The sequence below is a fragment of the Variovorax sp. GW821-FHT09B01 genome, assembly GCF_059418345.1.
Genome location: NZ_JBWKPQ010000003.1, coordinates 110,629 through 558,753, shown reverse-complemented (window position 1 = coordinate 558,753; position 448,125 = coordinate 110,629). Strand labels below are relative to the sequence as shown.

At 69.2% G+C, this 448,125-nt stretch carries 411 protein-coding genes, 2 tRNA genes, 1 other RNA gene and 5 pseudogenes (2 of these 419 cut by a window edge); 223 read left to right on the top strand and 196 right to left on the bottom strand.

Annotated elements, in window-relative coordinates; genetic code table 11:
* Positions 1 to 227, bottom strand: the 5' portion of a protein-coding gene (locus tag AC07RV_RS14040) for an enoyl-CoA hydratase/isomerase family protein (RefSeq protein WP_296778001.1). Its footprint begins 568 nt before the window's first position; the window shows 227 of its 795 coding nt (coding positions 1–227); its start codon is at positions 225 to 227; its stop codon lies off the left edge, out of view.
* 27 nt (positions 228 to 254) lie between these two features.
* Positions 255 to 974, bottom strand: coding sequence for a TetR/AcrR family transcriptional regulator (locus tag AC07RV_RS14035; protein WP_444814484.1), 720 nt, complete (start codon positions 972 to 974; stop codon positions 255 to 257).
* A 209-nt stretch (positions 975 to 1,183) separates the two neighbouring features.
* Between AC07RV_RS14035 and AC07RV_RS14030 the strand changes: the two genes are divergently transcribed.
* The 6 genes from AC07RV_RS14030 (at position 1,184) to AC07RV_RS14005 (ending at position 8,151) form a co-directional block, all read left to right on the top strand.
* Positions 1,184 to 2,077 carry an ABC transporter ATP-binding protein gene (locus tag AC07RV_RS14030; RefSeq protein ID WP_093342947.1) on the top strand — a complete coding sequence of 298 codons (894 nt, stop codon included), beginning with the start codon at positions 1,184 to 1,186 and terminating at the stop codon, positions 2,075 to 2,077.
* Positions 2,077 to 2,955, top strand: a complete 879-nt coding sequence (locus tag AC07RV_RS14025) for a branched-chain amino acid ABC transporter permease (RefSeq protein WP_057595845.1) — start codon at positions 2,077 to 2,079, stop codon at positions 2,953 to 2,955. Before AC07RV_RS14030 ends, AC07RV_RS14025 begins: the two co-directional genes overlap by 1 nt.
* Positions 2,956 to 3,265: 310 nt before the next feature.
* The gene (locus AC07RV_RS14020; RefSeq protein WP_296778005.1) at positions 3,266 to 4,303 is read left to right on the top strand and encodes a branched-chain amino acid ABC transporter permease; all 1,038 of its coding nucleotides are present in this window, start codon (positions 3,266 to 3,268) and stop codon (positions 4,301 to 4,303) included.
* 14 nt (positions 4,304 to 4,317) lie between these two features.
* Positions 4,318 to 5,508: an ABC transporter substrate-binding protein gene (locus AC07RV_RS14015; RefSeq protein WP_208511168.1), complete on the top strand. Its 1,191-nt coding sequence runs from the start codon at positions 4,318 to 4,320 to the stop codon at positions 5,506 to 5,508.
* Positions 5,509 to 5,521: 13 nt separating this feature from the next.
* The gene (locus AC07RV_RS14010; RefSeq protein ID WP_057595848.1) at positions 5,522 to 6,340 is read left to right on the top strand and encodes an ABC transporter ATP-binding protein; all 819 of its coding nucleotides are present in this window, start codon (positions 5,522 to 5,524) and stop codon (positions 6,338 to 6,340) included.
* The gene (locus tag AC07RV_RS14005; protein WP_296778011.1) at positions 6,337 to 8,151 is read left to right on the top strand and encodes an AMP-dependent synthetase/ligase; all 1,815 of its coding nucleotides are present in this window, start codon (positions 6,337 to 6,339) and stop codon (positions 8,149 to 8,151) included. Before AC07RV_RS14010 ends, AC07RV_RS14005 begins: the two co-directional genes overlap by 4 nt.
* Before the next feature lie 78 nt (positions 8,152 to 8,229).
* Here the strand turns inward: AC07RV_RS14005 and AC07RV_RS14000 are convergent, their stop codons facing one another.
* On the bottom strand, positions 8,230 to 8,559 hold the full coding sequence (locus AC07RV_RS14000) for a hypothetical protein (RefSeq protein WP_256222512.1): 330 nt from the start codon (positions 8,557 to 8,559) through the stop codon (positions 8,230 to 8,232).
* A 9-nt stretch (positions 8,560 to 8,568) separates the two neighbouring features.
* Positions 8,569 to 11,208: an ATP-dependent chaperone ClpB gene (gene clpB / locus AC07RV_RS13995; protein ID WP_296778017.1), complete on the bottom strand. Its 2,640-nt coding sequence runs from the start codon at positions 11,206 to 11,208 to the stop codon at positions 8,569 to 8,571.
* Between the two features lie 142 nt (positions 11,209 to 11,350).
* On the opposite strand from clpB, the gene AC07RV_RS13990 reads away from it, so the two are divergent.
* Complete coding sequence (locus AC07RV_RS13990; protein ID WP_093343468.1) at positions 11,351 to 12,346, top strand: Bug family tripartite tricarboxylate transporter substrate binding protein; 996 nt, start codon at positions 11,351 to 11,353, stop codon at positions 12,344 to 12,346.
* Positions 12,347 to 12,352: 6 nt separating this feature from the next.
* Here AC07RV_RS13990 and AC07RV_RS13985 read toward each other — a convergent pair whose 3' ends face one another.
* Positions 12,353 to 12,832 (bottom strand): molybdenum cofactor biosynthesis protein MoaE, encoded by a 480-nt coding sequence (locus AC07RV_RS13985; protein ID WP_296778021.1) that lies wholly within the window; start codon positions 12,830 to 12,832, stop codon positions 12,353 to 12,355.
* A 263-nt stretch (positions 12,833 to 13,095) separates the two neighbouring features.
* On the opposite strand from AC07RV_RS13985, the gene AC07RV_RS13980 reads away from it, so the two are divergent.
* Positions 13,096 to 13,998 carry a 4-hydroxy-tetrahydrodipicolinate synthase family protein gene (locus AC07RV_RS13980; RefSeq protein ID WP_296778024.1) on the top strand — a complete coding sequence of 301 codons (903 nt, stop codon included), beginning with the start codon at positions 13,096 to 13,098 and terminating at the stop codon, positions 13,996 to 13,998.
* On the opposite strand, the gene AC07RV_RS13975 is transcribed toward AC07RV_RS13980, so the two are convergent.
* The 7 genes from AC07RV_RS13975 to AC07RV_RS13945 all read right to left on the bottom strand — a co-directional run bounded on the left by AC07RV_RS13975 (position 13,985) and on the right by AC07RV_RS13945 (position 21,170).
* Positions 13,985 to 14,236: a MoaD/ThiS family protein gene (locus AC07RV_RS13975; protein WP_057595854.1), complete on the bottom strand. Its 252-nt coding sequence runs from the start codon at positions 14,234 to 14,236 to the stop codon at positions 13,985 to 13,987. The two genes, AC07RV_RS13980 and AC07RV_RS13975, sit on opposite strands and share 14 nt — an antisense overlap.
* A gap of 5 nt (positions 14,237 to 14,241) precedes the next feature.
* Positions 14,242 to 15,540 (bottom strand): molybdopterin molybdotransferase MoeA, encoded by a 1,299-nt coding sequence (locus tag AC07RV_RS13970; protein WP_296778027.1) that lies wholly within the window; start codon positions 15,538 to 15,540, stop codon positions 14,242 to 14,244.
* Entirely contained in the window at positions 15,533 to 16,072 is a 540-nt protein-coding gene (mobB, locus tag AC07RV_RS13965) for a molybdopterin-guanine dinucleotide biosynthesis protein B (RefSeq protein WP_296778030.1), read from the bottom strand. Before mobB ends, AC07RV_RS13970 begins: the two co-directional genes overlap by 8 nt.
* 82 nt (positions 16,073 to 16,154) lie before the next feature.
* The gene (gene thrC / locus AC07RV_RS13960; protein WP_296778032.1) at positions 16,155 to 17,570 is read right to left on the bottom strand and encodes a threonine synthase; all 1,416 of its coding nucleotides are present in this window, start codon (positions 17,568 to 17,570) and stop codon (positions 16,155 to 16,157) included.
* Complete coding sequence (locus AC07RV_RS13955) at positions 17,567 to 18,889, bottom strand: homoserine dehydrogenase (RefSeq protein ID WP_057595858.1); 1,323 nt, start codon at positions 18,887 to 18,889, stop codon at positions 17,567 to 17,569. The genes thrC and AC07RV_RS13955 overlap by 4 nt, the downstream gene beginning before the upstream one ends.
* Before the next feature lie 14 nt (positions 18,890 to 18,903).
* Positions 18,904 to 19,941, bottom strand: coding sequence for a DUF1176 domain-containing protein (locus tag AC07RV_RS13950; protein ID WP_296778035.1), 1,038 nt, complete (start codon positions 19,939 to 19,941; stop codon positions 18,904 to 18,906).
* The gene (locus tag AC07RV_RS13945; RefSeq protein WP_296778704.1) at positions 19,938 to 21,170 is read right to left on the bottom strand and encodes a pyridoxal phosphate-dependent aminotransferase; all 1,233 of its coding nucleotides are present in this window, start codon (positions 21,168 to 21,170) and stop codon (positions 19,938 to 19,940) included. Before AC07RV_RS13945 ends, AC07RV_RS13950 begins: the two co-directional genes overlap by 4 nt.
* A 133-nt stretch (positions 21,171 to 21,303) precedes the next feature.
* On the opposite strand from AC07RV_RS13945, the gene AC07RV_RS13940 reads away from it, so the two are divergent.
* The 8 genes from AC07RV_RS13940 (at position 21,304) to AC07RV_RS13905 (ending at position 27,098) form a co-directional block, all read left to right on the top strand.
* A complete protein-coding gene (locus AC07RV_RS13940; RefSeq protein WP_093342966.1) occupies positions 21,304 to 21,687 on the top strand; it encodes an Mth938-like domain-containing protein in 384 nt (127 codons plus the stop codon).
* 199 nt (positions 21,688 to 21,886) lie between these two features.
* Entirely contained in the window at positions 21,887 to 22,363 is a 477-nt protein-coding gene (locus tag AC07RV_RS13935; RefSeq protein ID WP_057595862.1) for a peroxiredoxin, read from the top strand.
* Between the two features lie 236 nt (positions 22,364 to 22,599).
* Complete coding sequence (locus AC07RV_RS13930; RefSeq protein ID WP_093342968.1) at positions 22,600 to 24,378, top strand: PhoH family protein; 1,779 nt, start codon at positions 22,600 to 22,602, stop codon at positions 24,376 to 24,378.
* Between the two features lie 150 nt (positions 24,379 to 24,528).
* Positions 24,529 to 24,900, top strand: coding sequence for a VOC family protein (locus AC07RV_RS13925; protein WP_208511180.1), 372 nt, complete (start codon positions 24,529 to 24,531; stop codon positions 24,898 to 24,900).
* A gap of 6 nt (positions 24,901 to 24,906) precedes the next feature.
* On the top strand, positions 24,907 to 25,311 hold the full coding sequence (locus tag AC07RV_RS13920; RefSeq protein WP_296778042.1) for an EVE domain-containing protein: 405 nt from the start codon (positions 24,907 to 24,909) through the stop codon (positions 25,309 to 25,311).
* Between the two features lie 82 nt (positions 25,312 to 25,393).
* Complete coding sequence (locus AC07RV_RS13915; protein ID WP_296778045.1) at positions 25,394 to 25,843, top strand: GyrI-like domain-containing protein; 450 nt, start codon at positions 25,394 to 25,396, stop codon at positions 25,841 to 25,843.
* Complete coding sequence (locus tag AC07RV_RS13910) at positions 25,840 to 26,322, top strand: MGMT family protein (RefSeq protein WP_296778047.1); 483 nt, start codon at positions 25,840 to 25,842, stop codon at positions 26,320 to 26,322. The genes AC07RV_RS13915 and AC07RV_RS13910 overlap by 4 nt, the downstream gene beginning before the upstream one ends.
* Positions 26,322 to 27,098 (top strand): helix-turn-helix transcriptional regulator, encoded by a 777-nt coding sequence (locus tag AC07RV_RS13905; protein WP_296778050.1) that lies wholly within the window; start codon positions 26,322 to 26,324, stop codon positions 27,096 to 27,098. The genes AC07RV_RS13910 and AC07RV_RS13905 overlap by 1 nt, the downstream gene beginning before the upstream one ends.
* Positions 27,099 to 27,108: 10 nt before the next feature.
* Here AC07RV_RS13905 and dnaB read toward each other — a convergent pair whose 3' ends face one another.
* The 7 genes from dnaB to ppsA form a co-directional block, all read right to left on the bottom strand.
* Positions 27,109 to 28,506: a replicative DNA helicase gene (gene dnaB, locus AC07RV_RS13900; RefSeq protein WP_093342979.1), complete on the bottom strand. Its 1,398-nt coding sequence runs from the start codon at positions 28,504 to 28,506 to the stop codon at positions 27,109 to 27,111.
* A 178-nt stretch (positions 28,507 to 28,684) separates the two neighbouring features.
* Positions 28,685 to 29,137 carry a 50S ribosomal protein L9 gene (rplI, locus tag AC07RV_RS13895; RefSeq protein WP_093342980.1) on the bottom strand — a complete coding sequence of 151 codons (453 nt, stop codon included), beginning with the start codon at positions 29,135 to 29,137 and terminating at the stop codon, positions 28,685 to 28,687.
* Positions 29,138 to 29,151: 14 nt separating this feature from the next.
* The gene (gene rpsR / locus AC07RV_RS13890) at positions 29,152 to 29,433 is read right to left on the bottom strand and encodes a 30S ribosomal protein S18 (RefSeq protein WP_007830781.1); all 282 of its coding nucleotides are present in this window, start codon (positions 29,431 to 29,433) and stop codon (positions 29,152 to 29,154) included.
* Between the two features lie 21 nt (positions 29,434 to 29,454).
* Complete coding sequence (gene priB, locus AC07RV_RS13885) at positions 29,455 to 29,769, bottom strand: primosomal replication protein N (protein WP_093342982.1); 315 nt, start codon at positions 29,767 to 29,769, stop codon at positions 29,455 to 29,457.
* 7 nt (positions 29,770 to 29,776) lie between these two features.
* A complete protein-coding gene (gene rpsF / locus AC07RV_RS13880) occupies positions 29,777 to 30,157 on the bottom strand; it encodes a 30S ribosomal protein S6 (protein WP_057595983.1) in 381 nt (126 codons plus the stop codon).
* Between the two features lie 160 nt (positions 30,158 to 30,317).
* On the bottom strand, positions 30,318 to 30,776 hold the full coding sequence (locus AC07RV_RS13875; protein WP_296778055.1) for a hypothetical protein: 459 nt from the start codon (positions 30,774 to 30,776) through the stop codon (positions 30,318 to 30,320).
* Between the two features lie 192 nt (positions 30,777 to 30,968).
* Positions 30,969 to 33,362, bottom strand: coding sequence for a phosphoenolpyruvate synthase (ppsA, locus tag AC07RV_RS13870; RefSeq protein ID WP_296778058.1), 2,394 nt, complete (start codon positions 33,360 to 33,362; stop codon positions 30,969 to 30,971).
* Positions 33,363 to 33,556: 194 nt separating this feature from the next.
* Here ppsA and ppsR point away from each other — a divergent pair, with 194 nt between their 5' ends.
* On the top strand, positions 33,557 to 34,378 hold the full coding sequence (ppsR, locus tag AC07RV_RS13865; protein ID WP_057595986.1) for a posphoenolpyruvate synthetase regulatory kinase/phosphorylase PpsR: 822 nt from the start codon (positions 33,557 to 33,559) through the stop codon (positions 34,376 to 34,378).
* A 24-nt stretch (positions 34,379 to 34,402) separates the two neighbouring features.
* Here the strand turns inward: ppsR and AC07RV_RS13860 are convergent, their stop codons facing one another.
* The 7 genes from AC07RV_RS13860 to ahpC all read right to left on the bottom strand — a co-directional run bounded on the left by AC07RV_RS13860 (position 34,403) and on the right by ahpC (position 43,004).
* Positions 34,403 to 35,212, bottom strand: a complete 810-nt coding sequence (locus AC07RV_RS13860) for a heme ABC transporter ATP-binding protein (RefSeq protein WP_296778062.1) — start codon at positions 35,210 to 35,212, stop codon at positions 34,403 to 34,405.
* Positions 35,209 to 36,249, bottom strand: coding sequence for a FecCD family ABC transporter permease (locus tag AC07RV_RS13855; RefSeq protein ID WP_296778065.1), 1,041 nt, complete (start codon positions 36,247 to 36,249; stop codon positions 35,209 to 35,211). The genes AC07RV_RS13860 and AC07RV_RS13855 overlap by 4 nt, the downstream gene beginning before the upstream one ends.
* Positions 36,246 to 37,148, bottom strand: coding sequence for a heme/hemin ABC transporter substrate-binding protein (locus tag AC07RV_RS13850; RefSeq protein ID WP_296778068.1), 903 nt, complete (start codon positions 37,146 to 37,148; stop codon positions 36,246 to 36,248). Before AC07RV_RS13850 ends, AC07RV_RS13855 begins: the two co-directional genes overlap by 4 nt.
* Positions 37,149 to 37,188: 40 nt before the next feature.
* Positions 37,189 to 38,286, bottom strand: a complete 1,098-nt coding sequence (locus AC07RV_RS13845; RefSeq protein WP_296778070.1) for a hemin-degrading factor — start codon at positions 38,284 to 38,286, stop codon at positions 37,189 to 37,191.
* Positions 38,287 to 38,320: 34 nt separating this feature from the next.
* On the bottom strand, positions 38,321 to 40,597 hold the full coding sequence (locus tag AC07RV_RS13840; protein WP_296778073.1) for a TonB-dependent hemoglobin/transferrin/lactoferrin family receptor: 2,277 nt from the start codon (positions 40,595 to 40,597) through the stop codon (positions 38,321 to 38,323).
* A 195-nt stretch (positions 40,598 to 40,792) separates the two neighbouring features.
* Positions 40,793 to 42,349: an alkyl hydroperoxide reductase subunit F gene (ahpF, locus tag AC07RV_RS13835; protein ID WP_296778075.1), complete on the bottom strand. Its 1,557-nt coding sequence runs from the start codon at positions 42,347 to 42,349 to the stop codon at positions 40,793 to 40,795.
* A 91-nt stretch (positions 42,350 to 42,440) separates the two neighbouring features.
* Positions 42,441 to 43,004 (bottom strand): alkyl hydroperoxide reductase subunit C, encoded by a 564-nt coding sequence (ahpC, locus tag AC07RV_RS13830; RefSeq protein WP_057595992.1) that lies wholly within the window; start codon positions 43,002 to 43,004, stop codon positions 42,441 to 42,443.
* 273 nt (positions 43,005 to 43,277) lie between these two features.
* On the opposite strand from ahpC, the gene bfr reads away from it, so the two are divergent.
* From bfr to AC07RV_RS13800, 6 genes are all read left to right on the top strand, one after another.
* On the top strand, positions 43,278 to 43,754 hold the full coding sequence (gene bfr / locus AC07RV_RS13825) for a bacterioferritin (RefSeq protein WP_056583098.1): 477 nt from the start codon (positions 43,278 to 43,280) through the stop codon (positions 43,752 to 43,754).
* Between the two features lie 228 nt (positions 43,755 to 43,982).
* Entirely contained in the window at positions 43,983 to 44,636 is a 654-nt protein-coding gene (locus AC07RV_RS13820; RefSeq protein ID WP_296778082.1) for a PepSY-associated TM helix domain-containing protein, read from the top strand.
* 70 nt (positions 44,637 to 44,706) lie between these two features.
* Positions 44,707 to 45,207, top strand: coding sequence for a DUF2271 domain-containing protein (locus AC07RV_RS13815; protein WP_177239332.1), 501 nt, complete (start codon positions 44,707 to 44,709; stop codon positions 45,205 to 45,207).
* 47 nt (positions 45,208 to 45,254) lie between these two features.
* Positions 45,255 to 46,064 (top strand): DUF4198 domain-containing protein, encoded by an 810-nt coding sequence (locus tag AC07RV_RS13810; protein WP_296778085.1) that lies wholly within the window; start codon positions 45,255 to 45,257, stop codon positions 46,062 to 46,064.
* Positions 46,065 to 46,090: 26 nt separating this feature from the next.
* A complete protein-coding gene (locus AC07RV_RS13805; RefSeq protein WP_296778088.1) occupies positions 46,091 to 47,119 on the top strand; it encodes an FAD:protein FMN transferase in 1,029 nt (342 codons plus the stop codon).
* Positions 47,116 to 48,477, top strand: coding sequence for a sulfite reductase subunit alpha (locus AC07RV_RS13800; protein ID WP_296778091.1), 1,362 nt, complete (start codon positions 47,116 to 47,118; stop codon positions 48,475 to 48,477). Before AC07RV_RS13805 ends, AC07RV_RS13800 begins: the two co-directional genes overlap by 4 nt.
* A 141-nt stretch (positions 48,478 to 48,618) precedes the next feature.
* Here AC07RV_RS13800 and AC07RV_RS13795 read toward each other — a convergent pair whose 3' ends face one another.
* Positions 48,619 to 48,780 (bottom strand): hypothetical protein, encoded by a 162-nt coding sequence (locus AC07RV_RS13795; RefSeq protein WP_296778093.1) that lies wholly within the window; start codon positions 48,778 to 48,780, stop codon positions 48,619 to 48,621.
* Between AC07RV_RS13795 and AC07RV_RS13790 the strand changes: the two genes are divergently transcribed.
* The 7 genes from AC07RV_RS13790 (at position 48,779) to hemP (ending at position 54,555) form a co-directional block, all read left to right on the top strand.
* Positions 48,779 to 51,097: a catecholate siderophore receptor Fiu gene (locus tag AC07RV_RS13790; protein WP_296778096.1), complete on the top strand. Its 2,319-nt coding sequence runs from the start codon at positions 48,779 to 48,781 to the stop codon at positions 51,095 to 51,097. The genes AC07RV_RS13795 and AC07RV_RS13790 overlap by 2 nt on opposite strands.
* Positions 51,098 to 51,203: 106 nt before the next feature.
* On the top strand, positions 51,204 to 51,884 hold the full coding sequence (locus AC07RV_RS13785) for a Fe2+-dependent dioxygenase (protein ID WP_296778098.1): 681 nt from the start codon (positions 51,204 to 51,206) through the stop codon (positions 51,882 to 51,884).
* Between the two features lie 130 nt (positions 51,885 to 52,014).
* On the top strand, positions 52,015 to 52,287 hold the full coding sequence (locus tag AC07RV_RS13780) for a (2Fe-2S)-binding protein (RefSeq protein ID WP_082322199.1): 273 nt from the start codon (positions 52,015 to 52,017) through the stop codon (positions 52,285 to 52,287).
* 108 nt (positions 52,288 to 52,395) lie between these two features.
* Positions 52,396 to 53,103 (top strand): TonB family protein, encoded by a 708-nt coding sequence (locus AC07RV_RS13775; protein WP_472922543.1) that lies wholly within the window; start codon positions 52,396 to 52,398, stop codon positions 53,101 to 53,103.
* 11 nt (positions 53,104 to 53,114) lie between these two features.
* On the top strand, positions 53,115 to 53,828 hold the full coding sequence (locus AC07RV_RS13770) for a MotA/TolQ/ExbB proton channel family protein (RefSeq protein ID WP_057590302.1): 714 nt from the start codon (positions 53,115 to 53,117) through the stop codon (positions 53,826 to 53,828).
* A gap of 5 nt (positions 53,829 to 53,833) precedes the next feature.
* The gene (locus AC07RV_RS13765) at positions 53,834 to 54,247 is read left to right on the top strand and encodes an ExbD/TolR family protein (protein WP_093343007.1); all 414 of its coding nucleotides are present in this window, start codon (positions 53,834 to 53,836) and stop codon (positions 54,245 to 54,247) included.
* Between the two features lie 95 nt (positions 54,248 to 54,342).
* Positions 54,343 to 54,555, top strand: a complete 213-nt coding sequence (gene hemP / locus AC07RV_RS13760) for a hemin uptake protein HemP (RefSeq protein WP_093343008.1) — start codon at positions 54,343 to 54,345, stop codon at positions 54,553 to 54,555.
* A gap of 200 nt (positions 54,556 to 54,755) precedes the next feature.
* On the opposite strand, the gene AC07RV_RS13755 is transcribed toward hemP, so the two are convergent.
* Positions 54,756 to 55,163, bottom strand: coding sequence for a GlcG/HbpS family heme-binding protein (locus AC07RV_RS13755; RefSeq protein ID WP_093343471.1), 408 nt, complete (start codon positions 55,161 to 55,163; stop codon positions 54,756 to 54,758).
* Between the two features lie 180 nt (positions 55,164 to 55,343).
* On the opposite strand from AC07RV_RS13755, the gene AC07RV_RS13750 reads away from it, so the two are divergent.
* Complete coding sequence (locus tag AC07RV_RS13750; RefSeq protein ID WP_093343010.1) at positions 55,344 to 56,045, top strand: Bax inhibitor-1/YccA family protein; 702 nt, start codon at positions 55,344 to 55,346, stop codon at positions 56,043 to 56,045.
* Between the two features lie 92 nt (positions 56,046 to 56,137).
* On the opposite strand, the gene rlmD is transcribed toward AC07RV_RS13750, so the two are convergent.
* From rlmD to surE, 5 genes are read right to left on the bottom strand one after another with little or no spacing between them, the layout of a single operon-like run.
* Positions 56,138 to 57,586: a 23S rRNA (uracil(1939)-C(5))-methyltransferase RlmD gene (rlmD, locus tag AC07RV_RS13745; protein ID WP_296778109.1), complete on the bottom strand. Its 1,449-nt coding sequence runs from the start codon at positions 57,584 to 57,586 to the stop codon at positions 56,138 to 56,140.
* 51 nt (positions 57,587 to 57,637) lie between these two features.
* The gene (locus tag AC07RV_RS13740; protein WP_296778112.1) at positions 57,638 to 58,651 is read right to left on the bottom strand and encodes a sigma-70 family RNA polymerase sigma factor; all 1,014 of its coding nucleotides are present in this window, start codon (positions 58,649 to 58,651) and stop codon (positions 57,638 to 57,640) included.
* A gap of 4 nt (positions 58,652 to 58,655) precedes the next feature.
* Positions 58,656 to 59,570 (bottom strand): peptidoglycan DD-metalloendopeptidase family protein, encoded by a 915-nt coding sequence (locus AC07RV_RS13735; RefSeq protein WP_093343014.1) that lies wholly within the window; start codon positions 59,568 to 59,570, stop codon positions 58,656 to 58,658.
* A gap of 11 nt (positions 59,571 to 59,581) precedes the next feature.
* A complete protein-coding gene (locus AC07RV_RS13730; protein WP_208512137.1) occupies positions 59,582 to 60,373 on the bottom strand; it encodes a protein-L-isoaspartate(D-aspartate) O-methyltransferase in 792 nt (263 codons plus the stop codon).
* 1 nt (position 60,374) lies between these two features.
* Positions 60,375 to 61,133 carry a 5'/3'-nucleotidase SurE gene (gene surE, locus AC07RV_RS13725; RefSeq protein WP_093343018.1) on the bottom strand — a complete coding sequence of 253 codons (759 nt, stop codon included), beginning with the start codon at positions 61,131 to 61,133 and terminating at the stop codon, positions 60,375 to 60,377.
* A gap of 130 nt (positions 61,134 to 61,263) precedes the next feature.
* Between surE and AC07RV_RS13720 the strand changes: the two genes are divergently transcribed.
* Positions 61,264 to 62,250, top strand: a complete 987-nt coding sequence (locus AC07RV_RS13720; protein ID WP_057590318.1) for an NADPH:quinone oxidoreductase family protein — start codon at positions 61,264 to 61,266, stop codon at positions 62,248 to 62,250.
* Positions 62,251 to 62,361: 111 nt separating this feature from the next.
* On the opposite strand, the gene AC07RV_RS13715 is transcribed toward AC07RV_RS13720, so the two are convergent.
* The 3 genes from AC07RV_RS13715 to AC07RV_RS13705 form a co-directional block, all read right to left on the bottom strand.
* Entirely contained in the window at positions 62,362 to 62,709 is a 348-nt protein-coding gene (locus tag AC07RV_RS13715) for an H-NS histone family protein (RefSeq protein ID WP_093343020.1), read from the bottom strand.
* A gap of 356 nt (positions 62,710 to 63,065) precedes the next feature.
* Positions 63,066 to 63,141 (bottom strand) — tRNA-His (locus AC07RV_RS13710).
* 77 nt (positions 63,142 to 63,218) lie between these two features.
* The gene (locus AC07RV_RS13705) at positions 63,219 to 63,872 is read right to left on the bottom strand and encodes a YbhB/YbcL family Raf kinase inhibitor-like protein (RefSeq protein WP_296778117.1); all 654 of its coding nucleotides are present in this window, start codon (positions 63,870 to 63,872) and stop codon (positions 63,219 to 63,221) included.
* Positions 63,873 to 64,076: 204 nt separating this feature from the next.
* Between AC07RV_RS13705 and AC07RV_RS13700 the strand changes: the two genes are divergently transcribed.
* Both AC07RV_RS13700 and AC07RV_RS13695 read left to right on the top strand, forming a co-directional pair.
* Positions 64,077 to 64,325 carry a GlsB/YeaQ/YmgE family stress response membrane protein gene (locus tag AC07RV_RS13700; protein ID WP_093343024.1) on the top strand — a complete coding sequence of 83 codons (249 nt, stop codon included), beginning with the start codon at positions 64,077 to 64,079 and terminating at the stop codon, positions 64,323 to 64,325.
* Positions 64,326 to 64,350: 25 nt separating this feature from the next.
* Positions 64,351 to 64,683 (top strand): hypothetical protein, encoded by a 333-nt coding sequence (locus AC07RV_RS13695; RefSeq protein ID WP_093343026.1) that lies wholly within the window; start codon positions 64,351 to 64,353, stop codon positions 64,681 to 64,683.
* Positions 64,684 to 64,698: 15 nt separating this feature from the next.
* Here AC07RV_RS13695 and AC07RV_RS13690 read toward each other — a convergent pair whose 3' ends face one another.
* The 6 genes from AC07RV_RS13690 to AC07RV_RS13665 form a co-directional block, all read right to left on the bottom strand.
* Positions 64,699 to 65,373 carry a histidine phosphatase family protein gene (locus AC07RV_RS13690; protein ID WP_093343028.1) on the bottom strand — a complete coding sequence of 225 codons (675 nt, stop codon included), beginning with the start codon at positions 65,371 to 65,373 and terminating at the stop codon, positions 64,699 to 64,701.
* Positions 65,374 to 65,489: 116 nt separating this feature from the next.
* A complete protein-coding gene (locus AC07RV_RS13685) occupies positions 65,490 to 67,409 on the bottom strand; it encodes a SurA N-terminal domain-containing protein (RefSeq protein WP_093343030.1) in 1,920 nt (639 codons plus the stop codon).
* A 76-nt stretch (positions 67,410 to 67,485) separates the two neighbouring features.
* Positions 67,486 to 67,561: transfer RNA gene (locus AC07RV_RS13680), tRNA-Val, on the bottom strand.
* A 38-nt stretch (positions 67,562 to 67,599) separates the two neighbouring features.
* On the bottom strand, positions 67,600 to 67,872 hold the full coding sequence (locus AC07RV_RS13675; protein WP_007830705.1) for an HU family DNA-binding protein: 273 nt from the start codon (positions 67,870 to 67,872) through the stop codon (positions 67,600 to 67,602).
* Positions 67,873 to 68,104: 232 nt separating this feature from the next.
* A complete protein-coding gene (locus AC07RV_RS13670; RefSeq protein ID WP_093343032.1) occupies positions 68,105 to 69,190 on the bottom strand; it encodes a tartrate dehydrogenase in 1,086 nt (361 codons plus the stop codon).
* Positions 69,187 to 70,101: an alpha/beta fold hydrolase gene (locus AC07RV_RS13665; RefSeq protein WP_093343034.1), complete on the bottom strand. Its 915-nt coding sequence runs from the start codon at positions 70,099 to 70,101 to the stop codon at positions 69,187 to 69,189. The genes AC07RV_RS13670 and AC07RV_RS13665 overlap by 4 nt, the downstream gene beginning before the upstream one ends.
* Positions 70,102 to 70,171: 70 nt before the next feature.
* Between AC07RV_RS13665 and AC07RV_RS13660 the strand changes: the two genes are divergently transcribed.
* Positions 70,172 to 71,119, top strand: coding sequence for a LysR family transcriptional regulator (locus AC07RV_RS13660; protein ID WP_208512132.1), 948 nt, complete (start codon positions 70,172 to 70,174; stop codon positions 71,117 to 71,119).
* Positions 71,120 to 71,136: 17 nt separating this feature from the next.
* On the opposite strand, the gene AC07RV_RS13655 is transcribed toward AC07RV_RS13660, so the two are convergent.
* The 3 genes from AC07RV_RS13655 to uvrC all read right to left on the bottom strand — a co-directional run bounded on the left by AC07RV_RS13655 (position 71,137) and on the right by uvrC (position 74,653).
* A complete protein-coding gene (locus AC07RV_RS13655; protein ID WP_093343038.1) occupies positions 71,137 to 72,021 on the bottom strand; it encodes a DMT family transporter in 885 nt (294 codons plus the stop codon).
* A complete protein-coding gene (gene pgsA, locus AC07RV_RS13650) occupies positions 72,018 to 72,584 on the bottom strand; it encodes a CDP-diacylglycerol--glycerol-3-phosphate 3-phosphatidyltransferase (RefSeq protein WP_057590401.1) in 567 nt (188 codons plus the stop codon). The genes AC07RV_RS13655 and pgsA overlap by 4 nt, the downstream gene beginning before the upstream one ends.
* Positions 72,585 to 72,667: 83 nt before the next feature.
* Entirely contained in the window at positions 72,668 to 74,653 is a 1,986-nt protein-coding gene (gene uvrC, locus AC07RV_RS13645; RefSeq protein ID WP_296778130.1) for an excinuclease ABC subunit UvrC, read from the bottom strand.
* Between the two features lie 146 nt (positions 74,654 to 74,799).
* On the opposite strand from uvrC, the gene ggt (AC07RV_RS13640) reads away from it, so the two are divergent.
* Positions 74,800 to 76,845: a gamma-glutamyltransferase gene (gene ggt, locus AC07RV_RS13640; protein ID WP_296778132.1), complete on the top strand. Its 2,046-nt coding sequence runs from the start codon at positions 74,800 to 74,802 to the stop codon at positions 76,843 to 76,845.
* 24 nt (positions 76,846 to 76,869) lie between these two features.
* Here the strand turns inward: ggt (AC07RV_RS13640) and AC07RV_RS13635 are convergent.
* A pseudogene (locus AC07RV_RS13635) lies at positions 76,870 to 77,517 on the bottom strand (M20/M25/M40 family metallo-hydrolase); the annotation flags it as partial.
* 40 nt (positions 77,518 to 77,557) lie between these two features.
* Between AC07RV_RS13635 and earP the strand changes: the two are divergent.
* The 3 genes from earP to AC07RV_RS13620 all read left to right on the top strand — a co-directional run bounded on the left by earP (position 77,558) and on the right by AC07RV_RS13620 (position 80,364).
* A complete protein-coding gene (gene earP, locus AC07RV_RS13630; protein ID WP_093343044.1) occupies positions 77,558 to 78,661 on the top strand; it encodes an elongation factor P maturation arginine rhamnosyltransferase EarP in 1,104 nt (367 codons plus the stop codon).
* A gap of 172 nt (positions 78,662 to 78,833) precedes the next feature.
* A complete protein-coding gene (efp, locus tag AC07RV_RS13625) occupies positions 78,834 to 79,388 on the top strand; it encodes an elongation factor P (RefSeq protein WP_007830687.1) in 555 nt (184 codons plus the stop codon).
* A gap of 109 nt (positions 79,389 to 79,497) precedes the next feature.
* Positions 79,498 to 80,364 (top strand): LOG family protein, encoded by an 867-nt coding sequence (locus tag AC07RV_RS13620; RefSeq protein ID WP_296778140.1) that lies wholly within the window; start codon positions 79,498 to 79,500, stop codon positions 80,362 to 80,364.
* Positions 80,365 to 80,391: 27 nt separating this feature from the next.
* Here AC07RV_RS13620 and AC07RV_RS13615 read toward each other — a convergent pair whose 3' ends face one another.
* From AC07RV_RS13615 to pncB, 8 genes are all read right to left on the bottom strand, one after another.
* A complete protein-coding gene (locus tag AC07RV_RS13615; protein WP_208512127.1) occupies positions 80,392 to 81,093 on the bottom strand; it encodes a TetR/AcrR family transcriptional regulator in 702 nt (233 codons plus the stop codon).
* 9 nt (positions 81,094 to 81,102) lie between these two features.
* Positions 81,103 to 81,558 carry a hypothetical protein gene (locus AC07RV_RS13610; RefSeq protein ID WP_296778143.1) on the bottom strand — a complete coding sequence of 152 codons (456 nt, stop codon included), beginning with the start codon at positions 81,556 to 81,558 and terminating at the stop codon, positions 81,103 to 81,105.
* 97 nt (positions 81,559 to 81,655) lie between these two features.
* A complete protein-coding gene (locus tag AC07RV_RS13605; RefSeq protein ID WP_296778147.1) occupies positions 81,656 to 83,194 on the bottom strand; it encodes a DHA2 family efflux MFS transporter permease subunit in 1,539 nt (512 codons plus the stop codon).
* 128 nt (positions 83,195 to 83,322) lie between these two features.
* Positions 83,323 to 84,501: an MFS transporter gene (locus AC07RV_RS13600; RefSeq protein ID WP_296778148.1), complete on the bottom strand. Its 1,179-nt coding sequence runs from the start codon at positions 84,499 to 84,501 to the stop codon at positions 83,323 to 83,325.
* Entirely contained in the window at positions 84,498 to 85,856 is a 1,359-nt protein-coding gene (locus tag AC07RV_RS13595) for a DNA recombination protein RmuC (protein ID WP_296778150.1), read from the bottom strand. Before AC07RV_RS13595 ends, AC07RV_RS13600 begins: the two co-directional genes overlap by 4 nt.
* A gap of 62 nt (positions 85,857 to 85,918) precedes the next feature.
* Positions 85,919 to 86,899 carry a 2-hydroxyacid dehydrogenase gene (locus tag AC07RV_RS13590; protein ID WP_296778153.1) on the bottom strand — a complete coding sequence of 327 codons (981 nt, stop codon included), beginning with the start codon at positions 86,897 to 86,899 and terminating at the stop codon, positions 85,919 to 85,921.
* 13 nt (positions 86,900 to 86,912) lie between these two features.
* Entirely contained in the window at positions 86,913 to 88,322 is a 1,410-nt protein-coding gene (locus tag AC07RV_RS13585) for a sodium:proton antiporter (RefSeq protein ID WP_296778155.1), read from the bottom strand.
* A 52-nt stretch (positions 88,323 to 88,374) separates the two neighbouring features.
* Positions 88,375 to 89,595: a nicotinate phosphoribosyltransferase gene (pncB, locus tag AC07RV_RS13580; RefSeq protein WP_093343057.1), complete on the bottom strand. Its 1,221-nt coding sequence runs from the start codon at positions 89,593 to 89,595 to the stop codon at positions 88,375 to 88,377.
* Between the two features lie 193 nt (positions 89,596 to 89,788).
* Here pncB and AC07RV_RS13575 point away from each other — a divergent pair, with 193 nt between their 5' ends.
* Positions 89,789 to 90,022 carry a CsbD family protein gene (locus AC07RV_RS13575; RefSeq protein WP_057590415.1) on the top strand — a complete coding sequence of 78 codons (234 nt, stop codon included), beginning with the start codon at positions 89,789 to 89,791 and terminating at the stop codon, positions 90,020 to 90,022.
* A 49-nt stretch (positions 90,023 to 90,071) separates the two neighbouring features.
* Positions 90,072 to 90,479 (top strand): hypothetical protein, encoded by a 408-nt coding sequence (locus AC07RV_RS13570; RefSeq protein WP_057590416.1) that lies wholly within the window; start codon positions 90,072 to 90,074, stop codon positions 90,477 to 90,479.
* Between the two features lie 61 nt (positions 90,480 to 90,540).
* On the opposite strand, the gene AC07RV_RS13565 is transcribed toward AC07RV_RS13570, so the two are convergent.
* Positions 90,541 to 90,996, bottom strand: a complete 456-nt coding sequence (locus tag AC07RV_RS13565; RefSeq protein ID WP_093343058.1) for an acyl-CoA thioesterase — start codon at positions 90,994 to 90,996, stop codon at positions 90,541 to 90,543.
* A gap of 246 nt (positions 90,997 to 91,242) precedes the next feature.
* On the opposite strand from AC07RV_RS13565, the gene AC07RV_RS13560 reads away from it, so the two are divergent.
* Together AC07RV_RS13560 and AC07RV_RS13555 are read left to right on the top strand one after the other, a co-directional pair.
* Positions 91,243 to 91,797 carry a phasin family protein gene (locus tag AC07RV_RS13560; RefSeq protein WP_057590418.1) on the top strand — a complete coding sequence of 185 codons (555 nt, stop codon included), beginning with the start codon at positions 91,243 to 91,245 and terminating at the stop codon, positions 91,795 to 91,797.
* A gap of 155 nt (positions 91,798 to 91,952) precedes the next feature.
* Complete coding sequence (locus AC07RV_RS13555; protein WP_057590419.1) at positions 91,953 to 92,711, top strand: 3-hydroxyacyl-CoA dehydrogenase; 759 nt, start codon at positions 91,953 to 91,955, stop codon at positions 92,709 to 92,711.
* Here AC07RV_RS13555 and AC07RV_RS13550 read toward each other — a convergent pair.
* Positions 92,659 to 93,606, bottom strand: coding sequence for a YihY/virulence factor BrkB family protein (locus AC07RV_RS13550; protein ID WP_093343060.1), 948 nt, complete (start codon positions 93,604 to 93,606; stop codon positions 92,659 to 92,661). The two genes, AC07RV_RS13555 and AC07RV_RS13550, sit on opposite strands and share 53 nt — an antisense overlap.
* A gap of 86 nt (positions 93,607 to 93,692) precedes the next feature.
* On the opposite strand from AC07RV_RS13550, the gene dnaG reads away from it, so the two are divergent.
* The 4 genes from dnaG to AC07RV_RS13530 all read left to right on the top strand — a co-directional run bounded on the left by dnaG (position 93,693) and on the right by AC07RV_RS13530 (position 100,896).
* Positions 93,693 to 95,678 carry a DNA primase gene (gene dnaG / locus AC07RV_RS13545; protein WP_093343061.1) on the top strand — a complete coding sequence of 662 codons (1,986 nt, stop codon included), beginning with the start codon at positions 93,693 to 93,695 and terminating at the stop codon, positions 95,676 to 95,678.
* Between the two features lie 309 nt (positions 95,679 to 95,987).
* Positions 95,988 to 98,363 carry an RNA polymerase sigma factor RpoD gene (rpoD, locus tag AC07RV_RS13540; protein WP_296778161.1) on the top strand — a complete coding sequence of 792 codons (2,376 nt, stop codon included), beginning with the start codon at positions 95,988 to 95,990 and terminating at the stop codon, positions 98,361 to 98,363.
* Between the two features lie 108 nt (positions 98,364 to 98,471).
* Entirely contained in the window at positions 98,472 to 99,707 is a 1,236-nt protein-coding gene (locus tag AC07RV_RS13535; protein WP_296778164.1) for a multidrug effflux MFS transporter, read from the top strand.
* A 52-nt stretch (positions 99,708 to 99,759) separates the two neighbouring features.
* On the top strand, positions 99,760 to 100,896 hold the full coding sequence (locus tag AC07RV_RS13530; RefSeq protein WP_296778167.1) for an HPP family protein: 1,137 nt from the start codon (positions 99,760 to 99,762) through the stop codon (positions 100,894 to 100,896).
* A 37-nt stretch (positions 100,897 to 100,933) separates the two neighbouring features.
* On the opposite strand, the gene AC07RV_RS13525 is transcribed toward AC07RV_RS13530, so the two are convergent.
* From AC07RV_RS13525 to AC07RV_RS13515, 3 genes are read right to left on the bottom strand one after another with little or no spacing between them, the layout of a single operon-like run.
* Positions 100,934 to 101,920: a tripartite tricarboxylate transporter substrate binding protein gene (locus tag AC07RV_RS13525; protein WP_093343067.1), complete on the bottom strand. Its 987-nt coding sequence runs from the start codon at positions 101,918 to 101,920 to the stop codon at positions 100,934 to 100,936.
* A 40-nt stretch (positions 101,921 to 101,960) separates the two neighbouring features.
* Entirely contained in the window at positions 101,961 to 103,163 is a 1,203-nt protein-coding gene (locus tag AC07RV_RS13520; RefSeq protein ID WP_296778171.1) for a CaiB/BaiF CoA transferase family protein, read from the bottom strand.
* Positions 103,160 to 104,128: a hydroxymethylglutaryl-CoA lyase gene (locus AC07RV_RS13515; RefSeq protein ID WP_296778174.1), complete on the bottom strand. Its 969-nt coding sequence runs from the start codon at positions 104,126 to 104,128 to the stop codon at positions 103,160 to 103,162. The genes AC07RV_RS13520 and AC07RV_RS13515 overlap by 4 nt, the downstream gene beginning before the upstream one ends.
* A gap of 131 nt (positions 104,129 to 104,259) precedes the next feature.
* Between AC07RV_RS13515 and AC07RV_RS13510 the strand changes: the two genes are divergently transcribed.
* The 5 genes and pseudogenes from AC07RV_RS13510 to AC07RV_RS13490 all read left to right on the top strand — a co-directional run bounded on the left by AC07RV_RS13510 (position 104,260) and on the right by AC07RV_RS13490 (position 110,882).
* Complete coding sequence (locus AC07RV_RS13510) at positions 104,260 to 105,165, top strand: LysR family transcriptional regulator (protein ID WP_057590428.1); 906 nt, start codon at positions 104,260 to 104,262, stop codon at positions 105,163 to 105,165.
* 121 nt (positions 105,166 to 105,286) lie between these two features.
* Positions 105,287 to 106,174, top strand: a pseudogene (locus tag AC07RV_RS13505) (MBL fold metallo-hydrolase); the annotation flags it as partial.
* Positions 106,168 to 106,905, top strand: coding sequence for a DsbA family protein (locus AC07RV_RS13500; RefSeq protein WP_296778180.1), 738 nt, complete (start codon positions 106,168 to 106,170; stop codon positions 106,903 to 106,905). The pseudogene AC07RV_RS13505 and the gene AC07RV_RS13500, both read left to right, overlap by 7 nt.
* Positions 106,906 to 107,037: 132 nt before the next feature.
* Complete coding sequence (locus AC07RV_RS13495) at positions 107,038 to 108,348, top strand: sigma-70 family RNA polymerase sigma factor (protein WP_296778183.1); 1,311 nt, start codon at positions 107,038 to 107,040, stop codon at positions 108,346 to 108,348.
* Between the two features lie 143 nt (positions 108,349 to 108,491).
* Positions 108,492 to 110,882 carry a TonB-dependent siderophore receptor gene (locus AC07RV_RS13490; protein ID WP_296778185.1) on the top strand — a complete coding sequence of 797 codons (2,391 nt, stop codon included), beginning with the start codon at positions 108,492 to 108,494 and terminating at the stop codon, positions 110,880 to 110,882.
* A 27-nt stretch (positions 110,883 to 110,909) separates the two neighbouring features.
* On the opposite strand, the gene AC07RV_RS13485 is transcribed toward AC07RV_RS13490, so the two are convergent.
* The 8 genes from AC07RV_RS13485 to AC07RV_RS13450 form a co-directional block, all read right to left on the bottom strand.
* Positions 110,910 to 111,614 carry an ABC transporter ATP-binding protein gene (locus AC07RV_RS13485; protein ID WP_296778188.1) on the bottom strand — a complete coding sequence of 235 codons (705 nt, stop codon included), beginning with the start codon at positions 111,612 to 111,614 and terminating at the stop codon, positions 110,910 to 110,912.
* Complete coding sequence (locus tag AC07RV_RS13480; RefSeq protein ID WP_296778192.1) at positions 111,607 to 112,377, bottom strand: ABC transporter ATP-binding protein; 771 nt, start codon at positions 112,375 to 112,377, stop codon at positions 111,607 to 111,609. The genes AC07RV_RS13485 and AC07RV_RS13480 overlap by 8 nt, the downstream gene beginning before the upstream one ends.
* Positions 112,374 to 113,369 carry a branched-chain amino acid ABC transporter permease gene (locus AC07RV_RS13475; protein ID WP_296778194.1) on the bottom strand — a complete coding sequence of 332 codons (996 nt, stop codon included), beginning with the start codon at positions 113,367 to 113,369 and terminating at the stop codon, positions 112,374 to 112,376. Before AC07RV_RS13475 ends, AC07RV_RS13480 begins: the two co-directional genes overlap by 4 nt.
* Positions 113,369 to 114,241 (bottom strand): branched-chain amino acid ABC transporter permease, encoded by an 873-nt coding sequence (locus tag AC07RV_RS13470; protein ID WP_057595671.1) that lies wholly within the window; start codon positions 114,239 to 114,241, stop codon positions 113,369 to 113,371. Before AC07RV_RS13470 ends, AC07RV_RS13475 begins: the two co-directional genes overlap by 1 nt.
* Positions 114,242 to 114,382: 141 nt before the next feature.
* Positions 114,383 to 115,567 (bottom strand): ABC transporter substrate-binding protein, encoded by a 1,185-nt coding sequence (locus tag AC07RV_RS13465; RefSeq protein ID WP_203205252.1) that lies wholly within the window; start codon positions 115,565 to 115,567, stop codon positions 114,383 to 114,385.
* Positions 115,568 to 115,730: 163 nt separating this feature from the next.
* The gene (locus AC07RV_RS13460; protein WP_296778202.1) at positions 115,731 to 116,720 is read right to left on the bottom strand and encodes a PDR/VanB family oxidoreductase; all 990 of its coding nucleotides are present in this window, start codon (positions 116,718 to 116,720) and stop codon (positions 115,731 to 115,733) included.
* 36 nt (positions 116,721 to 116,756) lie between these two features.
* The gene (locus AC07RV_RS13455; RefSeq protein WP_261213694.1) at positions 116,757 to 117,533 is read right to left on the bottom strand and encodes a GntR family transcriptional regulator; all 777 of its coding nucleotides are present in this window, start codon (positions 117,531 to 117,533) and stop codon (positions 116,757 to 116,759) included.
* The gene (locus AC07RV_RS13450; protein WP_296778205.1) at positions 117,530 to 118,636 is read right to left on the bottom strand and encodes an aromatic ring-hydroxylating dioxygenase subunit alpha; all 1,107 of its coding nucleotides are present in this window, start codon (positions 118,634 to 118,636) and stop codon (positions 117,530 to 117,532) included. The genes AC07RV_RS13455 and AC07RV_RS13450 overlap by 4 nt, the downstream gene beginning before the upstream one ends.
* 156 nt (positions 118,637 to 118,792) lie before the next feature.
* Between AC07RV_RS13450 and AC07RV_RS13445 the strand changes: the two genes are divergently transcribed.
* From AC07RV_RS13445 to AC07RV_RS13435, 3 genes are read left to right on the top strand one after another with little or no spacing between them, the layout of a single operon-like run.
* Positions 118,793 to 119,914 carry a 5-methyltetrahydropteroyltriglutamate--homocysteine S-methyltransferase gene (locus AC07RV_RS13445; RefSeq protein ID WP_296778208.1) on the top strand — a complete coding sequence of 374 codons (1,122 nt, stop codon included), beginning with the start codon at positions 118,793 to 118,795 and terminating at the stop codon, positions 119,912 to 119,914.
* A gap of 27 nt (positions 119,915 to 119,941) precedes the next feature.
* Entirely contained in the window at positions 119,942 to 120,607 is a 666-nt protein-coding gene (locus AC07RV_RS13440) for a glutathione S-transferase family protein (RefSeq protein ID WP_296778211.1), read from the top strand.
* A gap of 46 nt (positions 120,608 to 120,653) precedes the next feature.
* A complete protein-coding gene (locus AC07RV_RS13435; protein WP_296778213.1) occupies positions 120,654 to 122,033 on the top strand; it encodes a phospholipase D-like domain-containing protein in 1,380 nt (459 codons plus the stop codon).
* Here the strand turns inward: AC07RV_RS13435 and AC07RV_RS13430 are convergent.
* The gene (locus AC07RV_RS13430; RefSeq protein ID WP_296778216.1) at positions 122,011 to 122,757 is read right to left on the bottom strand and encodes a TetR/AcrR family transcriptional regulator; all 747 of its coding nucleotides are present in this window, start codon (positions 122,755 to 122,757) and stop codon (positions 122,011 to 122,013) included. The two genes, AC07RV_RS13435 and AC07RV_RS13430, sit on opposite strands and share 23 nt — an antisense overlap.
* A gap of 94 nt (positions 122,758 to 122,851) precedes the next feature.
* On the opposite strand from AC07RV_RS13430, the gene AC07RV_RS13425 reads away from it, so the two are divergent.
* From AC07RV_RS13425 to AC07RV_RS13400, 6 genes are all read left to right on the top strand, one after another.
* Entirely contained in the window at positions 122,852 to 123,868 is a 1,017-nt protein-coding gene (locus AC07RV_RS13425; RefSeq protein WP_296778220.1) for an HlyD family secretion protein, read from the top strand.
* Positions 123,865 to 125,643: an ATP-binding cassette domain-containing protein gene (locus AC07RV_RS13420; protein ID WP_444814017.1), complete on the top strand. Its 1,779-nt coding sequence runs from the start codon at positions 123,865 to 123,867 to the stop codon at positions 125,641 to 125,643. The genes AC07RV_RS13425 and AC07RV_RS13420 overlap by 4 nt, the downstream gene beginning before the upstream one ends.
* A complete protein-coding gene (locus AC07RV_RS13415) occupies positions 125,640 to 126,770 on the top strand; it encodes an ABC transporter permease (protein WP_296778223.1) in 1,131 nt (376 codons plus the stop codon). Before AC07RV_RS13420 ends, AC07RV_RS13415 begins: the two co-directional genes overlap by 4 nt.
* A 13-nt stretch (positions 126,771 to 126,783) precedes the next feature.
* The gene (locus tag AC07RV_RS13410; RefSeq protein WP_296778226.1) at positions 126,784 to 127,902 is read left to right on the top strand and encodes an ABC transporter permease; all 1,119 of its coding nucleotides are present in this window, start codon (positions 126,784 to 126,786) and stop codon (positions 127,900 to 127,902) included.
* A 32-nt stretch (positions 127,903 to 127,934) separates the two neighbouring features.
* A complete protein-coding gene (locus AC07RV_RS13405) occupies positions 127,935 to 129,464 on the top strand; it encodes an efflux transporter outer membrane subunit (RefSeq protein ID WP_493196312.1) in 1,530 nt (509 codons plus the stop codon).
* Positions 129,465 to 129,691: 227 nt separating this feature from the next.
* Complete coding sequence (locus tag AC07RV_RS13400) at positions 129,692 to 131,443, top strand: Ig-like domain-containing protein (protein WP_296778231.1); 1,752 nt, start codon at positions 129,692 to 129,694, stop codon at positions 131,441 to 131,443.
* Positions 131,444 to 131,477: 34 nt separating this feature from the next.
* On the opposite strand, the gene AC07RV_RS13395 is transcribed toward AC07RV_RS13400, so the two are convergent.
* A complete protein-coding gene (locus tag AC07RV_RS13395) occupies positions 131,478 to 132,377 on the bottom strand; it encodes a LysR family transcriptional regulator (protein WP_057595686.1) in 900 nt (299 codons plus the stop codon).
* Positions 132,378 to 132,471: 94 nt separating this feature from the next.
* On the opposite strand from AC07RV_RS13395, the gene AC07RV_RS13390 reads away from it, so the two are divergent.
* From AC07RV_RS13390 to AC07RV_RS13380, 3 genes are all read left to right on the top strand, one after another.
* The gene (locus AC07RV_RS13390; RefSeq protein ID WP_296778234.1) at positions 132,472 to 133,596 is read left to right on the top strand and encodes a TauD/TfdA family dioxygenase; all 1,125 of its coding nucleotides are present in this window, start codon (positions 132,472 to 132,474) and stop codon (positions 133,594 to 133,596) included.
* 56 nt (positions 133,597 to 133,652) lie between these two features.
* Positions 133,653 to 134,606, top strand: coding sequence for a tripartite tricarboxylate transporter substrate binding protein (locus tag AC07RV_RS13385; RefSeq protein WP_296778236.1), 954 nt, complete (start codon positions 133,653 to 133,655; stop codon positions 134,604 to 134,606).
* A gap of 128 nt (positions 134,607 to 134,734) precedes the next feature.
* The gene (locus tag AC07RV_RS13380; protein ID WP_208509188.1) at positions 134,735 to 136,126 is read left to right on the top strand and encodes an MFS transporter; all 1,392 of its coding nucleotides are present in this window, start codon (positions 134,735 to 134,737) and stop codon (positions 136,124 to 136,126) included.
* Here the strand turns inward: AC07RV_RS13380 and AC07RV_RS13375 are convergent, their stop codons facing one another.
* On the bottom strand, positions 136,127 to 137,245 hold the full coding sequence (locus AC07RV_RS13375) for an ROK family protein (protein WP_296778242.1): 1,119 nt from the start codon (positions 137,243 to 137,245) through the stop codon (positions 136,127 to 136,129). It lies immediately after the preceding gene.
* Positions 137,246 to 137,332: 87 nt separating this feature from the next.
* Entirely contained in the window at positions 137,333 to 138,220 is an 888-nt protein-coding gene (locus AC07RV_RS13370) for a LysR substrate-binding domain-containing protein (protein ID WP_296778244.1), read from the bottom strand.
* 103 nt (positions 138,221 to 138,323) lie between these two features.
* Here AC07RV_RS13370 and AC07RV_RS13365 point away from each other — a divergent pair, with 103 nt between their 5' ends.
* Both AC07RV_RS13365 and AC07RV_RS13360 read left to right on the top strand, forming a co-directional pair.
* Positions 138,324 to 138,623, top strand: a complete 300-nt coding sequence (locus tag AC07RV_RS13365; protein ID WP_296778246.1) for a DUF6506 family protein — start codon at positions 138,324 to 138,326, stop codon at positions 138,621 to 138,623.
* A 46-nt stretch (positions 138,624 to 138,669) separates the two neighbouring features.
* Positions 138,670 to 140,223 carry an ABC transporter permease/substrate-binding protein gene (locus tag AC07RV_RS13360; RefSeq protein ID WP_296778249.1) on the top strand — a complete coding sequence of 518 codons (1,554 nt, stop codon included), beginning with the start codon at positions 138,670 to 138,672 and terminating at the stop codon, positions 140,221 to 140,223.
* A 52-nt stretch (positions 140,224 to 140,275) separates the two neighbouring features.
* On the opposite strand, the pseudogene AC07RV_RS13355 reads toward AC07RV_RS13360, so the two are convergent.
* Positions 140,276 to 141,085: pseudogene (locus AC07RV_RS13355) on the bottom strand (LysR family transcriptional regulator); the annotation flags it as partial.
* 131 nt (positions 141,086 to 141,216) lie between these two features.
* Between AC07RV_RS13355 and AC07RV_RS13350 the strand changes: the two are divergent.
* The gene (locus AC07RV_RS13350) at positions 141,217 to 142,413 is read left to right on the top strand and encodes an MFS transporter (protein WP_296778252.1); all 1,197 of its coding nucleotides are present in this window, start codon (positions 141,217 to 141,219) and stop codon (positions 142,411 to 142,413) included.
* A 22-nt stretch (positions 142,414 to 142,435) separates the two neighbouring features.
* Here AC07RV_RS13350 and AC07RV_RS13345 read toward each other — a convergent pair whose 3' ends face one another.
* The 7 genes from AC07RV_RS13345 to AC07RV_RS13315 form a co-directional block, all read right to left on the bottom strand.
* On the bottom strand, positions 142,436 to 143,872 hold the full coding sequence (locus tag AC07RV_RS13345; RefSeq protein WP_209542307.1) for an aldehyde dehydrogenase family protein: 1,437 nt from the start codon (positions 143,870 to 143,872) through the stop codon (positions 142,436 to 142,438).
* Between the two features lie 55 nt (positions 143,873 to 143,927).
* Positions 143,928 to 145,274: a glucarate dehydratase gene (gudD, locus tag AC07RV_RS13340; protein ID WP_296778258.1), complete on the bottom strand. Its 1,347-nt coding sequence runs from the start codon at positions 145,272 to 145,274 to the stop codon at positions 143,928 to 143,930.
* A 58-nt stretch (positions 145,275 to 145,332) separates the two neighbouring features.
* Positions 145,333 to 146,319: a Bug family tripartite tricarboxylate transporter substrate binding protein gene (locus AC07RV_RS13335; RefSeq protein WP_296778261.1), complete on the bottom strand. Its 987-nt coding sequence runs from the start codon at positions 146,317 to 146,319 to the stop codon at positions 145,333 to 145,335.
* A 16-nt stretch (positions 146,320 to 146,335) separates the two neighbouring features.
* Complete coding sequence (locus tag AC07RV_RS13330; protein ID WP_296778264.1) at positions 146,336 to 146,791, bottom strand: nuclear transport factor 2 family protein; 456 nt, start codon at positions 146,789 to 146,791, stop codon at positions 146,336 to 146,338.
* 49 nt (positions 146,792 to 146,840) lie between these two features.
* Entirely contained in the window at positions 146,841 to 147,752 is a 912-nt protein-coding gene (kdgD, locus tag AC07RV_RS13325) for a 5-dehydro-4-deoxyglucarate dehydratase (RefSeq protein WP_296778267.1), read from the bottom strand.
* 55 nt (positions 147,753 to 147,807) lie between these two features.
* The gene (locus AC07RV_RS13320) at positions 147,808 to 148,797 is read right to left on the bottom strand and encodes a Bug family tripartite tricarboxylate transporter substrate binding protein (protein WP_057594498.1); all 990 of its coding nucleotides are present in this window, start codon (positions 148,795 to 148,797) and stop codon (positions 147,808 to 147,810) included.
* Between the two features lie 121 nt (positions 148,798 to 148,918).
* Positions 148,919 to 149,749 carry a FadR/GntR family transcriptional regulator gene (locus tag AC07RV_RS13315; RefSeq protein WP_093343120.1) on the bottom strand — a complete coding sequence of 277 codons (831 nt, stop codon included), beginning with the start codon at positions 149,747 to 149,749 and terminating at the stop codon, positions 148,919 to 148,921.
* A 114-nt stretch (positions 149,750 to 149,863) separates the two neighbouring features.
* Here AC07RV_RS13315 and AC07RV_RS13310 point away from each other — a divergent pair, with 114 nt between their 5' ends.
* From AC07RV_RS13310 to AC07RV_RS13190, 25 genes and pseudogenes are all read left to right on the top strand, one after another.
* Positions 149,864 to 150,610 (top strand): amino acid ABC transporter permease, encoded by a 747-nt coding sequence (locus AC07RV_RS13310; protein WP_296778272.1) that lies wholly within the window; start codon positions 149,864 to 149,866, stop codon positions 150,608 to 150,610.
* Positions 150,611 to 150,639: 29 nt separating this feature from the next.
* Positions 150,640 to 151,263, top strand: coding sequence for an amino acid ABC transporter permease (locus AC07RV_RS13305; protein ID WP_057594532.1), 624 nt, complete (start codon positions 150,640 to 150,642; stop codon positions 151,261 to 151,263).
* A gap of 19 nt (positions 151,264 to 151,282) precedes the next feature.
* Positions 151,283 to 152,062 carry an amino acid ABC transporter ATP-binding protein gene (locus tag AC07RV_RS13300; RefSeq protein WP_296778714.1) on the top strand — a complete coding sequence of 260 codons (780 nt, stop codon included), beginning with the start codon at positions 151,283 to 151,285 and terminating at the stop codon, positions 152,060 to 152,062.
* 57 nt (positions 152,063 to 152,119) lie between these two features.
* The gene (locus AC07RV_RS13295) at positions 152,120 to 152,914 is read left to right on the top strand and encodes a transporter substrate-binding domain-containing protein (protein WP_296778275.1); all 795 of its coding nucleotides are present in this window, start codon (positions 152,120 to 152,122) and stop codon (positions 152,912 to 152,914) included.
* Between the two features lie 13 nt (positions 152,915 to 152,927).
* Positions 152,928 to 153,740, top strand: a complete 813-nt coding sequence (locus AC07RV_RS13290; protein WP_296778278.1) for an NAD-dependent epimerase/dehydratase family protein — start codon at positions 152,928 to 152,930, stop codon at positions 153,738 to 153,740.
* A gap of 14 nt (positions 153,741 to 153,754) precedes the next feature.
* Entirely contained in the window at positions 153,755 to 154,645 is an 891-nt protein-coding gene (locus AC07RV_RS13285; protein ID WP_296778283.1) for an SMP-30/gluconolactonase/LRE family protein, read from the top strand.
* 64 nt (positions 154,646 to 154,709) lie between these two features.
* Positions 154,710 to 155,687, top strand: a complete 978-nt coding sequence (locus AC07RV_RS13280) for a TRAP transporter substrate-binding protein (protein WP_093343129.1) — start codon at positions 154,710 to 154,712, stop codon at positions 155,685 to 155,687.
* A 156-nt stretch (positions 155,688 to 155,843) separates the two neighbouring features.
* The gene (locus tag AC07RV_RS13275; RefSeq protein WP_093343131.1) at positions 155,844 to 156,332 is read left to right on the top strand and encodes a TRAP transporter small permease; all 489 of its coding nucleotides are present in this window, start codon (positions 155,844 to 155,846) and stop codon (positions 156,330 to 156,332) included.
* 9 nt (positions 156,333 to 156,341) lie between these two features.
* Entirely contained in the window at positions 156,342 to 157,637 is a 1,296-nt protein-coding gene (locus AC07RV_RS13270; RefSeq protein WP_296778287.1) for a TRAP transporter large permease, read from the top strand.
* Positions 157,637 to 159,196: a galactarate dehydratase gene (gene garD / locus AC07RV_RS13265; RefSeq protein ID WP_296778290.1), complete on the top strand. Its 1,560-nt coding sequence runs from the start codon at positions 157,637 to 157,639 to the stop codon at positions 159,194 to 159,196. Before AC07RV_RS13270 ends, garD begins: the two co-directional genes overlap by 1 nt.
* Positions 159,197 to 159,281: 85 nt before the next feature.
* Positions 159,282 to 161,300 (top strand): lipocalin/fatty-acid binding family protein, encoded by a 2,019-nt coding sequence (locus AC07RV_RS13260; protein ID WP_296778294.1) that lies wholly within the window; start codon positions 159,282 to 159,284, stop codon positions 161,298 to 161,300.
* Between the two features lie 59 nt (positions 161,301 to 161,359).
* Positions 161,360 to 162,121: an SDR family NAD(P)-dependent oxidoreductase gene (locus AC07RV_RS13255; RefSeq protein WP_296778296.1), complete on the top strand. Its 762-nt coding sequence runs from the start codon at positions 161,360 to 161,362 to the stop codon at positions 162,119 to 162,121.
* A 68-nt stretch (positions 162,122 to 162,189) separates the two neighbouring features.
* Entirely contained in the window at positions 162,190 to 163,170 is a 981-nt protein-coding gene (locus AC07RV_RS13250; protein WP_296778298.1) for a Bug family tripartite tricarboxylate transporter substrate binding protein, read from the top strand.
* Positions 163,167 to 164,252, top strand: coding sequence for a lactonase family protein (locus AC07RV_RS13245; protein WP_296778302.1), 1,086 nt, complete (start codon positions 163,167 to 163,169; stop codon positions 164,250 to 164,252). The genes AC07RV_RS13250 and AC07RV_RS13245 overlap by 4 nt, the downstream gene beginning before the upstream one ends.
* A gap of 41 nt (positions 164,253 to 164,293) precedes the next feature.
* Complete coding sequence (locus tag AC07RV_RS13240; protein ID WP_296778304.1) at positions 164,294 to 165,283, top strand: Bug family tripartite tricarboxylate transporter substrate binding protein; 990 nt, start codon at positions 164,294 to 164,296, stop codon at positions 165,281 to 165,283.
* A gap of 140 nt (positions 165,284 to 165,423) precedes the next feature.
* Positions 165,424 to 166,275 (top strand): archaetidylserine decarboxylase, encoded by an 852-nt coding sequence (gene asd, locus AC07RV_RS13235; protein ID WP_296778307.1) that lies wholly within the window; start codon positions 165,424 to 165,426, stop codon positions 166,273 to 166,275.
* A 195-nt stretch (positions 166,276 to 166,470) separates the two neighbouring features.
* Positions 166,471 to 166,773 (top strand): annotated as a pseudogene (locus AC07RV_RS13230) (winged helix-turn-helix transcriptional regulator); the annotation flags it as partial.
* A gap of 280 nt (positions 166,774 to 167,053) precedes the next feature.
* Positions 167,054 to 167,404, top strand: a complete 351-nt coding sequence (locus AC07RV_RS13225) for an FKBP-type peptidyl-prolyl cis-trans isomerase (protein ID WP_057594512.1) — start codon at positions 167,054 to 167,056, stop codon at positions 167,402 to 167,404.
* Positions 167,405 to 167,641: 237 nt separating this feature from the next.
* Positions 167,642 to 168,205, top strand: coding sequence for a nucleotide exchange factor GrpE (grpE, locus tag AC07RV_RS13220; protein ID WP_093343144.1), 564 nt, complete (start codon positions 167,642 to 167,644; stop codon positions 168,203 to 168,205).
* 124 nt (positions 168,206 to 168,329) lie between these two features.
* Positions 168,330 to 170,273, top strand: a complete 1,944-nt coding sequence (dnaK, locus tag AC07RV_RS13215; RefSeq protein ID WP_057594514.1) for a molecular chaperone DnaK — start codon at positions 168,330 to 168,332, stop codon at positions 170,271 to 170,273.
* A gap of 120 nt (positions 170,274 to 170,393) precedes the next feature.
* Positions 170,394 to 171,533 carry a molecular chaperone DnaJ gene (dnaJ, locus tag AC07RV_RS13210; RefSeq protein ID WP_057594515.1) on the top strand — a complete coding sequence of 380 codons (1,140 nt, stop codon included), beginning with the start codon at positions 170,394 to 170,396 and terminating at the stop codon, positions 171,531 to 171,533.
* 39 nt (positions 171,534 to 171,572) lie between these two features.
* Positions 171,573 to 172,595 (top strand): hypothetical protein, encoded by a 1,023-nt coding sequence (locus AC07RV_RS13205; RefSeq protein WP_296778316.1) that lies wholly within the window; start codon positions 171,573 to 171,575, stop codon positions 172,593 to 172,595.
* Between the two features lie 611 nt (positions 172,596 to 173,206).
* Positions 173,207 to 175,129 (top strand): PrkA family serine protein kinase, encoded by a 1,923-nt coding sequence (locus tag AC07RV_RS13200; protein ID WP_093343147.1) that lies wholly within the window; start codon positions 173,207 to 173,209, stop codon positions 175,127 to 175,129.
* 60 nt (positions 175,130 to 175,189) lie between these two features.
* Complete coding sequence (locus AC07RV_RS13195; RefSeq protein ID WP_093343149.1) at positions 175,190 to 176,482, top strand: YeaH/YhbH family protein; 1,293 nt, start codon at positions 175,190 to 175,192, stop codon at positions 176,480 to 176,482.
* Positions 176,479 to 178,053, top strand: a complete 1,575-nt coding sequence (locus AC07RV_RS13190; protein ID WP_057594518.1) for a SpoVR family protein — start codon at positions 176,479 to 176,481, stop codon at positions 178,051 to 178,053. The genes AC07RV_RS13195 and AC07RV_RS13190 overlap by 4 nt, the downstream gene beginning before the upstream one ends.
* A gap of 7 nt (positions 178,054 to 178,060) precedes the next feature.
* Here the strand turns inward: AC07RV_RS13190 and aroQ are convergent, their stop codons facing one another.
* Both aroQ and AC07RV_RS13180 read right to left on the bottom strand, forming a co-directional pair.
* A complete protein-coding gene (gene aroQ / locus AC07RV_RS13185; RefSeq protein ID WP_057594519.1) occupies positions 178,061 to 178,501 on the bottom strand; it encodes a type II 3-dehydroquinate dehydratase in 441 nt (146 codons plus the stop codon).
* 39 nt (positions 178,502 to 178,540) lie between these two features.
* Positions 178,541 to 179,512: a LysR family transcriptional regulator gene (locus AC07RV_RS13180; protein WP_296778324.1), complete on the bottom strand. Its 972-nt coding sequence runs from the start codon at positions 179,510 to 179,512 to the stop codon at positions 178,541 to 178,543.
* 185 nt (positions 179,513 to 179,697) lie between these two features.
* On the opposite strand from AC07RV_RS13180, the gene AC07RV_RS13175 reads away from it, so the two are divergent.
* From AC07RV_RS13175 to AC07RV_RS13120, 12 genes are all read left to right on the top strand, one after another.
* The gene (locus AC07RV_RS13175) at positions 179,698 to 180,777 is read left to right on the top strand and encodes a BMP family ABC transporter substrate-binding protein (RefSeq protein ID WP_296778327.1); all 1,080 of its coding nucleotides are present in this window, start codon (positions 179,698 to 179,700) and stop codon (positions 180,775 to 180,777) included.
* 17 nt (positions 180,778 to 180,794) lie between these two features.
* Positions 180,795 to 181,478: a Rieske 2Fe-2S domain-containing protein gene (locus AC07RV_RS13170; RefSeq protein WP_296778330.1), complete on the top strand. Its 684-nt coding sequence runs from the start codon at positions 180,795 to 180,797 to the stop codon at positions 181,476 to 181,478.
* A 14-nt stretch (positions 181,479 to 181,492) separates the two neighbouring features.
* Complete coding sequence (locus tag AC07RV_RS13165) at positions 181,493 to 182,356, top strand: aromatic ring-hydroxylating oxygenase subunit alpha (RefSeq protein ID WP_093343154.1); 864 nt, start codon at positions 181,493 to 181,495, stop codon at positions 182,354 to 182,356.
* Positions 182,353 to 183,003 (top strand): glutathione S-transferase family protein, encoded by a 651-nt coding sequence (locus tag AC07RV_RS13160; protein ID WP_296778335.1) that lies wholly within the window; start codon positions 182,353 to 182,355, stop codon positions 183,001 to 183,003. The genes AC07RV_RS13165 and AC07RV_RS13160 overlap by 4 nt, the downstream gene beginning before the upstream one ends.
* A 73-nt stretch (positions 183,004 to 183,076) precedes the next feature.
* Entirely contained in the window at positions 183,077 to 184,183 is a 1,107-nt protein-coding gene (locus AC07RV_RS13155) for an S-(hydroxymethyl)glutathione dehydrogenase/class III alcohol dehydrogenase (protein ID WP_057594524.1), read from the top strand.
* Between the two features lie 17 nt (positions 184,184 to 184,200).
* Complete coding sequence (locus AC07RV_RS13150) at positions 184,201 to 185,109, top strand: alpha/beta fold hydrolase (RefSeq protein ID WP_296778338.1); 909 nt, start codon at positions 184,201 to 184,203, stop codon at positions 185,107 to 185,109.
* Entirely contained in the window at positions 185,106 to 185,981 is an 876-nt protein-coding gene (gene fghA / locus AC07RV_RS13145) for an S-formylglutathione hydrolase (protein WP_296778340.1), read from the top strand. Before AC07RV_RS13150 ends, fghA begins: the two co-directional genes overlap by 4 nt.
* A 10-nt stretch (positions 185,982 to 185,991) precedes the next feature.
* The gene (locus tag AC07RV_RS13140) at positions 185,992 to 186,486 is read left to right on the top strand and encodes a GNAT family N-acetyltransferase (protein ID WP_093343159.1); all 495 of its coding nucleotides are present in this window, start codon (positions 185,992 to 185,994) and stop codon (positions 186,484 to 186,486) included.
* A 23-nt stretch (positions 186,487 to 186,509) separates the two neighbouring features.
* Entirely contained in the window at positions 186,510 to 186,899 is a 390-nt protein-coding gene (locus tag AC07RV_RS13135; protein ID WP_296778344.1) for a VOC family protein, read from the top strand.
* Positions 186,900 to 186,915: 16 nt separating this feature from the next.
* Positions 186,916 to 187,233: a YciI-like protein gene (locus AC07RV_RS13130; protein WP_296778347.1), complete on the top strand. Its 318-nt coding sequence runs from the start codon at positions 186,916 to 186,918 to the stop codon at positions 187,231 to 187,233.
* Complete coding sequence (locus AC07RV_RS13125; RefSeq protein ID WP_296778349.1) at positions 187,230 to 187,727, top strand: TfoX/Sxy family protein; 498 nt, start codon at positions 187,230 to 187,232, stop codon at positions 187,725 to 187,727. The genes AC07RV_RS13130 and AC07RV_RS13125 overlap by 4 nt, the downstream gene beginning before the upstream one ends.
* A complete protein-coding gene (locus tag AC07RV_RS13120; RefSeq protein WP_093343165.1) occupies positions 187,724 to 188,335 on the top strand; it encodes a 3'-5' exonuclease in 612 nt (203 codons plus the stop codon). The genes AC07RV_RS13125 and AC07RV_RS13120 overlap by 4 nt, the downstream gene beginning before the upstream one ends.
* On the opposite strand, the gene AC07RV_RS13115 is transcribed toward AC07RV_RS13120, so the two are convergent.
* Positions 188,336 to 189,073 (bottom strand): alpha/beta fold hydrolase, encoded by a 738-nt coding sequence (locus tag AC07RV_RS13115; protein WP_057594530.1) that lies wholly within the window; start codon positions 189,071 to 189,073, stop codon positions 188,336 to 188,338.
* Between the two features lie 83 nt (positions 189,074 to 189,156).
* Positions 189,157 to 190,191: an AraC-like ligand-binding domain-containing protein gene (locus tag AC07RV_RS13110; RefSeq protein WP_296778354.1), complete on the bottom strand. Its 1,035-nt coding sequence runs from the start codon at positions 190,189 to 190,191 to the stop codon at positions 189,157 to 189,159.
* A 201-nt stretch (positions 190,192 to 190,392) separates the two neighbouring features.
* Here AC07RV_RS13110 and gnd point away from each other — a divergent pair, with 201 nt between their 5' ends.
* On the top strand, positions 190,393 to 191,820 hold the full coding sequence (gnd, locus tag AC07RV_RS13105) for a decarboxylating NADP(+)-dependent phosphogluconate dehydrogenase (protein ID WP_203205196.1): 1,428 nt from the start codon (positions 190,393 to 190,395) through the stop codon (positions 191,818 to 191,820).
* A gap of 66 nt (positions 191,821 to 191,886) precedes the next feature.
* Here the strand turns inward: gnd and AC07RV_RS13100 are convergent, their stop codons facing one another.
* The 3 genes and pseudogenes from AC07RV_RS13100 to AC07RV_RS13090 form a co-directional block, all read right to left on the bottom strand.
* On the bottom strand, positions 191,887 to 193,836 hold the full coding sequence (locus tag AC07RV_RS13100; RefSeq protein WP_296778358.1) for a prealbumin-like fold domain-containing protein: 1,950 nt from the start codon (positions 193,834 to 193,836) through the stop codon (positions 191,887 to 191,889).
* Between the two features lie 94 nt (positions 193,837 to 193,930).
* Entirely contained in the window at positions 193,931 to 195,808 is a 1,878-nt protein-coding gene (locus AC07RV_RS13095) for a prealbumin-like fold domain-containing protein (RefSeq protein ID WP_492713623.1), read from the bottom strand.
* Between the two features lie 78 nt (positions 195,809 to 195,886).
* A pseudogene (locus AC07RV_RS13090) lies at positions 195,887 to 196,111 on the bottom strand (hypothetical protein); the annotation flags it as partial.
* Between AC07RV_RS13090 and AC07RV_RS13085 the strand changes: the two are divergent.
* Both AC07RV_RS13085 and AC07RV_RS13080 read left to right on the top strand, forming a co-directional pair.
* Positions 196,050 to 196,253: a hypothetical protein gene (locus AC07RV_RS13085; protein WP_492713624.1), complete on the top strand. Its 204-nt coding sequence runs from the start codon at positions 196,050 to 196,052 to the stop codon at positions 196,251 to 196,253. The pseudogene AC07RV_RS13090 and the gene AC07RV_RS13085 sit on opposite strands and share 62 nt — an antisense overlap.
* Positions 196,254 to 196,319: 66 nt before the next feature.
* Entirely contained in the window at positions 196,320 to 196,568 is a 249-nt protein-coding gene (locus tag AC07RV_RS13080; RefSeq protein WP_492713625.1) for a hypothetical protein, read from the top strand.
* Positions 196,569 to 196,586: 18 nt separating this feature from the next.
* Here the strand turns inward: AC07RV_RS13080 and AC07RV_RS13075 are convergent, their stop codons facing one another.
* From AC07RV_RS13075 to AC07RV_RS13065, 3 genes are all read right to left on the bottom strand, one after another.
* Positions 196,587 to 203,855 carry a hypothetical protein gene (locus AC07RV_RS13075; protein WP_296778364.1) on the bottom strand — a complete coding sequence of 2,423 codons (7,269 nt, stop codon included), beginning with the start codon at positions 203,853 to 203,855 and terminating at the stop codon, positions 196,587 to 196,589.
* 181 nt (positions 203,856 to 204,036) lie between these two features.
* Positions 204,037 to 206,991, bottom strand: a complete 2,955-nt coding sequence (locus AC07RV_RS13070; RefSeq protein WP_296778367.1) for a hypothetical protein — start codon at positions 206,989 to 206,991, stop codon at positions 204,037 to 204,039.
* A 155-nt stretch (positions 206,992 to 207,146) separates the two neighbouring features.
* A complete protein-coding gene (locus AC07RV_RS13065; RefSeq protein ID WP_296778371.1) occupies positions 207,147 to 207,746 on the bottom strand; it encodes a hypothetical protein in 600 nt (199 codons plus the stop codon).
* Between the two features lie 392 nt (positions 207,747 to 208,138).
* Between AC07RV_RS13065 and AC07RV_RS13060 the strand changes: the two genes are divergently transcribed.
* The gene (locus tag AC07RV_RS13060) at positions 208,139 to 208,702 is read left to right on the top strand and encodes a GNAT family N-acetyltransferase (protein ID WP_296778374.1); all 564 of its coding nucleotides are present in this window, start codon (positions 208,139 to 208,141) and stop codon (positions 208,700 to 208,702) included.
* A gap of 7 nt (positions 208,703 to 208,709) precedes the next feature.
* Here the strand turns inward: AC07RV_RS13060 and AC07RV_RS13055 are convergent, their stop codons facing one another.
* Positions 208,710 to 209,150, bottom strand: coding sequence for a DUF2000 domain-containing protein (locus AC07RV_RS13055; protein WP_296778376.1), 441 nt, complete (start codon positions 209,148 to 209,150; stop codon positions 208,710 to 208,712).
* Positions 209,151 to 209,424: 274 nt separating this feature from the next.
* Here AC07RV_RS13055 and AC07RV_RS13050 point away from each other — a divergent pair, with 274 nt between their 5' ends.
* The 3 genes from AC07RV_RS13050 to AC07RV_RS13040 all read left to right on the top strand — a co-directional run bounded on the left by AC07RV_RS13050 (position 209,425) and on the right by AC07RV_RS13040 (position 215,530).
* Entirely contained in the window at positions 209,425 to 212,631 is a 3,207-nt protein-coding gene (locus tag AC07RV_RS13050) for an efflux RND transporter permease subunit (RefSeq protein WP_296778380.1), read from the top strand.
* A gap of 119 nt (positions 212,632 to 212,750) precedes the next feature.
* Entirely contained in the window at positions 212,751 to 214,034 is a 1,284-nt protein-coding gene (locus tag AC07RV_RS13045; RefSeq protein ID WP_296778383.1) for an efflux RND transporter periplasmic adaptor subunit, read from the top strand.
* A gap of 2 nt (positions 214,035 to 214,036) precedes the next feature.
* A complete protein-coding gene (locus AC07RV_RS13040; protein WP_296778386.1) occupies positions 214,037 to 215,530 on the top strand; it encodes an efflux transporter outer membrane subunit in 1,494 nt (497 codons plus the stop codon).
* Here the strand turns inward: AC07RV_RS13040 and AC07RV_RS13035 are convergent.
* Complete coding sequence (locus AC07RV_RS13035) at positions 215,481 to 216,578, bottom strand: PA0069 family radical SAM protein (RefSeq protein ID WP_093343187.1); 1,098 nt, start codon at positions 216,576 to 216,578, stop codon at positions 215,481 to 215,483. The genes AC07RV_RS13040 and AC07RV_RS13035 overlap by 50 nt on opposite strands.
* A gap of 123 nt (positions 216,579 to 216,701) precedes the next feature.
* Here AC07RV_RS13035 and AC07RV_RS13030 point away from each other — a divergent pair, with 123 nt between their 5' ends.
* The 6 genes from AC07RV_RS13030 to AC07RV_RS13005 all read left to right on the top strand — a co-directional run bounded on the left by AC07RV_RS13030 (position 216,702) and on the right by AC07RV_RS13005 (position 220,868).
* Entirely contained in the window at positions 216,702 to 217,289 is a 588-nt protein-coding gene (locus AC07RV_RS13030) for a GbsR/MarR family transcriptional regulator (protein WP_296778390.1), read from the top strand.
* Between the two features lie 63 nt (positions 217,290 to 217,352).
* A complete protein-coding gene (locus AC07RV_RS13025) occupies positions 217,353 to 217,784 on the top strand; it encodes a thiol-disulfide oxidoreductase DCC family protein (protein WP_296778393.1) in 432 nt (143 codons plus the stop codon).
* Positions 217,785 to 217,819: 35 nt separating this feature from the next.
* Positions 217,820 to 218,752: an SAM-dependent methyltransferase gene (locus tag AC07RV_RS13020; protein ID WP_296778395.1), complete on the top strand. Its 933-nt coding sequence runs from the start codon at positions 217,820 to 217,822 to the stop codon at positions 218,750 to 218,752.
* Between the two features lie 37 nt (positions 218,753 to 218,789).
* A complete protein-coding gene (locus tag AC07RV_RS13015; protein ID WP_296778398.1) occupies positions 218,790 to 219,857 on the top strand; it encodes an SRPBCC family protein in 1,068 nt (355 codons plus the stop codon).
* Positions 219,854 to 220,492 (top strand): DUF4166 domain-containing protein, encoded by a 639-nt coding sequence (locus AC07RV_RS13010; RefSeq protein WP_296778400.1) that lies wholly within the window; start codon positions 219,854 to 219,856, stop codon positions 220,490 to 220,492. Before AC07RV_RS13015 ends, AC07RV_RS13010 begins: the two co-directional genes overlap by 4 nt.
* A 28-nt stretch (positions 220,493 to 220,520) precedes the next feature.
* Complete coding sequence (locus tag AC07RV_RS13005) at positions 220,521 to 220,868, top strand: DOPA 4,5-dioxygenase family protein (protein WP_093343195.1); 348 nt, start codon at positions 220,521 to 220,523, stop codon at positions 220,866 to 220,868.
* Here AC07RV_RS13005 and AC07RV_RS13000 read toward each other — a convergent pair.
* The gene (locus AC07RV_RS13000) at positions 220,848 to 222,200 is read right to left on the bottom strand and encodes a Rieske 2Fe-2S domain-containing protein (protein ID WP_296778405.1); all 1,353 of its coding nucleotides are present in this window, start codon (positions 222,198 to 222,200) and stop codon (positions 220,848 to 220,850) included. The genes AC07RV_RS13005 and AC07RV_RS13000 overlap by 21 nt on opposite strands.
* A gap of 20 nt (positions 222,201 to 222,220) precedes the next feature.
* Complete coding sequence (locus AC07RV_RS12995) at positions 222,221 to 223,207, bottom strand: tripartite tricarboxylate transporter substrate-binding protein (RefSeq protein WP_296778717.1); 987 nt, start codon at positions 223,205 to 223,207, stop codon at positions 222,221 to 222,223.
* Between the two features lie 122 nt (positions 223,208 to 223,329).
* On the opposite strand from AC07RV_RS12995, the gene AC07RV_RS12990 reads away from it, so the two are divergent.
* Positions 223,330 to 224,157, top strand: a complete 828-nt coding sequence (locus AC07RV_RS12990) for a helix-turn-helix domain-containing protein (protein ID WP_296778407.1) — start codon at positions 223,330 to 223,332, stop codon at positions 224,155 to 224,157.
* Position 224,158: 1 nt separating this feature from the next.
* Here AC07RV_RS12990 and AC07RV_RS12985 read toward each other — a convergent pair whose 3' ends face one another.
* Positions 224,159 to 224,815 (bottom strand): glutathione S-transferase, encoded by a 657-nt coding sequence (locus tag AC07RV_RS12985; protein ID WP_057592442.1) that lies wholly within the window; start codon positions 224,813 to 224,815, stop codon positions 224,159 to 224,161.
* Between the two features lie 131 nt (positions 224,816 to 224,946).
* On the opposite strand from AC07RV_RS12985, the gene AC07RV_RS12980 reads away from it, so the two are divergent.
* Positions 224,947 to 226,167, top strand: a complete 1,221-nt coding sequence (locus AC07RV_RS12980; protein WP_296778410.1) for a polyhydroxyalkanoate depolymerase — start codon at positions 224,947 to 224,949, stop codon at positions 226,165 to 226,167.
* Position 226,168: 1 nt separating this feature from the next.
* Here the strand turns inward: AC07RV_RS12980 and AC07RV_RS12975 are convergent, their stop codons facing one another.
* The 9 genes from AC07RV_RS12975 to AC07RV_RS12935 all read right to left on the bottom strand — a co-directional run bounded on the left by AC07RV_RS12975 (position 226,169) and on the right by AC07RV_RS12935 (position 235,776).
* Positions 226,169 to 227,875, bottom strand: coding sequence for a Mur ligase (locus AC07RV_RS12975; protein ID WP_296778412.1), 1,707 nt, complete (start codon positions 227,873 to 227,875; stop codon positions 226,169 to 226,171).
* Between the two features lie 70 nt (positions 227,876 to 227,945).
* Positions 227,946 to 228,662, bottom strand: a complete 717-nt coding sequence (locus tag AC07RV_RS12970) for a glycosyltransferase family 2 protein (RefSeq protein ID WP_296778415.1) — start codon at positions 228,660 to 228,662, stop codon at positions 227,946 to 227,948.
* A 3-nt stretch (positions 228,663 to 228,665) separates the two neighbouring features.
* Entirely contained in the window at positions 228,666 to 230,231 is a 1,566-nt protein-coding gene (locus AC07RV_RS12965) for a phosphotransferase (RefSeq protein WP_296778418.1), read from the bottom strand.
* Positions 230,228 to 230,599 carry an HAD family hydrolase gene (locus AC07RV_RS12960; protein WP_093343206.1) on the bottom strand — a complete coding sequence of 124 codons (372 nt, stop codon included), beginning with the start codon at positions 230,597 to 230,599 and terminating at the stop codon, positions 230,228 to 230,230. The genes AC07RV_RS12965 and AC07RV_RS12960 overlap by 4 nt, the downstream gene beginning before the upstream one ends.
* Positions 230,600 to 230,610: 11 nt before the next feature.
* Entirely contained in the window at positions 230,611 to 231,771 is a 1,161-nt protein-coding gene (locus tag AC07RV_RS12955) for a hypothetical protein (protein ID WP_495338098.1), read from the bottom strand.
* Complete coding sequence (locus tag AC07RV_RS12950; protein ID WP_296778426.1) at positions 231,738 to 233,531, bottom strand: hypothetical protein; 1,794 nt, start codon at positions 233,529 to 233,531, stop codon at positions 231,738 to 231,740. The genes AC07RV_RS12955 and AC07RV_RS12950 overlap by 34 nt, the downstream gene beginning before the upstream one ends.
* A gap of 3 nt (positions 233,532 to 233,534) precedes the next feature.
* On the bottom strand, positions 233,535 to 234,179 hold the full coding sequence (locus AC07RV_RS12945) for an aspartyl/asparaginyl beta-hydroxylase domain-containing protein (RefSeq protein WP_296778429.1): 645 nt from the start codon (positions 234,177 to 234,179) through the stop codon (positions 233,535 to 233,537).
* Positions 234,180 to 234,316: 137 nt separating this feature from the next.
* Positions 234,317 to 234,676: a hypothetical protein gene (locus AC07RV_RS12940; protein ID WP_296778432.1), complete on the bottom strand. Its 360-nt coding sequence runs from the start codon at positions 234,674 to 234,676 to the stop codon at positions 234,317 to 234,319.
* Positions 234,677 to 234,756: 80 nt separating this feature from the next.
* Entirely contained in the window at positions 234,757 to 235,776 is a 1,020-nt protein-coding gene (locus AC07RV_RS12935; RefSeq protein ID WP_296778434.1) for a LysR family transcriptional regulator, read from the bottom strand.
* A 76-nt stretch (positions 235,777 to 235,852) separates the two neighbouring features.
* On the opposite strand from AC07RV_RS12935, the gene AC07RV_RS12930 reads away from it, so the two are divergent.
* The 13 genes from AC07RV_RS12930 to AC07RV_RS12870 all read left to right on the top strand — a co-directional run bounded on the left by AC07RV_RS12930 (position 235,853) and on the right by AC07RV_RS12870 (position 252,280).
* A complete protein-coding gene (locus AC07RV_RS12930) occupies positions 235,853 to 236,968 on the top strand; it encodes an adenosine deaminase family protein (RefSeq protein ID WP_296778437.1) in 1,116 nt (371 codons plus the stop codon).
* An 8-nt stretch (positions 236,969 to 236,976) separates the two neighbouring features.
* Positions 236,977 to 237,972 carry a Bug family tripartite tricarboxylate transporter substrate binding protein gene (locus tag AC07RV_RS12925; RefSeq protein ID WP_296778439.1) on the top strand — a complete coding sequence of 332 codons (996 nt, stop codon included), beginning with the start codon at positions 236,977 to 236,979 and terminating at the stop codon, positions 237,970 to 237,972.
* 67 nt (positions 237,973 to 238,039) lie between these two features.
* Positions 238,040 to 239,665, top strand: coding sequence for a phospholipase D family protein (locus AC07RV_RS12920; protein WP_296778442.1), 1,626 nt, complete (start codon positions 238,040 to 238,042; stop codon positions 239,663 to 239,665).
* Between the two features lie 44 nt (positions 239,666 to 239,709).
* Complete coding sequence (locus AC07RV_RS12915; RefSeq protein WP_296778445.1) at positions 239,710 to 240,432, top strand: helix-turn-helix transcriptional regulator; 723 nt, start codon at positions 239,710 to 239,712, stop codon at positions 240,430 to 240,432.
* Positions 240,433 to 240,468: 36 nt separating this feature from the next.
* The gene (locus tag AC07RV_RS12910) at positions 240,469 to 240,840 is read left to right on the top strand and encodes a VOC family protein (protein WP_296778448.1); all 372 of its coding nucleotides are present in this window, start codon (positions 240,469 to 240,471) and stop codon (positions 240,838 to 240,840) included.
* Between the two features lie 111 nt (positions 240,841 to 240,951).
* On the top strand, positions 240,952 to 241,770 hold the full coding sequence (blaOXA, locus tag AC07RV_RS12905; RefSeq protein WP_296778452.1) for a class D beta-lactamase: 819 nt from the start codon (positions 240,952 to 240,954) through the stop codon (positions 241,768 to 241,770).
* Entirely contained in the window at positions 241,767 to 242,915 is a 1,149-nt protein-coding gene (locus tag AC07RV_RS12900; protein ID WP_296778454.1) for an acyltransferase family protein, read from the top strand. Before blaOXA ends, AC07RV_RS12900 begins: the two co-directional genes overlap by 4 nt.
* Positions 242,916 to 243,089: 174 nt before the next feature.
* Positions 243,090 to 245,369: an AMP-binding protein gene (locus tag AC07RV_RS12895; RefSeq protein ID WP_296778457.1), complete on the top strand. Its 2,280-nt coding sequence runs from the start codon at positions 243,090 to 243,092 to the stop codon at positions 245,367 to 245,369.
* A gap of 17 nt (positions 245,370 to 245,386) precedes the next feature.
* Complete coding sequence (locus AC07RV_RS12890) at positions 245,387 to 246,364, top strand: ABC transporter permease (RefSeq protein WP_093343231.1); 978 nt, start codon at positions 245,387 to 245,389, stop codon at positions 246,362 to 246,364.
* A gap of 94 nt (positions 246,365 to 246,458) precedes the next feature.
* Entirely contained in the window at positions 246,459 to 247,481 is a 1,023-nt protein-coding gene (locus AC07RV_RS12885) for a sugar ABC transporter substrate-binding protein (RefSeq protein ID WP_296778460.1), read from the top strand.
* A 22-nt stretch (positions 247,482 to 247,503) separates the two neighbouring features.
* A complete protein-coding gene (locus AC07RV_RS12880) occupies positions 247,504 to 249,618 on the top strand; it encodes an ABC transporter permease (RefSeq protein WP_296778462.1) in 2,115 nt (704 codons plus the stop codon).
* Entirely contained in the window at positions 249,618 to 250,721 is a 1,104-nt protein-coding gene (locus AC07RV_RS12875; protein WP_296778464.1) for an SMP-30/gluconolactonase/LRE family protein, read from the top strand. The genes AC07RV_RS12880 and AC07RV_RS12875 overlap by 1 nt, the downstream gene beginning before the upstream one ends.
* The gene (locus tag AC07RV_RS12870; protein WP_296778467.1) at positions 250,718 to 252,280 is read left to right on the top strand and encodes a sugar ABC transporter ATP-binding protein; all 1,563 of its coding nucleotides are present in this window, start codon (positions 250,718 to 250,720) and stop codon (positions 252,278 to 252,280) included. Before AC07RV_RS12875 ends, AC07RV_RS12870 begins: the two co-directional genes overlap by 4 nt.
* A 27-nt stretch (positions 252,281 to 252,307) precedes the next feature.
* Here AC07RV_RS12870 and AC07RV_RS12865 read toward each other — a convergent pair whose 3' ends face one another.
* Positions 252,308 to 252,757 (bottom strand): CBS domain-containing protein, encoded by a 450-nt coding sequence (locus AC07RV_RS12865; RefSeq protein ID WP_093343237.1) that lies wholly within the window; start codon positions 252,755 to 252,757, stop codon positions 252,308 to 252,310.
* A 145-nt stretch (positions 252,758 to 252,902) separates the two neighbouring features.
* Between AC07RV_RS12865 and AC07RV_RS12860 the strand changes: the two genes are divergently transcribed.
* Positions 252,903 to 254,213, top strand: coding sequence for an O-acetylhomoserine aminocarboxypropyltransferase (locus AC07RV_RS12860; RefSeq protein ID WP_296778469.1), 1,311 nt, complete (start codon positions 252,903 to 252,905; stop codon positions 254,211 to 254,213).
* A 4-nt stretch (positions 254,214 to 254,217) separates the two neighbouring features.
* Positions 254,218 to 255,024, top strand: coding sequence for an alpha/beta fold hydrolase (locus tag AC07RV_RS12855; RefSeq protein WP_296778471.1), 807 nt, complete (start codon positions 254,218 to 254,220; stop codon positions 255,022 to 255,024).
* Between the two features lie 12 nt (positions 255,025 to 255,036).
* On the opposite strand, the gene AC07RV_RS12850 is transcribed toward AC07RV_RS12855, so the two are convergent.
* Both AC07RV_RS12850 and AC07RV_RS12845 read right to left on the bottom strand, forming a co-directional pair.
* Entirely contained in the window at positions 255,037 to 255,708 is a 672-nt protein-coding gene (locus AC07RV_RS12850) for an NAD-dependent epimerase/dehydratase family protein (RefSeq protein WP_296778473.1), read from the bottom strand.
* A 46-nt stretch (positions 255,709 to 255,754) separates the two neighbouring features.
* A complete protein-coding gene (locus tag AC07RV_RS12845) occupies positions 255,755 to 256,150 on the bottom strand; it encodes a thioredoxin family protein (RefSeq protein ID WP_093343242.1) in 396 nt (131 codons plus the stop codon).
* Positions 256,151 to 256,251: 101 nt separating this feature from the next.
* Here AC07RV_RS12845 and AC07RV_RS12840 point away from each other — a divergent pair, with 101 nt between their 5' ends.
* Positions 256,252 to 256,608, top strand: coding sequence for an Mpo1-like protein (locus AC07RV_RS12840; RefSeq protein ID WP_203205157.1), 357 nt, complete (start codon positions 256,252 to 256,254; stop codon positions 256,606 to 256,608).
* A 9-nt stretch (positions 256,609 to 256,617) separates the two neighbouring features.
* On the opposite strand, the gene AC07RV_RS12835 is transcribed toward AC07RV_RS12840, so the two are convergent.
* Complete coding sequence (locus AC07RV_RS12835; RefSeq protein ID WP_296778478.1) at positions 256,618 to 257,829, bottom strand: YihY family inner membrane protein; 1,212 nt, start codon at positions 257,827 to 257,829, stop codon at positions 256,618 to 256,620.
* 76 nt (positions 257,830 to 257,905) lie between these two features.
* Here AC07RV_RS12835 and AC07RV_RS12830 point away from each other — a divergent pair, with 76 nt between their 5' ends.
* Together AC07RV_RS12830 and AC07RV_RS12825 are read left to right on the top strand one after the other, a co-directional pair.
* Entirely contained in the window at positions 257,906 to 258,313 is a 408-nt protein-coding gene (locus tag AC07RV_RS12830; protein ID WP_093343246.1) for a DUF2069 domain-containing protein, read from the top strand.
* Positions 258,310 to 259,746, top strand: a complete 1,437-nt coding sequence (locus AC07RV_RS12825) for an FAD-binding oxidoreductase (protein WP_208507648.1) — start codon at positions 258,310 to 258,312, stop codon at positions 259,744 to 259,746. Before AC07RV_RS12830 ends, AC07RV_RS12825 begins: the two co-directional genes overlap by 4 nt.
* A gap of 87 nt (positions 259,747 to 259,833) precedes the next feature.
* Here the strand turns inward: AC07RV_RS12825 and AC07RV_RS12820 are convergent, their stop codons facing one another.
* From AC07RV_RS12820 to AC07RV_RS12805, 4 genes are all read right to left on the bottom strand, one after another.
* A complete protein-coding gene (locus AC07RV_RS12820) occupies positions 259,834 to 260,205 on the bottom strand; it encodes a nitrile hydratase accessory protein (protein ID WP_296778481.1) in 372 nt (123 codons plus the stop codon).
* Complete coding sequence (locus tag AC07RV_RS12815; RefSeq protein WP_366928990.1) at positions 260,202 to 260,576, bottom strand: SH3-like domain-containing protein; 375 nt, start codon at positions 260,574 to 260,576, stop codon at positions 260,202 to 260,204. Before AC07RV_RS12815 ends, AC07RV_RS12820 begins: the two co-directional genes overlap by 4 nt.
* A gap of 542 nt (positions 260,577 to 261,118) precedes the next feature.
* A complete protein-coding gene (locus tag AC07RV_RS12810; protein ID WP_296778488.1) occupies positions 261,119 to 262,135 on the bottom strand; it encodes a FecR domain-containing protein in 1,017 nt (338 codons plus the stop codon).
* Positions 262,132 to 262,671, bottom strand: coding sequence for a sigma-70 family RNA polymerase sigma factor (locus tag AC07RV_RS12805; protein ID WP_296778490.1), 540 nt, complete (start codon positions 262,669 to 262,671; stop codon positions 262,132 to 262,134). The genes AC07RV_RS12810 and AC07RV_RS12805 overlap by 4 nt, the downstream gene beginning before the upstream one ends.
* Positions 262,672 to 262,814: 143 nt before the next feature.
* Between AC07RV_RS12805 and AC07RV_RS12800 the strand changes: the two genes are divergently transcribed.
* The 5 genes from AC07RV_RS12800 to AC07RV_RS12780 all read left to right on the top strand — a co-directional run bounded on the left by AC07RV_RS12800 (position 262,815) and on the right by AC07RV_RS12780 (position 266,426).
* A complete protein-coding gene (locus AC07RV_RS12800; protein WP_296778492.1) occupies positions 262,815 to 263,648 on the top strand; it encodes a thymidylate synthase in 834 nt (277 codons plus the stop codon).
* Between the two features lie 67 nt (positions 263,649 to 263,715).
* Positions 263,716 to 264,225: a dihydrofolate reductase gene (locus AC07RV_RS12795; RefSeq protein WP_296778495.1), complete on the top strand. Its 510-nt coding sequence runs from the start codon at positions 263,716 to 263,718 to the stop codon at positions 264,223 to 264,225.
* Positions 264,222 to 265,325: a phosphatidate phosphatase App1 family protein gene (locus AC07RV_RS12790; RefSeq protein ID WP_296778497.1), complete on the top strand. Its 1,104-nt coding sequence runs from the start codon at positions 264,222 to 264,224 to the stop codon at positions 265,323 to 265,325. Before AC07RV_RS12795 ends, AC07RV_RS12790 begins: the two co-directional genes overlap by 4 nt.
* Positions 265,326 to 265,540: 215 nt before the next feature.
* On the top strand, positions 265,541 to 265,999 hold the full coding sequence (locus tag AC07RV_RS12785; protein WP_057589684.1) for a nuclear transport factor 2 family protein: 459 nt from the start codon (positions 265,541 to 265,543) through the stop codon (positions 265,997 to 265,999).
* Positions 266,000 to 266,186: 187 nt separating this feature from the next.
* Positions 266,187 to 266,426: a hypothetical protein gene (locus tag AC07RV_RS12780; RefSeq protein WP_093343260.1), complete on the top strand. Its 240-nt coding sequence runs from the start codon at positions 266,187 to 266,189 to the stop codon at positions 266,424 to 266,426.
* Here AC07RV_RS12780 and AC07RV_RS12775 read toward each other — a convergent pair.
* Entirely contained in the window at positions 266,413 to 267,405 is a 993-nt protein-coding gene (locus tag AC07RV_RS12775; RefSeq protein WP_296778501.1) for an AraC family transcriptional regulator, read from the bottom strand. The two genes, AC07RV_RS12780 and AC07RV_RS12775, sit on opposite strands and share 14 nt — an antisense overlap.
* Before the next feature lie 156 nt (positions 267,406 to 267,561).
* Between AC07RV_RS12775 and AC07RV_RS12770 the strand changes: the two genes are divergently transcribed.
* The 5 genes from AC07RV_RS12770 to AC07RV_RS12750 are packed head-to-tail and all read left to right on the top strand — an operon-like array spanning position 267,562 to position 272,757.
* Positions 267,562 to 268,410, top strand: a complete 849-nt coding sequence (locus tag AC07RV_RS12770) for a TauD/TfdA dioxygenase family protein (protein ID WP_296778504.1) — start codon at positions 267,562 to 267,564, stop codon at positions 268,408 to 268,410.
* A gap of 53 nt (positions 268,411 to 268,463) precedes the next feature.
* Entirely contained in the window at positions 268,464 to 269,522 is a 1,059-nt protein-coding gene (locus AC07RV_RS12765) for a beta-keto acid cleavage family enzyme (RefSeq protein ID WP_296778507.1), read from the top strand.
* A 22-nt stretch (positions 269,523 to 269,544) separates the two neighbouring features.
* A complete protein-coding gene (locus AC07RV_RS12760; protein ID WP_296778510.1) occupies positions 269,545 to 270,516 on the top strand; it encodes a Bug family tripartite tricarboxylate transporter substrate binding protein in 972 nt (323 codons plus the stop codon).
* A gap of 31 nt (positions 270,517 to 270,547) precedes the next feature.
* Complete coding sequence (locus AC07RV_RS12755) at positions 270,548 to 271,519, top strand: quinone oxidoreductase family protein (protein WP_296778513.1); 972 nt, start codon at positions 270,548 to 270,550, stop codon at positions 271,517 to 271,519.
* Positions 271,520 to 271,530: 11 nt separating this feature from the next.
* On the top strand, positions 271,531 to 272,757 hold the full coding sequence (locus AC07RV_RS12750) for a porin (protein WP_296778516.1): 1,227 nt from the start codon (positions 271,531 to 271,533) through the stop codon (positions 272,755 to 272,757).
* A gap of 18 nt (positions 272,758 to 272,775) precedes the next feature.
* On the opposite strand, the gene ligD is transcribed toward AC07RV_RS12750, so the two are convergent.
* The 5 genes from ligD to AC07RV_RS12725 form a co-directional block, all read right to left on the bottom strand.
* A complete protein-coding gene (gene ligD, locus AC07RV_RS12745) occupies positions 272,776 to 275,328 on the bottom strand; it encodes a DNA ligase D (RefSeq protein ID WP_296778519.1) in 2,553 nt (850 codons plus the stop codon).
* A gap of 13 nt (positions 275,329 to 275,341) precedes the next feature.
* A complete protein-coding gene (locus AC07RV_RS12740) occupies positions 275,342 to 275,944 on the bottom strand; it encodes a DUF4142 domain-containing protein (protein ID WP_296778521.1) in 603 nt (200 codons plus the stop codon).
* Positions 275,945 to 276,099: 155 nt separating this feature from the next.
* Positions 276,100 to 277,107 carry a lysylphosphatidylglycerol synthase domain-containing protein gene (locus tag AC07RV_RS12735; RefSeq protein WP_296778523.1) on the bottom strand — a complete coding sequence of 336 codons (1,008 nt, stop codon included), beginning with the start codon at positions 277,105 to 277,107 and terminating at the stop codon, positions 276,100 to 276,102.
* An 84-nt stretch (positions 277,108 to 277,191) separates the two neighbouring features.
* The gene (locus AC07RV_RS12730) at positions 277,192 to 277,419 is read right to left on the bottom strand and encodes a hypothetical protein (RefSeq protein WP_296778525.1); all 228 of its coding nucleotides are present in this window, start codon (positions 277,417 to 277,419) and stop codon (positions 277,192 to 277,194) included.
* 123 nt (positions 277,420 to 277,542) lie between these two features.
* Positions 277,543 to 277,812, bottom strand: coding sequence for a hypothetical protein (locus tag AC07RV_RS12725; RefSeq protein ID WP_093343278.1), 270 nt, complete (start codon positions 277,810 to 277,812; stop codon positions 277,543 to 277,545).
* 223 nt (positions 277,813 to 278,035) lie between these two features.
* Between AC07RV_RS12725 and AC07RV_RS12720 the strand changes: the two genes are divergently transcribed.
* The 3 genes from AC07RV_RS12720 (at position 278,036) to AC07RV_RS12710 (ending at position 280,490) form a co-directional block, all read left to right on the top strand.
* Complete coding sequence (locus AC07RV_RS12720) at positions 278,036 to 278,302, top strand: hypothetical protein (protein WP_296778526.1); 267 nt, start codon at positions 278,036 to 278,038, stop codon at positions 278,300 to 278,302.
* 104 nt (positions 278,303 to 278,406) lie between these two features.
* A complete protein-coding gene (locus AC07RV_RS12715) occupies positions 278,407 to 279,186 on the top strand; it encodes an APH(3')-II family aminoglycoside O-phosphotransferase (protein ID WP_296778528.1) in 780 nt (259 codons plus the stop codon).
* Positions 279,187 to 279,221: 35 nt separating this feature from the next.
* Positions 279,222 to 280,490 (top strand): acyl-CoA thioesterase/bile acid-CoA:amino acid N-acyltransferase family protein, encoded by a 1,269-nt coding sequence (locus AC07RV_RS12710; protein WP_296778534.1) that lies wholly within the window; start codon positions 279,222 to 279,224, stop codon positions 280,488 to 280,490.
* Between the two features lie 194 nt (positions 280,491 to 280,684).
* On the opposite strand, the gene AC07RV_RS12705 is transcribed toward AC07RV_RS12710, so the two are convergent.
* Entirely contained in the window at positions 280,685 to 282,325 is a 1,641-nt protein-coding gene (locus AC07RV_RS12705) for a long-chain-fatty-acid--CoA ligase (protein ID WP_296778538.1), read from the bottom strand.
* 136 nt (positions 282,326 to 282,461) lie between these two features.
* On the opposite strand from AC07RV_RS12705, the gene AC07RV_RS12700 reads away from it, so the two are divergent.
* Both AC07RV_RS12700 and AC07RV_RS12695 read left to right on the top strand, forming a co-directional pair.
* Positions 282,462 to 283,262, top strand: coding sequence for a phosphodiesterase (locus tag AC07RV_RS12700; RefSeq protein ID WP_296778541.1), 801 nt, complete (start codon positions 282,462 to 282,464; stop codon positions 283,260 to 283,262).
* Position 283,263: 1 nt separating this feature from the next.
* Positions 283,264 to 283,644, top strand: a complete 381-nt coding sequence (locus tag AC07RV_RS12695; RefSeq protein WP_296778545.1) for a hypothetical protein — start codon at positions 283,264 to 283,266, stop codon at positions 283,642 to 283,644.
* Positions 283,645 to 283,656: 12 nt separating this feature from the next.
* Here AC07RV_RS12695 and AC07RV_RS12690 read toward each other — a convergent pair whose 3' ends face one another.
* From AC07RV_RS12690 to AC07RV_RS12680, 3 genes are all read right to left on the bottom strand, one after another.
* Positions 283,657 to 284,835: an acetyl-CoA C-acetyltransferase gene (locus tag AC07RV_RS12690; protein ID WP_296778551.1), complete on the bottom strand. Its 1,179-nt coding sequence runs from the start codon at positions 284,833 to 284,835 to the stop codon at positions 283,657 to 283,659.
* A 130-nt stretch (positions 284,836 to 284,965) separates the two neighbouring features.
* Entirely contained in the window at positions 284,966 to 285,862 is an 897-nt protein-coding gene (locus AC07RV_RS12685) for a DMT family transporter (protein WP_296778556.1), read from the bottom strand.
* Positions 285,863 to 286,077: 215 nt separating this feature from the next.
* A complete protein-coding gene (locus AC07RV_RS12680) occupies positions 286,078 to 286,860 on the bottom strand; it encodes an SDR family NAD(P)-dependent oxidoreductase (protein ID WP_093343296.1) in 783 nt (260 codons plus the stop codon).
* Between the two features lie 134 nt (positions 286,861 to 286,994).
* On the opposite strand from AC07RV_RS12680, the gene AC07RV_RS12675 reads away from it, so the two are divergent.
* Positions 286,995 to 289,715 (top strand): winged helix-turn-helix domain-containing protein, encoded by a 2,721-nt coding sequence (locus AC07RV_RS12675; RefSeq protein ID WP_296778562.1) that lies wholly within the window; start codon positions 286,995 to 286,997, stop codon positions 289,713 to 289,715.
* A gap of 53 nt (positions 289,716 to 289,768) precedes the next feature.
* Entirely contained in the window at positions 289,769 to 290,431 is a 663-nt protein-coding gene (locus AC07RV_RS12670; RefSeq protein WP_296778567.1) for a hypothetical protein, read from the top strand.
* A gap of 20 nt (positions 290,432 to 290,451) precedes the next feature.
* On the opposite strand, the gene AC07RV_RS12665 is transcribed toward AC07RV_RS12670, so the two are convergent.
* The 15 genes from AC07RV_RS12665 to AC07RV_RS12595 all read right to left on the bottom strand — a co-directional run bounded on the left by AC07RV_RS12665 (position 290,452) and on the right by AC07RV_RS12595 (position 306,424).
* On the bottom strand, positions 290,452 to 291,519 hold the full coding sequence (locus AC07RV_RS12665; RefSeq protein WP_296778572.1) for a branched-chain amino acid ABC transporter substrate-binding protein: 1,068 nt from the start codon (positions 291,517 to 291,519) through the stop codon (positions 290,452 to 290,454).
* 189 nt (positions 291,520 to 291,708) lie between these two features.
* The gene (locus tag AC07RV_RS12660) at positions 291,709 to 292,857 is read right to left on the bottom strand and encodes an acyl-CoA dehydrogenase family protein (protein ID WP_296778580.1); all 1,149 of its coding nucleotides are present in this window, start codon (positions 292,855 to 292,857) and stop codon (positions 291,709 to 291,711) included.
* Between the two features lie 48 nt (positions 292,858 to 292,905).
* Complete coding sequence (locus tag AC07RV_RS12655; RefSeq protein WP_296778583.1) at positions 292,906 to 294,465, bottom strand: long-chain-fatty-acid--CoA ligase; 1,560 nt, start codon at positions 294,463 to 294,465, stop codon at positions 292,906 to 292,908.
* A gap of 50 nt (positions 294,466 to 294,515) precedes the next feature.
* Positions 294,516 to 295,628, bottom strand: a complete 1,113-nt coding sequence (locus AC07RV_RS12650; RefSeq protein ID WP_296778586.1) for a CaiB/BaiF CoA transferase family protein — start codon at positions 295,626 to 295,628, stop codon at positions 294,516 to 294,518.
* A gap of 130 nt (positions 295,629 to 295,758) precedes the next feature.
* Positions 295,759 to 296,337, bottom strand: coding sequence for a DNA-3-methyladenine glycosylase I (locus AC07RV_RS12645; RefSeq protein ID WP_296778588.1), 579 nt, complete (start codon positions 296,335 to 296,337; stop codon positions 295,759 to 295,761).
* 25 nt (positions 296,338 to 296,362) lie between these two features.
* Complete coding sequence (locus AC07RV_RS12640; protein ID WP_444814378.1) at positions 296,363 to 297,799, bottom strand: amidase; 1,437 nt, start codon at positions 297,797 to 297,799, stop codon at positions 296,363 to 296,365.
* Between the two features lie 16 nt (positions 297,800 to 297,815).
* Positions 297,816 to 298,805, bottom strand: a complete 990-nt coding sequence (locus AC07RV_RS12635; protein WP_296778594.1) for a Bug family tripartite tricarboxylate transporter substrate binding protein — start codon at positions 298,803 to 298,805, stop codon at positions 297,816 to 297,818.
* 32 nt (positions 298,806 to 298,837) lie between these two features.
* The gene (locus AC07RV_RS12630; RefSeq protein WP_296778597.1) at positions 298,838 to 300,214 is read right to left on the bottom strand and encodes an amidase; all 1,377 of its coding nucleotides are present in this window, start codon (positions 300,212 to 300,214) and stop codon (positions 298,838 to 298,840) included.
* A 22-nt stretch (positions 300,215 to 300,236) separates the two neighbouring features.
* Complete coding sequence (locus AC07RV_RS12625; protein ID WP_296778600.1) at positions 300,237 to 300,998, bottom strand: SDR family NAD(P)-dependent oxidoreductase; 762 nt, start codon at positions 300,996 to 300,998, stop codon at positions 300,237 to 300,239.
* 10 nt (positions 300,999 to 301,008) lie between these two features.
* Complete coding sequence (locus AC07RV_RS12620; RefSeq protein ID WP_296778603.1) at positions 301,009 to 301,779, bottom strand: SDR family NAD(P)-dependent oxidoreductase; 771 nt, start codon at positions 301,777 to 301,779, stop codon at positions 301,009 to 301,011.
* The gene (locus AC07RV_RS12615; RefSeq protein WP_296778606.1) at positions 301,776 to 302,600 is read right to left on the bottom strand and encodes a polysaccharide deacetylase family protein; all 825 of its coding nucleotides are present in this window, start codon (positions 302,598 to 302,600) and stop codon (positions 301,776 to 301,778) included. The genes AC07RV_RS12620 and AC07RV_RS12615 overlap by 4 nt, the downstream gene beginning before the upstream one ends.
* A gap of 33 nt (positions 302,601 to 302,633) precedes the next feature.
* Positions 302,634 to 303,434: an ABC transporter permease gene (locus AC07RV_RS12610; RefSeq protein ID WP_296778607.1), complete on the bottom strand. Its 801-nt coding sequence runs from the start codon at positions 303,432 to 303,434 to the stop codon at positions 302,634 to 302,636.
* Positions 303,431 to 304,282, bottom strand: a complete 852-nt coding sequence (locus AC07RV_RS12605) for an ABC transporter permease (protein ID WP_057589639.1) — start codon at positions 304,280 to 304,282, stop codon at positions 303,431 to 303,433. Before AC07RV_RS12605 ends, AC07RV_RS12610 begins: the two co-directional genes overlap by 4 nt.
* A complete protein-coding gene (locus AC07RV_RS12600) occupies positions 304,279 to 305,364 on the bottom strand; it encodes an ABC transporter ATP-binding protein (protein ID WP_296778613.1) in 1,086 nt (361 codons plus the stop codon). The genes AC07RV_RS12605 and AC07RV_RS12600 overlap by 4 nt, the downstream gene beginning before the upstream one ends.
* A gap of 34 nt (positions 305,365 to 305,398) precedes the next feature.
* Entirely contained in the window at positions 305,399 to 306,424 is a 1,026-nt protein-coding gene (locus tag AC07RV_RS12595) for an ABC transporter substrate-binding protein (RefSeq protein ID WP_093343319.1), read from the bottom strand.
* A gap of 170 nt (positions 306,425 to 306,594) precedes the next feature.
* Between AC07RV_RS12595 and AC07RV_RS12590 the strand changes: the two genes are divergently transcribed.
* Positions 306,595 to 307,209, top strand: coding sequence for a MarR family winged helix-turn-helix transcriptional regulator (locus tag AC07RV_RS12590; RefSeq protein ID WP_093343321.1), 615 nt, complete (start codon positions 306,595 to 306,597; stop codon positions 307,207 to 307,209).
* 4 nt (positions 307,210 to 307,213) lie between these two features.
* Here AC07RV_RS12590 and AC07RV_RS12585 read toward each other — a convergent pair whose 3' ends face one another.
* The 8 genes from AC07RV_RS12585 to AC07RV_RS12550 form a co-directional block, all read right to left on the bottom strand.
* A complete protein-coding gene (locus tag AC07RV_RS12585; RefSeq protein WP_296778618.1) occupies positions 307,214 to 308,665 on the bottom strand; it encodes an HD domain-containing phosphohydrolase in 1,452 nt (483 codons plus the stop codon).
* 81 nt (positions 308,666 to 308,746) lie between these two features.
* Positions 308,747 to 309,541 (bottom strand): alpha/beta fold hydrolase, encoded by a 795-nt coding sequence (locus tag AC07RV_RS12580; RefSeq protein WP_296778620.1) that lies wholly within the window; start codon positions 309,539 to 309,541, stop codon positions 308,747 to 308,749.
* Positions 309,542 to 309,648: 107 nt separating this feature from the next.
* Positions 309,649 to 312,123 carry a ferric-rhodotorulic acid/ferric-coprogen receptor FhuE gene (gene fhuE, locus AC07RV_RS12575; protein WP_296778622.1) on the bottom strand — a complete coding sequence of 825 codons (2,475 nt, stop codon included), beginning with the start codon at positions 312,121 to 312,123 and terminating at the stop codon, positions 309,649 to 309,651.
* A gap of 68 nt (positions 312,124 to 312,191) precedes the next feature.
* A complete protein-coding gene (locus AC07RV_RS12570) occupies positions 312,192 to 313,181 on the bottom strand; it encodes a FecR domain-containing protein (RefSeq protein WP_296778720.1) in 990 nt (329 codons plus the stop codon).
* 17 nt (positions 313,182 to 313,198) lie between these two features.
* Complete coding sequence (locus AC07RV_RS12565; RefSeq protein WP_296778624.1) at positions 313,199 to 313,711, bottom strand: sigma-70 family RNA polymerase sigma factor; 513 nt, start codon at positions 313,709 to 313,711, stop codon at positions 313,199 to 313,201.
* A 92-nt stretch (positions 313,712 to 313,803) separates the two neighbouring features.
* A complete protein-coding gene (locus AC07RV_RS12560; protein WP_296778627.1) occupies positions 313,804 to 316,275 on the bottom strand; it encodes a TonB-dependent siderophore receptor in 2,472 nt (823 codons plus the stop codon).
* Positions 316,276 to 316,398: 123 nt separating this feature from the next.
* Positions 316,399 to 317,394, bottom strand: coding sequence for a FecR domain-containing protein (locus AC07RV_RS12555; RefSeq protein WP_296778630.1), 996 nt, complete (start codon positions 317,392 to 317,394; stop codon positions 316,399 to 316,401).
* Positions 317,391 to 317,927, bottom strand: coding sequence for a sigma-70 family RNA polymerase sigma factor (locus tag AC07RV_RS12550; RefSeq protein WP_296778633.1), 537 nt, complete (start codon positions 317,925 to 317,927; stop codon positions 317,391 to 317,393). The genes AC07RV_RS12555 and AC07RV_RS12550 overlap by 4 nt, the downstream gene beginning before the upstream one ends.
* Before the next feature lie 165 nt (positions 317,928 to 318,092).
* Between AC07RV_RS12550 and xth the strand changes: the two genes are divergently transcribed.
* Positions 318,093 to 318,878: an exodeoxyribonuclease III gene (gene xth, locus AC07RV_RS12545; RefSeq protein ID WP_296778636.1), complete on the top strand. Its 786-nt coding sequence runs from the start codon at positions 318,093 to 318,095 to the stop codon at positions 318,876 to 318,878.
* Positions 318,871 to 319,422, top strand: a complete 552-nt coding sequence (locus tag AC07RV_RS12540) for a hypothetical protein (RefSeq protein WP_296778639.1) — start codon at positions 318,871 to 318,873, stop codon at positions 319,420 to 319,422. Before xth ends, AC07RV_RS12540 begins: the two co-directional genes overlap by 8 nt.
* 55 nt (positions 319,423 to 319,477) lie before the next feature.
* Here AC07RV_RS12540 and ntrC read toward each other — a convergent pair whose 3' ends face one another.
* The 12 genes from ntrC to AC07RV_RS12480 form a co-directional block, all read right to left on the bottom strand.
* The gene (gene ntrC / locus AC07RV_RS12535) at positions 319,478 to 321,028 is read right to left on the bottom strand and encodes a nitrogen regulation protein NR(I) (RefSeq protein WP_296778642.1); all 1,551 of its coding nucleotides are present in this window, start codon (positions 321,026 to 321,028) and stop codon (positions 319,478 to 319,480) included.
* Positions 321,029 to 321,052: 24 nt separating this feature from the next.
* The gene (gene glnL / locus AC07RV_RS12530; protein WP_093343381.1) at positions 321,053 to 322,132 is read right to left on the bottom strand and encodes a nitrogen regulation protein NR(II); all 1,080 of its coding nucleotides are present in this window, start codon (positions 322,130 to 322,132) and stop codon (positions 321,053 to 321,055) included.
* A 40-nt stretch (positions 322,133 to 322,172) separates the two neighbouring features.
* Positions 322,173 to 322,676: a hypothetical protein gene (locus AC07RV_RS12525; protein ID WP_093343383.1), complete on the bottom strand. Its 504-nt coding sequence runs from the start codon at positions 322,674 to 322,676 to the stop codon at positions 322,173 to 322,175.
* Between the two features lie 147 nt (positions 322,677 to 322,823).
* Positions 322,824 to 324,239 carry a type I glutamate--ammonia ligase gene (glnA, locus tag AC07RV_RS12520; protein ID WP_093343384.1) on the bottom strand — a complete coding sequence of 472 codons (1,416 nt, stop codon included), beginning with the start codon at positions 324,237 to 324,239 and terminating at the stop codon, positions 322,824 to 322,826.
* A gap of 147 nt (positions 324,240 to 324,386) precedes the next feature.
* Positions 324,387 to 325,187, bottom strand: a complete 801-nt coding sequence (locus tag AC07RV_RS12515) for a competence/damage-inducible protein A (protein ID WP_093343386.1) — start codon at positions 325,185 to 325,187, stop codon at positions 324,387 to 324,389.
* Positions 325,184 to 326,065, bottom strand: a complete 882-nt coding sequence (locus AC07RV_RS12510; protein ID WP_296778651.1) for an EI24 domain-containing protein — start codon at positions 326,063 to 326,065, stop codon at positions 325,184 to 325,186. The genes AC07RV_RS12515 and AC07RV_RS12510 overlap by 4 nt, the downstream gene beginning before the upstream one ends.
* Before the next feature lie 122 nt (positions 326,066 to 326,187).
* Positions 326,188 to 327,162, bottom strand: a complete 975-nt coding sequence (locus AC07RV_RS12505; RefSeq protein WP_296778655.1) for a sterol desaturase family protein — start codon at positions 327,160 to 327,162, stop codon at positions 326,188 to 326,190.
* 10 nt (positions 327,163 to 327,172) lie between these two features.
* Positions 327,173 to 327,994, bottom strand: a complete 822-nt coding sequence (locus AC07RV_RS12500) for a polysaccharide deacetylase family protein (RefSeq protein ID WP_296778658.1) — start codon at positions 327,992 to 327,994, stop codon at positions 327,173 to 327,175.
* Positions 327,978 to 328,997 carry a YncE family protein gene (locus AC07RV_RS12495; RefSeq protein WP_296778661.1) on the bottom strand — a complete coding sequence of 340 codons (1,020 nt, stop codon included), beginning with the start codon at positions 328,995 to 328,997 and terminating at the stop codon, positions 327,978 to 327,980. Before AC07RV_RS12495 ends, AC07RV_RS12500 begins: the two co-directional genes overlap by 17 nt.
* A gap of 89 nt (positions 328,998 to 329,086) precedes the next feature.
* Positions 329,087 to 329,818, bottom strand: a complete 732-nt coding sequence (locus AC07RV_RS12490; RefSeq protein WP_296778664.1) for a pseudouridine synthase — start codon at positions 329,816 to 329,818, stop codon at positions 329,087 to 329,089.
* 90 nt (positions 329,819 to 329,908) lie between these two features.
* The gene (ggt, locus tag AC07RV_RS12485) at positions 329,909 to 331,528 is read right to left on the bottom strand and encodes a gamma-glutamyltransferase (RefSeq protein WP_281077905.1); all 1,620 of its coding nucleotides are present in this window, start codon (positions 331,526 to 331,528) and stop codon (positions 329,909 to 329,911) included.
* Between the two features lie 171 nt (positions 331,529 to 331,699).
* Entirely contained in the window at positions 331,700 to 333,295 is a 1,596-nt protein-coding gene (locus AC07RV_RS12480; RefSeq protein WP_296778666.1) for a methyltransferase regulatory domain-containing protein, read from the bottom strand.
* Positions 333,296 to 333,516: 221 nt separating this feature from the next.
* On the opposite strand from AC07RV_RS12480, the gene AC07RV_RS12475 reads away from it, so the two are divergent.
* Positions 333,517 to 333,675 carry a hypothetical protein gene (locus tag AC07RV_RS12475; protein WP_203205080.1) on the top strand — a complete coding sequence of 53 codons (159 nt, stop codon included), beginning with the start codon at positions 333,517 to 333,519 and terminating at the stop codon, positions 333,673 to 333,675.
* A gap of 212 nt (positions 333,676 to 333,887) precedes the next feature.
* On the opposite strand, the gene ssrA is transcribed toward AC07RV_RS12475, so the two are convergent.
* From ssrA to ompA, 4 genes are all read right to left on the bottom strand, one after another.
* Positions 333,888 to 334,272, bottom strand: a transfer-messenger RNA (tmRNA) gene (gene ssrA, locus AC07RV_RS12470).
* A 13-nt stretch (positions 334,273 to 334,285) separates the two neighbouring features.
* The gene (locus tag AC07RV_RS12465) at positions 334,286 to 334,951 is read right to left on the bottom strand and encodes an HAD-IA family hydrolase (protein WP_296778669.1); all 666 of its coding nucleotides are present in this window, start codon (positions 334,949 to 334,951) and stop codon (positions 334,286 to 334,288) included.
* Positions 334,948 to 335,670, bottom strand: coding sequence for a bifunctional 2-polyprenyl-6-hydroxyphenol methylase/3-demethylubiquinol 3-O-methyltransferase UbiG (gene ubiG / locus AC07RV_RS12460; RefSeq protein ID WP_209541137.1), 723 nt, complete (start codon positions 335,668 to 335,670; stop codon positions 334,948 to 334,950). The genes AC07RV_RS12465 and ubiG overlap by 4 nt, the downstream gene beginning before the upstream one ends.
* Before the next feature lie 131 nt (positions 335,671 to 335,801).
* Positions 335,802 to 336,461, bottom strand: coding sequence for an outer membrane protein OmpA (gene ompA / locus AC07RV_RS12455; protein ID WP_208510333.1), 660 nt, complete (start codon positions 336,459 to 336,461; stop codon positions 335,802 to 335,804).
* A 225-nt stretch (positions 336,462 to 336,686) separates the two neighbouring features.
* Here ompA and gyrA point away from each other — a divergent pair, with 225 nt between their 5' ends.
* The 21 genes from gyrA to mnhG all read left to right on the top strand — a co-directional run bounded on the left by gyrA (position 336,687) and on the right by mnhG (position 359,162).
* The gene (gene gyrA, locus AC07RV_RS12450; protein ID WP_093343403.1) at positions 336,687 to 339,332 is read left to right on the top strand and encodes a DNA gyrase subunit A; all 2,646 of its coding nucleotides are present in this window, start codon (positions 336,687 to 336,689) and stop codon (positions 339,330 to 339,332) included.
* On the top strand, positions 339,329 to 339,913 hold the full coding sequence (locus AC07RV_RS12445; protein WP_256222547.1) for a DUF2059 domain-containing protein: 585 nt from the start codon (positions 339,329 to 339,331) through the stop codon (positions 339,911 to 339,913). The genes gyrA and AC07RV_RS12445 overlap by 4 nt, the downstream gene beginning before the upstream one ends.
* 1 nt (position 339,914) lies before the next feature.
* Positions 339,915 to 341,045, top strand: a complete 1,131-nt coding sequence (gene serC, locus AC07RV_RS12440; RefSeq protein ID WP_296778678.1) for a 3-phosphoserine/phosphohydroxythreonine transaminase — start codon at positions 339,915 to 339,917, stop codon at positions 341,043 to 341,045.
* A 19-nt stretch (positions 341,046 to 341,064) separates the two neighbouring features.
* Positions 341,065 to 342,186 carry a prephenate dehydratase gene (pheA, locus tag AC07RV_RS12435; RefSeq protein WP_093343406.1) on the top strand — a complete coding sequence of 374 codons (1,122 nt, stop codon included), beginning with the start codon at positions 341,065 to 341,067 and terminating at the stop codon, positions 342,184 to 342,186.
* A 19-nt stretch (positions 342,187 to 342,205) separates the two neighbouring features.
* Positions 342,206 to 343,099: a prephenate dehydrogenase gene (locus tag AC07RV_RS12430; RefSeq protein ID WP_296778681.1), complete on the top strand. Its 894-nt coding sequence runs from the start codon at positions 342,206 to 342,208 to the stop codon at positions 343,097 to 343,099.
* Between the two features lies 1 nt (position 343,100).
* Entirely contained in the window at positions 343,101 to 345,113 is a 2,013-nt protein-coding gene (locus AC07RV_RS12425; RefSeq protein WP_296778683.1) for a bifunctional 3-phosphoshikimate 1-carboxyvinyltransferase/cytidylate kinase, read from the top strand.
* 198 nt (positions 345,114 to 345,311) lie between these two features.
* A complete protein-coding gene (gene rpsA / locus AC07RV_RS12420; RefSeq protein ID WP_093343410.1) occupies positions 345,312 to 347,000 on the top strand; it encodes a 30S ribosomal protein S1 in 1,689 nt (562 codons plus the stop codon).
* A gap of 75 nt (positions 347,001 to 347,075) precedes the next feature.
* Positions 347,076 to 347,393, top strand: coding sequence for an integration host factor subunit beta (locus AC07RV_RS12415; RefSeq protein ID WP_057589604.1), 318 nt, complete (start codon positions 347,076 to 347,078; stop codon positions 347,391 to 347,393).
* 85 nt (positions 347,394 to 347,478) lie between these two features.
* Complete coding sequence (locus tag AC07RV_RS12410; RefSeq protein ID WP_209541139.1) at positions 347,479 to 347,820, top strand: LapA family protein; 342 nt, start codon at positions 347,479 to 347,481, stop codon at positions 347,818 to 347,820.
* Positions 347,810 to 348,988, top strand: coding sequence for a lipopolysaccharide assembly protein LapB (gene lapB, locus AC07RV_RS12405; protein WP_296778690.1), 1,179 nt, complete (start codon positions 347,810 to 347,812; stop codon positions 348,986 to 348,988). The genes AC07RV_RS12410 and lapB overlap by 11 nt, the downstream gene beginning before the upstream one ends.
* 146 nt (positions 348,989 to 349,134) lie before the next feature.
* On the top strand, positions 349,135 to 349,461 hold the full coding sequence (locus AC07RV_RS12400; protein WP_296778694.1) for a ComEA family DNA-binding protein: 327 nt from the start codon (positions 349,135 to 349,137) through the stop codon (positions 349,459 to 349,461).
* A 235-nt stretch (positions 349,462 to 349,696) separates the two neighbouring features.
* Entirely contained in the window at positions 349,697 to 350,665 is a 969-nt protein-coding gene (locus AC07RV_RS12395) for a TRAP transporter substrate-binding protein (protein ID WP_093343415.1), read from the top strand.
* Positions 350,666 to 350,687: 22 nt separating this feature from the next.
* Positions 350,688 to 351,197, top strand: a complete 510-nt coding sequence (locus AC07RV_RS12390; protein ID WP_093343416.1) for a TRAP transporter small permease — start codon at positions 350,688 to 350,690, stop codon at positions 351,195 to 351,197.
* Positions 351,190 to 352,491, top strand: coding sequence for a TRAP transporter large permease (locus AC07RV_RS12385; protein ID WP_492713622.1), 1,302 nt, complete (start codon positions 351,190 to 351,192; stop codon positions 352,489 to 352,491). The genes AC07RV_RS12390 and AC07RV_RS12385 overlap by 8 nt, the downstream gene beginning before the upstream one ends.
* A 30-nt stretch (positions 352,492 to 352,521) precedes the next feature.
* Positions 352,522 to 352,899, top strand: a complete 378-nt coding sequence (gene crcB / locus AC07RV_RS12380) for a fluoride efflux transporter CrcB (protein ID WP_093349245.1) — start codon at positions 352,522 to 352,524, stop codon at positions 352,897 to 352,899.
* Between the two features lie 79 nt (positions 352,900 to 352,978).
* A complete protein-coding gene (locus AC07RV_RS12375) occupies positions 352,979 to 355,939 on the top strand; it encodes a monovalent cation/H+ antiporter subunit A (RefSeq protein ID WP_296781682.1) in 2,961 nt (986 codons plus the stop codon).
* Positions 355,939 to 356,301: a Na+/H+ antiporter subunit C gene (locus AC07RV_RS12370; protein ID WP_057589595.1), complete on the top strand. Its 363-nt coding sequence runs from the start codon at positions 355,939 to 355,941 to the stop codon at positions 356,299 to 356,301. Before AC07RV_RS12375 ends, AC07RV_RS12370 begins: the two co-directional genes overlap by 1 nt.
* On the top strand, positions 356,298 to 358,019 hold the full coding sequence (locus tag AC07RV_RS12365; RefSeq protein WP_296781681.1) for a monovalent cation/H+ antiporter subunit D: 1,722 nt from the start codon (positions 356,298 to 356,300) through the stop codon (positions 358,017 to 358,019). The genes AC07RV_RS12370 and AC07RV_RS12365 overlap by 4 nt, the downstream gene beginning before the upstream one ends.
* Positions 358,016 to 358,507 carry a Na+/H+ antiporter subunit E gene (locus tag AC07RV_RS12360; protein WP_093349237.1) on the top strand — a complete coding sequence of 164 codons (492 nt, stop codon included), beginning with the start codon at positions 358,016 to 358,018 and terminating at the stop codon, positions 358,505 to 358,507. The genes AC07RV_RS12365 and AC07RV_RS12360 overlap by 4 nt, the downstream gene beginning before the upstream one ends.
* On the top strand, positions 358,504 to 358,782 hold the full coding sequence (locus AC07RV_RS12355) for a K+/H+ antiporter subunit F (RefSeq protein ID WP_057589592.1): 279 nt from the start codon (positions 358,504 to 358,506) through the stop codon (positions 358,780 to 358,782). Before AC07RV_RS12360 ends, AC07RV_RS12355 begins: the two co-directional genes overlap by 4 nt.
* Positions 358,779 to 359,162: a monovalent cation/H(+) antiporter subunit G gene (gene mnhG / locus AC07RV_RS12350; RefSeq protein WP_093349234.1), complete on the top strand. Its 384-nt coding sequence runs from the start codon at positions 358,779 to 358,781 to the stop codon at positions 359,160 to 359,162. The genes AC07RV_RS12355 and mnhG overlap by 4 nt, the downstream gene beginning before the upstream one ends.
* 22 nt (positions 359,163 to 359,184) lie before the next feature.
* On the opposite strand, the gene AC07RV_RS12345 is transcribed toward mnhG, so the two are convergent.
* Positions 359,185 to 360,177 carry an ABC transporter substrate-binding protein gene (locus AC07RV_RS12345; protein WP_256222777.1) on the bottom strand — a complete coding sequence of 331 codons (993 nt, stop codon included), beginning with the start codon at positions 360,175 to 360,177 and terminating at the stop codon, positions 359,185 to 359,187.
* A 106-nt stretch (positions 360,178 to 360,283) separates the two neighbouring features.
* On the opposite strand from AC07RV_RS12345, the gene AC07RV_RS12340 reads away from it, so the two are divergent.
* The 6 genes from AC07RV_RS12340 to AC07RV_RS12315 all read left to right on the top strand — a co-directional run bounded on the left by AC07RV_RS12340 (position 360,284) and on the right by AC07RV_RS12315 (position 365,699).
* Positions 360,284 to 360,976, top strand: coding sequence for a TetR family transcriptional regulator (locus AC07RV_RS12340; protein ID WP_296781680.1), 693 nt, complete (start codon positions 360,284 to 360,286; stop codon positions 360,974 to 360,976).
* A 101-nt stretch (positions 360,977 to 361,077) separates the two neighbouring features.
* Entirely contained in the window at positions 361,078 to 361,893 is an 816-nt protein-coding gene (locus AC07RV_RS12335; protein WP_209541145.1) for an ABC transporter permease, read from the top strand.
* On the top strand, positions 361,890 to 362,942 hold the full coding sequence (locus tag AC07RV_RS12330) for an NAD-dependent epimerase/dehydratase family protein (protein ID WP_296781679.1): 1,053 nt from the start codon (positions 361,890 to 361,892) through the stop codon (positions 362,940 to 362,942). The genes AC07RV_RS12335 and AC07RV_RS12330 overlap by 4 nt, the downstream gene beginning before the upstream one ends.
* An 11-nt stretch (positions 362,943 to 362,953) precedes the next feature.
* Positions 362,954 to 363,823, top strand: a complete 870-nt coding sequence (locus AC07RV_RS12325; protein ID WP_296781678.1) for a GNAT family N-acetyltransferase — start codon at positions 362,954 to 362,956, stop codon at positions 363,821 to 363,823.
* Between the two features lie 11 nt (positions 363,824 to 363,834).
* Entirely contained in the window at positions 363,835 to 364,902 is a 1,068-nt protein-coding gene (locus AC07RV_RS12320; protein ID WP_296781677.1) for a dihydrodipicolinate synthase family protein, read from the top strand.
* The gene (locus AC07RV_RS12315; RefSeq protein WP_296781676.1) at positions 364,899 to 365,699 is read left to right on the top strand and encodes an ABC transporter ATP-binding protein; all 801 of its coding nucleotides are present in this window, start codon (positions 364,899 to 364,901) and stop codon (positions 365,697 to 365,699) included. The genes AC07RV_RS12320 and AC07RV_RS12315 overlap by 4 nt, the downstream gene beginning before the upstream one ends.
* A 10-nt stretch (positions 365,700 to 365,709) precedes the next feature.
* On the opposite strand, the gene AC07RV_RS12310 is transcribed toward AC07RV_RS12315, so the two are convergent.
* The 7 genes from AC07RV_RS12310 to AC07RV_RS12280 form a co-directional block, all read right to left on the bottom strand.
* On the bottom strand, positions 365,710 to 366,726 hold the full coding sequence (locus AC07RV_RS12310) for an XdhC family protein (RefSeq protein ID WP_203205057.1): 1,017 nt from the start codon (positions 366,724 to 366,726) through the stop codon (positions 365,710 to 365,712).
* A 39-nt stretch (positions 366,727 to 366,765) separates the two neighbouring features.
* On the bottom strand, positions 366,766 to 367,461 hold the full coding sequence (locus AC07RV_RS12305) for an SRPBCC family protein (protein ID WP_296781675.1): 696 nt from the start codon (positions 367,459 to 367,461) through the stop codon (positions 366,766 to 366,768).
* A 48-nt stretch (positions 367,462 to 367,509) separates the two neighbouring features.
* On the bottom strand, positions 367,510 to 368,712 hold the full coding sequence (locus AC07RV_RS12300) for a vWA domain-containing protein (RefSeq protein WP_296781674.1): 1,203 nt from the start codon (positions 368,710 to 368,712) through the stop codon (positions 367,510 to 367,512).
* A gap of 12 nt (positions 368,713 to 368,724) precedes the next feature.
* Positions 368,725 to 369,630 (bottom strand): AAA family ATPase, encoded by a 906-nt coding sequence (locus AC07RV_RS12295; RefSeq protein WP_203205054.1) that lies wholly within the window; start codon positions 369,628 to 369,630, stop codon positions 368,725 to 368,727.
* 185 nt (positions 369,631 to 369,815) lie between these two features.
* Positions 369,816 to 370,607 carry an FAD binding domain-containing protein gene (locus tag AC07RV_RS12290; RefSeq protein WP_296781673.1) on the bottom strand — a complete coding sequence of 264 codons (792 nt, stop codon included), beginning with the start codon at positions 370,605 to 370,607 and terminating at the stop codon, positions 369,816 to 369,818.
* A gap of 38 nt (positions 370,608 to 370,645) precedes the next feature.
* A complete protein-coding gene (locus tag AC07RV_RS12285) occupies positions 370,646 to 373,096 on the bottom strand; it encodes a xanthine dehydrogenase family protein molybdopterin-binding subunit (protein WP_296781672.1) in 2,451 nt (816 codons plus the stop codon).
* Between the two features lie 10 nt (positions 373,097 to 373,106).
* Positions 373,107 to 373,610: a (2Fe-2S)-binding protein gene (locus tag AC07RV_RS12280; RefSeq protein WP_296781671.1), complete on the bottom strand. Its 504-nt coding sequence runs from the start codon at positions 373,608 to 373,610 to the stop codon at positions 373,107 to 373,109.
* A gap of 208 nt (positions 373,611 to 373,818) precedes the next feature.
* Here AC07RV_RS12280 and AC07RV_RS12275 point away from each other — a divergent pair, with 208 nt between their 5' ends.
* Entirely contained in the window at positions 373,819 to 374,964 is a 1,146-nt protein-coding gene (locus tag AC07RV_RS12275; RefSeq protein ID WP_296781670.1) for a helix-turn-helix domain-containing protein, read from the top strand.
* Position 374,965: 1 nt separating this feature from the next.
* Here the strand turns inward: AC07RV_RS12275 and AC07RV_RS12270 are convergent, their stop codons facing one another.
* From AC07RV_RS12270 to AC07RV_RS12235, 8 genes are all read right to left on the bottom strand, one after another.
* Positions 374,966 to 375,343 carry a nuclear transport factor 2 family protein gene (locus AC07RV_RS12270; protein ID WP_296781669.1) on the bottom strand — a complete coding sequence of 126 codons (378 nt, stop codon included), beginning with the start codon at positions 375,341 to 375,343 and terminating at the stop codon, positions 374,966 to 374,968.
* Positions 375,344 to 375,443: 100 nt separating this feature from the next.
* A complete protein-coding gene (locus tag AC07RV_RS12265) occupies positions 375,444 to 376,919 on the bottom strand; it encodes a M81 family metallopeptidase (protein ID WP_296781668.1) in 1,476 nt (491 codons plus the stop codon).
* Positions 376,916 to 378,205: a Zn-dependent hydrolase gene (locus AC07RV_RS12260; protein ID WP_296781667.1), complete on the bottom strand. Its 1,290-nt coding sequence runs from the start codon at positions 378,203 to 378,205 to the stop codon at positions 376,916 to 376,918. The genes AC07RV_RS12265 and AC07RV_RS12260 overlap by 4 nt, the downstream gene beginning before the upstream one ends.
* Positions 378,206 to 378,239: 34 nt before the next feature.
* Positions 378,240 to 378,953, bottom strand: coding sequence for an ABC transporter ATP-binding protein (locus AC07RV_RS12255; RefSeq protein WP_296781666.1), 714 nt, complete (start codon positions 378,951 to 378,953; stop codon positions 378,240 to 378,242).
* Entirely contained in the window at positions 378,950 to 379,717 is a 768-nt protein-coding gene (locus AC07RV_RS12250) for an ABC transporter ATP-binding protein (protein WP_296781665.1), read from the bottom strand. The genes AC07RV_RS12255 and AC07RV_RS12250 overlap by 4 nt, the downstream gene beginning before the upstream one ends.
* Positions 379,714 to 380,673, bottom strand: coding sequence for a branched-chain amino acid ABC transporter permease (locus AC07RV_RS12245; RefSeq protein WP_296781664.1), 960 nt, complete (start codon positions 380,671 to 380,673; stop codon positions 379,714 to 379,716). The genes AC07RV_RS12250 and AC07RV_RS12245 overlap by 4 nt, the downstream gene beginning before the upstream one ends.
* Positions 380,674 to 380,678: 5 nt before the next feature.
* Positions 380,679 to 381,539 carry a branched-chain amino acid ABC transporter permease gene (locus tag AC07RV_RS12240; RefSeq protein ID WP_057589571.1) on the bottom strand — a complete coding sequence of 287 codons (861 nt, stop codon included), beginning with the start codon at positions 381,537 to 381,539 and terminating at the stop codon, positions 380,679 to 380,681.
* 84 nt (positions 381,540 to 381,623) lie between these two features.
* Complete coding sequence (locus AC07RV_RS12235) at positions 381,624 to 382,829, bottom strand: ABC transporter substrate-binding protein (RefSeq protein ID WP_296781663.1); 1,206 nt, start codon at positions 382,827 to 382,829, stop codon at positions 381,624 to 381,626.
* A gap of 243 nt (positions 382,830 to 383,072) precedes the next feature.
* Between AC07RV_RS12235 and AC07RV_RS12230 the strand changes: the two genes are divergently transcribed.
* Positions 383,073 to 383,837, top strand: coding sequence for a FadR/GntR family transcriptional regulator (locus AC07RV_RS12230; protein ID WP_296781662.1), 765 nt, complete (start codon positions 383,073 to 383,075; stop codon positions 383,835 to 383,837).
* A gap of 132 nt (positions 383,838 to 383,969) precedes the next feature.
* Here AC07RV_RS12230 and AC07RV_RS12225 read toward each other — a convergent pair whose 3' ends face one another.
* Positions 383,970 to 384,920: a LysR family transcriptional regulator gene (locus tag AC07RV_RS12225; protein WP_296781661.1), complete on the bottom strand. Its 951-nt coding sequence runs from the start codon at positions 384,918 to 384,920 to the stop codon at positions 383,970 to 383,972.
* A 97-nt stretch (positions 384,921 to 385,017) separates the two neighbouring features.
* Between AC07RV_RS12225 and aptA the strand changes: the two genes are divergently transcribed.
* A complete protein-coding gene (gene aptA / locus AC07RV_RS12220) occupies positions 385,018 to 386,370 on the top strand; it encodes an omega-aminotransferase AptA (protein ID WP_296781660.1) in 1,353 nt (450 codons plus the stop codon).
* Here aptA and AC07RV_RS12215 read toward each other — a convergent pair whose 3' ends face one another.
* The 7 genes from AC07RV_RS12215 to AC07RV_RS12185 all read right to left on the bottom strand — a co-directional run bounded on the left by AC07RV_RS12215 (position 386,371) and on the right by AC07RV_RS12185 (position 393,184).
* Positions 386,371 to 387,240, bottom strand: a complete 870-nt coding sequence (locus AC07RV_RS12215; protein ID WP_296781659.1) for a hypothetical protein — start codon at positions 387,238 to 387,240, stop codon at positions 386,371 to 386,373.
* 104 nt (positions 387,241 to 387,344) lie between these two features.
* Positions 387,345 to 388,733, bottom strand: coding sequence for an FAD-dependent oxidoreductase (locus AC07RV_RS12210; RefSeq protein WP_296781658.1), 1,389 nt, complete (start codon positions 388,731 to 388,733; stop codon positions 387,345 to 387,347).
* 18 nt (positions 388,734 to 388,751) lie between these two features.
* A complete protein-coding gene (locus tag AC07RV_RS12205) occupies positions 388,752 to 389,201 on the bottom strand; it encodes a GNAT family N-acetyltransferase (protein WP_296781657.1) in 450 nt (149 codons plus the stop codon).
* A complete protein-coding gene (locus AC07RV_RS12200) occupies positions 389,198 to 389,761 on the bottom strand; it encodes a phosphonate degradation HD-domain oxygenase (protein WP_093349162.1) in 564 nt (187 codons plus the stop codon). The genes AC07RV_RS12205 and AC07RV_RS12200 overlap by 4 nt, the downstream gene beginning before the upstream one ends.
* 2 nt (positions 389,762 to 389,763) lie before the next feature.
* A complete protein-coding gene (phnY, locus tag AC07RV_RS12195) occupies positions 389,764 to 391,212 on the bottom strand; it encodes a phosphonoacetaldehyde dehydrogenase (protein ID WP_296781656.1) in 1,449 nt (482 codons plus the stop codon).
* Positions 391,213 to 391,230: 18 nt separating this feature from the next.
* The gene (gene phnA / locus AC07RV_RS12190) at positions 391,231 to 392,457 is read right to left on the bottom strand and encodes a phosphonoacetate hydrolase (protein WP_296781655.1); all 1,227 of its coding nucleotides are present in this window, start codon (positions 392,455 to 392,457) and stop codon (positions 391,231 to 391,233) included.
* A gap of 1 nt (position 392,458) precedes the next feature.
* Positions 392,459 to 393,184 (bottom strand): phosphonate utilization associated transcriptional regulator, encoded by a 726-nt coding sequence (locus tag AC07RV_RS12185; protein ID WP_093349156.1) that lies wholly within the window; start codon positions 393,182 to 393,184, stop codon positions 392,459 to 392,461.
* Between the two features lie 158 nt (positions 393,185 to 393,342).
* On the opposite strand from AC07RV_RS12185, the gene AC07RV_RS12180 reads away from it, so the two are divergent.
* The 6 genes from AC07RV_RS12180 (at position 393,343) to AC07RV_RS12155 (ending at position 402,725) form a co-directional block, all read left to right on the top strand.
* Positions 393,343 to 394,383, top strand: coding sequence for a putative 2-aminoethylphosphonate ABC transporter substrate-binding protein (locus tag AC07RV_RS12180; protein WP_093349154.1), 1,041 nt, complete (start codon positions 393,343 to 393,345; stop codon positions 394,381 to 394,383).
* A 184-nt stretch (positions 394,384 to 394,567) separates the two neighbouring features.
* Positions 394,568 to 395,707 (top strand): putative 2-aminoethylphosphonate ABC transporter ATP-binding protein, encoded by a 1,140-nt coding sequence (locus AC07RV_RS12175; RefSeq protein WP_444813850.1) that lies wholly within the window; start codon positions 394,568 to 394,570, stop codon positions 395,705 to 395,707.
* Positions 395,704 to 397,437, top strand: a complete 1,734-nt coding sequence (locus AC07RV_RS12170; RefSeq protein WP_296781654.1) for a putative 2-aminoethylphosphonate ABC transporter permease subunit — start codon at positions 395,704 to 395,706, stop codon at positions 397,435 to 397,437. Before AC07RV_RS12175 ends, AC07RV_RS12170 begins: the two co-directional genes overlap by 4 nt.
* Before the next feature lie 39 nt (positions 397,438 to 397,476).
* Positions 397,477 to 398,607, top strand: a complete 1,131-nt coding sequence (locus AC07RV_RS12165; protein ID WP_296781653.1) for a 2-aminoethylphosphonate--pyruvate transaminase — start codon at positions 397,477 to 397,479, stop codon at positions 398,605 to 398,607.
* A 79-nt stretch (positions 398,608 to 398,686) separates the two neighbouring features.
* The gene (locus AC07RV_RS12160) at positions 398,687 to 400,126 is read left to right on the top strand and encodes an MFS transporter (protein WP_296781652.1); all 1,440 of its coding nucleotides are present in this window, start codon (positions 398,687 to 398,689) and stop codon (positions 400,124 to 400,126) included.
* A 241-nt stretch (positions 400,127 to 400,367) separates the two neighbouring features.
* Entirely contained in the window at positions 400,368 to 402,725 is a 2,358-nt protein-coding gene (locus AC07RV_RS12155; protein WP_296781651.1) for an alpha/beta hydrolase, read from the top strand.
* A 12-nt stretch (positions 402,726 to 402,737) separates the two neighbouring features.
* Here the strand turns inward: AC07RV_RS12155 and AC07RV_RS12150 are convergent, their stop codons facing one another.
* On the bottom strand, positions 402,738 to 404,039 hold the full coding sequence (locus tag AC07RV_RS12150) for an SUMF1/EgtB/PvdO family nonheme iron enzyme (RefSeq protein WP_296781650.1): 1,302 nt from the start codon (positions 404,037 to 404,039) through the stop codon (positions 402,738 to 402,740).
* Positions 404,040 to 404,202: 163 nt separating this feature from the next.
* Here AC07RV_RS12150 and AC07RV_RS12145 point away from each other — a divergent pair, with 163 nt between their 5' ends.
* Positions 404,203 to 404,826 carry a TRAP transporter small permease subunit gene (locus AC07RV_RS12145; RefSeq protein WP_093349136.1) on the top strand — a complete coding sequence of 208 codons (624 nt, stop codon included), beginning with the start codon at positions 404,203 to 404,205 and terminating at the stop codon, positions 404,824 to 404,826.
* Between the two features lie 18 nt (positions 404,827 to 404,844).
* Positions 404,845 to 406,686, top strand: coding sequence for a TRAP transporter large permease (locus tag AC07RV_RS12140; RefSeq protein WP_093349134.1), 1,842 nt, complete (start codon positions 404,845 to 404,847; stop codon positions 406,684 to 406,686).
* A 118-nt stretch (positions 406,687 to 406,804) separates the two neighbouring features.
* Here the strand turns inward: AC07RV_RS12140 and AC07RV_RS12135 are convergent, their stop codons facing one another.
* The 4 genes from AC07RV_RS12135 to xseB all read right to left on the bottom strand — a co-directional run bounded on the left by AC07RV_RS12135 (position 406,805) and on the right by xseB (position 411,089).
* Positions 406,805 to 407,887 (bottom strand): TRAP transporter substrate-binding protein, encoded by a 1,083-nt coding sequence (locus AC07RV_RS12135; RefSeq protein WP_093349131.1) that lies wholly within the window; start codon positions 407,885 to 407,887, stop codon positions 406,805 to 406,807.
* A 136-nt stretch (positions 407,888 to 408,023) separates the two neighbouring features.
* A complete protein-coding gene (gene dxs, locus AC07RV_RS12130; RefSeq protein ID WP_296781649.1) occupies positions 408,024 to 409,883 on the bottom strand; it encodes a 1-deoxy-D-xylulose-5-phosphate synthase in 1,860 nt (619 codons plus the stop codon).
* A 22-nt stretch (positions 409,884 to 409,905) separates the two neighbouring features.
* Entirely contained in the window at positions 409,906 to 410,826 is a 921-nt protein-coding gene (locus tag AC07RV_RS12125; RefSeq protein ID WP_296781648.1) for a polyprenyl synthetase family protein, read from the bottom strand.
* The gene (gene xseB / locus AC07RV_RS12120; RefSeq protein WP_296781647.1) at positions 410,823 to 411,089 is read right to left on the bottom strand and encodes an exodeoxyribonuclease VII small subunit; all 267 of its coding nucleotides are present in this window, start codon (positions 411,087 to 411,089) and stop codon (positions 410,823 to 410,825) included. The genes AC07RV_RS12125 and xseB overlap by 4 nt, the downstream gene beginning before the upstream one ends.
* A 280-nt stretch (positions 411,090 to 411,369) precedes the next feature.
* Between xseB and AC07RV_RS12115 the strand changes: the two genes are divergently transcribed.
* The 9 genes from AC07RV_RS12115 to AC07RV_RS12075 all read left to right on the top strand — a co-directional run bounded on the left by AC07RV_RS12115 (position 411,370) and on the right by AC07RV_RS12075 (position 420,654).
* Positions 411,370 to 412,500: an aromatic ring-hydroxylating oxygenase subunit alpha gene (locus AC07RV_RS12115; protein WP_057589543.1), complete on the top strand. Its 1,131-nt coding sequence runs from the start codon at positions 411,370 to 411,372 to the stop codon at positions 412,498 to 412,500.
* A gap of 107 nt (positions 412,501 to 412,607) precedes the next feature.
* Positions 412,608 to 413,531, top strand: a complete 924-nt coding sequence (locus AC07RV_RS12110; RefSeq protein WP_177239455.1) for a DMT family transporter — start codon at positions 412,608 to 412,610, stop codon at positions 413,529 to 413,531.
* Between the two features lie 70 nt (positions 413,532 to 413,601).
* On the top strand, positions 413,602 to 414,513 hold the full coding sequence (locus AC07RV_RS12105) for a sulfurtransferase (RefSeq protein WP_296781646.1): 912 nt from the start codon (positions 413,602 to 413,604) through the stop codon (positions 414,511 to 414,513).
* The gene (locus tag AC07RV_RS12100; RefSeq protein ID WP_296781645.1) at positions 414,510 to 415,106 is read left to right on the top strand and encodes a DUF2796 domain-containing protein; all 597 of its coding nucleotides are present in this window, start codon (positions 414,510 to 414,512) and stop codon (positions 415,104 to 415,106) included. The genes AC07RV_RS12105 and AC07RV_RS12100 overlap by 4 nt, the downstream gene beginning before the upstream one ends.
* Positions 415,107 to 415,110: 4 nt before the next feature.
* Positions 415,111 to 415,857 (top strand): ABC transporter ATP-binding protein, encoded by a 747-nt coding sequence (locus AC07RV_RS12095; RefSeq protein WP_208508806.1) that lies wholly within the window; start codon positions 415,111 to 415,113, stop codon positions 415,855 to 415,857.
* Positions 415,854 to 417,116, top strand: a complete 1,263-nt coding sequence (locus tag AC07RV_RS12090) for an ABC transporter permease (protein ID WP_057589537.1) — start codon at positions 415,854 to 415,856, stop codon at positions 417,114 to 417,116. The genes AC07RV_RS12095 and AC07RV_RS12090 overlap by 4 nt, the downstream gene beginning before the upstream one ends.
* Positions 417,117 to 417,120: 4 nt before the next feature.
* Complete coding sequence (locus AC07RV_RS12085) at positions 417,121 to 417,762, top strand: DUF3299 domain-containing protein (protein ID WP_093349113.1); 642 nt, start codon at positions 417,121 to 417,123, stop codon at positions 417,760 to 417,762.
* 220 nt (positions 417,763 to 417,982) lie between these two features.
* Positions 417,983 to 420,175 (top strand): DUF3300 domain-containing protein, encoded by a 2,193-nt coding sequence (locus AC07RV_RS12080; protein WP_296781644.1) that lies wholly within the window; start codon positions 417,983 to 417,985, stop codon positions 420,173 to 420,175.
* Between the two features lie 113 nt (positions 420,176 to 420,288).
* A complete protein-coding gene (locus tag AC07RV_RS12075) occupies positions 420,289 to 420,654 on the top strand; it encodes a hypothetical protein (RefSeq protein ID WP_296781643.1) in 366 nt (121 codons plus the stop codon).
* Between the two features lie 161 nt (positions 420,655 to 420,815).
* On the opposite strand, the gene AC07RV_RS12070 is transcribed toward AC07RV_RS12075, so the two are convergent.
* Entirely contained in the window at positions 420,816 to 422,090 is a 1,275-nt protein-coding gene (locus AC07RV_RS12070; RefSeq protein ID WP_296781642.1) for a M20/M25/M40 family metallo-hydrolase, read from the bottom strand.
* Between the two features lie 226 nt (positions 422,091 to 422,316).
* Between AC07RV_RS12070 and AC07RV_RS12065 the strand changes: the two genes are divergently transcribed.
* From AC07RV_RS12065 to AC07RV_RS12050, 4 genes are all read left to right on the top strand, one after another.
* On the top strand, positions 422,317 to 422,658 hold the full coding sequence (locus AC07RV_RS12065; protein WP_296781641.1) for a hypothetical protein: 342 nt from the start codon (positions 422,317 to 422,319) through the stop codon (positions 422,656 to 422,658).
* A gap of 74 nt (positions 422,659 to 422,732) precedes the next feature.
* Positions 422,733 to 423,491, top strand: coding sequence for a hypothetical protein (locus AC07RV_RS12060; RefSeq protein ID WP_296781640.1), 759 nt, complete (start codon positions 422,733 to 422,735; stop codon positions 423,489 to 423,491).
* Between the two features lie 48 nt (positions 423,492 to 423,539).
* The gene (locus tag AC07RV_RS12055; RefSeq protein ID WP_296781639.1) at positions 423,540 to 423,707 is read left to right on the top strand and encodes a hypothetical protein; all 168 of its coding nucleotides are present in this window, start codon (positions 423,540 to 423,542) and stop codon (positions 423,705 to 423,707) included.
* A complete protein-coding gene (locus AC07RV_RS12050) occupies positions 423,704 to 424,186 on the top strand; it encodes a GNAT family N-acetyltransferase (protein ID WP_296781638.1) in 483 nt (160 codons plus the stop codon). The genes AC07RV_RS12055 and AC07RV_RS12050 overlap by 4 nt, the downstream gene beginning before the upstream one ends.
* A gap of 169 nt (positions 424,187 to 424,355) precedes the next feature.
* On the opposite strand, the gene AC07RV_RS12045 is transcribed toward AC07RV_RS12050, so the two are convergent.
* The 4 genes from AC07RV_RS12045 to AC07RV_RS12030 all read right to left on the bottom strand — a co-directional run bounded on the left by AC07RV_RS12045 (position 424,356) and on the right by AC07RV_RS12030 (position 429,293).
* Positions 424,356 to 426,650, bottom strand: a complete 2,295-nt coding sequence (locus AC07RV_RS12045; protein WP_296781637.1) for a xanthine dehydrogenase family protein molybdopterin-binding subunit — start codon at positions 426,648 to 426,650, stop codon at positions 424,356 to 424,358.
* Positions 426,647 to 427,132: a (2Fe-2S)-binding protein gene (locus AC07RV_RS12040; protein WP_208508813.1), complete on the bottom strand. Its 486-nt coding sequence runs from the start codon at positions 427,130 to 427,132 to the stop codon at positions 426,647 to 426,649. Before AC07RV_RS12040 ends, AC07RV_RS12045 begins: the two co-directional genes overlap by 4 nt.
* On the bottom strand, positions 427,129 to 428,448 hold the full coding sequence (locus AC07RV_RS12035) for a cytochrome c (RefSeq protein WP_296781636.1): 1,320 nt from the start codon (positions 428,446 to 428,448) through the stop codon (positions 427,129 to 427,131). The genes AC07RV_RS12040 and AC07RV_RS12035 overlap by 4 nt, the downstream gene beginning before the upstream one ends.
* A gap of 134 nt (positions 428,449 to 428,582) precedes the next feature.
* Complete coding sequence (locus tag AC07RV_RS12030; protein ID WP_296781635.1) at positions 428,583 to 429,293, bottom strand: helix-turn-helix domain-containing protein; 711 nt, start codon at positions 429,291 to 429,293, stop codon at positions 428,583 to 428,585.
* 247 nt (positions 429,294 to 429,540) lie between these two features.
* Here AC07RV_RS12030 and AC07RV_RS12025 point away from each other — a divergent pair, with 247 nt between their 5' ends.
* From AC07RV_RS12025 to AC07RV_RS11960, 14 genes are all read left to right on the top strand, one after another.
* On the top strand, positions 429,541 to 430,707 hold the full coding sequence (locus AC07RV_RS12025; RefSeq protein WP_296781634.1) for an NAD(P)/FAD-dependent oxidoreductase: 1,167 nt from the start codon (positions 429,541 to 429,543) through the stop codon (positions 430,705 to 430,707).
* A 59-nt stretch (positions 430,708 to 430,766) separates the two neighbouring features.
* The gene (locus tag AC07RV_RS12020) at positions 430,767 to 432,218 is read left to right on the top strand and encodes a M81 family metallopeptidase (RefSeq protein WP_296781633.1); all 1,452 of its coding nucleotides are present in this window, start codon (positions 430,767 to 430,769) and stop codon (positions 432,216 to 432,218) included.
* 61 nt (positions 432,219 to 432,279) lie between these two features.
* Positions 432,280 to 433,866 (top strand): ABC transporter substrate-binding protein, encoded by a 1,587-nt coding sequence (locus AC07RV_RS12015; RefSeq protein ID WP_093349074.1) that lies wholly within the window; start codon positions 432,280 to 432,282, stop codon positions 433,864 to 433,866.
* Positions 433,867 to 433,899: 33 nt separating this feature from the next.
* Positions 433,900 to 434,835 carry an ABC transporter permease gene (locus AC07RV_RS12010; RefSeq protein ID WP_296781632.1) on the top strand — a complete coding sequence of 312 codons (936 nt, stop codon included), beginning with the start codon at positions 433,900 to 433,902 and terminating at the stop codon, positions 434,833 to 434,835.
* A gap of 26 nt (positions 434,836 to 434,861) precedes the next feature.
* On the top strand, positions 434,862 to 435,755 hold the full coding sequence (locus tag AC07RV_RS12005) for an ABC transporter permease (RefSeq protein WP_296781684.1): 894 nt from the start codon (positions 434,862 to 434,864) through the stop codon (positions 435,753 to 435,755).
* A gap of 13 nt (positions 435,756 to 435,768) precedes the next feature.
* Positions 435,769 to 436,827: an ABC transporter ATP-binding protein gene (locus AC07RV_RS12000; RefSeq protein ID WP_296781631.1), complete on the top strand. Its 1,059-nt coding sequence runs from the start codon at positions 435,769 to 435,771 to the stop codon at positions 436,825 to 436,827.
* Complete coding sequence (locus tag AC07RV_RS11995) at positions 436,824 to 437,831, top strand: ABC transporter ATP-binding protein (RefSeq protein ID WP_296781630.1); 1,008 nt, start codon at positions 436,824 to 436,826, stop codon at positions 437,829 to 437,831. Before AC07RV_RS12000 ends, AC07RV_RS11995 begins: the two co-directional genes overlap by 4 nt.
* A gap of 34 nt (positions 437,832 to 437,865) precedes the next feature.
* Positions 437,866 to 439,320 (top strand): N-acyl-D-amino-acid deacylase family protein, encoded by a 1,455-nt coding sequence (locus AC07RV_RS11990; RefSeq protein ID WP_296781629.1) that lies wholly within the window; start codon positions 437,866 to 437,868, stop codon positions 439,318 to 439,320.
* Between the two features lie 222 nt (positions 439,321 to 439,542).
* Positions 439,543 to 440,082, top strand: coding sequence for a MarR family winged helix-turn-helix transcriptional regulator (locus AC07RV_RS11985; protein WP_296781628.1), 540 nt, complete (start codon positions 439,543 to 439,545; stop codon positions 440,080 to 440,082).
* 6 nt (positions 440,083 to 440,088) lie between these two features.
* Entirely contained in the window at positions 440,089 to 441,684 is a 1,596-nt protein-coding gene (locus AC07RV_RS11980) for an ABC transporter substrate-binding protein (RefSeq protein WP_296781627.1), read from the top strand.
* Between the two features lie 112 nt (positions 441,685 to 441,796).
* Positions 441,797 to 442,738 carry an ABC transporter permease gene (locus AC07RV_RS11975; RefSeq protein ID WP_093349056.1) on the top strand — a complete coding sequence of 314 codons (942 nt, stop codon included), beginning with the start codon at positions 441,797 to 441,799 and terminating at the stop codon, positions 442,736 to 442,738.
* Positions 442,739 to 442,770: 32 nt separating this feature from the next.
* The gene (locus AC07RV_RS11970; protein WP_093349054.1) at positions 442,771 to 443,718 is read left to right on the top strand and encodes an ABC transporter permease; all 948 of its coding nucleotides are present in this window, start codon (positions 442,771 to 442,773) and stop codon (positions 443,716 to 443,718) included.
* A complete protein-coding gene (locus tag AC07RV_RS11965; protein ID WP_296781626.1) occupies positions 443,715 to 445,349 on the top strand; it encodes a dipeptide ABC transporter ATP-binding protein in 1,635 nt (544 codons plus the stop codon). The genes AC07RV_RS11970 and AC07RV_RS11965 overlap by 4 nt, the downstream gene beginning before the upstream one ends.
* 57 nt (positions 445,350 to 445,406) lie before the next feature.
* Positions 445,407 to 446,792: an amidase gene (locus AC07RV_RS11960; RefSeq protein WP_296781625.1), complete on the top strand. Its 1,386-nt coding sequence runs from the start codon at positions 445,407 to 445,409 to the stop codon at positions 446,790 to 446,792.
* Between the two features lie 12 nt (positions 446,793 to 446,804).
* Here the strand turns inward: AC07RV_RS11960 and AC07RV_RS11955 are convergent, their stop codons facing one another.
* Both AC07RV_RS11955 and AC07RV_RS11950 read right to left on the bottom strand, forming a co-directional pair.
* Positions 446,805 to 447,038, bottom strand: coding sequence for a hypothetical protein (locus tag AC07RV_RS11955; RefSeq protein WP_296781624.1), 234 nt, complete (start codon positions 447,036 to 447,038; stop codon positions 446,805 to 446,807).
* Positions 447,039 to 447,156: 118 nt separating this feature from the next.
* Positions 447,157 to 448,125 carry the 3' portion of a ZIP family metal transporter gene (locus AC07RV_RS11950; RefSeq protein ID WP_296781623.1) on the bottom strand. 3 nt of this gene lie beyond the right edge of the window, so 969 of the gene's 972 nt are visible here — the last part of the coding sequence; its start codon lies beyond the right edge, outside the window — the gene reads right to left on this strand; the stop codon is at positions 447,157 to 447,159.

Genomic DNA, 448,125 nt, shown 5'->3' with positions numbered 1-448,125 from the left:
CTCAGCAGCGCGAGGTCACCGCCGGCCATGAAGCCCTTGCCGGCGCCGCTCATGAGCACCGCGCGCACCGAACGGTCGGCCGCGATGGCGCGCACCGCCGCGAGGAAGGCCTGCGCCATCGGCACGTCGATGGCGTTGAGCGCTGCGGGGCGGTTGAAGCGCAGCGTGGCGATCGCGCCTTCGCGGCCGATCTCGAGCGGGGTGTCGGGGGTGGTGGTGTCGTTCATCGTTGTCTGCTCCATGGCATGGGAAGTTCAGGCGGCGGTCGCGCGCGGCTTGCGCCGCGCCGGTGCCGCGGGCACCTGCCGCAGCACCCCGTTGAGCAGCAGCGCGATCGCCTGGTCGGCGATCTGCTCGGGCGTGAGGTCGCCGTCGCGCCGGTACCAGCGGCCGATCCAGCTCAGCGCGCCGGCCAGCATGAAGGCGGCCATCTTCGGGTCGCAGGGCGCGATCGAGCCCTCGGCGATGCCCTCGTCGATCAGGCGACGGAACTCGTGGTCGATGCCGGCCTTGAGGCGGCGCAGCTCCTTCTTGAGCGGCTCGGGCAGCGGGTCCTCGCCGATGCGGATCACGCACTTGCCGAACTCCTCGCAGACGATGGCCGAGTAGCTGCGCATGCAGGCCATGAGCTGGTCGAGCGCGCGGCCCCCGTTGCGGCGCACCTCGTCGATGCCCTCCTGCATCATGCCCAGCGCCGCGCGCACGCACTCGAGCAGGATGTCGTCCTTGCTCTTCACGTAGTAGTAGAGCGTGGGCTTGGTCACGTGCAGCCGCTCGGCGATGTCGTCGAGCGAGGTGGCATGGAAGCCGCGCTCGTTGAACAGCTGCGCCGCCGTCTGCAGCACGGCCTGGCGCTTGAGTTCGCGCTGCATCGCGCGCTGGGCCGAGGGCACCCAGGGCGATTCGTCGGCGGCCTCGGCGGTCTCGGTGGAAGGGGCCTTGGCGGCGGAGGCACGGCGCTTGGTGAGGGTCATGGGGCGATCCGGGTTTGCGCGCAGGGGTAAGTCCTGATGCCGCGGCGAAGTCGCGTCTGGAAGATCGCGGACGTTACCGAGGAGTAGAAATTCTACGGGCAAGTAGCCCGCGATGCGGATGCCGGAGGAACCCTGAGGCGGCGGCGCATCGCTCACTTGCTTTTTCCCTCCTCGTCCAGAAGCCCGGACACAGGACACGACTCGACGCCATGCACGCCGACACCGAGCGCCCGCGCGCCACCTCGCCCGCCGACGGAAGCGCCGCCGCGCCCGTGCTGCGCGTGGAGGCGCTCACCCTGGCCTTCGGCGGCGTGAAGGCGCTCAGCGGCGTGGGCTTCGACGTGCAGCCCGGCTCGATCACCGCGGTGATCGGTCCCAACGGCGCGGGCAAGACCTCGCTGTTCAACACGGTCTCGGGCTTCTACCGGCCGACCGCCGGCCGCGTGGTCTTCGAGGGCGCGGACATCACGCGGCTGCCGGCGCCCAGGCGCGCCGCGCTCGGGCTGGCGCGCAGCTTCCAGAACATCGCGCTGTTCCGCGGCATGACGGTGCTCGACAACATCAAGCTCGGCCGTCACGTGCACCTGAAGGCCAACGTGTTCGACGCGCTGTTCTACCTGGGCCGCGCGCGCCGCGAGGAGGCCGAGCTGCGCCGCGATATCGAGGAGCGGATCATCGACTTCCTCGAGATCGACCACATCCGCCATGCCAGCGTGGCCGCCCTGCCCTACGGCCTGCAGAAGCGCGTGGAGATGGCGCGCGCGCTCGCGATGCGCCCCAAGGTGCTGATGCTCGACGAGCCGGTGGCCGGCATGAACCGCGAGGAGACCGAGGACATGGCGCGCTTCATCCTCGACGTGCGGCGCGAATGGGGCATCACGGTGCTGATGGTGGAGCACGACATGGGGATGGTGATGGACCTGTCGGACCACGTGGTGGTGCTCAACTTCGGCCAGGTGATCGCGCAGGGCACGCCGGCGCAGGTGCAGGCCGATCCCGAGGTGGTGCGCGCCTACCTGGGCGCGGGCGACGTGGGCGAGCTGCGGCGCAGGCTGCGCGGCCAGGCGGCGGCCACCGCGACAACGGCAACGGCGGTGGCGTGATGGATTGGGCCTACCTGTTCGAGATCGCGCTGACCGGGCTGGCCGGCGGCGGACTCTATGCGCTCGCGGCGCTGGCCTTCGTGCTGGTCTACAAGGCCACGCGGGTGGTCAACATCGCGATCGGCGAGATGCTGATGATCGGCGCCTACCTGTTCTTCGCCTTCGCCGCGACCTTCTCGCTGCCGATCTGGCTCGCGGTGCTGGGCTCGGTGCTGGGCACGGGGCTGCTGGGCGCGGTGATCGAGCGCACGATGATCCGCCCGCTGCTGGGCGAGCCGCCGATCTCGGCCTTCATGGTGACGGTGGGCCTGGCCTCGGTGCTGGTGGGCCTGGTGGAGATCGTCTGGACCGCCGACCAGCGCCGGCTGCCGGAGTTCATGCCGAGCGCGCCGGTGATGGTGGGCGAAGCCTTCCTGGCGCCCAAGGTGGCCTACGGCGCGCTCGCGGCGCTGGTGCTGATCGTGCTGGTGCTGCTGCTGTTCCGCTTCTGGCGCGGCGGCGTGGCCTTGCGTGCCACGGCGTCGGACCAGGGCGCGGCCTACATGATGGGCATCAACGTGCCGCGCGTGTTCTCGCTGGCCTGGGTGGCCTCGGCCATGATCGCGGCGGTCGCGGGCATCGTGGTCGGCGCGATCGGCGGCATCTCCTCGTCGATGGGGATCTTCGGCCTCTCGGTGCTGGTTGTTGTGATCGTGGGTGGTCTGGACAGCGTGCTCGGCGCGCTGGTGGGCGGTCTCTTCATCGGGCTGGTGGAGGCGCTGGCCGGGTCCTACCTCGGCGGCGAATACAAGCTGCTCGCGACCTTCGTGGTGCTGGTGATCGTGCTAATGATCCGGCCTTACGGGTTGTTCGGTACGCATGAAATCGAGAGGCTCTGATGATGGTCTTCTCTTTCTCGTTACGTACGGGGCGGGCTCGCGCCGGCGGGGTACTCCCCTCCGCGAATGTCCCCCGCCCTTCGGGCTCCTCCTTGATTTCGCTGCGGGGAGTACCCCACCGGCGCGCGCCTGACGCGCAGCAGTTGATCGGCCGGCACCACCGCTGCGCCTCCGTGCACAGGGCAGTGGGTGCTTCCTGCAGCGAAATAAAGGAGGAGCCGAAGGCGGGGGACATTCGCGGAGGGAAGTACCCGCTGTCCTGTGCACGCGCCCCGGCGCATCCTCGCACCTCTTCAAAGCAGGCACGCAGATGCGCATAGGCACCCTCAAACAAAGCTACATCGCCGACGCCGCGCTGTTCGATTCCCGCACCCAGAAGACCTGGTTGTGGATCGGCGCCGCCCTGCTCATGCTGTTCCCCTTCATGGCCAGCGACTACTGGCTCTACCTCGCCTGCCTCGTCGCCATCAACGTTGCGAGCGCCACCGGCCTCAACATCCTCACCGGCTACACCGGCCTCGTGAGCATGGGCCAGGCCGCGTTCATGGGCCTCGGTGCCTACACCGTCGCCATACTGCAGATCCGCTTCGGCACGCCCTTCCTGTTCAACCTCTTCGCGGGCGGCGTCGTGGCCATGGTGGGCGGGCTCGTCGTCGGCATTCCCTCGCTGCGGGTCAAGGGTTTGTACCTCGCCATCGCCACCATCGCGGCCTCGTTCATCACCCACTTCCTGTTCGCCAACCTCAAGCTCACCGGGGGTACCACCGGCCTGTCGCTGCCGCCCGCGCAGCTCTTCGGCATCGCACTCGACACCTCGTTCCGCTTGTACTGGCTGATCCTGCCGATCACCTTGCTGATGCTGCTGGGCGCCGCCAACCTGTTTCGCACCCGCGTGGGCCGCGCCTTCATCGCCATCCGCGATCGCGACATCTCGGCCGAAGTGTTGGGCATTCCGCTGCTGCGCTACAAGCTGCTCTCGTTCGGCCTCTCGTCGTTCTATGCCGGCGTGGCCGGCGGCCTCTGGGCCTACTTCTTCCGTGTCGTCACGCCCGAGAGCTTTCCGCTGCTGATGTCGATCTTCTTCCTCGCCGCCATCATCGTCGGCGGCATGGGCTCGATCCTCGGCGGCATCCTCGGCGCGGTGTTCATGACCATGGTGCCCGAGCTGCTCAAGCTGGTGTTCGACCTGCTGCCGGGCGGCCACGAGATGACCGTCTTCCTGTCGCCGGTGCGCACGGTCGTCTTCGGCCTGCTGATCGTCGGCTTCCTGGTGTTCGAGCCGCACGGGCTCGCCGAAGTGTGGCGGCGCATCCGCCGTTTCTTTCATCTGTGGCCTTTCAAGAACTGACAAGGAGACGAAGCATGGCATCCGACAAGAAGACCCCCGTCCTGCGCCGCCGCGAACTCATCGTGGCCGCCGGCGCCGCGCTCGCAGCGCCGCTCAGCGTGTATGCCCAGTCGGGCGAGGACATCGTCATCGGCGGCTCGATCCCGATGACCGGCGTGTTCGCCTTCGCGGGCATCGGCATCAACGCCGGTATCGCCGACTACGTGAAGATCGTCAACGACGGCGGCGGCATCAAGGGCCGCAAGCTGCGCTACGTGCCCGAGGACACCGGCTACAAGGTCGACGTCTCGGTCGCCACCTACAAGAAGATCACCAGCCAGAACAAGGTCAATCTCTACTACGGCGATTCGACCGGCTTCTCGAAGACCATCAACCCCGAGCTCGACCGCAGCGGCCAGATCCTCATGGCCGGCGCCTCGTTCGCCACCGAGCTCAACGACCCGGCCAAGTACCCGAACCAGTTCCTGGTCGGCCCCGACTACACCGAGATGATCGGCATCCTGCTGCGCCACATCGCCAAGGAGAAGCCCGGCGCGAAGGTGGCCTTCGTCTATTCCGATTCCGAGTTCGGCCGCGACCCCATCGAGTCGAGCGAGGCGGCCGCCAAGAAGCTGGGCCTCACGGTGCCCGTCAAGATCATGACGCCCGCCGGCAGCGTCGACGTCTCGACCGAGGTCATCAAGCTGCGCCGCGCCGCGCCCGACTACACCATCTTCCACGGCTACGTGCTCGCGCCCATTCCCGAGTTCGTGCAGCAGGGCAAGCAGATGGGCATGACCACCAAGTGGATGGGCACCTTCTGGACCATGGACAGCTCCACCGTCATGAAGATGGGCGAGGCCGGCGACGGCTTCATGGGCGTCATGCCCTACCGCTACTATTACGACACCTCGGCCAAGGCACCGATGCTCGAGAAGATCCGCGCGCTGCGCCCCGAGTACCAGAGCACCGCCTACACCCAGGGCTTCCTCACCGCCATGCTGTTCACCGAGGCCGCCAAGCGCACCCTCGATGCCGGCAAGCCGCTGGACGGCAAGAACCTCAAGGCCGCGCTCAACAGCATCAAGGACTTCGACACCGGCGGCCTGATCGGCGTGCCGATCACCATCAAGGGCAACTCCATTCCGGTGGGCCGCGTCTACCGCGCCGACATGAAGGCGCAGAAGATGGTGGCGGCATCCGACTGGATCTCGCTCGACAAGTGAGCGGACGGCGGCGATGAACACCGGCGGCGGCAGCCCCATCCTCGAGGTCAACAACATCGAGGTGGTCTACAACAAGGTCGTGCAGGTGCTGCGCGGCCTGTCGCTGGCCGTGCCGCGCGGACAGATCGTGGCGCTCCTGGGCAGCAACGGCGCCGGCAAGTCGACCACGCTGAAGGCCATCTCGGGCCTGCTGCCGCTCGAGGACGGCGAGCTCGAGGCCGGACGCATCGCCTTCGACGGCCAGCCCACCGAGCGGCTCGCGCCGCAGCAGCTGGTGCGTCGCGGCCTCGCGCACGTGATGGAGGGACGGCGCGTGTTCGAGGACCTGACGGTCGAGGAGAACCTCGTGGCCGCCACCTACGCGCGCGCCGGACGCGGCGCGCAGGCACGCGACTTCGACGCCGTCTATGCCTACTTCCCGCGGCTGCACGAGCGGCGCCGCGGCCTCGCGGGCTACCTCTCGGGCGGCGAGCAGCAGATGCTCGCGATCGGCCGCGCGCTGGTGGCCGAGCCCCAGCTGATCCTGCTCGACGAGCCCTCGCTCGGCCTCTCGCCCAAGCTGGTGGAGGAGATCTTCGGGATCATCGCGCGCATCAACGCCGAGCGCGGCGTGTCGATGCTGCTGGTGGAGCAGAACGCCAGCCTCGCGCTGGCCGTGGCCGACAGCGGCTACATCATGGAGAACGGAAAGATCGTGATCGACGGCAGCGCCGAGCGGCTCGCGGCCGACCCCGACGTGCGCGAGTTCTACCTGGGCGTCGGCGGTGCCGGCGAATCGAGGAGCTTTCGCGAGTTGAAGCACTACAAGCGGCGCAAGCGCTGGTTGTCATGACCCATCCCCTCCCCGAACGAAGCCTGCCGCAGATGCTGCGCGAGCAGGCGCGCGCGCAGGGGGCGCGCATCGCGATCCGCCAGAAGGACTTCGGCATCTGGCATCCGCTGAGCTGGGCCGACTATCACCGGCGCGCGGTCCACGTCGGCCTGGGTTTCGCGGCGCTGGGCCTGGCGCGCGGCGGCCATGTGGGCGTGATCTCGGAGAACCGCGTCGAATGGGTGCTGGCGCAGATGGGCGCGGGCCTGATCGGCGCCGTGACCGTGGGCGTCTATCCCACCAGCCCGACCAACGAGGTGGCCTACGTGGTCGGCCATGCCGACATCGAGATCGTGGTCTGCGAGGACCAGGAACAGGCCGACAAGGTGCTCGAGGCCATCGACGCGCTGCCGCGGCTGCGCCGCATCGTCGTGATCGAGACCAAGGGCCTCGCGAGCTACGGTGCCGAGGCGCGCGAGCGCATCCTGAGCTTCGCCGAGCTCGAAGCCGCCGGCGCCGCGCTGCAGGCGCGCGAGGGCGATGCGCGCGTCGACGCCGCGCTGGCTACGCAATCGCTCGACGACATCGGGCTCATGATCTACACCTCGGGCTCCACCGGCGCGCCCAAGGGCGCCATGATCTCGTGGCGCAACATCCGCGGCGTGGTGCCGGGCATCGTCGAGCGGCTGCGGCTCGACGCGCGCACCACCCACCTGTCGTACCTGCCGCTGTGCCACGTGGCCGAGCAGATGCTGACCAGCTTCGTGCCGCTGTACCTGGGTTCGCAGGTCAACTTCGGCGAATCGATACGCACCGTGCAGGAGGACCTGCGCGAGGTCGCGCCCACCATGTTCCTCGGCGTGCCGCGCATCTGGGAGAAGCTGCACGCCTCCATCAGCATCAAGATGCAGGACACGGGCCGGCTGCGCCAGTCGCTCTACCGCCGCGCGCTCGCCACCTGCGCGCCGCTGGCCGAGAAGCCGCGCGCCCAGTGGACCCCGGGCGAACGGCTGCGCTTCGGCCTGGCCTACTGGAGCGTGCTGCGCGCGCTGCAGAACTTCATCGGCCTGCGCAGCGCGCGCGTGGCGCTGACCGGCGCCGCGCCGATCCCGCCCGACGTGGTGCGCTTCTTCCGCACGCTGGGCGTGCCGCTGGTCGAGGTCTACGGCCTCACCGAATCGACCGGCATGGTCAGCGGCCACCGGCTCGACCAGGTGAAGGTGGGCACCGTGGGACCGGCGACCGAGGGCGTGGAGCACCGCGTGGGCGACCAGGGCGAGCTGCAGATCCGCGGCGAGATGGTGTTCCGTGGCTACTACAAGAACCCCGAGGCCACGGCCGCGTCGATCCGCGACGGCTGGCTGCATACCGGCGACGTGGTGGCCGAGGAAGGGGGGCAACTGCGCATCGTCGACCGGCTCAAGGACATCATGATCACCGCGGGCGGCAAGAACCTCACGCCTTCGGAGATCGAGAACACGATGAAGGCCAGCCCCTACGTCAAGGAATGCATCGTGATCGCCGAGGGGCGCAAGTTCGTCTCGGCACTGGTGCAGATCGACTACGAGACGGTGGGCAAATGGGCCGAGGCGCAGCGCCTGGCCTTCACCCACTTCCGTTCGCTGGTCGAGCTGCCGCGCGTGCGCGAGCTGATCGATGCCGAGCTGCAGCGCGGCAATGCGCGCCTCGCGCAGGTGGCGCAGGTGCGGCGCTTCCACCTGCTGACCAAGGAACTCGACCACGACGATGGCGAGGTCACCGCGACCATGAAGGTGCGGCGCTCGAGCATCTACAAGACCTATGCGGGCGAGATCGAGGCGCTGTACGCCTGAGGGTCGTCAGAAAAGAAAAGGCCGGCGCGAAGCCGGCCTTTCGTGATCTGAAAAAAACTGCAGCCGTGTTGCAGCTGCTTACTCGCCGCGCGTCGCGGGACGGGCCTGCACGTCCGTCACGTTGCCGCCGCGCTCGCGCAGCAGCGGGCTGCGCACCGACTCGCCACGCGCGCGCGCATTGGCCACGTCGGCAGCCGAGGGCTCGGCCGGCTGGGCGGCGCTGCGGAAGCGTTCGAAGCCCGAACGCGGGTTGAAGCGCATCACCCACGGCGTCACGGGCTTGCCCGTGAGACGGCCCCAGGCGTAGCGCACGCCCCACACCGCGGCCAGCAGCACCACGGCAACCGCCAGGCTGGCCGCGAAGACCAGGCCCAGCATCACGAGGATCACGCGAAGAATGAAGTTCATCATTCCATCTTAGGCCGAGGCTTCAGCCGCAGGTTCCCCGGTTTTTCCGGGATTTCCTGCTTTTGCGAAGCCGAACTGGCCCGGCGAGCGGATCGGGTCGGTCGTGACCTCGATCGTGTCCTTCGGCCCGAAGCTGCCGTCGAGCAGCAGCCGCGAGAGCGGATTCTCGATGCGCTGCTGGATCGCGCGCTTCAGCGGACGGGCGCCGAACACCGGGTCGAAGCCGACCTTGGCGATCTCGGCCAGCGCCGCCGGCGACACCTCGAGGCCCAGGTCCATCTTCGCGAGCCGTGCCTGCAGCACCTTGAGCTGGATCGCGGCGATCGACTCGATGTTCTTCGCGTCGAGCGCATGGAACACCACCGTCTCGTCGATGCGGTTGAGGAACTCGGGGCGGAAGTAGTTCTTCAGCTCGTCCCACACCGCTTCCTTGATCTCCTCGCCCGGCTTGCCCACCATGGCCTGGATGATCGGCGAGCCGATGTTGCTGGTCATCACGATCACCGTGTTCTTGAAGTCCACGGTGCGGCCCTGGCCATCGGTCAGGCGGCCATCGTCGAGCACCTGCAGCAGCACGTTGAACACGTCCGGATGCGCCTTCTCGACCTCGTCGAGCAGCACCACGCTGTAGGGCTTGCGGCGCACGGCTTCCGTCAGGTAGCCGCCCTCCTCGTAGCCCACGTAGCCGGGCGGCGCGCCGATCAGGCGGGCCACCGAGTGCTTCTCCATGAACTCGCTCATGTCGATGCGGATCAGGTGGTCCTCGCTGTCGAACAGGAAGCCCGCGAGCGCCTTGCAGAGTTCGGTCTTGCCCACGCCCGTGGGGCCGAGGAACAGGAACGAGCCCGTGGGCCGGTTCGGATCGGACAGGCCCGAGCGCGAGCGACGGATCGCATTGGCGACCGCGCCGATGGCCTCGTCCTGGCCCACCACGCGCTCATGCAGCTTGTCTTCCATCACGAGCAGCTTGTCGCGCTCGCCCTGCATCAGCTTGGCGACCGGGATGCCGGTGGCGCGCGCCACGACCTCGGCGATCTCTTCCGCGCCGACCTGGGTGCGCAGCAGCGTGTGCGCGCTCGACTTGCCCTTGTTCGCTTCACTGGCCTCGGCTTCCTTCAGGCGCTTCTCGAGCGCCGGCAGCTGGCCGTACTGCAGCTCGGCGACCTTGTTGAAGTCGCCCTTGCGCTTCCATTCCTCGATCTGGAACTTGATCTTGTCGATGTCCTCGCGCACGTGCGCGCTGCCCTGGGCCTGGGCCTTCTCGGCCTGCCAGATCTCGTCGTAGTCGGCGATCTCCTTTTGCAGCTTGGCGATCTCGTCCTCGATCAGGCCGAAGCGCTTCTGCGAGGCCTCGTCCTTCTCGCGGCGCACGGCCTCGCGTTCGATCTGCAGCTGGATCAGGCGGCGGTCGAGGCGGTCCATCACCTCGGGCTTGGAGTCCATCTCGATCTTGATCTTGGCCGCGGCCTCGTCGATCAGGTCGATGGCCTTGTCGGGCAGGAAGCGGTCGGTGACATAGCGGTCGGAGAGCTCGGCCGCGGCCACGATGGCCGGGTCGGTGATCTGCACGCCGTGGTGCACTTCGTATTTCTCCTGCAGGCCGCGCAGGATCGCGATGGTGGCCTCGACGCTGGGCTCGCCCACGATGATCTTCTGGAAGCGGCGCTCGAGCGCGGCGTCCTTCTCGATGTACTTGCGGTATTCGTCGAGCGTGGTGGCGCCCACGCAGTGCAGCTCGCCGCGCGCGAGCGCGGGCTTGAGCATGTTGCCCGCGTCCATCGCGCCCTCGGCCTTGCCGGCGCCGACCATGGTGTGGAGCTCGTCGATGAAGACGATGGTCTGGCCCTCGTCCTTCGCGAGTTCGTTGAGCACGGTCTTCAGCCGTTCCTCGAACTCGCCGCGGAACTTGGCGCCCGCGAGCAGCGAGGCCATGTCGAGCGACAGCACGCGCTTGCCCTTGAGCGAATCGGGCACCTCGCCCGCGACGATGCGCTGCGCGAGGCCTTCGACGATGGCGGTCTTGCCCACGCCGGGTTCGCCGATCAGCACGGGGTTGTTCTTGGTGCGGCGCTGCAGCACCTGGATCGCGCGGCGGATCTCCTCGTCGCGGCCGATCACCGGGTCGAGCTTGCCCAGGCGCGCGCGCTCGGTGAGGTCGAGCGTGTATTTCTTCAGTGCTTCGCGCTGGCCTTCGGCATCGGCGCTGTTCACGCCCTGGCCGCCGCGCACCGCGTCGATCGCGGACTCGAGCGACTTGCGCGAGAGGCCGTTCTCCTTGGCGATCCGGCCGACGTCGCTCTTGCTGTCGGCCACGGCCAGCAGGAAGAGTTCGCCCGCGATGAACTGGTCGTTGCGCTTGAGGGCTTCCTTCTCGGTCGCCTGCAGCAGCTTGCCGAGCTCGGGGCCGACCTGCACGATGTCGTGGCCCTGCACCTGGGGCAGCTTCTTGATGGCCGCCTCGGCGGCCTGGGCGAGGCCGGGCACGTTGACCCCGGCGCGCTCGAGCAGCGCGCGCGGGCCGTCGTCCTGGCGCAGCATCGCGGCCAGCAGGTGGGCCGGCTCGATGTAGGCGTTGTCGTTGCCGAGCGCGAGCGACTGCGCGTCGCCCAGCGCTTCCTGGAACTTGGTGGTGAGTTTGTCTTGTCGCATGGTGGTATTCCTGCATCCAAAATAGGGCTGTTCGGGCACGATTCAAGGTTGCGGGCCGGGCCCGCGTGGCGGGCACGGCTATTGCACGATGCCCGCACCCTTCCGCCCGTAGGCATTTCTCTCTTCTCGAATGGAGTCGATCATGGTTTTTTCAATGCAGCGCGTCCAACCGGTGCGCCGCGCGCTCGGCGTGGGCCTCCTCGCGGCTGCCCTGGGCATGGCCGGGCTGGCACAGGCCCAGAGCGGCACGCCGATCCGCATCCTGGTCGGCTTCCCGGCCGGCGCCGGCACCGACGCGATCGCGCGCACGCTGGGCGAGAAGCTCAAGGACGAGCTCGGCGCGCCGGTGGTGGTCGAGAACCGCGCGGGCGCGGGCGGCCAGATCGCCGCGCAGGTGCTGAAGTCCTCGCCGGCCGACGGCCACACGCTGTTCCTCACGCACGACCACACGATCTCGATCCTGCCGCAGGTGGTCAAGAACCCGGGCTTCAATCCCGCCACCGACTTCGTGCCCGTGGCCGGCTTCGCGACCTTCGCCAACGTGCTCGCGGTGTCGGGCGGCACGCCGGCCAAGAGCATCGACGAGTACGTCAAGTGGGTGCGCACGCAGAAGGGCGGCAAGGAGACCATCGGCATCCCGGCGCCGGCCTCGATCCCCGAGTTCCTCGTGAAGATGATCTCGGACAAGTACAAGATCGACGTGCAGCCCGCGCCCTACCGCGGCAGCGCGCCGATGACGGCCGACATGCTGGGCAACCAGATCACGGCCGGCATCGCCTCGGTGCCCGACTTCATCGAGAACCACAAGGCCGGCAAGCTGCGCATCGTGGCCTCGATCGGCGCCAAGCGCCAGGCGCTGCTGCCCAACGTGCCGACCTTCACCGAACTGGGCTTCGCGAACCTCGAGGACCTGCCCTACTACGGCATCTTCGCGCCCGTGGGTACGCCCCAGCCGATCATCGACAAGTACGGCGAGGCGCTGCAGAAGGTGCTGGCCATGCCCGACGTGAAGCAGAAGCTCACCACGCTGGGCCTGACGGTCGGCTACGAGCCGCAGGGCCAGTTCGCGGGCCGCGTGCGCAGCTACACGCAGACCTGGGAGCGGATCATCCAGTCGAGCGGCTTCAAGCCGCTGTGAGCGCGTTCAGGCGTTCGACGCGCTGATGCCCCAGCGCGCAAGCGCCGCGTCGTCCGCGACGCGCGCATCGACCCAGCGGGCGCCCTCGGGCGTCTGCTCCTTCTTCCAGAACGGCGCCTGGGTCTTGAGGTAGTCCATCAGGAACTCGCAGGCCTGGAAGCTCTCGCCGCGGTGCGCCGAGGCCACCGCCACCATCATGATCTGCGCGAGCGGCTGCAGCAGGCCCACGCGGTGGATCACGCGCACGCCGAGGATGTCGAAGCGTTCGTGTGCTTCGTCGATCATGGCCTCGATCGATTTCTCGGTCATGCCGGGGTAGTGCTCGAGCTCCATCGACGCGACATCGGTGCCGTCGTTGCGATCGCGCACGGTGCCGATGAAGCTGCAGACGGCGCCGATGCGCGCGTCGCTCGCGCGCAGGGCGGCGACTTCGGCGCCGAGATCGAAATCGGCCGTCTGGATGGTGACGCGTTGCGGAAATGCCATGTGCAAATTGTGGCACCGCGGCGCTCGCGGCTAAACTCCAGCCCCATGTTCGCCCTGACCGCACGTTCGCCCGCACCTTCGACCGAAGGCACGAACGGCGCGCGCCTGGGCGGCAAAGCCAAAAAACCAAAGCTCGTCTGACCGGAGCTTCGGTTCCGTCGTCGGATGAGCGACGGAACCGGCACAGGCACTGGCCCCGCATGGGTTGCGCGCGCATCGGACGATGGTTCCTTCCATCGGTCGATCGTCGAAAGGACGCCCGCGTGCCCGCCAACCATTCCTCCTCCGCCACCGCCGCTCCCGATTTCTCGGGCCTGTGGATTCCCCTCGTGACCCCGTTTCGCGACGGCGCGCTCGACCATGCGGCGCTGGCCGCACTCACGCGCCGCCTGGCCGCCGATGGCGTGGCCGGCTTCGTGGTCTGCGGCTCGACCGGCGAGGCGGCGGCGCTCGACGAGGCCGAGCAGCTCGCCGCGCTCGACACGGTGGCCGAGGCCGCGGGCGGCCTGCCGCTGATCATGGGCCTCTCGGGCTACCACCTGGGCAAGACCACGGCCTGGGTGCGCCGGCTCGCGCAGCGCCCGCTCGCGGGCCTGCTGGTGCCGGCGCCGCACTACATCCGGCCCTCGCAGGCCGGCCTGCTCGAATGGTTCGGCGCCATCGCCGAGGCCAGCGCCGCGCCGCTGCTGATCTACGACATCCCCTACCGCACCGGCGCCACGATCGCGCGCGACACGCTGCTGGCGCTGGCCGCCAACCCGCGCATCCGCGGCATCAAGGACTGCGGCGGCGACGCGGGCAAGACCCGCGCCGTGATCGCCGATGGCCGGCTGCAGGTGCTCGCGGGCGAGGACGGCCAGATCTTCGGCACCGTGGCCGAGGGCGGCGTGGGCGCGATCGCGGCCAGCGGCCATGTGCAGACGGCGCGCTTCGTGCGGCTGATCGCGCTGCTGCGCGAAGGTCGGCTGGCCGAGGCGCGCGCGCTGTGGCAGCCGCTGCAGCCGCTGGTCGAGGGCCTGTTCACGGAAGCCAATCCGGGCCCGCTGAAGGCCCTGCTGGCGCACCAGGGCGCGCTGCGCGACGAGCTGCGCTCGCCGATGACGCGTGCCTCGGACGCGCTGCGCGAGCGCTTGGTGGCGCTGGACGCGGCCCTCAGCCGCCCGTGACGGGCGGGAAGAACGCGACCTCGCAGCCTTCGTGCGGGGCCGCGGCCTCGTCGCTCATGGTGTGGTCGAGCGCCATGCGCAGCGCGCGGCCGCGCGCGAGCACCGTGGCGTAGGCGCCGCCGCGCGCGATCAGCTCGTCGCGCAGCGCGGCCAGCGTGGGCGCCGCGGTGTCGATGGTTTCGTCGCTCTTGCCGAGCGCTTCGCGCACCGAGGCGAAATAACGGAGATGGACCTTCATGCGCGTCAGGACAGCAAGGATGCGAGGGGAATGAATTCGACCGGATCGCCGGCCCGGATGGTCTGGCCCGAGGGGTTGTCGACCAGCCCGTCGCCCCGGACCATCGAGGTCAGCACGCCCGAGCTCTGGTTGCCGAACAGTTCGAGCCCGCCCTGGGCATTGCGACGCGCGCGCAGGAACTCGCGGCGCTTGTCGGCGCGCGGCCAGTCGAAGTCGGCGCGCATGCGCACCGGCTCGGGCGTGACGCGGCTGGCGCCCTGCAGCGTCAGCAGGAAGGGCCGCACCAGCATCAGGAAGGTCAGGAAGCTCGACACCGGATTGCCGGGCAGCCCGGTGACGTGGCAGTGGCCCTGCGCGTCGCCCCGGCCCGAGCGCGGGATCGAGCCGTAGGCGAAGGGCTTGCCGGGCTTCATCGAGAGCGACCACAGCTCGATCTCGCCGAGCGCCTGCAGCGCGGCACGGATGTGGTCCTCCTCGCCGACCGACACGCCGCCAGTGGTGATGATCAGGTCGTTGTGGTCGGCCGCCTCGCGCAGCGCCTCGATGGTCGCCTCGCGCCGGTCCGGCACGATGCCGAGGTCGTGGACCTCGCAGCCCAGCCGGTGCAGCAGCGCGCGCATGAAGAAGCGATTGGAGTTGTAGATCGCGCCGGGCTTCATCGCCTCGGGCGCGACCTCGCCGGGCATCACGAGCTCGTCGCCGGTGGACAGCAGCGCCACGCGCGGCTTGCGCGCCACCGGCAGCCGGTCGAAGCCGATGCTGGCCGCCAGCCCCAGCGCGGCGGGCGTGAGGCGCTCGCCCTTGCGCAGCACCACGTCGCCGGCCGCCACGTCCTCACCGGCGCGGCGGATCCACTGGCCGGCCGCGGGCACGATCTCGATGCGCACGCTGCCCAGGCCGCCCTCCTCCGCGATGGCGGCGGTGTCTTCCTGCATCACGACCGCATCGGCGCCCTCGGGAATCTGCGCGCCGGTGAAGATCCGCGCCGCGGTGCCGGGCAAGAGCGGCGTGCCGACGGTGCCCGCGGGAATGCGCTGCGCCACCTTCAGCAGCGCGCCGGGGGTGGCGCAATCGGCCACGCGCAGCGCGTAGCCGTCCATCGCGCTGTTGTCGCGCGGCGGCACGGTGAGGCCGGCCACGAGGTCCGCGGCCAGCACGCGGCCGTCGGCATCGAAGGTGCTGACCAGCTCGGACGGCAGCGCCGGCCGGGCCTTGGCGAGCAGTTGGGCGATCGCGTCGTCGAGCGGCAGCAGCGGCGGCCGGCGCGAGGAGGCGGCGAAGGGAACAGCGGGAGAGTCAGCCATGGTGCTCGGGGTTGTAGTCGAAGCGCTCGCCGCTGTCGATCAGCCAGCGCGCGATGGCCTCGGCGTCGTCGAGGTCGAACACGGGCCGCTCGGTCGAAACCGGCAGGCTGGCGTTGGCGGCGATCGCGACGACGAAGGGATCTTCGGGATAGAGCGAGGGCCGCGGATCCTCGCCCTCGCCGGACGGGCGCCAGACCTCGATCTTGAGCAGGTCGCTGTGGCGGAAGCCCTCGACCAGCACCCAGTCGGCGCCGCTGTAGAGCTCGGCGATCAGCTGGTGCACGTCGAGATCGACCGGCGTCTCGAACTCGCGCATCAGCGCCAGCCGACGGTCGGAGGCGACCACCACCTCGAAGGCACCGGCCTCGCGGTGGCGCCAGGTGTCCTTGCCCGGATGGTCGATGTCGAACTTGTGGTGCGCGTGCTTGACCACCGACACGCGCAGTCCGGCGCGCTTGAGCACGGGAATCAGCCGCTCGACCAGCGTGGTCTTGCCGGCGCCCGAGTAACCGGCGAAGCCGACCACTTTCATCCGATGTCTCCGATGCTATTCAGGGGATAGCTTTGAATGCCAATCGGGGGCGGCCGCCCGGCCACCCCTTCTTTTCGCTTGCTCAGTCGCAGTGTTCCGCGATGTAGGCTTTCACCGCTTCGGCATCAGCCGGCAGCTTGACCACGCGCTTGGGCAGCGCCTCGATGCCCTCGAACTTCGCGGGCCGCGCGGGCTCCTCGCCCAGGGCCTCGACCAGCGTGGCCGCAAACTTGATCGGCAGCGCGGTCTCGAGCACCACCATCGGCACGCCCGTCGCCAGGTGCGCGCGCGCGGCCTTGAGGCCGTCGGCGGTGTGCGGGTCGACCAGGGTGGCGAAGCGCCTCTCGGTGTCGCGGATGGTCGCGAGGCGGTCGGCGTGCGTGCTGCGGCCACTGCGGAAACCGAAGCGCGACGCGGCCTGCGCGAAGGCGGGATCGGCGCTCAGGTCGAAGAAGCCCTGGCGGTTCAGGTCGTCGACGAACAGGCTGCGCAGCTTGCCGCTGTCGCGGCCGACCAGGTCGAACACGAAGCGCTCGAAGTTGCTGGCCTTGCTGATGTCCATCGACGGGCTCGAGGTCTCGTGCGTGTCGGCGGCGCCGCGCACGCGGTAGACACCGGTGCGGAAGAACTCGTCGAGCACGTCGTTCTCGTTGGTGGCGGCCACCAGCGTGTGGATCGGCAGGCCCATCATGCGCGCCACGTGGCCGGCGCAGATGTTGCCGAAGTTGCCCGAGGGCACGGTGAAGCTCACCGGCTGCTCGTCATTCGCCGTGGCCTGGAAATAGCCGGCGAAGTAGTAGACCACCTGCGCCAGCAGCCGCGCCCAGTTGATCGAGTTGACGGTGCCGATGCGGTACTTGCGCTTGAAGGCCAGGTCGTTCGAAACCGCCTTCACGATGTCCTGGCAATCGTCGAACACGCCCGTGATGGCGATGTTGTGGATGTTCTCGTCCTGCAGGCTGAACATCTGCGCCTGCTGGAACGGGCTCATGCGGCCGTCGGGCGAGGTCATGAAGACGCGCACGCCCTTCTTGCCGCGCATCGCGTACTCGGCCGCGCTGCCGGTGTCGCCGCTGGTGGCGCCCAGGATGTTGAGCTCGGCGCCGCGGCGGGCCAGTTCGTACTCGAACAGGTTGCCCAGTAGCTGCATCGCCATGTCCTTGAAGGCCAGCGTGGGGCCGTTGGACAGGGCTTCGAGGTAGACGCCGTCCTCGAGCTCGCGCAGCGGCACGATCTCTTCGGAGCCGAAGACCTCGGCGGTGTAGGTCTTCGCGCAGAGCGCCTTCAGGTCGGCCGGCGGAATGTCGTCGATGTAGAGCGACAGGATCTCGAAGGCCAGCTCGGCATAGGACAGCGAACGCCACTTCGCGAGCGTGGCGGCATCGACCCGCGGATAGCTTTCCGGCAGGTAGAGGCCGCCGTCGGGCGCGAGGCCCTCGAGCAGGATTTCGCAGAAGCGCTTGCGGTCGGGATGGCCGCGGGTGCTCAGGTAGTTCACTTCAACTCTTCCTTGCGGATGCGCACGATGGGCTCGAGCACCGTCGGCAACGCCTGCAGCTCGGCCATGACTTCGTCGACCGTGCCTTCGCGCGCGTCGTGCGTGAGGATGATCAGGTCGGTCTGGGTCGAGCCCTCGCCGCCGACCTCGTCGGCTTCACGCTGCAGCACGGCGTCGATGCTGATGCCGGCGGTCGCGAGCAGGCCCGTGACCTTGGCCAGCACACCGGCCTGGTCGGCCACGCGCAGGCGCAGGTAGTAGCTGGTGACCACCTCGGCCATCGGCAGCACCTGCAGGTCGCTCAGCGCATCGGGATGGAAGGCCAGGTGCGGCACGCGGTGCGCGGCATCGGCCGTATGCAGGCGCGTGATGTCGACCAGGTCGGCGATCACCGCGCTGGCGGTGGGCTCGCTGCCCGCGCCCTTGCCGTAGTAGAGCGTGGTGCCGACGGCATCGCCATGCACCACCACGGCGTTCATCGCGCCCTCGACGTTGGCCAGCAGGCGCTTGCTCGGCACCAGCGAGGGATGCACGCGCAGCTCGATGCCCTTGGCGGTGCGCTTGGTGACGCCCAGCAGCTTGATGCGGTAGCCGAGCTGCTCGGCGTACTTGATGTCCTGCGCGGCCAGCTTGGTGATGCCCTCGATGTGGGCCTTGTCGAACTGCACCGGGATGCCGAAGGCCAGCGCGCTCATCAGCGTGACCTTGTGGCCGGCGTCGACGCCCTCGATGTCGAAGGTGGGATCGGCTTCGGCATAGCCCAGGCGCTGCGCTTCCTTGAGCACGGTCGCGAAGTCCAGGCCCTTGTCGCGCATCTCCGAGAGAATGAAGTTGGTGGTGCCGTTGATGATGCCGGCCAGCCACTGGATGCTGTTGGCCGTCAGGCCTTCGCGCAGTGCCTTGATGATCGGGATGCCGCCGGCCACCGCGGCCTCGAAGGCCACCATCACGCCCTTGGCATGCGCGGCCGCGAAGATCTCGGTGCCGTGCACCGCGAGCAGCGCCTTGTTGGCCGTGACCACGTGCTTGCCGGCCGCGATGGCCTCGAGCACGAGCTGCTTGGCGATGCCGTAGCCGCCGATCAGCTCGATCACGATGTCGATGTCGGGATTGGCGATGACCTCGCGCGCGTCGCCGACCACCTTGACGCCGTCGCCGGCTACTTCGCGGGCGCGCGCGGTGTCGAGGTCGGCCACCATGGTGATCTCGATGCCGCGGCCGGCGCGGCGCTTGATTTCCTCCTGGTTGCGCTGGAGCACCTTGAAGGTGCCGCTGCCGACCGTGCCTGCACCGAGCAGGCCTACTTGGATGGGTTTCATGGGGAGAGTCGCGTTCATGGTTTGGATGGGGTGGTGGACGGCGCGGCGCTCACGACGCGGCTGACGTAGCGCGGCAGCGACCAGGCGCCACCGGCGAAGCCGCGGCACATATGGTCGCTCTCGGCGGCCGTGCGCACGAAGCCCTGGCCGTCGAAATGCCAGGTCTCGCTGGACCAGCAGTCGCCGATGCCGCGGCCCTTGAAGCTGGAGGTGATGCTGGCGTCCTTGTCGTCGTACTCGCCGTTGGCCTCGAGCGCGACCGGCGCATAGGGCGGCTTGTCGTTGGCGAGCCATTGCAGGCTGGAGTAGTTGTAGGCGCCCATGCCGCAGCCCAGCGACAGCAGCACCCTGGTGCCGGTGAGGCGATGCACCTCGAGCGACTTCGGGTCGACCTTCTCGCTGTTGTTGCAGTACTCGATGGCCTTCTTGAGGTCGAGCGAGGGGAAGATGCGCGCGGCCAGGGCGTCGTCGCCCGGCTTCGGCTTCGCGGGCTGGACCGCGCGCACGACGGGCGCGGGCACGGCCGCCGGCACCGTCGATTCGGCCTTTCCGCCGGGGCGCACCAGCGCGCCGGGGGTGTCGATGCGGCCCTGGGCCTCGTCCATCTTGAGCAGCACGGCGTTCAGGCCCGAGAGCGAGAGCTGCCATTCGCGGCCGCCGCCGGCCGTGAGTTTGGCGCTGTCGGCCTTGAGCAGCTCGGGCAGCACGGCGCGGATCTGGGCGGCATCGAGGCTCAGGGCATCGTTCTTCAGGCCCGGCACCACGGCCTTGCCGACCGTCAGGCGCAACGGGCCCTTGACGTCCTCGGTGCCGATCTGCAGGTCGATCTCAAGCGCGGTGCCCGGCCCGGCGAGGCGCGTGATGCGCATCGAGACCGGCTCGTTGGCGCCGGTTTCGGACTGGTAGCCGGCCGCGCGGCAGGTGCGCGTGTTGTCGCAGGCCAGTTCCCAGTCGTTGTGCGTGAAGGACACCGGCGCCTTGGCGGCAGGCCCGGCGGCCGAGGCGGACAACGCGGCGAGCGACAGGGCCGCGGCGGCGCAGGCGGCTTTCATGACTCCGTCTTGCGGCGCAGGCGGTACTGCTCCAGGAACTTCGCGATGCGGTTGATGGCCTCGCGCAGGTCGTCCTCGTGGGGCAGGAACACGATCCGGAAGTGGTCGGGCGTGGCCCAGTTGAAGCCGGTGCCCTGCACCAGCATCACGCGGGTTTCCTTCAGCAGTTCGAGGAAGAACTGGCGGTCGTCCTCGATCGGGTAGACCTTCGGGTCGAGCTTCGGGAACATGTAGAGCGCGGCGCTGGGCTTGACGCAGCTCACGCCGGGGATCGCGGTGATCAGTTCGTAGGCCAGGTCGCGCTGGCGGCGCAGCCGGCCGCCCTCGCCCACCAGCTCGTTGATGCTCTGGTAGCCGCCGAGCGCGGTCTGGATCGCCCACTGGCCGGGCACGTTGGCGCACAGCCGCATGTTCGAGAGCATGTTCAGGCCCTCGATGTAGTCGCGCGCGGCGCGCTTGTCGCCCGACACCACGAGCCAGCCGGCGCGGTAGCCGCAGGAGCGGTAGCTCTTGGACAGCGAATTGAAGGTCAGCGTGAGCACGTCGCTCGACAGGCTCGCGATCGCCGTGTGCTTCACGTCGTCGTAAAGCACCTTGTCGTAGACCTCGTCGGCGAAGATCACGAGGCCGTGTTCGCGCGCGATCTCGACGATGCTCTTGAGCAGCGCGTCGGAATACAGCGCGCCGGTCGGGTTGTTCGGGTTGATGACCACGATGCCCTTGGTGCGCGGCGTGATCTTGGCGCGGATGTCCGCCAGGTTGGGCATCCAGCCGTTCTCCTCGTCGCACAGGTAGTGCACCGGCGTGCCGCCCGACAGGCTCGTGGAGGCGGTCCACAGCGGATAGTCGGGGGCCGGCAGCAGCAGCTCGTCGCCATCGTTGAGCAGCGCATTGGTGGACATGGCGATCAGCTCGCTGGCGCCGTTGCCCAGGTAGATGTCGTCGAGGGTCACGCCAGCGATGCCCTGCTTCTGCGTCTCGTGCATCACCGCTTTGCGCGCGGCGAAGACGCCCTTGCTGTCCGAGTAACCGGCCGAGGTGGGCAGGTTGCGGATCATGTCCTGCTGGATTTCCTCGGGCGCATCGAAGCCGAACACGGCGAGGTTGCCGATGTTGAGCTTGATGATCTTCTGGCCGTCCTCCTCCATCTGCTTCGCCGCGTCCATGATCGGACCGCGAATGTCATAGAGCACGTTGGCCAGCTTGGCCGATTTCTTGAGCTGCTTCAAAGGGCCCTCCCGGGCGCGGTTCATGCAAGAAAGTGTGAAGACTGCGTGGATCGCCGCGCGGCCCGCAAAGGCCCTGGCGAGCCTCGTGTCACTAGGGAAAACCTATAATTTGACCACAGTTCCCAGTGCCCCGATGAAGCTCCAGCCCGACAAATCCGACACCCAGACCCTCACCGCGCACGGCCCGGGCTGGGTCGCCATCAACAACGAAAAGGTCGAGGGCAGCGTGGTCGTCGGCTCGCGCGGCGAGCGCTTCGAATGGAACTGCAGCCGCTTCGAGGACCTGGGCCCCGAGCACTTCGCCCAGTTGGCCGCGCTGGGCGCGGAACTGGTCATTTTCGGCAGCGGCGCGCGCATCCGCTTCCCGCAGCCCGCGTGGCTCAAACCCCTGATGGCCCAGCGCACCGGCGTCGAGACCATGGACACCCCCGCGGCCTGCCGCACCTACAACATCCTGGCCGGCGAAGGCCGGCACGTGGTCGCGGCCCTGCTGGTCGAGCGGCCCCAGGGTGGCTGAGAGAGGGGTTTTCGGGGTAAAATCTCGGGTTGCGAACCGCCTGGCGCGCTCCTTTTGGGGGCCACCGGGCACCCAGAGTTAGCAACGACCAATCTTCCATCAACCGAGGACCCGAGATTTTGGCGAGCGGCACCGAAAGGCGCTTCAGCTCGACACAGGCAGGCTCGGGCAGTGGAAACAAACGGAGAAAACAAGTTTCATGGCGATCGTTGTCAACAAACCCATTCCCGAATTCGACGCCAACGCCACCGGTGGCCTCAAGGTTTCGAATACTTCGCACCTCGGCCATGTCCTGGTCCTGTATTTTTACCCGAAAGATAACACTCCGGGGTGCACGACCGAAGCCATGCAATTCCGCGATCGCTACAAGGACTTCGAAAAAGCCGGCGCCACGGTGTTCGGCGTCTCGCGCGACAACATGAAGTCGCACGACGAATTCAAGGCCAAGCTCGAGTTGCCGTTCGAACTGATCGCCGACACGGAAGAGAAGATGTGCCACATGTTCGGCGTGGTCAAGAACAAGATCATGTACGGCAAGAAGGTCAAGGGCATCGAGCGCAGCACCTTCCTGATCGGCGCCGACGGCATCCTGAAGGCCGAATGGCGCGGCCTCAAGGTGCCGGGCCACGTCGACGAAGTCCTCAAGGCCGTCAAGACCCTGAAGAAGCCGGCCTGAAGCCACCGAGTCCGCCCGGTCGAAGGTTTCACCCACGTGTCAGGCGTGCGCAATTGCGCTTTCGCGTGGGGAATGTCCAACGAACGGCGTAAAGTGGTCCTGACGCCCCAGAGGCGGTGTGCATAATGGCCGCATGCTGTTGAGCTCCACGACCGCATCCTCCGAACAAAGCCGCCTGGGTCTTCAGGCGGCTTTTTCGTTTTCTGGTTCCCACCTTTTTGCGAGCGACCTGACACATGCCATTGCCCCCCGCCCCCACGAAACGTGCCGCACTGCTTTCTCCGGACGCGATTGACGCGCCCGCCCGTTCTTCGCACAGGGGGTCCCGCCGGTCCGGCGATGCACGCGCCGACACCGAGGCGCCGAGCGGACCGCAAGCGCTGGAACTGTTCGACCGGCATTCGGCCGAAGTCCCCGGCGGCGGCCTCGAAGCCCCGCCGGCACCGGCCGCCCGCCCCCGCCGCAAGCCCCGCTCGACACCCGCGCCCACCCCGGCGCCACAGCAGCAGCAGGCCCTGACCCGTTCGGCGCCGGCCGAAGCCCCGCGTGCCGAGGCGCCCGCGCCGCAGCCGGCACCGAAGCCCAAGCGCAGCCGCTCGAGCGGCCCCGCCAAGCTCTTCGTGCTCGACACCAACGTGCTGCTGCACGATCCGATGTGCCTGTTCCGCTTCGAGGAACACGACATCTACCTGCCGATGATCGTGCTCGAGGAGCTCGACGGCCACAAGAAGGGCACGACCGAGGTCGCGCGCAACGGCCGCCAGACCAGCCGCACGCTCGACGCCCTGGCCGCCGCGCAGGACGCCGACATCGCCAAGGGCCTGAAGCTCGACACCACCGGCCATCGCGAGGCCGGCGGCAAGCTGTTCTTCCAGACCGAGCCGCTCGACTACGCGCTGCCGCTGAGCCTGCCGCAGGGCAAGGCCGACAACCAGATCCTCGGCGTGGTGCACGCGCTGCGCGACCTCTACGCCAAGGAGGCGCCCGACCGCGCCAGGCGCGAGGTGGTGCTGGTGTCGAAGGACATCAACATGCGCGTCAAGGCGCGCGCGTTGGGCCTGGATGCCGAGGACTACCAGAACGACAAGACGCTGGAAGACGGCGACCTGCTCTATTCGGGCTCGCTCGCCCTGCCCCCCGACTTCTGGACCCGCCAGAGCAAGACGGTGGAGAGCTGGCAGAGCGGCAGCAGCACCTTCTACCGCATCAGCGGCCCGATCGTGCCCAACCTCTACATCAACCAGTTCGTGTTCTTCGAGGCGCCCGGCGAGCCGAGCATGTATGCGCGCGTCACCGAGATCCGCGAGAAGACCGCGGTGCTCAAGACGCTCAAGGACTACAGCTCGGGCAAGAACGCGGTGTGGGGCGTGAACACGCGCAACCGCGAGCAGAACTTCGCGATGAACCTGCTGATGGACCCCGAGATCGACTTCGTCACGCTGACCGGCACGGCCGGCACCGGCAAGACGCTGATGGCGCTGGCCTCGGGCCTCACGCAGGTGCTCGACGATCGCCGCTACACCGAGATCATCATGACCCGCGCCACCGTGAGCGTCGGTGAAGACATCGGCTTCCTGCCCGGCACCGAGGAAGAGAAGATGGGCCCCTGGATGGGCGCGCTCGACGACAACCTCGAGTTCCTCGCCAAGGGCGACGGCGGCGGTGCCGGCGAATGGGGGCGCGCCGCCACCAACGAGCTGATCCGCAGCCGCATCAAGGTCAAGAGCATGAACTTCATGCGCGGGCGCACCTTCCTCAACAAGTACGTGATCATCGACGAGGCGCAGAACCTCACGCCCAAGCAGATGAAGACGCTGATCACGCGCGCGGGTCCGGGCACCAAGATCATCTGCATGGGCAACCTCGCGCAGATCGACACGCCCTACCTCACCGAAGGCTCCTCGGGCCTGACCTTCGCGGTCGACAAGTTCAAGGGCTGGCCGCACGGCGGGCACATCACGCTGGCGCGCGGCGAACGCTCGCGACTGGCCGATTTCGCGAGCGACGTGCTCTAAGACACCGCCTCGCCGGCCCCGAGCCCGCGCCCGCTCCCCGGAGCAGCGCGGGCTTTTCTTCGTCCCGCGATGACAGGCTCCTGACAAGACGTTGTCAGGAGCCGGTCCGCACCATCGAGGCTCTTCATCACCAACGAAAGAGAGCCCTTCATGTCCAAGACCATCAGCTGGTTCGAGATCCCCGTCGCCGACCTGGACCGTGCCCAGGCCTTCTACGAAACCGTGCTCGGCCGCAAGCTGCGCCGCGAGACCCTCGGCGGCGACCCGCTGGCGGTGTTCCCCTACGACGATCCCGCGACCGGCGGCGCCCTGCAAGCCGGCGCGAAAGGCGCGGCGAAGGCGGGCACCGGCATCCGCATCTACCTCGACTGCGCACCCAGCATCGACGCCGTGCTGTCGCGCATCGAGGCGGCCGGCGGGCAGATCGTGGCGCCCAAGTCGGCGCTGCCGCCCGGCATGGGCTTCATCGCCCATCTGCGCGACACCGAAGGCAACGAAGTCGGCCTGCACGCCCTCGCCTGAAGCGCCATGCCGCAGCGCAACTGGATTGCAGTCGCGAGCGCCGAGCATGCCCGGCGCGGGCGCGACCACCGACCGCAGGGCTTCATGCAGACCTGCCACGGCAAACCGGGCCCGCTCCGGCGGGTCGCCGCGGGCGACCGCGTGGCCTACTATTCGCCGGCCACGGTGTTCGGCGGCACCGACAGGCTGCAGAGCTTCGTGTCGATCGGCATCGTGCAGCCTGGCGAGGCCTACGAATTCGACATGGGTGGCGGCTTCGTGCCCTGGCGTCGCGACGTGCGCTATGCCGTCGCGCACGAGACACCGATCGCACCGATGATCGAGCGCCTCGCCTTCATCGAGAACCCGAAGCAATGGGCTACAAGTTCCGCTTCGGCCTGTTCGACATCGGCGATGCCGACATGGCCTTGATCGCCCGCTGCATGAAGGCCGACCTGAAGACACTGGCCCTTTGAACCAGACAACCCGAACACCTCCTCAGGAGAAGACCCCCATGGAACCCGTGCGACTACATCACGACGCCTTCGCGATCGCAGGCCTCACGGTCCGCACCACCAACCGCGAAGAGAACGACCCCGCGACCGCCCGCATCGGCGCGCTGTGGGGGCGCTTCTTCGGCGAGCAGACCTACGAAGCGACGCCGCATCGCACGGGCGACACGCGCATCTTCGGCGTCTATTCCGCCTATGAGTCCGATGCCCACGGCCCCTTCGACCTGACCGTGGGCGTGGCCGTCTCGGGCGGTGCGGACAGCGTGGCCATCGAGGCCGGCGACTACCTGGTCTTCGACGGCCAGGGCGAGATGCCGCAAATGGTGATCGCCACCTGGCAGCGCATCTGGCAGTATTTCGAGGCGCACCCGGACATCGCGCGCCGCTACCGCAGCGATTTCGAAGCCTACGACGGGCCGGACAAGGTGGCGATCCACATCGGAGTTTCATGAGTCCACCGAAGCGCTGGCGCGACCGACTGGCCGGCTACCCTCACCTGCCGAGCGTCAAGCCGATCCCCGAGGCGCTGCGCGCGCGGCGCGGCGAGGGCACCATCGCCACGCCCTCCCCGGCCGAGGTCGAGGCGGCGATGCGCGATGTGCCCGAAGGGCGGCTCGCCACGGTCTTCGGCATTGGCGAGGACATCGCGGCGCGGCACCAGGCCAGCATCGGCTGCACCGTGACCACGGCGATCTTCGCGCGCATGGTGGCACATGCGGTGGAGGAATCGGCCGGCAGCAAGGGGACGGCGCGCGATGCCGCCGTGCCCTGGTGGCGCACGCTCAAGAACGGCGGCGAACTCAATGCGAACTACCCCGGCGGCATCGAGGCGCAGATGTCCCGGCTCGAGGCCGAGGGCCACACCGTGGTGCAGCGCGGCAAGCGCTACTTCGTCGAAGACTTCGCGAAGAAGCTGGCGGGAACGCGCTGATGCGCCGTGCCGATCGCCTGTTCCAGATCGTCCAGCTGATCCGCGGCCGGCGCCTGACCACGGCCGCCTTCCTGGCCGAGCGGCTCGAGGTCTCGGAGCGCACGGTCTACCGCGACATCGCCGACCTGCAGCACCAGGGCGTACCGATCGAGGGCGAGGCCGGCGTGGGCTACCGGCTCGGCGCGGGTTTCGAACTGCCGCCGCTGATGTTCACCCAGGACGAGGCCTCGGCGCTGGTGGCCGCGGCCCGGCTCGCGCAGAGCTGGGTCGACCCGGCGATGGCGCGCGACATCGAGACCGGGCTGGGCAAGATCCTCTCGGTGCTGCCGCCTTCGGCGCGCGTGTCGGCCGAGGCGCTCGCGCTCTACGCACCCGCGCTGGGGCTCAGCGACCTGCTGCGCGAACGCCTGCAGACGCTGCGCGAAGCAGTGCAGTCGCACCACAAGCTGCACCTGGTCTACCGCGACGTGGCGGGCGAGCCCAGCGAGCGCACGGTGCGGCCGCTGGGCTGCTTCTACTGGGGCAAGGTCTGGACGCTGTCGACCTGGTGCGAGCTGCGCGAGGACTTCCGCGGCTTTCGCATCGACCGCATCGACGCGGTCGAGGTGCTGGCCGAGCGCTTTCGCGACGAGCCCGGCAAAACGATGGCGGACATGCTGCGGCAGGTGAAGACCGAGGCCGCCGAGGCGAAGCGGCTGCAGAAGAGCTGGCCCGAGGGCGTTCCGACCGCGCCCGATGCGGGCGTGGCGCTCGCGCGCTCCACCGAGCCGCGCTGAAGGCGCTAACTCAAAAGTCGTCGCTGCCCATCGCCATGTTCTCGAACTTGGTGAGGGGCTTCAGGAAGGCCAGCTTGACGGTGCCCGTCGGGCCGTTCCGATGCTTGCTGATGATCACCTCGGCCACGCCCGGCTCCTTCGACTCCTTGTTGTAGTAGTCGTCACGGTAGATGAACATGATGATGTCCGCGTCCTGCTCGATGGCGCCCGATTCGCGCAGGTCGCTCATCATGGGGCGCTTGTCGGTGCGGCTCTCGACGCCGCGGCTGAGCTGCGACAGCGCGATCACCGGGCACTTGAGCTCCTTGGCCAGCATCTTCAGGCCGCGCGAGATTTCGCCCACGGCCGTGGCCCGGTTCTCGTCGCCCGACATGCTGGTCGACATCAGCTGCAGGTAGTCGACCACGATCAGGCCGAGGCGGCCGTACTGGCGCGCGAGCCGGCGCGCGTTGGCGCGCAGCTCGCTGGTCGACAGGCCCGGGGTCTCGTCGATGTGCAGCGACACGGTGCGCAGCTTCTCGATGGCCTCGGTCAGGCGCGGCCATTCCTCGTCGGTGAGCTTGCCGGTGCGCAGGTGGCCCTGGTCGATGCGGCCGATCGAGCCGACGATACGCACCGCGAGCTGGGAGGCACCCATTTCCATCGAGAACACCGCCACCGGCAGCCCCTCGTTGAGCGCCACGTGCTCGGCGATGTTGATCGCCAGCGAGGTCTTCCCCATCGACGGACGCGCGGCCAGCACGATCATGTCGCCAGGCTGCAGGCCCGAGGTCATCTTGTCGAACTCGTAGAAGCCGGTGCGAACGCCCGTGATGTCGTTCGGGTTGTCGGCCATCTCGGTCACGCGGTCCAGCAGCTCGACCACCAGGGCATCCATGCTCTGGAAGCCCTGCTTCATCCGCGTGCCTTCCTCGCCGATGTTGAAGATCTTCTGCTCGGCCTCGTCGAGGATCTTGTCGACCGTCTTGCCCTGCGGGTTGAAGGCGTTGGTCGCGATCTCGTCGCTGGCCGAGACCAGCTTGCGCAGGATCGAGCGCTCGCGAACGATCTCGGCGTAGCGGCGGATGTTGCTCGCGCTCGGCACGTACTGCGCGAGCGAGTTCAGGTAGACCAGCCCGCCGCTCTCGTCGGCCTTGCCGAGCGTCTGCAGCTGCTCGTAGACCGTGATCACGTCGGCGGGCTTGCTGCCGTTGATCAGGCCGCCGATGGCGGCAAAGATCAGCTTGTGCTCATGGCGGTAGAAATCGCCGTCGACCAGCAGGTCGCCCATGCGGTCCCAGGCCGTGTTGTCGAGCAGCAAGCCGCCCAGCACGCTCGATTCGGCCTCGATCGAGTGCGGCGGAATACGCAGCTGCGCGACCTGGCGGTCGGAGGGATCGTTGTCGGCGTAGGAAAAGACGGCGGCCATGGGCTTCCTTGCAACCCTCCATGCTAGCCCGCGCACCCCGCGGCGTCACGTGGACAAGGTTGTGAATAACAGGTGAACTTCCGGTGCAGCGGGCGGGACAACTTCCGCCGGCGGGCACAAAAAACAAAAGCCGCCCGAAGGCGGCTTCTGGCAGCGCATCTAGGACGCGCCGGAACGATCAGGCGGTTTCGCCGTAGACCGTCACGTTGATGTCGACCACCACGTCGGTGTGCAGCGAAACGCTGACGGTGGTGTCGCCGACGGTCTTGATCGGGCCGTTCGGCAGGCGAACCTGCGACTTCGCGACCTTGTAGCCTTGCTTGCCCAGCTCTTCAGCGATGTCGCTGTTGGTGACCGAGCCGAACAGGCGGCCGTCGACGCCAGCCTTCTGCGTCAGCTTGACGGTCGTGCCGCCGAGCTTTTCGCCCTGGGCTTGCGACTCGGCCAGCTTGGCAGCGGCTGCCTTTTCGAGTTCGGCGCGCTTGGCTTCGAACTCGGCCTTGTTGGCGGCGGTGGCGCGGCGGGCGCGGCCCGACGGGATCAGGAAGTTGCGGGCGTAACCGTCCTTGACCTTGACGATTTCACCGAGGGTGCCGAGGTTGACGACCTTGTCCAGAAGAATGACTTGCATGCTGTGTCTCCTTCTTAGACGCGGTGCTGGTCGCTGTACGGGACCATGGCGAGGAAGCGGGCACGCTTGATCGCGGTGTTGAGCTGACGCTGGTAGATCGCGCGGGTGCCGGTCAGGCGGGCCGGGATGATCTTGCCGTTTTCGCTGATGAAGTCACGCAGCGTGTCGATGTCCTTGTAGTCGATTTCCTCGACGCCAGCGACGGTGAAGCGGCAGAAACGCTTGCGCTTGAACAGCAGCGACTGGGTGTTGCGCTTCGGGCGCTTGTCTTTGTTGAATTTCTTGAACGTGGCCATTGTGGGACCTCTTGTCGAAAATTAATCTTGCTGAAAATCCTGGATGTGCAGGACCGGAAGCTTGCCGTTGGCCGGTGTCGAGAGGAACCCCTGGAATCGCCAGAGACTTCCCATCGACTGCTTTGCGAGCCGCTCGGCGATGGCGCCGAACGCAACGGCCTTGAGGGCCGTCTTCACCTGCCTGGACTGTCCCGCCACCTGAAGGGTCGACTCGTGTTCGAGCTTCAGGTCGATGGCGGGCAAACCGGCCGGGGTGAATCGCAAGGCACCGAGTTCGGCAACATGGGCGGACAGCAGAAGCTGGTTGACCCCGGTTGCCGCAGCGGCAGCACTCACGCCGACATCAGTTGTTGTTGTTGGCGGCGGCGTATTCGGCCTGTTGAGCCTTGCGGGCTTCTTCGCGCTCGACCGTCTTCATCATCGACGAAGGACCGGTGTCGGCCTTCTTCTTCTGAACGGTCAGGTGGCGCAGCACGGCGTCGTTGAACTTGAAGGCGTGTTCCAGTTCGCTCATCACGGCCTGTTCGGCTTCGATGTTGACGCACAGGTAGTGCGCCTTGTTGAGCTTGTTGATCTGGTAAGCCAGTTGACGACGGCCCCAGTCCTCGACGCGGTGGATCTTGCCGCCGCCGGTCGTGATCAGGCCCTTGTAACGCTCCAGCATGGCCGGAACTTGCTCGCTTTGATCCGGGTGGATCAGCAGAATGATTTCGTAGTGACGCATGGCACTCCTTGTGGGTTTCTTCTTCCGCTTTTTGCCCGGAAGAAGGGGTTGAAGCCACCCGCAGCGTCGGCGCAGTGTGGCAAGGCAAAGCCGGCTATTGTAGCCATAACTTTGGCGAAACGCCAAATCGGCCGCTCGAGCGGCCCGGATGAGCCCAGATTCAGTCGTAGAGCGCCCGGTCCAGCGGCTCGGCCTTCTCGGGCCCGACCGCCGCGCGGATCTTCGGCGCCAGCGCCACGAGGTCCTCGTAGCCCCCGGCCCCCTCCACCTGCAGGTTGAGCCGCACGCCCTTGAGCCCGAGGCTGGCCGTGAGCCGCGTGGCGATGGGATAGGCGTCCGTGTAGCGCTGCTGGCTGCTGCGGCCGGAACCGGCCTTGGGCGCGCCCTCGGCGGCGCTCGCGGGCGTTTCCGCGACGGCAGCACCGCCCAGCGGGCTCAGCAGGCCCAGTGCGACCATCTGGTCGATGTCCTCGCGCGCGATGCCCGCGCCGGCCGCGATCACGTCGTCGACCGAACGCTTGCCGTCGAACAGGATGAAAGCGGTGCGCTGCCGCGGCGACAGCGGGACCGAGCGGTCCTTGAGGACCTGCTGGCCGGTCTCCGTCTTGACAAGAATCATGCGTGTCTCCCGGCGGTGCTGTGACCGACGCCCGCTGCGAGCGGGATCGCCGCGCGCCACGGAAGGAAGGCCGGTGCGCGCCGCTTCGTGATGAATTTCACGAGTCTGACACCGGAAACGCCATTCCCGAAGATGGGCACCCGCCTGACACGGGAATCCCCCGATGGGGATTCCCGCAGGTCGGTCGCCGGCTCAGCGCTTGGCGAGCTGCTGCCAGGTGTCGATCACGCTGTCGGGATTGAGCGAGATCGACTCGATGCCCTGCTCCGCCAGCCACAGCGCGAAGTCGGGATGGTCCGACGGACCCTGGCCGCAGATGCCGACGTACTTGCCCTTGTCCTTGCAGGCCTTGATGGCGCGGCTCAGCATGGCTTTGACGGCCGGGTCGCGCTCGTCGAAGTCGGCCGCCAGCAGCTCGAGGCCCGAGTCGCGGTCCAGGCCCAGCGTGAGCTGGGTCAGGTCGTTCGAGCCGATCGAGAAGCCGTCGAAGTACTCGAGGAACTCGTCGGCCAGGATGGCATTGCTCGGCACCTCGCACATCATGATCAGCTTGAGATCGTTGTCGCCGCGCTTCAGGCCGTACTTGGCCAGCAGGCCGGTCACGCGCTCGGCCTGGCCCAGCGTGCGCACGAAGGGCACCATGATCTGCACGTTGGTCAGGCCCATGTCGTTGCGCACGCGCTTGAGCGCCTCGCATTCCATGGCGAAGGCCTGGCCGAAGTCCTCGCTGAGGTAGCGCGCCGCGCCGCGGAAGCCCAGCATCGGGTTCTCTTCCTCGGGCTCGTAGCGGCTGCCGCCGATCAGCTTGCGGTACTCGTTCGACTTGAAGTCCGACAGGCGCACGATCACCTTCTTGGGCCAGAAGGCCGCGGCGATGGTGGCGATGCCCTCGGCCACCTTGTCGACGTAGAAGGCGCGCGGCGAGGCATGGCCACGGGCCACCGACTCGACGGCCTTCTTGAGGTCGTTGTCGACGTTCGGGTAGTCGAGGATCGCCTTCGGGTGCACGCCGATGTTGTTGTTGATGATGAACTCGAGCCGCGCGAGGCCCACGCCGTGGTTGGGCAGTTGCGCGAAGTCGAAGGCCAGCTGCGGGTTGCCGACGTTCATCATCAGCTGGATGTCGATCTCGGGCATCACGCCGCGCTGGACCTCGGTGACCTCGGTCTCGAGCAGGCCGTCGTAGATGTAGCCGGTGTCGCCCTCGGCGCAGCTCACGGTGACCAGGGTGCCGTCCTTCAGCAGGTCGGTGGCGTCGCCGCAGCCGACCACGGCCGGGATGCCCAGTTCGCGCGCGATGATGGCCGCGTGGCAGGTGCGCCCGCCGCGGTTGGTGACGATGGCCGCGGCGCGCTTCATCACCGGCTCCCAGTTCGGGTCGGTCATGTCGGTGACCAGCACGTCGCCGGCCTGCACCTTGTCCATCTCGCTGATGCTGTGGACCAGCCGAACCGGGCCGGTGCCGATCTTCTGGCCGATCGCGCGGCCCTCGGCCAGCACGGCGCCGCGGCCCAGCAGCTTGAAGCGCTGCTCGGCCTTGCCCTGCTGCTGGCTCTTCACGGTCTCGGGACGCGCCTGGAGGATGTAGATCTGGCCGTCGGTGCCGTCCTTGCCCCACTCGATGTCCATCGGACGGCCGTAGTGCTGCTCGATCACCAGCGCGTACCTGGCGAGCTGCTCGACCTCGTCGTCGGTCAGCGAATAGCGGTTGCGCTGCTCGGCCTTCACGTCGGTGGTCTTGACCAGCTTGCCGGAGGCCTTCTTCTCCTCGGGCGTGGCGAACTCCATCTGGATCAGCTTGGAGCCCAGGTTGCGGCGGATCACCGCGCGCTTGCCGGCGTTGAGCGTGGGCTTGTGGACGTAGAACTCGTCGGGATTCACGGCGCCCTGCACCACGGTTTCGCCCAGGCCGTAGCTCGAGGTGATGAACACCACGTCCTCGAAGCCCGACTCGGTGTCGATGGTGAACATCACGCCGGCCGCGCCGAGGTCGGAGCGCACCATGCGCTGCACGCCGGCCGACAGCGCCACCACGTCGTGGGCGAAGCCCTTGTGCACGCGGTAGCTGATGGCGCGGTCGTTGTAGAGGGAGGCGAACACCTCCTTCATCTTGTGCAGCACGTCCTCGATGCCGACGACGTTCAGGAAGGTCTCCTGCTGGCCGGCGAAGGAGGCGTCGGGCAGGTCTTCGGCGGTGGCCGAGGAACGCACGGCGAACGAGGCCTGCGGATTGCCGGCGCTCAGGGCGGCGAAGGCGTCGCGGATGGCCTTCTCGAGGTCGGCCGGGAACGGCTGGGCCTCGACCATGGCGCGGATCTCGGCGCCGGCGGTGGCCAGCGCGCGCACGTCCTCGGTGTCGAGCGCGGCCAGGCGCTTGCTGATCTTGTCGGCCAGGCCGTCGTGGGCCAGGAACTGGCGGAAGCCATGGGCGGTGGTCGCGAAGCCCGTGGGCACGCGCACGCCCTGGGGCAGCTGCGAGATCATCTCGCCGAGGCTGGCGTTCTTGCCGCCAACCGCCTCGACGTCGGTCATTCTCAGGTTTTCAAACGGTACGACCAGGGCGGTCGCGTCGAAAAGTGCAGACATGGGAAAGCTCCAGAAGTTGAAACCTGCTGCATTCCATGCGGACGGCGCGGCACGATCGTTGTCGTTGCTTTGGGTGCGGACGCGGTGGGCATGGAAGGAAAGATACGGTGGGTGCCGAGGGGCGGAATCCCGATAATGGGGCGGATTGTAGGCGCGCCGGGGCCGCGCGCGTCGCAGGACAACACCGCCAGACCATGCACACACGAACTGTCTTCTTCGTTTCCGACGGCACGGGCATCACGGCCGAGACTTTCGGCAACGCCGTGCTCGCCCAGTTCGAGATGAAACCGCGCCACGTGCGGCTGCCCTTCACCGACACGGTCGACAAGGCCCACCAGGCGGTGCGGCAGATCAATCACACGGCCGAACTCGAGGGCGTGCGCCCGATCGTTTTCACCACGCTGGCCAACATGGACGTGCTGGAAGTGATCGAAACCGGCTGCAAGGGCATGCTGCTGGACATGTTCGGCACCTTCGTGCGCCCGCTCGAGATCGAACTGGCGATGAAGTCCAACCACCGCATCGGCCGCTTCAGCGACGTCAGCAAGAGCAAGGAATACAACGACCGCATCGCCGCGATCGACTTCAGCCTGCAGCACGACGACGGCCAGAGCAACCGCGACCTGCAGGGCGCCGACGTCATCCTGGTGGGCGTGAGCCGCAGCGGCAAGACGCCCACCTCGCTCTACCTGGCGATGCAGCATGGCCTGAAGGCGGCCAACTACCCGCTGATTCCGGAAGACTTCGACCGCCGCCAGCTGCCGCCGGCGCTGATGCCGCACCGCAAGAAGATCTTCGGCCTGACCATCCAGCCCGAGCGGCTCAGCGAGATCCGCAACGAGCGCCGGCCGAATTCACGCTACGCCAGCATCGAGAACTGCCGCCACGAAGTCAGCGAGGCCGAGGCCATGATGCGGCGCGCCGGCATCCGCTGGCTCTCGACCACCACCAAGTCGATCGAGGAGATCGCGACCACGATCCTGCAGGAGCTGCGGCCGGAGCGGCTGACCTACTGACCGGCTGACCGCCCGTCCGCGGTCCTAGCCGAACAGGTACTGCACCGTCCCGTCCGCGCCGACCACGCTCTGGCACGGCATGCGCCAGACCGCCTCGATCAGCGGCGGCGCCAGCACTTCGGCGGTCGGGCCCTGGCACAACCCGCCGGGCACGTCAGGCACGCCCAGCACCACCACCTCGTCGGCATAGCGCCGCGCCAGGTTCAGGTCGTGCAGCACCACCACCACGCCGACGCCCTGCCCGGCCCAGCCGCGCAAGAGCCGCATCGCGGCATGCTGGTGGGCCAGGTCGAGCGCGGCCGTCGGCTCGTCGAGCAGCAGCCAGCGCGCGGCTCCGTCGGCGCGCGGATGCCACAGCTGCGCCAGCACCCGCGCCATGTGCACGCGCGCCTTCTCGCCGCCCGACAGCGTGTTGAGGACGCGCGGCGCGAGCGCCGACACGTCGGTCAGCGCCATCGCCGCGGCGACGATCGCGTCCTCGTCGGGCGCGGGCGCCAGCCGGTGCGGATAGCGGCCCAGCGCGACCACGTCGCGCGCGCTGAAGTCGAAGGCCACCGCGCTTTCCTGCGGCATCAGCGCGCGCCGCAGCGCGAGCGCCGGCATGCCGTGGGCGCGCAACGGCCGGCCGTCGAGCAGCACCCGGCCCGCCGTGGGCTCGCGCTGCCCCGACAGCACCGACAGCAGGGTCGACTTACCCGCGCCATTGGGGCCGAGGATCGCCGTCACCCGCCCCGGCGCCAACTGCACCGTGGCCCGCGAGAGCAGCGCCTTGGCGCCGATGCTTACCTCGGCATCCTCGCAGCGCAGCCCGAGCTTCAGGTCCGGCGCCTTCATATGCGCCCCCGGAAGTGCCGCAGCATCAGCAGGAACATCGGCACGCCGATGAAGGCCGTGAGCACGCCCAGCGGCAGCTCGGCGGGCGCCATCGCGGTACGCGCCACCGTGTCGGCCACCAGCACCAGCGCCGCGCCCAGCAGCGCCGAGGCCGGCAGCACCACCCGGTGATCGGGCCCGGCCACCATGCGCACCCAGTGCGGTGCGATCAGGCCGATGAAGCCGATGATCCCGGTGGTGGCCGTCACGGCGCCCACCGCCACCGCCGTGACGACGATGGCGCGCCGCTTGATGCGCTCCACGTCCACGCCCAGCAGCGCCGCCTGCGATTCGCCCAGCGCGATCGCGTTCAGCGGCGCGGCCAGCGAGGCCGCCGCCACGCAGGACAGCAGCACCGCCACGCCGACCAGGATCACCGCGCTCCAGCGCGCGCCGCCCAGGCTGCCGAGCAGCCAGAACTGCAGGCTGCGCAGTTGCTCGTCGGTGGCCATCACGCTGAGGAAGCCGAGGCCCGCGCCGGCCAGCGCATTGACCGCGATGCCCGCGAGCAGCATCAGCGCCATGCGCGTGCCGCCCTCGCTGCGCGACAGCGCGTAGATCAGCAAGGTGACCGAGAGGCCGCCGCCGAAGGCCATCACCACCAGCGTCCAGCTGCCGAGCGTGCGCGGCAGCACCGGCATGAACCAGGCGCCCAGCACGATGGTCACGCCGGCCGCCAGCGCGGCGCCGCTGCTGATGCCCACCAGGCCGGGGTCGGCCAGCGGGTTGCGAAACAGGCCCTGCATCAGCGTGCCCGCCATGCCAAGGCCCGCGCCGGCCGCCACGCCGAGCACCAGCCGCGGCAGGCGGATGTTGACGAACACCAGGTATTCGGGCGACTTCTCGGCCCCGGCGCCCTGCCCCAGCGAGGCAAGCACGTTCCACAGTTGCGGCAGGCTGATCGCGTAGGCGCCCGATACCGCGCCGAGCGCCAGCGCGAAGGCGAGGAGCAGCGCACAGCCGGCCAGCACGGCCCGCGGCGGGAAGCGCTGGCTCATGCCACCGCGGCCATGAACTTCGGATGCAGCTCGGCGATGGCCGCCGGCATGCGCGGGCCGAAGCCCAGCAGCAGCAAGGCGTCGAGCGTGACCAGCGAGCGCTTCTTGAACGCGGGCGTGAGCGCCAGTTCGGGCCGCTGCCAGAAGCGCTCGATGCCGCCATGGGCCTCGATGCTCTGGTCGCTGGTCATGACGATGTCGGGCGCGGCCGTGGCCATGGCCTCGGCAGTCATCGGCCGGTAGCCCTCGAAGCCGCCGAGCGCATTGACGCCGCCCGCATAGCCGATCACCGCGTGCGCCGCGGTCTTCTCGCCCGACACCTGCGGGCTCGCGCTGTGCGAGAGCACGAACAGCACGCGCGGCTTGCGGCCCTGCGCGGCGGCCACGCGCTGCTGCACCTGCGCCCATTCGGCATCGAGCCTGGCCTGCAGCGCGCGCGCCTGCGCCTCGCGGGCCGCGGCGCGGCCCACCACCTGGATCTTGCGCTGCACCTCGCCCCAGCTGTGGTCGGCCTGCACGATCTCGACCTTGACGCCGGCCGAGCGCACCTGGTCGAGCACCACCGGCGGGCCCGATTCGTTGGTGGCGATCACGGCATCGGGCTTGAGCGACAGCAGCCCCTCGGCCGAGAGCTGCCGCATGTAGCCGACCTTGGGCGTGCCGCGCGCCGCGGCCGGATAGAGGCTGGTGGTGTCGGTGCCGACGAGCTGGCCCTCGGCGCCGAGCAGGTACACCACCTCGGTGATCGCGCCGCTCACGGTGATGAGCCGCGGCAGTTTCTTCGCCTCGGGCGACTGGGCGAACAGGGGCAGCGCGGCGGCACCAAACGAGGCCGCGGCGGCGAGGCGCAGTGCGTCGCGGCGGCGGACGAGGGAGCGGGAGATGCGTTCTTCGGTCATGGAGAAAAAACGTGGGGCAAGGAGAAAAACGTCCGCGCGATCAGGCCGCCGGTGCCGTCGCGGGCAGCCGCGCGAGCCCGCGCACCAGCTTGCGCCAGTCCTCGCGCTCGGGCACGCCGGGCTTGCGCGCGCCGAAGAACATCGCCATCAGCTCGCCCTCGCCGTCGAAGGCCTCGACCGAGGTCACATGGCCGTCGCTGGTGGGCTTCTCGACGATCCACACGCTCGCGATGCGGTCCTCGCGCAGGTGCAGGTTGAAGCCGGGATCGAGCACGTTGAGCCAGCGCATCGGCGCGGCGTCGCCACGTGCCGGCATCTCCATCGGCTCGACGCGCACCACCGGCCCGGTGTGGATCTGGATGCAGCCGGGGCTGCCCACGAAGACCATGATCGGCGTGCCGCTGAAGGCCGCTTCCTGCAGCAGGTCGCCCACCGCATGCAGCGCGGCGCGCTGCGTGAACTCGCCCTCGGTGAGCCGGAAGCTCTGCTGGCGCTCGGCATCGAACTTCTTGAGCAGGCCGAAGAACTCGTGCGTGTCCTGCATGCCGCGCCAGGCCTCGGCCAGCGCGGCGGCGTCGATGGCGGTGTCGGCGCGCGGCGCGGACCTGGGCTCGGCCGGCTTGAACGCCACCTGAAGCTCCGGTGCCGCATGCGCATCGATCACCGCCTGCAGCGCACCACGGTCGGTGGCCTCGCGCACGAAGATCTTGTGCACCGCCAGGCCGTGCGCGTCGAAGAACTGCAGGCTCAGCGAGGACGGCACGCCGGGATTGGCGGCCGCCTCGTCCACCGCGAAGCCCGCGTGCCAGCGGCTGAAGAACAGTCGCAGGTCGATCGCCTCGCCGAGCGCGAGCCCCATGGCCTCGCCGCCCGAGAGCTTCTCGTAGATGCCGGTCTTCTCGTGCACCGTGGTCTCGTTGCGCGTGAGCGCCAGCAGCGGCCCGCAGGCCTCGAGCGACTGCAGCAGCGCGAGCCACGGCCCGCGCAGCGGCGTGGCGCGCAGGGCCTGGTCGTGCGCGCCCGCATGGGCCGCGATCGCGGCGCCCTCGGCCAGCCCCATGGCCGCCGCGGCGTCCTTGTGGCGCATGCCCTTGGCGCGCAGCTCGGCGAAACGGTGGCGGATATCGTCGGCATTCATCGTTGGTGGTCCTTCCTGGGTTGAATTCGGTGGCTCAGAAATCGGCCACGAGCGAGACGTTGAAGCTGCGTCCCGGCTGCGTGTAGGCATCGCGGATCAGCGCGGTGGAGGTCAGGCCGCGCACGTCGTTCCACATCCAGTAGCGCTTGTTCGTGAGGTTCGTGATCGAGGCGTTCAGGCGCAGGTCGCGGTTGATGCGCCATTGGGCGCTCAGGTCCAGCGTGGTCGCCGAGGGCGTGAGGAACTGCACGCCGCCGGTGGTGATCTCCGCCGCATCCACGTCGGAGCGCTTCTTGGCCGCATGGTGCACCGCGTCGAGCCGCACCGACCAGGCCGGCGCCTTGTAGGCCAGGCCGAGGTTGATCTTGCGCGGATCGATGGAGTTCAGCGGCCGGTTGTTGCTGCGGTCGCGCCCGCGCGTCTGGCCCCAGGCGAAGGGCACCGAGAAGCCCATGCCGTTGTCGGTGAAATCGAGCTCGCCCTTGACCTCGAAGCCGCTGATGCGCGCGCGGCCGATGTTGACCGACTGGAAGGTGGCCGGGTTCACGCGCGAGCCGAACACGCCGCCGACCTGGCGGTCGTTCTCGATCAGGTCCTTGTAGTTGCCGCTGAAGGCGGCGACGTCGAAGTTCAGCAGGCCGGTGCGCCCGCGCACGCCGAGCTCGACGTTCTGGCTCTTCTCGGGCTTGAGGTTGGGGTTCGGGATCGTGCGGTAGCCCGAGATCGTGTTCTCGAAGAAGTTGTTGACCTGGAACGCGTTGGGCGCCTTGAAGCCCGAGGCGTAGTTGCCGTAGACGCTCCATTGCGGCGTGGCGCGGAACAGCACCCCGAGCTTGGGTGAGACCGCCGAGCCCGAGAGCGAGACCGCCTGTGCGCTGAAGCCGGCCTGGTCGGCATCGAGCGAGAAGCGGTCGAAGCGGATGCCGGGCGTGATGCTCCAGCGGTCGTGGATGAACTCGTCCTGCACATAGAAGGCCGAGGAGGTCTCGCGCGTGTCGGGGAAGCGCTTGAGCGGGTAGCTCTCGCCCGCGGGCGGCACCAGGCCGGTCTGCAGGTTCTCGACGTTGGTGCGCGCGTAGTCGAAGCCGTAGGTGATCTTCTGGGCCCAGTCCCCCGTGCGCACCAGCTTGTCGGCCTGCAGGCCGAACTGCCAGGTGCTCTCGTCGTAGGTGACGTCGCGCGAGCGGTCGGCGGCGCTGAAGCGGTCCTCGAAGATGTACTCGCGCGACTTCGACTTCTGGTAGCTCACCGTGGCCTGCAGGCTGTCGGCCATCACCGCGTTAAGCCGCAGCCGGCCGTCGTAGGTGAAGCGGTCGCGCTGCAGGTCGGTGCGGGCGTTGAGGCCGACCACCGAGGTCGAGGCATAGGGCGGCTTCGCGAGGCCCGACAGCAGGTCGTAGCGGCTGGTCTTCTCGATGTGCTCGAAGGTGAAGCCGTGGCGCTGGTCGGCATTCGGCGTGAGGATGACCTTGGCCAGCAGCGCGCCGCTGCGGTCGCGCTGCGGGTTGGGCGTGGTGCGGTCGGCGTTGGGCGCGTTGTAGCTGCCGAGGTTCTCGAGCTCGTGCGAGCGGCCGAGGTTGGCCGAGAGCAGCCACTGCAAGGTCTCGCTGGGCTTGCCCGCGAGCGTGACGCCGGCGCGCCGGCCGTTGTCGTCGCCGCTGTAGCCCAGGCTGGCGCTGCCGCCGAAGCTCTTGCCGTCGCGCAGGAACGAGGACGGATCGCGCGTGATGAAGTTGACCAGGCCCGCGAGGCCGTCGGAGCCGTAGAGCGCGGAGGCCGGGCCCTTGAGGATCTCGATGCGCTCGATCAGGCCGATGTCGAAGTAGTCGCGGCCGAAGGCGTTGGCGCTGAAGACATAGCTGCGCGGCGTGCGGATGCCGTCGGTCAGCAGCAGCACGCGGTTGCCGTCGAGGCCGCGGATGTTGAAGCCGGCGTTGTTGTCGCGGCCGGTGTTGCCCTGCGCGAGCCCGAAGCGTGCCGGCGAGCGCTTGACCGAGACGTTCGGCAGGTCGCGCACCGCGTCGCGGATGTCGTTGATCTGCTTGGACTCGAGGGTCTCGCGGTTGAGCACTTCCACGCTGACCGGCAGCGCGTCCTTCTCCTGTTCGGAACGCGAGCCGCTGACCACGATCTCGCCGAGCGCGGCGACCTGCTGCGGGGGCGGCTGCTGGGCCCAGGCGGGCGCCGCGGCGCCGAAGCCGCTGGCGATCAGCCAGGGCAGCAGCGCGAGGCGCGCGCGCACGGGTCGGGAAGAGGAAGAAGAGGAGAACGGGCGCTCGAAGCGCGAGGAACGTGTAGAGGTGGCGGCCACGAAGAAAGGTCCGGCAAGCGTTGGAATGGACAACGGCTTGCTGGACCTCGGCGCAGTGGAAGCTGCGCGGCTGACCTGGCTGGCGGCGGGAGGCTCGGTTCCCTTTTCTTGGTGTTCTCGCCGCGATGCGCGGCGCGCGAGCCTCTGAAAACTATTTTATGAGAATAATTCTCATCTGACCGCCGATGTACCCACTCAAGCTGGGGCTGAAGTGCGGATCAGGTGATCGAATGCACCGAGTGCCGCCTTCGCGCCGTCGCCGGCCGCGATGATGATCTGCTTGAACGGCACCGTGGTCGCGTCGCCCGCGGCAAACACGCCGGGCACCGAGGTCTGGCCCTTCGCATCCACCACGATCTCGCCGTGCTTCGACAGTTCGATCGTGCCCTTGAGCCAATCGGTGTTGGGCACCAGGCCGATCTGGATGAACACGCCCTCGAGGTCGACGCGCTTGGCTTCGCCGGTCGCGCGGTCCTTGTAGACCAGGCCGTTGACCTTCTGGTCGCCGGTGATCTCGGTGGTCTGCGCGTTGGTGAACACGTCGACGTTCTTCAGGCTGTGCAGCTTGCGCTGCAGCACGGCGTCGGCGCGCAGCTGCGTGTCGAACTCGATCAGCGTGACGTGACCCACGATGCCGGCCAGGTCGATCGCCGCCTCGACGCCCGAGTTGCCGCCGCCGATCACGGCCACGCGCTTGCCCTTGAACAGCGGGCCGTCGCAGTGCGGGCAGTAGGCCACGCCCTTGTTCTTGAACTCGTGCTCGCCGGGCACGTTGATGTTGCGCCAGCGCGCGCCGGTCGAGATGATCACCGACTTGCTCTTGAGCGACGCGCCGCTCTCGAGCTGCACCTCGATCAGGCCCTCGCCCGGAATCAGCGCCTTGGCGCGCTGCAGGTTCATGATGTCGACCTCGTAGTCGCGCACGTGCTCCTCGAGCGCATGGGCGAACTTCGGTCCCTCGGTCTCCTTGATCGAGATGAAGTTCTCGATGCCCATGGTGTCGAGCACCTGGCCGCCGAAACGCTCGGAAGCCACGCCGGTGCGGATGCCCTTGCGCGCGGCATACACGGCCGCCGCGGCGCCCGCGGGGCCGCCGCCGACGATCAGCACGTCGAACGGGTCCTTGGCGGCAATCTTCTTCGCTTCGCGCTCGACGCCGCTGTTGTCGATCTTCGCGAGGATCTCTTCCAGGCTCATGCGGCCCTGGCCGAACTCGGTGCCGTTGAGGAACACGGTGGGCACGGCCATCACCTGGCGTTCCTTCACTTCTTCCTGGAAGGTGCCGCCCTCGATCATCGTGGTGCGGATGCGCGGGTTCTGCACCGCCATCAGGTTCAGCGCCTGGACCACGTCGGGGCAGTTGTGGCAGGTCAGCGAGACGTAGATCTCGAACTCGAAATCGCCGTCGAGCGCCTTGATCTGGTCGAGTACGGCCTGCTCCACCTTCGGCGGGTAGCCGCCGATCTGCAGCAGCGCGAGGATCAGCGAGGTGAATTCATGGCCCATCGGCAGGCCGGCGAAGCGCGGGCCGTGGTTTTCGCTCGGGCGGTTGACCGAGAACGAGGGCTTGCGGTGGTTGTCGTCGCGGCTTTCGCTCAGGCGGACCAGCGGCGAGGCTTCGGCCACGTCCTTCAGCAGCGACAGCACTTCGTCCGAGGCCTTGCTGTCGTCGAGCGAGGCGACGATCTCGATCGGCAGCGTGGCGCGGTCGAGGTAACTCTTCAATTGGGCTTTGGTGCTGGCGTCGAGCATGAGGAACTCTCTTTCGATAACTGGAAACTATCAACAGGGGACAAGAAAGCCCGGGGGCCTCGTGAGCGCCCGGGCTTTCGCGCGGAGCGCCTTAGATCTTGCCGACGAGGTCGAACGACGGGGCGATGGTCTTGTCGCCTTCATTCCACTTGGCCGGGCAGACTTCGTTCGGGTGAGCGGCGGTGTAGACCGCTGCCTTGAGCTTGCGCAGGGTTTCCTTGACGTCGCGGGCGATCTCGTTGGAGTGCACTTCGGCGGTCTTGATGATGCCTTCGGGGTTGATCACGAAGGTGCCGCGCAGTGCCAGGCCTTCTTCGGGGATGTGCACGCCGAAATTGTTGGTCAGCGTGTGGGTCGGGTCGCCCACCAGCGGGAACTTGGCCTTGCCGACGGCCGGCGACGTGTCGTGCCAGACCTTGTGCGAGAAGTGCGTGTCGGTGGTCACGATGTAGACCTCGGCACCCAGCTTCTGGAATTCGGGGTAGTTGTCGGCCGCGTCTTCGACTTCGGTCGGGCAGTTGAAGGTGAAAGCCGCCGGCATGAAGATCAGCACGGACCACTTGCCCTTGAGCGTCTCGTCGGACACATCGATGAACTTGCCGTTGAGGTAGGCCTGGGTCTTGAAGGGCAGGACTTGGGTGTTGATCAGGGACATTGCTGGTTTCCTTGGTGGTGATGAAAGAAGCGAACCATGAGTATAGCTACCAAATGGCATCTTTCAATAGTTCATAGCTATTGATTGCATTGCAGCCCCCTATGTCTTGCGATGGGCGGACCGCATGCCTGGCGGCATGAGTCTCCCTCTGGATACGAACGTGTATCAGCATCAAACGCATGCAGAGCGCGAATGCATGGCTTTGCTTGCGCCACCCTCCTTCGCGCTCCGACAATCGCGGCCTTTACTGCTTTCATAACAAGGAAAAACACCATGAAGGGCGATCCCAAGGTCATCGAGCATCTGCAGGCGCAGCTCAAGAACGAGCTGACTGCGATCAACCAGTATTTCCTTCACTACCGCATGCTCAAGCATTGGGGCCTCGACAAGCTGGCCAAGAAGGAATACGAAGAATCGATCGGCGAGATGAAGCATGCCGACAAGCTGATGGACCGCATCTTCATGCTCGACGGCCTGCCGAACCTGCAGGACCTCGGCAAGCTGAACATCGGCGAAGACGTGCCCGAACTGCTGCGCTGCGACCTCGGCGCCGAGACCGGCGCGCAGGCCACGATCAAGGACGGCATCGCGCATTGCGAATCGGTTCGCGACTACGTCTCGCGCGACCTGCTGCAGGAGATCCTCGACGACACCGAGGAGCACATCGACTTCCTCGAAACGCAGATCGACCTGATCGACCGCGTCGGCCTGCAGAACTACCTGCAGTCGCAGATGGGCGAACTCGAGTAAGCCTCGCCCTCGCAAGCCGCACGGCACGCCACGAACAACTGCGGGACTTCGGTCCCGCTTTTTTTGGCCCGGCGTCTTCGCTTTACCAAACTTCACATGCTATTGAATCGATAGCATAAGACAAAGGATTTACCTTCGATTCCGCCGGATCGACCCTCTCGGCAAGGATCGGGCCCGATTGCCAAACGAAATCAATTCTCATTTGCGAGCCTAAAATGCCGGCCGCCAATGAATGCCGCCCCGACCGACAACCGCCGCCGTGCCTACTGGCTCAAGACCCTGCACGAATGGCACTGGGTCAGCTCCGCCATCTGCCTGATCGGCATGGTGCTGTTCAGCGTCACCGGCTTCACGCTCAACCACGCGGGCCAGATCGAAGGCAAGCCGCAGGTCACGCGGCTGCACGCGACGATCGACGAGGCGCTGCGCACCCGCCTCGAATCGGCCATGGCCGAGGTCAAGTCGAACCCCGCGATCAAGGGCAAGGCCGCGCTGCCCGCCGAACTCCAGGCCTGGGCGCGCCAGCGCTGGGACATCGACACCGCCGGCCGCGAGGCCGAATGGTCGGACGACGAGATCTACCTGTCGCTGCCCCGCCCCGGCGGCGACGCCTGGCTGCGCCTGAGCCTGGCCGACGGCGAGGCCGAGTACGAGCGCACCGACCGCGGCTGGCTCTCCTACTTCAACGACCTGCACAAGGGCCGCAACACCGGCACCGCCTGGAGCTGGTTCATCGACATCTTCGCGGGTGCCGCGCTGGTCTTCTCGATCACCGGCCTGTTCATCCTCAAGATGCATGCGGGCAACCGCCCCTTCACCTGGCCGATGGTGGGCATGGGGCTGGTGGTGCCGGTGCTGCTCGCGCTGCTTTTCATCCACTGACTTTGGTTTCGTCCGTTTCGTGAAAGAGGTTCCTCTCGTGCACATCCGCTACTCGCTTGCACCGCTCGCCATGTCGGCGCTCTTCGCCGCCCCGGCCTTCTCGGCCAGTCTCGGCGTCAACATCGAGGTGCCGCGCCTCAACGTGTCGGAGTACCACCGCCCGTATATCGCGACCTGGATCGAGCGCGCCGACAACACCGTGGCCGGCACGCTGGCGGTCTGGTACGACGTGCGCACCAAGACCAACAACCCCGAGGGCGAAGGCACCAAGTGGCTCAAGGACATGCGCCAGTGGTGGCGCCGCGGCGGCCGCGACCTGTCGGTGCCGATCGACGGCGTGACCGGCGCGACCAAGCCCGCGGGCAAGCATCAGCTGAACTTCAGCGACGGCAGCGCGCCGATGCCGCAACTGGCGCCGGGCAGCTACAAGCTGGTGGTGGAAGCCGCGCGCGAAGTCGGCGGCCGCGAGGTCGTGAGCATCCCGTTCCAGTGGCCGCCGACCAGCGCCTCGCAGCCGAGCGCTTCGGGCAAGGAAGAACTGGGCGAGATCAAGCTCGAGCTCAAGCCCTGACCGCCGCACCGCCCCGCACCTTCGCAGCCCCATCTCAAGGAATCGCCATGAACACCCTCCGCCTGCGCGCCGCCGCCATTGCCGCCGCCTTCGTCGCCATCGCCCCGCTGTCCCACGCGCACAACGCCTGGCTGCTGCCCTCGGGCACCGTGTTCTCGAAGGCCGACACGGTCAGTGTCGATGCCGCGGTGTCGAACGACCTGTTCGTCGCCAACCATGCGCCGCTGCGCCTCGAGGGCCTGCAGATCACCGCGCCCGACGGCAGCGCCGTCAAGCCCGAGAGCGAAGCCAAGCTCAAGCAGCGCAACGTGTTCGACGTGCCGGTCGCGCAGCCAGGCACCTACCGCATCGCCGTGATCAACGGCGGCGCCTTCGCGAGCTGGAAGGACAAGGCCACGGGCCAGAACAAGCGCGCGCGCGGCACGCCCGAGACCATCGCCAAGGAAATCCCGGCCGACGCGCAGGACGTGACCATCACCCAGTCGGCGGGCCGCATCGAGACCTTCGTCACCGTCGGCAAGCCCTCGGCGCTCAAGCCGATCGGCCAGGGCCTGGAGCTGATCGCCCGCGGCAGCCCGACCGACCTCGTGAAGGGCGAGAAGGCCAACTTCACGCTGCAGCTCGACGGCCAGCCCGCCAAGGACCTCGAAGTGACGGTGACGGCGGGCAACACGCAGTACCGCGACAAGCTCGAGGAGCTCAAGGTCAAGACCGACGACAAGGGACAGTTCAGCGTCACCTGGCCGAGCGCCGGCATGTACTGGCTCGACGTGTCCACGCGCGACAACAAGACCACCGTGCCGAACGCCAAGGAGCGCCGCCTGAGCTATGCGGCCACGCTCGAAGTGATGCCCTGATCCCGAGCGACGTTTCGCGCATCGCCTTGGGCATTTCGTTCGCCTCCCGCAGTTCCTGGCACGGCGGCTACGCCGACACGGTCGTGCCGCGCCTCGCCGATCCGGCTCGCCTGCACCAGTTGGCCGGCCGGACCATGGGCACGACCTGGTCGCTGCGCTTCGACAACCCCGGCATGCGGCCGCTGACCGAAGTGCGCGAGGCGGTCGAATCGGCCCTCGCGCGCGTGATCGCGCAGATGAGCCACTGGGAGGCCGACGCCGAGATCTCGCGCTTCAACCGCGCGCCGGCAGGCACGCGGCACGCACTGTCGGCCGAGTTCGCGCGCGTGATGGCCTGCGCGCTGCAATGGGCCGAGGACAGCGGCGGCGCGATCGATCCGACGGTCGGTGCGCTGGTCGCCAGCTGGGGTTTCGGCCCCGATGCGAACGATGGCCCCATCGACACGGACGCCCTTGTAGCGGCACGCGAGCGCACGGGCTGGCGAAAGCTCGCCTTCGACATAGCCGATGACGCAACGGCCACGCTGACCCAGCCCGGCGGCTTCGCGCTCGATCTGTCGGGCATCGCCAAGGGCTTCGCGGTCGATCACGGCGTCGAGGCGCTGCAGGCGCTCGGCCTCGAGGATTTCCTGTTCGAGATCGGCGGCGAACTGCGCGGCGTGGGCCGCCGCCCCGGCGGACAGCCATGGCGCGTGCAGGTCGACGGCGAACTGCCCGCGCCGGTGCACGTGGCGCTCGACGGCCTCGCGATCGCCACCTCGGGCGACCGCTGGCACCAGCGCGAGCACGCAGGCCGCCGCTGGTCGCACACCATCGATCCGCGCAGCGGCGAGCCCGTGCCCGTCGGGCTCGCGAGCGTTACGGTGCTGCATGCGCAGTGCATGCACGCCGACGCGCTGGCCACGGTGCTGACGGTGCTCGGGTCCGAGGAAGGCTTCGCCTTCGCCGAGGCGCGCGGCATCGCGGCGCTGTTCGTCGCGCATGCGGCGGACGGCGACGGACCGCCGAGCCTGCGCGCGACCCCGGCCTGGACCGAACGGACCGCCTCCGCATGAACGACACGCTGCTGCGCGCGCTGGCCGCGGGCTCCACCGTGGCCGCCTACGGCGCGATGTGCCTGGCGATCTACACGCGCGAACGCCGCGCCGTCGCGGCCACCGCGCGCGCCGCGCAGGCACTGGCGGGCGACGGCACGATGCCTTCGGCGCTGGTGCTGTTCGCCAGCCAGACCGGCCAGGCCGAGGCCATCGCCTGGCAGACCGCGCGCCGCCTGCGTGCGGCCGGCACGCCGGTGCGCGTGATGGAGCTCAATGCGCTCGACGCCACCACCCTGCGCGATGCGCGGCAGGCCCTGTTCGTGGCCAGCACCTATGGCGAAGGCGATGCGCCCGATGGCGCCAGTCTGTTCGCCGAAAAGGCGATGACCGAGCAGCCCGATCTGTCCGCGCTGCGCTATGCGGTGCTGGCCCTGGGCGACCGCCAGTACGCGAACTTCTGCGGCTTCGGGCGCCAGCTCGACGGCTGGCTGCAAGGCCGGGGCGCGACGCCCTCCTTCGCGCGCGTCGAGGTCGACAACGGCGATCCCGAAGCGCTGGCCACATGGCACGCCCAGTGGGGAGATGCCGAGATCGCGCACGCCGAGGAAGAACGCAGCGCCTTCGCTCCGTGGCGTCTCGTGCATCGCAGCCTGCTCAATCCCGGCAGCGCGGGCGCACCGGTCTTCCTGCTCGGCCTGGTACCGCAGGCCGGCACGATGCCGGCCTGGGACTCGGGCGACCTGGTGCAGATGGCGGTCGCGAACGATCCCACGCGACCGCGCGACTACTCGATCGCCTCGCTGTCCGCCGACGGCGAACTGCAGCTGCTGGTGCGGCAGGAGCAGCATCCCGACGGCACGCTGGGCATGGCCTCGGGCCATCTGACCTCGACGCTGGCCATCGGCGATACGGTGGCGCTGCGCCTGCGCGCGCACCGCGGCTTCCGCCTCGAGGACAATGCTTCGCGCCCGCTGATCCTGATCGGCAACGGCACCGGACTGGCCGGCCTGCGCGCCCATCTGCGCGCGCGCGCCGCGGCGGGCCGGCACGAGAACTGGCTGGTGTTCGGCGAGCGCCACGCGGCGCACGACTTCCTCTGCCGCGACGAGATCGAGGCCTGGCAGCGCGAAGGCGCGCTGACGGAACTCGACATGGTGTTCTCGCGCGACCAGGCCGAACGGCACTACGTGCAGCACCGGCTGCTGCAGCGCGCCGATGCGCTGCGCGAATGGCTCGCGCGTGGCGCGGCGGTGTACGTGTGCGGCAGCCTGCAAGGGATGGCCGCGGGCGTGGATGCGGCGCTGCGGCAGGTGGCCGGCGAAACGCTGTGGGCCGAGCTGGTCGGCTCGGGCCGCTACAGGCGCGACGTGTACTGAGCCACGCGAGGCCCACCGGCCTCCGTGGAGGCCTGACAGCACGCCTACCAGCGACTCCGTGCTGTCAACAATTCCCCCAGAATTAGAGTTGCTTCAGTGCAACAAAGTATCTACTTTACAAAGCGCCTGCCGGCAAAAGTACTAAACCCCGTATTGATAAACATTATCATTTGACACGGTTTTTACCTTCGCCCTCCCGCAGGTCAACTCACCCAGCCAGCCCCCGGTGCCTTCTCGGCACGCGCGCAGGGCATCGCCAGTCGAGTTCTCAGGGCCGTTTTTTCCTTCTTCGAGAACCTTCATGGCCAACTCCTATATCAAGAGCCGGAAGCACGCTGTCGCGCGCGCCGTTCCCCAGGTCTCGGGCGCCGCAGCCGCCACGCTGATCGCCCTCTCCGCCCCCGCCATCGCCCAGCAGCAGCCCTCGCGCGTGCTGCCCGAGATCCGCGTCGAGGGCTCGGTCGCCGCCGACTTCAAGGCCGACACCTCGGCCAATCCCAAGTTCACGGCACCGCTGGTGAACACGCCGCAGACCGTGCAGGTGATCAAGGAACAGGTGCTGCGCGACCAGGGCGCCACCACGCTGACCGAAGCGCTTCGCAACACCCCCGGCGTGGGCACCTTCTTCCTCGGGGAGAACGGCAACACCAACACGGGCGACGCGGTGTTCATGCGCGGCTTCGACAGCTCGAGCGCGATCTTCGTCGACGGCATCCGCGACGTCGGCTCGATCTCGCGCGACACCTTCAACATCGACCAGGTCGAAGTCGTGAAGGGCCCCTCGGGCACCGACGTGGGCCGCACCTCGCCCACCGGCTACATCAACCTCGTGACCAAGAAGCCCAAGCTCGACGACAGCTTCACGGGCTCGCTGGGCTTCGGCAGCGCCGACTTCAAGCGCGGCAGCATCGACTGGAACAAATCGCTCAGCGGCGAGAACGGCATCGGTGCGGCCTTCCGCCTGAACGCCGTGGCCGAGGACGCCGGCGTGGCCGGCCGCGATTTCGTGAAGAACAAGCGCTGGGCGATCGCACCCTCGCTGGCCCTGGGCCTGAACAGCCCGACGCGCTTCTACTTCGATCTGGTGCACGTCAAGCAGAACAACATCCCCGACGGCGGCGTGCCCACCATCGGCCTGCCGGGCTACTCGACGCCCGACCCGAAGCGCGGCTACCTGAGCTACGCCGCGCCGGTGCGCTCGAAGAACTTCTACGGCACCAGCGCGGACTTCGACAACGTCACGACCGACATGTTCACCGCGCGCGTCGAGCACGACCTGACGCCGGACATCACGATCCGCAACACGACGCGCTATGCCAAGACGCAGCAGGACTACCTGCTGACCTCGTTCATGGGCAGCACGGCCAACCTGCTGACGCCGAATCAGTTCCTCCCCCTCGGCTGGACCGTGGCGCGCAGCTCGCCCACCAACAAGGACCAGGAAAACACGATCTTCACGAACCAGACGAACGTGAGCGCGAAGTTCAACACCGGCAGCGTGGGCCACACGCTCAATGCCGGCGTCGAGCTGATCCGCGAGAAGCAGGACTCGAACGGCTACTACGGCCAGAACGTCAAGGTCTTCAACGTGCCCGGCTTCACCAACAGCGGCGCCTGGCCGGCGGCCAACGTCTACGCACCGAATCCCTACGTGTTCGGCGGCTACAACCGCATCCAGAACGGCACCACCACCTCGGGCGAAACCACCACCGTCGGCGCCTACGTGTTCGACACGGTCAAGTTCAACGAGCAGTGGATGCTGACCGGCGGCCTGCGCTACGACCACTACTCGACCAAGTTCGACTCGACGGCACTGAACGCCACCACCGGCGCGCTGACGCCGACCAACCTCAAGCTGTCGGACAGCCTGTGGTCGGGCAAGATCGGCCTGGTCTACAAGCCGACCGAGAACGGCAGCGTCTATGCGGCCTACGGCACGGCGGCACAGCCCCCGGGCGGCGCCAACTTCCAGCTCGCAGCAGGCGGCACCGGCAACAGCGCCGCGCGCACCGACTTCCTGCCGCAGAAGGCCAAGACCTACGAACTCGGCACCAAGTGGGACGTGCTCAACAAGCACGTGGCGCTGACGGCCGCGCTCTACCGCACCGACGTCAGCAATGAAGTGGTGCAGGACGCGATCTCGCAGCAGTACTACCAGACCGGCAAGAAGCGCGTGCAGGGCATCGAACTCGGCGTGTCGGGTGCGATCACCGACAACTGGGGCGTGACCACCGGCTTCACGACGATGAACACCCGCGTGCTCAGCGGCCCCTCGGTGCTGGCCGATGGCTCGACCTCGCTGGCCTACACCCCGAAGCGCGCCTTCACGCTGTGGACCACCTACCAGCTGCCGTTCGGCCTGACGATCGGCGGCGGCGCGCGCTACAACGGCAAGCTGTACCGAGGCACGGACGGCGCGGTCGGCACGCCGGCCTACGTCGAGTCGTACTGGGTGGTCGACGCCATGGCGTCCTACCGGATCAACAAGAACGTCGATCTGCAGCTGAACGTCTACAACCTGTTCGACAAGGACTACGTGGCGGCCATCAACAAGTCGGGCTACCGCTACACGCCGGGCACGCCGCGCTCGTTCAAGGTCACAGCGAACTTCGCGTTCTGATCGTTCGCCACGGCGCGCCACCGGCCAGGGCCGGGGCGCAGCGCCGCGGTGCGACACTCGAGCCCCGGCCCGCGCCGGGGCTTTTTTCCTTCCGGAGTTCCCGAAGATGATGCTGCATGTGCCCGAAGTGCTGAGCCCGGACCAGGTGCGCAGGATGCGCGCCACGCTCGATGCCACCCAGTGGGTCGACGGGCGCGAGACCGTCGGCGACCAGGGCGCGCAGGTCAAGCGCAACCGGCAGCTGTCCGAGCATTCGCCGGTCGGGCACGAGCTCGCCAAGACCGTGCTGGCCGCGCTGGCGCGCAATCCCCTGTTCTTTTCGGCCGCCCTGCCCGCGCGCTTCGTGCCGCCGCTGTTCAACCGCTACGAGGGCGGCGAACACTACGGCCTGCACGTCGATGGCGCGGTGCGCGCCGTGCCCGGCAGCGAGCAGCCGCTGCGCACCGACCTGTCGTGCACCCTGTTTCTCTGCGACCCCGACGACTACGATGGCGGCGAGCTCGAGGTGGTCGACACCTACGGCTCGCACGAGGTCAAGCTGCCGGCCGGCGATCTGATCCTGTATCCGTCGAGCAGCCTGCACCGGGTGCATCCGGTGACCCGGGGCGCGCGCGTGTGCGCCTTCTTCTGGGCCCAGAGCATGGTGCGCAACGACCAGCAGCGCGCGATGCTGTTCGAACTCGACCAGAACATCCAGAAACTGCGCGCCCGGCTGGGCGAATCCGAGGAAACCGTGGCCCTGACCGGCCACTATCACAACCTGCTTCGGCTCTGGTCGGAGATATAGCCGGACCACCCCTCATAGCGAATAGCTGTCGCGCCGGGCGCTGACGAATACGATAGTTATTGCAAATGCGAGGGATTCTTATTTATAATCGCTGCATCCAACAGCCAGCCAAACTGCCGCTTTCACAGCCATGATCGTTTGCATTTGCCGCCGAGTCTCCGACCGCGAAATCGCACGCCATGTGCGCGCGGGGATGACCTTCGACGAAGTGCAGTTCGAACTCGGCGTGGCCACCCAGTGTGGCCAATGTGAAGGATGTGCGCGCGATATCGTCGCGCAGTGCAGCGCTTCGCACCCGGTCGCGGCCCTGCACTGCGAATCGGAACCGAAGTCGATCCAGCTTGCCAACTCCATCAAGGAAAGCAAAGCATGGAACTCGTCTCTGCACTCGGCGGCAGCCTGATCCTGGTGGCGGGCTCCGTCTGGTGGATCCTTCGTAAATAGAAGTAGACGTCGTCGTAGCGGTTTTGCTGCAATCGGGGCACGTACCCACGTGCTCGCACTCGAATGGTTGATCGTGTCTGACCGCTTTGCCCCCCCTCCCTCCGTTTTCGGCCTCTCGCGCAACGCTGCCATCGCTGGCGGCGTGATCGTCTTCCACGCCGCCGCGCTCTGGGCGCTGCAGAGCGGCCTGCTCCGCCGGGCCGCCGAAGTGGTGATCCCGGTCGAGATCATGAGCCAGTTCGTCGAGCCGCCGAAGCCCACGCCTCCGCCGCCGCCTCCCCCACCGCCGCCGCCCCAGCCGCGCGTGAAGGCGCCGCCGCCACCCCGGCCGCAAGCCATCCGCGAGCCCAAGCCCACGCCGGCGCCGCAAGCCCCCGTGGGCGATCCGGAACCGCCGCCGCCTGCACCGACACCGCCCTCGCCGCCGCCCGCGCCTCCCGCGCCGCCGGCCCCTCCGCCGGCGCCGCCCGCACCGCCCAAGGTGGTCGAAGTGACGGCCGCGCAGGCGCAGTGGCTGCGTCCTCCGGCCCCGGTCTATCCGCAGTTGAGTTCGCGGCTCGGCGAGGCCGGCACGGTGACCATTGCCGTGTACTTCAACCGCAGCGGCCTCGTGCGCCGTGCCGAAATCCTCAAGTCCAGCGGCTACGACCGCCTCGACCGCGCGGCCCGCGATGCGGTGCTGAAGTCGTCCGTGACCGTGAGCAACTATCCGAACGCGAGCGACGAGACCCTCTTCATGCTGCCCGCGCCCATCGTTTTCAACCAACCTAAGTAACTGAGACCCCTATGGATTCCCAATTTGGCTTGATGAATGTCTGGCACCAAGGCGACTTCGTCACCAAGGCCGTCGCGGTGCTGTTGATCGCCATGTCGCTCGCGTCGTGGATCGTGATCATCGTCAAGGCGCTCGACGTCATCCGCTACAAGCGTCTCGCCAAGCAGTCGCAGGACTTCTGGCACAGCGAGGATTTCGCCACCGCGCTCAACAAGCTCGGCAAGGACGACAGCAACCCCTTCCGCGCCCTGGCGCTCGAGGGCCGCGAAGCCGCCGCGCATCACCGCAACACCAAGGCGCACCTGCATGACGCGCTCGACGTCAGCGACTGGATCACGCGTTCGCTGCGCAACGGCATCGACGCCTTCACCGCGCGCCTGCAGACCGGCCTGGCCGTGCTGGCGTCGGTCGGTTCGACCGCGCCCTTCATCGGCCTGTTCGGTACCGTCTGGGGCATCTACCATGCGCTGATGAGCATCGGCTCGGCCGGCCAGGCCACGATCGACAAGGTCGCGGGCCCGATCGGCGAAGCGCTGATCATGACGGCCCTGGGCCTCGCGGTCGCCATCCCCGCCGTGCTCGGCTACAACGCCCTGGTGCGCGGCAACAAGTTCGTGCTGACCAAGCTCAACGCCTTCGCGCACGACCTGCACGCCTACTTCGTGACCGGTGCCCGCGTCCAGAGCGGCGCCGAATCGATCGTGGTTCCGCTCAAGAAGGGCTGAGCATCATGGCTTTCGGAACCCAAGACGAACCCGATGAGGTGATGAACGAGATCAACATGACGCCGCTGGTCGACGTCATGCTGGTGCTCCTGATCATCTTCATCATCACCGTGCCGGTGATGAAGCACGCGGTGAACATCGACCTGCCGCGCGCCACCAGCGAACCCGAGCAGCCGAAGCCCGAGAACATCCTGTTCAGCGTGACGGCCGAGGGCGACTACTACTGGAACGATCAGAAGATCTCCGACAGCGAACTGCCCACCCGCCTCGCCGCCGAGGCCGCCAAGGAGCCGCAGCCCGAGCTGCACATCCGCGGCGACAAGGCGGTGCGCTACGAACGCGTGGCCAAGGCGATGTCGGAGGCGCGCGAAGCCGGCGTGCGCAAGATCGGTTTCATCACCGAACCCGACGCGAAATAACTGCCCCGCGGGTCACAAAATTTTTCATCGCAGCGATTGACTTCTTGTTGAGAATTATTATCATTCAACCATCGCTTCGATAAGAGGAATTCGAGATGCCAGCCACCACCAACGCCTTTGCTGTTCTGAGCCACCCTTCGCTCGATCAATCGGGCGGCGGTCACGCCACCATCCAGGCTCAACGACCGGTTCCGATGGTCGAGAGCACCGAACTGCTCAAGGGCAGCAAGACCGTCGGCATCATGCACAACGGCTCGCTGTACCGCCTGCAGGCCACCAAACTGGGCAAGCTGATCCTGACCAAGTAGGTCCCGGTCAGCCCGCCCCTCGCGCAAGTTTCATCGTGGGGCGACTCCAGGAGATTCATTTCTCCGAAGGGTCGTTTTTTGCTAGCCAACGGTTCGCCGACTAGCCAAGCTTTTTTTCACGCTGAACGTCCAATGCAAAACGCCGACTCTCGAGTCGGCGTTTTCGTTCGTGCAGGGCGCCGAGGCGCCCGTGCGGCAGCTCAGAGACCGAGAGCCGCGATGCCGGCCTTGGCGACCTGCGCATCCTCGTTCGACTTCACGCCGCTCACGCCCACGGCACCGATCACGTGGCCGTCCTTCACGATCGGCACGCCGCCTTCGAGCAGGCCGTGCACCAGCGGTGCCGTCAGGAAAGCGGTGCGGCCGCCGTTGATGATGTCCTCGTAGACCTTGCTCTCGCGGCGGCCCAGGGCGGCCGTGTGGGCCTTGGCCGGTGCGATGTGCGAGGACAGCGCGGCCGCGCCGTCGAGGCGCTGCAGCCACAGCAGGTTGCCCGCGTCGTCTGCGATGGCGATCGTCACGGCCCAGTTGTTCTTGAGCGCCTCGGCTTCGGCGGCGGCGGCGATCAGCTTGACATCGGCGAGTTCAAGGAATGATTTGGTTTGCATGATGGTGATCAAAGTCTTGTTGCGTCGAACCCCAGAGCATACCGGCCCGCCACGCGGCCTCCCCCTGTCGGACGGCGCGCCGTCTAAGGAACACCCCCCATACGGTCTTTGCGGGCCGCGCTCTTGCAGACTTCTAGAATGCGCCCAACTGCTACGGCAGCAACCACAGGAGCTTCGGCCATGAACGACCGCGTTACAACCCTCGACACTTCCACCGGCTACGGCCAGGTGCTGCCGCAGGCTGACCGCCAACGCGTGCTGCGCAACACCTACTGGCTGCTGGCGCTGAGCCTTCTTCCCACCGTGCTGGGCGCCTGGCTGGGCGTGCAGACCGGCATCACCCGTTCGCTGACCGGCGGCCTCGGACTCATCGTCTTCCTCGGCGGTGCCTTCGGCTTCATGTTCGCGATCGAGAAGACCAAGAACTCGGCCGCCGGCGTGCCGGTGCTGCTGGCCTTCACCTTCTTCATGGGCCTGATGCTCTCGCGCCTGATCTCGATGGTGCTGGGCTTCAAGAACGGTCCCGAACTGATCATGACGGCCTTTGGTGGCACCGCCGGCGTGTTCTTCGTGATGGCCTCGCTGGCCACCGTGATCAAGCGCGACCTGTCGGGCATGGGCAAGTGGCTGTTCGTCGGCGCGATGGTGCTGATGGTCGGCGCGGTCATCAACGTGTTCGTCGGCTCGACCGCCGGCATGTTCGCGATCTCGGTCGCCGCCATCGGCATCTTCTCGGCCTACATGCTCTATGACCTGAAGCAGATCATCGACGGCGGCGAAACCAACTACATCAGCGCGACCCTTGCCCTGTACCTCGACCTGTTCAACGTGTTCCAGAGCCTGCTCGCGCTGCTGGGCCTCGCGGGCGGCGAACGCGACTGACGCTTCCTCTTTCGATGGCCCCACGGCCATCGATCGATGAAAAAAAGAAAGGGCCCTTCGGGGCCCTTTCTCATTGCGGCGTCAGGCCCGCCTCATTCGCGCTCGAACACCGCGATCGACTCCACGTGCGCCGTGTGCGGGAACATGTTGACCACGCCCGCGTGCGTGCAGCGATAGCCGGCCTGGTGCACCAGCAAGCCGGCATCGCGCGCCAGCGTCGACGGATTGCAGCTCACGTAGACGATGCGCTTGGGCGGCGTCCAGCCGCCGGTGCGCAGCTCGGGCTGCTGGTGCAGGTCGGCCATGGCCTTGGCCAGCGCGAAGGCACCCTCGCGCGGCGGGTCGACCAGCCATTTGTCGGCCTGCCCGTCGGCGACCAGCATCTCGGGCGTCATCTCGAACAGGTTGCGCGCCACGAACGACGCCGGCGACAGCGCGCGCCGCGCGGATGTCGCGGGCTGGTTCTTGTGGAAGTTCTCGGTGGCCCGCGTCACCAGCGTGTCGCTGCCCTCGATGCCCAGCACCTCGCGCGCACGGCTCGCCAACGGCAGCGTGAAGTTGCCGAGGCCGCAGAACCAGTCGATCACGCGCTCGTCGGACTGCACGTCGAGCAGGCGCAGCGCCTTGCCCACGAGTGCCCGGTTGATGTGGGGATTGACCTGCGTGAAGTCGGTGGGCCGGAACGGCATCGTCACGCCGAACTCGGGCAGCCCGTAGGCTAGCGGCGTGCCGCCCTCCTCCAGCAGCCGCACCGTGTCGGGCCCCTTGGGCTGCAGCCACCATTGCACCTGCTCGTTCTTCGCGGCGAAGGCCTTGAGGCGCTCGATGTCCGCAGCCGACAGCGGCTCGAGGTGCCGCAGCACCAGCGCGATGGTGCCGAGTGCCTGGGTGCCCGGCGCATCGCCGCAGGCCAGTTCGATCTGCGGGCAGGTGTCGCGCGCGTCGAGCGAGGCGATCAGCGCGCGCATCGGCATCAGCATCTGGCTGACTTGCTTGGGCAGCACGGGACAGACCTGCATGTCGGCCAGGTAGCGGCTCTTGCGCTCGTGAAAGCCGATCAGCACCGTGCCCTTCTTGACCACGTGGCGCACCGACAGCCGCGCGCGGTAGCGGTAGTGCCAGGCCGGGCCCTCGAGAGGACGCAGCAGGTTCTCGGGGCGGACCTTGCCGAGGTGCCAGAGGTTGTCCTCGAGCGCGCGCTGCTTCACCGCCACCTGCGCCGCGGCGTCGAGGTGCTGCATCTTGCAGCCGCCGCAGGCGCCCGTGTGCAGCCCGAAGTGCGGGCAGCCGGGCCGCACGCGCTGCGAGGACTCGCGCCGGATCTGCGTGACCGTGCCCTGCTCCCAGTTGTTCTTGCGGCGATGCACGTTGAGCTGCACCTCTTCGAAGGGCAGCGCACCCTCGATGAACACGACCATGCCGTCGGCCTTGTGCGCCACGCCCTGCGCATCGAGGTCCAGCGATTCCACGTGCAGCCATTCGCCGCCGGCGTTCGTGGGGGTGTCCGTGGGGGATTTATCTTTCTTGATGGATTCCGTCATGCCCCGATTGTCTCAGCGTGGGAAGAGGCCCTCGCGCGGAACCCGGCAGGGCTAGAACAAGGCGTCCCGCCCCACGCCCGAACGCGCGAGCTGGCGCCGCATCTTCGCGAGCGCCTCGTTCTGGATCTGGCGCACGCGCTCGCGCGTCAGGCCCAGCCGCACGCTGAGCACCTCGAGCGTCTCGGGCTCGCGGTCGTGCAGGCCGTAGCGGCCTTCGAGCACCTCGCGCTCGCGCGCATCGAGCGCGGCCACCCAGCTGTCGAGCAGGCGCTCGACCTCGTGCGCCTGCGTCGCGCCCGTGGGATCGCTCTCCTCGCTGTCGGCCGCGACCGAGTCGGACAGCGCGTAGCTCTCTTCGCCATGCGACTCGCCCGCGTCGAGCGAGCGCGGCGCCTCGGCCAGCGCCAGCAGGTCGGCCACCGACTGCACGTCCGAGCCCAGCAGTGCCGCCACGTCTTCCACGCGCACCCCGTCGGGCCGGCGCGCGAGGAACTCGGGATCGCCCTCGAGCGTGCGGCGCGCGCGCAGCACCTGCTGCAACTCGCGCACGATGTGCACCGGCAGGCGGATCGTGCGGGACTGGGTCATCAACGCGCGCTCGACCGACTGGCGTATCCACCAGGTCGCATAGGTCGAGAAGCGGAAGCCGCGCTCGGGCTCGAACTTGGTGATCGCGTGCATCAGGCCGAGGTTGCCCTCCTCGATGAGGTCGGAGAACGGCACGCCGCGGTTGAGGTAGGCCTTGGCGATGTTGACCACGAGCCGCAGGTTGTGCTCGATCATGGACTGGCGCGCCGCGAAGTCGCCAGCCCGCGCGGCGCAGGCGGCCGCGTATTCCTGCTCGGGGGTGAAAAGCTCGGTGCGCCGGATGCGGCGCAGGTAGACGGTGAGCGCGTCGGCCGTGTCGTCGCCGATGCGCGCGAGCGCTTCGGCGTTCGGTTCGGGCGCGATCAGGCCATCGGGGGAAGAGACAGGCGGTGAGGCATCACCGCCGGGTACCGCTTCGGCCGTGCTGCCCGCCGACCGGCGCACGGGCAGCGTGCGACGGGGGCGGGAACCGGCCATGGCATCACCGGTTCGGGAGGTAGCGCGCCGGATCGACCGGCTTGCCCTGGCGACGGATCTCGAAGTGCAGCTTCACGCGATCGGCATCGCTGCTGCCCATCTCCGCGATCTTCTGGCCCTTCTGGACCGACTGGTCTTCCTTCACGAGCAGCGTCTGGTTGTGCGCATAGGCCGTGAGGTAGGTGTTGTTGTGCTTCAGGATGATCAGGTTGCCGTAGCCGCGCAGGCCCGCACCCGCGTACACCACGCGGCCATCGGCCGCGGCCAGAACCGGGTCGCCGGCCTTGCCGCTGATGTCGAAGCCCTTGTTCTTGGCATCGTCGAAGCCCGCGATCAGCGAGCCATGGGCGGGCCAGATCCAGCCGATGTCTTCGTCGCCACCCGATGCAGCCGGGCTCGAGGGCGAAGCCGTGACCGGCGGCTTGGTGCCCGCAGCGGCGGCACCGCTCGCGGCCGCGCCAGGCACGACCGCGGGCTGCGGCGTCACCGGCTTGGTGACGACGCCGTTCTCGTTCGGCGCCGACGGCGCGGCGGCTACGGTGGAACCCGGGCCCGAGGGCGGGATCACGCGCAGCACCTGCCCCACCTCGATCAGGTCGGGGTTGTCGAGGTTGTTCCAGCGAACGAGGTTCTGCCAGGTCTGGCCGGTGTCGTTGGCGATGCGGCGGATGGTGTCGCCGGGACGCACGGCGTAGTAGCCCGGCTTGCCGAAGTTCTCGATGCCGGCCAGCGGTTTGCCCGAAGCATCGGTGGTGATGGTCGGACCGCCGGGAACGGGCGCGGCCGCGCCGGGGGCGCGGGTCATCGTGCCGCGGTCTTCGACCGGTGCCGGGCCGCGCGGCGTGGAACACCCCGCGATCACGAGCACGACGGCCAACGTGACGCCAGCGTACCAACTCCGATTGCCAAAACCCTGCATTTGTTATTCCTTCAAGCAACGCCCGATTTTAGGGGGACAAAGTGAACCGCCTCAAGAATGAGGCGCTCGAGACCGCGGGCCGTCTTGTCGATCACGACGAGGGCCTGGCCGCCCTTCGCCGAGTGCGTCGGCGCGACGATCCGCCCCCCCACCGCGAGCTGTTCGATCCAGGCTTCGGGCACCGCCTCGCCACCGGCGGCGGCGATGATGCCCGCATAAGGCGCGCCCTTGGCATAGCCGACCATGCCGTCGCCGAACATCAGGTGAACCGTGGCGAGCCGGAAGTGCCGCAGATTGGTCCGTGCCCGCTCGTGCAGGCCGCGCAACCGTTCGATGCTGTAGACCTCCGTGGCCACGTGGTTCAACACCGCGGCCTGGTAGCCGCAGCCGGTGCCGATCTCGAGCACGCGCCCCAGACGGTCCTGCGGCTTGCCACTCAGAGCCGGGGCCGCGAGCAAAAGTTCGATCATGCGCGCAACGACACTGGGCTTGGAGATGGTCTGGCCCAGTCCGATCGGCAGGCTGGTGTCTTCATAGGCCTGGTTGACCAGCGCGCTGTCGACGAAGCGATGCCGCTCGACCGCGCCCATGGCGCGCAGCACGCGCGCATCCGAGATCCCCTGCGCGGCCAGCTTCTGCACCATGCGCGCGCGCACCGCGTCGGAGGCCATCGATGGCGTCGACGGAACCGGCGGCTTAGGCGGCACGGCGGGCTGCCGTCCGCGCAGCGCGGACGAAGCCGGCGTCGAGGCCGAGACGGTGGGCGCGAGGCGAGCCGGAAATCCAGGCCGTTGGGTCGCCATGTCAGTCGGCGAGCCGGACCACCGCGTCGCGCCACTGGCCCAGGTTGGCGTGGTCGGTCAGGTCGATCTGCAACGGCGTCAGCGCCACGTGGCCCTCGGCCGTGGCATGGAAGTCGGTGCCCTCGCCGCTGTCCTTGGCGCTGCCCGCGCCGGCGATCCAGTACATCGTGTCGCCACGCGGGCTTTCCTGCGTGATGACCTTCTCGGCCGCGTGGCGGCGGCCCAGGCGGCACACCTTCACCGGCTTGAGCTCGTCGAACGGCCGGTTCGGCACGTTGACGTTCAAAAGAAAGGCGCCGCCCTCGAGCATGCGCTCGCGCTCGATGCGCTGCACCAGGCGGCGCGCCACCTGGGCCGCCGCGTCGACATGGGCCCAGCCCTTCTCGATCTGCGAGAACGCGATCGCGGGAATGCCGAACAGGTAGGCCTCCATGGCCGCGCCGACGGTGCCCGAATAGATGGTGTCGTCGCCCATGTTGGCGCCGTTGTTGATGCCCGAGACCACGAGGTCGGGCCGGTAGCCGAGCAGGCCCTTGAGCGCGATATGCACGCAGTCGGCCGGGGTGCCGGTCACGTAGCGGAAGCCGTTGTGCGCGGTGTGGACGTAGAGCGGTGCGGCCAGCGTCAACGCGTTCGACTTGGCGCTGTTGTTGTGCTCGGGCGCCACCACCTCGACGTCGGCCAGATCCTTGAGCGCGTCGTGCAGTGCGACGATGCCTGGCGCCTGGAAGCCATCGTCGTTGGAAATGAGTATCTTCATGATGCGGTGCGGTGCAACGGATTGTAGGCGTCGGGTGCGTCGCAGCAGGGACAAGGACACGCGAGGGCGACGCCTATCATCGCGCGCTTCATTGCCTCAACATTACTACCCGTTTCGAAGGAGACCGAGCATGCACGCATGGCTTTGCGAGAACCCCGTCGGCGTCGACGCGCTCACCTGGAAAGAGCTGCCCACGCCGACACCCGGCCCGGGCCAGGTGCTGATCGAGATCCGGGCCGCGAGCCTGAATTTCCCCGACCTGCTGATCGTGCAGAACAAGTACCAGATGAAGCCCCCGCTGCCCTTCGTGCCGGGCTCGGAGTACGCGGGGATCGTCCAGGCCGTGGGCGAAGGCGTCACGCACCTCAAGGTCGGCCAGAACGTCGCCTGCCTCTCGGGCACCGGCGGCTTCGCCACCCACACGCTGGCACCCGCGGCACTGTGCATGCCGCTGCCCGAAGGCTTCGGCCATGTCGACGCGGCCGCCTTCATCATGATCTACGCGACCTCGTGGCACGCCCTGATGGACCGCGCGCAGCTCAAGGCCGGCGAAACCGTGCTGGTGCTCGGCGCGGCGGGCGGCGTGGGCACGGCGGCCATCCAGATCGCCAAGGCGGCCGGCGCCAAGGTGATCGCGGCGGCTTCCACCGACGAGAAATGCGAGCTGTGCCGCTCGATCGGTGCCGATGCGACGATCAACTACACCACGCATGCGCTGCCGAACGGTTTCAGGGATGCCATCAAGGCCGCGACCGACGGCAAAGGCCCGGACGTCATATACGACCCGGTCGGCGGCGATTTCGCGGAACCCGCATTTCGCTCGATCGGATGGCGCGGCCGCTATTTGGTCGTGGGTTTTGCGTCGGGTCCGATTCCCTCGCTGCCATTGAACCTCACGCTGTTGAAAGGCGCGTCGCTGGTCGGCGTGTTCTGGGGCGATTTCGCCAAGCGCGAGCCGAAGGCCAACGCGCAGATGATGGCCGAATTGGCGCAATGGTATGGCCAGGGAAAGATCAAGCCGGTGATCGACAGCACGATGCCGATGGCCGAATTGAAAGCCGCCTACGCGCACATGGGCTCGCGTGGCGTCAAGGGAAAGCTCGTGATGGTGAACTGATCGCCACGGAGCTGGGCATCACGAGACGGGTGTCCATGCACGCAATAAAAAAGCCCGCGCATGCGGGCTTTTTTATTGCGGAGTCGGCCAGCGCGTGTTCGCGCACCACGCTCACTTGATCTCGAAATCCGTCAGCGACTTGCCGGCGGCCAGCGCCTCGGTCACCCAGCGCGGCTTGCGGCCACGACCACCGGACCAGGTTTCGCCGGTCGGGCTGCGGTACTTGGCGGCGGCCTTGGGCGCCGGCGTGCTGGCGGCGCGCTTGACGGAAACGGCACGGCCGGCCGAGAGCTTCAAATCCGACGCGGTCAGACCATAGTCGGCGATCTTCTTGCGAATCTCCTCGATCACCCCGGCACGTTCATGGTTGCGCAGTTCTTCGGCCTGCTTGCGCAATTGCGCGATCTGTTCGTCGTGCTTCTGGATCTGGGAATTGATATCTGCGAGCGTCGAGGCCATTGGCGAACTCCTGTAAATGAAAACGCCCGCAGTTTAATTCAGTTTGCAATTGATTTTGAGCAAACCCGAGCAGAAAAATCCGGGCCGCTTGGCGTTTTACAACAGCCGAGGGGGTAAAACGCCCCGTTCCTGGGCAAGATCGAAGGCCGGGCCAGGGTTTTGAACGCTCGGCTGCAATGGCGGAGCGAAAAAATTGAATGCCGCGGTACCGCCACGGCCCGTTTCGGCTCGCTCGCGCCTATTCGGAAGCAGGAAAGAAATGCCCGACCCAGCATTGCATGCAAAAGGCGCTATAGCCGCGCCCCAAAAGAAAAACGGCCCTGGATCGCTCCAGGGCCGTTTCTTCGGAATTCATATGGGGTGGCTGATGGGACTCGAACCCACGACGACCAGAATCACAATCTGGGACTCTACCAGCTGAGCTACAGCCACCGTAATAGAGTCCACGATTATAGCCATAAAAGCCGCGCGCCCGACCCCGGTTTGAAAGAATGATGCGCGCGACCCACTCAACCCGCCGCCAGCGGGCCGGAAGGCGCCACTGGCGCTTCCTCGTGCGCGGCGTCCTTCTGCCGGATCGAACCGTCCGATCGCTCGAAGGTGCCGATCAGCAGGCCGCTGGCGATCGCATGTGCCTTCAGTTCGTCGACCACCTCGTCCCGCCCGGGCGCCACCGAGAACTCGTGTGCCCGGTCGAGCGCGAACAGCTGGAAGGCATAGCGATGCACGCCGTGCCCGGGCGGCGGATCGGGCGGCAGCCAGGCTGCCTGCAGCCCGGAATTGCGCCCGGCATGCACCGTGTCCTGCCCTTCGTTGCCCTGGCTCGGCAGCGCCGCCTCGACCAGCCGGGTGTCGCCGGGCGGCAGGCTGACGACGATGGCATGCACCAGCGGATTCGGCGTGGGCGAATCCGCGTCCTCCACCACCAGCAGCAGCGAGGCGGTGCCTTGCGGCACGCCCTCCCACTGCAGGGGCGGCGACAGCCCTTCGCCATCGGCCGTGTAGCGCGGCGGAATCGGCGCGTGATCGGCAAAGGCCACGCTGGTCAGCGAAATAGTGGCCATGCCTTCGCGCAGGCCGAGCGTGTTGAAAACGATCTTGTCCAGGCCGGCACGCACGCCGTGCAGGGCTTGGCCGATGACTTCGGGCAACTTTTCGAGCATGCCAAGGGTATAGCGCCCCGTTCGCCGCAGCCCTGTAGGACGCCACAGCGGGCCGGCCGCAGCCAGCGGCGCCAAATTGCGCAGCCTTGCATCCCGATTCGCCGGTACGCGCTTTCGCAGCGCCCGCGCGGCGCATCCGGCCGCTATCATGGCCGCGCCCTGCCATGCGGGCGCCGCTTCATTCACGAACCAAAGGGATCACTCATGAGCATCGTCTGGACCATCCTGATCGGCTTCGTCGTAGGTCTGGTGGCACGCGCCGTCAAGCCGGGCGACGACTCCGCGGGCTTCATCGTCACCACGCTGATCGGCATCGCGGGCTCGCTGATCGTCACCTACGTAGGCCAGTCGCTCGGCTGGTACACCGCCGGCCAGGGCGCCGGCTTCATCGCGTCGGTGCTCGGCGCGATCGTGCTGCTGATCCTCTACGGTCTCATCAAGCGCAAGAGCTGAGCCGCCAGGCCATCCGGCGGGGCCGATGCCACGCAAACCCCGCGCGCACCACCATGTCTACGTGGTCGAGCTCGACGACCGCGTCTGGAACATCGGCCGCTTCCGGCGCGCCAATCCCGATTACCAGCTCGGCAAGCCCTTCGTCTACGTGGGCATGACCGGGCTCGATCCCGACATCCGCTTCGACAAGCACAAGGCCGGCATCCAGGCCAACAGCTTCGTGCAGGACTACGGTCTGCACCTGCTGCCCGCGCTCTACGAGCGCTACAACCCAATGAACTACGAAGACGCGCGCTCGATGGAGGTCGAGCTCGGCATCGCCCTGCGCAAGGCGGGCTACGGTGTCTGGCAGGCCTGAGCGCGAAGGCGCGCTTCAGGAGTAGGTAACCCAGTCCTCGTACGCCGGCCCGTCGAGATGCGGCAGCGTGTTGTAAGTCACCAGCATGTGGCGCTTGGGCGTGAAGGCGAACTCGGTCACCGACGAGTTGCGGATGCGCAGGTTGAGCTCGATCGTGGTCTCGGCGCTGGTGCCCAGCACATGGCCCACCGCCGTGCTGATCGGCCCGCCGCTCGACACCACGAGCACCTTGGCCCCATGGTGCTTGTCGCGCACGTGATCGAGCGCGGTGGTCACGCCCGCGAGAAAGTCCACGTAGCTGGGCATGCCGACCGGCTTCGTGCGCCCCTGCATCCACGCGCCCAGCCCTTCGCGCAGCAGGCGGAAGTGATGCCGGTACATCTCGGGCGAATCGGGCTTCTCGAGCTTGCCCTCGTGGATGGTCGCGATCACCGCCTCGCTGTCGTACTCGTTGAGGCCGGGCCATGGCAGCACGTCGTTGCGCGTCAGACCGAGGCCCTGCGCGATGCCTTCCCAGGTCTGCCGATGCCGGCGCAAGGTGCCGGTGATCACGGCGTCGAAACGCATGCCGCGCTCGCGCCAGTACTCGCCGAGCCGCACGGACTGCCTGTGGCCCAGTTCGCTCAGGTGGTCGTAGTCGGCCGCGCCGAAGCTGGCCTGGCCATGGCGCACGAGGTAGAGAGTTCCCATGCGCGGATTCTGGCAAGAAGCGACCGCGGCGCTTGTCCCACGCGAGACGGAAAAAGCAACGGGCCGCACAAGGCGGCCCGCGAAGGGAAGAGGAAGCGCCTCGCGGCGCGACCCGGTCAGCGTGCGCCGGCGAACGGCAGTCCGTCGGTCGCGGGACGCGGCACCAGGATCTCGGCCTTGTAGCGGTCCTTCAGCAGGTTGTAGTAGGCGGCGTCTTCGGCGGCGGCGATCGACTGGCCGACCTGCGCGTTCTCCTGCTTGGCGACTTCCGCCGTCGGCGCGGTGCGCGGCACGGCCTTGGTCACACGCACCACGGCATAGCCCTGCGTGCCGAGGTCGACGCCGACCAGGGTCGGCAGCTTGCCGGCGTCGGCGCGCAGCGCGGCCTCGACCACCACGCCCGGCTGCGCCTTCGCATCGATGCGCGACACGGTGACGGGCGCCGCGAAGTTGGCGCCGTCGGCCTTCGTGGTCCAGGCCGCGAGCTTGGCCTCGCCCTCGGTCTTCGCAAGGGCTGCCGCGCGCTCGGTGACGAGCTGTGCGCGGATCTTGTCCTTCACGTCGGCCAGCGGAATCGGATGCGCGGCCGAGTACTGGGTCACGCGGCCCGAGGCGAGCTGGTTGGTGCCGACCTCGATCGCTTCGGTGTTCTGCTTGCGGCTCAGCGAATCGGGCGAGAACAGCGCGCTCAGGAAGTTGCGGCTCGCGAGCGGTCCGGTCGCACCGGGCGCGGCCGTGCGGCCGATGTTGGTCGCGGTCTGGATCGTGAGCTTGAGCTTCTCGGCCGCCGGCTTCAGGCTGTCGGGCTGCTGGTACACCGCATCGGTGAAGGTCTCGGCAGCCTTGGCGAACTCCTGCGTGGCCTGCTGGGCGCGGTAGTCGTTCTCGAGGGTGGCGCGCACCTGCTCGAACGGAGGCACCACGGCCGGCTTGATGTCGTCCAGGCGGATGATGTGATAGCCGAACTCGGTCTCGACGACGTTGCTGATCTCGCCCTTCTTCAACGCGAACATCGCGTCTTCGAAAGGCTTGACCATCGCGCCGCGCGTGACGAAGTCGAGGTCGCCGCCCTTCTCGGCCGAGCCCGGGTCCTGCGAGTTCTTGCGCGCGACATCGGCGAAGGTGTTGGGCGCCTTGCGCACGTCGGCCAGCAGTTGCTCGGCCTTGGCCTTCGCCTTGGCGCGATCGGCCGCCGGCGCGCTGGCGGCCGCGGTGATCAGGATGTGGCTCGCACGACGCTCTTCCTTGGTGCCGAAGCGCGAGGTGTTCTGGTCGTAGTAGCTCTTGAGCTCGGCCTCGTTGACCGTCACGTTCTTCTTGGCCGCTTCGAGGTCGAGCAGCAGGTACTCGATGCTCGCCTGTTCGGGCGCCTGGAACTGCGACGTGTGGTCCTTGTAGTAGGTCTCGATGTCGGCATCGCTGACCGTGACCTTCGACGCGAAGCCCTCGGGCGCGAAGCGCGACACCTGGATCTCGCGCTGCTCGTAGAACGCATTGATGGTGGCGGCGGCCAGCGCGGGCGGCGTGAAGGTGGTGCCCGACACGCCCAGCAGCAGTTGCTGCGTGGCGAGCTCGGCGCGCATCGACGCTTCGTACTGCTCGGGGGTGCGGCCGGTCACGCGCTGGAAGGCGTCGCGGTCGAACTTGCCCTCGGGCGTGCGGAAGGTCGCGAGGCCCGGATCCTGCGCGAAGATGCGCGAGAGGCGTTCCTCGGAGACCGTCATGTTGGCCTTGTTGGCCGCAACCGTCAGCACGCGGTCGCGAACCATCTTCTCGAGCGTGGCGTAGCGCAGCGCATCGGAGTCGAGCACCAGCGGGTCGACGTTGGGCGACTGCTGGCGGATGCGGTCGGTTTCCACGCGATGCTGCGCATCCCATTCGGGTCGCGTGATGCTGGCGCCATCGACATGCGCGACGGCCTCGTCCTTGGAAAAGCCCTGGTAGCGCTCGACGCCGAACAGCACGAACGACGGGATGATCAGCAAGAACAAGACAATCATCATGATCTTGTTGTACTTGCGGAAGAAATCAAACATGCTTGAACACTCTCATGCGGTGGCTGTCGGACGGCAATAAAAAAGGCGAACCGTTGTTCGCCTTTGCATCGGGTGGTGGTGGGTGCTGAGGGGCTCGAACCCCCGACCTACGCCTTGTAAGGGCGCCGCTCTACCAGCTGAGCTAAGCACCCCACCGGGAATACTTTTCTTCCGAGTTCTCGTCGTCGACTTAGTTCAACGCGTCCTTGAGGGCCTTGCCGGGACGGAACTTCGGAATCTTGGCGGCCTTGATTTTAATCGCGTCGCCGGTGCGAGGATTGCGACCCGTACGGGCCGCACGTTTACCGACTGCAAAAGTACCGAAACCGACGAGCGACACGGAGCCGCCCTTCTTGAGCGTTGTACGAATGGCGCCGATGGTGGATTCGAGCGCGCGCGTGGCGGCTGCTTTGGAAATATCGGCGTTCTTTGCGATGTGCTCAATCAGTTCGGTCTTGTTCACAAGGGCCCCTTGTAGAAAAAAGTTGGTCGGCTTTCGTCGGCTGGCGAGTCGGTCGCGACGTGGTGCGACGCAGAAGCTTGGCAGGCCTGACGCCCCGGCAGCGCGCTGCCATCGGGGATTACAACCACTGGCCTGCGGGGTGTCAATACGACATCAGCCCGTGCGGCGCAGCGGAGCGCGCGATTCTAGGGGCGTTTCGCGAAGACCTTTTTCCGCCGGGGCCGCAGCTGTCTCACAAGGCCTCGGCGATCGCTTTTCCGAGGTCGCTGGTGCTCGCCTTGCCACCGATATCGGGTGTGCGCGGCGCACCGCTTCCGGGCGCGAGCACCTTCTCGATGGTCGACAGGATCGCGTCGTGCGCGTCCTTGTGGCCGAGGAACTCCAGCATCATCGCGCCGCACCAGATCTGGCCGATCGGGTTGGCGATCCCCTTGCCCGCGATGTCGGGCGCCGAGCCATGCACCGGTTCGAACAGCGAGGGCGTGGTGCGCTCGGGGTTGAGGTTGGCGCTCGGCGCGATGCCGATGGTGCCGGTGCAGGCCGGTCCCAGGTCGGACAGGATGTCGCCGAACAGGTTGCTCGCCACCACCACGTCGAAGAAGTCGGGCCGCTGCACGAAGTGCGCGGTGAGGATGTCGATGTGGAACTTGTCGAGCGTCACGCCCGGGTAGGCCTTCGCCATCTCGGCCACGCGCTCGTCCCAGTAGGGCATGGTGATCGAGATGCCGTTCGACTTGGTGGCGCTGGTCAGGTGCTTCTTCGGCCGCGACTGCGCGAGCTCGAACGCGAACTTGAGCACGCGGTCCACGCCCACGCGCGACATCACGGTTTCCTGCACCACGATCTCGCGCGGCGTGCCTTCGTACATGCGCCCGCCGATGCTCGAGTACTCGCCCTCGGTGTTCTCGCGCACGATGTACATGTCGATCTCGCCGGGCTGGCGCGGCGAGCCGTCGCGGCGCACCACCGGCGCGACGATGCCGGGCATCAGGCGCGCGGGACGCAGGTTGATGTATTGGTCGAACTCGCGGCGGAACAGCAGCAGCGAGCCCCACAGCGAGATGTGGTCGGCGATCTTCTCGGGCCAGCCGACCGCGCCGAAGAAGATGGCGTCGTGGCCGCCGATCTGGTCCTTCCAGTCGTCGGGCAGCATCTTGCCGTGCTTCTCGCAGTAGTCCCAGCTCGAGAAGTCGAAGTGGTCGAACTTCAGGTCGATGCCGAACTTGCGCGCCGCCGCATCGAGCACGCGCACGCCTTCGGGCGTGGTTTCCTTGCCGATGCCGTCGCCGGCGATGACTGCGATTCTGTGGGTGGTCATGGTCTGGGTCCTTCCGATGGGATGAGCGGTGCAAAGAAGTCGAGTGCCTCGGCGAGCAGTTCGCCCGGCGCCTCCTCGGGAACGTAGTGGCCGCAGGGCAGCGCATGCCCCTCGACCCGGTCGGCGCGCTCGCGCCACAGCGCCAGCACGTCGAAGGCGCGTCCGACCACGCCGTGCGCGCCCCACAGCACGCGCAGCGGCATCGCGAGCCGCGCGCCCGCGGCGATGTCGGCGCGGTCGTGATCGAGGTCGATGCCGGCCGAGGCGCGGTAGTCCTCGCAGATGGATTCGGCGCTGCCCGGGATGGCCGCGCAGCGCTCGTACTCCGCGAGCACCTCGGGCGCGAAGGGCGCGAGCCCCGCGTGGCGCCCGCCCATCACGCTGCGCACGTAGCGCACCGGATCGGAGGCGATCAGCGCCTCGGGCAGCGGCGGCGGCTGGATCAGGAAGAACCAGTGCCAGTAGGCACGCGCGAAGGCTTCCGAGGTGTGCTCGTACATGGCGAGCGTGGGCGCGATGTCGAGCAGCAGCATGCGCTCGACCGCCGCCGGATGGTCGGCCGCGAGCCGGTGCGCCACGCGCGCGCCGCGGTCGTGCGCGAGCACGCCGAAGCGCTCGAAACCGTGGTGGCGCATCGCCGCGAGCGCATCGAGCGCCATCGCGCGCTTGCTGTGGTTCTCGTGCGCGGCATCGGCGGCAGGCCGGCCCGAATCGCCGTAGCCGCGCAGGTCGATCGCCACCACGGTGAAGCGCTCGGCCAGCGCGGGCGCGACCCGGTGCCAGATGGCGTGCGTCTGCGGGTGTCCGTGCAGCAACAGCAGGGGTGCCCCACTGCCGCCGATGCGGCCATGCACGCGCACGCCATCGCGTTCGATGTCGAAGACGGGAAAGTCGAGGAAGGAGGCGGTCACGCGGCGATTGTGCGTTGCGCACCCGGGTCCATCAAGCAACAATCGGCCAATTCATACTTTCCGTTCTGGCATGAATTCACTGGCACTGGAGCGCGGCGACCTGGCACTGGCGCTCGCCATCCGCGAACACGGCAGCCTCGCGGGCGCGGCCGGCGCGCTCGACGTCGTGCCCTCGGTGGTCACCAAGCGGCTCGGCGCGCTCGAGGCGCGGCTCGGCCAGCGGCTGTTCGACCGCACCACGCGGCGGCTCAGCGTCACGGCCGAGGGCGAGGCCGTGTGCCGACATGCGAAGCAGCTGCTCGAAGGCTTCGCGGCGCTCGAGGGCGAACTCGGCGAGCGCCAGAACGAGCTCACGGGCGCGGTGCGGCTGGCCGCCACCTTCGGCTTCGGCCGGCGCTGGCTCGGTCCGGCCCTGGCGGAGTTCCAGGCTGGCCACCCGGCCCTGCGCATCGAGCTGCAACTGACCGAGCGCCTGCCCGACCTCGGCGCCGAAGGCTACGACGGTGCGCTGTGGCTGTGGGCGGTGCAGCAGCGCCACGCCTCGGACTGGGTCTCGCGCCGCATCGCGCGCAACCAGCGCGTTCTGGCGGCCGCGCCCTCCTACCTCGCGCGCCGCGGCACGCCGGCCAGCGTCGAGGCCCTGGCCACGCACGACTGCCTGGTCGCGCGCGAGAACGGCGAGATCCACCGGCAGGAATACGCGCTGTGGTCGCTGCGGCACGGCCGCGACGGCAGCACGGCGCGCGTGCGGGTGCAGGGGCCGCTGTCGAGCAACTCGGGCGAGATGGTGCGCGACTGGTGCCTGGCGGGCCACGGGATCATGCTGCGCAGCCTCTGGGACATCGCGCCGCAATTGGCCTCGGGCGCGCTGGTGCGGGTGTTGCCGCAGTACGCGATGCCCGATGCCGACATCCACTGGATCGCGCCCTGGCGGCCGAAGACGCCGCGGCGGGTGCGGCTGCTGGTCGACCACCTGGCCGAACGCTTTCGCGGCGAGCCCTGGAAGCCAGCGCGCTAGGCGAACGCCCTCGCGCCTCAGCGGGCCGCGCGCACCACCAGGCTCACGCCCACCGCCGTGAGCGCCGTGCCCAGCAGCGTGGCCAGCGTGATCTGCTCGCGAAACAGCAGCCAGGCCATGAGGGCCGTGCAAGGCGGCACCAGGTAGAGCAGGCTCGTGACCGCGGTCGCGGTGCCGCGCTGGATCAGTATGTAAAGCAGCGAGCTCCCACCCAGCGAGAGCGCGAGCACCGACCAGGCCATCGCGCCGATCGAATGCGCGTTCCACGCGATGGCCTCGGGCTCGAGCAGTGCGAACGGCAAGGTCACGACCACGGCCGCCGCCATCTGCACCGCGCTGGCGCTGCGCACGTCGCAGGGCGCGACGAAGCGCTTCTGATAGAGAGTGCCTGCGGTGATCGCCCCCAGCGCCATGAGTGCCAGGCTCATGGTCTCGGCATTGACCTCCGAGCCGTCGCCCAGCTTGCGCCACACCACCAGCACCAGCCCGGCGAAACCCAGGGCCAAGCCCAGCCACTGCCGCGGCGACACGCGCCCGCCGTTGAAGGACATCCAGATCGCGGTCAGCACCGGCTGGATACCGACCAGCAGCGCGACCAGCCCCGAGCCCATGCCCGCGCGCACCGCGGCCCAGACGCCGCCGAGGTAGCCGGCCTGCATCAGGATGCCGGTGACCGCGAGGTGCCCCCACTGCGCCCGGGTCGACGGCCAGGCCACGCGCGCCAGCGCGACCCACAGGCCGAAGCAGAGGAACGAGAGCACGAAGCGCACGGCCAGGAACTTGAAGGGCGGCGCATGCGGCATGCCGTAGCGCGCGACGATGAAGCCCGTGCTCCAGATCAGCACGAAGACCGCGGGCATGGCCCGCAACCAGCCCGCCTCGCGGGCTGAGGCGGCGCTCATTTGGCCCGGGCCCGGATCTCGGGAATGGCCTTTTGCAGGTAATAGACCATCGACCACACGGTGAGCACGGCCGAGACCCAGATCAGCCACTGGCCCCACAGGCCGGTGTCGATGAAGCCGAACAGCTGCCCGTCGTAGAGCAGGAACGGGATCGCGACCATCTGCACCGTCGTCTTGACCTTGCCGATCATGTGCACCGCCACGCTCTTGCTGGCGCCGATCTGGGCCATCCATTCGCGCAGCGCCGAGATCGCGATCTCGCGGCCGATGATGATCAGCGCCACGAACACGTCGGCCCGGTTCAGGTGCACCAGCACCAGCAGCGAGGCGCAGACCAGGAACTTGTCGGCCACCGGGTCGAGGAAGGCGCCGAAGGCCGAGGTCTGGTTGAGCTTGCGCGCCAGGAAGCCGTCGAGCCAGTCGGTGGCCGCGAACACGATGAACATGACCGTGGCGATCACATTGCGCATCGGGTCGGCGATGGGCAGGTAGAACACGCCGACGATCAGGGGGATCGCGACGATGCGCGTCCAGGTCATGATGGTCGGCAGGGTCCAGAACATGCGCTCGATTGTGTCACGCGAAAACGATGGATTCGAGAACGGGGGCAAAGCCGTGCCGGCGGCCTGCTCCCGCGCCGTCAAGTTCAGTGCAGCGCACGGTAGATTTCCTCGGCCAGGTCGAAGGCGATGCCCTCGACCGAGGCGATGTCTTCCACGCTCGCCGCCGCCACGCCGCGGATGCCGCCGAAGCGCTGCAGCAGACGGGCCCGGCGCTTCGGGCCGATGCCCGGGATGTCCTCGAGCTGGCTGCCGCCCACGCGCACCTTGGCGCGCTTGGCGCGCATGCCGGTGATGGCGAAGCGGTGCGCCTCGTCGCGGATCTGGGCCACCAGCATCAGCGCCGCCGAATCCTTGCCGAGGTAGACCTTCTCGCGGCCGTCGGCGAACACCAGCTCCTCGAGGCCCACCTTGCGGCCCTCGCCCTTCTCGACCCCGACGATCAGCGACAGCGGCAGGCCGAGCTCGCTGAACACCTCGCGCGCCATCGACACCTGGCCCTTGCCGCCATCGACCAGCACCAGCTCCGGCATGCGCGCGCCCCGGGCCCGCGCCGGCGCCGCTGCACCCTCGACACCCTCGACGCCTTCGCTCTCGGCATCGCCAGGCGGCAGCGCCTCGGTCTCGGCGGCCATCGCCTCGGCCAGCTTGCCGTAGCGGCGATGGAGCACCTGGCGCATCGCCGCATAGTCGTCGCCGGGCGTGATGCCGTCGATGTTGTAGCGACGGTATTCCTTGTTCTGCATCGCGTGGTGCTCGAACACCACGCACGAGGCCTGCGTGGCCTCGCCCGCGGTGTGCGAGATGTCGAAGCACTCGACACGGAAGTTGTCGAGGTCCTCGCTCGCCAGCTCCAGCGCATCGGCCAGAGCGCGGGTGCGGGCCTGCTGCGAGCCCTCCTCGGCCAGCAGCCGTGCCAGTTGCAGGCTGGCGTTCTTCTCGGCCATCTCGAGCCAGTGGCGGCGCTGCTCGCGCGGCTGGAACACGGCCGTCACGCGCGTGCCCGACTGCAGCGACACCGCCTCGATCAGTTCGCGCCCCACGGTTTCGCTGAGCACCAGCGTGGCCGGCACCGGCACGTCGATGTAGTGTTGCGCGATGAAGGCTTCGAGCACCTGCACCTCGACCGAATCGGTGACGGCGGGTGCGGCGCCCTCGTCCTCGTCGTTGTCGAGCTCGCCGTGCTGCATCAGCGAGGCATCCTCGACGTGCACCGGGAAATAGGGCCGGTCGCCCAGGTGGCGGCCGCCGCGCACCATGGCCAGGTTCACGCAGGCCTTGCCGCCCTGCACCTTGACCGCGAGGATGTCGACGTCCTTGTCGGAGGCGATCTCGATCGACTGCTGGTGCAGCACGCGCGAGATGGCCGACATCTGGTTGCGCAGCTCGGCCGCCTGCTCGAACTCCAGCTTCTCGGCATGCGAGGTCATGCGCTGCTCGAGCGTGGTGAGCACCAGTTGCGTGTCGCCGCGCAGGAAGGCCTCGGCGCTCGCCACGTCCTGCGCGTAGGCCTCGGTCGAGATATGGCCCACGCAGGGGCCGGTGCAGCGCTTGATCTGGTAGAGCAGGCAGGGCCGGGTGCGGTTGGCGTAGACCGTGTCCTCGCAGGTGCGCAGCTTGAACACCTTCTGCAGCAGCTGGATCGACTCCTTGACGGCCCAGGCGCTCGGGTAGGGCCCGAAGTAGCGGTGCTTCTTGTCGACCGCGCCGCGGTAGTAGGCCAGCCGCGGAAACTGGTGCGAGGCGATCTTCAGGTAGGGGTAGCTCTTGTCGTCGCGAAACAGGATGTTGTAGCGCGGCTTGAGCGTCTTGATGAGGTTGTTCTCGAGCAGCAGCGCCTCGGCCTCGGAACGCACCACGGTGGTTTCCATGCGCGCGATCTTCGAGATCATGTGGCCGATGCGCGTGCCGCCGTGGCTCTTCTGGAAGTAGTTGGCGACCCGCTTCTTGAGGTTGCGCGCCTTGCCCACGTAGAGCACGGCGCCACCGGCGTCGAAGTAGCGGTAGACGCCCGGCAGCTGCGGCAGGGCCGCCACTTCGCTGAGCAGTTGATCGGAATGCACGTCTGACATGGCGGCTATTGTGGCGCGCGGCGCGCGGCCCCATGGCGCGCCTGCGCGCAAACCCCGTGGTGGGTGGAATGAAATGTGCTGATGATGGATGCGGGCGCGAGGAGCGCCCGTCTCGTTTCAACACAACTACTCGGGAAACTCTCTCCATGACGAAGAAGATCCAGTCGCGCGCCTGGTGGGCGCTCTCGCCCCTGGCGGTGGCATTGACGGTGGCCGGTTGCGGCGGCGGCGGTGGCGGCCAGGACAACGCCGCGCTGATCGCGACGATCGCCGCCATCAACGCAGCCAACACCCCGCCGCCACCGCCCACAGCCGACAAGGGCTGCCTGATCGGCGACAGCGGCACGCAGGTGGTGGTGGGCTCGGGCGACCCCGGCGATCCGGCCGCGCCCGAACCGGCCTCGGGCTACGTGGTCGGCCACAAACTGGTCTATGCCAAGAATTACATGGTGGTGGCCAACCACCCGTTGGCCACGCGCGCGGGTTGCGACGTCCTCAAGGCCGGCGGCAGCGCGGTCGACGCAGCCGTCGCGGTGCAGGCGGTGCTGGGGCTGGTCGAACCGCAGTCCAGCGGCCTGGGCGGCGGCGCCTTCATGCTGCACTACGACGCGAAGACCAAGAAGGTGCAGGCCTATGACGGGCGCGAGATGGCGCCCGCCGCGGCCACCGAGAACTACCTGCGCTACGCGGTGCAGACCGATCCCGCCAGCGGACTGCCCAAGCCCAACGCGCGCGCCAGTGGCCGCGCGGTCGGCACGCCGGGCGCCGTGCGCATGCTCGACGTCGCTTACAAGGACCATGGCAAGCTGCCATGGAAGGACCTTTTCAGCTACGGCATCACGCTGGCCTCCGATGGTTTCCCGATCGGTGGCCGCATGGCCGCAGCGATCTCCTCGTCGGCCTCCAACCTCAAGCGCGACGCCGACGCGACGGCTTATTTCTTCAACGACGACGGCACGCCGAAGGCCCTGGGCACCAAGCTCAAGAACCCGGCCTACGCCAAGACGCTGACCACGCTCGCCAACGAGGGCGCCAACGCGTTCTATACCGGCCCCATCGCGCAGGCGATCGTCGACAAGATCGGCATCACCACCGCGGCCAACGACGGCTCGGCCATCACGCCCGGCGTGACGACCATGGCCGACATGGCCAACTACGTGGCCAAGCGTCGCGACCCGGTCTGCGGCACCTACCGCGACTACTACGTCTGCAGCATGTCGCCGCCCTCGTCCGGCGGCATCGCGGTGGTGCAGGCGCTCGGCATCCTCGAGACCTTCAACCTGAGCCTGTACAAGCCCAGCGCGATCGACATCGAAGGCGGCAAGCCCAGCGTGATGGGCGTGCACCTGGTGAGCGAGGCCGAACGCCTGGCCTACGCCGACCGCGACAAGTACGTGGCCGACACCGACTTCATCCCGCTGCCCGGCGGCTCGGCCGACACGATGCTCAACAAGCCGTACCTGCAGAAGCGGGCCAGCCTGATCAGCCTGTCCAAGAGCATGGGCGTGGCCGCGGCCGGCGACCTCGGCAGCGTGCCGCTGGGCATCGACAAGACCGAGGAGCATGGCACAACCCACTTCACCGTGGTCGACAAGCAGGGCAACGTGGTGACGATGACGACCACGGTCGAGAGCACGCTGGGCTCGTTCCACATGACGCAGGGCTTCATGCTGAACAACCAGTTGACCGACTTCTCGGCCAACCCGAACGACACCACCGACCCGAGCATCAAGGTCGCCAACCGGGTCGCCCCGGGCAAGCGTCCGCGCAGCACGATGGCGCCGACCCTGGTGTTCAAGAAGAACACCGACGGCAGCATGGGCGAGTTCGTGATGGGCACCGGCTCGCCGGGCGGCGGCACGATCATCCAGTACGTGGTGAAGACCGTGGTCGGCGCGCTCGACTGGGGCCTCGATGCGCAACAGGCGACCTCGCTGGTCGACTTCGGCGCCACCAACAGCGTGACCACCAACGTGGGCGGCGAACACCCCGCCATCGACACCTCGAACTCGGGCAACAACGATCCGCTGATCGCCGGCCTGCGCGCGCTCGGCCACACGGTGAACTTCGGCGCCCAGTCCAGCGGCATCAGCACCATCATCCGCACCAACGTCGGTGGCCAGCCGGTGCTCACGGGCGGTGCCGATCCGCGGCGCGAAGGCATCGTGCTCGGCGATACCTTCACGCCCTGAGCCGGGATAGGAACCCGGCGGCGCCTACTTCGCGAGTTCGCTCACCAACCGGTAGAGGAACTCGCGCCCGTCGTAGAGCCGCTGGATCTCGATGCGCTCGTCCAGCCCGTGGGCGCGCGCATCCGAGGGCTCGAGGAACATGCCGGTCACGCCGTACATCGGAATGCCGGCATTGCGCAGGAAGCGGCTGTCGGTGGCGCCCGTGCTCATCGCGGGAATCACCGGCACGCCCGGCCACATCTGCTCGGTCAGTCGCTCCACCGTCTTCACCAGGTCGCCCTGCAGCGGCGACGCCGGGCTGCGCAGCGGCTTGCCGAGGTTGCGCACCACGATCTTGTCGTTGCCCACGGCCTGGGTCAGCAGGCGCTCGACCTCGTCCGGATCGTCGTGCGGCAGGATGCGGCAGTTGACCGTGGCCTTGGCCGACTGCGGCAGCGCGTTCTCGGCGTGGCCGGCCTGCACCATGGTCGCCACGCAGGTGGTGCGCAGCTGGGCGTTGTAGGCCGGGTTGGCCGTCATGCGCTCGAGCACGCCGGCGTCGGGATTGCCGGTGCCGATGGCGCGCATGTCCTCGGCCAGCTGGCCGGTGGCGAAGGGCGCGCTGCGCGCGAAATAGGTCTTCGTGACGTCGGCGAGCTTGATCGGGAAGGCATAGCGACGGCCCCGCGCGAGGGCCATTCAGAAGAAAGGCGCAAGGTGCACACTCGCGGCCATGCAACGCGACTGGGACATCTTCTGCAAGGTCATCGACAACCATGGCGACCTCGGCGTCTGCTGGCGGCTCGCACGCCAGCTCGCCGGCCTCGGCGAACAGGTGCGGCTCTGGGTCGACGACGCCAGCGCACTGGCCTGGATGGCGCCCGAAGGCTGTGCGGGCGTGCGCGTGATCGACTGGAGCGATCCGGCCGCGGTGAGCGCGGCCGCGGCCGAGCCGGCGCCCCAGGTGCTGATCGAGGCCTTCGGCTGCGACCCGGCGCCCGCGCTGATCGCGCGCTTCGCCGCAGCCTCGGCCGCCGACGGCGCCCCGCGCGCCTGGATCAACCTCGAATACCTCTCGGCCGAACCCTATGTGGAGCGGCTGCATGGCCTGCCCTCGCCGGTCTTCAGGGAACCGGGCGCCGGGCTCACCAAGCGCTTCTTCTATCCAGGCTTCACCCAGGCCACCGGCGGCCTGCTGCGCGAACCGGACCTGGCCCGGCGGCGCGCGACCTTCGATCGCGCTGCCTGGCTCGCGCAACGGCAATTGCCCTGGCGCGAAGGCGAACGCCTGGTGTCGCTGTTCTGCTACGAGCCGCCGGCCCTGGCGGCGCTGCTGGCGCAACTGGCCGATGACGGCACGCCGACCCGGCTGCTGGTGACGCCGGGCCGGGCGACCGAGGCCGTCAAGGCCTGCCTTTCGAGTACGGAATGGCTCGAACGCTCGCCCAGCCATGCGAGTGCGCTATCGATTTCATACCTGCCGCCCCTCGACCAGCCCGATTTCGACCACCTGCTCTGGGCCTGCGACCTGAATTTCGTGCGCGGCGAGGATTCGCTGGTGCGCGCCCTCTGGGCCGGCGCGCCGCTGGTCTGGCAGATCTATGCGCAGGACGACGACGCGCACCACGTGAAGCTGAACGCCTGGCTCGACTGGCTGGAAGCGCCGGCCTCGATGCGGCGCTTCCACCACGCCTGGAACGGCTTCGGCAACGCGACCCTGTCGCTCGCCGACATCGGCGAAGAATGGCGTCTTGCCGTGACCCGAGGGCGCGAGCGCCTGCTCGCGCAGGACGATCTCGTGACCCAACTGCAGCATTTCGTCGCCGGAAAAAGCTAAAATAGCGGGCTTTGCGGATTTCGGCCCGGATCCTGGGAAATTCCTGGGGGTTCGAGATGCACTCCGCTGAACCTGCCGCGGGACATGTACCGCGGGGCTTTTTCCAACCGGCACTCCTGCCCGGATTCTGGAAACCCCGCGCACCGAGCGGCTTACATCCAGAGACCCTGATATGAAAATCGCTCAAGAAATCCGCGCCGGCAACGTCATCATGCACGGCAAGGATCCGATGGTCGTGCTCAAGACCGAATACAGCCGCGGCGGCCGCAACAGCGCCACCGTGCGCATGAAGATGAAGAGCCTGATCGCCAACTTCAACACCGAAGTGGTCTTCAAGGCCGACGACAAGATCGACCAGATCGTGCTCGAGAAGAAGGACTGCACCTACTCCTACTTCGCCGACCCGATGTATGTCTGCATGGACGCCGACTACAACCAGTACGAAGTCGAAGCCGAGAACATGGGCGACGCCCTGAACTACCTCGAGGACGGCATGGCCGTCGAAGTGGTGTTCTACGACGGCAAGGCCATCTCGGTCGAACTGCCGACCAGCGTCGAGCGCGAAATCACCTGGACCGAGCCGGCCGTCAAGGGCGACACTTCGGGCAAGGTCCTGAAGCCTGCCAAGATCGCCACCGGCTTCGAAGTGCCCGTGCCGCTGTTCGTGTCGCAAGGCGACAAGATCGAAATCGACACGCGCACCGGCGAATACCGCAAGCGCGTCTGAGCGCCGCCTTCCCCGGCTGACCACCACCCGCAAGAGGCTCCGCAAGGAGCCTTTTGTCTTTGCGGACCGTCCGCACACAACGAATCCCGCGCTGCACAATCCCATCCTTATGACCAACAGCACGCACGACCTTCACGACAAGCGCCTCGCCGATGCCTGGGCCACGCTCCAGTCCCATGCCGACAAGGGGCTGCCGCTCGATCCCGATCCCTCGCGCATCGCCTTCGCCGATCCCGAGTTCCTGCTGCGCCGCGAAACCCGCGGCGTGCGCATGCAGCTCGAGCTGATGAAGCCCGACATCGAGCAGCGCGCCCACGGCATCGAGAACACCATCGTGGTCTTCGGCAGCGCGCGCTTCCGCAGCGAGGAAGAAGCCGACGCGCTGATCGTCGAGGCCGACAAGGCCGGCGACACCGCCGCGGCCGAGCGCTGGCGCCGGCTGGCGCGCAGTTCGCACTACTACGAGAAGGCGCGCACCTTCGGCAAGCTGGTCGCGCGCCACAGCGAGAACAAGGAGCCGCAGGACAAGCTCTTCATCTGCACCGGCGGCGGCCCCGGCATCATGCAGGCGGCCAACCGCGGCGCGCACGAGGCCGGCGGCCTGTCGGTCGGCCTGGCCATCGCGCTGCCGATGGAGGAAGCGGCCAATCCCTACGTCACGCCCGCGCTGAGCTTCAAGTTCCACTACTTCGCGATCCGCAAGATGCATTTCATGATGCGTGCGAAGGCGCTGGTGGCGTTCCCGGGCGGCTTCGGCACGCTCGACGAACTGTTCGAGGTGATCACGCTGGTGCAGACGCGCAAGTCCAAGCCGGTGCCGATCGTGCTGTTCGGTTCGGACTACTGGAAGCGCCTGATCGACTTCGACTTCCTGGTCGACGAAGGCGTGATCTCGCCCGGCGACGTCAAGCTCTTCGAGTACGTGGACGCGCCCGAAGACGCGTGGGAAGCGATCAAGCGCTTCTACAAGCTCTGATCCGAGCGGGCGCGGACCGCGCCTCGACTAGGCGGCCTCGTCGTCGCCATCGTCGTCATCGGGCCGCAGCGCGTGCTCGAAGAAGCGCGTGAGCGCCTTGGCGCGCCGGCGCCGCTCGGGCCCCGGCCCGGTCGCGAGGCCCATGGCCACGGCATCGTCGGCCACGCCGTGCAGCGCATTGAACAGGATCACGGCCGTGAGCGTCGGGTCCTCGACCTCCCACACGCCGGCCGCGTCGCCATGCTTGAGCAGGCCGACCAGCTGCGTGATGACCGCGTTGTCGTTGCGCATGCGCCGGTCCTCGGGCCGGTACTCGTGGAACACCACGTCGTGCAGCGCGACGTTGTCGAGGTAGGTCTCGAGCCCCGTCTCGACCCAGGCCTTGATGCGGCCATGGTGGTCCTCGGGACGGTGGCGGTCCATCGCCTCCTGCAGCCGCGCGCAGAAGCTGTCGACGAAGCGCTGCTGCAGCGCGCCGAGCAGCGCCTCCTTCGACGGGAAGTACAGATAGAAGGTGCCCTTGGCCACCTGCGCGCCGGCCGCGATGTCGTCGATGCTGGTGGTGGCGATGCCCTTCTCGATGAACAGCCGCTCGGCCGCGTCCATCAGCGCCGCGGCGCGGGTTTCGGGCGCCTTGACGCGGCGGCGCGGTTCGGACGCCTCCGAAGGCGGTGACGGGTCCGCCGCATCGGGCGTGGAAGAAGTGATGGTGCGGCGCCCCGTCGTCATTCGGTTCCCTCAGGTTGTGGCTGCGGCGGCACGTGCCGCCGCGATGGCCGCGTTCACCGCGGCCACGTCGAGCGCCAGGCCGCGCGGCGCCAGCACGCGCTCGCCGAGCCAGGCGATGGCCTCGTCGGTGCGCGCGAAGGTGTCGGCCGGCACGCCGAAGAGCTTCTCGACATTCATCTTGCGGATTTTCTCGTATTGATCGGGCGGCACCACGCTGGCCATGCCCATCATATGGCGCCGGATGTCGGCGCCGCGCGCCTGCAGCCACTGCTTCGCGCTCTGCGCGCTGCCCTCGGGATGCACCAGCGCGTCGGCGTCGGCGAACACGCGCAGCGAAGCAAAAGGCTCGCCACGGTCGAGCCAGCGGTTCCAGTCCTCGGTGAAGACCTGCATGTCCTCGAGGGTCTGCAACCCCGAAGACACGCTGATGACCAGCGGCCACTGGCCGAGTTCGTGATGGATCATGGACAACTCCTTGATGACGGTCCGGGAACGAAGAACGGGAAGGCGACGCGCGGACAGGCGCAGCGGCACGCGCGCGGCGGGCATGGAAAGAAGCTCCTCAGGCGCGGGCCGGCAGCGCGGCGGTGCGCGGCCTGACGCCGAGCAGCAGCCCGGCCGCCAGCAGACCGGCCAGCCCGGCACAGGCCACGGCCGCATGGAAGCCGCCGGCCAGCGCACCCGACACCAGGCCATGGGCCAGCGAAGGATCGAGCGCGCCCAGCGCGGCGGTGTCGTGCCGCGCCACGGCGGCCACCGCCATCTCCTGCGCGCGCGCCGCCGGCAGGCCGCTGCGCTCGAGTGCCGCTGCCAGCAGCGCGGTGGCGCGGCCGCTCATCAGCGTGCCGAGCAGCGCGATGCCGATCAGCATGCCGGCCTGGCGCAGCGCATTCATCGTGGCCGAGGCCATGCCCGAGCGCTGCGCCGGCACCGAGGCGATCACCGCGGTACTGGTGGCCGGTACCGCCAGCCCCGTGCCGGCGCCCAGCACCACGAACAGCAGCGCGAGCACCACGTAGGGCGTGTCCGCCGCGAGCAGCGTCATCGCGAGCATCGCGGCGCCGATCAGGCCGTAGCCCGCCACCATCAGCGCGTGGACGCCATGGCGCCTCGACAGCCGGCCGAACTGCGAGGACACGATGCCGGTCGCGACGAACTGCGGCACCATGCGCCAGCCGGTGTCGGTGGCCGACCAGCCCTGCACCTGCTGCAGGAACAGCGAGAAGAAGAACAGGCTCGCGTAGGCCGAGAAGCCCAGCACGAAGGACGCGAAGTTGGTGACCGAGAAGCGCGCGTCGCGAAACAGGCCCAACGGCAGCAGCGGCCGCTGCACGCGCGCCTCCACCGCCAGGAACAGCACGAGCCCGAGCGCGGCCAGCGTCAGCGACACCGTGGTGCGTCCCGACAGCCAGCCGTGCTCGCCGGCCGCGATCAGCCCGAAGGTCAGCGCGCCGAGCCACAGCACGCTGAGCACCTGCCCCGCCGGATCGAGCGCCGCATGCTCGGGGTGCGAGGTCTCGTGGATGCCCCAGAGCCCCAGGCCCACGGTCAGCAGGCCGATCGGCAGGTTGATCAGGAAGATGCTCTGCCAGCCCGTGTGGTCCACCAGCAGGCCGCCGAGCATCGGCCCGAGGATCAGCGAGATGGCGGTGAACGAGGACCAGCCGCCGATCACGCGCGCGCGGCTCGCCGGCTCGGGAAAGGCATGGGCCAGGAGCGACAGCGCGCCCGGGATCAGCAGCGCACCCGCGATGCCCTGCACCGCGCGGCCGGCCAGCAGCGTGCTCAGGCTGCCGGCCATGGCGCACATCGCCGAACCGATGGTGAACACCACCACGCCGGCCAGCCAGGCGCGCTTGCGGCCGTAGCGGTCGCCGAGCGGCCCGGCCGACAGCATGAAGGCCGACAGGCACAGGGCGTAGATGTCGATCACCCACTGCAGGCCCGCGAGGTCGGTGGCGAGCGCGCGCTGCAGGGTGGGCAGCGCGACGTTGACGATGCTCACGTCGAGCGTGGCGATGAAGCTGCCGAGATAGACCGCGGCGACGAGCGCGAGCCGGCGGCGCGGATCGTCGATCGCCGCCCGGGATGGGGAGTCCATGGGACCGCCTTCGGGATTCGTTGAAGAGGCGGCGATACTGACTTCAAGTCACTATCTTGTCAATCAGATGAGAATTGATCTTATTTGGATCAGGGTTTCCTGGAAGCCGGCAGTGGCTTCGGCGCCGTTCAGTGCCCCTCCTCCCGCACCTTTAAGCCCCAGGTCGCGCGCGCACCGAGCGCCACCACCCCGCCCACGACCCAGAACACGCCGCCGATGCCGATCAGCGCACCCAGCGAGCCGAACAGCATCGGCATCGCCACGCTCGAGGCATTGATGGTCATCAGCCGCAGCCCCAGCGCCTCGCCGTGGCGGCTGTGCGGCGTGATCTGGTGCAGCATGCTCATCACCATCGGCTGCACCGCGCCGAGCGCGAAGCCCAGCACCACCGAACACACGCCCATGCTCAGGGCCGTCGGCAGCAGCGGATAGACCAGGAAGACGCCGACCGTGACCAGGGTCGAGACGAAGATCACGCTGCGCTCGGAGGCGCGCGAGGCGATCGCCGGCAGCACGATGCGGATCACGGCCGCCGCGATCGCGAAGGCGCCGAGGATCGAGCCGATCACCGAGGCGCTGATGCCGCGCTCGTGCCCCAGCACCGGCAGCACGAAGGCATGCACGTCCCAGCTCGAGGACTGCAGCCAGTTCACGAACAGCAGGCGGCGGAACATCGGTTCGCGCAGCAGGTCCCAGGCGCGCGTGGGCACGGCCCCGGGCAGCGGCGGCGTGGGCGGCGGCTCGTGCGCGCCGCGCGCCATCAGCCAGCACAGGATCGGCAGCAGCGCCATGGCGGCGAAGCAGACGCGGAAGGCCAGCATGTCGGCCGCCGCGCGGCCCGCGTGATCGATCAGCAGCCCGGCCAGGAACGGGCCGACGAAGTTCGCCACCGCGGGCGCGATCGCGAGCCAGCTGAACACCCGCTTGAGCTCGGTCGGCGTGGTGGCCGAGCGGCCCACGTGGCGCTGCAGCGCGATCACGGTCGCGCCGGTGGCGCCACCGGTCAGCAGCGCCGCCACGCACATGGCCGGAAAGACCGGGAACGCCCAGACCAGCCCCGCGCCGAGCGAGGCCGCGATCACCGACAGCAGCAGCGGCCGCTTGAAGCCGTGGCGGTCGGCGAAGCGCCCGGCGGGCAGCGCGAGGAAGACCTGGGTCAGCGCGAACAGCGCGATCAGCACGCCGACGGCCGCCGCGCTGTAGCCCTGCTGCAGCGCCAGCAGCGGCGTGGCCAGCCGCATGCCGGCCATGGTGGCGTGGAGGCAGACCTGCGCGCCGATGACGCGCAGCAGTTCGCTGCCCTTCACGGCTTGCCGCCGCTGTCGGGATCGGCGTCGATGCCTTCGGCGCCCGCGGCCAGCGGCGGCAGCAGCGCCTGCGCCTGGCCCTCGGGCAGCGCCTCGACCTTGCGCAGCGCCAGGCGCATCTGCCTGGCGCGCGTATCGGCCTTGTCAAGCGTGTCGGAGGCTTTCGCCACCTGTTCCTTCACGCGCTCGACCCACTCGCCATAGCGTTCGAATTCGGTCTTGACCGCGCCCAGCACCTTCCAGACCTCGGAGGCCTGGCGCTCGAGCGCCAGCGTGCGAAAGCCCATGTGCAGGCTGTTGAGCATCGCGAGCAAGGTGGTCGGCCCGGCCAGGGTCACGCGGTGCTGGCGCTGGATCGCGTCCATCAGGCCCGGACGCCTCAGCACCTCGGCATAGAGGCTCTCGACCGGCAGGAAGAGGATCGCGAAATCGGTGGTGTGCGGCGCCGCGAGGTAGCTCTCGGCGATGGACTTGGCCTCGGCGCGGATGCGCGCCTCGAGCGCCTTGGCGGCGAGCTCGGCGGCGACCGCGTCGGCCTGCTCGTGGGCCTCGATCAGGCGCTCGTAGTCGTCGCGCGGAAACTTGGCATCGATCGGCAGCCAGACCGGCGCGCCCTCGTCGCCACGGCCCGGGAAGCGGATCGCGAAGTCCACCCGCTGCCCGCTGCGCGGCTTGGTCTCGACCTGGCGCGCGTACTGCTCGGGCGTGAGCACCTGCTCGAGCAGCGCCTCGAGCTGCACCTCGCCGAAGATGCCGCGCGTCTTCACGTTGGTCAGCACGCGCTGCAGGCTGCCGACACCGACCGCCAGCGTCTGCATCTCGCCCAGCCCCTTGTGCACCTGCTCGAGCCGCTCGGCCACCTGCCGGAAGCTCTCGCCGAGGCGCGCCTCGAGCGTGCTCTGCAGCTTCTCGTCGACGGTCTTGCGCATCTCGTCGAGCTTGGCGGCGTTGCCCTGCTGCAGTTGCGTGAGCTGGCTTTCCATCGTGGCGCGCACCTCGGCGAGGCGGCGCGCATTCGATTCGGACAGGCCCTGCAGCTGCGAAGCCAGCGTGTCGGCCAGCGTCTTCTGCAGCGCGGCGAGCTGCAGCGCGAAGGCATCGAGCTGGGCGTTCTGCGTACGCGTGGCCTCGGCGCCCTGCATCACCAGCGACTGCTGGAAGGTGGCGAAGGCCTGCGCGGTTTCCTGCCGTCCGCCGCGCGAACTCTCCGCGATCTCGCGGCGCAGCTCGCGCTCGGTGCGCTCGTTGGCGACGAGCAGCTCGCCATGATCGGGCGGCGGCGGCCGGCGGGCCAGCAGCCAGACGAGGAGCACGAGCTGGATGACGGCCACGACCGCCAGGGCCAGAAGAATCAAGTCGGTGAGTTCCAAGGGGATCGCGGGGCGCTTTCTATTCTTTTTTGTTCGGCGGAGATGGCTTACTTGGCGGCCACCGGCGTGACCGGCGTCAGCGGGCCCTTGCCCGTGAAGAAGGCGATCAGGTTGTCGGCCGCGAGCCCGGCCATGGCCTTGCGCGTGGGCACCGTGGCGCTCGCGATGTGCGGCGTGAGCACGACGTTGGGCACGGTCAGCAGGTCGGGATGGACCTTGGGCTCGCCCTCGAACACGTCGAGCCCCGCGGCGGCGATACGCTGCTCGCGCAGCGCCACGGCCAGCGCCGCGTCGTCGACGATGCCGCCGCGCGCGATGTTCACCAGGGTGGCGGTGGGCTTCATCAGCGCGAGTTCGGCCGCGCCGATGGTGTGGTGCGAGGCGGCCGAGTACGGCACCACCAGCACCACGTGGTCGGCGGTCTTCAGCAGCTCTTCCTTGCTCGCGTAGGTGGCCTTGCATTCGGCCTCGAGCGAGGCGTCGAGCCGCGAACGGTTGTGATAGATCACCTTCATGCCGAAGCCGTGCGCGCCGCGCTTGGCGATGCCCTGCCCGATGCGGCCCATGCCGATGATGCCCAGCGTGGCGCCGTGGATGTCGGAGCCCGCGAACATGTCGAAGCTCCACTTCTGCCACTTGCCGGCGCGCAGGAAATGCTCGCTCTCGGCGATGCGGCGCGCGGTGGCCATCAGCAGCGCGAAGCCGAAGTCGGCGGTGGTCTCGGTCAGCACGTCGGGCGCGTTGGTGCCGACCACGCCGCGCGCGGCCATCGCGTCGACGTCGAAGTTGTTGTAGCCCACGGCCATGTTGGCGCAGATCTTCAGGTCGGGGCAGGCGTCGAGCAGCGCCGCATCGATGCGCTCGCTGCCGGTGGTGAAGGCGCCCTGCTTGCCCTGCAGCTTCGCGGCGAGCTGCTCCCTGGTCCAGCTCTCGTCGGACTGGTTCGACTCGATCTCGAAATGCTGCGCCAGGCGCTCGAGGGTCTCGGGGAAGATCGCGCGGGCGACCAGGATCTTGGGCTTGCTCATGGGCTTTGTCTCGCTAGCGGAAGAAAAGGAAGGTGGAGAGGACGAACAGCGGCAGCAGGATGGCCATCGACCAGGCCATGTAGCCGAAGAAGCTCGGCATGCGCACGCCGCGACTCTCGGCGATGGCCTTGACCATCAGGTTGGGCGCATTGCCGATGTAGGTGTTGGCGCCCATGAAGACCGCGCCGGCCGAGATGGCCGCGAGCGTGGTCGCGTAGGTGGTCATCAGCGCCGCGGGATCGCCGCCCGCGGTGTTGAAGAACACCAGGTAGGTCGGCGCGTTGTCGAGGAAGGAACTGAGCGCGCCCGTGGCCCAGAAGTACATCGCGGGATCGGGCTGGCCGTCGGGCCGCGTGACCCCCGAGACGACCGCGCCGAACGGTCCCTGCGTGCCGGCCTTGAGCATCGCGATCACCGGGATGATGGTCAGGAAGATGCCCGCGAACAGCTTGGCAACCTCGGCCATCGGACCCCATTCGAACTGGTTGGCCTGGTGCACCGACTTCGCCGTGATCTTCAGCGAGACCAGCGTGATGGCGATCAGTCCGGCATCGCGCAGCAGCCCCGGCAGGCCGACCTCGGTGCCGGCCACGTCGAAGTGCACGCCGGACTTCCAGAAGCCGCTCATGAGCACCAGCGCCACCACGCCCGCGAGCAGCCAGAAGTTGGCGGCGCCGTCGAAGCCGATGCCGCGCGTGTCGGGCGTGGGGTCGACCGGCAGGATGCCTTCCTTGCGGTAGTAGTGGCGGTCGATCAGGTAGAACAGGACCAGCAGCACGCCGAGCACGAACATCGTGTCGGGCAGGATGTTGCGCGCGGTCCAGAAGAAGTCCACGCCCTTGAGGAAGCCGAGGAACAGCGGCGGATCGCCCAGCGGCGTGAGCGAGCCGCCCACGTTCGAGACGATGAAGATGAAGAACACGACCACGTGCACCCGGTGCACGCGGTTGTCGTTGGCGCGGATCAGCGGGCGGATCAGCAGCATCGAGGCGCCCGTGGTGCCCATGAAGCTGGCGAGCACCGCGCCGATCGCGAGAATGGCGGTGTTGAGGCCCGGCGCCCCGTGCAGGTTGCCGCGGATGTGGATGCCGCCGGCCACCGTGAACAGCGTGGTCAGCAGCACGATGAACGGGATGTACTCGGCCACCAGCGCATGCATGAGCTGCGTGCCCGCGAGCGCCGGGCCGTGCAGCGCCGCGAAGGGCAGCAGGAAGGCCAGCGCCCAGGCCGCCGAGACTTTGCCGTAGTGGTGGTGCCAGAAGGACGGCGCCAGCAGCGGCATCAGCGCGATCGAGAGCAGGATGCCCGCGAACGGCACGCCCCACAGCGGCGACAGCGAGCCGCCGTCGAAATCCGCGGCCAAGGCCGGCCCGGCAACGAGCAGCGGCACCATGGCCGCCACGAGACGCATCGATTTTTTCATGGGGCCGTACCGTAACAGAGCCAGGCCCCGCGGCGGCCCGCGTGAACCCGCATCAGGCGGCAGGCTGCTCGATCTCGAACACCTGGCGCAGGTAGGCCAGGTACTTCTCGTCCTCGCACATGTTCTTCGACGGGGTGTCCGAGAGCTTGGCCACCGGCTGGTCGTTGCAGCGGATCATCTTGATCACGATCTGCAGCGGCTCGTAGCCCAGGTCGTTGGTGAGGTTGGTGCCGATGCCGAAGGCCAGCTGGCAGCGGCCGCGGAACTGCTGGTAGAGCTCGATGGTGCGCGGCACCGTGAGGCCATCGCTGAAGATCAGTGTCTTGGTGCGCGGGTCGACGCGGTTCGCGAGGTAGTGCGCGATCATGCGCTCGCCCCACTGGAACGGATCGCCGCTGTCGTGGCGCGCACCGTCGAACAGCTTGCAGAAGTACAGGTCGAAGTCGCGCAGGAAGGCGCTCATGCCGTAGACATCGGACAGCGCGATGCCCAGGTCGCCGCGGTACTCGCGCGCCCAGCTCTCGAAGCCGAAGATCTGGCTGTCGCGCAGCCGCGGACCCAGCGCCTGGCAGGCCTGCAGGTATTCGTGCGCCATGGTGCCCAGCGGGATCAGCCCGAGCTTCATCGCGTAGAGCACGTTGCTGGTGCCCGCGAGCTGCGGCAGCCGGCCGCCGGGCTGCGAACTCGAGGGCGGCGAGGTCACCGCGCCGAGCCGCGCGTTGAGGGTGCGCAGCACCTCCTCGTGCCAGTCCTTCGAGAAGCGGCGCCGCGTGCCGTAGTCGGCGATCTTGAGGTCGCCGAGGCCGGCCTCCTGCAGCTGCGCGATCTTGATCTCGAGCCGGCGGCGGCCCTCGTCGAGGTCGGGGCGCTTCTGCGTGTTGCGGAAGTAGACCTCGTTGACGATCGCCAGCACCGGGATCTCGAACAGGATGGTGTGCAGCCACGGCCCCTGGATGCGGATCTCGAGCTCGCCCGAGGGCTGGGGAATGATGTTGATGTACTTCTCGTTGAGCCGGAACAGCCCGAGGAAGTCGATGAAGTCGCTCTTGATGAAGCGCATCGAGCGCAGGTAGGCCAGTTCGGCATCGCGGAACTGCAGCGAGCAGAGGCTGCGCACCTCCTCGCGGATCTGGCTGGCGAACTGCGCGAGGTCGACGCCGGGGTTGCGGCACTTGAAGCGGTACTCGACGCGTGCCCCCGGGAAGTGATGCAGCACGACCTGCATCATGGTGAACTTGTAGAGGTCGGTGTCGAGCAGGCTGTGGATGATCATGGTGCGGCGCGCGTTGTCTCTCTGTCGTCCCGGCCCGAAGTTTTTCGGGCGCCGCTCGATTATCACGGCCCCCGTCGGCCTGTGCCTACGGACCCTGCACTGCACGTCCTACCGCTGGGGTGAATGCACCTGTAGACAGTGTTTTTCACGGCGGCGAAATGGCCCGCCGAATCAACCTCTCAAGGAGATTCGCATGAACAAGGACACCATCGAAGGCAACTGGAAGCAGCTCAAGGGCAAGGTCAAGGAGCAATGGGGCAAGCTGACCGACGACGACTTCGACGTCATCGCCGGCAAGCGCGACCAGCTGCTGGGCCGCATCCAGGAACGCCACGGCATCAGCCGCGACGAGGCCGAGAAGCAGGTCAAGGACTGGGAATCGCGCGACGGCCGCACGCCCGACGCGCTCTGGTTCGAACGCTACTGAGGTCCTGACTTCCGCTTTTCCCTCATCCATCGACTAGGAGAACTCCAAAATGAAGAAACACCTGCTCATGCTCGCGCTCGCCTCCACCTGCTTCGTCGCCACCCAGGCCGGCGCCCAGATGAACAAGGACGAGCACAAGGTCGCCAAGGAAAAGATCGAGGCCGACTACAAGGTCGCCAAGACCCAGTGCGACACGCTGAAGGACAACGCCAAGGACGTCTGCCAGAAGGAAGCCAAGGGCAAGGAGAACGTCGCCAAGGCCGAGCTCGAACAGCAGTTCAAGCCCAGCGACAGCAACGCCCGCAAGGTCGCCGAGGAAAAGGTGAAGGCCACCTATGAAGTGGCCAAGGAAAAGTGCGACGACCAGACCGGCGATGCCAAGTCCGCCTGCGTGAAGCAGGCCAAGGCCGACGAGGACAAGGGCAAGGCCGACATCAAGGCGATGGCCAAGAAGTAAGCCGCTTCTTTTAACTCGCAACGACAACGGCGCCTTGAGGGGCGCCGTTTCTCTTGGGGGCTCAGGCCCGCAGCGAATCGACCACGCGCTGCAGCGCCTCGGGCAGCGGCACCGGCCGCTGGGTCGTTCGGTCGACGTAGACATGCACGAAATGCCCCTGGGCCGCCGCAGTGTCGGCACCCTGCGCGAACAGGCCGACCTCGTAGCGCACGCTGGAACGGCCGGCCTGCGCCACGCGGATGCCGGCCTCGACGGTCTGCGGGAAGGCCAGCGGCGCGAAGTAGTTGCACTGCGTCTCGACCACGAAGCCGATGGTCGAGCCCTGGTGGATGTCGAGGGCGCCGCGCTCGATCAGCAGCGCATTCACCGCCGTGTCGAACCAGCTGTAGTAGACGACGTTGTTGACGTGGCCGTACATGTCGTTGTCCATCCAGCGCGTGGGAATGCTGCGGAAGACGGGGTAGCTGGCGCGCGGTTGCGGCACGGGCTTGGGGCTGGGAGAGGCAGGCGTCGTCATCGCGCGAGATTCTGCCAGCGGCCCTCGCCGGCTCCAGGCGACTGCGCGACACCCGCGGCCGCCATCGCGTTTCAAGGCCGGCCGTCCCGGTTTAGAAAGCCGCTTCTAAATTGCTGCAAAGCAACAAAAACCCCTTGCCCGGAGATTTCAGCTGCCTATACTTGAGGCCATGCTGCACCGCAACAAAGACGACGAGGCGCAGCGCAACGTGAATAGACCAACCATCATCCCTTTCGGAGATTCCAAATGGCCCTGACCGCTGACCAGATCCTCGCCGCCCAAAAAGCCAACCTCGAAACCCTGTTCGGCCTGACCACCAAGGCTTTCGAAGGCGTCGAGAAGCTCGTCGAACTCAACGTGACCGCCTCCAAGGCCGCCCTGTCCGAAGCCGCCACCACCGCCCAGGCCGCCCTGAGCGTGAAGGACGCGCAGGAACTGCTGACGCTGCAAGCCAGCCTGTTCCAGCCCCTGGCCGAGAAGACCGCCGCCTACAGCCGTCACCTGTACGAAATCGCCCAAGGCACCGGCGCCGAATTCACCAAGGCCTTCGAATCGAAGGCCAGCGAAGCCCAGCAAGCCTTCGTCGGCCTGGTCGACAGCGCCTCGAAGAACGCTCCCGCCGGTTCGGAAACCGCCGTCGCCGTGCTGAAGAGCGCCGTCGCCGCCGCCAACAACGCTTTCGAATCGGTGCAAAAGGCCGTCAAGCAAGCGTCGGACGTCGCCGAAGCCAACTTCAACGCCGTGTCCACGCAAGCCGTCGCCGCTGCCAAGACCGCGACCGCTTCGTCGCGCAAGCGCTAAGCCGCCGACCACCACCAGTTGTCTCCTTGGGTCCTCACGGATCCAATTCAGGGCCTCGTCTTCGGACGGGGCCTTTTTTTATGCGCGCGCCGAAACCGCCTCACGCCGGGCCGTCTTCGATAATGCAAGGCTTTTCTTCCTCAGGAGACTCCTACATGCAGATCGACGGCAAGGTTTTCATCGTGACCGGTGGCGCTTCGGGCCTCGGCGAAGGCGCGGCACGCATGCTGGCCGGCAACGGCGCCAAGGTCGTCATTGCCGACATGCAGGCCGACAAGGGCGAAGCCGTCGCGCGCGACATCGGCGGCGTGTTCGTGAAGTGCGACGTGAGCCAGGAAGCCGACGGCCAGGCCGCGGTGGCGGCCGCGTTGCAGCTCGGCAAGCTGGTCGGCCTGATCAACTGCGCCGGCATCGCGCCGGCCGAGAAGACCGTGGGCAAGAACGGCCCGCACGCGCTGGCGGTGTTCAGCAAGACCGTCACGGTCAACCTGATCGGCAGCTTCAACATGATCCGGCTGGCCGCCGACGCCATGAGCAAGAACGAGCCCGAAGCCACGGGCGAGCGCGGCGTGCTGATCTCGACCGCCTCGGTCGCGGCCTACGACGGCCAGATCGGCCAGGCCGCCTACAGCGCCTCGAAGGGCGGTGTGGTCGGCATGACGCTGCCGATCGCGCGCGACCTGGCGCGCAACGGCATCCGCAACATGACGATCGCCCCCGGCATCTTCGGCACGCCGATGCTGTTCGGCATGCCGCAGGAGGTGCAGGACGCACTCGCCGCCAGCGTGCCCTTCCCCTCGCGCCTGGGCACCCCGGCCGACTACGCGAAGCTCGCCAAGCACATCATCGAGAACGACATGCTCAACGGCGAGGTGATTCGGCTGGACGGAGCGATTCGACTCCCGCCCCGCTGAGTGGCGCACGCGGCGGCTTGGCGCTGCCGGTGCGGTCCAGGCGCTCGTAGTTCGCGATCACCTGGGCGCCCAGCAGCACCAGCGTGGCCGCGATCTCCAGGCTCAGCAGCACCACGATCGCCGTGGTCAGCGAGCCGTAGACCACGTTCACCTGCGACAGCGTCGAGAAATACCAGATCAGGATCCGCCGCGTGGCCTCCCACAGCAGCGCGGCGGTGATGCCGCCCAGCAGCGCATGGCGCAGCGACATGCGCCCGGCCGGCATCACGAGGTAGAGCGAGGTCAGCATGAAGATCTCGCCGCCCAGCCCCAGCAGGTACAGCAGCAGCCCCGACACGCCCGACAGCGACCAGCTGCGCCCGAGCAGGTCGACGCTCTCCTGCCCCACGAGCTGCAGCGCGCCCGACACCAGCGTGACCAGCAGCAGCCCCACGCACAGGCACAGGATGTAGACGTAGGGCATGGCCACCGACACCAGGAAATGGCGTTTGTGGTCGGCCTTGCGATGGTGGAAGATCACCGCCATCGCGCTCTCGAGCACGCTGAAGGCCAGCGAGCTGAAGAACACCATCGTCACCAGCAGCACCGGCCCGAGCACGTCGCGGTGGTCCAGGAAGCTCGAGAGTTCGGCCACGATGGCCTTCGACTGCCCCGGCAGCAGCCATTCGAGGTAGCGGCCGATGGTGCGCAGCAGTTCGGCCTGGTCGATCACGTGCGACAGCGCGATCACGCTGACGATCAAGAGCGGCACGATCGACAGCAGCGCGTAATAGGCCACGGCGCCGGCCAGCAGCAGCCCCTGGTTGGCGCGGAACTCCTTCAGGGCGTCCCAGCCGAAGCGAAGCGGGTGGCGCAGCAGCGGGGCGGCGTGTTTCAGCGGATTGATCGTCGTCATGCGGGCGGGGTGGTCGGTCGCCGCCAGTATGCCGTCGGGTCGCGGGGGACCCGCGGCTTGCGTATGATTTGCCGCTCCCCGCCTACATGACCATCCCCGCTTCATTCATCCAGGAACTCATCGCGCGCGCCGACGTGGTGGAAATCGTCGGCCGCTACGTGCAGCTCAAGAAGGCCGGCGCCAATTTCATGGGGCTGTGCCCCTTCCACGGCGAGAAATCGCCCTCCTTCTCGGTCAGCCCGACCAAGCAGTTCTATCACTGCTTCGGCTGCGGCGCCCACGGCAACGCCATCGGTTTCCTCATGGAGCATGCCGGCATGGGCTTCGTGGAGGCCGTGCACGACCTCGCGGGCCAGTACGGCCTGCAGGTGCCGGAAGACGACGCCTCGCCGGCCGAACGCGCGCGCGCCGCCAGCCAGCGCCAGAAGCAGGCCACGCTGACCGACGTGCTCGAGAAGGCCGGCGACGCCTTCCGCAAGCACCTGCGCCAGGCGCCCGGCGCCATCGACTACCTGAAGGGCCGCGGCGTCTCGGGCGAGATCGCCAAGCAGTTCGGCATCGGCTACGCGCCGCCGGGCTGGCGCACGCTCGCGGGCGTGTTCCCCGACTACGAGGACCCGCTGCTGGCCGAGAGCGGCCTGGTGATCGTCAACACCGAGGACGGCCAGGTCGAGGCCAGCGAGGCCAAGCGCTACGACCGCTTCCGCGACCGGGTGATGTTCCCGATCCGCAACGTCAAGGGCGAATGCATCGGTTTCGGCGGCCGGGTGCTCGGCGACGAGAAACCCAAGTACCTGAATTCGCCCGAGACCCCGGTCTTCAGCAAGGGCCGCGAGCTCTACGGCCTCTACGAGGCTCGCGCCGCCTTCCGCGACCGCGGCTACGCGCTGGTCACCGAGGGCTACATGGACGTGGTGGCGCTGGCCCAGCTCGGCTTCCCGAACGCGGTGGCCACGCTGGGCACGGCCTGCACCACCGAGCACGTGCAGAAGCTGTTCCGCTTCACCGAGTCGGTGGTGTTCAGCTTCGACGGCGACGCCGCCGGCCGCCGCGCGGCGCGCAAGGCGCTCGACGGCGCCATGCCCTATGCCACCGACACGCGCAGCATCAAGTTCCTGTTCCTGCCGGCCGAGCACGATCCCGACAGCTTCATCCGCGAGTTCGGCGCCGAGGCCTTCGCGCGCTTCGTGCAGGAGGCCACGCCGCTGTCGCGCTTCATGATCGAGGCCGCGCGCGAGGGCTGCGACCTCGGCACCGCCGAGGGCCGCGCCCACATGAGCAGCAACGTGCGCCCGCTGTGGAGCGCGCTGCCCGACGGCGCGCTCAAGCGGCAGCTGCTGAGCGAGATCGCCACGCTGGTGCAGCTCGACGCGGCCGCGCTGTCGGACCTCTGGGCCACGGCGGCGGCGCCGCGCGGCGGCGGCGGGGCCTCGCGCCAGGCCGAGCGCAGCCAGGAGCGCCCGCCCGACGACGACGGCTACTTCCCCGAACCGCCGGTCTACGAAGAGCGCGAGCGCTACTACGAAAACGATAGCAAGAAACGGCCGTTCAACAAGCGCTTTGGCCGCAAGGAGCCGCCGCGCGAACCGATGCGCGGGCGCAGCCAGCCGCTGAGCCGGCCCGACATCGCGGTGCGCCTGCTGCTCGCCAACATGGCGCAATGGGAGCCGCTGTCGCACGAGGTCCACCTGATGCTGTGCGAGCTGCCCGGGCCGCACGGCGCGCTCTTCACCTGGCTCGACAGCCAGCTGCACGAGCACGGCGCCCAGCCGTGGGCGGCGCTGCGCGAAGGCATGCGCGGCCAGGAGTTCGAGGCGCTGGCCGACAAGCTGATGACGGCCTCGGAAGGCGGCGCCCCCGTCGATCCGGAAGCGAGCGAGAACGATCTGCTGGCCGAGGCCGCGCGCGAGCTGGGCAGCGTGCTCGATTTCATGCTCGACGACCGCCTCAAGTTCCAGCAGAGCGAGGCCATCGCGGCCGTCGGCAAGGACCCGAAGGCGCTCGAACGCTACAAGGCGCTCGAGGCGCGGCGGCTCGAATTGCGCGCCCGCATGCGGCCCAAGACGGTGTAATTGCTTGAAATTTGCGCAAGACGCTATAATGTAGGGCTTCGCAACTGGCGAAATCGGCAAGAGCGACAGCAGCACCTCCGGACCGGCCCCTCGCGCAACGCACTCCACGGCAACCCCGCTGGAAAGGGCCAATAACCGCAAGGACTGCACACCAAATGATCGCCCGACATCTTGCCTATTGAGGATTTATTCCTCTTTTGCCCAATTGTTCCTGTCCGGCTGTGCCGGGCTGGCGGCGCTGTCTTCGCGGACCGCGCCCGTGTGATTTCGTGTGATCCCGCTTGTCCATTCTTGTTGTAACGAGGTCGTATGCCCAGTTCAAAGAAGCCTGCTCCTTCACCCGCCAAAAGCGCCGCCGCCAAGCCTGCAGCCGAAAAACCGTTGAAAGCAGCCGCTTTGCCGGCAACTAAGACGGGTGCAGCCGCGTCAAAGGCGGCAGCCGCAACGAAAGTGAAAACCGTGCCCACGAAATCGACGACCACCACCGACGACACCAAGAAGACAGCCGCCAAGACGGCTGCGGCAGGCGCTGCCGCCCCCGCCGCCAAGAAGGTCGGCCGCCCGCCCAAGGCCGCCAGCGCCGCTGCCGCCGCGCCCGCCACCGGCGCCAAGCGCGGCCGCAAGCCCAAGGCCGACAAGGATGCGCCCGAGAGCGACGTCGACCTGTCGGACATCGAGGACGACCTGGCCGGTGACGAGCCGGTGGCGGCCGTGGCGACGACCGAAGAGAAGGTCAAGCCGCTGCGCATGAAGATCAGCAAGGCGAAGGAACGCGCCTTGATGAAGGAATTCGGCCTCGACGAGACCGTGCTGTCCGAGGAAGACCTCGCCAAGCGCCGCTCGCGCCTGAAGACCCTGATCACGCTGGGCAAGACCCGCGGCTACCTGACGCACGGCGAAATCTCCGACCACCTGCCCGACAAGCTGGTCGACGCCGAGACCATGGAAGTCGTGGTCACCATGCTCAACGACATGGGCGTGGCCGTCTACGAGCAGACCCCCGACGCCGAAACCCTGCTGCTGAACAACACCGCTCCCACCGCGACCACGGTGGAGGAAGCCGAGGAAGAAGCCGAAGCGGCTCTCTCCACGGTGGACAGCGAATTCGGCCGCACCACCGACCCGGTTCGCATGTACATGCGCGAAATGGGCACGGTCGAACTGCTGACCCGCGAAGGTGAAATCGAGATCGCCAAGCGCATCGAAGGCGGCCTGATGGCGATGATGGAGGCCATCTCGGCCTCCCCCGCCACCATCGCCGAGATCCTGCGCCTGGCCGCCGAGATCCGTGAAGGCAAGGTCGTCATCTCGACCATCGTCGACGGCTTCTCGAACCCGAACGAGGCCGACGACTACGTGGCCGAGGAAGACTTCGACGAATTCGACGAGGAAGACGACGACGACGGCAAGGGCGGCTCCAAGGCCCTGACCAAGAAGCTCGAGGAACTCAAGAACGAGGCCCTCTCGCGCTTCGACCGCATCGCCGAGATGTTCGAGAAGGTGCACAAGGTCTACGACAAGGAAGGCTACGGCACGCCCTCGTACACCAAGGCCCAGCAGTCCCTGTCGGACGAGCTGATGACCATCCGCTTCACCGCGCGCACCATCGAGCGCCTGTGCGACCTCGTGCGCACCCAGGTCGACGACGTGCGCAAGAAGGAACGCGAGCTGCGCCGCATCATCGTGGACAAGTGCGGCTTCCCGCAGGACGAGTTCATCCGCGACTTCAGCGGCTTCGACAAGAACGGCAACCGGATCGCCTCCAACCTGCTGAACCTCAAGTGGGTCGAGAAGCAGGCCGCCGCCGGCAAGCCCTGGAGCGCCGTGCTCGCGCGCAACATCCCGCCGGTGCAGGAACTGCAGCAGAAGCTGGCCGACATCCAGTCGCGCGTGGTGGTGCCGCTGACCGAGCTCAAGGACATCAACAAGCGCATGAACGAGGGTGAATCGTCCTCGCGCGATGCCAAGAAGGAAATGATCGAGGCCAACCTGCGCCTCGTGATCTCGATCGCCAAGAAGTACACCAACCGCGGCCTGCAGTTCCTCGACCTGATCCAGGAAGGCAACATCGGCCTGATGAAGGCGGTGGACAAGTTCGAATATCGCCGCGGCTACAAGTTCTCGACCTACGCCACGTGGTGGATCCGCCAGGCCATCACGCGCTCGATCGCCGACCAGGCGCGCACGATCCGCATCCCGGTGCACATGATCGAGACCATCAACAAGATGAACCGCATCTCGCGCCAGCACTTGCAGGAGTTCGGCTTCGAGCCCGACGCCGGCATCCTGGCCGCCAAGATGGAGATCCCGGAAGACAAGATCCGCAAGATCATGAAGATCGCGAAGGAGCCGATCTCGATGGAAACCCCCATCGGCGACGACGACGATTCGCACCTGGGCGACTTCATCGAGGACAGCAGCAACACGGCCCCGATCGAGGCCGCGATGCAGGCGGGTCTTCGCGACGTGGTCAAGGACATCCTCGACTCGCTGACGCCGCGCGAAGCCAAGGTGCTGCGCATGCGCTTCGGCATCGAGATGTCGACCGACCACACGCTGGAAGAAGTCGGCAAGCAGTTCGACGTGACGCGCGAGCGCATCCGCCAGATCGAGGCGAAGGCCCTGCGCAAGCTCAAGCATCCGTCGCGCTCGGACAAGCTGCGCAGCTTTATTGATACGCTCTGAGCCGGTCTCCCGGTATTTCCCCGACAAGGAGGCGCCCGCAAGGGCGCTTTCTTTTTTGGGCCCCTCTGCGACAGATGCAAAGATAAGAAGAATGGAGCAATCCTCATCATGAATCCCGATGCAGACAAACTCTGGCAAGCCCCGCGCTGGGCGCTGGCCGTGCTGCTCGCGGTGCTCGGCATGCTCGGGCCCTTCTCCATCGACACCTACATCCCCGCCTTCTCGGGCATCGCCCGTTCCATCGGCGCGACGCCGGCCGAGATGCAGCAGACGCTCTCGGCCTACCTGTTCGGCTTCGCGTTCATGAACCTGTTCCATGGCGCGCTGTCCGACAGCTTCGGGCGCCGGCCGGTGGTGCTGTGGGGCCTCGCGGTGTTCACGTTGGCCTCGCTGGGGTGCGCGCTGTCGCAGACGATCACGCAGCTGGTGCTGTTCCGCGGCCTGCAGGGCCTGTCGACCGGCGCGGGCATCGTGGTCTCGCGCGCGGTGATCCGCGACATGTTCCCGCCCGCCGAGGCCCAACGCGTGATGAGCCAGGTCACGATCTACTTCGGCGTGGCGCCCGCCATCGCGCCGATCGTCGGCGGCTTCCTGTTCGTGCACGCGGGCTGGCACGCGGTGTTCTGGTTCCTGGTGGCCGTGGGCGTGGTGCTGTTCGCCGCCAACTACAAGCTGCTGCCCGAGACGCTGCATCCCTCGCACCGCCAGTCCTTCCACGTGCGCCACCTGCTGCGCGGCTACTGGGACCTGTGCTCCGACCCGCGCTTCCTGCTGCTGGCCTTCGCCAGCGGCGTGCCCTTCAACGGCATGTTCCTCTACGTGCTGGCGGCGCCGGCCTTCCTCGGCGACCACCTCGCGCTGCAGCCGCAACAGTTCTTCTGGTTCTTTCTGCTGACCATCGGCGGCATCATGCTCGGCGCGCGCGCCAGCGGGCGCATGGCCGGCAAGGTGGCGCCCAAGCGCCAGATCCGCGACGGCTTCCTGATCATGCTGGTCACCTCGGTGGTCAACGTGATCGCTAACACCTTCTTCGAGGCCCACGTGGCCTGGGCGCTGTGGCCGCTCGCGGTGTTCGCCTTCGGCTGGGCGCTGATGGTGCCGGTGGTCACGCTGCTGGTGCTCGACCTGCATCCCGAACGCCGCGGCATGGCCTCCTCGCTGCAGGCGGTGATCGGCTCCACCGCCAACGGCATCGTGGCCGGCGCGGTGGCGCCGCTGGTGATGCATTCCACGCTGGCGCTCGCGCTGACCTCGACCCTGATGCTGGCCATCGGCCTGGTGGCCTGGGTCTGGCTGCACGGCCGCTGGCCCGACATCGGACGGCGCGTCGCCCACGAGGGCTGAAGCGGCGGCAGGCGAACGAACAAGAACAACACAGAGACACTCTTCGATCCGCATGTCCTCCGCCAACAAGCTCCTCGTCTATCTGCGCGCCTGGCTGCCGGGCCGCACCACCGTCGATGCGCGCGAGCGCCTGCGCGCCATGGGCGGCGCGGCCCTCGGACTGCTGATCACGGCGCTGATCTGCCGCTGGATCGCGCAGACCCTCGGCGGCAATGCCGTGTGGCTGATCGCGCCGCTGGGCGCCAGCGCGGTGCTGGTGTTCGCGGTGCCGGCCAGCCCGCTCGCGCAGCCCTGGTCGGTGGTGGGCGGCAACACGCTGTCGGCCATCGTGGGCATCGCCAGCGTCAACTGGATTCCCGACCCGGCCGTGGCCGCCGCGGTCGCGGTCGGCGGCGCCATCGGCCTGATGTTCGTCGCGCGCTGCCTGCATCCGCCGGGCGGCGCCGCGGCGCTGCTCGCGGTGCTCACCCACACCACGCACCTGTCGTCGGCCTTCTTCCCCTTCTTCGTCAACTCGCTGCTGCTGGTGCTCGCTGGCGCGGCCTACAACAGCTTCACCGGCCGGCGCTATCCGCACGTGCAGGTGGCGCAGCCGCCGCGCGCCGACGCGCGCTTCAGCCAGGCCGACATCGATGCCGTGCTGGCGCGCTACAACCAGGTGCTCGACATCAGCCGCGACGACCTCGAGTCGCTGATCCAGCAGACCGAGCTCGAGAGCTACAAGCGGCGGCTCGGCACGCTGCACTGCGACGACATCATGTCGCGCACGCCGATCACGGTGGAGTTCGGCACGCCGCTGCAGGAGGCCTGGGCCCTGATGCACGAGCGCCGCATCAAGGCGCTGCCGGTGGTCGACCGCACGCGCCGCGTGGTGGGCATCGTCACGCAGGCCGACTTCTTCCGCCAGCTCGACCTGGCGCACCACGAAGGCATCGCGGGCCGGCTGCGCGACTTCATCCGCGCCACCCGCACCGTGGTGTCGAACAAGCCCGAGGTGGTGGGCCAGATCATGACGCGCCAGGTGCGCGTGGCCAGCGCCGACCGCCCCGTGGTCGAGCTGGTGCCGCTGTTCTCCGAGGGCGGCCACCACCACATCCCGATCATCGACGCCGAGAAGCGCCTGGCCGGCATGATCACCCAGTCGGATTTCGTGCGCGCGCTCTACAGCGCGGTACGGCCCGAGCACTGATCCCCGCGCTGCGAAGGCCCGCGCGCTTACTGCGCGCTCACTCGAGCACCACGTTGGCCTTCTTCACCAGCGCCGCATAACGCGCCGCCTCGCTGCGGAAATAGGCCGCAGCCTGCTCGGGCGTGGTGGGCTTGATGAGGTTGCCCTGCTTGTCCATGGCCTCGCGCACCTCGGCGCTCGCGAAGGCCGCGGCCACGGCATCGTGCACGCGCTGCACCTCGGCCGCCTGCATCTTCGCGGGCCCGATCACCGCGAACCAGCCCTCGACCACGTAGTTCGGCAGCCCCTGCTCGGCGATGGTCGGCATCTCGGGCGCGGCCGGCGAGCGCGCCGGGCCGCACAGGCCGATGGCGCGCAGCGCGCCGCTCTTCAGGTGCGGCTGCACGGCCGGCAGCGCGACCACGCCCATCTCGACCTGGCCCGCGATCATGTCGGTGACCATCGGGCCCGTGCCCTTGTAGGGGATGTGCCGCGCCTTCACGCCGGCCTCGTCCATGAACATCTCGCCGGCCAGGTGGATGATGGTGCCGTTGCCCGAGGAAGCGTAGTTGTAGCCCTCGGGCTTCGCGCGCAGCAGCGCCACCAGCTCCTTCACGTTCTTCGCCGGCAGCTTCGGGTTCACCGCCAGCACCAGCGGCGTGGCGCCCACCACGCTGATCGGCGTGACGTCGGCGATCGGGTCGAAGGGCATCTTCCTGAACACCGCCGGGTTGATGACGTGGTTGTTCGACACCATGCCCAGGGTGAAGCCGTCGGGCGCGGCCTTGACCACGGTCGAGGTGCCCGTGATGCCGCCCGCGCCCGGCTGGTTCTCGACCACCACCGGCTGGCCGAAGGCCTTGCCGAGCGCGACCGTGGCGGCGCGCACGATGGCGTCCACCCCCGAGCCCGCGCTGATCGGCAGGATGAAGCGCACGGGCCGGTCGCCCTGCGCCCAGGCGGGCCAGGCGGCGAGCGCGGCCGCGCCGGCACCCAGGCCCAGCAGCGCGCGGCGGTTGATGAAGGAAGGCAGTGGGTTGCGCATCGTCTTGTCTCTCGTTGTAGTGGGGGAAGAAAAAACCGGTCTAGGCCACGGCCGCGTCGTCGAGCAGCGCCTGCATCTGCGCCTCGCCATAGCCGAGCTCGGCCAGCAGCTCGCGCGTGTGCTGGCCCAGCGTCGGCGGATCGAGGCGCACGCCCAGGCGTTCGCCGCCCAGCGTGATCGGGAACAGCGTGGTCTGCGCGGTCTGGCCCGCGCGCTCGCCGTCGGGCAGGCGGATGTCGGCCAGGCCGCCGGTGGCCAGCAGATGCGGATCGGCGTAGAGGTCCTCGGGCCGCACGATCGGTGCGAACGGCAGGCCGCGCGCCTCGAAGAGCGCCGACAGCTCGGCGGCCGGGCGCGAAGCCAGCCGCGCGCGCAGGTCCGCCAGCAGGGTCGGGCGCAGCCGCACGCGGTCGTTGTTGGTGCGCAGCGCCGGGTCGGCCTTGAGGTCGTCGAAGCCCAGGGCATCGCAGAAGCTCTGCCACTGCGCGTCGCTGACCGCGGCCAGGAAGATCTGCTCGCCGTCCTTCACGGTGAACACGTCGTACAGCGCCCAGGCCGAGATGCGCTCGGGCATCGGCGCCGCGGCCTGGCCCGTTATCGCGTACTGCAGCATGTGCTGGCCGACCAGGAACACGTTGTTCTCGAACAGCGCCGAATGCACCTCCTGGCCCTCGCCGGTCTGGCCGCGCTGCATCAGCGCGGCCATCGCGCCGATGGCGCCGAACATGCCGCCCATGATGTCGTTGACGCTGGTGCCCGCGCGCAGCGGGTCGCCGGGCCGGCCGGTCATGTAGGCCAGCCCGCCCATCATCTGCACCACCTCGTCGAGCGCGGTGCGGTGCTCGTAGGGGCCGGGCAGGAAGCCCGTGTGGTTGACGTACACCAGCCGCGGGTTGAGCCGGCGCAGCGCGGCGTAGTCGAGGCCGTATTTCCCCATGGTGCCGGGCTTGAAGTTCTGCGCCACCACGTCGGCGCCGGCGCACAGGCGCAGCGCGGCCTCGAGCCCCTGCGGATGGCGCAGGTCGAGTGCGATGCTCTTCTTGTTGCGGTTGAACATCGGGAAGAAGCCCGCGCCCGCGCCCAGCAGCTGGCGCGTGCGGTCGCCCTCGATCGGCTCGACCTTGATGACCTCGGCGCCGAGGTCGGCCAGCACCATGCCGCAGGTCGGGCCCATCACCATGTGGGTGAACTCGACCACGCGGATGCCGGCCAGCGGCAGGCGCTTCTCTTCGAGGGCGCTCATGCCGCCACCTCTTCCTGCGCGAAGGTCTTCGGGAAGCCAGCGCGCCACAGCGTGCCCTGCAGCGTCTCGCCGTCCAGCCATTGCGCCACGCGCTCGCGCAGCGCGAGCAGCTGCCGCAGGTCGACGCCCGTGGCCACGCCCATGCTCTGCAGCATGAACAGCAGGTCCTCGGTGTCGACGTTGCCGCTGGCGCCCGGCGCATGCGGGCAGCCGCCGATGCCGGCCAGGCAGGCATCGAAGCGCGCGATGCCGACCTCGAGCGCCGCATAGACGTTGGCCAGCCCCAGCCCGCGCGTGTCGTGGAAATGGCCGCACCACAGCCGCTCGCCCGCGATGGCCCGCGCGCGCTCGAACAGGCGGCGCACCATCGCCGGATCGGCATAGCCGACGGTGTCGGCCAGGCTCACGCGGTCGGCGCCCGCATCGAGCAGCGCCTGCATCAGCCGCAGCACCTCCTCGGGCGCCACCGGGCCCTGCAGCGTGCAGCCGAAGGCGGTGCCCACGCCGCCCTCGATCAGCGTCCTCGAACCCGCGGCATCGCGCGCGGCGCGGATGCGGCCGACCTCGGCCACCACCTCGTCGGGCGTCTTGCGCAGGTTGGCGAGGCTGTGCGCATGGCTGGCCGACAACGGCACCACCAGCAGGTCGGCCTCGCCCTCGATGGCGCGCTCGGCGCCCTTCAGGTTGGGCACCAGCACCGAGGCGAACAGGCCCGGCAGCGTCTTCGCGAAGGCCAGCAGCTCGGCCGTGTCGGCCAGCTGCGGCAGCAGCCGCGCGGGCACGAAGGAGCCGACCTCGATCTCGCGCTGACCGGCCGCGTGGGCGGCGCGGATCCATTCGCGCTTGTGCGCGGTGGGCAGGGTGCGGGCGATGCTCTGCAGGCCGTCGCGCAGGCCCACTTCGCGCACGGTGGCGCGCGGCGGCAGGAAGGCGTGGGGGCGCGCCGGGGCGGAAAGTTCGGTCAAGGCGGTGTCTCCGTGGGATGGGTGTCTGGAATCGGCGTCATTCTTAGACTTTCCGATTCGATGCAGAAGCTATATTTCGGAAGCCAATCCGTTCCGAATCGGAACACCACAAAAGCCACGGAGCCGACGCCATGCGCGACCTCGATCTCACCACCCTGCGCCTGTTCGTCTCGGTCTGCGAGACCCGCAGCATCGCGCGCGCCGGCGCCCAGGCCAGCATCGTCGGCTCGGCGATCAGCAAGCGGCTGGCGCAGCTCGAGGACACGCTGGGCACGCCGCTGTTCGTGCGGCGCCGCCGCGGCGTGGTGCCCACGGCGGCCGGCGAAACCCTGCTCGAGCATGCGCGCGCCATGCTCGGCAGCGTCAACCGCATCGAGCGCGACATGGCGGCCTATGCCGGCGGCATGCGCGGCCACGTGCGCATGCTGGCCTCGGCCTCGGTGATGGCCGAGTCGCTGGCCGAGGACGTGGCCGACTTCCTGCAGGACCCGGCGCACCGCAACATCCGCGTCGACATGGAAGAGCGCGTGAGCCCCGAGATCGTGCGCGGCATCCGCGAGGGCGTGGCCTCGATCGGCCTGTGCTGGGACGCGGCCGACCTCGAGGGCCTGCAGCGGCGCGACTACCGCAGCGACCACCTCGCGGTGGTGGCGCATCCCTCGCACCCGGTGGCGCGGATGCGCGAGGTGCGCTTCGAGCAGTTGCTCGACCACGAGTTCGTCGGCATGCCCGCGCTCAGCGCGGTGCAGCTGCTGCTCGCGCGCGAGGCCACGGCCGCGGGCAAGCCGCTGGTGCACCGCGTGCTGGTGTCGAACTTCGACGCCGCGCTGCGCGTGGTGCGCGCCGGCCTCGCGATCAGCGTGGTGCCGGCCGAGGTGGCGCAGCCCTTCACCGCGGCCTACGGCCTGTGCCTGATGCCGCTGGCCGACCCGTGGGCGAAGCGCCGTTTCGCGATCTGCTTTCGCGACGAGGCCTCGCTCTCGCCCGCGGCGCAGCTGCTGGTGGCGCACCTCGAGAAGCTGGCGCGGCGCGACTGAGCCGGCTCATTCGTCCGGATTTCGAAACGATCCTTTGCGCGAGAGCCGGTTTTTGTTTCGTTCGGCGCAATCCACACTGCGGACTTCACCTGTCACACCCTCCTCCGCAGAAAGAATCGCCATGTTCCGCCGCAGCTTCCTCGCCGCCACCGCGCTCGCCGCCCTCTCAACCTTCCCCACCTTCGGCATCGCCGCATCCGCCGCACCCCTGAGGCTCGAGGTCTACAACCCGGGCGCGGCCTCGCTGTTTCCCGTCTCCTCGAGCATCGTCTCGGGCGAGAAGGAGGCCGTGCTGATCGACGCCCAGTTCCAGCGCAACGACGCCCAGGCGCTGGTGAAGAAGATCCAGGCCGGCGGCCGCAGACTCGCCACCGTCTACATCAGCCACAGCGACCCCGACTACTACTTCGGCCTCGACGTGATCCGTGCCGCCTTCCCCGACGCGAAGATCGTCGCCACGCCGCAGACCGTGGCCGCGATCCAGGCCTCGAAGGACGGCAAGCTGGCCCACTGGGGCCCGATCCTCAAGGACAACGCGCCGCAGTCGCTGGTCGTGCCCGAGCCGCTCGCGGGCGACACGATCGAGCTCGAGGGCCGCAAGATCCAGGTCGTCGGCCCCACGCCCGCGCGCACCGTCGCGTGGATTCCCTCGCTCAAGACCGTGGTCGGCGGCGTGCCCGTGTCGGCCAACATCCACCTGTGGGTGGCCGACACGCAGACGCCCGAGTCGCGCCGCGACTGGCGCCGCACGCTCGACCGCATCGCGGCGCTCAAGCCGAAGACCGTGGTGCCCGGCCACTACCTGCCGAACGCCGACGGCTCGGCGCCCTCCACGCTCGCTTCGGTGAACTTCACGCGCGCCTACCTGCAAGCCTTCGAGACCGAGGCCGCCAAGGCCAAGGACTCGGCCGCGCTGATCGCCGCGATGAAGAAGCGCTACCCCAAGCTGGAAGACGCCTCCTCGCTCGAACTGAGCGCGAAGGTCATCAAGGGAGAAATGAAATGGCCGCAATGAACCCGGGCAGCCACGACGGCGCCACCCTGCACTGCATCTTCGACCCGCTGTGCGGCTGGTGCTATGCCGCCGCGCCGCTGGTCGAGGCCGCGCGCGAGGTGCCGGGCCTGCGGGTCGAACTGCATGGCGGCGGCATGATGACCGGCGCCAACCGCCGCGCCATCACGCCGCAGTGGCGCGACTACGTGCTGCCGCACGACCGCCGCATCGCCGAGCTCACGGGCCAGCCCTTCGGCGAGGCCTACTTCGAGGGACTGCTGCGCGACGGCACGGCCGTGATGGACTCGGAGCCGCCGACCACCGCGATCCTCGCGGCCGAGTCGCTGCGCGCGGGCGGCGCGCTCGACATGGCGCATCGCGTGCAGCGCGCGCACTACGCCGAGGGCCGACGCATCGCCGATGCCGAGGTGCTGCAGGCGCTGGCCGTGGAACTCGGTTTCGATGGCGAGGACTTCGCCGCGGCCTTCGAGCGGCTCTCGGGCGAGGCGACCGCGCGGCACATCGAGGCCAGCCGTGCGTTGCTGCGCCGCGTGGGCGGCCAGGGCTTTCCGACCTTCGTGCTCGCGCGGCCCGATGGCGGTGCGAGCCGCGTCGACATCGGGCCGTGGCTGGGCCGGCCGGACGCGTGGAAGGCGCAGCTCGCGAGCTTCGCCGCGCCGTCCGCGCCGTCCGCGCCGGGACATCCGACCCTGGGCAGTTGCGGCCCCGACGGCTGCGCGATCTGAAAACCGCCCGCCGGCCTGGACAGCCGGCAGCCGTGTTTCGTCGCGGAAGCGCTGAATTCGGAGGCTTCACGGACAAATGAGAACTATTCTCGACAATAATCCGCCGGCGATCCGCGCGCCATCCCCCTTCCCATGTCCGCCCAACTCTCCCCCAGCCCGCTGCTGAAAGCCTTCCAGGACAGCTACCAGGAGCTGGTGCGGTTCATCGCGCGCCGCACCGGCAGCACGCACGATGCGCGCGAGCTGGCGCACGACACCTGGGTCCGGCTGGCCGAGCGCGCCGAGACGCGCGAGACCGAGCCCGCGCCGCACGAAGGCGCCGCGCGCGCCTACGTCTACGCCGTGGCCGAGAACATCGCCATCGACCACCTGCGCCGCCGCCAGCGCAGCGCGGAGCGCTTCAGCCCGGTGGCCGTCGACATCGAGGCGGAACCGCCGTCCCACGGCCCCAGCGCGCGCGACGTGGCCGACGGCGTCGCCCACCGGCAGGCGCTCGACGCGGTGGATGCCGCGCTGCGCGCGCTGCCACCGCGCAGCCGCGACATCTTCCTGGCCGACCGGCTCGAGGGCGCCTGCCATGCCGAACTGGCGCTGCGCCATGGCGTATCGGTCAAGACCGTCGAGCGCGAAGTGATGCGGGCGCTCGACAGCGTCGAGGCCGCGCTGCACCGCTGGCGCGGCGAGGCGGCGCCCGCGCGCACCGGCCGGCGCCGCGCGCTGTCGGCGCTGCTCGGCGTCTGCGGCCTGGGTGTCGGCAGCGCCACGCTCTGGCAGGCATGGCGTCAGTGGGTGCCGGGCTACAGCGCCCTGCTGTCGACCCCGATCGCCCGCATCCGGACCCAGGCGCTGCCCGACGGCAGCAAGCTCACGCTCGATGCCGCGAGCCGCGCCGAGGTCGTCTACTACGCCACGCGCCGCACGGTGCAACTGCTGGCCGGCAGTGCCTTCTTCGAGGTGGCGCGCGACGAGACGCGGCCCTTCGTGGTCCACGCACTGGGCCACGAGATCACGGTGCTCGGCACGCGCTTCGAGGTCGCGCTGCAGGACGGCGGCGTGCGCGTGGCGGTCGAATCGGGCCAGGTGCGGGTGCGCAGCGCCGGCGGCGAGGAACGCATCCTGGGCGCGGGCGACCGCGCCTTCATCGATCCGGTGCGGCAGCTCTCCACCTCGCATCCGGCCGGCGCGGCCGCGGTCGCGCCGTGGCGCGAAGGCTGGCTCGACTTCGACCGCCAGCCGCTGGCCGAGGTGGTGGAGCGTCTCGCGCGCTACAGCCCGCGCCCGCTGCGCGTGGCGCCCGAGGCCGCCCGGCTCCCGGTGTTCGGCCGCGTGCGCATCGCCGAGGCCGGCGCCTGGCTGCGGCTGCTGCCGCGCAGCCTGCCGGTGCGCGTGCGCGAAGACGACGGGGCCGACCGCGCCCTGGTCATCGAACGCCGGCCCTCCTGAAGGCCGGCTTCGCTCGCCGCGTTTTTTTGGCGCCGCGCGTGAGGGATCGCCGCCGCTCGCTCGTATCAGTCCATGGAGCCCGGAACATCCGCCACGCGGAAGCCCGGGGAATTCATGAACCCGACCCGAAGCCAGAGAACCGCATGCCTTCCCGCCACCGTCCCGCCCCCACCCTTCGACGCCATCTGGTCGCCGCCGCCGCGCTGTCCCTGGTCGCCCAGGCCGGCACGGGCGCCTGGGCCCAGAACAGCCCGGCTGCCGTCGACGCCCAAGCCATGGCGGGCGCCGCCGTCGTGGCGTTCTCGATCCCCGCGCAGCCGCTGGACCAGGCGCTGAACCAGTTCGCGCGCCAGGCCGGCCTGCAGTTGCTGGCGGCCCCGGCGCTGCTGCAGGGCCTGCGCGGACAGCCGGTCCAGGGCAGCCTGGCGGTCCACGCCGCGGCCGCCCAATTGCTCCAGGGCAGCGGGCTGGCCGGCCGCGTGACGGGCAGCACGCTGGTGATCGAGAAGGCGCGCGATGCCACCGGCGCCGCGCTGCCGACCGTGACCGTGAACGCCGCCGCCGAGCGCGAGACCGGCCTCGGCCCGGTGCCGGGCTATGTCGCGCGGCGCAGCCAGACCGCGACCAAGACCGACACGCCGATCATCGAGGTGCCGCAGTCGCTGTCCGTCATCGGGCGCGAGGAACTCGAGGCCCGCGGCGTGCAGACCATCATGGAAGCCGTGCGCTACGCGCCGGGCGTGGTGGCCGGCAACTGGGGCTACGACGCCCGCGGCATCGACTGGCTGCTGCTGCGCGGCTTCGATGCCACGGCCGGCAACGCCATGTACCGCGACGGCATGCTGCTGCCCGCCTACTCGCTGACCGAGCCCTACGGTCTCGAGCGCGTCGAGGTGCTGCGCGGCCCCTCGTCGGTGATGTTCGGCCTGGGCGACGCCGGCGGCATCATCAACCGCGTCAGCAAGATGCCCGGCACCACGACCACGCGCGAGATCGAGGTCCAGTACGGCAGCTTCCAGCGCAAGCAGCTCGCGGTCGATCTCGGCGGCGCCCTGAGCGACACGCTGAGCTACCGGCTGGTGGGCGTCGAGCTCGACAGCGACAGCCAGCAGCGCTATCCCAACGGCGCGCCCGCCGAGGTCAAGCGCAGCTACCTCGCGCCTTCGCTGCGCTGGCAGCCCTCGGCCGCCACCTCGTTCACGCTGCTCGGGGAGTTCCTGAAGAGTGACGCCAGCGACGACACCTTCAACGTGACCGACGCGAACGGCCGCGACACCGGCCTGATCCAGGGCGAGCCGAACTACAGCCGCATCAAGCAGCAGCAATCCTCGCTCGGCTACCTGTTCGAACACCATCTCGACGACAACTGGACGGTGCGCCAGAACATGCGCTACTTCGGCTTCGACACCGACAAGCACCACGTGGTGGTGAACCTCGCGCCCGATGGCTACACGCTGCGGCGCACGGCCCGCTTCGCCCCCGAGTGGGTCAACCAGTGGACCGCCGACACGCAGTTGCAGGGCCGCGTGCGCACCGGCGATGTCGAGCACACGCTGCTGTTCGGCGTCGACTGGTCGCGCGTGCGGTACACGGCCAAGCAGTTCTCGGGGCCGGCCCCCAGCCTCGACCTGCGCTTCCCGGTCAACGGCCTGCCGATCGCCGAGCCGGTGCAGCCCGACAGCAACTTCACTCAGACCACCGAGCAACTCGGCGTCTACGCGCAGGACCAGGTCAAGTTCGGCCCGCACTGGCTGCTCACGCTCGGCGGCCGGCAGGACCACGTGAAGTCCTCCACCTTCGACCGCCTGAAGAGCGGCCGCACGACCCAGACCGACGACCGGTTCAGCGGCCGCGCCGCGCTGAGCTACCTGGTCGGCAACGGCTGGGCGCCCTACCTCAGCTATTCGGAATCCTTCATGCCGACCAGCGGCGTCGACCTGAACGGCGAGCCCTTCCGTCCGAGCCGCGGCAAGCAGGTGGAGGCCGGCCTCAAGTTCCAGCCCGAGGACGCGCGCTCGCTGTTCACCGCGGCCCTGTTCGACGTGCGCAAGTCCAACGTCGTGACCTACGACCAGAACACCTTCGAGGCCCGCCAGATCGGCCGCATCCGCTCGCGCGGCCTCGAGCTCGAGGCCAAGGCCGAGCTGGCGCGCGACCTGAACCTCACGGCCTCCTACACCTGGCTCGACACCAAGGTGCGCGAGAGCGCCAACGCCACCGAGCGCGGCAAGACGCCGATCCAGGTGCCGCGCAACACGGCCTCGCTCTGGCTCGACTACACGATGGGCAACGGCTTCGGTTTCGGTGGCGGCCTGCGCTACATCGGCAAGCGCTGGAACGACGTGAGCAACACCTCCTCGGAAGGCGGCGTGGCGCTGATCGATGCCACCGTGCACTACAAGCGCGGCCCCTGGCGCTTCGCGCTGAGCGCCACGAACCTCGCCAACCGGCAGTACGCCGCCTCGCGGGCCTACGGCAAGTACTACCCCGGCAGCGATCGCGCGGTGGTCGCGAGCGCGAAGTACCAGTTCTGAACGCCCGAACGCGCGCGGGCGCGCGACTCAGCGCGCCACGCCCAGCAACCGATCGAGCACCTGCGGCTGCGCGCGCAGCGCGGCCGCGCTGTCGGCATGCACGATGGTCCCGTGGTCGAGCACCACGGCCTCGTCGGAGATCGCGAGGATCGCCTGCGGATGCTGCTCGACCACGATCGCGGCCAGGCCCTCGCCGCGCGTGATGCGGCGGATGGCGCGCAGCAGCTCCTCCACGATGATCGGCGCCAGGCCCTCGAGCGGCTCGTCGAGCAGCAGCAGCTTCGGGTTCAGCACCAGCGCGCGGCCCACGGCCAGCATCTGCTGCTCGCCGCCCGACAGCTGGGTGCCGAGGTTGGTCTTGCGCTCGGCCAGGCGCGGGAACATCTCGTAGACCCGGCGCGGATTCCACGGCCCGGGCCGCTCCACGGCCGTGAGGTTCTCGTGCACGGTGAGCGACTTGAAGATGTTGCGCTCCTGCGGCACCCAGCCGATGCCGGCCGCCGCGCGCTGGTGCGGCGCGAGCCGGTGCAGCGCCTGGCCGCCGAGCGCGATGCTGCCGCCGTGCTGGCGCGTGGCGCCCGCGAGGGTGTTGATCAGCGTGGTCTTGCCGGTGCCGTTGCGGCCCAGCAGCGCGAGCGTGCGGCCCTCGCCGAGCGCGAAGGACACGTCGTGCAGCACCACGGCCTCGCCGTAGCCGGCGCTGAGGTTCTCGATGCGCAGCAGCTCAGACATGGGCGGCCTCCGCGGACTGGCCATGGCCGAGGTAGACCTCCTTGACCCGCGGGTCGTTGGCGATGGCCTCGGGATCGCCCTCGGTCAGCAGGGTGCCGTTGACCAGCACCGTCATGCGGTCGGCGAAGCTGAACACCAGGTCCATGTCGTGCTCGATCAGCAGCACCGACACGTCGGCCGACAGCGCGGCCACGGTCTGCAGCAGCTCCTCGCGCTCGCCCGCGGGCACGCCGGCCACGGGTTCGTCGAGCAGCAGCACGCGCGGCTCGCAGGCCAGCGCGATCGCGATCTCGAGCAGCCGGCGCTTGCCGTAGGCCAGGTGCTTCGTCTGCTGGTGCGCCACGTCGGCCAGGTGGAACTGCTCGAGCAGCTGCCCCGCGCGCTCAGCCACCGCCCTGGTCGCGCCGAGCGGTCGCCACCATTGCGCGCCGATGCCCTGGTGCTGCGACACGACCAGCGCCAGCGTCTCCAGCGGCGTCATCGAGTCGAACAGCTGGTTGATCTGGAAGGTGCGCACCAGCCCGCGCGCCACGCGCTTGTGCGGCGCGAGGCGCGTGATGTCCTCGCCGAGCAAGGTGATGCGGCCCTCGGAGGGCGTGAGCACGCCCGTGAGCTGGTTGATCAGGGTGGTCTTGCCGGCGCCGTTCGGGCCGATCAGCGCATGGCGCGCGCCGCGCTTGAGCTCCATCGAGACGTTGTTGGTGGCGGTGATGCCGCCGAAGCGCATCACCAGGCCGTGGGTCGAGAGCACGGTGTCGGTCATGCGGCACCGCCCTTCCTGCCGGCACCGAACCAGGTCCAGGGCTTGAGCAGCCGGTCGCGCCCCACGAGCACCAGCAGCACCAGGATCAGGCCGATCCAGAACATCCAGTACTGCGGCGTCACCGACGACAGCCAGGTCTGCAGCAGCTTGAAGACGATGGCGCCCGCGACGCCGCCGTAGAGCCAGCCCACGCCGCCGATCACCAGCATCAGCAGCACGTCGGCCGAGCGGTCGAAGGCCAGCACGTCGAGCGAGGCGAAGCCGGTGGTCTGCGCGAGCAGCGCGCCCGCGGCGCCGGCCACGCCGGCCGCCACGGTGTAGATCACCGCGAGCCGCGACACCACCGGGATGCCGATTGCCATGGCGCGCAGCCGGTTGTCGCGGATCGCCTTGAGCGTGGCGCCGAAGGGCGAATGCACGAGCCGGCGCATGACGAGGAACAGCACCAGCATCACGGCGAGCGAATACCAGGCGGCCGTGCGGCCGTAGAGATCGAACTCGAACAGGCCGAGCACCGGCCCCATCACCACGCCCTGCAGGCCGTCGGCGCCGCCGGTCAGCCAGTCGAGCTTGTTGGCGAGCTCGAGCAGCAAGAGCGCGGTGCCGAGCGTGACCATCAGCCGCGTGAGGTCGCTGCCGCGCAGGATGGTGACGCTGGCCACCAGCCCGAGCAGCGCCGACAGCACGATGGCGAACAGCAGGCCCACAGTCGGGTCGGGCATCACCAGCTTGGCGAACAGCGCCGCGGCATAGGCGCCGAAGCCGAAGAAGGCCGCATGGCCCAGCGAGACGATGCCGGTGTAGCCGAGGATCAGGTCGAGCGACATCGCGAACAGCGCGACGATGGCGATTTCGTTGACCAGCAGCGAGTGCGAGGGCGTGATCAGCGGCAGCGCGAAGGCCACGGCCCACACGACGAACTCGACCGGATGCCAGCGCGCCTTGCGCAGCAGCGGCGACTGGAAGTCGGAGGAGGAAGAAGGCGCGCCCATCAGCGGCCTCCCTTGCGCGTGAACAGGCCCTGCGGGCGCCACATCAGGATCAGGATCATCAGCAGGTAGACGGTGAAGGCGCCCATCTTCGGAATGAAGTACTTGCCGGCCACGTCGGCGATGCCCAGCAGCAGCGCGGCCGCGAGCGGACCGGTGATCGACGAGGTGCCGCCGACCGAGACCACGATCAGGAAATAGATCATGTACTTGAGCGGGAAGGTCGGATCGAGGCCGAGGATCTCGGCGCCGAGCGCGCCGCCCAGCCCCGCGAGCCCCGAGCCGACCGCGAAGGTCAGCAGGAACACCACGTTGACGTTGATGCCCAGGCCCGCGGCCACGCGCGGGTCGTCGACCGCGGCGCGCAGCCGGCTGCCGAAGCGGGTCTTCGAGAGGATCAGCTGCAGCACCACGGTGAGCACCGCGCAGACCGCGATGATGAACAGTCGGTAGTGGCCCATGCCCAGCATCAGCGCGCCGTCGCCGAGCTCGGTGCGCCCGCGCAGCCACTCGGGCAGCTGCACGTTCTGCTGCGAGGAGCCGACGAAGTAGTCGATGGCCGCCACCGCCATGAAGGCCAGCCCGATCGAGAACAGCACCTGGTCGAGGTGCGGCTTGCCGTACATGGGCCGGTAGAGCGTGCGTTCGAGCAGCGCGCCGGCCAGCGCCACGACCACGAAGGCCAGCGGCAGGCACAGCATGAACGGCACGCCGAACTTCTGCATCGCGAACACGGTGAGATAACCGCCCGCCATCGCGAAGGCGCCATGCGCGAGGTTGATGAAGTTCATCAGCCCCAGCGTCACGGCCAGCCCCACGGCGAGCACGAACAGCAGCATGCCGTAGGCGATGCCGTCGAAAAGAATGGTCAACATATCAACAAGTCAACGGCGCACCGAGGCCAACTTACTCCAGCTACGTGCCGCGGAACCGGCTTTGCCGGGCCGCAGGCAGGGTCCCCTCCTCGGGAGGTGGCGAATTACACGCAGCGAAGCGAAGTGAAAAGCCGGGAGGCTCTATTTCGCCTTGCCCGGATCCTTGACGCCCTTGATGACGTCGAACTCGACGTTGTAGAGCTGTCCGTCCTTCTTCTCGACCTTGCGCAGGTACACGTCCTGCACCACGTCGCGGGTCTGGGCGTCGATCAACACCTGGCCGCGCGGGCTCTCGAAGACCTGGCCCTTCATGCCGGCCAGGAGCGCCTCGCCGCCGCCCTGGCCCTTGCTGGTCTTGAGCGCCTCGTAGATCACGCGCATGCCGTCGTAGCCGCCCACGGCCATGAAGTTGGGGCGCAGCTTGGGGTTGGCCTTCTCGAAGGCCTCGACGAACTTCTTGTTGGCGGCCGAGGGATGGGCGGCCGAGTAGTGGTGCGAGGTGACCACGCCGAGCGCGCCGTCGCCCATGTCGTTGAGCTGGTCGTCGTCGGTCACGTCGCCGGTGGCGATCAGCTTGATGCCGGCCTTGTCCATGCCGCGCTCGAGGAACTGCTTCATCACGGCCGCGCCCGCGCCCGAGGGCACGAAGACGAACAGCGCGTCGGGCTTGGCGTCGCGCACCTTCTGCAGGAAGGGCGCGAAGTCGGGATTGCGCAGCGGCACGCGCAGCTTGTCGATCACCTTGCCGCCGTTGAGCGCGAAGCGCTCGCTGAAGAACTTCTCGGCATCGTTGCCGGGGCCGTAGTCGCTCACCAGCGTGACCACCGTCTTGATGCCGTTCTTCGGCGCCCAGTCGCCCATCGGCACCGACACCTGCGGCAGCGTGAAGCCGCTGCGCACGATGAAAGGCGAGGCCTCGGTGATGCTCGAGGTGGCGGCTGCCATCACGACCTGCGGCGTCTTCGACTGGGTGGCGATCGGCGCCACCGCGAGCGCCAGCGGCGTCAGGCCGAAGCCCGCGAGCACGTTGACCTTGTCGTTCACCACCAGCTCCTGCGCCAGGCGCTTGGTGACGTCGGGCAGGCCGGTGTCGTCCTTGACGATCAGCTCGATCTTCTTGCCGGCCACGGTGTCGCCGTTCTGCGCCATGTACAGGCGCGCGGCGGCCTCGATCTGGCGGCCGGTCGACGCCGACTGGCCGGTCATCGGCAGGATCAGGCCGATCTTGAACTTGTTGTCCTGGGCCTGGACGGCCGTCACGGACAGCGCGCCGGAAAGCGCGAGCGCGGCGAGGCTCGCGGACTGGATGAGTTGACGCCTTTGCATGAGTTCTCCTTTGGGGGCGACGAGCGGAATCGGCCTATTTTTCAACACTTTGCAACATTCCTTGTCGCGGGCCTTCACCTAGGCGCGGGCCCGCGCGGCGCTTTGTTGCGCGATAGACAAATGAACTGCGCGATGATCGCGCAACGGGGTGGATCGGTGCCGGTCAGGCGTCCGCGCGGTACGCGGAATCGAGCGTGAGCGTACCCACCGCGCGCGACACACAGGCACAGATGCGGGTGGTGGCCTGCTTCTCGTGCGCGCTGAGGAACACGTCGCGATGGTCGATCTCGCCGTCCACCGCCAGCACGTCCATCGCGCACAGCCCGCATTCGCCGCGCCGGCAGTCCCACAGGGTCTGCACGCCGGCCGCGTCGAGCGCATCGAGCAGCGAGCAGTCGGCCGGCACGGTGATCGCGAGGTCGTGCCGCGGCACGCGCACGGTGAAGGCCTGCGCGGCCAGTCGGCCGCTGCTGCCGAAGGTCTCGAAGCGCAGGTCGGCCGCGGGGCGGCCGGCTGCCGCCCAGGCACGCTGCACGGCCTCGAGCATCGGTGCCGGGCCGCAGGTGTAGAGCTGGCCGCCCGCGGGCAGCGCGGCGATGGCGGCCGCGAGGTCGATGGCCGCGGCGCCCTCGTGGGTCTGCAATGCCGTCTCGCCCAGCGATGCACGCAGTTCGTCGAGGTAGGCGAACTCGCCCGCGTGGCGCGCGCCGTAATGCATGGCCAGCGGCACGCCGCTGCGCCGCGCATGGGCGCTCAGCCGCTCGGCCATACCCACCAGCGGCGTGATGCCGATGCCGCCCGCCACGAGCAGGTAGCCCGGCGCCGACAGGTCGAGCGCGAAATGGTTCTGCGGCGCGCTGACCTGCAGGCGGTCGCCGACGGCCAGCCGCCACATCGCGAGCGAGCCGCCACGGCCGTCGTCGAGCCGCTTGACGGCGATGCGCCAGCCGCCGTGCTCGCCCTGCCCCACGAGCGAATACGAGCGCGTCTGCAACTGGCCTTGCGCGCTCGTCACCTGCACCTGCAGATGGGCGCCGGGCTCGTGGCCGCCGGCCGTGCCCGCCTCGGGCCGCAGCTCGAATTCGCGCACGGTGGGCGTGAGGTCGCGCAGCGCCACCACCTGCGCCTGCATCCATTGGAGATCGCTTTTCATCGGGGAACCAACGCCGGAAAGAAAGAAGGAAGCCGCTCAGCCGCGGCGGCGGATCAGTTGCACGCCGGGCAGCGGCCGCTGCTGCTCGGTGGGCGCGCCATGCAGCGCCTCGCGCAGGTTGCGCCGCGCGATGCGGCTGTGCTCGCGCATCAGCGCCTCGGCGCGCGAACCCTCGCCGGACTCGATGGCATCGAGCACCTGCACGTGCTGGTCCTGCGCGATCACCAGCATGTCGCGCGCGGCCGGCGAATTGGCCTGCACGATCACGAAGCCCGAGGGCGAGGCGAACGGCAGGTTGATCACGCGCTCGAGCTGCTGCGCGATCACCGGGCTGCCGGCCATCTCGCACAGCAGCGCATGGAAGCGCTCGTTGTGCGTCACGTAGCGCGAGAAGGCGGCATCGTCGAGCGCGGGCTCGCGCAGCAGCTCGTCGATGCGCTGCAGGCAGCCGCGCGCCTCGCGCAGCACCACGGGCGCCGCGCCGCGCTCGGCCGCCAGCCGCGCGACCAGCCCCTCGAGCGTGCCGCGCAGCTCGATCGCATCGGCCACGTCGCGCTCGGAAAAAGTACGCACCGCATAGCCGCCGTTGGGCAGGGCCTCGAGCAGGCCTTCCTGCTCGAGCCGCATCAGCGCGGTGCGCACCGGCGTGCGCGACACGCCGAGCTGCTCGGAGATCGCGACCTCGGCGATGCGCGCGCCGCCCGGCAGTTCGCCGGCCAGGATCATCTCGCGCAGCCGCAGCTGCGCCTTCACGGCCTGCGAGGCGCCGCTGTCGCCGGGCTCGCCGGCGCTGCTGCTGGCGGCGACCTTCATGCGGCCTGCCGCTGGTCGACGCGGATCGGGATCGCGGCGCGCGCGGGCCGCTCCTTGTCGACCATGCGGTCGATCAGCCGCCGCGCCCACATCGAGCCGGCGTCGATGTTGAGGTTGTAGAAGCGGTGGTCGGGATGCTCGTCGATCGCCTTCTGCTGCGCCTCGAGCACCAGCTCGTCCTCGCGGAAGATGCCCGAGACGCCCTCGCGCAGCTCGTGCGTGAGGCGCTGCTCGCCCAGGCAGTAGTTGCGCGCGAAGGCCCAGAAGTAGAGGCAGGTCTTGTCGGTCTCGGGCGTGATGGTGTTGAGCACGTAGCCGTTGACGCCCTTGCCGCGGTCGCCCGGGTCGCCGTTCTTCGGCACCGCGCCGCTGCCGGCCTCGGCCACGCCGACGTCGATGTTGACCGTGCACGGCGCCTCGAAGCGAATGATCTGCCAGCGGTCGACCTTGCCCGCGTAGCCGCGCGCATGGCGGATCTGGCCACCCCAGAAAGGCGGCGCCTCGATGTTCTCCATCCAGCGCGTGACGGTGGCCGAGCGGTCGCCGTGGGTGGCGACGAAGGGCGCCTCGGCCACCTCGCGGTTGCCGATCGAGGAGCCGTGCACGAAGGTCTCGTGCGTCAGGTCCATGAGGTTGTCGACCACCAGCCGGTAGTCGCAGTTCACGCGGATCATCTTGCCGTCGCCGGCCCAGGCCGGGTCGTCGTTCCAGTGCATGTCGGGCACCAGCGCGGGGTCGGCCAGCGCCGGGTCACCGGGCCAGATCCAGATGAAGCGGTGCTTCTCGGCCACCGGGAAGCTGCGCACGCAGGCGGAAGGGTTGAGCGTTTCCTGGCTCGGCATGTGGGTGCAGCGGCCCTGGCTGTTGTAGACCAGGCCGTGGTAGCCGCAGACCAGCTCGTCGCCCTCGAGCCGCCCCATCGACAGCGGCAGCAGCCGGTGCCAGCAGGCGTCCTCGAGCGCGGCCACCTGCCCGTCGGTGCGGCGGAACAGCACCAGCTTCTGGTTGCAGACCGTGCGCGGCAGCAGCGCATGGCGCACCTCCACGTCGTAGGCGGCGGCATACCAGGCGTTGAGCGGGAAATGGGGCGATCGCGTGTCCATGGATACTCAATGTATACAAAAACACGAGAATTTCCAGCTGATTCGGCCAATACAAGGGAAAACACCGATCTCTCTGTACACATCGACGTCGCCACACAAGGCGATACGATGTTCCGTTCCACCTCTTTCGTTCAGACAAGCCGGAGTTCCATCCTCATGTCCCAGCACGCCACCCTGCCCGCCCGCTACGACCACGTGGGCAGCTTCCTGCGTCCCCAATACCTGCTCGAAGCCCGCGAGCAGAAGGCCAAGGGCGAGATCACGCCCGAGCAACTGCGCACGGTCGAGGACAAGGCCATCGCCGAGATCGTCAAGTTCCAGGAAGACATCGGCCTCAAGAGCATCACCGACGGCGAATTCCGCCGCACCTACTTCCACATCGACTTCCTCGACCAGCTCGGCGGCGTGAAGACCGACATCCCGGTCACGATCCGCAAGCCCGACGGCAGCGAGGAACTGGCGCCGCCCGCGATGCGCGTCATCGACAAGGTGCGCCACGTCAAGAACATCCAGCTGGCCGATTTCGAGTACCTCAAGAGCCAGGTCTCGGCCGGCCGCACGCCCAAGGTCACGATCCCCTCGCCGACCATGCTGCACTTCCGCGGCGGCCGCGCCGGCATCAGCAAGGAGGCCTATCCCGAGCTCGACCCCGCGTTCTACGACGACGTGGCCCAGGCCTATGGCGACGAGCTGCGCTCGCTGGCCGCGGCCGGCTGCACCTACGTGCAGATGGACGACACCAACCTCGCCTACCTCTGCGACGAGCACATGCGCGAGGCGGCCCGCAAGCGCGGCGACGACCCGAACGAGCTGCCGCACCGCTACGCCGCCTTCATCAACAAGGTGGTGGCGCAGAAGCCGCCGGGCATGCTGCTGGCCATGCACCTGTGCCGCGGCAACTTCAAGAGCACCCATGCCGCGGCCGGCAACTACGAGCCGGTGGCCGAGGCGCTGCTCCAGGAGATGGACCTCGACGCCTACTTCATGGAGTACGACGACGCGCGCTCGGGCGACTTCAAGCCGCTGCGCTTCCTGCCCAAGGGCAAGACCGTGGTGCTGGGCCTGGTGACCACCAAGTTCGGCCAGATGGAGGACAAGGACGAGCTCAAGCGCCGCATCGAGAACGCCGCCATGTACGCGCCGCTCGAGCAACTCGCGCTGTCGCCGCAGTGCGGCTTCTCGAGCACGGTGCACGGCAACAACATCGCGGTCGAGGCGCAGCGCGCCAAGCTGCGGCTGGTGGTCGAGACCGCGCAGGAAGTCTGGGGATCGACCTGAGCCGCGCTTTCTGCTGAACTCGGGGCCATGACGACCCACATCTTCTCCGGCCCCCTCAGCATGTTCGGCGCCAAGGTCCAGATCGCGGCGCTCGAGAAGGGCATTGCCTTCGAGCTCGTGATGGTGCCCTTCGATCGCGACGATAACTACAGCCCCAAGCACCCCGAGGTGCTGCGCATCAACCCCAAGGGGCAGGTGCCGGTGCTGATCGACGACGCGGTCGAGCTGTTCGACTCGACCCAGATCTTCGAGTACCTCGAGGACCGGCATCCGCAGCCCGCGCTGTGGCCCGCCGAAACGGCCGCGCGGGCCCGCGCGCGCCAGCTCGAGCACCGTTCGGACGAGATCTTCTTCCCCCAGGTGGTGAAGCTCTTCGGCCTGCAGGAGGCGATGCAGAGCCCGCCCGCGGTGGAGGCCTGCGCCGCCTGCGCGCGCTTCTACGGCCAGCTCGACACCCTGCTGGCCGACGACCGCGCGTTCCTGGCCGGCGACTACGGCTATGCCGACATCGCCTTCTACATGGCCCATGTGTTCGCCGACCGCAAGGGCGCGGGCATGACCGACGAGACGCCGCGGCTCGTGGCCTGGCGCGACCGCGTGGGCGAGCGGCCCGCGGTGCGCGCGGTGGTCGATCCGATGATGGACTTCCTGGCCTCGCAGGGCCGCGGCGTGCCGGCCTTCCTTCGGCGCTGAGGGGGCAAGCGCGGCGGCGCGCGGCCGCCTCAGGCATCATCGGTCCATGCCGAAAAACGGGTTCGACTGGCTTCCCTCTCCGTCCCAGCATTTCCTCGTCGTCACCTTCGCGCTGCTGGTCTACGTGCTGACCACCCGCGCGCGCCGCGAGCAGCGCGCGCCCACCACCGCCATCGCGTGGGTCATGGGCCTGGTGCTGCTGCCCTACCTGATCCTGCCGATGTACCTGCTGTTCGGCCAGCGCAAGCTGCGCCCCGCGGGTTCGCCGCGGCCGCCGCGCTCGGCGCCGGCCGGCCACTGGGCCGCCGACCTGATCGAGAGCTTCGGCCTGGCGCCGCCCGGGCGCAGCGCGATCCGGCTGCATGCCGATGGCGAGCATGCGCGGCTCGCGCTGTTCGAGGTGATCGACGGCGCGCGCGAGCGGCTCGACGTCTGCACCTTCATCATCGGCAACGACGAACTCGGCCGCTCGGTGATCGAGCGGCTCGCGCGGCGCGCGCGCGAGGGCATCAAGGTGCGGGTGCTGCTCGACGGCTTCGGCGCGCTCACGCTGCCGCGCCATCACTTCGACCCGCTGCGCGCGGCCGGCGGCGAGGTGGCCGTGTTCCGGCCCTTCTTCAGCCTGCGCCGCATCGGGCCGCGCAACCTGCGCAACCACCGCAAGTTCACCATCGCCGACGACGGCTGGCTCTGGTCGGGCGGGCGCAACCTCGCCTGCGAGTACTTCAACGGCGACGCCGCCCATCCCGAGGCCTGGCACGATCTCTCGTTCGACCTGCGCGGCAGCGTGGCGGCCGCCGCGGCGCGCCAGTTCGACCACGACTGGGCCTCGGTGCGCAGCCGCAAGCCGCGCGCCATCACGGCCGAGGACGTGCCCGAGGGCCCGGGTGCCGCGATGGCGCAGTTCCTGCCGAGCGGCCCCGACCAGACCGAGGACACGGCGCATGCGCTGCTGATCGACGCCTGCTTCCGTGCCGAGCACCGGCTGCTCGCGATCACGCCCTACTTCGTGCCCGGCGACGGCCTGCGCGACGCGCTGCGGCTGGCCGCGCGGCGCGGCGTGCAGGTCACGATCGCGATCCCCGCGCAGTCGAACCACCGGCTGGCCGACTTCGTGCGCGCCCGCGCCATGCGCGACCTGGCGCGCGCCGGCGTGAGCTTCCGCATGCTGCCGTTCATGGCCCATGCCAAGGCGGTGGTGGTCGACGACCAGCTCGCGATGTGCGGCTCGATCAACCTCGACCTGCGCAGCCTGCTGCTGAACCACGAGGCCAATGTCGTGTTCTACGGCGAGCACGAGATCGAATGGCTGGCCGAGTGGATCGAGACCACGGCCTCGGCCGGCGAGGCCTACCGCGCGCGGCGCCCGGGCCTGCTGCGCGACGTGGCCGAGGGGCTGCTGCTCACCGTCGCCTTCCAGCTTTGACGGGCGCGGCGGCCTGCTGGCCGCCCGCCTCCCGCGCCACCGCGTCGAGGCCCGCGAGCACGTAGCGCATCAGGTCGTCGACCAGCGCCTCGGTCTCGCGCACCGCGGGCAGCACGCGCTGGCCCAGTTCCTTGGGCGCGACCATCATCACGATGCACGGCAGCACCGTGAACATCACGCTGCGCTGCACCGAGGGATGGTCGTCCGGCAGGCCCATGATCTCGCCGATCAGCCCGCGCACCACCTTGGCCTTGGGAAGCACCGCCTTCTGGATCAGCACCGGCATCGCGCTCGACGGCGACAGCGCCTCGCGCAGCATCACGCGAAAGCCCCAGGGTGCCTGCGGCTGGTGGCCCATCTCGACCAGGTGGCCGAGGAAGGCGCGCAGCCGCTCGCGCGGATCGGCGCCGCTGCCGGCCTGCGCCACCAGTTCGTCCACGCTGACGATCTGGCGGTGCGCCTCGACCAGCACCGCCTCGTAGAGGCCGTCGCGGCCGCCGAAGTGGTAGTTGACCGCCGCCATGTTGGTGCCGGCGCGGGTGCAGATCTCCTTGCTGGTGCTGGCCGCGAAGCCGCGTTCGGCGAACAGCCGGCCCGCGGTCTCGAGGATGTGGGCGCGGGTCGTGTTGCCGTCGGTGCGCGGCGCGCGCGCGGCCGGTTCGGCCTCGGCGGCAGGCGGTGCGGAGGAAGCGGTCGAACGAGGAGAACGGGAGCGGCTGGCCATGGCGCGAGCCTACCCCAACTTCCGGCCTACTTCAAATTCAAATTTGAATTTGATACGATCCGGCCGCTCCTTCCGCTTTCGCCCAAAAAACGCCATGAACAAGAAATCCCTGATCGCCCTCGCCGTCGTCGTGCTGGCCGCCGCGGCCGCCGGTGCCTGGTACTTCGGCCGCTCGCCGGCACCGTCCGACCGCATCGTGCTCTACGGCAACGTCGACCTGCGCCAGGTGTCGCTGGCCTTCAGCGGCAGCGAGCGCGTGGCCGAGCTCGCGGTGCGCGAGGGCGACCGGGTGCGCGCGGGCCAGGTCATCGGCCGCCTCGACACGCGCACCCTGGCGCTGCGCGTGGCGCAGTCGCAGGCGCGCATCGGCGTGCAGGAACAGGCGCTGCTGCGGCTGAAGACCGGCAGCCGACCCGAGGAGATCGCGCAGGCCGAGGCGCAGGTAAGCGCCGCCCAGGCCGATGCGGAACTCGCGGCGCAGCAGCTCGCGCGGCTGCAGGCCATCGGCCAGTCGACCGCGGGCCGCGCGGTGAGCCAGCAGGACCTCGAGAGCGCGCAGGCGCGGCGCAAGGTCGCGCAGGCCCAGCTCGACAACGCGCGCAAGGCGCGGCAGCTGGTGGTGAGCGGGCCGCGCAAGGAAGACATCGGCCAGGCCCAGGCCCAGCTCGAGGCGGCGCGCGCCGAGCTCGCGCTGATGAAGCACGAACTCGAGGAGGCCGAGCTCAAGGCGCCGATCGACGCCGTGGTGCGCGCGCGGCTGCTCGAGCCCGGCGACCTGGCCTCGCCGCAGCGGCCGGCCTTCACGCTCGCGATCACCGATCCCAAGTGGGTGCGGGCCTACGTGGCCGAGCCCGACCTCGGCCGCATCCAGGCCGGGCAGGAAGCCAGCGTGAGCACCGACAGCCAGCCCGACCATGCGATCGCGGGCAAGGTGGGCTACATCGCCTCGGTGGCGGAGTTCACGCCCAAGACCGTGCAGACCGAGGAGCTGCGCAGCAGCCTGGTCTACGAGATCCGCGTGATGGTCGACGACAGGGAGGACCGGCTGCGGCTGGGCATGCCGGCCACCGTCACGCTGCGGCTCGCGTCCTCCGGAACGGCCGGCAAGTGAGCACACCTGCCGTCCTCGCGCGCGGCCTGCACAAGCGCTTCGTCGTCAAGCCGGCGAAGAAGACCGTGCACGCGCTCGACGACATCGCGCTCGAGGTGCCGCCCGGCACGCTGACCGCGCTGGTCGGCCCCGACGGCGCCGGCAAGACCACGCTGCTGCGGCTGATGGCCGGCCTGCTGCGCGTCGATGCCGGCGAGCTGCGCGTGCTCGGCATCGACGTGGCCGCCGATCCGCAGGCGGTGCAGGACCGCATCAGCTACATGCCGCAGCGCTTCGGCCTCTACGACGACCTCAGCGTGCAGGAGAACCTCGACCTCTATGCCGACCTGCACGGCGTGCCGCGCGACGAGCGGCGCGCGCGCTACGGCCGGCTGATGGAGATGACCGACCTGGGCCGCTTCACCGACCGGCCCGCGGGCAAGCTCTCGGGCGGCATGAAGCAGAAGCTCGGGCTGGCCTGCACGCTGGTGCGTTCGCCCGAGCTGCTGCTGCTCGACGAGCCCACGGTGGGCGTCGATCCGCTGTCGCGGCGCGAGCTGTGGCAGATCGTGCAGCAGCTGGTGGACGACGAGAAGCTCTCGGTCATCGTGAGCACCGCCTACCTCGACGAGGCCGAACGTTGCGCGCGCGTGTTCGTGCTGCGCGAGGGGCGCCTCGTGGCGCAGGGCGCGCCCGAAGAGATCCGCGACCGCGCGCGGGGCCTGTGCTTCGTGGCGGCGCCGCCGGCCGGCGAGCCGCCGCGACGGCTGCAGGCCCGGCTGCTCGATGCGCGCGCCGAGATCGTGGACGCGGTGCCGCAGGGCGGCGAGGTGCGCTTCGTGCGGCGCGACAACACGGACCAGGCAGGCATCGAAGCACTGCTCGAGGGCGCGGCCGCCGAACCCGTGGCGCCGCGGCTCGAGGACGGCTTCATGACGCTGCTGCGCACGCAGGAAGAGCCGGCGCCGAAGCCCGCCGAGCCGATCGCGCGGCAGCCGGTGCCCTCCTCCTCCACGCCCGGCGACACCGTCATCGAGGTCAAGGACCTGGTACGCCGCTTCGGCGACTTCACCGCCGTCGCCAGCACCAGCTTCAGCGTGCGCCGCGGCGAGATCTTCGGCCTGCTGGGCCCCAACGGCGCGGGCAAGACCACCACCTTCCGCATGCTCTGCGGCCTGCTGCCGGCCAGCAGTGGGCAACTGCGCGTGGCCGGCGTCGACCTGCGCCATGCGCGCGCGCAGGCGCGCCGGCGCATCGGCTACGTCTCGCAGAAGTTCGCGCTCTACGGCAACCTCAGCGTGCGCGAGAACCTCGAGTTCTTCGGCGGCGCCTACGGCCTGCGCGGCGGGCGGCTGCGCGAGCGCATGGACGCGGTGCTGCGCCAGTTCGACCTGGCGCGCGAGATCGACGCGCCCAGCGGCCAGCTGCCCGGCGGCTACCGCCAGCGCCTGGCGATGGCCACCGGCCTGCTGCACGAGCCCGAGATACTGTTTCTCGACGAACCCACCAGCGGCGCCGACCCGCTCGCGCGGCGCGAGTTCTGGCGCCGCATCACGGCGCTGGCCGAGGCCGGCACCACGGTCGTGATCACCACCCACTTCATGGAAGAGGCCGAGTACTGCGACCGCATCGTGATCCAGGACGCGGGCCGGCTGCTGGCCATCGGCACGCCGCGCGAGGTGCGCGCGCAGGCGCTGGGAGACGAACACGGCGAGCACGATGCGCGCCGCATCGACATGGAGCAGGCCTTCATCGGCATCGTCGAGAAGGCACGGAAGGAGAAGGTGCACGCATGAGCGGTTTCTGGTCCCGCCTGGTCTCGCTCACGCGCAAGGAGTTCCGCCAGCTGCTGCGCGACCGCAGCAACCTCGCGATCGGCATCCTGCTGCCGATGGTGCTGATCCTGATCTTCGGCTACGGCATGTCGCTCGACGTCAAGCATGCGCCGGTGGCGATCGTGTTCGAGGACGCCTCGCCCGGCGCGCAGGAGGCGATGGCCGGGCTGCAGCTCTCGCCCACGCTCGCGCCGATCCCGCTGGCCTCGATGCACGAGGCCGAACGGTTGATGCGCGAGCGCCGCATCGACGCCATCGTGCGCGTGCCCTCGGACTTCTCGCGCGCGCTCGCGGCCGGCCAGGCGCGCGTGCAGGTGATCGTGCATGGCGCCGACGCGGGCCGCGCGACCATCGTGCTGCAGTACCTCAACGCGGCCATCGGCCAGTCGGCGCTGCGGCAGGCCGACCGCGGCGGCAACGCCAGCGCCGCGCCCGCCATCGGCAGCGTGACGGTCGAGCAGCGCATGTGGTTCAACGCCGCCAACACCAGCACCTGGTACCTGGTGCCGGGGCTGATCGTGCTGATCATGACGCTGGTCGGCGCCTTCCTCACCGCGCTGGTGATGGCGCGCGAATGGGAGCGCGGCACGCTCGAGGCGCTGTTCGTCACGCCGGTGCGGCCGGTCGAGATCCTGCTGGCGAAGATCGTGCCCTACTTCGCGGTCGGCATGCTGGGGCTGGCGCTGTGCCTGCTGGCCGCGCGCTTCCTGTTCGCGGTGCCGATGTACGGCTCGCTGGTCGTGGTGGTGCTGAGCTCGATGCTCTACCTGGTCGTGGCGGTGAGCCTGGGCCTGGTGATCTCGTCGGTCACGCGCAACCAGTTCCTCGCCAGCCAGGTGGCGCTGATCGCCACCTTCCTGCCCTCGATGATGCTGTCGGGCTTCCTGTTCGACCTGCGCAACACGCCGCTGGCGGTGCAGGTGATCGGGCATGCGCTGCCGGCCACCTACTTCATGGAGCTGGTCAAGACGCTGTTCCTCGCGGGCGACGTCTGGCCGCTGATCTGGCGCGACTGCGCCATCCTCGCCGCCTATGCGGTGGGCCTGCTGGCGCTGGCGCGCGCGGTCACGCGCAAGCGCCTGGACTGAAAGGACCCGCACCATGCTCGACTTCCTGCTGCGCATCGCCAACCTCTGCCGCAAGGAACTGCTCGCGATCCTCAAGGACCCCGCGAGCCGCGTGATCCTGGTCGTGCCGGCACTGATGCAGAGCCTGATCTTCGGCTACGCCGCCACCTACGACCTGAGCAACGTGCCCTATGCGCTGCTCGACCAGAGCCATGGCGGCGCGGCCACCGAGCTGGTCGCGCGGCTCGACGGCACCGGCGTGTTCCACCGCGTCGCCACGCTGCGCACCCAGGCCGACATCCGCGAGGTCATCGACACGCAGAAGGCGCTGCTGGTGGTGCAGCTCGGCCCCGACTTCGAGCAGCGGCTCGCGGCCGGCCAGCGCGCGCCGGTGCAACTGATCCTCGATGCGCGCAACTCCAACACCGCGGGCTCGGCCGCGGGCTACGTGGGCGCGGTGGTCGAGCGCTACAACGCCGAGCTGCGCAGCCGCGCGGGCCTGGCGCCGGCGCCGCTGGCCGTGGAGTCGCGCGCCTGGTTCAACCCCAACCTCGAGACGCGCTGGAACCTGCTGCCCGGCATGATCGCCGCGCTCAGCATGGTGCAGACGCTGCTCCTGACCGCGCTGTCGGTGGCCCGCGAGCGCGAACAGGGCACCTTCGACCAGCTGCTGGTGACGCCGATGTCGCCGCTCGAGATCATGGTCGGCAAGGCGCTGCCGCCGGTGCTGGTGGGGCTGGTGCAGTCCTCGCTGGTGCTGCTGGTGGCGCGCTTCTGGTTCGGCATCCCGATGGCGGGCTCGCTGTTCACGCTCTACACCGGGCTGGTGTTCTTCACCGTCGCGAGCGTGGGCATCGGGCTGTCGATCTCGGCCGTGTCGGCCAACATGCAGCAGGCCATGCTCTACACCTTCGTGCTGCTGATGCCGATGATGCTGCTGTCGGGCCTGACCACGCCGGTGCGCAACATGCCCGAGCTGCTGCAGATGGCGACGCTGGCCAATCCGCTGCGCTTCGCGATCGACCTGGTGCAGCGCGTCTACCTCGAGGGCGTCGGGCTCTCGACGGTGGCGGCCAATCTCGTTCCGCTCTCGGTCATCGCCGTGGTCACGCTGCCGCTGGCGGCCTGGTTGTTCCGGAACCGGCTCGCCTGAGCGCGCGCCATCCCTCGTCTGGAGAAGAAGACATGTCCATGCCCCTCCCCCATGCCATCGCGCCGCTGGTGATCGCCCTCGCGCTGTCGGGCTGCGCTGTCGGCCCCGACCATCGCCCCGCCGAGCCGTCGGTCCCGGCCGACTGGTCGGCCTGGCACGGCGGCGCCGATGCGCTGCTCGGCGCCGAGCGGCGCGCCGGCGCCTCGGCCGCCACCAGCGACTGGCAGGCTTTCGGCGATCCGCTGCTCGAAAGCCTGCAAGCACGCGCGCTCGCGGCCAACCACGACCTGCAAACGGCCGCCTTGCGCTTCGCGCAGAGCCGCGCGCAGCGCAGCGCCACCGCGGCGCAGCGAGGGCCGCAACTCGAGGCGAGCGCGGGCGTGAACCGCCAGCGGCAGAGCGAGAGCGGCGCGGCCACGCGCATGATCGACGCGATCGGTTCTTCGGCCGGCAACCGCGAGCAGCTGATCCGCTCGCTGTCGCAGCCCTTCGACCTCTACCAGGCCGGCTTCGACGCCTCCTGGGAGATCGACCTCTGGGGCCGCGTGCGGCGCGCGGTCGAGGCCGCCGAGGCCGACAGCGCCGCCTCGGCCGCGCTGCTGCGGCAGGCGCAGCTCAGCGTGCAGGCCGAGGTCGCGCGCAACTACGTCGAGCTGCGCGGCAGCCAGCGCGAGCTGCAGCTGGCGCGCGCCGACCTCGCGGCCGCCGGCGAGTCGCTCGAGCTGGTGCAGGCCCGCGCGCGCGGCGGCCTCGTCACCGAGCTCGACCCGGTGCGCCAGCGCGGCCTGCTGGCCGAGTTGCGCGGCCGCATTCCAGCGCTGCTGCAGCAGGAAGCGCAGGCGATGAACCAGATCACGCTGCTGCTCGGCGCCGCGCCGGGTGCGCTCAATGCCGAGCTCGCGGCGCCGGCCGATGCCACCGCGCAAGACCGCGCCCTGCCCGAACTCGCGCTGGGCCTGCCGGCCGAACTCGCGCGCCGCCGGCCCGACATCGCCGCCGCCGAGGCCCAGCTGCATGCCGCCACCGCGCGCGTCGGCGTGGCGGTGGCCGAGCTCTATCCGCGCGTGACGCTGGGCGCGAGCTTCGGCAACGAATCGGTGGGCCACGAGCGCTTCGGCGACTGGGGCAGCCGGCAGTGGCAGGTCGGCCCCACGCTGAGCCTGCCGATCTTCGACATGGGCAGGCGCCGCAGCACCGTGACCCTGCGCGAGCTGCAGCAGCAGGAAGCGGCGGTCGCCTTCCAGCAGACGGTACTCAAGGCCTGGCACGAGATCGATGGCGCGCTCAGCGCCTATGCGGCCGAACGCCGCCGCCAGGCCGAGCTGGCCGAGCGCGAGCGCGAGAGTGCCGATGCGCTGGCGCTCGCGCAAGCGCGCTACGCAGGCGGTCTCACCGATTTCGGCGTGGCGCTCGATGCCCGCCGCACCCTGCTGCAGGCCCAGCGCGACCGGGCCCAGAGCCGCAGCCGGCTGGCCGTGGACTGGGTCGCGGTCTGCAAGGCGCTGGGCAGCGCGCCGCCCGAGGAAGCGGTCGCCGCGGCGGCATCGGGGCCGCCAATTTGATACATTGCAACAACGTTTGAAACACAAACACACAATCCATCTAGAATTACTACCGGTTTCGGTAGTTGACGGATGGGTTTTGTCCGCGCGCCCCTGAGGCGCGGCCCGATCGGCACTCCCGGCACCCCCCTGCATCGCAGGGCCGCCCGACGGGGGTCGCGCACGGCGAACGGCCGGCTCCCGGCGCCGACCGTTCGCGCTTTGCGCCCCCGCCGCGGGGAAGACCGATGCGAGCCTTCTCCTCGCTGCAAGCCGGCGCACGCCGGCTGTGCGCCGCCCTGGTGGGGGCGGTGGCCCTGCTGGTCGCATCGCCCTCGGGCGCGGTCGTGCTCGACGAGATCGGCCGCGGCACCGCCAGCGTCCACCGCCTGAAGTTCTTCGTCGATCCGCAGCTCGCGGCCGAGATCGGTGGCGCCGAGGCCGGCCGGCGGCTCGCGCAGTACGTGGCCGACGTGAACACCGTCTTCACGCGCGAATCGGTGCGCGGCTTCGGCTTCGATCCCGCCGCCGACCTGCAATGGATCGCGCCGGCCCAGGCGCCGCAATGCAGCCTCAACGGCCTGGTCAACGGCGAGATCGCGGTCTGCATCAACAAGTCGACGCGCGGCTACAGCCATGGCGGCCTGACGATGAGCTGGACCTTCCCGGCGCGCGGCGCGACCTGGAACCTCAACTGGACCGCGATCCACGACCCGCTGCGGCTGTCGCGCGCCATCGCGCCCGGCGCCGTCGAGTCGACCGAGAAGGACTACCTCGGGCGCCAGCTCAAGACCCTGCTGCACGAGCTCGAGCACGTGTTCGGCGCCGGCTCGGGCGAGTACTACAACGCGATCGCGGTGGCCGACACCACCGACGTCGCGCCCAAGGCCGACCTCGACCTCACCAAGCCCGCCGACCGCTACTGGTGGCCGCGCCAGCACTGGCGGCTCGACCCGCTGCTGGGCACGGTGTTCGAGGAGCGCTTCGACCCCGCGGCCAACCGCGTGGCCACGCTCGAGATGATCCGCTTCACCGAGGGCACGAAGGCCAACCTCGACACCGACTGGAGCAACTGGCCCAAGCTCGGCAGCTCGAAGTTCATGGCCGGCACCACCGCCACCCAGGTGCGCGTGAGCGAGCGCGAGGGCGGCGCGGCGCTGCCCGGCGCGCAGGTCTGGGTATGGCGCGATCCGGGCGCGGGCAAGCCGCTGGAGCCGATCGCGCAGGGCGTGTCGGACGCGGGCGGGCGCTTCGTCTTCGACTGGCGCTGCGGCTTCACCTGCTTCGCGGTCGGCAAGACCAACCTGCTGGTGAAGGCGCAGGCACCGGGCCGCGCGCCGGGCGCGAGCTGGTTCACCATCTTCGATGCCTTCGAGCAGAAGGCGGTGCGCGGCCAGGCCATGTTCTCCATCGACCTGCCGCTGGGCCTGCCCGACGAGCACAAGCCGGTGGTCTCGCTGGCCGCGCCGGCCATGGCCACCGTGGGCCAGCCGGTGACGCTGGCGCCGGTGGCGGTCGACAACGTGGGCGTGTGGGGCCTCAAGGTGATGGGCGCGCAGAGCCTGCCGATCTGCAGCTTCACCGCGCCGCCCTACACCTGCAGCTGGACGCCGACCGCGCCCGGCATGCAGACCATCCGCGTGATCGCGATGGACGCGGCCGGCAACACGGCGGTGGCCTCGGCCAACGTGATGGTCAACCCGCCGGCCGACACGCTGCCGCCCACCGTGGCCTTCGTCGCGCCGCCGACCGCAGCGGCCGGCCTGCCGCTGCGCCTGGCCGCGAGCGCGGCCGACAACGTGGCGGTGGCCGAGCTCAAGTTCATCGCCGACGGCCGCACCGTCTGCACGCTGCGCGCCGCGCCCTACGCCTGCACCTGGACACCCGCGCGCGCGGGCCATGCGGTGATCGAGGTGCGCGCCTCGGACGCGGCCGGCAACATCGCGGCCGTGTCGGGCGGGGTGCGCGTCGAGGGCGGCTTGCGGCCCGAGGACTTGTAGGGCGGCCTACGGCCCGAGGACCTGTAGCGCGGCCCTACATGCCCCGGTCGCTGCGCTGCCGCTGCGCCGTCATCAGCGCCGTGTGCATGGCCTCGCGCATCGCGGCCAGCGTGCGGCTGTCGTCGTCGGTCTTGCGCGTGACCAGCGACAGCTGCAGCATCGGCGCGCCGCGACCGAGCCGCACGATGCGCACCGGATAGGTCGCCACCAGCCCCGGGTCCGCGATCTGCACCACCGAGATGCCCAGGCCGCCGCTGACCATGGCCACGATGGCGGGCGTGCTGTCGAACTCCAGCGTGCCGCGCTTCTCGCGCACCTGCGTGCTCACGAAGCGCGCGGCCAGCGTGCCGGTGACGGTGGAACGGTCGTAGCGGATCCAGTCGTACTGCTTGAACAGCGCGGCCACGGAGCTTTCGGTGGCCGTGGGCGGCGCCACCAGCACCAGCTCGCGCCGCAGCATCGGCTGCCAGCGCAGCCGTGCCGAACCGCCGCTCTCGGGCTGCGCCACCAGCGCGGCATCGAGGTCGCCGGCCTTCACCGCCGCGATCAGCGACGCGCTGCGGCCGCGCGCCGGGCGCAGCTCCAGCCGCGGATAGCGCTCGCGCAGCAGCCGCATGGTGGCGGGCAGCACGATGGGCTGCATCGACTCGATCACGCCCAGCCGCACGCTGCCCTCGATGCTCACGGTCGCGCGCTTGCGCAGCGACTCGAGCTGCTGCAGCGCATCGCGCATGACCGAGGAGACCTCGTGCGCCAGCTTCATCGGCTTGACCTGCAGGCCCGAGCGGTCGAACAGCGGCTGGCCCAGGTAGGCCTCGAGCTGCTTCATCTGCATGCTGATGGCGCTGGGCGTGAGGTTCATCTCGTGCGCGGCCGCCGCCAGGGTGCCGCCGCGCAGCACGGCGTCGAGCGTGGAGAAGGCATCGATCTTCATCAAATTTCCTTATCTAAGACTTGAAATAGTGTCGCTTTTTCTTTGCATCGCGCGGTCCTAGACTTTTTCCAACGACACCCGAGGACCCGATCGAATGAAAGACACGCAACCCGCCGCCCCCCTCGCCTGGACCGCCGAAGAGGTGCGCCAGGACAGTTCCTGGATCCAGCGCCTCAGCGAGACGGAGGTCGACGGCTTCCGCTCGGCGCTGCGGCATGCGGCCGCGCTCGGCAAGCCGCTGCTCTCGATGACGCAGGCCGACTTCCCGCTGCCCGCGGCCTCGCGCGAAGCGCTGGACCGCGCCGTCGCGACCACGCAGGGCCGCTGGGGCATGTGCCTGCTCAAGGGCTTCCCGGTCGACGAATGGAGCGAGGACGAGACGCGCACCGCCTACTGGGGCATGAGCCTGCACATGGGCGTCGGCCGCACGCAGAACCGCGCCAGCCAGGTCATGAACGACGTGCGCGACGAGGGCGGCGACTACAAGGTCAAAGGCGGCCGCGGCTACAACACCAGCGCCGGCCTCGACTTCCACCAGGACTCGTGCGACGTGGTGGGCCTGCTGTGCCGGCGCACGGCCAAGAGCGGCGGCACCAGCAAGGTCATCAGCTCGATCCGGCTGCGCGACGAGGTTCAGCGCCTGCGCCCCGACCTGATCCCGGTGCTGCAGCAGCCCTTCTTCCACAGCTACCAGGGCACGCAGGATCCGTCGCAGCCGCCGTTCTACCGCTGCCCGATCTTCGGCAGCGACCCGGTGCATTTCGCCGCGCGCACCAATCGCAAGAACACCGATGCGGCGCAGCGCGACTTCCCCGAGGTGCCACGCCTCACACCGCAGCAGGTCGAGGCCCTCGACCTGCTCGACGAGCTGATGCCGAGCCCGCTGCTGTGCTACTCCATGACGCTGGAGCGCGGCGACCTGCAGCTGCTCAACAACTACGTGACCCTGCATTCGCGCACGCCCTTCGAGGACTTCGAGGCGCCCGACGACAAGCGCCACCTGCTGCGCCTGTGGCTCGCGATCCCCTCGTCGCAACCGCTGCCCGCTGCCTTCGAGGAGTACTACGGCGACGTGCGTGCCGGCGCGGTGCGCGGCGGCGTTCGCGGCAGCGCGATCACGTCCGAGTTCCTGGCCTACGAGCAACGGCAGGCCCAGGCCCTGAACATGCGGCTCGAGCCCTGGCGACCGAAGCGGCTGGCGGCGGACGCCCTGGCCTGAACCGCGCGCCGGCACCGGCCGGCCCGGCCCCCGATGACAACGAAAGAGAGACAAGCATGCTTCGACGCAGATTCATCGCCGCGGGCGCCAGCGCCTCGGCACTCGCGAGCTTCGGCGTTCGCGCGCAGCAGGTCACGCGCCTGCTCGTGGGCGCGACGCCCGGCGGCGGCACCGACATCGTGGCGCGCGCGCTGGCGCAGGAGCTCACCACGCGCCTGGGCCACCAGTTCATCGTCGAGAACCGCCCGGGCGCGGCCGGCAACATCGCGGCGCTGGCCGTGGCCAAGGCGCCCACCGACGGCAGCGCGCTGCTGCTGAGCTACACCAGCCACGCCATCAATGCCTCGCTGTACCCGAGCCTCCCCTTCGATCCGCTGAAGGACTTCACGCCGCTCGCGGGCATCGCCAGCCTGCCGGCCATCCTGATCGCGCGGCCCACGCTCCCGGCCAACGACGTGCGCGAGCTGATCGCGCTGGCCAAACGCGAACCGGGCAAGCTCAACGTGGCGATCGCGGGCATGGGCAGCGCCAACCACCTCGCGGGCGAGATGCTCAAGCGCGACGCGGGCATCGACATCGTCGGCGTGCCCTACAAGGGCACCGGGCCGGCCATCGCGGACGTGGTGGCGGGACAGATCGACCTGGCCTTCGCGGGTGTCGCCACGGTGCAGCAGCTCGTGAAGGCCAGGCGCCTCAAGGCCCTGGGCGTGACGAGCGAGAAGCGCCTCGCGGCCTTTCCCGACGTGCCGGCCGTGGCGGAAGTGCTGCCCGGCTATGCGTACAGCTCGTGGTATGGCCTGTTCGGGCCGGCGCAGATGCCCGCGCCGCTGGTGGCGCGCATCGCCGACGCCGCGCGCGCCGCGCTGGGCTCCGAGCTCATGCGCGCGCGCTTCAGGGACGAAGGCCTGGTGCCGATGGGCACCGGCCCCGACGAGTTCGGCGCCTTCGTGCGCAGCGAGATCACGCGCTGGGGCAAGGTGGTGGCGGCCACGGGCGCCAAGCCCGAATGAGCGGCGGGCGGGCGCCGCGGGCCCGCGACGCGCTTCTCCGAGCGCCTGCAAGGGTTTCCCCTTAAGACTAGCCTTCGCGTCCTCCCACGGCGTCGCCGGACGCCGCAGCCCTCTTCTTTCCGCGAGCGATGGCCTCCCTGTTTTCCCGTCAAGAGATCCATGCGGTCGGCCCGGGCCTGCCGGCCCACGAACGCTTCGGTTCGCTGCTCGCCGTCATGCTGGGCGTGTGCGTGGCCAGCCTCGACACCGCGATCGCCAACACCGCCCTGCCCACCATCGCCAACGAACTGCGCGTGAGCGAGGCCGCCTCGACCTGGGTCGTCAGCGGCTACCAGCTCGCGATGGTGGCCGCGCTGCTGCCGGCCGCCGCGCTCGGCGACGTGCTCGGCCACCGGCGCGTGTTCCTCTGGGGCCTGGTGCTGTTCACCGTGTCCTCGCTGGGCTGCGGCCTGGCCGATTCGCTGCCCGCGCTGGTCGGCTGGCGCGTGGTGCAGGGCCTGGGCGCCGCCGGCGTGATGGGCGTGAACGGCGCGCTGGTGCGCGTCATCTACCCGTCGGGCATGCTGGGGCGCGGCCTGGGCGTGAACGCGCTCGTCGTGGGGCTGGCCTTCGCGGGCGGGCCCACGGCGGCATCGCTGGTGCTGCTGCTGGGTTCGTGGCACTGGCTGTTCCTGATCAACGTGCCGATCTGCGCGGTGGCGGTGTTCTACGGCCTGCGCTTCCTGCCGGCCACCGAGCGTCACGGCCACGGCTTCGACGGCCTGGCCGCGCTGCTGTGCGCCGCCGCGCTCGCGCTGCTGGCCTCCACGCTCACCGAGGCCGCGCACCAGGCCACCGTCGAGTCGGTGATCGTGCAGGCGGTGCTGGGCTTCGGGCTGCTGGCCTGGCTGCTCAAGCGCCAGTCCGGGCACCCGGCGCCGATCCTGGCCGTGGACCTGCTGCGCAATCCCGTGTTCGCGCTGTCGGCGGCCACGGCCGTGTGCTCGTTCGCGGCGCAGGCGCTGGCCTTCATCTCGCTGCCCTTCCTGTTCCAGGCGCTGCTGGGCTACTCGCAGGTCGAGACCGGCTTCCTCATCACGCCGTGGCCGCTGGTGGTGGCCGCGATGGCGCCCGTGGCCGGGCGCCTGTCGGACCGCTACGAGTCGGGCATGCTCTGCGGCGTCGGGCTGGCGCTGCTCGCGCTGGGCCTGCTGTCGCTGGCGCTGCTGCCGCCGCATCCCACGGTGGCCGGCATCGTCTGGCGCATGGCGTTGTGCGGCGCGGGCTTCGGCTTCTTCCAGTCGCCGAACCTGCGCGCCATCATGGGGTCGGCCCCGGCCTCGCGCAGCGGCGGTGCCAGCGGCATGGTCGGCACGGTGCGCCTCTTGGGCCAGTCATCGGGCGCGGCGCTGGTGGCGGCCTGCTTCCATGTGTCGAGCACGAATGGCGCGGTGTACGCGCTGTGGCTGGGCACCGCGTGCGCGGCGAGCGCCAGCGTGTTCAGCTTCCTGCGGCTCCGGCGGCGGGCGCTGGCGGTCTAACTACTTCCGGTTGGTGAAGCTGGCGTTGCCCAGCCCGGTGCCGATGGTCAGAACCGCCCAGTGCCCGACGTCGCGCATGAACGGCAGCTCGCTCAAGCCCTGCACCACCGCGTCGTTGTGCATCAGCACCAGCGTCGGCCCCGAGCCGATCATCGGCATGCGGCGCCACAGCGCGCTCGGCAGGTGGAAGTTCTCGCTCTCCCAGTCGCCCGGCAGGTTCTGCGCGCCGCGCGCGATCGAGCCGTCCTTGCGGATCAGGCCCGGGCAGGCGATGCCGATGAAGGGCGCGAGCCGGATCTTCTTGCGTTCGGCATAGCGCACCATGTCCTCGAGCATGCCGGCCACGTGCTCGACGAAGTTGGTGCGGCTGGGCTTCTCGTCGGCATGGCGCCACTTCTCGCGCCGCACCACCTTCGCGAGCGAGAAGTCGCGCGCCTTGCGGTGGCGCGTCTTCACGATGCCGCAGCGCACGTTGGTGCCGCCGATGTCGATCGCGAGGATCGCGTCGTGCTTCTTGAGCATCTCGGGCGGCGTCAGGTGCACCCAGCCGATCAGCCCGCCGTCGTCGACCTCGTGCGAGAGCCGGCCGAGCTGCACGTGCACGCCCATCTCCTCGAGGATGGCGCCGGCCTCGAGGATCGCGCGCTCGCCGGCCTCGCTCTCGGGAAAGCCGCCGCCCACCACGATGCGCTCGACCTTCTCCCACGAGGGCTGATGCAGGAAGCGCTGGATCACCGCCGCGAGCTCCTGCGCGAACTCGCCGATCGCGCTGTGCATCACGTTGGCCGCGTCGCTGACCTTCTGGCCGCGCAGCAGCCGGTCGAGCTCCTTCTTGCTCATGTCGCGCGAATGCCGCAGGCCCAGCGGATCGGTGCCGTCGCTGCGGTGCTTGCGGCGCCAGCGCTCGAGCAGCACGCGGAACGCGGTCTGGCTCGCCTGGTCGCCGACGAAGCCCTCGTTGTCGCGCAACTGCAGGCTGTAGCCGTCGACCTGCAGCTTGGGCAGTTCGCGCAGGCCGTGGACGTCGGGGCCCGGCAGGTCGATCTTGGGAGGCTGGCGGGGCTTGGCCGTGGGCTTGGTCGTGGTCTTGGAAGACTTCTTGGCGGGCTTGGGATTCATGGCTTTCGACTATGCGGCGTGGCGCGGTGCGAACGCATCGGCTTCGCGCACCACGGCGTGTAGGAGACGGGCGGGTACCGCCACGGCTCAGACGGCCGGCAGCGACGCGAGCAGGCGCTCGGCGAGCGCGCCCGGCACCCTTCTTGTCACCGCATGCACCTCGAGTTCGAGCGCAAAACCGCGCGGCAGCTCGGCCCAGGCCACGCCCGAGGGCGCCAGCCGCTTCAGCCCGGACTGGACGATCGCCAGCCCCAGCCCGCAGGCCACCAGCTCGAGCACGGTGGAAGGCTCGGCCGCCTCGTGGCGGATGGCGGGCGTGAAGCCCGCGCGCCGGGAGGCCTCGAGCATCTGCGCGCGCCCCTCGGGCGTGGCCTGGCGCGGCAGGAAGACGAAGGGCGCGCCATCGAGCGCCTTGGCGCCAGCACGCCGGCCGGTGGCCAATGCATGGTCGGCCGGCAACGCCAGCAGATAGGGTTCGCGCGCCACGCGCCGGCTCGCGAGCGCATCGTCCGACGCGGGCGGTGCCCGGTGCGTGAAGCCGATGTCGATGCGGCCATCGCGCAGCGCCTCGAACTGCGCCGCGGACCGCGCGGCCTGCAGCTGCACCTCGGTGGCCGGCGACTGCCGCCGCAGCGCGCGCAAGGCCTTGCGCAGAACGCCCGCATGCAACGCGCTCTCGACATGGCCGATGGCCACGCTGCCGGCCCGGCCCGCGGCCTCCTCGCGCACGCGGGATTCGAGCCGCGCCGAGGCGGACAGCAGCAGCCGGCATTCCTCGAGAAAGCGCTGTCCCGCCTGCGTGAGCTTGAGCCGCTTGCCGCTGCGCGCGAACAGCGCCAGGCCCAGCCGCTCCTCGAGCGCGATGACCTGCCGGCTCAGCGGCGACTGCGAGATGTGCAGGCGCTCGGAGGCGCGCGCGATGCTCTGCGTCTCGGCGACCGCGACGAAATAGTGGAGCTGCTGCAGATCGAGCATGTCGGACCTTTTCTGTCTCATTCATTGCCGAAACGGACGTGGACGAGCATAGACCGAAGCACGACCATGGCGGCCATTCACCACTGCCTCCTGGAGCAAGCACATGGCACTCACCCGATTCGGATTCATCGTCACCGGCAACGGGCTCGATCCCGCGCACGACCGCAGCGTGCTGGCGTCTGCGCACTTCCACATGGTGACCATCGGCGTGGCGAGCGCCGCCCAAGGGCCGCAGGCCGCGCGAGCCCTGCTGGCAGAGGGCGTGCAGCTCATCGAGCTCTGCGGCGGCTTCGGCCCCGCGGGCACGGCGGCGGTGCTCGCAGCCGTCGATGGGGCGGTGCCCGTAGGCTCGGTGGGCTACGGCCCCGAATCGATCGCGGGGCTGGCGCGGCTGTTCGCCTGAGTGCCCCGGGTGGCCGCGCGCCACGCATGCCGATACACTGGTCCGGATGCAATCGCCCCGCCGCCACCTCTGGCGCGCCATCCTGCTGTTCTCGCTGGCCTGGCTCGGTGTCGCGGCATCCGCGCAGACCACCGACGACGGCACGCTGCGCGTCGGCTCGAAGCGCTTCACCGAGTCCTACATCCTGGCCGAGTTGCTCGCGCAGACCGCCGCTCCGCACCTCGCGAACAAACCGGTGGTGCGGCAGGGCCTGGGCAACACGGCCATCGTCTACGAGGCGCTGCGCTCGGGCGCGATCGACCTTTATGCCGAATACACCGGCACCATCGCGCTCGAGATCCTCAAGGGCTCGCCCGCGGCCACGCGCGAGCAGATGAATGCATCGCTCGCGCCGCTGGGCCTGGGCGTGGCGATACCGCTGGGCTTCAACGACGGCTATGCGCTCGCGGTGCGCGCGGCCGATGCCGACCGGCTCGGGCTGCGCAGCCTCGGCGACCTCGCGAAGCATCCCGAGCTGAAGCTCGGCCTGTCGAACGAATTCATCGGCCGCGCCGACGGCTGGAAGGGCCTGGCCGCGCGCTACGGCTTCACGCAGACGCCCACCGGCCTCGACCACGGCCTGGCCTACGACGCGATCGGCGCGAAGCAGGTCGACGTGATCGACATCTACACCACCGACGCCAAGATCGACCACCTGGGCCTGCGCGTGCTCGAGGACGACCGCCAGTACTTCCCGCGCTACGACGCGGTGGTGCTCTACAAGCTCGACCTGCCGCAGCGCCTGCCGCAGGCCTGGGCCGCGCTGCAGAAGCTCGAGGGCCGCGTCGACGAGCACGCGATGATCGCGATGAACGCGCGCGCCGAGCTGCAGAGCGTGCCCTTCGACACCATCGCGCGCGACTTCCTCGCAAGCGCCGGCAAGGACGGCGCGGCGCCGCAGGACACGCGGCGCGGCTTCACGGCCAAACTCTTCGGCCCCGATCTCTGGCAGCTCGCGCGCCAGCACCTGCTGCTGGTGGCGCTGTCGGTGGGCGTGGCGATCCTCATCGGCGTGCCGATCGCGATCCTGGTGTTTCCGCACCTGCGGCTGCGCGCCCTGGTGCTGGGCGTGGCGAGCCTGATGCAGACCGTGCCCTCGCTGGCGCTGCTCGCGGTGCTGATCTCGATGCTCGGCGCCATCGGCACCCTGCCCGCGCTGATCGCGCTCACGCTCTATTCGCTGCTGCCGATCATGCGCAACACCGTGACCGGCCTGGCCGAGGTGCCCAACGGCCTGCGGCTGGCCGGCACCGCGCTCGGCATGACCTCGAAGCAGAGCCTGCGGCTGGTGCTGCTGCCGCTGGCGCTGCCCACGCTGCTCGCGGGCGTGCGCACCGCCACCGCGATCGCCATCGGCACCGCGACCATCGCGGCCTTCATCGGCGCGGGCGGCTTCGGCGAACGCATCGTGACCGGGCTTGCGCTCAACGACCGCGAGCTGCTCGTGGCGGGCGCGCTGCCGGCGGCGGCGCTGGCGCTGCTGAGCGAGGGCGTGTTCGAGCTGGTGGAGTTCTGGCTGCGCCGGCGCCGCCGCGCGCCGCCGGCATCGACAGTGCCTTGAGGCTCTCGCGCAGCAGCCGCGCGCCCACACCCAGCGGCTTGTCGGCGCGGTGGCAGAAGTAGGCGCGGTGGCCGGTCTCGCCGTCCACGCCGAGCCGGCCCACCGGCAATTGCACCAGCGTGCCCGCGGCGATGTCGGCCGCCACCAGCCATGACGGCATCTTTCCCCAGCCGAGGCCGGCGCGCAGCAACGCGAGCTTGATCTGCATGTCGCCCGCGCGCCAGGTGGTGGGAGAGAGCACGTCGAAATCCTGGCCCGCGCTGAGCGCGCTCGCGTCCTCCACCACGATCTGCAGATGCCGCGCGGCCGCGTCGTCGAGCGAGCCGCGGGCCTTCTTCTTCGCGAGCATCGCCAGCGGATGCGCGGCGGCCGCCACCGCCACCATCGACAGCGGCATCAGGAACTCGCGCGCGATGTGCTCGTCGAGCTGCGAGAAGGCCGAGATCGCGATGTCGCAGCGGCCGCTGTGCAGCGCCTCGATCGGCGCGCCCATCGAGCCGTACTCGATGCGCATCGCGATGCCCGGATGCACCGCATGCACGCCGCGGATGGCCGTTGCCACGAGGTCGATCGGGAACAGCGTGTCGACCGCGATCGACAGGCCGAGCTCGATGCCCTGCTCGATCCCCTGCGCACGGGCGCGCAAGGCATCGACCTTCGCGAGGATCTGCCGCACGTCGCCCAGCAGCGCCTGGCCCGCGGGCGTGAGCACCGGCTTGTGGCCCGAGCGGTCGAACAGCTGCACCTGCAGCTGCTGCTCGAGGTTGGCGACGGCCTGGCTCACGGCCGACTGCACGCGATGCAACCGGTCCGCGCCCGCGCGAAAGCTGCCCGCCTCGGCCACCACCACGAACATCTGCATCTGGGACAGCGTGAGCGCATCCAGCATGGGCTTCTCCTCGTTCGAACAACGCAACCCGATCGGTTCGATCGATGAAGTCGACCGATATTATTTGCTTTCATCGATCGGGTTCGAAGGCCAGACTGGTGCCCATGCATTCCACGTCCGCGCCGCTGCCCTCCTCCACCGCCACCACCGCCTGGACCGGCGTCGCCCTGGTCGTCGCCGCGGGCGTGATCGCCGCGCTGCAGGTCGGCAAGGTCGCGATCGCGGTGCCGCAATTGCGCGAGGACTTCGCACTCGGCCTGTCGGCGATCGGCTGGCTGATGGCGGTGTTCTCGCTGCTCGGCGTGTTCGGCGCGATTCCGGTCGGCGCCTGGATCGCGCGCGCGGGCGACCGTCGGCTGCTCGCGGCCGGCCTGCTGGCGCTGGCCGTCGGCAGCACCATTGGCGCCCTGGCTGGAAGCCTGGCTGTGCTGTTGTTCGCGCGCGTGGTCGAGGGCCTGGGCTTCCTGCTGATCGTGATCGCCGGGCCCGCGCTGCTGCAGCGCATCGTCGCGCCCGCCGCCAAGGACCTGGCCTTCGCGATCTGGAGCTGCTTCATGCCGGTCGGCATCGCGATCGCGTTTTTCGTCGGCTCGGTGCTCGAGGGCTGGCGCGGCTTCTGGCTCGCGAACGGCCTGCTCGCGCTGGTGCTGCTGGCGCTGGTGCTGGCGGCCGTGCCGCGCCCGGCGCGCGATGCGCGCCGGCTGTCGTGGCGCGACATCGCGGGCGACACCACCCGCACGCTCGAAGCGCGCGCGCCGCTGCGGCTCGCGCTGTCCTTCGCGATCTACAGCCTGCAGTTCTTCGCGCTGTTCAACTTCCTGCCGGTGCTGCTGATCGAGCGCATGGGCGCGGGCGTGGCCACGGCCGGGCTGCTGAGCGCGCTGGCCTGCCTCGCGAACGTGGGCGGCAACCTCGCGGCCGGCCTGCTGCTGGCGCGCGGCACGCCGCGCTGGCGGCTGGTGGCGGCCGCGACCGCCACCATGGGCATCGCCGCGCTCGGCATCTTCCTGCCGCTCCTCGCGGCGCTGCCGACCTTCTTGCTGTGCCTGCTGTTCTCGGGCGCCGGAGGGCTGCTGCCCGCGACCCTGCTGGCCTCGGCCGAACGGGCCGCGCCACAGCCTCGGCTCGCGCCGCTCACGGTCGGCCTGCTGATGACCGGCAACAACGTCGGCCAGATGATCGGCCCGGTGCTGGTCGGCGGCGCGGTCGAGGCGCTGGGCTGGCCGGCCGCCGCCGCGATCGTGGCGCTCGCGAGCGTGGCGGGGCTGTGGGTGGCGATGGGGTTGCGGCCGCTGCGCTGAAGGCGCGGCCGCGAACGCTGCCTCAGGCCAGCGTGTAGGCCGTCTTCACCGTGGTGAAGAACTCCTGCGCATAGCGCCCCTGCTCGCGCGGGCCGTAGCTCGAACCCTTGCGCCCGCCGAAGGGCACGTGGTAGTCCACACCCGCGGTCGGCAGGTTCACCATCACCATGCCGGCCTGGCTGTGGCGCTTGAAGTGCGTGGCGTACTTGAGCGACGTGGTCGCGATGCCGGCCGACAGGCCGAACTCGGTGTCGTTGGCCGTGGCCAGCGCCTCCTCGTAGTTCTTCACGCGGATCACGCTCGCGACCGGGCCGAAGATCTCTTCCTTGTTGATGCGCATGGCCGCGGCCGATTCGCTGAACAGCGCGGGCGACATGTAGTAGCCGTCGGTGTCGAGCTTCAGACGCTCGCCGCCTGCCGCCAGCACCGCGCCCTCGGCCTTGCCGATGTCGACGTACTCCAGGTCCTGCTCGAGCTGCGACTTCGAGGACACCGGGCCCACGTCGGTGCCCTGCGCGAGCGCGTCGCCGACCTTGATCTTGGCCATGCGTTCCTTCATCGCCGCGATGAACTTCGGGTAGATGCCTTCGGTGACGATCAGCCGGCTCGAGGCCGTGCAGCGCTGGCCGGTCGAGTAGAAGGCGCTCTGCGTGCTCAGTTCCACCGCCTGCGCGAGGTCGGCATCGTCGAGCACCACCTGCGGGTTCTTGCCGCCCATCTCGAGCTGCACCTTCTTGCCGTTCTTCACGCACTGCACCGCGATGTTGCGGCCCACGCCCACCGAGCCGGTGAAGCTGATCGCATGGATGCCCGGGTGGTTGACCAGCGCATCGCCGATCACGCTGCCGCGGCCCATCACGAGGTTGAACACGCCGGCCGGAATGCCCGAGCGGCTGATGATCTCGGCCAGCGCCCAGGCGCAGCCCGGCACCAGGTCGGCGGGCTTGAGCACCACGCAGTTGCCGAACGCCAGCGCGGGCGCGATCTTCCAGGCGGGAATGGCGATCGGGAAGTTCCACGGCGTGATCAGGCCGACCACGCCCACGGGCTCGCGCGTGATCTCCACGCCGATGTTGGGCCGCACCGAGGGCAGCAGTTCGCCCGACAGGCGCAGGCACTCGCCCGCGAAGAACTTGAAGATCTGGCCGGCGCGCGTGGCCTCGCCGATGCCTTCGGCCTTGGTCTTGCCTTCCTCGCGCGCGAGCAGCGTGCCGAGTTCCTCCTTGCGCGCGAGGATCTCGTTGCCGATCTTGTCGAGCGCGTCGGAGCGCGCCTGCACGCTGCCCGTGGCCCAGGCCGGGAAGGCCGCGGTGGCGGCGGCCACGGCCGCCTCGACATGGCTCGCGTCGCCCTGGGTGTAGTGGCCCAGCACGTCGCCGAGGTTGCTGGGGTTGACGTTGGGGCTGTAGCTCGCGCCGGCGCGCCATTCGCCGCCGATCAGGTTGTCGTGGTTCTGCATGGAATGCATCCTTGTTGCTGCGTAAAGAACGGAATGAGGGGTGAGGCCAGCGGTCTCAGCGGACCATGCAGGGCCGTTTGTTGTCGAAGCGCCAGTTGGGGATCAGGTACTGCATCGCCTGCGCATCATCGCGCGCGCCCAGGCCATGCTTCAAGTAGAGGTCATGAGCTTTTTTGACTTCGTCCATGTCGAGCTCGACGCCGAGGCCGCCGCGCGTGGGCACCTTCACGAAGCCGCCTTCGATGCGCAGCGGCTCCTTCGTCAGGCGCTGGCCGTCCTGCCAGATCCAGTGCGTGTCGATGGCCGTGACCTTGCCCGGCGCGGCCGCCGCCACGTGCGTGAACATGGCCAGCGAAACGTCGAAGTGGTTGTTCGAATGCGAGCCCCAGGTCAGGCCCCAGGCCTGGCACAGCTGGGCCACGCGCACCGAACCGGCCATGGTCCAGAAATGCGGGTCGGCCAGCGGGATGTCGACCGACTGCAGCGACAGGCTGTGCACCATCTCGCGCCAGTCGGTGGCGACCATGTTGGTGGCCGTGGGCAGGCCCGTGGCGCGGCGGAACTCGGCCATCACCTCGCGGCCCGAGAACACGCCCTCGGCGCCGCACGGGTCCTCGGCATAGGCCATCACGCCATGCAGGTCGCGGCACAGCCGCACCGCGTCGGCCAGCAGCCAGCCGCCGTTGGGGTCGAGCGTGACGCGCGCCTGCGGAAAGCGTTCGTGCAGCGCGCGAATCGCCTCCACCTCCTCCTCGCCGCGCAGCACGCCGCCCTTGAGCTTGAAGTCGGTGAAGCCGTAGCGAGCGTGCGTGGCCTCGGCCAGGCGCACGATGGCCTCGGGGGTCATGGCCTCCTCGTGGCGCAGGCGGAACCAGTCATCGGCGGCGCCGGGGTCGCTGTCGTAGGGCAGGTCGGTCTTCGCGCGATCGCCCACGTAGAACAGGTAGCCGAGCATCTGCACCGCGTCGCGCTGCTGGCCCTCGCCGAGCAGCGCCGCCACCGGCACCTCGAGGAACTGGCCCAGCAGGTCGAGCAGCGCGGCCTCGACGGCCGTGACCGCATGGATGGTCACGCGCAGGTCGAAGGTCTGCAGGCCGCGCCCGCCGCTGTCGCGCGCGGCGAACTCGCGGCGCATGGCGTTGAGCACCGCGTTGTGGTTGCCGATGGGCTGGCCCACGACCAGCGCGCGCGCGTCCTCGAGCGTCTGGCGGATCTTCTCGCCGCCGGGCACCTCGCCCACGCCGGTGCGCCCGGCGCTGTCGGTGAGGATCAGCAGGTTGCGCGTGAAGAAGGGACCGTGCGCGCCGCTGAGGTTCATCAGCATGCTGTCGCGGCCCGCGACCGGGATCACCTGCATCTCGGTGACGACGGGGGTGGAGGAACGGGAGTCCGGGAGCGTCATGGCTTTGGCGTCGGTTCTGAAGGCTGCGGGCCCGCGGGGCCCTTGTCAATCGGCGTGATCAATCGGCGGTGATGTGGCGGGTTTCGATCAGGGTCTTCCAGCGCGTCCATTCGCGCGCCTGGAAGGCGGTGAATTCCTCGGGCGTGCTCGCGACGATTTCGAGGCCCTGCTCGAGCATGCGCTTCCTGGTCTCGGGATCCTGCATCGCGGCCACCACGGCATCGGCCAGCTTCTTCTTCGTGGCCGGCGGCAGTCCGCGCGGCGCGGCCACGCCCTGCCACGAATAGACCTCGGCGCCCTTCACGCCGGCCTCGGCCAGCGTGGGCACCTCGGGCAGCACGGGCGAGCGCTTGTCGCCGGTGACGGCAATGGCGCGCAGCTTGCCGGCACGGATGTGCGGCAGCACGGCATTGACGTTCTGGAACGAGAAGTCGACCTGGTTGCCGAGCAGGTCGTTGACCGCCGGCGCGCCGCCCTTGTAGGGCACGTGCACGCCCTCGGTCTTCGTCTGTTGCCAGAACAGCTCGGCCGACAGGTGATCGGAGGAGCCGTTGCCCGAGCTCGCGAACGAGACCTTGCCCGGTGTCTTGCGCAGCAGCGCGAGCACCTCGTCGACCGTCTTCTCGGGCCGCGCGACATTGGCCACCAGCACGTTGGGCGCCTGCACCGGCACGCTGATGTAGTCGAAGTCCTTGGTCGCGTCGTAGGGCACGCTCTTCTGCAGGTGCGGCGTGACGACGAAGGCGCCGAGCGAGGACACCAGCAGGGTGTAGCCGTCGGGCGCCGCGCGCTTGACGAAGCCGGTGCCGATGGTGCCGGTGGCACCGGGCCGGTTGTCGACCACGAAGCTGCCGCCGAGCTTCGTCTGCAGCTGCAGCGCCAGCGCGCGCGCCACCATGTCGGTGGAGCCGCCCGCGGGGAACGGCACGATGATGGTCACGGGCTTCTGCAGTGGCCAGTCACCTTGTGCGGACGCGGCCATCGGCAGCCAGGCCGCACCGGCCAGGCCGACCAGACCGGCCGCCAGCAATGCTCTGCGCTTCATGCGTGCCGTCCGCGGATCAGGAAGCGCGCACGGCCTGGCGCGCGAGCAGCTTCCAGTCGCCGCCCTGCTTCTGCCACACGCCGAGGATCTTCAGTGCCACCTTGCCGGGCTTGCCCGAGTCGTTGGTGTCGGCGGCCAGCGCATGGCGCACGATGGCGGTGCGGGCATCGACCACCTTCACGGTCTGCTCGGTGATGGTGATGGTCACGAAGTCGGACTTGCCGTCGAGCAGGTCGGCGATGAAGCTTTCCTTGGTGTCGACCTTGCCGCCCGAGTGGCCGTAGCTGAGCTCGTCGGCCACCAGCGCCGACAGCGCGGGACGGGTCGGGTCGACCATCGCGATGCGCAGGCGCTCGGCGGCCGCGGTCACGTCGGCCGCATCGGAGGCGCTGCCACCGCCCGTGGGCATGACGTTGGCGCAGCCCGAGAACAGCGCCGCGGCGGCGGCAACGAGGAACAGTTTTTTCAGCATGTCGTCATCTCCGGTGTTGTGTGTGTTTCTTGTTCGACGGCGGCGCCGCTTACTGCGGGCCCAGCTTCTCGATCAGCGCGGCGAGCTGCGCGACCTCGTCGGGCTTGAGGTCGGTCAGCGGCGCGCGCACCGGGCCGGCGTCGTGGCCGACGATCTTGGCGCCGGCCTTGACGATGCTCACGGCATAGCCCGGCACGCGGTTGCGCAGCTCGAGGTAGGGCATGAAGAAGTCCTTCAGCAGGCGGTGCTGGATCGGCAGGTCGTCGTTGGCGACGGCGTTGTAGAAGTCCATCGCGGTCTTCGGGATGAAGTTGAAGACGGCCGACGAATACACCGGCGTGCCCATGGCCTTGTAGGCCGCGGCATAGACCTCGGCCGTGGGCAGGCCGCCCAGGTAGGCGAAGCGGTCGCCCATCTTCTGGTAGATGGCGACCATCGCCTCGATGTCGCCCACGCCGTCCTTGAAGCCCACCAGGTTCGGGTTGCGTTCGGCCAGGCGCGCCAGCGTGTCGGGCTTCAGGCGGCTGGTGGCGCGGTTGTAGACGATCACGCCGAACTTCACGCTCTTGCACACGGCCTCGACGTGCGCGGCGATGCCGTCCTGGCCGGCTTCGGTCAGGTAGTGCGGCAGCAGCAGGATGCCGTGCGCGCCGGCCTTCTCGGCCGCCTGCGCGCACTGGATCGCGAAGCGCGTGGGGCCGCCGGCGCCCGCGATGATCGGCACCTTGCCGCGGCAGGTGTCGACCGCGGTCTGGATGATGCCGGGGTACTCCTCGCCGGTCAGCGAGAAGAACTCGCCCGTGCCGCCGGCCGCGAACAGCGCGCTGGCGCCGTAGGGCGCGAGCCATTCGAGGCGCTCGATGTAGCCCTTCTTGTCGAAGTCGCCGTTGGCATCGAAGTCGGTCAGCGGGAACGAGAGCAGGCCGGAGCCCATGATGTTTTTGAGTTCTTGCGGGTTCATCGAAGAAAACGTCCAGTGAAAGAAATGAAGAAAGGGTTGGAAGCGGCGAGCGCGTTCAGTCGAGCTTGATGCTGGCGTCGGCCACCACCTTGGCCCAGCGCGCGCGTTCCTTGTCGAAGAAGCGCTCCTCCTCGGCCGGGGTCATGGTCACCACCTCGGCGCCCTGCCCCGCGAGCCGCGAGCGGATGTCGGCCGTGCGGATGACGGCGATCAGTTCCTTGTTGAGGCGCTGCACGATCGCCTCGGGCGTGCCGCGCGCGACGCGCACGCCCTGCCAGGTGCCCGATTCGTAGCCGGGCACGCCCTGCTCGGCGATGGTCGGCACGTCGCCGATCAGCGGCATGCGCGTGGCCTTGGACACGCCCAGCACCTTGAGGCGACCGCCCTGCACCTGCGGCAGGGTGGCGAGCATGCCGTTCATCAGCACCTGGGTCTGGCCCGAGACGGTGTCCTGCACCGCCTGCACGCCGCCCTTGTAGGGCACGTAGGTCCACTTCGCGCCGCTGGCGCGCTCGAGCGCCACGCCGGCAAGGTGCGGCGCGCTGCCTGTGGCGGTCACGGCGAAATTCAGTTCGGAGGTCTTCGACAGCGCGACCAGTTCCTTGAGGTTGTTGGCCTTCACCGATGGATGCACCACCAGCAGGTGCGGCGAATAGGCCAGCATGGTCACGCCGCGCAGGTCCTTCGACGGATCGAAGGACAGCCTGGTGTAGACCGAGGGGCTGATCGCCAGCGCGCCCACGTCGCACAGCAGCAGCGTGTAGCCGTCGGGCGCGGACTTGGCGACGAAGTCGGCGCCCAGGTTGCCGTTGGCGCCGGGCTTGTTCTCGACGATCACCGGCTGCTTCAGCGCCTCCGACAGGGGCTGACTGATGGCGCGCGCGATGATGTCCGACGAACCGCCGGGCGGGTACGGCACCACGATGCGCAGCGGCTTCGCGGGCCAGCCGGCGGTGCCGGCTTGCGCCAGGGCGAACCCCGGCAGGCTTGCGGCCAACGTCGTGGCCAGTGCGGCGCTGAGCGCGCCGCGGCGTTTGATGGTCATCCTCTGCCTCCAGTTGTCTCGATGGTCGATGCCTCGCTCGTTGGTCTTGCGAGTTATCAGTCATCGTACAACTAGAAAAACAAGTTGTCCAGCATCACGAACCCCGAAAGGGGTTCATGGACTAGTTATCGGAGGACTTGGCCGCTTCGGCCTTCTTCTGCGCCGCTTCCTGCGCCATGCGCAGCCGTTCGCGGCTGTTGGTCAGGTGGATGCGCATCGCGGCGCGGGCCGACTCGGGGTCGCGCCGCGCGATCGCCGCATAGATTTCTTCATGCTCGCGGTTGACGCGGCTGAGGTACGCCCCGCCCTCCTGGTGGCGGATCGCGCTGATGCGGGTGCGCGGGATGATGGTCGTGCCCAGGTGCCGCATGATGTCGGCGAAATAGGGGTTGCCGGTCGACTGGGCGATCTGCAGGTGGAAGCGGAAGTCGGGCGCCACGGTGTCGCCCGAGACCGTCACGTTGTGCTCGAAATCGTCGAGCGCCTGGCGCATCGCGACCAGCTGCTCCTCGGTGCGGCGGCTCGCGGCCAGCCCGGCCGATTCGGTCTCGAGGCTGATGCGCAGCTCGAGCACGGCCAGCACGTCGACCGAGGTCGCGATCTCGCCCGGCTCGAGCCGGAACACCCCGCCCGGGCGCGGCTGCAGCACGAAGGTGCCGACGCCGTGCAGGGTCTCCACCAGCCCGCCGGCCTGCAGCTTCGACAGCGCCTCGCGCACCACGGTGCGGCTCACGCCATAGGCCTGCATGATGGCCGATTCGGTCGGCAGCTTGTCGCCCGGCCGCAGCACCTGGCTGCGGATCTTCTCGCCCAGGTCTTCCACCAGCCCGTGCGCCAGTCCGCGCGCGCGCTGGCGCGGCCGCCCCACGAAGGCGCTGCCGCCCTTCGAGGCGGAAACACCGGCTTCCGGCGCATCGGAAACCAAGGGATTACCCGCAGTCGTCTGGTCCATACCCACGATCATAATCCCCCATCAGTTGTACGACAACAGATAACCTATCACTCAAAACCTGCCAGATCGCCGCCTTCGCACCTCTGCGGGTGTTCTCGTCGAAGCGGCATTCACATGAAGTATTCGCTCGATTTCTCTCCGCTGGCATCGTACTGGCCCGTGTTCGTCAACGGGGCATGGCTGACCCTGAAGATGACCGCGCTGGCCGTGCTGATCGGCGTCTGCGTGGGCACGCTGGTGGCTTTCGCCAAGCGCAGCCGCATCCGGCCCCTGTCGCGCGCCTGCTCGATCTATATCGAGGTGGTGCGCAACACGCCGTTCCTGGTCCAGATCTTCCTGCTGTACTTCGGCCTCGCGAGCTTCGGCCTGCGCATGCCGACCTTCGCGGCCGCGGTGCTGGCGATGGTGATCAACATCGCGGCCTACGCGGCCGAGATCATCCGCGCCGGCCTCGAGTCGGTGCCGCGCGGGCAGATCGAGGCGGCCGAATGCCTGGGACTGTCGAAATGGCGCATCGGCTGGCACGTGATGCTGCAGCCCTCGATCGAGAAGGTCTACCCCGCCCTCACGAGCCAGTTCCTGCTGATGATGCAGGCCTCGGCGATGGCCTCGCAGATCTCGGCCGAGGAGCTCACGGCGATCGCCAACACCGTGCAGTCCGACACCTTCCGCTCACTCGAGACCTACATCGTGGTCGCTGCCCTCTACCTGGTGCTGTCGCTGTTCATCAAGCTCGTGACCTGGGCGCTCGGCGAATACATGTTCCGCCGCCGCCGCGTCGTGCGCCGCGCGGCCGCGCAGGCCGGCAAGGCGCAGCCGGGCGCAGCAGCCGCCGTTGCGATCCATGGGGGTGCGGCGTGAGCATCGGCCACTTCACCTTCACGCACCTGATGTACCTGGTGCAGTCCATCGGCTGGACCCTGGTGCTCTCGGCCATCGCCTTCGCGCTCGGCGCCATCGGCGGCTTCGGCCTGATGCTCGCGCGCATCTCGCCGCGGCCCTGGCTGCGCTGGCTCGCGCTGGTCTACATCGAGTGCATCCAGGGCATCCCGCTGCTGATCCTGCTGTTCATCGTCTACTTCGGCCTCTCGGTCTACGGCCTCGCGCTGCCCTCGCTGATCGCGGCCGGCATCGCGATGATGATCTACGTCAGCGCCTACCTCGGCGACATCTGGCGCGGCTGCGTCGAGGCCATGCCCAAGCCGCAGTGGGAGGCCTCCGAATGCCTGGCCTTCACGCGCTGGCAGACCTTGCGCCTGGTGATCATCCCGCAGGCGGTGCGCCTGTCGCTGCCGCCCACGGTCGGCTTCCTGGTGCAGATCATCAAGATGACCTCGCTGGCCTCGGTGATCGGCTTCGTCGAGCTCACGCGCGCCGGCCAGATCATCAACAACACCATCTTCCAGCCCTTCCTGGTCTTCCTCCTGGTCGGCGCTTTCTATTTCGCCCTGTGTTATCCGCTGTCGCGCTGGAGCGAAGCGATGGAGAAGAAGCTCAATGTCGCCAATCGTTGAATCCCTGCGCACCCCCTTCATGGAGGCCAGCGTCGGCACGGCCGGCGGCGGTGCCGCGCAGGTCCCGGGCTCCTCGCCCATCGTGCGCCTGGACCAGGTCTACAAGAGCTTCGGCGCGAACCAGGTGCTCAAGGGCGTCTCGTTCGAGGTCGCCAAAGGCGAGATGATCGCCATCATCGGCGCCAGCGGCTCGGGCAAGAGCACGGCGCTGCGCTGCATCGATCGGCTCGAGGTGATCGACCGCGGCAGCATCGAGGTCTGCGGCATCCGCGTCGACGATCCCGCGGTCGACCTCAAGCGCCTGCGGCTCGAGGTCGGCATCGTGTTTCAGAGCTACAACCTGTTCCCCCACCTCACGGTGCAGGAGAACATCATGCTGGCGCTGCGCCACGTGAAGAAGCTCTCGCGCGGCGAGGCCGCCGAGGTGGCGATCCGCGTGCTCGACCAGGTGGGCCTCAAGCAGAAGGCCGACGCCTATCCCGAGCAGCTCTCGGGCGGCCAGCAGCAGCGCGTGGCCATCGCGCGCTCGCTCGCGATGTCGCCCAAGGTCATGCTGTTCGACGAGGTGACCTCGGCGCTCGACCCCCAGCTCACCGGCGAGGTGCTGCGCGTGATGGAGGACCTCGCGGCCGGCGGCATGACCATGCTGCTGGTGACGCACGAGATGGCCTTCGCCAAGCGCGTGGCCGACCGGATCATCTACATGCACCAGGGCACCGTGTGGGAAACCGGCCCCGGCGAAATGCTCGACGCGCCCCGCACGCCGGAGCTGCATGCCTTCCTGAACAACGGGCTGTAAACAGGCAGCCCGGGTTCTTCTCTTTACTCCCATACCAAACCACACCAGGAGATATTCATGAAACTCGGCAAAGCCTTCACCCGCAGCTGCATCGCGCTGGCCCTCGTGGCCGGCGTGGCACAGGCCGCCATGGCCGACCAGCTCGACGACATCAAGAAGGCCGGCAAGATCCGCGTCGCGATCGCCATGGGCACGCCGCTGTTCAGCTTCGCCGACGCCAACCTGCAGCCCACCGGCTCCGACGTCGACACCGCCACGCAACTGGCCAAGGACCTGGGCGTGAAACTCGAGATCGTCTCGGTCACCAACGCCGCGCGCGTGCCCACCTTGCAGGCGCAGCGCGCCGACATCGTGGTGGCCGACCTGTCGATCACGCCCGAGCGCGAGAAGGTGGTCGACTTCTCGACGCCCTACGCGGTCATCAGCATCATCGTGGGCGGCCCCAAGAGCATCAAGGTCACGGACTACGCCGACCTCAACGGCAAGCGCATCGGCCTGACCCGCGCCACCGTCAACGACACGCTGACCACGCAACAGGCCAAGGGCGCCGAGATCGTGCGCTACGAGGACGACGCCACGCTGATCACCTCGATGGTCACGGGCCAGATCGACCTGTTCTCGAGCACGCCCTCGAACCTCAGCGAGATGATCAAGCAGGCCCCGGCCAAGAACCTCGAGCTGAAGTTCTCGCAGAAGGACTTCGACCTGGGCATCGCGCTCAACAAGGAGCAGCCCAAGCTGAAGGAGTGGATCAACAACTGGGTCGTGACGAACCAGAAGAACGGCAAGCTCAACGCGATCTACAAGAAGTACCACGGCCGCGACCTGCCGGAACGCATCACCAAGCTGTAAGGACGAGCGACGGATGGAATCGAACAAGAAACTCGACCGGCTGCTTTTGACCGGCGCCGCTGGCGGCCTCGGCAAGGTGCTGCGCGAACGGCTCAAGCCCTATGCGGGCGTGCTGCGCGTGTCCGACATCGCGGCGCTCGCGCCGGCCGCCGACGCGAGCGAGGAAGTGGTGCCCTGCGACCTCGCGGACAAGGCCGCGGTGCATGCGCTCGTCGAGGGCTGCGATGCCATCGTCCACCTGGGTGGCGTGTCGGTCGAGCGGCCGTTCGAGGAGATCCTCGAGGCCAACATCAAGGGCATCTTCAACGTCTACGAGGCCGCGCGCCGCCACGGCGTGAAGCGCGTGGTGTTCGCGAGCTCGAACCACGTGATCGGCTTCTACCGGCAGGACGAGCACATCGACGCCCATGCCGCGCGCCGGCCCGACGGCTACTACGGCCTGTCGAAGTCCTTCGGCGAGGACATGGCGCAGTTCTACTTCGACCGCTGGGGCATCGAGACCGTGAGCATCCGCATCGGCTCCTCGTTCCCCGAGCCACTGAACCGCCGCATGATGAGCACCTGGCTCAGCTACCGCGACCTCACCACGCTGATCGAGAAGTCGCTGTTCACGCCCGGCGTGAAGCACACGGTGGTCTACGGCATGTCGGCCAACCGCGACGTGTGGTGGGACAACTCGGCGGCCGCGCACCTGGGCTTCGTGCCGCAGGACGGCTCCGAGGTGTTCCGCGACAAGGTCGAGCAGCAGCCGCCGGTGGCCCCCACCGATCCCAACGCGATCTACCAGGGCGGCGCCTTCACGGCGCAGGGCCCGTTCGGCGATTGAGCGGCACGCCCAGCATGCAGGCCGAACTCGTTCTCGACGCGCGCAACGGCACCGGCGAAAGTCCGGTCTGGCAGGCGGCCGAACAGGCGCTCTACTGGGTCGACATCCCGGCGCGCGCGCTGCACCGCTGGCATGCCACCGAGGGCCATGCCAGCTGGACCGCGCCCGAGATGATCGCCTGCATCGCGCCGCGCGCCGACCGGCCCGGCACCTGGATCGCGGGCCTGGAGAGCGGCCTGTTCTCGCTCGAGCCACGCGCCGACGGCACGCTGGCCGCCACGTCGGTCGCACCGGTCGAGCACGCGGCTCCCGCGATGCGCTTCAACGACGGCCGCTGCGACCGCCAGGGCCGTTTCTGGGCCGGCACCATGCTGCTGGACATGGCCGCCGGCGCGCGCGTCGGCCGCCTCTACAGCCATGGCCAGGGCGATGCGAGTGCCGCCTCGCGCCTCGACGACCTGATCGTGCCCAACGGCCTGGCCTGGAGCCCCGACGGCCGCACGATGTATCTCTCCGATTCGCACCCAAGCGTGCAGGCCGTCTGGGCCTTCGACTACGACACCGCCAGCGGCACACCGTCGAACCGCCGCCTGTTCGTCGACATGAAGCCCCTGCCCGGCCGCCCCGACGGCGCCGCGATCGATGCCGAGGGCTGCTACTGGATCTGCGGCAACGATGCCGGCCTGGTCCACCGATTCACGCCCGGGGGCCGGCTCGACCGCTCGCTCGCGGTGCCGGTGAAGAAGCCCGCGATGTGCGCCTTCGGCGGCGCGGGCCTCGACACCCTGTTCGTCACCTCGATCCGGCCGGGCAACAGCGACCTGTCGGACCAGCCGCTGGCCGGCGGGGTGTTCGCGCTGCGGCCGGGCGTCACGGGATTTCCCGAGCCGATGTACGGCACTTGATTGGGTACCTGAGTCTTTGCGCTTTCATTTTCACGACAACCAACGATCAGAGGACGAGACAGACATGAAACTCCAGAAGACACTCATCGCACTTGCAGTCGGCGCCGCGGCCATGCTGACCACCCTGGCCGCCAGCGCCACCGAGTTCCGCTCGGCCGACATCCATCCCGACGACTACCCCACCGTCACCGCCGTCAAGTTCATGAGCGAGCGCCTCAAGGCGCTGTCGGGCGGCAAGCACAGCATCAAGGTCTTCAACAACAGCGCGCTCGGCAGCGAGAAGGACACCATCGAGCAGACCAAGATCGGCGCGCTGCAGATGGTGCGCGTGAACATCGCGCCGATGAACAACATCTGCGCCGAGACGCAGGTGCCCACCATGCCCTTCCTGTTCCGCTCGGTCGACCACCTGCACAAGGTGCTCGACGGCCCGATCGGCGAGGAGATCCTCAAGTCCTGCGAGAAGCAGGGCTTCGTCGGCCTGGCCTACTACGACAGCGGCGCGCGCTCGATGTTCACGGCCAAGAAGCCGGTGCGCAGCTTCGCCGACATGAAGGGCCTGAAGGTGCGCGTGCAGCAGTCGGACCTGTGGGTCTCGATGCTCGAAGCGATGGGCGCCAACGCCACGCCGATGCCCATGGGCGAGGTCTACACCGGCCTGAAGACCGGCCTGATCGACGCCGCCGAGAACAACTACCCCACCTACGAGAGCGCGCGCGCCTTCGAGGTGGCCAAGTACTACAGCAAGACCGAGCACTCGATGGCGCCCGAGATGCTGCTGTTCTCCAAGCGCGTGTGGGACAAGCTCTCCACCGAGGAGCAGGGCTGGATCCGCCAGGCCGCCAAGGAGTCGGTACCCTACATGCGCAAGCAGTGGGAAGAGCGCGAGGTGAAGTCGCTGGCCACCGTGAAGGCCGGCGGCGCCGAGATCATCGAGGTCGACAAGGCGCCGTTCCAGGCCGCGATGAAGCCGGTGTACGACAAGTTCATCACCGACGCGAAGCTCAAGGACCTCGTGAAGCGCGTGCAGGACACGAAGTAACCGGACCGGTTTGCTGAATTGGCTCCTTCCCCCGCTGGGGGAAGGCAGGGATGGGGGCATCGGCGCATCCATCGCCGCGCGCTTGCCGGCGCCCGGCGCCCCCACCCCAACCCTCCCCCACGGGGGGAGGGAGGACGACAGAAGGCTTCACATCGTATGTACACCAAACTCTGCCGCACGCTCGCGCGTGCCTGCATGTGGCTGGGCATCCTCGGACTCGTCGCGGTGATCTGCGCGGTGAGCTGGCAGGTGTTCGGCCGCTACGTGCTCAACAACACGCCGACCTGGGCCGAGAGCCTGGCGCTGCTGCTGGTGCTCTACGTCACCATGCTCGGCGTGGCCGTGGGCGTGCGCGACGCCGGCCACATCGGCCTCGAATCCTTCCTCGTGCTCGCGCCCGACTGGCTGCGGCTGAAGATGGAATACCTGATCCACGCGCTGATCCTGATCTTCGGCGCCGCCATGGCCTGGAACTGCGCCGAGCTGGCCGCCTCGGTCTGGGACTACCGGCTGCCCACGCTGTGGATCTCCGAAGGCTGGAAGTACGTTCCCGCCACCGTCTCGGGCGTGCTGATCGTCCTGTTTTCCATCGAACACCTCATCGCGCTCGCACAGGGCCGCGAAGTCGAACCCGCCTGGGGATAAGCCGCCATCATGACGATCCCGCTCCTCATCCTCTGCCTCTCGTTCACGCTGTTCCTGCTGCTCGGCGTGCCGGTGGCGTTCTCCATCGGCCTGTCCGCGCTCGCCACCCTGCTCTACGAAGGCCTGCCGCTGGCGGTCGGCTTCCAGCAGATGACCTCGGGCATGGGCATCTTCTCGTTCCTCGCGATCCCGTTCTTCATCTTCGCGGGCGAGCTCATGCTGTACGGCGGCATCGCCGACCGCATCGTCAACTTCGCGCGCGCCCTGGTGGGCCACGTGCGCGGCGGCCTCGGCATGTCGAACGTAGTGGCCTGCACGCTGTTCGGCGGCGTCTCGGGCTCGCCGGTGGCCGACGTCTCGGCCATGGGCGCCGTGATGATCCCGATGATGAAGAAGGAGGGCTACCACGCCGACTACGCGGTCAACGTGACGACCCACGCGGCCCTGGTCGGCGCGCTGATGCCGACCAGCCACAACCTGATCATCTATTCGCTGGCCGCGGGCGGCAAGGTGTCGATCGCGGCGCTGATCCTCGCGGCGCTGCTGCCGGCCGCGGTGCTCACCATCAGCAACCTCGCGGCCGCCTACCTGGTGGCGGTGAAGCGCGGCTATCCCGCGGGCACCTTCCCGGGCTGGGACATCGTCTGGCGCTCGCTCGCCGCGGCGCTGCCGGGCCTGTTCATCGTGGTGCTGATCCTGGGCGGCATTCTCTCGGGCGTGTTCACCGCGACCGAGTCGGCCGCCGTGGCGGTGCTCTATGCGCTGGCGCTCACGATCTTCGTCTACCGCACGCTGAAGTGGGAGCACTTCATCAAGGCGGCCTCGAAGGCGGTGCGCACCACCGGCGTGATCCTGCTGCTGATCGGCATCTCGAGCACCTTCGGCTACCTGATCAGCCTCTACGGCGTGGCCGAGCTCACGGGCCAGATGCTGTCGCAGGTCACGACCGCGCCGTGGATGATCTTCCTGCTGATCAACATCATCCTGTTCGTGCTCGGCACCTTCCTCGACATGGCGGCCACCATCCTGCTGTGCACGCCGATCTTCCTGCCGATCGCGCAGCACTACGGCATGAGCTCGGTGCAGTTCGGCGTGGTGATGCTGATCAACTGCGCGCTCGGCCTCAACACCCCGCCCGTGGGCACCACCCAGTTCGTGGGCTGCGCGATCGGCGGCGTGTCGGTGGGCCAGGTGATGCGCACCATCTGGCCGTTCTACGGCGCGCTGATCTTCGCGCTCGGTGTCGTGACCTTCGTGCCGGCCTTCTCGACCTGGCTGCCGAGCATGTTCATGGTCGTGCGCTGATGACCGAGCCCGTGCGCCCGCCGCTGTACATCCGCATCCATCCGGCGGACAACGTCGCCATCGTCGCCAACGACGGCGGCCTGAAGGCCGGCGCGGTGTTCGCCGACGGCCTCGCGCTGGTGGACAACGTGCCGCAGGGCCACAAGGTGGCGCTGGCCGATCTCGCCGAGGGCGAGGCGATCCGGCGCTACGACGTGGTGATCGGCTATGCGCAGAAGGCGCTGCCGCGCGGCAGCTGGGTGCACGAGCGCGTGATGCGCATGCCGACCGCGCCCGAGCTCGACGGCCTGCCGATCGCTACCGTCAAGCCGCCGCCGATGGCGCCGCTCGAGGGCTTCAGCTTCGAGGGCTACCGCAATGCCGACGGCTCGGTGGGCACGCGCAACATCCTCGCGATCACGCAGACGGTGCAGTGCGTGGCCGGCGTCACCGAGTTCGCGCTGCAGCGCATCAAGCGCGAGCTGCTGCCCAAATACCCGAACGTCGACGACGTGGTCGCGCTCGAGCACGGCTACGGTTGCGGTGTGGCGATCGACGCGCCCGACGCGATCGTGCCGATCCGCACCCTGCGCAACATCAGCCTCAATCCGAACTTCGGCGGCGAGGTGATGGTGGTGAGCCTGGGCTGCGAGAAGCTGCAGCCCGAGCGCCTGCTGCCGCCCGGCAGCATCCCGATCGCCGATGGCCGCGATGCCGATCTCGACGTGGTCTGCCTGCAGGACGACGAGCACGTGGGCTTCATGTCGATGATCGACTCGGTCATGCGGCAGGCCGAGCAGCACCTCGCGCGGCTGAACGCGCGCCGGCGCGAGACCGTGCCCGCGAGCGAGCTCGTGGTGGGCGTGCAGTGCGGCGGCAGCGACGCCTTCTCGGGCGTCACCGCCAACCCGGCCGTGGGCTTCTGCACCGACCTGCTGGTGCGCGCGGGCGCCACCGTGATGTTCTCGGAGACCACCGAGGTGCGCGACGGCATCGACCAGCTCACCGCGCGCGCCAGCACGCCCGCGGTGGCCGAGGCCATGATCCGCGAGATGGCCTGGTACGACGACTACCTGCGCAAGGGCCGCGTCGACCGCAGCGCCAACACCACGCCCGGCAACAAGAAGGGCGGCCTGTCGAACATCGTCGAGAAGGCGATGGGCTCGATCGTGAAGTCGGGCTCGGCGCCGATCTCGGGCGTGCTCGCGCCCGGCGAGAAGGCCACGCACAAGGGCCTGATCTACACCGCCACGCCGGCCAGCGACTTCATCTGCGGCACCTTGCAGCTCGCGGCCGGCATCAACCTGCACGTGTTCACCACGGGCCGCGGCACGCCCTACGGGCTGGCCGAGGTACCGGTCATCAAGGTCGCCACGCGCAGCGACCTCGCGCGCCGCTGGCACGACCTGATGGACGTGAACGCGGGCCGCATCGCCGATGGCGACGCCACGATCGAGGAGGTGGGCTGGGAGCTGTTCCGCCTGATGCTCGACGTCGCCAGCGGCCGGAAGAAAACCTGGGCCGAGCACTGGCAGCTGCACAACGCGCTGGTGCTCTTCAACCCGGCTCCCGTGACCTGAAAAAAAAGAGGCAGGCGCGGGTATTCCGGACGACCCGGCAAAGGGGGCCGGGCGTCCTTCTTTCAACCGAGAGAGGAGACCGAGGATGCAAAGAACCCGTTTGGTGGCGAGCATGATCGCAGGCGCCGCCCTGCTGGCCGCGTGTGGCGGCGGCGGTGGTGGTGGCGCGAGCTTCGTGCCGCTGCCGCCCGCGGCGAACAACCCGCCGCCCGAGACACCCGTGCCGCCCGAGGTGCAGGCAGCCCAGCCGAAGCTGTCGAACACGCCGATGGACGAGATCGTGAGCAGCCACCTGCTGCCCACCATCGAGCGCCTGTTCGCGCAGGTGCGCACGCAGAAGCTCGACACCGTGCTGCTGGGGCAGAAGGTGTTCGCGCCCGGCAGCAAGGACAAGTTCCTGCCCGGCAAGGTGGCGATCGGCTTTTCCTACATCCTGCTGAACACGCCCAGCTCCGACCCCAAGTACCGCGAGTACATCGATGGCTACCGCGAGATCGCCGACGCGACCATCGACGTGACCAACGACAGCTGGGGCATCTACTACTACATGTCGGCGCTGTGGAAGCTCAAGAAGGCCGGCCTGCTCGAGGGCAGCGGCGCCGCGATCTCGCCGGCCACGCTCGACAAGCTCAAGACCAAGCTCAACTGGACCGCCTTCGTCAACCCGGCCGACTATTCGCTGATCGGGTTGCCGACCAACTACTACGGCGTGGCCTTCAGCATCGCGCGCCTGCGCCACCTCATGGGCTGGGAAGGCCCCGAGGCCAGCGAGGCGCTGCTGCAGAAGATGATCAACCACTACAAGACCTTCTCGGCCTTCGGCTTCTCCGACGAGACCGACGGCAGCGGCCGCTTCGACCGCTACAGCGTGCTGCTGATCGGCGAGATCATGCAGCGGCTGATCGAGACCGGCATGACGGTGTCGGCCGAGGACGAGGCCTCGCTCAAGGGCTGGCTGCGCCAGTCGGTGGACGTGATCAAGGTGCGGCTGAACCCGGCCGGCAACGGCGTGGACTACGGCCGCAGCCTCGCGGGCTATGCCGACACGGCCTTCGCCGAGGTGCTGTCGGCGGCCGAGCACATGAACGTGCTGAACGAGGAGGAGAAGCAGATCGCCTATGCCTTCGCCACCCGCGTCACGGCCAAGTACGTGGAGTTCTGGTACGACGCCGAGCTCGGCTCGCTCAACATGTGGCAGAAGGGCCGGCGCGTCGACAGCTACCGCGGCATCGACCGCGTGCTCGGCGAGAACCTGAGCCTGTCGCACCAGCTGATCTACACCAACAACCTCTGGAAGTCGGCCGGCTACGCGCAGAAGGCGCCGGTGTCCACGCAGACCTTCCTGGCCTACCTCGACAAGCAGCCGCGCGCCACGCTCACGAAGTTCGCGGGCTTCGACGGCGGTGCCTCGACCTACGACCGCGGCCTGGTGACCTACCGCGACGGCCTGCGCGTGATCAGCCTGCCGGTGGTGAACGGTGCGAAGACCTACCACCACACCAACCCCTACTTCGCGATCCCGCACTCCTACAACATGCTCTCGGGCGTGGCCGACACGCAGTGGCCGCAGCTGCAGCCGCGCTTCACCGTGGCGACCGGTTCGCAGCCGCTGATCCCCGCGGCCTACCAGAAGAACCTGAAGATCGCCAAGGCCGGCCAGGCGCTCACCGTGAGCTACGACCAGGATGCGATGGACCGCGCCACCTCGGGCAACGACCCGATCAAGGACACGCGCATCACCTCGCGCACGCGCTACACCTTCGAGCCCGGCCGGATCACGCGCGTCGACACCTACACGCCCGCGGCCGCGCTCGACATCGCGAAGCTCGAGCTCGAGTTCGGCAGCTACTCCGACGGTGCCAGCGCGCTCGGCGGCAATCGCTTCGCGTTCGCGAACGGCGACGTGCAGGGCTTCGAGGTCGAGGGCCTGCAGGACTGCGCGGCGGTCGATGTGCGCGAGAACGTCGACTACAACACGCCGACCGGCGCGCTGAAGACCAGCATCCGCTGCAGCACGCCGGCCTTCAGCCTGGCCGCGCCGCTCACGATCAAGTGGGTGCTCGAGTACCGCTCGCCGAGCGTGGCGGGCATCGCCCCCAAGTGACCCACCGCCCGGCCGCCGCGAGACGGCCGGGCTTTTTCTCTCCAACGACGACAAGCCCCATGGAAGACCTCAGGAACAAGACCGCCCTCGTGACCGGCGCCAGCACCGGCATCGGTGCCGCGGTGGCCATCGCCTTCGCCGCGCGCGGCATGCGCGTGGCGGTGCACTACAACAGCTCGGCCGACGCCGCGAACCAGGTGGTCGAGACCATCCGCGCCGCCGGCGGCAGCGCCTTCGCGGTGCAGGCCGACGTGCGCGACACGGCCGCGATCCGCGACTGCGTGCAGCGCACCGCCGGCGAGTTCGGCCGCATCGACGTGCTGGTGAACAACGCCGGCAGCCTGGTCAAGCGGGTGCCGATCGCCGAGTTCGACGATGCGCTGTTCGACGAGGTGCTGCATGTCAACGCGCGCTCGGTGCTCGCCTTCTGCCGCGAGACGGTGCCGCTGATGCGCCAACAGGGCAGCGGCAACATCATCAACGTGACCTCGGTCGCGGCACGCACCGGCGGCGGCCCCGCCGCCTACCTCTACGCGGGCGCCAAGGGTTTCGTGAGCACGGCCACCCACGGGCTGGCCAAGGAACTGGTGGGCGACCGCATCCGCGTCAACGCGGTGGCGCCGGGCGTGATCCAGACGCCGTTCCAGGACCGCTTCTCCACGCCCGCGATGCTCGAGAACTTCAAGGCCGGCATCCCGATGGGCCGCCTCGGAGAGCCCGAGGAGTGCGTGGGCGCCTTTCTCTTCCTCGCTTCGGAACAGCTCTCGGGCTATGTCACGGGGCAGGTCATCGAGGTGAATGGCGGGCAGTACATGCCCTGAGTTTTTTGAGCGACGGCGCCCTCGCGGGCGCCCATGGATTTCGATCGACAACAACCACTGGAGACAGCATGAACAGAAACGACTTCCTCCGCGGCCTCGCCGCCTTCTCGGCGACGGCCGCGCTCTCGCTGGGCCTGGCCGCCACGGCCTCGGCGCAGGCCAGCGACTACCCGAACCGCACCATCGAGCTGCTGGTGCCCTACCAGCCCGGCGGCGGCACCGACGGCCTGGCGCGCGCCTTCGCGGACGCGAGCCGCAAGCACATCTCGCAGCCCATCGTGATCGTCAACCGCCCCGGCGCGGGCGGCGCCATCGGCTGGACCGAGGTGATCAATTCCAAGCCCGACGGCTACAAGCTCGCGGTGCTCACGGTCGAGCTGCTCACGCTGCCGCACCTGGGCCTGGCGAAGTTCAACTACGACGACTTCCAGCCGATCGCGCAGCTCAATGCCGACCCGGCCGCGATCACGGTGAAGGCCGACTCGCCCTGGAACACGATCGAGGACTTCCTGGCCGCCGCGAAGAAGGACCCGGGCAAGGTGAACGTCGGCAACTCGGGCAACGGCTCGATCTGGCACCTGGCCGCGGCCGCGCTCGAGGACAAGACCGGTACCAAGTTCGGCCACATCCCGTTCCAGGGCGCGGCGCCCGCGGTGCTCGCGCTGCTCGGCGGCCACATCGACGCCGTGGCCGTGAGCCCGGCCGAGGTGACGACCCACGTGCAGGGCGGCAAGCTCAAGGTGCTGATGGTGATGGCCGACCAGCGCGTGAAGGGCTTCGAGAAGGTGCCGACCGCGAAGGAGCGCGGCATCGACCTCACGATCGGCACCTGGCGCGGTCTGGGCGCGCCGAAGAACACGCCGCCCGAGGTGATGGCGCGGCTGCGCGAGATCACGGCCAAGACCGCGGCCGAGCCGCTGATGCACGAGGTGATGGACAAGCAGAACCTCGGCTACGTCTACACCGACGGCGCGGCCTTCAAGGAGACGCTGGCCAAGGACAACGCCTACTTCAAGGCGCTGATCACCAAGCTCAACATCAAGCCATGAGCTTCGCGACGCATTGCGCGCGGTTCATCGCCGCGGCCGCGCTGCTGTCGGCGGCCGCGTGGCAGGCCCAGGCCGCGACCTGGGTCTACGTGGCGAACGCCGACAGCCAGGAGATCTCGGTGCTCGCGCTCGACCGCGACAAGGGCACGCTGGCGCCGGTGCAGACGCTCGCCGTCGGCGGCACGGTGATGCCGATGGCGGTGAGCCACGACAAGCGCCTGCTCTACGCGGCGCTGCGCTCGCAGCCGTTCCGCGTGGCCACGCTGGCGATCGACGCCGCCACCGGCCGGCTGCAGAAGCTCGGCGAGGCACCGCTGGCCGACAGCATGGCCAACATCGACCTCGACGCCAGCGGCCGCTGGCTGTTCGCGGCCTCCTACCAGGGCGGCAAGATCTCGGTCAACGCGATCGGCAAGGACGGCACGGTGGGCGCGATCCAGCAGCTGGTGCAGACCGCGCCGAACGCGCACGCGATCCATGCGGACGCCAACAACCGCTTCGTACTCGCGACCAGCCTGGGCGGCGACAACCTCTCGGCCTGGCGCTTCGATGCGGAGAAGGGCCTGCTCTCGCCGAACGATCCGCCGCTCACGCGCACCGCGGCGCAGGCCGGGCCGCGCCACTTCGTCTGGGACCGGGCGCAGCGCCACCTGTACCTGCTCGACGAGCTCGACGCGGCGCTGCACGTGTATGCCTGGGATGCCGAGCGCGGCACGCTGAAGCTCGAGCAGAGCACGACCACGCTGCCCGCGGGTTTCGCCGGCAAGCCCTGGGCCGCCGACCTGCACCTCACGCCCGACGGCCGCCACCTCTACGCCTCGGAGCGCACCTCGAGCACGCTGTCGGCGTTCCGGGTCGACGCGGCGAGCGGCCGGCTGCAGCCGCTGGGCCAGACGCCGACCGAGAAGACGCCGCGCGGCTTCGCGATCGACTCGAGCGGACGCTACCTGATCGCGGCCGGACAGGAATCGCACGGCCTGACCTTGCACACCATCGATCCCGCGACCGGCGCGCTCGGCACCGCGCAACGGCTCGCGGTGGGCAAGAACCCGAACTGGATCGAGATCGTCGATCTGCCCTGACCTTCGCCACGACTTCGCCACAACCATAAGGAGACATCGCCATGCAACGCCGCACCCTCATTCGCAGCGCCTTCGCCACGCCGCTGCTCGCCGCCCTGCCCCACGCCTTCGCCCAGGGCAACTGGCCGACGGGCAAGGCCATCACCTACCTCGTGCCCTTCCCGGCCGGCGGCACCACCGACGTGCTGGGCCGGTTGATCGGCCAGAAGCTCGGCCCGGTGCTCAACACCAGCGTCATCATCGACAACAAGGGCGGCGCCGGCGGCAGCGTGGGCTCGGAGATCGGCGCGCGCGCCGCGCCCGACGGCTACACGCTGGTGGGCGGCACCATCAGCTCGCACGCGATCAACGTGAGCCTCTATCCGAAGCTGGGCTACGACCCGCAGAAGTCCTTCGCGCCGGTCACGCTGATCGGCACCAACCCGGTGGTGCTGGTGGTGAACCAGGCGAGCCCGCACAAGACGCTCAAGGACGTGCTCGAAGCGAGCAAGGCCAAGGCCGGCGGGCTCTCCTCGGCCTCGGCCGGCACCGGCACCTCGCAGCACCTGGCGCTGGAGCTGCTGGCCTACAAGTCGGGCGTGAAGTTCACGCACATCCCCTACAAGGGCAGCGGCCCGGCGATCCAGGACGTGATCGGCGGCCAGGTCGACATGATGTTCGACACCACGGTGGTGGCCGGCCCGCACATCCAGAGCGGCAAGCTGCGCGCGATCGCCGTCACCTCGGCGAAGCGGCTGGCCTCGATGCCCGACGTACCGACGGTGGCCGAGTCGGGCATCGCGGGGCTGCAGGACTTCGAGGTGGTGTCGTGGCAGGCGATCTTCGTGCCCGCGGGCACGCCCGCGCCGGTGGTGCAGCGGCTGCACACGGAGATCCGCACCATCCTCGCGACCCCGGAGATGCAGGACAAGCTCAAGGGCTTCGGCATGGAGCCCACCGACCTGGGCACGGCGCAGATCGCGGCCTTCCAGAAGGCCGAGGTCGAGAAATGGGCGCAGGTGATCAAGGCGGCGGGGATCAAGGCCGAGTAGCGGAAAAACGCCCAGCGGCCGCGCGGCCGGGAAATTCCGCGCAATTCGCCCCCGCGAAATCCCGAGGGAAGTTTCCTACGCCCCGGGCCGGGCCCGCTTTATAGAATGCCCCTCCCATCCAAGAACCAGAAGCTCCGCACGTGTCTGATCGCTCCGCTGTCCTGCCCCAATACCTGTTCCCCAAGCAGGCACTGACCAATTTCGCCGGCTGGGTCGCGGGCAAGGAGCGGGGAGCGGTCACCACCTGGATCATCCGGCGCTTCGTCGACAAATACGGCGTCGACATGAACGAGGCGCTCGAGCCCGATATCGCGCACTACAAGAGCTTCAACCAGTTCTTCACGCGCGAGCTCAAGCCCGGCGTACGCCCGCTCGCCGACGCCGACATGATCTGTCCCGTCGATGGTGCGATCAGCCAGTTCGGTGCGATCGAGGGCGACCAGATCTTCCAGGCCAAGGGCCACAACTACAGCACCACGGCCCTGGTGGGCGGCGACGCGGCGCTCGCGGCGCAGTTCGCGCACGGCAGCTTCGCCACGCTGTACCTGAGCCCGCGCGACTACCACCGCATCCACATGCCCTGCGACGGGCGGCTGCTGCGCATGATCCACGTGCCGGGCGAGCTGTTCTCGGTCAACCCGACCACCGCGCGCGGCGTGCCGGGCCTGTTCGCGCGCAACGAGCGCGTGGTCTGCGTCTTCGAATCGGCCCATGGCCCCTTCGTGCTGGTGCTGGTCGGCGCCACCATCGTCGGCAGCATGGCGACCGTGTGGCACGGCGTGGTCAACCCGCCGCGCGGGGGCGAGCTGCGCGAATGGCGCTACGACGACCGGCAGATCGCGCTGCGCAAGGGCGAGGAGATGGGCCGTTTCTTGCTCGGCTCGACCGTCGTCATGCTGTTCCCCGCACCCGCGGTGGCCTTCAATTCCGAATGGGCGCCTGCGCGCGCCATCCGGCTGGGCGAAGCCATGGCGAATTTTTCAAAGATGTGACGCTTTGTCTCTGGAGCCGCATGCAGCGTACGCCCACAGCTATAAAACTAGTAGCATCGTAATCATTTGAGCTATAGTCCCCGGCCGGAGCGAAGGCCGGACAGCGGTCCGCCAACCATCAAAAAAGAGCGAGGCCGAGGCACTGCCCACGGGCCGGCCTCCCGCGCAGCACAGATCGCAGAGGAGATGATGACGATGAGTTCCAAGGAAAACGCAGCCATCAGCCAGTTGCTCGCGCTGCTCGAGGCCCGCTATGCGCTGCGTGTGCTCTGGGCCCTGCGCGACGGCCATGCCCAGACCTTCCGGCTGCTGCAGGACAGCGTCGGCGGCATCACTCCCAACACCCTCAACACCCGGATCAAGGAACTGCGCGAAGCCGGCGTGGTGAGCCACGGCGGCGACGGCTACAGCCTCACGCTCAGCGGCCAGGACCTGCTCAAGCGGCTGTCCGACCTGCAGGCCTTCGCGAGCAAGTGGCAGCTCGGCCAGGCCAAGAAGGCGGCGGCGCAACCGGCCGCCGCGGTGCCGCCCGCGGCATCCGCCTCGGCGCCATCGGCAGCGCCCGCGCCGCAGCCGAGCTCGCCACCGCTGCCTGCGCCCGCCTCGCCGCCGCCCTCCCCGCCCTCCTCGCCGATCCCCCCGCCGATCTCGGACTGAACCCGGCGGCGCCCCGTCCGGCAAACGCCGTCCGCCGGCCTCGGTAAACTCCGCGCCTTCGATCCCCGGATCGATGCCCTTCTTTCATCTCGCGAACATACCGACGCAAGGAGCGTTCACCATGCCCACCACTCCCTCCGGCCTGCAATACGAAGACACCGTCGTCGGCGACGGCGCGGAAGCCAAGCCCGGCCACCACGTGCACGTGCACTACACCGGCTGGCTCTACAACGACGGCGTGCAGGGCGCCAAGTTCGACTCGAGCCGCGACCGCAACGACCCGTTCGCGTTCTCGCTCGGCGCCGGCCAGGTCATCAAGGGCTGGGACGAAGGCGTGGCCGGCATGAAGATCGGCGGCCAACGCACGCTGATCATCCCGGCCTCGCTGGGCTACGGTGCCCGCGGCGCCGGCGGCGTGATCCCGCCGAACGCCACCCTGAAGTTCGACGTCGAGCTGCTCGACACCCACTGATCGAGCGCGGGCCCTCGGCTCGAAGGCCCTGCGAAGGGCCTTTTTCATCGCCGGGCCGCCCCAAGATGGAAAACGCCCCTTGGGGGCAGCGACCTCACGGAGTGAGGGAGCTCGGGGGCCATCTTTCATGCCCATGCGGCCTTTTCGGCCGCATTTTTTCGCTTGAAAAGCCTCCGGCGGGCCCCAACTGGCCCGCAATCGTTTGTTTCCAGCCCATCGATCAATCCGCTTCAAAAGATGTCCGATCCGCAACAATCCGCCCCGAATTCGCAAACCCTGCACGGCGAGCCCAGCCCTGAAGAGCTGGAGGCCGCGCAAGCCGCCAACGAGGCGGACGCGCTGGCCGCGGCCCAGGGCGAGCTCGCCGCCCTGCAGGCCAAGAACGCCGAACTGGCCGACCAGTACCTGCGCGCGCAGGCCGACGTGCAGAACGCCCGCCGCCGCGCCGACGACGAGATTTCCAAGGCCCGCAAGTTCGCGGTCGAAGCCTTCGCCGAGAGCCTGCTGCCGGTGACCGACAGCCTCGAGGCCGGTCTCGCCATCAAGGACGCCACCCCCGAGCAGATCCGCGAAGGCGCCGAAGCCACGCTGCGCCAGCTCAAGAGCGCGCTCGAGCGCAACAAGGTGATCGAGATCGCGCCGGCTCCCGGCAGCAAGTTCGATCCGCACCAGCACCAGGCGATCTCGGTGGTGCCCGCCGACCAGGAACCGAACACCGTGGTGGGCGTGCTGCAGAAGGGCTACACCATCGCCGAGCGCGTGCTGCGCCCCGCGCTGGTCACCGTCAGCGCCCCGAAGTAAGCCGCTGCGCCCTTCTCCCCGTCCACACGAATTCCACAGGAAAACCCCGTCTCTTCCCTTGAATAGACCCGGGTTATCCACAAGTTCATAACAACATATTTTTCAGGTTTCAGGAGTACAGAACATGGCAAAGATCATCGGCATCGACCTCGGCACCACCAACTCGTGCGTGTCGATCATGGAAGGCAACACCACGCGCGTGATCGAGAACTCGGAAGGCGCGCGCACCACGCCTTCGATCGTCGCGTACCAGGAAGACGGTGAAGTGCTGGTCGGTGCCTCGGCCAAGCGCCAGGCCGTCACCAACCCCAAGAACACGCTGTACGCGATCAAGCGCCTGATCGGCCGCAAGTTCGAGGAAAAGGAAGTGCAGAAGGACATCGACCTGATGCCCTACACCATCGCCAAGGCCGACAACGGCGACGCATGGGTGGAAGTGCGCGGCAAGAAGATGGCGCCGCAGCAGGTCAGCGCCGACATCCTGCGCAAGATGAAGAAGACCGCCGAAGACTACCTCGGCGAAGCCGTGACCGAAGCCGTGATCACGGTGCCGGCCTACTTCAACGACGCCCAGCGCCAGGCCACCAAGGACGCCGGCCGCATCGCGGGCCTCGACGTCAAGCGCATCATCAACGAACCCACCGCCGCGGCGCTGGCCTTCGGCCTCGACAAGCAGGACAAGGGCGACCGCAAGATCGCCGTGTACGACCTCGGTGGCGGCACCTTCGACGTCTCGATCATCGAGATCGCCGACGTGGACGGCGAGAAGCAGTTCGAAGTGCTGTCGACCAACGGCGACACCTTCCTCGGCGGCGAGGACTTCGACCAGCGCATCATCGACTACATCATCGGCGAGTTCAAAAAGGAACAGGGCGTCGACCTCAGCAAGGACGTGCTCGCGCTGCAGCGCCTGAAGGAAGCGGCCGAGAAGGCCAAGATCGAGCTGTCGAACAGCGCCCAGACCGACGTCAACCTGCCCTACATCACGGCCGATGCCACCGGTCCGAAGCACCTGAACATCAAGCTCACGCGCGCCAAGCTCGAGAGCCTGGTCGACGAGCTGATCGAGCGCACCATCGCGCCCTGCCGCCTGGCCATCAAGGATGCCGGCATCAGCGTGAGCGACATCAACGACGTGATCCTGGTCGGCGGCATGACCCGCATGCCCAAGGTGCAGGACAAGGTCAAGGCCTTCTTCGGCAAGGACCCGCGCAAGGACGTGAACCCCGACGAGGCCGTGGCCGTCGGCGCCGCCATCCAGGGCCAGGTGCTCTCGGGCGACCGCAAGGACGTGCTGCTGCTCGACGTGACCCCGCTGTCGCTGGGCATCGAGACCATGGGTGGCGTGATGACCAAGATGATCACGAAGAACACCACGATCCCGACCAAGTTCGCGCAGACCTTCTCGACCGCCGAGGACAACCAGCCGGCCGTGACGATCAAGGTGTTCCAGGGCGAACGCGAAGTGGCCGCGGGCAACAAGCTGCTCGGCGAGTTCAACCTCGAGGGCATCCCGCCGGCCTCGCGCGGCACGCCGCAGATCGAGGTGAGCTTCGACATCGACGCCAACGGCATCCTGCACGTCGGCGCCAAGGACAAGGGCACCGGCAAGGAAAACAAGATCACCATCAAGGCGAACTCGGGCCTGTCGGAGGACGAGATCCAGAACATGGTGAAGGACGCCGAGCTCAACGCGGCCGAGGACAAGAAGAAGGTCGAGCTGGTGCAGGCCCGCAACCAGGGCGAGGCCATGGTCCACAGCGTGCGCAAGTCGCTGGGCGAGCACGGCGACAGCCTGGACGCCGGCGAGAAGGAAAAGATCGAGACCGCGATCAAGGAACTCGAGGACGTGGTCAAGGGCGAGGACAAGGCCGCGATCGAAGAGAAGACCAACACGCTGATGACCGCGAGCCAGAAGCTCGGCGAGAAGATGTACGCCGACGCGCAGGCCGCGGCCGGTGCCGCCGGCGGCCCGGGTGCCTCGGCTGGCGCGGAAGCTGCGAGCAGCGCCCCGGCCGACGACAACGTGGTCGACGCCGAGGTCAAGGAAGTCAAGAAGAAGGACTGAGCGTCCGCTCGGTCGAACGGGGCTGGAACACCTGAAAGGGTGCTCCAGCCTTTCTCGCTTCGATCGATCCCCGTTCCCGAAGAGACCTGAAGACCGCCCCGCCGCCCGATCGAACCTGCCATGGCCACCAAACGCGACTACTACGAAACCCTCGGCGTTCCCAAGAACGCGAGCGACGACGAAATCAAGAAGGCTTATCGCAAGCTCGCGATGAAGCACCACCCGGACCGCAACCACGGCGACACCAGCAAGGACGCCGAGGCCAAGTTCAAGGAGGTGAAGGAAGCCTATGAAATGCTGTCGGACGGCCAGAAACGCGCGGCCTACGACCAGTACGGCCACGCCGGCGTCGATCCCAACATGCGCGGCGGCCCGGGCGCGGAAGGCTTCGGCGGCTTCGCGGAAGCCTTCGGCGACATCTTCGGCGACGTGTTCGGCGGCGGTGGCCGCGGCCGTGCCGGCGGCGGCCGCCAGGTGTTCCGCGGCAGCGACCTGAGCTACGCGATGGAGATCACGCTCGAGGAAGCGGCCGAGGGCAAGGAAGCCCAGATCCGCATCCCGAGCTGGGACGACTGCGGCACCTGCAAGGGCACCGGCGCCAAGCCGGGCACCAAGCCGATCACCTGCACCACCTGCCACGGCGCGGGCGCGGTGCAGATGCGCCAGGGCTTCTTCAGCGTGCAGCAGACCTGCCCGACCTGCCATGGCAGCGGCAAGATCATTCCCGAGCCCTGCGCGACCTGCCACGGCCAGGGCAAGATCAAGAACAACAAGACGCTGGAAGTGAAGATCCCGGCCGGCATCGACGACGGCATGCGCATCCGCAGCACCGGCAACGGCGAACCCGGCACCAACGGCGGGCCGCCCGGTGACCTCTACATCGAGATCCGGCTCAAGAAGCACGAGCTGTTCGAGCGCGACGGCGACGACCTGCACTGCGTGGTGCCGGTCAGCGTCACCACCGCGGCGCTCGGCGGCGAGATCAACGTGCCCACGCTCAAGGGCAACGCGGCCATCGACATTCCCGACGGCACGCAGAGCGGCAAGCAGTTCCGCCTGCGCGGCAAGGGCATCAAGGGCGTGCGCTCGAGCTACCCGGGCGACCTCTACTGCCACGTGCGCGTCGAGACGCCGGTCAAGCTCACCGAGCACCAGCGCAAGCTGCTGAAGGAGCTCGACGAGTCGCTCAAGAAGGGCGGCGAGAAGCACAGCCCCACCGACAAGGGCTGGTTCGACAAGGCCAAGGAATTCTTCAGCTGAGGACGCGCGGCGCGCGTCCCGACCCACGGCATTCCGCCCATGCCCCTGTTCGACGAACTCGCGGCCTGGCGCCGCGCCACCGCGGCGCAGCGTGAAGCCGCCGCGCGGGACCTCGCGGCGCAACTGCCCGCGGGCTTCGTCTTCGACGGCATCCGGCGCTTCGCGCTCGGCGGTGTCGCGCACGACGTGGCGCAGTACACGGCCGGCGGCGCCCTCTTCTCCCTGATTCCGGGCGGCCCGGCCACGCTGGGCTTCGACGTCGGCGGCTGGCGGCCCACGCCCGCGATGCACGAAAGCTGGCAGGGCATGGCGGAGGAATACGGCCTCGAGGAAAGCCTGGCCGACTACGTGGCCGCGCGCAGCGCCCGCGTGCGCGAGGTGGCGCTGCCGCCGCTGCTGGCCGAGACCCTTCATGCCGAGGTCGGCTGGCAGCCCATCGATCCCGCGGGCGAGAAGGTGCGGGCGCTGCTCGCCGAGCACCCGCGCGGCGTGACCGAGCATGCGGACATCGTGACCCGGGTCGAGGTAGCGCCCGATGGCCGCGTCAGCGCCTGGCAGGCCGACGAGGACGCCCTGAGCCATGCGCTGGTCGCCAACGGCTTCGCCGCGCAGGGCTTCCGCCTGCCGAGCCCCGACGAATGGGAGCACCTGTGCGCGGCCGGCGCACGCGGCTTCTTCCGCTGGGGCGACGAGGCGCCGATGGACCGCTACCCCACCGACATCAGCCCCGAGGAAGCCGAATGGCGCCGCCAATGGGTGCGGGCCGCGGGCCAGCTCGAGAAACCGGCGGCGGGCTTCGCCAGCGACTGGGAATTCCACCGCGTGCCCAACGCCTGGGGCCTGCAGATCGCGGCCGACCCCTACAAGTACGAACTGACCGCGCAACGCGGCCTCACGCGCGGCGGCGATGGCGGCTGCGCCATCTGCGGCGGCGCCGGTTTTCTCTCGGGCTGGTTGCCGCTCGCAAGCGCCTGGCACGACCCCGACTTCTGCGAGCACGCGCCCGGCGAGGAGATTTCGCTGGGCTACACCGTGGCGCGCCGCATCCTGCCGCTGGCCTGAGCCTCGTAACCCTTTGGTTTGCGGCCGCGCACGCAAACGGTGCTCCTCGAACGCCTTCGGTGCCACGCACCACAACGGCGCCTTCTCCCGCTTCCCTCCGACTCGCAACTGGCGCGCTTTCCCACGCCGCGGCGCGCGCGCCGCTCATCAAAAGATGGCGCGTAGATTGCTTTTAGATATTTTTTGAATGTGCAATAAACCCAAACGGGAGCTGCCGCGTTATTGAAGGACAGCGTTGTTTTTTTGAGTCAGTGGGCTCAATAGGAGGTGCTTGCCGTTAAAACACGCAAAGGACGCATATGTCGATTGCCATAGGTATTTTCACTGGCAAACTGGTTTACCCGAACCCGTTTGCGGAACCTGGGAATTTAGCTGGAATTCGCAAACTCGTGCACGAATTTTTTGTTGAACTTTACTCGTGACTGTGGTTCTGAATTAACAACTATTTCCTGGGTGCACTCTTTGCTTTATGCTGATTGTGCAGATTGTGTTTAAGGGAGTTTTCCAAGGCATGCAGCCCTGGGCGGCCACACCTTTTTCAAAAGATGCGACGCTTTCGGACTGCAGGATTTCGGGCTTTAAAGGCCCGCTGACTTGACGGAGGCGTGACCATGGATGTGATCAGCAACTTTGCAGCGCGTTACGAGCGCACTCGCGAAGAGGTCCTTTCACTGCAGGACTACCTGGAACTCTGCAAACGGGATCCGATGGCCTATGCCACGGCTTCCGAGCGCATGCTCAAGGCCATCGGCGACCCCGAACTGGTCGACACCCGCAACGACTCCCGCCTTTCGCGCATCTTCGCCAACAAGGTCATCAAGATCTACCCGGCGTTCAAGGAGTTCTACGGGATGGAGGAGGCCATCGAGCAGGTGGTGTCCTATTTCCGCCACGCCGCGCAGGGCCTGGAGGAAAAGAAGCAGATCCTCTACCTGCTGGGCCCGGTCGGCGGCGGCAAGAGCTCGATCGCCGAGCGCCTCAAGCAGCTCATGGAACACGTGCCCTTCTACGCGATCCACGGCTCGCCCGTGAACGAATCGCCGCTCGGCCTGTTCGACGCGGCCGAGGACGGCGAGATCCTCGAGAAGGAATTCAACATCCCGCGCCGCTACCTGCAGCGCATCCTGTCGCCCTGGGCCGTCAAGCGGCTCGAGGAGTACGGCGGCGACATCCGCCAGTTCAAGGTGGTGAAGCGCTACCCGTCGGTGCTGCGCCAGATCGCGGTGGCCAAGACCGAACCCGGCGACGAGAACAACCAGGACATCTCCTCGCTGGTCGGCAAGGTCGACATCCGCAAGCTCGAGACCTATGCCCAGGACGACCCGGACGCCTACGCCTACTCGGGCGGCCTGTGCCTGGCGAACCAGGGCCTGCTCGAGTTCGTGGAAATGTTCAAGGCGCCGATCAAGGTGCTGCACCCGCTTTTGACCGCCACGCAGGAAAGCAACTTCAAGGGCACCGAGGGCTTCGGCGCGATCCCCTTCGACGGCATCGTGCTGGCCCACAGCAACGAGAGCGAGTGGAAGGCCTTCCGCAACAACAAGAACAACGAGGCTTTCCTCGACCGGATCTACATCGTCAAGGTGCCCTACTGCCTGCGGGTGTCCGAGGAGATCAAGATCTACGAGAAGCTGGTGCGCAACTCCTCGCTGGCCCAGGCGCCCTGCGCACCCGGAACCCTGCGCATGATGGCGCAGCTGTCGGTGCTCACGCGGCTCAAGGAACCCGAGAACTCGAGCATCTTCAGCAAGTCGCAGGTCTACGACGGCGACAACCTCAAGGACACCGATCCCAAGGCCAAGTCGATCCAGGAGTACCGCGACTACGCGGGCGTCGACGAGGGCATGAGCGGCGTCTCCACGCGCTTCGCCTTCAAGATCATCTCCAAGGTCTTCAACTTCGACAGCTCTGAGGTGGCCGCCAACCCGGTGCACCTGATGTACGTGCTCGAGCAGCAGATCGAGCGCGAGCAGTTCCCGCAGGAGGTCGAGCAGAAGTACATCAGCTACATCAAGGAGCTGCTGGCGCCGCGCTATGCCGAGTTCATCGGCAAGGAGATCCAGACCGCCTACCTCGAGAGCTACAGCGAGTACGGCCAGAACATCTTCGACCGCTACGTGACCTATGCCGACTACTGGATCCAGGACCAGGAGTTCCGCGACGTCGACACCGGCGAGGTCTTCGACCGCGCCTCGCTCAACGGCGAGCTCGAGAAGATCGAGCGGCCGGCCGGCATCGGCAACCCGAAGGACTTCCGCAACGAGATCGTCAACTTCGTGCTGCGCGCGCGGGCCGGCAACAACGGCCGCAACCCGGCATGGACCAGCTACGAGAAGCTGCGCGCGGTGATCGAGAAGAAGATGTTCTCCAACACCGAGGAGCTGCTGCCGGTGATCAGCTTCAACACCAAGAGCAGCGCCGACGAGCAGAAGAAGCACGAGGACTTCGTCACGCGCATGGTCGAGAAGGGCTACACCGCCAAGCAGGTGCGCCTGCTGTGCGAGTGGTACCTGCGCGTGCGCAAGAGCTCGTAGCGCGCACCGCCAACGGAGCACGCCAACGCCCATCGTTTTGCAAGGAGCTTTGAAACCATCGTGGCCATCCTGCAGCAGATCATCGACCGCCGGCTCTCGGGCAAGAACAAGTCCATCGGCAACCGCGAGCGCTTTCTCCGGCGCTACCGCGGCCAGATCCAGGAGGCGGTGCGGCGGGCCGTGAGCGGCCGCAACATCCGCGAACTGGAACAGGGCGAGGATGTGACGCTGCCGCGCCACGATGTGTCGGAGCCGGTGTTCGGCCATGCGCGCGGCGGCGACCGCGAGTACGTGCACCCGGGCAACCAGGAGTACGTGCGCGGCGACCGCATCAAGCGCCCCGAGGGCGGCCAGGGCGGCGGCTCGGGCAGCGGCGAGGCCAGCGACAGCGGCGAGGGCAACGACGACTTCGTGTTCCACCTCACGCGCGAGGAGTTCATGCGCGTGTTCTTCGACGATCTCGCGCTGCCGCACCTGATCCGCACGCAGATCGCCGACGTGCCCGAATGGAAGAGCCACCGCGCGGGCTTCACCAGCGACGGCACGCCCAACAACCTGCACGTGGTGCGCTCGATGCGCGGCGCGCTGGCCCGGCGCATCGCGCTCGGCGGCGAACCGCGCAAGGAACTGCGCCGGCTCGAGGCGCACCTGCTGCACCTGAGGGCGCATCCGCAGGCCACGCAGCCCTTCATCCAGAACGAGATCGCCGAGACCGAGGCGCGCATCGAGGAGTTGCGCCGCACCGCGCGCCACGTGCCCTACATCGATCCGATCGACCTGCGCTACCGCAACCGCGTGAAGACGCCGGTGCCCAGCGCCAAGGCCGTGATGTTCTGCCTCATGGACGTCTCGGGCTCGATGGACGAGGCGCGCAAGGACATGGCCAAGCGCTTCTTCATGCTGCTGTACATGTTCCTCACGCGGCACTACGAGACCATCGACCTGGTGTTCCTGCGCCATCACACGCAGGCGCAGGAGGTCAGCGAGGACGAGTTCTTCCACGCCACCGAGACCGGCGGCACCGTGGTGTCGAGCGCGCTGGTGCTGATGGACGAGATCGTGCGCGCGCGCTACCCCAGCGGCGAATGGAACATCTACGGCGCGCAGGCCAGCGACGGCGACAACTGGCACCAGGACAGCGGGCGCTGCCGCCAGCTGCTCGAGGAGAACATCCTGCCGAAGGTGCGCTACTACGCCTACGTGCAGGTGGCCGAGACCGAGCAGAACCTGTGGCAGGAATACGCGCAGCTCGAGGGCATCGAGCCCAACTTCGCGATGCGCAAGGTGTCCGAGGCCAGCGACATCTACCCCGTGTTCCGCGACCTGTTCAAGAAGGAAGGAGCCAGCGCATGACCCCCGCCGACCGCCCTCCTTCGGCACCGCCGCTGCCGACCGCCGCCACCATCCCGCAAGGCAAGCTCGAACGGTTGCCCAGCCCCTCGGACTGGACCTTCGACCTGATCGAGCGCTACCACACCGAGATCGCGCGCACCGCGCGCGGCTACGGCCTCGACGTCTACCCGAACCAGCTCGAGATCATCACGGCCGAGCAGATGATGGATGCCTACGCGAGCGTGGGCATGCCGATGATCTACAGGCACTGGTCGTACGGCAAGCAGTTCATCGCCACCGAGAAGAACTACCGCCGCGGCCACATGGGGCTGGCCTACGAGATCGTGATCAACTCCGATCCCTGCATCGCCTACCTGATGGAAGAGAACACCATGGCCATGCAGGCCCTGGTGATCGCGCACGCGGCCTATGGCCACAACAGCTTCTTCAAGGGCAACTACCTGTTCCGCATGTGGACCGATGCGTCCTCGATCATCGACTACCTGGTCTATGCGCGGCACTACATCGCCGAATGCGAGGAGCGCCACGGCGTGGACGAGGTCGAAAAGCTGCTCGACTCCTGCCATGCGCTGATGAACTACGGCGTGGACCGCTACCGCCGGCCGCAGAAGCGCTCGCTGGCGCAGGAGAGCGCCCAGCGCGCCGAGCGCGAGCGCCATATGCAGCAGCAGGTCAACGACCTCTGGCGCACCCTGCCGCGGCGCAGCGAGCAGAACGCCGGCTCGGAATCCGCGCCGCGCTTTCCGCTCGAGCCGCAGGAGAACCTGCTCTATTTCATCGAGAAGAACGCCGCGCTGCTCGAACCCTGGCAGCGCGAGGTGGTGCGCATCGTGCGCAAGATCGCACAGTACTTCTACCCGCAGCGCCAGACCCAGGTCATGAACGAGGGCTGGGCCACCTTCTGGCACTACACGCTGCTCAACACCATGTACGACCGCGGCCAGCTCGACGACGGCTTCATGATGGAGTGGCTGAGCTCGCACACCGGCGTGATCTTCCAGCCGCCGGTGGGCCACCGCGCCTACAGCGGCATCAACCCCTACGCGCTCGGCTTCGCGATGTACACCGAGCTGCGCCGCATCTGCGAGAAGCCCACCGACGAGGACCGGCGCTGGTTCCCCGACTTCGCGGGCAGCGACTGGGTGGCCACGCTCGACTACGCGATGCGCAACTTCAAGGACGAGAGCTTCGTGGGCCAGTTCCTGAGCCCGAAGACCATGCGCGACTTCCGCCTGTTCGCGATCCGCGACCACCAGAGCGAGTCCGAGCTCGAGGTCTCGGCGATCCACGACGACAGCGGCTACCAGGCGCTGCGCGAATCGCTGTCGCGCCAGTACGACCTCGGCAGCCGCGAGCCCGACATCCAGGTCTGGAACGTCAACATGCGCGGCGACCGCTCGCTGACGCTGCGCCACACCCAGCGCAACAGCCTGCCGCTGCACGACGATGCCGAGGAGGTGCTCAAGCACGTGGCGCGGCTGTGGGGCTTCGACGTGCACCTCGAGAGCGTCGATGCGCAGGGCCGCATCAGCCGCAGCTGGAAGGCGTCGGCGCCGCGGGCGCTGTACTAGCCGAGCTTCAGGGCACCAGCGCGGCGATCGCCAGCGTGTAGCCCTTCACGCCCAGCCCCACGATGATTCCGCGCGCCGCCGGCGAGATGTACGAGCGGTGGCGGAACTCCTCGCGTGCATGCACGTTCGAGATGTGCAGCTCGATCAGCGGCACGCTCGCGCCCTTGATGGCGTCGTGCAGCGCGATCGAGGTGTGGGTGTAGGCCCCCGGGTTCATCACCACGCCGAGCATGGTGCCGGCCGCCACCTCGCGGCCCGCTTCCTGGATCCAGTCGACCAGCACGCCTTCGTGGTTGGTCTGGCGGCACTCGATCGCCACGCCGAGCTTCGCGCCCGTTTCATGGCACAGGCGCTCCACGTCGGCCAGCGTGTCGCGGCCGTACTGTTCGGGCTCGCGCGTGCCCAGGAGGTTGAGGTTGGGGCCGTTGAGGACGAGGATTTTCTTCATGATGGATCGGGCTGGCAGCACGCGTCGGACGGGCCGCCATTATGGTCTGGCACCCGCCCTGCCCCGCCGGGCCGCGGACGAGCCGACGTAGTAGTTGTACGAGTCGATGTCGACCACGCAGCGCGCCATCAGGTCGACGAAGGCGCGCAGCTTCTGCCCCATGTAGCGCTGCCGCTGGTAGGCGCAGTAGATGCGCCGCGGCTGCGGCTGCCACTGCGGCAGCACCGGCACCAGCACGCCCTGCGCCAGCTCGGGCCGCACGAAGAAGGCCGGCAGCAGCGCGATGCCCAGGCCGTCGATGCAGAAGGTCTTCATCACCCAGTGGTCGTTGGTCTCGAAGGCGGGTTCGGGCCGGTAGGCATGGCGGCCCGACGCGCCCGACACCAGCAGCACCTGCGACGGCCCCGCGGCCTCCTTCATCACGATCGCGCGGTGCGCCGCCAGATCGTCGGGCGTGCGCGGCGTGCCCTGGCGCTCGAGGTACTGCGGGCTCGCATAGAGGCCGTAGTTCAGTTGCCCCAGCAGCTTGGCCACGAGGTTCGGCGCGTCGGGCGGCTCCGAGCACACGTAGCAGTCCACGTCGCCGATGGCCGGCGCGTTCGGCCGGCTCGCCACGTCGAGCTGGCAGCGCACGTTGGGATGCGACTCCAGGAACAGTTTCACCACGTGGCAGACGAAGGAGGTGCCGAACTGGGTGTCCGACAGCAGCGAGAGGCTGCCCGACACGCCGGTGGTGATCTCCTGGATCTCGGTGCGCGCCGTCTCGAGCCGGCCCGTGACCTCGCCGAGCAGGTCCTCGCAGCGCACGAAGAAGGCGCGGCCCGCCTCGGTCGCGGTGATGCGGCGCGAGCTGCGCATCAGCAGCTGCGCGCCCAGCAGTTCCTCCAGCCGCGTGAGCTGCCGGCTCAGCGTGGCCTTCGAAACCCCCGACAGGCTCTCGGCCCGCGTGAGGCTGCCGCTTTGCACGACGAGCACGAAGGCCTGCACCAGCGCCAGGTCGATGCCGGTCACGCACACTCCCTGTCGGCGAAGGTCGGCCGTTTCAGAAATGAAAAGTTGCGTCTCGGCATGTGGCTTTCATCGGAGGGCGGGAAACGGTACGGTCTGCGCGGGCGTAGCGAATGCTATGCCATGCCCCGCCGAGACCTCGAGCCCTCGAGGTCCGAGCCCCACTCCCCACGACAGGAGAACCCCCGATGCACAGCCCTGCCCGCCGCACCCTGCTTTCCGCCGGCGTTGCCGCCTCCCTGCTGCCATTGCGCAGCGCCTGGGCCGCCGGCCCGCTCAAGATCGGCTTCGTCTTCCTGGGCCCGGTCGGCGACACGGGCTGGACCTACCAGCACGACCTCGGCCGGCGCGAGCTCGAGAAGAACCTCGGCGCCCAGGTCAGCGTGCGCACCGTGCCCGACACCAACGAAGGCCCGGACTCCGAGCGCGTGGCGCGCGAGCTGTCGGCCGACGGCTGCCAGCTGATCTTCGGCGCCTCCTTCGGCTACATGAAGCCGATGCTCACGGTCGCCAACGACAACCCCGGCGTCCAGTACCTGATCGCGAGCGGCTACCAGACCGCGAAGAACTTCGGCGGCTACAACGCGCGCTGGCACGAGGGCGGCTACCTCGCGGGCATCGTGGCGGGCCGGACCACGCGCTCGAACATCATCGGCCTCGTCGGCGCCCACCCGGTGCCCGACGTGATGTGGTATCTCAACGCCTTCGCGCTCGGCGCGCGCAGCGTCAATCCGAAGGCGATGGTGCATGTGGTGTTCGTCAATTCGTGGTTCGACCCGCCGAAGGAGCGCGACGCCGCGGTCGCGCTGATGAACCAGGGCGCCGACGTGCTCACGCATTTCACCGACACGCCCGCCGTCGCCACCGCCGCCGAGGCGCGCGGCGTGGGCGCCATCTCGTTCCACTCCGACATGCGCAGCCACGCGCCCAGGAACTACCTCACCGGCGTCACCCACCACTGGGGCGGCTTCTACACCCGGGTGGCGCGCGAGGTGATGGCCGGCAGCTGGAAGCCCGGCCTCTACCTCGGCGGCATCGGCGACGGCGTGGTGAAGATGGCGCCGATGGGCCCGCGCGTGCCGAAGGAGGTCGCCGAACTCGTGCAGGCGAAGGAGCGCGACATCGCCAGCGGCAAGCTGCAGGTGTTCGCCGGTCCCATCAAGGACCAGAAGGGCGCGGTCCGCGTGGCGGCGGGTGCCCGCGTCGCCGACGCGGACCTCGGCCGGATGGACTGGTTCGCCGAGGGCGTGGTGGGCGGCTCGCGTTGAAGGCCATGGAGAACCCCATGACGCATCCCGCCGCCGCCCCCTGGCACCCTGTCGCCCCTTCGGCCGGGCTGCGCCCCGGCGCCAACATCGTCGCCGGCTTCGCCGAGGGCCAGGAGCTCGCGCTCTGGCGCTCGGCCGACGGCGCGGCCCAGGCCTGGGAGAACCGCTGCCCGCACCGCAGCGTGCGCTTCACGCTGGGCCAGGTGGTCGAGAACCGCCTCTCCTGCGCCTACCACGGCTGGCAGTACGCCGCGGGCAACGGGCAGTGCGTCGGCATTCCCGCCCATCCGGCGATGCCCGCGCCGCGCAACGTCTGCGCCAGGGTGTTCGGCGCGGTCGACGCGGCGGGCATGCTGTGGGTGAACCTGGCGCACGAGGGCGACGCGCCGCCGCCCGCGCCGCAGGCACTGGCCGATGCCGTGCCGGCCGGCTGGCACTTCTGCCGCACGCTGACCTTGCGCGCCGGTGCGCAACAGGTGCGCGAGGCACTCCCACGGCTGGGCTTCACGGCCGGCGCCGCCCCGGGCGCCTGGCGCGGCACGCTCGGCGGCACGCCGACCGTCGCGCTGCTGCTCGACGCGCAAGCGCAACTGGCTTTCGTTCACCTGTGGACCGAGGCCGCCCCGGGCTCCGAGGCGATGAAGACCCTGCACGCGGCCGCGCGAACCCTGCGCGGCGACATCGAACAACCCAACGCCTGAAGGAAGGACGCACGATGCCCTTCGTCACCGACGATCCCAACATGCTCGACGACTGGCTGGTCGTCGGCCCCGCGAGCGCGCTCGCCGGCCGCTCGCAGCGGCAGCCCTACGGCACCTGCCTGCTTGGCGCCACGCTCTCGCTGTGGGCCGAGGCCGACGGCACGCCGCAATGCCGGCTCGGCACGCAGCCGCTTTCCGTGCAATCGCGCCACGGCTACCTCTGGGTCTGCCCCAGCGGCCGGCCCGCGCGCCCGCTGTTCGCGTTTCCGGAATACACCGAGCCCGGGCGCCGCCTCGTCGACTGCGGCGGCATCGGCGTCGCGGTGTCGGGGCTGCGCGTGATCGAGAACTTCCTCGACATGGCGCACTTTCCCTTCGTGCATGCCGACTACCTCGGCAAGGTGCCGCACACCGAGGTCGCCCGGTACGAGGTGGCGATCGAGCCCGCCACCGGCGAGATCTGGGCCACCGACTGCCGCTTCTGGCAGCCGCGCGCCTCGGCCGCGCACGACAGCGGCGCCGACGTGCGCTACACCTACCGCGTGATGCAGCCCTTCTCGGCCATGCTCTACAAGTCGAGCCTGCGGCCCGAGGCGCAGGACGCGATCGGCCTGTTCCTGCAGCCGCTCGACGACGAGCACGTGATCGCCCACACGGTGCTGGCCTACTTCGACGACGTGTCGAGCGACGCCGAGCTCATCGCGTTCCAGCACACCATCTTCGGCCAGGACAAGCCGATCCTCGAGAACCATGCCTTCAAGCGCATGCCGCTCGAAGGCCGCGCCGAGACGCCGACGCGCGGCGACACCACCTCCGTCACCTACCGCCGCTGGCTGCGCGAACGCGGCATGCGCTTCGGCACGAGGGCCGCCGCATGACGACGCTGCTCAGGCTCCACGACTACCCGCTCTCGGGCAACTGCTTCAAGGTGCGGCAGCTGCTGGCCTGGCTGGCCGTTCCCTACGAGGCCGTGCCGGTCGACTTCTACCCGGGGCGCGCGCACAAGTCGGCCGCGTTCCTCGCGCAGCTCAACCCGCTCGGCCAGATCCCGGTGATCGAGGACGAGGGCTTCGTGCTGCGCGACGCGCAGGCCATCCTGGTCTACCTCGCGAGCCGCCACGACGCCCGGCGGCGCTGGTACCCCGACGATCCGAAGCTGCGCGGCCAGGTCACGATGTGGCTCGCCACGGCCGACGAGATCACGCGCACCGCCTCGGCCGCGCGGCTGCACGACGCGCTCGGCTACCGCCACCTCGACATCGAGGCCTGCCGCGCCGGCGCGCGCGCCGTGTTCCGCGTGCTCGACGACCACCTGGCCGAGCAGGCCAGCGCCGGCCTGCGCTGGCTGGCCGCGGCGGCCGAGCCGACGATCGCCGACCTGGCCTGCTTCCCCTACGTGGCGCTGGCCGGCGAAGGCGGCATTTCGCTCGACGAATTTCCCGCGCTGCGACACTGGGTCTGGGATTTCCGACACCTGCCCGGGTTCATCGGCATGTCGGGTATCTTCCCCGCTGGCCCCGCCTGAGTATCCTTGGGGCCTCGCGCCGTCTTCCGGCCCCCATTCCTTCCCTCCTCCCCCCTTTCCCCCCGAACACGCCATGAAAACCAAAGCCGCCGTCGCCTGGAAATCCGGAGCTCCCCTGACCATCGAAACCGTGGACCTCGACGGCCCCCGGTTCGGCGAAGTGCTCGTCGAGATCAAGGCCACCGGCATCTGCCACACCGACTACTACACCCTGTCGGGCGCCGACCCCGAAGGCATCTTCCCCGCCATCCTCGGCCATGAAGGCGCGGGCATCGTGGTCGACGTCGGCCCCGGCGTCACCACCCTCAAGAAGGGCGACCACGTCATCCCGCTCTACACGCCCGAATGCCGCCAGTGCAAGTTCTGCCTGTCGCGCAAGACCAATCTGTGCCAGCTGATCCGCGGCACCCAGGGCAAGGGCCTGATGCCCGACGGCACCAGCCGCTTCAGCCTCGACGGCAAGCCCATCGCCCACTACATGGGCACCTCCACCTTCAGCAACTACACGGTCGCGCCCGAGATCTCGCTGGCCAAGATCCGCGAGGATGCGCCCTTCGACAAGGTCTGCTACATCGGCTGCGGCGTCACCACCGGCATCGGCGCGGTGATCTTCACGGCCAAGGTGGAAGCCGGCGCCAACGTGGTGGTGTTCGGCCTCGGCGGCATCGGCCTGAACGTGATCCAGGGCGCGAAGATGGTGGGCGCCGACAAGATCATCGGCGTCGACCTGAACCCCGAGCGCGAAGCCATGGCGCGCAAGTTCGGCATGACGCACTTCATCAACCCGAAGGACACCGAGAACGTGGTCGACGCCATCGTGCAGCTGACCGACGGCGGCGCCGACTACAGCTTCGAGTGCATCGGCAACACCAAGGTGATGCGCCAGGCGCTCGAGTGCACGCACAAGGGCTGGGGCCGCAGCATCATCATCGGCGTGGCCGAAGCGGGCGCCGAGATCAGCACGCGCCCGTTCCAGCTGGTCACCGGCCGCAAGTGGGAAGGCTCGGCCTTCGGCGGCGCGCGCGGCCGCACCGACGTGCCGAAGATCGTCGACTGGTACATGGAAGGCAAGATCAACATCGACGACCTGATCACCCACACCATGCCGCTCGAGAAGATCAACGACGGCTTCGACCTCATGAAGCGCGGCGAGTCGATCCGCGGCGTGGTGCTCTACTGACGCCGCGGGTGCCGACCATGGAACGCATGGAGCCCCTGCGCCGCATCGAAGCCGGCGTGCTCGAGGTCGCCTACCACGAGAGCGGCCCGGCCGACGGACCGCCCGTGCTGCTGATGCACGGCTTCCCCTACGACATCCACACCTATGCCGAGGTCGCGCCGCTGCTGGCGGCCGAGGGCTGCCGCACCATCGTGCCGTACATGCGCGGCTACGGCGGCACGCGCTTCCTGAGCACCGACACGCCGCGCTCGGGCGAACAGGCGGCCTTCGGCGCCGACCTGCTGGCGCTGCTCGATGCGCTCGAGATCGATCGCGCCGTGCTGGCCGGCTACGACTGGGGCGGCCGCGCCGCCTGCGTGGTGGCAGCCCTGTGGCCCGAGCGCTGCGCGGGGCTGGTATCGCTCAACAGCTACAACATCCAGAACATCGCCAGGGCGATGGAGCCCGACACGCCCGAGAACGAGCACAGCCTCTGGTACCAGTACTACTTCCACAGCGAGCGCGGCCGCGCCGGCCTGCAGAAGGACCGCAAGGCCATCGCCAGGCTGCTGTGGAAGCTGTGGTCGCCGACCTGGCGCTTCGACGACGCCACCTTCGAGCGCAGTGCCGCGGCCTTCGACCATCCCGACTTCGTGGAGGTGGTGATCCATTCGTACCGCCACCGCTTCGGCCTGGTGGCGGGCGATCCGGCCTATGCCGACATCGATCGCCAGCTGGCCGCGCAGCCGGTCATCCGCGTGCCCGCGATCACCTTCGACGGCATCGACGACGGCGTGCGGCCGCCGGCCGAGGCCGCGGCGCATGCGGCGCGCTTCAGCGGACCGCGCTCGCACCGGCTGGTGCCGGGCGTGGGCCACAACCTGCCGCAGGAGGCGCCGCGCGCCTTCGCCGACGCGGTGCTCGAACTGGTGCGGGGCGCCGCATGACCGATCTGCTCAAGACCCTGTCCGAGCACCACTGCTTCGGCGGCGTGCAGGGCTTCTACGAACAGGCCTCGCACGAGATCGGCCTGCCGATGCGCTTCTCGGTCTACCTGCCGCCGCAGGCCGCGAACGAGCGCGTGCCGGCGCTGCTGTACCTCGCGGGCCTGACCTGCAACGAGGAGACCTTCGCGATCAAGGCCGGCGCGCAGCGCATGGCCGCCAGCCTCGGCCTCGCGCTGATCGCACCCGACACCAGCCCGCGCGGCGCGGCCGTGGAAGCGCTGCCGGGCGCCAGCGCGAGCTGGGACTTCGGCATCGGCGCCGGCTTCTACCTCGACGCCACCGAGGCGCCCTGGGCCGCCCACTGGCGCATGGAGAGCTGGATCGTGCAGGAGCTGCTGCCGCTGGTGGGCCGCCAGTTCGCGATCGACACCGCGCGCCTGGGCATCTTCGGCCACTCGATGGGCGGCCACGGCGCGCTGACGCTGGCGCTGCGCCATCCGGGGCGCTTCCTCTCGCTGTCGGCCTTCGCGCCGATCTGTGCGCCCACCCAGTGCCCCTGGGGCGACAAGGCGCTGCGCGGCTACCTCGGCGAACCCGGCGATGACCGCGCGGCCTGGCTCGCGCACGATGCCAGCGCGCTGATGCAGTCGCAGGTCGCGGCGCCCTATCCGCACGGCATCCTGGTCGACCAGGGCCTGGCCGACAAATTCCTCGCCGAGCAGCTGCATCCCGAAGCCTTCGAGGCCGCCTGCTTCGCGGCCGGCCAGCCGCTCACGCTGCGGCGCCACGCGGGCTACGACCACGGCTACTACTTCATCCAGAGCTTCATGGCCGACCACCTGGCGCACCACGCGCAGGTGCTGCGCGACTGAACGAACGGCCATGTCCGACGCCCAGACGCCCGCCTTCCACCTGCGACTGCGCGATGGCGCGGCCGAGGAGAACATGGTGCTCGCCGGCATCTGGCGCCGGGCCTGGGCGGCTTCGCATCCGGGCACGCCCGTGATCGAGCCGATCGCCCACTGGCTGCAGCGCGTACGCACCGAGTTCGTGGCGCCGGCCGAGGTGGTGATCGCCGAGCGCGACGCGCAGGCGCTGGCCTTCATGGTGCTGCACGACCGGCGCGAGTACGTGGCGCAGCTGTTCGTCGATCCGCACCTGCGCAACCAGGGCCTGGGCCAGGCGCTGCTCGACGAGGCCTGCGTGCGCATGCCCACCGGCTGGCGGCTGCACGTGGCGCTCACCAACACCGCGGCCCAGCGCTTCTACGAACGCTACGGCCTCGCGCGCGGCACGGTCGACCGCCATCCGACCAGCGGGCGCGAACGCATCAGCTACCACTGGTACCCGGCGCGCGCGCCCTGGCGCAAGGCCTGAAACCACCTGCCGTCTCCCCCACCATGCGCATCGACCACATCGCCCTCTGGACCACCGACCTCGAACGCTGCAAGCGCTTCTATGTCGACTACTTCGGCGCCGCCGCGGGCGAGGGCTACGTCAATCCCGCGAAGGGCTTCGCCTCCTGCTTCCTGAGCCTGGGCGACGGCGCCCGCATCGAGGCCATGACCACCCGCACGCTGTCGCCGGTGGCGGCCGAGCCCGGCGCGCAGCGCATGGGCTGGACCCATCTCGCGATCAGCGTGGGCTCGGAGGAAGCGGTCGACGCGCTGAGCCGCCGGCTGCAGGCCGACGGCTACCCGCTGCTCGACGGCCCGCGCCGCACCGGCGACGGCTACTACGAGAGCGTGGTGCTCGACCCCGACGGCAACCGCATCGAGATCACGGCCTGAACCCCACGAACACCCCATGCACTACCTGCTGATCTACGACACCGCGCCCGACTACCTCGAACGCCGCGGCGAATTCCGCGATGCGCACCTCGCGCTGGCCTGGCAGGCGGTGGAACGCGGCGAGCTGCTGCTCGGCGGCGCCACCGGCAACCCGCCCGACGGCGCGCTGCTGCTGTTCGAGGCCGCCTCGCCCGCGGTGCCCGAGGCCTTCGCCAAGGCCGATCCCTACGTGACGAACGGCATCGTGACCGGCTGGCGCGTGAAGGCCTGGAACACGGTGGTCGGTGCACAGGTCTCGACGCCGGTGCGGCCCGCAGCGGGCGGCACGCCATGAAGAACGCCTTCGCCGACAGCCTGCACGAGACCTTCGAGCGCTTCGGCCGCATCGACATCCGCCGCATGTTCAGCGGCTTCGGCATCTACCACGAGGGCCGCATGTTCGCGCTGGTGATACGCGACACCCTCTACCTCAAGTCCGACGCCGAGAGCGCCGCGCATTTCGACCGCCTGAACCTCGCCCCCTTCACCTACGAACGGCAGGGCCAGCAGATGCCGATGTCCTACCGCGAGGCGCCGCCCGAGCTGTTCGAGGACCGCGAGGAAGCGGCCCTGTGGGGCCGGCGCGCCTACGAGGCCGCGCTGCGCTCGGGCACGGTGCCGAAGGCGATGCGCAAGGCGGCCGCCGCGAAGAAGGCGGCGGCGAAGAAGGCGCCCGCCAGGAAGGTGGCGGCGAAGAAAACCGTCGCGAAGAAGGCTGCACCGGCCAGGAAGACCGCCGCGAAGAAGACCGCCCCGGCGAAGACGGCCCGGAAGGCGGCCTCCCGTTGAACGCACCTCGCACACCCCTGCCCCCTCTGCCCGAACGCGAGGAGATCGCACTGCTCGAACCCTTCGAGGGCCTGGGCCTGAACGACATCGTGCTGGTCGCCACGCGCGACGACGCCGAGCGCGCGGCCGCCGCGCTGCTGGCCGCGGGCGTGGTCGGCTTCGACACCGAGTCCAAGCCCACCTTCGCCAAGAACGAGGTCTCGACCGGCCCGCACCTGGTGCAGTTCGCCACGCGCGAGACCGCGTGGCTGTTCCAGCTGCATCGCAGCGACTGCAACGAGGTGCTGGGCGCGCTGATCGGTTCCGAGGCGCTGCGGAAGGTGGGCTTCGGCCTCTCGAGCGACCTCTCGCTGATCCGCCAGAAGCTCAAGGTGGAGCCGCGCGCGGTCTACGACATCGACGACGAGTTCCGCCGCCGCGGCTACCGCCGCTCGGTCGGCGTGAAGACCGCCGTGGCGCTGGTGTTCGGCCAGCGCTTCACCAAGTCGCGCAAGGCCACGACCTCGAACTGGGCCAGCCACCGGCTCAGCGAGGCGCAGCTGCGCTATGCGGCCAACGACGCCTATGCGTCGATCCGCGTGTTCGACGCGCTGCTGCCGCGCGACTGATCAGTCGCGCCCCGCCTCGAGGATCGCCTGCGCGAGCCGCTTAGGGTTCGAGAAGAACATCTCGTGGCTGCCCGGGCATTCGACCAGCCGGAACAGCCCCAGCCGCTCCGACAGCCGCGGATGCCACGGCAGGCTGTGCGGCAGCGCGATGTCCTGCTGGCAGTTGACGTAGGACTTGCCCACCTGCAGCGCGGCCATGGGCTGGCTCAGCACGATCTTGTCGGTGAAGGTGCGGTACGGGTGCGGGTTGAGCTGCTCGTAGGCCGAGCGCGCGAGCGCCATGTCGGCGTCGTTGATGAAGGCATCGCGCCAGATCTCGAACGGCAAGGTCACGGCCTGGTCGTTGGCCGCCGCCACCGCGTCGAACAGCGCCACGTAGTGCGGCGGCACCATGTCGTTGAGCGACTCGCCGGGCTGCGGCACGAAGGCGTTCACGTAGACCAGCCGTGCGATCCTGCCCGGCTGCTGCGCGAGCCGGTCGGCCACGCCCGTGATCACCATGCCGCCATAGCTGTGGCCCACGAGCCGCAGCTGCGAGAGATTCTTCTCTTCGATGTACTGCAGCGCCGAATCGATCGCGTCGGCCAGGCCGATCTTCGCGCGGTCGTCGCCGGGCCGGTTGCCCGCGAGCGTGGGGCAGTGCACGGTGTGACCGGCCTCGCGCAGGCCGTTCGCGACGGCCTCCATTTCGGCACCGGTGTGCCAGGCGCCGTGGATCAGGACATAGGTGTCGGACATGGGGGTCTCCTCGTTGGGTGGATGCGGGTTGCTGGCGATCGAACGCAGCGACTGTAGAAATCCCGCTGCCGAGCGGCTGGCCGCTAGCCGCCAGCGCGATGGCCGATTCGCGCCAGCCGCAGCGCGCCCGGCGTGGCGCCCAGCTGCTGGCGGCACAGGCGCACGAAATGCGAGGCATCGCGCAGGCCGACGCGAAAGCCGATCTCCGCCACGGCCAGCCGGTCGAAGCGCGCGTCGCCCAGCATGCGGCGCGCGGCCTGCATGCGAAAGCCCAGCAGCGCGGTGGCGAAGGTCGTGGCGCCCTCGCTACCTTCGCCACGCTCGGCCAGGCAGCGGTGCAGGCTGCGCTGCGAGATGCCGAGCTCGCGCGCCACCGCCTCGGCCGTGAGGCCGGGCTCGGCATGGCGCTCGCGCGTGGCCTCGAGCACGCGCCGGCGCAGCGCGGCGCGCGCGCCCGGATCCACCGCCGCGGCCACGCCCGGCCCGGTGGCCAGCGCGAGCAGTCCGCCGAGCTGGTCGGCCAGCAGGCGCGGCGGCAGCGGCGGCGCGCTCGCGGCCTCGGGCGTGAGCTGCTGCACGAAGCGGCTCAGCACGCTGCCCCAGCCCGCGCTGCCGTCGATGCGGCAGGCCAGTTGGCCCGGCGCGTCGGGCAGCCAGGATTCGACCCAGGCCGTGGGCAGCTCGAGCGAGATGGTGTCGGCCGACTGCACGAAGTGGAAGGCATAGCTGCGCCGCGAATCGACCAGCACCGCGTCGCCCGGCAGCATGCGCGCGCTGCGCCCTTCCTGCTCGACACTCCAGGCGGTGTCGGTCTTGCACAGCAGGTAGTAGAAGTTGCTGCGGCTGCGCTCGATCGCGCGGCGCGTGCGGTAGACATCCTGCGCGCTGCCGCGCACGCGGTTGACGCCGATGCCGAGCGCCGGCGTGCCCAGCGGGGCCGATTCGAGCGTGGCGTCGAAATGCCGCGCCTGCGGACTGGTCACCTCCATCTCGAGGAAGCCCTCGCAGACCGCGCCGACCCAGTAATCCAGGCGCTGCGCGGGCGGCACCGCCTCGGTGGACCAGCGCTCGATCGCGGCCGGCGGGCGATGGGCTTCGGCGTGGGGCTGGGTGGGCATGGAGGGTTCTCCCCGTGGATGGGTCGGCTGCAACATACCGAAGCCGGCGGGGCTTGCCAAGCGGGCTCGCCCGGGAAGGCGGTCCGGTTATAGGCGGCGGCTGACGGCGCGGCCGGCGGGCGGTCGGCACAATGGCCTGCTGCATCAACCCCGCGCACCGGCCGCCGCCGGCGTGCGCACAAGGAAGGAAACACCCAGGCCATGACCACCACCAACAAAAGCGACTTCGGACTGATCGGCCTGGCCGTGATGGGCCAGAACCTCGTGCTGAACGTGGAAAGCCGCGGCTTCCAGGTCAGCGTCTACAACCGCACCGAAGCCACCACCGAGGCCTTCATCGCCGCCAACCCCGGCAAGAAGCTGGTGGGCGCGAAGACGCTCGAGGAATTCGTTCAGAGCCTCGCCAAGCCGCGCAAGATCCAGATCATGGTCAAGGCCGGCGCGCCGGTCGACCAGGTGATCGAGCAGCTTATCCCGCTGCTCGACAAGGACGACATCGTCATCGACGGCGGCAACAGCCTCTACACCGACACCGAGCGCCGCGACGCCTACCTCTCGAGCAAGGGCCTGCGCTTCATCGGCGCCGGCGTCTCGGGCGGCGAGGAAGGCGCGCGCAAGGGCCCCTCGATCATGCCGGGCGGCCCGGCCTCGACCTGGGAGGTGATGAAGCCGATCTTCGAGAGCATCGCGGCCAAGGTCGATGGCGAGCCCTGCGTGATCCACATCGGCCCGGGCGGCGCCGGCCACTACGTGAAGATGGTGCACAACGGCATCGAGTACGGCGACATGCAGCTGATCTGCGAGGCCTACAGCCTGTTCAAGGCCGCCGGCTTCACGACCGACGAGATGGCCGCGATCTTCAACGAGTGGAACGACGGCGAGCTGCAGAGCTACCTGATCCAGATCACCGCCAAGGCGCTCGAGCAGAAGGACCCGGAAACCGGCAAGCCGATCGTCGACGTGATCCTCGACAAGGCCGGCCAGAAGGGCACGGGCCAGTGGACGCTGATCAACGCGGCCGAGAACGCGGTGGTCATCAGCACCATCAACGCCGCCGTCGAGGCGCGCGTGCTGTCGTCGCAGAAGAAGGCGCGCGTGGGCGCGAGCAAGCTGCTGCAGGGCCCGAAGGTCGAGCTCTCGCTCGAGAAGAAGGCGCTGGTGGCCAAGGTGCACGACGCGCTCTATGCCTCCAAGGTCATCAGCTACACCCAGGGCTTCGACCTCATCAAGACCATGGGCGACAAGAAGGGCTGGGGCCTCGACCTCGGCCGCATCGCGGCGATCTGGCGCGGCGGCTGCATCATCCGCGCGCGCTTCCTCAACCGCATCACCGACGCCTTCCGCACCGATCCGGCGCTGGCCAACCTGATGCTCGATCCCTTCTTCAAGGACCTGCTCAACCGCACCCAGCAGAACTGGCGCGAGGTGGTGGCGCTGGCCGTGAGCAACGGCATCCCGGTGCCGGCCTTCAGCGCCTCGCTGGCCTACTACGACAGCTACCGCACCGAGCGCCTCAGCGCCAACCTGCTGCAGGCGCAGCGCGACTTCTTCGGCGCCCACACCTACGAGCGCGTGGACAAGCCCGAGGGGCAGTTCTTCCACACGGAGTGGCCGGAAGTCATCGGCTGAAGTCCGCGCCGGCCCGGCGCCGCTCGAGCGCCCGGCCCTTCGACGCTCGAGCGGCACGCGCTCATGTCATGGGTTGACCGTGCAGCTGAACTTGAGGACCGCGCTCTGGTCCTTGGCGAGCGTGCCCAGCGGGATGCCGGCGCCCGTGAGTTGCGCGACCGTGAACGTACCGGGCGGCACGCCGTCGCCCGTGATGGTCACGCGGCCGGTGCCGGCGCAGGTCAGGCCGGCGCCGGGCTTGTCCTTGACCAGGGCGCCCGTGACCGGGGTGATCCCCAGGCTCTTCACGGTGATCGTGTATTCCACCGTCTGGCCCGGCTTGACCGACGTCTCCTCCAGGCTCTTGACGATGCTGAGTTCGGCGCCGGCCGTGTTGGTGAAGACGCAGAGGAATTTCGCGCCGGGACGCAACGACACCTCGGTGGCGGGCGGACTCGCCGACGGGGCCGGAATGACGATCGGTTGCCCCCGCGCGAAATTGATCGGCCGGTTCGCGGGATTGCTGCTGTTGGCGGTATCGGTGTCCGTGCAGGTCACGCCCGTCAGAACGTAGCCCGGCGCCGGGTCTTCGGTCAGCGTCACGGGATCGCCCAGCTTCGTGACGAAGACGGCCGGCGGTGCCGCGGGCGTCGCCGTGTTGGCGGTCGAGGTCGTGATCGGGGCGGGCTGGGCGTCGAGGTTGTCGGCCGTGAAATTGAAAGGCCCGCCGCCTCCGGGGGCGCCCAGGGTCTTCTTCTGAATCGCGACCGTGGGCAATTTCGAATTGACGTAGGCACAGATGATTTCGCTGTTGCGCAGCTCACTGGCCCGCGGAATCGTGACCGTGCCCGTTGCCATGTCGTACTGGGGACTGAACAAGGTGCCCAGGAGGTTCGCGAGTTGGGTGGGGAAAAGCGAACATTTGATCGACGACAACACCCAGGGCGCCTGGGCGTTTTCGCTGATTTTCAATTCGCCGGGCGTTGGCAAGACGGGTCTCAACACGCGCGCGTGCGTGGCCGTGTCTTTTGTTTTCGTCTCGATGCTGCCGCTTGTCTGCGTGAAATTGGAGTAGTTGAAATCGAATTTCCCGACCCCGCCTCTGGAGGTCTTGACCGGACCCACGATCGGAGGGGTATTCAAGGAAAAGGAGAAAAACACTCGAAGACGCCCGTACCACCGATCCGTCCCAGGTATTGGCGCATAGCTCTTGGCGCCAAATCTAAAGCGTATCGTCGAGATATTCTTGCCAAGAACCCTGACCGATCCGCACGCATCATCCTGGCTGCAATGCGCGTAGGCCCCTCTCCCTCCCACGGTGGCATCGGTGTTGTTTTTGATGAAATTCCCTTCTACAGCGAAATTCCAATTTCCTGAAAGTCTTTGAAGACTTCCTGGAGAAAGCAGCTCCAGAGAGTGGATCTGCAAGGAATGCCATCGAAAATCAGGAGAGGTACCGAGGGGGTAATTGGTCCCACTGATCAATCCCCTCAAGTGAATGATTGGATCGTCGACAGGCCGATTGAAAGAAATTTCAATCACGGCTACTTCCGGTACTGCCACGACGGATTCCGGAAAAGCACCCGAAGAAGCCTCTCCCCGAAAAAAGCCGTTGGCCGCGCCAATGCCAGTTCCAGTGGGACTGTTTTGAGACGTAAAGAGGGACTCCGGCCCTTCAAAAGCGAAGTAACCACCCTGGGGGAACGAAAAATTACCCGATACGGTTTGCATCGTCACCGTCAACGGCGTCCTTCCAGTATTGGCATCCGTACCTTCCAGGATCGCGAAACCGCCGCCCCTCGGATTGTCGTAATTCAGCATCAAGGGAAGACTCGCCGTTCTTTTGTCGCCGCTGACCGTCGGACTCAAAGTGCCGCCGTACGCATTTTCCATCGCGGATGTATTTTGCTGGGCAAATGCCGCCTGCAATAGAGCGCTCCCCAAAACGGCCACCGCCCCCCGCTTCCAGGAATGGCCGAAGCACTTTCGGATGGAGATCGCCGAAAACCCCTTGCCTGCAAATAATGAAAACGTCATTCGAATCTCGTCGATCAGTCAAAACACGATAGCCAACCGGGCGCGTCGTTGAATTTCGAAACAGCCATTGCTTGTCCCGGCCTCCACCACGGCCTCAATCCACCTTGATCTGGAACATCACCGACCCGCTGCCACCCGGCGCCACGAAGCCGTCGAAGCGCCAGTCGACCGGCCCGGTCTTGCCGGCGGGCTGCGCCTCCGTGCAAGCCACCGCCGGTGCCGGTGCCGCATTGGCCGGCGTGGTCTTCAGGCATCCGGTCAGGGTCGGCGGCGTCTCGCCCACGGTCGCGCTGACGAAGCTGGTGTAGGCCGGCGTGGTGTCGTTCACCGCCAGGTTGCGGATCGGCGCATCGCTGTTGTTGGTGTAGGTGATGCGGTACTCGAGCGTTTCGCCCGACTTGGCCCGGTTGTTCACCCCGAACTCCAGCACGCCTTGCGTCACGTTGCGCACCTCCTTCCGGAGTTCCAGCGCCACGCTCGAGAGGGTCGTGATGTCCTGCAAGGTGTAGCGGCCACCGAGCGCCGGGTTGGCGCCGCGGTAGTCGAAGTCGGCCTGCACCACCACCTTGTTGTTGGCCCCCATCGGCGCGGTCGCGGGAATGAACTGCTTCACGACCACGCACACCTTGCCCTCGAAGATCACTGCCTGGCCCGCGCCCGCCGGCGGGTAGAGCTGCGCCGCGCCCGGTTGCAGGCTGCCGGTGCAGCCCGTGTCGGCAAAGATCTGCGCGCTCCAGCCGCCGATGGCGGGGTTGGCGGTCTCGCTCGCGATGCTGAAGCGCACCTGCCCGGCCGTGCCCGCGGCGAAGGTGTGGCCATAGGTCACGCTGTTGCCGGGCAGCCCGGTCTTGGCCCCGTCGGCCGCGAAGCTGCCGTTGTCGACGTCGCCGAAGTTCAGTTCCTCATGGCCGACGCCGTTCCAGGCGAAGGCGATGCGATCGGGCGTGCCGGTGCGCGTGTAGGTGTAGCGGTCCGCGCCGACGGCCACGGCGGCCCCCGATGGCAGCGCCACGCTGCCCACCGAGGCCCCCGTCGACACGCGCGTGCCGGGGCTGTTGACCTGCTCCACGCACATCGCGGCGCCCTTCGGCGTGCCGTCGGGCACGGCGAAGCTGTAGTTGCCCGCGGCGTCGGTGATCGTGCGCGCGTGCACGGTGGCCGCGCAGTCGGTCAGGCGCACGCCGATGCCGCGCTGCGGCACTTCGCCGCCGTTGATCACGCCGTCGTTGGCCGTGCCGCCGCCCACGCCGTTGTCGAGGAACACGCGGCCGCTCACGATGGCGCTGGCGTAGCTGTTGGTGAAGGTACAGGTCCACAGTGCGCCGGCGGCCATGTCCGCGGCGGAGAGGGCCACCGTGCCGGTGCCGGTGACGGAGCGGCCCGCCTCGTTCACGCAGACCGAGCGGGTCGTGACGTCGGGCACCGCGGTTTCGGTGATGCCGACGGCGGTGCCGGGCGTGCCCAGATGGTGCGCGGTCTTCGATGGCACGGGCAGGTTCTGCTCGCTCGTGGTCACGCTGTCGGTGTCGTTCGCGATCACGGTGCCCGTGAGCTTGAAGTCGTAGCTGCCGGTGCCGCCGACCGAGGTCTTGACGATGCGCACGCGCGGCCGGACGGTGTGGGTCACCGTGCACATCTTCTCGCGGCTATCGATGTCCCTGACGTCGGCCGCCGGCGATGTCATGGTGTAGACACCGACGGAAGGATTGGCGAGGTTGCTCGCCGGAAGATTCTCGTAGCCCTCGCACGAGAAGGTCTGGACGTAGTTGTCGAGCGAGGTTCCGGTCCCGGCCCCCGCCTTGAACGTCATCGTCGTGCTGACGTCGATGCCCAACCGGGCCGTCTGCCCCTTGTCACCGACGTCCTTCACGAAAGCAGCCCCCATGGTGCTGAAAGTCTGGACATTGACGCCGGAAAAGCTCAGGTCGAATTTCCCCGCATCGAACGGCGTGCCGACGATGCGATTGTTCAACCCGAATGAGGGCCGGTAGTTGTGGATGGAACACTTGAAGTCCGAATTCGGAAAAACGTACTTCTTGTCCAACGTGAACTTGTTTCCTTCGATCTTCCATCGGATGGCGGTATCGAAGGGATTGGTGTTGCCATCGACCCCCGCATTCGCATCCTTGCACCCGCCACCCGGGAGCGTGGATGCATAGACCGGCCAGCCCGGCTGAACGGTCTTCTCCGTGACCACGATATCCGCTCCAGGGATGATTCGCAGCTTCCCTTGCGACCAGTTCTGCGAGCCCGAACCGTCGAGCCTCGGAGTCACCGGAACCGTGATCGTTTCATCGACGGCGCCGCTCACGCCCGAGAAGGAGAAGCTGAAGCTCGGGAAAGGGGCTTCGGCCGCGCTGCCGATGGATTTGCCGAAGGCAAACGTCGGGCCGCCCCCCAGCGGCGTGCTGACCTGAGCGCTCCAGGTACACACGTTCGGGTTCTGGGGATCCGGCGTTTCGCACAATGCGCCGACCGGTGACGTGACCGTCGCGGTGTTGGTGACGACATCCAGCGCGGCCGCGGCGGCCGTCGCGGACGGCTTCGGAGGTGTCTGCTGCGCGAAAGGCTGGGCCACTGCCGCGAGCAGCAGGAGCCCCACGCCGCATCCGATCGCACGGCGCGGCCAGCGGCTCGTGCCTCCGGCGGAGAATCCGGTGCCCCGGATGGCCGAGGCCGATTCCCGCGTGATGCCGTTCATGGATTGCATGGCCTGGAAAATCTCCCGCTGATCTGGCGTGCCCATCGGCTCACTGCGGTCCATTCGCGCCTCCGGCTGCCGAGCCCGCGGCCGGTGCGGACGCATCGCCGCCCGTCGCCGGGAAGCCCAGCGTGGTCTCGTCGAACTTGAAGCGCAGCCGGATGTAGGCGCCCTTGCTCGTGTATTCGTTGGCCGTGAGGTCGCGGTCGCGCAGGCCCACGAAGTTGTAGCCGGCCGACAGCCACAGGTTCTTGTAGACCTGGTAGCCGAGCTCGAGGCCGAAGGTCTTCTGCAGCCCGCCGCCCTTGCCATAGAGCAGGCCGGCCTGCACGCCCCAGTCCCAGTCCTTGTCGATGTCCTGCGTGTAGCGCACCTGCAGCAGGTGCGCCCAATACCTGCTCGCGAGCAGGCTGTCGCTGAGGCGGCTGACCTTGCCCGCGTAGCGCGCCATCACGAAGCGGCCTGGCTCGGGGTTGTAGTTGAGATGGGCCGAGACGATGTCGGCGCTGGTCTTGCCCGGCAGGCTGGCGCCGTTGTCGGCGCCGAACACGCTGCTGCCCTGCAGCGCGCCGGCCGCATTGCCCGCGCCCACCACGTTCTCCGAACGGCGCTCGTAGCGTGCCAGCGCGTTCCAGCGGTCGTCGTCGACGGGCCGGTAGGCCACGCCGATCTGGTGGCGCTGCAGGTGGCGTTCGTTGCCCGCGTTGGTGCCCTGCCCTTCGCTGCTGCTCATGATGCTGCGCGCCAGCAGGCTCCACGAAGGATCGAGCTTGTAGCCGAAGCCCGCGCTGAACAGCCGCGTGTTGGCGTCGTCGCCGCGGCGCATCTCGAACACGCCGCTGGTCTTGAGCCGCTCGGTCATGTACTCGATGCCGCTGGTGATGGCGGTCGACTGGCCGAGCCCCCCGGCGTACCCGGTGCCGTTGTTGCCGCTGTTGGCGTAGCCGCCGAGGTTGCGCGTGTGCTCGATGCCGCCGGTCACGCTGACGCGTTCCGTGAGCTTGACGGTGTTGCGCACGCCGATGGCGGCCTGCACGCCGCGGCCGTCGGCACCGTCGGCGAGGCGGTACTCGTTGTACACGCGCCCGCCCTCCATGTAGTTGCTCTCGATGCCGACGATGCCGGTGTTGTTGTTCCGCGCGCCGTCGAGCCCGTAGGGACCGTAGAGCGAGGAGATCAGTTCGTAGCGCCCGTAGACGCGGGTCTTGTCGGTCACGGCGTAGTTGCCGCCGATGGCCAGCACGCGTTTGTCGCTGTGCTGGATGTCCTGCTCGCCCTCGATGAAGAGCTGCGCGTTCGGCGCCCACGGCAGCTGCGTCGACAGCCGCGCGCGCAGGGTGGTCAGGGTCTGGGTGTCGACGCCGTTGGCGGCCACGGCGGCGCCCAGCACGGTCACGCTGTTGGCACCGATGCTGCTGCCCATCTGGCCGTTGTAGGTCGAGATCTGGCCGTAGTCGAAGCCCGAGTTCGAACCGGGCGCGTCGTCGCTCTGGCCATGGCGCAGTCCCACCTCGACCACCGTGTCCTCGCTGAGCTTCTTCTGCGCGCTCAGGGTCAGGCCCTTGCGTTCGTCGGTCTGCGCGGCGTCCTTGCTGTAGAGCACTTCGGCGCGCACGGCCAGCGTGGGATCGACGCGGTACTCGGCGCGTGCCGACGCCTCGGTGCGGCCCGACGAGGAACTGGCGCCGGGGTTGTCGAAGCCGGTGCTGGTCCTGGTCGCGAGTGCCACCACGGCGAGCTTCTCGTCCTGGTAGCGCGCCTCGATGCGCGCGCCATGGCCGCTGCCCTTCTCGTCGGACTCGGTCTTGACCACTTCGCCCGCCACCGTCATGTTCTCGCCCAGGCGCGCGATGCCCGTGACCGCCTGCAGCTTGCGCTTGTTCCGCGGGTTCTGGTCGGTGCTGACGACCACGCCGACCTGCACGGTCTCGGAGGCCTTGACCTGGATATCGACGCCGGCCACGGTGAACTTCGGGCCGCCCGAATCGACCTCGTAGGTGACGCGGATCGACTGCGGATTGAGGTTCGCGTCGATCGAGGAAATCGCGCGCGTGAACAGGATGCGGCGCGTCAGCGGCTCGACCGTGTAGTCGACGAAGCGCGTGACCGCCGTGCGCTGCAGCACGATGTCCGGCTGGTTGCGGTCGCGCACCACGACCTCCACCTGCTCGCTGTTCTCGACGAACTCGCCGTTGGCGCCGTTCAGGTAGTACGGCCCCGAGGTGCCGAGCGCGCGGAACTCCTCGACCTGCTGCGTCTGCGCGGTGCGCGAGGCGTAGGAGGTGGCGCGCACGTTCTCGTCCTCGTAGACGTGCTTCAGGCCCGTGAGAGAACGGTTGCTCTGGCTCAGGTTGCGCACCTCGGTGCTGCTGGCGGTGGTGAAGTCGCCGTACAGCAGGTAGGAGCGGTTCTTGTCGATGCGCACGTAGAGCTTCTGCGTGCTCTGCGCGTCGAAGCCCTTGGCCGAGGAGTCGCCGTAGATCGGATAGAACTCGTCGGGCCGGATGTCGCGGAACAGGCGGTCCTTGCGCTGCTTGTCGGAATCGAAGGCCGCGGTCAGCAGGTACTCGCCCTTGATCGCGCCCTTGAAGAAAAAGGCGGAGCGCGCGCCCGCGCGGCGGCCGTTGTGCTCGTCCTTCAGGCCCGTGAGTTCGGCCTCGAAGGCCGCGCCGGCGGGCATCGCGCCCAGCGGCAGCTTGCCGCGCTTGGTGAAGTCGAGCACGCCCTCGACGATGCCCACGCCGATCATCGGGCGCAGCTCGGGCGTCAGCGCGAGGCGCACTTCCTTGACCAGGCTCGCGGCCGTGACGCGGATGCGCGCGTCGCCCGGTTCGCCCGGCGGGAACAGCTTGAACTCGGCCGAGCCGCCGTCCATGAAGACCTGGGTGCCGGGCTCGTCGGGGTTCAGGTCCTCGGCGAGCCAGCGGCCGCGGTCGGTCTCGAGCGTGAGTTGGGTGCGCGCGGTGACCGGCACGCCGGCCGCGTCGGCCAGCCGCACCGTGACGACGATGGGCGTGCGCAGGTCGGCCTGGGCCGAGGCCGGCAGGTCGATCGCGATCGCCGAGAGCTTGTCGGGCGCGACCAGCGTGATCTCCCGCGCCTCGCCGCGCACATTGCCGAAGCCGTCCACGGCCTCGAGCCGCAGCGTGTTGGCACCGGGCTTGAGCGTCACGCCGATGTATTCCCAGGCCGCGAGCTGCTTCGACGGCAGCTGCGATTTCTTGCCCACGCGGCGCTCGTCCACCGCCGTGCCGTTCACGCTCAGGCGGAAGCCCGCGCCATCGCCGCCCTTGACGCGCACGTTGATCGAAGTGCCGGCCACCGTGTCGCGGTCCTTGAGGTCGAGGAAGCCGAGCGCGTTGCTCTCGATCTGCGGCAACAGGGTTTCGAGTTCGACCGGGCTCGGCGCGGCCGGCGCCAGCAGGGGCACGTTGCGCGGCTCCAGCATCGCGCCGCCCAGCCCGATCGGGCGCGTGGGCATGGCGCCCGGGCCGGTGGCCGAACCGCTGGTGGGCGCGGAGGGCTGGCCCGCGGTCGGCAGCCCGCCGATCGGCGCGAACAGGCTGCCGGCCGGGACCTGCGAAGGCGCGGCGCCGAGCGGCGCATTGGCGCCGAGCTGGTTGCCGAGCGTGCCGCCCATGGAGCCGCCGGCGCCGCCGACGAAGGTGCTCGGGTTGGACGGCGGCGTGGGCAGCGCGATCAGCGGCACGGAGGTGGTCTGCACCGTGCCCGTGCTGCCGCCGGCCAGCGCCTGGCCCGAGGCCGGCAGGCCGCGCAGGTCGCCCACGGGCACCACGCGGCCCTCGGGATCGAGGCGCAGCCGCACCTGGGCTTCGGCCTCGGTGTCGGGCCTGGCCGCGATCGCCGCGCGCCGCGCCGCCACCTCGTCGAGCACCGCCTGGTCCTCGCAGTTGGCGATGACGAAGTTGGCCTTGTGGAACTCGCCCTTCTTGAGGTCGAGGAAGCGGCTCTCGGGCGCGCCCGCGTTGCGGTTGTCGAGGATCTCGAGGCGCGCGCCCCGCGGCAGCGTGAGCTGATCGAGGCGCAGCACGTGCGTCACCGGCTTCAGGCCGTAGAGGCTCCACTTGCCCTCGACGTCGGTCACCACGTGCGTGCCGTCCTCCAGGTACAGCCGCACGCCCGGCACGCCGATCTCGTCGCCGCCCTGCTGCCTGCCGTCGCGCTTGCAGTCCATGTAGACCTTGCCGAAGGCGAAGGCGTCGTCGGCGAACACGCCGCCGGTGACGCGCAGCGTCCAGCTCGCGAGGTTCGACTGGATCGGGCCCGAGTTGGCGCGCGCGCGGTTGATGGCGTCGCCTTCGGTCGGCGCGCCGACACCGATGCGCACGCGGTAGCGCACCATCGCCGACTGGTCGGGAGCGATGACCAGCGAGGGGTAGTCGAAGATCAGCCCCGGGCCGGCGCCGCCCGCGGGGTTCGGCACGATGGCGCCATTGAGCCGCACGCTGTTGGCCACGTAGGCGAAGCCCGGCGGCAGCGTATCGCTCAAGGTCACGCCGGTGACGGGAAAGCCGGTCTTGTTGGTGACGGTGAGCGCGTAGTCGACGAAGTCGCCGAATTCCGCCTGGCGCTTGCTGCCGTCCTTGCGCAGCACCAGGCCCAGGATGTTGCCGGGGTCGAGCGGAACGTGGTTGTTCGCGGCCTCGCACATCTGCCCGTCGGACTGCATGCCGGTGCGCAGCTTGAAGTAGTGGGTGGTGGGCTCGCCCTCCTGCGGCGCGGCGGTGTTCGGCACCACGGCGCCGCAATTGGCGAAGGTGCCGGCGGTCGCGGGCAGGATCCGCGATGGCGCCACATACCCGCTGCCCGCCGGCGGCGCGACCGACAGTTCATAGGTGCACATGCCGCGGGTCTGCGGCGTCAGCATGTAGAACTGGTAGGCGCCGTCCGCGGCGGTGTTCATCGACACGCTGCCGTTCGGGTTGAAGGTGTAGAGGCCCGAGCTGCCGCCGTAGAGCTCGGCCTCGGTGATCGGCGTGACCGCGGCATTGCCGCACGACTGGCGCGTGTAGGTCGCCACCGCGCCCGCCACGGGCTGGCGCGTGAGCGCGTTGTAGACCACGCCCTGCGGATCGATGAGCAGCGAGCGCGCCGTGGCCATGGTGGCGGCCAGCACCGAGCGCGGCTTGACGTTGACGGTGTTCTGGTCGAAGGCCGCGGCCCAGGCCTTGTTGCTCAGCGAGACCCGGCTGCCGATCGCGGCCGGCTTCTCGGTGACGCGCACGGTGAAGCTCAGCTGCTCGCTCTCGCCGGGCGCGAGCGCGCGGCTGCCGTCGGTGAGGCTCAGTGCCACCTCGGTGGGGAACTGGTAGGGGTCCGCGCTCTCGTCCTGGGTCCGGTTGCAGGTGGCCCGGCCCGTGAAGCCCGGCGCCGCCACGAGGCGGCCGCCGGCCACCTTCGGCCGGCCCACGAGCTCCCACGACGCGATCTTGCCCTCGGCCTGGTCCATGTCGAAGGTGCAGTCGAGGTTGTCGATCAGCCGCAGGTTGGGCGCGGGCGCCGTGCCCAGGTTGCTGACCTTGAGCACGTAGTCGAGCTCGAACACGCCCGGCGAGACGCGCCGCGCCATCGAGGCCTGCTTGCTCAGCGACAGCGTCGGCAGTTGCGTGGCCACCGGTGTGGGCTGGGTGTTGTTGTTGGGATTGCCGTCGCCGTCGGGGTCGGGGTTGTCGCCGTTCATCGAGTCGTCGACGGCCAAGGCCGCGCCGCCGGCCGACAACGCGCCCGAAGCCTTCACGCTGTTGAGCAAGGTGCCGGTGCGGCCCGTGAAATTGATGCGCGCCTCGAACTCGACGTTGACCTGCGCGCCCGCCGGCAGCACGGCGCCGTCGATCAGCAGCTTCTGCGCGCTCGCCGTGCCCTTGAAGGCCGGGTTCGCCGCCGCCACGATGCCGCCGCCGTTGCCGGTGGCCGCGGGCACGATCGCGACCGAGCCCGGCACGATGGTGTACTGGTTCGGGCCCGGCACGGCCGCGGCCGTGTAGCTGCCGAACTGGGTCTCGCCCGGCCCTTCCATCAGGTCGGTGGCCTGCACGTCGTGGAGCCACGCGGCGCCGTAGTTGCGCAGGTTGACGCGGAAGCGCACGTTGGCGGTGCCGTCGGGCTTGCCGTCGGCGCCCCGGTTGAGCCGCGGCGCCGAGGCGGACTTCGCCACGCCGATGCGGGCCTGGCTGGTGGCGATCACGACCGTGTTCGACGGCGCGGTCGCGGGGCCGGTGCCGTCGTCGTACTGGCCATGGGCCGTGTTGCGGATGTCGTCGCCAGGGTCGGCGTTGACCTTCACGGCGAACTGCATCGCGATCGAGCCGTTGCGCACCAGTGGCTCGGGAACGCCGACCGCGACTTCGACCGCCGAGGCGTCCTCGGCCGTGCGATAGCTGAAAGGCGGATCGGCCGGCAGGCGGTAGAGCTTGACGGCCTGCGCGGCCGCGCTCTGCAGCGTGCCCGCGATGTACTGGGTGCCGGCGGGCACCACGTCGCGCACCAGCACCAGCGCCCTCGGCGCGCCGTTCACGAGCAGCGGCGTGTTGGTGGGCGCCACCACGTTGCTCGGCTTCGCATCCTGCGCGCCGATGTTGGTGCCCGTCACCGTGAAGTCGATGCGCGTCTGGCCGGGCACGACGAAGCCGGGATAGCTCGCCGACTTGGCGAGGGCCAGCGCCGCGGCGTCGCCCACGATCACGGTGTCGCGGTTGCTGGCCTGCAGGCCCTGCAGCGCCGTGGTGGCCGTCAGCCCGAGGCAGGCCGTGCCGCGCGCGGCCATCGGGATCGTGCCCTGCACCAGCAGCGAGGCGGCCTCGCCCGGCTTCAGCGTCAACGCGCCCGGCTTGTCGAGCGCGAGCACCGGGTCGGCGGGATCGGACACGCCGTTGTTGTTGGCGTCGCGCAGCACGCGCAGCGCCGACAGGTCGAGCGTGTCGGCCGCGCAGCCGGCCGCGTTGTTCGCCAGCGCGAGCGCGTAGCTCGAGACCACGTTGCCGGTGTTGCTCAGCAGGTGGCTCAGCGTGACGATGCTGCCGGGCGGGCGCGAGAGCGTCTGGTCCTGCGTGAGCACCAGCGCCTCGACCGGCAGCACGGTGGCGATCACCTCGTTGGAGGAGATCGTCTCGGTCTGCGCCATGCCGCCGGGCACGTAGGTGCCGGTGGCGATGCTGCGGATGACCGTGCCGCCCGGCGCGGCCGCGGCGTTCGCCTGCGCCATGCCGCCGAGCAGAAACACCATGCCCACGGCGAGCGCGGCGGCGAATCCGCGCCACGATCGCAGGCTGGAGCCTCGGAGCTTGGAAGTCGACAACATGCAGTGAACTCTTGGAAGGTCCGGCCGCTGACCGGAAGAAAAAAATGGAAGAGGAGAAGACGGGCCGGGGCACCTTTCCCTTGCACCCTCGTGCGAGGACGCAAGGGAAAGGCGAACTGCCTTTGCGATGGAGAGGGAACCGGCAGGCCGAAGCCCGCCGGTTCCATCGTTCAGCCGACGCTTACTTGTTGACCTTCACCGAGAAGGTCAGCGTGGCCTTGCCGCCAGGCGCGACCGTGTTGGCCGCGCTGCCGCACGACACCGAGCTCGCGGTCGCCGTGTAGTTCGCTTGCGCGAAGGCCGGCGTCACGCCCGCGGAGGCGCACTGCTCCGAGGGCTGCGCGCCGTCCGGTGCGGCCGTCAGGCTGGTGTAGGCAGGCACCGCGTCGTTGATCGACATGTTGGTCACCGGCGAGGCGCCTTCATTGGTCGCGACGATGCGGTAGACGATGCACTGGCCCGGCTTCACGGCAAGTGCCGCCGACGAGGTCGGCGCCTCGGTGCCATCGCAGTTCTCGTCCTTCGCCTGCAGCTTGATCAGGCGCATCTGGCCCGTGATCACGGTGGTGATGTCGGTCGCCGAGGGCTCGCCGCACTTCGCCTGCTCGGGGAAGGTCACGGTCACGGTGGCCGTGTCGGTGGTACCGGCCGTCGCGCCGCCCGGTGCGAACACCTTGACGAGCAGCTTGTGCGCCTTGCCGCCGCTGAGGTCCACGGTGGGACCGACCTGGCCGTTGGCACCCACCAGCGTGTCGCCGGTGTCGATCTGGCCGTCGCCGTTGTTGTCCAGGTACAGCGCGGTGGTCCAGCCTGCGGTCACGTCCGCGACCGGCAGGACCGCCTTGATGTTGAACTGCGTGCCGCAGCTCTGCGCGCCGGTGATGGTCAGCGTGTGGGCATAGACCACCGAGCCGCCGGGAGCGACCTGGCCTTCGTTGTTCGGCGTCAGCGTGGCACCCCAGGTGTCGGCGCCGATCACCTTCACCGCATCCAGCTTCGTGTCGATCGCCACGGCGCCGGTGGAGGTCGGGCTCGTCGAGCGCACCTGGAAGTAGATCAGCTGGGCTTCGACCGGTGCCTGCGAAGCGGGCGGGGTCACGCAGGCGTCGACCGCCACTTGCGTACCGGCGGCCACGTTGACCGTGGTCATGCCGGTGGCCGCGCAGGTGGCGCCGGCAGCCACGAACTTCACCGTCCAGCCGCTGGGCAGGCTGCCCGGGAAGCTGTTGGTCTGGCTCGCCGCGAGGCTGAAGGCGTTGTCCAGGCTGTCGTTGTTCTTGATGAACAGGTTGAAGACAGCAGGCGTGCCGGCCGGCGTCGTGGTGGTGGTCGTCGGGGTCGGGCTCGGGCCCGTGCCCACGTCGCCGTTGCCGGTGTTGCCGGACGTACCGTTACCGCTGGCGGTATTGGTCATGTCGACCAGCACGCCGATCAGCTTCGACAGGATGTCGCGCGTGGCATCGAACTTGGTGCTGTCCTTGGTCGACGTACCCAGCACGATGGCCTCGAACGATTGGGTCGGAATCGACGCGGGCGCGCCCAGCGTGACCGCCAGGACGATCTTGACGCTCTGGCCGGGCCGGATCGGACCGGTGTCGACGATGCCGTCGCTGTTGTTGTCGATCAGCGGCGCGAAGCCACCGTCGGCGAAGAAGCGGAAGGTCGAACCCGCGGGGAACTTGCTGAGGTCCGCCGTGAGGTTCACGATGTCGTCCGCATTGCCGGTGTTGAACACCGTCTGCGTGAACTTCACCGTCGAACCCGCGACGCCGGAGGCCAGGGTGGTCTGGTCGGCATCCGTCAGCAGCGGCTTGCCAGGCTCGGCGTCCTTCGAAGCGACCGGGCTGGCCGTGGGGTGCGCGGAGCCGAGCACGATGCCGAAGGTGCCATCCACGATGAAGGGCTTGTCGTTCGTCGGCGTGGTCGGGTCGGTCGGCGGATTCGTGGTCGTCTTGTCGTCCGGCACCTTCTCGGGAATGTAGTCCGCCCGGTTGGTCGTGGTCGTGCCACCGACTTCGGCGGTGCTGTTGACCAGCACGACGAAGCTCACGGTCTGCGTCACGTTCGGGGCCAGCGAGGACACCAGGAAGCTCAGCTTCTGGCCGTTCGCGAAGAAGTCGATGCCGTTCGGATCGTCCGCGGAGCCGGCCGCGTCACCCAGGGCCCGGCCCGGTGCGCTGCTCCAGACGGCGGAGCCCGGCACGTAGGTGAAGCCGCTCGGCAACGTGTCGGTCATGTAGAACTTGCCGGCCGCGCCACCCGTGTTGTTGAACTGCAGCGTGTACGTGGTGTACGAGCAATTCGGGTCGTTCGACGTCGCGCCCGCGATCGTCGCCTGGCAGGAGGCTGCCGAGCGCGGACCGTGGTCCTTCGCCGCGGGCCAGACGCCGCCGTTGGCGACCCAGCTGACGGCCGGGACCCTCAGGCTCTTCGAGGCATTGAATGCCGCGTCGACCGTGAGGACCACGTGGTCGAGGTCGGCCGCCTTCTGGTTCGCCACCTCGTACAGGTCGAGGGTCGCGGGCACTGCGTTGATGGTCGCGGGCCGCGGCGAAGTGAAGTTGGCCGCCGTTGCCGTGCTCGGGATCGAGTACGCCACGACGAACGGGAAGGTGCCATTGCCACCCGCCACCGTCTGCGCGGGCACCGTGCAGACTGCGTTCGGGGCGACCGAGCACAGCGCGGTCGTGCTGTCGGGCAGGCCATCGGCGTCGGCATCGGCGAACACCTCGATCTTCGAGAAGCCATCCGGCGCTGCCGTGGTGTTGTCGATGGTGATGGTGAACTTGTCGCTGCCGTTGCCGGTGTTGGTCAGCACGTGAGGCGCGTAGACGATCGCGCCCGCGGCGCCGATCTTCTTGTTGATCACGTCGGTGGTCACCGTGGTCCGGCCGTCCAGGTTGAACGAGCCGACCTGCTGCACCGTCGTCTGCACGAGGTTCGAGGTCGCGAGCTGGCTGGCGCCATTCGGATCGAGGTAGGTGGCCGAAGCCTGGTTACCGATGATGGTGTTGGCAGGCGGAGCCGCAGCGAGCGCATCGCTTCCGAAAAGGAAGCTCAGGGTCAGAGCTGCGGCGCCCGCCCAGAGCGTACGCGGCACGGGGCCGGCACGACGGGCTGACAAGGTAGGAATCACGGGGTTTCTCCTCGGTGGTTAAGGGTCTTGAAAAAGCGGACGAACGCACCCCGGCCGGCGATTTCCAGCAGGAAACCGGCAAAAAAGACGGACGGGGTAGAAAGAGGACAGACCGTCAGCGCGGCGCGAGGCCGACGGTCGTCAGCGGCGCCGAATCAGGGCGCGGCGCGCGGAGCCTTGAGCGGCTCGGCCGTGGCTGCGGATGCAGCGGCTGCAACGGGCGCGGCAGGCGGCACCACTTCCTCGACCTTGGCGCGCGCGGTGACCGCGGTCACGCCCTTGGCGGGCAGCTGGCCGAGCTCCCAGCGCAAGCTGCGGTACTCGTTGTAGGGAACGGGCTCCGACTTGCCGTTGACCTGGCGCGCCAGCGGCTCGGGGGCGAAGATGCCCTCCTTGGTCGCCGCCTTGACCAGCGTCGCGCCGGGCTTGGCACTCCTGGGCAGGTATTCCAGCCCCTCGGGAATCGGCAGGTTGGCCACCAGGCCGCTGACGGTGCGGCCCGTGTGATTGGTATAGGTCGCCGTGTATTCCAGGATGTCGCCCGGCTTGACCGAGGCGGCCTCGACCAGCTGCTCCTTGCCCTGCGGGCCCTTGACGACCTTGGACTGCTTGAGCACCACGGCCACGCCCTTTTCCTGCGCCGCCTCGGCCGCCGCGGGCGCGGTCTTCACGCCCTGCGCGGCCGCCAGCCCTGCGCCGCCCAGCGCCACCACCACGCCGAGCCCCAGGCTCAAATGAACGGTCAAACGGGCCATCGGCCGAATGAACGAATTCCAACGAGATGTACTTTCAGTCGACATGAATTACCTCAACCTTCCACAAGATGAAAATCAACCGACTTCACGCCCTGTCCTCTGCGAAGTGGTCAGCGGGAGATTGGCCGCAATAACACTTCACAAAATAAAAGAGAGTGAACGCTTATTTTTCTTGAGGTTACAGCACCTTCGCTAACAAGACTGAGCAGGCCTGATGTGCTGCACAAACTTACGTAAAGAACATCAACTTCTTCACAGGCTGATTTTCGTGATATGACAAATGTGTATTTTTTAAGCGAATGTTCATTCTTTTTTTGATGCGGATTCGCCTCGAACCGTCGATCTGTCGCGGGGATTGACCCGCGGCCCTCCGCCATGGCACAACGCCGGCCATGGCAGCACCCGCCGAACCCGGCGCCTACCCGGCGCACCTCGTCGAAGACTGGCGGCTTCGCGATGGCCGCGCGGTGCGCATCCGGCCGATCCATGCCGACGACCTCGCGATGCACACCGCCTTCGTCGCGGGCCTGTCGGACCGCACCGGCTACCACCGCCTGCTCTCGCCGCGCAAGCCGCAGCCCGACGAGCTCTGGCGCATGACCCACATCGACTACGCGCGCGAGCTCGCGCTGATCGCCACCACCGAGGTCGATGGCGCCGAGCAGCAGATGGGTGTGGTGCGCTACGTGCGCGGCGACACGCCCGAAACGGCCGAGGTGGCCGAGTTCGCGGTGGTGATCGCCGATGCCTGGCAGCGCCACGGCCTGGCCGAGAAATTGATGCGCGTGCTGATCGCGGCGGCGCGCGACGCGGGCGTGCGCCAGCTGGCCGACATCACGCTCTACGACAACCTCGCGATGATCGCGCTGGCGCGCAGGCTGGGCTTCAAGGTGCAGCGCGATGCGGGCAATCCGAACGTCAGCCGGCTGCGTCTCGCGCTGGACGCACCGGCATGACTCCCGCCTACTGCCCGAGCAGCCCCAGCTTCGACACCACCTTGCCCAGCGGCTTGCGCTCGCCGACGAAGCCGACCGCCACGTAGCGCAACGCCTCGGTCGGCACGCTCGCCACCGCCTCGCGGAAGGCCGCGTAGTTGGTGGTCTGCTGGCCCTGCACCGGGAAGTCGATCACGTCGCACTCGGTGTTGGCGAGCGCCTTCTGCCGCACCGCCACGAGTTCGTCCTGCGAGGCACCGAGCACCGCGATGCCGATCGGGATCAGGCCCGGATGCGACCGGCCCGAGGCATCGACCAGCGGCGCGCCGACCAGCCCCGGATGGCGCTGGCCGACGGTCAGCGCGACCACGGCCGCGGCATTGGCGGCCAGGCCCGGCGGCAAGGCGGCGTCGACGACGATGACGCAGCGCTCGGGCAGCGCGGCAGGAGAAGGATCGGTCTGACTCATGGCGGGTGAAAGAAGAAAAAATTGAGTATCACTTAATCATAAACCAGCCATAAATCAGCGATCAACCACCACCAATTCGACCTCTCGATCCTATTTTATGAGTACAACTCAATCACGGATGCAGGCACCGCCATCCCATCCGGCACGCTCCATGCGTCGCCCGTTCCACCCCGAAAATCGCACCGAAGAGGGCCAAGTAACTAAGTTAAACAAACTTAAAACTACTTCCTTATGATGCGAAACCTTTTTTCGCCGGAAGCAGAGAGACCCGTCCATGGTTCAGCTCGCGTTGCGTCGTCCGTACACCTTCATCGTCATGGCGATGCTGATCGTGCTGGCCACGCCCTTCGTCCTCTTGCGGATGGCCACCGACATCTTTCCGGAGATCAATATCCCGGTGGTGTCGGTCATCTGGAACTACACCGGCCTGCCGGCCCAGGAGATGGGCCAGCGCATCTCGGGCCAGGTGGAGCGCGGCCTGACCACCACCGTCAGCGACATCGAGCACATCGAATCGCAGTCGCTGGCGGGCGTGTCGATCATCAAGGTGTTCTTCCAGCCCACCGCCAACATCGAGATGGCGATCTCGCAGGTGGTGGCCTCGATGCAGGCCCAGGTGCGGCAGCTGCCGCCGGGCATCACGCCGCCGCTGGTGATCAAGTACTCGGCCTCGAGCGTGCCCGTGATCCAGCTCGCGCTGTCGAGCCCCACGCGCTCTGAGAACTCCCTGTTCGACGCCACCGTGAACCAGCTGCGCCCGCAGCTCATCACGGTGCCCGGCGCGGCGATCCCCTTTCCCTACGGCGGCAAGAACCGGCTGATCTCGGTCGACCTCGACACCCAGGCGCTGCAGGCGCGCGGCCTGTCGCCGTCGGACGTGGTGAACGCGATCAACACGCAGAACCTGATCCTGCCCTCGGGCACCGCCAAGTTCGGCGCCACCGAGTACGGCGTGCGCATGAACGGCTCGCCCGACGCGATCGCGGGCCTCAACGACCTGCCGATCCGCACCGTGAACGGCGCCACCGTCTACGTGCGCGACGTGGCCTACGTGCGCGACGGCTTCTCGCCGCAGACCAACGTGGTGCGCCAGGACGGCGTGCGCGGCGTGCTGCTGTCGGTGCTGAAGAACGGCGGCGCCTCCACGCTGGACATCGTGGCCAATCTGCGCGCGATGCTGCCGGTGGCGGCGCAGACCATGCCGCAGGACATCAAGATCACGCCGCTGTTCGACCAGTCGGTGTTCGTGAAGGCGGCCGTCAAGGGCGTGGTGTTCGAGGCCATCCTGGCCGCCGCGCTGACCGCCGCGATGGTGCTGCTGTTCCTCGGCAACTGGCGCAGCACGCTGATCATCGGCCTGACCATCCCGCTGTCGATCCTGGCCTCGATCCTGGTGCTCTACGGCCTGGGCGAAACGCTCAACCTGATGACATTGGGCGGGCTCGCGCTCTCGGTCGGCATATTGGTGGACCAGGCGATCGTGACCATCGAGAACATCGAGCGCCACCTGCACATGGGCACGCCGCTCAAGGAGGCGATCGAGGTCGGCGCCGGCGAGATCGGCAACGCGGCCTTCGTCTCCACGCTGTGCATCTGCATCGTGTTCGTGCCGATGTTCTTCCTATCGGGCGTGGCGCGCTTCCTGTTCGTGCCGCTGGCCGAGGCCGTGGTGTTCGCGATGCTGGCTTCCTACCTGCTGTCGCGCACGCTGGTGCCCACGCTGGTGATGCTGCTGATGGGCGGCGTGCACGGCCAGCAGGCCGACGAGAACGCCAAACCGAGCGCTCTGCAGCGCGTGTACCGCGCCTTCGACCGCCGCTTCGAGCGCGTGCGCCGCGCCTACACGCTGCTGCTGTCGGCGCTGCTGTCGCGCCGCGGCGGCTTCATCTCGGTGTTCCTCGGCTTCTGCCTGCTGTCCTGCCTGCTCTATCCGGCGCTGGGCCGCGACTTCTTCCCGACCGTGGACGCCGGCCAGATCCGGCTGCACATGCGCGCGCCCACCGGCACCCGCATCGAGGAGACCGCACGCCTCACCGACCAGGTCGAGGCCGCGATCCGCGAGCTGGTGCCGCCCGACCAGCTCGAGACCATCCTCGACAACCTCGGCGTGCCCAACAGCGGCATCAACCTGTCGTACAGCAATGCCGGCACCATCGGCACCTTCGACGCCGAGATCCTGATGTCGCTGAAGGACGGCCACCGGCCGACCGAGGAGTTCGTGACCACGCTGCGCGCCGAGCTGCCCAAGCGCTTCCCGGGCATCGAGTTCTTCTTCCAGCCGGCCGACATCGTCACGCAGATCCTCAACTTCGGCCTGCCGGCGGCCATCGACGTGCAGTTCAGCGGCAACGACATCGCGGGCAACGCGGCGCGCGCGGCCGAGCTCACCAAGGCGATCCGGCAGATCCCGGGCGCGGTCGACGCCCACGTGCACCAGCGCCTCGACGGGCCCTCGGTGGACCTGACGATGGACCGCTCGCGGCTGCAGCAGTACGGCCTGACCGCCTCCAACGTGGGGCAGAACGTGCTGATCGCGCTGTCGGGCAGCTCGCAGACGGCGCCGGCCTACTGGCTCAATCCGCAGAACGGCGTGGTCTACAGCATCGCGGTGCAGACGCCGCAGTACAACGTCGACTCGCTCGATTCGCTGCTCAACATTCCGGTGGGCGCGGGCGGCGCGGCCGCGGCCGGCGGTGCGCAGCAGCTGCTGGGCAACCTGGTCGACGCGCGCGCGGCGCGCCAGCCGGCGATCCAGTCGCGCTACAACATCGCGCCGGTGATCGACGTCTACGTCAGCGTGCAGGGCACCGACCTCGCGAGCGTGGCGAGCAAGGTGCAGGCGCTGGTCGACGAGATGCGGCCCAAGCTCTCGCGCGGCAGCCGCGTCGACATCCGCGGCCAGGTGCAGACCATGCAGTCCTCGTTCATCGGCCTGGGCGTGGGCCTGGCGATGGCGATCGTGCTGGTCTACCTGCTGATCGTCGTGACCTTCCAGTCCTGGCTCGACGCCGCGATCATCATCACCGCCCTGCCCGCCGCGCTGGCCGGCATCGCCTGGATGCTGTTCATCACCGGCACCACGCTGAGCGTGCCGGCGCTCACGGGCGCGATCATGACCATGGGCGTGGCCACGGCCAACTCGATCCTGATGGTGTCCTTCGCGCGCGAGCGGCTGGCCGCGGGCATTCCGCCGCTGTCGGCCGCGCTCGAGGCCGGCGCCACCCGCATCCGCCCGGTGCTGATGACGGCGCTGGCGATGATCATCGGCATGATCCCGATGGCGCTGGGCCTGGGCGAAGGCGCCGAGCAGAACGCGCCGCTGGGCCGCGCCGTGATCGGCGGCCTGCTGTTCGCGACGGTGTCGACGCTGTTCTTCGTGCCCGCGGTCTATGCGGGCGTGCACAGCTGGCTCGCGCACCGGCGCGCCGCGCACGGCGGCGGCGCCCATCCGCCGGCCGGCGCCACCGCGCAGGAGCACTGAGCGATGCCCGCGCCATCCGACCGTCTCGAGACCATGTTCGACTTGTTGTACCTGCCGCGCACCCAGCCCTCCCACGGCCGCGCGGCCCGCCACGGAAACGGCCCCGCGCCGTATAGCGCATGACAGAGCAACGCCATTCGGCATTGGCCATCCACCCCATCGCCGCCGACGACGGCGACGGCCCCGAGCTGCTGCGGCGGCGCCAGATCGTGCGGCGCACCCGCTGGCTGGTGCTGATCGTGCTCGTGCTGCTGGCGCTCGGCGCGGCGCGCACGGTGTTCGTGCGCATCGCCAACGCGCGCGAACTGCAGGCCAGCACGGTCGAGCATGCCAAGCAATACGTGCAGACCGCGCTGCCGCGCACGCCCACCGCGGGCCAGAAGCTGGCGCTGCCGGGCACGCTGCAGGGCTACGTGCAGTCGCCGATCTCGGCGCGCGCCAGCGGCTACCTCAAGCGCTGGACCAAGGACATCGGCAGCCGCGTCGAGAAGGGCGAGCTGCTGGCCGAGATCGAGACGCCCGAGATCGACCAGCAGCTGTCGCAGGCCATCGCGGCGCGCAACCAGGCAGCCTCGGGCCTCGAGCTCGCGCAGAGCACGGCCGCGCGCTGGGAGAACCTGCGCAAGAAGGACGTGGTTTCGCAGCAGGACCTCGACGAGCGCCGCAGCGCCGTCGCGCAGGCCACCGCCAACGTGGCGGCCGCCGATGCCAACGTGCAGCGGCTCAGGCAGACCGAGGGCTTCAAGCGCGTGGTCGCGCCGTTTGCCGGCGTGATCACGCGGCGCAACGTCGACACCGGCGACCTGATCGATGCCGGCACCGGCGGCGGCGCGGGCCGCGCGCTGTTCGTGCTGGCGCAGACCGATCCGCTGCGCGTGTACATCAACGTGCCGCAGGCCTATGCCCAGCTCGTGAAGGCCGGGCAGCCGGTAGTGGTGACGCAGGCCGAGCTGCGCGGCCAGAAGTTCAGCGGCCAGGTCGCGCGCACCGCGGGCGCCATCGACACCACGACGCGCATGATGCAGGTCGAGGTCTCGCTGCCCAACCGCGACGGCGCGCTGCTGCCGGGCGCCTACGTGCAGGTCGAGCTGCCGCTGGCCGCGAGCGGCACGCTCACGGTGCCGGCCAACGCGCTGCTGTTCCGCGCCGAGGGCACGCGGCTGGCGATCGTCGACGCACAGGGCCGCGTCGGCCTGCGCCCCGTGACCTTGGGCCGCAACTACGGCGAGAACGTCGAGGTGGTCGACGGGCTCGCGGGCACCGACCGCATGGTGCTCAATCCCTCCGACTCGCTGGCCGATGGCGACGTGGTCGCGGTGGCGCCCGATGCGCCGGCCGATGGCGCCAAGCCCGGCGCGGCACCGGCTGCAGCACCGGCGACGGCCAAGAAGGAACCCGCGTGACCATGCGCCGTCCCGCCTTCGCGGCGATCGCGCTCGCCGCCATGATGCTGGCCGCGGGCTGCGCGGTCGGCCCCGACTACAAGGCGCCCGAGACACCGCTGCCCGTGAGCTGGAAGCTCGAGGCGCCGTGGCGCGAAGGCACGCCCAACGACATCGCCGACAAGGGCCCGTGGTGGAAGCGCTACGGCGACGCGCAGCTCGACGCGCTGCAGGACCGCGCCGTGGCCGGCAGCCCCACGCTCGCCATCGCCGGTGCGCGGCTCGCGCAGGCGCGCGCCACGCTGGCCTCGAGCTCGGCCGCGCAGTATCCGCAGCTCGGCCTGGGCACGCGTGCCTCGCGGCTCAAGATCTCGGCCAACCGGCCGCTGACCAACTACAACACCGCCAATGCCTCGACGGTGCAGAACGACTTCGCGCTCTCGCTCAATGCCAGCTACGAGCTCGACCTCGCGGGCCGCGTGCAGCGCAGCGTGGAAGGCGCGAGCGCCTCGGCCGAACAGTCGGCGGCCGACCTCGCCAACACGCGGCTGCTGCTGTCGGCCGACGTGGCGAGCAGCTATTTCAACCTGCGCTCCACCGACATCGAGCTCGACGTGCTGACGCGCTCGATCGCGCTGCAGCGGCGCGCGCTCGAGCTGGTGACGGCGCGGCACGACCTGGGCGCCGTCTCGGGCCTCGACGTGGCGCAGCAGCAGGCGCTGCTCGAGACCACGTTGACGCAGGTCGACGTGCTGAGGAAGCAGCGCGCGCAGTACGAGCATGCGCTCGCCACCCTGACCGGCACGCCTGCGCCTTCGTTCGCGCTGGCGACCGACCTGCGCGAGATCCGCCCGCCCGCGGTGCCGCTGGGCGTGCCCTCGGACGTGCTCGAGCGCCGGCCCGACGTGGCCTCGGCCGAGCGCGCGATGGCCGCGGCCAATGCGCAGATCGGCGTGGCGACCGCGGCCTTCTATCCGAGCATCCTGATCGCGCCCACGGTCGGCGTCGACAGCCGGCTGATCGAGTCGCTGTTCGATGCGCCCAGCCTGTTGTGGTCGGTCGGCGTGTCGGCCACGCAGGTGCTGTTCGACGGCGGCCGCGTGCGCGCGGGCGTGGACTTCGCGAAGGCCGGCTACGACGCCACCGTGGGCAACTACCGCCGCGTCGTGCTGACCGCGATGCAGGAGGTGCAGGACGGCATCGACGGCCTCGCGGCGCTCGAGCGCGCCACCGCCCAGGCGCAGTCGGCCGTGGCGGCCGCGCGGCGCGTGCTCGACATGGCCAACAGCCGCTACGAGGGTGGTGCCTCGACCTACCTCGACGTGATCACCGCGCAGCAGTCGCTGCTGACGGTGGAGCGCCAGGCCGCGCAGCTGCAGGGGCAGCGCCTGCTGACCTCGGTGTTCCTCGTGAAGGCGCTGGGCGGCGACTGGTGCGGCGACGGCAACGCGGACGCCGCGCTCGCATCTAGAACAGGCTGCCCTGCCCCGGCGCGCCAGGTGGCCGAAAAGCGCTGAGGTCGAGCGCGATGCGCTCGCGGTTGAAGCCGATGCGCGCGGTCGCCTTCTCGAAGCGCTGGCGCAGCAGGTCGGCCCACAGGCCCGTGCCCTTCATGCGCGTGGCGAAGTCGGCGTCGTAGTCCTTGCCGCCGCGCACGTCGTGGATGCGCGCCATGATGCGGTCCGCGCGCTGCGGGTAGTGCAGCGCCAGCCACTGCTTGAACAGCGGCGCCACCTCCCAGGGCAGCCGGATCATCGTGTAGAAGGCGCTGCGCGCGCCCGCCTCCCAGGCCGCCTCGAGCACCTGCTCCATGTCTTCCGTCACGAACGGAATCTGCGGCGCCACGCTCACGCCCACCGGCACGCCGGCCTCGGCCAGCGTGCGGATGGTGCGCAGCCGCCGGTGCGGCGCCGCGGCGCGCGGCTCGAGCTTGCGCGCGAGTTCGCCGTCGAGCGTGGTCACGGTCACGTACACCGCCGCCAGGCCGCGCGCGGCGGCCGGCGCGATCAGGTCGAGGTCGCGTTCGATCGCGCTGGACTTGGTCACCAGCCCGAAGGGGTGGTTGACCTCCGACAGCAGCTCGATCAGCGAGCGCGTGATGCGCAGCTCGCGCTCGATCGGCTGGTAGCAGTCGGTGGCCGTGCCGATCGCGATGTGGCTGGGCCGGTAGCTCTTGCGGCCCAGCTCGCGGCGCAGCACCTCGACCAGGTTGCGCTTGGCGATCAGCTTGGTCTCGAAGTCCAGCCCCGGCGAGAGGTTGAGGTAGCTGTGCGTGGGCCGCGCGAAGCAGTAGATGCAGCCGTGCTCGCAGCCACGGTAGGGGTTGATCGAGCGGTCGAAGTAGATGTCGGGCGAGTCGTTCTCGTTCATGGCCGACTTCACGTCCTCGAAGCGCACCTCGGTGGCCAGCGGCTCGAGCTCGTCGGCCTCGGCGGCGTTTTCCTCGAGCGTGCCCCAGCCGTCGTCGAAGGCATCGCGCTCGTCCTTCGAGAAGCGGTGCGCGAGCCGCGTGGCAGCGCCGCGGCCCTTGATGGCCTGGATGGGGATGTAGGCGGCGGGTGGCATGGCGCAACTCCTTCGCGGGTCGGTTCACTGTTTAAACATACAGTATTTCACCATTCCGACGGGTCACGTCGATTTTTCTATTTCTTTCTTGACAGAAATTTCGGAAGTCCTAGACTCCAGCGCATGGAACTCACCGACATCCAACGCAAGTTCGTCCTCCACTGGGGCGAGATGGGCTCCATGTGGGGCGTCAACCGCACCGTCTCGCAGATCCACGCGCTGCTGTTCGTGCACGGCAAGCCGATCCATGCCGAGGAGCTGTCCGACACCCTGGGCGTGGCGCGCTCCAACGTGAGCAACAGCCTGAAGGAACTGCAGGCCTGGAACCTGGTGCGCGTCACCCACATGCTGGGCGACCGGCGCGACTACTTCGAGACCAGCGTCGACGTCTGGGAGCTGTTCCGCACCGTGGTGCGCGAGCGCAAGGAACGCGAGTTCGACCCCACCATCCGCGTGCTGCGCGAGATCGTCGCGAGCCCCGACTTCCAGAAGGAATCGGCCGATGCGCAGGACCGCATCCGCTCCACCATGGACCTGATGGCCAAGCTCGCGACCTGGGCCGACGAGATGCTGCGGCTGTCGCCCGGCACGCTCGACAAGGTGCTGACGCTGGGCGCGAGCGTGCAGAAGTTCGTTCGCGGCGATGCGCCCGCGCCCGCCGCCGGCAAGGATGATCCCGACGCCCACCATGCGAGCCTGCCGATGATCTGAGGCCGGCTCTTTTTTTGCCCATTCATTTCTGTTTTGACAGAAATATCGAGAATAAAGAACACCATGTCCCGCTCCACCGCCATCGCCTACCCGCTGACCGTCTACTACGACGCCACCTGCCGCCTGTGCAGCGCCGAAATGGGCGCGATGAAGGCGCGCGACGCGGCCGCGCGGCTCGTTCTGGTCGACTGCTCGCCGCCGGATTTCGAGGCCGGCCCGGCGCCGCGCGGGGCCCTGATGACCGCGATCCACGTGGTCGATGCCGCCGGCCGCGTACAGGTCGGCGTGCCCGCCATCCGCGCCTGCCGCGAGGCGGTCGGCCTGCCCAACGGCGGCGCCCTGCTCGACCTGCCGCTGGTCGCGCCGCTGGCCGATCGCGCCTATGCCGCGCTGGCGCGCAACCGCCAGCGCCTGCCCGGCTGGTTCGTGACCCTGCTCGCCGGTCCGGTCGCGAAGGCCTCGCGCACCTGCGCCGACGGCCAGTGCCGGCTCTGACATCCGCACCGCCTTCCCCACGAGGAGTTCACCGCATGCCCAGCGTCTTCCAGCCCGATTTCCGCCTGCCGCACACCGCCGATGCCTCGGCCCCGGTCAGCCGTGCCGAAACGCAGGACTACTTCACCGAGGTCGCCACCGACTACGGCGCCTGGAGCCCCAGCTACAACATGCACTTCGGCTACTGGCGCGCGGGCCTGAATCCGCTGCGCCGCGAAGGCATGCTGGTCGAGATGAACCGCGAGGTCGGCCGCGCGTTGCGGCTCGGCGAGCGCCCCACGGACGACGGCCGCCACTGCGTGCTCGACCTGGGCTGCGGCGCAGGCGCCACCGCGCGCACGCTGGTCGGCGACGACCGCCGCCTCTATGCCGTGACCGTCACCAACGTGCCGGTGCAGAACCGCATCGCCGCGCGCCTCGACGCCCAGGCCGGTGTGGCCGACCGCATGGCGCACCTCGAGGCCGACTACACGCGCACCGGCCTGCCGGCCGCGCAGGCCGACGGCGCCTGGGCGCTCGAGAGCGCCTGCTATGCCGAGGGCACCGCCAAGGCCGACTTCGTGCGCGAGGCCGCGCGCCTGCTCAAGCCCGGCGCGCGGCTGGTGGTGGTCGACGGCTTCCTGCTGCGCCGCGAGCCCGGCCGCCTCGCGCGCTGGCTGCACCGCCTGTGGGCCGACAGCTGGGCCGTGCCGACGCTGGCCGTGCGCGCGGACTTCGTGGCCGCGCTGCGCGAACACGGCTTCGAGGACATCGAGGTGCGCTCGCTGCGCTGGCGCGTCGCGCCGAGCGCGCTGCACATCCCCGCGCTCGCCACCCGCTTCACGCTGGCCGAGCTCTGGAAGGCGCGCGGACGCCTGAGCCCCTGGCGCCGCAAGCACATCGTCGCCAGCTATTGCGCGCTCGCGCTGGGCCTGTTCTGGCGCGACTTCGACTACTGCATGGTCAGCGCCACGCGGCGCGCCGACTGAACACACGAACAAGCACACCGAGGAGAAGAGGACTTCCATGCACACCGATCCCGAAGACAGCCGGCTCGCCGAGCTGGCGCCCATCGAGCCGGCCGCGAGCGACGAGCCGCCGGCGAGGAAGCCCGTGCAGGGCATGCCCTTCGGCTGGTTCTGGCCGATGGGGATCGGCGCCGCGATGGCGCTGGTGCTGCGCCTGATCTTCAGCGGCGGCCCCGGCCAGCTCTACTCGGCCATGCTGGGCTCCTTCGTCTACCTGACGCCCGCGCTGTGCGGCGCGGTCACGGTCTACATGGCCGAGCGCATCGAGCGGCGCAGCTGGGGCTACTACCTCTGGGCGCCCTGGGTCGCGACCGCGCTGTTCGTCGGCGGCACGCTGGCGGTGTTCATCGAGGGCCTGATCTGCGCCGCCTTCATCGTGCCGCTGTTCGCGGTGATGGGCAGCATCGGCGGGCTGGCCATGGGCATCGTGTGCCGCGTCACCCACTGGCCGAAGCAGACGCTCTACGGCTTCGCGCTGCTGCCGTTGGTGCTCGGCGCCATCGAGCCGAACCTGCCCAACCCCGACCGGTTCTCGAACACCTCGCGCACGCTCTTCATCGCCGCGCCGGCCGAGCGCGTGTGGCACGAGCTCAACGCCGCGCGCGACATCCGCCCCGCCGAGGTCGACGGCGCCTGGGCCTACCAGGTCGGCGTGCCGATGCCGGTGTCGGGCGTCACGGTCGACACGCCCGAGGGCCGCGTGCGCCAGGTGCAGTGGCAGAAGAACGTGCACTTCGAGGAGGTCATCACCGACTGGCAACCCAACCGCCGGCTGCAATGGCGCTTCCGTTTCTCGCCCGACTCCTTTCCCGCCGGCGCGCTCGACGACCACGTGATGATCGGCGGCCAGTACTTCGACCTGCGCGACGCCACCTACACGCTGACCCCGCGCGACGGCGGCACCGAGCTGCGCGTCGAGGTCTCGTGGCGGCTGAGCACCAGCTTCAACTGGTATGCCGACCGCGTCATGCACCTGCTGCTGGACGACGCGTCCGAGAACATCCTGCGCTTCTACAAGGCCCGCAGCGAAGGCACCGCCACGGCAGGCGCCATGATCCGTCCATGAACGAGAACACCCGCCCGGTCTTCCAGCAAGCGCTCGGCCCCGCCTGGGACCGGCTGGGCGACGCGATCCGCCGCCACTACACGATGGCGCCGCATTCGAACGACCACGTCTGCGTGCGCGGCACCATGCACGAGGTCCACCATGCACCCTGGGCCGCGCTGCTGATGCCCTTCGGCCGGCTGTTCGGCGCCCTCGTGCCCTACACCGGGCGCGAGGTGCCGATCGAGGTCCACTACCGCTGCCGGCCCGACGACCCGCACCTCTACTGGGACCGCATCTTCCGTTTCGCGGGCCGCGCGCCCTTCCACTTCCGCTCGCACATGGAGCACGACGCGGCCGACGGCGCGCTGGTGATCGAGTACGTGCGCTTCGGCATCGGCATGCGCCTCGCGGTGAGCGCCGAGGACGGTGCGCTGGTGTTCCGCGACCGCGGCTACGTCTGGCGCGTGGCCGGCCTGCGCATCCCGCTGCCGCTGGGCCTGCTGATGGGCACGGCCTATGTCGAGGAACGGCCCGACCCGCGCGACCCCGACGCCTTCAGCATGCGGATGCTGCTGCGCCACCGCTGGTTCGGCGACGTGTTCCGCTACAGCGGCAGCTTCCGCCTGCCCGACGACCTTCCCTGCGACAGGTGATCCGCGCCGGCGCCACAATCGCCTCACCATGCCGCGCCGCCCCGAGAACCTCTACCCGCAGTACCACGCCCACGTCTATTTCGGCCCTGCCACCGTGGCCCAGGCCCGCGCGCTGTGCGAGCAGGCGGGCCGCGAGCTGATGGTGGTGGTGGGCCGGGTGCACGAGCGCCCGGTCGGCCCGCATCCGCACTGGAGCTGCCAGCTCGCCTTCGACGCAGCCGAGTTCGACGCGGTCATCGGCTGGCTCGACAGCCACCGCGACGGCCTCGACGTGTTCGTGCACGGCGTGACCGGCAACGACCTCGCCGACCACACCGATCACGCGATGTGGCTGGGCAACGAGAGCGCGCTCGACCTAAGGATGTTCCGGCACTGACCGGGACGGCGCGTCCTCCGCCGCGCCGTCGGCGGCCGCGCCGTGCACCTTGAAGAAGCGCGCGCCCTCCACCTTCTGCCCGATCGCCTGCTCGTAGGCCGCGCGCACCGCCTCGGGCTGCCCGGCCTGGCCGAAGAAATCCTTGAGGTAGGGGCCGAGCAAGGGATGCGCCGCGAGCTCCCGGCGCGGCAGGCCCTTGGCCATCTCCTCGCGACAGGCCGAGGGCAGGAACACGTCGCGGTTCTTCTGCGGATCGCGGATCAGCCCCTTGGGCTCGTGCGCCGGGTCGGCCTGCATCGCCTCCAGTTCCTCGAAGAAGCGGCGCCGCATCATCACGATGCCCTTGTCGCTCTGGCCGAGCTTCTCGCGCGTGCGGTCGGTGACGGCGCCCTGCCCCACCCATACGGCGAAATCCTGGTTGGCGACGTGGCTGGTGATCCAGCGGCCCGTGGCCGGATCGCGGGTGGGCCCGTACCACGACGGAATGCGTTCCTGCACATAGGGCTCCTGCTCGGTCGGCACGCGGCTCAACACCCACAGCACGCTCAGCGTGTGGTGGTCGTCGATCGGCACGCGCCATTCGAAGTGATGGCCGAGGAAGAAGCCGTTGGGCCACAGCGTAACGCGCCCCGCGGTCCACATCGGGTTGTCCTCGCGCTCGCCGCCGCGCAGCCGCCGGTAGACGAAGCCGTGCTCGAACTCCTCGAACGCGAGCTTCAGGTGCGTGGGCACGTATGGGCCTTCCTCGCCCTGCAGCCGCGTGGTCCAGTTGTTGTGCGTCCACTCGAAGTGCACCGGGTCGATGGAGTTCTCCTGGCACTGGAACCAGTTGCACGGGATCTCGGCGAACACCGCCTGCGCGAAGCCGTTGGCGCAATTGAACAGCTCCCAGTCGGGCAGCAGCGGCGCGGGCTGCGGCCCCATGTAGGCCCACAGCAGGCCCGCCTTCTCCTGCACCGGGTAGGCCTTGATCCGCGTGCTGCGGCGCATGCGCGCGCCGGGGTCCAGCGTTTCCTCGAAGGGCTGGTGCACGCACTGCCCGCCCGCGTCGTACTGCCAGCCGTGGTAGCTGCAGCGCAGCCCGCACTGCTCGACGTAGCCGTAGGCCATGTCGGCATTGCGGTGCGGGCAGCGCCGGTCGACCAGCCCGTAGCGGCCGCCGAGGTCCTTGTAGAGCACCAGGTCCTCGCCGAGGATGCGCAGCGGCTTGACCGCCTGCGCATCGAACTCGCTCGCACCGGCGACCGGGTGCCAGTAGCGGCGCAGGTAGTCGCCCATCGGCGTGCCGGGGCCCACTTCGGTCAGCAGGCGGTTCTTTTCTTCGCTCAACATCGTCGTCTCCTGGTTCCTGATCAATCCGCACGGATGCCGAACTCGCGCACGAGTCGGCCGAAGCGCTGGTCGTCCTGCGCGATCTGCCGCGCCAGCACGGCGGGCGCGCCGCCCACCGGTTCGATGCCCAGCGTGGCCATGCGCGCCTGCACCTCGGGCATGCGGAGGATCTCGTTGAAGTGCGCGTTGAGCGCCTGCACGATCGCCTCGGGCAGCGCCCGCGGCCCGAGCAGGCCCATCCAGGCGTTCAGGTCCACGTCGCGCCAGCCGAGCTCGTACAGCGTGGGCACCGTGGGCAGCAGCGCCGCGCGCTGGCGCTGCGCCACCGCGAGCGGCAGCAGCTTGCCGGCCGCGATGTGGCTGGCCACGGCACCGGGCGTGATCCAGCCCACGCTCACATGGCCGCCCAGGGCGTCGTTGACCACCGGCGCCACGCCGCGATACGGCGCATGCACGAGCGCGATGCCGGCGTCGCGGTTGAACAGCTCGCCCGCGATGTGCATCGGCGAGCCCGCGCCCGGCGTGCCGTAGGTCAGCGCGCGCCCGGCCTTCGCGGCGGCCACGAGCTGGGTCGCGCTCTGCAGGCCGGTCGCGGGCGCCGTCACCAGCAGCAGCGGGATGTCGCCGGTCTTCACGATCGGCGTGAAGTCCCTGACCACGTCGTGCGCCACGCCGGGCCCGGCCTTGAGCACGTGCTGCGCGATCGGGAAGGTGCTGGGCGTGAACAGCAGCGTGTAGCCGTCGGCCGGCGCCTTCGCCACCCAGGCGTTGCCGATCATGCCGCTCGCGCCGGGCCGGTTGTCGATCAGCACCGGCTGACCGACGCGCTGCGACAGCTTCTCGGCATAGGTGCGCGCGATGGCGTCGGTGTCGCCGCCGGCCGGGTAGGCCACGACGATGGTGATCGGCCGCGCGGGCCAGGTCTCGGCGGTGGCGGTGGCGGCGAACGCGCTCAGCGCCGAGAACAGCGTCGCGGCCGCCATCGTCCGGCGCCGGAGTGGATTCATCATGGGCTTTCCTTTCTTGCCTGTGCGTGGAGCCACGGGATCGGGGCCAGTGCAATGTAGGAAGCCGGGCGCGGGGCCAGAAGATATAGTTTCACTGAGTGAACCACTTCGGAGGCCGCGGCATGTCGGACACCCAGGGCGCGCAGGGCGTGAAATCCATCGACGCGCTGCGCCGCGGGCTCGAGGTGATGCTCGCGATCCAGCGCTCCTCGGCCGCCACGCTGTCGGAACTCAGCCGCCAGACCGGGCTGTCGAAGGCCACGCTGCTGCGCATCCTCAAGACGCTGCAGCAGGCCGGCTGGGTGGAGCGCAACGAGCTCGAGAAGCGCTACGTGCCGACCTCGGCCGCCGGTGCCCCGGGCCCGCTCGTCGAGTGGCGCGCGCGGCTGTCGGCGCTGGCGGCGCAACCGCGCGCGACGCTGCAGCGCAAGGTGCCCTGGCCCACCGACCTCGGCGTGCGCGACGGCAGCGCGATGCTGATCCTCGACGCCCACCGCCCGATCAACGGGCTGGCCGTGAACTACCGGGTGCTGGGCTTTCGCCCGCCGATGCTGATGTCATCGCTCGGGCGCTGCTACCTCGCCTTCTGCCCCGAGGACGAACGGCGCCAGCTCCTCGCGGCGCTCGCGCGTTCGCCGCACCAGGTCGACCGCGACGCGCGGCGGCCCGAGAACGTGCGCCGCATGGTGGCGAACGCGCGCGCCCAGGGCTACGTGTCGCGCGACCCCACCGCCACCAGCATGGATTCGCCCGATCGCTTCGGCGCCATCTCGGTGCCGGTACGGCTCGACGAGCGCGTGGTCGGCTGCATCAGTTGCGCCTGGCTGCCCGCGGTGCGCAGCGAGCGCGATATGGTGGCGCAGCACCTGGCCGACCTGCAGGCGGCCGCGCAGGGCATCGAGCGCAAGCTGCGGCAGGCCGGCTTCGAGCCGACGCCGCCCCCGGGCTGAATCAGAACTCCGCGTCGAGCTCGTCGATCTCGTCGGGCTCCTGCTTCGCCGCCGCCACCCATTCCTTCATCGCGGGCAGTTCCATCACGCGCTTGCAGTAGGCCGTGCAGGCGCTGTCGAGCGCCACGTCGTAGCTCAGGAAGCGCGTGACCACGGGCGCGTACATCGCGTCGGCAATGCCCGGCTGCTCGCCGAACAGGTAGGGGCCGCCGTAGGCCTTGAGGCATTCGCGCCAGATCGCCACGATGCGGTCGATGTCGGCCTGCGCGCGCGACCACACCTTGAAGTTCTTGAAACGGGCCTTGATGTTCATCGGCAGCGCGCCGCGCATGGCCGCGAAGCCCGAATGCATCTCGCCGCAGATCGCGCGGCAGTGGGCCCGGGCCGCCACGTCGGCGGGCAGCAGGCCGGCCTTGGGCTTGATCTCGTTGAGGTACTCGCCGATCGCCAGCGTGTCCCACACCTTGACCGAGCCATGCTGCAGCGAGGGCACCAGCATCGATGACGACAGCAGCAGCATCTCGGCCTTCATGGCCGGGTCGTCGGGCGGGATGATCTTCTCGCTGAAGTCCAGGCCCGCCAGCCTGCACATCAGCCAGCCGCGCAGCGACCAGGCGCCGTAGTTCTTGCTGCTGATGGTGAGAACGGGTTTGGCCATCGGGTGTGCTCCTTGGTGCCGGCAAGCGCCGCCGGTGGGCTGCGACGTGCAAGCCCTGTGCCACCCGTTCCATCCCGGTGCGCCCGGCCTTGGCCCGCAACTTGCCTCTGGCACTGCAACGCACCACAACCATGCTCTACCGCGTCTACCAGAACCAGGCCGACCTGCTCTCCCCGCTGCGGCTCGCCTCCCAGTACATGGCGCGCGCGCTCTGGCAGGACGGCAGCGAGCGCACCATGCAGCGGCGGCTGGCGGCGCAGTGCGAGGTGTTCTCGCGCATGCGGCTCACCCACAGCCGGCCGCCCTACGGCATCGCCAGCGTGCCGGTCGACGGCGACGAGGTCGCGGTGCACGAGGAGGTGGCGCTGAGCGCGCCCTTCGGCACCCTGCTGCATTTCAGGAAGGACGGCGACCATCCCACGCACCCGCCCGTGCTGCTGGTTGCACCGTTGTCGGGCCATTTCGCCACCTTGTTGCGCGAAACCGTGCGCACCCTGCTGCGCGACCACGACGTCTACCTGACCGACTGGCACAACGCGCGCGACGTGCCGCTGTGGCAAGGCCGCTTCGGCCTCGACGACTACACGCTGCAGCTCATGGCCTTCCTCGAGGCCGTCGGCCCCGGCGTCCACATGGTCGCGGTGTGCCAGCCCTGCGTGGCCGCGCTGGCCGCCACCGCGCTCATGGCCGAGGACGACAACCCCGCCACCCCGCGCAGCCTCACGCTGATGGCCGGGCCGGTCGACTGCCGCATCAACCCGACCGCGGTGAACCGCCTCGCCACCGACCGGCCCATCGACTGGTTCCGCCGCAACCTCATCAGCCACGTGCCCTGGCCGCACGCGGGCGCGATGCGGCGCGTGTACCCGGGCTTCCTGCAGCTCGCGGCCTTCATGAGCATGAACCCCGAGCGCCACAAGAAGCAGTTCGAGGACATGTACCGCCACCTGGTCGAGGGCGAGCTCGAGAAGGCGCACACCATCGGCAACTTCTACGACGAGTACCTCGCGGTCAACGACCTGCCCGCGGAGTTCTACCTCGAGACCGTGGAGCGCGTGTTCCAGACCTACGACCTGCCGCGCGGCCACCTCACCGTGGGCGAGCGCACCGTGAACCCGGCCGCGATCCGCCGCACCGCGCTGCTCACGGTCGAGGGCGAGCGCGACGACATCTGCGCCGTCGGCCAGACCGTGGCCGCGCAGGACCTCTGCACCGGCGTTCGGCCCTACCTCAAGGCCCACCACCTGCAGGCCGGCGTGGGGCACTACGGCGTGTTCAGCGGCAGCAAGTGGAACGCGCAGATCTATCCGCGCGTGCGCGAGACCATCCACGCGGCGGCCGAGCTGCACTGAGCTACGGCTGCGGCAGCGCGGCCTCCACCGCCGCCGGCTGCGCCGGCCGCCCTCCCGCCTCCAGGTATTTCCAGTACGCCACGTACCCCGAGAGGTAGTGCTCCACGTCGTCGATGCGCACGCGGAAGCTGTGGTGGCGGATGAAGAAGCTGCCCACGATGCGCTGCGGATTGCGGAAGAACATCGCGAGCTCGGGCCAGAAGTGCCCGCTCAGCAGGTAGCGCGCGCGCTGCTCGAGCGCGCGGTAGAACTTCTCGATGTCGAAGCCCTCGAGCAGGTGCGCATGCGCGGGGTCGGCCTGCAGCCGCGTCACCATCTTCTGCGCCGCCATCATCAGCTCGAGCAGGGTCGGGAAGGTGGTGATACGGTTGAGCACGAACTCGAGGTGGTCGCGCACGTTGTCCAGGCCGAAGCGGAAGTAGCGCTCTTCCGGCCGGTACAGCGTGAGCTCGTTGACGCAGTAGCTGAGCCAGTGGTCGTGCGCCTCCCAGTGGCGCGCCTCGATGAAGTGCGCGAAGGCCTTCTCGACCGCGCGCAGCCAGCGCTCGTCGCGCGTCAGGCCGTAGAGGCGCATCAGTCCGAAGGCGGCCTCGCCGTCGTAGTAGATGATCCGGTTCTCCTCCTTCACGCGCAGGTCCGGATGGTGAAGCACGTGCACGAAGCGGCCGCTGGTCGGGTCCTGCATGTGCAGGATGCCGAGCGCGAGCTGCTCCATCAGCGGCAGGTACTTCCGGTCGCCCGTGAGCTCGGTGTACTTGACCATCGCGAGCAGGCACACGGCATTGCCGCCGAGCTTGATCTCGTCCTCGATGTCGACCAGGAACGCGGCCTGCGCCCCATCGGGCAAGGTGGCGGGCCGGATCAGCTCGCCGGTCAGGTGGCCCAGCGCGCGGTCGATCGCCGCCTTGTGCTCGGGCTTGCGCGTCAGCTCCCAGCCCTCGATCAGCGCATAGGTCGAGCTCGCATGGCGCAGCGCGTTGTAGGTGGGAATGGCGCGGTCGAAGCAGGGAAACCAGCCGTAGTGATAGGCGCCCGAGCTCTTGACCTGGCGCGCGAGGTAGGCGGTGCTGGTCTCGACGATCTGGCGCACGCGCGCCGCGTCCCAGGCCGGCAGCCGGCGGTAGCCGCGGCCCACGCCCTCGTGCTCGATGCGGTGCGCCTCCTTGCCGTCGGTGAACACGGCGCGCGTGTCGAACACCCACACCGGCTGCTGCGGGTCGGTGGGCCAGCTCAGTTCGCGCCCGTAGCGGTGCTGGCCGAACAGCCGGAGGTTCGCCGCGTTGGGCGTGGCCTCGTCGAACTTGCCGTCGTAGAGCACGGCATGGGCACCGATGTCCTGCTCGAGCATGGCCACCGACAGGTCGGCGTCGAAGGCGATGCCGCTGCGGAAGTAGTTGCGCTTGGTGGCCAGCAAGGCCTGCTGCAGCCCCTTCCAGTGCATCGCCTGCACCGTGTGGACCACGTCCGCGCGCAGCCAGATCGGCGCCGTGCTCTGCTTGCGCAGCCAGGTCTGCAGCAGTTGCGCGCCGCGGCGCCACACCTCGTCGAAGTTCCTGCCGCGCACCGTCACCACGTGCGCGCGCTCCTTGGCGTTGCAGGCCGACAGGAACAGCACGCCCGCGCCTTCCGGCGCCGCGGCCTCCATGCACTCGGCCCACGTCGCGGCCACCGCGGGCTTCGCGCACGCGAGCAGTTCACCCAGACTCATCGAAGATTCCTCACATGGCTTCCATCGGCTGGCGATGCGATGGCTGCGCGCATTGTCCCTCGTCCCGGCGTCATTCCCAGGGCCGGGCGACCGCCGCTTCGTACTCCTGCGGCGTGCCGCAGAAGACGATCTGCTCGGGCCCGACCAGCTCGTAGGCCACGCGCGCGCCACGCTCGATCAGCGCGTTGTAGCAAGGCGCGATGTAGTACTCGCCGCGCGTCAGCAGCTGGTGGCGCTGCTGGTGCTCGAAGGCCTCGTCGAAGACCCGCGCGTCGGCGAAGTGGTAGAGACCGTCGCTGCACAGGCTGGAGATGCGCTCCTTCTCGGTGGTGCGCAGCACCGAGCGATCGGGCCCGGGCTCGACGAAGGACCAGTGCTCGCCCTCGCCCTCGAACACCTCGAGGTAGCCCGCGGCGCCGTCGGCCAGCGCCGACTTGCGGAAGCCGGGCCGGATGGTGTCGATGTTGAAGACGTAGAGCGCCTCCTCGCTGCGCAGCGCCTGCAGCCCGCGGTGCACCGAGTCGGCCTGCCCCAGCGTGTCGCCGTCGAGCTCGACGATGTGGAAGGACTTGACGCCCAGCGCCTTGAGCTCGCGCACCAGGAACTCGACCACGTCGTGGTCGCGCCGCACCACGAACAGGAACAGGTCGTCCTGGAAGTAGCGCTCGAAGGACTTCACCACATGGAAGAACACCGTGCGCCCGTGCAGCGGCAGCCGGTACTTGGGCAATGCATAGCCGGCCTCGGTGAAGCGGCGGCTCCTGCCCATCATCGGTATCACGAACATCGCTCAGTGCTCCATCTGTTCGTACAGGCGCAAAGCATTGGCCAGCATCGCGCGCTGGCGGCGCGGCGCGTCCTGGTGCAGCGGCAGCATCGACAGGAACAACAGCACCGTGATCGGCGCCACGTGGCGCGCGGTCATGCCGTTGAGCAGCGGCAGCGCCGCGAACAGCTTCTGGATCGCGGCCACGTCCTCGTCGGCATGGATGCGCAGGCGGAAATCCAGCCCCGTCCCGTCGTCGATCTCGAAGGCATCGGCCACGATGTAGTCGTACAGCCCCAATACCGAATGCGCGAGCTTGGCGAGGTCGTAGCGCAGGTCGCCGACGAGCCGCGGCTCGTCGCGGAAATTGAGGCCGCGCGGGTCGATCAGCTTGATGCAGTCCGAGCGGGTGTCGAACAGGATGTTGCTGAAGCACAGGTCGCCGTGCATCACGCCCGGCACCAGCGGCACGCGCGCCGCGGCCTCGAGGCAGCGCTCGAGGATCTCGGCCAGCGAGGGCAGCGCGCGCCCGTTGAGCCGCGTGGGCGCCGACAGGCTCATCCCGCTCGCGGTGGCATAGGCATCGAGCCGCGCGCGCGTCTTGTCGCCCAGCATGCCGCGGCTGTCCTGCGCCACCGCCTGGCGCTCGCGCTCGCCCAGCGGCACCGCCGTCTGGCAGGCCGCGAGCCAGTCGGCCAGGTGCCTGAACACGCGCGACCAGAAGGCAGTGGAGTTGCGGCCGTGCACGTAGAGCTCGTTGAGCGGCGCCATGCACAGGTACTCGAGTTCGTAGCCATAGCCGCCGTCCCCGTCCTCGACCGCGCCGCGGTCGAGCAGTTGCGGGACGTATACGCGCAGCCGCGGCGGCAGCGCCTCGAACCAGCGTGCCTCGGCCTCGAGCTTGCGCGGCTGGCTGCCGGTCTTGCGCACGCGCCGGTCGCCGATGGCGAGGTCGTTGAAGGCGCGCTGCGTGGTGATGCGCGCGCGCGAACGGTAGAAGGTGTTGACGTGGCCGAAGTCCGACCACTGCGCGGTCTGCACGCGCTGCAGGTAGCAGGCCTCGTCGTAGGCCGAGACCGCGCGCTCGAACGAGCCGCGCGCTGCCACCAGGCATTTGGCGAGCCGGCTGACCGACTGGAACGCGAAGTAGCCGCACCACACGCGCACCGCGGTCTCCGAGCCGTGGTCCACCTGCCAGTCGTAGTCGTCGGCCGACTCGGCCACGCTCAGGCAGTCCCAGCCGGTCGGAAGGTCGTTGATCAGCGTGTCGCCCAGCAGCAGCCGCATGCCGTCGTCGTAGCGGCCCACGGTGTTGATCGAGAACAGCAGCGAGTCGGCCAGCGTGAGCCCGTCGGGCACGCGCAGCACCTGGATCGCATGGGCCTCGAGCGCCTGCACGTCGCGGTGCGAGACGGCATGGCTCTCGGGCAGCGAGAGATAGATGGGCTCGCCCGGGAAATGCCGCGCCAGCAGCTCGGCCTGGTGCACGAACAGCCGATGGTTGGCCACCGGCAGGAAGGCCGGCGGCAGGCGGCCGAACTCCGACTGCAGCTCGGAGTCGACGTAGGCCGCCGAGGTGACGACGATCACTTCTCGTGCTCCAGCAGCCGGTCGATTTCCTCGCGGCTGTACTTGAGGAACTCCGAGGGCCGGATCGCGCGATCGTCGACGTAGAAGCCCTCCTCGCCGCACCATGGCTTGCCGACGTGGATCTCGTCGTAGGGCACGTCGTGGCGGGCCAGCCAGTCGATGATGATCGGCAGCGTGTGGGCGTTGATGCGGCCGACATTGCCGCCGAAGCTGTTGACGTTGCGGCTGGTGTAGATCGAGATCGCGAAGCCCTGCTCGCGGTAGCTGCGCAGCCGCTCGATCATGTCCTCGCGCGGGCGGGCATTGGGGTAGTCCTTCTGCTCCGCCACGCACAGCGTGTGGTCCAGGTCGAAGATCAGGCGTTTCAAGTGGGGCTCCTCTAATTCTGGTTCGCGGCGGCCGGGTCGATGGCCAGGAAGCGCGCGATTTCGTCGTTGTGGCGTACGCCCGAGGCGGCCATCGCGCGCTGTACGACGCGCATGAGCCGCGGGTTGTGCGCCGTGTCGCGCTGGTCGGCGTCGGGCCATTGGTACGGCGGCAGGCCGCGCTCGCGCGCCACGGCCTCGGTCTCCTCGCCGAAGGCCTGCAGGATGCGCAGCATCAGTGCATGGCCACGCCAGATCTCGTCGCGCACCACCGGGCTGCCGTCGGCGAAGCGGCGCGCGCGCAGCTCGTCGGGCATGGCCATCGGCGGCTCGCCGGCCTTGGCCAGCTCGGCCAGGCGGTTCCAGAAATGCCGCACGTCGTAGGGATTGGGGTTGGCGAACACGCGCGCGCGCAGTTCGGTGGGCGTGGCCGGCAGCGGCGTGCTCCACAAGGTGGGGTTGCGCCGGTTCTCGGCCAGCGTCACCCACTCGGCCCACTTCGCCATGCCCTCGAGGTACCAGCTGGCGCGGAACATCGCGTGGCCGTACTGGAACAGGTGGAACAGCTCGTGCGGGATCAGGTAGTCCTTCACCCGCTCGTGGTTGCCCGCGAGCGCGGCATTGATGGCGATCGAGAGCGTGCAGCGGTCGGCGCGCGCGCTGCTGCCGGGATAGCGGATCACGGCCGAGAACGAGAGCCCGCGCTTGTCCGCGACGCCGGGGCTGTAGGCATCGAAGTTCAACAGGTCGATGTCGATCGTCTCGGCCTGCCTGAAGCGCGGGCTGCGCAGCGGATCGCGAAAGCCGTTGGCCAGGTAGATGCGGCGCACGGTGTCCAGGTGCAGCGCGGCGTCCTCGACCATGTCGGGCACGCCGTTGCCGTTGAGGTCGACGCCGGTGTAGAGCGCATGCGGCCCCTCGAGCGCATAGAAGACGCGGATGCCGTTGAACTCGTGGCGCTGCGTCAGCGCCAGCCTGTGCGCGTTCTTCGAGATGCGGCAGCCCGCGCCCTCGGGCCCCTGCTGCAGGCCCGGCTCGCGGTCGGCCTGGTCCTGCGCGCGCGCCGCGCCCGGCAGCAGCCCGAGGAACAGGGCCCAAAGCACCGACAGGGCCAGCACGGCCTGCATGCGACGCACCCGTTTCACCGCGGCGCCGCGCCGGCCAGGGCGTTCCACAGCAGGCGGTCCATCTCGCTGGCCGGGCCCGCGGGCAGGTCGGCCGACAGCATCGCGCGCAGCTCGCCGCGGCCATAGGCGGCGGCGGGCACGGCCTCGACGGCATGGATGTGCTCGAGCGGCCGCCGCCGCACGCCCTGAAACAGCAAGGCATGCGCGAGCGAACAGTGCGAACGCAGCCGCTTCGGAAAGCCGAACCAGTTCTCGCGGATCGCCTGGGTCTGCAGCCCCAGCGTGTTGGCATAGCAGCCCATGGCCTCGGGCGAGCCAACCGCGAACTGGTCGCCGGCATAGAGCGTCTTGGTCACCGCGAGGTGGTTGAAGAACAGCACGCGCTGGCGGCGGCAGGCCTCGGCCATGCCGGCCCAGTCGGGCGCGGCCGTGCCGGCGCGGAAGGCGCGGTCGGGCCGGATCCGGATCACCAGGTCGTAGTCGCCGCCGTCCTCCAGCATCAGGCGGTGCGCTTCCTGGATCTTGTAGAACATCTTGAGCTGGTTGTTCGTGTCGTGCTCGAACTCGGGCCGCCGGTGGTTCTCGATCGCCACCACCGCGTCGGCGCCGTACACCGCGCGCAGGTCCGCCTCGCCGAGCGTCGACGACACCTCGAGCCGGGCGAAGAAGTTCGGATAGGCCTTCTTCATCGCGGCCAGCCCATAGCGGAAGCCGGCCTGCCGGTAGGCCTCGGCGAAGGGCGCGAACTTGAAGATCCGGTCCACGCCGTTGCCCGACATCGGATCGGGAAAGCGCCAGCCCGTGTCCTCCCAGGTATGGACGAAGTACTTCACCTGGTGGCCATCCAGCCCCAGGTGCTTCCAGGTCTGGAAGGCGGCCGCATAGCCGCGCATCTGGCCCGACACGCAGACGGCGATGCGCAGCGGCGCGCCGGCGGCCGGCGCAGTTGCATCGGAGCGCGCCGCGCCGGATTCGAAGGCGCGCGCGATCCTCGCGCTGGCGCGTGCCTGCCTCGCCTGCTTGCCTCCCTCGGCCGGCGGCAGGCTGCGCACCTGCGCGAGGATGCGCTCGTACAGCGCCTCGTCGAACAGGCCGTAGCCGAGGATCAGCAGCCGGCAGATCGCCGCGTCGCTCAGGCAGCGCAGGCCCTGCGTGTCCTCCAGCAGGTCGTTCGCGAAGGCGCGCAGCAGCGCGCCGTTCGCGGGCAGCACGCTCTGGAAGAAGCGGCACAGCGTCTCGTGGTCGCAGCGCTGGAACAGCTCGACCAGCATCTCGCGCCGCAGGTCGTCGCCGTAGCCGCGGAAGCCCTCGACCGCGAGCATCAGCGCGGTGCGATCGCGCGGGTCGGCGAACTCCCGGTGCTCGAACAGCGGCCGGGCCACGCCGGCCAGGCTGCGGTAGCTCGCGCCCTGGTGCCGCTTGAGGCCCGCGAGGAAGCTCGCGAAGGCGAAGGGAAAGGCCTCGAGGGCCTGGGCCAGCCGGGCCGCATGGCCATCGATCTGGCCCGCGATCATCTGCACCGCGCCCGCGTCCATCTCGCCCTGGGCGGGAAAGTGGCGCGCCCAGATCTCGCCGCCGCGCAGCTCGAGCGCCGCCGCGACGTTGCCCGACAGCACCAGCGCCTCGTGGTAGCGCAGCACGATCTCCTTCTCGAACGCATGGCCCTCGCCGAGCGCGCGGCGCAGCCGGTACAGGCTCAGCTCATGCTGGTCCGCGCGCGCGAAGGCCGCCAGCGCGGCCTCCATGTCGGCGACCGAGGTCCAGGCCCCGGAAGCGATCGCTTCGAGCGGTGCGTCTTCCCGCCACATCGCTCAGGCCGCCAGCGCGATGGCTTCGGCCTCGCGCACCACCGGCAGCCAGGGGGCGGCCAGCATGCCGATCGGCGGCGGCGTCTCCAGGCTCATCAGCAAATGGGCGCGGCTCGACGGCTGGTTGCTGCGGTTGACGGCACGGTGGTGCACGTCCACGCGCACCAGCCAGGCCGAACCGTCGGCCGGCAGGTGCACGCTCTCGATGCTGCCGTCGGCGCGCTGCCATTCGAAGAAGCAGTTGGGGTTGGTGACGATCGGCACGTGCAGGCGCCAGGCCTCGCGCACGGCGTCGGTGTGCAGCGGCATCTCGTCGCCTTCGCTCTCGAGCTGCATGATGCGCGCGCGAAAGGGCTTGAGACCGCGCGCCGACAGCGCGTCCATCACCTCGGCCAGGCAGCCCGAGCAGGCATCGGTGGGCTGCGTGCCGCGGCTGGGCATGGCGGCATTGGGATTGATGCGGCGGATGCCGTCGATCAGCGTGCCGTCGCGGCTGGTCACGGCCCAGCCGATGTAGTCGACGCGGTTGTCGCGGTACTGCGTCGACGGCAGCTGGCGCACGTGCTGTTCGAAGTGGGCGCGCAGCGCGTCGATGTCGATCTTGAAGTTCGCCAGCCGGGCGAACATGACGTCCTTGGATTGGTTCACGGCTCTCTCTCCTCGGTTCCTCTGGATGAATGGCCACCGCGGACGATGGCGCCGGCCCGCGCGCGGCGGGCGATGCGCAATGGCTGCGCAGGCGCTGCACGCCGAAGCGGCAGCGCGATCCGGGCACGGGGCCGGACCTAGGCGAGGAAGGCGGAAATCCGTGGCGGCCGCTTGGGCGGCGCGAGGAAGGTCGAGGAGGAGAAGGAGGCGAAGGAGCGCGGCAGCGCGCCGGGCAGCACGATCAGTTCGAGCGCGTAGCCCTCGAACGCGACCTCGATGCCGTGGCCGATGTCCGTGTCGTCGGTGGACACCGAGGCGGACACGGAGGTGCCCGCGCCGCGCGGAAAGTCATCGCTGGAGGCCGAGGCATCCGACCACAGCGTCTGCGCGACGAGGTCGTGATGCAGGCCGGCTTCGACGAGGATCTGCGCGAACACCACCACGGCCTGACAGCACAGAAGGACCGCGAGGACGAGCGCGATGAGCGGGCGAGACATGACCGCGAAATCTTAGCGGCAGATACCCTGTCTAAGAAACAATTCGTTGACCTTTACGCAGGTATTCGGCGCACTGAGAACTACGGTTTACGGTGGGTCCTCGCACCCTTGGCGACCCGCCGCACCGGCCGTTCGCCGGCCTGCGGCAGGCGCTCGCGCAGGAAGTCGATCAGCGCCTGCGCCGCCACGTTGCGCATCGGCCCCGGCAGATAGGCCAGCACCACGCGGCGCTCGATGCGCGGCTTCGACAGCGCCAGCACCACCAGTTCGGGATCGCGCAGCGAGGCCGTGTAAAGACGCGGCATCAGTCCCAGCGCCTGCCCGCCGCGCACCAGCGCATAGAGGGTTTCGGAATAGCTCACGCGCAAGGGCTCGAGCCCCTGCGCGAACTGGGCGCGCGCGGGATTGCCGAGCGCCGGCATGCTGCCGCTCTCGAACAGCACCAGCCGCTCGCGGCCGATGCGCTCCCAGTCCGTTTCGCCGGTCGCGGCCAGCGCATGGTCGCGCCGCACCACCAGCACCAGCGGATCGCGGAACAGGTCCACGCATTCGAGCCCGCCCGGCGGCTCGGTGATGGCGGCCACCGCCATGTCGAGCTGGCCGCTGCGCAGTTCGGCCAGCAGCGCGGTCGAGGGCGCGTCGCGCCACGACAGCTCGACCTCGCCGAGGCGCTCGGCATGCGCCGCCGCGAACTCGCTCGCGGCCGCAGCCACGCGCGCGGCGGCCGAGGGGATCACGCCGATGCGCACGAAGGCCCGGCCGCGCCGCACCGTGCTCTCGATGTCGCGCAGCGCCACCTCGACCGTGTGGACCAGGAAGTCGGTGCGCGCCAGCACCTCGGCGCCCAGCGGCGTGAGCTCGACGCGGTGCGTGGAGCGCGTGAGCAGTTGCGCGCCCAGCAGCTTCTCGACCTGCTTGATCGCATTGCTGAGCGCGGGCTGCGTGATGGCCAGCCGCCGCGCGGCACGGCCAAAGTGCGCCTCCTCGACCAGCACCGAGAAGCACTGCAGCTGGCGCAGCGTGAGCGCGCGCAGCGGCAGCGAGGACGCGGCCGGTTCGGGCGCCGGCAAGGGCTTGGGAACGCGCGGGGAGGTGGCCATGCTTATAGATCGGGCGAATCAAATTATAGAAATTCAAAATTTTCCTTATCGCCTCGCCCTCACTAGACTGGCCCGCATGACCGCCAGCCCCTCCGCCAGCCCGTCTTCCGCCGCCCACGGCTTCGACCTCGAAGCCCTGTTGCGCGCCATTCCCAAGGTCGAGCTGCACTGCCACCTGTTCGGCACCGTGCGCCACGAGACCTTCAAGCAGCTCAACCTGCGTGCCGGCTCGCCGCTGGCGGCCGACGAGATCGAGGGCTTCTACACGCGCGGCGAGAAGCCCGTGGGCGTGCTGCGCGTGCTGCGCGCGCTCGACGCCGAGCTGGTGCGCGGCCCCGACGACCTGCACCAGCTCACGCTCGAGTACCTGCAGGACGCCGCGCAGCACAACGTGCGCCATGCCGAGTTCTCGTGGAACCCGACCGGCACGGTGCAGGTGTCGGGCATCCCCTATGCGCTCGCGCAGGGCGCGATCGTGCGCGCGATCCGCGATGCGAAGCAGCAGTTCGGCATCGACGGCCGGCTGATCGGCGCCATCGACCGCGAGGCCTCGCCCGCGGCCGCGCTCGAGATGGTCGAGTGGATGGCCGCGAACCGCTGCGACGAGGTGATCGGCATCGGCATCGACTACCGCGAGGTCGACCGGCCGCCCGAGCTCTTCACCGAGGCCTATGCGCGCGCGCGGCAGGTCGGCCTGCGCACCACCGCGCATGCCGGCGAGTTCGGCATGCCCTGGACCAACGTGCGCACCGCGCTCGACGTGCTGCGCGTGGACCGCATCGACCATGGCTACACCGTGGTCGACGCGCCCGACTTCGCGCGCGAATGCGCCGAGCGCGGCGTGCTGTTCACCGTGGTGCCGACCAACTCCTACTACCTGCGCACCCTGCCGCCCGAGCGCTGGGCGCTCGACCATCCGATCCGCCACATGCCGGGCCTGGGCCTGCGCATCCATCCCAACACCGACGACCCGACCCTGCACAAGGTCACGCCCACGCAGGCCTGGCTGATGATGGTGCGCGACTTCGGCTTCGGCCTCGACGACCTGCGCGACTTCATGCTCAACGGCCTCGACGGCGCCTGGATCGACGAGACGCAGCGCCGCGACTGGCGCGCGCAATGGAGCGACGCCTTCGACCACCTGCGCAGCCGCCTCGGCGATGCGCCGCCCTCTTCCCAAGCCCACGCCTGAAGCCCGCCATGAACCACCTCCGCCGTCCCCTGCTCGTGGCCGCGACGCTCTGCGCCGCGCTGCCCGCCCTGCTGCCCACCATGGCCTCGGCCCAGCCGGCCTGGCCCGCGGCCAGGCCGATCACGCTGATCGTTCCCTACACCGCGGGCGGCAGCGTCGACGTCAACGCGCGCCTGGTCGCCACGCGGCTGGCCGAGCGGCTCAAGCAGGCGGTGGTGATCGACAACGTGGCCGGTGCCGGCGGCGCCATCGGCGTGGCCAAGGCCGTGGCCGCGGCGCCCGACGGCTACACGCTGGTGGTCGGCCCCGACAGCGCGATCGCCATCGGCCGGCTGGTCAACCCCTCGGCCTTCCGCTTCGATCCGCTCAAGGACCTGGCGCCGGTCGGCCTGCTCAACACCGCGCCGATGGTGCTGGTGGCGCGCCCCGGCCTGCCCGCGAAGAGCTACGCCGACTTCGTGCAGCTCGCCAAGGCCGCGCCCGGCAAGTACAACTACGCCACCTCGGGCGTGGGCACCGTGCTGCAGCTCGCGATGGAACTGCTCAAGCAGCGCAGCGGCATCTTCGTGACCCACGTGCCCTACCGCGGCGGCGCGCAGATCGCCACCGACGTGATCGGCGACCAGGTCGACCTCGCGATGCTCGTGAGCACCAGCGCCATCCCGCACGTCAACGGCAAGCGGCTGCAGGCGCTCGGCATCACCGGCGCCAAGCGCCTGCCCGCGCTGCCCGGCGTGCCCACCTTCGACGAGATGCCCGGCCTCAAGGGCTTCGACATGGTGAGCTGGTCCGGCATCTTCGCGCCCGCGAAGACGCCACCCGCCGTCATCGCGCGCATCAACCAGGAACTCGAGGCCGTGCTGCAGGAGGAAGGCGTGCGCAGCAAGCTCGCCGAGCAGGGCGCATTGCCGGGCAGCGGCACGCCCGAAGCCTTCGGCCGCTTCGTGCAGGCCGAGTACGCGCGCAACCAGAAGATCGTGCAGACGGCCAACATCAAGGAATGAGCGCGGCGCGGCCGCCATGGCGCATGATCGATCGCCGCACCGTCACCGGCCTTCGGAGATCGACCCCATGCCGACCGCGTCCCCGCTCCCGCGCCTTCGCCTGCTGCTCGCGGCCCTGCTGCTGCCCGCCCTGCTCGGCGCCTGCGCCAGCCTGCCGCCGCCCGTGGCGCAGCCGCCCGTCGCCGCGATCGCCGACTACGCCGCCACGCCGCTGAACGCCATCGCGCAGCAGGCACTGGCACCGGGCAACGCATCGGGCTTTCGCCTGCTGCCCTACGGCCCGACCTCCTTCGCCAGCCGCATCGAACTCGCGAAGCTCGCCACCCGCAGCCTCGACGTGCAGTACTACCTGCTGGCCGGCGACAACACCGGCCGCGCCCTGATGCGCGCGCTGCGCGATGCGGCCGCGCGCGGCGTGCGCGTGCGATTGCTGGTGGACGACCTCTACACCACCGGCGAGGACGAACTGCTGCTCGGGCTGGCCAGCCATCCGAACGTGGAGGTGCGCCTGTTCAATCCCTTCCCTGCCGGCCGCGGCAGCGACCTCACGCGCTTCGCCGCCTCGGCCATGGATTTCGAGCGCATCAACCGGCGCATGCACAACAAGCTGTTCGTGGCCGACAACGCCGCCGCCGTGGCTGGCGGGCGCAACATGGCCGACGAGTACGTGATGAACGCCAGCGCCAGCAACTTCATCGACATGGACGTGTTCGCCGCGGGCCCGGTGGTGCGCGAACTCTCCGACGCCTTCGACCACTACTGGAACAGCGAGGCCGTCTATCCCGTGCAGCGCATCGCGCGCAGCAGCCTGACGCCGGCGCAGCTGCGGCAGTCCTTCGAGGAACGCACCGCCACCGCCAGGCCGCCGCAGGCGCCGCGCATCCCGGCCGACGGCATCATCCCCAACGCGACCGAGGGCGAGCCGGCCTCGATCCCGCTCGAGATGGTGCCGATGATGAACCTGCCCTTCGAGCTGGCCGAGCGCAGGCTGAGCCCGCTGCTCATAGCCGACGCGCGCGTGCTGTTCGATCCGCTGACCAAGACCCAAGGCTGGAACGAGCGCGAGAACTCGAACAAGGGCACCGTCACCGAATCCGTGGTGCGCTGGTTCCGGACCGCGCGCCACACCATCAAGATGGTGTCGCCCTACTTCGTGCCTTCCGACGCCGCCGTCCTCAGCCTCGCGGAAGCGCGCGCCGAGGGCCTGCAGGTCGAGCTCATCACCAACTCGCTGGCCTCCACCGACGAGCCCTGGGTCTATGTCGGCTATTGGCCGCACATCCACCGGCTGCTCGAGGCCGGCGTCGACATCTACGAACTGAGCCCCTCGCTGAGCGTGCACCGCGGCAAGCTCGGCCTGTTCGGCCATGGCACCGGCGCGCTGCACATGAAGAACGGCATCGTCGACCATCGCCAGGTCTTCCTCGGCTCGATGAACCTCGACCCGCGCTCGGCACGGCTCAACACCGAGCTGGGCCTGATCATCGACAGCGCCGACATGGCGCGCCAGCTCGAGAGCTTTGCCGACACGCGCAGCTTCTACCGGCTGCGGCTCGATGCCAAGGGCCGGAACGTCGAATGGGTGGACCAGGACGACGACACGCGCGTGTTCGACGTGCCGCCCGAGACGACAGCGTGGCAGCGCTTCAAGCTCAGGCTGCTGGGGCCGTTGATTCCGCAGAGCCAGTTGTAGCCGGCGCGCGCCGCATCCGGGCGGCGGGCCACTACCATGCCCGCATGTCCCGCTCCGAACGCCTGCTCGCCCTGGTCCAGACCCTGCGCCGCCATCGCCGGCCCATCAGCGGCCAGGCCCTGGCCGAGCAACTCGGCATCAGCCTGCGCACGCTGTACCGCGACATCGCGAGCCTGCAGTCGCAGGGCGCGCTGATCGAAGGTTCGCCCGGCCTCGGCTATGTGCTCCAGCCGGGCTACGTGCTGCCGCCGCTGATGTTCGGCCCCGAGGAGATCGAGGCGCTCGCGCTGGGCCTGCGCTGGGTGGCCGACCGCGGCGACAGGGCGCTGTCGGCCGGCGCGCACGATGCGATGGCGAAGATCGCCGCCGTGCTGCCGCCCGCACTGAAGCGCGAGCTCGAAGCCTCCGCGCTGCTCGTGGCCGTGGGAGCGAAGCGCGCGCCGGCCGCGGTCGAGCCCGATCTGCTGCGCGCCGCGATCCGTGCCGAGCACAAGCTGCGGATCGGCTACAGCGATCCCGGCGGGACCACGTCGCAACGCGTCATCTGGCCCTTCGCACTCGTGTACTTCGAGCAGTCGCGCGTGCTCAGCGCCTGGTGCGAGCTGCGCAACGACTTCCGCAACTTCCGCGCCGACCGCATCGTCGCCGCCGAGATGCTCGATGCGCGCTACCCCCGGCGCCGCCAGGCGCTGCTCAAGGCCTGGCAGCAGCGCGTAAAGCAAAGCGGCCGCACGATACTGCCGGAATCTGACATGCCTTCTCCCTAAGCTCGCGCCCATCGTTCATTCATTCAGGAGATCGGCGTGAAGTTTGCATCCGTGCGTCTAGTCACTCAACAATTCGAAGCCCTCGTTGCGTTCTACGCGCGCCTGTCGGGCACCGAGGCCACCCGGCTGGCCGACGGCTTCGCGGAGATCCGGCTGGAGGGCGCGACGCTGGCCATCTCCGAAGAGCATCTCGTGCAGCGCTTCAACGCCGGGGCCGCGACGGCCGCATCGAACCGCTCGGCAATCCTCGAGTTCGAGGTCGCCGATGTCGAGGGCACGCTGGCGCGCATGAAGGAAGCGGCCGAGGTCGTGATGCGGCCGACCACGATGCCGTGGGGCAACCGGTCGCTGTTGCTTCGCGATCCGGATGGGAGCCTGGTGAATGTGTTTTCGAGGCCGGCGAACTAGCGAGGACCCTTCGGCGTTACACGCGTTACGGCCGAGACGTCCCTCGCTTGCCAGTCGGAGGACACGAACGCCGGTCTTTTCTACGATGGCGATCCATTCCCCGTCCCTTCCATGAAAAGTCCGCTTCGCCTCCTGCCCATCGCCCTGTTCGCCCTGCTCGCCCCCCTCGCAGCCACCACCCACGCCCGCACCCTCTGCACCGCCATCGCCGACGCGACCACCGGCCAGTTCATCGTGAAGCAAGGCCGCTGCGATGAACGCGTCACCCCCGCCTCCACCTTCAAGATCGCGATCGCGCTGATGGGCTTCGACGCGGGCTTCCTCAAGAACGAGCACGACCCCGTGCTGCCCTTCAAGGAAGGCTACCCGGCCTGGGTCGAAGGCTGGAAGCAGCCGACCGATCCGCAGCGCTGGCTCAAGCTGTCGGTCTTCTGGTTCTCGCAGCGGGTGACCGAATCGCTGGGCGCCGAGCGCTTCGCGCGCTATGCGAAGGACTTCGGCTACGGCAACGCCGATGTGTCGGGCGACCCGGGCAAGCACAACGGGCTCGAGCGTTCATGGGTCGCGTCCTCGCTGCGCATTTCGCCGCGCGAGCAGGTCGAGTTCCTGCGCAAGCTGCTGTCGAACCGGCTGCCGGTATCGCCGCACGCGACCGAGATGACACGGCGTTCGATGGAGACGACCGAGCTGCCCGAGGGCTGGACCGTGCAGGGCAAGACCGGCGCGGCCTACCCGAAGAAGGCCGATGGCTCGCTCGACGAAGCCCATGGCTACGGCTGGTATGTCGGCTGGGCCACGCGCGGCGAGCGCACCGTGGTGTTCGCGCGGCTGACGCAGGACGACCGGAAGCAGGCGACGACACCGGGCATCCGCACGCGCGACGCGCTGCTGCCGGCCCTGCCCGCGCTGATCGGTTCCGCCGCGAGATGACGACGGCACCGAGCCTCGGGCCGCGCAGCACGCGCATCGATGTGCTGCGCGGCATCGCGATCCTGCTGGTGCTGTTCCACCACTTCAACATCGCCTACCGGCTCGACGGCACCGTGCTGTCGCAACTCTTCGGCTGGGAAGCGGTGCGCGCGGTGGCGCGCAACGGCAACTACGGCGTCACGATGTTCTTCGTGATCTCGGGCTTCCTGATCACATCGAACGCGCGGCGCCGCTGGGGCGCGCTGCAGCACGTGAAGGCGCGCGCCTTCTATGGCCTGCGCGTGGCGCGCATCGTGCCGTGCCTGCTGCTCCTGCTGGTCGCGGTCAACCTGCTGGCCTGGGCCGGCGTGGCCATCTTCCAGAACCGGGCGCCGGCAGGCGCGACCCCGTTGCCGCTGTGGCTGGTCAACCTCGCCTCCCTGACCTTCTGGATGAACGTGGTGGTCGACAAGTACGGCTGGACCAACTACGCGCTCGGCGTGCTGTGGTCGCTGTCGGTCGAGGAGGTCTTCTATCTCTTCTTCCCGATCCTCTGCGCGCTGCTGCGCCGGGAGCGCCGGCTGATCGCCTTCTGGCTCGCGATCGCGGTGCTGGCACCGGTCTACCGCTTCCACCGCCAGGACGATGAAGGCGGCTACCTCTATGCCTACTTCGCGGCCTTCGACGGCATCGCGATCGGTTGCTGCACGGCGCTGCTCGCGGACTCGCTCGTTCTCTCCGCACGACTCAAGACGCTGCTGTCGTGGACCGTGGCGATCGCCATGGTCGTCCTCTACCTGCGATGGCCGATCGCGCAGAGCCATGTGCTCGGTGTCACGGCGATGGCGCTGGGCACGGCCGTGCTGCTGGCCACGATGAGCGATCGATCCGCGGACGGCGGCACGGCATGGGCACCCGCTCGCTGGCTCCCGGCCGCCTTCGGATGGTTCGGCCGGCGCAGCTACGAGCTCTACCTGTTCCACCTGATCGTGCTCGGCCTGCTGCGGACCCTGTTCCCGCCCGCGCTCGCGAGCGGCGGCGACAGGATGTGGCTGCTCGGTGGCTACATGCTGCTGTCGATGGCGCTGTGCGACGCCATCGCGCGCTGCTACAGCGAGCCGTTGAACCGCTGGCTGCGAAGCCGCTTGTCCGCTTCACGCGCCTGAACCCCGCGGGTTTTTTGGTGCGCCGCAGCTAAGGGAAATTCCCCGAACCACCCTCCTCCGTCGCTCCGAATAATCGCGCCAGTCAACCAGGGTACTTTCGAGTAACCCCCGGTTCTCAAGGCGCCACGCGGCCTCCGCGCGGCATCGGTCCCTGGTCGTCGCCGCAGGAGTCGAATGTCTACCGAGCTGGTCGAATCGCCTTGGCAAAGCCGCGGAGAGCGGCAGCAGGATCGCCATGCCAAGAAGGACGCGGTGCTGCTGGCGGCGGCGCGGCTGTTCACGACCAAGGGCTTCCAGGGCACCTCGCTCGACGACATCGCGCGCAGCCTGCGCGTGACCAAGCCCACCGTCTACCACTACGTCGAGAACAAGGAACAGATCCTGTTCGAGTGCGTGCAGCGCGGGCTCGAGGCGCTGCGCGCGGGCATCCTCGAGGCGGCGCGGCGCGGGCTGCCGCCGCGCGAGCGGCTGCGCGTGGCGATGGAGAACTACGCGGGCATCGTGACCAGCGACTTCGGCCTGTGCGTGATCCGCGTCGGCGAGGACCCGCTGGCCGAGCCCAGGCGGCGCGAACTGCGCGCGCTCAAGGGCGAGATCGACACCGAGTTCCGCGCGCTGATCGAGGCCGGCATGGCCGAAGGCTGGATCGCGCGCGGCGACGCGGCGATGGCCTCGTACACGGTGGTCGGCGCGCTCAGCGGCATCGGCCGCTGGTACCGGCCCGACAGCCATCCGGCGCGCAGCCTGCAGGATGCCGTGCGGCACTGCATCGAGATGCTCATGCACGGCGTGCTCAGCGCCCCGACGGAGCTGCGGCCCTCGCAGAGCTCCGCGTCCTCGTGGTCCCAGTGGGGAGATTCCATGCCCAAGATGCGACGTGAAGTGCACTTCAACGAGCGCGTGGTGCGCTGCTTCGCCGAGCGGCCCGCCAACGTGGCCCAGATGCTGGCCGACGCGGTGCGGCTCTCGCCCGAGGGCGAGGCGCTGGTCTGCGACACGCTGCGCCTGAGCTGGCGCGAGCTGCACCATGCCACCACCAAGTGCGCGGGCGGCCTCGCACGGCGCGGCGTACGGCCGGGCGACCGGGTGGCGCTCTACCTCTCGAACGGGCCCGAGTTCGCGATCGCGGTGTTCGCCTGCGCCTGGCTCGGCGCGGTGGCGATGCCGGTGAGCGCGCGGGCGCGCACGGCCGAACTCGAGTTCTCGCTGGCCGACGCCGAGGCGGTGGCGATCGTCTGCTCGCAGGAGCTGCAGGCGCTGGTGCCCTCGCCCGAGGCGCTGCCGCTGCTGCGCCTGCGCTTTTGCACCGGCGCCGCGCAGCCGGGCTTCGAATCCTTCACGGCGCTGATGCAGGCCGAGCCGCTGGCCAGCGCGCACGCGGCCGCCGAGGAAGACCTCGCTGTGCTGCTCTACACCTCGGGCACCACGGGCAAGCCCAAGGGCGCGATGCTCACGCACCTGAACATCGCGCACTCGGTGATGCACTTCGTGCACGCGATGAGCCTGGGCGAATCGGACCGCAGCATCGTGGCGGTGCCGCTGAGCCACGTCACCGGGCTGGTGGCGCAGCTCTACACCATGCTGCATGCGCGCGGCTGCGCGGTGCTGATGACGCAGTTCAAGGCGGCCGAGTTCGCGCGGCTGGCGGCGGCCGAGCGCATCACGCACACGATCATGGTGCCGGCCATGTACAACCTGTGCCTGCTGCTGCCGGACCTGCAGGCGCACGACCTCTCGGCCTGGCGCATCGGTGCCTACGGCGGCGCCTCGATGCCCACGGCCACCATCGAGGGCATCGCGGCGCGGCTGCCGGGCCTCACCCTGATGAACGCCTACGGCGCCACCGAGACCTGCTCGCCCGCGACCATCATGCCGCCCGGCATGACGGCCGAGCACCGCGACAGCGTGGGCCTGGCCGTGCCCTGCGGCGAGATCTGCGTGGTCGACGAGAACGGCAACGAGGTGGCGCGCGGCGAGGTCGGCGAGATCTGGATCGCGGGCCCGATGGTGGTGCCCGGCTACTGGCGCAATCCGCAGGCCACGGCCAGCGAATTCCGCGGCGGCTACTGGCGCTCGGGCGACATCGGCAGCATGGACGCCGACGGCTACGTGCGCATCCTCGACCGCAAGAAGGACGTGATCAACCGCGGCGGCTACAAGATCTTCTGCGCCACGGTCGAGAACACGCTGATGGAGCATCCCCAGATCGTGGAGGCGGCGCTGGTGGGCGTGCCCTGCGCGGTGCTCGGCGAACGCGTGCACGCCTTCGTCTGCGTGAGCGAGCTCGACGAGCGCACCCAGGCCGCGGCCCTGCAGGCCTTCTGCGCCGAGCGGCTGTCGGACTATGCAGTGCCCGAGACCTGGACCATCGGCACCGAGGCGCTGCCGCGCAACCTCAACGGCAAGGTCATGAAGCGCGAGCTGCGCCAGTCGCTGCACGCGGCCCTGAGCTGATACGAGGCGCCCCCACCATGACGACGAAGAAATTCAAGGCCACGCAGCAGGGCATCGTGTCCGCGCTGTTCGCGCTGCTGTTCGCGGGCTTCGCGGCGTTCCTGCCGGGCTTCGCGCAGATCGACAACCTGCTCACGCTGGTGCAGAACGTGGCCTTCCTCGGCATCCTGGGGCTGGGCATGGCGGTGGTGGTGATCGGCCGCGGCATCGACATCTCGATGATCGCCGCGCTGGCCGTGCCCTCGGGCCTGCTGCTGCAGCTGGTGCAGAACGGCCATCCGCTCGGCTCGGCCTTCCTGATCGCGCTGGGCCTGGCGCTGGCCTTCGGGCTGGTCAACGGCTGGCTGATCGCCTATGCCGAGGTGCCGTCGCTGTTCACCACGCTGGCCTCGGGGCTCTTTCTCGCGGGGCTGGGCCAGGCCTATTTCTTCCAGCTCGAGGTGGTGCAGTGGCCGGCCGCGCTCGACCCCGCGGCCTGGCTGGGCCGCGGCACCCTGGCCGGCGTGCCGACACCGGTCGTGATGTTCGGCGTGGCGGCCGCGGCCATGGCCTTTTTCCTGCGCCGCATGCGCGCGGGCGCCTTCGTCTACGCGATCGGCGACAACCCCTTCGCCGCGCGCGCCACCGGCCTGCCGACGCGGCCGATGGTGCTGCTGCAGTACGTGCTGGCGGCGCTGATCGGGCTGTTCGCGGGCGTGGTGATGGCGGCCTCGGTCAGCAGCATGCCGACGCGGATCTTCAACTCCACCATGATCTACGACGTGGTGCTGGTGGTGGTGCTCGGCGGCATCGGCTTGTCGGGCGGCCGCGGCGGCGTGTTCAACGTCGTGATCGGCACGCTGCTGATCGGCACCATGCTCAACGGCATGACGATCATGGACCTCTCCTATTCCGTGCAGAACATCGTCAAGGGCGTGGTGCTGCTGGCCGCGATCCTGATCGACTCCATGCTCAACCCGCGCAACGAAGAGACCGCGCAGCAGGGCGACATCTGATCCCGGGGTCCGCGAGCGGCCCCACCTGTTTTCCGAAGCCGGGCGCCAGGCGATTTTGGCGTCATCCGAGACCACCGAAAAAAGGAGACATGCAATGCACTTCGTTCGCACACTCGCCGCATCCGCGAAGCTCGCGGGCATCGCGCTGGCGCTGGCCGCCTCGCAACACGCGGCCGCCCAGGGCAAGGGCCTCGACGAGCCCTTCCGCGACGGCTACAAGAAGGCGCTGGCCGGCAAGACCGTGGGCTACATCCCGGTGGCCATGGGCTTCGACCTCGCGCAGGGCTGGTACAACGGCCTCAAGAAGGAGCTCGAGCCCGCCGGCATGAAGGTGGTGGCGCGCGATCCCAACTGGAACACCAACGCCGGCGCGCAGGCCTTCACCGCGCTGATGGCCGAGAAGCCCGCGGTGATCGTGATCCACAACCCCGACGTGCAGACCTACGCCAAGCTGATCAAGAAGGCCGAGGAAGACGGCATCTACGTGGTGCAGATCAACATGCGCTCGGTGCAGCCCTCGACCGTGTTCGTGGGCGCCGACTGGGTCGACGTGGGCGAACGCAATGCCGAGGCCGTGGTGCAGGCCTGCAAGGGCAAGTCGAACAAGATCGCCATCGTGCAGGGCGCGCCGACCGCGGCCACCAGCGCCTACACGCTCAAGGGCGTGGAGAACGTGCTGGCAAAGAACCCGCAGATCAAGGTGGTGTCGAACCAGGCCGCCGACTGGGACGCGGCCAAGGCCAAGGGCCTGACGCAGACGGTGCTCAAGCAGAACCCCGACCTGTGCGGCATCGTCGGCTTCTGGGACGGCATGGACATCGGCACCGCGGCCGCCATCAAGGAAGCGGGCCTGACCGGCAAGGTCTATCTCGCCACCTCGGGCGGCGGCGAGCAGAAAGGCGCCTGCGACCAGGTCAAGTCGGGCGCCTTCGACCTCGACGTGAGCTACGACGTGCCGACGCAGGCCGCCAACATGGCCGCCATGATCAAGTGGCTGGTGCAGGGCGGCATGAAGCCCGGCGCGGCCAAGCAGAACATCTACACCACGCTGATCCCGATCACGAAGGAGAACGCGGGTGCCGACGGCACCTGCTGGAAGCTCACCGCCGCCAAGTGACCGCCCCGCCGGAGCCGCACCGATGAACGAGACCCTGACGCGCCTGCGCTACCGCTGGTGGCCCGACCACTGGGTCGGCGAGATCCTGTCCAAGCGCTGGACCGAGACCGCGATCCCGGTGCTGCTGCTGGTGGCGGTGCTGCTGGCCTCGGGCCAGCTCATCGGCAACTTCTGGTCGCCGGTGGTGCTGGCCGACACGCTGCGGCAGGCCGGCGAGATCGGCTTCATCGTGCTCGGCCTGGCGCTGGTGATGATCGTGGGCGGCATCGACCTGTCGGTGGGTTCCATCTTCGCGCTCACCAACTTCTGCGCGCTGATGTGCATGCACGTGCTGAAGTGGCCGGTGGGCGCGTCGGTGCTCGCCACGCTGGCCGTCGGCGCTCTGCTCGGCGCGGTCAACGGCGTGCTGATCGGCTACCTGCGGCTGCGCGCCTTTCTCACCACGCTCATCACGCTGATCATCTTCCGCTCGTTCTACGAGATCCTGAGCCTGCAGTACTCGACCGCGATCGCGGGCTCGCTGCCCGACTCGCCGGCCTGGGACTTCCTGGGCAACGGCACCTTGCTGGGCCTGCCGACCGTGGCCTGGGCCTACGCGGCGGTGGCGATCGCGGGCCATGTGCTGCTCACGCGGCTGCGCGCGGGCTGGCACATCATGGCCATCGGCGGCTCGCGCCGCTCGGCCTACAACAGCGGCATCGCGGTGCGGCGCACCGTGGCGTTGTGCTACGTGGCCTCGGGCACGCTGTGCGGCGCGGCCGGCTGCTTCTTCGCCTCGCGCCTGGCCACGGCCGGCGCCGACATCGGCGTGGGCATGGAGGTGCTGGTGCTCACGGCCGCGGTGCTCGGCGGCATCAGCCTGGGCGGCGGGCGCGGCTCGGTCGCCAAGGCGCTGGTCGGCACGCTGCTGGTGCTCTTGATCACCAACGGCCTGACCTCGATGTCGGCGCCCGGCGGCGTGATCCGCATGGTGCTGGCCGCGATCCTGGTGCTGGCGGCCGTGATCGACGTGCGCTGGCTCAAGAACCGCCAGCGCATCATCAGCAAGGTCTACGTGAGCCCGACCTACTTCGCGCTGCCGCCGGCACCGGCCAGCAGCGGCGACGGCGCGGGCGTCTACGCGGTCAACAACAAGCTACGCGACGTCACGCTGATCGGCCTGGGCCGCATCGAGTCGCCCGAGGACGTGATCCTCGACCGCGACGACAACCTCTATGCGGGCTCGCGCCATGGCGACGTGATCCGCTTCCTCGCGCCCGACTACGAGCGCATGGAGGTCTATGCCCACATCGGCGGCCAGCCGCTGGGCCTGGCCTTCGACCGCGAGGACAACCTGCACGTGTGCGTGGGCGGCATGGGCCTGTACCGCGTCACGCCCGGGCGCAAGGTCGAGCGCGTGACCGACGAGACCAACCGCAGCTGGACCTCGATCAACGACGACAGCCGGCTGCGGCTGGCCGACGACCTCGACATCGCCGACGACGGCCGCATCTTCTTCAGCGAGGCCACGGTGCGCTACGAGATGCACGAGTGGCCGGTCGACGGGCTGGAGGCGCGCGGCAACGGGCGCATCGTCTGCTTCGATCCGCGCGACGGCTCGACGCGCACCGTGCTGCGCGGGCTGCGATTTCCGAACGGCATCGCGATCGCGAGCGACGGCCAGTCGATCCTGTTCGCCGAGACCTGGGGCTGCTGCATCAAGCGCTACTGGTTCGACGGGCCGAAGGCCGGCCAGGTGCAGATGGTGATCGACAACCTGCCCGGCTATCCCGACAACATCAACCTCGCCTCCGACGGCCACTACTGGCTCGCGCTGGTGGGCATGCGCTGCCCGGCCTACGATCTCGCGATGCGCATGCCGGGCTTTCGCCGCCGCATGGCCACGCGCGTGCCGGTGGACGAATGGCTGTTCCCCAACATCAACACCGGCTGCGTGCTCAAGTTCAGCGAGGCCGGCGAGATCCTCGAGACGCTGTGGGACCTGGGCGGCGAGAACCACCCGATGATCACCTCGATGCGCGAGCACCGCGGCCACCTCTACCTGGGCGGCATCTCGAACAACCGCATCGGCCGCTACAAGCTCGAAGGGGCCGACCCCGACTTCGTGCAGTACGAACGGCGCTGGAGGACAGCCTGATGCTCGACACCCTTCGCGGTTTCACCGACCGCCTGCTCGGGCGCGGCAGCGCCGCCATCACCGTGCCGGTGATGGATGGCGTGCTCAAACCCAACCGAGCGCTCGACAACGCCGAGGTGGTGGCCGAGCTCGCCGACATCGACGACCTCGCGGTGGCCGACGGCGTGCTGTGGATCGCGGCCGGACCTGCGCTGTACCGGCTCGACGGTGGCGTGCCCGTCGAGGTGCGGCGCTTCGAACGCCCGATCACGGCGCTGGCCGCGGCACCCGGCGGACGGCTCGCGCTGGCGCTCGGCGGCACGCAGCTGCTGCTGCTCGCGCCCGACGGTGCCACCGCCCACACGCTCGCGGAGGCCGGCGGCCGCGCGCTGCGCTGCGTCAATGCGCTGGCCTGGGACGAGGCCGGCCGACGCTGGCTGCTGACCGAGGGCTCGGCCGAGCATGCGCCCGAACGCTGGTGCCACGACCTGATGGCGCACGGCGCGAGCGGCCGCGTCTGCGCCTGGGCGCCGGGCGGCGGTGCCGTGCAGCAGCTCGCGGCCGGGCTGCGCCATGCCTTCGGCGTGCTGCCGCAGGCCGGCGGCACGGTGCTGGTCGGCGAGAGCTGGGCGCACCGCGTGCTCGCGCTGGGGCCGAACGGCACCGCGCCGCGCGTGGCCGACCTGCCCGGCTATCCCTCGCGCATGGCGCCGGCGGCCGGCGGCGGCTTCTGGCTCAGCTGCTTCGTCTGCCGCACGCAGCTGGTGGAATTCGTGCTGCGCGAGGAGGCCTACCGCCGCCGCATGGTGGCCGAGATTGATCCGCGCTACTGGATCGCGCCGGCACTCTCGTCGGGCCACAGCTTCCTCGAGCCGCTGCAGGGCGCGGGCGTCAAGCAGATGGGCGTGCTCAAGCCCTGGGCGCCGCCGCGCTCCTACGGACTGGTGGTGCGCGTGAATGCGCAGGGCCAGGTCGTGTCCTCGCTGCACAGCCAGGTCGACGGCCGGCACCACGGCATCACCGCGGTGGCCGAGCATGGGGGCGCGCTGTTCGCGGCCTCGAAGGGCGGCGGCCGGCTGCTGCGGGTGCGCATGACCGCCGAGGAACAGGGAGCCGCGCGATGAATGCCCGCGATACCACCGCCGACACCGTGGCCGCCGAGCCGGGCGCGCCGAGCATGCCTGCCACGGTCGAGACCATGCTCGAGCTGCGCCAGGCCACCAAGAAATACGCGGGCGTGCCCGCCATCGAGGCGGTCGACTTCACGCTGCGCCGCGGCGAGATCCATGCGCTGCTCGGCGAGAACGGCGCCGGCAAGTCGACGCTGACCAAGGTGATGGCCGGCGTGGTGCCGCTGAGCGCGGGCCAGATGCTGGTGGAGGGCCGGCCGGTGCAGCTGCGCACGCCGCTGGAGGCGCGCCACGAGGGCATCGCGATGGTGTTCCAGGAAACCAGCCTGGTGCCGACGATGACGGTGGCGCAGAACCTGTTCCTGGGGCAGGAGTCCTTCTTCAACCGGCTGCGCGGCGTCTACATCTCGGCGCAGCAGTTCCTGCAGTCGCTCAATTTCGACGTCGACCCGACCGCCACCGTGGGCATGCTCGGCGCGGCCAAGAAGCAGATGGTGGAGATCGCGCGCGCGGTACTGCACAAGGCGCGCATCATCATCTTCGACGAGCCCACGGCCAGCCTCACGCCCGAGGAGAAGAAGTACTTCTTCGACCTGGTGTTCGACCTCAAGGCGCGCGGCGTGTCGGTGATCTTCATCTCGCACGCGCTCGAGGAGGCGCTGCTGCTGGCCGACCGCATCACGGTGCTGCGCGACGGCCGCCACGTGGTGACCGACGACAAGGCGAATTTCGACCGCGAGCGCATCGTGCAGGCGATGGTGGGGCGCGATCTCTCGCAAACGCTCTACGGGCAGAAGAAGACCCACGTACGGCCGCAGGGCGACTGCCTGCTGTCGGTGCGCAACCTGCGCATGGCGGCCATGGTCAAGAACAACTCGCTGTCGGTGTTCGCGGGCCAGATCACGGGCGTGTTCGGCCTGGTGGGCGCGGGCCGCACCGAGACCTTCAAGGTGGTGGCCGGGCTGATCAAGCGCGACTTCTTCCATGGCGGCGAGATCCTGCTGCGCGGCCGGCCGGTGCGCTACCGGGTGGCGCGCCAGGCGGTGCGCGACGGCATCGCCTACATCACCGAGGACCGCAAGTTCGAGGGCTTCTTCGAGACCATGTCGATCGCGCAGAACATCTACATGGGGCTGCAGGGCAAGCTGGCCGGCGCGCGCGGGCTGGTGTCGGGCGCGAAGGCGCGTTCGGTGGGCGAACACTGGAGCCGGCTGCTCAATGTGCGCGCCATCGGCAAGGACGTGAAGGTGATCGAGCTGTCGGGCGGCAACCAGCAGAAGGTGGTGATCGCCAAGTCGCTGGTGCAGGAACCCGACATCGTGATCTTCGACGAGCCCACGCGCGGGGTCGACGTGGGCGCCATCGCCGAGATCCACGCCGAGATCAACCGGCTGGCCGATGCCGGCAAGGCGGTGGTGGTGATTTCTTCCTACCTGCCCGAGGTGATGGCGCTGTCGGACCGCATCCTCGTGGCCAAGCAGGGCAAGGTGGTGACCGAGTTCTCGGCCACCGAGGCGACGCAGGAGGCAATCATGTACGCGGCCATCCACTGACCGCGCCGATCGCCGCGTTGCGGCGCTTCAGTTCTTCTCGTCTTCCGCCGGCCAGTCGCGGATGTAGGCCTTGAGCATCTTGTTCTCGAAGTTCTGCGCGTCGACCACGGCCTTGGCCACGTCGTAGAAGCTGATCACACCCATCAGCATGCGCCGGTCCATCACCGGCATGTAGCGGGCATGGCGCTCGAGCATGATGCGGCGGATCTCGTCGAGGTCGGTTTCGAGGGTGCAGGTGACGGGGGCGTCGTCCATGGCCTTGCGCACCAGCGTGCCGCCGACCTGGCCGCCGTTGGCGACGATGGCCACGATCACTTCCCGGAAGGTCAGCATGCCGACCAGGTCGCCATGCTCCATGACGACGAGGGAACCGATGTCTTTGTCCGCCATCGTCTTGACTGCTTCGGCCAGCAGATCGTCTGGCGTGATGGTGAAGAGCGTGTTGCCCTTGACGCGAAGGATGTCGGTGACTTTCATCGTGTGCTCCTCTCGGACTCTGTCTTTCCTGGCGGCCTGCCTTTTTTGAATATAGCCCACAATCGGCGCCGACCTCCACGGCCCGGTTTAGCGCTGTCACGCAGCGGACTTCACGGGCCCTTAGCGCCGCTTCAGAAAGGACCCCATGCCCGGCTATTCCGACCCCGGTTTCGACACCCTCGCGCTGCACGCGGGCGCCTCGCCCGACCCCACGACCGGCGCGCGCGCGGTGCCGATCCACCTGACCACCTCCTTCGTCTTCGAGTCGAGCGACCATGCGGCCGCCCTGTTCAACCTCGAGCGCTCGGGCCACGTCTATTCGCGCATCAGCAACCCGACCAACGCGGTGCTCGAGCAGCGGGTGTCGGCGCTCGAGGGCGGCATCGGCGCGATCACCACCGCCAGCGGCCAGGCGGCGCTGCACCTTTCCATCGCCACGCTGATGGGCGCGGGCTCGCACATCGTGGCCAGCACCGCGCTGTACGGCGGCTCGCAGAACCTGCTGCACTACACGATGCGCCGCTTCGGCATCGAGACCACCTTCGTCAAGCCCGGCGACCTCGACGGCTGGCGCGCCGCGGCGCGGCCCGAAACCAAGCTGTTCTTCGGCGAGACCGTGGGCAACCCCGGCCTCGACGTGCTCGACATCCCGGCCGTGGCCGAGATCGCGCACGAGGCCGGCGTGCCGCTGCTGGTCGACTCCACCCTGACCTCGCCCTACCTGATCAAGCCGCTGGACTTCGGCGCCGACCTGGTCTACCACTCGGCCACCAAGTTCCTGTCGGGCCACGGCACGGTGATCGGCGGCGTGGTGGTCGATGGCGGCAGCTTCGACTGGGAGAAGTCGGGCAAATTCGCCGAGCTGACCCAGGCCTACGACGGCTTCCACAACATGGTGTTCAGCGAGGAGAGCACGGTCGGCGCCTTCCTGCTGCGCGCGCGCCGCGAAGGCCTGCGCGACTTCGGCGCCGCGATGAGCCCGCACACCGCCTGGCTGATCCTGCAGGGCATCGAGACCTTGCCGCTGCGCATGGAGCGCCACATCGACAACACGCAGAAGATCGTCGAGTTCCTCGCCACCCATCCCTTCGTCTCGCGCGTGGGCCATCCGCTGATCGAGTCGCACCCGAGCCACGCACTGGCGCAGAAGCTGCTGCGCCACGGCGCGCGCGGCGCGGGCGCGGTGTTCAGCTTCGACATCAAGGGCAGCCGCGCCCAGGGCAAGGCCTTCATCGAATCGCTCAAGCTCTTCAGCCACCTGGCCAACGTGGGCGACTGCCGCAGCCTGGTGATCCACCCGGCCAGCACCACCCACTTCCGCATGACCGACGAGGCGCTCGCGGGCGCGGGCATCTCGCAGGGCACGATCCGGCTGTCGATCGGCCTCGAGGATCCGGCCGACCTGATCGACGACCTGAAGCGCGCGCTGAAGGCGGCCGAGAAAGCGGGGGCCTGACACCATGCACTACACCGTCAACGGCCACGCCACCTACTGCTACACGGGCGGCAAGCCCTTCGATGCCGCCAAGCCCACCGTGGTCTTCGTCCACGGCGTGCTCAACGACCACAGCGTCTGGATCCTGCAGAGCCGCTGGTTCGCCAACCACGGCTGGAACGTGCTCGCGGTCGACCTGCCGGGCCACTGCAAGAGCGAGGGCCCGCCGCCGGCCAGCGTCGAGGAGGCCGCGCAGTTCGTGCTCGCGCTGCTCGATGCGGCGGGCGTGCAGAAGGCGGCGCTGATCGGCCACAGCTTCGGCTCGCTGATCGCACTCGAAGCGGCCTCACGCGCGCCCGAGCGCGTGACGCACCTGGCGATGGTCGGCAGCGCCTACCCGATGGTGGTGTCGCCGGCGCTGCTCGAGAGTTCGCTCAACGACCCGCAGCGCGCGATCGCGATGGTCAACACCTTCTCGCATGCGCTGCTGGCGCCGCCGCCCTCGGCGCTCGGCCCGGGCACCTGGCTCTACGGCAGCTCGCGCGCGCTGATGCGCCGCGTGCTCGCGAGCAACCGCGAGGTCAACGTGTTCCATGTCGGCTTCAAGGCCTGCAACGACTATGCGGGCGGCGAGGCGGCGATGGAGAAGCTGCAGTGCCCGGTGCTGTTCCTGCTCGGCGACGCCGACCAGATGACGCCGCCGCGTGCCGTGAAGGCGCTGGCCGCCAAGGCACGCGACGGCCGCACGGTGACGGTGCACGCGGGCCACGCGCTGATGAGCGAGGCGCCCGACGCGGTGCTGTTCGCGCTGCGCGATTTCGTCTCGCGCTGAAGCGAAGCCGCGCTAGCCGCGCGCGGCCAGGTCGTTGATGTCGACCGGGTCGAGCACCTGCTTGGGCGCCCCGTGCCGCGCCACCGCCAGCATCGCGAGCCCCATGTTCTCGGTGGTGGTCACCAGGTGCGGCCACAGCCGCCGCGCGAGCCCGAACACCGGCGTCAGCAGCACGATGCCCGCCTTGTACAGCGGCGTCTTCGTGTTGGCGCCGTGCAGCGGCTGGATCGCGCCGGGCCTGAACATGTAGGCGGCCCTGAACGGCAGCTTCAGCAGCGCGTTCTCGGTCGCGCCCTTCACGCGTGCCCACATGCTGCGGCCGCGCTCGCTGCTGTCGGTGCCCGAGCCGGTCACGTAGGCGAAGGTCATCTGCGGGTTGAGCCGCGCGAGCACGGTGGCGGCGGCCAGCGTGAGGTCGTAGGTCACGCGCCGGTACGCGTCCTCCTTCATGCCGACCGAGGACACGCCGAGGCAGAAGAAGCAGGCGTCGAAGCCCGTGAGTTGCGGCTCGACCGCCGTGTAGTCGTACATGTCGCTCAGCACGAGATCGCGCAGCTTGGGATGCTGCTGGCCGCTGGGCCGGCGGCCGACGGCCACGACCTCCGCCACGTCGGGAGCGAGCAGGCATTCGCGCAGCACGCCGAAACCGACCATGCCGGTGGCGCCGAAGACGAGGACTTTCATGGGAGGGCCGGCCCCGCGGGCCGTGTGTGTGGACAGGCCGAGTAGATCAGGCCGCCCGCGGCACTGTAAAGAGCGCGGGCTTCTTCTCGAGCACCGCCACCATCAGCTCGGCATGCAGGCTCGAGGGCTGGGGCGCCGGCAGCGCGGTCAGCATGCGCGACAGCGTCTCGGCATGCGGCAGCAGCGGACCGAGGAAGCGCGTGCCCGCGGCATCGGCCACCAGGAGGGTCGGGAAGGTCTCGACGTCGAACTCATCGGCGATGTCGGCATGGTCCTCGATGTCGACCCAGGCGAAGCGCAGCCCGGGGTGCGCGCGCGCCACCTGCTCGAACAGCGGCCGGTAGTCGCGGCAGGTGCCGCACCACTCGGCGCACAGGCACACGACCCAGGGCGCGCCGCCGGCCGGCACGGCGGAATCGGGGGTGGAAGGCAGGGCGCTCAAGGCTCGTACGTGGACAGAAGGGGGAAGAAAGACCCGGGTGGTGCGCCCGGAAGGTCGTGGCTATTATGGACAAAGCCCCTCCGGGGCGCAGGAGACGCACGATGAACACCTCCACCGCCACCACCCCTGGCAGCGCCGCGCCCGCGAGCGTCGATCCGCGCCAGTTCAAGAGCTTCGCGGAGTTCTATCCCTTCTACCTGACCGAACACGCCAACCGCACCTGCCGGCGGCTGCATTTCGCGGGCTCCACGCTGTCGCTGGCCTGCCTCGCGATGCTGGTGCTGACGCTCCATCCGCTGTGGCTCCTGGCCGGACTGCTGGTCGGCTACGGCTTCGCCTGGGTCGGGCATTTCGGCTTCGAGAAGAACAAGCCGGCCTCGTTCAAGCGGCCGCTCTACAGCTTCATGGGCGACTGGGCGATGTACCGCGACATCTGGCTGGGGCGGGTCAAGATCTGAGCCTTGCTCCTAGATCAATAGCACGTCACCCAGCCGCAGCGAGCGCAGCGGCCCCTTCTGCCACAGGTCCTCGAGCGGCTCGGCCTTGGGCATCAGGAGCGCCTCGAGCAGCGGCTCGATCGGCGTCGACGGATCGGCCAGCAGCACGTAGCGCGGATCGCCGCCATCGCCGTCCTCGGCCAGCGGCGCGATCCAGTCGAGCGCCACCAGGGTCTCGAGCACCGGCACCAACTGCAGCGCGTCGACGCGCATCGAGGCCACCAGCCGCGCCGCGCCCACGCCCTTGTCGGGCGTCGCGCGGGCCCGGGCGAGCTGCTGCAGCACCTCGAGCGCCAGCTGCATCGGCCAGCCGGCACCGCCGCCGCGCCGGGCCACGCCGGTCAGGATGCTCGGCAGGTAGGCCGCGATCACCGCGCCCAGCAGCACGATGACCCAGGCCACGTAGATCCACACCAGCAGGATCGGGAAGGTGGCGAAGGCGCCATAGAGCACCGAGTAGGTCGGCACCAGGCTCAGGTAGTAGCCCAGCACCCGCTTGGCGATCTCGATCGCCGCCGCCACGAACACGCCGCCGGCCCAGGCATGCGACCAGCGCACGTTGGTGTTGGGCACGTAGTGGTAGAGCGAGGCCATGCCGGCGGCCAGCAGCACGAACTCGAAGGCGTCGAAGAACAGCTTGACCACGCTCACGCCGACCACGTCGCGCGAGGCCGCGAACACGTAGGAGGTGGTGGACAGGCTCACCGCCAGGATCAGCGGCCCGAGCGTGATCGTGGCCCAGTAGATCAGCACCCGCTGCGCGAAGGGCCGCGGCGAACGCACGCGCCAGACGTTGTTGAGCGTCTTGTCGATGGTGAGGATCAGCGCGATGGCGGTGATCAGCAGCACGATCAGGCCCGCGATCCCCAGGCCGCTGGCCTTGCTCGCGAACTGGTTGAGGTAGCCCAGCACCTGGCGCGCGATGTTCTCGGGGATCAGGCTCTCGATCAGCCAGCGCTGCAGGCGGCCCTGCATCTTGGCGAACATCGGGAACACGGTGAACAGCGCGAGCGCCACCGTGAAGAACGGCACCATCGCGATGGTGGTGGTGAAGGTCAGGCTGCTGGCCGTGAGCCCGAGGCGGTCTTCGCGAAAACGCTCGCTGAGCACCGCGGCGGTGTTTCGCCAGGGGAAACGGGAGAGATCCCTCCAGAGCTGACGACGATTCATGGCCGGTATCATGCCATCCGCCTTTTCCGTTTCGCCACGCGGCGCCCCCGGGATCGCATCCCCTGTCCTTCTTCACCGTCGCCCGCCCGTGCCCATCGCCTCGCCCCCGCCCTCCTCCGTCGCCGCCACCCGCTGGCTCGCGGTCGGCAGCCTCGTCGGCCTGATCGTGCTGGGCCTGGCCTGGGAACTCTGGCTGGCGCCGCTGCGCCCCGGCGGTTCGCTGATGGCGCTCAAGGTGCTGCCGCTCGCGATCCCGCTGGCCGGCCTGCTGAAGAACCGCATGTACACCTACCGCTGGGTCAGCCTGATGGTCTGGCTCTATTTCACCGAGGGCGTGGTGCGCGCCTGGAGCGACACCAACGGCATCAGCCAGCTGCTCGCGCTGGTCGAGGTGCTGCTGTGCCTCGTGCTCTTCGTCGCCTGCGCCTGGCACGTCCGCCTGCGGCTGCGCCACGCCAAGGCCGCCGCCCGTCCCCTGGAGGCTTCCACCCCATGACCACTTCCGCTTCTTCCGCCGCCCTGCTCGAGCGGCTGCGCGCCATCGTCGGCGCCAACCACCTGCTCAACGAGGGCGACCTCACGGCCTACGAACAGGACTGGCGCAAGCGCTCGCGCGGCAAGGCGCTGGCCGTGGTGCGCCCGGCCGATGCGCAGCAGGTGGCCGAGGTGGTCAAGGCCTGCGCCGAGGCCGGCACCGCCGTGATCCCGCAGGGCGGCAACACCGGCCTGGCGGTCGGCTCCATTCCCGACGACAGCGGCACGCAGGTGGTGCTGAGCCTGCAACGGCTCAACGCCATCCGCGAGATCGACGCGGCCAACCTCACGATGACGGTGGAGTCGGGCTGCATCCTGCAGACCCTGCAGGAGACCGCCGAGAAGGCCGGCTACCTGTTCCCGCTGAGCCTCGCGGCCGAGGGCAGCTGCACCATCGGCGGCAACCTCGCGACCAATGCCGGCGGCACGCAGGTCGTGCGCTACGGCAACACGCGCGAGCTCTGCCTGGGCCTGGAAGTGGTCACGCCGCAGGGCGAGATCTGGCACGGCACCAGCGGCCTGCGCAAGGACAACACCGGCTACGACCTGCGCGACCTGTTCGTCGGCAGCGAGGGCACGCTGGGCATCATCACGGCCGCGACCATGAAGCTCTACCCGCTGCCGGCCGCGCAACTCACGGCCTGGGCCGCCGTGCCCTCGCTCGACCACGCGGTCACGCTGCTGGGCCTGGCCCACAAGCAGCTGGGCCCGGGCCTCACGGGCTTCGAGGTGATGGGCAAGTTCGCGCTGAGCCTGGTCGACAAGCACATGCCGCAGCTGCGCGTGCCCTTCATCGGCGACGAGAACGTGCCCTACTGCGTGCTGCTCGAGAACTCCGACAGCGAATCGGAGGACCATGCGCGCGCGCGCTTCGAGGCCCTGCTCGAAACCGCCTTCGAGGACGGCTGCGTGACCGACGCCGTGGTGGCCGAGAACCTCGCGCAGGCGCACCAGCTCTGGCACATCCGCGAGAGCATCCCGCTCGCGCAGGCCGAGGAAGGCTTGAACATCAAGCACGACATCTCGATCCCCGTCTCGCGCATCCCGGCCTTCGTGGCCGAGACCGACGCGCTGCTGGCGCGCGAGATCGCCGGCGTGCGGCTGGTGAACTTCGGCCACCTCGGCGACGGCAACCTGCACTACAACGTGCAGGCGCCCGAGAACGTCGATACCAAGGCCTTCCTGAAGAACGAGGAAGACCGCATCAACACGCTGGTCTACGAGGCGGTCGAGAAGTTCGGCGGCTCGTTCTCGGCCGAGCATGGCGTGGGTTCGCTCAAGGTCGACACGCTCGAGAAGCACAAGTCGCCGGTGGCGCTCGAGATGATGCGCGCGATCAAGCGCGGGCTGGATCCGAAGAACATCCTGAATCCGGGGCGGGTGATCCGGGTCTGACGCCGACGCCCTGTCGGGCGCGGCATTTGTCCAACAGCTGTTGGACTATCGACGTGGCCCCGCCGATCAAGCTGGCGACACCCGAAGTCAATGCCCGAAGTCGCCGGGCCGCAGCTCGATCGCCTGCCCATGCGGCGTGCGGTCGGCCGCGTGGTCCCAGGCCTCGCGGTAGCGCGCCAGTTCGTCGTGCGAACTCGCGCCCTTGCGCGCCACCAGCGTCTCGAGCGCGGCGAGCCAGTGCCGGTAGTAGGTATCGCCTGCATCGGGGTCGCCCGCGGCCTGCGCGGCCTGGATCTGCGCGGCCAGGGTCTCTGCCCACTCGCTCCAGCTGAACAGGCCCTTCTCGTGCAGCGCGAGCGTCATCGCGAAGGCCTGGGCCTGCCAGGGCGCGCCGAAGACCGGGCCGTCGGCGTCGCGTGGCATGCCGGGGACCAGCATCCCGTCGGGGTACTGCGTCATTCGACCGCCTCCAAGTAGCTTTCCCAGGCATCGACCGACACCGAAAGCTGCTGCGCCCGCGAGCCCCAGAGTTCGGCTTCCTCGAACACCACCGTGTAGAGCCACTGCGGCGCCTCGCCCGCGCCCTGCGCATTGCTGTCGGCGAACACGTGCGCGCCATGCAGCCGCTCGACGGTGCCGCGCCGCCCCTGCACATAGCCCGGCAGCCGCGTGTGATAGTCGACGCGGCCCGCGCGCATGCGCACCGCCTGGCCGATCGCGAAGCGCGCCGGCGCCGCGGCCGGCCGCTCGGTGGGCGAGCCCCTGGCCAGCACCGCGGCCACGTCGGCCGCATGCAGCACGCGCTTGACGGGCGCGGGCGCATGCAGCATGCGGCCCTGCGCGATCTCGTCCTCGAACAGCTGGCCGCGCCGAGCCCGTAGAGCTCCTGCTGGCCGTCGCGGTGGGCGCGGCCGGCGCGGCCGCGCGCACGGTGTAGCCGCCCGCGTCGGTCGGCAGCAGCTCGAGGCCGCTGTCGGCCAGCGCGCGGCGCAGCGCCTGCGGCGCGTCGTAGCGGCCGCGCACCGGCGCCGAGGCGCGCTGGCCGACCAGCGCGGCATCGACCGTCAGCGCCAGCCCGGCCTCGCGCGCGATGCGGTTGAGCGTGGCGCCGAGCGGGCCGGGCGGCAGGTCGTAGTCGCGCAGCACGGGGGCGGCCTGCGCCTGCGCGCGTGCTGCCGTCGGCAGCAGGGCCGGCATGGCGGTGGCGAACAGCAGCGCGGCGACGAGCGGGGTCGGACGGAACGGGAAGGACGAGGACAAGACGGGACTCCAGGCAGGGGAAGGACGAGGGTTCTCTTCCTGCTTGCCGGACGAGGTTCTAAAAGTGAGAGGGGGCGGCCGAAAAAAATCCGGCGCCGCCCCGATCCAGGCTTCAGCGTGGCGCCTGCCTCGACTCGATGCGCAGCCACCAGCGCGTGCCGCCCACGAGTTCGACCGGCAGCGCGGCGGTGAGCGCCAGCAGCGCCTTGTCGGTGTCGTCCAGCGGCAGCGTGCCGGTCACGCGCAGGCCGGCCACGCGCGGGTCGACCGCGAGGTGGCCGGGCCGGTAGCGCGCGAGTTCGGCCACCACCTCGGCCAACGGCCGGTCGTCGACCACCAGCATGCCGTCCTTCCAGGCATCGGTGTCGGGGCGCGCGGGGCCGGGGGTACCGGCGCCGTCGGCATGCAGTTCCAGGCTCTGGCCCTGCTGCACGACGCGTTCGCCTTCGCAGGCCCGGGCCGGATCGGCCGCGCAGGCGGCCGGCCGTGCCGCCACCGCGGACTGCGTGACCGTGAGCCGCGTGCCGGCGCCGTCGTCGAGACGGCGCACGACGAAGCGCGTGCCCAGGGCGCGCAGGCTGCCTTCGGGTGTCAGCACGACGAAGGGGCGCTGCTCGGCCGCGTCGCCATGGGCGGTCTCGATGGCGATCTCGCCCGCGCGCAGCACGATCGCGCGCCGGCTGCCATCGAAGGCCAGGTCGACCGCGCTGCGGGTGTCGAGGTGCAGCACGCTGCGGTCGGGCAGCACCACGGTGAGGCGCTCGCCGGTGCCGGTGCGGTAGTCGGCGCTCAGGGTGGCCAGCGGCTCGAAGCGGTCGACGGCACCGAGCCCCAGCAGCAACGCGGCCAGCAGCCCCAGCACGCCTGCCGACTGCTTCCAGCGCCGCGCGGCGCCGCGGCGCACCAGCGCCGAACGCACGGCGTCGCTGCGCGCGGGCGCCAGTTGCGCATCGAGCTCGCCGAGCTGGGCCCAGGCCCGCCGGTGGTCGGCGTGGGCGTCGAGCCAGCGGCGCAGGCCTTCGGCATCGCGCGCGCCGGCCTCGCCCGAGCCCATGCGCAACTGCCAGCCGATCGCCGCGTCGAGCACGGCCGCGGACACCGGCAACGACGCCGAGGCCTGCGCGCTCATGTCGACGCTGCCGGCAGCGCGACGCCGAAACGCAATTCGTAGCCCCGCCGCGCGGCCGTCGCCAGGTACTGCCGCACGCGCGGCACCGACACGCCGAGCTGCGCCGCGATCTCGGCATGGGTCATGCCGTCGAGCCGGCTGTGCAGCCAGGCGGCGCGGGTCTTGGGCGTGAGGCTCGCGAGCAGCGCATCGAGCGCGCGCAGCGCCTGCACCGCCTGCAACTGCTCCTCGGGCGAGGGATAGAGCGCCGGCGGCAGCGCCGCGAGGTCGGCGAGGTAGGCGCGCTCGAGGTCGGCGCGGCGGAAGCGGTCGATCAGCAGGCCGCGCGCCACCGTCGTCAGGTAGGCCCGCGGCTCCTTCATCTCGACCGGCGCCGCCTGCGGCGGCCTCGCGGCCAGCAGCCGCACGAAGGCATCGTGCGCGAGGTCGGCCGCATCCTCGGCGCAGCCCAGCCGACGCCGCAGCCAGGCCTGCAGCCAGCCGTGATGGCTGCGGTAGAGCACCTGGAGGCTGTCTTCGAGGGCCGGGGCGGACACGGGTTGCGCTTGCGGAATGTTGAGAATAGTTCTCATCTTATAGTCTTGGCCTGCCCGGCCAGCCGCCGGCCCCTCATCCGAATAAGATTCGGGGCTCCAGCCCCGCCGTCCCGGGCGCGCCGTTGCCGCCGCCCTCCATCGCCATGACCCAACGCCCCATCCGCTCCCAGTACGAAGACTTCATGCGCCACGTCGACACCCACGGCGTGTACAAGAGCGACCGCACCGGCACCGGCACCAGGAGCGTGTTCGGCCACCAGATGCGCTTCGACCTCAACGAGGGCTTCCCGCTGGTCACCACGAAGAAGGTGCACGTCAAGTCCATCATCCAGGAGCTGCTGTGGTTCCTGACCGGCTCGAGCAACAACAACTGGCTCAAGGAACGCGGCGTCACCATCTGGGACGAGTGGGCGCGCGAGGACGGCGACCTGGGCCCGGTGTACGGCGTGCAGTGGCGCAGCTGGCCCACGCCCGACGGCGGCCACATCGACCAGATCGCCGAGGTCGTGAAGACGCTCAAGTCCAACCCCGATTCGCGCCGCATCATCGTGAGCGCCTGGAACGTGGCCGAGCTCTCGAAGATGGCGCTGATGCCCTGCCACGCCTTCTTCCAGTTCTACGTGGCGCCGCCGCAGAACGACGGCGAACGCGGCCGGCTCAGCTGCCAGCTCTACCAGCGCAGCGCCGACATCTTCCTCGGCGTGCCCTTCAACATCGCGAGCTACGCGCTGCTCACGCACATGATGGCGCAGCAGTGCGACCTCGACGTCGGCGACTTCATCTGGACCGGCGGCGACTGCCACATCTACAGCAACCACACCGAGCAGGTCGCGCTGCAACTGAGCCGCGAGCCCTACCCCTATCCCACGCTGCGCATCAAGCGCCGGCCCGACTCGATCTTCGACTACCGGTACGAGGACTTCGCGTTCGAGGACTACCGGCACCACGACCCGATCAAGGCGCCGGTGGCCGTCTGAGGCATTCGGGGCCGGGCGGGCGCGGATGCGGTCAGAATCGGCCGGTTTCGAACCTGCTTTGCGCTCCATGAACCTCAACCTCATCTTCGCGCGCGCCGCCAACGGCGTCATCGGTGCCGCCAACACCATCCCTTGGCACCTGCCCGAGGACATGGCGCACTTCAAGGCGCGCACGCTGGGCGCGCCGGTCATCATGGGCCGCAAGACCTGGGACTCGCTGCCGCCGCGCTTCCGGCCGCTGCCGGGGCGGCGCAACATCGTGGTCACGCGCCAGGCCGGCTGGCAGGCCGAGGGCGCGCAGCGCGTGGGCAGCCTGCGCGAGGCGCTCGAGGCTTGCGAGCGGCTCGAGGCGCCCGATGTCTGGGTCATCGGCGGCGCGCAGATCTATGCCGAGGCCGAGCCCTTCGCGCGGCGCGCACTGGTCACCGAGATCGCCCGCGACTACGAGGGCGACGCCTTCGCGCCGGTGCTCGACGCCAGCGCCTGGCGCGAGACGCAGCGCGAGTCGCATGTGTCGGCCAAGGACGGCCTGGCCTTCAGCTTCGTGACGTACGAGCGCGTCACGGCCGGCGCATGACACTGGCGTTGCGCCGGCGCACGCTGCTGGCCGGCGCGGCGCTGGCGGCCGGCGGCATCACGCCCGCGCTGGCGGCCGAGCCGATGGAGCCCGACGAGGAAGCGCTGTTCATGAACGGCACCGCGCGGCCCACCGACGACGGCCGGCTCGAGGTCGACATCCATGCCTGGGTCTACGAGCGCGAGCGCCGCTGGGGGCTCAATGCCGCGTTCGCGCGCTACCTCGGCCTCAACCTCAAGAAGCTCTCGCCGGCCGCGCAGCTGCGCTTCAACCAGCGCACCGCGCTGTTCCATGCCGAGTCGGAGGACGGCAAGGTGTTCGACGTCGAATTCGACGGCAGCCCCGGGCGCAAGACCATGCCGCCCTCGGGCGCCGATGGCCGCGTCAATGTGCGGCAGGTGATCGAGGTGCCGCGGCTGTCGCCCGCGCAGCAGTGGCTCGAGTTCCATGCCGTCACCGGCCCCGGCGAACTGCTGCACCGTTTCCGCGGCCGCGCGCTGATCGTGCCGGCGCAGGGCCTGTCGGTGATCTCGGACATCGACGACACCATCAAGCGCACCCAGGTGCGCGAGCGGCGCGAGATGCTGCTCAACACCTTCGCGCGCCGCTTCGAGCCCGCGCCCCACATGGCCGGCTGGTACCGCGCGCTCGCGCAGGCGCCCGACACGCGCTTCCACTACCTGTCGGCCAGCCCGATCCAGCTCTATCCGCCGCTCGCGGAGTTCGTGCGCGAAGCGGGCTTTCCGCCGGGCAGCATGCACCTGCGCGAGAGCACGACCTGGCGCACGCTGATCCCGGGCGACGAGGATTCGCGCGCCCACAAGCTCGGCGTGATCGCGCGCCTGCTGGCCGACTTCCCGCAGCGCCGCTTCGTGCTGGTCGGCGATTCGGGCGAGGCCGATCCCGAGATCTACGCCAAGGTGTTGCGCGACAACCCCGGGCGCGTCGACGGCATCGTGATCCGCGACGTGACCGGCGAAGGCCGGCTGTCGGAACGCTACCGCGCCACCTTCGAGGGCATCGACCCGGTGATGTGGCACCTCGTCGCGCCCGACACGACGGCGTGGCCGATGCAGGCGCAGACCCAGGCCGCGCGTTAGAGCCCTGCGCGCGGCGTGCTCGCGCTGCGGTGCACAAGAATTCCAGTGCCCGATCGTGACGGCCCGCACGATCGATGCGTGCACGGGGCCGATGGCCCCTCTCTTCCTGCCAACCGCGGTGATAGCGTCCTTGGCGGTCTCCAGAAAAACTTTCGAAACGAGTTTTTCTGGATTCCTTCCATGGATCAACGCTTCATATGCAGGGAGAAACAAACATGATCGAACTCGTCGACCCGAGCGACAGCCGCGCCGTGCGCAACAAGAACAACATCCTGGGCTTCTACGAACTGGTGATCAACCAGAAGAAGGCCGAAGAGTCGGTGCACCGCTTCGTCAGCGCCGCCTATATCCAGCACAACCCCCTGATCGGCGATGGCGCGCAGGCCCTGGGTGAATTCTTCGGCAAGCTCACCAGGGAGCGCGTGCTGGCCCGCGTCGTGGTCCACAAGATCGCCGCCATCGGCGACCACGTGTGGGCCCACGTGGAATTCCTGAACCTGTTCAATGACGATCCGGAGGACCCCGGGATTGCCGGCGTCGACATCTACAAGATGGATGCCGACGGAAAGGCGATCGAGCATTGGGACACGCTGCAGCCCGTGGGCCATCCGAAGAATTCGGTCCCCTGGCTCGCACCGAACATCCAGCGCGCCAATTCGAACGGCATGTTCTGACAGGCGCTCGCGACACCGCTGGAAACGAAGCGCCGCGCCACGCGCGACGCTTTACGAAAAAGAGTGCTTCCGTACTGCCGGACTGCCAGCTGACATAGGCACGAGCGGCGCAGGGTTTAGTCTGTCCTAAGAGTTTCTGCGCACAATGTCACGGACCCATTGCCATCAACGTTCAAGGAGAAGGCACATGTCCATGGAGTTTCTTCGGACCATCGCCGAGCAGAAATTGCCATACGTCGTGCACGCGCCCGCCGAGATCGACAAGCTGCGCGTGCTGCGCGCCGCGGACCTCGTGACGGCCTTCATTCCCCCGTCCGAGCGCCATCCCCAAGGCCGCGCGATCCGCCAGCTGGCCCAGGTCGAGAGCATCACGGCCAAGGGCATGCTGGCGCTCAACAAGGCGACCTCGGCGTTCATCGAGCTGTAGCACGCCAGGCTTCGGGCGAACAACCGAACTGGGTGCCAAACCAGCGGGTGAAGGCACTGTGCGTGCTGTAGCCCAGCATCGCCGCCACCTCGCCCAGGCTGTGGCGGCCATTGGCCACGTAGCGCCGCGCGAGTTCCTGACGGACGTCGTTGACCAGTTGCTTGAAGGTCAGCTCGCGCGCATCGAGCTGGCGCTGCAAGGTGCGCATGCTGAGCCCCAGGCCCTGCGCCACCGACTTGCAGGTGGCCCGCCCCGCCGGCAGCATCAGGTAGATGGCCTTGCGCACCTCCTGGTCGATCGAGCGCTCGCGCTCGCCGGGAACGGCGTCGATCAGCTTGCGCGCATAGGCCGCCAGCACGGGATCGCCGCCCGGGTTGGGCACGTCGAGGTCCGCCGCGCGGCACACCAATCCGTTGAAGCTGCCATCGAACTCGACCGGGCACTGGAAGAAGCGGCGGTGAAAGGACGCATCGGCCGGCGGCCCATGGCTGAAGCTCACGCTGGCGGGCCGCCAGCGGTCGCCGAGCAAGGCCGCGCACATCCGGTAGAGCACGCCGATCGCGAGCTCGATCGACTGCCGCGCCGGCACCGACACGGCCAGTTCCTCGCGCAGCAGCACCAGCTTGCCGACATCCTCGACCTGGATCGCCAGCCTTTCGTTGAGCAGGTGCAGGTGCTCGATCAGCGTGAGCAGCACCTGCCGCAAGGTCGGCTGGTGCATCAGCAGCAGGCTGAGCACCCCGAAGTTCGATAGCTGGCGCCGCGCGGCGATGCGCAGTCCAAAGGACTCGCAGCCCGTGTCGCGCGCCGCGTCCTCGAGCAGGCGGGCCACGCGGTCGGCCTCGATCAACTGGTCCGGCTCGCGCAGCATCCTGGCGCGCAGCCCGGCCCTGCGCAGCGCCGCGCCGGGATCGTGGCCAAGCTCCTGCGCGACCTCCGAGAAGTTCGTCAGCGCCGCCGCGCGCACCAGTGCCGTCATGCCGAGCCTTTCCAGGATGGCGGGAATTCTGGCACCAAATGCACAGCGATTGGCACCGAATGCAAAGCGCCGCCGGGGGCCCGCTCCTACAGTTGCCCCATGCCCGCACCCCGGAGGCCGGGGCAGGCAGACCGCCAAAAAGAACGGAGACAAGACATGCGCATCGAAGCGATGACCTGCGCCATCGGCGCCCAGCTCAGCGGCGTCAGCCTGGCCGATGCGGCCCGGGACGACGGCCTGTTCGAGGAAATCCGGGCGCTGCTGCTGCGGCACAAGGTGCTGTTCCTGCGCGACCAGAAGATCAGCCGGGCCGAGCACGTGGCCTTCGCGCGGCGCTTCGGCGAACTGGAGGACCATCCGGTCGCCGGCAGCGATCCGGAGCACCCGGGGCTGGTGCGCATCTACAAGACGCCGGACGCGCCCAACGACCGCTACGAGAACAGCTGGCACACCGACGCCAGCTGGCGCGAGACGCCGCCGATGGGCTGCGTGCTGCGCTGCGTCGAGTGCCCGCCCGTGGGCGGCGACACGATGTGGGCCAACATGGCGCTGGCCTACGAGCGCCTGCCCGGGCACGTGAAGGAGCTGATCGCGCCGCTGCGCGCCCGCCACAGCATCGAGTGCACCTTCGGCGCGGCGATGCCGATCGCGCAGCGCCTCGCGCTCAAGGCCCGCTATCCCGACGCCGAGCACCCCGTGGTGCGCATCCATCCCGAGACCGGCGAGCGGGTGCTGTACGTCAACGGCTTCACGACGCACTTCACCAACTTCCACACGCCCGCCAACGTGCGCTACGGCCAGGATTTCACGCAGGGCGCGTCGGCGCTGCTGCAGTACCTCGTCAACCAGGCCGCCATCCCCGAATACCAGGTGCGCTGGCGCTGGCAGCCCGACAGCGTGGCGATCTGGGACAACCGCGCCACGCAGCACTACGCGGTGATGGACTACCCGCCCTGCCACCGCAAGATGGAACGCGCCGGCATCGTCGGCACGCCGACCGCCTGACCCGCCTGACCCGCCTTTCCCCCTTCGCACCACCCGCACCCCCGGAGCCCTCGATGAACTTCCTAGACGGTCACCTGTTCCCCGAAAACCAGCAGCCGCTGATCATCACCGCCGCCCCCTACGCGCCGTCCTGGCTGCCTTCGGATTTCCCCGGCGAGATCGCCGTGACGATGGAGGAGCAGGTCCAGAAGGCGGTGGACTGCTACGAAGCCGGCGCCACCGTGCTGCACCTGCACGTGCGCGAACTCGACGGCAAGGGTTCCAAGCGCCTGTCCAAGTTCAACGAGCTGATCGCCGGCGTGCGGGCCCGCGTGCCCGAGATGATCATCCAGGTCGGCGGCTCGATCTCGTTCGCGCCCGAGAGCGAGGGCGCGGCCGCCAGGTGGCTGTCGGACGACACGCGCCACATGCTGGCCGAGCTCGACCCCAAGCCGGACCAGGTCACGGTGACGATCAACACCTCGCAGATGAACATCCTCGAGCAGTTCGACCTGCGCGACATCCGCGGCACCTCGATGGAGGACCCGGTCGTCTTCAACGCCTACAAGGAGATGACGGTGCCGGCGCAACCGGGCTGGGCCGAGGAGCACATCCGCCGCCTCAGCGCCGCGGGCATCCAGAGCGCCTTCCAGTGCTACAACATCAACAGCTTCGAGTCGGTCGAGCGGCTGATGCGCCGCGGCATCTACAAGGGCCCGCTGGTGCTCAACTGGGTCGCGATCGGCGGCGGCATGGACGCGCCGAACATCTACAACCTCGCCAACTTCGTGCGCGCGGTGCCCGACGGCGCGGTGCTCACGGTGGAGAGCTCGGTGCTCAACGTGCTGCCGGTCAACATGATGGGCATCGCCATGGGCCTGCACGTGCGCTGCGGCACCGAGGACAACCTCTGGAACCAGTCGCGCACCGCCAAGATCGGCACCGCCGCGCAGGTCGAGCAGCTGGTGCGCATCGCGCGCGAATTCGGCCGCCCGATCGCCACCGCGCAACAGGCGCGCGAGATCTCGCAGATCGGCGTGTTCCACGACACGGTGGAAGAGACGCTGCGGGCCAACGGCTTCGCGCCCAACCGCAACGGCGGCCAGCAGGGCTTCCTGCGCAAGGCCGCCTGAGCCTCCACGCACCGGAGCAGCCATGCCGCGCCTCACGCACCTCGCCGCCCTGCTCGTCGCCGCCGCGTCGGCGCTGGGCTCGCCCTGGACCCATGCCTACACCGACAAGCCGGTCAAGATGATCGTTCCCGCGCCGCCGGGCGGCACCATCGACGTGCTCGCGCGCATCGTGGGCGACCAGCTCTCGCGCGACATCGGCCAGCCGGTGGTGGTCGAGAACAGGCCGGGCGCCGGCGGGGCGATCGCCGTCAAGTACCTGCTGTCCCAGCCGGCCGACGGCCAGACGCTGATGATGACCGCCAGCAACGTGCTCACCGAGGTGCCGCACGTCCTCAAGGGCGGCTTCGATCCGCTCAAGGACGTGCAGCCGGTCGCGCTGATGGCGCGCTCCTCGCTGCTGCTGATCGCCTCGCCGCAGTTCCCGGCCAGGGATGCGAAGGAGGCCATCGCCTATGTGAAGGCCCATCCGGGCCAGGTCTCCTATGCCTCCTACAGCGCGGGCACGGCCTCGCAGTACGCGGGCGCCATCCTCAACCAGGCGGCCGGGCTCGACATGCAGCATGTGCCCTACCCCGGTTCCGCGCCCGCGCTGGCGCAGGTCATGGGCGGCCAGGTGCCGCTGATGTTCGACGGCTCGGTCACGGCCCGGCCGCTGATCGCCGCCAACAGGGTGCGGCTGCTGGCGGTCGCGACCCAGGCCCGGCTGCCCGAATTTCCCGCCGTGCCCACCTTCGCCGAACTCGGCTACCCGGCGCTCGACTTCGCCAACTGGACCGGCGTGATCGCCTCCTCGCAGATGCCGGCGCCGCTGGTCGAGAAGATCCACGCGGTGCTGCGCAAGGTCGCGGCCAACCCGGCGGTGCGCGCGAGCGTGGCCAACGCCGGCTTCGAGCCGATGGCCGACCGCACGCCCGCGCAGGCCCGCGACGAACTGCGCGAGGAGTTCACCCGCAACGCCGGCATCGTCAAGCGCTACGACATCCGCCTGAACTGAAGACCCTCCAGAACAACGAGGAGACATCGCCATGCCCCAAGCCATCCGCTTCCACGAGACCGGCGGTCCCGAGGTCCTGCGGCTCGAGAACGTCGAGGTCGCGGACCCCGGTCCCGGCCAGGCGCGCGTGTGCCACAGCTTCATCGCGGTCAACTTCATCGACATCTACTTCCGCACCGGCCGCTATCCGCTGGCGCTGCCCGACGGGCTGGGCTCGGACGCGGTCGGCGTGGTGGAGGCCGTCGGCCCCGGCGTGACGGAGGTCAAGGCCGGGGACCGCGTGGGTTATCTCATCGGTCCGCAGGGCGCCTACTCGCAGGTCCGCGTGATGCCCGCCGCGGTGCTGATCCCGCTGCCCGATAACCTCCCCGACCGCACCGCCGCCACGCTGATGATGAAGGGCATGACGGCGCAGTACCTGTTCCGCCAGGTCCGTCCGCTGCAGGCCGGCGAGACCATCCTCTATCACGCGGCCGCCGGCGGCGTCGGCCTGATCGCCTGCCAGTGGGCGCGCGCCCTGGGCGTCACGATGATCGGCACCGTCAGCACCGACGAGAAGGCCGCGCTCGCCCGGGCCGCCGGCTGCGCCCACGTCATCGTGACCGCGCGCGAGAACACCGTCGAGCGCGTGCGCGAGATCACCGGCGGCCGCGGCGTGCCGGTGGTCTACGACTCGGTGGGCAAGGACACGCTGATGGATTCGCTGGACTGCCTGCAGCCGCGCGGCACGCTGGTCAGCAACGGCACCTCCTCGGGCTCGGTGGTGATCGACTCGCAGCTGCTCGCGGCCAAGGGTTCGCTGTGGATGACGCGGCCGGCGATGGCGCACTACATCCAGCCGCGCGCCCACATGCTCGAGATGGCGCGCGAGCTGTTCGACCACGTGCTGGCCGGGCGCATCGTCAGCGAGCCGCAACGCAGCTTCGCGCTCGCCGATGCGGCACAGGCCCATCGCGCGCTCGAGTCGCGCCAGACCGCCGGATCGACCGTGCTGGTCCCCTGAGGAAGCCCGCCATGAAGACCACCACGCTGGCCCTGTCGCTGCTGGCCGCGACGGGCGGTGCCGCCGCGCAATCCTCCCTCACCGTGTTCGGCGTCGTCGATGCCGGCATCAGCCACTACAACACCCGCAGCCGATCCTGGGGCCTCGCGGCGCCGCGCCAGGCCAGGCAGAGCCAGACCGCGCTCTCGCCCTCGGGCTACGCGTCCAGCCGGCTGGGCTTTCGCGGCACCGAGGACCTGGGCGGCGGCCTCGCGGCCGGCTTCTGGCTCGAGGCACCGCTGGCCAACGACAACGGCGGCGGCATCGGCAACTTCGGCCGCCGTTCCACCCTGAGCCTCTCGGGACCGTTCGGCGAACTGCGCCTGGGCCGCGACTACACCGCCTCGTTCTGGAACGACGGCGTGTTCGATCCCTTCGGCGTCAACGGCGTCGGCACCAACCTGGTCGCCGTGGTCAACAGCAACCTCGCCGCCTCGCGGGCGCTCGCCACCGGCGGCCTGCTCAACGGCGCGCTCTCCGCCGGCACCGACAGCTACCTGCGCACCAGCAACGCCCTCAGCTACTTCCTGCCGCCGGGGCTCGGCGGCTTCTACGGCCAGGTGCAGTACGCCTTCCACGAGAACGTGAAGGCGAGCGACGCGAGCGACAGCCCGTCCGGGCGCGGCCGCTATGCCGGCGCGCGCGTGGGATGGACCGGCGGTCCGGCCGACGTGGCGCTGGGCTACGGCGAGAGCACGCTCGTGAGCGCCGCGCCCGGCGGCGAGAAGATCAGGAGCCTGAACCTCGGCGGCTCCTACGACTTCGGCGCGGTGAAGCTGTTCGGCGAATGGTCCCGCGTGCGGAATGCGCGTGACGACGCCGGCCCGTTCGGCAGCCGGGCCACCGACCGCTACGACGGCTTCGTCGCCGGACTCAACATGCCGGTGGGGCCGGGCCTCGTGCGCGCCTCGTTCGCGCGCGTGAATTTCAGCAATGGCAACGGGATGCCCGGCGGCAACGCCTCGGTCGACAAGCTGGCGCTGGGCTACGTGCACAACCTGTCCAGGCGCACCGCGCTCTATGCGACGGTGGCGCGCATCGGCATCCGCGACGGCCACAACAATCCGGGCGTGATGGGTGTCACCCCGCTGGTGCTGAGCCTGCCGGCGATCTTTCCGCAGGCGGCCTACGTCACCAAGGGCGGCATGGAACCGCGCGGCGCGACCGGCTACGACGTCGGCATCCGGCACGCCTTCTGATCGCGCGGGACCCGCGGGTCAGCGCCCGCGGCCATCGGTCTTCTTCGCGTCGAAGCCGAGCATCTTCATCGCCGCGTTCGGACTGCGCGCCCCCTTCGCATAGCCGTCCCACGGCGCATTGCCGCGATCGAGCCGCGTGTGGATGTCGCGCAAGGTCCAGTGCGCGCCGCCGCGCAGCTCGGGCACCTCGTCCCACGCCACCGGCACCGACACGCCCATGCCCGGCCGCGCGCGCAGCGACCAGGCGCTGACCGTGGTGGCGCCGAAGCCGTTGCGCAGGTAGTCGATGAAGATGCGGCCCACGCGGTTCGAGGGCCCGCTCTTCGCCACGAAGAGTTGCGGCAAGGTGTGCGCCATGTGGCGCACGATGGCCTGCGAGAAATCCTTCACCGCGTCCCAGCCATGCACGCGGCGCAGCGGCACCACCACGTGCAGGCCCTTGCCGCCGCTGGTCTTGCAGAAGGGCACGAGCCCGAGCTCGACCAGGATCACGCGCATCAGCTCCACCGCCTGCAGCATCGCGGGCCAGTCGACGCCCTCGCCGGGGTCGAGGTCGAAGGTCATGCGGTCGGGCTTGTCGATCGCGGACTTGACGGCGTTCCAGGTGTGCAGCTCGATCACGTTCATCTGCGCCGCGCCCGGCAGGCCGAGCGCGGCCGCCACCTCGATCAGCGCGGGATGTTCGGGCCACAGCGCGGCATCGAGCTGGCGAATGCCATCGATGCTGCCGTCCTCGAGATGCTTCTGGAAGAACAGCTGCCCACCGATGCCGCGCGGCGCGCGCACCAGCGACACCGGCCGGCCGCGCAAATGCTCCATCATCAGCGGCGCGACCAGGCCGTAGAAGCGCACCACCTCGACCTTGGTGATGCCGGTCGAGGCATCGACCACGCGCTCGGCATGCGAGACCTTGAAGTTCGCGGGCAAGGTGGCGGCCGGGCCCTTGGCCTTGGCCTTGGTCTTCGCCTGCTCCCGGTCCGCCGCGCGCGCGGGCACCGGCGCCTCGCGCACGATCTGCTTCGCGGGCTTGTCGCTGCGCAATGCATAGAACACCGGGTGGCGCACATGGCCGTCCTGCGTCCATTCGGAGAACGTGACCTCGGCCACCAGCACCGGCTTCACCCAGTGCGCGCGGCGCTCGTTCTCGATGCGCTGCTTGAACGGACGTTGGTCGATGACCAGGGGCTTCAGTCGCGCGAAGATCTCGGCCAGCGAGCGCTCGTTGAAGCCCGTGCCCACGCCGCCCGCGAACACCAGCTCGCCGTGTTCGTCATGCACGCCGAGCAGCAGCGAGCCGAAGCCCGTGCGCGAGCCCTGCGGGTCGGTGTAGCCGGCGATCACGAACTCCTGCCTGCGCGCGCACTTGAGCTTGATCCAGTCGGGCGAACGGCGCGAGCGGTAGGCGCTGCCGCGCCGCTTGCCGATCACGCCCTCGAGCCCGATGCGGCAGGCCGAGGCCACGATGTCCTCGGGCGGTGCGTCGAAGACCGCGCTGAAGCGGATCTCGGGCGGCGGATCGGCGAGCAGCCGCTCGAGCAGCGCGCGCCGCTCGACCAGCGGCACGGCCCGCAGGTCGTGGCCGTCGTAGTACGGCAGGTCGAACAGGAAATAGACGATGTCCTGGGTGCGCGTGCTGTCGAAGGCGCTCTGCAGTGCCTGGAAGTCGGTGCGGCCGGCCTCGTCGAGCACCACGATCTCGCCGTCGAGCCAGCCCGGCTTCAGCTTCATGCGCTGCAGCGCGCGCACCAGGTGCGGCATGCGATCGCTCCAGTCGTGGCCGTTGCGCGTGAACAGCCGCACCGTCTTGCCCTCGATGCGCGCGAGCAGCCGGTAGCCGTCGAACTTGATCTCGTAGACCCAGTCGCCCGGATCGGGCGGCGGCCCATCGACCAGCGTGGCGAGCACCGGCGCGAGCTTGGGCGGAGGCTCGGCCTCGACGGCTTCTTCGGGCCACTCGGAACGATTTCGCGCCGCCTTCTTCGCGGCGGGCTTCGACACTGTGCTCGCCCGCGGCATCGCGAGCGCGGCCACGCTGTCGGGGAACTGGTCGACCACGCTGAATTCCGCGGCCTCGCGCGCGAACTCGTCGCGCTCCTTGATCAAGAGCCAGGGATCGCCGCTGCCCTCCTTGCGCGCCTTCATGCGCACCAGCGCCCAGCGGCCGCGCAGCTTGTGGCCATGCAGCTCGAACTTGATGTGGCCCGCGCGGTAGTCCTTGCGCAGATTGCCCAGCGGCACCCAGAAGCCCTTGTCCCAGACGATCACCTTGCCCGCGCCGTACTGCTTCGCGGGAATCTCGCCCTCGAAGGCGTTGTACGACACCGGGTGGTCCTCCACATGCATCGCCATGCGCTTGTCGTGCGGGTCGTAGCTCGGCCCCTTGGGCACGGCCCAGCTCTTCATGGTGCCGTCGATCTCGATGCGGAAGTCGTAGTGCAGGCTGCGCGCCCAGTGCTTCTGCACCACGAACTGCAATGCGCCGGGCAGCGACTCGCCACCCTCGGCGGGCTCGGGCGTGATGTCGAAATTGCGCTTGGCCTGGTAGCGCTTCAGTGCGGCGGTGCGCGCCATGCGGGGGCGGGTGTCACTGCGGCGCCGGCGTCTGCGCCTGCCGCCGGTTGCTCGCCATCGTCTTCGCGGCGTCGAGGTGCGTCCTGAGCACCGGCAGCGTCTTCTCGGCGAAGGCGCGCAGCTCGGCATCGTTGGCGTCGCGCGCCATGTTCTCGAACAGGCGGATGTCGGCCTCGTGGTCCTGGATGCCCACGCGGTCCACATAGGCCCGATCGAAGCCCTCGCCCGACAGGCCCTGCAGCGCCTCGATGCGCGCCTTCTTGTCGGCCGGAATCTCGGCCACCAGCTGCACCGACTTGCGCGCGGCCAACTGGCGCAGTGCCTCGTTCGATTCGCCGTGGTGCTTCGCGAGCATCAACGCATAGTCCTTCACCTCGGCGCTCACGGCCTTGGAGGCGGCGAGCTTCGAGACCTCGAGCTCGTAGAGGCCGGCGCCCGCGGCCAGGGTCATCAGGCTGCGGTCGGGGGCGTTCACCGCGCCGGCCTGGGCGATCTGAACGGCGGGTTCGGCCGCGAAGGCCGTGGGCACGGATGCCACGCCACCGAGCACGATGGTGCACGCGATCGCGCAGGCCCGCCCTCGGGACGAATGACGGAACGTCGAAATGGAATGCATGCCGGACCTCGCAATCTGCAATGGGAGGACAAGGCCATCGGAAGGCTCGCCACGGGCCGGCGATGGCCACCTGGGGCCACGCTGCGCCCGCCATGCGGCTGCGAACGTAGGAGGTCGCCCCTTGCGCGCACAAGCCCAGGCGCACACCGCCGTGTTCACCCCGCCTCGGCCGCAGCCGGGTGACTCGACGCATGGCGCTCGAGCATCAGGTACAGCAGCACCCCGCCGCCCAGAGGCAGCAGGTAGTAGAGCGCGCGGTAGGCCAGCACCGCGCCCATCAGCGTACCTTGCCGCACGCTGCCCGACAGCAGCGCGAGGTACACCGCCTCGAGCACGCCGAGCCCCGCGGGAATGGGCGTGAACACACCCACGATCGAGGCCGCCATCAGCACCGACAGCGTGGTCGCGTACGGCACCTTCTGCCCCAGCAGCAGGTACATCGCCGCGCCCATCAGCGCCCAGTTGCAGGCCGACAGCGAGATCTGCAGCAGCGCGAGCCGCGCCGAGGGCAGCTGCACACTGCGCCCGCGCAGGGTCCAGCGCTTGCCGCGCGCGACGCCGCAGGCGATCACGTAGCCGATCGCGAGCGCGATCATCAGCACGCCGATGGCACGGAAGGCCACCACGCCCAGGTGCGCCTGGCGCGGCGGGTCGATCGCGCCCGCGGCGAACAGGCCGCCGGCCAGCAGGCCGTAGCCCAGCCAGTTGGTCACGAGGCTGAGGCCGACGATCTGCGCCACCGTGGCCTCGTCGAGCCCGGCGCGCGCATAGAGCCGCGCGCGCATCGCGACGCCGCCCACCAGCGAGCCGAGGTTCAGGTTGAAGGCATAGCTCGTGACCGCGATGGCCCAGGTGCGCCAGGCGGCGAGCTTGTGCCGCGTGTGCAGCCGCCCGAGCAGGTCGAAGCAGCCGTAGAGCGCATGGCTGGCGGTCGAGAGCGCGAGCACGCCGAGCAGCAGCCACAGCGGATAGCGCTGCAGCGCATGCCAGGCGCCGGCCCAGTCGACCTTGTGCGCATGCGAGAGCAAGAGCCCCAGCACCACGATGCCGAGCACGGGCAGCGCCCAACGCTTGCAGCGGCGCCAGAGGCCTTGAGGAACGGAGGCGGCGTCGGTGTGGTCCGCCTCGCGGGAAAGTGTGGCTGTGGCGGCGGTCTGTGGCATCGTGGGCCGATCATCGGGATCGGTCCCGGCACTCGACAGTCGCCGCGAGCGCTTGTGTGCGTAGTCCGGGAACGATGTCCCGGATCACGCATCGGCCTTGCCCGGCGGCAGCTTGACCTTGGTGACCGTCACCGAGACGGGGTCGCTGGCGGGAAAGGATTCCTCCACGCCGCTGTCGAGCGCATCCTCGCTCGGTGCCTCGTGAGTGGGCTTGTCGTGTTCGGGAGCGGGCTTGCCGTGCGACTCGGCGGTGGGAAACGGAAAGGGCTTGCTGGTGTCCTTGGGGTCGCGGGTATCGGTCTTCGAAGCCATGAGGGTTCTCCTTCCAGAAAGAGAGAGGGAAAGCACGCGGTGCGTCCACCCATTCTGGAAAGCGGCCCGTCCCGGCGCGTAGGACAACACGCGCCGTGGGCCGTCGCCGCGAGAGCGAACGCCTCAGCGAGGAATGCGGATGAAGTCTTCCGAGGTCAGCGAGATCAGGCAGCGCGGCTCGTCGCGGTAGCGCTCCCGGGCCTTGGCCTCGATCGCGTCGAAGTAGGCGCGGCAGGCCTCGAGCAACTGCGGACCGCCCTCGCGCACGCCGAATTCATCGTGCAGCGCGTCTTCCGTGATCTCCGCCAGCACGCGCTGGCCCTGCGGACCGTTCGGGTAGAACGCGAAACGCACCGTGGCGGTGTCGAAGCAATAGATTCCTTCGAAGTTCATCTCTCTTGTCTCCAGCGGGTTGCATCTTGTTTCGTCGCGCCGACTAGAGCGCTTCGCGCGGGCGCGTTCGCGAGGACGAAATCCAGTCCCGATGCAGGACTCCTCCTACAACACCAAAGGCCTCGCGACGCTGCGCCTGCGCGCATCGGCGATGTCGTCCCACGCGGGCCTCCCCCTGTCTTCGGCAAGGCTTTGGACTTCCAACCCGAGGACCTCCACGACCATGAATACCACCGCCACTTCACGCCTCGACGCCCGCATCGCCGGCGTGGTCGAGTTCCGCGCGGGCGATGGCCCGCAGATCCGCATTCCCGAAGGCGTCTGCCAGGCGCTGGTCGCGGACGACAGCGTGGTGCTGACCTGGACCGAGGACGGCAATCCGCTGACCGCCGCGATCCCGCGCATCGAGTTCGACCGCTTCGTCACCGAGGGCCAGATCGTGCTGGGCCACGCGGAAGAGAACGACGCCGACGCGCCGAAGAAGGACTAGCGCGCAACGGCCCGCGGGCCGGTGGTGGCTTGCTTGAAAAGGCGGGCGCGAGCGACGACGATGCGTGCCGCGCCATCCGCGCCACCCCCTGGAGTCCTTCGCGCTTGAATCCCCCGCCCCCTTTTCCTCGCGCCTGGCGCGCCCGCCTGGCCGATGCCCACTGGCAGCGCCAGACGATCGGCGAATCGGGCGCCGATGTGTTTCGCATCGAGGCCGCCGATGGCGCCCTGCTGTTCCTCAAGTCCGAGCCCGTGGCGCCCCTCGCTGAACTGCCGGGCGAGATCGCGCGGCTCGAATGGCTCGCGCGCCAGGACCTGCCCGCGCCCGCAGTGCTCGACCAGGCGCTCGAACACGATCGCCATTGGCTGCTGATGAGCGCCGTGCCGGGCCGCGATCTCGCGTCGGGCCCGTTCCGCCCGGCCGAGATCGTCGTGCACATGGCCGATGCGCTGCGCCTGCTGCACCGGGTGCCGGTCGCCACCTGTCCCTTCGACCATCGCCTGGCACACCGGATCGAGGACGCGCACGTGCGCGCCGTGGCCGGCCTGGTCGACGAGAGCGATTTCGACGACGAGCGCGCGGGCTGGACCGCCCTCGATCTGTTCGAGCGACTGCGCGCGACGCGGCCCGCGCACGAAGACCTCGTCGTGACCCACGGCGATGCCTGCCTGCCGAACCTGATGGCGACGGCCGACGGCTTCACGGGCTTCATCGACTGCGGCCGCGTCGGCGTGGCCGACCGCTGGCAGGACCTCGCGCTGGCCGCGCGCAGCATCGGCTTCAACCTCGGCGAGGGCTGGACCGCGCCCTTCTTCGAACGCTACGGCATCGCGCCCGATGCCGAGCGCATCGCGTTCTACTGCCTGCTCGACGAGTTCTTCTGAAGGTGCGCCGAAGGTGGCGCGGGGAGAATGCGGGCATGAAATTCGATCCCCTGCCATCGCAGTGCCTCGTCGACCAATCGCTGGAGATCCGCCTGCGCGGTCTCGCACCCGGCGAGCGTGTCGTGCTGCAGCTGTGCAACCGCTTCGGCCACCAGGTGACGCAATCGGAGGCCCACTTCGTGGCCGACGCCAGCGGCACGGTCGATCCCGCGCGGCAGTCGCCGGTCGCGGGCAGCTACGAGCGCGCCGACGCGATGGGCCTGTTCTGGTCGCGCGCGCTGGTGCCGCCCGAGCGCGTCGGCGGCATCGCGGGCCTGCACGACGATCCGCTGACCGCCACGCTCAGCGCGGTGCGCGAGAGCGACGGCAGCGCGATCTCGGTCTCGATCCGCCGCGTGTATGTCGGCGACGGCGTGCGGCAACGGGAGCTCAGGGAACGCGGCCTGGTCGGCCAGTTGTTCGAACCCGCGGGCGCGGGCCCGCATCCGGCCGTGCTCGTGCTCGGCGGATCGAACGGCGGCCTGGCGTGGTCGCAGGAGATGGCCGCGCTGCTCGCCTCGCATGGCTTCGCCGCGCTCGCGCTGGCCTACTTCGCGGCCGACGGCCTGCCGCCCACGCTGGACCGCATTCCGCTCGAGTACTTCGGCACCGCGCTCGAATGGCTGGCCGAACAGCCCGGCGTGCGGGCCGAGCGCATCGGCACCGTGGGCGTGTCGCGCGGCGGCGAACTCGCGCTGCTGCTCGGCGCGCACTTTCCCGCCATCGGCTGCGTGATCGGCTATGTGCCCAGCGGCATCGTGTGGCCCGCCTATCCCGCGAGCGGCCATGGCGCATGGACGCTAGGCGGCGAGGAGATCGATTTCGCATCGACGCTGACGCACGCGCAATGGGACGAAGCCGTCGCAAAGGGCCTTGCGCGCGAGGACAGCTTCGACTGGTACCTGATCCCGCTGCGCGATCCCGCGCTGCTGGAGCGAAGCTCGATCAAGGTCGAGAAGATCAACGGCCCGGTGCTGCTGATCTCGGGCGAGGCCGACGGCCTGTGGCCCTCGACCGATCTCGCCGACTTCGCGCTGCAGCGTCTGCTCGAAAAGAAATTCGCCCACCGCGCCGAGCACCTGAGCTACCCGCGCGCCGGCCATTCGATCGCCTGGCCGAACGCGCCGACCACCATGACGCGCTCGGTCCATGCGATATCCGGCGAAACGATGGACCTGGGCGGCACGCCCGAGGGCAATGCGCGGGCGCGCAGCGATTCGTGGCCGCGCATGCTCGCCTTCTTGCGTGATGCGCTGCAGCGCTGAAACCGCCCCCGGATTTCCGTCGCCCTACCACGATTTTTTGGACGGAACCGCGGGGTGGCGCAGTCTTTTTTGCACGGTCGGGAGCCCCTGCCTATTCAACAGGCAATGTGGTGGGAAGCCCCGTCAATCCTCGCTTCGCCCATCCGCTCCCCGCACAACCCACAGAGTTGTCCACAGAAAAATCGAACAAGTCATCAAACCGACTTGGTCGCGACATATCCCTTGAACATTTCCCTGAGCTTGGTCTTGAGCAACTTTCCGGTGGCCGTATGCGGCAGGCTGTCGACGAAGACCACGTCCTCGGGCAGCCACCACTTGACAACGCGCTGCGCGAGGAAATCGCGCAACTGCGAAGCGGTCACTTCGCTGCCGGGCCGCTTCACCACGACGAGCAGTGGCCGCTCGGTCCACTTCGGATGCGGGATGCCGATGACCGCGGCCTCGGCCACCGCCGGATGGGCGCTGGCCGCGTTCTCGAGGTCGATCGACGAGATCCATTCGCCGCCCGACTTGATCACGTCCTTCGCGCGGTCGACCAGCTGCACATAGCCGTCGGCATCGATGGTGGCCACGTCGCCGGTCGGGAAGAAGCCCTCGGCATCGAGCACGCTGCCGCCCTCGCCGCGGAAGTAGCCGCTCGCGATCCAGGGCCCGCGCACATGCAGGTGGCCGAAGGCCTTGCCGTCGTGCGGCAGGCGCCGGCCGTCCTCGCCGACGATCTTGAGCGCCACGCCCCAGACGCCGCGGCCCTGCTTCATCTTGATGCCAATCCTCTCGTCGTCGCTCAAGGCCGCATGCTTGGGCAGCAGGTTGCCGATCACGCCGATCGGGCTGGTCTCCGTCATGCCCCAGCCCTGCACGAAGTCGGCGCCGAAGTCGCGTTCGAAACGCTCGATCATGCTGCGCGGCGTGGCGGCGCCGCCGAGGCCGATGCGCTTGAGGCCCAGCGCGCGCGGATCGAGTTCGGGATGGGCATCGAAGTACTGGAACAGCATCAGCCACACCGTGGGCACGGCCTGCGAGATGCTGACCTTCTCGTCGCGCATCAGCTCGTAGAGGTTCTGCGCGTCGAGGTGCGGACCGGGCATCACCAGCTTGACGCCGGCCATCGCCGCCGCGTACGGCATGCCCCAGGCATTGGCATGGAACATCGGCACCGCGAGCAGCAAGGTCATACCCGAGTTCACGCCGAAGGTGTCGGGCGTGCACTCCATCAGCGAGTGCAGCACGGTCGAGCGGTGCGAATAGAGCACGCCCTTGGGATTGCCCGTGGTGCCCGAGGTGTAGCACAGCGACGAGGCCGTGCGCTCGTCGAACACGGGCCAGTCGTAGTCCTCGCTCTGCGCATCGATCAGCTCGTCGAAGCACAGCAGGTTCGGCACGTCGATGGCCGGCATGTGGGCGCGGTCGGTCATCGCGATGAAGGCGCGCACCGAGCGCAGGCCCGGCGCGAGCTTCTCGACCAGCGGCGCGAAGCTGGTGTCGAAGAACAGCACCTTGTCTTCGGCGTGGTTCACGATGTAGTCGATCTGCTCGGGAAAGAGCCGCGGGTTGACGGTGTGCAGCACCGCGCCCGCACCCGACACGCCGAAGTACAGCGCCAGGTGCCGGTGCGTGTTCCAGGCCAGCGTGCCCACGCGGTCGCCGGGTGCGATGCCGAGCTGCGCCATCGCACGGGCCACCTGCTTCGCGCGCCGGTGCACCGCGTCGTAGTCGGTGCGCACGATCGGCCCCTCGACCGTGCGCACCACGATCTCGGTGTGCGGGTGGAAGGTGGCGGCATGCTCGATCAGCGACGAGATCAAGAGCGGGCGGTCCTGCATCAATCCGAACATGGGGGCGTCTCCTGTGCTGGGGGCCGCCGCATCGTGGCAGCAGCGCGCCAGGGCGGCATCGTCGGAACGGACGATTGAAGGCGCGCGGCGGGAACGGAATCTGCGTGATGATGCGAAACCACCGGATGCCCGCCCCATGTCCATGCTCATCGCCCAGATCTCCGACCCGCACGTGCGCCCCGCCGGTGTGCTCTACCAGGGCGTGGTCGATTCCAACCGCATGCTCGAGGAGGCCATCGCCCACCTGCATGCGCTCGATCGCCGGCCCGACCTGGTGCTGCTGACCGGCGACCTGGTCGACGAGGGCCGGCCCGAGGAATATGCGCAGGCGCGCCGGCTGCTCGCCACGCTCGAAGTGCCGCTGCTCGTGATGCCCGGCAACCACGACCACCGCGAGCACTTCCGCGCGGCCTTCGCCGACCATGGCTACCTGCCGGCCACGGGCGCGCTGCACTACTGCATCGACGACCACCCGGTGCGCATCGTCGCGCTCGACGTCTGCGTGCCCGGCCTGCACCATGGGCTGGCCGACGCGGAGGGCCTCGCCTGGCTGCAGCGCACGCTGGAGGCCGACCGCACCAGGCCCACGCTGCTGATGCTGCACCACCCGCCGTTCATGAGCGGCATTCCGTACATGGATGCCTACCGCTGCATCGACACCGGGCCGCTCGAAGCCGTGGTGCGCGCGGCCGGCAACGTGGAGCGCGTGCTGTGCGGCCATGTGCACCGCGGCATGCTGAGGCGCTGGGCCGGCACCGTGGTGTGCAGCGCGCCGAGCACCACCACCGAGATCGCGCTGCGGCTCGCGAGCGACGCGGCACCGGCCTCCTACCTGGGCCGGCCCGGCTGCCTGCTGCACCTGTGGGACGAGGCGCACGGCATGGTGAGCCACCTGAGCCACATCGGGCCGATGCAGGGGCCCTACCCCTTTGCCTGACATGCGGATGCCGACCCTCGCGGGACTGCGTGCCTCGATCCTCTGCGCGGCCGCCTGGCTAGCCTGCGCCGCACCGGCCTTCGCCAACGGCAGCCTGTCCTGCGCAGGATGGCCCTATGCGGTGGAGGTGCAGTTCAGCCTGTCGACCGGCGAGCTGACCGGGCTGATCGTCGCGCGCGAGCAGCACGGCGATCTTTCATCCGAACGATTCACGCCACGGCGCCGGTCCATCGACTACGCGCGCCGCACCGTGCAGGCGAGCGGCACCAGCGTCGAGCGGCCGTCTCGCACGGCTGCGCTGCACATCGCCCAGACCCGCGGCACGCTGACCCTCGCGGGCCGCCGCTACCGCCTGCGCTGCGACTGGAACGGCCTGGGCTGAAGCGCCCCGCGTTCAGAGCCGCTCGACGATCGTCACGTTCGCCATGCCGCCCCCCTCGCACATGGTCTGCAGCCCGTAGCGCTTGCCGCGCTGGCCCAGCGCATGCACCAGCGTGGTCATGAGCTTGGTGCCCGAGGCGCCCAGCGGATGGCCGAGCGCGATGGCACCGCCGTGGACGTTGAGCCGTTCGGGATCGGCGCCCGTCACCTGCAGCCAGGCCAGCGGCACCGGCGCGAAGGCCTCGTTGACCTCGAACAGGTCGATGTCGGAGATCTTCATGCCTGCCTTCTGCAGCGCGCGCTGCGTGGCCGGGATCGGTGCCTCGAGCATGATCACCGGGTCGTGGCCCATCACGCTCATGTGGTGGATGCGCGCGAGCGGCTTCAGGCCGAAGGTCTTGAGGCCGCGCTCGTTGACCACCATCACGCCGCTGGCGCCGTCGCAGATCTGGCTCGCGGTCGCGGCCGTCACGCGCCCGCCCTCGGCGATCAGCTTGACCGCGCCGATGCTCTCGAGCGTCGCGTCGCCGCGGATGCCCTCGTCGGCCAGGTGCATCTCGCCGGGCTCGCTGCCATCGGCCAGCCGCACCGCCACCGGCACGATCTCGCGCTCGAAATGGCCGGCGCGCGTGGCCGCGGCCGCGAGCTGGTGGCTGCGCAGCGCATAGGCATCGAGTTCGGCGCGCGCGATGCCGTAGTTGGCGGCGATCATCTCGGCGCCCGTGAACTGGCTGAACTCGACGCCGGGGTAGCGCTTCTGCATGCCGGGGCTGACATAGAAGCCCAGGCCGTTCTTCAGCGGCAAGGTGGTCGGCAGGCCCATGGGCACGCGCGTCATGCTCTCGACGCCGGCCGCGATCGCCACGTCCATGCTGCCCGACATCACGGCCTGGGCCGCGAAGTGCAGCGCCTGCTGCGAGGAGCCGCACTGGCGGTCGACCGAAGTGGCCGGCACCGACTCGGGCAGGCGCGAGGCCAGCACCGCGTTGCGCGCGATGTTCGAGGCCTGCTCGCCGGCCTGGCCGACGCAGCCCATGATGACGTCCTCGATGGCGGCGGGATCGACGTCGGTGCGCGCGACCAGCGCGTCGAGCACCTGCGCGGCGAGGTCGGCGGGATGCCAGCCGGCCAGGCGGCCGTTGCGGCGGCCTCCAGCGGTGCGGGCGGCGGCGACGATATAGGCTTCGGGCATGGGTTCTCCTGGGACTTGGTGTGACTCGGGGAATTGTTGGCCCCCAGGATACGGCGGGCGTCGTCGGATCGGACGATTTTGGGCGGGGCCGTGGAGCCGGCGGAGTAAGGCTGCGCGCGCGCCGCCACGTCTATCCGGGGATCGATGGCAACGCTTCGGACGAATGCCTCGGGCTCGGCTGGCGCGAGGAGACATACAGCCCCAGCACGACCAGCACGCCACCGGCAATCGCCCAGCCGGTCGGCACCTCGCGCAGCAGGACGAAGGCGAAGGCACCCGCGAACAACGGCTCGGCAAGTTCGAGCGTCTGCACCTGCCCCGGCGCGATGCATTGGATGGCACGCGTGGTGCAGACGAAACCCAGGACGGTCGGAAACACGGCCAGCAGCACGAGCGCGCCGACGGCCGATGCATGCCACTCCACGCGCGCGAGCGCATCGAACTGCACCATCGCCGCCAGGTAGAACGTCCCGAACATCAGCAGTCGGGCGGTGAGTGCGAATCCGCCAGGCAGGCCGAACTTCTTCACCAGCACGGAGAACACACCATAGCCGGTGCCGGCGAGCGCCGCGAGCAGCAGGCCACGAGGGCTCTGGGCAACACTCACGCCGGCGACCATGCCCACGCCCAACAGCGCGATGCCCAGTCCGATCCATTGGAAGCGACCGGGCCTGTCGCCCAGCAGCGGCCAGCCCAGCACGATCGCGGACAAGGCCGCAAAGGCCATCAAGGTCACGACCACGTTCGCCGTGGCCTCGTGCGCGTAGGCGGCGGTCTCGAAGTAGAACAGCACGAAGATCCCGAAGAACGCGCAGACCGCTGCCTGCCACCACTTGCCGCGCCACCCGGAACGCAAGCCCGCCAGCCCGATCGCGCCCACGACGACGAATCCGATGAGGGTCTTGAGCGCCGCGATGGCATCGGCCTGCAATCCCATCGCCACCACGAACTTGGTCAGGACGCCGATCGTTGCATTGAGCGCCGCGGCGGCGAGCGCGTAGAGCACGCCCTTGTGGAACTCACGCATGGAAGGCTCCGGACGGCGGAATCCGATGCGCTGTCGTCACGCGGTCGCGTGGCATTCGAGGATGAAGACGAAGGGGCAACTGAAGTTCTCGCGGATGTCGGCGCGCCGCGGCGCCGGTGGCTGGCGCGCGAGCATAGGACAACCGGGAGCGACGCCCCGAGGCACCGAGGAATATTCGGGGGTTGGCGCGAAAAAGTCGGCGCCGACGCCTCCGCCTACCGCGGCGCCATGCGGATCGCCCCATCGAGCCGCACGCTCTCCCCATTGAAGTAGCCGTTGGTGATCATCAACTCCGCCAGAGCCGCGTACTCCGCCGGATTGCCCAGCCGTTTCGGAAACGGCACCGAGGCCGCCAGCGCGGCCTTCACGTTGTCGGGCGCGCCCTGCAGCAGCGGCGTGTCGAAGATGCCCGGCAGGATGGTGTTGACGCGGATGCCCTCGCTCATGAGGTCGCGCGCGATCGGCAGGGTCATGCCGACGATGCCGGCCTTCGAGGCGGTGTAGGCGGCCTGCCCCATCTGGCCGTCCTGCGCGGCCACCGAGGCGGTGTTGACGATGGCGCCGCGCTCGCCGTCCTCGAGCATATCGAGCGCGAGCATGCCGGCGGCCGACTTGGCGATGCAGCGGAAGGTGCCCACCAGGTTGATCTGGATGATGCGGTCGAAGTTGGCGAGCGGAAAGTGCTTGATCTCGCCCGTGGCCTTGTCGCGGCTCGCGGTCTTCACGGCGTTGCCAGTGCCCGCGCAGTTGACCAGCACGCGCTCCTGGCCGTGCGCGGCGCGCGCGCGCTCGAAGGCCGCGTCGACCTGCGTCTCGGAGGTGACATCGACCTGGCAGAACACGCCGCCGATCTCGGCCGCGAGCGCCTCGCCCTGCGCCGCGTTGAGGTCGAACAGCGCGACCTTCACGCCATGGCCGGCCAGGCGCCGCGCGGTGGCCGCGCCGAGGCCGGAGGCGCCGCCGGTGACGACGGCGGCAATGCGGGAATCGAGTTGCATCTTCGGAGGTCCTTGGTGGATGGTTTGGCGCCGGCCAGTTTAGGAAGCAGAATCGACGCGGGCATCGTCGGAACCGACGGTATCCGCTTCCCCCGCGGCGACCGCACGGCCCGCGCCCCACTCCGCCGTTCGCGATGTCGTCCGCTCCTTCCGCCCGCATCCTCGAGACCAAGCTCAGCCCGCCGGCCTTCGCCGCCACGCAGGTGCTGCGCGACGCGATCTGCGAACGCATCGCGGCCAGCGCGGTCAAGCTGGTGCTGGTGCGCGCGCCCGCGGGCTTCGGCAAGACCACCACCATGGCGCAGAGCCGCGAGCGCATCGAGGCGCGCGGCATCGCCACCGCCTGGATCACGCTGGACCGCGCCGACAACGACGTCTCGCGCTTCCTGGCCGGCCTCGGCGAGGCCGTGCTGCGCCTCGGCGTGGAGGAGCCGCGCGCCCGCACGCCCTTCGACGCGGTGGCCGCGCTGGCCGCACACGACGCGCCCTTCGTGCTGTTCCTCGACGACTTCGAGGGGGTGCAGGAGCCCGCCGTGATCGGGCTGGTGCGCGAGATCGTCGAGCACCTGCCGCGCGGCGGCAAGCTGGTGATCGGCTCGCGCGGCCTGCCCGACCTCGGCGTGGGCCGGCTGCGCGCGCGCGGCCAGCTCGAGGAGATCGACACCGACCGGCTGCGCTTCAGCCTCGAGGAGACCGGCGCCTTCTTCGGCCTGCGGCCGCACGCCGGCGACGCCGCCGCGCAGGCCCTGCCGCACGAACTGCTCGCGCAGCTGCACCGCAAGACCGAGGGCTGGATCGCGGCGATCTGGCTGGCCTCGATGGCGCTCGAGCGCCATGGCAGCGCGACCGGCTTCGTCGAACGCTTCTCGGGCTCCGACCGCGCGGTGGCCGACTACCTGGCCGAGGACGTGCTCGCGCACCAGCCCGCCGAGGTGCGCGAGTTCCTGCTGCGCACCAGCATCCTGCGCCAGCTCGATGCCTCGGTGTGCCAGGCGCTCAACCCGCGCGCCGACAGCGCGGCCATCCTCGAGCGGCTGGCCGCGGCCAACCTGTTCCTGACGCCGGTGAGCGGCGGCGCGGACGGCGACGGCGCCTGGCGCTACCACAGCCTGTTCGCCGACTTCCTGCGCGCCCAGCTCGCGCGCGAGATGCCCGGCGAGATCGCGCGGCTGCATCTCGCGGCCTCGGGCTGGTACGAATCGCAGCAGCGGCCGGTACCCGCGATCGACCATGCGATCGAGGGCGGCGACCATCCGCATGCGCTGACCCTGCTCGACAGCTATGCCGGCCGCTTCCTCGAGCAGGGCCGCATGCGCATGCTCGCGCGCTGGTTCTCGGCCATCCCCGAGCACCAGCTGCGCGAGCATCCCGCGCTGCAGCCGATCGCGCTGTGGGCCACCTGCTTCACGCACGGCCCCTGGCAGGCGATGCAGCAGCTCGAGAGCTCGGGCTGCCTCGACAGCCCCACGCCCGCGGTGCGCGCGAGCGCACAGACGCTGATCCCGCTGCTGCTGGCGATGCAGGACCGGCACGACGAGGCCTACGAGGCCGGCCGCCTGAGCCTGGCGCGGCTGCCCACCGGACTGCCCTTCGCCGACAGCGTGCTGCTCAACGCGATGGCGCACATCCTCGCGGTGCGCGGCGACCAGCACGAGGCGCAGCGCCTGCTCGACGCCGCGCGGCGCCAGCAGGGCAGCAGCACCTTCAACCGCATGTACACCGAGTCGGTGGCCGGCCTGTTCGACCTGCAGGAAGGCCGGCTGCGCCAGGCCACCGCGCGCTTTCGCATGGCGGTCGATGCGACCCATGCGGTCTCGTACAACCACAGCCACGGCAACGCCTGGGCCGGCGTGCTCTACGCGGGGTCGGTCTACGAATCGAACCAGCTGCTGCAGGCCGAACATCTGCTCAACGTCTACCTGCCGCTGGCGCGCGACGTGGGCCTGCCCGACCACATGATCCTGAGCCACGCGATGCGCTCGCGCATCGCCTTCCATGCGGGCGACATCGATGCCGCGTTCCAGGCCCTGACCGAGCTCGAGTACCTGGGCCACCAGCGCCAGCTGCCGCGCGTGGTGGCCGGCGCCAAGCTCGAGCGCTCGCGCATGCTGCTGCTGCAGGGCAACGGCCCCGCCGCGCGCGACGAACTGGCGCGCGCCGACGACCCGGCCCTGTGGGCGCGCGAGAAGCTCCAGCGCCTGCCCGCGCACGAGCTCGACTACCTGACCCTGGCGCGCGCACGCTGGGAGATCGCCTTCGGCGACGCGCGCGCGGCCCTCGACAGCATCGATGCCGAGCTGCATGCGGCCCTCGCCGTCGCGCGGCTGCGGCGCGTGCTCAAGCTGCGGCTGCTGCGTGCATTGGCACTGCAGCGCGCGGGCAGCCTGGCCGAGGCCATCGCTGAAGCCGCCGAGGTGCTCAAGACCGCGAGCCACGAGGGCTACATGCGGCTGATCCTCGACGAGGGCCCGGCCGCCGCGCTGCTGGTGCAGCGCTTCGCGCACGCGCTGCACGACAGCGCCACCGCGCGCGGCAGCAGCGACCCGATCCTCGGCGAGTACGTGCAGCGGCTGCTGCAGGCGGCCGGGCCGATGGCCCTGCCCGATGGCGGCGAGCCGGAGAACGCCGACGCCACGAGCCCCGACGGCCTCGCGGCCAGCGAGCCGCTGACGCGCAAGGAGATCCGCGTGCTGCAGCTGCTGGCCGAAGGCTATTCGAATGGCGCGATGGCCGAGAAGCTGTTCGTGTCGGACAGCACGGTGCGCACGCACCTGCGCAACATCAACATGAAGCTCGATGCGAAGAGCAGGACGCAGGCGGTGGCGATCGCGCGGCGGCTGGGAGTGATCCGGTAGGGAGCGCCGCGGATAATTCGCGCGCGGGATTTCAGTATTTCAAGGAGGAGTTCATGTTCGCAGCGTATTCGGCCGGCATGCTGCTGGCCGCGGCCATGGCCGTGTCATCGCCGTCGATGGGCCAGGCGGTCGAAGCGCCCAAGGTCTCGCCGGGAGACACCTGGAAATACCAGACCGTGGATCAATGGTCGGGACGCCCCAAGACCGAAGCCATGTTCACCGTGCTGGGCGTTACGGAGGAATACGTTCGCATGGAGATCGAGATGAGGAGCTTCGCGGCCAACGGCAAACCCACGCGCTATCCCCCTTTCGAAATGACGAATCACGCGAACCTCGACATGGTGCATGTCGCCAACGGCAAGAACAGCACACGCGTCAACTTTGCCTGGCCTCTCTTTCCGGGCAAGCAATGGCGTTACGAGTACGCCACTTCAACGCCGGACAACAGGATCACCACCACCTTCCGGATGGCGGCTGAAGTGACGGGCTGGGAGGACGTGGAGACCAGCGCCGGCAGGTTCAGGGCGCTCAAGGTGGTTCACACCGGGACGGCGGACGCGGGACCTTCCGTGGGAGTCGGCAAGAATGCCTGGACCTCCTGGTACTCGCCCGAGGCAAAGAACTACGTTCGCTACCAGGTGGAAGTCACCGGGCCCGATGGCGCACCGGGGTTGCGAGAAGTCTCGGAACTGACTGCCATCACGGTGCGGCCCTAGGCACGGCGCCGCTCTCCTGATCAGCGCAGCACCGCCACATTGACGCGGCGCATGCCGTTGTAGGAATAGAGAATGATTGGCCCATCGCGCAGGTCGCCGCGGTCATCGAAAGAGATCGCGCCCGTCACGCCGGTGAACGAGATCGCCTTGAGCGCCGGCAGGTACCTGGCCGGCTCGGCCGAACCCGCGTTGCGCATGGCCTGCGCCATCACCTGCACGGCATCGTAGACATGGGGTGAAAAGAGCTGCGTCGACACGCCGAAACGCTGCTTGAACCGGTCCTTGAACGCGCGCAGGGCCGGCTGGTATTTCTCTTCGGTGCCGCCGGTTTCGGCGCACAGCACGGTGCTCCGCATCGCCTTGGCGCCGGCGAGCCGTGGCAATTCGCCGGTACAGATGCCGTCGCTACCCATGAAGACAGGATTCAGGCCGGCGCCATGAATCTGGCGCAGCAACGGACCGGCCACCGTGTCCATGCCACTATAGAAGACCAGATCGGGCTTCGAGGCGCGCAGCGTCGCGACCAGATCGCCAAGCTCGGCGCCGTCGTCCATCACCTGATCGCGGCGCAACACCGTGCCACCGGCCTGCAGCACGCCGGCCTCGAAGGCGTCGGCGATGCTGGTGCTGTAGTCCGTGCGGTCATCGACCACTGCGATCCGCCGGCCCCCGGCCACCTCGACCGCATAGCGGCCCAGCAACTCGCCGAGCCGATCGTCGTGCGCGATCACCCGGAACGCCGTGGCATAGCCCAGCTGGGTGTAGGGCGGTCTGCTGGCGCTTGGAGAGATCTGGACGATGCCCGCATCGTGGTAGATCCTCGCGGTCGGAATGGTGACGCTCGATGTCAGGTGCCCGACCACGCCGTTCACGCCCGCGACCACCAGCGACAGCGCCGCGCGAGGGCCCATCTGCAGATCGGCGCCGTCGTCGCGGGCCACGAGTTCGAACCGCGCGCGCCTGGTACCGATGAGGAGGCACCGCGCATTCAGGTCTTCGATGGCCAGCACGGCACCGTCCTCGTTGTCGCGGCCGAGATGGGCCAGCGCGCCGGTCATCGGCGCGACGTGCCCGATCCTGACGGTCACCGAACCTCCCGGCCCGGGCTCGCAATTCGACGCCACCGACGTCTGGGCACCACTCCCCGCACACGCCAGCACGCCGGCGGCGGCCATCACGCAGACGCGGACCCAACGCTTCCCACCCACTCCCTGCAACATCCTGTTCTCCTCGCGGCCCACGGCCGGCGCGGATTCTAGGGGGCCCGGCAGGCCCGCTCACAGTGCCCGCGAGATCACCTCCTTCATGATCTCGTTGGTCCCGCCATAGATCCGCTGCACCCGCGCATCGGCATACATGCGCGCCACCATGTACTCGTTCATGAAGCCATAGCCGCCGAACAGCTGCAGGCATTCGTCGACCACCCGGCCCTGCGCCTCCGAACCCCAAAGCTTGGCCATGGAGGCGGTGGCGGTGTCGAGCCTGCCGGCGACGAGGTCCTCGACGCAGCGGTCGATGAAGGCGCGGCCGACCTTGATCTGGGTCGCGATCTCGGCGAGCTTGAACTTGGTGTTCTGGAACTCGGCGATGGGCTTGCCGAAGGCCTTGCGGTCGCGCACGTAGTCGAGCGTGGCCTGGTAGGCGCCCTCCATGGTGGCGAGCGCGCTGACGCCGATGATGGTCCGCTCGTAGGGCAGGTCGCCCATGAGCTGGAAGAAGCCCTGCCCCTCGACGCCGCCGAGCACGGCATCGGCCGCCACGCGCACGTCGTCGAAGAAGAGCTCGGAGGTGTCCTGCGCCTTCATGCCGATCTTGTCGAGCACGCGGCCGACACGGAAGCCCGCGCAGCCCTCGGTCTCGACGATCAGGATCGAGGTGCCCTTGGCGGCCTGCGCGGGATCGGTCTTGGCCACCACCAGCACCACGCCGGCGAGGAAGCCGTTGGTGATGAAGGTCTTGGAGCCGTTGATGACATAGCCGCCGTCCTTCTTCTCGGCACGCGTGCGCACGCCCTGCAGGTCGGAGCCGGCGCCGGGCTCGGTCATGGCCACCGCGCCGACCAGCTCGCCGCGCGCCATGCGCGGCAGGTAGTGCTGCTTCTGCGCCTCGGTGCCGTGGTTGAGGAAGTAGTGCGCGACGATGCTGTGCACCGAGGTCGCCATGCCGCTGAGGCCGCGGCGCGCGGCTTCCTCGTAGAACACGGCCTCGTGGCGGAAGTCGCCGCCGGCGCCGCCGTATTCTTCGGGGATGTCGGCGCACAGCAGGCCGAGCGCGCCGGCCTTGCGCCAGATCTCGTGGCCGACGTGGCCGCGCTTGCGCGCCTCCTCGTCGTGCGGAACCATCTCGGCCTCGATGAAGCGCACCACGGTGTCGCGGTAGCGCTCCAGGTCCTCATCGCTCCAGGAGCGGCGAAAGTCGATCGTCATGTTCGGCGTGTCCTCGTTCGTCTCTTCGTTGATGTTCTGTGCGCGGCTTCAACCCACGCGGCGCTGCTTTCCCGCCCAGTAGGGATCGCGCAGCTGGAACTTCTGCAGCTTGCCCGCGGCCGACAGCGGCAGCGCATCGCGGAACTCCACGCTGCGCGGGCACTTGTAGCTCGCGATCTGCGCGCGGCAGTGCGCGATCACGGCCTCGGCCTCGAGCGCCATGCCCTCGCGCCGCACGATCACGGCATGCACGCGTTCGCCCCATTGGTCGTCGGGCACGCCGATCACGGCCGACATCAGCACCTGCGGCAGCTGCGCGATGGCATTCTCGACCTCGGCCGAGTAGACGTTCTCGCCGCCGCTCACGATCATGTCCTTCATGCGGTCGACCACGAAGACGAAGCCCTGCGCGTCCATGTAGCCGCCGTCGCCGGTGTGCATCCAGCCGCCGCGCAGCGCGGCCTCGGTCTCGGCCGGCTTGTTCCAGTAGCCCTGCATCACCATCGGCCCGCGCGCAACGATCTCGCCGACCTGGCCCGCGGGCAGCTCGCGGTCCTCGCCGTCGACGATGCGCACCTCGGCGATGGCGATCGGCGTGCCGGCCGAACGCAGCAGGCGGTCGCGGTCGGGGCCCGGCAGATGGCAGCGCGGCGGCAGCGCCGTGACCACGGGCGACAGCTCGGTCATGCCGTAGACCTGCGCGAAGGCGGTGGCCGGCAGCGCGCGCATGGCCTGGTCGAGCAGCGCGGCATCGATGGGCGCGGCGCCGTAGAACAGCAGCTTCAGCCGCGACAGGTCGAACTCGCCGAAGCGCGGATGCTCGATCACGCGCTTGATCATGGTCGGCACCAGGAACATCTCGGTGACGCGCGCCTGCTGCAGGGTATCGAGCACCGCGAGCTCGTCGAACATCGGCACCACGTGCATGGGCACCAGCCGCAGCATGTTCTGGATCGCGATGCCGCAGCCGGCGACGTGGAACATCGGCGCGGCGACGATCGAAACCGCCTCGTGCCCATCGCGCGGCAGGGCCGCGACGGTGGCCAGCGCATTGATGCAGAGGCTGCCATGGCTCAGCATCACGCCCTTGGGCCGGCCGGTGGTGCCGCCGGTGTACATCACGGCCGCGAGCTCGTCGCCGGTGTGCGGCGCGTCGTCGATGGCCGCGGTGCCGGCCAGCAGCGCCTCGTAGCCGACCATGCCCTCGGGCACCTCGCGCTCGCCGCAATAGACCACGGTGCGCAGCGACGTGGAGAGCCGGCGCAACTCGCCGACCAGCGGCGCGAACAGGTCGTCCACCAGCAGGATGCGGGTGTCGCAGTCGTCGAGCGAGTAGGCGACCTCCTTCGGGTTCCAGCGGATGTTGACGGGATTGACGACGCCGCCGCCCCACCAGGTGCCGAAGAAATATTCGACGAAGCGGTGCGAGTTGAGGCTCATCATGCCCACGCGGTCGCCGCGCGCCATGCCGAGCTGCTGCAGCGCGGCACCGAGCCGCGCGACGCGATCGGTGAATTCGCCGAAGCCGAGGCGGTGCGCGCCGCTGACGATGGCGGTGGCCTCGCCCTTCTCGCGGCGGCCCTTGTGCAGGGACTGGGTCAGGTACATGGGAGCCTCCTCTGTCTTGCCGATGCCGATGCGCGCCCGCGGGGCGGCGCTCAGGCCGCGCGCAACGACGGCGCGGCGTCCTCGCCCACGCCCCAGCGCCGCAGCAGCGCCGCGCCTTCCTCGCGCGGCTCGCCCGAGAGCGCGGGCGGCGCGCTGCGGCTGAAGCGCGGCGCGGGCGCGGGCTGCACCACGCCATCGACCTCGACGAAGGTGCCGCGCGCCACGTTGTGCGGATGCGCGGGCGCCTCGTCCCAGTCGAGCACCGGCGCGAAGCAGGCGTCGCTGCCCTCGAGCAGCGCGCACCACTCGTCGCGCGTGCGGGTGCGGAAAACGTCGGCCAGGCGCAGCTTGAGCAGCGGCCAGCGCGCGGCGTCCATCTGGGCATCGAAGGCCGGGTCGTCGGCGATGCCGCAGCGCTCGCGCAGCAGCGCATAGAACTGCGGCTCGATGGCGCCGATGGCCACGTAGCGGCCGTCGGCGCAGGCATAGGTGTCGTAGAAGTGGGCGCCGCCGTCGATCAGGTTCTCGCCGCGCTGGTTGCTCCACCGGCCGCCGGCCTTGAGGCCGTACATCATGGCCGACATCAGCGCGGCGCCGTCGGTCATGGCGGCATCGACCACCTGGCCCTGGCCCGAGGCCTTGGCCTCGTGCAGCGCCGCGAGGATGCCGAAGGCCAGGAACATGGCGCCGCCGCCGAAATCGCCGACGTAGTTGAGCGGCGGCACCGGCGGCTCGCCCGCGCGACCGACCGCGTGCAGCGCACCGCTCAGCGCGATGTAGTTGATGTCGTGGCCGGCCGCCTGCGCCAGCGGGCCGTGCTGGCCCCAGCCGGTCATGCGGCCGTAGATCAGGCGCGGATTGAGCGCGAGGCAATCGGCCGGACCGAGGCCCAGGCGCTCCATCACGCCGGGGCGGAAGCCCTCGATCAGCACGTCGGCGCGCGCGATGGCGTCGCGCACGGTGGCGGCCGCGCCCTCGGCGCGCAGGTCGATCTGCAGCAGGCTGCGGCCGCGCGCGAGGATGTCGTGGGGGTTGCGCGGCGTGCCGGGCCGCTCGATGCGCAGCACCTCGGCGCCCATGTCGGCGAACAGCATCGCGCAGAAGGGACCGGGGCCGAGGCCCGCCATCTCGATCACGCGCAATCCTTGCAATGGGCCCGGCATCGTCCGTCTCCTTGGCCGCGGGCGGCCTTGTCTGTGTGGAGGACGATCTTGTCGCGGCCCGGTGGGTGCCGCATCGTCGGAAGAGACGAAAGAAGCGACGAGAAAGGCGCGCCGGCCCGGCGCGCGGCGCTCAGCCCGCCTTGGTCCCCTGCGCGACCTGCGCGCGCCGGAAGCAGGCCGCGTCATGGTCGTTGACGATGCCCACCGCCTGCAGCCAGGCATAGACGATGGTCGGTCCGACGAACTTGAAGCCGCGCTTCTTGAGTTCCTTCGACACGCGCTCGGACAGCTCGGAGGACACGGTGCGCGTCTTGCCGTCGTTCTCGATCACCTTGCCGCCGGTGAAGGACCAGCAGAAGTCGGTGAAGCTCTCGCCGCGCGCTTCCATCTCGTTGTAGATCTGGGCGCCGCGGATGGTGGCCTCGATCTTGGCGCGCGCGCGGATGATGCCGGGGTTGCCCATCAGCCGCTCGATGTCCTTCTCGTCGAAGCGCGCGACCTTTTGGGGATCGAAGCCCGCGAAGGCCTCGCGGAAGGTGTCGCGCTTGCGCAGCACGGTGATCCAGGCCAGGCCGGCCTGGAAGCCCTCGAGCATCAGCGTCTCCCAGAGCATGCGCGGATCGCGCTCGGGCACGCCCCATTCGGCGTCGTGGTAGGCGCTCATCAGGGCATCGCCCTCGGCCCAGCTGCAGCGGGTGTGTTGCTTCATGCGCCGATGATATCGGCGGTGCTCCTCAAGCGAGCGCGGGTCGCCGCGCCATGAATCCCGTGGCGGCCTCGAAGGCGGCCGAGGCGCCCAGCAGCGCCGCGTCGTCCTGGAACCGGCCCACGAGCTGCAGGCCCAGCGGCATGCCGTCGCCGCCGAAACCGCTCGGCAGGCTGATGGCCGGATGCCCGGTCATGTTGAAGGGCATGGTCCATGGATACCAATGCGCGCGCACGTTCTCGTACGGCTGGCCGTCGATGTCGAGCGGCGCGAACAGGTCCTGCTCGAGCGCCACCGCGGAGCGCGTGAGCGTGGGCATGGCGAGCAGGTCGGCGTGCTCGAACAGCGCCTGCACGCGCTTGAACAGCTGCGAGCGCGCGAACATCGCCTCCTGGTACTCCACGCCGCTCACGCCGGCCGCCGATTCGACCTGGCGCCGGAAGGTCTCGCTGAAGCTCTCGGGATGCCGCTCGACCAGCGGGCCGAAGCGCGCGCGCCACACCGTGTGGTTGATCGCGCGCCAGATCGGCTCGACCTCGAAGCCTTCGCCGTCGAAGTATTCGATGCTCGCACCGAGATCCTTCAGCGTGCGCAGCGCGGCCTCGAAGTTGCGCGCCACATCGGCCGACACCGGCCGGCCCGGCGGCGCGGCGCAGCACAGCACGCGGCGGCCGCGCAGGTCGCCGGGGTTGGCGGCGGCCGCCACGTAGTCGTGCGAACGCAGGCCGATGGACCAGGGATCGACCGGCGACGGCCCGGCCATTGCCTGCAGCATCAGCGCGGTGTCGCCCACGGTGCGAGTCATCGGCGTGACGTAGGTCTGGTTGCCGTAGAGGTCCTGCGCCTGGCTGTGCGGGATCACGCCGACGGACTGCTTGATGCCGACCACGCCGTTGCAGGCGGCCGGGATGCGCGTGGAGCCGCCGCCGTCGGTGGCGACCGCGAGCGGCGCGATGCCCGCGGCGACCGCGGCCGCGGCGCCGCCGCTCGAACCGCCGCAGGTGCGCGCGAAGTTCCACGGGTTGCGCGTGCTGCCGAACAGCGGCGAATTGGTCAGCGGGCCCGAGCCGAACTCGGGCGTGGTGGTCTTGCCGATCAGGATCGCGCCCTGGGCCCGCAGGCGCGCCACGCTCACCGCGTCTTCGGCGGGCACGTTGTCGCGATGGATCACGGCGCCGAAGGTGGTGGCCACGCCCTCGGTGTTGACCAGGTCCTTCACGGTGAACGGAATGCCGTGCAGCGCGCCCAGTGGCCGGCCGGCCGCGATGGCGTCCTCGGCGCGGCGGGCCTCGGCCAGCGCGCGTTCGGGTGTCAGGGTGATGAAGCAGTTGAGCGTGGTCTGCAGGCGCTCGGCGCGCGCGAGCACCGCCGTCACCAGCTCGACCGGCGAGAGCTGGCGCGCGCGGATCAGGCCGGCCAGTTCCGTCGCGGGCGTGAAAAAGAGCGAATCGTCGGACATGGACATCGAGCCTTCGTGCGTGCTATTCGTCGATGACGATGCCGGCCGCCTTGACGATCGGCTCCCAGTTCCTGCGCTCGCGCTGCGCCCGCTGCGCGAGCTCGGCGCGACCCTCGGCATGGGCAACCAGCCCGGCCGCCTCGAGGCTGCGCGCGAGCCCGGGCTTGGCCGCCGCCGCGAGGAAACCGCGCTCCAGCGCCGACAGCGCGGCGGCCGGCGTGCCCGCGGGCGCATAGACCGCATACCAGCTCGTGGCCGCGACGAACTCGCCGAAGCCCTGCTCCTTGGCCGTGGGCACGTCGGGCAGGGCCGGCAGCCGCTTGTCGCCGCTGAGGCCCAGGAACTTGATCTTGCCGCCCTTGTAGAGCGGCATCATGCTGGCGGCCGCATCCCAGCCCATCGACAGCTCGCCGCCGACCACGTCGATCAGCATCGGCGAGGCGCCGCGGTAGGCCACGGGCGTGAGATCGAAGCCCTGCGCCTTGGCGAGCGCGAAGGCGCCCAGGTGGCCCGAGCTGCCGATGGTCGCGAGGCCCAGCGTCGCCTTGCTCGGGTTCTTCTTCGCCCATTCGACGTACTGCTTCATCGAGCTGTAGGGCTGCCCGGCGCCGGTGACGACCGCGGTGGGAATCTCGACCAGCAGCGCGACCGGCACCAGGTCCTTGTCGGCGTCGTAGCCCGGCGTCTTGTAGGTCAGCGGCAGGATGGTGAGCAGCGGCGACGGCGCGAGGTAGAGCGTGAGGCCGTCGGGCTTGGCCTTCTTCACCGTGTCCCAGGCCAGGCGCGCGGAGGCGCCGGGCTTGTTGTCGACCACGATGCTGCCGAAGCCCGCGTCCTTGAGCTGCTCGGCATACAGGCGCGCGACCGTGTCGGCCGCGCCGCCGGCCGCATAGCCGACGACGATCCTGAGGTTGCCTCCCGCGAGGCCCGGTGGCAATTGCGCATGAGCGGCCGGAAGGACACAGGCCGCGAAGGCCGCGACGGCAAGGGATCGGCGGATGAAGGACGGCATGGAAGACCTCGCGGTGAAAGAAAGGGGATCGCTCAACCGAGCGCCTGCTCGACCAACCCGGCGACATCGAGCAGATAGTGGTCGTCGTACCAGCGGCCCACGAGCTGCAGGCCGATCGGCAGGCCGATGGCGCTGCGGCCGCAGGGCATCGACAGCGCGGGATGGCCCGTGAGGTTCATCGGGTAGGTGTAGGGATACCAGGCACCGCGCACCGTGCCCGCGGGCCGGCCGGCGATCTCGATCTCGCCGCTCACGTCCATGTCGATGGGCAGCGGCGGCGCCGACAGCGTGGGCGACACCAGCACGTCGAAGCGTTCGAACAGCGCCTGCAGCTCGTTGAAGCAACGCGTCTTGGCGAAGGTGGCCTCGTGCAGGTCGACGGCCGTGTGGCGGCGGCCCTTTTGCACCGCGTCGATCAGCGAGGCATCGAGCCGGTTGCCGAAACGCTCGAGGTTGGCGCCCACGCGCGCGGCCAGCAGCGACTGCAGCACGACCAGGAAATGCTTCTCGAGCGAGACGAAGTCGAGCTGCACGGTCTCGACGATCGCGCCCTCCCGCGCCATCGCCTGCACGGCCGCACCGGTGAGGGCCTCCACCTCGGGATCGACGCGGTTGCCCGCGCTCGGCAGCCAGGCCACGCGCAGGCCGCGCAGCGAGACCGGCGCGGCACGGCGCGGCGGCGCGCTGCCCGCGCCCCAGGGATCGCGCGCATCGAAGCCCGCGATGGCCTCGAACAGCAGCCGGGTGTCGGCCACGTCGCGCGCCATCGGGCCGGTGAAGGAGTTGGCCGAATAGAGATCGGGCGCCTGCAGGTGCGGCACCACGCCGAGCGTGGCCTTGAGGCCGACGATGCCGCAGCAGGCGGCGGGAATGCGGATCGAGCCGCCGCCATCGGTGCCCAGCGCCAGCGGCCCCATGCCGGCCGCCACCGCGGCCGCGGCACCGCTGCTCGAGGCGCCGGGCGTGTAGGCCGGGTTGATGGGGTTCAGCGTGCGGCCGAACAGCGGCGCCGTCGGCACCTGCTTGTGGCCGAACTCGGGCGTGAGGGTCTTGCCGATCAGGATCGCACCGGCCGCCTTGGCGCGCGCCACGGCCACCGCGTCGTCCTTGGGCACGAAGTCCTCGTGGATCGCCGAGCCCATGGTGGTGCGCACGCCCGCCGTCAGTGTCAGGTCCTTGACCGAATAGGGAATGCCATGCAGCGGGCCCAGCGGCTCGCCGGCCATCACGGCGGCCTCGGCGCGGCGCGCGGCGGCCAGTGCCTGGTCGGCGGTCACGGTGATGAAGGCGTTGATCTCGCGGCGCGCCTCGATGCGCGCGAGCGCGGCCTGCACGATCTCCACCGGCGAGGCCTCCTTGCGCCGCACCAGCGCGGCCAGCGCCACGGCGCCGTGGTCCATCAGATCCATGGTCGTTCCTCGAAGTCGGAAGTCAGAGCATCCAGCGGCCGCCGTCGATCAGCAGCGTCTGGCCGGTGATGAAGCGGGCGTCGTCGCCCGCCAGGAAGGCCACGGCCGCGGCCACGTCGCGCGGCGTGCCGATGAAGCCCGCGGGCGTGTCGGCCACGATGCGCGCGAGCACCTCGGGGTTGAGCTGGTCGTGCGCGCGGGTACGGATCGCGCCGGGGCACACGGCATTGACCGTGACGCCGTGCGGCGCGAGTTCGCGCGCCAGCGAGCGCGTGAAGCCCACCACGCCCATCTTGGCGGCGGCGTAGTCGGCGAGGCCCACGTCGCCGACGAAGGCCGCGTCGGTGCTCATGTTGACGATGCGGCCGAAGCCGCGCGCCTTCATGCCGGGCGCCACGCGGCGCGAGGCGCGCATGGCCGTGAGCAGCGAGACCTCGAGCACGAAGCGCCAGACCTCCTCCCGCGATTCGACGAAGGGCGCGCCGCGTTCGCGCGCGCTCTGGCCGACGTTGTTGAAGAGGATGTCGACCGGACCGAAGGCCGATTCCACGCGGTCGAAGAAGGCCGAGACCACCGCCGCGTCGGTGCAGTCGCCGCTCACGCGCAGGCAGCGCGAGGCCAGGCCGGGCGCGACGCCGTCGCCGGCCAGTTGCGCGTCGAGCGGCGCACAGTCGAGGTCGAGCACCGCGACGCGCGCGCCGCGCCCCAGGAACTCCATCACCGCGGCGGCGCCGATGCCCTGCCCGCCCCCGGTGACCACCGCCACGCGCCGATCGAATGTCATCGCGGGCCTTTCAGTGGAAGGTGCGGCCGCCATCGACGGCGAGCGCGGTGCCGGTGATGTAGCTGGCGCCCGGACCGCTGAGGTAGAGCACGGCCTCGGCGACCTCCTCGGGAGCGGCGATGCGGCCGAGCGCATAACGCTCGCGGATCTCGGCCAGCGCGCGCTCGGGATCGTCGGCGTTCTCGTAGCTGGTGCGGAACAGCGGCGTGTCGATCGCGCCCGGGCAGACCGCGTTGACGCGGATGCCGTCGGCCGCGGTCTCGATCGCGAGCGACTTGCCGAACATGATGACCGCGGCCTTGCTCGCGCAGTAGGCGGTGCGGTTCGGCAGCGGCCGCAGGCCGGCGCCCGAGGCGATGTTGACGATGCTGCCGCCGCCGGCCGCGCGCAGGTGCGGCAGCGCGGCGCGGCACACCAGCATCGGCCCCGTGAGGTTGACGGCCAGCACGCGCGCCCACTCCTCGTCGCTGGTGGCCTCGAGCGACTTCAGCGCATCGATGCCGGCCGAGTTGACCAGCGCGTCGACGCCGCCCAGCCATTGCGCGGCGCGGTCCACCGCGATGCGCACGGCCGGCGCGTCGCTCACGTCGCATTCGAGCGCCAGCGCCGCCTCGCCGAGCAGGCGCACGGCTTCGGCCAGCGCGGCCGTGTCGCGGTCGAGCAGCGCCACGCGCGCGCCACGCGCCGCCGCCATCCGCGCGACCGCGAGGCCGATGCCGCTGGCACCGCCGCTCACGATCAGCTGGCGCGGCGCCGCCGGATTGGCAGCGACGGCGTTCATGCGGCCACCGCGGCCTGCAGGCGCGGGCGCATGTCGTCGGAGATGCGGTCGCAGCGGTCGATCCACACGTCGGAATGCGCGAGCGCATGCTCGATCAGGCCCTCGAGCACCTTGAGCCGCGAGGGCTGGCCGATGATCTGCGGGTGCATGCCGACCATCATCATGCGGTCCTCGGCATGCAGCACGTCGAACTCGCTCTTCCAGGCCTCGAGCGCAGCCGAGGGCGCCTGCAGGGTGCGGCCCGGCAGCGTGATCGAGTACTGGAAGAAGGGCGCGTCGTCGAGCACCCAGCGGAACGGCAGCTCGACGATGTCGGTGCGCTGGCCGCCGATCTCGAGCAGGTAGGGCAAGTCGTCGTCGAAGAAGTTCGAGGAGTAGTCGAAGCCGTACTCCTTGATGAGCTCGAGCGTGATGGCGCTGAACTCGGCCGCGGGCGAACGCCAGCCGCGCGGGCGGCTGCCGGTCAGGCGGGTCAGCACCTCGAGGCCCTTCTCCATCTCCTCGCGCTCCTCCTCGGGCGTGAGGCCGACGATCCAGCGGTGGCTGTAGCTGTGGTGCGCCACCTCGTGGCCGCGGCCGATCACCTCGCGCATCAGCTCGGGATGCTTCTCGGCCACCTCGCCCGGCACGAAGAAGGTCGAGTGGATGCCGTAGCGCTCCAGCAGCTTGAGGATGCGCGGCATGCCGACCTTCCAGCCGTAGGCGCCCTGCGACATCAGGATCGGCCGCTGCGCGTTGGCGGGATCGCGGCCGGTCCACATGGTCTCGGCGTCGAGGTCGAAGGTCAGCATGAGCGGGAAGCCTTTGCTCGTGGTGGGCATCGCGAAGTCCTGGGGAAGAAGAGGAAGAAGGGTCTAGACGTGCTTGTGAAAGCCGGTCCAGCGTTCGGCCAGCAGCAGCACGATGCCGGTGGCCACGATCAGCAGGGTGGAGACCGCGGCGACGCTCGGGTCGACGCCCTGCTCTACCGAGGTGAATATCTTCACGGGCAAGGTGGTCTGGCTCGCCGAGAGCAGGAACACCGACACCGGCACGTTGTCGAGCGAGGTGATGAAGGCGAACAGGCCGCCGGCCACGAGGCCGGGCTTGACCAGCGGGAGGGTGACCAGCCGGAAGCTCGTGAAGCCGTCGGCGCCGAGCACGCGCGCCGCGTCTTCGAGCGACTCGTCGACCGCCGCCAGGCTGCCGAGGCTGGCGCGCACCACGTAGGGCACGGTGATGACCACGTGCGCGAGCCACAGGCCCAGCGAGTTGCCGCGCAGGCCGGTCATCGTGTAGTACTGCAGCAGCGCCACGCCGAGCACCACCGAAGGCAGCACCAGCGGCGCCATGAACAGCGAGGTCAGCGCGGCCGCGCCCGGCACCATGCGGCGGTGGATCGCATAGGCGGCGATCAGGCCCAGCACCAGCGCGGCGGCGGTCGAGGCGGCGGCGAGCCAGAGGCTGGTCCAGGCGGCCGAGAGGTACTCGGGATCGCGCAGCACCACCTCGAACCAGTGCAGGGTCAGGCCCTTGGGCGGGATCGTGAGGTAGGCGGTCTTGCTGAAGGCCGCGAGCACCACCACCAGCACCGGGATCTGCAGGAACACGACCACCGCGATGGCGGTGGCGGCGAGGCCCAGGCCCTGGCGCTGCGTTTCGGTCGACGTGCTCATGCCTGGCCTCCCCAGCGCTTGAGCAGGCGGCTCGACAGCGCGATCACGGCCAGCGTGAGCGCGGTCAGCACGAAGGACATGGCGGCACCGGCCGGCCAGTCGAGCGTCTGCAGGAAGTCGTCGTAGATCAGCGTGGCCATCACCTTGTAGGTGGCGCCGCCGAGCATGCGCGGCGTGACCAGCGCACTGATGGTCAGCACGAACACCAGGATCGAGCCCGAGAGGATGCCGGGCGCGCTCATCGGCAGCGTGATCGACCAGAACACGCGCAGCCGACTCGCGGCCAGGGTGTAGGCGGCCGACTGCACGTCCTTCGGGATCGCCTGGATCGCCGGCACCAGCATCAGCACCATGAAGGGCAGGAAGATGTGCGACATGCCGACCAGCAGCCCGAACAGGTTGAACATCATGCGGATCGGGCGCTCGATCAGGCCGATGTCGATCAGCAGGTTGTTGATGAGGCCGCGGTTGGCCAGCAGCGCGATCCAGCCGAAGGAGCGCACCACGAGGTTGAGCAGCATCGGGAAGATCACGAGCATGGTCAGCGCGAGCCGCATGCGCGGGCCCGCGTTGGCGATGTAGTAGGCCAGCGGATAGCCGAGCACGAGGCAGATCGCGGTGACGCCGAAGCCCAGCACCAGCGTGCGCAGCACCACCTCGCGGTAGTACTCGTCGGTGAGGATGCTGGTGTAGTTGGCCAACGTCCAGCCGCTCGCGATGCCGCTGCCGGGCACGTAGGGATGCAGGCTCAGCGGCACCATCAGCAGCACCGGCGCGACGAAGGCCAGCAGCAGCACCAGCAGCAGGGGCGAGGCCAGCAAGGCGCCGGCGGTGTGGCGCGATCTCATGCCGCGGCGTTCACGTAGACATGGCGCGGATCGATCGCCACGCCGACCGGCGCGCCGACCTCGAGGCCGGCATGCGGGCCGTTGGTGGCGGCCTCGGCGATCAGCTCGATGCCGCCGAGGGCCAGCAGGTACTGCACGCGCGAGCCGACGAAGGAGCGCATCGCGACGCGGGCCTCGTAGCGCGGCAGGCTCGCGGCGTCGGAGACGTCTTGCGCGCCGAGGAAGCGGATGTCCTCCTGGCGCACGACCACGTCGACCGCGGCGCCATCGGCGATGCCCTCGGCCTGGGCCACGGCGAGCACCGGGCCGTCGCGCAGTTGCACCGTAGCGCCCCCCGCTCCGACACGCGCGAACTTGCCGCCGAGCCGGTTGGGCCGACCCATGAAGCTCGCGACGAAGCCCGTGGCCGGGCGGTGGTAGATGGCCTCGGGCGTGTCGAACTGCTGCACCACGCCATGGGCCAGCACGCAGACCCGGTCGGACATCGACATCGCCTCGCCCTGGTCGTGCGTGACGAACAGCGTGGTGATGCCGACCTCGCGCTGCAGCCGCTTGAGCTCGATCTGCATCTCGTCGCGCAGCGCGGCATCGAGGTTGGACAGCGGCTCGTCGAACAGCAGGATGCTCGGGCGCGGCGCGATCGAGCGCGCCACCGCCACGCGCTGCTGCTGGCCGCCCGAGAGCTGGCGCGGCAGCCGGTCGCCCAGCGCCGAGAGGCGCACGCTGGCCAGCGCCTGCTCGACGCGGCGCGTGAGCTCCGCGCCCTGCACGCCCTGTCGGCGCAGGCCGAAGGCGACGTTCTCGAACACGCTCATGTGCGGGAACAGCGCATAGGACTGGAACACCAGGCCGATGTTGCGCTTGTTGGTGGGCAGCGCGGTGACGTCGCGGCCGTCGATCAGGATGCGGCCGCCCGTGGGCTCGATCAGGCCCGCCACCATGCGCAGCACCGTGGTCTTGCCGCAGCCCGAGGGGCCGAGCAGCGAGATGAATTCGCCGTCGTGGACCGACAGCGAGACCGAGGAGGCGGCAACGTGTCCGGGGTAGCGCTTCTCGAGGCGCTCCAGCGTGAGTGCGGGCATTGGGCGTGTGGGATCGTGGGAACGGCGGCGGCGCTCAGCGCGCGACTTCGCGCTGCCAGCGGCGGGTCCACTCGGGCATGGACTTCGCGACCTGCTCGGGATCGGGCAGCCAGAGCTTGTCGAAGGTCTCCTTGTACGGAACGATCTTCGCGGCCTTGTCGCTGAGCTTGACCTGCGTGTTGACCGGGCCCGCGTACTTGCGCTCGGCGAAGCAGGCCTGGCCTTCCTTCGACAGCACCTCGTCGATGTACTTGAGCGCGAGCGCCGGCGACTTCGCACCCTTGGGAATCACGAGCGCGGGCAGGATGCCGACCGCGCCCTCCTTCGGATAGACGATCGCGAGCGGCAGGCCCTTGTCGATGGCCGAGCCCGCGCGGTCGGGGTACCAGACGGCGGCGGCGATCTCCTGGCGCTCGAACAACGAGACGATCTGGTCGGCCTGCGTGTAGAGCGTGACCGAGGCCTTGGCGATCGGCTTCACGGCCGCGAAGCCGGCGTCCATGTTGCTCAGCTCGCCGCCCTTCATGCGGTTGAGCGCCATCAGGAACTGCGAGCCCGAGGTGCCGCTGATGTCGCCGATGGCGAGGCGGCCGTCGTACTCGGGCTTGGCGAGGTCGGCCCAGGAGGTGGGCGGGGTCTTGATCTGCTTGGTGTCGTAGACGATGACGGTGGCGCCCGTCATGAACACGATGTACTGGCCGTCCTTGTCGAGCGCGCGCGGCGAGATGTCGGCGGCGTTCGCGAGCCTGGACTTGTCGATGGTCTCGAGCAGCTTCTCGTTCTTGAGCTGCGCCGCGAGCGAGTTGTCGATGTAGACCACGTCGAAGTCGGACTTTCCGCCGGTCGCGCGGATGGCCGCGGCGAACTGCGAGGAACTGCCGAGCTTGAGCGCCACCTTGGCGCCGGTCTTCTTCTCGAACGAAGCGATGTGGCAGGTCTTCGAGTCGTCGGCGAAGGAGCCGCCGAAGATGCCGACCACCAGCTCCTCGGCGTGCAGCGCACCCGACATCAGCAAGGAGGCAAAGCCCAGGGACAGGCAACGTGCGAGCGCGGTTTTCATGGAAGCGACTCCTGTGAGGGCGAAGGCTGGAGGGGATCGAAGCGCGATTCGATTCACTTTATCTTTTGCAAAAGATAAACGCAAGGCATTTAAGATAGGTACCAACCCGCTGCCGCGCGATGCACCAAGACGCATCGCGAACGCACGGAAATCGCCATCGAAAGGACGCCATGCAGCACAAGGACGATGCATCGAAGAGCCCGCCGCGACCCCGCGGTGCCAAGGCGCGCGAAGCGCTCGAGGTTCCCGCGCCCGAGGCCTTGCAACCCGCGACCGGTGGCGACCTCGTCGAGCGCGGCATCCGGCAATGGCGCACCGAGCGGCCCGACATCGACAGCAGCGGCAAGGCGGTGGTCGGCCGGCTGCTGCGGCTCGAGGAAGTGGTGCTGCGCACCATCAACGCGGTGCTGCAGCCCTTCGGCATCAAGTACCAGGAGTACGCGGTGCTCGCGACCTTGCGCGTGGCCGGCGCGCCCTATCGGCTGTCGCCCTCGCGGCTGCAGAGCACGCTGCTGTTCACCTCGGGCGGGCTGTCGAACCTGCTCAAGCGGCTCGAGCAGGAAGGGTTGGTCAAGCGCTCGATCCATCCCGACGACGGCCGCGGCGTGCTGGTGAAGCTCACGGCCAAGGGCATGCGGCTGGCCGACGAGACGATGCCCAAGCATGCCGCCGCCGAGCTGCATCTGCTGCGCATGTTCGACACCGGCCAGCGCGAGGCGCTCGCCGGCCTGCTAAGCCAGATGATGACGGGCAACGCGCCCGAGACCGGCCCCGAGCCGGGCTGAAACCTCAGAGCAGACCGAGCGTCATCGCCTTGAGCGTCGCGGCCGCGCGCGTGGTGCAGCCGAGCTTGCGGAAGATGTTCTCGAGGTGCGCGCGCACCGTGCTCGGGCTGATGCCGAGCGTGCGCGCCGCCTCCTTGTTGCTCTCGCCGAGGCTGATGCGGCCCAGCACCTCGACCTCGCGCGACGAGAGCAGGGCATTGGCTTCGCCTTCCGCGGCGGGCGTCTTCGCGGCCACCGATTCGCGCCCCGTCAATGCGGCGACGGCGGCCGCATCGAGCCGGCCCTGCTCCGCCTCGCGACGCAGCTGCGCTTCCGCCTCCGCGGCCGCCAGCGCGGGCCGGCCCGGCGCGCCCGTGTGCAGCAGCACCCAGCGCACCGCCGCGGCCAGCACGCGTTCGGCCGTGCCGATCGCCGCGCCCTTCACGCCGCGGAAGAAGCCCGAGCCATCGAGCCGCTCGTCGACGAAGGAAGCGATCTCGGCCTCGGCCCGCAAGGTCTCGATGCGGCGCGCGGCACGCTCGGTCCAGTAGGGCACGAGGCGCAGCCGCTCCTTGTCGGCTTCGCTGCGCAGCTTCGGCGAATCCCAGACCGCGTTCGGCACCGAGGCACGGCCGATGCCATGGATCAGCGCGGCGCGCCGCACCTGCTCGCAGGCTGCGGCATCGAGCCCCAGGCCTGCGGCGCAGGCGGCGGCCGCTTCGGCCACGCGGCGCGAGAAGCCGGTCATCCACGGCATCTTGAGATCGATCACGTCGGCGATCAGCTCGAGCGGCGCGAGCGCGTCGCGCAGCGCGCCCTCGGGCGCCTGCAGGTCGGCCGCGGCGCCCTGGTCGAGCGCGTGCAGCCAATCGACTGCGTGCTGCTGCGCGACTTGCACCAACGCCGCGGGATAGCGCCCGTCGGCGCGCTCGGCGATCTGGCGCAGCGCGCTCTGCAGGCCATGCGTGCGCGAGAAGATCTCGAGATCGCCCGCGAGCGTGGCCAGGTACACCGCCTCCGGAATATGCGGCGCGGCCAGGCCCGCGGGTTTGCCGCTGCCGTCGAAGTTCTCGAACATGTGGCGCAGCGGCCGCTCGACCGCCTCGGGCAGGCCGAGAAAGCGCGCGATCTCGCCCGACACCTCGCAATGGATCTCGGCCAGCGAGCCGACCGTGCCCGCGAAGGCCGCGGCCTCGCGCGCCGAGGCTGTCGCGAGCATCGCGCGGCGCCCGCCGACGTCGTCGCCGAGCAGGTCGGAGAACTCGGGCGCGTTGGCGGTGCAGCCCGACCAGCGCAGCAGCGCGACGCAGGCCGCGTGGCCCTGCGCCGCATCGTCCCGGCCCATCGCCTGCGCCAGCCGCGCGGCGATCCACGCCACGCGCGCCGAATGGTCGATGGGCTGGCCCATGCTGAGGTCGCCGACGAAGGCGAGCGCCTTGATGGCATCGAAGAGCGGGACGTGGGCGGTGGGCTGCAAGGCGAAGGATCCGGTGGAAGACGACGGCACGGCGTGCCGGCCGCGAACGAACGCGGCGCGGCACGGCACGCGGCCGGCACCTTACTTCGACTGGCGCACGGCGTCCAGGATCACCTCGGCCACCTTCGCGGGCTGCGCCTGCTGCGGCACGTGGCTGGTGTTCAGCGTGGTCACGTGCGCGCCGATGCGCTTGGCCATGTCGCGCTGCAGCGCGGGCTGGATCATGTGGTCGGCGCTGCTGACGATGTACCACGAGGGCTTGGTCTTCCAGGCGGCGGCCGACACCTTCTGCTCGAAGGCCTTGGCCTGGATCGGGCCCTGCGTCACGGCCATCACGCGCGTGGTGGCGGCCGGCAGGTCCTGCGCGAAATGCTTGCTCATGCCCTCTGGCGTGAGGCGCAGGAAGCCCGAGGCATCGGCCGCGATGTGCGCGAAGCCGGGCGGCGCGGGGTAGTCCTTGCCGAGCTCGCCCGAGTTCTGGCCCGCGTCGGGCGCGAAGGCCGCCACGTAGACCAGCGAGGCGACCTTGTCGTTGCCGCCGGCCTCGGTGATCACGGTGCCGCCCCACGAGTGGCCGACCAGCACCACCTTGCCGGGCTGCGCGTCGATGGCGCGCTTGGCGGCGGCCACGTCGTCCTCGAGCGAGGTCAGCGGGTTCTGCACCGAGACGACGTTGACGCCCTTGGCCTGCAGCAGCGGGATCACTTTGGCCCAGTCGGAACCATCGGCGAAGGCGCCGTGCACCAGCACCACGCTGGGCGATGCATTGGCGGCGGCGGCCGCGGCCGGGCCCGCCGCGCTGGCGGCCGTGACGGAGAACGAGAGGCCGACGGCCAGGGCGGCGGCGGCGAGTTGGAGGCGTTGGAAGTGCTTCATGAGAGGGTCTTGGCAAGGGAGTGACGGGAGCCGCTACTGTCGGCCGCGGCGCCTTTTCGCGCCATTGGACGAATGTCCGATCGGGCCCGGCTTCCCTCGCCGCGCCCTCAGAACTTGTAGTTCAGCGTCGCCACCGCATTGCGCGGCGTGCCCGCGAAGGCCTGCCCGTCGATGTTGACGTTGTAGCGCTTGTCGAACAGGTTCTCGATGTTGAGCTGCAGCGACAGCCGCGGCGAGACCGCGTAGCGCGCCATCAGGCTGAAGACGGCGCGCGAGCCCTGCGTGTAGCGCATGTCGACGTCACCCACGCTGAACGGGTAGTACACGCGGTTCTGCCAGTTGACGCCGCCGCCGACCGTGAGCTGGTGCCAGCGGCCCGGCAGCCGGTAGGTGGTGAACAGCGTGGCCAGCGTGGTCGGCATCGAGGGGTTGATGCGGTCGCCGCTGCCCTCGCGCCCGAGCGTGCGCGCGATGCCCGCGTTGACCTGCCAGCCCTCCGCCAGCTCGCCCGACAGCTGCAGCTCGATGCCCTTGGTGACGACGCCGCGCGCGCCGTAGTAGGCGCCATCGGTCGAGCCGGGCACGAGGCGGGTGCCGTCGCGCTGCGCCACGTTCTCCTGCTCGGAGCGGAACAGCGCGAGCGAGCTGTTGAGCCTGCCGTTCAGGTGCTCGCCCTTGAGGCCGATCTCGTAGCTCTTGCCGGTCACCGGGTCGAGGTAGCGGCCGCTGGTGTCGCGGTAGTTCTGCGGCTGGAAGATGTCGGTGTAGCTCGCGTAGGCCGAGTAATGCTCGCCCAGGTCGTAGATCAGGCCCGCATAGGGCGTCAGCACTTCGTGGCGGCGCGTGGTCCGGTCGTCGGCCGTGAGGCGGGTGGCACGCCAGTCGTTCTGGCGCGCGCCGAGGATGAACTTGAGCGAATCGGTGACCGAGAAGCGCGCGGCGCCGTAGTAGCCGGTCTGGCGCAGCTTGTCGATGCCCGACACCTCGAGCTGGCCCCAGCTCGGCTCGGGATACCCGCCGTTCCAGAGGTAGAAATTGCCGACCTCGGGCAGCGCGCTCAGGCGCACGTGGCTGGCCTGCACATAGCGCGACTGGGTGTTGCTCAGCCCCAGCACCAGTTCGTGCTTGCGCCCCAGCAGCTCGAACGGGCCGGTGGCCTGCAGGTCGAGGCTGTTCTGGCGGAATTCGTGCTCGAAGTAGCCGGGCAGCGAGCCCAGCCCCGTGCCGGTGAGGCGGTCGAGGTCGCCGAACAGGTAGAGCAGCTTGGCGTTCTGCTTGCTCTGGCGATGCGAGGCATTGGCCTTGAGCTTCCAGCCGTTGCCGAAGGCATGCGTGAGGTTCGCGAACAGCGTGGTGTTGGTCGCGTCCCAGTGGGTCCAGGGCGTGCCGATGCTCTTCGAAGCAGCCCAGTTCGCGGGGCCGCCGTCGCCGAAGGTCAGCGGCAGTCCGCCCCAGGTCGATCCGTTCGGGCGGCTGGCCTGGGAGTCGATGCCCACGCTCAGCGAGGTGGCGGGCGTGAGGTCGGCATCGACCACGCCGTACAGCACGTGCTTGCGGCCGTGGTAGCGCTCGAGGAAGGAGTCGCGGTCCTCGGTCATGCCGATGACGCGGGCGCGGACGCGGCCGTCCTCGGTCAGCGGGGTCGAGAGGTCGACGGTGGCGCGGCGCAGGTTCCACGAGCCCAGCGCCAGCGAGGCGCTGCCGGCGAACACCTTGCTGTCGGCATGCTTGCGCACCAGGTTGACCGAGGCCGAGGGATTGCCGGCGCCGGTCAGCAGGCCGGTCGAGCCGCGCACGATCTCGATGCGGTCGTACAGCACCGGGTCGTTGTTGGAGGCGCCGAAGAAGTCGGTGGTGACCGTGGTCGGCACGCCGTCGTACTGGTAGTTGTCGATGTAGAAGCCGCGCGCGTAGAGATCGGTGCGGTCGCTGTCGGAGCTGACCGCGAACACGCCGGTGACGCTCTTCATGGCCTGCCCGAGCGAGAGCAGGTTCTGGTCCTCGATCTGCTGGCGCGTGAGCACGGTGACCGACTGCGGCGTTTCGCGTGGCGACAGCGCCAGGCCGGTGGCCGCGGCGGTGGCGCGCGTGGTGTACGAGCCGGTGCCTTCGGTGGTGCCGCTGCGGTCGGCCTCGGCCGTGACGGTGACCGGCGCCAGCGTGCCGATGCCGGTCTGCGCGCCGGTGGCGGCATCGGCACCCGCTTCGCGCCGGCCCAGCGTGTAGCTGCCGTCGCTGCGCGCCACCACCTGCAGGCCGCTGCCCGCGAGCAGGCGCTCGATGGCCTCGCGTGCGGTGTAGCGACCCGAGACCGCGGGGCTGCTGCGGCCCTGCGTCAGCGCGGGATCGAAGGACAGCGCGATGCCATTGCCGACCGCGAAGCTGGCGAGCGTGCGGCCCAGCGGACCGGCGGGAATGTCGTAGGCCCGGGGCACCGCGGCATCGAGCGGCAAGGGTTCGGCCGCCAGGGCCGGCGGCGCGGCCAGCCCGGCGAGGGCGAAGGCCATCAGCGCGTGGCGCAGGGCGGCGTGGAAGCGGCGCTCCGCGCTGGCGCGCGGAACGGACGGACGGGATGCGGACATGGAAACGGGCCTTTCGGTTGGCAGCGGTGGGTTCTTCCCCTCCTTGCCAGCCGAAACGAAGAAAAGTCTCACCCCTGGGCGGAAATATTTCTGGCCACCAGCGTGACCCAATAGCCGCGCAGCCGCGTGAGCGCATCCACCGGATAGGTCGACACCAGCATGCGCAGCACGCGGTCGGTGTCGTCCAGCGGGAAGGCGCCCGAGATGCGCAGCCCGGCGACGGCTGCCTCGCACCGCAGCGCACCGGGCCGGTAGCGCGACAGCTCGGCCGCGAAATCGGCCAGCCGCATCGCGTCGGCCAGCAGCATGCCCCGGGTCCACGCCACGCGGCTCTCGTCCGCGGGCGCGAAGGCCTCGATGCCGTCGGCGCCGAAGCGGGTCTGCTGCCCGGCCGGCAGCACGCGCGACGCGCCGCGCTCGGGCGTGACGCGCACCGCGCCCTCGAACACCGCGACCGCGGTCGCGCCCTCTTCCTCCCTGCGCACGCTGAAGCGCGTGCCCAGCGCCTCCAGCGTGCCGCCGCCGGCCTGCACGCGGAACGGCCGGTGCGCCGCGGCGGTGTCGGGCGCGGTCGCGACCAGGATCGCGCCCGCATGCAGCACGAGCAGGCGCTGCGCGGCGTCGAAGCGCACGTCGACCGCGCTCGCGGTGTCGAGCGTGAGACGGCTGCCGTCGGCGAGCTGGAGTTCGCGGCGCTCGCCGGTGGCCGTGCGGTGCTCGGCGGTCCAGCCGCGCTCGCCCGCGAAGCGCCAGCCGAGCCAGCCCGCGGGCACGGCCGCCAGCAGCGCGGCCAGCCGGCCGATGGCGGCGCGGCGGCCGCCATGGCGCGAGGAGCGCGCGAGCGACGGCATGGCCAGCGCCGACGGCAGGCCGCCGAGCTTGTTCATCAGCAGCTCGGCGCGCGCCCAGGCACGGGCATGGTCGGGGTGGCTCTGGCGCCAGCGCTCGCAGGCGCGGCGGTCGGCATCGGTCGCGGCGCTGTCGTGCAGGCGCATCAGCCACTCGGCGGCCTCGTCGAGCACGCGCGGCGGCAGTGCCGCCGATGGCGCGTCGGCCATGGAGGACGGCAGCGCGCTCACGCCATCAGCGCCAGGCAGCCGCGGAAGCCCTGCTGCATGTAGCGCTTGACCGTGACCAGCGACACGCCGAGCTCGCGCGCGATGTCCTCGTACTTCAGGCCCTCGATCTGCGACAGCAGGAAGGCGCGCCGCGCGGCCGGCTTGAGGCTGTCGAGCATGGCGTCGATCTCGTGCAGGGTCTGCAGGATGATCAGCCGCTGCTCGGGCGACGGCGCCTCGGGCTCGGGCATCACGGCCAGCGCCTCGAGGTAGGCGCGCTCGAGCGCCTGGCGCTGGTACCAGTTCACCAGGATGTTCTTGGCCACGCTCGTGAGGTAGGCGCGCGGCTGCGCGATCACCTCGGGGTTGCGCGCGGTCAGCAGCCGCGCGAAGGTGTCCTGCGCCAGGTCGGCCGCGTCGAAGGAATTGCCGAGCTTCCTGCGCAGCCACGACTGGAGCCAGCCGTGGTGGTCGCTGTAGAGGGTGTGGACTTGCTGGAAGTCGGCTTCGGTGGCGGGAATGGCGGACACGGCGAACGGCGTTGGCGGCCGGGCTGCCGCGCACAAATAAGAATTGTTCTCATTTTAGACGGATGCCTGTGCCCTCGCCGTCCGCCGCCGACTCAGAGCTTGGGCGTGTACTTCACCGTGAACATCAGGTTGCGCGGGTCGCCATAGTTGTTGTTGCCGTTGGTCTCGTTGAAGGCCGGGATGTAGTAGCGCTTGTCGAACACGTTGTAGACGTTGAGCGCCAGGCTCAGCTCGGGCGTCGCCTGGTAGGCCACGCGCGCGCTCCAGACCATGAAGCCCGGCACCTTGAACGAGCGGTCGTAGCCCAGCGTGCTGCTCTGCACCGTGAAGCCGCCGCCCACGCTGAGCCGGCTCCATGCGCCCGGCAGCCGGTAGTCGCTCCACACGCGCAGCATGTGCCGCGGCGTCCACTGGCTGAAGACCTGGCCCTGGTTGTCGGGGTCCTCGAGGAATTGGGTCGTGTTGTAGGTGTAGCCGGCCGTGAGCTGCAGCCGCGGCGCGATCTCGCCGCTGAGCTCGGCCTCGAAGCCTTGGCTGCGCACCTTGCCCGAGGACTTGTAGCAGTACCAGTCGTCGCAGGCGTAGCCGTTGTCGTAGTCGGTCACGGCGCGGTTGCGGTGGTCGTAGCGGAACACGGCCAGCGAGGCATTGAGCCGGCCGTCCATCAGCTCGCCCTTCAGGCCCAGCTCGTAGTTGCGGCCGGTGATCGGCTTGAGCGGCTCGTTGTTCAGCGCGCGTTCGGACTGCGGTTCGAACACCTCGGTGACGCTGCCGTAGGCCGACCACTGCCGGTCGAGCGCGAACACCAGGCCGACATAGGGCGTGATCTTCGTGTTGGTGCTCACGGTGCTGCGGGTGTCGCGGGTGCGGTCGGCATAGAGGTAGTCGTACCAGCTCGCGCGCGCGCCGAGGATCGCCGTCAGCGGCTCCGCGAGCTTCACGCGCCAGCTGCCGTACAGGCCCGACTGGCTGATGTCGTACTCTGTGTGGCTCTTGGTGCCGCCCGCTGCGAGGATGGTCTCGTAGTTCTGCGCCGGCCGGTAGTGGTCGGGCGCGAAGATGTTGCCGCCGCTCGTGAAGCGGCGGCCGAAGCGGTCCTTCGAGGTGTACTTGGCGTAGTTCGCGCCGACCGTCAGGTCATGCTCCAGCGACAGCGCCTCGAAGCGGCCGCGCACATAGACGTCGAGCCCGGCCTTCTTCGAATCGAACAGGTTGTCCCAGTCGGCGAAGCTCAGCCCGCTGCCGTCGGGCTGCACGTTGCCGTGCATGCGCTGGTGCTGCGAGGCATTGCGCTCGTTCATGCGCAGCGCCGAGGCCTTGAGCTTCCAGTTCGCGTTGAAGCGATGCTCCAGGTCGGCATAGAGGGTGGTCTGCTCGCTGTCGTGGCGGTTCCACCAGGCACCCGTGTACACCGAGCGCGGCAGCCCGATATCGCTGCCGTCGGGATAGCGCGGAAAGCCGCGCAGCATGGGGCGGCCGCTGCCCTTCATCTGGCTGATGCCCAGGCCGAGGGTGGTGTCCGGCGACAGGTCGTAGTCGATCGCGCCGTAGAGCGAGCGCGTGCGGCTCCAGACGAAATCGGTGAACGAATGGCTGCGGTCCTCGTCGAGCACCACGCGTCCGCGCAGCGTGCCCTCGGCATTGAGCGGCCCGCCCGCGTCGAGCTGCGCGCCGTAGTGGTTCCAGCTGCCCGCCTTGCCGGTCAGCACCAGCGTCTTCTCGGACTGGCCGCGCTTGCGCACCAGGTTGACGGCGCCGCCCGGGCTGCCCGTGCCCTGCAGCAGGCCCGCCGCGCCGCGCAGCACCTCGAGGCGGTCGTGGAACACCAGCGCCTCGGTGGCCCAGTTGCCCAGCGAATACCAGTTGCGCGGCACCGGCACGCCGTCGTACTGCCAGGCGTCGATCTGGAAGCCGCGCGACGACAGCACCATGCCCGGCCCCACGCCCTTCACGCCGACCACGCCTGTGACGGCATTGGCCGCGTCGCGCAGGTCGACGAGGCCCTGGTCGTCGAGCCGCTGGCGCGTGAGCACGCTGACCGACTGCGGGATGTCCTTCGCCGCCTGCTCGCCCTTGCCGATCGTCAGCAGCGGCGCGGCATAGGCGCGCGTGCCCTCGCTGGTGGCGCTGCGCACCGGGGCCGCCGTGACGGTGATCGGCGCGAGCGTGGCGCCCGCCGCATCGCTCTCGGTGCCGGCCGCGGACGGGCGCAGCACATAGGCGCCGCCCGCGCCGCCGGCGGCCTCGAGCCCCGAGCCCGCGAGCAGGCGCGCGAAGGCTTCGCGCACGCCATGGCTGCCCTGCAGGCCCGGCGATCGCTTGTTCTGCACCAGGGCCGGCGGCATCGTGAGGCTCAGGCCCGCGGCGGCGGCGAAGCTGGCGAGCGCGTCGTCGAGCGGGCCCGCGGCGATGCTGTAGCTCCTGGGTTGCTCGGCCTGGGCCGTGGCGTCGGCGCCTTGCGCCTGGGCCGCGGTGCCGCCGGCGGCGCAGGCCATGGCGAGCAAGGCGCCGTGCACCGCGCGCGCGATGCGGGAATCGAAGAAAAACGGAGGGCGACGGGCCATGAGGAGAGATCTCGCAAGAAGGTGTGAAGTGGCTGTTCCTCAAGGCTTCACACGCGAGAAGAAAAAAAGGGACACGGCGCGGCGGATTTTTTTTGCCGGCCGGCCCGGCGCGCTCGCGCGCCCTCAGCTGCCGGCTGGCACCACCGTCACCCAATAGCGCGTGCGCGACATCACCTGCACCGGCAAGGCCTGCGGCAGGCTGTCGAGCACGGGCGTGGTGTCGCGCAACTGGAAGACGCCCGAGACGCGCAGCTCGGCCACCGCGGGATCGCAATGCAGCACCCCGGGCCGGTAGCGGCCGAGCTCGGCGAGGAAATCCTGCAGGCGCATGTTCTTCACGCGCAGCACGCCGCGCGACCAGTCGTCGGCCCCCGGGTCCAGCGCGCCCGGCGCATCGACCGCCAACGCGGAGAAGCCGGCCTGCTCGCCGGCGCGCACCACCACCACGAGACCCTGCGCATCGTCGGGCCGGACCTCGACCGCGCCCTCGAGCACGCCCACGTGGCTGCGCCGGTCCTCGCGCTGCCGCACCACGAAGCGCGTGCCCAGCGCGCGCAGCCGGCCCTGCGCGGTCTCGACCACGAAGGGGCGGTAGGCGGGGTCGCCGGCGGGCACGCGGTCGGGCGCGGTGTCGATCAGGATCTCGCCCGCGCGCAGGCGCACCCGTCGCAGCGTGGCGTCGTAGGCCACGTCGATGGCCGTCGCGGTGTTGAGCTGGATGCGCGTGCCGTCGGGCAGCCGCACTTCGCGCCGCTCGCCGGTGGCGGTGCGGTGGTCGGCCAGCCATTCGCGCGCCGGCGAGGCGCGCCATGCGACCCAGCCGGCGGGCACCGCGGCCAGCAGCAGCGCGAGCGCCTTGACCGCGGCGCGGCGGTCGGCCCGCACCGTGCGCCCCAGCGCGGGCATCGCCAGCGCGCCCGGCAGCAGGTCGAACTTGCGGCTCACCTGCTCGGCGCGTTGCCAGGCATCTTCATGGGCCGGATCGGCCGCGCGCCATTGCGTCCAGCGCATGCGGTCGGCCGCCGTGGCCTCGCCCGACTGCAGCAGCAGGAAGCCCTGGGCGGCCTGCGTGGCGACGGCCTTGTCGACCACCACGCGCTGCGCGCTCGCAGCGCTCATACGGCCAGCAGGATGCAGTGCGCCATCGCCTCGGCCATGTAGCGCTTCACCGTGCGCTCGCTCACGCCCAGCCGCGCCGCGATCTCTGCATAACCCAGCCCTTCGAGCTGCGCCATCAGGAAGGCCTGTCGCACCGACGGCGCGAGGCCGTCGAGCATCGCGTCGATCTCCTGCAGCGTTTCGAGAATGATCGCCTGCTGCTCCGGCGACGGCGCCAGCGGCTCGGGCATCGCGCCCAGCGCATCGAGGTAGGCCTGCTCGAGCGAGCGCCGCCGGTACAGGTTCGCGAGCAGGCGCTTGGCGACGACCGTCAGGTAGGCACGCGGCTCGCGCAGCTGCCAGTCGCCCTGCTTCTCGGGCGTGTGATCGGGCGCCGTGAGGATGCGCAGGAAGGTGTCCTGCGCCAGGTCCGCGGCGTCGAAGGAATTGCCCAGCCTGCCGCGCAGCCAGCCCAGCAGCCAACCGTGGTGGCCACGGTAGAGGGCATGGACATGTGCATGGGGCTGCGGGTAAAGGGCGGAATCGGCGTTCATTCTTCCGAACGGCGTGCGGGGATCGCGGCCTCATGAATACGAATGGTTCTCATCTTAGTCGATCGAGAGATGGCGTCCGCGCGTTTCGGTATAACCACGGACACGCCGGCCGCGAGGCCCCCCCACACTTCAGCGGTTGTCGATCAACGACAGCTCACCCACCCCATGAAGATCGCCACCTGGAACGTCAACTCCCTCACCGCCCGCCTGCAGCACGTGCTCGACTGGCTGATCGCCAACCCGGTCGACGTGCTGTGCCTGCAGGAACTCAAGATGAGCGACGACAAGTTCCCGCTCGAGATCCTCAAGTCGGCCGGCTATGACGCGGCGGTGTTCGGACAGAAGACCTACAACGGGGTCGCGATCCTGAGCCTCGCGCCGATGCGCGACGTGGTGAAGAACATCGGCGGCTTCACCGACGACCAGTCGCGCGTGATCGCCGCCACCATCGACACGCCGCGCGGGCCGGTGCGCGTGGTCAATGGCTACTTCGTGAACGGCCAGGCGCCGGGCTCCGACAAGTTCGCCTACAAGATGAAATGGCTGGACGCGCTGCGCGAGTGGCTGCGTGCGGAACTCGCCGCGAATCCGAACCTGGTGCTGCTGGGCGACTTCAACATCACGCCCGAGGACCGCGACAGCTTCGACCCGGTGGGCCTGAAGGAAACCATCCATCACACGACCGAGGAGCGCGACCACTTCAAGCAGCTGCTCGGCCTGGGCCTGACCGACAGCTTCCGGATGTTCGAGCAGCCCGAGAAGAGCTACTCGTGGTGGGACTACCGCATGCTCGGCTACCAGAAGAACCGCGGGCTGCGCATCGACCACGTGCTGGTGAGCGACGCGCTCAAGCCGCAGGTCAAGGGCTGCGTGATCGACCGCGTGCCGCGCAAATGGGAAAAGCCCAGCGACCATGCGCCGGTGGTGCTCGACGTGGACCTCGGTGGCTGAGGCCGGAAAGCGCCGCGCCGCGGCGATCGCCAAGGCCGTGGCCACGACCGCGCTGGCACTGTCGCTCGCGGCCTGCGGCGTGTTCGACAAGAAGCCCGCGAGCGGCGGCGAGAGTCCCGCGAGCCCCGGCGCCACTGCCACCACGCCCGACGACGGCCCGCCCGCGAAGTCCGACGTGCCCACGGTGCGCCTCATCACGACGCAGACGCCCGTGGTGCGGGCCTACCGCAAGATCGGCGCGCGCCACATCTACACGAAGTACGCGCAGCGCATCTACAAGGGCAAGATCCCGCCGCTGGTGTATGCGGTGGTGGTGGTCGAGACGGACATCGACGCGAACGGCAAGGTCACGGGCGTCACGTTCAGCCGCATACCGAGCCATGCGCCCGAGGTGCCGCCGATGATCGAGGAGCTGATCAAGGCGGCCTCGCCGCTGCCCAATCCGGGCAAGCTGGGCGGCCACACCTACATCGACACCTGGCTCTGGGACAAGAGCGGGAAGTTCCAGCTCGATTCGCTGACGCAGGGACAGCGCAGCCGCTGAGTCTTCCGGCAGGACAACGAGCCGCGCGGCGCCGAGGCCGCGGGCTCGCCAGGCATCACTCGATGCCGAGCTCCTGGATCTTGCGCGTGATGGTGTTGCGGCCGATGCCGAGCTTCTGCGCGGCCTCGATGCGGCGGCCGCGCGTGCTCGACAGCGCCGTGAGGATCAGGCGCGATTCGAAGCGGCGCGACAACACGTCCCACACATCGGTGCGACCGGCCGCGAGCAGCGCCTGGGCCTCGGCCTCGAGGCCGCTTTCCCAATTGCCGGAAGCCTCCGCAGGGGCCGGTGCCGCAACGGCAGGCGTCGGCACGGCACCGTCGGCCAGCGCGCCCGCGAAAGGCGTGGACGCATGCGGCGTCACGGGCACGGCAGCCGTTGCATACGCCGCGGGCTCGCCCGCATGGCTGTCGGGCGCCAGCAGCGGCGCGGCACCCGAGGCCAGCACCTCGGGCGGCAGGTCCTTGGCCTCGATCAGCTGCGCCGGCGCCATCACGGTCAGCCAGTGGCAGATGTTCTCGAGCTGGCGGACGTTGCCGGGGAAGTTGAAGCCCGCGAGCTTGGCGAGCGCCGCATCGGAGATGCGCTTGGGCTCGACGCCGAGCTGCCGCGCGCTCTGCTGCAGGAAGTGGCGCGTGAGGGCGGGCACGTCCTCGCCGCGTTCGCGCAGCGCGGGCAGCCGCAGGCGGATGACGTTGAGGCGGTGGAACAGGTCTTCGCGGAAGCCGCCGAGCTTCACGCGCTGCTCGAGATCCTGGTGGGTGGCCGCGATGACGCGCACGTTGGCCTTGACCGAGTTGTGGCCGCCCACGCGGTAGAAGTGGCCGTCGCTGAGCACGCGCAAGAGGCGCGTCTGCAGGTCGAAGGGCATGTCGCCGATTTCGTCGAGGAACAGCGTGCCGCCCTCGGCCTGCTCGAAGCGGCCGCGCCGCATGGTCTGCGCACCCGTGAAGGCGCCGCGCTCGTGGCCGAAGAGTTCGCTCTCGAGCAGATCCTTGGGGATGGCGGCGGTGTTGATGGCGACGAAGGGGCCGTTGGCGCGCGGCGAGTGCTTGTGCAGCGCGCGCGCCACGAGCTCCTTGCCCGAACCCGATTCACCGGTGATCAGCACGGTGACGTTGCTCTGCGAGAGCCGGCCGATGGCGCGGAACACGTCCTGCATCGCGGGCGCCTGGCCGAGCATCTCGGGCGCGGCGACCATGCGCTCCTCGGCCACTTCCTCGCGCTGGCTCTCGTCGACGGCGCGGCGGATCAGCTCGACCGCGCGCGGCAGGTCGAAGGGCTTGGGCAGGTATTCGAAGGCGCCGCCCTGGAACGCCGAGACGGCGCTGTCCAGGTCGGAGAAGGCCGTCATGATGATGACCGGCAGGCCCGGATGCTTGGCCTTGATCTTGTCGAGCAGCTCGAGCCCGGAACCGCCGGGCATGCGGATGTCGCTCACCAGGACCTGCGGGCCCTGCTGCTCGTCCTCGGCGGCCTGTTCGAGGGCCGCCAGCACTTCGCGCGTGTTGGTGAAACTGCGGGTCGGAAGGTCCTCCCGCAGCAAGGCCTTCTCCAGCACGAAGCGGATCGATTGGTCGTCATCAACTATCCAGATCGGCTTCATGCATCTCCTTGTTGCCGGTGGCTGCTAGGGCAGCGGAATCAATATCTTGAAATCGGTTCGGCCCGGGACACTGTCGCACTCGATCACGCCGTGATGCTGTTGCACAAAAGTCTGTGCGAGCGTCAAACCCAGCCCTGTACCACCCTCTCTACCCGACACCAGCGGATAGAAGATTCGGTCCTTGATCGCGTCCGGCACGCCCGGTCCATTGTCGATGACATGCAATTCCAGTGCCAATCGATACCACTGCTTGTTGAAGATCACCTGGCGCGCGACCCGGGTCTTGAAAGTGATGCACGCATCGCCGGCCGCGCGGCGCTCGGCCAGGGCCTGCGCGGCGTTGTGGACGATGTTGAGCGTGGCCTGGATCAGCTGCTCGCGGTCGCCGCGGAACTCGGGGATCGAGACATCGAAGTCGCGCTCGATGTGCAGGTCGCGCGGGAACTCCGCGAGGATCACCGAGCGCACGCGCTCGCAAACCTCGTGGATGTTGACGTCGCCCACCACGTGCGGCCGGCGGTGCGGCGCCAGCAGGCGGTCGACCAGCGTCTGCAGCCGGTCGGCTTCGTGGATGATGACCTGGGTGTATTCGATGAGGTCGCGCGACTCGACCTCCATCTGCAGCAGCTGCGCGGCGCCGCGGATGCCGCCGAGCGGGTTCTTGATCTCGTGCGCGAGGTTGCGGATCAGTTCCTTGTTGGCCTGCGCCTGGTCGAGCAGCCGCTCCTCGCGGTCCTGCCGCACCTGGTGCTCGAGCGGCAGCATCTCGACGATCAGTTCGCCGGCCTTCTCGCCCTTGGCCAGCGTGACCTGCACCGGCATCAGCTCGTGGTTGACGCGGCGCAGGAAGGCCTCGTAGCGCAGGGTGGCGAAGTCGTTGGCGCTCGCGCCGTCGATGGCGGTGCGCAGCACCTGGGGTTCGTGGAAGCAGGCGCCGAACTGCGAGCCCTCGAGCGTGCGGCGCGAGGTGCCGAGCGCGTCCTCGAGGCCGGCATTGGCGAACAGCACCGAGCCCTTGCTGTTGACGACCGCGATCAGGGTCGACAGCAGGTCGAAGGCCTGAAAGCGCGGACTGGCGCTTGCCGCCTTCTTTCCGAAAGCCATGGAAATCCTGTGGTGTTCGTCCTGCCGATGCAGGAACGGGTTAGTTCTTGGGTGCCGGCAGCCGGCTGATCTCGCGGCGGATGCCGGCGATGTCGCTTTCGTTGCGGGCCAGTTCGGCCTTCATCTCGGCCACGCGGTCGAGGTACTTCTGGTAGTTGCGGCCTTCGCTGCCCTGCTTCTCGGGCTCGCCGTTGTTGTATTCCTTCTGCAGCTCGGCCTGGCGGGACTCGGCCTTGCGCAGTTCGGACTCGAGCACCGAGCGCGCCTCGCCGTCGCGCGCGCGCTGGTCGGAACCCTCGACGCGCGGGCTGCCGGCCGGCGAGCGCGCCGCGGAGGTCGAAGCGGCGGCACCGCCGAGCGCGGCACGCGAGGCGCCCTGCACGACGGTGACGTTGCCGCCCTCCATCACCTTGCAGCCGCGCTGCTGCGCGACGGTGGCGTTGTTGGTGTATTCGTTCCCGCAACGCCAGACGCGCTCCTGGGCAAGCGCCGGCAGGGCGAACAGGGAAGCGGCCAGGAGGAGAAGTGGTGCGGCAGTCTTCATGGGATCTTGGGGACCTCGAGGGCCCGGGAGAGCGCGAAAAGGCGCATTTTCATGCAATTCGACGCCCCCGATGACAGGATGTTCCGGCCCCAATGAAAAGGACGGCCGAGGCCGTCCTTTCGTGTTACTCCGAGCGGGAAACTGCGATCAGAGCGAGTAGTACATGTCGAATTCGACCGGGTGCGTGGCCATGCGGAAGCGCGTGACTTCCTGCATCTTCAGGTCGATGTAGGCATCGATGTACGCATCGGTGAACACGCCGCCCTTGGTCAGGAAGGCACGGTCCTTGTCGAGGTACTCGAGGGCCTGGTCGAGGCTGTGGCAGACGGTCGGGATCAGCGCGTCCTCTTCCGGCGGCAGATGGTAGAGGTCCTTGCTCGCGGCTTCGCCCGGGTGGATCTTGTTTTCCACGCCGTCGAGACCGGCCATCAGCAGCGCGGCGAAACCGAGGTACGGGTTCATCAGCGGATCGGGGAAGCGCGCTTCGACGCGACGGCCCTTCGGGTTCGCCACGAACGGGATGCGGATCGAGGCCGAGCGGTTCTTGGCCGAATAGGCCAGCTTCACCGGGGCTTCGAAGCCGGGGACCAGGCGCTTGTAGCTGTTGGTGCCGGGGTTCGTGATGGCGTTCAGAGCACGGGCGTGCTTGATGATGCCGCCGATGTAGTGCAGCGCGAAGTCCGAGAGACCTGCATAGCCGTCGCCGGCGAACAGATTCTTGCCGTCCTTCCAGACCGACTGGTGCACGTGCATGCCCGAGCCGTTGTCGCCGACGATGGGCTTGGGCATGAAGGTGGCGGTCTTGCCGTAGGCGTGGGCCACGTTGTGGATCACGTACTTCTGCAGCTGGACCCAGTCGGCGCGCTGGATCAGCGTGCTGAACTTGGTGCCGAGTTCCATCTGGCCGGCGTTGGCCACTTCATGGTGATGCACTTCGACCGGGATGCCCAGCGATTCGAGCACCAGGCACATTTCCGAACGCATGTCCTGGAAGCTGTCGACCGGGGGAACCGGGAAATAGCCGCCCTTGACGGCGGGACGGTGGCCGCTGTTGCCGTGCTCGTATTCCTTGTCGGTGTTCCACGAGGCTTCTTCGGAATCGATCTTCACGAAGCAGCCCGACATGTCGTTCTTCCAGCGCACGCCGTCGAACACGAAGAATTCGGGTTCCGGACCGAAGTAGGCCGTGTCGCCCAGGCCCGAGGCCTTCATGTAGGCTTCGGCGCGCTTGGCCAGCGAACGGGGATCGCGCTCGTACGGCTTGCCGTCGGTCGGGTCGATCACGTCGCAGGTCAGGATCATCGTGGTCTCTTCGAAGAAGGGATCGATGTTCGCGGTGTTCGGGTCGGGCATCAGCTGCATGTCCGACGCCTCGATCCCCTTCCAGCCGGCGATGGACGAGCCGTCGAACGCGTGGCCCGAGCTGAACTTGTCTTCGTCGAAGTGCGACACGGGCACGGTCACGTGTTGTTCTTTACCGCGGGTGTCGGTGAAACGGAAGTCGACGAACTTGACCTCGTTTTCCTTCACGAGCTTCATGACGTCGGCGACGGTCTTTGCCATCAATTTCTCCTGAGTTGGATGGGTGGTTGGGAATACAGGGATGCGGGATGCAGTTTCTGTGCCATTGTCGCCTGCGATGAACGGCCGGCGGCACGCACTTTGGCGGCCTGAAACACGGCCGAATTCACCAAATTGGTGCGATCAAAATCAACGCACCAATTCTGGGCCAAGTTGCGCATTAAAAGTGTGCAGGCCTTCGATGAGCTGGCCGTAGGCCGCGTCGAGCAGTTCCGGGTCGCCCTTGACGCCGAGCTCGATATGACGGCCGTACTGAGGGTGATCGACGCTCGGCAGGCTGAAAACCTTGATGCGCGCATGGCGCTCCTCGATCGCCTGCATCAGGGGCGTGAGGGTGGCTTCCATGGCACCGAAAACGATCACGGACTTCTCCAGGACCCGGGTCCGGACGAAAAGATCGGCATAACGGGCGTCGAGCACCGACTCGATCATCGGCCAGGCCATGACCGGGAAACCGGGCACGAAATGGACGTCGCCGACGCTGAAGCCCGGGATCTTGTTGTAGGGGTTGGCGATGATCCGGGCGCCCTCGGGAAACACGCCCATGTTGAGCCGGTGGATGTTGTCGGGCCGGTCGGGCTCGTAGGCCACGCCCTGCTCGCGCGCCGTGTCCTGCATGCGCTCTCGGATCAGCAGCTCGGCCTCGGGATGCAGCGCCAGCGGCACGCCCAGCGCCTTGGCGGCGCACTGGCGGGTGTGGTCGTCGGGGGTGGCGCCGATGCCGCCGGTCGAGAAGACGACGTCGCCCGAGGCGAAGGCGCGCGCCAGCGCGGCCGTGATGCGCTCGGGCACGTCGCCCACGTATTCGGCCCAGCCCAGTTGCAGGCCGCGCGCCGCGAGCAGCTCGATCACCTTGGGCATGTGCTTGTCGAGGCGCTTGCCCGAAAGGATCTCGTCGCCGACGACGATCAGGCCGAATTCACGGGTCATGGGGATTTCCATTGGGAGAGAACGGCCTGGTCGGCCTCGATGGCGGCGGCGTCGCCCGGGATGGCGGCCGCCGCCGCAGCCGCGCGCTGGCCGCGCAGCTGCGCCAGCGCATCGAGGCAGTAGTGGCCGAACCACAGGGCCGAGAAGGCGAAGACCAGGGTGTAGATCCAGATCGCGAGCGGCACCAGCACGAAGAAGGCGGCCGCGAACAGCAGGCCCGAGGCCCAGACGATGCTCGGCGCCGCGCCCAGGTAGCCGCAGAGCACGCCGATGCACAACAGCGGCAGCCGGTGCGCGCGGAGCAAGGTGGCGCGCTCCTCGGCGCTGGCATGCTCGGCCAGTGCGTCGAAGCTCATCACGCGGTAGGTGAGCCAGCCCCAGATCAGCGGCGGCAGGATCAGCACCAGCGGGGGAATCAGCCACAGCGGCATCGAGACCACCAGCGCGAGCAGCGCCAGCACGGTCAGGCCGATGGAGCGCGCGACGCTGCCGAAGAAGGAGGCGCCCTTCTTGCGCTCGAGCGAGGGAAAGCGGCGCTCGGCCACCAGCCGCGTGAGCGCCGGCGCCATGAAGCCCGCCACGATCAGGAGCGACAGCACCACGATCAACGGCGTGGCTGCGAACACCACGGCGAGCGGCGCCAGCACCGAGGTGACGTCGCCCGAGAACAGCCGCCCGATCCATTCCCAGAAGCTGGCCAGCAGCGGCCAGGATTCGAGCGCGCCGCGCGTCCAGGCGACCGCGGCATCCCAGTAGAAGTAGCCGAAGACGGCGGCCAGCAGCACCATCAGGCCCAGCGGCACCAACGACAGCACGATCACGCGCGGCAGCATGCAATAGGCCACCGCGCGCCAGAAGGAGTCGAGGAGCAGGCGCATCGGGCCGGAGGATAACCCGGCGCGCCCCGTGTGGCCGTGAAGCCAGAGCCGGCGGACGGGCGATTCGCCGGTTCGCGCGCACGCCGCGCGCAGGTGAGGCAGCTGGAGAGAAGCCGCCGCGCTCAACCGCGGCCGACCATGCGCTTGAGCCCCAGCCACTGCTGGGCCCAAAAACCCTGGCCGTAGTCGCGCACCTTGCCCGCGGCATCGGGCTCGACCTGGTCGCGCACGCCGGTCGGGTCGTAGCGGTTCTCGAAGTTGGCGGTCCCGAACATCATGTCCCACCAGGGCAGCAGCACGCCGAAGTTGTGGCCGCCGAGCGTGCTCTTGCCGTTCGACTCGTGGCCCAGCCCGATGCTGTGGTGCAGCCGGTGGAAGCGCGGGCTGATCCATAGCCGCTCGCCGAGGGCGCCGAAGCTCAGGCGCAGGTTGGCGTGCTGCAGGCTCTCGCTGAGCTGGGTGAAGGCGACGAAGGCGATGAACTGGCCCGGCGCCACGCCGATCAGCTGCGCCACGATCACGATCAGGGTGTCGTGCAGGATGTCGTCGAGCAGGTGGTTGCGGTCGTCGCTCCACATGGTCATCTGGCGCTGCGAGTGGTGCAGCGAATGCAGCCCCCACCACCAGTTGAACTGGTGCTGGCCGCGGTGGATCCAGTAGCCGACGAAGTCGAGCACCACGAGGTAGATCGCGAACGCGACCACCGGCACGTCGGTCACGCCGGGCCAGAGCTCGTCGAGATGCAAGGTGCCCCAGCCGGCCGCGCGCAGGCTGCCCATGAGGTCGTCGAACACCGGCTGCAGCGTGAAGAACATCGCGAGCCGGAACAGGCCCAGCCGGTGGATCAGCGTGTAGAGCACGTCGATGCGGATCGCGCGCCGGTCGGTCACCGGCTCGACGGCGCGCCAGCGCTGCAGCGGGCCGATCAGCGCGACCAGCACCACGATCTGGATCAGGCCGACCAGCAGCCAGCCGGTGGCGTCGAAGGCGTCCTCGGTCCAGCCGCCGAGGCCGATCGCATAGACGAAGGGCTGCACGACGGTTTCGAAGAACCAGCCCTGCAGCGAGGAGAAGAGATCCGTCAGCCAGTCGATCACGGAAGCCGCCTCAGGGATGCGATGCGATCCAGGCGCGGTAGTCGGGATGCTGGCGCAGCGTCTGGAAGCAGAAGCCCTTGGCCTTCAGCCCGACGATCAGCGGCTCGAGGTTGGCCGGCGCCCACGGGTCCTTGCGCGACCAGATGCCCAGGTGGGCGAGCAGGATGTCGCCGGGGCGGATGGTGTCGAGCGCCTGCGTGAGCAGCTTCTCGTTGCTGAACTTCTCGCTCGACAGCTCGTCGCCGAGAAAGCCCGCGGGCGCCCAGCCCACGTGCGCATAGCCGCAGTCGCGCGCGGCGGCCAGCAGCTTGGGCGAGGTCTTGCCGCCGGGCGCGCGGTACAGCGGCAGCGGTTTCTTGCCGGTGATCAGCTCGAGCCGCTCGGAGGACTTGCGGATGTTGGCGCAGTACTCGGCCGCGCTCCAGGTGAACTCGCGCCCGGCCAACGCGCCCGCCGAGGGCTTGACGCGGAAGCTCGGCGTCACGCCCTTGAGGTCGGCGCGCCAGTAGACGTGGTCGTAGGTGTGCGAGCCGAATTCGTGGCCCTCGGCCGCCCTCGCCTTCCACCAGGCGGCCCAGTGGTTGTCGAGGCTGTCGCCGTCGGTCTGGGTGCGCTCGGCGGCGGCAAAGAAGGTGACGTGCACCTGCTGGCGCTTGAGCACCTCGGCCACCAGCGGCGCGATGCCCATGTGGCCGGTGTCGAAGGTCAGGTAGACGGGTTTCTCGCAACTCGCCGCGGCACTCTGGGCGCCGGCGGGGATCGCCACCGCGACGGCGAGCAGCGCGGCGAGCCCCGCGGCCGCACGCCGGCGCGGGCTAGATGCGCTTCGCATGGTCGAGCGTCCAGACGCCGTGCGGCGAACGGCCGACGTTCACCTGCCGCACCACCTTGCCGCTGGCCAGGTCGACCACGCTGAGCTTCTTGGCCCAGCGCGAGGTGACGTAGAGGGTCTTGCCGTCGGCCGACACGTCCATGCAGTCGGGGCCGCCGGGCACCGGGTAGGTGTCGGTGACCTTGAGCGTGGCGAGGTCGATGCGGCTGATGGAATTGGCGACCCGGTTGCTCACGAACACGCTCTTGCCGTCTCCTGCCGAGCGGAAGGCGTGGGCGCCCTTGCCGGTCGGGATCTTGCCCACCAGCTTCGGCTGCGCGCCCGCCACGTCGAACACCTGCACGCCGTCGCTGCCGGTCAGGCCCACGAGCAGCGTCTTGTCGTTGTGCACGCCGTAGATGTCGGCCGGCATCGGGCCGGTGGCCACGCGCCAGCGGATCGTCTGCGTCGGCAGGTCGACAGCGATCATCTCGTCGCTGTCCTGCATCGTCACGTAGGCGATGGTGCTGGTGTTGTCGATCCAGATGTGGCTGGGCGTCTTGCCGGTGGTGATGCGCTTGGCGAGCTTCAGGTCCTTGCCGTCCCAGCGGTACACGTCGACGTGGTTGAGCCGGTTGGCCGCGGTCACGAACCACTTCATGTCGCGCGAGAACTGCAGCTGGTACGGGTCGATGATCCCGTAGACCACGCGCTGGACCTCGGCGGTGCGCGGGTTCACGAAAGTCAGCGAGTCGCCGGCCGAGTTCGCCACGATGACCGACTTCTCGTCGGGCGTCATGTAGATGTGGTGCGGCTCCTTGCCGGTCGGGATGCGCTGCTTCTCGGTCCAGTCGACCGGGTTGATCACGCTGACGCTGGCGTCGAGCGAGTTGAGCACGAAGATCGGCGGGGGTTCCGGGGGGGCCGCGGTGGCGGCGAACGGCGCCGTGAAGGCGATCGCGCCGAACAGGCAGGCGGACAGCAGGGCCGCGGCGCGGCCGGTCGAACGGGAAAGAAAGCGCAAGGGAAGTTCCGGAAAAGGGCTTCGAATGTTAACGATCCGAACCGACGGCTGGCTGACCGCCAGTCGCCGAAAAGGCGGACAGTTGACAGTTATTTCGCAGGCGCGCGCAAGGCGGCGACCTCGTCGGCCGCCAGCCAGCGCCATTGGCCGGGCGCCAGGTCCGCAGGCAGCGCCACCGTGCCGATGCGCGAGCGGTGCAGCGCCTCGACGCGGTTGCCCACCGCGGCCAGCATGCGCTTGACCTGGTGGTATTTGCCCTCGGTCAGCGTGAGCCGCAGGTGCAACGGGCTGTCGGACTCGCAGGCGGCCGCGCGCACCGGCTTCGGATCGTCGTCGAGCACCACGCCGGCCAGCAGGCGGGCGATCTGCTTGTCGTCGATCGGGTGCTTGGCCGTCACCTCGTAGACCTTGGGCACGTGGTGCTTGGGCGAGCCCATCTTGTGGATGAACTGGCCGTCGTCGGTCAAAAGCAGCAGGCCGGTGGTGTCCTGGTCGAGCCGGCCGATGGCCTGCACGCCCTGCACCGCGCCCTTGTTGGGCCGCAGCCGCAGCGGCGACGGCAGCAGCGTGTAGATGCTCGGATAGGTCGAGGGCTTCTGCGAGCACTCGGTGCCGGCCGGCTTGTGCAGCATCAGGTAGGCCTTCTCTTGGTAGGCCCAGGCGGTGCCCTGCACGGTGAACTGCAGGCCCTCCGCGTCCAGATCGGTGGCGGGATCGTCGACCACCGCGCCGGCGATGGTCACGAGGCCCTGTTGGACCAGGCCGGCGCACACGCGCCGCGTGCCGAAGCCCTGGGAATAGAGGATGTCTTGCAGTTGCATGGCGAAAAGAAAAGGCGGCCGCGCTTCGCACGCGGCCGCCCTGGAGTGTCTCAGAAGGCGCGGACCGGTCCGCGCCTTCCTGTCGGCGGGTCAGTAGCCCGCGGCCAGCCCGGTGTTGCGGCGCGGATCGTTGGCGCCGTAGAAGCGGTTGTTGCCCACCGGCTTGCCGCCCAGGGTGGGCGCGCCCACGATGATCGCGGCCAGGTGGTTGGCCGGCTGCGGCACGCCGAGGTTGTGGCCCATGTCGGTCAGGATCTTGCGGGTGTCGGGGCTCAGCGCGAAGGTCTCGACGTTGGTGACGTCGGGCAGCCATTGCTGGTGGAAGCGCGGCGCATCGACCGCTTCCTGCACGTTCATGCCGTAGTCGACCACGTTGAGGATGGTGTGCAGCACGGCCGTGATGATGCGGCTGCCGCCCGGCGTGCCGACCACGAACACCGGCTTGCCGTCCTTGGACACGATGGTCGGGCTCATCGAGCTCAGCGGGCGCTTGCCCGGGGCGATGGCATTGGCCTCGCCCTGCACCAGGCCGTACATGTTGGGCACGCCGACCTTCGAGGTGAAGTCGTCCATCTCGTTGTTGAGCAGCACGCCGGTCTTGGCGGCCGTGACCTTGGCGCCGAACCAGTCGTTGAGCGTGTAGGTGACCGAGACCGCGTTGCCCCACTGGTCGGTGATCGAGTAGTGGGTGGTGTTGCTGCCTTCGTGCGGTGCGACGCCGGGCTTGATGTCCTTGGAGACGCCGGCCTTCTTCGGATCGATAGCGGCGCGGATCTTCTCGGCATAGCCCTTGTCGAGCAGGCGATCGAGCGGGTTCTTCACGAAGTCGGGGTCGCCCAGGTAGCTGTTGCGGTCGACGTAGGCATGGCGCATGGCCTCGATCTGGTAGTGCACCGATTGCGCCGAGCGGAAGCCCAGGTCCTTGAGCGGATAGCCCTCGAGGATGTTGAGCATCTCGCAGATGATCACGCCGCCCGAGCTCGGGGGCGGTGCCGACACCACGCGGTAGCCGCGGTAGTCGCACTCGACCGGCGCCAGTTCGCGCGTCTTGTACTGGTCGAGGTCGGCCTGCGTGATGATGCCCTTGCCGGCCTGGCTAGAAGCCACGATGGCCTGGCCCACCCAGCCCTTGTAGAAGCCGTCGGTGCCGTTCTGGCTGATCGCGCGCAGCGTCTTGCCCAGGTCCTTCTGTACCAGCTTCTGGCCGACCTGGAACGGCTCGCCCTTGTTCAGGAAGATCGCGCCGGAGACCGGGTCCTTCTGGAAGTCGGCGGTCGAGGTCCAGAGCATGTCGATGTCGCCCTGCTCGAGCGCGAAGCCCTTCTCGGCGAGCTGGATCGAGGGCGCGATCAGCTCGGCGCGCTTCTTCGTGCCGTACTTCTCGCGTGCGTACTCCATGCCCGACACCGTGCCGGGCACGCCCACGGCCAGGTGGCCGTTGGTGCTCAGGCCCTTGATGACGTTGCCGTCCTTGTCGAGGTACATGTTGGCCGTGGCGGCCAGCGGCGCCTTCTCGCGGAAGTCGAGGAAGGTCTTGCGGCCGTCGGCCAGCTGCACCGTCATGAAGCCGCCGCCGCCGAGGTTGCCCGCAGCCGGATAGACCACAGCGAGCGCGTAGCCCACGGCCACGGCCGCGTCGACGGCATTGCCGCCGCGCTGCAGCACGTCGACGCCGACCTTGGAGGCGAGGTGCTGGGCGCTCACCACCATGCCGTGTTCGGCCGCGACCGGCGCCTGCGACGCGGCCTGCGAAGCGCCGGCGGCCAGCGCGAGCGCGGCGGCGATCGCCGCGCGCAGTTGGGGGGTGGATGGAAGTCGATGCATCTGGATGTCTCCTCTTGAGATGTGGTTGGTTGTGGAGCTTGGGTGTATCTGGTGAGGTCAGCCAGCGAGCAGCGCCTTGCGCCGCAGGTCGCGCAGCGCCAGCGCCACCTGTTCGCGGGCGAAGGCGCTCAGCGCCTCGGGATCGGTCATCTGCTCGTCGTTGCGCACGAAGCGCAGGCGGTCGGCGCGCACTTCGGTCTCGAGGTGCTCGACCAGCGCCTCGTGCGAGCGGGTGCCGTCGAGCAGCGGCAGCAGCGCACGTTCGAGCAGCGACAGGGCCACGGTCTCGTGCCAGCCGTTGCAGACCGTGACCGACGGGGCCTGGCCCGGTGCCAGGCCCGGCGCGTTGCGCACCGAGGCCGCGGCCTGCGGCCGCGCGGGCACTTGCGCGACCGAGGGCACCGGTGTGCGGCGGATGCGCAGCGCGCCGAGGATCAGCATCTCCTCGAGCATCGCCATCACCGCGGGCTCGACCGCCTCGCGCGGCTGGCCGAGCAGCGGCAGCACGCAGGCGATCAGCGCGTCGGCGCTCAGCGCCAGCGGATAGTGGCTGTCGAGCACATGCGCCACCGCCTTGTGCACCGGCTGGCGCAGGGTGACCGTCACGTTGCGGATCGCGGTGCAGTTCTGCTCGCGCGTGTCGAGCGTGAGCGGCGCGCCGTTCTCGCCATGGAACACGCCCGCGAACAGCAGGCCGCGAATGCGCGTGGCGTCGAGCCGGTAGCGGATGTGGCGCGCCTGCTCCTGCTTCACCAGCAGCGTCTGGCGGAAGGTGCGGTTGACCAGAAAGTCGAGGTATTGCTCCATCAGCACCTGGCTGCCGCCGCATTCGCGCAGCAGCGGATCGCGCACCTGGGTGCCGTAGTTCTGCACGAACATCGTCGAGGGCTCGGCTTCGGCCAGGTAGGCCAGGCCGTGGCCCTCTGCGCGCGCGACGAACTCCTTGAAGTAGCACGGCGCGTTGCAGGGCTCGAGGAACTCGTGCAGCAGGTACGACGTGGCACCGTCGCGCACGATCGGCGCGGTTTCGTCGAGCGTCTTCTTGAGCACGCTGTCGGGACGCGCCGACTGCGCGAGGAACTCGATCATTCCGCGGGCATAGGAGAGCTTCTCCTCGGGCGTGTCGCGCGGGCCGCCGCGCAGGATCATCGCGTCGCGCACGATCTCGCGCGCCTTCCAGCCCGGATAGACGTTGTAGCTCACGTAGGCCACGCCGTTCGGCGCGAGGTTCTCGGAACACACGCGCAGGATCGCGTCCTGCACCGGCCCCGGCACCCAGCTGTAGACGCCGTGGCAGACGATGTAGTCGAACTGGCCGAGCGAGGCGTCGACCTCGGCGATGTTGAAGGTCTTCACCTCGACATTCGACAGCCCCAGCCGCTCGATCGCCTTCACGCCCTGCGCGATCTGCACCGACGACAGGTCGAGGCCGAGCGCGCGCGCGCCGGGGTGGCGCTCGGCGAAGGGAATGATGTTGTTGCCCGCCGCGCAGCCCAGTTCGAGCACGCGCGCGCCGGCGGGCGCGGGGGTTTCGAGGCCGAAGAGAAATGCCGTGGCTTCCAGGTGCTCCACCGCCGTCTGCGGGAACGGGTGCGAGTCGTAGGGCACCGCGTCGTAGTAGCTCGTCAGAACCGAAGTCAGGGAATCGGACACGGGCAGCCTTTTTAGGAAGATGCGAGGGAGAGAACGCGCGCGATCTGAGCGCGCCGGCGCCCGCCGAATATAGCCCTGCGTGACAGCGAAAAGAGCCGAGGTCGGGTTGTCCAGGAGGGCCTCCGTCCCGCCGCACAGCCGCATGTAAGACAATGCCGCGACCTTCCGCGCCAGCGGCGCTCGGTGCGGTCTTTGGGTGTACAAATCGGCGTTCTGACACCATGCAGCTCTCCGATCCATCCTTCGTTCTGTCGGTCTTCCTGGCCGGTGTCGCCGTCGGGGCGATGCTGGTTGCCGTCATGTCGGCCATCCGCGCCGAACGCGGGCCGAACGGCCCGATGCCCAAGCCGGGCAGCGACGGCGACCGACTGGCGCGATAACGCCCCTGGCCGACGGCCACCTGGGCTCGATATCGTCGAGGCCAGGCATGCTGCCTTGCCGCTCTCCCTCTAGTTCTTCTGACGCACGAACGCGCGCTTCACGCAGGTGAAACGCGTGCCGGATCCATGGAGGGTGGGTTTGGCCGCGGCCGACCCGGGAATGCCACCCGGGTCGCCAAGCTCGGATCGGTCCGAGTCAGCCTTTGAGAATATGGTGGAGCTGGGGGGATTTGAACCCCCGTCCGCAAGCCTTCATCGCGCAGTTCTACATGTTTAGCGATCTGATTTAAGTCTCGCTTCCGGAGTCGCGCAGTCGCACGCTACACCGGACGCCAGCACCCTATTTTCTTGCCCCGACCCAAGGTACCCGGATCGAAGCCAGCCGATGTAATTATCCTTGCAGCCGGGAGGCACTGATTGCTCAGAACCCCCTTGCCCAGCCCATCGGCCTGCTGTTGCAAGGCTCACTGGCAATTAAGCAGCGAGTGCGAAACGTTCGTCGTTTGCAGTTAGTTTGTTTGAATCTGTTTTACGAGCGCATTCAGCTCGACATGCCCCGCTGCGACTCCGAACCCGCGTCGAAACCAGTGCAGCCCCAAGGGGGCGTATTTTAGGCGCTATCCAGCAGTTTCAAGAGCTCGCTCGGAGAAGTTATCAAGGCATCGGCCTCCCAGCGGGTCGCATCGGCCTGCGCGCCCATGTAGCCGTAGGCCGCGGCAACTGTCCGCATGCCCGCCGCGCGGCCCGCGATGATGTCGCGCTCGTCGTCGCCGACGTAGATGCAATGCTCGGAGGGGATGCCCAGCCGCCGGGCCGCCTCGTGCAGCGGCTCGGGATGCGGCTTGGCATGCGGCGTGGTGTCGCCGCTCACCACCGCGCCCGCGCTCGCGAACAGCGGCATCGCCTGCGTGAGCGGCTCGGTGAAGCGCTTCGACTTGTTCGTGACCACGCCCCAGCGCAGCCCGCGCGCGACCAGCGCCTCGATCAACGGCGGGACGCCATCGAAGGCCTGGGTGTTGAACATGCAGCGCTCGTAGGTCACGAAGAACTCCTCGCGCAGCGCATCGAACTCCGGCGCATCGGGCGTGATGCCGAAGGCCACGCCGAGCATGCCGCGCGCCCCGGCGCCGGCCATGGGGCGGTAGCGCTCGAGCGGGTAGGAGGCCAGTCCCCGGGCGGTGCGCATCTGGTCCGCCGCGGCGCCCAGGTCGGGCGCACTGTCGATCAGCGTGCCATCGAGGTCGAACAGCACGGCGCGGGTCGGCACGCCCTTCATGCCTGGGCCTCCGCCGGCTTCTGCGTGGCGAACATGTAGTTGACGCTGGTATCGGCGCTGAGCCAGTAGCGCCGCGTGATCGGGTTGTGCTCGAGGCCGCGCGTGTGCCGCACGTCGAGGCCGGCCGCACGGCAGTAGGCCGCCAGCTCGCTGGGCCGGATCAGCTTCGCGTACTCGTGGGTGCCGCGCGGCAGCATGCCCATCACGTACTCGGCGCCGACGATCGCGAGCATGAAGGACTTGAGGTTGCGGTTGATCGTCGAGAAGAAGACCCAGCCGCCGGGCTTGACCAGCGTGGCGCAGGCCTGGATGACCGAGGCTGGGTCCGGCACGTGTTCGAGCATCTCCATGCAGGTGACGACGTCGAAGCTGCCGGGCTGCTCGGCGGCGAGCGCCTCGGCGCTGACCTCGCGGTACTTCACGCCGCGCGTGCCGGCCTCGAGCGCGTGGAGTTGCGCCACCTTGAGGGCCTTGCCCGCGAGGTCGGCACCGAGCACCTCCGCGCCCTTGCGGGCCATCGAATCCGAAAGAATTCCGCCGCCGCAGCCTATATCCACGACGCGCCGCTGGGAAATCGGCGCAATACCTTCAATCCATTCCAGGCGCAAAGGATTGATTTCGTGCAAAGGGCGAAATTCGCCTTCCATATCCCACCACTTGTGGGCCAGCTCCGAAAATTTGGCGAGTTCGGCGGGATCGGCATTCACGTTTTCTGTCATATGACGGATTATGAAACGGACGATGACCGGCCCATGACGAATGGGCCTGTTTGAAAACTTTCAGCCTGCATTGATTCAGGCATAAAAAAACCCCGCCGAGGCGGGGTTTTAGGGTCGATGGAATCGAGCTATCAGTTGGCGCGGGTGCCGACCACTTCGATTTCCACGCGACGGTTCTTGGCGCGGCCTTCCTTGGTGCGGTTGTCAGCCACAGGCTGCTTCTCGCCCTTGCCTTCGGTGTAGACGCGGTTGCGTTCGATGCCCTTCGAGACCAGGAAGGCCTTGACGGCTTCGGCGCGACGCACCGACAGACGCTGGTTGTAGGCGTCCGAACCGATCGAGTCGGTGTGGCCGACGGCGATGATCACTTCGAGGTTCACGCCACGGATCTTCTCGACCAGGTCGGTCAGCTTCGCGCGGCCTTCAGGCTTCAGCACCGACTTGTCGAAGTCGAAGAATGCGTCGGCGGCGAAGGTCACCTTCGAAGCGGCAACGGCCGGGGGTTGAGTGGGAGCCACAGGCGGGGGAACAACGCCAGGAGCTGCGGGAACTGCAGCAGCCGGGGGAACCAGAGCACCGTCGCAACCGGCAGCAGCCGTGGCGGGCGTCCAGTTGGCATCGCGCCAGCACAGTTCGTTCGTGCCGTTCTTCCAAACCAGTTCGCCGGTGCCGTTTTGCCAGTTGTCGATCGTAGGACCGCCATTCGCAGCGGTGACACGGGTCTGCGCGCCGGCGGCAGTGGCGAGCGCAGCGACTGCAAACATCATCGCCACTTTATTCAGTTTCTTCATGGTTCTCCTCTTGGGGAAAAAGCCGCAGCCGCGCTGCGAATCAAGGACGCTTTAAGTGACCACCACCCAAAACGTTGAGGCGATTGTGCCATAGGGTCTTTGGCAAACAGGCCGCACGGCGGCCACGAAGCGTAGGACGGAGGCGGAATAGAGCCCTTGTGTTGCGGCGGTGCGACACCCCTCACAGCGTAAAATTTCGCCTTCCTGCCGCCAGCCTCTCGCTCAATGACGTCCTTCGCCAAAGAAACCCTGCCCATCAGTCTCGAAGAGGAAATGCGCCGCAGTTATCTCGATTACGCCATGAGCGTGATCGTGGGCCGCGCCCTTCCCGACGCGAGGGACGGCCTCAAGCCGGTGCATCGCCGCGTGCTCTACGCGATGCACGAGCTCAACAACGACTGGAACCGGCCGTACAAGAAGTCGGCCCGTATCGTCGGCGACGTGATCGGCAAGTACCACCCGCACGGCGACCAGTCGGTCTACGACACCATCGTGCGGCTGGCCCAGGACTTCTCGATGCGGCACATGCTGGTCGACGGCCAGGGCAACTTCGGGTCCGTGGATGGCGACAACGCGGCCGCAATGCGGTATACGGAAATCCGGCTGGCCAAAATCGCGCATGAAATGCTGGCCGATATCGACAAGGAAACGATCGATTTCCAGGACAATTACGACGGATCCGAAAAGGAACCGGCCGTGCTGCCGAGCCGGCTGCCGAATTTGCTGGTCAATGGCTCCGGCGGTATTGCGGTCGGCATGGCCACCAATATTCCGCCGCACAACCTCAATGAAGTGGTGGACGCCTGCCTGCACCTGCTGCGCAACCCGCAGGCCAGCATCGACGAGCTGATGGAGATCGTGCCGGCGCCCGACTTCCCCACGGCCGGCATCATCTACGGCATCAACGGCGTGAAGGACGGCTACCGCACCGGCCGCGGCAAGGTCGTGATGCGCGCCAAGTGCCACTTCGAGGACATCGACCGCGGCCAGCGCCAGGCGATCATCGTCGACGAGCTCCCCTACCAGGTCAACAAGAAGACGCTGCAGGAGCGCATGGCCGAGCTGGTCCACGAGAAGAAGATCGAGGGCATCAGCCACATCCAGGACGAGTCCGACAAGTCGGGCATGCGCCTGGTCATCGAGCTCAAGCGCGGCGAAGTGCCCGAGGTGGTGCTCAACAACCTCTACAAGCAGACCCAGCTGCAGGACACCTTCGGCATCAACATGGTGGCGCTGGTCGACGGCCAGCCGAAGCTGTGCAACCTCAAGGACCTGATCGAGGTCTTCCTGCAGCACCGCCGCGAAGTGGTGACGCGCCGCACGGTCTTCAACCTGCGCAAGGCCCGCGACCGCGGCCACGTGCTCGAAGGCCTGGCGGTGGCGCTGGCGAACATCGACGACTTCATCGCCATCATCCGCAACGCCCCGACCCCGCCGGTCGCCAAGGCCGAGCTGATGGCGCGCAGCTGGGACAGCAAGCTGGTGCGCGAGATGCTCACCCGCACGCGCGCCGATGGCGGCGTGATCAGCGCCGACGACTACCGTCCCGAAGGCCTCGAGCGCGAGTTCGGCATGGGCAACGACGGCCTCTACCGCCTCTCGGAAACGCAGGCCCAGGAAATTCTGCAGATGCGCCTGCAGCGCCTGACCGGCCTGGAGCAGGACAAGATCGTCGCCGAGTACAAGGAAGTGATGGCCGAGATCGACGACCTGCTCGACATCCTGGCCAAGCCCGAGCGCGTCTCGACCATCATCGGCGACGAACTCGGCGCCCTCAAGCAGGAGTTCGGCCAGTCGAAGGTCGGCGCGCGCCGCAGCCTCGTCGAGCACAGCGCCTTCGACCTTTCGACCGAAGACCTGATCACCCCCACCGACATGGTGGTGACGCTCTCGCACAGCGGCTACATCAAGAGCCAGCCGCTCGGCGAATACCGGGCGCAGAAGCGCGGCGGCCGCGGCAAGCAGGCCACCACCACCAAGGAAGACGACTGGATCGACCAGCTCTTCATCGCCAACACGCACGACTACATCCTGTGCTTCTCGAACCGCGGCCGGCTCTACTGGCTCAAGGTGTGGGAAGTGCCGGCGGGCTCGCGCGGCTCGCGCGGCCGCCCGATCGTCAACATGTTCCCGCTGGCCGAGGGCGAGAAGATCAACGTCGCGCTGCCGCTCACGGGCGAGAAGCGCAACTTCCCGGCCGACCAGTACGTGTTCATGTCGACCTCGATGGGCACCGTCAAGAAGACCACGCTCGACGAGTTCAACAACCCGCGCAAGGCCGGCATCATCGCGGTCGACCTCGACGCGGGCGACTACCTGATCGGCGCCGCCCTCACCGACGGCAAGCACGACGTGATGCTGTTCAGCGACGGCGGCAAGGCGGTGCGCTTCGACGAGAACGACGTGCGCCCGATGGGCCGCAACGCACGCGGCGTGCGCGGCATGATGCTCGAGGAAGGCCAGGGCGTGATCGCCATGCTGGTGGCCGAGGACGAGCAGCAGAGCGTGCTCACGGCCACGGAAAATGGTTACGGAAAGCGAACAAGCATTACGGAATACACGCGCCACGGCCGTGGAACCAAAGGCATGATCGCGATTCAACAGAGTGAGCGAAACGGCAAGGTCGTTGCCGCCACACTCGTGCATTCGGACGATGAGATCATGCTCATCACCGACAAGGGCGTGCTGGTGCGCACCCGAGTCGCCGAGATTCGTGAACTGGGTCGCGCGACGCAAGGCGTTACGCTGATCGGGCTCGACGAAGGTGCCAAACTCAGCGGGCTGCAACGTATCGTCGAAAACGATGCCAATGGCGAACCCGAGCCCGGCGCAGACGACACTTCCACATCTTCAACGGAGAATCCTCAGTGAAAAAACAAATCAAGCTCGCACTCCTGACCATCGCCCTGGCTGGCAGTTCGATGGGCGCCCTGGCCCAGGACAAGGCCACGCTCATCAAGCAGTTCCTCGACCTGCAGCGCCCCGGCATCGAGGCCCTGGCCCGCGGCCTGGTCGAGCAGTCGAGCGCCCCGATCGCGCAGGCCGGTTCGCAGTACCTGCAGACCCAGGTGCCCGAAGCCAAGCGCGAAGCCGCCGCCAAGGCCGCCGATGCCGAGCTCAAGAAGTACTACGACGAGGCCTACCCGATCGTGCGCGACAAGGCCGTGCAACTGGCCCCGACCACGCTGACCCCGCTGCTCGAGCAGTCCTTCACCGAAGACGAGCTCAAGCAGCTGCTGGCCTGGATCAACTCGCCGCTGAGCAAGAAGTACCAGGACCTGAACCCCAAGATGCAGACCGCGCTGACGGAAAAGCTGGTGGCCGAGACCCGCAGCTCCATCGAGCCGAAGATGCAGGCGCTCGACACCAACGTCGCCAAGGCGCTGGGTGCCCCGACCGAAGCGCCGTCCGCGCCCGCCAAGGCACCGGCCAAGGCTCCCGCCAAGAAGTGACGTGAACGCCCCGCAGAAGCCGGCCGGCCCGCGCCCCTACAACTTCTCCGCGGGCCCCGCCGCCATGCCCGAGGCGGTGCTGCAACGCGCCGCCGCCGAAATGCTCGACTGGCACGGCAGCGGCATGAGCGTGATGGAGATGAGCCATCGCGGCAAGGAGTTCGGCGAGATCTATGCGCAGGCCGAAGCCGACCTGCGCGCGCTGCTGGCGGTGCCCGCCAACTTCCGGATCCTGTTCATGCAGGGCGGCGGCCTCGGCGAGAACGCGATCGTGCCGCTGAACCTGTCGCGCGGCGGCACGGTCGACTTCGTGATCACCGGCAGCTGGAGCATCAAGTCGCACAAGGAAGCGCAGCGCTACTGCAGCGCGCGCGTGGCCGCGAGCAACGCCGACGACCAGCACACGCGCCTGCCCGATCCCGCGAGCTGGCAGCTGTCCGGCGATGCCTCGTACGTGCACCTGTGCAGCAACGAGACCATCAACGGCATCGAATTCCACGAGCTGCCCGACCTCGCCGCCCTCGGCAGCAAGGCGCCGCTGGTGATCGACTTCTCCTCGCACGTCGCCTCGCGCGGCGTCGACTGGAGCCGCGTCGGCCTGGCCTTCGGCGGTGCGCAGAAGAACCTCGGCCCGGCCGGGCTCACGATCGTCGTCGTGCGCGAGGACCTGCTGGGCCATGCCCTCGAGATCTGCCCGAGCGCGTTCAACTACAAGACCGTGGCCGACAACCAGTCCATGTACAACACCCCGCCGACCTGGGGCATCTACATGGCGGGGCTCACGTTCCAGTGGCTGCGCGAGCAGACCGAAGGCACGGCGACCGGCGTGGCCGCGATGGAGCAGCGCAACATCGCCAAGGCGAAGCTGCTGTACGACTTCATCGATGCGTCGTCCTTCTACCTGAACAAGATCGACCCGGGCTGCCGCTCGCGCATGAACATTCCGTTCTTCCTGCGCGACGAGGCCCGCAACGAGGCCTTCCTGTCGGGCGCCCGCGCGGCCGGGCTGCTGCAGCTCAAGGGCCACAAGTCGGTGGGCGGCATGCGTGCCAGCCTCTACAACGCCATGCCCCTGGAAGGCGTGCAGGCCCTGGTGAGCTACATGCGAGAATTCGAGCGGTCGCACGCCTAGACGCGCGCGAACCTCACCGATGACCGCCCCAGCTCCTACCCAGCCCTCCTCCCCCGACCATTCCGAAAGCCTCGCCGATCTGCGCGTGCAGATCGATTCGCTCGACCAGCAACTGCTGCGCCTGCTCAACGAGCGGGCTCATGTGGCGGAGCTGGTCGGCGAAGTGAAGAAGCGCGAAGGCACGCCGTTCTTCCGCCCCGACCGGGTGGCCCAGGTCATCGACAAGATGCAGAAGGGCAACGGCGGTCCGCTCAAGGACCTGCACGTGGCCGCCATCTGGCGCGAGATCATGTCGGCCTGCCTGGCGCTCGAGTCGCCGCAGCGCGTGGCGGTGCTCGGCCCCGAAGGCACCTTCTGCGAGCAGGCGGCCATCGAGTACTTCGGCGGCGCCGCCGACCTGATCTACTGCGCCAGCTTCGACGAGGTCTTCCACGCCACCGCCGCCGGCAGCGCCCAGTACGGCGTGGTCGGCGTCGAGAACTCGACCGAGGGCGTGGTCACGCGCTCGCTCGACCTGTTCCTGCACTCGCCCACCCACGTGGTCGGCGAGGTCAGCCTGCTGGTGCGCCACCACCTGCTGCGCAGCAGCAATTCGCTCGAGGGCATCGAGGCCGTGCTGGCCCATCCGCAGGCGCTGGCCCAGTGCCAGGGCTGGCTGACCAAGCACCTGCCGCATGCCGAGCGCCGCGCCGTGTCGAGCAATGCCGAGGGCGCGCGCCTCGCGGCCGCCAACCCGGCGTTCGCGGGGCTGGCCGGTGAGCGCGCCGCCACGCGCTTCGGGCTGCACATCGTGGCCCACGCGATCCAGGACGACTCCTACAACCGCACCCGCTTCTCGGTGATCTGCCTGCCGCAGACGCTCGCGATGCCGCCCGCCTCGGGCCGCGACTGCACCAGCCTGATCGTGTCGGTGCCCAACCGGCCGGGCGCGGTGCACGACCTGCTGGTGCCGCTGAAGGTCAACAACGTGTCGATGACCCGCTTCGAGTCGCGCCCCGCGCGCACCGGGCAGTGGGAGTACTACTTCTACATCGACCTCGACGGCCATCCCTCGCAGCCCAACGTGGCCGCGGCGCTGGCCGAACTGCGCGGTCTCTGCGCGTTCTACAAGGTGCTCGGCGCCTACCCCGTCAAGGCCTGAGTCCGTCGCAAGCAAGCACATGTTCGAGCAACTGGGATTGATCGGCTGCGGCCTGATAGGCGGCTCCTTCGCGCTGGCGCTGAAGCGCGCCAAGCTGGTGAAACGGGTGGTGGGCTACAGCAAGTCGCCCTCCACCACGGAACGAGCCCGGCAGCTCGGCGTGATCGACGTCGCCGCGCCCTCGGCGCTGTTGGCGGTGTCGGGCGCCGACATCGTGCTGCTGGCCGTGCCGGTGGCGGCCTCGGAAGCCACCTTCAAGGCGATCCGCCACGGCATCGGCAGCGACGCGCTGGTGATGGACGTCGGCTCCACCAAGGGCGACGTCATCGAGGCCGCGCGCCGCGGCCTGCAGGGCCAGCTCGGCAACTTCGTGCCGGCACACCCGATCGCGGGCAAGGAAGTCTCGGGCATCGAGCATGCCGAGGCCTCGCTGTTCACCGGCCGCCACGTGGTGCTCACCCCGATCAAGTCCACGCTGCGCTCGAACGTGCAGCGCGCCTCGCAGGTCTGGAGCGGCATCGGCGCCAACGTGCTCACCATGACCCACGAGGAGCACGACAGCACCTTCGCCGCCGTGAGCCACCTGCCGCACCTGCTGGCCTTCGCCTATGTCAACGGCCTCGCCGGCCAGCCGCAGGGCGAGCGCTTCCTGAGCCTGGCGGGCCCGGGCTTTCGCGACTTCTCGCGCATCGCCGCGAGCGACCCCGTGATGTGGCGCGACGTGCTGCTGGCCAACCGCGAGCAGGTACTGGCGCAGTCGCGCGCCTTCCGCGCCGCGCTGCTCGAGATGGAGAACGCCATGGCCGAGGGCGAATCGCAGGCTCTCGAGCAGTCGATCGAGCGCGCCCGCCGCGTGCGAGGCGCCTGGCAGCCCGGCGCCTCGTCGTCGCACGATTCGCAGCAGGACGCCTGAGATGTACGCCTCGGCCTTCCTCGATCTCCCCGCGCTCACCGGTGCCTCGGGCACGGTGCAGTTGCCCGGCTCCAAGAGCATCTCGAACCGCGTGCTGCTGCTGGCCGCGCTCGCGAGCGGCACCACCACCCTGCACGACGTGCTCGACTCGGACGACACCCGCGTCATGCTCGATGCGCTGCGCGCGCTGGGCTGCGGCGTCGAACCCGCCGGCACGCTGGTGCGCATCACCGGCATCGGCGGCCGGGCGATCGGCAACACCGAGCTGCTGTCGCTGTTCCTCGGCAATGCCGGCACGGCAATGCGGCCGCTGACGGCGGCGCTGTCGCTGCTGGGCGGCGAATTCGAGCTGCGCGGCGTGCCGCGCATGCACGAGCGCCCGATCGGCGACCTGGTCGATGCCCTCACCCAGTTGGGTTGCCGCATCGACTACCTCGGCAATCCCGGCTATCCGCCGCTGCGCATCCATCCGGTACCGCATGGCGAGCTGGTGCTCGACGCCCCGATCCGCGTGCGCGGCGACGTCTCGAGCCAGTTCCTGACCGCCCTGCTGCTCGCCTTACCCCTCGCAGCGGCAAGCGACATCACGATCGAAGTCGTCGGCGAGCTGATCTCCAAGCCCTACATCGAGATCACGCTGAACCTGCTGGCGCGCTTCGGCATCGCGGTGCGGCGCGACGGCTGGGAGCGCTTCACGATCCCCGCCGGCAGCCGCTACCGCTCGCCGGGCGACATCCATGTCGAGGCAGACGCCTCGTCCGCCAGCTATTTCATCGCGCTGGGCGCCATCGCAACGGCCGCTTCCGGGGCCGACGGCATCCGGATCGAGGGCGTGGGCGCCGATTCGATCCAGGGCGACATCCGTTTCGTCGACGCCGCGCGCCAGATGGGCGCCGAGATCGACAGCGGCCCGAACTGGCTCGCGGTGCGCCGCGGCGCCTGGCCGCTCAAGGCCATCGACCTCGACGCCAACCACATCCCCGACGCGGCGATGACGCTGGCCGTGATGGCGCTCTACGCCGACGGCCCCAGCACCCTGCGCAACATCGCGAGCTGGCGGGTCAAGGAAACCGACCGCATCGACGCCATGGCCAACGAGCTGCGCAAGCTCGGCGCCACGGTCGAGGCCGGGCCCGACTTCATCCGCGTGCATCCGCTGGCGCCGGCCGGCTGGCGGCCCGCGAGCATCCGCACCTACGACGACCACCGGGTCGCGATGTGCTTCTCGCTCGCCGCCTTCAACCCGGCACGGGTGCCGGTGCGCATCCTCGAGCCGCACTGCGTCGCCAAGACCTTCCCCGACTACTTCGAGACCCTGTTCTCGGTCTCCACGGCCGCCGACATCCCGGTGATCAGCATCGACGGCCCGACCGCCTCGGGCAAGGGCACGCTGGCCTCCGAAGTCGCGCGCCTGCTGGGCTACCACTACCTCGATTCGGGCTCGCTCTACCGCGTGACCGGGCTGGCCATGCGCCGCGCCGGCCTGAGCGCCGACGCCGCGCACGAGGCGCAGATCGCCGCGCTGGCCGCTGCCCTGCCGCTGCAGTTCACCGAGGGCAAGGTGCTGCTGGACGGCGAGGACGTCAGCGAGCTGATCCGCTCCGAGGCCGCCGGCATGGACGCCTCGCGCGTCTCCACGCTGCCGGCCGTGCGCGAGGCCCTGCTGGGCCTGCAGCAGCGCTTTCGCCAGCTGCCGGGCCTGGTGGCCGACGGCCGCGACATGGGCACGGTGATCTTCCCCGACGCCGCGCTCAAGGTGTTCCTGACCGCGAGCGCCGCCCAGCGCGCCGAGCGGCGCCATAAGCAGTTGATTTCAAAGGGTATTTCGACTACACTCGACAGTCTTCGCTCCGATCTGGAGGCGCGTGACGCCCGGGACTCGTCCCGCAGCGTCGCCCCTTTGAAGCCGGCGCAGGACGCGCGCCACCTCGACAACTCCCAGCTCTCGATCGAGCAATCGATCGACACGGTGTTGGACTGGTGGCGACAAGTGCAGCCTTTCGAGTCCGCTTGAAAGGCTCGCGCCCACCGGGTGTTCCGGGGGGGCGCCTACCGCTCCAGAAGGCTCCCTTCGCGCGACAGCGCACCGGCCTTCTGGTTGTTCAACCAACCGGGCTTCCGCCCACAACCAACCGCCGTCTCCAGATCCAGCGCAGTCGCATGCAATGTCGCAAGAGCGCCTGCCAACCCTGCCTGACGGAAGGAACCATAAATGTCTGAATCTTTTGCCGACCTATTCGAAGAGTCCCTGAAGCGTTCCGAAATGCGCACCGGCGAGGTCATCACGGCCGAAGTCGTGCGTGTCGAACACAACCACGTCGTCGTCAACGCCGGTCTGAAGTCCGAAGCGTATGTGCCGATCGAAGAGTTCAAGAACGACAAGGGCGAGCTCGAAGTCCAGGCCGGCGATTTCGTTTCCGTTGCCATCGGCAGCGTTGAAAACGGCTACGGCGACACCATCCTCTCGCGCGACACCGCCAAGCGTCTCGCTTCGTGGCTGGCCCTCGAGAAGGCGCTGGAATCGGGCGACTTCGTCACCGGCACCACCAGCGGCAAGGTCAAGGGCGGCCTCACGGTGCTCGTCAACGGCATCCGCGCGTTCCTGCCGGGCTCGCTGATCGACACGCGTCCGATCAAGGACCTGACCCCGTACGAGAACAAGACCCTCGAATTCAAGGTCATCAAGCTCGACCGCAAGCGCAACAACGTCGTGCTGTCGCGCCGTGCCGTGGTCGAAGCCAGCATGGGCGAAGAACGCGCCAAGCTGATGGAAACCCTGAAGGAAGGCGCTGTTGTCCGCGGCGTGGTCAAGAACATCACCGAATACGGTGCGTTCGTGGACCTCGGCGGCATCGACGGCCTGCTGCACATCACCGACATGGCATGGCGCCGTGTCCGCCACCCGAGCGAAGTCGTTCAGGCCGGCCAGGAAATCACCGCCAAGATCCTCAAGTTCGACACCGAGAAGAACCGTGTCTCGCTGGGTCTTAAGCAAATGGGCGATGACCCGTGGATGGGCGTTTCGCGCCGCTACCCGCAATCGACCCGCCTGTTCGGCAAGGTCACGAACATCGCCGACTACGGCGCGTTCGTCGAGCTCGAACCCGGCATCGAAGGCCTGGTGCACGTCTCCGAAATGGACTGGACCAACAAGAACATCGCTCCGAACAAGATCGTCTCGCTGGGCGACGAAGTCGAAGTCATGGTCCTCGAGATCGACGAAGACAAGCGCCGCATCAGCCTGGGCATGAAGCAGTGCAAGGCCAACCCGTGGCAAGAGTTCGCTCAGAACACGAAGCGTGGCGACCGCGTCAAGGGCCCGATCAAGTCGATCACCGACTTCGGCGTGTTCGTGGGTCTGGCTGCCGGCATCGATGGCCTGGTTCACCTCTCGGACCTCTCGTGGAACGAAGCCGGCGAAACCGCCGTTCGCAACTACAAGAAGGGCCAGGAAGTCGAAGCGATCGTGCTGGCCGTCGACGTCGACCGCGAGCGCATCTCGCTGGGCATCAAGCAACTCGACAGCGACCCGTTCACCACCTTCACCACGGTCAACGACAAGGGCCAGATCGTGACCGGCAAGGTCAAGACGGTCGACGCCCGCGGCGCCGAGATCGACCTGGGTGAAGACATCATCGGCTACCTCCGTGCTTCGGAAATCTCGCGCGACCGCGTCGAAGATGCCCGCAACGTGCTGAAGGAAGGCGACGAAGTCACCGCCATCGTCGTGAACGTGGATCGCAAGACCCGCAACATCCAGCTGTCGATCAAGCAGAAGGACATGGTCGACGAGCAAGGCGCCATGGCCAACCTGAGCCAGCAGTCGGCACGCGAAAACGCGGGCACGACGAGCCTGGGCGCCCTGCTGCGCGCCAAGCTCGACAACAGCGACAACAAGTAAGCCGTCGCCCGAAGACAGAGCAGGCCCTGGTGGCCTCTCTGTCTTTTTTTTCGCCCCTGCTTTTTGCTTTGACCTATGACCCGCTCTGACCTCGTCGAAGAACTCGCAGCGCGCTTTGCGCAACTCACCCACCGGGATGCCGAATACGCCGTCAAGACCATCCTCGACGCGATGAGCGATGCCCTGGTGCGCGGGCACCGGATCGAGATCCGCGGCTTCGGCAGCTTCTCGGTCAACCGGCGTCCGCCGCGCATCGGCCGCAACCCGCGTTCGGGCGAGAGCGTGCAGATTCCCGAGAAGCGCGTGCCGCACTTCAAGCCCGGCAAGGCCTTGCGCGAGGCGGTCGACGCCCGCAGCGCCGAACTCGGCATCAAGACGACGCCGAAGGCCTGAGTCCAGCCGCCAACGGCCCCCTCCATCGGCGCGGGCCGTCCGGCGCAGGTGCAAACGTAGAATCGTCCCGCCAACGGGACCGCGCATGAAATACCTCCTGTGGCTGCTCAAGGCAGCCATTTTTTTTACGCTCTTCGCCTTCGCGCTGAACAACCAGCACGACGCGACCGTCTATTTCTTCTTCGGCACCTACTGGCGCGCGCCGCTGGTGCTGGTCGTGCTGGCCGCCTTCGCGGGCGGCCTCGTGGTGGGCGCGCTCGGCATGCTGCCGGGCTGGTGGAAGCACCGTAGCGCCGCCGCGCAACTGCCGGCCACGACCGCGGGCAGCGCCGCCGCCTCCTCCGCCCCGGCCGCCGTGCCGGCGGCAACCCCGGCGCCGACCATCGCCGCCACCGACCTTCCCGCCGTACGCCAACATGGACTTTGATCCCAGCTGGTTGCTGATCAGCCTGCCCGTCGCCTTCGTCCTGGGCTGGCTGGCCTCCCGCTTCGACATCCGCCAGCTCAAGCTCGAGAACCGCCAGGCCCCCAAGGCCTACTTCCGCGGCCTCAACTTCCTGCTCAACGAGCAGCAGGACCAGGCCATCGACGCCTTCATCGAGGCGGTGCAGAACGACCCCGACACGCAGGAGCTGCACTTCGCGCTCGGCAACCTGTTCCGCCGCCGCGGCGAGTACCAGCGCGCGGTGCGCGTGCACGAGCACCTGCTCGGCCGGGGCGACCTGAGCCGCAGCGACCGCGAGCGTGCCCAGCATGCGCTGGCGCAGGACTTCCTGCGCGCCGGCCTGCTCGACCGCGCCGAAGCCGCGCTGCAGAAGCTCGAGGGCACGCGCTACGAGAACGAGGCCCGGCTTGCGCTGCTGGCCATCTATGAACGCTCGCGCGAATGGAGCCAGGCCGCCGACGTGGCACGCAAGCTCGACGAGTCCGACCAGGCCAGCTACGGCACGCGCCGCGCGCACCACCTGTGCGAGCAGGCCGCCGAACAGGTCGGCATGGGCGACCTCGCGGCCGCGCGCCGCCTGCTCGAACAGGCCGTGGCCCAGGCACCGCAGGCACCGCGCCCCGCCATCGACACCGCGACCCTGCAGCTGCGCAGCGGCGAAGCCGGCGCGGCCTTCGACACCCTGGTGGCGCTGAGCGACACCGCGCCGCTCGCGCTGCCGCTGTACGCCGCCGCGCTGCAGCAGGCGGCCGTGGCCGCGCACCGCGCGCCCGAGGCGCTCGCGCTGCTGCAGCGCCGCTATGCCGAATCGCCGTCGATCGACGTGCTCGAGGCGCTGATCGCGCTCGGCGGCGCGCCCGCCGGCACCACGCCCGAAGCCGAGGGCGAAGCGCCCGTGCCGCGCGACGGCTACATCGCGCACCTCGCGCACCAGCCCTCGCTGGTCGCAGCCTCGCGCTGGCTCGCGGGCGAACGCTTCGAGCACGAGCAGTTCCATCCGCAGGTGCAGCGCGCGCTCGACCAGGCCACGCGGCCGCTGATGCGCTACCGCTGCGCGGCCTGCGGCTTCGAGGCGCACCAGTACTTCTGGCACTGCCCCGGCTGCCAGGCCTGGGACAGCTATCCGCCGCGCCGCGTCGAAGAGCTCTGATCGGCCTCGGAGGCGAGACCTTCGATCACCTTGCTGAACAATGGTGGCCGCTGGCGCGCGGCCGTCAACGCCCTGTTCCGAGCCCTCGTTGAGCCGAAGCCGACGTCTTGTCGGCGCATCAAAAGCATCAACGAGGGAGTTCAAACATGTTCAAGAAAATCGTGGCCACGGCCGCCCTGCTGTTCGCTGCCGCATCGTTCGCGGCGGTCGATGTCAACAAGGGCAGCGAAGCCGATCTCGATGGCCTCAAGGGCGTGGGACCCGCGCTCTCCAAGCGCATCCTCGACGCGCGCAAGCAGGGCGAGTTCAAGGACTGGGCCGATCTCATGCAGCGCGTGAAGGGCGTGAAGGAGAAGGCCGCGGCCAAGCTCTCGGCCGAGGGCCTCACGGTCAACGGCAAGGCCTACGCGGGTGGCGAAGCGCCCGTGGCCGCCAAGAGCGACAAGGCGACCAAGAGCGCGGCCAAGCCGTAAGGAACGAGGCCGATCGAGACCCGCATCGGCAGATCCATGACGGGTTCGCGAGGCCGCGCGGCGGGCCTCGCCAGGGCCGCCCGCGGAGCTTCCGCGCGGCGGCTTTCTTCATCCCGAAGCCACCCCGCGCACGCGACGCCCGCGCGCGCCATGACAGGGAAATGCCTCAGCAAGTGGCCCGGAATTTGCACGTATGCTCGCTTTCGTTTTCACTTTCACACGTACCGGAGCGCTCATGAATCACAAGTTCGGCATTGCCCTCGCGGGCCTCACCCTCGGCGCCGCGGCCTTCGCCCAGACCAAGTGGGACCTGCCCACCGCCTATCCGGCCAGCAACTTCCACACCGAGAACATCACGCAGTTCGCGAGCGACGTGGACAAGGGCAGCGCGGGCAAGCTCAAGATCACGGTGCATTCGAACGCCTCGCTGTTCAAGGCGCCGGAGATCAAGCGCGCGGTACAGGGCGGCCAGGCGCAGCTCGGCGAGATCCTGCTGGTGAACTACCAGAACGAGTGGCAGCTCTTCGGTGCCGATGGCATCCCCTTCCTGGCCGACAGCTACGACGCGGCCTGGAAGCTCTACCAGGCGCAGAAGCCCGCGCTCGAGAAGAAGCTCGCCGAACAGGGCATCCAGCTGCTCTACACGGTGGCCTGGCCGCCGCAGGGCATCTTCGTCAAGAAGGAGATCGCCTCGGCCGCCGACCTCAAGGGCGTGAAGTGGCGCGCCTACAGCCCCGCCACCGCGCGCATCGGAGAGCTGGTCGGCGCCCAGCCCGTCACCGTGCAGCAGGCCGAACTCTCGCAGGCCATGGCCACCGGCGTGATCGAGTCGTACATGTCTTCGGGCTCGACCGGCTACGACACCAAGACCTACGAGTACATCAAGAACTTCTACGACACCCAGGCCTGGCTGCCGAAGAACGCGGTGCTGATGAACAAGAAGGCCTTCGACGCGCTCGACAAGCCCACGCAGGACGCCGTGCTCAAGGCCGCGGCCGATGCCGAGAAGCGCGGCTGGGACCTGTCGAAGAAGAAGAACCTCGAGTACCTCGACCTGCTCAAGAAGAACGGCATGACGGTGCACGTGCCCTCGGCCCAGCTCAAGTCCGACATGAAGAAGGTCGGCGACACCATGATCAAGGAATGGACCGAGAAGGCCGGCGCCGAGGGACAGGCGGTGGTCGAGGCCTACAAGAAGATGTGAGCGGACCTCCTGACGGCACCCGATGCGCAAGACGCTCGACTTTCTCTACATGAGCGCCGCCGCCCTGGCGGCGCTTTTCATGGTGGGCCTGCTGGTGGCGGTGCTCCTGTCCATCATCGGCCGCCAGCTCCACTTCAACATCCCCGGCATCGACGCCTACGCCGGCTACCTGATGGCCGGCGCGGGCTTCCTCGCGCTGGCCCATACGCTCAAGCGCGCCGAGCACATCCGCGTGACGCTGGTGCTGCAGAACCTGCCGCCCGCCGCGCAGCGCTGGCTCGAACGCTGGGCCATGGGCGCGGCGGCGCTGCTGGCGCTGCTGTTCGCCTGGTACAGCGTGCGCCTGGCTTGGCAGTCGTTCGACTACCACGACATCTCCACGAGCAACGACGCCACCCCGCTGTGGATTCCGCAGCTGTCGATGGCGCTCGGCGTCATCGTCTTCGCGATCGCCGCGATCGACGAGTTCGTGATCGAGTGGCGCGGCCGCCCGGCCAAGGTGGCGGGCACGGAGGCGCTGCGCCATGAGTGACATCGCCATCGCCGGCTTGCTGATCCTCTCGCTGTTCCTGATCCTGGGCAGCGGCGTGTGGATCGGCCTTACGCTCTCGGGCGTCGCATGGATCGCGATGCAGGTCTTCTCCTCGCGCCCCGCGGGCGACGCGATGGCCGTCACCATCTGGGGCTCGGCCTCGAGCTGGACGCTCACCGCGCTGCCGCTGTTCGTGTGGATGGGGGAGATCCTGTTCCGCACACGGCTGTCGCAGGACATGTTCAAGGGCCTCGCGCCCTGGATGCAGGCGCTGCCGGGCCGGCTGCTGCACACCAACGTGGTGGGCTGCGCGATCTTCGCGGCCGTCTCGGGCTCGAGCGCGGCGACCTGCGCCACCATCGGCAAGATGAGCCTGCCCGAGCTCAAGCGCCGTGGCTATCCCGACGACATGGTGATCGGCACGCTGGCCGGCGCGGGCACGCTGGGGCTGCTGATCCCGCCGTCGATCATCATGATCGTCTACGGCGTCAGCGCCGACGTGTCGATCGCGCGGCTGTTCATCGCGGGCATCGTGCCGGGCATCCTGCTGGCGCTGCTGTTCTCGGGCTACATCGCGTTCTGGGCCCTGCGCCATCCCGAGCGCGTGCCGCCCGCGGACGCGAAGCTGCCCTTCGTCGAGAAGCTCAAGGCCTCGATGTCGCTGATCCCGGTGGCGCTGCTGATCCTCAGCGTGCTGGGCTCGATCTACGCCGGCATCGCCACGGCCACCGAGGCCGCGGCCGTCGGCGTGGTCGGCGCGATCGTGATCTCCGCCGCGCAGGGTTCGCTGAACTGGCACAGCTTCAAGGAAGCGCTGCTGGGCGCCACGCGCCTGTATTGCATGATGGCGCTGATCCTCGCGGGCGCGGCCTTCCTCACGCTGGCCATGGGCTACATCGGCCTGCCGCGCCACCTGGCCGAGTGGATCGGCTCGCTGGGCCTGTCGAAATTCCAGCTCGTGGTGATGCTCGCGCTGTTCTACATCGTGCTGGGCTGCTTCCTCGACGGCATCTCGATGGTGGTGCTGACCATGGGCGTGATCATGCCGACCGTGACCGCGGCGGGCATCGATCCGATCTGGTTCGGCATCTTCATCGTGCTGGTGGTCGAGATGGCGCAGATCACGCCGCCGGTGGGCTTCAACCTGTTCGTGCTGCAGGGCATGACCGGCAGGGACCTGCTGTACATCGCGCGCGTGACGCTGCCGATGTTCTTCCTGATGGTGGCCGCGGTGCTGCTCATCTACTTCGTGCCGCAGCTCGTGACCTGGCTGCCGCAACAGATGGCGCCCTGAGCTTCCACCCGCCGGCCCGACAATCGCCGCATGCTCGTTCCGATTCTCGCGATCTGCATCGGCGCCTCCATCGGCGCCCTGTCCCGCTGGGGCCTCGCGCTCTGGTTCGGCGCCGGCGGCCTCATGCCCTGGGGCACGCTGGCCGCCAACCTGATCGGTGGCTACCTCATCGGCCTGGCCATCGCCACCTTCCAGTTGCTGCCGGACCTCGATCCGGTCTGGCGGCTCGCACTGGTGACCGGCTTCCTCGGCGGCCTCACCACCTTCTCGAGCTTCTCGGCCGAAGTCACGACCATGCTGCTCGAAGGCCGGCTCGGCGTGGCCCTGGTCACGGCCGCCGCGCACCTGGGCGGATCGCTGTGCCTGACCTGGCTGGGCATCCGCACCGTGCAGGCCTTGTCGGCCTGATCGACCACGAAAAAACCGCCTTATGTCCTGCGGTTATAGATAGGGTCCGCCATAGAGGCGGCCGATAGAATCGACCGCAATGCCCCTCGTCCTGCTCGTCGCACTCCCATTCGTTGCCAGCGTGCTGGCGGCCTTGATGCCGTCGAACGCGCGCAACCGGGAGTCCACGCTCGCGGGGCTGGTCGCGCTGGGCTGCGCGGTGCAGACGGCGTGGCTGTTCCCCCGGCTCGCCAACGGCAACGTGCTGCGCCACGAGATCGAATGGCTGCCCGCGCTGGGCCTGAACCTCGTGTTCCGAATGGACGGCTTCGCCTGGCTGTTCTGCATGCTGGTGCTGGGCATCGGCACGCTGGTGGTGCTGTATGCGCGCTACTACATGTCGGCCTCCGACCCGGTGCCGCGCTTCTTCTCGTTCTTCCTCGCGTTCATGGGCGCGATGATGGGCGTGGTGCTCTCGGGCAACCTGATCCAGATGGTGCTGTTCTGGGAGCTCACCAGCCTGTTCTCTTTCCTCCTCATCGGTTACTGGCACCACCGGCGCGACGCCCGGCGCGGCGCGCGCATGGCGCTCACGGTCACCGGCGCGGGCGGGCTGTGCCTGCTGGCCGGCGTGCTGGTGCTGGGCCGCATCGTCGGCAGCTACGAGCTCGACGTGGTGCTGGCCTCGGGCGACGTGATCCGCGCCCACGCGCTCTACCCGGTGGCGCTGGTGCTGATCCTGCTGGGCGCCTTCACCAAGAGCGCGCAGTTCCCGTTCCACTTCTGGCTGCCGCGCGCCATGGCCGCGCCCACGCCGGTGTCGGCCTACCTGCACTCGGCCACCATGGTGAAGCTCGGCGTGTTCCTGATGGCGCGGCTGTGGCCCGTGCTCTCCGGCACCGAGCAGTGGTTCTGGCTGGTGGGCGGCGCGGGCGCGATCACGCTGCTGCTCGGCGGCTTCATCGCGATGTTCCAGCGCGACCTGAAGGCGCTGCTGGCCTACTCGACCATCTCGCACCTCGGCCTCATCACCCTGCTGCTGGGCCTCAACAGCCCGCTCGCGGCGGTGGCGGCGGTGTTCCACGTCATGAACCACGCGACCTTCAAGGCCTCGCTGTTCATGGCCGCCGGCATCATCGACCACGAGACCGGCACGCGCGACATCCGCAAGCTCAGCGGCCTGATGAAGCTGATGCCGATCACGGGCACGCTGGCCATCATCGCCAGCGCCTCGATGGCCGGCGTGCCGCTGCTCAACGGCTTTCTCTCGAAGGAGATGTTCTTCGCCGAGACGGTGTTCATCCAGTCCACGCCCTGGGTCGACTTCAGCCTGCCGCTGATCGCCACGCTGGCCGGCATCTTCAGCGTGGCCTACTCGGCGCGCTTCGTGTTCGACGTGTTCTTCGGCGCGCCCTGCGGCAACGAGGTGCCCAAGCCGCCGCACGAGCCGCCGCACTGGATGCGCGTGCCGGTCGAGCTGCTGGTGCTGATCTGCCTGGTGGTGGGCGTGGCGCCGGCCTGGTCGGTCGGCCCGATGCTGGCCGCCGCGGCGGCGCCCGTGGTCGGCGGCATCCTGCCCGAGTACAGCCTGGCCGTGTGGCACGGCTTCAACCTGCCGCTCCTGATGAGCTTCGTCGCCCTGGCGGGCGGCGCGGGGCTCTACCTGCTGCAGCGCCGCCAGCGCGCGGCCGGCGGCCTCGAGCACACGCCGCTCTTGCACCGCTTCGACGGCCAGGTGATCTTCGAGCACCTGATCGCGCTGCTGAGCGAGGCCGGCCGCCGCAGCCGCCGCCTGTTCGGCACGCGCCGCATGCAGACCCAGCTGCTGCTGCTCGTGGTGGTGGCCGTGGCCGGCGCCTTCGCCGCGCTCAAGCAGACGCCCGCGGCCGCCGGCACGCGCGAGCTGCTGCCCTTCTCGCCGATGTTCGCCATGACCTGGCTGATCGGCGGCGTCTGCGCGCTGGCCGCCGCCTGGCAGGCCAAGTTCCACCGGCTCGCGGCGCTGATGCTGGCCGCGGGTGCGGGCCTGGTCTCGTGCGTGACCTACATCTGGTTCTCGGCGCCCGACCTCGCGCTCACGCAACTGGTGGTCGAGGCCGTGACCACGGTGCTGATCCTGCTGGGCCTGCGCTGGCTGCCGATGCGCAGCAAGGACGCGGTGCAGACCGCGAGCGCGCGCCTGCGTCCCTGGGGCCGGCGCGGCCGCGACCTGCTGGTGGCCACCGTCGCGGGCTGCGGCATGGCGGCACTGGCCTGGGCCATGATGACGCGCACCTTCCCGCAGAGCATCTCGCCCTTCTTCCTCGAGCGCGCGCTCAGCGAGGGCGGCGGCACCAACGTGGTCAACGTGATGCTGGTCGACTTCCGCGGCTTCGACACCTTCGGCGAGATCACCGTGCTCGGCGTGGTGGCGCTCACCGTCTATGCGCTGCTGCGCCGCTTCCGGCCCGCGGTCGAGTCGATGGCGCTGCCGCCGCAGCAGCGCGCCCAGGCCGACGACGGCAGCAGCGACCTGCTGAACCCGCGCCGCGCCAAGGACACCGCCGTCGGCTACCTGATGGTGCCCGCGGTGCTGGTGCGCCTGCTGCTGCCGCTGTCGGTGCTGGTGGCGGTCTATCTCTTCATGCGCGGCCACAACGCGCCCGGCGGCGGCTTCGTCGCGGGGCTGGTGATGTCGGTGGCGCTGGTGCTGCAGTTCATCGTCTCGGGCACCGAGTGGGTGGAGGAACACCTGCGCATCTACCCGCGCCGCTGGATCGCCATCGGCCTGCTGTTCGCGCTCGGTACCGGCAGCGGTGCGGTCTTCTTCGGCTACCCCTTCCTGACCACGCACACCGCCCACCTGCACCTGCCGGTGCTCGGCGACATCCACGTGCCCAGCGCCCTGTTCTTCGACATCGGCGTGTTCGCGCTGGTGCTCGGTGCCACCATGCTGATCCTCACCGCGCTCGCGCACCAGTCGGTGCGCAGCCATCGCTGGGCCGACGAGCAAGCCGAGAAGGAGGCGCAGGCCGAAGCAGATGCGCTGGCGGCCGGCGCCACGCCGGAGGGAGCGCGCTGATGGAGATCGTGCTCGCCCTCGCCATTGGCGTGCTGACCGGCTCGGGTGTCTACCTGCTGCTGCGTCCGCGCACCTTCCAGGTCATCATGGGCCTGACCCTGATCTCGTACGCGGTCAATCTCTTCATCTTCAGCATGGGCCGGCTCAAGGTCGACAGCGAGCCGGTGCTGATCCCCGGCTTCGCGGCCACGCTGGCCAACACGGCCGACCCGATGCCGCAGGCGCTGGTGCTCACCGCGATCGTGATCGGCTTCGCGATGACCGCGCTGTTCCTGGTGGTGCTGCTGGCCTCGCGCGGCCTGACCGGCACCGACCACGTGGACGGCGAGGAACGCCAGGAGCAGGAGGAGGCGCGCGAATGACCGAGCTCTTCCGCCTGCTCGACCATCTGCTCGAGATCAGCATGCCGCACCTGGTGGCGGTGCCGATCCTGGTGCCGATGCTCACGGCCGCGCTGATGCTGCTCTTGGGCGAGCAGCGCCGCCGCACCAAGTCCTTCCTCAGCGTGGTCTCGGGCCTGGTGGGCCTCATGGCCGCGCTCGCGCTGCTGCGCTGGGTCAACGCCGCCGACACCGGCGGCGGCCCGGGCTCGATCGGCATCTACCTGCCGGGCAACTGGCGCGCGCCCTTCGGCATCGTGCTGGTGGCCGACCGGCTCTCGACCATGATGGTGGCGCTGACCGGGGTGATCGCCTTCGCCGCCTCGATCTATTCCACCTCGCGCTGGGACCGCGCGGGCGTGCACTTCCATCCGCTGCTGCAGCTGCAGCTCATGGGCCTGAACGGCGCCTTCCTCACCGGCGACCTGTTCAACCTGTTCGTGTTCTTCGAGGTCATGCTGGCCGCCTCCTACGGCCTGCTGCTGCACGGCTCGGGCCGGCTGCGGGTGCAGGCCGGGCTGCACTACATCGCGATCAACCTCGCCGCCTCCTCGCTGTTCCTGATCGGCGCGGCCATGCTGTATGGCGCCACCGGCACGCTCAACATGGCCGACCTGGGGCTGCGCATCGCCCAGCTCGCGCCCGGCGACCGCGGCCTGGTGCACGCGGCCGCGGCCATTTTGTTCACCGCCTTCTTCGCCAAGGCCGGGGCCTGGCCGCTCAACTTCTGGCTGGTGCCGGCCTACAGCGCGGCGGTGTCGCCGGTGGGCGCGGTGTTCGCGCTGCTCACCAAGCTCGGCGTCTACACCGTGCTGCGGCTGTGGACCGTGCTGTTCGCGCCCGACACCGGCGCCTCGGCCGAGTTCGGCCAGGTGGTGCTGATCGGCGCCGGCCTCGCCACCCTGTTCGTCGCGGCCATCGGCATCGTCGGCACGCAGCGGCTGTCGAACCTCGCGGGCTTCAGCGTGCTGATCTCGGCCGGCACGCTGCTCACCGCGGTCGGGCTGGGCCAGCCCGATGTCTGGGCCGGCGCGCTGTTCTACCTGCTGAGCTCCACGCTCGCGGTGGCCGCCTTCTTCCTCTTGATCGACATGATCGAGCGCTGGCGCAACGCCGGCATGAGCGTGGCGCCGCACGAGGCCGCGGGCAACGCGCCCTTCCTGGCCGAGGACCTGCGCGCGCTCGACGACGTGAACCTCGACGACAACGCGCAGGCGCTCTACGGACGGGCCATTCCGGCCGGCGTGGCCTTCCTCGGCCTGAGCTTCATGATCTGCACGCTGCTGCTCACCGGCCTGCCGCCGCTGTCGGGCTTCGTCGGCAAGTTCGCGATGCTCTCGGGGCTGATGGGCAGCGCCAGCGCGCTCACCACCGCCGACTGGACCTTCCTCGTGCTGCTGATCGCCTCGGGCTTCCTCGCGCTGATCGCGCTGACCCGCACCGGCATCCGCCATTTCTGGACCCAGCCGCATGCCAACCTGCCCTCGCTGCCCGCGCTCGAGGTGCTGCCGGTGGCCGGGCTGATCGCGGCCTGCATCGCGCTCACCGTCTGGTCCGAGCCGGTGCTGCGCCACGCGATGGCCACCGCCGAGGGCCTGCGCACGCCGAGCGCCTACCGCGAAGCGGTGATGAGCGCGCGGCAGGTGCCGAACCCGGTGCCCGCTGCTGCCAAGGGCGATACGAAGGCCGGCACGCCATGAAGCGCCTGATCCCGTCCCCGCCGCTGTCGGTCGCGCTGCTCGTCGTCTGGCTGCTGCTCAACCAGTCGCTCGAGGCCAGCACCCTGGTGTCGGGCCTGCTGCTGGCCGTCGCCGTGCCGCTGCTGACCAAGGGCCTGCGGCCCGCCACCGTGCGCATGCGCCGGCCCGGCGTGGCGCTGCGGCTGGCCGGCGTCGTGCTCTACGACATGTCGCTGTCGGTGTTCGCGGTGGCGCGCGCGCTGCTCACGCGCCGCAGCGACCAGATCCATTCGAACTTCCTGCGCATACCGCTGGACCTGCGCGACCCCAACGGCCTCGCGGTGCTCGCGATGATCATGTGCCTCACGCCCGGCACCGCCTGGGGCGAGGTGGCTTTCGACCGCAGCACCCTGCTGATCCACGTCTTCGACCTCGACGACGAGGCGGCCTTCATCGCCCAGATCAAGAGCCGCTACGAACGTCCGCTGATGGAGATCTTCGAATCATGACGCCCATCCTCTTCTGGTCGCTCAAGTTCGCGCTGTTCCTGCTCGCGGTGGCGATGCTGTGCGCCGTCGCGCGCCTGCTGATCGGCCCCACCGCCCAAGACCGCGTGATGGCGCTCGACTGCCTCTACATCAACGGCATGCTGATGATGCTGGTGCTGGGCATCGTCTACGCGAGCGACGTCTACTTCGGCGCCGCAATGCTGATCGCGCTGTTCGGCTTCGTCAGTTCGACAGCAATGGCCAAGTTCCTGCTGCGCGGGGAGGTGATCGAATGAGCGACTTCGTCGTGGGCCCGCTGCCGCTGTGGGCCGAGATCGCCACCGGCGTGTTCGCGGTGCTGGGCGCGGCCTTCGCGGCCATCGGCTCCTTCGGCCTGGTGCGGCTGCCGAGCTTCTTCCGTCGCATCCACGCGCCCACCCTGGGCGCCACCGGCGGCGTGTGGTCGATGATGGTCGCGACCATCGTCTACTTCTCGGTGCAGAGCCACAGCCTGTTCCTGCACGCGACCCTGATCGCGCTGTTCGTGGCGCTCACCACGCCCGTCACCACCATCTTCCTGATGCGCGCCGCGCTGTTCCGCGAACGGCAGAAGCACGGCGACGTGCCGCCGCCCGCGCCCTCGGACCAAGGGCCAATTCCGCCTTACCAAGGCTGAAGGCCCGCGGCGCGCAAAGCGCTCAGGGCGCCATGCGCACGCTCTTGTCGAGGAAGTCGTTGCTGAACAGCAGCGCGGGGTCGTAGGGCTTCTCGATGCCGATCAGCGACGAGACCAGCTCGTAGTCGGCCTTCACGCGCGCGCCATCGAAGGCGCCGAGCGCCACCTTGGTGGTGGTGTCGTCGCGCATCAGCTGCTTGATGCGTTCCCACTGGTCGCGCTGGTTGTCGGGCGACAGGCCGCTCACGCTCGCGGTCAGCGCCTGCAGGCAGGGCGCGAAGTCCTTCACGCAGGCCTCGTAGGCGCGCTGCGTGACGGCGACGAACTTCTTCACCTGCTCGGGCTTCTTCGCGAGGTAGGCGCCGTTGACGATCAGCGAGTTGCCGTAGACGTTCACGCCCGCGCCGCGCCAGGGCTGGAAGCCGAGGTCGTCGCCGAACTCGCGCACCTTGAGGTCGTGCTCGTTGTAGAAGTCGCTGATGATGTCGACCGACTTGCTCTTGAGCGCCGCCACCTTGGCCTGCGGGCTCACGTTGACGAAGCTCACGCTGGCCGGATCGAGCCCGGTCTTCTTGGCGAAGGCCGGCCACATCAGGCGCGCGGCGTCGCCCGGCGGATTGCCGATCTTGCGGCCCGCGAAGTCCTTCGGCCCCTGGATGCCCGAGGACTTGAGCCAGTAGAAGCCCTGCGGGCTGTTGGCGTAGATCACCATCAGCGCCTTCACGTCGGCGCCCTTGCCGCGCGCCTGGATGGTGGTCGGCAGGTCGGAGATGCCGAGCTCGCTGCCGCCCGTGCCCACGCGCTGCGCCGACACGGCCGAGCCCTTGCCGGCCTCGATGTTGAGGTCGATACCGGCCTCCGAATACCAACCCTTGGACTTCGCGTAGTAGAGCGGCGCATGGTCCGCCGTGGGCGTCCAGTTGAGCATCAGGCTCATGGAATCGGCGGCGAATGCCGCGGGGCCCTGCAGCGCGAGAACGGCGGCGGCGCCAGCCACCGACAACAGCTTTTTCATGCAGCTCACTCCAAAAGAAGGTACAAACAGATCCTGAAATTCATATTACCAACTGTTTGGTTGACAGGCAATCGAAGCCTTCCCGCCCTGGAGACAGAATCCGACCATGCCTTCCGCCACCTCCCGCAAGTCCGCCGCCGCGCCCGCCGCCACCCCCGCGGCCGCAGCCCCCGTCGCCACGCGCCGCGAGCGCGACCCAGTCGCCGCCAAGCAGGCGCTGATCGCCGCCGCGGTCGCCGAGTTCGCGACCAAGGGCTTCGCGGGCGCGCGCGTCGACGAGATCGCCTCCGCCGCGGGCGTGAACAAGCAGCTCGTCTACCACTACTTCGAGAGCAAGCAGGGGCTGTACTTGGTGGCGCTCGAATCGGTCTATGCCGAGATCCGCGAGAAGGAACAGAAGCTCGAGCTCGGCGCGCTCGAGCCGCGCGAGGCGATGGCGCAGCTGGTGGCCTTCTCCTTCGACTACCTGGCCGAGCATCCCGAGTTCATCGCCATGCTGGCCGACGAGAACCGCAACCGCGGCGAGCACCTGCACGAGTCGGAACGGCTGCAGAAGATGCACTCGCCCTTCATCGAGATGCTCGAGGCCACGCTCGAGCGCGGCGTGGCCGCGGGCGTGTTCCGCGCCGACTTCGACGCGATCAACCTCTACATCTCGATCGCCGGCATCTCCTACTTCTTCTTCTCGAACAACCACACGCTGTCGGCCATCTTCGGCACGCCGCTCGACGCGCGCGGCGCGCTGCTCAAGCGCCGGCGCCACGTGATCGAGTTCGCGCTCAACGCACTGCGGCCCTGAGCGCCCGCGGCCCTCGTGCCGCTTTTTATCAACTGGTTGGTTGACTCGATGGGCCAGCCTGCCTATGATCCGCCGCATTGTTTCCTTCCACAGGAATTGAGATGACGGCATCCGACGGCGCCTCCCCGCCCACCGCAAGCTCCGCGCCGCTGTCCGGCGAACGCCCCGCCTGGCAGCGCTGGGCCGTGGTGGTCGCGGTGCACATCGCGGCGGTGCTGCTGTGGGAGTTCGCGGTGCGCGCCTTCCAGATCCAGCCCTTCGTGCTGCCGGCGCCGTCGAAGGTGCTCGCCACCCTGGCCAATCCGCAGCACGCCTGGCTCATGAACACCGGCGTCACCGCGCTCGAGGTGTTCGGCGGCTACGTGCTGGGCCTGGTGCTCGGCATCCTCTGCGCGCTGCTGTTCGTCACCAGCCGGCGGCTGATGCTGGTGGCCTTCCCGCTGCTGGTCACGCTCAACATGATCCCGAAGGTGGCGATGGGCCCGCTGGTGATCGTGTGGTTCAGCTATGGCATCGGGCCGAACATCCTGATCACCTTCAGCCTGTGCTTCTTCCCGATCCTGCTGACCACCATCCGCGGCCTCAACGAGACCGAGCCCGAACTGCTCGACCTCGTGCGCGCGCTCAAGGGCTCGCGCTGGCAGCTGTTCCGCTACATCCAGCTGCCGGGCTCGCTGCCCTACGTGTTCTCGGGCATGAAGGTCGCCACCATCCTCGCGGTCGCGGGTGCGGTGGTGGGCGAGTTCATCGCGTCGGAGCGCGGCCTGGGCTACCTGATGATCCAGGTGCAGGCCTCGCTCGACACCCCCGCGGTCTTCATGGCCGTGCTCCTCATCACCGGCCTGGGCGTGCTGCTCTACCTGCTGGTGCTGCTGCTGGAGCGCCTCTTCATCACCCAGGACGCCCGAATCCAATGAACACCACCACGCCTGTGCTCGACGACCTCCCCTTCCCCGAACGCTTCGACACCGAGGCCGCGCTCGAGGACTACCTCGCCACGCCCTCGCGCGACCTGCTGCGCGACATGGCGCGCATCGACGGCGACCTGATGGTGCTCGGCGTCGGCGGCAAGATGGGCCCGACGCTCGCGCGGCTGGCGAAGAACGCGATGCCGGGCCGGCGCGTGATCGCGGTGGCGCGCTTCAGCGAGGCCGGCGTGCGCGAGGCGCTCGAGGCGCACGGCATCGAGACCCTGGCCTGCGACCTGCTCGACGCCGAGGCGATCGCGAAGCTGCCGCGCACGCCCAACGTGGTTTTCATGGCCGGGCGCAAGTTCGGCGCCGATGCCAACAACCCGCTGACCTGGGCCATGAACGCGCACGTGCCGGCGCTGGTGGCGCAGCACTTCAGCGGCTCGCGCATCGTGGCCTTCTCCACCGCCTGCGTCTATCCCTTCGTGCCGGTGATCGGCCAGGGCGCGCACGAGAGCGAGGCGCCCAATCCGCCCGGCGAGTACGCCAACTCCTGCGTGGGCCGCGAGCGCATGTTCGAGTACTTCTCGCAGCGCCACGGCACGCCGGGCCGGCTGTTCCGCCTGAGCTACGCCATCGACCTGCGCTACGGCGTGCTGGCCGACGTGGCCGGCAAGGTCTGGCGCGGCGAGCCGGTGGACGTGACCATGGGCCACGTCAACGTGATCTGGCAGGGCGACGCCAACGCGCAGGCGCTGCGCTGCCTCGCGGCCGCGACGGTGCCGACCTCGCCGCTCAACGTGAGCGGCCCCGAGACCACCTCGATCCGCTGGCTGGCCGAGGAGTTCGGCCGCCGCTTCGGCAAGCCGGTGCAGATCGCGGGCAGCGAGGCGCCCACCGCCTGGCTCATGAACACCGGCGAGGCCGAGCGCCTGTTCGGCTATCCGCGCGTGCCGCTGTCGCAGCTCGTGGGCTGGGTTGCCGACTGGATCGCGCGCGAGCAGCGCCAGTACGGCAAGCCGACCAAGTTCGAATCGCGCGACGGCAAGTACTGAAGGAAGACACCATGCCCGTCCCCGTCACCGTCGAAACGCTGGACGCGCTCTCGCCGCGCGACCTGCCGCAGCTGGACGCGCTGGTCGCGGCCAGCGGCTGGAACCAGCTCGCGGCGGACTGGCGGCTGTTCGAGCGGCTCGGCAGCGTGCATGCGATACGCGACGGCGAAGGAACGATCGTCGCGAGCGGCGCGGTGCTGCCGCTGGAGCGCGCAACCGACGCGCCGCGCAACCAGCCCGGCGCCGCCTGGATCAGCATGATCCTCGTGACCCCCGCCGCGCGCGGACAGGGCCTGGGCCGCGCGGTGTTCGCGCACTGCCTCGAGCGCGTGCGCGCGCAGGGCCGCATCGCGATGCTCGATGCCACGCCGCAGGGCGAACCGCTCTATGCGAGCTTCGGTTTCGCGCCGCTGTGGCGGCTCACGCGCTGGCGCCGCGAGGCGCTCGCGCACGCGGCCGATCCCGCGCCGGTCGACCGGCCCGATGCGGCGCCGCTCGCCGCGCTCGACACCGAGGCCCTGGGCCTCGCCCGCCCCCAGGTGCTCGCCGACCTGCTCGCGCGCCCGGGCAGCCGCTGCGTGCGCGATGGCCGCGCCTTCGCCGTCGTGCGCGAAGGCCGCGTCGCCCATCACATCGGCCCGCTGCTCGCGGCCGACGAGGCCCACGCCCGCGCGCTGCTGCCGCGCGCGCTCGCCGGTATCGCCGGCCCGGTGCTGATCGACGTGCCCGACGGCCGCGCGCAACTCGCGCAGGCGCTGCGCGCGGCCGGCTTCGAGCCCCAGCGCGGCTTCGCGCGCATGGCGCTGCCGCCCGCGGGCGTGGCGGCGCCGGCCGGTCATCCCTCGTTCATCCACGCCATTGCCGGCCCCGAGTTCGGCTGAGGACTTCGCACATGCCATTGAACCGCTCCGACCTGCCCGCCGACGTGCTCGCGCTGCTCGCCAAGGGCACCGTGATCCCGGCCCATCCGCTCGCGCTCGACGCCGGGCGCCGCTTCGACCGCCGGCGCCAGCGCGCGCTCACGCGCTACTACGTCGATGCCGGCGCGGGCGGGCTCGCGGTCGGCGTGCACACCACGCAGTTCGCGATCCGCGAGCGCGGCCTCTATGCCGAGGTGCTCGAGGCCGCCATGACTGACCGCCTGGCCTGGAGCGACCGCCCGATGGCGATGATCGCCGGCCTCTGCGGCCCCACCGCGCAGGCGAGCGCCGAGGCCCGCACCGCCGTCTCGCTCGGCTACCACGCGGGCCTCTTGAGCCTGGCCGCGCTGGCCGGCGCCTCGGAGGACGCGTTGATCGCCCACTGCGAGGCGGTCGCGCGGGAGATCCCGCTGATCGGCTTCTACCTGCAGACCGTGGTCGGCGGCCCGGTGCTGTCGAGCGGCTTCTGGCGCCGCTTCGCCTCGATCCCGAACGTGCTCGCGATCAAGGTCGCGCCCTTCAACCGCTACCGCACCATCGACGTGGTGCGCGGCGTGGTCGAGGCGCGCGCCGAGGAACGCGTGTTCCTCTACACCGGCAACGACGACCACATCGTGCTCGACCTCGCCCTGCCCTTCGCGGCCATGCGCGACGGCGCGCCGGTGCAGGTGCGTTTTCGCGGCGGGCTGCTGGGCCACTGGTCGGTGTGGACCGCGGGCGCGGTGCAGCTGCTCGCGCGCATCCAGGCCGAGCTGGCGGCCGGCCACGGCAACCTGAGCCCCGAGCTGCTCGCGCTCGATGCGCGCGTGACCGACTGCAACGCCGCCTTCTTCGACGTGGCGAACAACTTCCACGGCTGCATCGCGGGCTGCCACGAGGTGCTGCGGCGCCAGGGCCTGCTCGAGGGCATCTGGTGCCTCGACCCGGCCGAGGGCCTGGGCGCGGGCCAGTCGGTGGAGATCGACCGCGTGTACGCCGCGCACGGCGACCTCGCCGACGATGCCTTCGTGCGCGACAACCTCGCACGGTGGCTCGCATGAGCGAGACCGCCGTCCGCACGGGAGCCCGCGCCGAGGTCGAGGCGCCGCTGATCCGCATGCGCGGCCTGCGCAAGGTCTACCGCCGCCGCGACCAGGAATTTCTCGCCGTCTCCGACGTCACGATGGACATCCACGCGGGCGACATGGTGTCGCTGGTCGGCCCCTCGGGCTGCGGCAAGTCGACGCTGCTGAAGATCCTCGCGGGCCTGCACGGCCACGACGGCGGCACGCTGGAGATCGGCGGCGGCCAGGCCTTCGAACCGGGCCGCGACGTGGGCATGGTGTTCCAGCAGCCGCTGCTCTTGAAGTGGCGCACCATCCTCGAGAACGTGCTGCTGCCGGCCGACATCCTCGGCCTCGACCGCAAGGCCGCGACGCAACGCGCGCACGAACTGCTCGAGATGGTCGGCCTCGCGGGCTTCGCCGACAAGCGGCCCTACGAGCTCTCGGGCGGCATGCAGCAGCGCGCCGCGATCGCGCGCGCGCTGATCCATGAACCGAAGCTGGTGCTGATGGACGAGCCCTTCGGCGCGCTCGATGCGCTCACGCGCGAGAAGATGAACCTCGAGATGCTGCGGATCTGGGAGCGCAGCCGCACCACCTTCGTGGTGGTCACGCACAGCATCCAGGAGGCGGTGTTCCTCGGCTCGCACTGCGCGGTGCTCACCGCGGGGCCGGCGCGCATGGCCGACTTCTTTCCGATCAAGCTGCCCGCGCCGCGCACGCTGCACATCAAGACCAGTGGCGAGTTCGGCCTCTACGTGCGGCGCATCTACGACCTGCTCGGCGTCGAATAGACCCTGCGGCTCAGGCCGGCAACAGCCGCTCCTTGGCGCGCGCCACTTCCATCTCGCGCGGCAACGGCACGGCGTTCTTCACCGCGAGGATCTCCGCCATCACGCTGACCGCGATCTCGGGCGGCGTCTTGCTGCCGATGTAGATGCCGATCGGCCCGCGCAGCCGCGCCAGCGATTCGGCGGTCTGGTCGAAGTGCTCGATCATGCGGTCGCGCCGCGCGTCGGCGTTGCGGCGCGAACCGATGGCGCCGACGTAGAAGGCATCGCTCTGCAGCGCCTCGAGCAGCGCGAGGTCGTCGAGCTTGGGGTCGTGCGTGAGCGCCACCACGCAGCTGCGGCGATCGGGCCGGAAGGCCAGCACCGCGTCGTCGGGCATCTCGGTGGTGATCTGCACGCCGGGCAGCGACCAGGCGGTGCGGTACTCGGCGCGCGGATCGCACAAGGTGACCGCGAAGCCGCTGAACTTGGCCATGGTCGCGAGGTATTCGGCGAGCTGGCCGGCGCCGATCAGCAGCATGCGGTACTCGGGGCCGAAGGTGTTGGCGAGCTCGGTGTCGTTGACCGTGAGTTCGTCGGGCGCCTTGGCCTCCTCGAGCCGCACCACGCCCGTGGCCAGCTCGACGGTGCGCCGCATCAGCCGGCCCTGCTCGAGCTGCGACACCAGCGTGTCGAGCGCCCCCGCGTCAGGCGCGTACTCGAGCAGCAGCTCGAGCGTGCCGCCGCAGGGCAGGCCGAAGCGGTGCGCCTCGTCGGCCGTGATGCCGTACTTCACCAGCGCGGGCGGCGCGCCCAGCGGCACCTCCTCGGCCTGGCCGTGGGCATGGCTGTAGCGCGCGATCAGGTCGTCCTCGATGCAGCCGCCCGAGACCGACCCGACCACCGCGCCGTCCTCGGCCAGCGCCATGATCGAGCCCACGGGCCGCGGCGACGAGCCCCAGGTGCGCACCACCGTGGTCAGCAGCGCGCGCTTGCCGGCACGCCGCCAGTCGCGCAGCGTGCGCAGCACCATCACGTCGAGGTTTTCCATCGCGTCTTCTTTCGTGGGAGCCGGAGCCTGACGGCCGTCTCAGCCGCCGCTGGAGGAATCGCCGCCCGTGCCGGGCTCGGCGTCCTTGTCCGATTTCTTGCCGAGTCCGATCTTCTTCATGAAGCCGGCCACCGCGCCGGTCTTCTCGGCCGGCGCTTCCGCATTCTCGGACGCGGCGGCCGGCGGCGGGCCGTAGCGGCTTTGCATTTCGGCTTCGAAGCGCTTGAAGAAATCGTCGGCCGTGGACTTGGCCGCGCCGTCGATCAGGCGCTGGCCGAGCTGGGCGATCTTGCCGCCGACCTGGGCCTGCACGGTGTAGTCGAGCTCGCAGCCGACCGGGGCGGCGGCGGGCGCGCTCTCCGCGCCCTCGGCCGCGGGTGCGTCCACGGATGCGTCCACGGGGGCGTCAGCGGGCGCCGCCGCCGGCGCGGCATCGGCCAGCGGCCGCAAGGTCACGCTCGACGAGCCCTTGGCGAAGCCGGCCACGCCGCCCTGCCCTTCGAAGCTGAGCTTGTAGCCGTCGGGCGCGACGATGTCCGAGAGCATCACCTTGCCGCTGAACTTGGCCGACACCGGGCCGATCTTGACCGCGAGGCCCACGCTGTAGGTGTTCTCGCCGGTCAGCTCGAACTTGTCGCAGCCGGGAATGCACTTCTTGAGCGTTTCCGGGTCGTTGAGCGCCTCCCAGGCCTGCTGCTGGGTGATGGCGAGCCGGCGGTTACCGAGCATTTCCATGGTGGTCTTTCCTTCTTGTGATCCTGTCCCGTCGCGGCCGGGAGAACGCTAGCGTCCCGACCGCATCAGCGCCGCGAGACTCGCGGCCAGCTGTTCGAGTGCGCTGAGATTGTGAACCGCGAGCATCGCGTCCGCATGGCGGTGCAGCACGCCGGCCCCACGCGCCAAAGGGGCGTAGCCCTCGAAGCGCAGCAGCGGGTTGAGCCACAGCAGCCGGCGCGAATGGCGCTTGAGCCACTGCAACTCCTGCGCGAGCTGGGCCGGCTCGCCGGTGTCGAGCCCGTCGCTGATGACCAGCACCAGCGTGCGGCGGCCGATCAGCCGGCGCGCGTGGCGCTGGCGCAGCTCGGCCAGCGAGCTGCCGAGCCGCGTGCCGCCCGCGAAATCGTCGATCGCGAGGCTGGCCGTGGCCAGCATGTCGTCGGTGTCGGCCAGCCGGAAGGCCGGCGTGAGGTCGGTCAGCCCGGTGCCGAAGGCGAACACGTCGCGCCGGCCCGCGCGCCGTGTGGCCGCGTGCAGGAAGGCCAGCAGCAGCCGCGCATAGCGCTCCATCGAGCCCGAGACGTCGACCAGCACCAGCAGCGGCAGCGGCTGTTCGCGCCGCGCCAGCCGCGGCAGGCGCAGCATCTCGCCGCCGGTGCGCGCCGCCTCGTGCAGCACGCCGGGCCAGTGCATGCGCGCATGGCGGCCTTTCTCGCCGGCCGGGCGCAGGCGCCGCGTGGGCAGCCGCGGCACGGGCAGCGAGATGTCGCGCGCCAGCCGCTCGACCAGCCGGTATTCGGCCGCGCCCAGCGCGTTGAAGTCGGCGTGGTGCAGCCGCTGGCGGTCGCTCGCGGTCATGGCGGCGTCGAACTCGACCTCCTTGTCGGGCAGCGCGGCCAGCGCCGGCTTGTGCGGATCGCGCGGCGCGGCCAGCGCCTCGCGCACGCGCGGCCGGCGCTTCGAGGGCTCGGCCTTGCCCTCGGCGCTCGGCAGCATCTGCGCGAGCAGCTTGTTGGCGAGTTCGGGATCGCGGAACCAGGCGTCGAACAGCTCGCGAAACACCAGCCGGTCCTGCTCGCGGCTGACCATCACGGCCTCGAGCGCGGCGCTCAGGTCGAGCCGGCGTTCCACGCCGACGAGCGTGGCGGCCTCCTCGGCCAGCGCGATGCGCGCGGCGTCGGTGCGCACGCCCGCGCGGCGCAGCGCCCGGCCGAAGGCGGCGATGTTGCCGGCCAGCTTGCCGGTGCGGGCGTCGCCTAGTTGCTGCATCGCGGCTTCATCTCAAGCGCCGGCCTGCTCCGGTTCCGGCTTCAGCAGCTCGCTCGCCAGCTCGCGCGTCAGCGCCGCCACGTCGTCGCGCTGCTTGAACAGGATGCCGGCGGTATCGGACACCACCTCGGGATCGAGCTCGACCGTGTCGAGCGCGATCAGCGCGCGCGCCCACTCCACGCTCTCGGCAATGCCGGGCGCGCGCTGGAAGGCGTTGACGAAAGGCGCGCTGCGCAGGCGGGCCGCGAAGTCGGCCACCTGCGCCGACAGCTTCTCGCCCACGCCCGGCACCTGGGCGCGCACGATGGCCAGTTCGCGCTCGCGCTCGGGATAGTCGAGCCAGTGGTAGAGACAGCGCCGCTTCACGGCGTCGTTGAGTTCGCGCGTGCGGTTGCTCGTGAGGATGGTGACCGGCGCCACCTCGGCGCGGATGGTGCCGAGCTCGGGGATGCTGACCTGGTACTCGCCGAGGTACTCGAGCAGGAAGGCCTCGAAGGGCTCGTCGGCGCGGTCGACCTCGTCGATCAGCAGCACCGCGCCCGGGGCCGGCGCCTGCAGCGCCTGCAGCAGCGGGCGGCGGATCAGGTAGTGCGGCTGGTAGACCTCGGCCTCGACGTCGCGCACCGCGCCCGAGGCCTCGACCGCGCGCATGTGCAGCAGCTGCGCCGCGTAGTTCCACTCGTAGAGCGCCTCGCGCTGCTCGAGGCCGTCGTAGCACTGCAGCCGCAGCAGCTCGCGCTGCAGCGCCTTGGCCAGCGCCTTCGCGAGTTCGGTCTTGCCCACGCCGGGCTCGCCCTCGAGCAGCAGCGGGCGCTGCAGCTTCAGCGCGAGGAACACGGCGGTCGCGAGCCGGCGGTCGGCGTAGTAGCCGGCGCGCAGCAGGCCGTCGGTGAGGGAGTCGATGGTCTCGAAGGTCATGGCCTAGGGTAATGCACGGCCGCAGGGAGGACGCCGGGAAGCGGACATCCGGACGCAGAGGACGCGAAGGTTTCGCGAAGGGCGCGAAAGGGAAACCGAAAAACTTCTTCGGATGTTCTTTTGCGCCCTTCGCGAAACCTTCGCGTTCTTCGCGTCCGGTCAGCCCGTGTTCGACGGCTGCTGGATCAGCCCAGCGCCTTCGTCACCGCGCGCTGCGTCAGCACGTTGATCAGGTTGGCGCGGTAGGCCGCCGTGGCGTGCAGGTCGGTGTTGAGCTCGCTGGCGTCGATCTTCACGCCGGCCGCCGCGGCCGCGGTGAAGCTCTTGTTGAGCGCATCCTCGAGCCCCGCGTGCCGGAACACGCCGTTGCCCGCGCCGGTGATGGCCACACGCACGCCGCTGTCGTACTGCGCGAGGAACACGCCGACCAGCGGGAAATGCGAGGCCTTCTGGCGCAGCTTTTCGTAGACCGCGCGCTTCGGGATCGGGAAGCGGATCGCGGTGATCAGTTCGCCGTCCTCGAGCGCGGTGGTGAACAGGCCCTGGAAGAAGTCGTCGGCCGCGATCTCGCGCTTGGTGGTGATCACGGTCGCGCCCGATCCCAGCACCGCGCTCGGATAGCAGGCGGCCGGATCGTTGTTGGCCACCGAGCCGCCGATGGTGCCCATCGCGCGCACCTGCCGGTCGCCGATGCGCGAGGCCAGGTCGGCCAGCGCCGGGAAGGCGGCCTTCACCTCGGCGTTGTTGGCCACGTCGAGGTGGCGCGACATGGCACCGATGACGATGGCATCGCCATCCTTCCTGATGCCGGTGAGTTCCTTGATGCCGCCGAGGTCGACGAGCTGTTCGGGCGCCGACAGGCGCAGCTTCATCGAGGCCAGCAGGGTCTGGCCGCCCGCCAGGGGCTTGCCGCCGGCTTCTGCCAGCTTGACGGCGTCGGCCAGGGCCGCGGGCCGTTCGAACGTGAAGGCGTACATGGGGTGGTTCCTTCTTTATTTATGAATATGGGGGTCGATCAGGCGGCCGGACGGCCCTGCGTGCTGGCGGCCAGCGCGGGCTGCTGCGCCACCGGGTCGCTGGCGGCGCTGCCGCTGCCCTTCTGCATCGCTTCCCAGACGCGGCTCGACGAGGCCGGCATGTCGAAGTCCTTCACGCCCAGCGGCGCCAGCGCATCGAGCACGGCGTTGATGACCGCCGGCGGCGAGCCGATCGCGCCCGCCTCGCCGCAGCCCTTGGTGCCCAGCGGGTTGTGGGTGCAGGGCGTGCAGACGGTGTCGAGCTTGAACTGCGGGAACTCGGCGGCGCGCGGCATGGCGTAGTCCATGAAGCTGCCGGTGAGCAGCTGGCCGGTCTCGTTGTCGTAGACGCAGTTCTCGAGCAGCGCCTGGCCGATGCCCTGCACCAGCCCGCCGTGCACCTGGCCCTCGACGATCATCGGATTGATGATGGTGCCGAAGTCGTCGACCGCGGTGAAGCGGTCCACGCGCACCTCGCCGGTCTGCTTGTCGATCTCGACCTCGCAGATGTAGGTGCCGCCCGGGAAGGTGAAGTTGGTCGGGTCGTAGAAGGCGGTTTCGTTGAGGCCCGGCTCGAGCTTGTCGAGCGGGTAGTTGTGCGGCACGTAGGCCGTCAGCGCCACCTGGCCGAACGGGATCTTCTTGTCGGTGCCCTTGACCGTGAACTCGCCGTTGGCGAACTCGATGTCGGCGTCGCTCGCCTCCATCAGGTGCGCCGCGATCTTCTTGGCCTTGGCCTCGATCTTGTCGAGCGCCTTCATGATGGCCGCGCCGCCGACCGAGATCGAACGCGAGCCGTAGGTGCCCATGCCGAAGGGCACGCGGCCGGTGTCTCCGTGCACCACGTCGACCGCCTCGACCGCGATGCCCAGGCGCGCCGCCACCACCTGCGCGAAGGTGGTCTCGTGGCCCTGGCCATGGCTGTGCGAACCGGTGAACACGGTCACGCTGCCGGTCGGATGGACGCGGATCTCGCCGCACTCGAACAGGCCCGCGCGCGCGCCGAGCGCGCCCGCGATGTTCGACGGCGCGATGCCGCAGGCCTCGATGTAGCTCGAGTAGCCGATGCCGCGCAGCTTGCCGGCCGCCTCGCTGGCCGACTTGCGCTGGCCATAGCCCTCGACCTCGGCCAGCTTGCGCGCCTTGTCCATGCAGGCATGGAAGTCGCCGGTGTCGTACTGCAGCGCCACCGGCGTCTGGTACGGGAAGGCAGTGATGAAGTTGCGCTGGCGGATCTCGTCCTGGCCCAGGTTCATCTCCCAGGCGCAGCGCGAGACCAGCCGCTCGAGCAGGTAGGTGGCCTCGGGCCGGCCGGCGCCGCGGTAGGCATCGACCGGTGCCGTGTTGGTGAACCAGGCATCGACCTCGACGTAGATCTGCGGCGTGGTGTACTGGCCCGCGAGCAAGGTGGCGTAGAGGATGGTCGGCACCGCGGTCGAGAAGGTCGACAGGTAGGCGCCGAGGTTGGCGTCGGTGTGCACGCGCATCGCGAGGAACTTGCCGTCCTTGTCCATCGCCATCTCGGCATGGCTCACGTGGTCGCGGCCGTGCGCGTCCGACAGGAAGCATTCCGAGCGCTCGGCCGTCCACTTGATGTTGCGGTTGAGCTGCTTGGCGGCCCAGGTCAGGCACACGTCCTCGGCGTAGAGGAAGATCTTCGAGCCGAAGCCGCCGCCCACGTCGGGCGCGATCACGCGCACCTTGTGCTCGGGCAGGCCCAGCACGAAGGCCGTCATCAGCAGCCGCTCGACGTGCGGGTTCTGGTTCGAGACGTAGAGCGTGTAGTCGTCGGTGCCGCGGCTGTAGCTGCCGATGGCCACGCGCGGCTCGATCGGGTTGGGAATCAGCCGGTTGTTGACCAGGTCGAGCTTGGTGACATGCGCGGCGCCCGCGAAGGCGGCATCGACCGCCGCCTTGTCGCCCAGCGCCCACTTGTAGCACTGGTTGTCGGGCGCCTCGTCGTGGATCGTGACGCCGCCGGCCTTCTTCGCGGCATCGGCCACACCGACCAGCGCGGGCAGCACCTCGTACTCGACCACCACGGCCTCGGCGGCGTTCTTCGCCTGCTCGACCGTCTCGGCCACCACCATCGCGACGTGGTCGCCGACGTAGCGCACCTTGTTGATCGCGAGGATCGGGTGCATCGGCTCCTTCATCGGCGTGCCGTCGGGGTTGTTGATCAGCCAGCCGCAGGGCAGCCCGCCCATCTTGCCCTCGATGTCCTTGCCGCTGAAGATGCCGACCACGCCGGGCATGGTGAGCGCGTCGGCGATGTCGACCGAGACGACACGCGCATGCGCGTGCGGAGAACGCACGAACACCGCGTGCGACTGGTTGGCCAGCGTGATGTCGTCGGTGTAATTGCCCGCCCCGGTCAGGAACCGGTAGTCTTCCTTGCGCCGGAGCGCGTCGCCGATGTGCGGCAGATTCGCGAAGTCGGAGGCACCCATGTCGCTCTCCTCAGGCCGCGGCCGTGGCCTGGACCGGAACCGGGTTGCCCGAGGCCATGGCCTCGCCACCCATCTGCACGGCCTTGACGATGTTCTGGTAGCCGGTGCAGCGGCACAGGTTGCCGTCGAGCAGCTCGCGGATCTCGGATTCGCTCGACTTGGGGTGGTGGGTGCACAGGTCGATGGCGCTCATGACCATCCCCGGCGTACAGAAGCCGCATTGCAGGCCGTGGCATTCCTTGAACGCGGCCTGCATCGGGTGCATGGTGCCGTCGGGCTGGGCGACGCCTTCGATGGTGGTGATTTCGGCGCCGGCCACCTGGGCCGCCAGGATGTTGCACGACTTGACGGCCCGGCCGTCGACGTGGACGGTGCAGGCGCCGCACTGGGCGGTGTCGCAGCCGACGTGGGTGCCGGTGAGGTGGAGGTGCTCGCGGATCGCGTGCACGAGGAGGGTGTTGGGTGGCGCGTCGACGGTGACCGAGCGGCCGTTGACCTTGAGGGCTACCTGCATGTGGCTGTCTCCGTGAAGGGTGATGGCTGACAGGCCCGCACCTCGCAGCGGCATGGGCGGGCCCCGAGGGCATCTTGGATGCCGACCCCCTGCACTATCCTAGGCAAAACCCTCGACGCTTGCGCCGGGGGCCTGAAATTCTCAAAATGAAACAGCTTGCCGTTCGGCAGGTCCCCAAAACGGGCGCCCCACGCGCCCCCGCAAACAGATGCTCGCTTCCAACGCCCTGCCGACACCCGAGCGCTCGCTGGCCATCGCCCAGGCCCGGCAGGCCCTGATCCATGGCGATGCCGTCGATCTGCGCGCCCCGCCCGGCGGCCGCATCGAACCCTGGATCGCCCGCTCCTGGCAGCGCTGCATCGAGGCCGGCCAGCAGCCGCAGCAGCGCGTGAGCTTCGAGCCGGTGGGCCGCAGCGCCCAGCGCGCGGTGGCGGAACGCAACCGCGCGCTGGTGTCGGCCGCGCGTCCGGTGATCGAACGCCTGTCGCGCGCCATCGCCGACACCCGCTATTTCGCCGTGCTGACCGATGCCGAGGGCATCGTGGTCGACGTGGGCCTGCTGCCCGACGGCACCGACGACGCCAGCCGCTACGCGCGCAACATCGCGCGCATCGGCGTCGACCTGTCGGAACGCGCCATCGGCACCAGCGCGATCGGCACCGCGCTGGCCGAGCAGGAATCGGTCTGGCTGCACGGCGGCGAGCATTTCTTCGACGACACCAGCGTCTACAGCTGCGCCGGCGCGCCGCTGTTCGGTCCCCAGGGCGACTGCATCGGCATGCTCGACCTGACCGGCGTGCAGGTGGCCGAGCGGCCCGAGCTGCGCCACCTGGCGACCCTGTCGGCGCGCAGCATCGAGAACGCGCTGGTGCTGCGCTCGCCCTGCGAGATGCTGCTGCGCCTGGCCTGGCCCGGCTGCCCCACCAGCGAGGCGGCCGAGGGCCTGTTGTGCATCGACGGCGGCGGCAACGTCACGGGCGCCAATGCTGCGGCGCGGCAAATGCTGCACCAGCCGCTGGCGCGCAGCCAGGACGGCCTGCATTGCAACGACCTGTTCGCGCTGCCGCTCGACATGCTGTTCGATGCCGCCCGGCGCGGCGACGCGGTGCTCGAGGTGCCGCTGTGGTCGGGCCTGCGGGTGCAGGTGCGTCCCCAGCGCGGCGACGGCAGCCATGCCGGCGCGCCCGCGCCCGAGGCCCGCCCGCGGCTGCGCGACGTGGAAACCGCGCTGATCCGCAAGGCCGTGGCCGATGCCCGCGGCAACGTGGCCGAGGCGGCGCGCGCTCTGGGCATCAGCCGCGCCACGGTCTACCGCAAGCTCTGGCGCGGGCGCGGCACCGGCACCACGGACTGACTCAGGCGCCGACCGGCACCTTGTCGAGAAAGCCGGTCACCGAGCGCAGCTTGCCCGCGTCCAGCCGCACGAAGTCGGTGCCCTGGATCAGGTCTGCGGCGCCGCTCGGGCCGAGCGTCCACGAGAAGCGCACGTGGTCGCCGTGCGCGTCGGCCTTGCCCAGCAGGTTGAAGCGGAAGCCCGGGTAGCGCTGGTGCACGGCGCCGACCAGCGCGCTGATCTGCGCATGGCCGCTGCCCTGCATGATCGGGTCGACGTACTGCGCGTCGGCCGACCAGCCGGCCTCCAGCAGCGCGGCGCGGCGCGCGGGATCGGTCTCGTTCCAGACGGCGATGTAGCCTTGGGCGATGGCAACGGGGTCGTGGGCGGCGGTGTTCATGGTGACGATTCCTTCGGTGGATGCCCGCAACGTTGCGGGGTGAAGGAATGGTCGTTTCAGCGGCGCTTCGGGTCCATGACGCGGGAGGTCATGAACGCCTTCAGATCGGGTCGAGCGGAAACACCGGCCGCCGCACCTTGCCGAACGGAAACAGCCCGTAGTCCGAACTGGTCACGCCGCGGCTGTCGCACTCCACCAGCGCGGCCGCGAGCGGCTCGAACACCGGCCGGCAATACATGCGCGACTTCAGCAGCAGGAAGCGCTCGCGGCGCGGATCGAGCCCCGCGCACTCGAACACGCCGATGTCCCACGGCTCCTGCGTGCGCTCGGTGACCACGATGCGCGCGGCGCCGATGTCGAACAGCACGGTGCGGCCCATGCTGGCGCGCTGGCCGGTGTAGGTCGGGCCGGTGATGACGTACTCGCCGTCGCAGATGGTGCGCACCGTGCCCGTGAGCCGCACCGGCGCGTTCTCGCGGCCGATGCCGGCCAGCGAGACCTTGTTGCCCAGCGCCACCGTCGCACTTGCGCCCTCGCCCGCCGCGATCAGCTGAGCCACCGCCTCGGGATCGCACAGCGGCCCGACGCCGATGCCCTCGAGCCCCTGGGCCAGGGCCTCCTGCAGCACGTCCATGGTGTCGCAGCTGCCACCCGACATGCAGTTGTCGCCATGGTCGAGCAACAGCACCGGACGCTCGGCACCGTCGGCCAGCTGCTTCGCGCGCGCGATCGAGTCGGCCAGCGGCTCGCTGTCGTAGACGAAGGCCGCGCGCTCGCGCCACATCTGCGCCGCGATGCGGTCGGCCGTGGCCTGCGCGCGCTCGCCCGATTGCGCGTCGACCACGATCACGCTCATGCACGGCGCCTCGATGTCCGACAACGAGAAGCCCGCAAGGATCGACACCGCGAGCGATTCGCCCGAGGACTCGGCCGCGCGCGCGGCATCGATGGCGCGCTGCATCGCGCCGGTGTAGGAGGCGCTGCGCAAGGTGTGGGCCATCAGCGGCAGCGAATGCCAGCGCATCGCGGGCCGGCCGCGCCCCGCCAGCAGATCGAGCAGCAGCCGGCCCGCGTGCTCGCCGGTCTCGTACATGTCGACGTGCGGATAGGTCTTGAAGCCGACGATCACGTCGGCGTTCTCCACCATCGCGGGCGTGACGTTGGCATGCAGGTCGAGCGCCACGCCGATCGGCACGCCGGGCGCGGCGGCGCGCAGCCGCAGCAGCAGGTCGCCTTCGCCGTCCGCGCTGTTGTGGGCCACCATCGCGCCATGCAGGTCGAGCAGGATCGCGTCGCAGCCCGGCGCCGCGTCGACGATGCATTGCGTGAGCAGGTCGTAGGCGTGCGCATCGACCGGCCCGCTCGGGTTGGCCGAGGCCGACACCGGCGTGACCAGCTCGGCGCCGGCCGCCTCGGCCAGGTCGATGAAGGCCGACATCGCGGTGCGCATGCCCTTGTTGTCGCGGTACGCCTGCGCGCCGAAGGTCGGGCCGTCGGGCCCGAAGGCCGCGAGCGGCGTGGGCACGGGCGAGAAGGTGTTGGTCTCGTGGTTGAGACGCGCGATCAGCACCTTCATGCGACCACCCCGGCGACACCGGCGCTCTGCACCATCGCCTGCAGCAGCACATTGCAGCCGGCCTCGAGGTGCTCGGGTTCGGCGTCCTCGATCTCGTTGTGGCTGATGCCGTCGAGGCACGGCACGAAGATCATCGCCGTGGGGCACACGCGGGCGAGGTACACCGCATCGTGGCCTGCGCCGCTGATCACGTTCATCCACGTCAGGCCCTGCGCCTGGGCGGCGTCGCGCACCGCGGACACGAGCCCGGGCGTGAAAGGCTGGGGCGGGAAGTACACGACCTGCTCCACCGTCGCCTCCACCTTGCCGGCTGAGGCAAGGCGCAGCACGGCGTCCTTCAGTGCCGCGTCCATGGCCGACAGCACCGTGTCGTCCGCCGCGCGCAGGTCCACGCTGAGCTTGACCCGGCCCGGGATCACGTTGCGCGAGTTCGGGTAGTTGTCGATCCAGCCGACCGTGCCGCGCGCATGCGGTGCGTGCGCGAGCGCGATGCGGTTGACCTCGATCACGAGTTCGGCGGCGGCGAGCAGCGCGTCCTTGCGCAGTTCCATCGGCGTGGGGCCGGCATGCGCTTCCATGCCCTGCACCACGACGTCGTACCAGCGCTGGCCGAGGGCACCTTCGACCACGCCGATCACGCGCGCATTGGCCTCGAGCACCGGACCTTGCTCGATGTGCGCTTCGAAGTACGCGCCCACGGGCGAGGCGGCCGCCGAGGCGGGCACCGTGCCCGCATAGCCGATCGCATCGAGCGCCTGCGCCACGCTCACGCCCTCGGTGTCGCGCTGCGCGAGCGCGTGTTCCAGCGTGAAGGCATCGACGAACACACCCGAACCCATCATCACCGGCACGAAGCGCGAGCCTTCTTCATTGGTCCACACGGCCACTTCGAGCGGCGCTTCGGTCAACAGCTTCGCGTCGTTGAGCGCGCGGATCACCTCCAGCCCCGCGAGCACGCCGTAGTTGCCGTCGAACTTGCCGCCCGTGGGCTGCGTGTCGATGTGGCTGCCGGTGGTGACGGGCGGCAGCGCGTTGTTGCGGCCGGCACGGCGCGCAAAGATGTTGCCGATGGCATCCACCCGCACCTCGCAGCCCGCCTCGCGCGCCCAGCGCGTGAACAGGTCGCGGCCCTGGCGATCGAGGTCGGTCAGCGCGAGGCGGCACACGCCGCCCTTCTCGGTGGCACCGACCTGGGCCAGCTGCATCAGCGAATCCCAGAGGCGCTGGCCGTCGATGCGGAGGGCGCGCACATCGGGTGCGGAAGAAGTTTCGATGGTTGTCGTCATGGTTCTGCGAATGAGGTCTGGAAGACGGGAGGCGTCAGGCGAGGCCGACGCCGAGGTAACGGTCCTTCACGTCGTGGTCGGCCATGAAGGCGGCGTTGCCGGCCTCGTGCACGATCACGCCCTGCTCCACGATGTAGTGGCGGTCTGCGAGCTGCACGCACACTTCGAGGTTCTGCTCGACCAGCAGGATCGCGACACCCGCGGCCTTGATGGTTTTCAGCTGCGCGACGATCTCCTCCACGATCACCGGCGCCAGGCCCTCGACCGGCTCGTCGAGGATCAGCAGGCGCGGATGGTTCATCAGCGCGCGGCCGATCGCCAGCATCTGCTGCTCGCCGCCCGAGAGCTGGCCGCCGCCGTTGCGGCGCCGCTCCTTCAGGCGCGGAAAGATGCGGTAGATGTCGTCGAGCTGCCACGGCGACTCGCGCCGCTGGCCGAGCAGCAGGTTCTCCTCGACCGTCAGCAGCTTGAAGATGCCGCGGTGCTCGGGCACCAGGCAGACGCCGCGCGCGGCGATGCGGTGCGCGGGCTGGCCCGCGATGTCGGCGCCCTGGAAGCGCACGCGGCCCGCCGTGGGCGTGACCGCGCCCGCGATGCTCTTGAGCGTGGTCGACTTGCCCGCGCCGTTGCGGCCCAGCAGCGTCACCAGCTCGGCCTCGCCCACGCGCAGCGACACGCCCTGCAGCACGTGGCTCTTGCCGTAGTGCGCATGCAGGCCCTCGACCTCGAGGATGGGGGTGGTGCTCATGCCTTGCCTCCCGTGATCATGTTGCCGAGGTAGGCGCTGCGCACGCGCGCATCGGCGCGGATGTCGCCCGGCAGCCCTTCGGCCAGCACGCGGCCCAGCTGCATCACGGTCACGGTGTCGGAGATGTCCATCACGATGTTCATGTTGTGTTCGATCAGCACCACGGTGTGCTCCTCGCGCAAGCCGCGGATCAGCTGCTTCATGTCGTCGAGGTCGTCGATGCCCATGCCCGAGGTCGGCTCGTCGAGGAAGATCGCCTTCGGCCGCGCGGCCAGCGCCATGCCGACCTCGAGCCGCCGCTGCTGGCCATGCGAGAGCTCGGCCGCCGGCACATCGGCAAAGCGCTCGAGGCCCACGCGCTGCAGCACCTCGTCCACGATCTGCCTGCAGGCCATTTCGCCCACCGGCGCACGCCAGCAGTTCATGGCCTGGCGCGGCGCGATGCCCTGCGCCGCCACGCGCAGGTTCTCGCGCACCGCGAGGCTGCCGAACAGGCTCGTGACCTGGAACGAGCGTGCCATGCCGCGCTGCACGCGGCGGTGGTCGGGCTCGCGCGTCACGTCGTGGCCGTCGAACAGGATGCGCCCGCCGGTGGTGGTGCCGGTGCCCGTGAGCATGTGGAACAGCGTGGTCTTGCCCGCGCCGTTCGGACCGATCACCGAGTGCACGGTGTTGCGGCGGATTCGGAGGTCGACCCCGCCGAGCGCGGCGAACTTGCCGTAGCGCTTGGTGACGCCGACGGCTTCGATGAGGACGTCGCTCATGCTTTCTCTCCCTGCGCGGCGGAGGCGCCGGCGCCTTGCGCGCCCTTCCTGAAGATGCGTCGCCAGGCGCTCTCGCCCAGCCCCCAGAGGCCGCGCTGCATGCCGATGCTCACGCCGATCAGCAGCAGCCCCAGCAGCAGCAGCCAGCGCGGCCACAGCGTGGAGAGCCAGTCGGCCAGCAGCACGTAGAAGGCCGAGCCCAGCACCGAGGCGAACAGGTTGCCGGTGCCGCCGATCACGGTGATGACCAGGATCATCTCGCTCGTGTGGTACTCGGCGTTCGACAGCGGCGCGATGCCGGTCATCATGGCGTGCAGCCCGCCCGCGAGGCCGGTGACGGCGCCCGAGATCACGAAGGCCAGCAGCTTGAAGCGCCGCAGGTCGTAGCCCACCGCGGCGGCGCGGTCGCCGTTGTCGCGGATCGCCAGCAGCGTGCGGCCGAACACCGAGTCGGTCACGCGCAGCAGCAGGCCGAAGGCGATCAGGAACATCAGGGCCACGAAGGCGTAGTACTTCCACGGCGTGTCCATGAAGGCCGGGCGCGGCACGTCGAGCAGGCCGTTGTCGCCGCCGGTCAGGCCCGAGGCCGTGTAGGCCACGAAATAGAACATCTGCGCGAAGGCCAGCGTGAGCATCACGAAGTAGGTGCCGCGCTGGCGGATCGCGACCCAGCCGACCAGCGCCGCGCCGAGCGCGCCCATGGCGATGGCCGCGAGCAGCGCCAGCGGCATCGGCAGCGCGAGCCGCGTGAGCAGGATCGCGATGGTGTAGCTGCCGAGGCCGAAGAAGATGCCCTGGCCGAAGGACAGCAGGCCCGTGTAGCCCAAGAGCAGGTTGCAGCCGAGCGCGGCGAGCGCGTAGATCAGCACCTCGCTCGCGAGCGAGCCCGAGCGCATGAGAAGCGGCAGCGCCAGCGTGACGGCCAGGGCCAGCAGGAAAGTGATTTTTCTGGGCATGGCGTTCATCCTCTGCGGCCGAGCAGGCCATGCGGGCGCAGCAGCAGCACGGCCGCCATCGCGATGTAGATCATCAGGCTCGCACCGGGCGGCCACAGGGTGCTCATCAGGCTCTGCACGATGCCGATCAGCAGGCCGCCGACCAGCGCGCCGCCGAAGCTGCCGAGCCCGCCGATCACCACCACCACGAAGGCCACGCCGAGCGCCTCCACGCCCATGAAGGGCTCGGCGCCGCGGATCGGCGCGGCCAGCACGCCGGCCAGCGCCGCCGTGGCCGCGCCGAGCGCGAACACCAGGCTGAAGACGCGGAACACGTTGATGCCGAGCAGCGAGACCATCTCGGTCGACTCGCTGCCCGCGCGCACCGCGCTGCCCAGGCGCGTGCCCTCGAGCACCCACCACAGCAGCACCGCGAGCACGGCGGTGAAGCCGATCACGAACAGCCGGTACTTCGGATAGATGAAGCTGCCCCACATCACCACGCCCTGCAGCAGGTCGGGCGTGGGCACGCTGTTGCCCAGCGGGCCCCAGAAGACGATCACGATCTCCTGCACCGCGAGCGCCAGGCCCACGGTGACGAGGATGTGGAATTCATGCGCCTTCGCGTAGACGCGGCGCAGCAGCAGCTTCTCGGCCAGCCAGCCGAGCGCGCCGACGGCCAGCGGCACCAGCACCAGCGCGGCCCAGAAGTTCAGGCCCCACTGCAGCGCCTGGAAGCACAGGTAGGCGCCCAGCAGGTAGAAGGCGCCATGCGCGAAGTTCACGAAGCGCAGCAGGCCGAACACGATCGACAGGCCGACGGCCAGCAGGAAATACAGCATGCCGATGCCGATGCCGTTGATGGTCTGGAGCAGGTAGACGGACATGGGTGTGGGGAATGGAGCGTGCGGGCGGACCGCGCCCCGCCGTGCCACCGCGGTGGCGCGGACGAGATCGCGGACCGGCGTGACTCAGGCCAGCTTGCAGCCCGTCTTGTCGACGGGCAGGAAGGACTTGCCGGAGCTCACGACCTCGACATAGTCGGCCGCGTCCTTCATCTTCGACTTGGCCTTGCCCTTGAGCAGGTAGTAGTCCTTCACCACCTGGTGGTCGGCCTTGCGGATCTCCTCGCTGCCCGTGAGGCCGTCGAACTTCATGCCCTCGAGCGCCGCGATCACGGCCTTCTGGTCGACCGTGCCGGCCTTCACGATGCCGTCGATCAGGATCTTGGTGCAAACGTACGAGCCCGCGAGGCTGTAGTTGGGCACGATCTTGAGCTTGTCGGCGGTGCGCTTGACCAGCTCCTTGTTGAGCGGCGCATCCACCGTGTGCCAGTACTGCGCGCCGAAGTACACGCCGTCGCAGAGGTCGGCGCCGAGCTCGTCGAACTGCTCGAGCCCCGAGGCCCAGGCCATCAGGATCGTCATGTTCTTGTGCATGCCGAAGCTCACCGCCTGGCGCAGCGCGGCCGAGGACTGCGCGCCGAAGTTCAGCAGCAGCAGCACGTCGGGCTTGGCCGCCATCGCATTGGTGAGGTAGCCGCTGAACTCCTTCTCGTTGAGCGAGTGGTAGCTGTTGCCCACGTGCTCGATGCCCTTCTCCTGGAAGATGGTCTTGGCCGCGCTCAGCAGGCCGTCGCCGAACACGTACTGCGGCGTGATCGTGTACCAGCGCTTGGCCTTGGGCATCTGCGCCACCAGCGGGCGCACCGTCTGCTCGATGGCACCGAAGGTGGGCACCGACCAGCGGAAGGTGGCGGGGTTGCAGTCCTTGCCGGTGATCTCGTCGGCGCCCGCGGTGGTGATGAACAGGCCGCCGGCCTTCTCGGCCTCCTTGCCCATGGCCAGCGCTTCCGACGACAGGATGCCGCCCGCGAAGAACTTGGCGCCCTGCTGCTGCGAAGCTTCCTGCACCTTGCGCACCGCGGTCGCGGGCTTGCCCTCGGTGTCGAGCACCGTGTAGGCCAGCGGGCGCTTGAGCACGCTGCCGTACTGCTCGATCGCCAGCTTCATGCCGAGGTCGGCGAACTTGCCGTTGGCCGCGAAGGCGCCCGACATCGGCACCGGGCAGCCGAAGCGGATCGCCTCGGCCGATTGCGCAAAGGCCGAGCGGCCGGCCAGCAGGGAAGCGGGAGCGGCCGACAGGGCGGCCAGTTGGAGAAGGTGTCTGCGTTGCAAGAGGAACTCCGTCGTGGTGAGGGTGGAGAGGGATGGGCGTCCGCGGTCGCGGCGAATTTAAGCGGATAAATAGGATTAATATGCTGGTAAAAACCCGTTAGCAATCCCCGTGCCAAAAAACCACCGACTTCGCGGCCCCCTCGCCCCGCCCGCGTGCACCACGCCGATGCACCCAGTACCGCTGGGTAAGATCGCCCGCTGTTGCGCATTCCGCGCATCTCCCGAGGGATATCGAGCGTGGGCATGACAGTGGGGCAACACCGCCCGAAGCGACAAAAGCTCTCGGACGTCATCGTCGAGGACGTGAAGCGCTGGATCGTGGCCGAGCGCAAGCAGCCCGGCGACCGGCTGCCGAACGAGAAGGAACTGATCGAGCTGTTCGGCTATTCGAAGAGCACGGTGCGCGAGGCGCTCAAGGCGCTCGAGGTCAGCGGCCTGATCTCGATCCGCACCGGCCCCGGCGGCGGCGCCTACCTGCAGCAGGTGTCGGTCGAGCATGCGTCCGAGCCGCTGCGCAACTTCCTGCACTTCCACCACCTCGACGGCCACCACATCTACCAGTTGCGCAAGGCGCTCGAGCCCGAGCTCGCGGTCAGCGTGGTGGGCCGGCTCACGCCCGAGATGTTCGAGCGGCTCGAGGAGAACGTGCGCCTGTGCACGAAGGAGCCGACCTCCGAGGACGAGCAGCGCATCCAGCGCGAGGCCGAGCTGGCCTTCCACACCATCCTGGCCGAGGCCTGCCCCAACCCGGTGCTGTCCTTCATGTGCCGTTTCCTCAACGACCTGCTGCGCGACCTCGTGGTCTACAAGAAGGCGCTCGACCATCACCACTTCGGCGAGGCCAACGTCGACTACCACACGCAGCTGCTGGCGGCTTACCGCAAGGAGGACGCCGCGACGGTGCAGCGGCTGATGAGCGAGCACATGGTCGACGCCGAGCAGCACATGCACGAGATGGAGGCGCACATCGGCGCCAAGCATCTTCTCGTGCCCAACGCCCAGCGCTGACAAGGCGTGAATAAACCTGCTGCGCGCCCCGATCTCGCACCTGCGGTCCTCACCGTACAAGGTACGGCTCCGGTCCTCGGCGCGACCTCGGGGCGCTCGCTACGGTTTCTTCACGCCTTGTGAGCGCGCCTCCTACTTGCCGCGGTGCGCCGCCGTGAGGCAGGCCTGGAACGCCAGCACCGCGCGCGAAGGCTTCGGCGAACGCCGCAGCAGGCTCACGAAGCGGCATTCGTAATAGAAGCGCTCGGGCAGCACCGGGCGCATCAGCCCGCGCTGCTCGAACACCTGCGCATAGTGGTCGGGCAGGAAACCCAGGAAGCGCCCCGACAGAATGAGCGTGGCGATCGCCTCCTGGTCGAAGCCCGTGGCCTTGCGCGAGAGCTGCGCGCGGTGGCTGAGCTCCATGTTGGGCGAGTGGTAGCCCAGGCCCGCGAAATGGTGCTCGCGCAGCTTGGGCCAGGTGAGCTTCGCATGGCTGGCCTCGAACAGCGGATGGCCGCGGCCGCAATACAGCAGCATGGTCTCGCCGAACAGTTCTTCATAGACCAGGCTCTTCGAGCTGCGGTGCGCCGGGATGATGCCGATCTGGAAGTTGCCCTCGAGCACGCCCTGCTCGATCGCGTTGATCGAACCCACGTGCACCGCCAGGCTGACCTCGGGCGCCACTTCGGCAAAACGCGCGATCGCCTCGCCGATGCGCGCCTGCGGATTGGTCGCGGTCTTGTCGAACAGCGCCACCTCGAGCTGGCCGCCCATGCGGTTGTGGATGTCGTCGATGCTGCCGCGGAAGGCATCGACCGAGGCGAGCAGCCGCAGCGTCTCGTCGTAGACGCGCTGGCCCTCGGCCGTGAGTGCGAAGCCGGCCCGGCCGCGCCGGCACAGCACCAGGCCGAGCCGGGTCTCGAGGTCCTTCACGTGGCGGCTCACGGTCGAGGTGCCGATGTTGAGCTCGAGCTCGGCCGCCGCCATGCCGCCGCAGTCGACCACGCTCTTGAACACCTTGAGCAGGCGCAGGTCCATGTCGCTGAGCTGGCCCAGCACGGCACGGCTGCGGGCCGTGGAAGCGCCTTCTTTTACTTGCATGGATCGTCAAGTGAACATTGATATTGCGCCATTCTCCACACTGAACGGCTTGCCAACAATAGTCGCGTCAGCTTTCCCACCCAACCTGGACGCACCCATGACCCTCGCCACGCCCGACCTCGCCAACCCGGCCCCGCGCACCGATGCCGCCTGGCTCGAGGCGCACTGGATGCCCTACACCGCCAACCGCCAGTTCAAGGCCGACCCGCGCCTGATCGTCGAGGCCAAGGGCGCCTACTTCACTGACCACGAAGGCCGCAAGATCTTCGACGGCCTCTCGGGCCTGTGGTGCTCGGGCCTGGGCCACGGCCGCCCCGAGATCACCGAGGCGGTGAGCCGCCAGATCGCCAGGCTCGACTATTCGCCGGCCTTCCAGTTCGGCCATCCGCTGTCCTTCGAGCTCGCCAACAAGCTCAAGGAACTGACGCCCGCGGGCCTCGACTACGTCTTCTTCACCGGCTCGGGCTCCGAGGCCGCCGACACCTCGCTCAAGATGGCGCGCGCCTACTGGCGCGCCAAGGGCCAGGCCAGCAAGACCCGGCTGATCGGCCGCGAGAAGGGCTACCACGGCGTCAACTTCGGCGGCATCTCGGTCGGCGGCATCGGCGCCAACCGCAAGCTGTTCGGCCAGGGCGTCGAGGCCGACCACCTGCCCCACACCCAGCTCGCGGCCAATGCCTTCACGCGCGGCATGCCCGAGAACGGCGCCGAGCTGGCCGACCGCCTGCTCGACCTGATCGCGCTGCACGACGCCTCGAACATCGCGGCCGTCATCGTCGAACCCTTCGCGGGTTCGGCCGGCGTGGTGATCCCGCCGCAGGGCTACCTGAAACGCCTGCGCGACATCTGCACCGCGCACAACATCCTCTTGATCTTCGACGAGGTCATCACCGGCTTCGGCCGCTGCGGCACCCTCACCGGCGCCGATGCCTTCGGCGTGGTGCCCGACATCATGAATGCCGCCAAGCAGATCACCAACGGCGCGCAGCCGCTGGGCGCCGTGATCGCCAGCAAGGAGATCTACGACACCTTCATGGCCGCGGGCGGCCCCGACTACATGCTCGAGTTCCCGCACGGCTACACCTACTCGGCCCACCCGGTGGCCTGCGCCGCCGGCATCGCCGCGCTCGACGTGCTGCAGAAGGAAGACATGCCCGCGCGCGTGAAGGCGCTGGCGCCGCATTTCGAGAACGCCGTGCACAGCCTCAAGGGCAGCAAGCACGTCACCGACATCCGCAACTTCGGCCTCGCGGCCGGTCTCACGATCGCCGCGCTGCCGGGCGAACCGGCGCGCCGTCCCTACGAGATCGCGATGAACTGCTGGAAGAAGGGCTTCTACGTGCGCTACGGCGGCGACACGATCCAGCTCGCGCCGCCGTTCATCTCGGAGAAGGCCGAGATCGATCGCATGATCAATGCGCTGGGCGACGCGCTGGCGGAAACCAACTGATCAGACTCCGCCCGACATGACCTTGATGTTCGAGGTGCGCACGGCATACACGCCGCCGAAGCTCCTGAACCAGATCAGGTCGCCGGACCGCGCGATGAACCGGCCATTCATCTCGATCTCGATGCGGGGCGTCAGCAGATCCGACTTGTAGCTGAAGTCTTTCTCGGTCCCGCCCTTGGCTTGGCCGTCCTGCTGCGGCGCTTCCTTCGCGATGAAGGCCGCGAGCGCCGAGAAGCCCTGGGCCGCCTCCGTGCCCAGGCGGGCCTGCATCTCGGGCGTGAGGCGGGCCAGGTCGTCCAGCTGGTACGACGAAGGTAGTTGGTACATGTAGACGCCCGACCACTGGTCGGTGCCCTGCCCGTACTCCAGCCGCACCGCCGCCGCGGTCAGCAGGCGGTCGTTGTCGGTCTTGCTCACGAACAGGTAGGGCGTGGCCAGCGTGCGGCCCGGCGCGCCGGCCGCGGCATCGTCCACGACCTCCAGGCCCTGTTGCGTCGCGGCCGCGAGGAACAGTTCCCGTGGCGCCAGCGTCAGCTTGCCCCGCAGGCGCACGGCGTCCGCCTCGGTGTTGCTGTCGATCATGCTGGCGTTGGCTGCTACACCCAATGGGCCGAGCAGCAGGCCGAGGGCCGCGCCGCCGCCGCCGAAGTTCTGGGAGTAGACGATGCTCTTGGCCGCATCCAGATGGCGCACGGCATGGCGCTCGTCCTCGACCGCCTTGGAATGGGCCAGCGAGAAAGTCCCCGGCGACTGCCCGGTGACGGGGCGAAGCTTGTAGGTCGGCGGCGTTCCGCAGCCGACAAGACTCGCGACGGCCAGCAACGCGCCCAGCCAGAACGTGCGGCGGCGCACGGCCTTGAAATATGTCATGCCTTCTCCTCGTCTTCGTGTTGTGATGCCTGCCGCTCCCATGCGGCGCGCGGATCATAGACGGGTGCCATGACGTGCGGGCCCGCCCGGCCCGCCGCCTCGGGTCAGGCCTTGTCGGCCTTGCCCGCTGCGTTGGCGAGCTTGCTGAGCATGCGGTCCACCAGCCACGGCTGGCGGTTCTCGTCCTCGGCGAGCTCCTTGCGGCGGATCGCATTGCGCACCACGATCGACCCCACGTAGCGCACCGGCTCGGGCGGAAAGTAACCGAGCGGCCCCTTCGTGATCGGGCTGCGCGTCCAGGCGTTGTCCTGGTCGAGCACCAGCGACGAGAGGATCTGCCCGCCCATGTAGGTCGGTCCGACACCGTTGCCCGAGTAGCCGAAGCCGTAGTAGATGTGCGGCGCCCCATCGAGCCGGCCGAAGAACGGGAAGCCCGTGACCGAGCGGTCGGACGGGCCGTTCCAGCTCGCGGTGATCGGCGTTTCGCTCAGGGCCGGGAAGAAGGAACGCAGCGCCTGCGTGAGCTCGGCCTCGTAGGGCGAGCGCTCGTCGAACACCTTGGCCATGCGCCCGCCCCAGGCGAAGGTGTTGCCGCCCTTTCCCAGCATGAGGCGGCCATCGGCGGTGCTGCGGTAGTAATAGACGAAGGTGCGCGAATCGAGCACCGACACGCCGTCGGTCAGGCCGCTGCGCGCGAGCAGCTCGGGGCAGCGCTCGGTGATCACCATGTCGCTCGACACGATGGCGATGGTGCGCTCGAACTGTGCGAAGCGGCTGGCCATCCAGGCATTCATTGCGAGAACCAGCTTGTTCGCGCGCACGCTGCCGGCCGGCGTGCGCACCACGACCGGATGGCCGGTGGAGAAGTCGATCATCGGCGTGCGCTCGTGGATGCGGATGCCCATCGACAGCGCCACGCGCCGCAGCCCGCGCACCAGCTTGCCCGGATGCACTGTGGCGGCGATCGGCGAATACACGCCCGCGAGATTGCGCGCCGAGCCCGAGCGCCGCGCCACTTCCTCGGGCGGCAGCGTGCGGTAGGAATGGATGCCGCGCGCCTCGAGCGCGCGCATCATCGGGTCGAGCGTGCCGACCTGGGCCGGCGAGGTGGCGGTGTAGAGCGTGCCGTCCTGGCGCAGCTCGGCGTCGATGCCGTGGGCGGCGCAGAAGTCGGCGATGTGCTGCACCGCTGCCTCCGAGGCCTTGACCAGGCGCACCGCCTCGTCCTCGCCGAACAGCCGGCGCAGGGTCAGGAACTTGGCCGACCAGGTGAGCAGGCAGCCGCCGTTGCGGCCGCTCGCGCCGGCACCGCAGAGGTCGCTCTCGAGGATGACGATGTCGAGCGCGGGCGCCTGCTGCTTGGCCTGGATCGCGGTCCACAGTCCGGTGAAGCCGCCGCCGACGATGCAGAGGTCGGCCTCGCATTCGCCCTGCAGCGCGGGCGCGAGGTCGCCATCGTTGAACAGGGCCTGTTCGATCCAGAAGGGGCGCATGGCGGCTCCGTGAAGGGGTCAGGGCTTGCGCCGCATCTCGTAGGAAAACTCGGACTCGCGCTCGACGACGAAGCCGAAGCGCGCATAGAGCGCGCGGGCCGGATTCGCCTTGAGCACGCTGAGCGTGAGGTCCACGCCGGCGCGCTCGGCCTCGGCGACGACTTCGGCCAGCAGCCCGGTGCCGATGCCGCCGCTCTGGTAGCGCGGCGCGAGCTGGATCTGGATCAGCACCCATTCGTGCGGATCGCGCGACACCTTGAGCAGGCCGACCGGCTCGCCCTCGTGCAGCAGCAGCTCGGCGCATTCGAAGCGGTGCATCAGCCGCGCCATGTGGTGCGCGTCGCTGACCTCGGCGCCCGAAGCCACCACGTGGCCGTTCATCGTGCGCTGCCGCAGCGCGAGCAGGAAGGGAACGTCTTCCTGCGTGGCCGGCCGGCGCGCCAGCACGACCGGTGGCGTAGCGCTCATGCGGCGATGGCGGTGGGCTTCAACGCGGCCTCCAGGTGCCGCACGTAATGCGCGAGGTCCGGCGTCTTCGCGTCGGCGCACTTGGCCGTGTCGTCCCAGCGCCGCAGCCGCACCGCGTCCTTCGCGTAGGGCAGCGCCTCGAAGGCACTGGCCTGCGCCGAGTCGAACACGCCGCCCTGCAGCTGCAGGCTGCGCTGCGAATCGGGCGACAGTGCCTCGAGGTAACCGGGCTCGCGCGCGCACAGGAAGCGCTTGGCATCGACGTGCAGCCGGATCGGCTCCAGCGTGGCCGGGCCGAACAGCGCGCGCAGGAACGGCAGGCAGCGGTACTGGTGCAGGTCGTCGAGCCCCTGCTGCGTCGGTGTGCCGCCGAAGTCGTGCAGCAGGTGGCCCAGGTCGTGCAGCAGCGAGGCGGCGATCAGCGCGCTGTCCGCCCCCTCCTGCTCGGCCAGGTGCGCGGATTGCAGCGCATGCTCGAGCTGGGTGACGGGCTCGCCGTCGTACTGGGCATGGCCCTTGGTTTCGAACAGGCCGACGATGTCGGGAAGGCTCAGGCTCATGGTTACCAGGGCAGCGAGTAGGTCTTGGTGTTGGTGAAGCTCTTCATCGCCTCGAGCACGCCTTCCTTGTAGCCCAGGCCCGAGTCCTTGATGCCGCCGAACGGCGTGAGTTCGAGCCGGTAGCCCGGCACCTCGCGCACGTTGACGCTGCCGACGTTGAGCTCGCGGATGAAGCGCGTGATGTGGTCGAGCCGGTTGGTGCAGATCGACGACGACAGGCCGTAGGCCGTGCCGTTCGAGATGCGGATCGCCTCGTCGATGGTCTTGAAGCGGATCACCGGCGACACGGGCCCGAAGGTTTCGTGCTTGGCCACCGTCATCCCGGGGTCGACGCGGTCGAGCACCGTCGGCGAATACAGCGCGCCGCGGCGCTCGTTGCCATACAGCAGCTTCGCGCCGGCCGCGATGGCTTCGTCGACCACGCCCTCGAACTGCTTCGCGGCCGCCTCGTCGATCACCGTGCCCATGTCGGTGTCGGGATCCATCGGGTCGCCGTACTTCAATGCGCGGGTCTTGGCCACCAGCAGCTCGACGAACTGGTCGGCCACCGATTCGTGCACCAGCATGCGCTTGATCGCGGTGCAGCGCTGGCCCGAGTTCTTGTACGAGCCGCTGGCCGCGAGCGTGGCCGCCTCCTCGACGTCGGCATCGTCCATCACGATGATCGGGTCGTTGCCGCCGAGCTCGAGGATCTGGCGCTTGTAGACCGCCTTGGCCGCGATGTACTTGCCGATCGGCACGCCGCCGGTGAAGGTGACGAGGTCGACATCGGCGTTGGTCAGCAGCTCGTCGGCGATCTCGCGCGGGTCGCCGGTGAGCACCGACAGCATCGGCGGCGGCAGGCCGGCCTCGTAGAGGATGTCGGCCAGCAGGAAGGCCGCCAGCGGCGTCTTCTCGCTGGGCTTGAGCACGATGCGGTTGTTGGTGGCGATGGCCGGCGCCACCTTGTGGATCACCTGGTTGAGCGGATGGTTGAACGGCGTGATGGCCGTGATCGCGCCCTGCAGCGGCTCACGCAGCGTGTAGACCTTGCGGCTCTTGCCGTGGTGCGTGAGGTCGCACGAGAACACCTGGCCGTCGTCGACCAGCGCCTGGTTGGCGGCGAACAGCAGCACGTCGGAGGCGCGGCCCACCTCGTAGAGCGAGTCCTTGCGCGACAGGCCCGATTCGAGCGTGATGGTGCGCGAGATCTCGTCGAGGCGCGAGGCGATGATCTCGCCCGCGCGCATCAGGATCTTGTAGCGCTCGTAGCGCGTGAGCGTGGGCTTGTAGTCGCGCGCGATGCGCAGCGCGTTGCGCACGTCGTCGAGCGTGGCCTTGGGCACGGTGGCGATCACCTCGCCGGTGTAGGGGTAGGTGACCTCGATCGTGCGGTCGCGGTAGACGCGCTCGCCGGCGATGCGCAGGGCTTCGCGGTGGATGGTGCCTGGCTTCAGCGTGGCTTGGCTCATGGGTGCTCCGGCGGTCGGTTACTGGGCGTGGTTCAGCGCGATGTCGAGCGCATCGAAGTTGCGCAGCCGGCGGCCGGCGGCGATGCCCGCCACCGGGCGGTTGCAGATCAGCGGCACGCGCTGCTCCGACACGCCGCCGTGCGAGCGCAGCGGCACCTCGAGCGCCGACAGGTCATGGCGGCTGGCCGCGGTGCCGATCACGGTGTTCTTCTCGCTCACGACCACGATGTCGCCGATGCGGTCGGGCGGCAGCTCGAAGCGCTGCGCCGCTTCCTTGCGCGACAGCACCGACTCCATGCCCGGCACCTGGCGGATGCGCTCGATCCAGCCCGGCACGCTGGCCTCGTCGGGCGCGTAGACCGTGGCGAAGGAGCCGAGCGCACCGTGGTGCACCACGTAGGGATCGGTGATCGGCAGGATCACGCGCGCGGCGCCGGCGCCGTACCAGCCGTCGAGCACGTCCTGCAGGTAGATGACGTTGGGCGAGCCGTCGGCGCCGTGCTTGTCGTTCATGCCGTGGTCGGCGGTCAGCACGATGGTGGCGCGCAGCGCATCGAGCTGCGCGAGGTAGCGGTCCATCATCGCGTAGAAGGCATTGGCCTGTTCGCTGCCCGGTGCGGCCTTGTGCTGCACGTAGTCGGTGGTCGACAGGTACATCAGGTCGGGGCGGCGCGACTCCATCAGCTTCACGCCGGCCGCGAACACGAACTCGGAGAGCTCGGCGCTGTAGACCGAGGGCACCGGCATGCCGACCATGCCGAGCACGTCGTCGATGCCGTTCTCTTCCATCGTCACCTGGTCCGACTTCTCGGACGAGAAGCAGATGCCCTTCATGCGGTGGCCCAGCAGCTTGCGCAGCTTGTCCTTGGCCGTGACCACGGCCAGCTTGGCGCCCGCGTCGGCGAAGGCGGCCAGCACGGTGCCGGCGCGCAGGTACTTGGGGTCGTTCATCATCACTTCCTGGCCCAGCTCGCGGTCGAAGAAGTAGTTGCCGCAGATGCCGTGCACCGCGGGCGGCGCGCCGGTCACGATCGACAGGTTGTTCGGGTTGGTGAAGGACGGCACGACGCAGTCGGCCAGCAGGTCGGCCCCCTCCTTTCTCATGCGCCCGATGTACGGCGCCACGCCCGCGGCGATGGCCGCGTCGAGGTAGTCCGGCTCGCAGCCGTCCACGCACACGACCACGATCGGGCGCGCCATCCAGCGGTAGCTCCTGGCATTGACTTCGAGGGTCTCCGGTGTCATTTCAGACTTCCTTTTGGGGTGGGTTGTTCGTGGTGGCGGCTTCGGCATCGGCGCGGCCGAAGGCCTTGTGCATGCGGGCGCGGCTGCCCGCGACATGCTGGCGCAGCGCGCGGCCCGCGATGTCGGGGTCGCCGCTGGCGATGGCCTCGACGATGTCGCGGTGCTCGTCGGCCGAGACCCGCAGGCCGCCGCCGCTGTCGAGCGCGCGCATGCGGAACAGGTGCAGTTCCTTCACGAGGCGCTTGTAGGTCTCGGTCAGCTTCTTGCTGCCCGCGGTGTCGAGCAGGATCTCGTGGAACTGCAGGTTGAGCTGCGCGTACTGCTCTACGTCCTGCGCCTGGGCCGCCGAGCGCATGGCGTCGAGCATGGCGCGCAGCCGCTCGACGGCATCGGGCTTGATTGCCAGCGCCACGCGGCGGCCGATGATTTCCTCCAGCGCCTCGCGCAGTTCGTAGATCTCGTCGGCCTCCTCGAACGCGATCTCGCGCACGAAGACGCCGCGGTTCTTCTCGTTGCGCACCAGGCCCGCCTCCTCCAGCGCGCGCAGCGCCTCGCGGATCGGGCCGCGGCTGGTGTTGAAGCGCTGCGAGAGCTCGCTCTCGTTGATGCGGCTGCCCACCGGGAGCTCGCCCGTCATGATCAATCGCTCGATCTCCTCCTGCATCAGCATCGGCAGCGAGCTGGACTGGAGGAACGCGAGGGCGGAGGAGGGATTGCTGGTGACCATGGAACGCATTCTCCAGCCTCGGATTGAAAACTGTCAACAATTTTTTATTGACAGTCTTCAGTCTGCAATCTACATTGCCTCCACCGGATCCGGCCGACCAGACCCCGGACGCCCGCCACTCACCCTTTCGTGACAGCAAGCCCTCTCAGGAGAAACAGATGACGATGAAACCAAGCTCGCGCCGTCTCGCGGCCGTCCTGTGCGCCGCGGCGCTCGGCCTCGCGGCCAGCGGCGCCGCCTGGGCGCAGAAGACCTCGCTCCTGGTCTACACCGCGCTCGAGACCGATGCCATGAAGCTCTACAAGGACGCCTTCGAGAAGGCCAATCCCGACATCGAGGTGAAGTGGGTGCGCGACTCCACCGGCATCGTCACGGCCAAGCTGCTGGCCGAGAAAGCCAATCCGCAGGCCGACGTGGTGGCCGGCCTGGCCGCCAGCAGCCTTGCGCTGCTGCAGCAGGAAGGCATGCTGTTGCCCTACGAGCCCAAGGGCTTCAAGGAACTGAACCCGGCCTACTCCGATGCCGCGCGCCCGCCGGCCTGGGTCGGCATGGACGTCTGGGCCGCCACCATCTGCTTCAACCGGGTCGAGGCCCAGAAGCTGGGCCTGCCCAAGCCCGAGAGCTGGAAGGACCTGGCCAAGCCGGTCTACAAGGGCGCCATCTCGATGCCGCACCCGGCCTCCAGCGGCACCGGCTACCTCGACGTGTCCTCGTGGCTGCAGATGTGGGGCGACGCCGAGGGCTGGAAGTACATGGACGCGCTGCACCAGAACATCGCGCAATACGTGCACTCGGGCTCCAAGCCCTGCAAGCAGGCCGGCGCGGGCGAGTTCCCGATCGGCATCTCGTTCGAGTTCCGCGCCCACCAGGTCAAGAAGTCGGGCGCGCCGGTCGACCTGATCTTCCCGAAGGAAGGCCTGGGCTGGGACATCGAGGCCACCAGCCTCATGAAGACCAGCACCAAGCTCGAGCAGGCCAGGCGCTTCGCCGACTGGATGGCGAGCAAGGAGGCCAACCAGATCAGCGCGCGCTGGTGGGCCGTGGTGGCCTACCCCGGCGTGGTCTCGAAGCTCGAGGGCATTCCCGACAACTACGAGAAGCTGCTCGCGAAGAACGACCTGAACTGGGCCGCCAAGAACCGCGAACGCATCCTGGCCGAGTGGAGCAAGCGCTACGAAGGCAAGGCCGAAGCTAAATAGGCTCGCCCCCAGGCTGCGCGCACTTCGTGTCGCTTCGCCAACCCCCTGCCGGGGGCGACACCGGCGGCCCGGCGGAGCCGGTTCCGCGGTGTCCCGCGAAAAAGTCCGATCGGCCGCTGTCTTTCTGTCCTTCTTCAACCCGCGGACGCGCGTCTCGCGCGTCCGCCAACGACGAGTGCGAACAATGGATACGACCGACACCCCGTTCATGGCCGACCGGCGGCCCGCGAGCGGCGCCGCGGCGCTCGAGGTCATCGGGGTCCGCAAGGACTTCGAGACCTTCAGCGCGCTGCGCGACGTGCACCTGCGCGTCAACCCCGGCGAGATGCTGTGCTTCCTCGGCCCCTCGGGCTGCGGCAAGACCACGCTGCTGCGCATCATCGCGGGGCTGGAGACCCAGACCTCCGGCCAGATCCTGCAGAACGGCAAGGACGTCTCATGGCTGCCGCCCGACCGGCGCGACTACGGCATCGTGTTCCAGTCCTACGCCCTGTTCCCCAACCTCACGATCGCCGAGAACATCGGCTACGGCCTGGTCAACGGCCGCGCCCGGCGCGCCGAGGTCAAGGCGCGCGTCGACGAGCTGCTGACCCTGGTCGGCCTGCCGACCTCGGGCGCCAAGTACCCGAGCCAGCTCTCGGGCGGCCAGCAGCAGCGCGTGGCGCTGGCACGCGCGCTCGCCACCCGGCCCGGCCTGCTGCTGCTCGACGAACCGCTGTCGGCGCTCGACGCGCTCGAGCGCATCCGCCTGCGCGGCGAGATCCGCCGGCTGCAGAAGCAGGTCGGCATCACCACCATCATGGTCACGCACGACCAGGAGGAGGCGCTGTCGATGGCCGATCGCATCGTGGTCATGAACCACGGCGTGATCGAGCAGGTCGGCACGCCGATGGAGGTCTACGAGCAGCCGGCCACGCCCTTCGTGGCGGACTTCGTCGGCAAGGTCAACGTGCTGCGCTCGGTGGCGCTGGGCAACCACCGCTTCCAGGTCGGCGACATGGAGCTGCAGTGCGATGCCTGCGACGGCGCCTTCGAGCCCGGCGAGGCGGTCAATCTCTACCTGCGGCCCGAGGACCGCGCGGTCGAGCACCTGCGCGAGGACACGGCCAACCGGCTGCAGGCCATGGTCACCAAGGTCGAGTTCCTCGGCGGCCTGTGCATCGCCGAGGTGACGGCCGATGCGCTGCACGGCCAGACGCTCGGGCTGCACTTCTCGCTCAACCAGCTGCACGACCTCGGCATCCGCGAGGGCCACACGGTCGACATCGCGCTGCGCGCCAACCGCATCCGCGCCTTCTCCGCAGCACGCGCACCGCAACCATGAACACGCTGGCCCATCCCCTCGCCGCCAAGCCGGCCATGAGCACGCGGCCCGCCCTGCGCTGGAGCCGCGACGAGACCATCGCGCGCGCCGTGCTGTGCGTCGTGATGGCGATGCTGTTCGTGTTCCTGGTCGCGCCGCTGCTCACCATCCTCGCGCACGCGGTGCAGGACAAGGACGGCCGCTTCGTCGGCCTGGCCCACTTCATCACCTACTTCCAGACGCCGAGCCTGCTGCGCGCCGCCTGGAACTCGGTCTGGGTCGCGGCCGCGGTGGTCGCGATCTCGGTGCCCACGGCCTTCGTGTTCGCCTACGCGCTCACGCGCAGCCGCATGCCGGCGCCGCTCAAGGCCGTGTTCCGGCTCATCGCGCTGATCCCGCTGCTCGCGCCCTCGCTGCTGTCGGCGATCTCGTTTGTGCAGTGGTTCGGCAACCAGGGCGCGCTCAAGTTCCTGCTCGGCGGCACCTCGATCTACGGCGCGCCCGGCATCATCCTGGCCGAGGTCTACAACACCTTCCCGCATGCGCTGATGATCCTGGTCACGGCGCTGTCGCTGGCCGATGGCCGGCTCTACGAGGCCGCCACCGCGCTGCGCACGCGGCCGCTGCGGCAGTTCATGACCATCACCCTGCCCTCGTGCAAGTACGGCCTGATCAGCGCGGCCACGGTGGTCTTCACCTACGTGGTCAGCGACTTCGGCGCGCCCAAGGTGATCGGCGGCAACTTCAACGTGCTGTCGGTCGACGTCTTCAAGCAGGTGGTCGGGCAGCACAACTTCTCGATCGGCGCGGTGGTCGGCATGCTGCTGCTGCTGCCGTCGATCGTCTCCTTCGTCATCGACTACGTGGTGCGGCGCAAGCTCAAGGCGCAGCTCACGGCGCGCTCGGTGCCGTACAGCCCGAAGCGCCGGCGCGTGGCCGACACCCTGCTCACGCTGTTCTGCACCGTGGTCTGCGCCTTCCTGCTGGCCACCATCGGCATGGCGGTCTACACCTCGCTGATCGCGCTGTGGCCCTACGACCAGACCTTCACGCTCAAGCACTACCACTTCGTGCTGGTCGAGAGCGACATGGCCGCGGCCTACGGCAACAGCCTGCTGGTGGCCATGGCCACCGCGGTGGCCGGCTCGCTGATCGTGTTCGTGGGCGCCTACCTGATCGAAAAGACGCGCGGACTCGGCCTGATGCGCAAGGGCATGCACCTGATGGCCGTGCTGTCGATGGCGGTGCCGGGCCTGGTGCTGGGCCTGGGCTACGTGATGTTCTTCAACCATCCGGCCAACCCGTTGAACTTCCTCTACCAGACGATGGCGATCCTGATCGTGTCGATGGTGGTGCACTACTACACCTCGAGCCACCTCACGGCCGTCACCGCGCTCAAGCAGATCGACAACGAGTTCGAGGCCGTCTCGGCCTCGCTCAAGGTGCCGTTCTTCAAGACCTTCCTGCGCGTCACGGTGCCGGTGTGCCTGCCGGCCATCCTCGACATCGGGCGCTACTTCTTCGTGGTGTCGATGGCCAGCCTGTCGTGCGCCATCTTCCTCTACACGCCCGAGACCATCCTCGCGTCGGTCGCGATCATGCACATGGACGACGCCGGCGACATCGGCCCGGCCGCCGCGCTGGCCAGCCTGATCGTGGTCACCTCGACGCTGGTGTGCATCGCCTATGCGCTGCTCACGCGCGTGCTGCTCGCGCGCACGCAGGCCTGGCGCAACCTGGGCCGCGGCTGAACAGCCCTTCCTCATTCCCCTTCCCTGCCTGGAGACACCATGAGTCAAGCCCCGCATCCGATCCTGCTCACCCCCGGCCCCCTGACCACGTCCGAGCGCACGCGCCAGGCGATGCTGCGCGACTGGGGATCATGGGACGGCGACTTCAACCAGATCACCGCGCGCATCCGCCGCCAGGTGCTGGAGATCGTGCACGGCACGGGCACGCACGAATGCGTGCCGCTGCAGGGCAGCGGCACCTTCTCGGTCGAGGCCGCCATCGGCACCGTGGTGCCGCGCGACGGCCACGTGCTGGTGCCGAGCAACGGCGCCTACTGCCAGCGTCTCGCGAAGATCTGCAAGGTGCTGGGCCGCAAGCTGACCACCATCGACTACACCGAGGAGAAGCAGATCTCGCCCGCCGACGTGGACCGCGCGCTCGCGGCCGATCCCCGCATCACCCATGTCGCGGTGGTGCACTGCGAGACCGGCGCCGGCGTGCTCAACCCGCTGCACGAGATCGCGCTGGTGGTGGCCAAACACGGGCGCGGCCTGATCGTCGATGCCATGAGCTCCTTCGGCGCGCTCGAGATCGACGCGCGCAAGACCCCATTCGACGCCGTGGTCGCGGCCTCGGGCAAGTGCCTCGAGGGCGTGCCGGGCATGGGCTTCGTGATCGTCAAGCGCAGCACGCTCGAGCAATGCGAGGGCCACAGCCCCTCGCTGAGCCTGGACCTGTACGACCAGTGGGTCTACATGGAGAAGACCACGCAGTGGCGCTTCACGCCGCCCACCCACGTGGTGGCCGCGCTCGACACCGCGATCGCGCAGTACGTGGAGGAAGGCAGCCTGACCGCGCGCGGCGGCCGCTATGCGCGCAACTGCAAGGCACTGGTGAGCGGGCTGGCCGCGCTGGGCCTGCGCGCCTTCCTCGACCCGGCCATCCAGGCGCCGATCATCGTCACCTTCCATGCGCCCGACGATCCGCGCTACGACTTCAAGACCTTCTACAACGAGGTCAAGCGGCGCGGCTACATCCTCTACCCCGGCAAGCTCACGCAGGTGGAGACCTTCCGCGTGGGCTGCATGGGGCACTTCGGCGACGCGGGCATCCCGGGCGCCGTCGCCGCCATCGCCGAGACGCTCGAGGCCATGGGCATCCGGCAGGCATCGGCCGCCGTCGCGGCCTGACCGGGCAGCGCATAGCACCGGCGCATTGCAGCGCCGGTCCTACAAAGCGGGGCACGGCGCGCTTCCCATAATCGTGCGCATGACGGTGCTGCGCAGCGACATCCCCGCCCGCCTCGACCGCCTGCCCTGGTCGCGCTGGCACTGGCGCGTGGTGATCGCCCTCGGCGTGGCCTGGGTGCTCGACGGCCTCGAGGTCACGCTGGTGGGCTCGATCGGCGCCGTGCTCGAGCGGCCCGACACGCTCGGCCTCACGGCCGGCGAGATCGGCCTCTCGGGCTCGATCTACGTGGCCGGCGCCGTGCTCGGCGCGCTGCTGTTCGGCCGGCTCACCGACCGGCTCGGACGCAAGAAGCTGTTCCTGGTCACGCTGGTGGTCTACACGCTGGGCACGCTGGCCACCGCCTTCTCTCCCGACTTCGCCTTCTTCGCGCTGTGCCGCTTCGTCACCGGGCTGGGCATCGGCGGAGAGTACGCGGCCATCAACTCGGCGATCGACGAGCTGATCCCCGCGCGCGTGCGCGGCCGCGTCAACCTCGCGATCAACGGCAGCTTCTGGATCGGTGCCGCGCTCGGCGCCGGGCTGAGCCTGGTGCTGCTCGATGCGCGCGTGATCGGCCCGGTGTGGGGCTGGCGCGCCGGCTTCGGCCTGGGCGCGGTGCTCGCGGTGGCGATCCTGCTGGTGCGCCGCCATGTGCCCGAAAGCCCGCGCTGGCTGATCGCGCATGGCCGCGCCGACGAGGCCAAACGCATCGTCGACGAGATCGAGGCCGAGGTCTCGGCGCAGCACGGCCCGCTGCCCGCGCCGCGCAGTTACGTCGACTACACGGCCGCGCGCCGCGAGAGCCCGCCGATGCGGCAGGTGGCGCGCGTGCTGCTCCAGCACTACCGGCAACGCAGCGTGGTCGCGCTCGCGCTGATGATCGCGCAGGCCTTCTTCTACAACGCGATCTTCTTCACCTATGCGCTGGTGCTGACGCGCTTCTACGCCGTGCCCGAGGCCAGCGTGGCGCTCTACATCTTCCCGTTCGCGCTCGGCAACGTGCTGGGGCCGCTGCTGCTGGGCCCGCTGTTCGACAGCGTGGGCCGGCGCCGCATGATCGCGCTGACCTATGTGCTCGCGGGCGTGGGCCTGGCCTTCACCGGCTGGGCCTTCATGCAGGGCTGGCTCGACGCGCGCAGCCAGGCGCTGTGCTGGTCGGCCGTGTTCTTCCTCGCCTCGGCCGCCGCGAGCTCGGCCTATCTCACGGTCAGCGAGGTGTTCCCGCTCGAGATGCGCGCGATGGCCATCGCGATCTTCTATGCCATCGGCATGGGCGCGGGCGGCTTCGCGGCGCCGGTGCTGTTCGGCCTGCTGATCGAGACCGGCAGCCGCGGCGCGGTGATGGTGGGCTACTGCTTCGCCGCGGTGCTGGTGGTGGTGGCGGGGCTGCTGGCCTTGCGCTACGCGGCCGACGCCGAACGCAAGCCGCTCGAGGAGGTGGCGCCGCCGCTGGCCTCCGCGCACGGCGGCGAGCGCTGAGGCGCGCCAACCGCATCGCCACACGGTTGCACTAGGAAGGTGCCACGCGGGGGCACGTGAATTGCTTGCAGCCCCACGGTCCGCAGCGCGAGACGCAGGACTCTCACAAACGTCGACACCCCGTCTTCGATTCATTGGCTATCGCGATGCCGACATCGCCAGAGGCGAGTTGCGGCCCCGCCGCCCATCGCCTCGATCCTTAAGAAATCTTGGGAGAAAGCAAATGAAAAGAAGGCGTTCCATGCGCATGGCGGCAGCCTGCGCGATCGTTCTTGCACTCGCGCTCGCGAGCGGATGCGGAGGCGGCGACGGCGGCGGCAGCGCGCTGTCGCTCGTGACACCGCCCACCGCACCCACCACGACCGCCGACCCCGCGCCGACGATTCCCGTGACCACCCCGCCCGATCCGCAGGACCCGACGGCGATCACGCGCTTCACGGCGACGGTGCCGTTCGGCGAGAAGGGCGACTACCAGTCCTCGGCGCAGGTGGTCTACGGCTTCGGCACCACCGCGGTGGCCGATGCGCAATACAAGGACGTGATCTACACGGTGCCGCTGCAGGGCACGGTGCGCTATCCGGCGGGGCCCGCCGGCACGCCGAGCCGTTCCAAGGTCCAGCCCTCGGCCAGCGGCGGCCATCCGGTGGTGGTGTTCCTGCATGGCATGCACGACTCCTCCGATCTCAACAATGCCAAGGGCTACGACTACCTGCAGAAGGACCTGGCCGAGCACGGCTATGTCGCCTTCTCCATCGACGCGGGAAAGATCAACGGGCTCAGCAGCTGGAACGCCTCGGACGCCGGCGCGTTCGCGCGCGGCCAGTTGCTCATGACCACGCTCGACCTGCTGCGCGCCGGCAATGCAACGGGCCTCTTCAACGGTGTCGCGATGCCCGAGCTCAAGGGCAAGCTGGACCTCGAGCGCGTGGGCATCGTCGGCCACTCGCGCGGCGCGGAAGCGGTCGCGTACGCGGTGGAACTGAACAAGCAGCGCATCGGCATCAGCTACCAGGACGTCGAGACGGCACGCCGCAGCCGCGAGCTCGTTGCGCTGGCCAAGGCCGAGAAGGAGAAAGCCGAGAAGCGGGTCGATGAAGCCACTGCCGCCGCCACCGACATCACCGTGAAGCTGTTCATGGCCCAGGCGGCGCTGCTGGCCGCGCGCATCCAGTCGCCGCCCGCCTCGCCCGAAAAGATCGACGCTCTGACGCAGGCCCTGCAGCAGTTGCAGCAGCAGGCGGCGCAGGCGAAGGAACGGGTCGCCGCCGAGCAGGCCGCGCTCGAGGAAGTCAACGCCAGGTTCCGTGACGTGAACACGTTCTCGTACGCGATCAACGCGGACAGCGAGAAGTGGCTCGCGCAGATGACCTCGCCCGAGGCCCTGCTGCAATCGGGCGTCGTCCTGCCTTCGGCCACCGAGCCGCCGCACCGCGTCCGCGCCGTGTTCTCGCTGGCGCCGATCAATGCCAGGCAGCTGTCGCGCGTGACCCATGTACCGTTCGCGACCTTGCTGCCCACCTGCGACGGCGATGTCTACAACATGCCCGGCGCGCAGATCTTCGACGACAGCCGCAACACGGCGAGCGACGAGAGCGCGCCCAAGTACCAGGTGGTCGTCAGGGGCGCCAACCACAACTTCTACAACGACCACTGGTCCGAGGACGACGATGCCGAGAAATACGCCCCGCTCTATTGCCAGTCGGGGAAGATCGACACGCTGCGCCTGAGCCCCGACGACCAGCGCCGCAACGGCGCGTTCCTGATGGCCTCGTTCCTGCGCTACTTCGTCGGCGACGAGTTCCAGTTCGCGCCCTACTGGAAAGGCCAGGCCCCGATTCCATCGGCCGGCTGCCCGGCCGGCGAAAGCCGTTGCGACGAACGCGTCGTGCTGACGGTCCACCAGCCCGCCGCCCAGCGCAAGCTGCTGCAGGACTTCCGCAACGTGGATGCCAGCGCGAAGAACGCCAGCGGGCTGTCGACCACCTACGAGCGCTTCAAGACGACCGTTCAATGCCGCTTCCTGGCCATCATCGCCAAGCCGAACGATCGAAAGGCGTCCTGCACCGACCCCGTGAGCCAGCTTCCGGCCGAAGCCCTGTTCAAGGAAGGCGAGCTCTACAACCCCTCCTCGTACGACAGGAAGACCCTGCTGCTCTGGTCGATCACCGACCAGGCCCAACTGCAGTGGGACACGGCCGGCCCCACGGTGGCGATCGACACCGGCGATCTCTCGGCCCAGGGCTTCGACACGCTGAGCGTGCGCGTCGCCGTGCTGGCGCCGATCGGCCAGGAGGTCGAGATCGCGCTGACCGACACGCAGGGCCGCAAGGCGGCGCTCAAGGGCAGCGACTTCAGCGATGCGCTCTATGGCGTCGCGCGCAAGCCCGATGGCGCGATCCCGCTGGTCGACGCGCCCGGGGACGCGATCTATGCCGACACCGGCACCACGCGGCCGCTGCTGAACATGGTGGCGGTTCCGCTCAAGGCCTTCGCGCTGCATGGCGTGGACCTCGCGCACATCCGGCAGGTGACGCTGCGCTTTCCGAAGGCCGCGGGCAGCGTGGCCGTCACCGACGTGCAGCTGCAGCGGATGAACTGAAGGCCGCGCCGGCTACAGCGCGCAGGTCCTGAACCCCAGGAAACCGTCGTCGCGCTGCGGCAGCGCGAAGCCGCGCCGCCGCATCGAACGCAGCCGCGCGCGCGTGGCGAACGAGGCCCCGCGCAGCACGCGCGCGCGGCCGAAGCCCGCGGCGGGATCGAACTCGCCGCCACCGCTCCACGGATCGGCACGGTAGCCGGGCCAGGGCTGCAGCGTGCCCGCGGTCCATTCGTGCACGTCGCCCCAGCGGAAGCCGCGGCGCGCCGCGGTGTGGGCCGCGATCTCCCACTCGACCTCGGTCGCGATACGGCGGCCGGCCCAACGGGCCCAGGCATCGGCCTCCCACCAGCTCAGGTGCACCGCGCTGTGATGGCCGGCGGCGCGCACGGTGGCGCCGAAGCGCTGCTGCAGCACCGAGCCGCCGGTGGCGCTGCGCGCCGCGCCGATCTGCTCCACGTGGCGCGGCCCGCGCCGGCCCTCGGCCTGCGCGGCCAGCCAGCGCCAGCCCTCGCCATGCCACAGCTCCTCGCGGTCGTAGCCGCCGTCGTCGACGAATTCGGTGAACTGGTTCCAGGTGACCGGCTGGGCATCGATCTCGAACTCGGGCACGTCGACGCGGTGCGCGCCGCGCTCCTGCGCGAAGGCGAAGCCGGCCTCGTCGCGGCCCAGGCTCCAGCGCGTGGCCGGCAGCGCCAGCGGTTCGCGCACCACGCTCACGGGCGCCTGCTCGATGCCCAGCGGCAGCCCGAGGGTCTGCGCCATCACCACGAACTGCTCGCCGCGCAGGTCCTCGTGGAACAGCGCGAGACGGTAGAAGTACAGGCCCGCATCGGTCTCGGCCGCATGCTCGAGCAGTTCGAGCGTGCTCTCGAGCGTCTCGAGCAGGTAGGCCTTGGTCTGGGCCAGGTCCGGCAGCTCGGGCGACCAGCGGCGCTCGGGGCCGATCTGGGCCGGGTTCCACCAGTCGTCGGCGCCGGGATCGATGGCCGCGAGTCGCGTCGGCCGCACCGGGCAGTCGGCACCGAAGGCACGCTGGGTGTTGCGCCCGATCCACCATTCGGCGAACCAGCCGATGTGGCCGGCCAGCCAGACCGGCGGCTGCATGCCCTCCTGCGCCTGCAGCTCGCGCGGCACCGGCAGCGCGGCCGAGCCGAGCGCCTGCTCGTAGAGCGACAGCAGGTGCAGCGTGTGGTTGCGTGCGTCGATCAGGGCCAGCGACAGCAACTCGCGGCCGGCGCGGTGCATGTCGGGCGAATCGATGCTGGCGGGCGTGGAGACCGACGAATCGGACGCGGGACGCGGTGTCTGGGCCATGGCTCATTATGGTCATGGCCCCCGGGGTAGCCCCTGAAGGTAATCCCCGGGGTAGTTCATTAGAATTCAGCCCGCTTCCCCGCACCCGACCCGCCGGCGCACAACGTCGGTGCGTCGGGTGCATTCGTATCGGGGCGGCTTCCACTACAAAAATGGAGATGTGATGCAAGGCTTGCTCAAGCTGTCCCGGGCCATCGACTGGCTCAATGCCCAAGTGGGCAAATACGCCATCTGGCTCATCCTGGCGGCCACCGTGATCAGCGCCGTCAACGCGCTCGTCCGGAAGGTCTTCAACACCAGCTCGAACGCGTTCCTCGAGGTCCAGTGGTATCTGTTCGCGTGGTCGTTCCTGATCGCCGCGGGCTTCACGCTGCTGCATCGCGAGCATGTGCGCATCGACGTGGTCAACAGCCGCCTGTCCAAGCGCAAGCAGGTCTGGATCGACATCATCGGCTTCGCCTTCTTCCTCACGCCGCTGTGCCTGGCGGTGCTCTACCTCTCGGTCCCGGTGGTGGTCCAGATGTACCAGTCGGGCGAGGTGTCCGGCAATTCCGGCGGCCTGATCCGCTGGCCGGTGTGGGCGGCGCTGCCGGTGGGCTTCGTGCTGCTGCTGCTGCAGGGCTGGTCCGAGCTGATCAAGCGCATCGCGTTCCTGCGCGGCGAGGGACCCGACCCCATGGGCCGCCTGACCGACAAGACGGCCGAGGCCGAACTCATCGAAGCCCTGCGCGTGCAGGCCGAGGCGGATGCCGCCAAGGCCGCCGCATCGCCCAAGCCGCAGCTCTGAGCGCACCAGACACACATCATGGAATTCATCGTCGCCAACTTCGCCCCGATCATGTTCGCGGGGCTGATCTGCTTCCTCCTGCTCGGCTTTCCCGTCGCCTTCAGCCTCGGCGCCTGCGGCCTGTTCTTCGGCCTGGTCGGCATCGAGCTGGGCGTGTTCCAGTCCTCGGTGATGGCCTGGCTGCCCCAGCGGCTCATCGGCATCATGGCCAACGACACGCTGCTGGCGGTCCCCTTCTTCACGCTCATGGGGCTGATCCTCGAGCGAAGCGGCATGGCCGAGGACCTGCTCGACACCGTCGGCCAGGTGTTCGGCCCGATGCGCGGCGGCCTGGCGCTGGCCGTGATCTTCGTCGGCGCGCTGCTGGCGGCCACCACCGGCGTGGTGGCGGCCTCGGTCATCTCGATGGGCCTGATCTCGCTGCCGATCATGCTGCGCTACGGCTACGACCGGCGGCTCTCCAGCGGCGTCATCGCGGCCTCGGGCACGCTGGCCCAGATCATCCCGCCCTCGCTGGTGCTGATCATCATGGCCGACCAGCTCGGCAAGAGCGTCGGCGACATGTACAAGGGCGCCTTCCTGCCCGGCTTCATGCTGATGGGCCTGTACGTGCTGTACGTGGTCTTCCTCGCGATCTTCAAGCCCGCGCAGGTGCCCGCGCTGCCGCCCGAGGCACGCACCTTCCGCGAACCCAACGGCAGCGGCGGCTATGTCTCGCTGGTGGCGCTCACGGCCCTCTCGGCCGTGGTGGCGGTGGTGCTGGCGCGCAACATGGCGGCCGTGCACACCTGGTTCCAGGGCCAGGAAGTGACCTCGGTCGCCACCGACGAGAAGGTCGTGGTCGCCATGTGCGGCGGCGTGTTCGTCGCGCTGGTGATCGCGCTGGTCAACAAGGGCCTGAAGCTCAACCTGCTGTCGCGGCTGGCCGAGCGCGTCACCTTCGTGCTGATCCCGCCGCTGCTGCTGATCTTCCTGGTGCTGGGCACCATCTTCCTGGGCGTGGCCACGCCGACCGAAGGCGGCGCGATGGGCGCGATGGGCGCGCTGATCATGGCCTGGCTGCGCGGGCGCATGAACATGACCCTGCTCAAGCAGGGCCTGGCCTCGACCACCAAGCTCTCGAGCTTCGTGATGTTCATCCTGATCGGCGCCACGGTCTTCAGCCTGGTGTTCCAGGCCGCCGACGGCCCGATCTGGGTCGAGCACCTGCTGTCGGCGCTGCCCGGCGGTCCGGTGGGCTTCCTGATCGCGGTGAACGTGCTGGTGTTCTTCCTGGCCTTCTTCCTCGACTACTTCGAGCTCTCGTTCATCGTGGTGCCGCTGCTGGCGCCGGTGGCCCACAAGCTGGGCATCGACCTGATCTGGTTCGGCGTGCTGCTGGCGGTGAACATGCAGACCTCGTTCATGCACCCGCCCTTCGGCTTCGCGCTGTTCTTCCTGCGCTCGGTCGCGCCCGAGAAGCAGTACGTGGACCGCGTGACGCAGAAGGTCATGGAGCCCGTGACCACGATGCAGATCTACAAGGGCGCGATCCCCTTCGTGCTGATCCAGCTGACGATGGTGGGCATCCTGATCGCCTTCCCGCAACTGGTGACCGGCAGCCTCGACAAGGAGGTCAACGTCAACCTCGAGGACATCGGCGCGCAGATGCGCGACAGCCTGAAGTCGGAAGACGGCGCCCCGTCCTCCGAGCCCTACGGCAACGACCAGCCGGCCTCGCCCGACGCGGCGCCGGGAAGCACGCCCGATGCCGGCGCGCCGCAGGGCGCGGAAACGCCCACGCCGCCGGCCGAGCCGGCCGAGAGCGATCCGCTCAAGGCGATGGAGGACGCGCTCAAGCAGGGCGACAAGAAGCCCTGACGCGCGGGCGGCGCCCTCCGGGGCGCCCTTCCAAGAAAAAGGCCGGCCACTCTCGCGAGTGGCCGGCCTTTTTCTTGGCCCGGTCCGGAAAGGGCTTGCGCCCTCCCGGCCGTGGAACTCAGATCTTGACCGAGTTCATGTACTGGTTGAACGGGTACTCCGAGAAGCGGTTCCACAGGATCTGGTCGCGCTGGAAGGTGCGCATGTCCTGGTGGATCTTCTTGAACTCGGGCGACTTCGCCTCGTGCTCGGCGAAGGTGTCCATCGAGGCCTTGAAGCCGGCATCCATCACAGCCTTCGGGAACGCCTTGAGCTGGGTCTTGGCGGCCACCAGCTTCTTCAGGGCGATCGGGTTGTAGGCGTCGTACTTGGCGATCATGTCGCGCGCCGCGACCTTGGTGGCCGCGTCGAGGATGGCCTTGTTCTCGTCCGACAGCTTGGCGTAGGCCTTGTTGTTGATGAAGAACTCGAGGTCGGCGCCGCCTTCCCACCAGCCGGGGTAGTAGTAGTAGGGAGCGACCTTGTTGAAGCCCAGCTTCTCGTCGTCGTGCGGGCCGACGAACTCGGCCGCGTCCAGCGTGCCCTTCTCGAGCGCCTGGTACACGTCGCCGGCGGGCATGTTCTGCGACACCACGCCCAGCTTGGCCATTGCCTCGCCGAACACGCCGCCGCCCATGCGCATCTTCAGGCCCTTGAGGTCCTCGACGGTCTTGATTTCCTTGCGGTACCAGCCGCCCATCTGCGTGCCGGTGTTGCCGGCGCTGGCGGTGCGGAAGTTGTAGTTGGCGAAGAAGGCGTCGAGCAGCTTGCGGCCGTTGCCGTACTCTTTCCACGAATCGGTCTGGCGGGCGGTGAGGCCGAAGGGCACCGCGCAGCTGAAGGCGAAGATCGGGTCCTTGCCGGTGAAGTAGTAGGCCGCGGTCTGGGCCATTTCCAGAGTGTCGCCCTGCAGCGCGTCGACCACGCCGAACGCGGGCATCAGTTCGCCCGCGGGGTGCGCGGAGATCTCGAACTTGCCGCCCGACAGGGCCTTGACCGTCTTCGAAAGCATTTCGGCACTGCCGAAGATGGTGTCGAGCGAACGGGGGAAGCTCGACGCCAGGCGCCAGCGCACCGCGGCCTGCGCATGAACGGCAGGCGCGATGCCGGCAGCCAGAACGCCGGCGATGCCGGCGTTTTTGATGAGGGAACGACGATCCATTGATTTCACTCCGAGTGCTTCAAGAAAAACGAAACGCGGCTTGTGACCGCGTTGGGGACTTTTGTAAGTCTTAAGGCCTGTGCATCGACAGGCCTGGACGATTGTAAAAACGCCCTTACACACGGGCGGCGGGGGTTTACCCTGCGACAGCGCCGAAGCGTTGCCGGATCGACTGCTCGATACCGGGCGCATCGAGCCCGATCGAGGCCAGCAGCTTGGCCGGGTCGCCGTGCTCGATGAAGCGGTCGGGCAGGCCCAGCTGCAGCACCGGCACCTGCACGCCCGCGGCCTGCAGCGCCTCGAGCACCGCGCTGCCCGCGCCGCCCATCAACGCGCCTTCCTCGAGCGTGACCAGCGCCTCGTGCGAGCGCGCCACCTCGAGCAGCAGTTCCACGTCGAGCGGCTTGGCCCAGCGCATGTTGGCCACCGTGGCGTCGAGCGCCTCGGCGGCCGTGAGCGCCGGATACAGCAGCGTGCCGAAGGCCAGGATGGCGATGCGCTGGCCCTGCCGGCGCAGCTCGCCCTTGCCGAAGGGCAGGCCGTCGAGCGCGAGGTGCGGCTCGACGCCGGCCCCCGCGCCGCGCGGATAGCGCACGGCCACCGGATGGTCCTGCTCGTAGGCCGTGGTCAGCAGTTGCCGCGTCTCGCGCTCGTCGGCGGGACAGGCGATGCTCATGTTCGGGATGCAGCGCAGGAACGGGATGTCGTAGGCACCCGCGTGCGTGGCGCCGTCGGCGCCCACCAGGCCCGCGCGGTCGAGCGCGAACACCACCGGCAGGTTCTGGATCGCGACGTCGTGCACCAGCTGGTCGTAGCCGCGCTGCAGGAAGGTCGAGTAGATCGCCACCACCGGCTTCAGGCCCTCGCAGGCCAGGCCCGCGGCGAAGGTCACGGCATGCTGCTCGGCGATGCCGACGTCGTAGTAGCGGTCGGGGAAGCGCTGCTCGAACTCGACCAGCCCCGAGCCTTCGCGCATGGCCGGCGTGATGCCGACCAGCCGGCCATCCTTGGCCGCCGTGTCGCACAGCCACTGGCCGAAGATCTGGGTGAAGGTCTTCTTGGGCGCCGACGCGGGCTTGACCAGCCCGACCTGCGGATCGAACTTGCCGGGGCCGTGGTAGGCCACGGGGTCGGCCTCGGCCAGCTTGTAGCCCTGGCCCTTCTTGGTCACCACGTGCAGGAACTGCGGGCCCTCGAGATGCTTGAGGTTCTCGAGCGTGGGCACCAGCGAGTCGATGTCGTGGCCGTCGATCGGGCCCACGTAGTTGAAGCCGAACTGCTCGAACAGCGTGGCCGGCACCACCATGCCCTTGGCATGCTGCTCGAAGCGCTTGGCCAGCTCGAACAGCGGCGGCGCGGCGCGCAGCACGCTCTTGCCCACGTTCTTGGCGGCGGCGTAGAAGTTGCCGCTCATCAGTTGCGCGAGGTAGCGGTTGAGCGCGCCCACCGGCGGGCTGATCGACATGTCGTTGTCGTTGAGGATCACGATCAGCCGGCAGTCGCACACGCCCGCGTTGTTGAGCGCCTCGAAGGCCATGCCGGCCGTGAGCGCGCCGTCGCCGATGATGGCCACGGTGAAGCGGTCCTCGCCCTTCTGCTTGGCGGCCATGGCCATGCCGAGCGCGGCCGAGATGCTGGTCGACGAGTGCGCGGTGCCGAAGGTGTCGTACTCGCTCTCGCTGCGCTGCGGGAAACCCGAGATGCCGCCGAGCTGGCGCAGGGTGGGCATGCGCTCGCGCCGGCCCGTGAGGATCTTGTGCGGATAGGTCTGGTGGCCCACGTCCCACACCAGCCGGTCGTGCGGCGTGTTGAACACGTGGTGCAGCGCGACCGTGAGCTCCACCGTGCCGAGGTTCGAGCTCAGGTGGCCGCCGGTGCGCGAGACGTTGTCGAGCACGCAGGCGCGCACCTCGTCGGACAGCTGCTTGAGCTGGGCCCGGTCGTACTGGCGGATGGGGGACGGATCGTGGAGCGTGGGGAGCAGCGGAGCGGCCATGGATCGTGGTGTTCGTTCTTGTCTAGCGGTCGCGGTCTACGACCATGTGGGCCAGCGCGCGCAGCGCTGCAGTGTCCTGCAGGCCGCTCGCATCGAGCGCGGCGAGCGCATCGTCGAGCAGCTGCGAGGCCTGGGCCCGGGCGCCCTCGAGCCCCAGCAGCGACACATAGGTGGGCTTGTCGGCCGCGGCATCCTTGCCGGCGGTCTTGCCCAGGGTCTGCGAATCGGCCGTGACGTCGAGGATGTCGTCGACCACCTGGAAGGCCAGGCCGATCGCCGCGCCGTAGCCGCGCAGCGCGGTCAGCGCCGCCGCCGAAACGCCGGTGCCGCAGGCCGCGCCCATCTCGACGCTGCCCTGCAGCAGCGCGCCGGTCTTCAGCCGGTGCATCTCGCGCAACTGCGCTTCGTTCAAGGCCACGCCCACGCTCGCGAGGTCGATCGCCTGGCCACCGGCCATGCCCTGGCTGCCGGCGGCACGCGCCAGCATGCGGCACAGCGTGGCCTGCATCGCGGGCGGCACCTCGTCGCCATCGGGCGTGAGCAGCTCGAAGGCCAGCGCCTGCAGCGCATCGCCCGCGAGCAGCGCGTCGGCCTCGCCGAACTTCACGTGCACCGTGGGCTTGCCGCGGCGCAGCACGTCGTTGTCCATGCACGGCAGGTCGTCGTGCACCAGCGAATAGGCGTGGATCAGTTCGGTGGCGCAGGCCGCGCGCAGCGCCGCGGCCGCATTGCCGCCCACCGCCTCGCTGGCCGCGAGCACCAGCAGCGGCCGCAGCCGCTTGCCGCCATCGAGCACCGCATAGCGCATGGCCTCGCCGAGCAGCACCGGCGAATCGACGCCGACCCAGCCCGACAGCGCCTGTTCGACGTGTTCGAGGTGCGGGCGGCTCCAGAGCGCAAGGCGGGCCTGGTCCCAGGCAGGGGAAGTAGTGGCCGCGGTCATTCGGCGGCCCAGGGCTTGAGGCTGCCCGCGTCGAGCACCTTGATCTGGTCTTCCACCGCCTGCAGCCGGTCGCGGCAGAAGGCCAGCAGCGCGGCGCCGCGCTGGTAGCTGCCCAGCAGCTGGTCGAGCGGCAGCTGGCCCGATTCGAGTTCCGCGACCAGTTGCTCCAGTTCCTGGAGTCCCGCTTCGTAGCTGACGGGCATCGGGCCCGTGTCGGGCGTGGGCGCCGGACTGGACGCGGGAGTGGAGGGCACCTTGGGCATGCGGGGGCAACGAGGATGAAACCGCGCATTTTAGGTCGCGGCCGATGGCACATCGGCGGCTTGCGTGACACCGCGGCGCGGCGTCGTGCACGGCCGGACAGGGCGCCGGCCCGACCAGGGTGAAAGCCCCAGGGGCCACAAGGAAGGCCCCCCGGGTACAATCCCCCTCCCCCAGCCGGTCACGCCGGCGCAACTCTCGGGCCGACACGCCTCTCCTGTCGTCGGTACCTTCCGTTTCAATTTTGTTTTCCTCCCTGTGGGGAGCTTGGTCAGGTCCTCCATGTCTGATTTAAGTCTTCAACTGCAGCAGGCCACGAGCCAACTTCCGGTTTCCGCGTATTTCGACGAGGCGCTCTTCGCCCGCGAGATGGAAACGCTCTTTGCCCGTGGCCCACGCTATGTCGGCCACCGCCTTGCCGTGCCGGAGGCCGGCAACTTCCACACGCTGCCCCACGAGCACCAGGGCCGCGCGCTGGTCCACACGCCCAAGGGCGTGGAACTGATCTCCAACGTCTGCCGCCACCGCCAGGCCGTGATCCTGCAGGGCCGCGGCGAACTCGACGCGCGCACCGGCGGCAACATCGTCTGCCCGCTGCACCGCTGGACCTATGCCGCGGCCGACGCGCGCACCACCGGCACGCTGATCGGCGCCCCGCATTTCGCGCAGGACCCCTGCCTGAACCTGCACAACTACCCGCTCACCGAATGGAACGGCCTGCTGTTCGAGGCCAACGGCCGCGACATCGCGGCCGACATGGCCGGCCTGGGCCCGCGCGCCGACCTCTCGTTCGAGGGCTTCGCGCTCGACCACGTCGAACTGCACGAGTGCAACTACAACTGGAAGACCTTCATCGAGGTCTACCTCGAGGACTACCACGTCGGCCCGTTCCACCCGGGCCTGGGCAGCTTCGTCACCTGCGACGACCTGCGCTGGGAGTTCAACCGCAACTACTCGGTGCAGACGGTGGGCGTGGCCAACCGCCTGGGCCGCGCGGGCAGCCCGGTCTACCAGAAATGGCAGGAACAGCTGCTGCAGTACCGCGAGGGCAAGCCGCCCAAGTACGGCGCGATCTGGCTCACCTACTACCCGCACGTGATGATCGAGTGGTATCCGCACGTGCTCACCGTCTCGACGCTGCACCCGGTCAGCCCCACCAAGACGCTCAACATGGTGGAGTTCTTCTACCCCGAGGAAATCGTCGCCTTCGAGCGCGAGTTCGTCGAGGCCCAGCGCGCCGCCTACATGGAGACCTGCGTGGAAGACGACGAGATCGCCGAGCGCATGGACGCCGGCCGCCGCGCGCTGATGCTGCGCGGCGACAACGAGACCGGCCCCTACCAGAGCCCGATGGAAGACGGCATGCAGCAGTTCCACGAGTGGTACCGGCGCGAGCTGCAGGCCGCCGGCTGAGGCGCCGAAGCGCTGCTTCGGCCCTGTTTCCTGCTATTCTCTTGATAGCTGAATGCGCCCGGTTGGCGGGCGTTTCAGCTATTTTTCTTTTGTAAGAAGTCAAGACGATGCAAGCGCTCTGGATGGTGCTCGGCGCCTTTTTGTTCGCCTCCATGGGCGTGGCCGTGAAGATCGCCTCGGCCTGGTTCACCAGCGGCGAGATGGTGCTCTGGCGCGGCGTCATCGGCATCGTCTTCCTGTGGCTGCTGGCGCGCAGCCGCGGCGTCTCGCTCGCCACCCAATACCCGGGCATGCATGCCTGGCGCAGCCTGATCGGCGTGGTGTCGCTGGGCGCTTGGTTCTATGCCATCGCCCACATGCCGCTGGCCACGGCCGTCACCCTCAACTACATGAGCAGCGTGTGGATCGCCGCCTTCCTGGTCGGCGGCGCGCTGCTGGCCTGGATGCCGGTGCCGGGCCGCGACGGCCGCGTCTCGCGCCCGCCGCTGCAGGCGCCGCTGGTGTTGACCGTGCTCACCGGCTTCGCCGGCGTGGTGCTGATGCTCAAGCCCAGCGTCGATTCGAGCCAGGGCTTCGCCGGCCTGCTGGGCCTGCTGTCGGGCCTGACCGCCGCCTTCGCCTACATGCAGGTGGTGGCGCTCTCGCGCATCGGCGAGCCCGAGATGCGCACGGTGTTCTATTTCGCGCTCGGCTCGGCCGTGGCCGGGGCGCTGGCCACGGCCTTCACGGGCTTTTCGGAATGGAACTGGCGCCACGGCCTCTGGCTGCTGCCGATCGGCCTGCTGGCGGCCCTCGGACAGCTTTGCATGACCCGCGCCTACGCCACCGCCAAGACCGAGAGCGGCACCCTGGTGGTGGCCAACCTGCAGTACTCGGGCATCATCTTCGCGGCCTTCTACAGCGTGGTGCTGTTCGACGACCGCATCGACGCCGCCGGCTGGACCGGCATGGCGCTCATCATCGCGAGCGGGGTTGCCGCAACCGTGTTGCGTCAGCGTACAGTGCCACAGGCGCCGGCCGAGGAACATTGAGGCCGGTTCGCAGTCCCCTTCACATCCGCCGCAACTATTGCGCGGCCCATGCGTCCAGGAGTTCTTCGCCATGACCTTCACCACCCTCGTTTCCGCCGATGAGCTGCGCGCCCTGCAGGCCGCCGGCACGCCGCTCATGGTGTTCGACTGCAGCTTCGACCTCATGAAGCCCGAGTCGGGCGCCCAGCAGTACGCGGCCTCGCACATCCCGGGCGCGCTGCATGCCGACCTCGACACCGACCTCAGCGCCAAGCACGGCGTGCCCGGCGCGCACGGCGAGGTGGTGGTGGCGCAGGAGGACGGCGTGCCCGCCTCGGGCGGGCGCCATCCGCTGCCCAGCCGCGAGCGCTTCGCGGCCTGGCTCAGCGGCATCGGCTTCTCGAACGACATGCAGGCCGTGGTCTACGACCGCAACGGCGCCAACTACTGCGGTCGCCTGTGGTGGATGCTCAAGTGGATGGGCCACGACGCCGTGGCCGTGCTCGACGGCGGCCTGCAGGGCTGGCAGGCCACGGGCGGCGAGGTCACCGACCGCGAGGAGCCCGCGCGCTTCCAGTCGAACTTCGTCATGGGCGAGCCGCTGGTGCGCCTCGTCACCACCGACACCGTGGTACGCCGGCTGGGCCAGCCTGACCAGAACCTGATCGACGCGCGGGCCGGTGCACGCTATCGCGGCGAGGTGGAACCTCTGGACCCGATCGCCGGTCACATCCCCGGGGCACTCAACCGCCCCTTCGCCGAGAACCTCGGTCCCGACGGCAAGTTCAAGCCCGCCGCGCAACTGCGCGCCGAGTTCGAAACGCTGCTCGAAGGCCGCGATCCGGCGACGGTCGTCCACCAGTGCGGCAGCGGCGTGAGCGCCGTTCCCAACCTGCTCGCGATGCGCATCGCGGGGCTCGGAACGGCCGCGCTCTATGCCGGCAGCTGGAGCGAATGGAGCAACACCCCGGGGCTGCCGACCCGGCAAGGCGCCCAACCATGACCCTGACCCGATCCAGCACCGACCGACGCGCTCTCCGACGCATCCTCGCTTCCGCCGCCCTCGCGCTGGTGGCCTCGGCCCCGTTCGCCGCCGCGCAGGCCCAGCAGCAGCACGCCCACGTTCACGGCCAGATCAAGCTCGACGTCGCCATCGACGGCCCCACGGTCGTGATCGACATGGAGTCGCCGCTCGACAACATCGTCGGCTTCGAGCGCGCGCCCAGGACCGATGCCGAGAAGAAGACCGTCGAGGATGCCGTGGCCCAGCTGCGCGCGGCCGACAAGCTGTTCGCCATCGATCCCGCCGCGAGCTGCAAGCTCGGCCCGGTCGACCTGCGCTCCAGCGCGCTCGGCCTCGGCAAGCCCGATGCCAGCGAGCCCGAGGGCCATGCCGACCTCGACGCCACCTTCTCGTTCAACTGCGCCAACGCGGCCGCCGCCAAGTACATCGACATCGGCCTGTTCGCCGCCTTCAAGGGCACGCGCCAGATCGATGCGCAGATCGCTTCCACGCAAGGCCAGTTCAAGCGCCAGCTCAAGCGCCCCGCCGGCGCGCAGGCCGCGCAACCGGCCCGCCTGACCTGGGGCAAGTGAGGTCGTGAGCCTTCCTTCGCAGGCCGAATCCACGCCGCTGCGCGTGGTGCTCTCGGCCGAATCGCTGCGCTTCTCCTGGCCCGGCAGCGCCACGCCCTGCATCGACATCGAGGCCTTCCGCATCACGGCCGGCGAATCGGTGTTTTTGCATGGCCCCAGCGGCTGCGGCAAGAGCACCCTGCTGTCGCTGCTGGCCGGCGTGCTGGTGGCCGACGAGGGCCGCGTGTGCCTGCTGGGCCATGACTGGTCCAAGCTTTCGGGCGCCGCGCGCGACCGCTGCCGCGTGGCGCACGTGGGCTACATCTTCCAGCAGTTCAACCTGCTGCCCTATCTGAGCGTGGTCGACAACGTGCTGCTGCCCTGCCGCTTCTCGGCACGGCGCCGCGAGCAGGCCTCGCGCCAGCGCGGCGCGCGCGAGGAGGCCGAGCACCTGCTCGACCAGATGGGCCTGGACCGCAAGCTCTGGCAGCGCCAGGCCATGCAGCTCTCGGTGGGCCAGCAGCAGCGCGTGGCCGCGGCGCGCGCGCTCATCGGCCAGCCCGAGGTGGTGATCGCCGACGAACCCACCTCCGCGCTCGACGAGGACCGGCGCGAAGCCTTCCTCGACGTGCTGCTCACCGCCTGCGCCGAGAACGACAGCGCGCTGGTGTTCGTGAGCCATGACCAGCGCATCGCGCAGCGCTTCGCGCGCCATGTGCTGCTGCCCGAGATCAACCGCGCCTCGAGCGCGACGATGGCGACCGACGCATGAAGGCCCTGTTCTCCATCGCCTGGCGCAGCGCCTGGAACCGCCGCTTCACGCTCGCGCTCACCGTGTTCTCGATCGCGCTGTCGACCTTCCTGCTGCTGGGCGTCGAACGCATCCGCACCGAGCTGCGCGAGAACTTCGCCTCCTCGGTCTCGGGCACCGACCTGATCGTGGGCGCGCGCACCGGCTCCACGCAGCTGCTGCTGTACTCCGTGTTCCGCATCGGCGCGGCCACCAACAACATTTCCTGGAAGAGCGTGCAGGCGCTGCAGGCGCACCCCGGCGTCGACTGGGTGGTGCCGCTGTCGCTCGGCGATTCGCACCGCGGCTTCGCCGTGCTCGCGACCTCGCCCGAGTACTTCACGCGCTTTCGCTATGGCGACCGCCAGTCGCTCGCGCTGCGCGAGGGCAAGCCCTTCAGCGAGCTGTTCGACGCCGTGGTCGGTGCCGAGGTGGCCGACAAGCTCGGCTACCACGTGGGCCAGAAGATCACGCTGGCGCACGGCAGCGGCGAGCTCAACGTGGCCGAGCATGCCGACAAGCCCTTCACCGTGGTGGGTGTGCTCGCGCGCACCGGCACGCCGGTCGACCGCACGGTGCACATCGGCCTCGCGGCCATGGAGGCGATCCACCTCGAATGGGTGGGCGGCGCGCCCATGCCCGGCGTGAAGATCCCGGCCGAGCAGGTGCGCAAGTTCGACCTCACGCCCAAGAACGTGACGGCCGCGCTCGTGGGCCTGAAGAACCGCGCCGCCGTGTTCTCGGTGCAGCGCTGGATCTCCACCTACACCGGCGAGCCGCTGATGGCGATCCTGCCCGGCGTGGCGCTCGACGAGCTCTGGAGCGTGATCGGCGTGGGCGAGAACGCGCTGCTGCTGATGTCGGGCCTGGTCGCGCTCGTGAGCCTCGCGGGCCTGGTGTCGGTGGTGATGGCCGGCCTCAACGAAAGGCGGCGCGAACTGGCCGTGCTGCGCGCCGTGGGCGCGGGCCTGCGCCACGTGCTGGCGCTGCTCGCGCTCGAGGGCGCGCTGGTCACCGTGCTCGGCGTGCTCGTGGGCGTGCTGATGGCGGTGCTGGGCATCGCCGGCCTCGCGCCCTGGCTGCAGTCGCAGTTCGGGCTGACATTGCGGCTTTCCGAACCTACACTGAACGAATGGCTGCTGCTCGCGAGCCTGCTGGCCGCCGGCTGGCTGGCGAGCCTGCTGCCCGGCATTCGCGCCTACCGGCTCTCGCTCGCCGACGGGCTTTCACCGAGGATCTGATCCCATGCGCCACGCAAAGACTCTCCATCCCGCCGTCCAGGCCTCGAAGCGCTTCGCCCTGCTGATGGCCGGCGCCAGCCTCGCGGCCGCAGCCTGGGCCGCCGAGCCCGCGCCCAAGGACACCACCGCCACCAACCCGCTCGGCGGCAAGGCCGCCCCCGCGGCCACCGCCAAGGCCCCGGCCGGCCAGCCGCGCCAGATCACCTGGGAGGAACTCGTGCCCAAGGACTGGGACCCGTCGAAGGAGTTCAAGGGCATGGACCTCAGCGCCCTCGACGACGGCGACCCGCGCGCCAACGAGCTGCTGATGAAGATGCAGGAGGTGTCGAACAACGCGCCGACCAATCCCGCGATGAACGGCGTGGAGGTGAAGATCCCCGGCTTCATCGTGCCGCTCGAGGAAGCCAAGGGCGAGGTCACCGAGTTCCTGCTCGTACCCTACTTCGGCGCCTGCATCCACACCCCGCCGCCGCCGGCCAACCAGATCCTGCACGTGGTGCCGCAGAAGGGCGCCAAGTTCCGCGCCATGGACACCGTGTGGGTCACGGGCAAGCTGCAGACCCTGCGCAACGATTCGATGATGGGCGTGAGCGGCTACCACGTGAGCGCGAGCAGCGTCACCAAGTACACCGGCGGCGCGAAGTAGCAGCGAGCCACGCGCCGCGGCTCTGACCGCGAGCTGACTTGGGAGAAGGGGGCCGGCATTCACCGGCCCTTCACCTTTCTTGACAGGCCTGTTCCTACCCGGCCAGCGCCCGGCAGACGACACAGCCCGTTGCATCCTCGGGCCATGCTTCGTCATCGCTCGAGTTGCGGCACCCGTTCTGTACGAGCGGGTGCTCCAACAGCGCCCCAGGAAGGCCAGGATGATCCCCTCCAATCACACCCCCCTCGCGCGTGCACTCACGCTGTCGCTGTGCACTGCAGCATTGGTGCTCGCGGGCTGCGACAAGTCCGAGACCCCCGCCGCGCAGAACGCCGCCGCACCCGCGCCCCAGGCCGCGGCCTCCGTGCCCGCCGCCGCGGCACCGGCACCCGCGGCGCCCATGCCCGTGGCCTACGTGCCACCCGCGGCCGAGGAGCTCTACCAGATGGTCGCGCCCATCGCGCTGTACCCCGACAAGCTCGTGGCGCAGGTGCTGGCCGGCGCCACCTATCCCGAGCAGATCACCGCCGCGCAGGACTGGCTCAAGCAGAACCCCACGCTCAAGGCCGGCGCGCTGGCCGATGCCGTCAACCAGCAGCCCTGGGACCCGAGCGTCAAGTCGCTGACCGCCTTCCGCAACGTGATGGACCAGATGGCCGGCAACCTGCCCTGGACCGAGGCACTGGGCAAGGCCTACTACAACGACCCGGCCGACGTCATGAACGCGATCCAGGTCATGCGCCAGCGCGCCTCCAAGGCCGGCCGGCTCAAGAACAACGACAAGCTCAAGGTCGCGACAGCCGCGGCGCCGGCCAACTACACGCCCGCGCCCGATCCGCAGGGTGCCTATGCGGGCCCGCTCATCGTCGAGCCGCCGCAGCAGCTCATCACCATCCAGCAGGCGCAGCCCGACGTGGTCTACGTGCCGAGCTACAACCCGCAGCAGATCTACGGCGAGCCCGTGGCCGCCTACCCCGGCTATGCCTACACGCCCCCGCCGCAGCCCGTGTACGTCGACCGCGGCTACAGCGGCGCCCAGGTCGCCACGGCCGGCGTGCTGGCCTTCGGTGCCGGCGTGGTCGTGGCCTCGGCGCTCGAGCGCCATGGCTGGGGCTGGAACTCCTGGAACGTGAACTGGGGCCGTCCGCGCGACCGCGACTATCCGCGCGCCGCGCCGCCGCCGCCGGCCTACCGCCCGGCCGTGGTCTACAACAACAACACCTACGTCTCGCGCTCGACCACCGTCGTCAACAACGTCTACAACAACAACGGCGGTGGCCGCGACCGTGACCGCCCGCGAGGCGACGCGGGCGTGGCCGGCTGGCAGGCCGCGCATCCGGGGCAGGCGCCCAACTTCGCGATGCAGCAGCAGGCCCAGCAACAGCAGGCCGCCGCGCTGCTCGCGCAGCAGCAACAGGCGCGCCAGCTGCAGATGCAGCAACAGCAGCAGCAACACGCGCAGCAGCTGCAGAGCCAGCAGCAGGCGCAGCAACAAGCCCAGCAGCAGGCCCTGGCGCGCCAACAGCAGATGCAGCAGCAGGCGCATCAGCAACAGGCGCAACAGCAGGCACAGCAGGACCAGGCGCGGCGCCAGCAGCTGATGACGCAACAGCAGACGCGCGAGCAGCAAGCCCAGCAGGCCCAGGCCGCGCGCCAGCAGGCGCAGCAGCAGCAAGCGCAGCAGGAGCAGGCTCGTCGCCAGCAACAACTGGCCCAGAACCAGCCCGGCCAGCAACAGGCACAGCAGGAACAGGCGCGCCGCCAACAACAACAGCAGCAGCAACAGGCGCAGGAACAGGCGCGACGCCAGCAACAGCAGGCTCAGCAAGACCAGGGCCGCAGGCAGCAGCAGCAACAGCAGGCGCAGCAGGAACAGGTCCGTCGCCAGCAGGAGCAGCAACAGCAAGCCCAGCAGAACCAGGCCCGCCAACAGCAGCAGGCCCAGCAGGAGCAGGCACGCCGCCAGCAGATGCAACAGCAGCAGGTCGCGCAGAACCAGGCACGGCAGCAACAGCAACAGGCCGCCCAGCAGGCACAGCAGCAAGACCAGGCGCGGCGCCAGCAGATGCAGCAACAACAGCAGCAGCAACAACAGGCCGCGCAACGCCAGCAACAGCAGGCCCAGCAGCAACAGGAGCAGATCCGTCGCCAGCAGCAGCAAGCGCAACAGGCCCAGCAACAAGCCCAGCAGCAGGCCATGCAGCGGCAACAGCAGCAGGCACAGCAGCAAGCCATGCAACGCCAGCAGCAACAGGCCCAACAGGCTCAGCAGCAGGCCGCGCAGCGCCAGCAGCAACAGGCCCAGCAGATGCAGCAACGGCAGGCACAAGCTCAAGCGCAGGCCCAGGCCCAGGCACAAGCCCAGGCCGCCGCGCACCGCAACCGCCCGCCGGGCGACCAGCGACAGCAGTAAGGACCCGGTCGGACGAAGCTGTGGGCGAGTGAGCGTTAGGCATCACAGCGAGAAGCCGCTACCGCATCGTTGGCAACGTCGGCCAGAATAGCGAGCCCAACCTGGGCTTCGCAATGCTGTCGACGCGCATCGCCAACTTCCTCAATGCCGGTGACCAAGTTGCCGCGCGGCTGCCGACAACGGATACCGGCGAAACATGCTTCGTTCGTATCCGGCCCATCCCGAAACCGGGCGTGCCGCGTGAGGAGCGGCGCTACCTGAACTCGACATGGTCGATGTGGGAATACTGGGACTTCGAGTTCCGCCGTTTCGTCCTCCGAGACGGCTGGCAATACGATGAGTGGAACTACGACCGATACATCGTCCAAGACGACCGCAAGACGACGCATGACCCGAAGGCTTTCGAAGACGTGCTCAGAGCCTGGGTGCCAGCCGCCGACACCCTGCAGCACATGACCGATTCGTCTTGCCCCGAGTGACTTGACAGCCACGACCGGGCCTTCACCTCGATGTGGGCCCATCGGCCGCATACCGCCGACCAGGCGCGACCTTCAGCACAACGAAAAAAAGCGCATGCGAAGAGAACCCTTCGCATGCGCCTTCAGCTTTTGGCGCGACCAGTGCGCTGCGCCGCGCCCGCTCAGTTGCCCTTGCCGATCTCCGTCAGCAGCCGCGTCACCAGGTACAGCCGCGGCACGATCGAATCGACCTCGATGTACTCGTCGCGCGCGTGGTAGCCGAAGCCCGCGAGGCCGAAGCTCTCGACCACCGTTGCCTTGCCCGAGCGCCCCGCGTAGCCCGCGTCGGTGCCGCCGCCGGTCATCGGCGTGAGCGCGAGTTCGCGGTCGATCTCCTTGTAGATCGCCTGTGCCTTCTCGGCCAGCGCACGGCCCTTCTCGCCTGCCACGAAGGCTGGGCGGCCCACCTCCACCTTCACCGTGGTCTCGGTGTCGGGAATCAGCTTGCCGCTCGCGATCTTCGCCTGCAGCGCCGCGTCGAGCTTCTTCTCCGCGCCGGGCTCGGTGATGCGCACGTCGCCGAGCGCCTGCGCCTTCTCGGTGATCTGGTTGATCGGGCCCACCGCGCGCGCCACCGTCCAGTTGAGCGTCACGCCCGGGATGTCCTTCGCGAGGTCCTTGGTCTGCAGCATCTGATACGAGAGTTCGTACAGCGCGTTGCGGCCCAGCTCGGGCGCCGCGCCCGCGTGCGAGGCGCGGCCCTTCACCTCGAGCGTGGCCTGCGCGATGCCCGCCGCGCCGAGCAGCAACGATTCGCCCTTCACCACCGACTTCGCCGCCGTCGGCTCGAACGACAGCACCGTGTCGTGCAGGTCGGCCGTGGTCGCGATCAGCTCGCCCGAACCCACCGAGCCCACTTCCTCGTCGGGATTCATCAGCACCGTGAGCGTGTCGTAGTCGCGCCAGCCCGCGTCGGCCAGGATCTTGAGCGAGGCCATCATCACCGCCAGCCCGCCCTTGTCGTCCGCGATGCCGGGCCCGTAGATGCGGTTGCCGTCGACCTTGTAGGGCTGCGAGTTCAGGATGCCGGGCTGGTAGACCGTGTCCATGTGGCCCTGCAGCATGATCTTGCGCTTGCCGTTGCCCTTCATCGTGCCGATCACGATGTCGGCGCCCGCCCCGGCCGTCGCCTTGCGCCGCTCGACCTTGAAGCCGGCCGCCTTGAGCCGGCCCTCCACCACGTCGGCCATCTTCATCAGCCCGTCGACATTGAGGCTGCCCGACTCGATCAGCACCATCTCCTTGAGGTTCTCGATCACGGCCGGCTGCGCCTTCTCGGCCGCGGCGAGCAGCTTGGCGTCGGGGGCGGCATGGGCTGCGGTCGCGGCGCCGAGGGCGAAGGTGCAGGCCAGCGCGATGGAGCGCAGCGAGAAGATGAGTGAGGAAGGTTGAGTCATGAGGATCCCCTTTTCTTGAAGTGAATGGCGAGCGGAAGGATAGCGAGGCGGCGCGGAATGCGGAGCAAATGGGCGACAGGGTCGCCGGTCGGTTCAAGCAATGTTGCGCCGCCGGACACGAAACTTGACGGCCCTCGCCGCGACCACCTACAGTGCCCTCGCCTCGTGTGAACGAGGCCGGGTTTGGCGGCCTGAAGACATCCTGCGATTCACTTTGGAGGCCCACATGGCCAAAGACTTCGATGCAGGCACCGACGCCGGTGATTCGGGGGCACGCCCCGTCTCTCAGTTCAAACCCTTCGAATGGGTTCCTCCTCGGGGACTCGATCCCAGCAGACAGCACCAGGCCGCCTTCTTGAACGATGCGCGCGATGTGGTGCAAGGAGCGCTGTTGCTGGTTCAACTGCTGCAGTGGGACGAAGAGCGGCGCGATGCCGAGTCATCCGATACCGACCCCGCCCCTTTGCTCGACGCGTGCCAGCGCAGTTCGCTGCAGCGGTTCGTTGCGGTGTCGCTGGGCTTGCTTCATGCGCGGATCGAGGCCCAGTGCGAGGCGATGAGGGAATAGCGCGAGGTGCGTCGAACGGCATCGGCAATACTTGGCCGATCGACTGCACGAATCCTCGAGGACTCACAAGACCCATGCGCGCACTCGCCTTGAATCTTCTTCTTGCACTGGCACTGCCCCTCGCACATGCCGCCAACGATGCCGACACGGTCGGCACCTACCTCACCCCGGGCATGGAACGCGAAGAACTCGCGCAGCGGTTCACCGGGCGCAATGCGGTCGTCATCGCCTCCGTGACGACGTACATCGAGCCCATGTGCAACCCCGACAGCCTGCCACCCAAGGGCTCGCGCATTCAGGAACTCACCTTCCTTGACGATCAAGGGAAAACGTTGCGCATCCGCATTCCCAGGACCGATGCCGAATGGGCCGCCAAAGCGGCGGCCCAACCGACGATACCCAAGCAGACTGCATATGCGCATTTGCCGGTCGCCTACGTCATTCCCAGCGGCCGCTATACCCTGCAGAGCCACACCATCGAAGCCGGCATGAGCGCTCACCGCGCACCGGCGAGCGGCTGGAGCGATGGCTACCCGGAAGTCGTGCCTGCGGATGGATTGCTGGAGAACAGAGTCTTCGTGGCGGAAGCTGGCAAGCCCGTCTATATCGGGCACTTCCATCAGGCCTGTGGCATCGGGTCCAAATCAGTGCCACCCATGTATGCCGATGGGATGTATGAGAAAAGCGGCACCACGGGAGTTGTGGATCCGCGCTACCCGAGCCTGGAGGAAGTCGTGAATCAGCGCTACCCGAGCCTGGATCTGGCGCAGCTGGTTCGTCGTCCCATTCGGCAGGGGCCGTCTCTGGGGATGGAGCCGCGTCGTGGGAAGTGAGTGGCCTGGGTCCCCGCATCCCATGCGGCCGACATCGCACCTGGCGTCATGAAGCTCGTTCACATCGACGGGCCTGCCGCCTTCGGCAAGCCAAGGATCGCGCGAGAGCTTGGCCGCACCCCTGCTGCGGTTCTCGGGCCTTCGGCGGCCGCGCACGATATCTTCGAAACGTCGGGCTTTCCTGCTTCCGGTGTGGGCAGGAGTTTCGCGGCATGACCACCTCGACCCATCCGCTCATCCGTCCGGCGACCATCGCCGATGTAGACGCCATGTTCAACGTCAGAACGGCGGTGCGAGAGAACGCGATGACCATCGAGGAACTCGCCGGGATTGGCGTGACACCGGAAGCCATTGCCCTGGCCGTCGAAAGCGCGGCTTGCGCCTGGGTCGGCGAAGTTCAGGGCGATGTCGTCGGCTTCGCGATGGTGGATCTCGAAACGGCCTGCCTGTTCGCCGTGTTCGTGTTGCCGGAGTTCGAAGGCCAAGGCGTCGGAAAGCGCCTCATCCAGGTCTGCGAAGCTGCCTTGTTCGACCTGCATCCTGTCGTTTGGCTCGAGACGGCAAGAAGCAGCCGTGCTGCCTGCGTCTATCGGCATCTCGGCTGGGGACGCGAGCAAGACCTGGGGGATGGTGACGTTCGGCTGGAGAAACGACGCTCGGGCGAACCCAATCCGAAGATCACTCTTTCCGGATGACTGCTTTCGACAAGAAGCGAATATCTCCGCGCCCCTCGGGATTGCCGCCATATCGGCCGCTTGAATCCTCCGTCCAGCCTCACGAACCACTATCGCTTGGTTGCGCTCGTCATCAACCCACCGATCGACCTCTGCCGGCGCGCGGCGCCCGCCGCCAAGCTCCACGGCCTCAGCCCTGGTTGTATTCCTTGAGCCTCCGCCCCGCCGCCAACGGCAACCCCCGCAACCTCCGCCCCGTAGCATCCGCAATCGCATTCCCCAACGCCGCAGGCGCCGGCCCCTGCGATGCTTCGCCGGTCCCCAGAAACGGCGCCCCGGGCCGATCGATGATGTGCACCTCCACCTTCCGCGGCACATCCGAGAACCGCATGATCGGATAGCGGCTCCAGTCGTAGCTGCGGATGCGCTGGGCGTCGTACTGCACCTGCTCGTACAGGGTCCAGCTGGCCGACTGCAGGATGCCGCCCTCGACCTGGTTGCGCACGCCGTCGGGGTTGACGACCTGGCCGCAGTCGATGGCCGCGATGGCGCGCTCGATGCGGATCTCGCCGGTCTCCGGCATGATCGACACCTCGACCGCGAGCGCGAGGTAGCTCATCAGGTTCTTGTACTGGGCGAATGAGAAGCCCACGCCGCGGTTCGGTACGCGCTTGCGCCTGGGGTCCCAGCCGAACTTCTTCGCCGCGAGCTGCACCACGTCGCGCCCGCGCGGGTCGTCGAGGTGGCGCAGCCGGAACTCGACCGGATCGGCCCCCGCGGCGGCGGCCAGCTCGTCCATGAAGCTCTCGATGGTGAAGACGTTCATGTACGCGCCGAGGCCGCGCATGGCCGACACACGCACCGGCATATCGGGCAGGAAGTGGTGGTCGACGTTGTAGTTGGCGAAGTTGTACAGCGGCAGGCTGTTGCGGTCGCCGCCGCCCTCGGGCATGGGAATGGGCTTGGGCGGCGCCGGCGTGAAAGGCTTCGCGAGGTACTGCGCGGAGATGAAGCGCCCGGCGTTGTCCAGGCGCTGGTTGTGCGAGTTGCTCCAGATCTCGTATTGCCAGTCGACCACGCGGCCGCTGGCGTCGAGCGAGGCCTTCACGTCGGTGACCATCGCGGGCCCGAAGGGCTCCCAGGTGAACTCGTGCTCGCGCATCCATTGCAGCCGCACCGGCCGACCCGGCACGGCGCGCGCGATCAGCGCGGCCTCGGCGCCTGCATCGTCGGCGGCGTTGTGGCCGTAGCAGCCCGAGCCCTCCACATGCACGCAGCGGATGTCCTCGGGCTTCATCGAGAGCAGTTCCGACAGCGCGCCGCGCATCGGGAACACGCCCTGCGAATGGGTCCACACGGTGAGCTTGCCCTGCGCGTCGAACTGCGCGACGGCGCACGAGGGGCCGATCGACGCATGCGCGAGGTAGGGCTTGGTGAAACGCGCATGCAGGGTCTTGGCCGCGGGCACGGTCTCGCCATGGCGGTCGCCGACGTGGATCTCCTGCCGGGGCAGCTTCATCAACGTGTCGTAAATGGTGGACGGCGTGGGCAGCGAAGCGCTCTCCTGCCAGCGCGCGGCCTCGGTGAGCGCGCGCATGGCCTGGATGGCCTGCCACTCGTCCTGCGCCACCACGGCCAGGAAGCTGCCGTCGCGCACCACCTTGACGACGCCCGGCATCTTCTCGACGGCCGCGCTGTCGATGCCGGTCAGCACGGCGCCGTACGACGGCGGCCGCACCATGCGCGCATGCACCATGCCCGGCAGGCGCATGTCCTGCACGTAGCTCGCGCCGCCCGTGACCTTGCCCGGGATGTCGAGCCGCCGGTGCGACTGGCCGATGACGCGGTGCTGCTTCGGATCGACCAGTTCGGAGCGCGGCTCGGCGCGCCGGTGCAGGTCGAGCCCGCTCACGGCCTGGCCGTAGCTCAGGGTGCGCCCGTCGGGGGCGGAGATGACGCCATCGCGCAACCTGAGGGTGTCGGCCGCCACGCCGAGCTTGCCGGCGGCCGAGCCCACCAGCAGCACGCGCACCTGCGCCGCCGCGTTGAGGATGGCGGTGCCGCTGTCGGCCGTGGAATGGCTGCCGGCCGTGTAGCCCTCGTTGGGCGTGACGGCGGTGTCGGCCGTCACCAGGTGCACCGCCTCGAAGGCCACGCCCAGCTCTTCTGCGGCGATCTGCGTGAAGGCGGTGCGGATGCCGGTGCCGAGCTCGGCCTTGCCGGTCCACACGGTGATGCGGCTCTGCTCGTCGATGCGGATCCAGGCATCGAGCATGGGCGTGCCGGTGAGGTCGCCCGGCAGCTTGGCGGTGCCGGCATCGAGCGCGCTGGGCGCGCCCGCCTCGGTGGCCTGCTTGCCCTGCTGGGCCAGCGCGGCGGCGCCGGGCCACAGCGAGAAGCTCACGGTGAGCGAGCCCGCGGCCAGGAAGTGGCGCCGGCTCGGGTTGCGCAGCGCGGCGTCATGCCACTGTGCGGGGCGACTCATCGCGATGCTCCTTGCCGCGCGGTGCCGGCCAGCGTCTTCGATGCCTCGACGATCGCGGCCACGATGCGCATATGGGTACCGCAGCGGCAGAGGTTGGGCTGCATGTGCTGGCGGATCTCTTCCTCGTCGGCGCCCGGGCGCTCGTCGAGCAGCGCCTGCGCGCGCATCACCATGCCGGCGATGCAGTAGCCGCACTGGGCCGACTGCTGCTCGATGAAGGCCTGCTGGATCGGCGCCGGCTTGTCGGCACTGCCAAGGCCCTCGATGGTGCGCACCGCGCGCTTGCCCACCGCCGACACCGGCATCAGGCACGAGAACACGGGGCGCTTGTCGACGATCACGGTGCAGGCGCCGCACTGGCCGAGGCCGCAGCCGTACTTGGCGCCGTTGAGCTTGAGGTGGTTGCGCAGTGCGTACAGCAGCGGCATGGAGGGATCGATGTCGAGCGCGTGGTCGACGCCGTTGACGGTGAGCGTGATCATTTCGGCAGTGCCTCCTTCTCCTTGCGAACCTTCGCAACCTCGTTCTGCAGGTCGGGCCAGGCCGGACGCTGCGTGGCGCTGGCGCGCACGTAGCGCAGCACCTCGGCGATCTGCTCGTCGCTCAGCACATCCGCGAACGGCGGCATGTAGTGCGCCGATGCCGAACCGCCCCACGGGTTGCCGCCCAGCACCAGGTTGATGGCGTTGCGTGCGCTGTCGGCATTGACCGCCGTGCTCAGGCCGAGCGCGGGCCGGTCGCCGATGGTGCGCATGGGCGCCGCGGCGCCGTGGCAGCCGGCGCACGAGCCGTTGAACAGCGCGGCACCGGCATCGACGCGCTGGCCCGCGGGCATTGCCGCGGCGGCGACCGAAGCCGACGCAGCCGCCTTGGCCGGCTCGGCCTGCGCCGCGGCGGGGGCCGCGGGCTGCAGGCCCATGATGTAGGTCGCGATCGCGCGCACGTCCGACTCGGGCACGTCGGCCAGGTGCTGCGTCACCGGCAGCATCGGCCCCGCGGCCGCGCCGTGTTCGCTCGCGAGGCCGGTGCGCAGGTAGGACACGAGCTGCTCCTTCGTCCACGGCCTGGGCGCGCTGGCCAGCGCATTCAGCGGCGGCGCTTCCCAGCCGTCGATCAGGTTGCCCGCGAAGGGCTGGCTGCCTTTCTCGGCGCCGAGCAGGTTCATCGGCGTGTGGCAGGCCGCGCAGTGCGCCGCGCCCTCCACCAGATAGCGGCCGCGCAGCCATTCGTCGGACTGCGCCGTGGCGGACGCGGGCAGCGGGCCCTTCTGCAGGAACAGCAGGTTCCAGCCCGCGACCAGCGGCCTAAAGCCGAGCGGGAACGTGAGCTGATTGGCCTTGGCCGGCGCATGCACCGGCGTGCGCGCCATCAGGTACGCATAGAGCGCGCCGATGTCCTCGTCCGACATCCGCGTGAAGTGCGGATAGGGAAAGGCCGGGTACAGCAGGTGCCCGTCGCGCGACACGCCGGCGCGCATGGCGCGCGTGAAGGCCTCGAGCGACCAGGTGCCGATGCCGGTCTCGGCATCGGGCGTGATGTTGGTGCTGTAGATCGTGCCGAAGGGCGTGTTGAGCGGCAGGCCGCCCGCGAAGGGTTTGCCGTTGGCGGCCGTGTGGCACACCATGCAGTCGCCTGTGCTGGCCACGTGCGAACCTCGCACCAGCAGCGCCTGGTCGCCGCTTGGCGGCGGTGGCGCGGGCAAGGCCGCGATGGCCGGCTCCCACGCATAGGCAAAGGCCGCGCCAACGGCAGCAGCCGCGACGACCAGCAGCGTCGCGATCTTGTTTCTCGTGTTCATTCGTCCATCCTGCCCGGCCGGGTTTGCGTACGGCGCATCGCTTCATCGTGGGCGGCGCGGATGCTACGCGGCGAGAATTAGATGGGAGTTCGGGCCCGGATAGACCCGGGCCGCCGGTCGGCATTGCGCCGCCGTCAAGCTTTGCTGGCGCGGCCCTTCTTCTTCTTCGCCACCGCCTCCACGGCTTCCACCTCCGGCGCCTCCCGCGCCGACTTCATGTGCCCGCTCTCCCCGATCGTCATCCCCACGATCTTCGCCAGCTGCCGGCTCACGCTGATGTACGCATGCCCGAGCCGGCTGTCGAAATAGAGCGAATCCCCGCGCCCCAGCCGCACCACCTCGCCGTTGTCGAAGTGCACCTCGATCTCGCCCGAGAGCACATAGGCGAACTCCTCGCCCGAGTGGCGCACGAAGTCCTCGGGGCCGTGGATGCGCCGCGCGTGCACCACGCCGACGATGGGGCTCATCTGCTTGCCGGCAGCCGTGGTGCCGAGGAACTCGTAGGCGATCGATAGGCCGCGGTACACCACGCCCTTGCCGGCGCGCGTGACGACGGGGCCGTCGAACTGCGCGGGCTTGACGCCGGCGCCCGCGAACATGGCGTTCATGTCCATGTCGAGCGCGCGGCCCAGGGCGGTGAAGTTCTCGTAGCCCAGCGCAAGCTGGCCGCGCTCGGCGCGCGAGATGGTGGTGATCGACACGCCCGAACGCTCGGCCAGTTGCGCCAGCGTCCAGCCGAAACGCTTGCGCGCGGTGCGCAGGCGATAACCGAAAGTGGTGCGGTCCAGCGTGGGCGCGGCCTCCTTCGGCTTCGCCGCCTGCTTGGTCCCTGTATGTGGATTCACGCTTGGCTCTCTCTTGTGATGCGCAGGATTCTGCCAGTCCATCCGCCGCCCCTCCACCGCCGGGCCGCCGCGGCCGGGCCCGGAATTTGCGTATGCGCAAATTGCAAGTACGCAAATTTCACCGCCATGGTGCAACGAGCGTCCTGGGCCTCTCGCCGCGTCCTCACTCTGCACGAGACGACGTCAAAGGAACTCAGGGCTTTCGATAATTTGCGGATACGCAAATTTGTTCCTACACTCCGCCGCGATGACAACGACCGAACACACCACCGCCACCGCCGACTTCCTCGTGATCGGCGGCGGCATCGCCGGCGCCTCGGTGGCGCACTGGCTCGCGCCGCATGCCCGCGTGATCCTGCTCGAACGCGAGAACCAGCCCGGCTACCACTCCACGGGCCGCTCGGCCGCGCTGTTCATGGAGAGCTACGGCACGCCGCAGGTGCGCGCGCTCACGATGGCCAGCCGCGCCTTTCTCGAGAACCCGCCGCCGGGCTTCGCCGAGCATCCGCTGCTCACGCCGCGCGGCGCGATGATGATCGCGGGCCCGGGGCAGGAGGCGCAGCTCGAAGAGCACTGGCAGGTGCTGCAGGGCATGCCCGGCGATCCGCGCCGGCTCAGTGCCGACGAAGCGCGCGCGATGGTGTCGGCGCTGCGGCCCGAGCAGGTGATCGGCGCGGTCTACGAACCCGACGCGGCCGACATGGACGTGCATGCGATCCACCAGGGCTACCTGCGCGGCATGCGGCGCGCGGGCGGGCAGCTGGTGTGCGACGCGGGCGTGACGGCCATCGAGCGCGTGGGCGACATCTGGCGCGTGCAGGCCGGCGGGCGCAGCTACGAGGCACCGGTGCTGCTCAATGCGGCGGGCGCCTGGGTCGATACCGTGGCTCGGCTCGCGGGCGTGCCCCCCATCGGCATCGAGCCGCGCCGGCGCTCGGCCTTCATCTTCGCGCCGCCCGAGGGCGAGGCCGCGACGGCCGCGCGCTGGCCCATGGTGTTCGGCGCCGACGAGGACTGGTACATCAAGCCCGACGCCGGCATGCTGCTCGGTTCGCCGGCCAATGCCGACCCGGTGGAACCGCAGGACATCCAGCCCGAAGAGCTCGACATCGCGATCGCTATCGACCGCATCGAGCAGGTGACCACGCTCTCGATCCGCCGCCCCACGCGCACCTGGGCCGGCCTGCGTTCCTTCGTGGCCGACGGCGACCTGGTCGGCGGCTTCGATCCTGAGGCGCCGGGCTTCTTCTGGGTCGCGGCGCAGGGCGGCTACGGCATCCAGACCTCGGCCGCGATGGGCGAGGCCTGCGCGGCGCTGGCACGCGGGCTGCCGCTGCCCGAGCGCATCGCGGGCTTCGGGCTCACGGCCGAGATGCTCGGGCCGCAGCGGCTGCGCAGCAAGGTCGCGGCCTGAGGCGGCAACGCCCCATCTTTCCTCCTTCTTCCCTCCACCCCGAGAACAAGAGAAACCCCATGCGTGTCTTCAGTGCCTCCCTCGCCACCGAAACCAACACCTTCGCGCCCATGCCCACGGGCCTGGCCTCGTTCAAGGACCGCGGCTACTTCCCCGCCGGCCAGCATCCCGAAGCGATGACGCTGTTCTCGGGCCCGCTGTGGGCCGCGCGCATCCGCGGCAAGGAGCGCGGCTGGACGCTGTTCGAAGGCATGGTGGCCGGCGCGCAGCCCAGCGGCACGACCACGCGCCATGCCTACGAGACGCTGCGCGACGAGCTGCTGGCCGACCTGCGCGCGGTGCTGCCGGTCGACATGGTGCTGCTGGGCCTGCACGGCGCGATGGTGGCCGACGGCTACGACGACTGCGAAGGCGACCTGCTGAAGCGGGTGCGCGAGATCGTGGGCCCGAAGGTGGTGATCGGCGCCGAGCTCGATCCGCACAACCACCTCACGCCCGAGATGGTGGCCAACGCCGACCTGATGATCTCGTTCAAGGAGTACCCGCACACCGACGTGCTCGAACGCGGCATGGAGCTGGTCGACATCTGCGCGGCGCAGGTCGAGGGCAAGGTGAAGCCGGTGGCCGCGATGGTCGACTGCGACATGATCGTGACGGTCCACACCTCGCGCCAGCCGGCGCGCGGCTTCGTCGAGCGCATGCAGTCGCTCGAGGGCAAGGACGGCGTGCTCTCGGTCTCGCTCACGCACGGCTTCTCCTGGGGCGACGTGCCCGAGATGGGCACCAAGCTGCTGGTCTACACCGACGGCGACGCGGCCAAGGCGCAGGCCCTGGCGCGCCAGCTGGCCGACGAGGTGATCGCGATGCGCGACGAGCTCACGGTCCCCTACCCCGGCATCGACGCCTCGCTCGACGCGGCGCTGGCCTTCGACGGCGGCCCGGTGGTGCTGGCCGATGGCGCCGACAACCCCGGCGGCGGCGCGGCCAGCGATTCGACCTTCATCCTGCGCCGCATGGTCGAGCGCGGCATCACGAATGCGGCGCTGGGCCCGATGTGGGACCCGATCGCGGTGCGCATCGCCTTCGACGCGGGCGTGGGCGCCAAGCTCACGATGCGCATCGGCGGCAAGATCAGCCCGCTCTCGGGCGACCCGATCGACCTCGAGTGCACGGTGAAGGCGCTGCAGCGCGACCTGGTGATGACCGGCCTGGCGGGCACGCCGGTGCTGATGGGCGACAGCGCGCTGGTGGAAGCCAACGGCATCGAGATCGTGCTGATCACGCTGCGCAACCAGGCGATGGGCACCGACCTCTTCACGCAACTGGGCTGCGATCTCGCGGCCAAGAAGATCGTGGTGGTGAAGTCCTCGCAGCACTTCTATGCCTCGTACTCGAAGGTCGCCAGGCATGTGATCTACGCGGGTGCGCCGGGCGCGGTCACGCTCGACCTCAGCACCCTGCCCTACCGCAAGGCGCGGCTGCCCAAGTGGCCGATCGGCGCCACGGCCTGACGCCTCGTTTTTTCTTTCTCCCTCGTTCCCTTCCCTTTTCCTCAGCCCACGGAGTTCCGCGATGACTTCACCACGCCGCCTTCTCGCCGCCTGTCTCGGCGGACTCGCCCTCGCCACGGCGAGCCTGCACGCGCCGGCCCAGCAGCAGCCCAAGACGCTGCGCGTGGTCGCGCATGCCGACCTGAAGATCCTCGACCCGACCTTCACCACGGCCTACATCTCGCGCAACTTCGGCTACATGGTCTACGACACGCTGTTCGCGCAGGACGCGAACGGCAAGCCGCAGCCGCAGATGGTCGAGAAGTACAGCACCTCGAAGGACGGCAAGCAGTGGAGCTTCACGCTGCGCCCGGGCCTGAAGTTCTCGGACGGCAGCGCCGTGACCTCGGCCGACGCCATCGCGTCGCTGCAGCGCTGGGCCGCGCGCGACAGCCTGGGCCGCGCGATGGTGGCCAGCGGCGCGGAATGGAAGGCGGTCGACGCCCACAGCTTCACGCTCACGCTGACCGAGCCCTTCGGCATGGTGCTCGACGGGCTGGCCAAGCCCTCGGGCTTTCCGCCGGTGATCCTGCCCGAGCGCATCGCGAAGATGCCGGCCACGGCGCCTTTGACCGAGGTCGTGGGCTCGGGCCCCTTCGTCTTCAAGCGCGACGAATGGGTGCCGGGCAACAAGGCGGTGTTCGTGCGCAACACCAACTACGTGGCGCGCAGCGAACCGCCGAGCGGGCTCTCGGGCAGCAAGAAGACCAGCTTCGACCGCGTGGAGTGGCTCTACCTGCCCGACGCCAACAGCGCGGTCGCGGCGCTCAAGCGCGGCGAGGTCGACCTGGTCGAGCAGCTGCCGCCCGACTACATCGCGCCGCTGCGCACCGACAGCAACGTCAAGATCGGCTCGGGCGGCGCCTACCAGGCCTTCCTGGTGATGAACCAGCTGCACGCGCCCTTCAACGACCCGAAGGTGCGCCAGGCGCTGCTGCAGGCCGTGAGCCAGGAGCGCTTCGTCGCGGCCATGGGCTATCCGCTGGACATGCGCATGAGCTACTGCGCCACCTACTTCATCTGCGGCAGCCCGAACGAGACCGCGGCCGGCGCCGAGCCCTTCCGCAAGGCCGACGTGGCCAAGGCCAAGAAGATGCTGGCCGACGCCGGCTACAAGGGCGAGAAGGTGGTGCTGCTGGTGCCCAGCGACGTGCCCTACCTCAACGCCGAGGCGCTGATGGCCGCGCAGACCATGCGCAGCATCGGCCTGAACGTCGACGCGCAGACCATGGACTGGGCCTCGATCGGCGCGCGCCGCGCCAAGCGCGATGCGCCCGAGGCCGGCGGCTGGAACATGTACGTGACGGTGGCCGGCGAGTTCGACGCCAACTCGCCGATCGCCAACGCCTACCTGAGCGCGGCCTGCGGCAACAGCCTGCCGGGCTGGCCCTGCGACAAGAAGCTCGACGAGCTGCGCACGGCCTGGCTCAAGGAGACGGTGCCGGCCAAGCGCAAGGAACTGCTCGACGCCTTTCAGTCGCGCGCCTACGAGGCCGTGCCCTACATCAACGCGGGCCAGTACTCGGCCGCGTTCGCCGCGCGCTCCAGCCTCAAGGGCGTGGACAAGCTCTGGGCCGGCATGCCGACGGTCTGGATGCTCGACAAGTAAGCCCTTCTCCCCAGCCACGAGAACCTCGAAGCCATGGGCTACATCCTCCGTCGGTTCCTCTCGACGCTCCCGGTCATGGCGGTGGTCGCCGTGGTGGTGTTCCTGCTGATCCACCTGTCGCCAGGCGACCCGGCCGCGCTGATCGCGGGCGACCTCGCCACCGGCGAGGACATCGAGAAGCTGCGCGCCGCGCTCGGCCTCAACCTGCCGCTGTGGCAGCAGTTCGCGCTGTGGCTCGGCCGGCTCGCCACCGGCGACCTCGGCACCTCGATCTTCACGCAGGTGCCGGTGTCGCAGTTGCTCGGGCAGCGGCTCGAGCCCACGGTGTCGATCTCGGTGCTCACCATGGCGATCACGCTGGTGGTGGCGGTGCCGCTGGGCACGCTCGCGGCCTACCGCGCCGGCACCTGGATCGACCGGCTGGTGATGCTGTTCGCGGTGCTGGCCTTCTCGGTGCCGGTGTTCCTGGTCGGCTACCTGCTGATCTACGCCTTCGCGATCCAGCTGCCGTGGTTTCCGGTGCAGGGCTACGTGCGCTTCGGCCAGAGCCCGGCCGACTGGCTGCTCGGGCTGGTGCTGCCCTGTGTGAACCTGGCGCTGGTCTACATCGCGCTGGTGACGCGCATGACGCGCGCCACCGTGCTCGAGGTGCTGCACGAGGACTACATCCGCACCGCGCGCGCCAAGGGCCTGGGCGTGCTGCCGGTGCTGGGCCATGCGCTGCGCAACGCGGCGATCCCGATCGCCACCACGGTGGGCGTGGGCATCGCGCTGCTGATCGGCGGCGTGGTGGTCACCGAGACCGTGTTCGCGATCCCCGGCGTGGGCCGGCTGGTCATCGATTCGGTGCAGCGCCACGACTATCCCGTGATCCAGAGCGTGCTGCTGCTGTCGGCCGGCGTGTACGTGCTGATCAACCTGCTGATCGACCTGAGCTACCGCTTCTTCGATCCGCGCATCCAGTACTGAACCGCGCCATGTCCACCGTACTCCCCATGAGCGACAGCGACACGCCCCCAACTTCGGCCAGCACCGAGGCCGACATCGCGCCCTTCGTCCCGCCGCGCTTCCGCTGGCTGCGCAAGCACCCCACGCTGATCGTCGGCCTGCTGCTGCTGCTCGCGGTGGCGGCGCTGTCGATCGCCGCGCCCTGGATCGCCACCCACGACCCGCAGGACATCGACCCGCTGGCGCGCATGCAGCCGCCCTCGGCCGAGCACTGGTTCGGCACCGACGCACTGGGCCGCGACGTGTTCAGCCGCGCCGTGTGGGGCGGCCAGGTGTCGATGATCGTCGGCGCCTCGGTCGCCGTGCTGGCCACCGTCTTCGGCATCGTGCTGGGGCTGCTGGCGGGCTTCGTGCGCCGCATCGACGGCTTCGTGATGCGCGTGATGGACGGGCTGATGGCGATCCCCGGCATCCTGCTGGCGATCGCGCTGATGGCGGTCACGCGCGCCAGCCTCACGACCGTGATCGTGGCCATCACCGTTCCCGAGATACCGCGCGTGGTGCGGCTGGTGCGCTCGCTGGCGCTCACCTTGCGCGAGCAGCTGTTCGTGGAGGCCGCGCATGCGGTGGGCACGCGGCTGCCGACGATCCTGTGGCGCCACGTGCTGCCCAACATGGTGGCGCCGCTGATCGTGCAGTCGACCTTCGTCGCGGCGGCCGCGGTGCTGACCGAGGCGGCGCTGTCCTTCCTCGGCGTGGGCGTGCCCGCGCAGACGCCGAGCTGGGGCAACATGATGGCCGAGGGGCGCAACTTCGTCGCCGTGGCCTTCCACATCATCCTGTACCCGGGCCTCTTGCTCGCGGCCACGGTGCTCGCGATCAACCTCGTGGGCGACGGGCTGCGCGATGCGCTCGATCCGCGCCTGGCGCGCCAACTCTGAGGGACGACGCCCCATGACCACTCCCCTGTCCCGCGTCGCGCTCGCGACCGGCGAGCCGCTGCTCGAGGTCGACGAGCTGCGCACCCACTTCCACACGCTGGCCGGCGTGGTGCGCTCGGTCGACGGCGTGTCCTACACCGTGCGCGCCGGCCGCACGCTCGGCGTGGTCGGCGAATCGGGCTGCGGCAAGAGCGTGACTGCGCTGTCGATCCTGCGGCTGGTGCCCACGCCGCCGGGCCACCACGCGGGCGCGGTGCGGCTGCGCGGCACCGACCTGATGCGGCTGAGCGAGCGCGAGATGCGCCAGATCCGCGGCAACCGCATCTCGATGATCTTCCAGGAGCCGATGACCTCGCTGAACCCGGTGCTGACCGTGGGCCGGCAGATCGCCGAGACGGTGCAGCTGCACCAGAAGGCCAGCCGCGCCGAGGCGCTGCAGCGCGCGGTCGAGATGCTGCGGCTGGTGCAGATCCCCGAGCCAGAGCGGCGCGTGAACGAGTACCCGCACCAGCTCTCGGGCGGCATGCGCCAGCGCGTGATGATCGCGCTGGCCCTGGCCTGCAACCCCGAGGTGCTGATCGCCGACGAGCCCACGACGGCGCTCGACGTGACGATCCAGGCGCAGATCCTCGACCTCATCAAGCGGCTGCAGAAGGAGCTGGGCATGGGCGTGGTGATGATCACGCACGACCTCGGCGTGGTGGCCGAGAGCTGCGACCGCGTGGTCGTGATGTACGCGGGCAAGAAGGTCGAAGAGGCCGAGGTGGTCGAGTTGTTCGACCGGCCGCTGCATCCCTACACGCGCGCGCTGATGGCCTCGATGCCCGCGATGAATACCGCGAGCACGCGGCTCATCGAGATCCCGGGGCTGGTGCCGGCCGCGCACGAGCTGGGCCGCGGCTGCGCCTTCGCGGCGCGCTGCGCCTCGGCGCGCGAACGCTGCCGGCACGAGACGCCGCGGCTCACGCGCCAGGGCGATGCGAACGACGCCGACGGCGGCCACGTGGTGGCCTGCTTCGCGGTGCAGGAAGGCTGGGCCACGGCTTCGGTCGAACAGGAGGTGGCGGCATGAGCACGACAACAACGACGACAACGACGACGACAACCAATGCCGCGCCGCTGCTGCGCGTGCACGAGCTGCGCAAGCACTATGTTTCGCCCAAGCGCTGGCTGCGGCCGGCGCGGCCGCCGATCCAGGCGGTCGATGACGTCTCGTTCTCGGTGGCGCGCGGCGAGACGCTCGCGCTGGTCGGCGAATCGGGCTGCGGCAAGACGACCACCGCGAAGTCGGTGCTGCGGCTGGTGGAGCCGAGCGCGGGCTCGGTGCAGCTCGACGGCGAGGAGCTGGTGGGACTGTCGCCCTCGCAGATGCGCCAGCGCCGGCGCGACCTGCAGATCATCTTCCAGGACCCCTACGCCTCGCTCAACCCGCGCCTGACCGCGGGCGAGATCGTGGCCGAGCCGCTGCGCAACTTCGGCGGCGCCGACGCGGCCGCGCGCGAGGAGCGCGTGCGCTGGCTGTTCTCGCGCGTGGGCCTGCGGCCCGAGGCGGCGAAGAAGTACCCGCACGAATTCTCGGGCGGGCAGCGCCAGCGGCTGGGCATCGCGCGCGCCCTGGCCCTGCAGCCCAAGCTGATCGTCTGCGACGAGCCGGTGTCGGCGCTCGACGTGTCGGTGCAGGCGCAGGTGGTGAACCTGCTGATGGACCTGCAGGCCGAGTTCGGCATCGCCTACCTGTTCGTCGCGCACGACCTCGCGGTGGTGCGCCACATCAGCCACCGCGTGGCCGTGATGTACCTGGGCCACATCGTCGAGATCGCGGACCGCGACACGCTGTTCTCGGCGCCGCGCCATCCGTACACCGAGATCCTGCTGTCGGCGGTGCCCGTGCCCAATCCGCGCACGCCCGCCAAGCGCATGCTGCTGCAGGGCGATCCGCCGAGCCCCGCGAACCCGCCCTCGGGCTGCCGCTTCCACACCCGCTGCCCGATGGCGCAGGCCGTGTGCAAGGAGCAGCAGCCCGTGCTCACGCCGCGCAAGGCCGACGGCCACCTGGTCGCCTGCCATTTCCGCTGAACCCGAACACCCCCACACGAAGAAGGAAGACGCGATGTCGAACCCCACCCACCACGACCTGCTGATCCGCGGCGGCACCGTGATCGACGGCACCAAGGCGCCGCGCTTCGAGGCCGACGTGGCCATCTCGGGCGGGCGCATCGCCGCCATCGGCAAGCTCGAGGGCCATACGGCCGACCAGGTGCTCGACGCCACGGGCCGCATCGTGGCGCCGGGCTTCATCGACTCGCACACGCACGACGACCAGGCGGTGCTGTCGCAGGCGCAGATGCCGTTCAAGGTGTCCCAAGGCGTAACCACGGTGATCGCGGGCAACTGCGGCATCAGCGCCGCGCCGCTGCGCGAGGACATGGACCTGCCGATGCCGCTGAGCCTGCTCGACTCGCCGGTCGAGGGCCGCTTCACCACCTTCGCCGCCTACCTCGACGCGCTGCGCGCCACGCCCTCCTCGGTCAACGTGGCGGCGATGGTGGGCCATTCGACGCTGCGCGCCGTGACCATGGCCGACCTCGACCGCCCCGCCACCGCGAGCGAGATCGCGGCCATGCAGGCGCTGGTCGAGGAAGCGATGCAGGCCGGTGCCATCGGCCTGTCGACCGGCACCTTCTACCCGCCCGCGGTGAAGGCCACGACCGAGGAGATCATCGAGGTGGGTCGCCCGCTCACGTCGCGCAAGGCGCTCTACGTGACCCACATGCGCGACGAGGCCGACCGCGTGATGGAATCGCTCGAGGAGACCTTCGCCATCGGCCGCGCGCTCGACATCCCGGTGGTGGTGTCGCACCACAAGGTGCAGAACGTGCAGAACCACGGCAAGACCAAGGTCACGCTGCCCTTCATCCAGGAGGCGATGAAGCACCAGTGCATCGGCCTCGACTGCTATCCCTACACGGCCGGCTCGACCATGATCCGCACCGACCGCGGCATGATGGACGGCCGCGTGCTGATCGCATCGAGCGTGCCGCATCCCGAATGCGCGGGCCGCGACCTCAAGGACATCGCGGCCGACTGGGGCGTGTCGGGCGAGGAGGCCGCCAGGCGGCTGCAGCCCGGCAGCGCGATCTATTTCATGATGGACGAGGACGACGTGCAGCGCATCCTCGCCTTCGACGAAACCATGATCGGCTCCGACGGCATTCCACTCGGCGAGAAGCCGCATCCGCGGCTGTGGGGCACCTTCCCGCGCGTGCTGGGCCACTACAGCCGCGACGTCGGCCTGTTCCCGCTCGAGACCGCGGTGTGGAAGATGACCGGCCTCACGGCGCGCAACTTCGGCCTGCACGAGCGCGGCACGCTCAAGCCCGGCCACCACGCGGACGTGGTGGTGTTCGATGCGAAGACCGTGCGCGACACCGCGAACTACCAGGAGCCGACGCAGGCGGCCGAAGGCATCGAGGCGGTGATCGTGAATGGCGCGCTGACCTGGCGCGATGGCGCGCACAGCGGGGCGCGAAATGGGCAGGTGATCGTGCGGCGCGACGCGGCCTGATCCGATACGCCTGCGGGTGCACCGGGCGCTGCGCCGGTGCGTCCGGCGCACCGGATCGGTGATGCCCGGGCGCGGGCGCGACGGTCCGCCGCCTCCCTTTTCCACGGATTTCCCTCGGAAGTCCCCGTCCTAGGGGATTTCCCTCGCCATCTGGCCCGGAGCTTGCGTAGGTCGCCTAGATAGTTGAACATTTCAACTATTGAAGATTTCTCCTACAAGCTCATGCACGCCCCGCTGCAACTCAAGACCGACTACCTCAACGTCCTGATGGACATCGCCTCGGAGCGCACGCGCGACCGCGGCTCACGGGTCTACGAGATCGAGCTCGGGATCTCGATCCGCGACGTGCGCCTGCTGCGCATGATCGGCGGCGCGCCCGGCATCACCATCGGCCAGCTGGTGCAGACCTGCGGCATCGAGAAAACGCTGGTCTCCAAGCTGGTGAGCTCGCTGGTGCAGCGCCAACTGGTGGAGCGCCACGTCGGCACCGAGGACGCGCGCCAGATCTGCCTGTGCCTGAGCGAGACCGGCCTCGACATGGTGCTGCGTGCCGAGCCCCTCGGCCACGAGATGGAGTTGCGCTTCCTCGACACGCTGAGCGCCGCGGAGGTCGACAGCCTGCACCGCATCCTGCGCAAGCTCATCGACTCCGAGGAGCGCACGCGCGACATCTTCGAATTCCTGCTGCAGCAACTGCGCGAGAGCAAGGAATCGTTGCCCGCCCCCGTTCCTCCGTCCTCCGCTCCCTCCCGAAAGAAGTAAGGCTCCATGGCACTCCATCTCTCGCCGCGCCACGCCGCGGCAGCCGCCCTGTCGGCACTGGCCCTGACCTTCGGCGCCGGCGCCGGCGCCGAGACGGTGCTTCGCACCGTGCCCTCGTCCGACCTCAAGATCCTCGACCCGATCTGGACCACGGCGAACATCACGCGCAACCACGGCCTGATGATCTACGACACCCTGTTCGCGATGGACGAGAAGGGTGCGATCAAGCCGCAGATGGTCGACAAGTACAGCGCGAGCGCCGACAACAAGGTCTGGACCTTCACGCTGCGCCCGGGCCTGAAGTTCCACGATGGCGCGCCGGTCACCTCGCAGGACGTGATCGCCTCGCTCGCGCGCTGGGCCAAGCGCGACACGCTGGGCCAGAAGATGTACGAGGCCATGGACAGCATCGCGGCCGAGGGCCCGAACGGCTTTCGCATGAGCTTCAAGCAGCCCTTCGGCGTGGTGCTCGACGCGCTCGGCAAGCCCAATCCGCTGGTGCCCTTCATCATGCCCAAGCGCGTGGCCGAGACGCCGGCCGACCGGCAGATCGAGGAGATGATCGGCTCGGGCCCCTTCACGCTCGCCAAGGAGGACTTCCGCCCCGGCGACCGCATCGTCTACCGCAAGAACACGGCCTACGTGCCGCGCAAGGAACCGGCCTCGGGCCTGGCCGGCGGCAAGGTGGTGCACGTGGACCGCGTCGAATGGGTGCTGCTGCGCGATCCGCAGACGCAGGCCAACGCGCTGCTCAACGGCGAGGTCGACATGCTCGAGACCGTGCCCAGCTCGGGCTATGCCGGCATGCGCACCAACGAGAAGATCGAGCTGGTCGACGTGATGCCCGCGGGCCCCTACACGGTGGTCTACAACCACAAGGTGCCGCCCTTCGACAACCCGAAGGCGCTGCGCGCCGCGATGCTCGCCATCAACCAGGAGGCACTGCTGCGCGCCCAGGCCACCTTCCGCGACTTCTACAAGCCCTGCATCTCGATCTACCTCTGCGGCTCGACCTATGCGAGCGACAAGACCGGCTTCTACACCGGCAAGCCGCAGTTCGAGGAAGCGCGCAAGCTGCTCAAGGAATCGGGCTACGACGGCAAGCCCGTGGTCATCCTGCTGCCGGGCGACTCGCCCGCGCTGAACAAGCTGCCGGCGGTGTATGGCCAGCTGCTCAAGCAGGTCGGCTTCAACGTCGACGTGCAGACCACCGACTGGGCCACGCTGGTGACCCGGCGCACCAAGAAGGACCTGCCCGAGAACGGCGGCTGGAACGCCTTCATCACCTTCTGGGGCGGCGTGGATGCAAGCAGCCCGATCGGCTACAGCCCGCTGACCGGCAACGGCGACCAGGGCTACTTCGGCTGGCCCACGGTGCCCGAGCTCGAGACGCTGAAGTCGAAGTTCATCGCCACCACCGACCTCGCGCAGCGCAAGGAGATCGCGACGCGGATCCAGCAGCTGGTGCTCGACAACGGCGTGCTCGCGCCGCTGGGCGAAGTCAGGGCGCCCACGGCCGTGCGCCGCGGCGTGATCACCGGCCTGCTGCCCTCGCCGGGGGTGCTGTACTGGAACGTGCAGAAGAAGCAGCCGCCGCAGTAAGCGCCGCCTCCCCGTCCCTTCGTCGCTCCTGACCGGCTGCGCCCCCGCGGCAGCCGGGCGGGCCCTGTCACGCCAGCGCCGGGTGCCCGGCGCTCATTCACCGGAGCTCTCCATGCTCAACTTCCTGCTGCGCCGCGGACTGGCCACTGCGCCCGTGCTCCTGATCGTGGCCGTCATCGTCTTCCTGCTGCTGCGCATGACGCCCGGCGACCCGGCCGCCGCCATCGCGGGCGACGCGGCCAGCGCGCAGGACATCGCGCGCATCCGCATGCAGCTCGGGCTCGACGAATCGATCCTGGTCCAGTTCGCCCGCTGGCTCGGCCAGGTGCTGCGCGGCGACCTCGGCCATTCCTTCTTCTACCGCATGAGCGTGACCGACCTGATCGGCCAGCGGCTCGAACCCACGCTGTCGATCGCGGCCGTGACGGTGGTGCTCACCGTGCTGATCGCGCTGCCGCTCGGCGTGCTGGCCGCATCGCGGCGCGGCGGCCGGCTCGACCGCTTCATCATGGGCGCATCGGTGCTCGGCTTCTCGGTGCCGGTGTTCGTGGCCGGCTACGCGATGATCTGGCTGTTCTCGATGCAGCTCGGCTGGCTGCCCTCGCAGGGCTACAGCCGCATCGCCGATGGCGTCGGCCCCTGGCTGCGCAACCTGGTGCTGCCCTGCATCACGCTGGCCGTGATGTATGCGGCGCTGATCGCGCGGGTCACGCGTGCCTCGGTGTCGGAAGCGCTGACCGAGGACTATGTGCGCACCGCGCGCGCCAAGGGCATTGCCGAATGGCGCATGCTGCTGCGCCACGCACTCGCCAACGCGGCGGTGCCGATCGCCACCGTCATCGGCCTGAGCGTGGCCGGCCTGATCGGCGGCGTGGTTGTCACCGAGACCATCTACGCGATTCCCGGCCTGGGCCAGCTCACGGTCGACGCCGTGCTCTCGCGCGACTACCCGCTGATCCAGGGCATCACCCTGTTCTTCTCGCTGGTCTACGTGGTGGTGAACCTGCTGGTGGACCTGAGCTACCTGCTGCTCGATCCGCGCATCCGCTACTGACGACCTCCCGCCCTCTCATCGAAAGCCTCGCCATGACTTCGATCTCCCTGCCCGACGACGCCATCGGGCCCGACACCGCCGCGCCCCCACCGCGCCCGCGCTCCGCATCGCGCCGCCTGCTCGCCAACGGCGCGGTGCGCATCGGCGGCGCGCTGCTGCTCGCGATGCTGCTGCTGGCCGTGGCCGCGCCCTGGCTGCACACCATCGATCCCAATGCGATGGACCCCGCGAGCTCGCACCTGCCGCCGGGCGCGCGCGCCGAGTTCGTGACGCTCGCGGGCGACAGCTTCGTGCGCTTCTTCCCGCTGGGCACCGACAGCATGGGCCGCGACCTCTGGAGCCGCACGGCCTACGGCGCGCGGATCTCGCTGTCGGTGGGCGTGGCGGTGGCGCTGGGCTCGGTCGCGCTCGGCCTGGTGGTCGGCATGGTCGCGGGCTACTTCCGCCGGCTCGACGGTTTCATCATGCGCGTGATGGACGGGATGATGGCCATCCCCGGCATCCTGTTCGCGATCGTGCTGGTGGCCGTGTGGCGGCCCAGCCTGCTGACCGTGATCCTGGCCATCGTGGTGCCCGAGACGCCGCGCGTGGCACGGCTGGTGCGCTCGGTGGTGCTGTCGGTGCGCGAGGAGCCCTATGTCGAGGCCGCGGTCGCGCTCGACACGCCGACCTGGAAGCTGATGCTGCGCCACATCCTGCCGAACACGGTGGCACCGCTGATCGTGCAGGGCACCTTCATCTGCGCGGCCGCGATGCTGGTGGAGGCCGTGATGTCCTTCCTCGGCATCGGCCTGCCTTCGGACGTGCCGACCTGGGGCAACATCATGTCCGAGGGCCGCACGCACTTCACCTCGCATCCCTCGACCGTGCTGCTGCCGGGCGCCTTCCTCGCGCTCACGGTGCTGGCCGTGAACATGCTCGGCGACGGCCTGCGCGACGCGCTCGATCCCAAGTTCAACCAGCGCGGAGGCCGGGCATGACATCCAGCGTCGCTCCCTCTTCCGTCGCGCCCTGCCTCTCGGTGCGCGACCTCGCCATCGACCTGCCGGCCGGTGCCGACCGCGCGCATGCGGTGCACGGCATCTCCTTCGACGTGATGCCGGGCCAGGTCGTGTGCCTGCTCGGCGAATCGGGTTCCGGCAAGTCGGTGATCGCGCAGGCCGCGATGGGCCTGCTGCCGGCCTCGCTGCGGCCCTCGGCCGGCTGCATCGAGGTGCAGGGCGAGAACGTGCTGGCGGCCGACGCGAAGCGGCTGCGCGCACTGCGCGGCGCGCGCATGGCGATGGTGTTCCAGGAGCCGATGACCGCGCTCAACCCGGTGATGCGCTGCGGCGCGCAGGTCGACGAGATCCTGGCCGAGCACACGGCACTGAAGGCCGCCGAGCGGCGTCGGCGTGTGCTCGAGATCTTCGAGCGCGTGCGGCTGCCCGAGCCGCAGCGCATCTATGACGCCTATCCGCACCAGCTCTCGGGCGGGCAGCGCCAGCGCATCGTGATCGCCATCGCGCTGATCCTGCGCCCGGCGCTGCTGATCTGCGACGAACCCACTACCGCGCTCGACGTGACCACGCAGGCCGAGATCCTCGCGCTGATTCGCGAGATGCAGCAGGAGAACGGCACCGCGGTGCTGTTCATCACGCACGACTTCGGCGTGGTGGCGGACATCGCCGACCGCGTGGTGGTGCTGCAGCTCGGCCGGCAGGTCGAGAGCGGGCCGAAGGACGAGGTGCTGCGGCGCCCGAAGGAGGCCTACACGCGCATGCTGCTCGCGGCGGTGCCGCAGCTCGCGCCGGTGCAGCGCCCGCCGGTCGACCGGCAGGCGCCGCTGCTCGATGCGCGCGGCGTCGGCAAGGTCTACCGCAGCGGCTCGTGGCCCGGCAAGCGCCGCGCGGTGCATGCGGCGGCCGACGTGTCGCTGCGGCTGCATGCGGGCGAGACCGTGGGCATCGTGGGCGAATCGGGCTCGGGCAAGTCGACCGTGGCGCGCTGCATCGCGCGCCTGATCGAACCCACCGACGGCGACATCCGCGTGCCCGGCATCGCGCAGCACGGCGGCCGTGCGGAGCGCTCGGCCTTCCGCCGCCTGGTGCAGGTGGTGTTCCAGGATCCGAACCGCTCGCTCAATCCGCGCCGCACCGTGGGCCAGTCGATCGTCGAGGGGCCGGTGAATTTCGGCGTGCCGCACGACCAGGCCTGGCAGCGCGCCGAGGCGCTGATGGCGCTGGTGCGGCTCAGGCCCGAGGTACTGCATCGGTACCCGAGCGAGTTCTCGGGCGGCCAGCGCCAGCGCCTGTGCATCGCGCGCGCGCTGGCCTGCGAGCCGCGCGTGCTGATCGCCGACGAGGCCGTGTCGGCGCTCGACGTGTCGGTGCAGGACCAGATCCTCAAGCTGCTGGCCGAGATCCAGCAGCGGCTGTCGATCGGCATCCTGTTCATCACCCACGACCTGCGCGTGGCCAGCCAGATCTGCGACCGCCTGATCGTGATGCACAAGGGCCGCATCGTCGAACAGGGCACGGCGCGGGAGGTGCTGCTGTCGCCGCAGGAAGCCTACACGCGCACGCTGCTGGCCGCCGCGCCGGGCCAGGGCTACGCCTTCGGGCGCGGCTGAGCGCCGTCACGCATGACCACCCCGCCCCATTCATCCATCCACAAGGAGACCGAAGACATGACCACACCGCTGCACGAGATGAGCGCCCTCCAGTTGCTCGAACACTACCGCGACCGCGTGCTGTCGCCCGTCGAAGTGACGCAGGCCGTGCTCGCGCGCATCGAGCGCTGGGAGCCGAGCATCCGCGCCACCTACGCGCTCGACGCCGAGGCCGCGCTCGCGGCGGCCCGCGCTTCCGAGGCGCGCTGGGCCCAGGGCCGGCCGCAGGGCGCGCTCGACGGCGTGCCGATCACGCTGAAGGAGAACATCGGCACGCGCGGCACGCCCAAGCCGGTGGGCAGCGCCGCGACCGTGCTCGCGCCCGAGCCCTCGGACGCCCCCGCGGCCGCGCGCGTGCGCGAAGCGGGCGCGGTCATCGTCACCAAGACCACGATGCCCGACTTCGGCTTCCTGGGCGCGGCGCCCTCGAGCTTCCATGCGCTCACGCGCAATCCGTGGAACCTGGCGCACAACACGGGCGGCTCGAGCTCGGGCGCCGGTGCCGCGGCGGCGGCCGGCTACGGCCCGCTGCACCTGGGCACCGACATCGGCGGCTCGGTGCGCATCCCCGCGAGCTTCTGCGGCGTGTTCGGCCTCAAGCCCAGCCATGGCCGCATTCCCGTCGACCCGCCCGCGGCCGCGCGCGTGATCGGCCCGATGACGCGCACCGTGGCCGATGCCGCGCTGCTGATGCAGGTGGTGTCGCAGCCCGACGCGCGCGACTACATGAGCCTGCCGCCGAACGACATCGCGTGGCACCAGCTCGAGCGCAGCGTGAAGGGCCTGCGCATCGGCCTGTGGACCGAGACCATGGGCGGCTGGCCGATCGATGCGGAAGTGAAGGCGGCGGTGCTGGCGGCCGCGCGCCTGTTCGAGCAGGCCGGCGCCATCGTCGAGCCGCTGGCCGACTGGACCACGCCCGAGTTGCGCCTGGGCATGGCGCATTTCTTCACCATGCGCTGCCGCGTCGACCTGGCCGCGATGGCACCCGAGCGCGCGAAGCTGGCGGCCGACTACATCCACCATGCCGCCGAGTTCGCGGCCTCGCTGACGCCCGAGGACGTGTTCCTGTCCTTCACGCGCATGCAGGCGCTGCACGCGGCCACCGTGGCGGCCACGCAGCCTTTCGATTTCGTGCTGTCGCCGGTGTCGCCAGGGCTGCCGTTCGCGGCCGAGGCCATCAACAGCGGCTCGCAGAACCTGCTCAAGGATTCGCACTTCACGTCGGTGTTCAACCAGTCGGAACAACCGGCCGCATCGATCAACTGCGGCCATTCGAAGAGCGGCCTGCCGATCGGCCTGCAGATCGCGGGGCGGCGCTTCGACGATCTGGGGGTGCTGCAGATGGCGCGGTTCTACGAGTCGGTGCGCCCGCAGCAGGCGGCCTGGCCGGAGCCGGCCTGACCGGGGCCCGGTTCAGTCGGGCGCGTTCATCACTCGGTCGAACTCCTCGTCGGCCGGCACGTTGTCGGCATCGAGCTCGCTGGCATCGGTGAGGTCGATGCCGGTTTCCTCGGACAGGGAATCGGCGGCCTCCGCGTCGATGGCATCGAAGTCGTCCTCGGGCAGGCCGTCGGCATCGAGGTCCTCGTCGACTTCCTCGGGGATCGGCGCGGGGCGCGCGCTGGTGACGGCGGCTCGGGTGGTCATGGTCTTTTCCTCACGGATGGCTGGGCGAAGCAGGCCCCTATGTTGCGCCGATTTCGCGTCATCCGGAAGACGGTGCGGGTGACGGGACGTATCGCCGCAACCGCACCTGTGCAAACGATCAGTTCTTGTTCGCCCCGGGCTTGGCCTCGCCTTCGTGCGCATGGTCGTGGTCATGCCCTTCCTCATGCGCATGCGCGGCGTGGTTGTGCCCGTGGTCGTGGCCATGCTCGCCGCTGTGCGCAAGCCGGCTCACGCCGGTGACCAGCACGATGCCCGCGATCAGCCAGGCGATCTGCCCGAGGGTCTGGCGCATCGGCAGGCGCTTTTGCAGTTGCGGGATCAGGTCGGCCAGCGCGACGTAGACGAAGCTGCTGCCGGCCAGCACGAGGAAGTAAGGCAGCCAGCCATGCAGCTGGTCGACCAGCCACCAGCCGGCGATGCCGCCGAGCATGGTCATGGTGCCGGCCAGCGACACCTTCACGAGCGCGGCGCGCTGGTTGGCCGAGCTCTGGCGCAGCACCACGAGGTCGCCGATGTGGTGCGGCACCTCGTGCGCGAGCACGGCGAGGGCGGCGACCAGGCCCAGGCGCAGGTCGGCGATGAAGGCCGAAGCAATGAGGATGCCGTCGCCGAAGCAGTGCACGCTGTCGCCGGTGAGCACGGCCCAGCCGCCGGCGCGCGGGCCGTGGTCGTGGCCGTGGTGCGCATGGCCATGGCCGTGCGCGTGATCGTGGTGGCCGTGGTTGTCGTAGATGGGGCCGAGCTGCGCCGGCTGCTCGGGCGTGTCGCCGCCGTGATGGTGCTCGTGCCCGTGGTGCCACAGCTCGGCCTTGTCGAGCAGGAAGAAGAACACCACGCCGAACAGCAGCACCGCGAACAGCAGCGCGGGCTCGATGCGGCTTTCGAAGGCCTCGGGCAACAGGTGCATGAAGGCGGTGGCGAGCAGCGCGCCCGCCGCCAGGCTCAGCAGGTGCTGCGGATTCACGCCGCCCGAGCCGCTGCGCACGCCCACGCGCAGCAGCAGCGCCGCGAGCCACACGCTGCCGATGCCGGCGACCAGGGTCGCCAAGATGATCACTATCAAGTT

Bases quoted from the DNA above. Each gene is read 5' to 3' on its own strand.
- AC07RV_RS14035 (WP_444814484.1), bottom strand. From the start codon at position 974: ATGACCCTCACCAAGCGCCGTGCCTCCGCCGCCAAGGCCCCTTCCACC.
- AC07RV_RS14030 (WP_093342947.1), top strand. From the start codon at position 1,184: ATGCACGCCGACACCGAGCGCCCGCGCGCCACCTCGCCCGCCGACGGA.
- AC07RV_RS14025 (WP_057595845.1), top strand. From the start codon at position 2,077: ATGGATTGGGCCTACCTGTTCGAGATCGCGCTGACCGGGCTGGCCGGC.
- AC07RV_RS14020 (WP_296778005.1), top strand. From the start codon at position 3,266: ATGCGCATAGGCACCCTCAAACAAAGCTACATCGCCGACGCCGCGCTG.
- AC07RV_RS14015 (WP_208511168.1), top strand. From the start codon at position 4,318: ATGGCATCCGACAAGAAGACCCCCGTCCTGCGCCGCCGCGAACTCATC.
- AC07RV_RS14010 (WP_057595848.1), top strand. From the start codon at position 5,522: ATGAACACCGGCGGCGGCAGCCCCATCCTCGAGGTCAACAACATCGAG.
- AC07RV_RS14005 (WP_296778011.1), top strand. From the start codon at position 6,337: ATGACCCATCCCCTCCCCGAACGAAGCCTGCCGCAGATGCTGCGCGAG.
- AC07RV_RS14000 (WP_256222512.1), bottom strand. From the start codon at position 8,559: ATGAACTTCATTCTTCGCGTGATCCTCGTGATGCTGGGCCTGGTCTTC.
- clpB (WP_296778017.1), bottom strand. From the start codon at position 11,208: ATGCGACAAGACAAACTCACCACCAAGTTCCAGGAAGCGCTGGGCGAC.
- AC07RV_RS13990 (WP_093343468.1), top strand. From the start codon at position 11,351: ATGGTTTTTTCAATGCAGCGCGTCCAACCGGTGCGCCGCGCGCTCGGC.
- AC07RV_RS13985 (WP_296778021.1), bottom strand. From the start codon at position 12,832: ATGGCATTTCCGCAACGCGTCACCATCCAGACGGCCGATTTCGATCTC.
- AC07RV_RS13975 (WP_057595854.1), bottom strand. From the start codon at position 14,236: ATGAAGGTCCATCTCCGTTATTTCGCCTCGGTGCGCGAAGCGCTCGGC.
- AC07RV_RS13970 (WP_296778027.1), bottom strand. From the start codon at position 15,540: ATGGCTGACTCTCCCGCTGTTCCCTTCGCCGCCTCCTCGCGCCGGCCG.
- mobB (WP_296778030.1), bottom strand. From the start codon at position 16,072: ATGAAAGTGGTCGGCTTCGCCGGTTACTCGGGCGCCGGCAAGACCACG.
- AC07RV_RS13955 (WP_057595858.1), bottom strand. From the start codon at position 18,889: ATGAAACCCATCCAAGTAGGCCTGCTCGGTGCAGGCACGGTCGGCAGC.
- AC07RV_RS13950 (WP_296778035.1), bottom strand. From the start codon at position 19,941: ATGAAAGCCGCCTGCGCCGCCGCGGCCCTGTCGCTCGCCGCGTTGTCC.
- AC07RV_RS13940 (WP_093342966.1), top strand. From the start codon at position 21,304: ATGAAGCTCCAGCCCGACAAATCCGACACCCAGACCCTCACCGCGCAC.
- AC07RV_RS13935 (WP_057595862.1), top strand. From the start codon at position 21,887: ATGGCGATCGTTGTCAACAAACCCATTCCCGAATTCGACGCCAACGCC.
- AC07RV_RS13930 (WP_093342968.1), top strand. From the start codon at position 22,600: ATGCCATTGCCCCCCGCCCCCACGAAACGTGCCGCACTGCTTTCTCCG.
- AC07RV_RS13925 (WP_208511180.1), top strand. From the start codon at position 24,529: ATGTCCAAGACCATCAGCTGGTTCGAGATCCCCGTCGCCGACCTGGAC.
- AC07RV_RS13920 (WP_296778042.1), top strand. From the start codon at position 24,907: ATGCCGCAGCGCAACTGGATTGCAGTCGCGAGCGCCGAGCATGCCCGG.
- AC07RV_RS13915 (WP_296778045.1), top strand. From the start codon at position 25,394: ATGGAACCCGTGCGACTACATCACGACGCCTTCGCGATCGCAGGCCTC.
- AC07RV_RS13910 (WP_296778047.1), top strand. From the start codon at position 25,840: ATGAGTCCACCGAAGCGCTGGCGCGACCGACTGGCCGGCTACCCTCAC.
- AC07RV_RS13905 (WP_296778050.1), top strand. From the start codon at position 26,322: ATGCGCCGTGCCGATCGCCTGTTCCAGATCGTCCAGCTGATCCGCGGC.
- dnaB (WP_093342979.1), bottom strand. From the start codon at position 28,506: ATGGCCGCCGTCTTTTCCTACGCCGACAACGATCCCTCCGACCGCCAG.
- rplI (WP_093342980.1), bottom strand. From the start codon at position 29,137: ATGCAAGTCATTCTTCTGGACAAGGTCGTCAACCTCGGCACCCTCGGT.
- rpsR (WP_007830781.1), bottom strand. From the start codon at position 29,433: ATGGCCACGTTCAAGAAATTCAACAAAGACAAGCGCCCGAAGCGCAAC.
- rpsF (WP_057595983.1), bottom strand. From the start codon at position 30,157: ATGCGTCACTACGAAATCATTCTGCTGATCCACCCGGATCAAAGCGAG.
- AC07RV_RS13875 (WP_296778055.1), bottom strand. From the start codon at position 30,776: ATGATTCTTGTCAAGACGGAGACCGGCCAGCAGGTCCTCAAGGACCGC.
- ppsA (WP_296778058.1), bottom strand. From the start codon at position 33,362: ATGTCTGCACTTTTCGACGCGACCGCCCTGGTCGTACCGTTTGAAAAC.
- ppsR (WP_057595986.1), top strand. From the start codon at position 33,557: ATGCACACACGAACTGTCTTCTTCGTTTCCGACGGCACGGGCATCACG.
- AC07RV_RS13860 (WP_296778062.1), bottom strand. From the start codon at position 35,212: ATGAAGGCGCCGGACCTGAAGCTCGGGCTGCGCTGCGAGGATGCCGAG.
- AC07RV_RS13855 (WP_296778065.1), bottom strand. From the start codon at position 36,249: ATGAGCCAGCGCTTCCCGCCGCGGGCCGTGCTGGCCGGCTGTGCGCTG.
- AC07RV_RS13850 (WP_296778068.1), bottom strand. From the start codon at position 37,148: ATGACCGAAGAACGCATCTCCCGCTCCCTCGTCCGCCGCCGCGACGCA.
- AC07RV_RS13845 (WP_296778070.1), bottom strand. From the start codon at position 38,286: ATGAATGCCGACGATATCCGCCACCGTTTCGCCGAGCTGCGCGCCAAG.
- ahpF (WP_296778075.1), bottom strand. From the start codon at position 42,349: ATGCTCGACGCCAGCACCAAAGCCCAATTGAAGAGTTACCTCGACCGC.
- ahpC (WP_057595992.1), bottom strand. From the start codon at position 43,004: ATGTCCCTGATCAACACCCAAGTCCTGCCCTTCAAGACCCAGGCCTAC.
- bfr (WP_056583098.1), top strand. From the start codon at position 43,278: ATGAAGGGCGATCCCAAGGTCATCGAGCATCTGCAGGCGCAGCTCAAG.
- AC07RV_RS13820 (WP_296778082.1), top strand. From the start codon at position 43,983: ATGAATGCCGCCCCGACCGACAACCGCCGCCGTGCCTACTGGCTCAAG.
- AC07RV_RS13815 (WP_177239332.1), top strand. From the start codon at position 44,707: ATGTCGGCGCTCTTCGCCGCCCCGGCCTTCTCGGCCAGTCTCGGCGTC.
- AC07RV_RS13810 (WP_296778085.1), top strand. From the start codon at position 45,255: ATGAACACCCTCCGCCTGCGCGCCGCCGCCATTGCCGCCGCCTTCGTC.
- AC07RV_RS13800 (WP_296778091.1), top strand. From the start codon at position 47,116: ATGAACGACACGCTGCTGCGCGCGCTGGCCGCGGGCTCCACCGTGGCC.
- AC07RV_RS13790 (WP_296778096.1), top strand. From the start codon at position 48,779: ATGGCCAACTCCTATATCAAGAGCCGGAAGCACGCTGTCGCGCGCGCC.
- AC07RV_RS13795 (WP_296778093.1), bottom strand. From the start codon at position 48,780: ATGAAGGTTCTCGAAGAAGGAAAAAACGGCCCTGAGAACTCGACTGGC.
- AC07RV_RS13785 (WP_296778098.1), top strand. From the start codon at position 51,204: ATGATGCTGCATGTGCCCGAAGTGCTGAGCCCGGACCAGGTGCGCAGG.
- AC07RV_RS13780 (WP_082322199.1), top strand. From the start codon at position 52,015: ATGATCGTTTGCATTTGCCGCCGAGTCTCCGACCGCGAAATCGCACGC.
- AC07RV_RS13770 (WP_057590302.1), top strand. From the start codon at position 53,115: ATGGATTCCCAATTTGGCTTGATGAATGTCTGGCACCAAGGCGACTTC.
- AC07RV_RS13765 (WP_093343007.1), top strand. From the start codon at position 53,834: ATGGCTTTCGGAACCCAAGACGAACCCGATGAGGTGATGAACGAGATC.
- hemP (WP_093343008.1), top strand. From the start codon at position 54,343: ATGCCAGCCACCACCAACGCCTTTGCTGTTCTGAGCCACCCTTCGCTC.
- AC07RV_RS13755 (WP_093343471.1), bottom strand. From the start codon at position 55,163: ATGCAAACCAAATCATTCCTTGAACTCGCCGATGTCAAGCTGATCGCC.
- AC07RV_RS13750 (WP_093343010.1), top strand. From the start codon at position 55,344: ATGAACGACCGCGTTACAACCCTCGACACTTCCACCGGCTACGGCCAG.
- rlmD (WP_296778109.1), bottom strand. From the start codon at position 57,586: ATGACGGAATCCATCAAGAAAGATAAATCCCCCACGGACACCCCCACG.
- AC07RV_RS13740 (WP_296778112.1), bottom strand. From the start codon at position 58,651: ATGGCCGGTTCCCGCCCCCGTCGCACGCTGCCCGTGCGCCGGTCGGCG.
- AC07RV_RS13735 (WP_093343014.1), bottom strand. From the start codon at position 59,570: ATGCAGGGTTTTGGCAATCGGAGTTGGTACGCTGGCGTCACGTTGGCC.
- AC07RV_RS13730 (WP_208512137.1), bottom strand. From the start codon at position 60,373: ATGGCGACCCAACGGCCTGGATTTCCGGCTCGCCTCGCGCCCACCGTC.
- surE (WP_093343018.1), bottom strand. From the start codon at position 61,133: ATGAAGATACTCATTTCCAACGACGATGGCTTCCAGGCGCCAGGCATC.
- AC07RV_RS13720 (WP_057590318.1), top strand. From the start codon at position 61,264: ATGCACGCATGGCTTTGCGAGAACCCCGTCGGCGTCGACGCGCTCACC.
- AC07RV_RS13715 (WP_093343020.1), bottom strand. From the start codon at position 62,709: ATGGCCTCGACGCTCGCAGATATCAATTCCCAGATCCAGAAGCACGAC.
- AC07RV_RS13705 (WP_296778117.1), bottom strand. From the start codon at position 63,872: ATGCTCGAAAAGTTGCCCGAAGTCATCGGCCAAGCCCTGCACGGCGTG.
- AC07RV_RS13700 (WP_093343024.1), top strand. From the start codon at position 64,077: ATGAGCATCGTCTGGACCATCCTGATCGGCTTCGTCGTAGGTCTGGTG.
- AC07RV_RS13695 (WP_093343026.1), top strand. From the start codon at position 64,351: ATGCCACGCAAACCCCGCGCGCACCACCATGTCTACGTGGTCGAGCTC.
- AC07RV_RS13690 (WP_093343028.1), bottom strand. From the start codon at position 65,373: ATGGGAACTCTCTACCTCGTGCGCCATGGCCAGGCCAGCTTCGGCGCG.
- AC07RV_RS13685 (WP_093343030.1), bottom strand. From the start codon at position 67,409: ATGTTTGATTTCTTCCGCAAGTACAACAAGATCATGATGATTGTCTTG.
- AC07RV_RS13670 (WP_093343032.1), bottom strand. From the start codon at position 69,190: ATGACCACCCACAGAATCGCAGTCATCGCCGGCGACGGCATCGGCAAG.
- AC07RV_RS13660 (WP_208512132.1), top strand. From the start codon at position 70,172: ATGAATTCACTGGCACTGGAGCGCGGCGACCTGGCACTGGCGCTCGCC.
- AC07RV_RS13655 (WP_093343038.1), bottom strand. From the start codon at position 72,021: ATGAGCGCCGCCTCAGCCCGCGAGGCGGGCTGGTTGCGGGCCATGCCC.
- pgsA (WP_057590401.1), bottom strand. From the start codon at position 72,584: ATGTTCTGGACCCTGCCGACCATCATGACCTGGACGCGCATCGTCGCG.
- uvrC (WP_296778130.1), bottom strand. From the start codon at position 74,653: ATGTCAGACGTGCATTCCGATCAACTGCTCAGCGAAGTGGCGGCCCTG.
- ggt (WP_296778132.1), top strand. From the start codon at position 74,800: ATGACGAAGAAGATCCAGTCGCGCGCCTGGTGGGCGCTCTCGCCCCTG.
- earP (WP_093343044.1), top strand. From the start codon at position 77,558: ATGCAACGCGACTGGGACATCTTCTGCAAGGTCATCGACAACCATGGC.
- efp (WP_007830687.1), top strand. From the start codon at position 78,834: ATGAAAATCGCTCAAGAAATCCGCGCCGGCAACGTCATCATGCACGGC.
- AC07RV_RS13620 (WP_296778140.1), top strand. From the start codon at position 79,498: ATGACCAACAGCACGCACGACCTTCACGACAAGCGCCTCGCCGATGCC.
- AC07RV_RS13615 (WP_208512127.1), bottom strand. From the start codon at position 81,093: ATGACGACGGGGCGCCGCACCATCACTTCTTCCACGCCCGATGCGGCG.
- AC07RV_RS13610 (WP_296778143.1), bottom strand. From the start codon at position 81,558: ATGATCCATCACGAACTCGGCCAGTGGCCGCTGGTCATCAGCGTGTCT.
- AC07RV_RS13605 (WP_296778147.1), bottom strand. From the start codon at position 83,194: ATGGACTCCCCATCCCGGGCGGCGATCGACGATCCGCGCCGCCGGCTC.
- AC07RV_RS13590 (WP_296778153.1), bottom strand. From the start codon at position 86,899: ATGAGCAAGCCCAAGATCCTGGTCGCCCGCGCGATCTTCCCCGAGACC.
- AC07RV_RS13585 (WP_296778155.1), bottom strand. From the start codon at position 88,322: ATGAAAAAATCGATGCGTCTCGTGGCGGCCATGGTGCCGCTGCTCGTT.
- pncB (WP_093343057.1), bottom strand. From the start codon at position 89,595: ATGATCATCCACAGCCTGCTCGACACCGACCTCTACAAGTTCACCATG.
- AC07RV_RS13575 (WP_057590415.1), top strand. From the start codon at position 89,789: ATGAACAAGGACACCATCGAAGGCAACTGGAAGCAGCTCAAGGGCAAG.
- AC07RV_RS13570 (WP_057590416.1), top strand. From the start codon at position 90,072: ATGAAGAAACACCTGCTCATGCTCGCGCTCGCCTCCACCTGCTTCGTC.
- AC07RV_RS13565 (WP_093343058.1), bottom strand. From the start codon at position 90,996: ATGACGACGCCTGCCTCTCCCAGCCCCAAGCCCGTGCCGCAACCGCGC.
- AC07RV_RS13560 (WP_057590418.1), top strand. From the start codon at position 91,243: ATGGCCCTGACCGCTGACCAGATCCTCGCCGCCCAAAAAGCCAACCTC.
- AC07RV_RS13555 (WP_057590419.1), top strand. From the start codon at position 91,953: ATGCAGATCGACGGCAAGGTTTTCATCGTGACCGGTGGCGCTTCGGGC.
- AC07RV_RS13550 (WP_093343060.1), bottom strand. From the start codon at position 93,606: ATGACGACGATCAATCCGCTGAAACACGCCGCCCCGCTGCTGCGCCAC.
- dnaG (WP_093343061.1), top strand. From the start codon at position 93,693: ATGACCATCCCCGCTTCATTCATCCAGGAACTCATCGCGCGCGCCGAC.
- rpoD (WP_296778161.1), top strand. From the start codon at position 95,988: ATGCCCAGTTCAAAGAAGCCTGCTCCTTCACCCGCCAAAAGCGCCGCC.
- AC07RV_RS13535 (WP_296778164.1), top strand. From the start codon at position 98,472: ATGAATCCCGATGCAGACAAACTCTGGCAAGCCCCGCGCTGGGCGCTG.
- AC07RV_RS13530 (WP_296778167.1), top strand. From the start codon at position 99,760: ATGTCCTCCGCCAACAAGCTCCTCGTCTATCTGCGCGCCTGGCTGCCG.
- AC07RV_RS13525 (WP_093343067.1), bottom strand. From the start codon at position 101,920: ATGCGCAACCCACTGCCTTCCTTCATCAACCGCCGCGCGCTGCTGGGC.
- AC07RV_RS13520 (WP_296778171.1), bottom strand. From the start codon at position 103,163: ATGAGCGCCCTCGAAGAGAAGCGCCTGCCGCTGGCCGGCATCCGCGTG.
- AC07RV_RS13510 (WP_057590428.1), top strand. From the start codon at position 104,260: ATGCGCGACCTCGATCTCACCACCCTGCGCCTGTTCGTCTCGGTCTGC.
- AC07RV_RS13500 (WP_296778180.1), top strand. From the start codon at position 106,168: ATGGCCGCAATGAACCCGGGCAGCCACGACGGCGCCACCCTGCACTGC.
- AC07RV_RS13495 (WP_296778183.1), top strand. From the start codon at position 107,038: ATGTCCGCCCAACTCTCCCCCAGCCCGCTGCTGAAAGCCTTCCAGGAC.
- AC07RV_RS13490 (WP_296778185.1), top strand. From the start codon at position 108,492: ATGCCTTCCCGCCACCGTCCCGCCCCCACCCTTCGACGCCATCTGGTC.
- AC07RV_RS13485 (WP_296778188.1), bottom strand. From the start codon at position 111,614: ATGTCTGAGCTGCTGCGCATCGAGAACCTCAGCGCCGGCTACGGCGAG.
- AC07RV_RS13480 (WP_296778192.1), bottom strand. From the start codon at position 112,377: ATGACCGACACCGTGCTCTCGACCCACGGCCTGGTGATGCGCTTCGGC.
- AC07RV_RS13475 (WP_296778194.1), bottom strand. From the start codon at position 113,369: ATGGGCGCGCCTTCTTCCTCCTCCGACTTCCAGTCGCCGCTGCTGCGC.
- AC07RV_RS13470 (WP_057595671.1), bottom strand. From the start codon at position 114,241: ATGTTGACCATTCTTTTCGACGGCATCGCCTACGGCATGCTGCTGTTC.
- AC07RV_RS13465 (WP_203205252.1), bottom strand. From the start codon at position 115,567: ATGCAAAGGCGTCAACTCATCCAGTCCGCGAGCCTCGCCGCGCTCGCG.
- AC07RV_RS13460 (WP_296778202.1), bottom strand. From the start codon at position 116,720: ATGAAAAGCGATCTCCAATGGATGCAGGCGCAGGTGGTGGCGCTGCGC.
- AC07RV_RS13455 (WP_261213694.1), bottom strand. From the start codon at position 117,533: ATGAAGGTCGCCGCCAGCAGCAGCGCCGGCGAGCCCGGCGACAGCGGC.
- AC07RV_RS13450 (WP_296778205.1), bottom strand. From the start codon at position 118,636: ATGGACACGCGATCGCCCCATTTCCCGCTCAACGCCTGGTATGCCGCC.
- AC07RV_RS13445 (WP_296778208.1), top strand. From the start codon at position 118,793: ATGTCCCAGCACGCCACCCTGCCCGCCCGCTACGACCACGTGGGCAGC.
- AC07RV_RS13440 (WP_296778211.1), top strand. From the start codon at position 119,942: ATGACGACCCACATCTTCTCCGGCCCCCTCAGCATGTTCGGCGCCAAG.
- AC07RV_RS13435 (WP_296778213.1), top strand. From the start codon at position 120,654: ATGCCGAAAAACGGGTTCGACTGGCTTCCCTCTCCGTCCCAGCATTTC.
- AC07RV_RS13430 (WP_296778216.1), bottom strand. From the start codon at position 122,757: ATGGCCAGCCGCTCCCGTTCTCCTCGTTCGACCGCTTCCTCCGCACCG.
- AC07RV_RS13425 (WP_296778220.1), top strand. From the start codon at position 122,852: ATGAACAAGAAATCCCTGATCGCCCTCGCCGTCGTCGTGCTGGCCGCC.
- AC07RV_RS13415 (WP_296778223.1), top strand. From the start codon at position 125,640: ATGAGCGGTTTCTGGTCCCGCCTGGTCTCGCTCACGCGCAAGGAGTTC.
- AC07RV_RS13410 (WP_296778226.1), top strand. From the start codon at position 126,784: ATGCTCGACTTCCTGCTGCGCATCGCCAACCTCTGCCGCAAGGAACTG.
- AC07RV_RS13405 (WP_493196312.1), top strand. From the start codon at position 127,935: ATGTCCATGCCCCTCCCCCATGCCATCGCGCCGCTGGTGATCGCCCTC.
- AC07RV_RS13400 (WP_296778231.1), top strand. From the start codon at position 129,692: ATGCGAGCCTTCTCCTCGCTGCAAGCCGGCGCACGCCGGCTGTGCGCC.
- AC07RV_RS13395 (WP_057595686.1), bottom strand. From the start codon at position 132,377: ATGAAGATCGATGCCTTCTCCACGCTCGACGCCGTGCTGCGCGGCGGC.
- AC07RV_RS13390 (WP_296778234.1), top strand. From the start codon at position 132,472: ATGAAAGACACGCAACCCGCCGCCCCCCTCGCCTGGACCGCCGAAGAG.
- AC07RV_RS13385 (WP_296778236.1), top strand. From the start codon at position 133,653: ATGCTTCGACGCAGATTCATCGCCGCGGGCGCCAGCGCCTCGGCACTC.
- AC07RV_RS13380 (WP_208509188.1), top strand. From the start codon at position 134,735: ATGGCCTCCCTGTTTTCCCGTCAAGAGATCCATGCGGTCGGCCCGGGC.
- AC07RV_RS13375 (WP_296778242.1), bottom strand. From the start codon at position 137,245: ATGAATCCCAAGCCCGCCAAGAAGTCTTCCAAGACCACGACCAAGCCC.
- AC07RV_RS13370 (WP_296778244.1), bottom strand. From the start codon at position 138,220: ATGCTCGATCTGCAGCAGCTCCACTATTTCGTCGCGGTCGCCGAGACG.
- AC07RV_RS13365 (WP_296778246.1), top strand. From the start codon at position 138,324: ATGGCACTCACCCGATTCGGATTCATCGTCACCGGCAACGGGCTCGAT.
- AC07RV_RS13360 (WP_296778249.1), top strand. From the start codon at position 138,670: ATGCAATCGCCCCGCCGCCACCTCTGGCGCGCCATCCTGCTGTTCTCG.
- AC07RV_RS13350 (WP_296778252.1), top strand. From the start codon at position 141,217: ATGCATTCCACGTCCGCGCCGCTGCCCTCCTCCACCGCCACCACCGCC.
- AC07RV_RS13345 (WP_209542307.1), bottom strand. From the start codon at position 143,872: ATGCAGAACCACGACAACCTGATCGGCGGCGAATGGCGCGCCGGCGCG.
- gudD (WP_296778258.1), bottom strand. From the start codon at position 145,274: ATGACGCTCCCGGACTCCCGTTCCTCCACCCCCGTCGTCACCGAGATG.
- AC07RV_RS13335 (WP_296778261.1), bottom strand. From the start codon at position 146,319: ATGAAGCGCAGAGCATTGCTGGCGGCCGGTCTGGTCGGCCTGGCCGGT.
- AC07RV_RS13330 (WP_296778264.1), bottom strand. From the start codon at position 146,791: ATGCTGAAAAAACTGTTCCTCGTTGCCGCCGCCGCGGCGCTGTTCTCG.
- kdgD (WP_296778267.1), bottom strand. From the start codon at position 147,752: ATGAACCCGCAAGAACTCAAAAACATCATGGGCTCCGGCCTGCTCTCG.
- AC07RV_RS13320 (WP_057594498.1), bottom strand. From the start codon at position 148,797: ATGACCATCAAACGCCGCGGCGCGCTCAGCGCCGCACTGGCCACGACG.
- AC07RV_RS13315 (WP_093343120.1), bottom strand. From the start codon at position 149,749: ATGGACCAGACGACTGCGGGTAATCCCTTGGTTTCCGATGCGCCGGAA.
- AC07RV_RS13310 (WP_296778272.1), top strand. From the start codon at position 149,864: ATGAAGTATTCGCTCGATTTCTCTCCGCTGGCATCGTACTGGCCCGTG.
- AC07RV_RS13305 (WP_057594532.1), top strand. From the start codon at position 150,640: ATGTACCTGGTGCAGTCCATCGGCTGGACCCTGGTGCTCTCGGCCATC.
- AC07RV_RS13300 (WP_296778714.1), top strand. From the start codon at position 151,283: ATGGAGGCCAGCGTCGGCACGGCCGGCGGCGGTGCCGCGCAGGTCCCG.
- AC07RV_RS13295 (WP_296778275.1), top strand. From the start codon at position 152,120: ATGAAACTCGGCAAAGCCTTCACCCGCAGCTGCATCGCGCTGGCCCTC.
- AC07RV_RS13290 (WP_296778278.1), top strand. From the start codon at position 152,928: ATGGAATCGAACAAGAAACTCGACCGGCTGCTTTTGACCGGCGCCGCT.
- AC07RV_RS13285 (WP_296778283.1), top strand. From the start codon at position 153,755: ATGCAGGCCGAACTCGTTCTCGACGCGCGCAACGGCACCGGCGAAAGT.
- AC07RV_RS13280 (WP_093343129.1), top strand. From the start codon at position 154,710: ATGAAACTCCAGAAGACACTCATCGCACTTGCAGTCGGCGCCGCGGCC.
- AC07RV_RS13275 (WP_093343131.1), top strand. From the start codon at position 155,844: ATGTACACCAAACTCTGCCGCACGCTCGCGCGTGCCTGCATGTGGCTG.
- AC07RV_RS13270 (WP_296778287.1), top strand. From the start codon at position 156,342: ATGACGATCCCGCTCCTCATCCTCTGCCTCTCGTTCACGCTGTTCCTG.
- garD (WP_296778290.1), top strand. From the start codon at position 157,637: ATGACCGAGCCCGTGCGCCCGCCGCTGTACATCCGCATCCATCCGGCG.
- AC07RV_RS13260 (WP_296778294.1), top strand. From the start codon at position 159,282: ATGCAAAGAACCCGTTTGGTGGCGAGCATGATCGCAGGCGCCGCCCTG.
- AC07RV_RS13255 (WP_296778296.1), top strand. From the start codon at position 161,360: ATGGAAGACCTCAGGAACAAGACCGCCCTCGTGACCGGCGCCAGCACC.
- AC07RV_RS13250 (WP_296778298.1), top strand. From the start codon at position 162,190: ATGAACAGAAACGACTTCCTCCGCGGCCTCGCCGCCTTCTCGGCGACG.
- AC07RV_RS13245 (WP_296778302.1), top strand. From the start codon at position 163,167: ATGAGCTTCGCGACGCATTGCGCGCGGTTCATCGCCGCGGCCGCGCTG.
- AC07RV_RS13240 (WP_296778304.1), top strand. From the start codon at position 164,294: ATGCAACGCCGCACCCTCATTCGCAGCGCCTTCGCCACGCCGCTGCTC.
- AC07RV_RS13225 (WP_057594512.1), top strand. From the start codon at position 167,054: ATGCCCACCACTCCCTCCGGCCTGCAATACGAAGACACCGTCGTCGGC.
- grpE (WP_093343144.1), top strand. From the start codon at position 167,642: ATGTCCGATCCGCAACAATCCGCCCCGAATTCGCAAACCCTGCACGGC.
- dnaK (WP_057594514.1), top strand. From the start codon at position 168,330: ATGGCAAAGATCATCGGCATCGACCTCGGCACCACCAACTCGTGCGTG.
- dnaJ (WP_057594515.1), top strand. From the start codon at position 170,394: ATGGCCACCAAACGCGACTACTACGAAACCCTCGGCGTTCCCAAGAAC.
- AC07RV_RS13205 (WP_296778316.1), top strand. From the start codon at position 171,573: ATGCCCCTGTTCGACGAACTCGCGGCCTGGCGCCGCGCCACCGCGGCG.
- AC07RV_RS13200 (WP_093343147.1), top strand. From the start codon at position 173,207: ATGGATGTGATCAGCAACTTTGCAGCGCGTTACGAGCGCACTCGCGAA.
- AC07RV_RS13190 (WP_057594518.1), top strand. From the start codon at position 176,479: ATGACCCCCGCCGACCGCCCTCCTTCGGCACCGCCGCTGCCGACCGCC.
- aroQ (WP_057594519.1), bottom strand. From the start codon at position 178,501: ATGAAGAAAATCCTCGTCCTCAACGGCCCCAACCTCAACCTCCTGGGC.
- AC07RV_RS13175 (WP_296778327.1), top strand. From the start codon at position 179,698: ATGCACAGCCCTGCCCGCCGCACCCTGCTTTCCGCCGGCGTTGCCGCC.
- AC07RV_RS13170 (WP_296778330.1), top strand. From the start codon at position 180,795: ATGACGCATCCCGCCGCCGCCCCCTGGCACCCTGTCGCCCCTTCGGCC.
- AC07RV_RS13165 (WP_093343154.1), top strand. From the start codon at position 181,493: ATGCCCTTCGTCACCGACGATCCCAACATGCTCGACGACTGGCTGGTC.
- AC07RV_RS13160 (WP_296778335.1), top strand. From the start codon at position 182,353: ATGACGACGCTGCTCAGGCTCCACGACTACCCGCTCTCGGGCAACTGC.
- AC07RV_RS13155 (WP_057594524.1), top strand. From the start codon at position 183,077: ATGAAAACCAAAGCCGCCGTCGCCTGGAAATCCGGAGCTCCCCTGACC.
- AC07RV_RS13150 (WP_296778338.1), top strand. From the start codon at position 184,201: ATGGAACGCATGGAGCCCCTGCGCCGCATCGAAGCCGGCGTGCTCGAG.
- fghA (WP_296778340.1), top strand. From the start codon at position 185,106: ATGACCGATCTGCTCAAGACCCTGTCCGAGCACCACTGCTTCGGCGGC.
- AC07RV_RS13140 (WP_093343159.1), top strand. From the start codon at position 185,992: ATGTCCGACGCCCAGACGCCCGCCTTCCACCTGCGACTGCGCGATGGC.
- AC07RV_RS13135 (WP_296778344.1), top strand. From the start codon at position 186,510: ATGCGCATCGACCACATCGCCCTCTGGACCACCGACCTCGAACGCTGC.
- AC07RV_RS13130 (WP_296778347.1), top strand. From the start codon at position 186,916: ATGCACTACCTGCTGATCTACGACACCGCGCCCGACTACCTCGAACGC.
- AC07RV_RS13125 (WP_296778349.1), top strand. From the start codon at position 187,230: ATGAAGAACGCCTTCGCCGACAGCCTGCACGAGACCTTCGAGCGCTTC.
- AC07RV_RS13115 (WP_057594530.1), bottom strand. From the start codon at position 189,073: ATGTCCGACACCTATGTCCTGATCCACGGCGCCTGGCACACCGGTGCC.
- AC07RV_RS13110 (WP_296778354.1), bottom strand. From the start codon at position 190,191: ATGCCCACCCAGCCCCACGCCGAAGCCCATCGCCCGCCGGCCGCGATC.
- gnd (WP_203205196.1), top strand. From the start codon at position 190,393: ATGACCACCACCAACAAAAGCGACTTCGGACTGATCGGCCTGGCCGTG.
- AC07RV_RS13100 (WP_296778358.1), bottom strand. From the start codon at position 193,836: ATGACGTTTTCATTATTTGCAGGCAAGGGGTTTTCGGCGATCTCCATC.
- AC07RV_RS13085 (WP_492713624.1), top strand. From the start codon at position 196,050: ATGATTCGCAGCTTCCCTTGCGACCAGTTCTGCGAGCCCGAACCGTCG.
- AC07RV_RS13075 (WP_296778364.1), bottom strand. From the start codon at position 203,855: ATGTTGTCGACTTCCAAGCTCCGAGGCTCCAGCCTGCGATCGTGGCGC.
- AC07RV_RS13065 (WP_296778371.1), bottom strand. From the start codon at position 207,746: ATGGCCCGTTTGACCGTTCATTTGAGCCTGGGGCTCGGCGTGGTGGTG.
- AC07RV_RS13060 (WP_296778374.1), top strand. From the start codon at position 208,139: ATGGCAGCACCCGCCGAACCCGGCGCCTACCCGGCGCACCTCGTCGAA.
- AC07RV_RS13055 (WP_296778376.1), bottom strand. From the start codon at position 209,150: ATGAGTCAGACCGATCCTTCTCCTGCCGCGCTGCCCGAGCGCTGCGTC.
- AC07RV_RS13050 (WP_296778380.1), top strand. From the start codon at position 209,425: ATGGTTCAGCTCGCGTTGCGTCGTCCGTACACCTTCATCGTCATGGCG.
- AC07RV_RS13045 (WP_296778383.1), top strand. From the start codon at position 212,751: ATGACAGAGCAACGCCATTCGGCATTGGCCATCCACCCCATCGCCGCC.
- AC07RV_RS13040 (WP_296778386.1), top strand. From the start codon at position 214,037: ATGCGCCGTCCCGCCTTCGCGGCGATCGCGCTCGCCGCCATGATGCTG.
- AC07RV_RS13035 (WP_093343187.1), bottom strand. From the start codon at position 216,578: ATGCCACCCGCCGCCTACATCCCCATCCAGGCCATCAAGGGCCGCGGC.
- AC07RV_RS13030 (WP_296778390.1), top strand. From the start codon at position 216,702: ATGGAACTCACCGACATCCAACGCAAGTTCGTCCTCCACTGGGGCGAG.
- AC07RV_RS13025 (WP_296778393.1), top strand. From the start codon at position 217,353: ATGTCCCGCTCCACCGCCATCGCCTACCCGCTGACCGTCTACTACGAC.
- AC07RV_RS13020 (WP_296778395.1), top strand. From the start codon at position 217,820: ATGCCCAGCGTCTTCCAGCCCGATTTCCGCCTGCCGCACACCGCCGAT.
- AC07RV_RS13015 (WP_296778398.1), top strand. From the start codon at position 218,790: ATGCACACCGATCCCGAAGACAGCCGGCTCGCCGAGCTGGCGCCCATC.
- AC07RV_RS13010 (WP_296778400.1), top strand. From the start codon at position 219,854: ATGAACGAGAACACCCGCCCGGTCTTCCAGCAAGCGCTCGGCCCCGCC.
- AC07RV_RS13005 (WP_093343195.1), top strand. From the start codon at position 220,521: ATGCCGCGCCGCCCCGAGAACCTCTACCCGCAGTACCACGCCCACGTC.
- AC07RV_RS13000 (WP_296778405.1), bottom strand. From the start codon at position 222,200: ATGTTGAGCGAAGAAAAGAACCGCCTGCTGACCGAAGTGGGCCCCGGC.
- AC07RV_RS12995 (WP_296778717.1), bottom strand. From the start codon at position 223,207: ATGAATCCACTCCGGCGCCGGACGATGGCGGCCGCGACGCTGTTCTCG.
- AC07RV_RS12990 (WP_296778407.1), top strand. From the start codon at position 223,330: ATGTCGGACACCCAGGGCGCGCAGGGCGTGAAATCCATCGACGCGCTG.
- AC07RV_RS12985 (WP_057592442.1), bottom strand. From the start codon at position 224,815: ATGGCCAAACCCGTTCTCACCATCAGCAGCAAGAACTACGGCGCCTGG.
- AC07RV_RS12980 (WP_296778410.1), top strand. From the start codon at position 224,947: ATGCTCTACCGCGTCTACCAGAACCAGGCCGACCTGCTCTCCCCGCTG.
- AC07RV_RS12975 (WP_296778412.1), bottom strand. From the start codon at position 227,875: ATGAGTCTGGGTGAACTGCTCGCGTGCGCGAAGCCCGCGGTGGCCGCG.
- AC07RV_RS12970 (WP_296778415.1), bottom strand. From the start codon at position 228,662: ATGTTCGTGATACCGATGATGGGCAGGAGCCGCCGCTTCACCGAGGCC.
- AC07RV_RS12950 (WP_296778426.1), bottom strand. From the start codon at position 233,531: ATGTGGCGGGAAGACGCACCGCTCGAAGCGATCGCTTCCGGGGCCTGG.
- AC07RV_RS12940 (WP_296778432.1), bottom strand. From the start codon at position 234,676: ATGTCTCGCCCGCTCATCGCGCTCGTCCTCGCGGTCCTTCTGTGCTGT.
- AC07RV_RS12935 (WP_296778434.1), bottom strand. From the start codon at position 235,776: ATGGCCACCTCCCCGCGCGTTCCCAAGCCCTTGCCGGCGCCCGAACCG.
- AC07RV_RS12930 (WP_296778437.1), top strand. From the start codon at position 235,853: ATGACCGCCAGCCCCTCCGCCAGCCCGTCTTCCGCCGCCCACGGCTTC.
- AC07RV_RS12925 (WP_296778439.1), top strand. From the start codon at position 236,977: ATGAACCACCTCCGCCGTCCCCTGCTCGTGGCCGCGACGCTCTGCGCC.
- AC07RV_RS12920 (WP_296778442.1), top strand. From the start codon at position 238,040: ATGCCGACCGCGTCCCCGCTCCCGCGCCTTCGCCTGCTGCTCGCGGCC.
- AC07RV_RS12915 (WP_296778445.1), top strand. From the start codon at position 239,710: ATGTCCCGCTCCGAACGCCTGCTCGCCCTGGTCCAGACCCTGCGCCGC.
- blaOXA (WP_296778452.1), top strand. From the start codon at position 240,952: ATGAAAAGTCCGCTTCGCCTCCTGCCCATCGCCCTGTTCGCCCTGCTC.
- AC07RV_RS12900 (WP_296778454.1), top strand. From the start codon at position 241,767: ATGACGACGGCACCGAGCCTCGGGCCGCGCAGCACGCGCATCGATGTG.
- AC07RV_RS12895 (WP_296778457.1), top strand. From the start codon at position 243,090: ATGTCTACCGAGCTGGTCGAATCGCCTTGGCAAAGCCGCGGAGAGCGG.
- AC07RV_RS12890 (WP_093343231.1), top strand. From the start codon at position 245,387: ATGACGACGAAGAAATTCAAGGCCACGCAGCAGGGCATCGTGTCCGCG.
- AC07RV_RS12885 (WP_296778460.1), top strand. From the start codon at position 246,459: ATGCACTTCGTTCGCACACTCGCCGCATCCGCGAAGCTCGCGGGCATC.
- AC07RV_RS12880 (WP_296778462.1), top strand. From the start codon at position 247,504: ATGAACGAGACCCTGACGCGCCTGCGCTACCGCTGGTGGCCCGACCAC.
- AC07RV_RS12875 (WP_296778464.1), top strand. From the start codon at position 249,618: ATGCTCGACACCCTTCGCGGTTTCACCGACCGCCTGCTCGGGCGCGGC.
- AC07RV_RS12870 (WP_296778467.1), top strand. From the start codon at position 250,718: ATGAATGCCCGCGATACCACCGCCGACACCGTGGCCGCCGAGCCGGGC.
- AC07RV_RS12865 (WP_093343237.1), bottom strand. From the start codon at position 252,757: ATGAAAGTCACCGACATCCTTCGCGTCAAGGGCAACACGCTCTTCACC.
- AC07RV_RS12860 (WP_296778469.1), top strand. From the start codon at position 252,903: ATGCCCGGCTATTCCGACCCCGGTTTCGACACCCTCGCGCTGCACGCG.
- AC07RV_RS12855 (WP_296778471.1), top strand. From the start codon at position 254,218: ATGCACTACACCGTCAACGGCCACGCCACCTACTGCTACACGGGCGGC.
- AC07RV_RS12850 (WP_296778473.1), bottom strand. From the start codon at position 255,708: ATGAAAGTCCTCGTCTTCGGCGCCACCGGCATGGTCGGTTTCGGCGTG.
- AC07RV_RS12840 (WP_203205157.1), top strand. From the start codon at position 256,252: ATGAACACCTCCACCGCCACCACCCCTGGCAGCGCCGCGCCCGCGAGC.
- AC07RV_RS12835 (WP_296778478.1), bottom strand. From the start codon at position 257,829: ATGATACCGGCCATGAATCGTCGTCAGCTCTGGAGGGATCTCTCCCGT.
- AC07RV_RS12825 (WP_208507648.1), top strand. From the start codon at position 258,310: ATGACCACTTCCGCTTCTTCCGCCGCCCTGCTCGAGCGGCTGCGCGCC.
- AC07RV_RS12820 (WP_296778481.1), bottom strand. From the start codon at position 260,205: ATGACGCAGTACCCCGACGGGATGCTGGTCCCCGGCATGCCACGCGAC.
- AC07RV_RS12815 (WP_366928990.1), bottom strand. From the start codon at position 260,576: ATGCTGCATGCGCCCGCGCCCGTCAAGCGCGTGCTGCATGCGGCCGAC.
- AC07RV_RS12810 (WP_296778488.1), bottom strand. From the start codon at position 262,135: ATGAGCGCGCAGGCCTCGGCGTCGTTGCCGGTGTCCGCGGCCGTGCTC.
- AC07RV_RS12800 (WP_296778492.1), top strand. From the start codon at position 262,815: ATGACCCAACGCCCCATCCGCTCCCAGTACGAAGACTTCATGCGCCAC.
- AC07RV_RS12795 (WP_296778495.1), top strand. From the start codon at position 263,716: ATGAACCTCAACCTCATCTTCGCGCGCGCCGCCAACGGCGTCATCGGT.
- AC07RV_RS12790 (WP_296778497.1), top strand. From the start codon at position 264,222: ATGACACTGGCGTTGCGCCGGCGCACGCTGCTGGCCGGCGCGGCGCTG.
- AC07RV_RS12785 (WP_057589684.1), top strand. From the start codon at position 265,541: ATGATCGAACTCGTCGACCCGAGCGACAGCCGCGCCGTGCGCAACAAG.
- AC07RV_RS12780 (WP_093343260.1), top strand. From the start codon at position 266,187: ATGTCCATGGAGTTTCTTCGGACCATCGCCGAGCAGAAATTGCCATAC.
- AC07RV_RS12775 (WP_296778501.1), bottom strand. From the start codon at position 267,405: ATGACGGCACTGGTGCGCGCGGCGGCGCTGACGAACTTCTCGGAGGTC.
- AC07RV_RS12770 (WP_296778504.1), top strand. From the start codon at position 267,562: ATGCGCATCGAAGCGATGACCTGCGCCATCGGCGCCCAGCTCAGCGGC.
- AC07RV_RS12765 (WP_296778507.1), top strand. From the start codon at position 268,464: ATGAACTTCCTAGACGGTCACCTGTTCCCCGAAAACCAGCAGCCGCTG.
- AC07RV_RS12760 (WP_296778510.1), top strand. From the start codon at position 269,545: ATGCCGCGCCTCACGCACCTCGCCGCCCTGCTCGTCGCCGCCGCGTCG.
- AC07RV_RS12755 (WP_296778513.1), top strand. From the start codon at position 270,548: ATGCCCCAAGCCATCCGCTTCCACGAGACCGGCGGTCCCGAGGTCCTG.
- AC07RV_RS12750 (WP_296778516.1), top strand. From the start codon at position 271,531: ATGAAGACCACCACGCTGGCCCTGTCGCTGCTGGCCGCGACGGGCGGT.
- ligD (WP_296778519.1), bottom strand. From the start codon at position 275,328: ATGGCGCGCACCGCCGCACTGAAGCGCTACCAGGCCAAGCGCAATTTC.
- AC07RV_RS12740 (WP_296778521.1), bottom strand. From the start codon at position 275,944: ATGCATTCCATTTCGACGTTCCGTCATTCGTCCCGAGGGCGGGCCTGC.
- AC07RV_RS12735 (WP_296778523.1), bottom strand. From the start codon at position 277,107: ATGCCACAGACCGCCGCCACAGCCACACTTTCCCGCGAGGCGGACCAC.
- AC07RV_RS12730 (WP_296778525.1), bottom strand. From the start codon at position 277,419: ATGGCTTCGAAGACCGATACCCGCGACCCCAAGGACACCAGCAAGCCC.
- AC07RV_RS12725 (WP_093343278.1), bottom strand. From the start codon at position 277,812: ATGAACTTCGAAGGAATCTATTGCTTCGACACCGCCACGGTGCGTTTC.
- AC07RV_RS12720 (WP_296778526.1), top strand. From the start codon at position 278,036: ATGAATACCACCGCCACTTCACGCCTCGACGCCCGCATCGCCGGCGTG.
- AC07RV_RS12710 (WP_296778534.1), top strand. From the start codon at position 279,222: ATGAAATTCGATCCCCTGCCATCGCAGTGCCTCGTCGACCAATCGCTG.
- AC07RV_RS12705 (WP_296778538.1), bottom strand. From the start codon at position 282,325: ATGTTCGGATTGATGCAGGACCGCCCGCTCTTGATCTCGTCGCTGATC.
- AC07RV_RS12700 (WP_296778541.1), top strand. From the start codon at position 282,462: ATGTCCATGCTCATCGCCCAGATCTCCGACCCGCACGTGCGCCCCGCC.
- AC07RV_RS12695 (WP_296778545.1), top strand. From the start codon at position 283,264: ATGCGGATGCCGACCCTCGCGGGACTGCGTGCCTCGATCCTCTGCGCG.
- AC07RV_RS12690 (WP_296778551.1), bottom strand. From the start codon at position 284,835: ATGCCCGAAGCCTATATCGTCGCCGCCGCCCGCACCGCTGGAGGCCGC.
- AC07RV_RS12685 (WP_296778556.1), bottom strand. From the start codon at position 285,862: ATGCGTGAGTTCCACAAGGGCGTGCTCTACGCGCTCGCCGCCGCGGCG.
- AC07RV_RS12680 (WP_093343296.1), bottom strand. From the start codon at position 286,860: ATGCAACTCGATTCCCGCATTGCCGCCGTCGTCACCGGCGGCGCCTCC.
- AC07RV_RS12675 (WP_296778562.1), top strand. From the start codon at position 286,995: ATGTCGTCCGCTCCTTCCGCCCGCATCCTCGAGACCAAGCTCAGCCCG.
- AC07RV_RS12670 (WP_296778567.1), top strand. From the start codon at position 289,769: ATGTTCGCAGCGTATTCGGCCGGCATGCTGCTGGCCGCGGCCATGGCC.
- AC07RV_RS12660 (WP_296778580.1), bottom strand. From the start codon at position 292,857: ATGACGATCGACTTTCGCCGCTCCTGGAGCGATGAGGACCTGGAGCGC.
- AC07RV_RS12655 (WP_296778583.1), bottom strand. From the start codon at position 294,465: ATGTACCTGACCCAGTCCCTGCACAAGGGCCGCCGCGAGAAGGGCGAG.
- AC07RV_RS12650 (WP_296778586.1), bottom strand. From the start codon at position 295,628: ATGCCGGGCCCATTGCAAGGATTGCGCGTGATCGAGATGGCGGGCCTC.
- AC07RV_RS12645 (WP_296778588.1), bottom strand. From the start codon at position 296,337: ATGAAGCAACACACCCGCTGCAGCTGGGCCGAGGGCGATGCCCTGATG.
- AC07RV_RS12640 (WP_444814378.1), bottom strand. From the start codon at position 297,799: ATGTCCATGTCCGACGATTCGCTCTTTTTCACGCCCGCGACGGAACTG.
- AC07RV_RS12635 (WP_296778594.1), bottom strand. From the start codon at position 298,805: ATGCCGTCCTTCATCCGCCGATCCCTTGCCGTCGCGGCCTTCGCGGCC.
- AC07RV_RS12630 (WP_296778597.1), bottom strand. From the start codon at position 300,214: ATGGATCTGATGGACCACGGCGCCGTGGCGCTGGCCGCGCTGGTGCGG.
- AC07RV_RS12625 (WP_296778600.1), bottom strand. From the start codon at position 300,998: ATGACATTCGATCGGCGCGTGGCGGTGGTCACCGGGGGCGGGCAGGGC.
- AC07RV_RS12620 (WP_296778603.1), bottom strand. From the start codon at position 301,779: ATGAACGCCGTCGCTGCCAATCCGGCGGCGCCGCGCCAGCTGATCGTG.
- AC07RV_RS12615 (WP_296778606.1), bottom strand. From the start codon at position 302,600: ATGCCCACCACGAGCAAAGGCTTCCCGCTCATGCTGACCTTCGACCTC.
- AC07RV_RS12610 (WP_296778607.1), bottom strand. From the start codon at position 303,434: ATGAGCACGTCGACCGAAACGCAGCGCCAGGGCCTGGGCCTCGCCGCC.
- AC07RV_RS12605 (WP_057589639.1), bottom strand. From the start codon at position 304,282: ATGAGATCGCGCCACACCGCCGGCGCCTTGCTGGCCTCGCCCCTGCTG.
- AC07RV_RS12600 (WP_296778613.1), bottom strand. From the start codon at position 305,364: ATGCCCGCACTCACGCTGGAGCGCCTCGAGAAGCGCTACCCCGGACAC.
- AC07RV_RS12595 (WP_093343319.1), bottom strand. From the start codon at position 306,424: ATGAAAACCGCGCTCGCACGTTGCCTGTCCCTGGGCTTTGCCTCCTTG.
- AC07RV_RS12590 (WP_093343321.1), top strand. From the start codon at position 306,595: ATGCAGCACAAGGACGATGCATCGAAGAGCCCGCCGCGACCCCGCGGT.
- AC07RV_RS12580 (WP_296778620.1), bottom strand. From the start codon at position 309,541: ATGAAGCACTTCCAACGCCTCCAACTCGCCGCCGCCGCCCTGGCCGTC.
- fhuE (WP_296778622.1), bottom strand. From the start codon at position 312,123: ATGTCCGCATCCCGTCCGTCCGTTCCGCGCGCCAGCGCGGAGCGCCGC.
- AC07RV_RS12570 (WP_296778720.1), bottom strand. From the start codon at position 313,181: ATGGCCGACGCGCCATCGGCGGCACTGCCGCCGCGCGTGCTCGACGAG.
- AC07RV_RS12560 (WP_296778627.1), bottom strand. From the start codon at position 316,275: ATGGCCCGTCGCCCTCCGTTTTTCTTCGATTCCCGCATCGCGCGCGCG.
- AC07RV_RS12555 (WP_296778630.1), bottom strand. From the start codon at position 317,394: ATGAGCGCTGCGAGCGCGCAGCGCGTGGTGGTCGACAAGGCCGTCGCC.
- AC07RV_RS12550 (WP_296778633.1), bottom strand. From the start codon at position 317,927: ATGAACGCCGATTCCGCCCTTTACCCGCAGCCCCATGCACATGTCCAT.
- xth (WP_296778636.1), top strand. From the start codon at position 318,093: ATGAAGATCGCCACCTGGAACGTCAACTCCCTCACCGCCCGCCTGCAG.
- ntrC (WP_296778642.1), bottom strand. From the start codon at position 321,028: ATGAAGCCGATCTGGATAGTTGATGACGACCAATCGATCCGCTTCGTG.
- glnL (WP_093343381.1), bottom strand. From the start codon at position 322,132: ATGGCTTTCGGAAAGAAGGCGGCAAGCGCCAGTCCGCGCTTTCAGGCC.
- AC07RV_RS12525 (WP_093343383.1), bottom strand. From the start codon at position 322,676: ATGAAGACTGCCGCACCACTTCTCCTCCTGGCCGCTTCCCTGTTCGCC.
- glnA (WP_093343384.1), bottom strand. From the start codon at position 324,239: ATGGCAAAGACCGTCGCCGACGTCATGAAGCTCGTGAAGGAAAACGAG.
- AC07RV_RS12515 (WP_093343386.1), bottom strand. From the start codon at position 325,187: ATGACCCGTGAATTCGGCCTGATCGTCGTCGGCGACGAGATCCTTTCG.
- AC07RV_RS12510 (WP_296778651.1), bottom strand. From the start codon at position 326,065: ATGCGCCTGCTCCTCGACTCCTTCTGGCGCGCGGTGGCCTATTGCATG.
- AC07RV_RS12500 (WP_296778658.1), bottom strand. From the start codon at position 327,994: ATGCGAAGCGCATCTAGCCCGCGCCGGCGTGCGGCCGCGGGGCTCGCC.
- AC07RV_RS12490 (WP_296778664.1), bottom strand. From the start codon at position 329,818: ATGCAACTGCAAGACATCCTCTATTCCCAGGGCTTCGGCACGCGGCGC.
- ggt (WP_281077905.1), bottom strand. From the start codon at position 331,528: ATGGTGGTGAGCGCCCAGCACCTCGCCTCCAAGGTCGGCGTCGACGTG.
- AC07RV_RS12475 (WP_203205080.1), top strand. From the start codon at position 333,517: ATGCAGCTCTCCGATCCATCCTTCGTTCTGTCGGTCTTCCTGGCCGGT.
- AC07RV_RS12465 (WP_296778669.1), bottom strand. From the start codon at position 334,951: ATGAAGGGCGTGCCGACCCGCGCCGTGCTGTTCGACCTCGATGGCACG.
- ubiG (WP_209541137.1), bottom strand. From the start codon at position 335,670: ATGACAGAAAACGTGAATGCCGATCCCGCCGAACTCGCCAAATTTTCG.
- ompA (WP_208510333.1), bottom strand. From the start codon at position 336,461: ATGAAGAAACTGAATAAAGTGGCGATGATGTTTGCAGTCGCTGCGCTC.
- gyrA (WP_093343403.1), top strand. From the start codon at position 336,687: ATGACGTCCTTCGCCAAAGAAACCCTGCCCATCAGTCTCGAAGAGGAA.
- pheA (WP_093343406.1), top strand. From the start codon at position 341,065: ATGACCGCCCCAGCTCCTACCCAGCCCTCCTCCCCCGACCATTCCGAA.
- AC07RV_RS12430 (WP_296778681.1), top strand. From the start codon at position 342,206: ATGTTCGAGCAACTGGGATTGATCGGCTGCGGCCTGATAGGCGGCTCC.
- AC07RV_RS12425 (WP_296778683.1), top strand. From the start codon at position 343,101: ATGTACGCCTCGGCCTTCCTCGATCTCCCCGCGCTCACCGGTGCCTCG.
- rpsA (WP_093343410.1), top strand. From the start codon at position 345,312: ATGTCTGAATCTTTTGCCGACCTATTCGAAGAGTCCCTGAAGCGTTCC.
- AC07RV_RS12415 (WP_057589604.1), top strand. From the start codon at position 347,076: ATGACCCGCTCTGACCTCGTCGAAGAACTCGCAGCGCGCTTTGCGCAA.
- AC07RV_RS12410 (WP_209541139.1), top strand. From the start codon at position 347,479: ATGAAATACCTCCTGTGGCTGCTCAAGGCAGCCATTTTTTTTACGCTC.
- lapB (WP_296778690.1), top strand. From the start codon at position 347,810: ATGGACTTTGATCCCAGCTGGTTGCTGATCAGCCTGCCCGTCGCCTTC.
- AC07RV_RS12400 (WP_296778694.1), top strand. From the start codon at position 349,135: ATGTTCAAGAAAATCGTGGCCACGGCCGCCCTGCTGTTCGCTGCCGCA.
- AC07RV_RS12395 (WP_093343415.1), top strand. From the start codon at position 349,697: ATGAATCACAAGTTCGGCATTGCCCTCGCGGGCCTCACCCTCGGCGCC.
- AC07RV_RS12390 (WP_093343416.1), top strand. From the start codon at position 350,688: ATGCGCAAGACGCTCGACTTTCTCTACATGAGCGCCGCCGCCCTGGCG.
- AC07RV_RS12385 (WP_492713622.1), top strand. From the start codon at position 351,190: ATGAGTGACATCGCCATCGCCGGCTTGCTGATCCTCTCGCTGTTCCTG.
- crcB (WP_093349245.1), top strand. From the start codon at position 352,522: ATGCTCGTTCCGATTCTCGCGATCTGCATCGGCGCCTCCATCGGCGCC.
- AC07RV_RS12375 (WP_296781682.1), top strand. From the start codon at position 352,979: ATGCCCCTCGTCCTGCTCGTCGCACTCCCATTCGTTGCCAGCGTGCTG.
- AC07RV_RS12370 (WP_057589595.1), top strand. From the start codon at position 355,939: ATGGAGATCGTGCTCGCCCTCGCCATTGGCGTGCTGACCGGCTCGGGT.
- AC07RV_RS12365 (WP_296781681.1), top strand. From the start codon at position 356,298: ATGACCGAGCTCTTCCGCCTGCTCGACCATCTGCTCGAGATCAGCATG.
- AC07RV_RS12360 (WP_093349237.1), top strand. From the start codon at position 358,016: ATGAAGCGCCTGATCCCGTCCCCGCCGCTGTCGGTCGCGCTGCTCGTC.
- AC07RV_RS12355 (WP_057589592.1), top strand. From the start codon at position 358,504: ATGACGCCCATCCTCTTCTGGTCGCTCAAGTTCGCGCTGTTCCTGCTC.
- mnhG (WP_093349234.1), top strand. From the start codon at position 358,779: ATGAGCGACTTCGTCGTGGGCCCGCTGCCGCTGTGGGCCGAGATCGCC.
- AC07RV_RS12345 (WP_256222777.1), bottom strand. From the start codon at position 360,177: ATGAAAAAGCTGTTGTCGGTGGCTGGCGCCGCCGCCGTTCTCGCGCTG.
- AC07RV_RS12340 (WP_296781680.1), top strand. From the start codon at position 360,284: ATGCCTTCCGCCACCTCCCGCAAGTCCGCCGCCGCGCCCGCCGCCACC.
- AC07RV_RS12335 (WP_209541145.1), top strand. From the start codon at position 361,078: ATGACGGCATCCGACGGCGCCTCCCCGCCCACCGCAAGCTCCGCGCCG.
- AC07RV_RS12330 (WP_296781679.1), top strand. From the start codon at position 361,890: ATGAACACCACCACGCCTGTGCTCGACGACCTCCCCTTCCCCGAACGC.
- AC07RV_RS12325 (WP_296781678.1), top strand. From the start codon at position 362,954: ATGCCCGTCCCCGTCACCGTCGAAACGCTGGACGCGCTCTCGCCGCGC.
- AC07RV_RS12320 (WP_296781677.1), top strand. From the start codon at position 363,835: ATGCCATTGAACCGCTCCGACCTGCCCGCCGACGTGCTCGCGCTGCTC.
- AC07RV_RS12315 (WP_296781676.1), top strand. From the start codon at position 364,899: ATGAGCGAGACCGCCGTCCGCACGGGAGCCCGCGCCGAGGTCGAGGCG.
- AC07RV_RS12310 (WP_203205057.1), bottom strand. From the start codon at position 366,726: ATGGAAAACCTCGACGTGATGGTGCTGCGCACGCTGCGCGACTGGCGG.
- AC07RV_RS12305 (WP_296781675.1), bottom strand. From the start codon at position 367,461: ATGGAAATGCTCGGTAACCGCCGGCTCGCCATCACCCAGCAGCAGGCC.
- AC07RV_RS12300 (WP_296781674.1), bottom strand. From the start codon at position 368,712: ATGCAGCAACTAGGCGACGCCCGCACCGGCAAGCTGGCCGGCAACATC.
- AC07RV_RS12295 (WP_203205054.1), bottom strand. From the start codon at position 369,630: ATGACCTTCGAGACCATCGACTCCCTCACCGACGGCCTGCTGCGCGCC.
- AC07RV_RS12290 (WP_296781673.1), bottom strand. From the start codon at position 370,607: ATGTACGCCTTCACGTTCGAACGGCCCGCGGCCCTGGCCGACGCCGTC.
- AC07RV_RS12285 (WP_296781672.1), bottom strand. From the start codon at position 373,096: ATGGGTGCCTCCGACTTCGCGAATCTGCCGCACATCGGCGACGCGCTC.
- AC07RV_RS12280 (WP_296781671.1), bottom strand. From the start codon at position 373,610: ATGCAGGTAGCCCTCAAGGTCAACGGCCGCTCGGTCACCGTCGACGCG.
- AC07RV_RS12275 (WP_296781670.1), top strand. From the start codon at position 373,819: ATGCTCGCTTCCAACGCCCTGCCGACACCCGAGCGCTCGCTGGCCATC.
- AC07RV_RS12270 (WP_296781669.1), bottom strand. From the start codon at position 375,343: ATGAACACCGCCGCCCACGACCCCGTTGCCATCGCCCAAGGCTACATC.
- AC07RV_RS12265 (WP_296781668.1), bottom strand. From the start codon at position 376,919: ATGAAGGTGCTGATCGCGCGTCTCAACCACGAGACCAACACCTTCTCG.
- AC07RV_RS12260 (WP_296781667.1), bottom strand. From the start codon at position 378,205: ATGACGACAACCATCGAAACTTCTTCCGCACCCGATGTGCGCGCCCTC.
- AC07RV_RS12255 (WP_296781666.1), bottom strand. From the start codon at position 378,953: ATGAGCACCACCCCCATCCTCGAGGTCGAGGGCCTGCATGCGCACTAC.
- AC07RV_RS12250 (WP_296781665.1), bottom strand. From the start codon at position 379,717: ATGAGCGACGTCCTCATCGAAGCCGTCGGCGTCACCAAGCGCTACGGC.
- AC07RV_RS12245 (WP_296781664.1), bottom strand. From the start codon at position 380,673: ATGCCCAGAAAAATCACTTTCCTGCTGGCCCTGGCCGTCACGCTGGCG.
- AC07RV_RS12240 (WP_057589571.1), bottom strand. From the start codon at position 381,539: ATGTCCGTCTACCTGCTCCAGACCATCAACGGCATCGGCATCGGCATG.
- AC07RV_RS12230 (WP_296781662.1), top strand. From the start codon at position 383,073: ATGACAGTGGGGCAACACCGCCCGAAGCGACAAAAGCTCTCGGACGTC.
- AC07RV_RS12225 (WP_296781661.1), bottom strand. From the start codon at position 384,920: ATGCAAGTAAAAGAAGGCGCTTCCACGGCCCGCAGCCGTGCCGTGCTG.
- aptA (WP_296781660.1), top strand. From the start codon at position 385,018: ATGACCCTCGCCACGCCCGACCTCGCCAACCCGGCCCCGCGCACCGAT.
- AC07RV_RS12215 (WP_296781659.1), bottom strand. From the start codon at position 387,240: ATGACATATTTCAAGGCCGTGCGCCGCCGCACGTTCTGGCTGGGCGCG.
- AC07RV_RS12210 (WP_296781658.1), bottom strand. From the start codon at position 388,733: ATGCGCCCCTTCTGGATCGAACAGGCCCTGTTCAACGATGGCGACCTC.
- AC07RV_RS12205 (WP_296781657.1), bottom strand. From the start codon at position 389,201: ATGAGCGCTACGCCACCGGTCGTGCTGGCGCGCCGGCCGGCCACGCAG.
- AC07RV_RS12200 (WP_093349162.1), bottom strand. From the start codon at position 389,761: ATGAGCCTGAGCCTTCCCGACATCGTCGGCCTGTTCGAAACCAAGGGC.
- phnY (WP_296781656.1), bottom strand. From the start codon at position 391,212: ATGAGCCAAGCCACGCTGAAGCCAGGCACCATCCACCGCGAAGCCCTG.
- phnA (WP_296781655.1), bottom strand. From the start codon at position 392,457: ATGACACCGGAGACCCTCGAAGTCAATGCCAGGAGCTACCGCTGGATG.
- AC07RV_RS12185 (WP_093349156.1), bottom strand. From the start codon at position 393,184: ATGGTCACCAGCAATCCCTCCTCCGCCCTCGCGTTCCTCCAGTCCAGC.
- AC07RV_RS12180 (WP_093349154.1), top strand. From the start codon at position 393,343: ATGACGATGAAACCAAGCTCGCGCCGTCTCGCGGCCGTCCTGTGCGCC.
- AC07RV_RS12175 (WP_444813850.1), top strand. From the start codon at position 394,568: ATGGATACGACCGACACCCCGTTCATGGCCGACCGGCGGCCCGCGAGC.
- AC07RV_RS12170 (WP_296781654.1), top strand. From the start codon at position 395,704: ATGAACACGCTGGCCCATCCCCTCGCCGCCAAGCCGGCCATGAGCACG.
- AC07RV_RS12165 (WP_296781653.1), top strand. From the start codon at position 397,477: ATGAGTCAAGCCCCGCATCCGATCCTGCTCACCCCCGGCCCCCTGACC.
- AC07RV_RS12160 (WP_296781652.1), top strand. From the start codon at position 398,687: ATGACGGTGCTGCGCAGCGACATCCCCGCCCGCCTCGACCGCCTGCCC.
- AC07RV_RS12155 (WP_296781651.1), top strand. From the start codon at position 400,368: ATGCGCATGGCGGCAGCCTGCGCGATCGTTCTTGCACTCGCGCTCGCG.
- AC07RV_RS12150 (WP_296781650.1), bottom strand. From the start codon at position 404,039: ATGGCCCAGACACCGCGTCCCGCGTCCGATTCGTCGGTCTCCACGCCC.
- AC07RV_RS12145 (WP_093349136.1), top strand. From the start codon at position 404,203: ATGCAAGGCTTGCTCAAGCTGTCCCGGGCCATCGACTGGCTCAATGCC.
- AC07RV_RS12140 (WP_093349134.1), top strand. From the start codon at position 404,845: ATGGAATTCATCGTCGCCAACTTCGCCCCGATCATGTTCGCGGGGCTG.
- AC07RV_RS12135 (WP_093349131.1), bottom strand. From the start codon at position 407,887: ATGGATCGTCGTTCCCTCATCAAAAACGCCGGCATCGCCGGCGTTCTG.
- dxs (WP_296781649.1), bottom strand. From the start codon at position 409,883: ATGGCCGCTCCGCTGCTCCCCACGCTCCACGATCCGTCCCCCATCCGC.
- AC07RV_RS12125 (WP_296781648.1), bottom strand. From the start codon at position 410,826: ATGACCGCGGCCACTACTTCCCCTGCCTGGGACCAGGCCCGCCTTGCG.
- xseB (WP_296781647.1), bottom strand. From the start codon at position 411,089: ATGCCCAAGGTGCCCTCCACTCCCGCGTCCAGTCCGGCGCCCACGCCC.
- AC07RV_RS12115 (WP_057589543.1), top strand. From the start codon at position 411,370: ATGTCTGATTTAAGTCTTCAACTGCAGCAGGCCACGAGCCAACTTCCG.
- AC07RV_RS12110 (WP_177239455.1), top strand. From the start codon at position 412,608: ATGCAAGCGCTCTGGATGGTGCTCGGCGCCTTTTTGTTCGCCTCCATG.
- AC07RV_RS12105 (WP_296781646.1), top strand. From the start codon at position 413,602: ATGACCTTCACCACCCTCGTTTCCGCCGATGAGCTGCGCGCCCTGCAG.
- AC07RV_RS12100 (WP_296781645.1), top strand. From the start codon at position 414,510: ATGACCCTGACCCGATCCAGCACCGACCGACGCGCTCTCCGACGCATC.
- AC07RV_RS12090 (WP_057589537.1), top strand. From the start codon at position 415,854: ATGAAGGCCCTGTTCTCCATCGCCTGGCGCAGCGCCTGGAACCGCCGC.
- AC07RV_RS12085 (WP_093349113.1), top strand. From the start codon at position 417,121: ATGCGCCACGCAAAGACTCTCCATCCCGCCGTCCAGGCCTCGAAGCGC.
- AC07RV_RS12080 (WP_296781644.1), top strand. From the start codon at position 417,983: ATGATCCCCTCCAATCACACCCCCCTCGCGCGTGCACTCACGCTGTCG.
- AC07RV_RS12075 (WP_296781643.1), top strand. From the start codon at position 420,289: ATGCTGTCGACGCGCATCGCCAACTTCCTCAATGCCGGTGACCAAGTT.
- AC07RV_RS12070 (WP_296781642.1), bottom strand. From the start codon at position 422,090: ATGACTCAACCTTCCTCACTCATCTTCTCGCTGCGCTCCATCGCGCTG.
- AC07RV_RS12065 (WP_296781641.1), top strand. From the start codon at position 422,317: ATGGCCAAAGACTTCGATGCAGGCACCGACGCCGGTGATTCGGGGGCA.
- AC07RV_RS12060 (WP_296781640.1), top strand. From the start codon at position 422,733: ATGCGCGCACTCGCCTTGAATCTTCTTCTTGCACTGGCACTGCCCCTC.
- AC07RV_RS12055 (WP_296781639.1), top strand. From the start codon at position 423,540: ATGAAGCTCGTTCACATCGACGGGCCTGCCGCCTTCGGCAAGCCAAGG.
- AC07RV_RS12050 (WP_296781638.1), top strand. From the start codon at position 423,704: ATGACCACCTCGACCCATCCGCTCATCCGTCCGGCGACCATCGCCGAT.
- AC07RV_RS12045 (WP_296781637.1), bottom strand. From the start codon at position 426,650: ATGAGTCGCCCCGCACAGTGGCATGACGCCGCGCTGCGCAACCCGAGC.
- AC07RV_RS12040 (WP_208508813.1), bottom strand. From the start codon at position 427,132: ATGATCACGCTCACCGTCAACGGCGTCGACCACGCGCTCGACATCGAT.
- AC07RV_RS12035 (WP_296781636.1), bottom strand. From the start codon at position 428,448: ATGAACACGAGAAACAAGATCGCGACGCTGCTGGTCGTCGCGGCTGCT.
- AC07RV_RS12025 (WP_296781634.1), top strand. From the start codon at position 429,541: ATGACAACGACCGAACACACCACCGCCACCGCCGACTTCCTCGTGATC.
- AC07RV_RS12020 (WP_296781633.1), top strand. From the start codon at position 430,767: ATGCGTGTCTTCAGTGCCTCCCTCGCCACCGAAACCAACACCTTCGCG.
- AC07RV_RS12015 (WP_093349074.1), top strand. From the start codon at position 432,280: ATGACTTCACCACGCCGCCTTCTCGCCGCCTGTCTCGGCGGACTCGCC.
- AC07RV_RS12010 (WP_296781632.1), top strand. From the start codon at position 433,900: ATGGGCTACATCCTCCGTCGGTTCCTCTCGACGCTCCCGGTCATGGCG.
- AC07RV_RS12005 (WP_296781684.1), top strand. From the start codon at position 434,862: ATGAGCGACAGCGACACGCCCCCAACTTCGGCCAGCACCGAGGCCGAC.
- AC07RV_RS12000 (WP_296781631.1), top strand. From the start codon at position 435,769: ATGACCACTCCCCTGTCCCGCGTCGCGCTCGCGACCGGCGAGCCGCTG.
- AC07RV_RS11995 (WP_296781630.1), top strand. From the start codon at position 436,824: ATGAGCACGACAACAACGACGACAACGACGACGACAACCAATGCCGCG.
- AC07RV_RS11990 (WP_296781629.1), top strand. From the start codon at position 437,866: ATGTCGAACCCCACCCACCACGACCTGCTGATCCGCGGCGGCACCGTG.
- AC07RV_RS11985 (WP_296781628.1), top strand. From the start codon at position 439,543: ATGCACGCCCCGCTGCAACTCAAGACCGACTACCTCAACGTCCTGATG.
- AC07RV_RS11980 (WP_296781627.1), top strand. From the start codon at position 440,089: ATGGCACTCCATCTCTCGCCGCGCCACGCCGCGGCAGCCGCCCTGTCG.
- AC07RV_RS11975 (WP_093349056.1), top strand. From the start codon at position 441,797: ATGCTCAACTTCCTGCTGCGCCGCGGACTGGCCACTGCGCCCGTGCTC.
- AC07RV_RS11970 (WP_093349054.1), top strand. From the start codon at position 442,771: ATGACTTCGATCTCCCTGCCCGACGACGCCATCGGGCCCGACACCGCC.
- AC07RV_RS11965 (WP_296781626.1), top strand. From the start codon at position 443,715: ATGACATCCAGCGTCGCTCCCTCTTCCGTCGCGCCCTGCCTCTCGGTG.
- AC07RV_RS11960 (WP_296781625.1), top strand. From the start codon at position 445,407: ATGACCACACCGCTGCACGAGATGAGCGCCCTCCAGTTGCTCGAACAC.
- AC07RV_RS11955 (WP_296781624.1), bottom strand. From the start codon at position 447,038: ATGACCACCCGAGCCGCCGTCACCAGCGCGCGCCCCGCGCCGATCCCC.